The organism is Cohnella rhizosphaerae (genome assembly GCF_029525575.1).
GTDB lineage: Bacteria > Bacillota > Bacilli > Paenibacillales > Paenibacillaceae > Cohnella > Cohnella rhizosphaerae.
This window is the reverse complement of sequence record NZ_JAPDIA010000009.1, coordinates 749730-1211102: the sequence shown is the minus strand read 5'-3', so window position 1 is coordinate 1211102 and position 461373 is coordinate 749730. Positions and strand designations below refer to the sequence as shown.

Below are 461373 nucleotides of genomic sequence, written 5' to 3'. Positions count from 1 at the left end.
CAGCACCGAGCGGATCATCGCGGGGATCTTGTCCTCGAGTTTGTGGCTCTGGTCGATCATGTAAGCGGTTCTCGCAGCCTGCTTCCTCACGCCTGCATCGCTGTCCCGCAGGGCATCGACAATCCGATAGAAAAGGAGAAACGGCTCATAGGATGCGACTTGGATGGTCCATAGATGCCAGGTCTTCGTAACGCTCCGCGCTGGCTCAGGGGCGTCCGTCATCGAGCGCGCGGCTCGTCGCAAGCGAGATACAGCGGAATTCGCCGCCCGCTTCATTTTCCGCCCCGATGACCGCGGCATCTCCAGGTTCCGCTGGACGGCACGCGCAGTAGAAATGATACAGGGTGCCTTCCCAGTAAACGACGGACGACTTGTGCGCGTTGGAAGCGTCGAGTTCGCCCGGACGGCCGACGGGCAGCCATGGCGAGTCCGCAATATCCCATCGTCGAAGGTCGTCGGATACGGCCAGCGCGCCCTGCGCCCGCTTGCCGTCGAAGCCGAAGCCGAAGTTGATCCAGCGGCCCGTTGCTTCGTCGTGCTTCACGCACGGGTCGCTGAAGTACACGCTGTAGAACGAACCGGGCGCCGTCCGCATGAGCGGATTGTCCGAATCTCGCCGCCAAGTCCGGAGGTCCTCGGACACGGCGAGGCCCGTCTGTTCCGTCCAAGGCCAGTCGGTGCTTTCTTTGGCATTGTAGAACATATAGTAGCTGCCGCCCGACGCCACGACGCAGCATTTGTACAAGCCGCCTCGCTCCCACGCTTCGCCGTTCTCGAAGGACATCACCGGCTCCGGCAGGCGATGCCAGTCGAGCAGCGCCTCGTCCTCGCACCACGCGAGCCCCATCTTCGCGCCGCCTGCTTCATAGCCGGCTTCGGGGTACGAATGATACACCATCCAATACCGGCCATCGATCTTTTTTGAGCCGCGGCGTATCGTACAAGCCGTCGGACGCGAGCACGATCCAGGAGCCTGCCGCGCCGACGCTGTCCCATCGGGCACGCTCGGGACTGTCGGCGAGCGACCTGTCCAGCATGATGCCTTTGAAGGTCCAATTCGCCAGATCGTCGCTCTCGGCAAGCGCGGTCCGGTAGCCGATGCCGTCGTAGCCTACGTACATCATGCAAAAGCGGTCTCCATGGCGGAATACGAACGGACAATCCACGGCCAGCGCGTCGAAGCTGCCCGCGACGCCGGAGCCCTGCACGACCGGCCGGCCCAGCTTGAACGGCGTGGCATAACGGCCGATGTCGGCCAACGAATTTCGTTTCATATCGTTTCGCTCCTCTTCGTCATCGCCTTATCCCTTCACGCTGCCGACGACGACGCCCTTGATGAAAAACCGCTGCAAAAACGGGTAAACGCAAATGATCGGCAGCGCGGCCAGGAAAATCTGCGCCCCTTTGAGCGTACGGTCGGATACCTGCGACAGCGTAGCGGCGTCGGCCATCGTGATCAGGCTCAAGTCGCGGTTAATGACAACCGTCTGCAGGTAGCTCTGCAGCGGATACTTTTCCGGCGTATTCATCAGTATCAGGCCGTCGAACCAGGAATTCCAATGGCCGACCACCGTGAACAGAATCAGCGTCGCGAGCGCGGGCATCGACAGCGGGACAAAAAGCTTCCAGAGAATCGTCCAATGACCGGCGCCGTCCACGAAGGCCGCTTCCTCCAACTCTCGGGGCAAGCCGCGGAAAAAATTGAGTAAAAGCACGACATTAAACACGTTGACCGCGCCGGGCAGCACGAGCGCCCAGATACTCCCGAGCAGTCCCGCCGCCTTGATGACGAGGTACCAGGGAATGAGGCCCCCGCCCACCAGCATCGTCAGCACGAAAAACCACACATACGCCGTTCTCCCCTTGAACGCCGCCGGCTCCTTGGAAAGCGGATAGGCCAGCGTGATCGTCAGCAGCATGTTGATCGTCGCGCCGAGCAAGACGCGCTCCAGACTGATCCAGAACGCCCTCGGGAATTCCGGCTTGCCCAGCACGAACTTGTACGATTCGAAAGTGAGGTCGACCGGCCACAGCTTGACCGCCCCGGCACTCGCCGCCGTGCTCGAGCTCAGCGAGACGGCGAGCACCTGGACGAGCGGCAGCAGGCACAGCAGCGCAAGCAGCGCGAGGACGACCGCGTTGAAGCCGTTGAACAGCCGGCCGGACAACGATGTTCGCATCATCAGCTTCGGTCTCCTTTCAGAATATCCTGTAGTTGGCCAGCCGGTAAGCGAGCGCGTACGACGCGGAAATCAGCACGACGGATACCGCCGACTTCAGCAGTCCGACCGCGGTGGCCAAGCTGTACTGCGCCTGCTCGAGACCGAGCCGGTAGACGAGGGTGTCGATGACGTCGCCGCTTTCGTACACTTGCGGGCTGTACAAATTGAAAATCTGGTCGAAGCCGGCGTTCAGCACGTTGCCGAGGCTGAGGGTGGCCAGCAGGACGATGACGGGCAGCATGCCGGGGAGCGTGATATTCAGCGTCTGCTTCCAGCGGCTCGCCCCGTCGATGACCGCCGCCTCGTACAGCGCGGGGTTGATGCCGGTCAGCGCGGCCAGGTAAACGATCGTGCTGAAGCCGAACTCCTTCCAGACGTCGGATACGACCAGCACGGCGGGGAACCAGCGCACGCTGCCGAGGAAAAAGATCGGCTCGATGCCGAACGCGCCGAGCAATTGGTTTACGATGCCCGAAGTCGGAGACAGCACATCGATCAGCACGCCTCCCAGAATGATCCACGACAGAAAGTGCGGGAGGTAAATTAAGGTCTGAATCCAGCGTTTGAAAATACGGTTGCCAAGCTCGTTGAGCAGCAGCGCGACGACGATCGGCACCGCGAGTCCCGCCACAATCTTGAGACACGCGATCAGGAGCGTATTGCGGATCACCTGCCAGATATCGGGAAGCGAAAACATATAGTCGAAGTTATCGAGACCGTTCCACGGCGAGTGGAACATGCCCTTGACGACCGAAAACTTCTGAAAAGCGATGTAAAGCCCCATGATGGGCCCATAGCTGAAAATGAGCACGAGCGCCGCCGAAGGCAGCACCATCAAATGAAGCGGCAGCTGACGTCTCGTTCGCGCAAATCGCATGCGGATCCCTCCGATCCCGTTTGTCTCTGTGTGTCGGCATCCCGCCCGCGGCCGGCTCGCTTCCGTTCAATGGAAGCGGGGCCGGAAAGGGCTTCCGGCCCCGCTGCCGACTGCTGTCCGCGCGATCAGGATTGCGACGCGTACCAGTCGTTGACTTCCTTGGTGATCTGCTCCCCGCCCAGCTTGTTCCAATCGGAAACGAACTTGTCGAACTCGGACAGCGGCGAACCGAGGATGATTTTCGTGAACGTCTCCAGCACCAGCTTGTCGAGGATGGCCTTTTTCTCGGTCATTCCTGGTGTAGGAGGTCCATAGTAAGCGTTTTTCGTCAGCAGGCCGCCGTCAACGTAGTTTTGCCCGATGACCGCCCATGAACCGCCTTCGCCGAACACTTTGTTCGTTCCCCAGTTGGCCCGATCGCCGCCCTGGAATGCCTTGATTTTGTCGAAATAACCTTTCTCCTCAGGCAGCAGGGAGGCGCCGTCGCCTGACTTCAAGGCCGCGACGACGTTTTTGTGCACGCTCAGCAATCCTTGCGGCGTGCCGAAGCCGTTCGCCATGAGCGCATACTTAAACACTTCCATGCCGTCGACCGTATGATAGGTTTGCGGCTCCGCGTTCGGTCCGGCGATTTTCTCGTTGTAAAGGTTGAACAGCTTGACGATCGCCTCGGGATGCGCGGCGCCCTTCTTGACGACCCAGAAGCTGTTAAAATCGGCGTTGGCCTGGGCGCTTGCCGGCGTCCCGTCCGCGGAGGGGATCGGGAAAGCGCCCCATTCCGCGTTTTTGTCGGCGTTGACGTTGTCCTGGAGCGGCCAGAGCGGGTTCCACATCGCGCCGAAGTTCATGCCGATCTTGCCGGCCGTTTGCATCTCCGCGACCTTGCCGCCGTCCTTGACGCCGAATTCCTTGTCGATCGCGCCGGCCTTGTACAGCTCCTGAAGCTTGCCGAGCGCCGTCTTCATCTCCGGCTGGATGCTGCCGTTCACGAGCTGGCCGGAGGCGTCTTTGATCCATACGTTCATGTAGGCATGATAACCGTTCATGAAGCCGGACAAGTCCGGGTAGCCTCCGATGACGTCCTTGGACGCGGCCAGGCCGTACGTATCCTTCTTGCCGTTGCCGTCGGGATCTTGATTGGCGAAGGCGTCGGCAATCTTCAGAAAGTCGTCCATCGTCTTCGGCTCGGGCAGGTTGAGCTTCTGCAGCCAGTCGGTCCGCACCCACAGGAGCGGCGCGCCGCCCAGGTAATCCTCCGCCGGCGGAATGGCCACAAGCTTGCCTTCATAAGTGGCCGCAGCCTTGGCATTGGTCCCCCCTGTTGATCATTTCTTTGGTTAAATCCGTGCCGTAGTCCGCCACGACCTGCGTCAGATCCTCGAGCATGCCGCCCTCGGCAAGCTCGCGAAGCTGCTTGGCGTCTACCATGAACAAATCCGGCAGGTCGCCGGACGTGATCGACAGGTTCATTTTCTGGTTGAACTGGTCGCCGTTGACGATCCATTTGTTTTTAACCTTGATGCCGAGCTCTTCTTCGTACGCTCTCGTCCATGCGTTGTTGTCGAGCGATTCTCCGTCCTTGAACTTGAACGACGAGTCCGTGTACCGGACCGTCGATACTTCGATCGGCGGATCGTACTTGGCGTTCGGGTCCGGCTTGGCAGCCTCGGACTGGGCGGATGCGGACGGGGATGCTGCGGACGGCGAAGCGGCGGAAGCCGGCGCCGAAGCGGAGGGCGAGGCCGCGTTGTTGCCGTTGCCCGCGCAAGCCGATACGAGCGACATGGCCGCGATCAGCGATGCCGCGACAAGCCTTTTTTTTAACGATTGTGTTCATGCAGGATGAACCCCCTGTTTCCCGTGATGGAGGACGTTTGCCTCATGTGCTTTATCTTAAAGGCAAAGCCGGGCGCTGACATCAGCCCGGCTCTACCTTGCGTCTACCGCTTTCTACTTTTTTAACGCGCGCTCACTGGAACACCCGTACGTAATCGACGAACATATCGACCTGGTTGCCGTACCTCGCCAGATCGATCGGCCAGCCGCCGCCAAGCGCGAGGTTGATCATGAAGTACATCGGCGTCTTGGCCTGCTCGAACGTCGAATGGCGCCATACCTCGATGTTGTCGATGTAGTAGATCGTATCGGTCGGGGTGATCTTGGTGCCGTACACATGCCAGGTCGAAGCGTTGTCGCCGAAGGAATAGGCCGTCTCCGAGCAATGCGTCTGATGGATCTCCGGCGTGACGCCCCACCAGTGCTGCGACCTGCAGGAGCCCGCCGCCGACTGTCCGTAAGCCTCTACCGTGTCGAGCTCGGCCGTAGACGGCACGTGCTGGGAAATGCTGTTCTGCGACATGAGCCAGAAAGCGGGCCATGTCCCCTTGCCCGACGGCATCAGAATGCGTGCCTCGAAGTAGCCGTAGGTCGCGGCTACGCCTGTGCCGTCCGTCCGCACGGAAGACAGCATGCCGCCGAAGTACGTGCGATTCCAGCCCATCGGATCCGCGTAGCCCGCCGGCGTCTTGCTGGCGCGAATGCGCAAATATTGGTTGCCGAGCACGGCAAACGGATTGTACGGGCCGTTGTAATCGGCGAAGATCGCGTCGCCGAACTCGGAACCGCCCGGGCTGTCGGGCTTGGACGAGGCGTAGGTGGCGCCGGCGCCTGTCCGGGAGATCGACAGCGGACCGGTGAAGTCGTCCTGGTAGAGCACGCTCATGCCCGATGCCTGCGGCGGCGCGGACGGCACGCCCTGTTTCCAGACGACGCCGCCGTCGTTATAGAGCTGGAGGTAACAATTGTCCGAATGCGCAAAATTCGGGTTGCCTTCGGGCGTATCCCAAGCGCTCAGAATGACGGTAATCGGTCCGTGGGGGGAATTGATTCGCCGGGAATACGACCTCGCCGTAACCGCTGGCGTCCGGCGTTACGCGGGCGAACCAGCTGTCGTAGCCGTTCGCGCCGGGATTGGCCGTGTCGGGCTGGTGCCACGACCGCGCCCAGACGTTCTGCATGCCCGGCGCGTAAAATTTGATCGTCACCGTGTCGTTGACCGTACCGCCGTAGGCAGGCGATATGACGCTGACCTGGTAATTCGGATAGGATCCCGGCGTCGGCGTCGGGGTGGCCGTCGGCGTGGCGGTCGGCGTCGGCGTTGGGGTCGGCGTGGCCGATCCCGAACCCACGTAGGCGATCTCGGTCGCCCCCGATTTCGATCCCGAGGCATGCGTGAACACGATGCGGAACTTGGACGCCGTCACGGCGTTGAAGCTGACCGTGTTCAACTGGTTGCCAGCCGGCGCGGTCGGCGATTTGACCTGGCCTGCCGCGCTCGTCCAAGCCGAGCCTGTCCAATACTGCACGTCGTAAGCCGATGGCGCCTTCACCCCGCCGCCGTCCGAATAGAGGTAGAGCTTGGCCTGGCTCGCGGATACGCCGCCGCCGAAGTCGGTCTGTACCCAGTCCGTCGCGTTCGGCGACTCGTAGGCCGTCCAGCGGTCGTGCGGCGAATCGCCGTAAGAAATGACCCCGTTATTGACCTGGGCGACGCTGTCCATAAAGAACGTGTAGGAAGCGGAGGCCGTGCCGCCGGACAACTGCGACGGCGGCTGCGTCGGCGTGGCGGTCGGCGTCGGCGTCGGGCTCGGCGTTGGCGTCGACGCCGACGCGGTCCCGTAAGCGATCTCCGTCACGCCCGACTTCGCCCCGGATGCATGCGTGAAGACGATGCGGAACTTGGAAGCCGACACGGACGAAAACGTCACGGTGTTCATCTGATTGCCGGTCGGCGCGGCGGGAGATTTGACTTGTCCCGAAGCGCCGATCCATGCCGTTCCGTTCCAGTACTGCACGTCGTATGCGGACGGCGCTTTTACGCCTCCCCCCGTCGCTGTAAAAATAAACGTCGACTTTGCTTTTCGCCGCGGCGGCGCCGAAGTCCGTCTGCACCCAATCCGTCGCGTTCGGCGACTCGTAGGCCGTCCAGCGGTTTTTCGGCGAATCGTTGTACGACACGACGCCGTCGTTGACCGCCGCCGCGCTATCCATGAAAAACGTGTAAGACGCGGTGACCGAAGCCGTCGAATCCGTTGCGGATGCGCCCCATACAGGAAACAAACTCAACAAGAATACGCTTACAATAATACTGTGAAGCCACCTTTTTCCCCGCTTGCCTCTCCGCATTGCTGCCACTTCCCCTTCGTCATGAGATGCGTTGCAAGGCTTATTCTAATCGCTCGCGCCCCTCCTGCGATCTACCGAATTCTACTACATCCTGTTCCCTACTTTACCTTTTCGTCAACCGATATTCATAGAATGCGTTTTCAAGCTATACTGATATCATTCTTTTGCGCGCAAAGGAGCGTTCCGCCTCCGTGAAACTATTCGACCGATTGACGATTTTTCCGAAGCTCGTCCTGACCTTCATGCTCATCCTGATCCCGCTCGTCATCATCAGCCTGCGGATGAACCTGCAGAGCGAACGCCTTGTGCGCAACGAGATCACCGCCTCCATGCAGGCCAAGGCAACCTCCTATATGCAATCGCTCGAATACGACTTCGGACCGCTCGTCACGCTTCAGCAGCAATACACGTTGGACGACGACATCAACAACCTGGCCTATGCCTCCATCATCATGTCCAACGAACAATACACGCAGGCGATCAAGGACGCGCAGCAGAAGCTGCTTATTCTTAAAAATATGAGCGCCTACGTCGCGGACGCGTTCGTCGACTTTCCGGCGCTCGACCGCAAAGTGTCCGCGACGAGCTTCGACTCGATCGACGGCCGACAGGCGGAAGCTTTAAATCAAATCATTAACCCGTTCGAATCGCCGTTCTTGCTGTTCGAGGGCAATCTCTGGCTCAGCACGCCCTATCCGACCTCGAAGCCCGTCGGCAAAGGCTTCACGATTGCGATGCAAATATCCGGCCAGGCCATCCGCCAGTCGCTGTCCGGCTATCAGATCAACGGCAACGGCGGCGCCGTGCTGATGAGCGAACGGCTCGACTGGTACGAGACCGGCGGCAGCGTGCCCGGCGATCTGACTCCCATTCGGGACCGGATCGGACTGCGGCTTGCGGACGGCGATACGAGCGGCTACGAGACGATCGCGGACGGGGCAGGCCGCTATTACGCTTTCTTCGAGAAGTCGCAGAAGCTGGGTCTTACGCTCATCCTTCTGATCGACGAAGATAGCTTTATAGGTCCCATCAAGCAGTACGGCACGTGGGTGTGGTGGATCGCGCTCGCTTCGCTGCTCGTGATTTTGCTTTTCGCCTACCGTTTGTACAGGACGATACACAACCCGCTCAAGCAATTGGTGAGCGCCTTCAAGAGTTTGGAAAAAGGAGATTTATCCTTCAAATTCCGCTACCGGTCCAAGGACGAATTCAATTATCTGTACCTGCAGTTCAACCGGACGGTGTCGCGGCTGGACGAGCTGATCAACGAAGTTTACGTGCAAAAATATCAGGTCAAAGCCGCGGAGCTTAAGCAGCTGCAGTCGCAGATCAACCCGCATTTCCTGTACAACAGCCTGTTCAATTTGTACCGTCTCGCCAAGATGCACGAGATCGACAAGGTCATCCCGTTTACCAAGCATCTGGGCGATTATTTTAAATACGTGACCAAAAACGCGGACAGCGTCCCCCTTGAGCAGGAGGTATTGTTCTGCCAGGCGTACGTCGCGATCCAGACCGTCCGGTTCGAGGATCACATCCGGGTCGAATTCGGCGACGTGCCCGCGCGTCTCGCGGCGATGCCCGTGCCCAAGCTGTTCCTGCAGCCCCTCGTCGAAAATTGCTACCATCACGGGCTGGAGGATCGCCCGGAGCCCGGCCGGATCGCCATCCGCTTCGCGGAGCGCGACGACGGCGCGGAGATCGTCGTCGAGGACGACGGCGACGGGCTGGACGACGAGAGGCTGTCCCGAATCCGGCAGCTGCTCGCCGAACCCGATGCCGTCTCCGACAGCGAGGGACTTCGCAACGTCCAGCGGCGCATCAAGCTTCATTTCGGCGCCGATGCGGGGCTTCGGGCGGATCGGAGTCCGATGGGCGGCCTGCGCATCGCTGTCTATATTCACAATTCATAGGGGGCTGCGGATATGCAACGAATCATGGTCGTAGACAACGAACCGAACATCGTCAGAGGCATCAAGCAAATGCTGGAGGAAGAGGCGCCGTTCGAGCTGGACGTATACGGCGCGTATTCATCGGAGGAAGCGCTGCGGCTGCTTGGCCAGATGAAGATCGATATCGCCCTTCTGGACATCCGGATGCCCGGCATGAACGGTCTCGAGCTCCAGGCCCGCATCGTGGCGCAGTGGCCGCAATGCCGGGTGATCTTCCTCTCGGGCTATGACGACTTTTCCTATATCCAGGCGGCGCTGCGCGGCGGTAGCGTCGACTACGTACTGAAGACCGACGGCGATGAAGCGATTATCCAGGCCATTCAGAAGGCGCTGGACGAACTGAACCGCGAGATCGAGAGCGAACGGCTGATCGAGCGAGCCAGGCAGCAGCTCCAGTTGTCGATCGGCATGCTGCAGAAGGACTACATCTACCGCATCGCCAGCGGACTGAGCGGGATCAGTCAGCAGCGGCTGGACGAGCTGAACATGCCGCTGCAGGCAGACCGCGGCGCGCTGCCGGTCATCGCCCGCGTCGACGGCTGGCCCGCCTCCTACGGCGATAGGGACAAAGCTTTGCTCGACTACGCCATTCAAAATATTGCCGGCGAATACTGGGCGGGCAGCCGTTTCGTGGCCGCGTCTCCCGACACCGGCACGCTCGTGGCATTGCTGCAAGCCGATCAGGACGAGGAAGCGGGCATCTCGGACGGCGATGCCTCCCTGCGGTGGATCCGTTATGTGACGGGCCAACTGGAATCCATTCAAACGGCATGCAAGCGTTACTTGCAGCTGTCCGTATCGTTCGCGGCCGGCAGCAGCCTCACGCCATGGTCCGGCATGCCGGTCAAATTCGCGGAGCTGCGGCAAATTTTGTTCTTCGGATTCGGCACGCGTACCGAGATGCTGCTCACCGACGGCGTCAGCATGAACTTCGAGCCGCACCCCGACGCCAACGCCGTCGCCCTTCAGGCCAGCAGCAAGCTCAGACAGCTCCTCGCCTCCGACCTCGGGAGCGAGAGCAAGATCCGGCGCGAATTCGAGGAGCTCGCCGAGCTGTCCCGCCAGCTGATTCATCGCAAGGCATTCCTGTACGAGATGTACAACGGCATCGCCTACATGCTGCTGTCCGCCGTTAATCAGCATGCCAAGTGGAACGAGCTGGCCACGGACGACAGACTCGGCAAGCTGTATTCGCTGGCCGCGCACGGTTCCTGGGAAGATGCCCTGCAGTATCTTCGCGAAGCGATCGAGCTGCTGCTCGCGGCGAGGGACCGGGAGAGCGAGGCCGGGGCCCATGCGCTCGTCGCCAAACTGAAAGCCTATATGGAGGGGCACCTGGACGAGGAGCTGTCGCTTGTGAAGCTGGCCGAGATCGTCTACCTGAATCCGACGTATCTGTCCAGATTGTTCAAGCAGCAATCCGGACAAGGCGTGTCCCAATACATCACGGAGCTGCGCCTGACCCGGGCCAAAGATTTGCTGCGGGATTCGAAGCTCAAGATCCACGAAATCGCGCTCAAGGTCGGCTTCGACTCCGCCACCTCGTTCGGACGCTTCTTCAAGCGCGAGCTGAACCGTACGCCGCAGGAGTACCGGGACGAAGCGTAGAGCCGAACGAGCGGGACGAAGCCCAGAGCGAACGAGCGAGACGAAGCCTAGCGCCCATATATGAGCCTTTTGATACAACTCTTGGCCCCACCACGCCGCCAACCAGAGCAAAGAGACGCTGTTCAGCGTCTCTTGGGCGGACCTCGCCGCCAACCATGGCAAAGAGACGCTGTTCAGCGTCTCTTCGCTAGTCCCCGGCACCGGCTGAGGCGAGGCCCCCCTTTCGAGACAGCCCCTTCGCGTTATTGCGACTTCAGCGCATTCCAGAGCAAGACCGCCGCCTGCGCGCGCGTAACCCCGCCGGCGGGATCGAAGCGGCCGTTGCCGATCCCCGCGATCCAGCCCGCGCGCTGCAGCGCATCGACCGCCTCTGCGGCGTAGCCGGCTACGGCCGAGCGATCCGCGAAAGGCGCCGCCTCGCCGCCGTTGCCTTCTCGAAGCATGCCCGCCTCCAACCGCGCGGCGCGGTAAAGCATCACCGCCATATCCTGCCGGCTGATCGGCTCGTTCCCGCCGAGCGTCCCGTCTCCGCGGCCCGACACGATCCCGAGGCGATGGGCTTCGTCCATGGTCGCTTCGTACCAAGCGGCCGCCTGCTTATTCGACTCCGCCGGTTCATGCTCCGCGCGAAGGTCCGGCGGCAGCGTCCTGAGGAGCATGGCCGCGAACTCCGCCCTCGTCACCCCGGCTCTCGGCAGAAACCCGCCTCGGCCATCCCCCCTTCGCAATCCCGCGCGCGCCCAGCGCTTCGACGCTCTCAAGCGCCCAGGGGAGATCCTGCGAATCCGTGAAGCCGTCGACCCGGTAGCCGATCGCGAACGTCCCGGTCCGCGTCGAGCCGAATGCGACGCCTCCTGCCTTTGCTTCGAACTTCCCGTTCGCGATCGGTTGAAGCGATCCGTCGTCGCCGACGCGATTCGCGACCGCCCATGCCGATATATCCGAAGCGTCTGCGACAAAGGGCAGCACGATCCGAAGCTTGCCCGCGCCGAGCGACGTGACGTCGGTTCCATCCGCGGTAATGCCGATCGTGTACGCCGCTCCCCCTAACTTCACTCGTCGTCTTCTTTGTATGGGCTAAACCAGGCGCTTTCTTTACCGTTATGACGATTTCATCCGCTGCTTGGCCCCAGGCTTCCGCCGGAATCGAGAGTCTGGTATCGCCGAGGTCGAGCTCGACGACGCGGAGCGAGGCCGCCTCTTGACTCCGCAAAGGTCCGGCCGGCAACCGCAGCATAAATCCTTCCGCCGACCGGGCTTCATGGGTCTGTAAGACGATTTTGCCGTCCTTCGCGCTGCCGATCGCTGCAGTCAGCGCCGGTGCCGGCACCGAAGCCGCGATGATGCCCCCATTTTCCGAACGTGTCTCAAGCTTAATGATGCCATGTCCGGCCTCAGGCGTAGGCACCGGCGTTGTCGTCGGCGCTGACGACGGCGATGCAGTCGGCTCAGGCGACGGCGTTCCGGCATCTCCCTCCGAGGGTTCGAACACCCGTACATAATCCACGTACATGTCGATCTGATCGCCGTACGGACTCAGGTCGATCGGCCATCCTCCGCCAAGCGCGAGGTTCAGCATGAAGTACAGCGGCGTATTCGCCTGGGCGAACGAATCGTGCCGCCACACCTCGACGTCGTCGATGTAGTAAATGACCTCGTCCTCGGTCACCTTCGCGCCGTACGTATGCCAGGTGGACGCATTATCCCCGTAAGCGAAGTTTTCCGAGGAACAGTTCGTCTGATGGGACTCGGGGCTGCCCGACCACCAATGCTTGGCCTGGCAGGCGCCCGCCGGATCGTGACCGTACGCCTCAACGATGTCCAGCTCGGCCGTCGAAGGCAGATGATCCGCACCCGAGCTGTTCTGGGACATAAGCCAGAAGGCAGGCCAAGCGCCCTTGCCTGCGGGCATCTGGATCCGGGCCTCGAAGTAGCCGTTCTTCGCGGAGACGCCGGTGCCGTCGAGCCGGACCGACGAGAGGAGGCCGCCGATGTACTTGCGGTTCCAGCCCTGCGGATCGGCATATCCCTCCGGCGCCCTCGCGACCCGGATCCTCAGATAATCGTCGCCCAGCACCGCGAACGGATTTACCGCGTCTGCGGGGTCCGCGAAGATGGCTTCTCCGAACTCCGAGCCGTTCGGCCAATCCGGCTTCAGCGACGCATACCGCGTCCCCGCGCCCGTCTTGGACACCGACAGGGGGCCGTCGAAGTCGTCCTCGAACTTGACTTTCATGCCGTTCGCCTGCTGCGGCGGCGCGGGAATGCCTTTTTTCCAGATGACGCCTCCTTCGTTGTACAACTGCACGTAGCTCGTCGCCGACTTCGTGAATGCCGGTTCGCCTTCCGGCGCATCCCAGGCATTCAAGACGATCGTCAGCGGACCGTGCGGCAGCAGATCGGCATCGATCTCGACCTCGCCCGCACCGAGCGCATCCGGCGCGGTATTGGCGATCCAAGCGTCGTAGCCGTTCGGATCGGCGTGCGTCTCGTCCGGCTGATGCCAGGCCCTTGCCCATACGTTTTTCATATCCGGCGCGCTGAACCGAATTTTGAATGTACCCGAGACGGACGATCCGAGCGCCGGCGCCGTCACCGCGATGACCGGCTCAGGGATGACGACGGGCGGGGCGACCGGGACCGGCTCCTTGTTCGAGTCGACGTATGCGATTTCCGTGACCCCCGTCCGAGCGTCCGGCGCATGGGTGAAAACCACCCGGAACCGGCTCGCGATTACGGTGTCGAACGAGACCAGGTTCAGCGCCCCGCCGGCAGGCTGTGCCGGCGTCCGGATCTGACCTGGCGCGCTCAGCCATTCGCTTCCGTTCCAGTACTGGACGTCGTAGTCGGCCGGCGCCTTGACGCCGCCCCCGTCGTCGTAAATGAAAATACCGGCCGTATTCTTGGAATAAGCGCGCTCGTATTCCGTCTGCACCCAGTCCGCAGCGGCCGGAGAGCCGTACGAGGTCCAGCGGTTGCGCGGAAAATCGTTGAACGAGACGATGCCGTCATTCACGCTGTCGGCCGAATCCCCGCCGTTCGTGTAGGAGGCGGTAACCGTGCCCAGGGAGGGCGGTGCCGGCAGCGACTGAACGGCAGAATCGACATATACGATTTCCGTCACGCCAGTCTTGGCCGCGCCATGCGTAAAAAGCACGCGGAACTTCTGGGCGACGACAGGTGCGAACGTAACGAGATTGAGCGCATTTCCGGTCGGCTCGTCGGGCGTCTTGACCGGCTCCCGGACGCTCGTCCATACGCCGTCCTCGTTCAAGTATTGGACGTCGTAGGCGTCTGGCGCCTGTATTCCCCTCCGTCGGCAAAAATATAGATGCCGACAGCGTCCTTGCGCACCGGAGAACCGTAATTCGTCTGGACCCAATCCGACGCGTTCGGCGACTCGTACGCCGTCCAACGATTGGACGGAGAATCATTGTAGGACACGATGCCGTCGTTCACGCTGCTAACCTGATCCAGACGGAACGTATACGAAGCGGATACGATTCCGAGCGGCGAAGCCTCCGCCCCCGGCAGCGGTTCGCTATTCGAATCGGCGAACACGATCTCCGTCGCGCCGCTTTTCGATCCCGAATGCGAGAATACGACTCTGAACTTCGAGGCGACGACGGATTCGAAGGTGATCAGATTCAGATCGTTGCCGGCCGGCGCTTCGGGCGTCCGCACTGGATGAGGGACGCCGGACCACGCTGCCCCGTCCCAGTACTGGATATCGATCGCATTCGGCGCCTTCACGCCCCCGCCGTCGTCGAATACGTACACGCCGGCGGCGTTTTTCGATAGCGGCTCACCGTAATCGAACTGCACCCAGTCCGTCGCGTTCGGCGATTCGTAGGACGTCCAGCGGTTTTTAGGCGAATCGTCGTACGATACGATTCCGTCGTTCACGTTCTCCAGGCGGTCGCCATGATACGTATACGACGCGGTTACCGCAACCGGCGAAGCGTCCGGCGTCCCGGCCGAAGCTGCAAGCGGAATACAGCCGGCGGCGAGACAGACGCTAAGGATCAACGATAGCCCCTGAAGCGAAAATAACCTTCTTAATTTCATGCAACGAACGCCTCCGTTCCCATTGTCAATGACCGACGCTCCGACCGGCGGAGACGTCGATAATTCAACGATAAAGGAGGAGCCTCGCGAGTAAAATCGTCCATTATTGATTTCGTATCTACCTATTTCAACGAATTTATTGCATTGCGCGAAAAAGCTCCCCACTAGGCCAGCAGGCTCTTATGATTGCGCCTGTCTGACATATGGGGAGCTCTCGCTTCCGGCCGCAGCCGCCTATTGCGGGAGGCTCAATGCCTTGTTCTTCTGTCTGTACGATTCGTTCAACTGTAAGCTTCGATCAATACGACGTCCTTATGCAGGATCGATTCGTTGGCCTGGCTTGCCGGGAAAACACCCCATCATTGCGATCGATCAACGGCGCCAAAAATAATACGCTCAAAATGTAAGGCCAGCTCCTCGTGGAAAGCCGGGTCCGGATGATTAATGCCATTTGCCAGGCGCGTGTGGATATCGATCCCGTCGTTCTCCATCTTCTCCCAGATTCGATAAGAATCCACACAAGGCAGATCCATTTCCAGCGCAAGTTTTCTTAGCGCATCCATGTACAAGGCGAGATAACCCGCTTCCGCTACCTGGATGAATGCGGGAACGGCAGCCCGATGCGCTTGATGAATGCGTTCATTATCCCGCTTCATCATCATGCCGGGGATGAATAGCAAGAGATCGGCATTCGTCTCCGTTCGCAAGCGCACGACCAGGTCGCGAATCGCGCGTATGAACCGTTCCAAGCCGGCAGGGCCGGCATGCGCGTCATTCAGACCAAAACCGATCGTGACCAGATCGGGTTGATACAGGAACACATCTCTATCCCATCTAAGTCGCGATTCGTCAGCGCTGTCTCCCTCGACCCCCCGAATTGATCGCGTTTACCACCGTGCCCGGAAATCTTCGCTCCATTCTTCTTTTCAGCGCTTGATGGAAGACGGATTCGTATTCGACGACGCCATAGCCCATACACCCTTGGGTGACACTATCGCCCAAGGCAACGAAAGTTACGGCACGTGCCTTAGGATCCTCCGCCTTCTCCTTCAACCGGTTCCGCAAGCGCTCGAATTTGTTATCGTCCATGTCATTTCACCTTGCCTCACTTGATTTTGTTCGCATGTATCCGTTTACTATAATCCTTTTTTACATGTTAAAATGGGCCTGCCAGATCAGCCCATCATCTTGACGTAAGGGAGAGGATCGCTTGCAGATTCGCGCCTTCGGTTACGATAATTCTCTTGACACGTCTCAGCCTGTACATGAGAACCTTTCTCTCTTCCCTATGGAGTCGAGAATCGGCGGTCTTCACCCTCAGCATCATGAATTACTGTATATTATCGAAGGAACCCTGAAAATTACGATTAACAACGTAACCTATCGGATGACGGGTCCCGCCGTCCTGCTTATCCCTTTGAATACCTCCCACCATTTACAATTCCTTTCCCTGAAGTATCGTTATGCCTATTGGGAACTGCAAGACGACGCTTACGAATCCTTTCCTGTCCCTGCCGACTGCGAGGCATGGAACCGCCTTCAGACTGAGCCGGACGGAAGCTTGCCTGCCGTTCGATTGGTCTATGAACGTATTCACGCGCTTCACCAGGTCCTGATCGCAGAATGGATGCGCAAGCAACCTGACCTGGCACGGCAAATCAGTTATTCCGACATCCAAGCCATCCTGGCTATTATCCGATCTGTGGCCAGGCCGGATACGAATCGTTACGGCAAGTCGAGTCAACTGCCGGACAATCGGATTGCTTCAACGTTGGAAACGATCGAGATTCTTGTCCGTTGGATGGAATCCAGCTACTGGGAGAATTTCACCTTGCAGAAGCTGTGCGAATATGCCCATTTGAATCCTTCCTACATGGTCCGCACCTTCAAAGCCTGCAAAGGCGTTTCTCCACTGCAATTTCTCAATAACCTTCGAATGAGCGCTGCCGAGAAGCACTTGCTGGAAAGCATGATGAGCGTTCAGGATATCGCGCACGCCACGGGTTTTCAGTCCATCCATTATTTTAGCCGCCTGTTCAAGCAGAAGTTCGGCAAAAGCCCCGCTCATTGGAGGAGCGAGCATAAGAAGACGACTTCGGTCTCGGACTAACGACTCCCCGATCGGCCGATTTTCAGTCTGGCCACCGGACTTCGCGGAAGGTGCCGGTCTCCGCGGACTCCTTGGCTTTCAGGCACAATAACGTGCTGTTCAAGCCATCCTTCAGCGAAGACACGGACGTTTGCGTCTTCCCCCGCATGAGCGAGATAAAATTGTCGAGCAGCGTAGAATCGCCCCCTGCATGGCCGACCGCCGTGGCTGCGTCATCGATCTCGTACGATTCGACTCGAGGCGTGTGATGCATAAATACTTGAATGCGGTTCGTCGCCCAATCGAATTCGACCGTCCCTTTGTACCCGAGAAACCTTGCGCCTCTTGCTGCCGCTTTTTTTCGGACAAAAAAGTTTTGCGAATAGGATACGTGCATGCCCGATTCATAAGAGACTAATGCACTTCCCGAATCCTCGTTGCCGGTATCCTCCGCGAAGCAGCAATAAGGGCCCAACGGTTCCTCGAATGCAAGTTTCCTAAGATTGTCCGGACTTTCCGGACACGTGCTCGTCTCTTCGCAGTCCTTGCATTGCAACCCTGCCCGCTTGTTCCCCTTGAAGATTTGTTTCGACGTCATCGCGCATACGGTCACGGGCTTCAGCCCCAGAATATGATTAATATAATCGAAATCATGCGTCGCTTTTTTGTACGAACAGGCCTTGTGTCTCCGTCTCGTCGCGGAACCACCCATGATAATATATATTGCCGTAATTCACGTTATTTACGGCCTGTACATGCTCTACTGTTCCGATTTTTCCTGAATCGATAATTTCCTTGACCAGCTGCACATGATGCGTTACCCGCAGCGGGAACGACACGACCGTCTTGCTGCCGTACAAGGCATCCGCATCCCGCAGCTTTACCAGGTCCTCCATCGTTGTCGCAACCGGTTTCTCCAAATAAAGCGGAAGCTGTCTGGGCAACACTTTTAAGGCCATGGGGGTATGAAGGGAGCAGCGCGTTCCGACGAATACGCCGTCCAGCTCCTCGTTGTCCAGCATGTCATCCGCGTTACCGTAAAATGAAATCCCCGAAGGGTCGCCCCCGTCCGCTATCATCCGCTCCCGGATTTCATGATGGCGAACGTCGGCGATCGCTGTAATTCGGCAACTGCGATCCATCTCCTGCATCATGCCCAGCAGTCTTTTCACTTGATGACCGTACCCGATAACCCCTACTTTGATCATGCGTTTCCCTCCCGATGTCTCCATTTAGCCTTTGACTCCACCCATGGTGGCGCCTTCTATGATTCTTCTCTGAAATAACACGTAAACGATAACGGTAGGTATGATCGTGATGACAAGACCTGCCAGCAGCGTCACCCAATCCGCCTTGTATTCCATCATGGCATTGGCATTATACATGTTCACGCTAATCGGGTACTTGGCCGGATCGCTGATCAGAATAAAGGGGCCCAGGAAATCGTTGTACAGGCCCACGAACTTGAAGATGCCGATCGTGACGATGCCTGGCATGGATAGAGGCAGAATGATTTTGCGAAAAACCTGAAACAACGTGGCACCGTCAATAAATGCGCTTTCGTCCAGTTCCTTCGGCAAGGTGCGCATGAAGCTCCCGAGCAAGAGCAGTTCGAAGGCGCCGACCGGCAGACTCGCAAGCAGGACGAGTCCGTTCAGGCTGTCCGTCAGATTCAGTGCGCGCATCAACGTGTACTGGGATACGAGAATGTTGATGCCCGGCAGGAACAAAGAAAGCATGATGACACTCCACAGCAAGGATCGCAGCCTCCACTCAATCCGCGTGAAGGCGTAGGCATTCACCGTGGAAACGAACAAACTGATCAAAAGGCTCAGGCCGACATAGTATAGCGTGTTGACCGCCGAGCGACCGATGCCCAGACTTGTCCAAGCCTTCTCGTAATTGCTCCACTCCAGATGCTCGGGGAAGGCCCATATATCGGCGAAAAACGCTTGATTCGTTTTCAGAGATTGGTAGAATATCCAGAACAGCGGCAGCAGGATGGTAAGCGCCCAGAGGAACAGCACCATGCGCCATAACCATGAAGAAATCCCGGTTCTCATTCTCATGGAACCCCTCCTTTCAGTATTCGATGCTGTCTTTGGCGAAGAATTTGTCCAATATCAGCTTTAAACCGACGAGCAACACAAAGATCATCATACCGATCGTGGATGCATAACCGTAAATATGCTGGCCGAGATTCAGGCTGCCAAAGGCAAAGTTGAACATATACAGGGAGATGACATCCGTCGCGCCGCCTGGACCGCCTTGCGTCATAATAAACATATATTCAAAGCCTTTGATCACGGACAGCATCAGGAAAATGACCCCGACGCGAATGACGCCGGATAACAGAGGAAGTGTAATCTTCGAAAAACGCTGCATATGCGTAATACCGTCCAAAGTGGCGGATTCATACAGAGACTTCGGGATGCCTCGCATGGCGTTCATGAATATGACGACGTAGAAACCTGCATAACACCACACGTATAGCGGAATCATGGAGAGCAGCGCCGTTCCTTTGCTGCCAAGCCAATTATGTTCTCCCCCCAGGCCGAGCGCGCGAAGAATTCCGTTCAGCAAACCGAATGTGCCGTCATAAATAAATGACCAGACGAGCGCAATGACGACCAGGGACAAAACGTTCGGAAAAAAATAGAGTACCTTGTAGAACGAATTTTCCGCAAATGCCCGGTTTATGAGAAGATCGGCCAATACCAACGAGATGATAAGCGTAATTGGAATGACCGTAACGAGCAGAATCAGATTGTGCCCTAAGGCCCGCAAAATGAAAGGATCATGAAACAGCCGGATATAATTGTCCCATCCTACGAATGTTTTGGCGCCTATGCCGTCCCATTCCAGGAAGGAATAGTAGATGGAGAGGGCATTCGGATAGAGCGTGAATAGAACATAGGCCGCAAACGCCGGAGCTACGACAATGAAGAGAAAAATCGATTTTTGAAGCCGTGCGTTTTTTAACATAGGCATAGTGGTTTTCTCCCCCCGAATATCACGATTGAAAGGCAGTCCGGATGACTGCCTCTCGACCGCCAAGTAATCCGCTTACGCTTTGTTCTGGGCCTTTTTGTCTTTGGCAATGGCGTTCTGCAGCAGCTTCTCCGCGTCCTCCAGGATCGGTTCCGGATCTTCCTGTCCCGTCAACACGAGCGCCATATTGTCCACGATGACCTTGAGCGACGCCATATTATCGGGATCCGTGAGTTCGATCTTGCGATTTTTCAGTTCGAGTACGACCGGGTTATCCTTCAGGTACGTGGCGATCGATTTCTGCAGCGGCTTCATCTGATCCGCCCGCGTCTGGTCATCCAGGTAATCCTTGCGGAGCGGAAGCGCGCCGCCCTTCTCGACCAATACCTGCTGGATCTCATTCGACATGAGCGAGAGGAGGAACTGTTTGGCCCATTTCTTGTTCAAGTCAGGCTTGGCCGCCCATATCTCAAAGGAATAGCTCAATCCGTTCGTCACATAGATGGGGCCGTTCGGATTGTTCGTGAAAGGAACCGCCATATAGCCCCATTGGAAGCCGTCGGGAGCGGTTTCCTTCATCTCGTTCTCGATCCAGTCGCCTGAAGGCACCATCGCCGCTTTATGCTGAAGGACGAGCATTTGCGACTGCGTATGATTCATGCCTACGCTTTTCTTGCTGATATACCCCTTCTTCCCCATATCGTGCAGCCGCTTGTACACTTCGATGCTCTCCGGCGACGTATACTGCGGACCGTTATAATACTCGAAATCGTTGCGAAATTGTTTATTGCCTCGCTCGTCGGCAATCTCGAATATCTTCGTATCAAAGGCGAACTGCGCGTAATTGTATAAGCCCGCATATACGATCGGATCGATGCCCTTGCTCTGGATCGCTTCGCAAAGCTGGATAAATTCGTCATAGGTCTTGGGGTTTTTGTTCCAGCCGTTCTCGTCGAACAGCTTCTGATCGAAGAACATGCCTCCTACGTAGTTTGCGATCGGGAACACCCAGGCATTGTCTTTATAATACTTCTCGGGATCGTTGAAGCCCGGGACAATTAAATCGTTCAGCTTCCGGCCCGGCGCGTCGTCCGGCGACATCTCGAAAATATCCGTTACGGGCTCCAGCTTGTTGGCGTTTACATATTCCGTCCAGGTGGCTCCGTAGAACAAATCGAACATATCGTTATCGTTGCCTGCCGAAGCCTTGGTCGAGATGAGGTCGCCGATTTTCGGCGAAGCCGTAATATCGAATTGCACGTTCGGATACTTTTCCGTGAAGCGCTTGACGGCAAGGTCGAACCACTCTCTTCCATAGCCGGATTCGAGCAAGCCGACCTTTAATGTCACTTTTTCGTTTTTTTGGAAGTCCATTCTCATAATTGACCGCTTCCGAGGAAGCCTGCCCGCTCGCTGCCGGGGCCTGCGTGCCAGAAGCGTTACTCGCGTTCTGCGTTTCCTTCGTATTGGCGGTATTGGCGCATCCTGCAGCCATGAGTGCCGTACACAGTAACAACGAAAGACCAGCCGTTCTTTTGTTCATCTTTAGACCCTCCCGCGTATCTGTTGAAATGGTTAATAAGGGGCGGCTGCGAGCGTCCCGCTATTATCTACCGTGACTTTATAGCGCGTGCCGTTTGGCGCCTTCAGAATAAAGCCCTCGCCGGCCACGTCCAGCGACCGATTCAGTTCATTAATGAAAGAGTTGCGATAATTGCTGTCGACCGCCGTGCTGAACGCCATACCGGTTGCGAAAAGGGAGCCGACCTCGGCGGTCAACTTGATTTTGGCGTAAGCGGCATCGCCCGGAATGGCCGCCGTCACCATCAGATCCGTCCAGTTGACGTCGATGTCCACAGTCCCGAATAAATAGGTTTCCGTCGTAGCCGAAGCCGTGCCGTTCGCCTTGAACCAGAGAAGCTTGATCCCGGCATGACCGCCGCCGCCTATCCTTTTGGCCTTCATCCGGAATACGGCCAGCGAATTCGGGGTTACCGCGAAGGGCTGAGAAGTAATAAACGATTCGCCTGTCGCAACGACCTCAATGGCGCTCGCATAGCCGGGCGGAATATTCGAGGTGGTCTTACGGAAATAGACGACCCCCCGCGCCATACACATTCGTCCATGCCCAGCCGGATTTATTCGCCGTGTTGGCGCTTGTCGCCATATTCTCGCCGGTCGTATCGACAGAGGCAATCAAATTGACATAATCCTTCTTGTCGTGGATCGTTTGGCTCTGCATAGAGCCTCCCGCCGTATAGGTGAAGTGGGTATCCTGAACGAATACGCGGCTTCTTTCCTTTGATAAAGCAATGTAGTAAGGCGCCCATTCGCCTAAATCGCAGCGCGCGATGCTGACATGGTAATTCGGAGCGTTCCCCAGTCCGGATATGATGTAATTCGTCAAGTAGTCTCCTACTCCGGCGCTGCGAGACATCCGAACATTCTGAATTCTTAGAGAGCCCGTCGATCCCGGCACAACCTGGAACATGGGCAATCCGGAGTTGCCGCCCATAAATCCGCCGTGAACGACATCAAGCGTCACGTCTCCCTCGGCTTTTACCCATGTGCAGGGCATTTCCATGACGCAGTTCGATACGACGAGGTTGCGGCCCAGAAGCCCGCATCCCTCCAAGTATTCGACCTTTAACAGTTCGCTGTCTTCAACGGAGATCTGGCCGATCTTGCAAGTAATGAGGGTTGAATCCGGAATGCTGAACGGGTTGCCCGCTTGAAATATCCATTCCCTCTGATGACAATCGATCGTGCTTCCGGATATCTTGAGGAATCCGTTCGGCTGATTGCTGATGATGCAGTTCTGCAGGCTCCGGCAGCGAAAGCCGTACAAATAATTCTCGCTCTGCGGCGCATCGTGGGGACTCGGATCATCCAGCCATGCCCCGTACTGAATGCCTACGAGGATATCTCTGATGTACATGCCGTAAATATTAATGTAGCCGGCTTGGGGGAAATTGGGACGCGAATACCAATGGATCGCTGCACGGTAATTGCGGTTGAATTGTCCATTGATTTTAATATCGTACAGCTCCAGGTAGATGCCTGTAATTTTCAGTATCGCATCCTTGTCTGACGCGGAGTCTCCGCTTCCTGAGACTCCGATTAGCCAATACCCGTTAAAGTTAATCGTCTGCGTGTCGCCTTTCATCTCTACCGATTTGACGTAGTAGTTCCGCGTAAAGAGGACTGTATGACCGGAGTCGAATGCGGCTTGAACGGCCAAGGTGTCGTCCGGGTCGGTATCGACCTTGTAGAAATCCGGCGTAACGGCACGGCGGCCGAATTCCTGATCAATGAGGTCGAAGTTCGCGTTGACATCGGTGACGTCCAGCGGGTCTGTCTTCTTGAGCTTCAAGTTCGTCGTAAGCGCTGTAGAGCTAGCGTAAGAAAGCTTGGCGCCTGTCATCAAGGAGAGCCCGGTCAATCCCAGCACCGTCATCATTTTCCTGCGGCTGATGGGCGACATGAGCGCTTTGTCTAATCTGCTAAGCGGCTCCGAAGCGCTATTCAATTCATCAATAGAAGGCCGGTCGTTATTCGACATTTAATCATTCCTCCTTGGATGTATCGATTCAAATTGTCTCATCCATCCTGCTATGCAGCGGTAAACCAGTCCGATTCTCGACTTTCACCTTGTAGCCCGGAGGAGCGTCAATCCGATATTCCACGCGCCCGCTTGCCTTGGTCCACGCTACGCGGATCGCTCCGCCCTCTAACGGCAGCACCCCCTTACAGCATGAAATTTCCAGATCGTTCAATCTTAGCGTAATGCTTCTGGCGATCGGGTCAATTTGATAGACGCCTAGCACATCGCGTATCAGGCTGTGTACGACATGCGAAGCGAATCCGTGATTGCAGCTGGCGTAATCCCCGTCATTCTCCCAGAGCGTCCCGGTTCGTTCCGCCATATACAGCAGGTAATCCGCAGATTCATCCAGCGACTGCTGTACGTATCCGTAGCGGGCCAGCAATTCTAGGCGTAAGTAATTCCCGATAAAAGCATTCGCTTCGTGAACATCCGGATAGGCATTCGTCCGCTTCCTGGATGGCCCAAACCCGGTGAGCAGCGTATGCCACAGCTCGGGATCTCTCTCGGGATCGGCTGTGCCGAAATAGAACGCATAATACTGACAAACCTCGCTCTTATTCGGAGTTTGGACTAACCGGCCATCCTCTCTCACTGCATGGTCAATGAAAAAGCTTCCGTTGAAGGACTGCTCACGAATAGCCTGATTCACCCGCTCGGCCTCTTGCAGGAGATGCGGCAAACGATAGAGTCGTCCAGCGGCGGCAAGCGAAGCGGCATAAAGCATATTGCTAGGATAATTGACGTCCTGTACGAATTCGTTCGCCTTGGACCACTCCAGGAATACCCAGCCTTCAAGACGCTCCAGCAGTCCGTCTTCGTTCTTGAACCGTTCGAAGTAATCGAATAATTCAAGGATTCTCGCCCGCATCGCTTCGATCAACTGCCGGTCTCCGCTCCGTTCCAGATATTCCTCCAGTTGGATCACGAACCATAGCGACCAATTCGGAATAAACACGCCATCGTAATGGTCCGCCGGGTAGCACATCGGGAGCATACCTTCAGGTAAATGCGGAAAGCCATCGGGCAAAAGGTAATTCTCGAAGAAGGCTCGCTCCACCTTCGTCTGACCTGTCAGGCTGAACGCCGCCCGTCCCATGAAGTAGCTGTCGCAGAGCCATCCGGCCCGCTCCCTTGACGGGCAATCCATGAACAGATCGACAACGTTCTGGCGGAAAGTTTCCCTTCCTGCTTCGAATATCACATTGAGCCGTTCGTCGCCGGATTCAAACTGCGCTTTGCCGGCAGCGGCGTTGGCGTACTCCCTCATATAAACCTCGGATACCTCGCACGCCCCTTCGGCTGCGATCCACTTCATATAACGCAGCGTATACGGCTCGAACGATTCCAGCCTGTAGGTTCCCGGCTCAAGCTCATATCGCAGGGCATTCACGCAACCGAACCGCAAAAAATCAACGTCGTCCTCCCGCAGCACCTCGTCGAACGTAATGTACAGCAATGTACGAATGCGGCATCGAACAGTGCTTCCGATGAACCCGGTCCTGTTGATTCCCATATCCATAATCCCGAACTCGTTGGGCTTGAGCTTCAGCGAGCTGCCTTGCGCAAGCGGCTGCCGAATGATACGAAGGCTATGAGCCGGCAGATCGGTCAACTCATCCGACAGAATGAAGGCCAGTTGTTCCATTTCATAACCTCCCAGGAGAGGTCCAATATCCGTGAGAGATCGATCTCGCCAATATACGCCTTGCGATTTGCGGCGGGCAACTTCACCTCTTGCGTATAGCGCAATCGGATGGCGCACGGTGAACGCAGCCAAGGGAACATCTCTTGGAATCATCAGCTTTTCGTTTGTCTCCGCGCAGATGACGGCATCGAATGGTGCGCTCATGTCCGAGCGCCAGCGATCGAAACCCGATTGGAGCGCGTATGCCTCGACAAAAGTTCTCTGAAAGCTGAATCGCTGCACCTTCTGAATGCGTTCCTTTAACAGAGCCGCCTCAAATCCGCGCTCGGCCGTCGTAGCGAGAAGGACCTCCGTGCCGGCCCGAACTTCCGCTTGCACAAAAGAAGGCTGATCGAGTACGTAATAGCTGTTGATATTGTAGCCCGCGACTTCTATAGCAATGATGTTGTCGCCCTCGTTCGCATGTTCGCTCAGGTCCCATACATCGACCCGGTAGTGTCCATGGGGTCCTCGGGCGGGACCGTGCCCAACGAACCGGCCGTTCAAATAGCAGCGATACAGGGTCGATGCGGCGATGTGGAGCGTTAATCTGTCGTCCTTGCGCTTGGCTGCCACGCCCCTGAACCCGGCGGTCAGATTTCTGTCCAGCTCTCGATCCTTCGGCCAAATGGGTCTGGCTGAACGGAAATGCGCATGATTCGCTTTCTTGCTCAACCTATGCTTCCTCCTCGCATCCCGTATGGTTCCAGCCCTTTTCCTGTATGGTTCCAAGCCCTCTTCCTGTATGGTTCCAAGCCCTCTTCCTGTGCGGCGGCATAGTTACGACTTCCAATTCAGCACGACGCCAAGACAGGATTGTCTCGGATCGAGAATAAGCGCCCAGGCTTCTTCGGCACGTTCCACCGGGTACCGGTGCGTAATAAGCGGCTCTGTCGGAAGCCAGCCTTCCGTAATGCCCTGCAGCGTGGCATCCATTCGTTCCCGGTCCCAGCCGGAAGGACTATGCAGCGTAATCTCTTGGGCACGCAGCGATTGGATATCAATCATCCCTTCATTGCCCAGGAAGCCTGCGGATACAAGGTGACTGTTGTGCTTCATCAGCGGTTGAAGCGCCTTAACCGAATCCAGCGAGCCAACCGTATCTACAACGACGGCAATGGCTCCGCTGTCCTCATGAAGCGCATCGGCGGCTCGCGTTATGCGAGTATTGACCTTGGCAACCCGATCCGGCAGCAGGTTTAACCGTTCATCGTGCCTGCCAAGCACCGTCACCCGCGCGCCTCTATGAAGCAGCGTATGGGCTGCCCATTGCCCGACAAGTCCGTCCCCGATCACGACTGCGCAAGCTCCGGCACGAATGTCCGGTCTCGATCCGCAGTTGTATCCGACTTGAGTCAATACCATCCCGGAGTAGGCTTCCGCATTGACGTCTTGGGGAAGCTTCCATACCTGGCTGACGTGGGTAACCGCCGGAGAGACATGGCCGCCGCTCGGAAATGCCATGCCGTTCACGCGGCCCATGGTCGCGAATACCCGATCGCCCGGCTTGAATTCCTGCACCTGAACGCCTGCCGCTACGATGACGCCGACCTTTTGATAGCCGTTAATCTGGGGAAAAGGCTCAGGGTCGCCTTCCCTGTAAGGAGTCTCGCCCGCGATTCGGTCGCACCGGAGAAAGGACGATTCCGTGCCGATACTGATCCAGGAATGCTCGACATCGATAACGACTTCATCGGCTAGCGGTTCGGGAATGTCCACATCCTGATAAGAGACCTTTAATCTGCCGGTAAAGACTACGCCCTTGCCCTTCATGCCGGTTCTTCCTTGGCGGCAAGCCGCGGCGGATTGTCCCGGATGATCGCCAGCCGATAGAAAATCGGTCTGCGGACAGAAGAACACTTTTATCGCTTCCTGCCGGTTCAACAGCTCAACGGCTTGGCCATAATCCGCGAAAGACGCGTGATGGGTTTGGAGGCATTCGGTGTTGAGCCCCTTGTTCACGACAAGATCGATTAGTAGTTGATGATCCCGCGGACCTACGGGCCTGTATTTATACGATTCCAGCTTGGTACCCCGCGCCCACAAGTTTTCAGGATAAGTAATGTCTCCGCGCAGCACCCCGAAGATGACGACATGCTCGTTCACATGAGAGAGTACATTTTGAATCGAAGAGGCCGCGCCCACGCAGTCGTATCCGAGGTCAAAACGCACATCCTGCAATTCGTTCGCATGCATGACCGTACCAATGCCCAGATTCCGAACGTATTGAATCCTGCTTTCGCTTAGATCGATACCGACGACCCGGGAAGCTCCCCACAAGCGAGCCACCTGTACCGCCAGAATGCCGGCAGGTCCGAGACCCGACACCAGCAGCGACTTTCCTCTGAGATCGCCGAGCTGCATTAACCCGATGACCACGCATTTCAACAGCTCGAACGACACCGCCTGCTTAAGCGTTATGCTGTCGGGAAGCTTGATCAGCTCTTCTTCGCGGTAAGCGGCGAACTGTGCATAGGCTCCTTTGGGGACGATATGCTCCAGGGCCGCGACGCGATCTCCAACGGCGAAGCGGTATACGCCTGGCCCCACGGCTTTGACGACGCCCGCCATCTCATGCCCCGGAAAACCGATCGGCAGCGGATATTCCGGAGCTTCGTCATAATTGAACATATCTCGCCCGGCCATCATGTTCATGTCCCAGCGCGGGCAAGTCGACACCATTTGGATTTCTACCAGCACCTGATGATCCTGAATATTGGGCATTTCCGCATCCACGATTCGGAATTGCCCGGCACCGACGATTTGCAACGCTTTCATTGCTGTTCCTCCCTGCTTCCATTTCGATGAATAGCCTTTCGATTAGTCTTATCCTACTGTGAAAACAAGGCAACGTCTTTGCAGAGTTTATTGTTTATGAGGCGTAAGGCAGGGCTTTCTTCGGGCATCCGGACGGCGTTTGCGACACAGCGTTTGCACAAAACTGACTTTGCTCGCCGATGGTTCATTTATCCGGCGATTCACTTTTGCGCTCATTCCGGGTTGATATAAAAAAAAGCCTTGAACTTCAACATGACATTGAAGTTCAAAACCCAGTCGCCAAAAAACGGATTACGCTTCATGCAACGCCTCTCGGCGCTCCAATGTCCGTTGTCTTCTTCCAAAGGCAAGCTTGGACAAGAATACGCTGACTTCATATAGCAGCACGAGCGGTAGTGCGACGAGTAAATCCGATACAACGTCCGGCGGCGTAACCATTACGCCGATCGCGATCAAAATAAGCCAAGCAATTTTCCTTATCCTCACAAGCAGTGCAGGGCTTAGAATACCGATACGGCTCAAGAATAAAATGACGAGCGGAAGTTCGAACAACAGAGAGATCGGCAGCAATAGGTTGATCAAGAACGAAAAATATTGCGACGCCCCGTATGTCTGCTCAAGCCCCAAATTGATCGTAACCTTCTCCGTGAACACGAATGCCATCGGAAAAACGACAAAATAAGAGAAAGCCAAGCCGACGAGAAACATGACAAGCGCCCAAGGAACGAATAAGAGCGTCGCCATCCGCTCTTTTTCCCCTAACGCCGGTTTCGCGAATAACCACAGCTGGAACATGGCGAATGGAATCGCTGCGACGAATGAGATTAAAAAAAGCAAATTTCATATAAAGACCGATGGCATCCCAAGGTGAAAACGCGTGCAGATTCAAGTTCTTCGACGGCGCCGCTTCCACCAAATAATCGAATACAGGCTGAGAACCGAACATGCCCCCCGATAAGGCCGATAACGAATACGATTAAGCAAAAAATAATCCGTTTGCGCAATTCGCCCAGATGATCCGTGAGCGGCATCCATTCGTCACTGCGTTGTGCGCTTTGGTTTTCGGCCATCTATCACTTTTCGCCCCCGCGACAATGAGGCCGCCCCTAAAGCGAAAAGTCGTTTCGCATCGAGAAGCGGCCCCATGAAATTTTGTTCGTTACACAATCGCTTTATTCCGGCAGTCTCCGTTCCGCTTTCGTCAGCTCAGCCTGTTCCGGATAAATGTCGACACTGCTTGCAGGTTTCGTATCGATTAATAAATCGTTAGCGCCCTTCTTGAATTCGCGCAACGTGCGACCGAATGCTTTGCCAAGTTCAGGGAGCTTGTTCGGTCCGAATAACAGCAACGCGATCAACACAAGCAATATGATGCCGGATGTACCGATACCGCCCATCGTATTCCCTCCGTTCTCATTTATATATTATTGCTTTTGCTTAGTTGTATCGTACTGCATGAACGAATGGGCGTCTTTGCAGGTCTTGGACTTTTCCACCGATTTCGAAGGCTTATTTTTTCTTGCCGTGCCGTCGATTCGTCTTCTTCAGTTGCACGATTTTGACAATGTTAAGTAAATGCAGTGTACCGCAAGTGCAATCGGAAAGCTTCGACAAAGTCGCCGTTCAATAATGAGATGACGTAGCGCAAGAAGCAGGCTGTTTCGACAGCCTGCTTTAATATCGTATGGGAGAGTACTGCCCTGTTTTTCCGATCGATCTTGGCTCGCAAGACGGGCGCTCGATTTGGCGAAGCAAGCGAACGGCGCGCTGGGCCATGTCGATTTGCTCGTCAATAACGCGGGCATTTGCGAGTTTGCGGATTTCTTGAATGAACCGATCGACAGGATGGATCGGATGATCGCATCAATTATCGCGCGCCGATCAATTTGATGCGTGAATTTTCCAATCTTATGTTCGATAATGGTATCAAAGGGGCGATGATCAATATCAGTCGGTCCCGCGGGACCCGCGCTTATCCTGGCGATGCCATTACGGCGGAGTGATTCTTCCGGGCATGCCGGAAGACGGAAAGAACAACTGGGGCGCGCATTTCAAGCCTGCGTCGGCGTCTTCGTCGAAGGACAATCAGGAGGGGGAATCTTAAATGAACAAATTGAGCATCACGAACGTAAAGACAATTCTGACTGCGCCTGACAACATCAATCTGGTCGTCGTGAAGATCGAAACGTCCGAGCCGGGCCTGTACGGATTAGGCTGCGCGACTTTTACGCAACGCTATTTAGCCGTGGCCAGCGCGATCGAGGATTACATGAAGCCGTTCCTCATCGGCAAAGATCCGCGCCGAATCGAAGATATTTGGCAAACCGCCATGGTCAGCTCCTATTGGCGCAACGGGCCGGTACTGAATAACGCGGTTTCGGGCGTCGATATGGCGCTTTGGGATATCAAGGGGGAAGCTGGCGAATATGCCGGTGTACGAGCTTCTGGGTGGCAAGGTTCGCGAAGCGGCCGCGGTATACCGTCACGCGGACGGACGCGACTTCAGCGAGCTGGAAGACAACGTCCGCAGATACATGGCGGACGGCATTCGCCACGTTCGTTGCCAGTTCGGCGGCTACGGCGGCCGCCATGACGTAAAGCCGCCGGAAGGCGCGCTGCCTGGCGCGTATTTCGATCCGGACGCCTACGCGCGCAGCGTGCCGAAGATGTTCGAGCACATCCGCGTGAACGTCGGGGAAGAACTCGAATTGATTCACGATATTCATGAACGGCTGTCCATCAGCGAAGCGGTGCGCCTCGCGAAGAACGTCGAGCCCTATCGGCTGTTCTATTTAGAAGATGCGTTAGCGCCGGAGCAATTGGAGGGATTCAAGCGGATCCGCGCGCAATGCGCGACGCCGATCGCGATGGGCGAGCTGTTCGTGCATCCGATGGAATGGGTGCCTCTTATCTCGCAAGGGCTGATCGACTTCATCCGATGCCACGTCAGCGCCATCGGAGGCATCACGCCGGCGCGGAAACTCGCGGCGCTGTCCGAAGCGTTCGGCGTGCGCACCGCTTGGCATGGACCGGGCGACGTATCGCCGATCGGCCACGCCGCGAACCTGCATCTCAACTTGGCGACGCCGAACTTCGGCATCCAGGAATGGAACCAATTTTCCGAGCGCGCGCAAGAAGTGTTCGTCGGTACGCCGCAGCTTCGTCAAGGATATGCCTTCGCGAACGAAAAGCCTGGCCTGGGAATCGAGCTGAACGAAGCGCTTGCGGCGAAGTATCCGTGCCGCAACGACTTGCCGGAATGGACGCTGGCAAGGCTGCCGGACGGTTCTCCGGGACGCCCTTAATCCGATAACGCAACGACCGCTTGCCTGATATTCCACAGGTGAGCGGTCCTTTTTTACTTTTCCAAAGCAATAAGTATGCTTCCAAAAAAGAAGATCCGCAGCCGGGCAAGAAGTACAGCTGGCGATAAGGCTGCTACGTTAAATGGCACGCGTGATCTATAATTATGACGCCACCCAATTGACTCTTTCCAATCAATTGACTCTTCGGTTCGGGAAGTGTATGATGAAATTAAAACCTGGTACTAATACCTGGAGCCAATCCAAGGAGGAATCTGCCATGCCGCTCCAATCCCGTTCCGCCATCACCGCGATCGGCAGCCATGTGCCGCAGCGCATCCTGAACAATGAAGAGCTGTCCGCCATGGTCGATACGAACGACGAGTGGATCGTCCGCCGCACGGGGATCAGCGAGCGCCGTATCGCCGCCGAGGACGAGTTCGCGAGCCATCTCGCCATCGCCGCCGTGCGCGATCTGCTGCGCAGATACCCGACCTCGACCGACGATATCGACGGCGTGCTGGTCGCCACTACGACGCCGGACAATCCGTTTCCGTCGGTCGCCTCGCGCGTGCAGGCGGCGTTCGGCTTCAAGGCCGCGCTGGCGTTCGACCTGAACGCGGCGTGCGCGGGCTTCGTCTCCGCGCTTCAGACGGCGAACGGGTTGATACTGACCGGCATGTACCGCAAGATTCTCGTGATCGGCTGCGAGACGCTTAGCAAGATTACGGATTACGCGGATCGCTCCACCTGCATCTTGTTCGGCGACGGCGCCGGCGCCGTGCTCGTCGAGCGGTCGGACGAGGGCCGGTTTCTGGCGTCGCACGCCGTCACGGACGGCAGCGGCGGCATCCACGTCTACGCCTCGGGCCTGTCGAGCGACTGGAACGGCCAGCCGCTCGAAGGCGGCGGCCGCATCGTGCAGAACGGCCGCGAGGTATACAAGTGGGCGCTCTCCACCGTGCCGGACGGCGTGCGAAGCCTGCTGCGGGACAGCGGGCTCGCCGCAGAGGCGCTCGATTGGATCGTGCCGCACAGCGCGAACCTGCGCATGATCGAGGCGATCTGCGAGCGGCTCGGCATGCCTTACGAGCGTGCGTTGACGAGCGCCGCCGAGTACGGCAATACGTCGGCCGCATCGATCCCGCTGGCGCTCGACCTCGCCGTGAAGGACGGCCGGCTTGCCGCCGGACAGACGGTCGCGCTGTACGGGTTCGGCAGCGGCCTGACGCAGGCGGGCTTGCTGGTGCGCTGGACCCTTTGATCCGGCGCGGGCGGATGTAGCGCGAGCGATGCACATCGTTCTCATTTGCGTCAACCCGCATGCCTTCCCGCCTATCTTCGTCCTGTGCTATCGCGCAAAAGTGCATCATCAAACACGGGTATGGCGTTTTTGGGGATCTATCGCGCAAAAGTGCGCGGTAGATCCCCCTCTTTTTTAGCGAGAAACTCGATGTTTCGGAGAAAAATGCTGCGCTTTTGCGCGATAGACGGAAAGCGACGAACGGATGCGGCCCTCGATCGTGCACTTTTGCGCGATAGCTCTCTGTACGCGAACTCACTTAATCGATTGACGATTTGCAAAGACGCCGCGGCGAAATAAAACGCCGGGCGTCTTTTTTGTTCGACTTCGTTATCTGCCTCTGCCGACCGTCGGCCGCAGCGCGCCGAGCAGCCGGCTCAGGCTGCCCCTGTACTTGGCCGCCGTCGCCATGAATTCCGCCTCCGCTTTACCTTGGTTGAGGATCGTCCCCATCCCGGCATGCTTGCGGTATTCCGTCAACGGTTCGTTCATATAGGTAGGCGGGTAGCCGGCCAGAATCGCGCGAATCCACAGATCGTAGTCATGGGTAAAAACCGCGCTTTCGTCGAAGCCGCCGAGCTGCTCGAACAGCGCCTTGCGCATCATCACCGTACAGCCGTTGATCGCATTCGAGCGCAGCAGCGACCGGTAGAAGTCGTACCGGCTCTCGAAGGCGAGCCGTACCGGCTTCGGACCGGGCACGCCTGCGGCATTGATCGTGCGGAAAGCGGTGTGGCTGATCGCGGACCCCGTCCGCTCCATATGATCAAGCTGGCGCGCGAGCTTGCCCGGCAGCCATCGGTCGTCCGAGCTGAGCCAGGCGACGTATTCGCCGCGCGCCATGCGAAAGCCGTGGTTCAGCGCGCTCGCCGTCCCCCCCGTTCGCCTTGCCGAGTACATGAATGCGGTCCCGGAAGCGCTGGAGCCGCCACGCTTCCCGCGTCGATCCGTCGTCGACGACGATGACCTCCAGCCCCTCGATGCGCTGGGCCAGCACGCTCTCGACCGCTTCTCCGATGTACTTATCGTTATAAAAAGGAATGACGGCGGTCACCTTCGGCCGGGCTGCGCCCGGGCCGTCCTCCAGGCTGCCGGATTTCCCGGCGTGCGGGCTGTTCATGCCGGTTCCACCCTTCCGGTAAATTCAAGATGCTTAAGCCGATTCGTCCGCCCGCTCCCGCTCGGACTGCAGCGTATCGGCGATCGAACGCTCGAACGGGACCGCTGGCTGCCAGCCGAGCTCGCGGATCGCGTCCGCGCGCCGCGCCTGCGGCGACGGACCGCCAGCCGTGCCGATCTCCCAGCGCAGCGGCACGCGGCTCGCCCGGTCGAACGCCGCCTTCACCTCGCCGAGGCTGCGCAGCGTGCCGGACTCCAGCGCGTAGCGGACGCCCGGCTCCCCCCGTCCGCAGCAGCGTCGCGTACGCGGCGGCGGCATCGCGTACGTCGAGAAAATCGCGCCGCTCCTCCAGCGAGGACAGGCGGAACGGCGCCGGCTCCCGCCCCCTCTCCGCGTCCCGTTCGCAGGCCGCGGCCCAGCGCGCGATCTTGCCGCAGATGCCGGCGCTGCCGCCGGGCCCGATCAGATTGCACGGCTCCGCGACGATCACCTGCTGGCCGTACCAGTGCTGCCAGGCCAGCGCAGCCGTCACCTGCAGCGCCTTGCTGAAGCCGTACGGATGCAGCGTGCGCGTCAGATCTTCGTCCGGACGCGGGCTCAGCATCGAACCGATGACCAGCGTCCGGCAATCCGGGAGCGCGCGGGCGGCTTCAAGCACGTAGACGGTCGACAGCAGGTTGGCGGCCAGCGCCAGATCGGGCGCGCGCCACGATTCGTCGACCGCATTGCGGCCGGCGAGATGCAGCACGGCGTCGGGTCGAACCCGATCGAGCAGCGACCGGACGGACGCGCGGTCCGTCAGATCGCAGGCAAGCTCGACTGCGGCGCCCGCAACGGGCCGACGTCCGGCTGCGGGCGCGCGCGGAGAGACGACGGCCGTGATCTCCATGCCCGCCAACGCCAGCCGTTCGCTCGCATGCCGGCCGCTGAAGCCCGCGGCGCCGGTGACGACGACCCGCATCAATCCGCGCCGCCCGCCATCCACTGCCGCAGCTCCGCCAGCATCTGCGCATAGCCCGGCGGCCGGTAGTCGAAGCCGCTCGCCGTCGGCGCCAGCGTGCGGTCGATCGCCGGCTCCGTCGCCGGCACGATACGGACGTCCGTTTTCCAGAATGTATCGGCGAACAGGCCGAGCAGTTCATGCTTGCTCACCGCTTCGGGCGCCGTCAGATGCACCAGACCGCCTACGTTCGGATTGGCGATCCCCCATTCCACCGCTTTAGCCAGCTCCAGCGTCGTCACGCCGTTCCATCTAACGTTGACGTAGCCGGGCACGCTGCCCTTGCTGCCAAGGAACCACTTGAGCAGGCCGACGCCTTGATCGCGCAGCTCCGGCCCGACGATCGAGGTGCGCAGCGTCAGGCAAGCGGGATCCGCGATCTCGCCGAGCGCCTTGCTGCGCGCGTATACCGTCACGCCGTCCGGCTGCTCCGTCTCGGTGTAGCCGCCCCGGTCGCCAAGGAATACGCAGTCCGAGCTGATGTGGATCAGCCTGCCGCCTTCGCGCCTGCACAGATGCCGCAGCCAGTGCGGCAGCAGGCCGTTCACGAGATAGGCGTCCAGCGGATGCTCCTCGGCCTGCCGGTTCAGCACGCCGACCGCGTTGACGATCGCGTCTGGCCGCACCTCGGCGACCGCGTCCGCCACCTGTTCGAATCGGCGAACGTCCAGCAGACGGACGCCAAGCGCCGCCCGCCCGCCTTCGCCGTTTTCGCCGATTCCGCTTTCGCCCCCCCGCCAGGTTCCCAATCCCGCCGCACGCGCTTTGAACGACCGGGATATCCGCTGCCGAACGGACCGTCACCGTCACTTCATAACCGTCTCGCGATTGCAGATAGGCCGCGATCGCATGCCCTGCCATCCCGGTTCCGCCGAGCACCAGCACTCTCATTGGAGGAATCCCCCTCTCACCAGCATGCTCCGGATTTCATCGTAGTTCATGAGCCCCGTTCCCGAGCTGTAGCTGTGCAGCTCCGCCCGCGGATAGGCGTCGTAGTGCGCCTGTAGGCCTTCGAGCTCGAGCGTGGGCAGAATGACCAGATATTCGTCGTCGTATTCGACGGTACTCTGGCTCTCGTATTCGGTGAGCAAAATCTCGTCGAGCTTCTCGCCCGGGCGTACGCCCGTCTCCACGATCTCGGCGGACCTCCCCATGGCGTCCATGAGCACCTCGGCGAGATCGACGATCCGGCAGGTCGGCATTTTCATGACGAAAATCTCTCCGCCCACGCTCACCTCCACCGCCTTGAACAGCAGCTTGATCGCGTCCTGAAGCGTGAGGAAGAAGCGCGTCATGTCCCGGTGGGTCAGATTGACCTGGCCGCGGTTTTTGATATGGTCCATGAACAGGTGAATGACGCTGCCGTTCGTGCCGAGCACATTGCCGCCGCGTACGCAGACGAACTTCGTGTCGGACTTCAGCAGGTTCGCGTACACGATTAGCTTTTCGCCGATCGCCTTGGTCATGCCGTAAAAGTTGGACGGATTCGCCGCCTTGTCGGTCGAGATGTTGATGACGCGTCCCACTTTGTTTTCGATCGCCGCCTCGACGACGTTTTGCGTTCCGAGCACGTTCGTCTTGAGCGCTTCGTACGGCTGGATCTCGCACACGGGCACATGCTTCAGCGCAGCCAGGTGGAACAGAATATCCACGCCCTGGCAAGCCTTGGAGAGCGCCTCGCGGTCCCGCACGTCCCCGATGAAAAAAGTCAGCCGGGGATCCTCGAACTCGCGGCTCATCGCCACCTGGCTGGATTCGCTTCGCGAATAGACGATGATCTCCTTCGGCCCGAGCGTCAATAGCTGACGCACCAGCTCATGCCCCCATGAGCCGGTGCCCCCGGTTACGAGGATGCGTTTCCCCTCATACATCCATCATCCCTCCAAGCACGTATTTGGCCACCTTTGCAGATACTTGACGGTCCCCATAGCCCTCAGGCAGCTGCCAGCCCGCGCCGAGACGAATCATCGCGTCCGCGGACCTGGCGATCGCGCGCGCCTCGACGCCGGACACGATGTTGCTGCCGCAATCGACCGTCTCCGGGCGCTCGGTCGTCCGCCGCACCGTGACCGCGGGCACCTGGAAGATGCAGCATTCCTCCTGAACCGTCCCGCTGTCGGTCAGTACGCAGCGCGCGCTGCGCTCCAACCGCACAAAGTCGAAAAAGCCGAACGGCTCGTGGAACTCGAGCAGCGGGTGGATCAGCTCGGCCATGTCCGTCGTGAGGCGCGAGCGCGTCCGCGGATGCAGGCTGCAGATGAGCCGCATCCCCTGCTGCTCCGCCGTCATGCCGAGGCCGGTCACGATCTCCCGCAGCCGTCCCGGATCGTCGACGTTTTCCGCGCGATGGATCGTGGCGAGCAGATAGCCGCCGGGCTGCAGCTTCAGCCGCTCCAGCACGTCGCTGGCGTCGATTTTCGGCTTGTAGTGCTCGAGCACCTCGAAGATCGGATTGCCCGTCTTGAAAATCCGCGCGACGGGAAAGCCCTCGCGCAGCAGGTTTTGCTTGCTGTTTTCCGTATAAGGGAGATTGGCGGTCGACACCGCGTCGATGATGCGGCGATTTTTCTCCTCCGGCACGGCCAGATCGAAGCAGCGGTTGCCCGCCTCCATATGCACGACCGGAAAGCCGAGCCGCTCCGCAAGCACCGCGCACAGCGCGCTGTTCGTGTCGCCGAGCAGCAGCACGCGGTCCGGCCGCTCGCGCAGCAGCACTTCCTCGACCGCGGCGAACGTGGCGGACAGCTGGGCCCCGACCGTTTCCTTGCGCGCCGCGATTTGAACGTCGGGCTGCCGAAGCGCCATTTCCTCGTAGAAAATGTCATTCAGCCTCGGCGAGAAATTTTGCCCGGTATGCACGATCACGTGACGACTCGAGAGATCGTCCAGAAGGCGCGTGAGCAGGCTGAGCCGGATAACCTCCGGCCGCGTGCCCAGGATCGTGACGACTCGCATGCCATCATCTTCCTTTCCTTTTCCTCGCAGATGTTGACTTTCTTCTCCTGCGTCCGCCGCTTCGCCCGGCGATTCGCCTGCGGCCGCGTCCCCCGCGGCGGACGGCGCCCGAACGCATCCCGCGAATCCGGGAGCGACCGCGCTTCCGCAGGCGCCGGCGTCCCCGCCGCGGCCTGCGGCTCGCCGCTTCGATCAGCGGCTCCCCGTCCGGGATGAAGTCGAGGACAAGCTCCGGAACGTCCCGGATGTCCTCGAAGCGGAAGCCGTGATCCCGCAGCGCCTTCGGCGTGGTGAAGGGACGCTTGCGGCCGTTCTGGATCAGGTACACCGTGCCCTTGCCCGCGCCGCGCAGAAGCCCCTGCTGCGGAATCTCGGGCTGCGGCGCCTCCGGCCGGGCGGACGCCGGCGGCGGCAGACGCCGGAGCCAGGCGCCGAGCGCCTCGCGGAATCGCCCGACGCTAAAGCGCTCCGCCGCGAGTCTGGCGTTGTTCGCGCCGAGCGACTGGCGCAGCGCCGGATCGCTTAGCAGCATGGAAAGCCGTTCCGTCAGCCCCTGCGTATGCCCCGTCGTCACGAGCCACGCGCCGGCCTCCGCCTGCTCGAGAATTTCGCGCAGTCCGCCCGCCGCAAAGGCGACGACCGGCTTGCCGAACATCATCCCCTCGAGCGCGGTCATGCCGAAGCCCTCCGGGACGAGGCTCGGGACGACGACCGCATCCATCGGGGCGTAGATTTCCTCGATCTGCTCGCGGAATTCCATCCAGGCGAAGCGGCTGCTCAGATCCTGGCGCCAGATGAACTCCCGGCACATATGGACATACGCTTCGTCGACCGACTTGCCGACGATCATCGCGCGTACGCCCGGGTGCTGCTTCATGAGCGGGACCATCGCGTGGACGAACTCGAGCAGTCCCTTGTTCGGATAGATCGTGGCGGCCACGAAGCCGGCCACGAAGTTTTCCTCGCCGAAGCCGAGACGGCTGCGCTGGCGCGCGCGGATGTCCGGCCATCGCTCCGGAGCGTGGGCGGACGGCTCGACGTACGGCCGCAGCACGACCGTCTTGCCGCCCGCGCCGGATTCGCGGTAAGGCTCCAGCACGCTGTCCGAGATGCCGACGATCAGCTGGCTGTATAGACTCACGATCGCAGCGGCCTGCGGCCGGTGCGGCGCATTTCGCATCGTCTCCATGACCGACCAGATCGTCGGAATGCCAAGAGAAGTCGCGGCCATCGCGGGCATCGGATGCACGGTCGTGTTGGTCCAGACGTAATCCGGCGACTCGCGGAGCATCAGGAAGACGAGCGGCTCCCACGCCGGATGCGACGGCAGCGCGCCGATCTCGGCGTCCACCTGGGGCAGCGCGCTGAACAGCGCAAGGCTGAGCGGCAGCTCCATTTCAATCGTCCCGATCCCGGCGGCGCGCGCCTGCGCGGCGAGCACGCCCTCCTGCGGCACGACCAGCCTGCAGTCGAAGTGCGCCGCGAGCTCGCGGATGAAGAGGAGGAACAGCTTTTCCGCTCCGGTCATCACGTCGACGCCGCTGAGATGGGAGAATAGAAGCAGCTTCGGCTTTGGGCCCACGGCGCCTCATCTCCTTTAGTAGAAAGTTAGGCCAGCGGCATCGTGGCCAGGTCCAGCAGCTGCGACAGGCGGGACACGTACGTGTGGTCGCGCAGCGTCCGGTGCAGTCCGCGAAGCGCGATCTGCCGCCGCTCTTCTTCGTGCGAGAGGTAGTAATCCATCTTGTCGGCCATGTCCTGCGCCGAATCGTAGGTGACGATCTCGACGCCCGGCGTATAAAATTGCGCCAGGTCCTCCCGGTTATCGCTCATCAGAAGCGTGCCGCAAGCGGCGATCTCGAAGGTGCGCGGATTCGGGGAGACCGCCGGGATGTTGTAGATATTGCGGTTAAACGTACTGTCGTCGTGCGCCCGGTGGACGTTGATGACGATCTTGTGCGCATTGTACTGCTCCGCCGTATCGATCGGTCCCATCCATTTGCCCAGATCGATCCGGTCCTGCCATTTCGCATAATCGGAAAGACGATCCCACCACAGTCCCGACAGCCTGAAGCTGCGCTTCGACATGCGCGGAAGCAGCTCCTCGAACAGCCGGATCCGGTTCCAGTAGGCGCTGCCGATGAAGCAGATGTCTCCCCGCAGCTCGTACCGGGGATTGCGCGGCCGGAAGTCGGCCGTATGCACGCCGAGCGGCAGGTAGTGAACGCGAGCGCAGCCGCGCTGCTCGTAGAACGGCACGCAATTGCGCTCGAGCGTGAACACGAAGTCGTAGTGCGGCGCCAGATTCGCCGTCACCTCGGTGTAGTACGGATCGTCCGTGAACCAGATCGCGGTCCGAATGCCCATGGACCGGAGCGCGTCGATCGTGGATACCGGAAAATCAAGGCCGTCCAGCACGATGGCCAGCGCGGGCATCTCGCGGGTCGCGAAGCCGAGAATATCGTCCTTCGGCGACATGACGGACAGCCTGGCCACGAGCTGCGTCAGCGTTTGGCCGACCGCATTGTCGAGCGGGCTGTACGGGAAGCCTTTGCCCGAAGTAATGAAGAGCACGTGCATATCCCGGATATAGAAAGGCGCGACCGTGCGCTGGACGATCGACTCGCATTGGCCGTACCAATATCCGTGCTGCCAGCCCAAGCCGTAGCCGTCGCCGACGGCCGGGCGGTTTCTCCGTCTTTTTACCGGCATCGCGGCCGCTTTTTTTCTGCGCACTCCGACGATCTTAGCCAATCGTGCTTCCCTCCCCCTGCCGGCGGCTTTTCGGGATCGGCCAGCCCGATCGTATCGAGCAGCCGCGTCACCCTGCCGACGAACGTATGCTCGGCGCGCGTCCGCCGATAGCCGCGGGCCGCCACCTTCAGCCGCTCCTCTTCGTTGCGCAAATAGTAATCGACGATCTCCGTCAGCTCGCGCGGATTCGAGAAGGACGCCATCTCTTCTCCGAGCCGGTAGTATTCCGGAAGCTCGGGTCGCAGGTCCGTCAGTTGCAGCGTGCCGCAGGATGCGATCTCGAACGTGCGGGGATTGACCGAATGTCCCTCCCAGCGGTGCGTGTTTTTGTTGTCGCTGAGCGGCTCCGTCGTCCGATGCATATTGATGACGATCTTGGCGCCGTTGTAATACTTGACGGTCTCCGGCACCTCGATCCAGCCGCTGCGGACGAACTTCGAGAGCCGGTCGTAATGGCGCATCCGATCCCAATGGCTGCCCGCGATGAGCACCTTCTTGTCTTTCAGATAGTCCACGATGCTGTCGAACAGCTCGACGCGGTTCCAGAAAGCGACGCCGATAAAGCAAATATCCGTCCTGTACGCTTCCTCGACGGCCATCGGCCTGAACAGCTCCTGATGGGCGGCGAGCGGCAAGTGATACGCCTTTTCGCATCCGAGCTCCTCGTATTGCGGCACGCAGCTCCGCTCGTGCGTGAACACGTAGTCGTAGCTTGGCGCGATCGCCGCGGAGTCTTCCGATACGTACGGATCGTCCACGAACCAGATCGCCGTCTTGATTCCAAGCCGCCGGATTCCCTCGATCTGCTCTCGCTGATTCGCGGGAAACGTATGGAGGCCGTTCATCACCAGCACCGCATCGGGCCGGTAATTCTCCGCGTACGTCAGCATTTCCGCCTGCGGCGATACGATCAGGTGCGTCGTCTCGCCGAGCGCGGCGACGACGCCTTGGTCGATCGCGTCGAAGCCTTGCGGCACGTACATGACGCGCCAGGGTCTGCGGCGGACGGACGGCGGCGGAGTTGCCTCCGCGATTCGCCGGCATGCGCCCAGCCTCCAGCCCTCCAGCCAGCCTTGCCTGCGTCCGGACGCGAGGTACGGACCGGGCCGCAGGCGTCTCCGAATGCGTCTTCCTCTGTGTCCGCGCTTGTACGGCATGTTCATCACCCGGATACAATATATGCGCCTCTCTCGGACAGGACGTGGACGCATATCCATCCGCAAGCGCCAATTCGGGGCGATCGGCCCCCGGACAAGTCGCACGGTTCCAGGGACGAACGTCCGCATGCATGCAAAAACAGCTCCGGAAGGACGATGTCCTTTTCCGAAGCTGTTTTTCACTGTTTTTATTGAACGCGATGCACGTTCGTAAATCCGTCCACCGTATCGACGACGCGGACGACGGCCGTCGACTTCTTGACGACGCCGTTCGTGTACGTCGCCGTAAACACGAAAGTATAGTCGCCTTCCGGAAGCTCCTTGAGCGGCGCCCCGTATTGCTCGCTGCCGAGCTCGCCCTTCCATGCCGTCGGCCTGTTCGGCTGGACGGCTTGCAGCGCCGCCTTCAGCTTCGGTCCCGCTTCGGCGCTGACGGTCGCGGCCTTCGTATCCGAAGCGCCGGTGTCCGTCGTCGCCGCTTCAAGGACGAACAGCTCGCCCGCCCAGAACCAGTGGGCCGGACGTTCCTTGCCCGGATGAGCCGCATTGAAGCGCAGACGGTTGTCCTCCCACGCCGCCGTGTGCAGCACCCGTCCGGTCACGCCCAGCGGCGCGACGGCGATCGTCTTGACGACGGTGACGGCCGGCGCCTTGCCGTCGCTCACCGTCAGCCGCACGGTCCAGTCGCCCGGCGTACCGGCGACGAACGTCGGACCCGCTCCGCCGTAAGGCGGCGTGCGCTGCTCGTTCACGGTGCGCTTCGCGCCCGTCGGCGACTCGATCTCGTAGACGGCGTTCAGCCTGTCGCCGTCCGGATCCGCCATCGTCGGGAGCAGCTTGACCGTGTCGCCTTCCCAGACGGGCTGAGGCATCCAGGAGAGATCCGCCGTCGGCGGCTTGTTCGTCACGATGCGGAAGCAATGCGGCGCGCTCCAATCCGACCAGTCCGTACCGTCCATGACGCGAACGTAAACATAATAGGTCGTATTGTCCGCGAAGTCCGACGCAGGCGTCCATGCAAGATCCGATCCGCCGATCGCGACCGAATCCCTGTAAAACGTACCGTCGGCCTTGTAGAAATGCAGCTGGTACTGCGTCTGCCGGTCGCCATCCCCGTCGCTGTAGGTCCACTTCATCGTCGGCCGCTGCGTATCGTACATCGTCGGCGCAGCTGCGCTCGCGCTGGCCGGCTCCGTGATGCCCGCGACCGGCTTGCGGTTGACGATCGAGACGTTATGCGAGATTTCCGCATAGAGGCCGTAGCTGTTAATGACCACCTGGCGAACTTGGAATACGCCAAGCGAACTGAAGTCCTTCGTCCAGCTGGTCCGGACGTCGCTCTGCAGCGTTTCCGGTCCGCCGGTCGTCAGATTCTTAATGTAGTAGGCATGCTCGACGTTATCGCGCGCTCCGTCCTGCGGATCGCTGGCCGTCGAATTGATCGTCACATTCGTGAAGCGATACTGCGTCGACGGCGCGATCGTAAAGCCCGGATTCGGCGGCAGCGGCGCGGAGCCGCCGGCGACGATCGTCTGCGTGGCCCATTCCGACCAGGCGTTGTACTCGTCGCGGACGGAGAGCTCGATGATGTACGTGCCGCCGAACAGCTTGGTCGGCTTCAGATCGATGTACCTCGAGCTACCGGCTGCGCGGTACCGGTAGCGGTACTCCAGGACGCCGCGCGTCGCCTGGTAGTTGATGCCGGTGTTCTCCGTCGCGTACGAGCCATTCGCCGGGTTGTAGCGATCCGGATCGTAGGAGGCATCGGCATAGCTGATCGTGCCGTTTGAATTCCAGGTCGCCGTAAAGTCGGCGATCGGCCGGCGATGCACCCGGATCTTGCCCGTTACGATGTTCGACTCCTGGCGATAAGCATTAAAGGCGACATCCGGATAACGATGCGACGGATGCGGATCGTCCTTGGTCTTATACGTGAACGTATAATCTCCGGAGAACGGGAACGCGAGCACTGGCGACGTCAATGTCTGACCGCTGAACGCCGCGGTCCCTTGCGGCTGCAGCAGCGCATTCGGGTTATGCGAATACACCCACGAATCTCCGGCTGTCAGCTTTGGATCGCTTTCCTCATCGCTATAGGACATCGTGTAGTTAACCTGCTGACCGACAAGCGCGATGCCTTCGATCTTGCCGTACCCGGCCGGCGCCGCCTCCGTCGATGCGCCTAGGAACGAAACGTCCTGCTGCGCGCGGTTAATGATCCCGAACTTGCCGTCCGTCCATGTTGATTCGTTGATCGTCGCTTGGTAGAGGCGATTCACATAGACGTCGAAGGAATTGACACCCGGTACGAATTTTACGTCGTACACCTGATTGGCCACCATCGGGTACGACTTGCTCCAGACGACGCTCGCGTTACCGTTCACCGTCTTTTTTGACGCGCAACTCGTTCGCTTCCCACTCGACGCTGTAGTAGTTCCGATCGTCCCGGATCCGGTAGGCGAACCCGGTGCCCTTGCCGTCGGGCGCGCCGGCTTTGAGACTTGCCTTCAGCGTCTGGTTAGCGGCGACGAACGAACCCGTGATCAGGTCCGGCGTCGATTCGCCGGCATCGACAATCTTGGGCCGCGGCGTGGCGCCGTTCGTCTTCAGGATATAAAAGGCGCGCGAATAGTCGCGGAATTCAAGAATAAACGTCTGATCGTCATGCGGATGGATTAAAGTCGGAAACCCGGTTCCCGGATCCGTCCAAGGATAGCTATACATGGCCATGTTCGGCGTATTGCCTTCCACCACGACCGAAAAATCGTTCGGATCGATCACCATGTACTTGATGTACACAGCCCATGGGCCTACTGCCGTATCCATACACATCCCCATGATCGTAACCAGGCCGTCCGCGCCGACGAATCCGTATTGCGCCCTGCAGACGACCCCTTGATTTCCTGGGCGAATCTCGGGCATTCGGAACGGGATCGTCTTTAACAAGTTGGCGCTCTCGTCGTACACTTTGACATCGTGCGCATCGTACGATGCCCCGGAAAACCAAACATGGTCCTTGTAATCCAGCGCCAGGAGCACCGATGTCAAGTCGTCGCCGTCAAAGCGATAATTCGGAAATTGAGAATACGTCAAAGCGCCGTTCGGGGCCAACTTATAGATTCTGGTTTGGGCGCCGTATGGCGGTACATTAAGATGGTCGCCGCTGCCGGCCCCGATAAGATTGCCGCTGCTGTCCGTTCCGATGAAATAAGGCTGCGAATGATCCTGATCGCCATTGGACCAGTTGTTGCCGTAACTGGCCTTCGGCGTCATGTTCGGATTAAACATAACATAGCTGTAACTGCCGTTGCCTGCAGAGTTGCCGTAGAAGTAATTATATTTAAACGATGTGAACGCCCGATCGGCATTTAAGCCGGTGAATGTTATCCCCGTATCGTTGCCATTAAAGTCGTACTTTTTGGTTCCGAGCAAGTAACCGTCCGGCCCGATAAACGTACGTCCATAGGCGCTGATCGGAATCTTAAAGCTTTCCGCACCGGTATCGCGATTATAGCCAATGAAGAATTCTTTCGCCGGATCGTTTTTATCCATGACTGTTACCGTCAGCGTGTTGTCGTGTACCCGCATCACTTGCTCGCTGGTATGATACACTTCGGTAAAATGAATCATGTCGATGGACGATCCGTAAACCCAGCGTTGATTTTCTAAAGGCGTATAGGGAATGGTCTTGCTCCATATCAGGTTGAAGGATTTGTCGTACACATAAATCGTCTGATCATTATAGTAGTATCGATCAGGCTGCGTCATGATGTAGGTGTACTTGTCATCTTCGATCCAACCCATGACGGATCCGGACAAGCCTGGAATAAAGAGCTGGTTCGTTGTCGGGTTGCTTTGCATGCTGTAAAAGGGCGTCGCCACGCGATTTTCGAAGCCGTAGGTCTCGCCGTATTCCGTCAATGTTCCGTTGTCTTTAAAGCCCTGAAAATAAAACGGCACGCCGTTCTGATAATCCGAAGTGAAAGGCTTATGCGCTTGGCCGACGTTGCGCAGAGGCGTCTTGATTTTTGTTTTGAGAACGCCGTTCTCCAGCTTCCAGCTCGATTTATCGCCGACAGTCCCTTTCGCAAGGTTGAAAAATCGTCCGGTGTTGAAAAGATCGGTCATCAGCATCGGCGTAGCGCTCGGCGGATCCGTCACATCCGATTCTGTTTTAACGTCTGCTGTCGGAGCGAGGTTCGTCACGTTCAGCGTACGCTCGGATTCCGGCTGTCCATTCGTGTTGCCGCATTTACCGAAGTCCTCGCAGACGGTCTCCTGAAACAAATACTTGCCGACCCGGCTCGGCGTGAATGTGAAGCTTTCGGCGTCCCCGTTGCCGTTTACGACAATCTGCCAGCTATCGTTGGCAAACCCGTCGTTGGCGGCGTCGTACTTCATTTCGATCTTGTGCGATACGATCTGATCGTAGTCCGGGCTGTAAGCGCCGCTTTGGATGGCGGAAGTCCCCAGGCGCGTACCTTCCGTCGGCACGGCGAGCGTATCGATCGGCGGCAGATCCGGGAGGACTTCGATTGTCTTTTGCGCGATATCGGACCAGCGGCCCTCCTCGTCTTTGACGCGCAGCCTCACGATCTCGTTGCCCGGCGTGTAGTAGCGATCCGCCTTGTTGGTCCAATCGTACTCCGTGATTTGCAGCCCCAACGGACTATAGGATAAGGTACCGTCGATCGGAGACGGCAGCGCCCGGCCCTCCACGACGTTGATCGGCGCTCGGATGACGGCAACGGGCTTCGCGTCGACGACGTTCAGCGTGGCCGAAGTCGTGTACGTCGCTCCCTTCGTGTCCTGAACCGTCATCTTGATCGTATGCGCGCCTAGCTCCGTGGCCATTATGCCGGCAAATCCGTTAATGCCCTCGTAGGGGCCGCCCCCAAAAGCTTCGCCCTTGGATTTGAGCCAATCCGTGCCGCTGTCGAAGTCCCAGTCCTTGACCGTCACCTCGTCGCCGTCCGGATCGCTTTTCTCCATCACCTTCACGTCCACGATGCTGTTCTGCGCCACCGCTGCCACCTGGTTCGTCGTTCCCGACTTCAGCCAGCTAATGCGAGCAACCGGCGGCTTATTGTCCGGCGTCGGCGTTGGAGTCGACGTCGGTCCGGATGTCGGAACCGGCGTAGGCGTGCTGCCACTGCCGGGACTCATTACTTCAAGCGGTTGCGGACCGATCCAATCACTGCCGCAGCTCGTGTTAATTTGCATGTAAACATCGTGCGTCGAACCGGACTGGATGACGTATGGATACTTGGCAGATGTGTAAACGTCATCGGTAGTCTTACTTGTAATGGATGAACCCTCGAAAACAAGCGTCCCCCGCGTGATACGGAATTTCAACGATTGGAACGTACAAATGCCGGTCGTCTCGATGTCGCGCGGATGGAACTTAAAAGTATCCCCGTATGTAATCGTGTTGGCGGGCAGTATGTCGAAGTCTCCGGTGAAGCCGTTTTTGTTGGGGGCAGGCGGCTCGTAGTTGATTGTAATGGTGCCTTGGTAGGCGTAGGTGGTGGCTTTCCAAGAAGTTAATATATTCATGAAGTAATTACGCATGATTTTAAGACCGCTTTTTCCGTTGTTAACGTTCTCGTAATCTGATCCTTCAGCACCGGTACTTATAAGTGCGCGATGGGCTTTCAGCTTTCCTTTTCCGCAATTGCCTGCACCATACTCCATTACAGTGACCCCGCCAAGCGATGGCGTAGCTCCAGTAATCGTGACAGAACAGGATACAATTGAAGTCCAAGGAACCCGTTCTGTCGAATCAAAGCTTCCTTTCACTAAGTACATATTATCAACTGGAGGAACATCCTTCGAATAGCTGTATGCATCTCCGTTACTAAATCTCAAAATATTATTCGGAATCGTTACGGTTGAATTGTTATTTCGTAGATCGGATCCAGATACGGGGATCAGGCCTGGGCAACCGGACACGCTTCCTGTAAAGCATCCAGATCCAGACATCGGCGCATATTTGATTGAGTATATTCGACCAGTATCCGGATCTGTCGCACCAATAGTCCATCCTTTCCCGTCCTGTGTACGTTCTGCCACAAAACCAGGGTTCGAGAATCCTTCGCCAAATATCGTGGTTTCTTTTCCATCTGCCGTAAAGTTAATTTTATTGCCTGACACTGGGCCATTTATCGTCTTACTTACTCCATTAATCGTGTACGTATAGTTCTTAATAGTCCGGCTTGTGGAAATTGGGACAGCAACGTTTAAGCTGGACTTATCAAAATAGTAGCTACCTTTGACTTTTTGAATTGTGGAAGCACCAAAATTCAAGTCTAATGTTTGTGAATTATTTGCAACTGCTTCTGTCCTCGAAGGTGCAGGCAGAAAACCAACTAACAGAGTAAGTAGCAGTGCAAGATTAAACAAGCGCCGGTTTAACATAAAATTTTATGACCTCCTTAACTTTCAGCACTCAGGAGAACATAACCTTGCTTATATCCGTTGAAAATAGGAACTTTTTTTACTATTTTGATGCTGTTCCAGATAACTCTTTGAAATAGCCATGACATACCAACCTTCTTTGCTTTGTTGCTTTGATAGGTCCATAGCAGTGAGGAGATTAAAGAAGTCGCTTGCCACATCGTTTACATCGTTGTAAACCCAATGAAAACCTGTAGACGGGGTATAAGGAGTGATTTTATTTCCATTAAATGACCACATTCCGGACGAGATCTTTGCCGTCTCCAGGTTAAAATGTAATGCCACGACATAAGCGTCCTTTTTGAAATAGCTGGCATCAAATGTACTCACCAGGTTAATCGCCCGTTTCCGCAGCGGCGACTTAGGATCATCCAGGTCAATAACGACCATTTTGTCGAGTGTTACGTCAACCTGCGGACCGAAATCAAGCTTCGCCGGCAGCGCAATCGGCTTTACGCCCCATGCTTCCTCTAGGTTCGTTCCCTTATAGATAATCGCCGCGTTCTGCACCGCATTCTTATCAGCCGTCAACTTGCCCCCCCGCCCGAACCGTCGAGAGCCGCTCAATAACCGCCACGGCCTCGGCCCGCGTCGTCGTGCCTTTTTCGTTCAAAGTACCATCCGCAATCCCGCCGATCAGCCCGACCGAAGCCGATTTGTACAGTGCTTCTCCGTCCGTCAGCTTCTTGCCCCGCACCGAGTCATCCGTGCCGCGAACGAGTAGCTTGGACATTTCCGTGCGATTCATCTGGCCATCCCAGCTCGCGCCCAGGTCGCTGTCCTGCAGCAGCGCAGCAGCCTTCAACGCAGATACATAGGGCATGTACCACTTCGTACCAGCGCTTGCGGAAGTAACAGGCAGATGCAGCGAGTCGGCGACCATCTTCACGAATTCGGCGCGCGAGACTTCTTTGTTCGGCTTAAATGTGCCGTCGGGGTAGCCTTTGACATAACCTTTGGCGACTGCGGTCTCGATCGCCTGCCTCGCCCAGTGACTGCCGATATCGTTCAGCGGATTCGCCCCGTTAGATAGGTTCCCGCCCGACTGCTTACGCTCGGACGAAGCGCCATAAACATCGGCTGTATGCAGCAGCACCGCAGTCAACATAACGGAAATAAACACGAGACGCGAGAGACGCCCCTTCTTCTTCATCCACGCCAATTGCCCGATCATTACAAATCCCCCCGTTTCTAATGGATAATGGCACCTCTGTAATACGATTAGTGGTCAGAAAGCATCTATTTCAGCACGAAGCCTCCTCCACCACGCCAACAGTTGTCAAAAGGCATTTATTTCCCCACTTTCACGCGTCCGACTCCAATTTACGATCATTTAGATGCCTTTTGACAACTATCCGAGCGTTTGAGCGGACGTCGGTTAAATTAGTTGCCTTTTAACACTTATCGCGCCCTCGCCTCGCCCCCACGCCGATACGCACACAAGACGCAAAGTACCGTTAAACGTAAATAGGCATAAAAAAAGGAAGCACGAGAGACGTCTGACTTCGTCTGCGGGTGCTTCCTCGCATTTGATTATCCTATTTTTGGATAGTATATAATCGATCGGCAAATTTCGTCAATAGTTCATTTCGTGGGGCTTCTGCCCTGAAGCGGCTTGCTGCTCGGATCCACTCCTGCGCCTCCGATCAAACCTGCTGATCGTATGCGAGCTGGTGGCCGTCTTCGAAACCTTTGGCAAAGCCTGCATTGTAGCCTTCATTGTAAGCCTGGTTAAAGCCCGCGCTCGGCTTGGCCGCCCTCTGCCTGCGGCTTCTGACGCGGCCGATTCGCCTCTTGCCGCCGGCTGGCGCGCGTTTTTTGAGGCCGGGCTTCCGCCTCGGCGCTGCGACTTTCCTCCGCAGCGTACGCGTTCTCCGCCTCGGCTTCGCCCGTTTCGTTTTGCGCAGCGCATGTACAGCCATGCTCTCCATAGCCGCTTCTCCTCCACTCGACGATTAGCTGCAGCTTGACTGCAGCCGTTAAACCTCAAAGCTCATGCCCGCCCGTACTCCCCCTAGCGCTTGCTGTCCCCGCGTATCCCGCGCATATCAGCCAGCCGTTGCCGGCGATTCGATCCGCCTCGTCGCGCTTCCTTCGGTCCCGCCCCCCCGAGACGATCGTCAGGCGCACGGCCGCCCCCTTTTTCAGCCAAGGACGAACCGGCCTGCCTTGCCTTGGCGGCGTCCAGGACACGCCGGCCACGCTTCTCGCCATCTCGGCTTGCAGCCCCGTCATCACCCGCACGTGCTCGCGCAGCACAGAAGCGGACGGCGAGCTCGCGGCGCCGACGTCTGCCGCGCTCTCCAGCATGCGAGCCATCGCTTCCTGGCTTCGCGCGATCGCCTTCAGCATGGCAAGCTTCGCTTCCCACTCCGCGTTCAACCGGCTCATCCGTCCGAGTCGCCGCCTCCGAAGCCGTCCAGCAGTCCGGACAGACCGCCGCCTTCTTCTTCGTCGCCGCCCGGCGAGAGTATCGTTTTCATGCTGCGGTTCATCCCCTGGCACAGCTTGGTCAGACTCTCAATCAGCTCAACGTTTTGCTCGTGAATTTTCAGGGAGGTAGACAGGTTCGACGCATGGTCGGGGATCGAGTCCGTGGTGACGTGCATGCACAGCCAGTTGCGAACCTTCTCCGCCTCGAAGGCCTTCGCTTCCAGAATCATCGCCATGTTCCACTGCATCTTGGCGATCGCATTTAATGTATTGTAATAGGCTTCCTCTCTCGTCATCGCCGATCTCCTCCCTGCGAGGCCCGCCCGTCATTCTTCGTCGGGAATGTTCGCCGCCTTCACGATCTGCTCGAGGCTGTCGGCCAGCGCGTCTTGCATATCGGCCAGTCCGACCACGTAGGCAATGATGTTCTTGGTGACGTCCGCGGAACCTTCCAGCAGTCCGTCCAGTCCGCTTAAATCGGGATGCATATCCGGTATGGCCGTGACCATCTGCGACATCCGCACCGCGATCTGACGCTTCGCGTCCAATATGCGCGCCATATGCTGGTGGGAGTGGGACAGGTGAACCGCCACTTCAGTCAGCAATTTTTGCAAGGTTCCGCCTCCCCCGCCTCCGCTTGCGGTGCTCGTGTACGTGCCGTTCGGCGCGCTTCATGCCTCCAACATCTTATGCGGCGCTTGCCCGTTTGCCACTCGAAGATCGATCGTCGCCGATCGAATCATTGCCTCCGCAGCGCGGCAAAAAAAGCGTTTCGCCAGCTTCCCGCACACTGCAGAAAGGCGAGCCGGAATCGGCTCGCCTCGTGTTCGAATAGATGCATTACAAAGCCTGCAGCAGCTTCGGGAGCGCGATGATCGGAGCGCCTTGGCGCCATCCCTCAAGCGCTGTTTCCGACACTTCCGCCATCGGCTTGAGATGCAGATTCCAGCTCTTCAGCGCGGCGGAACCGAGCAGGGGCCTTGCGGTATCCCCCTCCAGATGATAAGCCGTTCCGTCCGGCAGCAGCGCGACCGCGCACGCTTTTCCTTCGACAGGCACGACGCCTGCATGCCAGCGCTCCAGCGCTTCCTGCGCTTCGATCGGCTCTCCGATCGGCCATCGGCGAAGATCGACGCGCGAGAGCTTCACGGCCTCGATCGGCAGCACGCCGGCCACGAGCCTTCGCTTGCCGCCTTCCACCCAATAGACGTCGGCATCGCCTACCCGTACCGCTACCCCGCTTGGGAACAGCTCGCTGAGTCCCAACGATCCGTCCCGCCCATCCTTCCCCGAGGAAGACGCGACGATGCCGGACCACCGCTGCCAGCCCCGCCATTTGTCCAGATAGTAACGCTCGTTCGCCGAATGAACGCGCTGGAAGCCGTCGCCGAGCGCCCGGATGCTGACGCTTCCGAAGTGATGGATGAACGTATCGCCCGCGATCACGAGCCGCTGGCCGAGCAGCCGCACACGGATGTCCCAGTCGTCGTCCTCGAAGTTGCCAAGCTCGAAGCCTTCGTCCAGGTAGCCTAGCTTGAGAAAGGTCTCCCGCTGCATCAGCACGCAGAAGCCGACGAGACGATCGGTATTCCGCCAGCGATTCGGGTCATGCCGGTTGAATCTCGAGGCGAACGACTGCATATCGTGAATGTCGGTGTACGGTACCTGGATCTGCTGTTCCCCGCTGATAAAGTTCGTCACCGGTCCCACCATGCCGATGTCCGCATCGCTCTTCAGACAGGCAAGCAGGTTCTCCAGCCAATTCTCGGTGACGAGCGTATCGTTGTTAAGCAGCATCAACGTCCGGCCCTTCGCCATCATGAGACCGATATTGCACGCCCCCGCAAAGCCCAGATTGCGCTCAAGCACCCGATGCCTAACGATCGCCCCGAGTCTCGCCAAATATTCGGCCGTTCCGTCGGTCGAGCCGTTGTCGACGACGATAATCTCGTAGGCTGGTTCCGTATATCTGACGATGCTGTTGATGCACTTGGCGAGCAGCTCTCGCTGGTTGAACGTAGGGATGATGATGCTGGTGCCGTCGAAAATCGTATCGTAGCTCGCAAGCCCCGCCTGTACGCCTTCGCGATATCCGTTCTCGTGGCCGTCCTGGTACCCGGGAGCCTCCCTTGCGATCGTCCTGCGCCGCCGGGAACGCTGCCGAACGACGCGTCTGCCCCCGCGAGACGCTCGATATTTTACCATCCGCGTCTGCCTCCTTTCTATGAGCGTCTTCCGAACGCTACGCGTTCGCCGGCGCCGGCGTCCCGCCCAGCCTGTCTGCCATATGGCCGAAATCGAACGCCACCTTGCCCGTCCGCTCGGCGAGCCAGACGCAGATCGGGACCGCCGCGACGCCCGCGGACACGAGCGCCAGATCGAACGGCACCGCGGCCGCTCGTTCCACGGCGGAAGCATAATCCGCGATGCCGTCTACCGGCGAGACGGTATGAACGACATCGAGGCCGGCCGCCCGCAGCGCGCGGGCCAGCGCTTCCGCGCTGTTGCCCACGATCGCGATCCGTTTGCCGGCGGCCAGCCGCATCAGCTGACCCGACTCGTACAGGGCGTAATTGATCGTCGAGCTCGTGAGACGCAGCGACTCGGGCGATACGCCGTTGCGTCTGAGCGCTTCGAACAGCAGCGGCTGATAATTCGGCCTGCGCGACAGCGGGACGCCCACGACCGTCGCCTTGCGGACGGCGGCCGCGAGCGTATCCCTCGCCTCGCCGTCTGGCGCGTCGACCCCTGCGTACGACAGAAACGGGCTCTCCCGGGCGATCTCGTCGGCCGGCTTCAGCGTATCCTGCGCCAGCGTGAGAAGCTCTCCGTCGCCCAGACGCACGACGCTGCAAGGACTGCCCGCCGCCAGCGCGGACGCCATCTCCGCGCATAGCTCATCCGGTCCCATCAGCCTGAGACTGCGCGTCAGCACGTGCGGTATTCCGGCTGCGATCGCTTCGGCCACCGAGATGTCCGGCACGATCCGGTCGGCGGGCAATGCGGCTTCGAGCAAACGCTCGCCGCCGTCGTACAGACCCTCGCGATAACCTTTCACATAGTCCGGCGCATCCCGCTGCATCGCATGGTTAGCAAGAAGGGCAGCCCGCTTGGGCCTTTTTCGCCGCATTCGATCCTTGCGCCCGGACATGCCGACGCTCCGCCTTCCGCCACGCCTGACGCCGCCGGAACCTGCCTTGTGCCGCTTCGAGGACGCGCCGGCGCGCCGGCGGGCGATCCTTTTCACGGCAAGACGCCCTTCAGCTTCCCGCTCGCTTCCTCGAGCGATTCGAAGGTTCCCGCGTCGTTCCACCAGCCCGACAGCTCGCGGAACGTCAGCTTGCCCGCATGGGCGTATGCGTTGTTCACGTCGGTGATCTCCAGCTCGCCGCGCTGCGAGGGCTTGATCCCGTCGATGATGTCGAACACGTCGGCATGGTACATGTAAAGGCCTGTGACGCAGTAGGAGGAAGCGGGATGCTCCGGTTTTTCTTCGATGTGGAGAATCCTGCCCCCCGCCTGATCCATCTCGGGAACGCCGTACCGGCGCGGATCGTCCACCGGGTAAAGGAGCACCATCGCACCGTCAGGTTGACGCTGAAAGTCCTGGAAGTAAGGCGCGACCGACTCGGAGAACAAATTGTCGCCGAGCAGCACCGCGAACTTCTCGCCGGCATGCAGCATCGGGCGCGCCAGCTCCAGCGCTTGCGCAATGCCGCCCGCTTCCTCCTGGACCCGGTATACGATCGAGACGCCCCAGTCCCGTCCGCTGCCCAGCACCTCGACGAAATCTCCGAGCGAGCCCCGCCCCGTTACGAGCACGATATCCCTGACGCCAGCCTCGCGAAGCCTCGCGATGCCGTAACAGATCATCGGATACCTGCCGACGGGCAGCAAATGCTTGTTCGTCCAGTACGTGAGCGGCTTCAGCCGCGTTCCCGAGCCGCCTGCCAATATTACGGCTTTCAAGGCCACCCCTCCTTTAAAATATGCCGAACGCGTCCAAGCTCCATTTCTCGTCGAAGGCTTGCCGGTCGAACGCCGTCTCGCTGTTGCCGTCGCGCGTGCCGGTAAAAGACGCGGCAGATCGGCATACGAGCCGTCCGCGCACAGGCTTCGGCTCGTATCCGTTCAGTCTCGATCGCAGCGCATAATCCGCGAACGTCCAAACGCCGCTGCGAAAGCGGGGGTCGAGCATCCCGATCCGCTCCGCCGCCCGTCTGCGCATCGCGATGCCCGCTCCGCCCATGTACGCGTTTGGAGCGCTCGTCCCGTTGAAGTCCTCCTCCGGCAAGACCGAGAGAATCGCCACGCCTCCGCGATCGCCCTCTCCCAGCGCCTCCTTCAAGCCGGGCAGCCAGCCGGGAAGGGGCGTCCAGCCTTCATCCAGCAGGACGATCTCATCCGCAGCCGCTAGCCGTATGCCTTTGTTGAAGGCTTCCGCAAGCCCGACCTTGCCCGGCAACGCAATACAGGCGATGCCGCTCCTCCTGCACCAATGCGCCGTCTCGGAAACGCGCTCCGATGGCCCCGATGCGACTACGATGAGTTCCACCGCTTCTTCGGCATGCCGCCGAACCGCTTGAACGCATTCCTCGAGCCATGCCGGACCGTTAAAGCCGGGCAAGACGACCGCCGTCTTCTCCATGGGCCTCTCCTCCGATCGCTTGACGATTGCGCTTGCTGTCCGGAAAGCCGAGTCTCGCGTCCCGCATAGACAGGCAATCCCGCCAAGCCTCGATATGGCCGCTTCCTGCCGATGCCGGTTCCCGCTCGCCCGAGCCTGGAACGGTCCCGCAAACCGATATGCGTAAACCCTGTACGAGCGCTGCCGCCTGCGCCCGCGCGGGGATGCCGAGCGCTTCGGTACCGATGGCGTCGATCGCCCTGCGCGACAAGACGAACGGCACGCCGCCGATCGCGTCCGCGCGCAGATCGGGCCTGCCGAGGGAGACATTGAGAAACTCCCGCAGCCATGATTCGGCTCCTCTGCGATTGAACGCTCCCTCTTGCGTCGTTCTGTCGCTCAGGACGACGTCCGTACCGGCGTCTGCGTGAACGAGCAGCGCGCCGAGCAGCTTGGCGGAGCAAGGCTTGGCGCCGTCCGCGAACAGCACCGCATCCGCTCCGGTCAATCTGGCGCCCGCGGCGCGGGCCGCATGCGGACTCACGTACCCGGCCGGAGAATGAACCGCGACGACGCGCGGGTAAGACAGCAGCGTCTCAAGCGTCCGTTCGGCGCCTGCGCCCAGCACGACGACGATCTCCTGAAGCGGCAGACGCTCGAGTTCGGACAGCACCGACGGAAGCCTTGATTCATTTCCTTCCGCATACAGAACCGCGGATGCCGAACGCCGAAGGGGGAGGAGCTCGCCGTGCAGCTCCAGCCCGCTGCCCCTGCGGATGCCCTCCGCATAAGCCGCTCCGTAGCGGCTGAACCGCAGAAGATTTCCTGGGCCTGCAGCCGAATGCCGGCAAGCTTTTTCAGTCCAGGTACGCTGGGCATAGCTTCTTAGCGCCTCGACCGTACCTGCCGGATGCGCCGAACGCCACGCGGCGCCGTCCATCTCGCCTTCGCGCCGCCATCGCGCGGCGTCCTTGCCTGCCGTCCGAACGGGGACGGCGTTTTTTCTGTCGAACCTGCTATTGACGCGTCCGCGTGCGGCACGACTCCGACGATAAACGCCGTTTCGAACCGATGGGATGCCCTTCCGGGCCGTTCTCCTTTTCATGGGCCGTCACCGCGGCCCGCGACGTTGCCTGGCGGAGATTGCCCCGCGGCTCCGTCGCTTTTCAGCCACCAGCCGATCGCCTCCAGATGGTCGCCGATGATCAACGGCTCCAGCGAGCCGGAGCGTTCCCGCTTCGTCCGCGGCCGATTAAGCGTGCCTACATCGATATGACGCACCCGCCTGACGCTTAATCCTGCATGCAGCGCCTTCGTCATCGCGAGCGGCGGCACCGCGAGCGCCTCCGCGCCGATCGCGGCAAGCGCCTGGCGGCTGATCGCGTGGGGTACCGCGGTCATCGACGCCCCTTCGAGATCCGGCCTGCCCAGCAGCGCATTCAGCGCATGCTTCGCCAGAATGACGTTGTGGACGACCGGCCGCTTGCGCGGACCCGAATAATCGTTCAACGCGATATCCGTGCCCCGCTCGATCGCGCTCGTGAACGTTCGCAGCCGGGCAGCGGGAATGACCATGTCGGCGTCGATGAACAAGAGCGTATCGCCCGACGCCGCCCGTGCGCCGACGGCCCGGCCGACGTCGTGGCCGAGAGGTCGGTCGTATACGAGGACGCGCGCGCCGCTCGCCCTGGCGATCGCCAAAGAGCCGTCGGTAGAACCGTTCAGCACGCAGATGACCTCGGTGTTCGGATGAATGCGATACGCCTCGCGAATGACGCGTCCAAGCGTCCGCTTTTCGTTCATCACCGGGATGATGACCGAGACTGCGGGAGCGCGCCAGGCGTCTTCCCCGTCCGCGCCTGTCCGGCTCGTTGGCGCGCGAACAACCGTCGGAGGACGCCGCATGGCGGGCGCGCCTCTAGTTCCGCCTGGCGCCCCGCCCCGGCGAGCGGATCGGATACGCTTCCGGCGGACGGGCGTCCTGACGCGCTTCAGACGTGCGAATCTGTCGCTGCCGGTCCGGTGCCTCATCGAATCCCCCCCTGTCAGGCAGCAGTGTACAGGACATCATATGTGCAACGTGTCCCAACGCAACGGCATTTGTACGAGAGACAGGAGCCTTTGCGTTTTTATGTAAAAGGGAAAGCGGCGAAAAAGCCCTCGCCGCCGCGAAACGGGGCGAGGGCTTAAGCGTCCTATCGGATCAATTCGATTTGGCGCCGACGGCCATCCATTGAATTCGGCCCTTCGAGACCGGCGACAAACGCGTACGGCAGACGTCGAACGTCGACTTTTCCGCCGACTTTTCCTTGAGCGAACAAATGCAGCCCGGCTGATCTGCCATGGCAAAAACGACATAAGCATCGTCCGCGTAAGGCGCGTCGAACGAAACCGTTACCTCGATCCGGTCTTCGATGCCTGCGAACGAATAATCGACGTGACCGAACGCCAGCGATACGCCGGGAACCGCCGCAGCGACGGCAAGCATGGGCAACGCGGGCTGTTCCGCCTTGATCTCCGGAGGAGAGAACTGAAGCTTCTTCGTCTGAAGCGCGTCGTTCAGATCCGTCAGCAGACCGCCGACCTCGGGCGAAAGTTTATCGAACGTAACGGCGCCCGCCGCCAGGTGAGCGTTATTTACGCTCTCGTTGCGCAATTTGTCCGCGCCGACAGCGGCGTCGGCCAGATGCTCGTAGCCGACCGCGCCCGGCTCCAGCTTGCTGGCGGTCACGCTCCATTCGCCCAGCGCTTCCCGTTCGACGCTTCCTTCCCCAAGGTGGTAGGCCAGAATCGCGCCTTGACGGATATGGCCTGCATCGACGCTGCCTTCGGCCAGTTTTCCGCCGTCTACAGACCGTTCCTCGATATGAATAGACCCGACGCTCGCGGCTGCCAGCTTGTCGAAGGTAACGGCGTTGTTGTCCAACTGGTTCGTACCGACCGCGAAAAACGAGAGCGCAGACGTCTTGACGGCGCCTTCGGCCAGCTTGTCGGCCGTCACGCTGCCGTCCGCCAGCTTCGCCGAATCCACGCTGCCCTCGGCCAAGGCAAATGCATCCAAACATCCCGCGGCGAGTTTGGCAGGCGTGATGCTGCCGTCGGCTAATGCGACTGTGTCCACGCTGCCCTCGGCCAGGATCGTCGAATCGACGCTGCCTTTGGCAAGCTTGCTTGTCGTCACCACGCCATCGGCGAGCTTCGACTCGCTCACACTGCCGTACGCCAGCTTCGACTCGCTCACGCTGCCATCCGCCAGCTTCGACTCGTTCACGCTGCCTTCCGCCAGCTTCGACTCGCTCACGCTGCCGTCCGCCAGCTTCGCCCCGCTCACGCTGCCGTCCGCCAGCTTCGACTCGCTCACGCTGCCATCCGCCAGCTTCGACTCGCTCACGCTACCATCCGCCAGCTTCGACCCGCTCACGCTGCCATCCGCCAGCTTCGCCCCGCTCACGCTGCCGTCCGCCATCTTCGACTCGCTCACGCTGCGGTCTGCCAGCTTCGACTCGCTCACGCTGCCGTCCGCCAGCTTCGCCCCGCTCACGCTGCCATCCGCCAGCTTCGACTCGCTCACGCTGCCATCCGCCAGCTTCGCCCCGCTCACGCTGCCATCCGCCAGCTTCGTCTCGCTTACGCTGCCGTTCGCCAGCTTCGACTCGCTCACGCTGCCGGCAGCCAGCTTCGCCTCGCTCACGCTGCCGTCAGCCAGCTTCGCCTCGCTCACGCTGCCTTCCGCCAGCTTCGTCTCGCTCACGCTGCCGTCAGCCAGCTTCGCCCCGCTCACGCTGCCATCCGCCAGCCTCGACTCGCTCACGCTGCCGTTCGCCAGCTTCGCCCCGCTTACGCTGCCATCCGCCAGCTTCGTCCCGCTCACGCTGCCGTCCGCCAGCTTCGACTCGCTCACGCTGCCGTCCGCCAGCTTCGCCCCGCTCACGCTGCCTTCCGCCAGCTTCGACTCGCTCACGCTGCCATCCGCCAGCTTCGCCCCGCTCACGCTCCCATCCGCCAGCTTCGTCTCGCTCACGCTGCCATCCGCCAGCTTCGTCTCGCCCACGCTGCCATCCGCCAGCTTCGACTCGCTCACGCTGCCGCCAGCCAGCTTCGCCCCGCTCACGCTGCCGTCCGCCAGCTTCGCCTCGCTTACGCTGCCGTCCGCCAGCTTCGACTCGCTCACGCTGCCATCCGCCAGCTTCGACTCGTTCACGCTGCCTTCCGCCAGCTTTGCCTCGTTCACGCTGCCTTCCGCCAGCTTCGCCCCGCTCACGCTGCCGTCCGCCAGCTTCGCCCCGCTCACGCTGCCATCCGCCAGCTTCGACTCGCTCACGCTGCCATCCGCCAGCTTCGCCCCGCTTACGCTGCCGTCCGCCAGCTTCGCCTCGCTCACGCTGCCGTCCGCCAGCTTCGCCTCGCTCACGCTGCCATCCGCCAGCTTCGCCTCGCTTACGCTGCCGTCGACCAGCTTCGCTGCGTTTACGCTGCTTGCTGCCAGTTTGCTGGCGATGACGCTGCCGTCCGCCAACGAAGTGGACTCTACGCTCCAAGCAGCCAACTTCCCCGCGGTAACGCTGCCCGCCGCCAGATTCACGGCGCTCACGCTACCTTCCGCCAGTTTACCAGCAATGACGCTGCCTTCGGCCAGCGCGGAAGCGCCCACGCTGCCGGCAGCCAGCTTGCTTGCAATGATGCTGCCGTCTGCCAGTGCCGCCGACTCCACGCTGTCCGCGGCCAGCTTGCCTAACGTTACGCTCCCCTTGGCGAGCGCAGACGAACCGACGCTCCCCCTTGGCGAGCTTGCCGGACGTCACGCTGTTTTCCGCCAATGCCGCCGATTCGATACTGCCCGCCGCCAGCTTCTCGGCCGTGACGCTGCCCTCGGCCAATGCCGACGTTCCCACGCTGCCCGCAGCCAGCTTGCTCGTTGCAACCGCTCCATCCTGCAATTGCGAAGTCCCTACCGCGTTCGTCTGCAATCGGTCCGCACCGATCGGAGCGCCCGCCTCCGCGATCGCGGCAAGCAAGATCGGATCCAGCTGGCTCGGACCGACGGCGCCGGAAGCCAAGTGGCCGCGGCCGACGGCGCTGTCCGCGATGCTCGACGATGTGATGCTCGCGTCCGCGAGCTTGTCGCTCGTAACCGCGCCGTCCGCCAGTTTATCTTCGTTCACGATGCCGTCGGCGAGTTTTTCCGACGTAACCGAGCCCGCCGCCAGCTTCTCGGCCGTTACGGCATTCGAACGAAGATGGTAAGCCGTAACTGCGGCTTCCTCGATTCTTTCCGCGTCGATCCGGCTCTCCGCAAGCGCGGCGATCTTAAGCATGTCGGACGATAAATGACGGAGAGAGACCGCACCTCGGCCGAGATGAATCCCCCCTTACGGCTTCCGGCTGCAGCTGGGTTTCGCCCACGCTCATCGCGTCCAGCTGCGCCCAGCCTACCGCGCGGTCGGCCAAAGCTTCGCGCGTTACGCTGCCTTCGCTCAGTTTATCGGACGTAATGGCGCCTGAAGCGATCGCGCCTGCGTTCACGCTGCCTGCGGTCAAATGACGGACTTCCACGGCGCCGTTTGCCAGCTTGCCGGCCGTCACGCTCAATTCGGCTAGCTTATCCGTCGTAATCGATCCTGCCGCGATCGCATCCGCGGTTACGCTGTCGGTCGTCAGATGGTGTCCCAACACGGCACCTTCGGCGATCGCGTCACCGGTAACCGCGCCATAGCGCAGCTGTTCGGAACCGACCGCGTCAGGCGCCAGCTTCGAATGTCCGACGGCGCCTTCGGCGAGCTGCTCCGGACCGACGGCGCCGGACTGGATCGCATCCCTGCGTACGCTGTTTGCCGTCATATGCAAGTCTCTAACCGTATTCTCAGCAATCTCGTTTCCGCCGATCGCGCCTTTGGCGACCGCCGGCCGGCCGACGGCGCCAGGCCCGAGCTTCGCCGCCGTTACGCTTCCGTCCGCGAGCTTCGCGCTCGCGACCGATAGGTCCGCCAGCTTTTCTGCCGTGACCGACTCCGGCGCCAGCTTTAATGAAGTCACGACATGATCGTTCAGATGGTGGGCGGATACCGAACGAATCGCGAGCTGCCGACCGCCGACTGCGCCTTCGGCCAGTTGATCTGCCGTCACCGCGTTCGAACGGATCGCCGCCGTATCCACGGCGCCGGACGCCAGTTGTTCGCTCCCGATACTTCCTTTGACGAGGTGGCTGGCTTCGATCGTGCCCTGCGCGATATGCGGACCGCGTACGGCAGCGCCCGCGATCTTCGAAGCCTGAATCGCGCCATCGGCAATGTGCGCGGTGCCTACCGCCCCATCCGCCAGTTGGTCGGCCAATACGGAGCCGGCCGCGAGATGCGCCGGACCGACGGCGCGGGCGGCGAGCTTGGCGCCGTTCACGGCGCCGTCCGCCAATTGATCGGCGCCTACGGAACCGGGTGCCAGACGGTCGCCGCCGATCGCGCCCGCTGCGATATGCTTGCCCTGCAGCGTTCCGTTCGCGACATGGTCGGCCAGGATGAGCCCCGGCGTCAGATGCTCCGGACTGATGGCGCCTGCAGCAATTTTCGCCGGTCCCACCGCTCCGTCGCGAATTTTCGTGCCAGTCACGGCGCCATCGGCCAGCTTGGCGGTATCCACGCTTTCATGCGCCAGATTTTCGGTCGATACGGAGCCGCGTTTGATCTTGTCGGACGTGATCGACTGTTCCTGCAGCAGCTCGGATGTAATGATCGACAGCGACAGATGCTTCGCTTCGATGGAGCGTTCGGCTAGTTTATCGCCGCTGATAATCCGGTCCGCCAGCTTTTCGGATGTGATGCTGCCGTCCTTGAGCTTGTCGCCCGTGACCGACTTGTCGCGCAGCTTTTGACCCGAGACGGCGTTTTTGGCCAAATGCTCGCCCGTGATCGTCTCCTGCGCAATCTTCTGCCCGCTGACCGATCGATCGGCCAGCTTGATCTGGGAAACGGCATAGTCGGCCAGCTGCGCCGTTGTCACAGCCTCGCTGTCGATGTGCGAAGTACGCACCGCGCGAGGCGCGAGCTTGCTCTCCGCGACGGAGGCGTCCGCCAAGTCGTCCGTGTATACGAGCGGCTTCGGCTTCCCCGGCAGCCGCTGTTCCAGCAGCCTGTCGTAGCGGGCCTCCCGGTCGAAGTAAGGAGAAGGCACGTCGTTCGCACGAACGGATTCATTTGGAAAGGGGACGTCTGCGGGCGATGCCGCGACGGTTTCGGCTTTTTCTTTTTTCGTGCCGCCGGTAAGCGCTGGCGTCGCTTCGGAAACCGAAACGAATTCGTCGGCGCGGAAATTCTTGTCGTCGGCATCGCCAGCCTTATCCAGGTCTCCCAGGTCGTCGGACGTCACGAAATCGTTAATGATGCCGGTCGTGAAAAAGTCGGCTTGAACGCCGTCGGCTCTCGGCCGATGTTTAACGTTGCGCCTTGCTTGGCTTTCATCGACGCTTTTCGTCAATGAAGAAGGCAAGGAAGAAGGCGAGGCTTCCTTAGCTATGAAGGGGGCGGCAAGCCGTAATCCCCGGATCCTTGCCAACGGCCGGCTGCACCTCCGCAGCAGCGGGAGCGGCAGGGGCCTGAGGCGCCTCGGCAGCAGCCGCGCTGTGAAGTCCCAACTTGTCTTGTTCCTCCGAGCGCAGCTCCTCGACCCAACTCAACTCCTGTTGATTGGGGTTATCTACAAAGTAAAGCGGTTGTTTGCGTACCGGCCGCTTCTTTTTCCCGGATTTTGATGTCTTCATGTGAGGCTCCTTCCCGAATATGATCTGCCTCATACTATGCAGGCATCCGGGCGGGTGTCACGACAGCTTCAAGCCTCCGTAAAAATGCAGTTTACTTTTTCAGGGTTCGGGCGTATATTAAAACCTATCAGAGGTTTTGCCTCAATGCAACTTTATGTCCTATATGCCAAAATTATTGCCTTATGCAGATTATATTTAATTCAACAAGAGGTGATCCGCCATGAAAGAAGAAGCCGCCCTCAGCACGCCGCCAGCCAGCGGCTGGCGACGCAAGGAAGGCATGCCGTCGCTGCCCGAAGCCCACAGAAGTTTGAAGGTTCCGCACAAAGGCTCGCTGATCCGCAAGTTTCTGGCTTTTGCCGGTCCCGGTTATCTCGTCGCGGTCGGCTACATGGATCCAGGCAATTGGGCGACGGATCTGGCCGGCGGCTCGCAGTTCGGGTACGCGCTGCTCTCGGTCATTTTGCTGTCCAACCTGATGGCGATGGTGCTTCAGGCTTTGTCAGGCAAGCTTGGCATCGTTACCGGCAAAGATCTTGCCCAGGCTTGCCGCGATCACTACAGCAAGCCCGTAGCGGTCGGACTGTGGGCGCTCTGCGAGCTTGCCATTGCCGCCTGCGATCTGGCGGAAGTAATCGGGGCCGCGATCGCGCTCAACCTGCTGTTCGGCATCCCGCTGCTGTACGGCGTTATTTTAACCGCATTCGACGTCCTTATCATTTTGTTCCTTCAGAACAAAGGGTTTCGATACATTGAGGCATTCGTCATCGCGCTGATCGTGCTCATCGGCGTATGCTTCGGCATCGAGCTGTTCTTGTCGCAGCCGTCCATCTCCGGCATCGCCAAAGGCTTCGTGCCGAGCGCGGAGATTATTTCTAACCCGACCATGCTCTATATCGGCATCGGCATTCTCGGCGCGACGGTCATGCCGCACAATCTGTATCTGCACTCGTCGATCGTACAGACGCGCGATTACGACCGCACGACCTCCGGCAAACGCCAAGCGATCAAGTACGCGACCTGGGACTCCTCGATCGCGCTGTTTTTCGCACTGTTCATCAATGCTGCGATTCTGATTATCGCGGCTGCGGCCTTTCACACGAGCGGCCACTCCGAAGTGGCCGACATCGACGAAGCCTACCATTTGCTCGCGCCGCTGCTCGGTACGGCCGCTGCATCCGTCCTGTTCGGCGTCGCGCTGCTCGCTTCGGGTCAAAACTCCACGCTGACCGGCACCCTTGCCGGCCAGATCGTCATGGAGGGCTTCCTGAACATCCGAATGAAGCCTTGGCTCCGACGGCTCATCACGAGGCTTATCGCGATTGTGCCGGCAGTGATCGTGACAGCCCTGTATGGAGAAAAGGGAACGATGGACCTGCTCATCCTAAGTCAGGTCATCCTATCCTTGCAGTTATCCTTCGCCGTCGTTCCGCTCGTCAAGTTCACGTCCGATCGCGTCAAGATGGGGGGAGTTCGTCAACAAAGCCTGGCTGAAGTGGCTGGCCTGGTCCATCGCGGCGGTCATTATGGTCCTCAACGCGTATTTGCTGTTCCGCACGTTTTTCGGTTGATTTCCGTTAAAAAAGAAGCCCGCGCATCCTTGCCGCGCGGGCTTCTTCGTGCGTGCTGTACCCTACCTCTACGGCCTGCCGCTGCCAACGTCCCGCTCGAGCTCCGCAAGCCATCGGTCGGCCGTGTGCCGCCATGTAAACCGCTCCAGGATGCGCTCGCGTCCCATCGCGCCCATCCGCGTGCGGAGCGCTTCATCGTCCAGCAGCTGCGATATCCGATCGGGAAGTTCCGCGGTCAAGCGGCGCGGATCGACCAGAAATCCGGTGACGCCGTCCTCGACGATCTCGGCGATGCCGCCGACGCGGCAGGCCACGACCGGCAAGCCCGATGCCATCGCCTCCACGTTGACGAGTCCGAAAGCCTCGCGCCGCAAAGAAGGAACGACGGCCACGTCAGCCATGCCGAACCAGGCAGGCATTCGATCGTGCGATACGTAAGGTTCGAAATGTACGTACCGACGCCATGGCCTTGCCATGCGCAGCAGCTTGCGCGAATACGCGGAAGTGCGGCTTGAACCGTAAAAGGGAGAACCTACGATGACGAGCAGCATATTCGGATGGCGGCGAACGAGCGCAGGCAGCGCCGCAAGCAAGTGGTGCACGCCTTTCAAGGGAATAAGCCGTCCCGCGAATAACACGATCTGACGGTGCTGCCATCCCTGAGCGATTCGCAAGTGCTCGCGAAGGGCGGGAGCGCCGAACCAAACCGGATCGACGCCCGGATAGACGACTCCGAGCTTGGAAGCCAGGCTGGGCGATCTTCTCTCTACGTCCGCTTTCAAGAAGCGGCTGTTCACGATTATCCGGTCGGCCGCGCCCAGGCAGGCTCGAAGCTCCGCGGGCGAGATCGCTTTCCCCGATATGAACGTATTCGAATGTAAATGAAGCCATACGCGCGCTCCCGGAAATCTCCGCTTCAGCAACGGTACCAGCCGCGGCCGGTTTTCCACCTCGATGAGCTGCGGCCGGTAGGCGCGAAGTCCCGCGAGCACGCCGGACAGGTAAGCGCGTTTCCCCGGCGCGCGTAACCGTTCGCAGCGGGCACCGTGCAGCATTCCCCTTCGGGGCAGCCCTTTTGCGGTTCTCCCGTAAATGCACACCTCCAGGCGATCCGCGAGCAAGGGAACGAAATTTTCCACGACGCGTTCCACGGAGCCCCCGCGCGGCGCGGGGACCGGATATGCGCCCGGCGTGACGAATGCGGCTCTCATGGGATCACACCCCTCGTCCTGTACTTCAGACAGCATACACCCGAAGGCCTTCGCCGGACACGGCAGGTACCCGCAGCTAACCGAATGGCCTGCAAATAGATGATTAAAGCGGCGCATACGTAGGCGCCGGTCACGCAGGTTGAAGTTTGGGCACCGATATGTCACACTTAGGAACGACTGCGCGCGATTCGCGCTCGCGGTCCCGAATCCAATTAATGAGGCAAAGGAGTGGCCGCACGATGAACCGTTGGCTGCTGCGCGCCATGACGGAGCTGTCTTCGCGCAAATTCATATCCCGCTTGACGGGGAGCTTCGCCAAATCGCCGCTTAGCCGGCGCCTGATCCCCAAATTCGCCGCCCTATACCGGATTCCGGTCGGAGAAGCGGAGAAGCCGCTTGCCGAATACGCGACGCTGAACGAATTTTTTACCCGCCGGCTCGCGCCGGGCAGCCGCAATATCGACGCTTCGCCCGACGCGCTAGTGAGTCCGGTGGATGCCCGAATCGCCGCCTTCGGTCCGATCGAAAACGGGCTGCTTCTGCAAGTCAAAGGTCAGGATTATTCGCTGGAAGAGCTGCTGAATCGCTCGCCTCGCAGCGGCCAATACCGCAGCGGCTATTATTGGGTGCTCTACCTGAGCCCGACCGATTATCACCGGATACACGCGCCCTGCGCAGGCGAGATCGTCGAGACCGAGCACATCCCCGGCCGGGTATATCCCGTAAACGAACGAGGTTTGACGCTGATGCGGCGCGTGCTCTCCCGCAACGAACGTCTCATCACTTATTTGCGTCACGGCAGCGGCGAGCTCGCTGTCGTTAAGGTCGGCGCGCTCAACGTCAGCAGCATTAAATACGTAGAAAAGCTTCCTCGGACGCTCGATCGCGGCCAGGAGCTCGCCTACTTCGAATTCGGCTCCACGGTCGTGCTGCTGACGGAAGACGACACCTTTCTGCCGCTGCCGGGATTCCAAGCCGGCGATCAGGTCCGCGTAGGACAACTGCTCGGCACTTTAGCCGCGGATACAGCCATACGCTAACTTCAACGACCTTTGCCGGCTGCGATTAGGCGGTGATTCCCTTTCTCCGTCAGCATGTTCGGCATGGGTCTTGTTTGTTGCTGGTACGCTTCAGTACCAGCCTTCCCTCCGATAGAACCCCTTTTTGACTCATTTACACGATATCCCCTTCGCTCAGGAAGTCGCCCCAAGGAATCATACCGACGGAACTCCAAAAGTAACCTTTAAAAAATTCATATTACGAACAGCATTTAAACAACTATTGACATGCCACCATACGGTCGCCGCATGCTCAAGAAATGCATATCGAACGAGACAGCTTCGCCCGATGCGTTTGACCGGTCCAACGAATCGAACGGACGCCGTACCGCTTGCGTACGAGCTCGGGTTGCGTAATCGTGCGAATACGACCGCAAAGCGATAGCAGCTTAGCGAGCCCGTCCGTTCTTACATTCACGCGGAAGCAGTATTCATCCAGGTAAGCCTGCAAATGCTTGGGTCCGATGCCGCCGAACGTCCGTGCCAGCCAACCGATCGCGCCGCGCCAGACGGCGCCCAACGCCGTCACGCCCTCGCAACCAGACGCCTTGACGACCTCGATGCGCCGATGACCCGCTCTGTCCTCTGCCGCATGCCGCCACAAAAATCCGCCGAACGAATCGGCGGCGAACGCACGGCGACTGAATGCGTCGGCGGACATTCGCTTGATCTTAACCTCCGCCAGCGCTCCGCTCTCCGGGTCGATCGAAGCGCCGGCAACGGCGGGCTCTTCCCGGTATGTCAGCGGATCCGCGGGACGGTTCGTCGCAGGCCGCGCATAGAAGTCCCCCAACAGCTGCAGATCTCCGATCAACGGCCGACCCTCGTCGTGCACCTGGATCGCATAGCGAAGCTTGTGATTGATCAGCCAGGCGGTCTTGTACGTCACCTGGATCAGCTCCGCCAACAGCTTGGCCGATATGCCGGTCTGCATCAGATACAACGCGTGAAACCACTTCACGAGCGGCGTACGGGTGCCTTCAAGAATCGTGCCGGCCGTCAACGAGGTCTGGCGAGCGCACGAGCGGCACTCGAACAGCCGCGGGCCGCGCGAACCGATCCGATAAAAGTCGGGTCCCCCCGCATCGCGGACAACGAAAGCCGTCAGGCCACTTCGCACGAAAAAGGGCGGTCTCGCAATCTTCTTCGCAAAAAGTCGGCGCCTGCTCGCACATCCGGTTCGAATCGCTCATGACGTTTCCTCCAAAATATAAGAACTTATGTTCTTATTTTACCTGTTAATCCCATATCGTGCAAGAGAAAAAAATACGGTCAATAGCGAAAGTTCCCTGTGCGAAGGGGATATCGTTGCAACGCACCGCACAAGCAGCGATCGGGCCGACGTATCGGGAAGTTCCCTGTGCGAAGGGGATATCGTTGCAACGGCGGAAATGGTCCTCACATCGAGCGAATTCCCAGTCTCATCCATATAAAAAAAGGAGCCCTATCGGATCTCCGACGGGCTCTTGCCTGTATACTGTTTGAACTGCCGGCTGAAAAAGAAGATGTCGCGGTACCCGAGCGCGTCGGCGACTTCGGTGACGTTCATGCCCGCATGCAGCAGCAGATGCTGCGCCCGCTCGATCCTGGTGCGTATCATGTACGTTTGAACCGAGGATCCGATCAGTTCCTTGAACTTGACCGAGAAATATCGGGGCGATAAACCCGCTCGCGCAGCCAGATCGTCCACCCGGTGAGACTCCCCGGGATGCTGCCGGATGTAGTTGGCGATCTCGTGGATGCTCTCGGTCAGCTGATTGCTCGCCTTGCGTTCGACGGGTTCCTCCAGGTCGTTTCGCAAGAGATGGATGATGAGCTGCTTGAGCACGAGCCTCGCTTCTTCCTCCGCCGCGAACGTCTTGACGAGGAAGAGCCGAACGTACCGCGCCAGCAGATGCTCGAATTCGAACGTATCCTGCAAAATCCGGTACGGCTTGCGGCACGAGCTTCACCGGCACGTTCACGTCGAAATGAATATAGGTTAATACGAGCGGCTTCTGCGGATTATGCGTCGCGCTCGTATGATCTCCCGGCCTGAAAAGGAAACAGCTTCCTTTTTCTACCGGATAAGCCCGGCCGTTCAGCACGACCTCGCCCTCTCCGCTCCATACGTAAAACAAATCGTAGTTCGCGAGCGGTTGTTCTCGCTTCTGCCACTTCCAGCCGGGCTCGCATACGATCTTGGCCAGGTAAAGCTTGAGCTCGTAGGCATCCGGCGACGCATCAAGCATCTTCCGCTCCTCCATTCCTTGCTGCGTACTTTTGCATTGCCGGCTTGTCTTCCATGCGCTCGTCCAAGAGGCCCTGCCTTACGGCCGTCTCGCGAATCCGGCGCATTCCCGCGGCAATGCCTTCTTCGTCCAGATGAGCAAACCCGAATAAGGCGGTACGCTCAGCCGACCGTTGTTCGGCAGCGTATGCCGAGCCGTCTCCCCAGCTAACCCCAGCTTGTCCGCATGCTGACGCGAACCGTTCGTAACGTTCCGGCGAATCCCTCCAGGTCGCGAACAACAGTAATCCCGCGTCCGCGGGATGTACGTCGAACAGAGGCGCCAGCTTCGACAGCTCCTCCCGGAGCAGCCCCTGCAGCCGATTAAAGACGCGGCGGCTGCGCCGCAAATGGCGGTCGTATTCTCCCTGGTTCATCCAGTCCGCCAATGCGCGCTGTTCGGTCAGGCCCGCCGGATAGGGATCGTAGAGCTGTTTGGCCAGCAAAAACGGTTCGCGAAGCGCGGAGGGCAGCACCGCGTAGCCGATTCGCACTTCCTGCCGCATCGCTCGCGAAAACGAGCCGACGTAGACGACCCGCTCCTGCCGATCGAGCGACTTGAGCGGCGCTAGCGGTCGCCCCGACCAACGGAACTCGCTGTCGTAGTCGTCTTCGACGATCCAGCCCTCCCGTTTGACGGCCCAGTCCAGCAACGCCATCCTGCGTTCGTAAGTGAGCACCGCGCCGGTGGGGAACTGACGGGTGGGCGTGACGAACAGCAGCTGCGCCGGCCAATCGCCCGGTACGATGCCTTGGCGATCGACAGGCGCCGGAATCAGCGCGGCGCCGCTCGCCCGGATCGCCCGTTGAATGCCGCTGTAGCAGGGGTCCTCCGCGACGGCCGATTTGCCCGGCTCAAGCAGCAGCTGCGCCAGCAGCGCGATCGCCTGCATGGAGCCGCCCGTCACGACGATGTCTTCGGCCTCGCACAGGATGCCGCGCTCGCGCCGCAGCCTTCCCGCGATCGCCCGGCGCAGCTCCGCGCTGCCCGCCGCGGACGTGCCGTCGTCTGCAGGGGCGGGCCCCCCGCCGCCGCCACTCCGCCGATACCGCGGCTTTCCACGACATCCAGGGAAACCATCGCTCGCCCATGCCGCGCGGTTTAAAGGAGATCGATTCTTGAATCGGGCAGCCTTTCCGCTTGCGTTTGTTCCGGCGGAGACACGCCCAGCCAAGCCTCCCGCACGAGTCGTATCCCCCCATCGCGACAGTCCGAATGCCGCCGAATCCGCGGGAGCTGCCGCCGGCACTATGTCTGCGCCATGCGCCTCGGCATTCGGGGGCGGCTCCGTCGCGTCGTCGCCGCTCCTCTGGCGCGACTCCGCCGGCCGCGCGTCCGCTCCGGCGACATACGTGCCGCGTCCGACCGATGCGCGCACGTAGCCCTCCGCGGCGAGCATCTCGTACGCGATGCTGACGCTGCCTCGGGACAAGCCGTATGCGTCGGCCAACGTCCGCGTCGAAGGCAGCTTGGCGCCGGGCGGAAGCTGGCCGGCGACGATGCTGTCGCGAATCGCCTGGTACAGGGCGAGATGTTTGACGCCGCAAGCCGACAATCGCACGTCGTAGGGTACTTGAATTTGCATAGCCGCCCCACTTCCTCGTTGCAATGGACCAATGTTTTTAATGTAAATTGGATCTTTTGTCTTGTCAATGTCGGACTTAAAATAAGACTCACAGCAAAAAAGGGAGGCGGCTGCGATGCGCAGAAAAGAGTTTGAAGTGGCAGATGACGAAGTTTGCGAGGCATTCCTGAACGAACGGGACGACGGCGTGCTGACCTTTAGCGGCAGCGACGGCTGGCCGAAGGCGGTGCCGCTGAACTACGCGTACGCCGGTGGGAACGTTTATTTTCACGGAAGCAAAAAGGGAGAAAAAATGAGCGGACTCGCAGAGGACGATCGGGCGGAATTCGTCGTCTACGAAGCGCATGCGTTTATCCCTTCCTATTATAGCGATCCGTTGATGGCCTGTCCGGCGACGCTCTATTTCCGCTCCGTTCGCATCCGCGGCCGGGTGGAGCAGGTCGAAGACGCCGGAGAAAAGGCGATCGCGCTCGCTGCGCTGATGGCCAAGCTGCAACCCGAGGGCGGCCATCTGCCGATCGATGCAGGGCATCCGAAGTATGCCGCACAGCTTAAAGGCGTGGCCGTGCTTCGTCTTGGCATCGAGGAAATGACGGGCAAGTTTAAATTCGGACAGAACCTGTCCGAGAGTAAACGCGGCGAAGTTATCAACGGATTGGAAAACAGGGGCCGGCAAGGCGATCCGCAGACCGTCTCGTTCATGAAGGCATTGGCGCCGAAGCGGGATTAAACCTGCCTTGGCGAAAATCGCTCAAGGATTGTTCACCTTCCGGGCCGACGCGCGGGTGACGCGTATGGAACGATCGTGTATAATAGCAACTGATGCCCTGCCTGAGAAAATTTCTCACAAGGGAACTCGATCATGTGGAAGGATGACGGCAATGAACCCCCTCGCGCAACAGCTCAACGACACCATCGCCAAGGAACAGCCTCGATTCGCGGAGATGCTCTCCGGACTCGGCAAGGCCATTTATTTTCCCAAGATAGGCATCCTGAGCCAATCTGCCGAAGCGAAGCAAAAAGCGAAAACGTATAACGCGACGATCGGTATCGCGACGGAAAACGGGCAGCCGATGCACCTGAAAATGATCCAAGACAAATTGTCCGCTTATCAGCCAAAGGACATTTACGAATATGCGCCGCCGGCCGGCAAACCTGAGCTCCGCACCGCTTGGCGGGAAAAGATGCTGAAGGAGAACCCTTCGCTCGAAGGCAAGACGTTCAGCATGCCCGTCGTCACGAACGCCCTGACGCACGGCCTGAGCATCGTCGCGGATCTGTTCGCCGATGTCGGGGACGCCGTTATTATACCTGACAAGAACTGGGAAAACTATGAACTGACCTTCGGCATTCGCCGCGGCGCGGAGATCGTGGAATACCCGCTGTACGCAGCAGACGGACTGTTCAACGCTCAAGGCCTGCGCGAAGCGCTGCTCTCCCGCAAAGAACAGGGTAAGGCGATCGTGCTGCTTAACTTCCCGAACAATCCGACCGGCTATACGCCGAGCCGCGAAGAAGGCGCCTCGATCGTCGCGGCGATCAAAGACGCCGCCGAAGCCGGCATCAATGTCGTCGCGGTGACCGACGACGCGTACTTCGCGCTTTTCTTCGAAGACTCGATGCACGAATCGCTCTTCGGCGCATTGTGCGGTCTGCACGAGCGCGTACTGCCGATCAAGATCGACGGCGCCACCAAGGAAGAATACGTGTGGGGCTTCCGCGTCGGCTTCATTACGTACGGCGGCACCTCGGAGCCTGCGCTCGCCGCCCTGGAGCAAAAGACGCTCGGCATCATCCGCGCGACGATCTCGAGCGGGCCGCATCCTTCGCAGACTTTTGTGCTGGACGCCCTGAAATCGCCTGAATTCGAAGCTCAAAAAGCGGAGAAGTACGCCATCATGAAAGGCCGCGCAAACAAGGTGAAGCGCCTGCTCGACAGCGGCAAATACGAAGGGGCATGGAGCTATTACCCCTTCAACTCCGGCTACTTCATGTGCCTACGGCTCGACGGCATCAGCGCCGAAGCGGTCCGCCAGCGCCTGCTCGACCGTTACGAAGTCGGCACGATCGCGCTCGGCCAGCACGACCTGCGCGTCGCGTTTTCCTGCATCGAAGAGCCTTTCCTTGAGGATCTGTTCGATCGCATCTACGCCGCCGTGAACGAGGTTAGAGCCGAAGCTGCAGATCAAGCTTAGCTTTCTAGCGCAAAAGGTTGCCGGAAAAATAGGAAAAGGCCTTGCTCGCGTTCATCTTACGATGACGGCGGCAAGGCCTTTGTCGCTGTTTAGGCGCCGGTGCCGGCAAACGCCTGCACATATACGCTGTACCGGTTGCGCCCTTGATCTTTGGACTTGTACATCGCAATGTCCGCTGCATGCAGCAGTGCGGTCGTATCGCTCCCGTGAGCGGGCCAGTGGGCGATGCCGATGCTGACCGTGACCGGAGAATCGGGGGAAATCGCGCCGCGATGCCCCGTCAATGCGGCCAGCAAATTTTCCGCCGTCTCCGCAGCTTCCCAGGTGCCGCCGACATCGGGGAGAACGACCGCGAATTCGTCGCCGCCCAGCCTGAACAGCATCCCGCTGCCGGACGTACATTCCCTTAATTTAGACGCAATCTCGCGCAAGAGCTTGTCCCCCGCTTGATGGCCATGACGGTCGTTTACGGCCTTGAAGCGATCCAGATCAAGCAGCAGCAGCGCGCCTTCCGTACCGTTCTGGAGCAGCGAGGAGAGCGTCTCCTGGAAATAGAGCCGGTTGCCGACGCCTGTTAACGCATCGTGATAGGCCAGATACCAGATCTCCTCTTCCGCTTTTTTTGCGCCCAGTCTCATCTTGAAGCACGACGCAATACATCCGTTCGCCTTCCGCCGTGACCTCGTTCAGATGAACGGTCATCCGCCGTGACTCGCCGGCGATGTCGACCATCCCGACTTCCACCATCGCCGAGCCTGCTTCGCCGAGCGGCAGCCGCTCTCCCTGATCGAGAAACATGGCTATCGGCTTGCCGATCAATTCCGACGGCGGCAGGCCGAGCAGCAGCTTGACGACCGGATTCGCCTCGCGAATCGAGCCGTTTTCGTCGAGCAAAAGGACGCCGAACGGGGACAGCTCGAACAGCACGCGATACTTTTCCATGACCGAGGGCATGAGACCGTAGTGCAATATCGCCCTGCGGATGAAGAAAGCGAAAAGCAGCATGGCATACAAGCCGATCAGATGGGCATATGCCGCCGAAAATCCGCTCCGTCCCGCTACGATCGCAGTCAACGTTACGACGGCGCCGACAAGAATTCCCAAGCCAGCCTGAACATGCTGGGCGCTTAAGGAATCGGAGGCGCTTCGAGCCTTTTTCCGTCCGATCAGCCAAACCGCCGAAGCGTACAGCCAGACCGTCGCCGCCAAAACAATCATGCTTGCCCGCGTGCCTGCCCCCGGGTTGAAAGCCGCGCCGCCCGCATACGCCCCGTAAACGTTCGGCTGGAATACGACCAGCACGATAAGAACGAAGGGGATCGCAAGCGCGATATCCAAAAAATTCATCGGCGACTTTTTCGATTGCGCGCCAAGCTGTCGGATGAAAAACATCATCAGGAATCCAAGCACGCATGTCGGAACGATCAAAAGTCCGTTGGCGAGCTTCGCCGCATCCGCCTCGGGAAAAAACGAGGCCAGAAACGAAGCGCCGAACTGCATCGCCATCAAGGCGAACAGAACCGAGGCCAAGCGATTCAACCGGTGCAGGGGGTTGCGCAGGAAGACTTCGGCGGACAGCCAGCCGAGCATCGCGCCGGGGATGATGTGAAGGGCGAGGTTCGTTAAAAATCCGCCCATGTATCAGTCCTCCTATAGGTTTCCATTCATTTTATATGCGATCGTTAGGAGCAGAATCCGGTTTGTTCGCGCATACATTTATGAGCGGGCTCGACGAGCCCTTTGACGAGATAGAATCCTGAATATTGGTTACAAAGTACTATTCTATAACAGGGTCTGATTTCCTGCTTGTCGTTTGTATGTTGTACGTTAAAGTCGTTTGTATGTTGTACGTTAAAGTTCCTCGTCTTCGTCTCTGGCGGCCAATCGCCTTGGCAGCAGCCAGCCTGTCCAGACAAGCGCGAGCGCGAGGGCGATCAACCACCAGGCAGGAGAAGCGGCGGCATGGGGCGACCAGGCGATCAGCCAGAGCAGCGCGGCGGCGGCAAGTCCGGCCGCTCGGACGACGGCCGACGCAGCCGCGTTTCGACCGTCGGGAGAGAGCGGAACGACGGATGCATGCTCGGCAAAACGGATTCGTCCGAGCTCGGTGAGCTGCAGGCCGCCGACGACCATGCCGACGACGTATACCATCGCGTCGACGGCGGTCGAATGCGCGAACAGCGCGATGACGGCCATCAGCGCGCACCAGCGCCAAAAGGCGCCGAACGCTTCGCCGCGCAAAAACGTCTTCGCATAAAGAAAATGCCAGGCGAACCGCCGGTTACGCGGCATCCGGTCCGCGATCCAGGCGATCCAGGCGCGCGAGGCGGCCGGAGGCGCCTCGGTCGGGATATCCACGAACCAGCCGAGGAAGGAGAGCCAGCGCCGACGCGCGGCGGATTCCTCCGCGATGAGGCGGTCCCACGGCAGCTTGTGGCGAGGCGTGAGCAGCGCAGCCGTCGACACGGCCGCCGCCGCGAGCAGCGCAAAGCCGGCTGCGAGCGGCAGCGGCTTGGTCAACAAAGCGGCCGCGGCCAGCAGAACAGCCGTCCAGCGGGCAATGCGCAGCGTCAGACGGGCGGTTCCCGACACCGCCCGGCGCTCCTGCCAGGCCGCATATGTATTCCAGCCGGCGACCAGCGCGATCGCCGCCGCCAGCGCGCCCCATTCGGCCGGCCTGTTGGGGGCGGCGTCGGCCGTGACCGGCGCTTTGGCGTACAAAGGCGCAAAGATAAAGAAGACGATCAACGCGCGAATCGCTCCGAACAAAGCCGACCTGCGCAGCGTCGGATACAGATTCACGGTCAGCACGCCGGACTCCGCCGGCAGCAGAAACACCGTATCGGCCGGCTGGAGATAGCTCCGAAGCGGCGTATAGACGGATGCGAAAAAGAGCAATGCGACGCCGACGACATCCGCGGGCCATGCGGGCGGCATATCCGACAGGAGGCCGGCATATCCGGCGAGCAGCGTAATGCCGATCGCGGCCAGCAGCATCGCGAATCCGCTTTGCGCTACGTATCGCAGGTAAGGGAACATCTCGCGCCTGAACGCCGACGCCCGTTCGCGACGCCAATCCCCCGAGCCCCCGGGGCTTTTCCTCACGAACCGGATCAGCCACGGCCGGCGCCTCCTTCCGGCGGCGCGGCCTTCTCGTCGGCTGCCAGAATCAATCGCTCGAACGCGTCGTCCAGCGTATAGTCGCGGCCTCCGGCGTTTGCGGCTTGCTTGACCTCTTCCGGCGTTCCGCCGGCCAGAATGCGTCCCTGATGCAGGACGACGACCCGGTCCGCATTGCGCTCGAGCGCAGGTAAAATATGCGAGCTGAGCAGAATCGCCGATCCGGCCGCTCTCGCCTCGTTAAGCGCCTGGACGAGCGCGCGCGTCGCCAGCGGGTCGAGCCCCAGGAAAGGCTCGTCGATAATGAGCAGCGGCGGGGAGACGAGCAGGGCGTTCATCAGCATGACCTTTTGGCGCATGCCTTTGGACAACGTCCCGGGCAAAGCGCCCATCGCATGCTTCATGCGAAACGTCTCGGCGAGCGCTTCCGTCCTTTGGGCAGCCGTCCGGGCGTCCAGCCCGTAAGCCGTCTCCGTCCAGCGCAAATGCTCGGACACGGTCAAGTTCGGAAATAACGACGGCTGCTCGGGGACGTATGCGCACGACGACCTGTAGCGCTCGCGATCGTCCGCTAGCCGCAGGCCGGCGACCCGCACTTCGCCCGATTGCGGCAGCATCAGCCCCAATACATGCTTGATGGCGGTGCTCTTGCCCGCGCCGTTCAGACCGATCAGGCCCATCATCTCTCCGGGCCGTATATCGAAGCTGACCTCGTGAAGGACGGGCTTGCGCGCGCTGTAGCCGCCTGTCAGCTTGTCTAGCGTTAACGCGGTTGCCATCGGTTCGCAACCTCCTCGGATGGACGGATATCTCTTCATTATAGCGAAGCTGCGGTACGCTTGCATCTCTGCGGGAACGCGGGCAACGACCGGATTGGCGCAAAAACGGAAAAAATGGAAACGGGGCGATGCGGCATGGGCATCCGCATCGCCCCGTTCTTACGGAGGCGGTCCTCTATTCGGTTGGCGGAGCGTTGTTCGCCCGCTTTTCCTTCAGCCAGCGGGGCGCCCCTTTATTTTTGCTGTCGCGCTCCCGATCCTGCTTGACCTTGCCCTTGGCGGCCGGACGCGCGGGCGGCGCTGCCTTGCCGCCGCCTTTGCCGGTCTTTTGCGCGCCTGAGGCTGCCACGTCCCGCCTCGCGGTGCCCGCCTCATTCGCGCCGGCAGCTTGCGTGCGCGCCTGCCCACCGCTCTGCGCGCGAGCCGGTTCGCGCGCGGTTCGCGCCTGCGGCCGCTGTTCGCGTCCATCGACGCCGCCGGCCCGCTTCGCTTCGCCGGCGATCGTCCGCTTCGGTCCGCCGCCGCTCCTCGACTCGGCTCCCGGCCGACCGCCTGCCCGATGCTCGGCTCCGGCTTGGTGTCCAGCGCCCGGCTTCTGCGCACCGGCCTCCGTCGCCGGACCGCCCGGGACGCGCTTATGAGCCGCCGTTCCGCTCGCGCCCCCCCATGCCGCGAGCCTGCGCTGCCCCGCCGCTTTTCGCCTGAACGCTTGGAGCGCCTTTAGCCTGGACGCCTGCGCCGCCTTTCGTCCGGGCGCCAGCCGCTCCTTTCGACTGAAAGCCTGCGCCACCGTTCATTTGCGACCGTTCGCCGGCGTCCGGCAGCAACGCCTCTCGCTTCGCATCGCTCTTCACGGCTTCGAGCTTGCCTCGCGCCAGGCGCCGCTCGCGAATCTCGATGCGCAGCTGCTTGCCAAGCTTGTCCATAATGAACTGCTCCTTGGGCGTCACGATCGTAATCGACGTCCCGCTCCTGCCCATCCGGCCGGTGCGGCCCGCGCGGTGCACGTAATGATCCGCGTCGAGCGCCGGCTCGAACTGCAGTACGAGCGCGAGCTCCTGCACGTCCAGACCGCGTGCGGCCACGTCGGACGCGACCAGCAGCTTCGTTTTCCCCTCGCGGAACTTGCGAAGCACCTCTCCCCGCTCCCGTCCCGGCGTATCTCCGTAGAGCGCATCTACCGCGAAGCCTTCGAACCGCAGCTTGGCGAGCAGCTCGCCGATCCGTTCGATGTCGTTCACGAACAGCAGCGTCGAGGCAGGCTTCAGCGTGCGCACGAGCCGACGCACCAGATCGATCTTGTCCCGCGGGTCGCTGACCAGGTACAGATGCTCGATCGTCTGCGGCAGACCCGGCTCCTGCTCCTGGCGGACGGTCGTCTCCCACGGATCGCGCAGCCATTTGGCCTCGGCGGCTCGCATCGTATCCGAGCGCGTCGCCGACACGAACACCGTCTGCCGGTCTCTGGACGCGCCCTTCAGCACGAATTCGACGTCGCTCTTGCCCCCCAAGCGAAAAGACGCGATCGGTCTCGTCGACGACGACATGGCGGACCGCCTGAAGCGGCAGCTTGCGAAGCGAGGCGACCTCGCGGATTCGGCCCGGCGTGCCGACGACGATCGCCGGCTTGGCCTTCATGCGATCGAGCTGCCGCGACAGCGCCGCGCCCCCGATCAAGGCGACCGTCTTGACGCCCAAGGGCTCGCCGTACTTTTCAGATACGCGCACGATCTGCATCGCCAGCTCCTGCGTCGGCGCGATTACGACGGCCTGCGTTTCGCGCTTGGCAGCGTCCACCTGCTGCAGCAGAGGCAGCAGGTACGCCAGCGTCTTGCCCGACCCCGTCGGGGACCGCAGCACGCCGTCTCTCCCGGCCAGCAGCTCGGGAATGACGCCCGCCTGCACCGAAGTCGGCTCCAGGATGCCCGCCTCGGCAAGCGCGCCGGTCAGCTCCGCCCCGAGCCCGAGATCGCTAAACGTGCGCTTTTCCGCGACTTCGGCGTTTGCTTCGGCCTTTGCTTCGGCGCTTGCGTCAACCTTTTCTTTGGTGCCTGCACCGGGATTTGCTTCGGCGCTTGCTCCAGCTTCAACCGCGGCGCGATTTGGGGCCCCTTTATCCTCGGTCCGTTCCTCGGCTACAGCCTCCTCGCGATCTTGCCCGCGTTCGATCTGCTCTTCCGACATCGTTCATTCTCCTTTGCGGCGGCGCCGATCGGCGCCGTCGTCATTTCTTGTTCAGCAAACGCGCGGCGACGCCCGCCGTCAGCACCGGGAACAGCTGGATCAGCTTCGCGCCGGCCGCCGACACCCACGGCAGATCGCGCTCCGCCTTACCTGTTGCCAGCAGCCGCACCAATGCCTTCGCTACCGTATCCGGCTGCATCAGAAACCGCTTGATATTGCGCTTGTACGTACCTCCAGGATCGGCCCGGTCGAAAAACGGCGTATCGATCGGTCCCGGATTGAGCGCGGAGATCCGGATGCCGCTGCCGCGCAGCTCTTGCCGCAGCGAATTGGTAAAGCCCAACACCGCGTGCTTCGAGGCGGCGTAGCCGGTCGCCTTGGCCGTACCGATCTTGCCCGCGATCGAGGCGACGTTAACGATGTGGCCGGCCCCGGCCCGCTTCATGGAAGGGTACACGGCCTTGCAAAATCGCACCGTACCCATATAGTTGACGTCCATCATCGCTTCAAACCGCGCCAGGTCCGTCTCCTCGAAGGGAAGAAAATCCCCCGTATCCCGCATTGTTCACCAAAGCGTCGATGCGACCGTAGCGCTCGAGCGTCCGCGCGACGGTCTCGTCGACGGAAGCCGCGCTCCGCACGTCGCAGCCGAATACCGCGTGCTCGCCCCGAATGCCGGCCGACACGGCGGCCAGCTTGTCCGCCGAACGGGCGGCCAGCACCGGCACCGCGCCTCGCTCCGCAAGCATCCGAGCCGCCAACGCGCCGATCCCGCTCGAAGCGCCGGTCAAGAGCACGATGCGGCCTCGCAGTTCGATGGAAGACATAGCCATTCCCCCTTCTCCGCCGCCCGCAGGTTCGGTCGTCCGACCGCTGCGGGGCAATTTATCGGCGCCTAAATTTCAAGCAGCGCCCTCCATTTGGTTTGAGCGTAAAATGGCCGCCCGAGGGCTCTTGTTATTCACATTGGCGCATAGTAGCGCGCAGTGGACGGACCAAAGAGCCGTTATTTTTGTTCGAATCGCGATTCGCGGCCCGCTTGCGGACACAGGGGCCGCTATTCGAGGCTGCCGGCCTTTTTTAGGCATGATTCAAGTAAATAACGTCCCTCCAGTCCGCAACATCACGATCTGGACGGTTTTTTACGAAATAGCGTCTCCTGTGTCCGATGCCAGGTGGTCGGGTCCGGTGGTCGGGTCCGGTGGTTGGGTCCGGTGGTCGAGTCCGGTGGTCGGGTCCGGTGGTCGGGTCCGGTGGTCGGGTCCGGTGGTCGGGTCCTGCGGCCGGTGTCGGATATCCTGCATCCGACGCCCGGAATCCGGGCTCGGCGTCCGGCGCCCTGTATCCGATGACAGATGGCCGGCTCCGGGTCCTGTGGCCGAGTCCTGTGGCCGAGTCCTGTGCCCCATGCCCTGCTTCCTGGTGCCCATGCCCTATGTCCGATCCCCCCTGCGCTATTTCCTATGCCAACTGCCCTCTGTCTAACTTGCTTTTAACCGCTGGCCCGCAGGTCTCATTTGCTCCAACCCGCTTGCCTTCCCGAATATGTCGCCGTCAGATTAGCATGTCAAGCCCGTGCTTTCCCCGCGATGATATACGTTCTGAAACGTGAACAAAAAAAGCCCCCTGCGGGGCTTCCTTATTGTAGCATATCGTGCGGTATGGCGATATGACGCGCAGACCGGAGAACCGGAACCGTGCGAATCAAGCGATCAATACCTGAATCTCCATCTCGCCGATCCCGTCCATGATGAGCGGCACCGCCAGCGCGCGGCGGGTCTCCCCGTGGCTCTCCAGCATCGAATGAACGACGCGCGGCGGCGTAATATCGACATGAACGCCCTGGTTGAACAAAATGGTCGATGCGTTGCCGCTGATCATGTTCCCCAATTCGGAGATGGCGCTCTTGCCCATCTCGTCGATCTCCGTAATGGCGAATCCGCCCATCATCGCGGATATGATCTTGAGCGCGACCGATTCGCTCAAACCGAATACGATATCGCCGCTCATATGGCCCGTAAGCCCGATCTGAATCCACACGTGATTGTCCACGAACTGGATGTCCTTCACCGCCAACTGGCCGGTGCTGGGCCGAATTTGAACCATTTGCTCGATGACCATACGGGCCGATTCCAGGAATGGGTTGATATATTCAGCCTTCATTCGCGAGCGATGCCTCCTTGCGAGCCGATTCTGTAACGCCGGAACTCGTTGTCTGCGCGTCATTTCGACAAAATACCGCTTCTCTTGCCTCGTTGCCATCATTATACTTAAATAAGTAGGACAAGTATACTTATTTTCGTTAAATCGCGGTACTTTCGAAGGATAATAGTCCAAAAGACCCTGTCGAAAAACGACTAAAAAACGGAAACTTAGTCGCAGTTCCACAGCACCTATGGAGGATCAGCATGCCAAATTTATGGGCTCACATCCAATTCGGCCGAGAGCTCGCAGAAGCGCTTCGGCTTCCTTATATGACCGAGCCCCCGCAGCGAACCGCCTTTCAGCTCGGCTGCCAAGGTCCCGATTTTTTGTTTTATGACCATTTCCTGCCCTGGCAGCGTTCGCGAACGCCCGCCAACCGTTTGGGTACCCTGCTTCACAACGTTTCGTGCGGGCCTTTTCTGATCGACTTGTTCGACGCGGTCCGCAAGCGCGCGGAAGATGCGGAGGCCGAAGCATATGCTGCGGGCTTCTTGCTGCATCACGTGCTGGACCGGCATGTGCATCCCTATGTATTCAGCCTGTCAGGCTTCGGCAAATGGAAGCATCAGCAGTTCGAGACCGCCATGGATTCGGTCGTCATGTGGCGCCGGGCGGGCATCCATACGGGAAAAACGCCCGTATCGAAGGAGATCGACACGGGCGGCAAGCTGCCCGGAGGCACGGCGAATATTTTGATCGCGCTAACCTGCAAATATTACCCCGGGCTCGCCGGCGAGCTGACCGCCGATAGGCTCGATGCGTCCGTGCGGCAGTTTGCCGCCGCGCAGCGCCTTTTCTTCGATCCCCCGCGGCTGGAAAAGCAAGCTGACGCTCGGGATGCTCGCCCCTTTTTCGCCGCCAAGGACAATCCCCCCTTGGGACGTGCTGAACGCGAGGCGCAGCGGGTGGACCGATCCGGTCGACCGGACGCGGATTCGTCAGGAGAGCGTGTACGATCTATGGGACAGCGCCCTCGAAGACGGCAGCCGGACGCTCGCCGCCGGCCTGCGCTGGCTTGGCGCAAGGAACGACGGCGAAGCCCGGTCAGCGAAGGCCGACTTCGAGTCGCGCGTCGGCAACGTCTCCTACGAGACGGGCCTGCCCTGCGGCAGCGCCTGGATCACGTACGCGGACCCGGTCGTCTGACCGCGAATCGCCGGATCGCCGATTCGTGCTTGCCGGTTCTGCCGAATCGCGTAACGCCGGGCCGCCGGAATTCGCATTACTCCACCGCTTCGCGCCAGCCCTTCTCCAGCTTCACCAGGGCGAGCAGCGCGATGCCGGCGAGGAAAAAGAGGGCGATCGCGAGCAGCGCCGCGCGGCTTGAGCCCGTGAGCACGCCGACGATGCCGAAGACGAGCGGGCCGCCGAAGGAGAAAAAGCGGCTCGTGAAGCTCAGAAAGCCGTTGAATTCCGCGGTGCGCCCCGGCGGGATGAGCCGGCTGTAGATCGCCCGCGACGTCGACTGGGCGCCGCCCTGGACGAGCCCGACGAGCAGCGCGAGCGCGAAGAAATGATATTCGTTCGTCATGAGGTAGCCTAGCACCACGATGATTACGTATACCGACAGCGCGCCGTACAGCATCTTTTTTGCCGCCGATCCGATCCGCCAGCCGTCCGAACAGCCAGGTCGCCGGGAATCCGACGAACTGCGTAAGCAGCAGCGCGCCGATCAACGCGTTTTGATCCAGGCCGATGTCGGTGCCGTAGCTGGTCGCCATGACGATGATCGTATTGATGCCGTCGAAGAAAAACCAGTAAGCGACCATAAACTTGAACAGCTCGGGATAGCGCCGGATGCTGCGGAACGTCTGTCCGAGCCTGGATACGCCCTCGCGCACGCTGTCCGCCGCCGACTTGCCCGGCACGCCCTCCGCTTCGCGCACGCGCCTGAAGAGCGGGATGGAAAATAAGGCCCACCAGACGCCGACCATGGCGAAGGAAACCTGCGAAGCGCCGGCTGAATCCTTGAAGCCGAACGCTTTATAACCGATGATGAGCGCGAGATTGATCGCGAGCAGCACGCCGCCGCCCAGATACCCCATCGCGTAGCCCTTCGCGCTGACGCGCTCACGCATCGCGGGCGAAGCCACGTCGTTGAGCAGCGCATCGTAAAAAGTGCCGCCCATTCCGAAGCCGATCATGCCGACGATGACGAGGGCCGAAGCCGCGAGCCAGTCGCCTTCGCCGATAAACGCCATGCCGATGCACGCCGCCGCGCCAAGCAGCGAGAAAAAAACCGAGAAACCGTTTTTTGCCGCCCGAGCGGTCGGCGATCGCCCCCCAGCAGCGGCGAAAGTACGGCGATGACGATCGCCGCTGCCGTCTGCGTAAACCCCCAATACGACGTGGCTCTGCCGTCCTCCAGCCCGCCAGCCGCGACGCCGGCGTAGTAGATCGGCATGACCGCCGCCATGATCGTCGTCGCAAACGCCGAGTTCGCCCAGTCGTACATCATCCAAGCGCGTATCGCTTTCTTATCGTCCAGCACCGCATCGCCCTCTTCTGTCTGAATTATGCCTCCTCTTCAATTCGACGCGGGCAGGGCGCTTCTCCTTCGTGCCGTTAAAATTGCTGAGCCGGTCGCTCCGCGGACGCTTCCGTATCGCCCAGCTCGAATCTGCCGATCGCGGATCGAAGCTCGGCGGCGAGCAGATTGAGGTCATCGACGGACGCCGCCGCCTCTCTCATCACGCGGCTCTGGCTATCGCTCTCGGCGGACATCTGCTGAATGCCCGCGACGCCTTCTGCCGAAAAAGCGCTGAACAGCTTCATGCTGCCCGCCACGTGCAGGGAGGAATCCATCGCCTCGGTTGAAGAATCGGCGACTTCGGCCAGCTTCTGCATGACGCCGCGGATCGCCCGCTCGATCGCGCGAAACGACTCCGCCGCTTGCCCCGTGCGGTCGACGCCCGTTCGGACGCGCTCCGCTTCCTCATCCATCGCAGACGACGCGCGTCCCGTCTCCTGCTGGATGCTCTTGACCATCTCTGCGATTCGACGGGAAGCGCGCGAGGCGTCGTCCGCCAGCTTGCGGATCTCATCGGACACGACCGCGAAGCCCCGCCCCGCTTCTCCCGCCCGGGCGGCCTCGATCGTCGCGTTCAGAGCAAGCAGATTGGTCTGATTCGCCATCTCTTCGATCGTCGTGACGATGAAGCCGATCTCGTCGGACCTTTCGCCGAGCTCGCGGATCGTCGCCTGCGTCTCGGATACGCTCCGCTGGATCTCCTCCATTTGCCGCATAGCCGCATTTACCGCTTCAAGCCCCTTAGCGCCGGCGGTTGCGGCCTCTTCGGACATCGCCCGGACCTGGCAACTGTCCGATTCGACCCCCGTCAGCAGCGAGGCCATCCTGCCCGTCGCTTCGGTGAGGCCCGTTACCGCGTCGTTTTGCGCCTGGAAGCCCGCGCTGAGCTGCCCCGCGGCGATCGCGATCCGCTCGGCGGCGTCCGAAGAGCTCCCGACGTATCCCTGCATGCGTGCCGACGCGCCGCCTAGCGCCCCCGCGCCGTCGCTCGCCTTGGCCGCGAGCTCCCGGATGCCGGCGATCATGTCGTTGAACGAGCGGGTCAGATCGCCGATCTCGTCCGCGGAGCGATAATCCCCCGCTGACGGTCATATCCCCCGCCGCCGCCCGCTTCATCCATTCTCTCAGCGCGCCGAGCGGCTTCGTAATGGCGCGACTCACAAGCCACGACACGACGCTGAGCAGAACCAGCGCCGCAGCGATCATAGCCACGGTTACATAGCCGTTCATCCGAGCATCGTTTTTGCTTTGCGCGTACATATCGTCCGCAGCTTGCTGCGTCTGCTCGGCCAACGCGGCCAATGCTTCCGTCATTTGTTCGCGCAGATCGTCCGTATCGTCTGCATAGATGGCGTATGCGCCCTCTCCGTCGCCTTGCAGCGCTTGCCCGCCGGCCTTCGCCTGAACGTCGCGATAGGAAGTCAGCAGTTGCTTGTATTCAGCCAGCTCCGACAACATCGCGGAATCCTTTACAGCCGAAGCGTATTGATCGATCAGCGCGTCCGTCCCGCTCAGCAGCTGCTGAATTTTCGAAAGCTTGGCCTGGCGCCCGGCCGCATCCGAAATCAGCATCAGCTCCAGCGTGTAAGCGTCGATCGACCTTTCGTTGGTCTGGATCTGTCGCAGCCAGGAGAGCGGCAGCAGGCTCTCCTTATAGCTGTCCTCCACGTTGCCCGCCATCGTTTGGGTCATTTGATTGCCGCCGATCCCGACGACAAGAATAAAGGCGAGCGCGATGACGATAAGGATGCCGAGCTTGGCCCTCACCTTTAAATTCCTCATAAACCGTTAGTCCTCCCTGTGACCGTATGGATGATCGTTCCAATTGATCTTTCCAATTGATCGTTCGAACGTTATGTACAAGGAATACAATAGCGCGGCCGGCTGAGACGCCTATGAACGCAACCTGAATATGCGCTTAAAACGAATCTGTCGCCGCCTTCGGCACCTCGCGCAGCTCCCCCGCACAAGGCGCTTCGCTTCCGCACGAATCCAAAAAAAAGCCTGCCGTCGCGCTTCAAGGCGCAACCGCAGGCTTCTTTTTGACTTATCCATGATCTTCATTCTTGCAACGGCGGATCGGTGCGCCGATCCTTGGGTACCCACTCGCCCGATGGATCGCGCTCCTGTTCGTAAGCGCCGCTTCGGGCTTCGTCGACGATCGTCTCCAGCCACGACCGCTCCGCGCGCGCGAAGGCGAGCATGCCTTCGATCATCCGCAGCGCGCTCGCCGGAATTCCGCTTCCCTTGACCGCCAGCGTCTGCTCGAGCGAAGCGATGCGGTCCTCGCAGGCGGCAAGCTGCCGCCCGGCGATCTCGGCTACGCGCCCCTGGTCGGCATGGCGCAAAAAGGGCATCGCCATCATCATCGGGTGCTGGGGATACGCCGGCTGCTCGAGTTGGGCATACATCAGCTTGTCGAACTCGCGCCGGCCGGCGTCGTTGATGCGGTAGATCGTCTTGTCCGGACGATGCTCGCCCGGCACGGGGACGGTATGGACGGCTTCGATCAATCCGCCGGCGCGCAGTTGGTCCACCGCATAGTACAGTGAGCCGTCGCGCAGCCTAAACGCATAGTTCCAGTTGCGACCTACCATCGTCTGCCGGATCTCGTACGGATGCCGGTCCTTCTCCATCAGGATGCCGAGGATGAGCAGCTTCATGGACATGGCGTCAGCCTCGCTCCGGCGCGCCCTCCGGGTTGCCCGCATTCGAAGCGCCCGGCTTGCCCGCGTTGGAAGGCGCCATGCGGGCCTTGCCCATCAGCAAGGCGAACACGAACGCCAGCACCGGCAGCAGAGCCGCCCATTGGAAGGTCGTGATGATCGAATCGCCAAGCTCGGCCAGCAGCTTCTGCAGCACTTCCTGCGGGATCTTCATGGCAGCCTGAATCTGCGGATCGAGCAGCGCCTGACCGCTCTTGATCTGTGCCGCCAGCTCGGGGCTCGAGCCCGGCATTGCCAGCACGTCGGATTGGAAGGCGTGCTTCTGGATCGCGCCGAACACGGTGATGCCGAGCGCCGAGCCGATCGTCCGGAAAAAGGTGATCAGCGAGGATGCGGAGCCCTTGTACTGCGGCGGAACGGAGCCGAGCGTCGAAATGTTCAGCAAGGAGAACGACACGCCGATGCCGAGACCTACGACGATCATATACAGCGTGATGATGCCGCGGCCCGTCGTCAAGTCCATCGCGAAGCCGAGCAGCGCCGCGCCGATCGTCAGCACGATCGAGGAGACGACCATCGTCGTCCGGAAGCGGAACTTGCCGGCGACCAGGCCCCCCGATCTGGCTGCTGACGACGACTGCGAGCATCATCGGCGTCAGCACGAGGCTCGTCTGCGTGGCGGTCTTGTGGAAGACGCCCTGGATGAACAGCGGGATGTAAGTCGCGCATGCGATCATGACGCCCCCGTAAAGGAAGCTGATCATCATGCTGCTCGTGAACAGCGACTTCTTGAACAGGCCCAGCGCGATGATCGGATCCTTGGCGAAGCGCTCGGCGAGCAGGAACGATGCGAGCAGCGCGCCGGAGGCGACGAACAGGCCGATCGTCTTGAACGAGTCCCAAGCCCAGCCGTCGGAGCCGCCAAGTTCAAGCGCGAACATGAGGGACAGGACGCCGGCGGTCAGCAGGATCGCGCCGAGCCAGTCGATGACCTGCTTGCGCCGCGCCGCGGATTCATGGTACGCGCGGAGAATAAAGTAAAACGACAAAATTCCGATCGGCACGTTGATGTAAAAAAATCCAGCGCCAGCTGATATTGTCGGTGATGACGGCCCCGAGGATCGGCCCGAATACACTCGACATGCCGAACACGGCGCCGAACAGGCCCATCATCTTGCCCCGCTTCTCCGCCGGGAACAAGTCGAATATAATCGTGAACACGATCGGCATGAGCGCGCCGCCGCCGATCCCCTGGATCGCCCGGTAAATAATGAGCTGGTCCATGTTCTGGGCGGTGCCGCACAGGATCGAGCCCAGCAGGAACAGCGTAACGCCTAGCAGGAAAAACCGCTTGCGTCCGAACATGTCGGACAGCTTGCCGAAGATCGGCGTAGCCACGACCATGGCGATCATGTAGGCGGAGTACACCCAGATGAACTTGTCCAGACCGCCCAGACGCTGGATGATCGTCTTCATCGCGGTCGATACGATCGTCTGGTCGAGCGCGGCCATGAACAGACCGAGCAGAAGGCCGGCGATCGCGAGTTTCACATTGCTTTTTTTCGCATCCATGGCAGGATAGCTCCCTCTTTCTTCATTTCGCAAATTGAAGTTCAAAATCGATTATACTCAAATTTGAGTAAGTTGCAAGGCTTATTCTTTGCTTCATTTCCTTTGCTTACCCGCCGGATTCCTTCTATAATAAATGGAGGTTACAAAAACTTCTTATTCGCGCACTCCTGTCGATAAATTATTCAAATAGGATGGGGTGACAGCCTTGAATATCAACCAATTGGAGACGCTTCTGACGATCTCGAAGACGCTCAGCTTCCGCAAGGCCGGCGAAGCGTTGAACCTGACGCAGCCCGCCGTTTCCGCGCAGATCAAGAGTCTTGAGGACGAGTTCAAGACGATTCTGGTGGATCGCAATCATCCCGTGACGCTTACCGACCGCGGCCAAGTATTTTTGGCGCATGCCCAGCGTATCTTATCGATCGTCGAAGAGCTCAAGCAGAAGCTGTCCGATCTGGATCAGAATCCCCAAGGACATATCGTGCTCGGCACGACGACCTCCATCGCGATGCAGATTCTTCCGCGGGTTCTTTCTTATTTTCAGAACCAGTATCCGCTCATTAAGACGACGATCCACACGATGCCTTCCTCCCAGGTGCTGACCAGCGTGGAAAACGGGTTCGTCGACATCGGCATCGGCTACCTGGCGGAGCGTAGCGCGCAAGTGGAAACATCGGTGCTCTACTACGATACCTTCGAGCTCGTCGTTGCCCCGGGCCACCCGCTCGCAGCCCGCAATCGCGTCACCGTGGGCATGCTGAGAGACGTCCCCATGATTCTGCTGTCTCCCGATACGCTCGGCCGCAGGTTCGTCGACCGCATCTTCAGAGAGCATCACATCGAGCCGAATCCCGTCATGGTGCTCAGCAGCAGCGAGGAAGTCAAGCGGATGGTGGAGCTCAATCTCGGCGCTGCGATCGTGTCCAAACTGTCGATCGCAACCGAGCTGAGACGAGGCTCCCTGAAGATGATCGCGGTCGAAGAGCTCGAGGTCAGCCATCCCGTCGGCGTCATCACCAAGTCCGGGCGATATGTCAGTCACGCGATGAAGCAGTTTCTGAACGACCTGAAGGGCATGCCGGAAGACCAATTCACCGGCAGCGAATAAGGATAAATATAAAGGTAGGTCGATCTCGAGGAGGCGGAATCCTATGGAAAAATTCGATTTGCACACGCATCACGAGCGCTGCGGACATGCTTCCGGCGTCATCGAGGACTATATCGAAGCCGCGATCCGGGCGGGCATGACGGCGATCGGAATATCGGATCATTCCCCTTACTTCGCCAGGGAAGAAGACCGTTATCAACCCGGCATCGCGATGGCGAAAAGCGAATTTCCGAACTACGTCGCCGAGGTGCTGCGCCTGAAGGAGAAATACGAGGACCGGATCGAGGTGCTGCTCGGCGTCGAATCCGACTACTTTCCGGAAAGCGTCGAGATCTACAGGGCGGCTTACGCGCCTTATCCGTTCGATTATCTGATCGGCTCGGTCCATCAGACCCGCGGCGTCAGCATCTTTAACCGCAACCGGTGGAAGCAGCTCGACGAATCGGAATACATGGCCGAGAAAAAGCTGTACTACAAGCTCATCGCCGAGTCGGCGAACGCCGGGATGTTTCAGGTGCTCGGCCATATCGACGCGATGAAGGCCTACTACCCCGCATTCTCCGACATACGCGGCGCCGAGGACGATATCGACGAAGCGCTGAGGGCGGTCGCGGCGAACGATATCGCCCTGGAAATCAACACGAGCGGCAGCACCAAGGACGTCGGCGGCTGGTACCCGTCGGACGCCATTCTCGAGCGGGCGCTGCACTTCGGCGCGGACGTGACGTTCGGCTCGGACGCCCATATTCCGGAGCGGGTCGGCGACGATTGGGCGCAAGTGCGCAGCCGGCTGAAGGAGATCGGCTTTAAGCGCTGGGTTTATTTCCGGCAGAAGCAAAAGGTCGTCGTACCGCTGTAATAAGTGCCCGTCCTGTGGCCGCCTTTGCGCGGCAAGGACAAAAAAAAGAGGCCCGCCACCGCTGGCGGGCCTTCAAAGATATGAAAAAGGGGGTCTTGGTCGTTATTGTAACCGACGTCCAAGACATGCCGGTAACAACAATGTTGCAATTGTGTTACAAAGACGAGATCTTTATCGAATCGCGCTAACCGCAGGAGGGATCAGGTCGCTTGCATTGGTTTGCCGTCGCCGTTCTCAGCGCGCTCGCCTTCGGTCTGGCCGGCTTCTTCATGAAGGCGAGCCAGATGCGCGGCGGCGCGCTGTCTTCGCTATTAATCGGTCTGTATGCCTCAGGCACCGCCGGATTCTGGATTCAAGCGCTGCTGACGCGCACCTGGCAGCCGCTCGATTGGCGCGTTTGGTCCGCCGGCGCGGTCATCGGCCTCGGCTCAGCCTGGGGCAACCTGCTGTTCATGCGAGCGATCGCGCGCGGGCCCGCCAGCCTCGTCTCTCCGCTCACGAACGCGAATATCGTGATCGTGATGGCCGCGGGCATTCTCTTGTTCGACGAGACGCCGCACGCGACCGGCCTCCTCGGCGCCCTGTGGCTGCTGACGGGCATCGCGCTATTATCGCTGCGGCGGCCGCGCGGATCTGCAGGCAGCGAGGCCGCTGCCTCTAAACCGATATCAATCGGACGCAGCTGGTACCCGCTCGCGCTGGCCGCGATGGGCCTGTTCGTGCTGCGCAACGGCGGCTTGAAGGTGACGGACCGCATCGGGCTGGATAGCGCCAGCGTGCTCTGGGCCGGCTATTTGCTTTCCTTGGTATGCTTTTTGGCGGTCGCACGGCTCACAGAAGGAAACGAACGCCACGCTCCCGGTTCGCGAACGGGCACCGCCGTTCACGCAAGCTCCCGCGCCGCCGTCACCGGCTTCCGATGGGGGGCTGGCCGCCGGCGCGTTTTCCTACGGCGGACTGCAGCTTTATGCCGTCGCGCTGGCCCGCGGTCCGGCGCACCTCGTCGCGCCCATATTTGCGGCCAACAGCCTCGTGGTCGTGATTCTCTCGCTCGCCGTTTATCGCGAACGGCTGTCTGTCCCTCAGATTGCGGCCTTGATTTGTTTGTTAGGAGGCCTTGTATTGATCCGCATTTAATCGCGGCTGATCGTGTCAAATCCCACAACTAACTTTTATTTAGTAATATACAAATATATTGTTCCTTCTATTCATTTAGAGAACATTATGTTAAAATAAAGGGACGAAAGGGGTGAGCCGCATGGACTACTCCAGAATGTGCCCTAAATACGAGCATGCCGCCGAACTGCTCGGCAAGAAATGGACGGGACTGATCGTTCGCGTGTTGATGGGCGGTCCCAAGCGCTTCAAGGACATGAAGGAGCAAATTCCGGACATGAGCGACAAGATGCTCACGGATCGCATGAAAGAGCTTGAATCGAGCGGACTCGTCAAGCGTACCGTATATCCGGAGATGCCGGTGCGCATCGAATATGAACTGACGGACAAAGGCCGGGATCTGGAGGACGTCATCGAGTCCATCCAGAGCTGGGGAGAAAAGTGGATGTAGGTTCATCGTCGCATCAAAAAAGGAGAGCAGCTCCGAATCCGGCATTCCCGGCGGAGCTGCTCTCCTTTTTTTCTTTTTTTACGCTGCGCGTCAATGGGCCTGCGGCGTCTGGGCATGCCGCGCATCTTCGTCGTACCTGCTGATCGCCGCTTCCGCGCGGGCCAGCCAATCCCCCCGATGCTTCGGCGACGGGCACGGCTGGCGCATGAACCGGCAGGCTCGCGGCCGGGGGCGGCGCAATCTCGGACGGGCCTGCGAAGAAACTGAGCCAAGCGGCGTAGACGCGGCCGCAAGCCCGAAGCAGCGCCGGGACGAACAGCATCAGGACGACGCCGATCCCGGAGACGACGAGCGATCGTTCGAACGGCGACAGCGGCGGAAGCAGCATCCGCATCGTCGCGTCGTCGTACATAACGAAGCCGTACAAGTAGTCGCTCACTTTGTAGGCGGCTGGCGCCAGCATAACCGCGAAGACGGACAAAGGCACCGTCAGCGAGATGACGAATAGCGCGATGCGGAGCGGGAAACCGAGCAGTTGGTGCGCGGCCGCGCGATAACCGAGCGGATTGCCCAGCGACCGGAACCAAATTTTCCAGGAGGAGCGGACCGCGCCCGGCGATTCGCTCTCCGGCACGTGCGCGGCGCCCGAAGGCTCGTCCTGCGTTCGGCCGCCTTCCTGCCACGCCGACCAGCGTCGTTGCTCGCGCTTCATGCGAGCGGCGCTCCAGGCGAGCGTGCCCGCCAGTATCGGGATGCCGACGCCGACGATCGCCAGGCTCAGACCGAGCGCCACGCCGGTCAGCGTCACGACAAAAGCGGTCACGCCGAGCGGCAGCAGACCGAGCTGCAGCTTCCAGGCTGCATAAGCGCTTGCGCGCGGAATGGATTTCATAGGAATACAACCTCGCTTTCCGAACCGTTTGCTTCATTGTAGCAGGCGGTCCGAAGCGGCATCAGCGGCTGCGGAAGGGGATGAGACCCCGACCTTCGGCCAGGCCGTACCCAGCCTCTCCATATAAGGCAGCAGCTCATGGACAAGCTCAAAGCGCCGTCGTTTTCGAATCACGAGGTAAGTGCCCTCCTTCAGCGCCCCCTTACCGAACGGCAACACGTCCATTCCGCTTACCGGTCTGCGCCAAGCCGCGCTTTTCAACGCCGCCAGCCAGGCCGGGCCGGCCAAGACGATATGCCAGCTCCGCGGCGCCTCCCGGACTCGGGCGGCAAACTGCGACTCCTCGCCCCGCTGCGGCTGCACGACGAGCACGGCTTCCGGCTCGAAGCCGGCATCGGCGGCCGCCCGCGCGAATAGCTCGCGCAGCATGCGATGCCGCTTTTTTGCGGACCGGCGGTACGTTAGCCATGTCCCGACGGCAATCAAGCCGGCCAGCGCCGCGATCGCCTTATCCGGGAGCACGTTCATCTCCAGCCCTCCATTCCCCTGTTTCATTTTGAAGCTTGAACGTCTCCAGCAGCCAAACCGTCGACGCGACGACCAGCGCGAACGCCGCCAAGCCCGCCCCTGAAGGAGCGGGCCGCTCCGCGATCCAAGCGGCGGCCGCGACCGCGACGAATAATACGTTGCGCAGCATCGGGCGCCGGCTTAGCGGATGATTCGCGCCGAAGCAACCGCATTCGGCCGCGCCTGCCATTTCGTTTTTTTTATTTGCGGCCAGATGGCGGCGCCGGCTTAATCCTGTCAGCCCCAGCAGTACGATGATTGCCGCCGGCTCTTTGACGCCCTCCAGCGTGCCGCCTTTCGCAAAAGCGGCCGCTAGGACCCACTCCAAAGCCAGCGCCGCCCACGCTGCCGCAGGCACAAGGTTCGCCGGCATCAGCCCGTAGGCTTTGATTTCCATGCGCATATCCGTCATCGTTTGCGCCTTGCCCCACGCCGAAGCGGCAAAAACGACGGCGAGCGCGCAGTCGCACAGCCAAGCGGCCTCGTATTCCCAGTTCATCGCGTTGAATGCTCCTCTCGGCAAAGATGTGCTGGCAAAAGACAAGAAGCCGGGCTGATCGCCCGGCTCCCGTCTGCCGGCGCGCCGTTAAACGCAGCAGCCGCCTTGCTGATCGCAGTTCACGTACGATACATTGTACGGCACGATCGTGTTGGTGCATTGGATCGTCTTGTTGATCCAGTATTCCTTCGGGTACGTCGTTCCGTTCGCGGAGCACGTTTTAGCCACGCAGTACGTGTACTGCGGAATTTCGCCGTCAAGGATGTAGTTCGTCGGGCATGTGCAAGCCATGTTCATCACCTCCTTTCAGCAGCAGACCGTCGGCCAGCCGCCTGATTTCGCCGTCGTCGTGAACGGCGGCGGCGCGAGCCACCTTGCCGTCGCCGATCTCGATGATGGCCAGCGGGTAAGTCCGCACGCCTAACGCACCGTGCATGTCTCCCGCGTTCACGGGGAAAACGGGGAACGTCCATTTAAAGTAGTCCGACATCCCGCGAACGTCGCGCGGGTCTCCCGCAACGAACAGCAGCAAGCGATATTCGGGAAGGGCAGCGTTCGCTTGCGCCAGTTGCGGAAACAGCTCGATGCAGTCTGCGCAGTGAAGCGAGGCGAACAGGAGGAGCCGCGGCTCACCGTTCGGTCCCGGCGCGCCTGCCCTCGCGAGATCCGGAATCGCCGCGCCTTGCCGCGGGACGATCGGCGTTCTCTCGCCGGAATTCAATCTCAAGCTCATCGCGATCCGCTCCTTAAAGTCGTTAGTCGGTCGTGCAGCGCCTCCTGCTCGGACCAAACGCGGGCGTACCGCCCGCCGAGCGCCAGCAGCGCTTCGTGGTTGCCTTCCTCGACGAGTCGTCCCGCGTCCATGACCCAGATCCGGTCCGCCCGTCTGGCCAACGCGACGCGGTGCGTTACGAGCAGCACGGTCTTGTCCGCGAACAGCCGCCAGATCCCGTCCATCGCGGCGGACTCGCTAAGCGGATCCAGCGCCGACGTAGGCTCGTCCAGCACGACCAGATCGGCGTCGGGATGCAGGAACAGCCTCGACAAGGCGAGCTTCTGCCACTGCCCGCCCGACAAATAAATCGCGCTTGCGTCCATCTGGCCGAGCGGCGTATCCGGTCCGCGTCCTTGCGCCAGGTCGCCCAGCCCTGCGGCCGTCAGCGCGCTGCGCAGCCTTGCGTCGTCCTGCAGCGCATCGGCATGCCCGGCGGCCATGTTCTCGCGTACCGTGCCTTGATAGCGGACGAAATCCTGGAAAAGCACCTGAACACGTTCGAACATGCGGTTTCTGTCCATCTCCCCTATGGGCACGCCGTCATAGCGAACCGGATCGCCGTCGGGCACGTACAGGCCGAGCACGATCTTGAGCAAAGTGGACTTGCCCGAGCCGTTGCCGCCCAGAATGGCGATTTTTTCTCCCCTGCGTATTTGTCGCTCCCCCGATCTCCAGCGCCGGCTTGTCCCGGTTCGGATAAAAATATCGGAGCGCCGGGAGCTCGATTGCCTTGGCCAAAGCAAACGGCTTGTCCGAGTCGCTTCCGCTTCGGCTTCCGCTGTCTCTTCGACTTCCGCTGTCTCTTCGACTTCCGCTGTCTCTTCGACTTCCGCTGTCTCTTCGACTTCCGCTGTCTCTTCGACTTCCGCTGTCTCTTCCGCCACCTTGCGGCCCCGCGAAGCGCTTTGCGCCGGCTTCCGGCGCATGACCTCCAACCGCAGTCTTCTTGAAATCCCGCGAGCGCAACGCCGGCGCCCCTGTTCCGGACAGATACGCGTGCGTCTCCGCGACGCCGGCCCAGCTCTGAAGGACCGAAGACAGGTTCGAGGAGATCAGGCTCATCGCCATCGTGACCGCCATGAAGTCGCCAGCTCCCAACCCGCGCTCGCGGACGGTCAACGCTGCGAAGCATGCGGCTGCCGCGTACCCCGCGACGGATATCGTCTCGCCGGCGAAGCCCGCCGACAGCTGCATCCGTTGAATGCGGGATAGAATGCCGTCGGAAATTCGCTTCGCGGACAGCCACCGGTCTTTGAAATAATCGCGCGACCTGTAGACCGTCAACTCCTTCTGCGATGCCGATCCGGTCAACAGACCGTAGAGGTAAGACGGACGAACCGATGCGCGGTGAAGCTCCGCATTCAACATCGCTTTGCGATTGACGAGCATGAGATGAAGTCCGCCCTTCAGACAGCCGGCTACGAATGCCAGCGCGCCGATGGCGGGATGCACGCCCGACAAGTAACGGAATCCGAGCATCGCCGTCGCCAGCTTCGCTAGCAGCTGAGCGACCTGCGAATACAGCTCGAACGGCTTGGTAGCCGCGAATCGCCGCATGGCGAGCCGCTCCTCGTACTGCGGATGCTCCTGCTCCGCAAGCGTGAGCGCTCCGTTTTCTTCGATCAACCGCAATTCGCAGGCGTTAGCGTAGGCCAACTGCATCCGCGACGTTCGGTAAGCGGAGATCGCGTTCAGTCCCGCGCCGGACAATTGAAGGCATGCGAGCGTTGCAAGCGGGAATAGGAATGCCTGGCCGTCGCCACCGACCGCGGTATTGATCAGTTGCGCAGTAAAAGCAAGCGTCCAATAGGACTGCAACGCGCTGCCGGCCAGCACGGCGAAGGAGAGCAGCACGCCCGCTTTGTCAAATCGGTAGATCCGCCATGCGGACGCGAACGCATCCGACGCGATGCGCGCGATTTTGCGCATTAGACCGAGGATCCGGCGGCCCGGCCGTTCGCGCCCAACGAGCGGACGTGGGCGATCGCGTCCAGCGTCGTATTGAACAAGCCCGATCCGACCGCGACGCCTTCGCGATCCAGCACGATCATGAAGGGGATCACCTTGATCGGCGTTCGATCGGCGACGGCGGAGATCTCGCAACGCTCGACGCGGCACGGAAAGGGAGCAAGCTCCTTGACGAGCAATTCATAATCCGCGTCGTCCGCCTCCGCGAGGAGCAAGTAGTCCAGTTCGGGCCGTTCTTCCATGAATCCGACCGCCGCATCCAGGTCGCAAGCCTCGCAGCCCGCGCTCATGACGAACACGACGGCGCCCGAAGCCGTATGCCGAAGCCAGGACAAGTCGGTCTCCTCATTGCCGCTTTTTAACGCGAGACGTTCGGGGAACCTCGTCCCCTTGGGATACTCCGGGGCGCTGCCGCGCATAAATTTGCGAAATTCCATTGTCCGACCTTCTCTCCTCAACTGATTTTTCAGCGGCATAGACGGTTTGTGGCTCGGCACATCTGCCGATCGCCGCTATCTCATCCGCTTTTAGACGGATCAGCTCCAGCAATTCAAGCCTCAGCGCCTGCTTTGCCTCGTCCCGCGGCATGCGCATGAAGCGCGAAAGCGTGTCGATCTCCTCTTCGAAAAAAATCGATAATTCTCAGCTTGGCGACCTGATCTCCGCATCCGGCCGCTTGCACTAATAGGCGGAGCTGCTCATTTGTCGGCGAAGCGCCGCGACCGCTCGTTGTTTGCATTTGTTCACCGCCTGTTGCGTAATGCCCAGTTCGCGCGATATCTCGCGCTCCGTTTTACCGTCCACGATCAACTTCTGCATGACGGTTCTGCTCGGATACGATGGAATCGCCAGCAGCACTTGCTGCACGAAAATCATGGAAATCGCCTGTTCCGCAGGCTCGCTCCTATCGGCGCGATCCGCTGCTGGAATCGCAAGCTCCCGGTTAATTCGGGATCGGTTGCGATATTGCATGCGCCAGGCAGCCCGCGTCAGCCTCTGTCTGAACTCCGCGAACAAGGTTGATTCGTCTTCCATTCCAATCCTCCTTTCATCGCACCGTATTCCTTCTCACCTATGTAGGAGCCTGACATTCCCATTATACAACCAGAACAAGAACGTTTGTTCTCTTTATTTTTATAAAAATGATAGCCTCGAGGTCGAATTTGTTCGTCCATTTGCGGACTTTGTCGAAACAAATCTAGCGCTATGAACGTCTAATCAATAGAATCGGGAGGGATACAGAAATGAAAATAGGAAGATGGTTGATCGCGGGCGCCGTCGTCGCGGTCGTTATATGGAAAGCGGACGATATTATAGGTACGGATAAGCAGCAAAGCGCCGCGCCGCCGACCGTCACGGAGACCGCATCCGCCTCGTCCCCGGCGGGCTCGGGCGATTCGGGCGCGACCGATGCGACGGATAGTCCTTCGCCTTCGGCTGCGGCATCGTCTGAAAATGCTTCCCCATCGCCGTCTGAGGAAGCTGATCCTTCCGAGTCGGCGGCGGCAACGCCCGAAGCGTCCGAGAAGCCTTCGAATGCTGCAGATGAGCCCGAGGATCATGGCGATTCGGACAGCCTGGACGCACTGCTTCGGCTGAATGCGCCGGACAAGACCATCGAAGTCGGCAAAAATGGCGTAGCCACCGTGACGAATCCGGAAAGCATGCTCGTTCTCGTCAATAAGAAGCGGGAGCTCTCCTCCGCATATGCGCCTGACGATCTGGTCAAGCCGGATGTCGAATTTTCGTTTTCCGGCGATTCGCCCAAGCAGAAAATGAGGAAAACCGCCGCGAACGCGCTTGAAAAGCTGTTCGCTGGCGCAAAGAAAGACGGGATTACATTAAAAGCCGTCTCCGGCTACCGCTCCTACGCGACCCAAAAATCGATTTTCACCCGAAACGCGGATTTGAAGGGCGAAGAAGTCGCGAACCGCACGAGCGCCAGACCCGGACAAAGCGAGCACCAAACCGGCCTCGCGATGGACGTCTCCAGCGCAAGCGCCAACTACGAGCTGGAGCAAAAGTTCGGTCAGACGAAAGAAGGCAAATGGCTGGCCGCCCACTGCGCAGAATACGGCTTCATCATCCGATTCCTCAAAAGGGGAAGAAGACGTGACGGGTTACTCGTACGAGCCTTGGCACGTACGCTACGTCGGCAAGGACGCAGCCAAACAGATCATGAAGCAAGGCGTCACGCTCGAAGCCTACCTCGAAGCCGCCGCAAACGGCGCGACCAAAGCTTAACCTAATATGGAAAGAACGTTCGCGATCGCGGGCGTTCTTTTTTTTAATTAGGATAAGTGGTACCACATGACGGCGATTTGACGCATTGTAACGATATCCCCTTCGGTCAGGACAGGCGATTTTAATTCGTTTACACGATATCCCCTTCGGTCAGGGAAAATACAATTTGTCGAATTTAAACAATATCCCCTTCGGTCAGGACAAGACGCAAAACTAACGATGATCTATAACATTCAAACGTTCCGCGGCTTGGATACACTCCTAAAGCGGACGAGCCTGTATCTGAACTTCCCTCTCCCTGTGCGAAAGGGATACCGTTCAAACGGTTGAATTCTCCGTTTCGGGTAACGAGTCACTGCTTGCTTTCCCTGCTCCCTGTGCGAAGGGGATACCGTTCAAACGGTTGAACTCTCCGCTTCGAGAGACGAGTCACATCTCGCGTTCTCTGCTCCCTGTGCGAAGGGGATACCGTTCAAACGGTTGAACTCTCCGCTTCGAGAGACGAGTCACATCTCGCGTTCTCTGCTCCCTGTGCGAAGGGGATACCATTCGAACGGTTGAAACTCCCATCTTTCGAAACCACGAAATGTCCAGCAGAGCGCAACCTTCGTTGAAAAAAACAAAAAGCCCCCGCTTATATAAAGCGGAGCTAAAAGCATCGTATGGATGATCAGCCTTGCAGCAGCAGCGTTTCCGGATCTTCGAGCATTTCCTTTACGGCGACCAGGAAGCGGACGGCTTCGGCGCCGTCGACGATACGGTGGTCGTAGGAAAGCGCGATGTACATCATCGGACGAATCGCGATCTCGGTGTTGTTGTTCACCGCGATCGGACGGTGCTGGATCTTGTGCATGCCCAGGATGCCGACTTGCGGCGCGTTCAAGATCGGCGTGGAGAGCAGCGAGCCGAATACGCCGCCGTTCGTGATCGTGAACGTTCCGCCTTGCAGGTCGGACAGCGCAAGCGAATTGTTGCGCGCTTTGACGGCCAGATCGGCGATGGAGCGCTCGATCTCGGCGAAGCTCAGGCGATCCGCGTCGCGAACGACCGGGACGACAAGGCCTTCCTTCGCGGATACGGCGATGCCGATATCGTAAAATTGCTTGGCAATGATGTCTTCTCCGTCGATCTCGGCGTTCAGCAGCGGATATTGCTTCAGCGCGCCAACGACGGCTTTCGTGAAGAAGGACATGAAGCCGAGGTTGACTTCGTTCTTTTCCTTAAATGCATCCTTGCGGCGCTTGCGGACGTCCAGGATCGCGCTCATATCGACTTCGTTGAAGGTCGTGAGCATCGCGGCCGTATGCTGCGCTTCGACGAGGCGCGTCGCGATCGTCTGGCGGCGGCGGGACATCTTCTTGCGCTCGTAAGGCTTGGCCGATTGGAAAGCCGGTACGGTCGGCGCTTTGGCTGCCGGCGCGGCCGGCGCTGCCGGTGCGGAAGCGGCGGGCTGGGAGCCGGCGGCGCGGACATCCTCGGGATAAATACGGCCGAGCGGATCGCGCGCAGGCGTCTGGCTCAGATCGATGCCTTGCTCGCGAGCGAGCTTGCGGGCTGCAGGAGTCGCCGAAGGCTGGCTTGCTGCGCCAACGGAAGGCGCGGCAGGCGCAGGTGCAGGGGTCGCAGGCGCAGGAGCGGCGGAAGCCGGTGCCGGAGCGGCGATCGGCGCTTCAACCTGCGCAGCCGGAGCGGGAGCGGCAGCGCCGCCCTCGCCTTCCGCAATGCGGCCGATCACTTGGCCGATCTGCACGGTGTCGCCTTCGCCGAACAGAAGCTCGGTGACGACGCCCGCTTGTTCCGCGCTGATCTCCAGGTTAACCTTGTCGGTCTCGAGTTCGAGCAGCAGATCGCCCTGGCTTACTTTGTCGCCTGCTTTGACCGCCCATCGCGAGATGGTGCCTTCCGTAATCGATTCGCCCATTGCCGGTACTAGAATATCTGCCACTGCGGCTTACCTCCCCAGATTGTGAGTCAACGTCGGACTCTGCTTCAAAGATTGCGTCACGATATAATTTTGCTCGTCCGCGTGTACGTCAGCGAATCCGGTAGCTGGACTCGCACGGTCCGGACGGCCGATATACTTGATTTCCGCGCCGGACGGCGCGATCTCGCGGATACGGGATTCCATGAACGTCCAGGCGCCCATATTGCGAGGCTCTTCTTGCGTCCAGACGACTTCCTTTAATTTCGGGAAGCGAGCGAACGCCTTCTTGATCTCCTCGGCCGGGAACGGATACAGCTGCTCCACGCGTATGATATGCAGCCAGTCCTTGTTGTCTTTGTCCTTCGACAACGCATCCTCCAAGTCGATGGCGACCTTGCCCGAGCAAAGAACGATGCGTTCGACGCGGTCCGGCTTGGCGCCGAGTCCCGCTTGCTCGACAATCGTCTTGAAACCGCCATCTGCGAGTTCCACGGCCGGCGAAGCGGCGCGCGGATTGCGAAGCAGGCTCTTCGGCGTCATGATCACGAGCGGCTTGGCTTCGTCCGTGCCGGTGATCGATGCCTGACGGCGCAGCAGATGGAAGTACTGCGCGGCGCTGGACAAGTTCGCGACCGTCCAGTTGTCCTCGGCGGACAGCTGCAGGAAGCGTTCAAGACGGGCGCTGGAGTGCTCGGGGCCCTGTCCTTCGTAGCTGTGCGGCAGCAGCATGACCAGGCTCGAACGTTCGGACCACTTGGCGCGCCCGGACGCGAGGAACTGGTCGATCAACACTTGGGCGACGTTCGCAAAGTCTCCGAATTGCGCTTCCCAGAGCACCATCGTCTCCGGAGAATACACATTGTAGCCATACTCGAAGCCGAGAACCGCCGATTCGGACAGCGGGCTGTTGTGCAGCGCAAAGGAGGCCTTCGCTTGCGGCAGCTCATGCATCGGGCAGAACGTGTCTCCGGTCTCTACATCGTGCAGCACCAGGTTGCGCTGCGCAAACGTCGCGGTCTCGGCATCCTGGCCGGACATCCGGATCGCGCGGCCGTCGGCGAGAATCGATGCGAAAGCCAGCGTCTCCGCATGGCTCCAGTCGATTTTTTCGCCGTCGTTCAAGGCGCCTGAACGACGCTCCAGTATTTTTTGAAGCTTCGGATACAGCTTGAATCCTTCGGGCCACTTGAGCAGCCCGGCGTTCAATTCCCGGAGCTCGGACATCGTCACGCGCTTAGGAGCGACGATCGACGTCGCTTGCTGGTCGACCGCCTGAGACTGAGGACCTTCGTGATGATCCTCCAGCGTCTTCATTTCCTCGTAGGCGTCCTTGAATACTTTAAGAACGGCATTCTTAGCTTCTTCGAACTGCGCGTCGGTCAGCTTGCCTTCCTTGACGAGACGGTTCGCGTATACGCGGCTCACGCCGGGATGCGCCTTGACCTTCTTGTATACGGTCGGCTGCGTCGGCTCGGGATCGAGCGTCTCGTTGTGACCGTGACGGCGGAAGCCGATCAGGTCGATCAGGAAGTCCTTCTTGAAGCGCTGGCGATACTCGACCGCCATGTGCGCTACGGCGATCACGGCTTCGGGATCGTCGGCGTTGACGTGAACGATCGGAATCTCGAAGCCCTTGGCCGGATCGCTGGAATATTGCGTAGAACGAGAATCGACGCTGTCGGTCGTAAACCCGATCTTATTGTTGACGATAATGTGGATCGTGCCGCCGATTCCGTAGGCGCGCAGCGAGCTCAGGTTCATCGTCTCCGTGACGATGCCTTCGCCAGGGAAAGCCGCATCGCCGTGCATGACGATCGAAGCGGCCGCTTCGACGTTCTGCTTCGGATATCCGCGAACCGTACGGTCGTCCTGCGCGGCGCGGGCGAAGCCCTGCACGACCGGATTGACGTACTCGAGGTGGCTCGGGTTGTTCGCAAGAACGATGCGGGTCTCTCCGCCCTTGGGATTCTGCATGACATGGCGCGCACCCAGGTGGTACTTCACGTCGCCGGTGCCGCCCGGTTCGAACGTGAAGGTCCCTTCGGTAGGCATCTTCTTGCCGCTCGCGGCGGAATGCTGGAACTCGGCGAAAATCTTCGTCAAAGGCTTTTGCAAAATATGGGCAAGTACGTTCAGGCGGCCGCGGTGCGCCATGCCGATCGCGATGTCGCTGACGCCTTCGCCGGCGAGATCGTTCACCATGCGATCGACCATGGCGATCAGTGCGTCGTTGCCCTCGACGGAGAAGCGCTTGACGCCGATAAACGTCTTCTGCAGGAAATCTTCGAACAGCTCCGCTTCAAGCAAGCGCTTGAGCAGATCGGCGCGCTCTTCGGGGCTCAGTTGCAGAGACGGCACCCGCTGTTCGGCGTATTCGTTCAACCATCTGCGTTCGTCCTCGTCCGCGACATGACTGAATTCGTAGGCGATCGTCCCGCCGTACACTTCCTTCAGCCTGACGATCGCCTCGGCACCGTTCGAGATGCCCGCCGGCGCGCCTTCCCAGACCAGATCCGCAGGAAGCGTAGCCAGCTCGGCGTAAGTCAGTCCGTAAGTCTCGGGCTCCAATACCTTTGTGGAAACGGACGGACCGATCCCAAGCGGATCGATGTCGGCAGCCAGATGCCCGTACGTTCTGACGTTCCACACCAGCTTGCCGGCTATGACCGCGTTGCGAAGCTGACGCGCGTCCACGCCGACAGCCGCACCCGGCGTCGAAGCGACTGGGCTTCGAACCGAGCGCGGCGGTTCGCCCCACGCTTTGAATTGTTCGCGATATTCCTGCGCGACCGACTCCGGATCGCGAAGATACAGTTCATATTGCTCTTCGATGTAGCCAAGGTTCGGGCCATAATACCTCGCCCATGGGTTCTGATGGTCTTGCTCGCCATTCGCCATTTGTGTGATCCCTCGGTCTTCTATAAAAGTTGATTATCGAACATAGCGGTATTGCTTATCCTCCATGATTATAAAGCATTTGTTTGCGACATTAAAATAAGGATTTCCTATCGTTATGATCTCAAAATGAGAACGTTCGCCAACAAAAGCGCACATGATGATCAGTATGTCGTTCGCACAGGAGAATTATCCCTGTTCCCGCACGATGTCGGGCGATTGACCGTCAAGATGTCCTTACGATTTCTGAATGCTTTTAAAACAGTGGCGTCGCGGGCGTCGCGACAACAAAAAACCCGGACACTTCCGACCTCGGGTCGGCGTATCCGGGCGAACGCGGCCGCGATTAGAAGCTCAGCCAGCGCTTGAACATATGCTTGGTCGTATCGCGGTTGATCGCGGCGATCGACGTCGTGAGCGGGATGCCCTTCGGGCAGGAGCGCACGCAGTTTTGCGAGTTGCCGCAGCCTTCGATGCCGTCCTCGCCTTCCATGAGCGCCTCGAGACGCTCGTGCGCGTTCATCTCGCCCGTCGGGTGAGCGTTGAACAGGCGAACCTGCGAGATCGGCGCCGGGCCGATGAAGCTCGAACGGTCGTTGACGTTCGGGCAAGCCTCGAGGCAAACGCCGCAAGTCATGCACTTGGACAGCTCGTAAGCCCATTGACGCTTGGTCTCGGCCATCCGGGGACCCGGACCGAGATCGTACGTGCCGTCGATCGGAATCCAGGCCTTCACCTTCTTGAGCGCGTTGAACATGCGCTCGCGGTTGATGACCAGGTCGCGCACGACCGGGAACGTGGACATCGGCTCGACGCGGACAGGCTGCTCAAGCTTGTCGATCAGCGCGGAGCAGGCCTGGCGCGGCTTGCCGTTGATGACCATGGAGCAGGCGCCGCACACTTCCTCGAGGCAATTCGACTCCCAGACGACCGGCGTCGTCTTGGCGCCGTCCGCCTTGACGGGATTCCGCTGAATCTCCATCAGCGCGCTGATGACGTTCATGTTCGGACGGTACGGAATCTCGAATTCTTCCGTATAGGGGGCGGCGTCCGGCTTTTCCTGACGCTTGATGATGAACTTGACGGTGCGCTTGGCGGTCGCGGTAGCAGTATCTGCCATCGGTTAGCCCTCCTTCTTCTTGTTCGAGGAGTAATCGCGAACCCGCGGTTTGATCAGGGACGTGTCGACGTCCTCGTAAGAGATCTGCGGGCCCTCGGACGTCCAGGTCGCCTTGGTCGTCTTCAGGAACTCCTCGTCGTTGCGTTCCGGGAACTCGGGCTTGTAGTGCGCGCCGCGGCTCTCGTTGCGCAGCAGGGCGCCTACCGTCATCGCTTCGGCCAGCTCCAGCATGTTCCACAGCTGGCGCGTGAAGGCGACGCCGGCATTGTTCCAGCGGGCCGTATCGTTAATGTTGATTTTCGTGTAACGCTGCTTGAGCTCCTTGATCTTGCCGATCGTCTGCTCCAGGCGGTCATTGAAGCGAACGACGGTCATGTTGTTCGTCATCCATTCGCCCAGTTCCTTATGAATCACATAGGCGTTTTCGCTGCCGTCCATCTTGAGGATGGACTCGTACTTATTCGCCTGCTTCGAACGCTCGCGCTCGAAGACGGATTCGGCGACGTCATCCGCGGACTTTTTGAGGCCCTTGATATACTCGACGGCCTTCGGTCCGGTCACCATGCCGCCGAAGATGGCGGACAGGAGCGAGTTCGCGCCCAGACGGTTCGCGCCGTGGTATTGATAGTCGACTTCGCCGCAGGCGAACAAGCCGGGAATGTTCGTCATCTGGTTGTAGTCGACCCACAGTCCGCCCATCGAGTAGTGAACCGCCGGGAAGATCTTCATCGGGATCTTGCGCGGATCGTCGCCCGTGAACTTCTCGTAAATCTCGATGATGCCGCCGAGCTTGACGTCGAGCTCCTTCGGATCTTTATGCGACAGGTCGAGGAACACCTTGTTCTCGCCGTCGATGCCGAGCTTCTCGTCGACGCACACCGCGAAGATCTCGCGCGTCGCGATGTCCCGGGGAACGAGGTTCCCGTACGCCGGATACTTTTCTTCAAGGAAGTACCACGGTTTGCCGTCCTTGTACGTCCAGATGCGTCCGCCTTCGCCGCGCGCGGATTCGCTCATAAGGCGGTTCTTGTCGTCGCCCGGGATGGCCGTCGGGTGGATCTGGATGAACTCGCCGTTGGCGTAATGAACGCCCTGCTGGTACACCGCGCTCGCAGCCGTGCCGGTGTTGATGACCGAGTTGGTCGTCTTGCCGAAAATGATGCCCGGGCCGCCGGTCGCCAGGATGACCGCGTCGCCGCGGAACGTGACCGTGTCCATGGAGCGCAGGTCCTGCGCGGCGATGCCGCGGCAGACGCCGTCGTCGTCGACGACGACGGACGTGAATTCCCAGTGCTCGAACTTCTGGACGAGCCCCGCCACTTCCCAGCGGCGGACCTGCTCGTCCAGCGCGTACAGCAGCTGCTGGCCGGTCGTCGCGCCCGCGAACGCCGTGCGGTGGTATTGCGTGCCGCCGAAGCGGCGGAAGTCGAGCAGGCCCTCCGGCGTGCGGCTGAACATGACGCCCATCCGGTCCATCAGGTGGATGATGCCCGGCGCCGCTTCGCACATCGCCTTGACCGGCGGCTGATTCGCCAGGAAGTCACCGCCGTATACCGTATCGTCAAAGTGCTCCCAAGGGGAGTCGCCTTCGCCCTTCGTGTTAACCGCTCCGTTGATGCCGCCCTGGGCGCATACGGAGTGGGACCGCTTGACCGGCACCAGCGAGAACAGATCGACCCGCATGCCGGCTTCCGCCGCCTTGACCGTCGCCATAAGACCCGCGAGTCCGCCGCCGACGACAATGATTTTCTGATTAGCCATTGCTGATTCTCCCTCCGATCAACCTAACAAACCGACGACGGCCGTCTGCGCCGCCGCGAACTCGTCGCTGCGGAACGCGAACAGCGACAGCAGGAACAGCACGGATACGATCGCGAAGATGCCCATGCAGATCTTCGACGATACGCGCTGCGCGCGCGGACCGACCGTGATCCCCCCATGCCACGAGAAAAGCCCACAGGCCGTTGGCGAAGTGGAAGACGGCGGCGAGAACCGCGATGAAGTAAATCGTGAAGTAAACCGGCTGGGTCACGATATTGTGCATGTGCTGGCCGATCTCTTCGTTGGTCGTGTTGCCGAGCGCGACCTGAACGCGCGTCTGCCAAATATGCCAGGCGACGAACACGAACGTAATGACGCCGGTAATCCGCTGCAGCGCGAACGCCCAGTTGCGTCCGTAGCTGTACCGGCCCGTGTTGTAATTCGACGTAAAGGCGAGGTACAGGCCGTAGACCCCGTGGAACAGAATCGGCAGCCAGATGACGAACAGCTCGAGGAAAAAAATGAGCGGCAGGTCATGCAAGCCCTTGACGCTGTCGACGAAGCCCTCCTTGCCGTGCTCGAACGCGGAGTAATTCGTCAGGGCGTGTTCAATAATGAACAATCCGAGCGGAATCACACCCAAGAGCGAATGAATCTTGCGCGCGTAAAACGAGTTTCCCTTCATGTCGGTGAGCGTTCTCCTTTCGATCCGTGCGTTGTCACGAATTCTTCACGGTTTCTAGGTTACTCCATTTTCGCTTATAATGGAACTGCTTATTTATTATTAAAACTTATGACGAATCGACATAAGCTCGAAAAAAAACGCGGAGGAGACGCCCACATGCTGGATGATATGAGAGTTTTCGCGACCGTCGTCGAACATAGCAGCCTGAACCGGGCGGCGGAGAGGCTGAACGTCACGCAGCCCGCGCTGTCCCGCAGAATCGCGCGTCTGGAGCGCGAGCTCGGCGTCGACCTGTTCAGGCGCGTCGGCAAGCGTCTCGAGCTCACGCCCGCCGGGCAGTTCACCTACGATTTCGCCCTCGAGCTGCGCAGGTTCCACGGCGACTACCTGCAGCGGCTGAACGCGTTCAAGACGGCGGAGGCGCCCGTCGCGACGATCGGCGCGAGCCTTACCACGCTGCAGACGACGCTTCCCGAGCTGATCACCGCCATGACGGAGAAGCATCCGAACCTCGAGATCAAGGCCGTCACAGGCAAAACGCACGAGATCGCGACGTTCGTCAAAGAACGCAAAGTCGACTTCGGCCTCGTCGCCTCCTCGGTCGAGGACGATCCGTCGATTACGAGCACGCCGCTGTTCGACGATACGGTCGTGCTCGTGCTGCCCCGCTCGCACTTCATCGTGGAGCGTACGCAGTTGTCGATGAGCGACCTGAACGGACTGCCGATGATTCTGTTCGCCCCGGGCACCTGGTACCGCAACCTGACGGACGAGCTGTTCCGGCAATACGGCGTCAAGCCCGACGTCCGCATGGAGATCGACTCGTTCGAAGCGATCGTCCGGCTGCTAGGCGCGAGCCGCGCCGGCACGATGCTGCCCAAGTCGTACCTGCGTCCGCAAATGCTCAGCGACAACGACCTTTACGTCGTCCGCATCCGGGAGCTCGAGGAGTTCAAGCGCACGACCTCCCTCATCTACGGCGATCTCGCCTGGCTCGCGCCTTCGACGCGCTATTTAATCGAGGAGACGATCGCGCTGTTCGGCAGGGGCAACCGTCAGAGCTAGGTTAGCGCTAGCCGTCAGAGCCAGCCGCCTTCGCCGGCGGGACGAACTTTCATTTTTCTCATCGTCGTCCCGTTTTTCCCGCGGGAACGCACTTTTAGGATGAGAACGCCTCTCAGATATCCTCGGTTATCCAGCGGTGGCGTCCTTTACCACTTAACCCGGTTCGAGGGATCGTGCTACGCTAGGCGCATGATTTTCGAACCGGAGGGTGAATACATATGCGTTTTCGTTTAGCCATGCGAGCCGCTTCTCTCGCGCTTGGGGCGGCACTGCTGCTGCCTGCCGCCGCTTCTTATGCGGCTACGACCTATACCGCCACGGACGCGGATACGTTCTGGACGTTGTCCAAAAAAGTTCGACGTTCCCCTGCAAAAGCTGATGAGCTTCAATCCGAACGTCGATCCGAAAAACATATACGCCGGCCTGAAACTGTCGATCCCCGCGCCGGCGAATGCTTCCTTGACGGCCAAGTCCGTGACGGCCAAGACGGTTCAATCTGTCTCGGCTTCGCAGTCGGCCAAGCTCGTCAAGACGACCTCGGGCGAGTCGCTGCCTTACGCGACGGCCATCCAGATGAAGGCGACCGCCTACTCCGCCTCGCTCGAGGAAAACGCCTGGGGACCCATCGACTACTTCGGCAACCCGCTGAAACTGGGCACGATCGCCGTCGATCCGAAGGTCATCCCGCTCGGCACCAAAGTATACATTACGGGCTACGACCACGACGGGCTCCCCGCCGGCGGCATGTTCGCCGTCGCCAGCGATTCGGGCAGCGCCATCAAGGGCAATAGGATCGATATTTTCGTGCCGGGTTCCCGGGATAAAGCGAGCAAGTTCGGCTTCCAATACGTCAACCTGTACGTGCTTAATTAGTCCGGATGCGCGCCAGACCGCAGCTGCCTTCTCGCGAAGGCGGCTGCGGTCTTTTATTTGCGGGCGACGCCCGCTGGCGCTCCCAAAGACGGCTGGTGCCCCCGGCCATGCTCGGCTTCACTCAGTCTGCCCGAGCATGGCCCTGCCTCGTTCTGCTTGCTTCAGCCTGGTTCGCTTGCCTTAGACTGGCTCTCTCTGCCTGGCTCTCTCTCTGCCTGGCCCTCTCTGCCTGGCTCTCTCTCTGCCTGGCCCTCTCTGCCTGGCTCTCTCTCTGCCTGGCTCCGCTCGCCTCAGCATGCCCCTCGAACCGTGCGGCTCAAGCCCGGTTCGGCCTGCGCTCCGGGATGTGCAGCAGCTCCGGCACCGTCACCAGCTCGTACCCTTTGGCGCGAAGCTGATCGATCAGATGCGGCAGGGCGTTGACCGTGCCGAACAGGTTCTGTCCGCTGCCGCCTCCCGCATGCATGAGTACGATCGAGCCGGGACGCAACCCTTTAAGCGCGTTGCGCAGCACGACGCCGGAGGGAATCTGTCGCCAATCCTGGGAATCGACGTCCCAATTGACGACCGTATAGCCGCGCGACCTCGCCCATTCAAGCTGGGCGGGCCGGATGTCGCCATACGGCGGCCGGATCATCGCGGGCTCGAAGCCCGCGGTCTCCCGGATCTCCGCCCCCGTACGCTCGATCTCCCGCTTGACCTGCCCCAGGCTAAGCTTGGGCAGCTCGGGATGCGAGTATGTATGGTTGCCTACCGCATGCCCTTCGTTCACGATTCTCCTCACCAGCCCGGGGTGCTTGGACGCCCGGCTGCCGACGACAAAAAAAGTGGCGCGCACCCGCTTGCGCTTCAACACGTTCAGCACGAGCGGCGTATAACGCGGATCGGGCACGTCGTCGAAGGTCAGCGCGACGCGACGCCCGCCCGAAGCCGAGGCGCGCAGCACAAATACGCCCCTGTACCGGCGCTGCAGGTCCGACCAGCTCACCGGCGCCGATGCGGGCTTTGATGCTTTCGAAGCCGACACGGATACCGCAGGACGCTCGCGCGCCGTTTCCGCTTCTCCCGTCTTCGCCGGCACGAGCGCCGTCCCGGCGAGCATCAGGCCCGCCGCAAGCGCGGCCAGCCATCGCTTCCGTCGTTGCTGCATCATTTTCACACTCACTCCTGTCGCTAAACGGCACTGCCGTTAGCGTGAGCGAATGCGGCCCATCTCATACCTTTCCCGTCATTATTGGCCGATCGCGTCCTGAAACGCCTCGATCTGCTCGTTCGTGCCGATGACGACCATGACATCGCCTTCGGCCAGCGTATCCGTCGCCGTCGGCGCGACGATCATGCCCTTCGGCTTGTTCAAAGCCACGATGCTGCATCCGTACCTGCCGCGCGGATTCGTCTCTTCGATCGACTTGCCGGCCAGGCAAGCCGGTACGCCCAGCTCCGCGATCGTATACTTGTCCGACAGCTCGATATAATCGAGCAGGTTGGGCGACACGAGCTGATGCGCGACCCGGATGCCCATATCCCGCTCCGGATAGATGACGCGGTCCACGTCCATCCGTTCGAGCACGCGCCCGTGCAGCTCGGACACCGCTTTGGCGACGACCTTTTTGACGCCGAGCTCCTTGAGCAGAATCGCCGCCAGGATGCTCGCCTGCACGTCGTCCCCGATCGCGACGACGCCGCAGTCGAAGTTGCGCGCGCCGATCGAGCGCAGCGTGTCCTCGTCCGTCGCGTCCGCGACGACCGTATGAGTCAGGATGCGGCTCATCTCCTGCACCTTCTCCTCGTCGCGGTCGACGCCGAGCACCTCGTAGCCGAGCTCGATCAGCTCCTGGCCGATGCTGGCTCCGAACCGCCCGAGGCCGATGATGACGAACTGATTCATTTTCATGGTAGCAATTCCACTTCGCTTTCGTTATCCGATGATGATCTTGCCTTCCGCTTCCCTGTAGAGCGCCTTGTCCCGCTTCGGCACGAGCGCGTAGCCGAGCGTCAGCGGCCCCAGCCTGCCGGCGAACATCATGAGCATGATGACGATCTTGCCGAACAGGCTCAGGTCCGACGTAAGGCCCAGCGACAAACCGACCGTGCCGAACGCGGACACCACCTCGAACAGGATCATGAGGAAATGATGGTCCTCCGTCGTCGACAGGATCATCGTCGCTCCGAGCACGAGCGCGAGTGCGAGCAACGTCAGCGTCAGCGCCTTGTAGACGCGTTCCTGCGCGAGCCTGAACCTGAACATGACGACATCCTCGCGGCCGCGGATGATCGCCCATACGGCGCCGAGGAGCGCCGCGAACGTCGTCGTCTTGATGCCGCCCCCGGTCGAGCCCGGAGAAGCGCCGATGAACATCAGGATGATGATGAAAAACTGCGTCGCCTGCCGCAAATCCGCCAGATTTAGCGTATTGACGCCGGCTGTGCGGGGACTGACCGACTGCATGAACGCGGTTAATATCTTAGTACCCGGATTGAGCGGTCCCATCGTGCCGGGATTCGCGTATTCGAAGGCGAGCACGACGGCCGCGCCGAACAGAATCAGGGAGCCCGACATCGTCAGCACGACTTTGGAATGCAGGGACAGCCTCCGATCGCTTCGAAAATCCGTCAGGTCCGACAGCACCACGAAGCCGAGACCGCCGACGACGATGAGCGCCATGCTTACTAGATTGACCCAGGGATCGCCTGCATAGCCGGTCAGGCTTCTGAAGCCCCCCATCAGGTCGAAGCCGGCGTTGTTGAAAAAGGATACCGCATGAAAAACGCCGTAGTATATCGCTTGGCCGGGGCTCATATGTGTAAGAAAGCGAAGCGTGAGCAGCAACGCTCCCGCCGCTTCGATCGTCAACGCGTACAGCACGACGCGGCGGACGAGCCGGACGATGCCTTCGATGCTGCTCTGGTTGAGCGCTTCCTGGAGGATCAGCCGTTCCTTGAGCGAGATGCGCCGTTTCAGGAAAATCGCGAACAGCGTCGCCATCGACATGAAGCCGAGACCGCCGATCTGAATCATCGTCAGGATGACGATCTGTCCGAAAAGGGAGTAATGATCGCCTGTATCTACGACGACCAGCCCGGTGACGCAGGTCGCGGAGGTAGCCGTAAAAAAGCGCGTCGATATAACGCGTCTGCTCGCCGCTGCTCGAAGCGACGGGCAGTTGCAGCAGGAAAGAGCCGAGTCCGATGATGAAGGCGAAGCCGATCGCCAGCGTCCGCGGCGGGGAGGCGACCAGCCAGTCGAATATTTTTTTGCCCAATTCGCTCTCCTCCTCCTTCGCCGCCGCTCTATCCGATTATGATGCGTCCCTCGGCGTTCCTGTATAGCGTGCGTCCGGACTTCGAGCCCAGCGCGTACGTCATCGTCAGCGGACCGAGACGACCGATGAACATGAGGACGATGATGATCATCTGGCCGAAGTCAGACAAGTCTCCGGTGATCCCGGCCGACAGGCCCACCGTCGCATAGGCGGACATGACCTCGAAAAGAATAACCAGGAACGCCTGCTCCTCGGTAATCGACAGGATCATGACGGACGTGATGACGATGGCCAGCGACAGCATCGTGACCGTGATCGCGCGGTTCACTTTCGCCCGTTCGATGCGAAGCCCGAGGAGCACGACGTCGGTTCGGCCGCGAAGCATCGCCCAGACGGCGGCCGCGAGCACCGCGAACGCGGTCGTCTTGATGCCGCCGCCGGTGGAGCCCGGCGAGGCGCCGACGAACATGAGCAGCACCATCGCGAACTGCGTCGCGTCCCTGAGGGAACCGATGTCGACGGTGCTGACGCCGGCGGAGCGGGTGGATACGGACTGCAGCGCGGCCGCGAGCAGCTTTTCACCCAACGACAACGGCCCCAGCGTACGTTCGTTCGTGTACTCGAAGATCAGGATCGTGACCGTGCCGAGCACGATGAGGAACGCCGACACCCAGAGCACGACCTTGGAATGGTAAGACAGCTTGCGTCGCGTCCGCAGTTCGACGAGGTCGGACAGCACGACGAAGCCGACGCCGCCAAGCACGATCAGCACGATCGCCAGGATGTTCATATAGGGATCCCCGACATACCCGGCCATACTCCGGAAGTCGCCGAACAGGTCGAAGCCGCCGTTGTTGAAAAAGGATACGCTATGGTATACGCCGTAGTAGAGCGCCTGCCGGAAATGCATCTCGCGCATGAACCGGAAGGTAAAGAGCAGCGCGCCGACCGCTTCGATGCAGAGCGCGTAAATAAGGACGCGCTTCACCAAACGCACGATACCTTCCAGGCTGCCCTGGTTCATCGCCTCCTGCAGCACGAGCCGGTCCTTGAGCGAGAGACGGCGCCCGGCGAAAAACGCGAACAGCGTGCCCATCGTCATGAAGCCGAGCCCGCCGAGCTGCACGAGCGCCAGGATGACCCAGCGGCCGAAAACGGAGAAGTAGCCGACCGTGTCTAGCCTGGAGAGCCCCGTCACGCAAGTCGCGGAGCTGGATACGAACAACGCCTCGAGCCACGGCGTCGGCTGGCCGGACACCGTGGAGATCGGGAGTCTGAGCAGCAGCGCGCCAAGCGCGATGATGACCGCGAACCCGATCGTCAGCACGCGGGGCGGGGGAAGCATAAAGCCAGCCGATCGTTTTTCTAAGCAAAGGACGAATCACCTCGTGTCGGGACGATAGAAAAGCGCGCAAAAAAAGACACTGGAGCTCCAGTGCCTTGGCGCACGGCGGTCCTGTCTGGCAGCCTACGAGGTTAGCTGACGGGTTCGGGCCAGAACAGGCTGCCCTATCCGGCGCTTCGCGCGCGGAATTCACCCCGGAATGCTTAAGTGGTTCCCCCCGTTTTCTTTGCGGAAATTCGGCTGGGTAGTATGATGGAGACATATCTGTCGAGCTTCCATAAAAACATTACACCGCATTATAGTCTGTCCGATAGGTTCGCACAACAGCAGAAATACGAAAAATCGCCTTGTATGAGGATATACGGACGTTATTAGGCCGTGAAACAGCTTTATTACGGGGATTCTAACTCTTTCTCTTGTTTTGGCTCCAATTCCTATCGATAATAAACGAAAGGACCAGCATTCGCGGATAAAATGACGATGTATACGCTTTTTCAGATCATTTCGGAATCGGAGTGGATAATTTGAGATCATCCAAATGGACTGTCGCCGCGGGAATCGGCCTTCTTATCTTCCTGTTCATGCAAGTATTGCCTGCGATCGCGCCGGCTATGAAGGGCGAATCCGGTGCGATCGGCCGGGGAGAGGCGAAGCGGATCGCCTTGTCCTATGCTTCGGCGCACTGGGGAATGGATCTCGGCGAAGGAGCCGATGCAACGATCACGCATGTGGGCGACGACCGGATGGCCGCCTATATGACCAAGCACAAGCTGACCGACGCGTACGACCGCGATTGGGATGGGCGCTACCCGACGGACGTCTACGCCGTGGACCTGCACGGGTCCGGCGGACAGGTCGACCGCGTCTCCGTGCATATGGAGACGGGCGATGTCGTCGGCTGGGCGCGCGTGGGCGGCATGCGGACAGACGAAGACAAGGCAGCCGATCGCGACGTAGCGGCGAAGACCGCCGAGGCGCTCGCCTGGCTCAAGACGCAGCCCGGCTTCGACGCTTCGGCCTGGGAGCCCGTCGGCAGCTTGACCGAGGGGGGGCTCCGTCATCCTGCAGAGCCGCAAGACCGGCCTGTCGGACGCCCATCTGCAGCTGCTCGTGCAGCCCGACAAGGTGCTGACTTACCGGTACGCCCTGCCGGAGTCGTTCGCGGACGAAATCGCGAAGCAGCGCAAGATCGCCGACAAACTGTCGATGACCGGTTTCCTGCTGCCGCAGATCGTCCTGTTCGTGCTCGCCGTCATCTACGCCGCGGCTTGCAGGGGATGGACGTCGTTCAAGCGCGGGCTGTTCCTGTCCGCCGCCTTCTTCGTGATGTACGCCGGATTCATGTTCAACCTGCGTCCGGGATTGCGCGCGTCTTCGGCCGGCATGAACGCGATCGCCGCGGAGAGCGACGTGACGGCGCTGCTGGTGACGAACGTCGTCATTCTTTTCATTCAGGCGCTGCTGACGTACTTTGCCGCCGTCGGCGGCGACGGCCTGTGGCGCTCGATGGGCCGCTCCCTGTGGCCCCGCTGGCAGGATGCCGACTACGGCAGCCGGGTCAAGACGGCCATGAAGCAGGGCTATATGCTCGCCGTGATCCTGCTGGGCGTCCAGAGCGTCGTGCTGACCGGCCTCGGACTGCTGCTCGGCAGTTATTACGGCTCCGATCCCAGCCAGTCTTCCTACAATATGTACTATCCCTGGATGCTGCCTCTACTCGCCTGGTGCGCGGGCATCTCCGAGGAGATCCAGACCCGGTTCTTCGGCATCGGACTCGTGCGCAAGTGGCTCGGCGCGCTCTTCCGCCCCCAACCCGGCGGCGATGCCTCGGACAGCGGCGCGCGTTCAAGCTCCGCCCTGTCCCGCATACTTACGTCGATCGCGGTGCTGCCCGCGACGGCCGTATGGGCGTTCGGCCATGTCGGCTATGCGGTCTATCCGTGGCAGACCCGGTTCATCGAACTGATGATCATCGGCGCTTTGTTCGCCTGGTTTATGCTGCGATTCGGCCTGCTGGCCGTCATCTTCGCGCACGTCGTGCTCGACTCGACGCTCATGGCCGTCCAGATGCTGTCGGACGGACTGTCCGGCGATAATCTGGCGGGCTTCGTCAGCTTCCTGCTGCCGGCGGCCGTCGCGATGCTGATCGCCTGGCTGCACGAACGGCGGCGCGGCGGAACGGGCTCGTCCGCGGCAGTTTCTCGTTAGAACGCAGCTTCGGGAGCCAGGCAGATTGCACAATAAAAGTCCGAGAGCAGCAGCCCTCGGACTTTCCCGGAAATAAAGAGTCTCCGATTAAATGCAACGTCTGCCCCCGCTGCATACCCGATTATCCATTCAAGCTTGAATGCGATAGCGTTAGCGGCGGACTCTTGTTCCAGTTACAATGTTTCACCAATTATTACGAATGTGAATCAGAAGATCTCGTCTTGGCCATACTCGCGACGACGTCCTGATCTTGAACGGTCGCCAGCATTTCTGCGCTTACCGCAGCCATGTCGGCAGCGCCATTCGCCTCGAATTGAAGTTTAACGGCGCGTTGTCTCGCCTCGAATGCTTTGTCGTTAGCCTCATCGGATGCCTTGCGCGCTTTGTTCATTACGGCCATTAACGCATCGAGTTGCTCGTACAGACCCCATCATCCTTCGCTTCGTTTTTTAATCTTTCAACTTGATTTGTTAGCCTGCAGAACCGTTCACGCGCTGCAGCTCGTCCAACAGCATGCTCCTCGTGACCGGATCGTCGAAGTTCCACTGGCTGTCCATCGTATGCACTTGCCCGCTTTTGACGGCAGGCAGCGACTTCCACAGGCTGCCCGTGAACAGCGCCTCCGCTTGCGCCTTGGTCTCGTCTGCTTCGTCCTTCAGAATGTACAGCTCGTCGCCGATGTAGTCCGGCATGACCTCGATCGATATCTCGGCAAAACGCTCGTCGGCGTCGATCAGCGATTGGACTTTGGCCGGCGGCGCGTATCCAAGCGCATCGTACAACGTGACGGACAAGCCCTGGTGGCCCATGACGTACATCGACTTGCCCATCAGGAGCAGCACGGTGGCCGACTTGCCCTGCCTGCCTTTTTGCGCCAGCAGCTCCTTCGTCCGCTTCACTTTCTCGTCGTAAGCCGCTATGTAATCGTCCGCAGCCGTTTCCTTGCCCAACACGGCGGCGATCTCGCGCATACGCTCGAAGCCGCCGTTTTCCGCGATGGCGACGGTCGGCGCGATTTTCTCGAGCGGCGCCAAGCCCTTGTCGTCCCAGTCGTTAAAAAGGATCAGGTCCGGATCTTGGGCCGTCACCTTCTCCAGGTTGGCGGGATAACCGACGTCCGCGATGCCCTGAAGCCGATCGCCGTACGCGACCTGGCTGCCGATGACGCTCAGGCTCGCGCCGATCGGCTTGACGCCCAACGCCAGCAGATCGCCGGGATCGCTGCCGACGTAGACGATTCGCTGCGGATCGGTCGGGATCTCGACCTCGCGGCCTTTGGCGTCGGTGATTTTCTTGGTCGCGCCGGAAGACGAGGGAGCGGCCGCCGGCGAAGCCGATGGCTTGCCGGTGCCTTCCGACGAGGATGCAGAAGCGGATGCGCCAGACAAGGCGTTTTCGTTTTTGCTGCTGTTGCATGCGCTTAGCATAATGAGCAAGAGCAGCAGTCCCACGTACCATAACTTTTTTGTTAGCTTGCAAAATTCTAACCCCCGCATTCAGTCGATAATGATAATCGTTATCAATATAAACCGAAAAGCGGCTGCCGTCAACAGCGATTTGGCCACAATATTCGCGTCCCCAACTGCGCATGCCAAATCATAACGCCGTCGTACCGTCAGCCTGACGAACGTCCGGTTCGCATCTGTCCCAAGCCTTCGAGCGTACCTCGCTAAAAAAAAAGGAAAAAGCAGCGGTTGCGCCTGCTTTTTCCCGTCCGCCGTATCTATATCGTTGGCGCAGAAGATTCTGTCGCGGCGGCCTCGCCGCCTTCCTCTTCGTTCAATGCCGCCAGTATGCGCCCCGCCAGCGCCTCGCCGATGGAGACGGCCTTGAAGTCGGCCGCCGACGCTTCGCGGATCGCCTTGAGCGAGCCGAAGTGCTTGAGCAGCTGCTTGCGGCGCTTCTCGCCGATGCCCGGTATGGCGTCGAGGCGCGAGGCGATCATCGACTTGCCGCGCTTCTCGCGGTGGAAGGTGATCGCGAAGCGGTGCACTTCGTCCTGGATGCGCTGCAGCAGGTAGAATTCCTGGCTGTCGCGCGGAAGCGGGACGATCTCGGCGGGATCGCCGACGAGCAGCTGCGCGGTGCGATGCTTGGCGTCCTTGGCGAGGCCGCACACCGGCACGAACAGGCCCAGCTCGTTGTGCAGCACGTCGATCGCCGCGCCGATCTGGCCCCGGCCGCCGTCGATGACGATCAGGTCCGGCAGCGTCAGCCCTTCCTTCAGCACGCGCTCGTAACGACGGCGCACGACCTCCCGCATCGTCTCGTAATCGTCCGGTCCGGTGACGGTGCGGACGTTGTACTTGCGGTATTCCTTGCGGTCGGGCTTGCCGTCGGTGAAGACGACCATCGCGGAGACAGGCGACGCGCCTTGCATGTTGGAGTTGTCGAACGCCTCGATACGGTGCGCCGACGGGATGCCAAGCCATTCGGCAAGTCCCTCGGACGCCTTGACGCTCCGCTCCTGGTCGCGCTCGATCATGCGGAACTTCTCCTCGAGCGCGACCTTGGCGTTGTCCGCCGCCATCGCGACCAGGTGGCGCTTGGAGCCGCGCCTTGGCACCGACACCTTGATCTTCAGCCAGCCGCGCAGCGATTCGCCGAGCTCGCCGCCCGACTCGTCGTCGGCCGCTTCTCCCGAAGCAGGCTGTTCGCCGGCTTGCGCCGCGCCACCTTCAACAGCCGCGCCGTCCGTAGCCTCCGCCTCCTCCGATTCGTCGGCCGACGCCGCGACGCGCTCGATGAGCGCGTCGTTCAACTTGCCGCCCGCTCCTTCGACAATGGCCGCCGGCGCGCTCTCCGCGTCGGCAGCTTCGCCGGGCGTCACGGGCAGCAGCACCTCGCGCGGCAAAGCCGGATTTTCCGAGTAATATTGGGCAACATAGGTCATGAAATCCTCATAGGCTTCCCCATAATAAGGGAAAACGGATACGTGCCGCTGGATCATCTTGCCCTGGCGCATGTACAGAATCTGTACGCACATCCAGCCTTTGTCCACGGCATAGCCGAAGACGTCGCGGTCCTTGGCGTCGGTCATCGTGATCTTCTGCTTTTCCATGAGCGATTCGATCGCCTGGATCTGGTCGCGGTACTCGCGCGCGCGCTCGAATTCGAGCTCCCCGGCGGCCGCCTCCATTTTGCGCTGAAGCTCCCGCTTGATGTCTCCGTGCCCGCCATTCAAAAATCGCGCCACCTCGGCGACCATCCGCTCGTACTCGGACGGCTCGACCGGGTACTCGCACGGCGCGACGCACTGACCGAGATGATAGTAGAGGCATACTTTGTCAGGCAGCGTATTGCACTTGCGAAGCGGATACAGCCGATCGAGCAGCTTCTTCGTCTCCTGCGCGGCGTAGGCGTTGGGGTACGGACCGAAGTATTTGCCCTTGTCCTTGAGCACCCGGCGGACGACCTCAAGCTTCGGATGCTTCTCGCTCGTGATCTTGATATAAGGAAAGGACTTGTCGTCCTTGAGCAGCACGTTGTACCGGGGCATATGCTCCTTGATGAGGTTGCACTCGAGGATGAGCGCCTCCATATTGCTGCCGGTAACGATGTACTCGAAATCTCGGATCTCGCTCACGAGCCGCTGCGTCTTCCCGTTGTGGCTGCCGATGAAGTACGAGCGCACCCGATTTTTCAGCACTTTGGCCTTGCCGACGTAGATGATGACGCCCTCTGCATTCTTCATGAGATAGCAGCCTGGCGAGTCGGGCAGCAGCGCGAGTTTGTTGCGTATATGTTCGGCCGCCTGCTCGCGGCTCGGCAGCGGCGGATTGGCTTGGACGTCCATGTTGATCGTGCGCCTCCCGGAAATAAATGAGTTCAACGGATGACGATCGCCCGATGCGATCATGTGATCCCGTATTTTCTATTGTACCACAGAAGAAAAGAGTTGCTTTACAAGCGTTTGCGAAGTTGGGTATACTAACGGTAATGACTTGTTTCAGGAGGATTTCCCCATGGACAATTATGTACAAGATCCGCGCCAGCACGTGAACGAAGAGCCCCGCGACGACCTGCAGGATCTCGTATTCGGCTTCGGCGGCATGTTCGGCTTCATGTTCCTCGTGTTCCTGATCGCCGTGATCATCAAGCAAGTGATTTCTTAATCGACGCGACCATGACGAAGCATCCCGCTCCGGGAACCGGAGTACGGGATGCTTTTTGATTGCCGTCCAAGACCGCCTCTATGCCTGAACAAGCCCGAATGGCGCCGATTCTGCCCCCATAATGCCAAAGAGCCCGTCCCTTGTTAAGGAACCGGCTCTCCGGCGCGCAACGGCCGACTTCGCCCGCTTCTCTGCGCCTATGTCTTCCCCTGCTTCGAATTGTCGCCTAATTCGAGGCCACGCCGCTCTGCGGCGCTTCGCGGACGCCCCGGCGCTCCGCCACTTCGTCGAAGCGGCGGCGCTCGGTGCGCTCGATCTGAACGATGCGGCCGTCGTGCACGATAATTTGCACGCTGCCGTATTGCAGCCCTTCTACGGCTTCCGTGATGCGCTGGATCCAGCTATCGTTCAACTCCAACGGCTTTGCCATGTGGACTCCTCCTCGTGTTATCGCCTAGATGATCGTATAATAATCGCTCAATGCGTGCGGCTGTTCGCCATCTTGTGCTCGATGATGCCTTTGACGATCAACGTGACGATCGCGAGCGCCATCAGCATCGAAGCGACCGCGAACGATGCGGTGTACTGATACTCGTTGTACAGGATCTCGATATGCAGCGGCAGCGTGTTCGTCTCGCCCCGGATATGGCCCGAGACGACCGATACCGCGCCGAACTCGCCCATCGCGCGGGCGTTGCAGAGGATGATTCCGTACAACAACCCCCACTTGATGTTGGGCAGCGTCACTTTGAAGAACACCCGCCAGCCTTTGGCGCCCAAGCTGACCGCCGCTTCCTCGTCCTGCACGCCTTGCGTCTCCATAAGCGGGATCAGCTCGCGGGCGACGAACGGGAAGGTGACGAACATCGTCGCCAGAATGATGCCCGGCGTCGCGAACACGATCTTGTAATCGTGGTCCATCAGCCATGGACCGATCAACCCTTGCGCGCCGAACAGCAAAATGTAGACGAGTCCCGAGATGACCGGCGAGACGGCGAACGGCAGATCGATAAGCGTGATCAGCAGGTTTTTGCCGCGAAAATTGAACTTCGTAATCGCCCAGGCCGCCGATGCGCCGAACAGCGTATTGAGCGGAACGGCGACGACTGCGACGGTTAGCGTCAGCCGAAGCGCCGAGATGGCGTCCGGGTCGGAGATCGCTTCCGCATAGGCGTCCCAGCCTTTTTTTGAACGCCTGGAAGATGACCGTGAGCATCGGCAGCACGACGACGAGTCCGACGAAAAGTAGCGCGATCGTGATGAGCGCGATGCGAACGCCGCGCGATTCGTTCAAATGCTTGGGACGGAAGTCCGCATGCGGCGCTTGGGATACGACTGCGGACGGTACGGCTCCTGACATCGCAAGTCCCCCCCTTAACTCGTCCGCAGACGGCGGTTGGTCCACCGTTGCAGCGTATTGATGAGGAGCAGGAGCGCGAACGAGATGAGGAGCAGCACGAGCGCAATTGCCGTCGCTTGACTGTATTCGTATTGCTCCAGCTTCGTAATGATGAGCAGCGGCGTGATCTCGGTCTTCATCGGCATGTTGCCGGAGATGAAGACGACCGAGCCGTACTCCCCGATCCCCCGCGAGAACGCCAGCGCGAAGCCGGTGATCAGCGGCGGGATCAGCTCGGGCAGCAGCACCTTGCGGAAGGTCCGCCAGCGGTGCGCGCCGAGGAGCGCGGCCGCCTCCTCCATGTCGTTTTCCAGCTCGTGGAGTACCGGCTGTACGGTCCGCACGACGAACGGCAGACCGATAAAGACGAGCGCGACCGTTATCCCGAGCGGCGTGTAAGCGACCTTGATGCCGAGCGGGTCCAGCAGCGAGCCGATCCAGCCGTTCGGCGCATAGATCGACGTGAGCGCGATGCCCGCTACCGCGGTCGGCAGCGCGAAGGGCATGTCGATCAGACCGTCGACGATTTTTTTCCCCGGGAAACGGTAGCGTACGAGCACCCAGGCGACAAGAAGGCCGAACACGACGTTGACCAGCGCGGCGAACAAGGAGGTTAGCAAGCTGACCCGGTACGAAGCGAGCACGCGCTCGCTCGTCACGGTGTGCCAGAACTGCGGGAGCGTGAGACCGGCGGTTTTCAAGATCAGCGCCGCCAGCGGGATGAGCACGATAAGGCTCAAGTATAAAATGGAGTAACCCAATGTGATCCGAAAACCGGGCAGTACGCGTTTGGCTTTGACCTGGGAGGCCATGTCGATCGTCCTTCCTCGCTGTCGGGTTAGGATAGATTAACCTTTGGTATAGACTTCGTCGAAGGTGCCGCCGTCGGCGAAGTGCTTTTTCTGCGCCTCGGTCCATCCGCCGAAATCCTTGTCGATCGTGAGCAAATTAAGCGCCGGGAACTGATCCTTATACTTGTCGGCAACCTCCTGAAGGCGAGGACGGTAGAAGTTCTGCGCGGCGATCTCCTGGCCTTCCGGCGTGTACAGGTACTTCAGATACGCTTCGGCGACTTCGCGCGTGCCGCGCTTGTCGGCATTTTTGTCGACGACGGCGACCGGCGGTTCGGCCAGGATGCTGAGCGACGGCGTGACGATCTCGAATTCGTCGCCGTATTCCTTTTTAGCCAGATACGCTTCGTTCTCCCAGGCGAGCAGCACGTCGCCGATCTTGCGCTCGACGAACGTCGTCGTGGAACCGCGGGCGCCGGTATCGAGCACGGGCACGTTGGCGAACAGCTTTTTCAGGAACTCCTTCGTCTTCGCTTCGTCGTTGCCGTCCTGCTGCTGCGCGTAGCCCCATGCTGCGAGGTAGTTCCAGCGCGCGCCGCCGGACGTCTTCGGATTCGGCGTGATGACCTGGATGCCGTCCTTGACGAGGTCGCCCCAATCCTTGATGCCCTTCGGATTGCCTTTTCGGACGAGGAAAACGATCGTCGACGTGTAAGGCGAGCTGTTCGATTCGAACGACTGTTGCCAGTCCTTCTTGATCAAGCCGCTGCCGGTGAGCGAATCGATGTCGTAGGCGAGCGCGAGCGTCACGACGTCCGCTTCGAGACCGTCGAGCACCTTGCGCGCCTGGGCGCCGGAGCCGCCGTGCGACTGGTTGATCTTGACCGTTTGGCCGGTTTCCTTCTTCCAGTAATCGGCGAAGCTCTTGTTGAACGCCTCGTACAGCTCGCGGGTCGGGTCGTAGGATACGTTCAGCAGCTCGATCGATTTGGGCTGTGTCGTCGAAGACGCCGACGGTTCGGTCGAAGCCGAGCCGGAAGCGGAAGCAGAAGCGCTGCCGGAGCTTGCGGCGTTATTGTTGTTGTTTGACCCGCAAGCGGACAGCAAAGCGACGAACAGGGCAACGACGGCGAACGACATGATTCTTTTAGATGATTTCAATTTCATTTTTACATCCCCCTCCGGATATCCGGTAGAAACACGCATAATTCCTACCATTTCAATCGGTTTTGTAAAATCATAGCAGGCGGGTAGGTTTAGTGTCAATAAGCGAAAATTAAATTGCTTATAAGAATTCCTGATAGATGAGCTCGAATCACAAAAATAATCGATCGAAGAATGCCCGTTAAAACGCCAAGTTCTATGATATAGGCGAAGATTGTAAGCCAACGATTCGATACGAAAAATGCCGAAATAGCCCTTTGCAGCCTTTTGTATGCGCATTTGCGCGCAGCGGACGGACTGAGATGCCGTTATTCCAGTACTTGTCGCAGTTTGCGCCTTGCATGCCGCGACACGCATACCAAAAAAAAGCCGCGCAGCTTAGCTGCGGGCTTCGGATGGAGGAAATAAAATGGCGGCAGAACTTGCGAGACTTATCCGCGCTGGTTGCGGCCTCGCACGTGCACGATGTCCACGAACGGACGTATCCGGTCCATGAGACGCTGGCCTTTGTGAAGCTCCTCGCCTTCCTTATGGGTGAAGCTGAAGTGACGTTCGAGCGATTCCAGGTCGTGATTGGAGGTGTAGAAGGTCGGCTTGCGGTTCATTCTGTGGTTCAAAATCGCGCCGATGACGTGATCCCGTACCCACGGACTCAGGTTTTCCGCGCCGATGTCGTCGAAGACGAGCAGATCCGTTTCCTTCATGAGCGTCATCGTTTCTTTGAGCTTCTGCGGCTCCATCATGAGCGCCTTGGCATCCTCGACGAAGTCGGGCATGTAGACGATGACGCCGGTCTTGCCTTCCTTGGCCAGCTTGTGCAGCAGATAGGCGGCCATGTACGTCTTGCCGGTGCCGAAGCTGCCCATCAGATAAAGCCCTTTTTTCTGCAGACCTTCGGTCCGGGTCCGGTTCACGTAGGCGAGCAGTTGCAGCACGGCGTCCTCCCGCTCCCCGTCGAGGTCCAGCATCTGTTCGGCCTCGTAGCTGTCGGCTTCGATATCGACGTTGCTGCTCAGGCTCGTGATTCTGCGGCGTACCTGCTCCTGATGCTCGTTGGCCAGCCATCTCGCGCACGGCGTCTTCCCGTCGAACAGCTGCCACTTGCCGTTCTGCTCCGCGCAGGTGATCGACGTATAGTGGCCCTGCATATCGTTCGGACAGCGTTCGAGCCCCGGACAGCTCCTGCAGCTCCGGTCCTCCTTGGCATACTGGTACAACTTGTTCAGGTTAATGCGGAGGGTCCGTTCTTCCAGGCCGGGATAACGGCGGCGAATCTGCACGACCAGCGGATCATCGAGCACCCTTCGGGCGAGACTGTCCAGATCGCCGACGCCCGGCGCGGCCTTCCAGCTGCGCAGCGCTTCTCCAAGCGACTCCATCGCGATCCCTCCTTTCCATGGCGAGATTGGTCAAGCATATATCGGGTCAATAAGACGATGGCACGGCGTTAAGCAGCAGGTTTGGCGTTCGTTCACGCATATAAGACGATGCCGCGGCGTTATTTGATCAGTCAGGCGTTCGTTCACGCATATAAGACGATGCCGCAGCGTTATTTGATCAGTCAAGCGTTCGTTCACGCATATAAGACGATGGCGCAGCGCTATTTGATCAGTCAGGCGTTCGTTCACGCGTATAAGACGATGACGCAGCGTTATTTGATCAGTCAAACATTCGTTCACGCTTATAAGACGATGCCGCAGCGTTATTTGATCAGTCAGGCGTTCGTTCACGCAAATAAGACGATGGCGCGGCGTTATTCAGTACGGAAGCCAGCCGTTCAGCAATACGGGATCCGTCGCGCGCTCAGCTCTTGTCCAGCTGCCGCGCCAGGTCGCGGAGCCGCTGACGCTCCTCGGCGGACAGCGCCTTCGCCGGGCCCTTGTCCTCGACGACGGGCATGGACGGCTTGCGCGCGCCCGACGCGCCCGCGCGGCTGCGGCTTGACGCCGTCTTGCCTTTGCCGGCCGGAGCGGGTTCGCTCTCGCCTCTGCGTCTGCGCTCGAGCGTCTCGTTCAGCTTCTCTTGCTCGCGCACGTACCGAATGGCTTTGTCATAAGAATCGATGCCCTTGGCAAGCATATTCGCAGCGACCGAATCGATGAAGCTCGCCGTCAGGCGCTGCGCGTGATTCGTGCCGAGTACATAATGAATGAGCACGTTAATGACGGCCTCGGGCAGCTTGTAGTTCAGATCGATGCGCTCGAAGATGCGCGCGAAGACGTCCGGCACGGAGCCCGGGAAGAAGCGCTCCAAAAACCGCGTATGCGGCTCCTGCATCAGCATCCGGCCGTATTCGTCCGGCGCGACCTGCTTGCTGAGCCGCTCCGGCACCTCGAACGGAGGAACGGCGTATAGCGCTTCGTCCAACGCGGCGGCAGCCGCCTCGCCGGAAGCCGCTTCGCCAATGCGCGACAGGTAGCGCTCGCGCTCCTCGCCGCGCTTGCGGCCTTGGCGGTAGATCAGATTCGCCCGGGACTGCAGCTCGTCCCAATGCAGCGTCCCGTCCGGCAGGAAGACGCCGTCCTCGTCCAGCAGACGGCTGACCTCCGGCAGCTCGAGATCGAACTTGTACGCAAGGAAGTTGATCTGGGCCATCGACTCGGGCGCCCGGTTCAGCCGCTCGACGTAAACCCGGTTCGACGACCCTCGCGGGAAGCGAAGCAGCAGCTCGCTATGACGCACGCGCTCCGGCTGGGCAGCGCCGACGGCTTCGCGAGCGGGTGCCGGCTGCGTCGGGGACTGCTCCAGCTCCGGATCGATCTGCGCCGCGTTGATGCGGAACAGCTCGTAGAACGGCACCGTGATCTCCTCGCGGTTCAGAAATCGCGCGAGCCCCGAGGGACTGCGCGGCGCGAGCGATTCGCGAAGCTCCATCAGCGCCGGCTTGCCGATCCGGTCTCTAAGCAGCAAGGTCAAATGCAGATTGGCAAAAAACTCGCCCGGCGCAAGCGGACGCTGCAGCACATACTCGTAGAGCGTCTCGTCCGCAGCCGGATCGTGCTGCCTGAACGTCTGCAGGAGGCCGATCGCCTCCAGCTTCGAGGCGCTCTCGACGAGCGACTGCCGCCCGGCCGCATTCGGCTCCAGGCCCAGTCCCAGGAACAGCCTGCGCTGCGCCTCGGGCTGGACGCAGCCGGTCTCGTCGTCGCCAAGATGGTGATACAGCAACAAATATAAGCCGATAGAGAGCGCGCCCGCCATCGGTTGATAGAGTTCGGCCAGCACGCGTCGCTCCAGTCCGCCGAGCGAGAAATCCCGGCAGGCGGTATAGCGATGATGCTCCGTGAATTCTAGCTTGTTCGACACTCGCATACCGTATTCGACAACCTTTTTTCGTAGAGTGTCTCTCTATTGTAGCATATCCTTCGGTCCCGCTGGGGGTGGAAATGAGCCCTACAAAAATGAAAAGAGGACGAGGCGGAGCGTCGCTCCGTCAGCGTCCCCTTGCGGTCAGGGAATTCGGCGTTACTCTTGGTAAGGCAGCAATTCCTCGTCTACCAGATTGCGATAGGACGGGTCGAAGTAGGCGGTAAAGTTGACGTTAAGCGTCATCGCCTTGCCCATGTCCGCGGGCGACGGCTTGGCGATCGCGAAGTTGTCTACCGAAACGAGACGCGGCAGCTTCTGCAAGGCACCGATCCACTCGAGCAGCCGGTCGTACGTGCCTTCGATGGCGACGGCCGTCTTGAGCTCGCCGACCGAGGCATAAGGCGTTTGCTCGCCGCCCAGCATACTCTGAAGCTGGTTGCCGTCGGACGCGCTGAAGGTTGCGTTCAGCAGCGCTACGCCCGTCGCTTGGCTAACGTTTTTCAGATCGAGCAGCATCTGCTCCGTATTGTCCGAGAGCGGAAGCGCCTGCTGGACGGACGCGTCCGAATATTCGGATGCCTCACCGCGGCCTTCGGCGGCTTTGTTCGCGAGCAGCTCTGTCTGGCTGCGCAGTCGCGCGGTCTCGTCGCTCTGTTCGGACAGCCGCTCATTAAGCGGCATCTGCTTGTACACGACGAACAGCAGCAGGAGCAGAAAAAGCAGGACGACGCCGATGAGGCCCAGCGAACGTTTATTGAGCTGCGTCTGCAGTCCCGTCATCTCCCTCTCCTCCTTCCGGCTTCTTCATGTCGAGCGAATAAATCGCCGTCTTGGAGACGAGCACGGCCGGGCCTTCTCCGGCGGGGCTCTGCGCGACCGACTGCAGCTGCGCCGACGCGGCGAACGACATACGCTTCAGGTCGAACAGATAGCGGGACGCGCTGTCGTAATCCGGCAGTTGGACGGTCAGGCCGATCTGTCCCAGGCTGCTGTAGCTGACGCTTTGCAGTCTGCCGCCGGACGGCAGCTTGCGCTCGAGCTCCGCCAACACCGCGATCGCGTCGCGGCGATGGCCGCGAACGTCCTCAATGACTTTGAGCGGATTCGTTTGCCCGGTTTGCTGGCTGTTTTTCGCCTCCAGACCGCTCTGCAGCAGCGCGACCTGATCGTTCAACTGCGCGATCGTCTTTTCGCCGGCCCGAAGATCGGACTTGCTGTCAAAATAATAATAGGAAACCGTCGCTGCCGCCAGCACCCATACGGCCAAAGATGCCGCAAGGATAAGCGGGTACAACCGTGCATCGCGATCGACGCGCGGCATGAGATTGATTCGATTCTTGTCCTGATGCCACAGCGCGAGGCCGACGGCGACGCGATTGTCGTCTGCGCTGTAGGTATGCTGGGTCGCGTAGGTGTCAAAGGAGAACGCCCGGACGCTCACTTCCGGTTGCGATTGCTGCAATTCCGCATGCAGCTGGTTGCGGCCTTGATTCGAGCCGACGATCAGCGCCTCGGTAATTCTGGCGTTGCCTTCGTGAATGCTGAACTGATAAAAGTTGAGCATCCGCGCGATCTCGGCCGTTACTTCGGACAGCTGGCTCTCGGTAAGAGCGCCGTCCGCATCGCTTTGTCCGTAGAGCGCGATCGTTTTCAGAAAAACCGGATATCCGCCGTGGAACATATAAATCTCGAGCGCGCTCGCGTCGAGGTTGATCAGCATCGTCTCTTCGAACTTCTCGTCCTGCAGCTCCCGGATCGCGCGCGCCAGCGCCGTCGCCGACAGTTCGATGCCGGACACTCTGAGGCCCGCTCCCTCGACCATGTCCGTGTAGGACTGGATGAGCTGCCTGGAGGCGGCGAATATGAGTACGTTCGTGCTCTCCGCTTCCGTGCCGAGCTTGATATAATCGTGCACGGGGTCTTCGAAAGGAAGATGCAGCGTCGTCTCGACTTCGAGCGCCACGAGTCCGGCCAGGTCTCTATCGCTCGTGCTCTGGATGCGCAGGCGGCGGACGATGACATGCGAAGTCGGAAAAGTAAGCGTCACGCTCTGGCCCTGCAGCTTCTCCGCCCTCACCCAATCCGTCAGCAGGCTGCGAGTCTCCGTATAGTCCGCGATCCGGTCCTCTTCGAACAGACCGGGCGGCAAGGGGAGCACGTTGACGCGTTCGATTTCCCAGCTTTTCTTTTTTTTCAGCTTAACGAGTCTTGCCCCGGACGGATCCAGGGTCAGGCCGATGGTCTTGGCGCCTGATCCGAACATTGTGAGTCACGCCCCGTTCAGGTAAATAAAGATAAATAAAAATCGATCGCACCGGCCCCGTATGCGTAAGCGAGACAAGCGCCCAGCGCCAGAAAAGGTCCGAACGGCACCGGCTGCTTGCGCCTGACGACGCCGAGCGCCAGCAGGGCGCCTCCGACGAGCGTGCCGGCCAGACAAGCCGCGACCAGCGCCACGATCGTGTTCGGCAGGCCGACGACGAAGCCGAGCACCGCGAACAGCTTTACGTCTCCGAGCCCCATCCCGCCCTTCGACACGATGACGATGAGCAGCAGGATGCCTCCGCCGGCTGCCGCACCCAGCAGGTGGCTCCACCAAGGGATATCGTTTGGGAGCAGCAGACAGGCCATAGCCAGAATCGGCGCAAAAAACAGCAGCACCTTGTTCGGAATGAGCATCGTCGCGAGATCCGATACGGTCACGATAACGCAAAGGCTGACGAACAGCAGCCCGATGAGGGCGGCTGCGCTCCAGCCGAAGCTGGCATATACCCAGACGAACAGCAGCCCCGTGGCGGCCTCGCCTAGCGGATAAAGCGGGGACACCGGCGCCTTGCAGTGGCGGCAGCGGCCCCGCGACAGCAGCCAGCTCGCGATCGGCACGAGGTCGCGTCCCTTGAGCCGCGTCCCGCATCGCGGGCAGCGCGACGGCGGCGACACGATCGACTCGCCCGCCGGCACGCGCAGCGCCACGACGTTGTAGAACGAGCCGAGCACCGCGCCGAGCGCGAACAAGTATATATATAGAAGAATCGTCATGATGGCGATGGTCGCTTTCGATGTTAGTTAGGTTGGTTAGGAAAAAGGAACCGGTTGGGCCGGTTCCTTTGTTAACAAATTAAGGAGTAGTAGGTTCTTCATCCGTCGGCGTTACATCACTCTTACTCGCAAGTACATCTGTTCCTTTATAATATTTTAAACCAGTTCCGCCTGTTGTGGTCGAGTAAGATACATATAATAAAGCACCCGTTGCATGGTCAAATACAACTTTCCCTCCGGTAATTTTGTTTTTTTGTACTAGGCAAGACTAAGTTGTCATCCAGATAATCTTTTGTTTGCAGCGTAGTTATAGCTACTTCAACATTGGAACTTCCGCTCCCTTTTGTATCTCCACCTAATTCAGAAGTAACATATAATCTTGCAGCATCATAAATTTGACGAGCGGTTGAAATGTCTGAATCCTTTTTCGATTTATTAATTATTCCGCCGATCAAAGGCACCGCAATCGCCGCAATAACCGCCAGAATCACGATTACCGCCAAAAGCTCGATCAGCGTAAAACCCTTTTGATCTTCCTTCGCCTTGCCGAGACGCTTCATTACAGCCGTTCTCATTGCCAATCCCTCCGCTTTTCATCTCAATTTATAAATCTATATGTTCTAGCGCCTGATGACGCATGGACAACCTTTTCTTGTACTTCCTTCTTGCGCTTCCTTTCCCCGATCAACCCATCTGCCCGTACAGCGTGAACATCGGCAGCATGATTGCGGCCACGATGGTGCCGACGAGCGCGGCGAGGAAGACGATCAGCAGCGGCTCGAGCAGCGATTTGAGCCTGTCGACGGTATTCTCGACGTCCATCTCGTAGAAGTCGGCGATCTTCTCCAGCATCTGGTCGAGCGCGCCGGTCTCTTCGCCGATGGAGATCATCTGCGTGACCATCGGGGGGAAATACCCACGATTGCTTCAGCGGCTCGGACAGCGGATTGCCCTGGCGGAGCGAGTCCGCGGACTTGCGAATGTAGCCGCCGATGACGACGTTGTTGACGAGGTCCTCGACGATCTGCAGCGACTGGAGCACCGGCACGGAGCTCGCGTACAGCGAGGATAGCGTGCGCGTCAGCTGAGCGATCGCGCCTTTTTGCGCCAGCTTGCCGAAGATCGGTACCTTCAGCTTGCCGTAGTCGATCCAGTAGCGCCCTTTGTCCGTACGCTTGGCGACTTGATAGGCGACGACAAGCGCGGCCGCGCCGAGCAGCCACAGGTACCACTGATGCTCGATCGACTTGCTGAGCGCGAGCACCATGAGCGTGATCGCCGGCAACTGCGCATTCATCGATTCGAACATGGAGACGAACTGCGGCACGACCGCCTTCAGCAGGTAGACGACGGCGCCGATCGCCAACACGCCGACGACGAGCGGATAAGTCATCGCCGACTTGATCTTTTCCCGGGTGACATGCTGCTTCTCCAGGAACTTGGCGAGCCGCTCCAGCGTACCCTCGATGTCGCCCGTCTCTTCGCCCGCGCGAATCATGCTGAGGAAGATGGCGGGGAAAATCTTCTTGTGCTCGCCGGCCGACTGCGAAAAAGACACGCCGCGCAACAGCCCCGTATGTACGTCCAGCAGCGCTTTTTTGAGCGGCTTGCTTTCCGTCTGCTCGGCCAGAATGGCCGTCGCTTCGACGATGCTGACGCCGGCGCGCATGAGCGTCGCGAACTGGCGGCAGTAAATGATGAAGTGCTCGTGCTTGACCGGGTTGCCGATGTAGATGTCCGCGTTGAGAAAAGTCGTCTTCTGCTCGTTGAGCGACAGCACGACGAGATTGCGCTTGCGAAGCTCGTCCATCGCCGCCGACTTGCTCGACGCCGACAGCTTGCCCTTGATCTGCCGTCCGGTCTGACTGCGAACCTGGTAGAGAAAGTCCGCCATCAGAGGACACCCGACTCAGCCAGGTAGGCCCGCGCGTAGGCCGGCTCGACGGCTCCTGCCTGAAGCAGCTCCTTGATCGCGTTCTCCAGCGTATGCATGCCGAGCTGACGTCCCGTCTGCATGACGCTCTTGATTTGATGAATCTTCTCCGTGCGGATCAGATTCGCCACTGCCGGCGTATTGACCAGAATCTCCGTCGCGCAAGCTCTGCCCCGGTTCTGCGTCCGCGGCAGCAGCCGCTGCGAGATAACGGCGACGAGCACTGCGGCGAGCTGGGCGCGAATCTGCCCTTGCTGGTGACCCGGGAACGCGTCGATGATCCGGTCGATCGTCTGCGGCGCGTCGGTCGTGTGAAGCGTGGCGAACACGAGGTGTCCGGTCTCGGCCGCCGTCACCGCGGCGGAGATCGTCTCCAGGTCGCGCATCTCGCCAACCAGGATGACGTCCGGGTCTTGGCGCAGCGCGGCGCGCAGGCCGTTGGCGAAGCTTTTCGTATCGCTGCCGACTTCGCGCTGGTCGATGATCGACGAGCCGTGACCGTGCAGGTACTCGATCGGATCCTCAAGGGTCACGATATGCTTTTTCTCATGCGTGTTGATGTGCTTGATCATCGCGGCCAGCGTCGAAGACTTGCCGCTGCCGGTCGGCCCCGTCACCAGGATCAGTCCTTGCGGCTTGGCGGCGAGCGTGCTCAGAATCGGAGGCAGCTGCAACTGCTCGAGCGTCGGAATCTGCGTGGGAATCGTCCGCACCGCGATGCTGACCTTGCCCCGCTGCCGGTAGGCGTTGACCCGGAACCGGGACAGCCCCTCCAACTCGTAAGAAAAGTCCAGCTCGCCCGCGCGTTCGAAGCGCTCCGTCTGCTCCGCGTCGATCAGCGCAAGCGCCATATGCGCGGCCTCTTCCGCCGTTACTTTCTCCTCGCCGACGGGTTGAAGCTTGCCGTGCACCCGCAGGATCGGGGGCGAATCGACCGAGATATGCAGATCGGACGCGCCGGCCTCGTGCGCCGCGCGAAGCAGATCCACCATGCGGCTCTTCATTGCTGCTGTCATCGTCTCTTCCCCTCTCCTTAATAGGCGACGGTCTCGCGGATCACTTCCTGAAGCGTCGTGACGCCGCTAAGCACCTTGGCGAGTCCGTCGTCCATCAGGCTGATCATGCCCTGCTCCGCCGCGGCGGCCCGGAGCTCCTCGACGGTCGCATTTTCCGACACCATCCGGCGAAGCGAATCGTTCATGCCCAGCACCTCGTGGATGGCGACGCGCCCGCGATAGCCCGTCTTGTTGCAGTTGCCGCATCCTCTGCCCGCGTACAGCTTGTCCGGCGACAGCCCCCGTCCCCGCAGCAGCATCGTCTCCTGCTCGGTCGGCTCGTGCGCGCTCTTGCACTCCGGACAAATGCGCCGCACGAGCCGCTGGGCGACGACCCCGATGAGCGACGAAGCGACAAGATACGGTTCTACGCCCATGTCGCGCAGCCGGGTCACCGTGCTGATCGCGTCGTTCGTATGGAGCGTGGACAGCACGAGATGGCCCGTCAGCGAAGCCCGGATCGCGATCTCCGCCGTCTCCGTGTCCCGGATCTCTCCCACCATGACGATGTTGGGATCTTGACGAAGGATGGAGCGCAGGCCGGCCGCGAACGTCAGCCCGATCGTCGGATTGACGTGAACCTGATTGATCCCCTCGAGCTGGTACTCGACCGGATCCTCGACCGTGATGATGTTGGCGGCTTCCTGGTTCAAATGATTCAGCGCGGAGTAAAGCGTCGTCGTCTTGCCGCTGCCGGTCGGTCCGGTGATGAGCAGGATGCCGTACGGGCGTTCGATCATTTCCCGGAAAATAGCCTGGTTGCGATGGCCGAAGCCAAGCAGATCGATCGACTTCACCCCGGTGCTCAGATCAAGAAGACGAAGCACGATCTTTTCCCCATGAATCGTCGGCAGCGAGGAAACCCGGATATCGATCGTCCGGTTGTCGAACGACATCTTCATCCGGCCGTCCTGCGGCAGACGCCGTTCGGCGATGTTCAGCTTCGCCATGATCTTAAGGCGCGCGGTGATGAAGCCCTGCATCTGCTTCGGAATCGTCCGCTCCGTCCGCAGCACGCCGTCCAGCCGGTAACGGATCGACACGCTCGCCTCGCCGGGATCGACGTGAATGTCCGACACCCGCAACTGCATCGCTTGTTGGATCATCTGGTTGACGAGCCGGACGACCGGAGAATCCTCGTTGGTGATCTCCGTCTCGCGGATCTCCTCCTGCGTCGTCGGAAGCTCGCCCATGATCTGGCTCATCGAATCCTGAAGGCCGTAGTGGCGGGCGATCGCGCGGTTGAGCTCGTCCCGGCTCGTAATGGCCGGCTCGATCCGGAAGCCCGTGCTCATCCGCATCTCTTCGATCGCGAAGTAATCGAGCGGGTCAGCCATCGCGACGAGCAGCTTGCCGCCTTCCTTTTGAATCGGGATCGCCTGATATCGACGCGCCAGCGCTTCGGGAAGAATCTGCGTAATGGAGGGTTCGATCTGGTATTTGAAGAGGCTGACGTGCGGGATGCCGAGCTGGAATTCGAGCACTTCGATCAATTGCTGCTCGTTGATGTAGCCCTGCGTGATAAGGAGGTCCCCGAGCTTCTGCTTCGTCTTGCGCTGCTCCTGCAGCGCCTCCTGAAGCTGCGCCTCGGAGATGATGCGGCTTTCGACCAGCAAGTCTCCCAATCTCTTCTTTACGATCGCCAATCCGACCACCCCTGACACTAGTTCAATAGTCCTTATGATATCTATGTTAAATGCGTGTAAATTTCCAGTGAAATAAATGATACCGCTCGACTTATTTCCAAGTTTTTTCTCAGAAGGATTATATATCGCCGCGTAATGAAAAGACAAGCAGCTTTTTGTGCCATAAAAACCCATAAATCGACAACAAAATTGTTCAGTTTTTTTTCAGAAGAATATGGTAAAATCGGTTCGGAAGATTCTAGGTCTAGCAACCTACTTAATTCATCAAGCGAGAAACTTACATAGAGAACCATTAGGGGGAGAGAATATGTCGCGAATTCGAAAATGGTTGAGCTTGATGCTGGCGGCTGTTTTAGTCATCGGAGGAATCCCCGTTACGGCATTCGGGCCGGCTCATACGCATGCGGCTACCTACAAAATCGTGACGTTGACCGGCACGGCGTCAAACAACAATGTCCGCAATGTCGTCTTAAGCGGCACACAATTACGCCTAACTACGGATACGGCGACTAAATTTATTATGACCGACTGGGGTGACGGCACCGTATCGCTGCGTTCGCAGGAGAACGGTCTTTTCGTCACGGCCAACGGTACGAATGATTTGACTGCATCCGCAACTGCGGTCAAAATCACGGAAACGTTCAAGAAGGATGCGTCGGGCAGCGCATTTACGTTTATGTCGCTCTCGAACAACAAGTATTTGACGACCGTTTCCAGCAATAACGGTAGCAATAGTACAACTACGATTAAAGCCAACAGCGATACGGCTACGGATGCTAGACAGAAATTCACCATCACCGACGTCACGCCCACTTCATCAAAACAAGAAATCCGCGTGCTCGAAATTACGGACGACGGTACTTCGGAGTTGCTTCCGCTACTCGGCACATACAACGATCCCGTTATAAAAATCGAGTCCATCCGTATGAAGCAGTTCGTCGCCCAGCGAGACGAACTGGATGGTCGCTACGACGCCATATACATCGGCAAAGGCGCCTACAATTCGACAATGGTCTGGACGGAAGCGGATGGCCCAGGCTACTACCAGAACCATAATACGAAAAGCATCATGAACGACATTACCAATCTGAAAATGAAAGAAATCAAGGATTTTTATATCGATCGCGGCCTGCCCGTCATCGTATATAGCCAAAAAACAAGCTCAACGTCGAGCAGCGGCGCACTCTATCAAAATACGGCCGGCATCCTGAAGGCGGGATTATTACCTTACGCAACTTCCCTCACAAGTTCAACAACGCCATTCGTCCCGGTTTCGAACAAAGGCAACGTAATTTTCGTCGGCGATGCGCACTTTGCCAGCGCCACCGCCTTCCTGACGAAGACCGATCTGATCAACCGCGCTGCGGAGCGACCTCGTCTGATCGTAACGGACAAGCCGATCGACTATACCGCCAATCAGAATCAAATTTATGTGGCCGGGGATACGCTTACTTATACGTTCAACGTGGCCAATGTCGGCAACATCGCCCAGCGAAGCATGACCGCCAACCTCTACATCGGCATCGACAGCGTGCTGAAGTTCGATTCCAACAACCTGATCGCATCGCAGCCCGTGACCGCCACGACCGGCAATACGCTCACTTTCCGCCTGCCAAAGGGCTACTCCGGCGTCCACTATTGGAAGCTCGAGCTTGTCGATCAGGGCAGCAAGCTCAAGGATATCCAGAGCGGCGTGCTCCGGTTCCGCGACGAGCTGACCAAAATTAACGTGCTGCAAATCCTGCCCTCCAGCGGCGATACAAGCAGCTTGCTCAAGAGCAACAATATGAACCAGAGCTACCTCAAGACGGACGACTACGACATTACGATCAAAACCATTACCATGAGCACCTTCAACAGTTCCGGCTACAAAACGCTCAACGGCTATTACGACATGCTGATCTTCGGCTTCGCGGATTCCTACAATAGCAGCGCCAGCATCGATAAGACGGCCGCCGACGCGGTCAATGCTTATATCGCGACTGGTCAGAGCGTCATGTTTACACACGATACGGTGTTCCAGGGCAATTCGAACTGGATCAGCTACTTTCAGGAATCGACTGGCCAACTCAGCCCCATGACAAATATGGGTCTCGGTGCCCCGGAAACTTCCACGACAACTAAAAAAAGTCAACGAAGGATTATTAACTCGTTTTCCTTTCAATATTAGTAGTGTCATCACCAAGGTCAATACGACGCACGACCAATACTTCGGCCTGAAGCTGGAAGATCCCAAGCTGATCCCCCTGGTACAACATTACGGGCGGCCCGCGGGACGACGACGACAGCTGGAATCACTATTACACCTATTCGTATGGCAACGTGACCTACTCCGGTACCGGCCATACGAACGCCAACTTTCCGGACTGGGAGCAGCGCCTGTTCGTCAATACGATGTACCGGGCGTTCATCGGATCGAACCATGCGCCGATCGTGAACGTCAGCACGCCGACGAATTATGCGGATACCGGCAAAATTATACCTTCTTATAACAAGATACTGTTGAGCTACACGGCGCAGGACTACGATGTCATCGACCGCACGCTTAGCACGGCCGTCTCCTTCAAATACCGGGCCAGCGCCTCGGACGCCTGGACCGAGAAGCAGGTCAAAGCTTATAGCGACGTCAAAACCGGCGATATCGTCACCGAATCGTACGACAATCCGCTGCCGAACGGCGGCGACTTGGTTATCTACGTCACGGCGAAGGACAAAAGCGGTGCCAGCGCCACCCAGACGATCACGACTAAGGTCGTGAAGGTGACCGCCAACGTCGATTTGAGCCGCACTTTGTCCGCCAACGTCGTCAACAACCAGATCGAAAAGAACGTACCGTTCACGATGACCTATACGATTACGCCGAAGAGCATTCCTTATCAAAACGGCATTAACGCCGAAGACTTGGTCATCAAAAACTTCAAGCTGGATGAAAAGCTGCCCGGCAATCTGGAAGTGCTGGCGGCCGACGCGTCCCCCCCTGCTGCTGAATCCGGCCGTAGCCGGCTCGCTGGCGACAGGCTATCGACTGACCGGTTCGCTGGCCGACATTCAATATCGATTAAGCCAGGACGGCAGATCTTTCGTCGCCGATCCGGTCAGCTTCACGGTGAAGGTCACGCCGAAGCAGAACGGCAGCTATCTGCTCGACAACTCGTACTTGAACTTCACGGACTTCTACGTAAACGGCGCGATCGTCACCAAGGATATCGAGCGCAGCCTGCAATTCCAGCCGTATCAAGTTCAAGCGGTCACCAAAATGGCCAGCTTGAGCCTGTCGGACACGATTATCGCGAAAGGCGACGAGTCGAAGCTGACGCCGGTCATCGGTCCTGACGATACGTCCAACAGGACGCTGACCTGGACCAGCGACCGCCCTGATCTGGTGACCGTCGATGCCGCGGGCATCATTAAAGGCATTGCCGAAGGCACCGCCAAGATTACCGCGACGGCGACGGACGGCAGCGGCTTGACCGCCGTGTCGAACGTGACGGTCGTCGTGCCCGGTATCAATATCGTCGGACCGAGCACGGTCAACGTCGACGACACGATTAATCTCGAAGCCAAGCTCATCCTGGCCAACGAGACGCTGACCGGGCTGACCTGGTCCGTAGGGTCCGGTCAATCCACGATCGGCGAGCTTGGCAACGGCGCCGACGACATGAAGAAGCTACTGACCGGCGTCAACGCCGGCCCGATCGACATCACGGTCGTCGCGACGACCAGCAAGGGCAAAACCTACACCAAGACGTATCGCGTGACCGTCATACAGCCGATCCAGCTCACGCTCCCTGCCGACATTCATATCGGACTCGGCACGGAGTGGAAGCGGGATCTGTGGAATACGGCGCTCGGCGTAACGCCGGAGGCGAGCAAGACCGGCATCCAAAGCTATACGACCTGGACGAGCGGCGACGCCGCCACCGTAGAAGCGGGAGCGGGCAACGGCGTCGTCATCGGCAAGAAGACCGGTTCCGCCACGGTCGGGGCGTCATATCAGAAAAACCCGAAGACGACGCCTGTCGCCGCTTCGACGCGCGTTACCGTCGTCGATCTGAGCGTACCTGAACAAGTCACGTTGGGCAAAGGCAAGACGCTCGACGTCAAAGCGCTGGTTGGCGCCGCGCCGGCCGACGTTAGCTCGGCGGTGCTGAGCCGTCTGACCTGGAGCGACGAGAGCGGCAAAGACTTCGCATCCGTCGGCGCATCGACGGGCATCGTCACCGGCACGAATGCAGGTATCGAAAATGTCACGGTAACGTACCGGCAGACGGACGGCGGACCGATCGTGATGCAGAAGACGGTTCAGGTGAATGTGGTGGATATTGACGGACCGGCTTCCGTTACGATAGGCAAAGGAAAATCGGTGGATCTGAAAAGCGTAATAAACATGCTGCCGTCCAGCTTAAGCGATTCGATGCTTGCCAGCTTGACCTGGCGCGACGAAGCCATCAAAAACTTCGCTGCCGTAAATGCGGAAGGCATCGTCATCGGCAACGAAACCGGAAGCGAAGACATCACGGTCGAGTACCGGGCAGTACCGAACGGACCAGTCATCGCTTCCCGCACGATCCAAGTAAAGGTCGTGGCGCTTTCGGGTCCCGAAGAGATCGAAGTCGGTCTGGGCGGGACGATCGACTTGAAAAAGCTGATCTCCGGCGCGCCGGCCGAGCTGTCCGCCGAATTGCTTGGCAAGCTGTATTGGAACGACGAGAGCGGCAAGACGATCGCATCGGTCACGGCCGCCGGCATCGCGAAGGGGCTTGCGCCCGGCTCTGAAACGATAACGGTCGGCTATAAGGAGACGCCTGACGGCGCTGTAATCACGGAATGGAAAATCAAAGTCAACGTGATCTCGCTGGGCGGACCGGAACAGGTCACTGTAGGCAAGGGGCGGACGCTGACCGTTCAGGACTTGATCGAGGCGCTCCCCAGCAATCTGAGCAGCCAAGTGTTGAGCCATCTGGAATGGAGCGATGAAGCAGGCAAGTCCTACGCCTCCGTCAATGCAGCCGGCGTCGTGACAGGCATCGCCGCAGGCAGCGAGCTGGTGACCGCCGCTTACCGTCCAGCGCCTAACGTGCCTGTCGTTACCTCTTGGACGATTAAGGTCAATGTGGTCGATCTCGGCGGCCCCGCATCCGTCACCGTCGCGGAAGGCAACACGCTATATTTAAAATCGCTGCTGACCGTGCTGCCGGCGACCTACGACGCCGAAGTTAGAGGACATTTGGTGTGGACCGACGAAGCAGGCAAGAATTTCGCCACAATCGCGGCAACAGGCATCGTGACGGGAACCAAAGCCGGTGTCGAGACGGTGACGGCCTCCTATAAAGAAACCGCGAACGGCCTGGTCATCGCTTCGTGGGACATTCAAGTGCAAGTCGTCAAACTTGGCGGTCCGACGCAAGTCATCATCGCCAAGGACGGTACGATTAATTTGAAGGACCAGATTACCGTCCTTCCTGCCGGATTAACGGACGACGTTAAATCTCATCTCACTTGGACGGACGAGCAAGGCAAAGAGATTGCGTCCGTGGATGCCGCTACGGGAATCGTCAAAGGCCTCGCGCCGGGAGCCGAGAAAATAACGGCGACCTATAAGGATGCGGACGGCCGCGTCATCGCCGTCTGGGAGATCGTCGTTAACGTGGTCCTGCTGGAGGGACCTACGGAAGCGGTCGTGATCAAGGGCGGAGAGCCGGCAGATCTGTCCGGCCTGCTCGTCGTAACGCCGGCTTCCCTTAAGAACGAGGTACTGACCCATCTCGTATGGACCGACGAAAACGGCAAAAGCAATGCTGCCGTCGACGCCAACGGCAAGGTCACTGGCTTGGCCGCAGGCGAAGAGACCATCAAGGTCGAGTACAAGCCGGTTGCGGACGGACCTGTCGTCTCTGCCTTGAGCATTCGCGTCCATGTCATCGAGGCGTCCATGACGGGCAGCGTCACGCTGTCGAGTACCGGATCCGCAGCGGTTCAACTGGCGGATACCGATCATCTTAAGGTTAACGAAAACGGCGATCGTCAACGGTTCATTGACGGGTTGAACTGGTCGTTCAAGAACGGTGACAGCTATGCCTACCTCAACGAGCAAGGCCAAGTGACGGCCAAAGCGCCTGGCGTAGCGATCGTACTCGCCGAGTACAAGCTGCCGGGCAGCAATCAAGTCCTTTGGTCGCACCAGGTCAAGGTTAACGTCGTCGAGCTTACCGGCCGCGATGTCTCGGTCACGCTCGGTCTCACGCGCAGTCTGCTGGACGATCTCACGAGAGGTCCTGCCGCGCTGAAGAGCGAGATCGAAAGTCACCTGACCTGGGCGGTCGAGACCGGACAAGACAAGCTTACCGTATCCGCATCCGGCGTCGTGACCGGCGTACGCAGCGGTACCCAAAAGGCGATGGCGATCTATGCGCCTAGCGACGGCAGCCCGCAAATCAAGGCGGAATTCAGCATTCGGATCGTGCCGGTAGAACTCGAGCTGCCGCGCACCTTCACGATGCTGCTGGACACACAATACAATCTGTCCGACAAGCTCGGCATTAAACCGATCGGCGATACGAACGCGATCCTTCCGTTCGTAACTTGGAACGATACGAACGGCAACAAGGTCGTTACCTTGAATCAATCGGGGCTGCTCACGGCGCAAGAGGTGGGTACCGAAACGGTCAAAGCCACATATGCGAATCCTACGTCCAGAGATGAGACCGCCCCCGCGGAGACCGAGATTCGCGTCGTATCCATCGCATTCCCGGACGTCATCGAGATCGGCCAAGGCGCAGATCCGCGCGATCTCAAGGACGATCTGACTATCGCGCCGGATTCGATGAAGGACGAAATTCTAGGTCATCTGACCTGGCAGGACGAAACGGGCAAAAGCATCGTTGACGTGGACGATAACGGCCTGGCGACCGGCGTGCAGCTCGGCGAAGAAAAAATTACGCTGATCTACAAGCCCTCTGACGGCAGTCCGGACATTCCGGTCTACACGACGGTCAAAGTTCTGCCCGTTGTGCTCGGACCTCCCGAGAAGCTGACGATCAAGCGCAACGGCACGACGGATCTTGGCGCTCTTCTTCCGCCCGACCTGGATGCGGAGGTTAAGAATAATCTGTATTGGAGTATTACCGGCAATGACTCCACATTGGCAGCTAACGAATCCGAAAAAGATAAAAAATCTGGCCGCCTGACGGCATCCTCGGCTGGCACGGCGACCGTCAAGGTCACCTACAAGAAGTCGGGCAAGGATATTGTCAGCAAGACCTTCACGATCGACATCGTCGAGCTCAGCCTGCCGCCTCGGATTGAATTGACGCTAAGCAATCCAGTCGTCAATTACAGTCTGCTTAACGGTAGTAAAGGCAATCTGTCGATCTTACCATCGGCACCGCAAAGTTTGAGAGATTCGATCGTGAGCCATCTGAAATGGTTCGATTCGCTGACCAACGACGTCCTTACGGTCAGCAGCGCAGGCATCGTCACGCCGGTGAAAGCCGGCACCGAAGCCGTCAGCGTCACGTACGCGCCTCCGGCCGATAGTCCGTTGATCGGCGAGGCGATCACGGCCTCGACCCTGATCGTGATCCAAAACGCCTCGACGCCGAGCACCGACGGCCGAGAACACGGCGGAGATCGATACTAATTAGATACGTGAATCAACGAGTTTGAGGAGGCGGTTAGCCTCCAACCCTTTCGACTCCCAATAGGCGGTCGGGAGGGTTTATTTTTATTCCGAGACTTGTCTCCTGATTGCAAAAAGCCGAGGCCTCTCAATCAGGCACCCGGCTTCTTGCATGACTGTTCATCGCGCTTACCGACTTACGTTCCCATCCTGCGTCACTGTTCCCGAAACCGTGAGCCCGTTGGCGGCGGCGCTGCCGGTAACGCTTAAGGTACCTCCGGCGTTGTTGACCATTTGCGTCATCGCCGTTGCAAAATAGCTCGTTTGAATAGCCGCGCTGCCGCCCGCGACCTTGATCGCATGAGTCCCGCCGTCGGCAAAATGCCCTTGCTGCAACAGCACGTCGCCGCCTCGGATGTCATAGCCAACGGTCGGATTGGTCCAGTGGTTGGTGTTAAAAAGACGAATCGGAGCGCTGCCGGATACCGTGTTGTCGACCACGACGAAATGGCCGTTGTCGTATTGCACGGTTTCCAGGTTAATGAGGGTTGCGCCCCGCGAGTCGACCGAACTGAATCGGATGCCGTTCCTGGATCCATCGGTGCCGTGGTTCAACACGGTGCCGTGAAAGCTGCCGAGACCCGGCTGCTCGATGAACCGCATACCGTCGTTAGCGCCGAAAACGAATGTTTCGCTGACATGGCCGTCCGCCACGGCGCCGAACACGAAGCTGGTGCCGTTCGCTTTCTGCCACGGCCAAATCTTTGTCAGCGTCTCCGCGCCGGTCGGCGAGTTGAGCAGCTTCTCGTCGCCCGACCAGTACGTCGGATTGAAGTGTACGTTCTCCACCCAACCCTCGGTCGACGTATTGCCGACGAACAGGCCCGTCTTCAAGCCGGCGCCGGACAAGTAGTCAATGACATGGCCGTCATTGTTGTACGTACCGAAGTCCACACCCTGATAGGCGTTCGAAACGTTCGTATAAACGATCCAACAATGGGGGCCCTGGCTTTGGATCGTCCAAGGGTAGGCTGTGACCTGGTCGACATCCTGCTCGGGATACCAGATCAAGATCCCGCGAATGCCGGAACCGCCCAAGACCTGGTCCGCGTTCAGCTTGATAAAGGGCGTCCCGTTCGCGTTTCCGGCGTCGCCATCGACATAAGCGTACAGCACGGTGCCGTGGCTCATCGTATGGAACGGCACATCCTGCGCGCCGCGCAGCTCGACGCCGGCCGGCACCTCCAGATGGCCGTCGACCCGGTATTTGCCGGCCGGCATATACACGGTGCCGCCGCCGTTCGCGCCCGCGTCGTCCAGCGCGTCCTGAATCGCCGAGGTGTCGTCGGTTACGCCGTCTGCCGCCGCGTTGTACGGACTCGCCGACACGTCGAACAAATCGGCCGCTCCGATTTTGGCCGGCTTCGGATGCACGGAGCGGGTATACGGCGAGCCGTCGATCTCCTCGAACGTACGCGGAGATTGGTCGATCACGATCTGGTTGTTGGACGGATTGGCATTCTGAATAACCGCTGAGCCATTGTAATCGTTGCTAAGCAAGCTTGCGGACGATACCCCGCTGCCCAGGCAAATATGCTTGGAGGCTCCGCCTGCAGCAAGCCGCGAATTCGCTTCCTTGCACAAGCAAACTTCCTTCCTGCGCGTCGATCGCGCAGCCCGCCGCGTTCCAGCTGTCAAAGCTGCCGTTCACGAAGCTGAGCAAGCCGTCGCCGAGCTGACGAACCGCGACGCCCGTGCCGCTAAGCGTCGTTTTGTTGAATTGCAGGCTCGCGTTCGCGAATCCGGTCGGCGCCAGCACGGCAACCGGGTCCGGCCCGGCGGTCGCCTCGATCGAGCTGGCCGAGATCAGCCAGCCGTACGGACTGACGGCTTCCGCGTCCACGCCGGTGCGCGCGCCTTTAACCGTCAGGTTGTAGATGCTGCCGTTCGACAAGCCGCTCGTACCGATGAACTTAATTCCGGTTGCATACCTGTCGATCGTGACGCCGTTCAGGACCTCCCAGTCGTTGCGGGCGATCACGATTCCGACGGAACCGTTGTCGCCTTGCGTATAGGCTGCGACGGACGCGGCGTTCGGCGAGCCGGGCAAGCCGGACTCGGCCCAATATTCAGGCGAGAATACCACTTCCTCCATCCGGCCGACGTCATAGACCTGGTCGAGATAGATACCCGTCTGCAGCGGCGTGCCGTACACGTCGCGAATATAGTGCAGGCCGTTTACCCGCTTGGCTGTCGATAGCCCTTGATAGGCGTTGACCAGCGTCACGTTCATTGCCGTTCCGGACGAAGGCGTCGTCAGATCGATCGTGTAGGGGTAAGGCGTAACTTCTCCTATCGTCTGCTCGGGGTAATAGATGGACAAGTTGCGAACGCCGGCGGACGTTCCAAGCGTGATAAACGGCCGCGCCTGCGCATCTCCCCCTCCCCCGGATACGCGAGCAATAGCGTGCCATCTACGGATTTGTCGACGTCGGAAGGCTTCTTCCAATCTCCCCGCAACGTACAGGACGTCGGCACAAAGAGGCTGCCCAGCAGCTTGTATTGCCCGTCCGGTGCGTAGACGACGCCGCCTCCCGCGATCGCGCAGTCGTTCAGCGCGTGCCGGAACGCCGCAGTCGCGTCCAATCCACCGGTGGGGTCGGCGCCATAGCGCGCGTCGGTCACGTCGAACCCTGCGACGACGACGTCCTGCGAGCCGAAAACGGTTGTATGCACCTTGGCGTCCGGCGCATAAACGGTCGGTCCCCCGGTCACGCCGCTGTCGGCGATGCCGCTGCTGTAGGCTACGCCGTACAGACTCTTTTCCTCCGCCGTCGTAAATAGCGATTGCCGCAGGTTGCCCAGTCTGTCGGCGACGACGATGTTTTTATACTGCGCACTGTAGCCGAGCCCGCCTTTGTCGTTCTCGCCGACGAGCAGCAGCTGGTCGATGTGCTTGCGGACCATGGACAGCGGCACCTTCAGCTTCCGATGGTACCACTGGTTGTCGGCATACGCCGACAGATTGGCAGAGCCGCCGTGGCCGCTCAGACCGTTCTGGTCGGTCCAGCCCGTGTCGCGGAAATTGCCGCCCTCCAGCGTCAAAATATCGAGGCCGCCGGCTCCGTTCACGGCGCCGTCCATGCGGACGTCGTATTCGATATAATCGCCCGGTTGAAACCTGTAGTCGGGCATCGCGACTTTGTGGTATACATATTTATTGCCGGAGCCCGCTGCGTTCGTCACGTCCAGCTTCAGGACGTCGGTGCCGGCTCCCGCGTGATTTTGCACAACCAAATCTTGACGCTCGACAAAATAGACCGTATCCAGCTTCGAAACTGTCGAAGACGACTTGTTCACCGCCAGCCGGAAGTAATCGACAGCCGATAGGTTGGGATGACCGACGATATCCGCTTCGCTCAGCCTCAGCGTCATCAAGTTCCAGCCGTTGACCGCCTGGCTCAGCACGTCGGCCATCTCCCACGTATAAGCGTCTGCCGTCAGGCTGCCCGCGCTCGAAAAGCCCACCTTGCCCGTCGCCCCGCTCAGCGCGGAAACATTTCCTATATAATAGTAGAAACTCAACACGCCGGCATCCTCGGCAACGAGCGTATCGAAGGGGGGAGTCAAACGTTTTCTCGAATTCGACCGTCCCGCTTCCGCTCCTGCTCAAACTGCCCCGCCCTTCGGCTTTGTCGTTCGCATCCAGCGTCAGCGTATCATCGGAAATCCAGCCCGCCGCGGAATCCGCACGGTCCAGCACAACGGCACCCGGATTAAACTGCTCGAAAAACACATGATCCAGCTTCACGACGGGAGACTTGGCATTCAAGAAAAAGATCCGAAAAAAAATTCAGCTCCTCGAAGTCCGGATGGCCCAGCACGACGGCCGTTGCGTCCAGCTTCAGCGTCACGAGGTTCCAACCGTTGCTCAACTGCGGCAGCACGCGCGACGCGAAGTCCCAGGAAATCTCGTCGACATCCGGACCGCCGGAGCTTGTCAGCTCAACCTGACCGTATGTCCCGTCCAGCTTCGACACATCGTCCACATAATACCAAAAGTTTAACGTGCCGTACTGCATCGTGAGCCCAGAATCAACCGGCGAAGCAAACGCCTTCTGGAACTGTACCGCCTGGCTGCCCGTCATGGACAAGCTCCCCGTCCCTTCCCGCTTGTTCGCGGTGTCCAGCGTCAGCGGATTGGCCGAGCTCCAGCCGGTCAACGAGTCGGCGGCGTCCAGCGTGACAGCGACCGAAGAAGCCGGACGCTCCTCAAAATAAACTTGGTCCAGCTTGACGACCGGAGACTTCATATTAAAGAAAAAAATGCGAATGAAATTGATCGCCTGCAGATCGGGCGTGCCGATCGTCCCGGTTGCGGCTTCAAGCTTCAGCGTCACGAGGTTCCAGCCATTGCTCAACTGCGGCCGCACGCGCGTCGCAAAATCCCAATTCACTTCGTCGGCGTCGTAGGTGCCGGAGCTCGTGAGCTCGACCTGACCGTACGTCCCGTCCAGCTTCGATACATCGTCCACGTAATACCAGAAGTTCAGCGTTCCGTAACGCGTCGTCAGTCCCGAATCGACCGGCGCGGCGAACGTCTTCTGGAACTGTACCGTCTGGCCGCCCGTCATCGACAGACTGGCCGTGCCTTCCCGCTTGTTCGCGGTGTCCAGCGTCAGCGGATTGTCGGAGCTCCAGCCGGCGAGTGAATCGGCCGCGTCCAGCGTGACGATCGCGGACGCCGGAACTTTCACCGTTTCCTCAAAGTAAACCTGGTCCAGCTTGATGACAGGAGACTTCGAATTAAAGAAATAAATGCGCAAATAGTCGATCGCCGCCAGATCCGGATCGCCCAGCGTTCCGGTGACGTCATCCAGCTCCAACGACACGAGATTCCAGCCATTGCTGAGCTGCGGCAGCACCCGTGAGGTGAATTCCCAGTAAAATTCATTGACGTCGGGACCGCCGGAGCTCGTGAGCTCGACCTGGCCGTACGTGCCGTCCAGCTTCGACATGTCGTCCACATAGTACCAGAATTTCAACGAGCCATGCTGCAGCGTCAGCCCCGTGTCTACCGGCGAAGCGAACGTCTTCTGGAATTGCACGACCTGGCTGCCCGTCATCGACAGGCTGGCCGTTCCCTCCTTCTTATTCACGGTGTCCAGCGTCAGCGGGTTGGAGGAGGTCCAACCGGAGAGCGAATCGGCGCTATCGAGCGTGACGATCGTCGAGGTCGTCGCCGCTTCCGCCTTGCCGGGAGGCGCGATCGCCCCCAAGCCGCCGACGAGGACGGCCGCAGCCGTTGCGAGCGCAAGAACCATTTTTGCCTGAAACCGTTTCATTCCAGCCATCATCAATCCATCCCTTTCTTGCTCGAATTGGAACGGCGCAAAACAAACAGAAAGCGCAGAAAGAGCAGGTCATCCTGGATTCATTACCGACGTGCTTTTCACGGAATGACTTCCAACCTGCTCTTTCCTCGCCGCCTATCCATGCATTGGATTACAGCGTGCCCTTACGGCTATTTAGTTCACGTAGTCCGGTTTGCTCTTGTTCGTCTGCAGCTGGTTGACTTCGTCGATAATTTTCTGTCCGCCGGCGTCGCTCCATTTCTTGAGCGCATCCAGCCATTGCTGCTTATTCGACGATTTGTTGATAATGGCGCTGTCGATGACCGGCTGCAAATAATCGTTCCACAGCCTTGCGCCCAGCTCGGCGTCGGCCGGCGAAGCTACCGTATAATCTCGCCAGTCCGGATAGTCGATCTTTGCGTACTCGGCGAATTTCTCCTTCACGTAAGCGAACTTGTCGCCGATGCCCGCGCCTTCGTAGTCCGATTGCAGGCTGTCCCAATCCAGCTTCTCTTCGATCGGATCGAGGAAATGCAGCGGCTCGATCTGCTCGCCTTTATAATCCGTTTCGCGTTGCTCGTTCGGAATAACCACCTTCTTGCCGTCCACTACGTTGTAGGTTTTACCTTCCACGCCGTAGCGGCGGAAGTCCGAGCCTTCGGTCAACGTCCAGTTCAGGAAGCGGAAAATGCCGTCCGGGTCCTTGGCTTTGGCGGAAATGTAGAAGCCGCGATCTACCGGGAATACCGAGCGCGTTCCGCCCGGCGTGCCGTCGGGACCTGCGAGCGGCGACATGATGCCTACCTTGGCGTTCGGGTCGAGCTTCTGCAGCTTGGTTACCTTTTCGATGTAGCTGACCCATGGCGTAGCGATGACGGCGGCCATCCCCGCATTGAATTTGTTTTCGGCGAAGTTCGGCTCCTTGTTCAGCTTGAATTCCGGGTCGAGCAGTCCTTCCTTGTACAGACCTTGCAGCCAGTAATAGAAATCGATGTTCTTCTCGTTCGCGATGGACGGAATGATCCGGTTCGCGTCATTCGGATCTGGCGTCCAGCCGTTGAACGAAACCTTCCACGCGGTCGCGAGGTCCTTGAACGACCATTCGTAGCCGGCCGTCAGCGGAACGGTGTCGTTCTTGCCGTTGCCGTCCGGATCGCTGTTTTTGATGACCTTCAGCGCCGCCACCAGCTCGTCCACCGTCTTCGGCTCGGCGATGCCCAGCTTCTCGAACCAGTCCTGGCGGTACATGATCGGAGCCGGGGTAATCGGATAAATCAGGTTCGGTATAAAGTAATTATTGCCGTCCTTCGCCTTGAGCTGCTCCCAGATGCCGTCCGGAACCGCTTCCTTGACCGCAGGATATTTGTCGAGATATTCATTGATCGGCAGAAACGCCCCCTGCTCCTGCAAGTTGCGGTCGCGCTCCATGAGCGGTCCATTCGCCCACAGAACGTCCGGCAGATCGCCTCCAGCGAGTATCGTGTTGATCTTGGCGTCAAAGTCGATGACGGGAATGATCTGCACGTCGATCTCCACGTTCGCTTGCTTGAACAGCTCTTTCTCGTAGGCGCCGCCTTTGGCGTATGTCGCCGGTCCCCATGTCGGTCGCAGATAGGAGAATTTCACGACCTCCTGGTTTGCGTTGCCGGCCGTGCTTCCGGCCGGTGCCGATTCGCTTGCGACCGGCGCGCTTCCCGTTGCCGTCGGCGTTCCTTCCTTATTATTGTCCTTGCCGGAGCAGCCCAGCACCGACGATGCCGTCAACAGCAGCGTCAGCGCGCCTGTTGCCGCTTTGCTTTTTTTTCATGGATCGTACACCCCGTCTTAGTTTAGTTTTATGAAAATCCCTTGAGGGAAGTTTCAACGCGTTCAGCCTTTCACCGAACCGAGCATGATGCCTTTGACAAAATATTTTTGAAGGAACGGATAGACGAGCAGAATAGGCACGATGGCGAAAATGATGGTCGCCGCCTTGATATTTTGCTGAGAGACCACGATCCTGGTGACGTCGCCCGATTGCGCCGGGCCGCTGCCCATGTTCATCATGTTCTGATCGATGATGATCGACCGCATGACCACCTGAAGCGGCCACTTCGAATTGTCGCTAATGAAGAACAGTCCCGAGAAGAAATCGTTCCAGTGCCCCACTGCGTAAAATAATCCGACCGTCGCGATCACCGGTTTGGACAGCGGGATAATCAGCTTCCACAGCACCTGCAGTTCGGAAGCGCCGTCGAGTCTTGCCGATTCCTCGAGGCTCTCCGGAATATTCCAGAAGAAGTTGCGCATCAGGATCAGGTTAAACGGCGCCACCAGCCCTGGAATGATCAGCACCCACAGCGTATTCAGCAGATGCAAATTTTTGAGCAGCAGGTAGTAGGGAATCAGCCCCGCGCCGAACAGCATCGGAACGACGATCAGCCACATGAGGAATTTGTAGCCGGGAATGTGCGTTTTCGACAGACCATAGGCGCCAGTAATCGTGAATGCCAAGTTCAGGAATGTACCGAAGACGGTGACGTACACCGTAATGCCGAACGATTTCAACAGCACTTCCGTGCCGAAAATATATTTGTAAGCTTCCACGGTGAAGTCGTGCGGCAGCAGCATCAGCGGATTTTGCGTAATCGCATAACCCTCGCTCAAGGAAACCGCCAGCACGTTGACCATCGGCAGCAAAGTAACCAGGCCGAGCCCGATCAGAATCAAGTAGATGATCGTCTGCGCCCACAGCGGATTGCGGTCCAGATGCCCCGTACCGGCAAGCGTTACCCGGAGATCGTCGTCGATTGGCGCATGGTTGTTGGATGGATCGGTTACCACAACGACTTCTCCCCCATTCTGCGAATGATGGCGTTGGCCGTTACGATTAACGTAAATCCGATGATCCCCTTGAGCAATCCGAAGACGGTCGCCATCTCATATTGCGCTTCCATAAGGCCGAGCCGATAAACGTAGGTGTCGATGATGTCCCCAACGCCCATAACGGCGCCGTTGTACATCATGAACACCTGATCGAAGCCGGCATCCAGAATGCCGCCAAGCGACAGAATGAGCATCAGTACGATCATCGGGCGGATGCCCGGCAGCGTAACGTGCCAGATTTGGCGGAGTTTGCCCGCTCCGTCGATCTTGGCCGCTTCGTACTGCTGAGGGTCGAGCCCCGAGAGCGCGGCCAAGTAAATGATCGCCCCCCAGCCAAACTCCTTAATAATACCGGTCACAACTAGAATCGAGCGAAAATATTCCGGCATCGTCAAAAAGTTGATCGGCTCGAAGCCCAAATTTTTCAGCAGCAGATTAATAATGCCCAGCGGTCCGAGCAGGTTGAAGACGATACCCGAGAAGACGACCCACGACAGGAAGTGGGGGAAATAAGTGACCGTTTGAATCGTTCTTTTGAACCACATCACCCGTACCTCGTTAAGCAGCAACGCGAACAGGATGGGCACCGGGAATCCGAACAGCAAGCGATACAAGCTGATCGTGATCGTATTGATCGTGACCTGCGGCAGCTTCGCCGACTGGAACACGTCCTCGAAGTTTTTCCAGCCGACCCACGGACTTTCCCACATCCCCTTGAAAATCTGAAAGTCCTTGAACGCGATCTGCAACCCTGCAAACGGAAGGTAAGCAAAAATGAAGAAGTACGCGATGGTCGGAACGATCAGCAGGTAGATGAACCGGGCTTCCCACATCCGCGTCGACAGCTTCTTCCTTGAATTCCGAAGCTTCCCTTCCTTCATTTGATGAACCCGTGCGCTCAGATGTATCACCTCCTTCGTTCATGATGGTTATAGCGATTTCAAACAAACTTGAGGCGAATCGCGGCCGACGCATACGCCGCAAGTTCGAATGCGACGATACCCGAAGCCTCGAGCCGAATACCTTCGCCTTCCGGCAGCTTGCGCTCCAGCGTATCCACAAAACAAGCTTCCGTCGCCTGTCCGGCCGTATGGAAACGAACGGTCGTCGGCATCCCCTCGGTTTCGTACACGCGCACGATCCATGCTTTTCCGTCCTGGACCTCCGGCATCTTCACGGCGGACACCGCCGCCGTTCCTTCCGCCAGCCGGAGAAAGCCGGCATCGAGCGCCCGCATGCCCGCATGCGGCGTGCCGGAAATCACGTTCAGCGGATGGTTGAACCGGTAGGCTGCCTCGATCTTATGTCGGTTCGTCGAACGCGCTGGCAGCACGCCGATCGCCATGGAAGAACGGTGATGATTGCCCAGTTCCGGATGGAGATCGGGATCGTAGGAGCTGCGGATCAGCGATACTGCGAGCGAATCGTCCGTTCCGCGAAAACCGTATTTGTTGTTCGTCACGAGCATGACGGACGATTGCGCCGCCTCGTCGGCCGGCACGGCGAGCGCAAAGCTATTGCCCGGCACGTCATGATCCAACGGCGCGCGTTCGATGATCCCGTAAGGCACATCGTACTGGTATGATTTGACGGCATGGGCCAGCGGCCAGTGAAAGTTCAGCTGCGGAACGCTTTGGCCCGGCTGGCCGATTTCGTGCCAGTCGCATTCGAGCTCATATTTAATGAAGGAACTGTTACTGTCGAGCGATACATAGGCACGAAGCAGCGTCTGGTTGAATCTGAATTCCAGATGTATGGTTTGCCGCAGCGGTCCCCATACGCCTTTTTTTGATTTTTACCGCGCCGCCGTGCAGGTTCGTCACTTCCATGTAACGGCCGACTCTCCATGCGGTCATCGCCCGCTCGGGATCTTCTTGGATGAGCCTGAATACGCCTGCCGGCCTCGCCGGATCGACCAGCTGCTCGCCCGTATCCTTACGGATGAGCGATCGGACGGTGCCGTCGCGCGAATCGAACATGGCTTGCAGCAGCTCGTTCTCTGAGCACGAACGTTTCCTCGAGGTCGACCCGCGGCTCGGTCGCCTGCAAAGGACCGACCGTTGCTTCCCCTTCCGAGACGGTATAAGTGGAGTAACCGAACGGCGGTGCCTGGACCAGCGCCATAATCCGGATAAAATCGTGTCCCCAATAGACGTTAAATCCTTGATCGAGCACCTGGTACGGCACGGCATTGCCCTTGCTGTCCTTGACCGAGAGCGCGGCAATCGGGCTTTTCCAATCCCATAGCACGATTTCAACCGTTTCCTCCCGCTCTTGCACGGACGGGTTGAACAAATGTACGATTCGGGTGGTGCCGCGCCCCCCTCTCCACCTGGGTAATCCGGAACGACCGCGCGCCGTAGCCGGCTCCCGCCCCCCTCCGACGTAGTCTGCCCGCTCGAGTCCCCGGCCAGACCGGACGTGTCGATGTCGGCGGCGATCCGCTCCATCGCAAGCTTGCGATGCGTATTGGCGGTCGCCATCGTATTCTGGAACAGGCCGAGCGCATGCTCGCGCGTCTCGATCACACCCGAACCCGGCAATATATCGTGGAACTGGTTAAACAGCACGTTGCGCCAGGCTTCCTCGAACGCTTCGGCCGGATAAGCCTTACCCGTCTCGACGTTCGCCAACGCGCTGATCGCTTCGGCCTCATTCAGCGCCGCCTCGCCCATCCGATTCGCCGTCTTGATCCGCGTCTGCGAAGTATAGCAGCCCGTGAAAATAAAGTTCTGTTCTCCCCGCATGACGGGAAACCGGTCCGCGATCGCGTCCGCCATGGCGAAAAATTCACGGTACGTTCCGAATCTCAGGCGCGGATAAATCGGCCAATCGTTCATATCTTGCAGCCGCTCGAGGTCGCGCCGCGTCGGACCGCCGCCGTGATCCCCCACGCCATAAACTTTTAAGTACGTTTTCAGTCCGGTTTGGCGGCAAATGTCCGGCACGTAGGCGCCGAGCGACGATTGAATGTTATCGTTGTACCAGGTCGGTTCCCGGTAGACCAGCACGCTTTTCCCTGAAGGCGCTTCCCATTTGTAGAAAATCGGCGCATCGTTTCCCCGACAATGGTAGAAGTACTTGACGCCGCCGTTCGCCAGGATCTCGGGAACGTTGAGACTATGGCCGAACGTATCCGGCTCAAAATCAAGATTGAGGCTGTCGATATCAAGCTCGAACAAGTCGGCCAGATAACGTTTCGCATATAGCAAGTGTCGGGACAGGCTTTCGCCGTTCGGCATATTTTTGTCCGCTTCGACCCAGTGGGAGGCCGTTACCTCCCAGCGCCCTTCCTTGACTCTCCGCTTGATCTCCAAAAGCATGTCCGGCGCGTATTGCTCGACGATGCGGTAGATCGACGCTTGCGATTGCGAAAATGTGAAGGCAGGGTATTCTTCCATCAAGTTCAGCATCGTCCGAAACGTATCCAACGTCACGGCGACCGTCTCGTCCCACGACCACATCCAGTTCATGTCGATATGCGCGTGCGCCACCGCCAGAATCTCGTAGCTCTTCGCCTCCGCGGCAAGATTCTGAAGCAGCGCTTCGGCAGCGATTGCGGTTTGTTTGCCGATGACGCCCTCTTCGGCCAGCCCGTTCTCAATGGGGGTAAGCGCTTTCGAAATGACTTGGTCGTACTGCCCGCCGTTTACTTTCGACAACTCATAGGCAAAGAATAGCTGCGCCAGAATTCGTCCACCCCAATAGCCGTACCTTTCCGTAATTTTCTCTTCCCAGTAGCTCTTCGGCTCCGGCCCCAGCAGCCGCCTCAGACGCTGCTCGATGGTGACTGACATTTGATCCACTCCATTCAAATAGATACCTATATACCAATTATTCATATTTAGATACCTTTTTCTCAAGTAAAATATATTACAATTCAAAAGCGATGTAAAGCGAAAAATTCAGACTCATTTGCACAGATAATAAGATTTTGTGCACAAGGTTTCAAAGTGGTATATAGGTATATTTATGTGTAAATTTCGCCCGGCTGTGTTAAAATAAAACATAATGTCGATGAAGCGGAGTTGAACGATCGGATGACGTCAAGCAAGAAACGTACGCCTCTCTATTCCCAGATCCGGGATTACATCCTTGCGAATATACAGCAGCTGCACTGGCAGGCCAACGATCAATTGCCGACTGAACAGGAGCTCGCCGAGAAATTTAACGTCAGCCGGTTCACAGTCAAGAAAGCAATGGCTGAATTAGTTCAGGAAGGACTTATCTACCGCATACAGGGCAAGGGCTCTTTCATCTCGCAGATGGTCGGCGACGAACATCGCCCTGTTGTAGCCCCCGCCGCCGACGCCGGCATATCCACGATGAAACTGATCGTGCTGCTCACCCCCCATATTCAGAGCAGCCTGTCCGCAAGCATTCTGACAGGGGCGGAATCCTATCTGGCCGATCACGGCTACCAGTTGATCGTCCGATCGACGCGCAACGAGCAAGAACTGGAGCGCAGGCTGCTGGTGGACTCCGTCCGGACCGGCGTGCGAGGCGTGCTGATTTTTCCCGTCGACGGGGAGACTTACAACGAAGAGATCCTGCGGTTGACCCTGAACAAGTTTCCGGTGGTCGTGATCGACCGCTACTTGCGCGGCGTGGACACCAATTGCGTTTGCTCGGACAACATCGGCGGCGCCTTCGACGCCACGTCCCATCTCATTGGGCTGGGGCATCACAATATTGCGTTTGTCGTCGTTCACGACCGAACGACAACGAGCCTGGAGGAGCGGATCGCCGGCTATGAGCGGGCGTTGTCCGCCAGCCGCTATCCTTTCGGTCCGCGGCTGGCTTATTTCGAATCGGAGAACGGGGAAGACGCCCCCCCGTCCGGAGAGCCGCAAGCCGATCAACTTGAACGTATGACGGTGCGCATTCAGGCTTTTCTGGAGCAAAATCCTGCGGTCACGGCTGTGTTCGCAGCCACGACCTACAGCGGATTGGCCACGTTGCAGGCCGCGACGAACCTTGGCATCAAGGTGCCCGAGCAGCTCTCGGTCGTCTTCTGCGACGATTTCGAGCATTCCGCGTTGTCCCGAATCCCGCCGACCTGCGTGGTGCAGCAAGAAAGCCAGCTGGGCATCGATGCCGCCAAGCTGCTGCTGTCGATCATCGACAACCCGCTGCAAGAAAGGAAGAAGCTAACGCTGCCGACCCGACTGGTGCTGCGCCAATCCACGGCCCCTCCTTCGAATAGGTAAGATGACCCGTTCGCGGTCGCGATTAATCGGCGGAGCCGTCCAATCGGGAAATGTCCTTTTCCGATCGGACGGCTCCGACTTGTTTTCAGCCACCTTCGTATTCGCCTCGCACACTAACTCCTGCGCCACGCCATCTCTCGTCTATACCGCTCGTAATTCTCGCTTTACAGCAAAAACAACTTCACTTATACTTATTTGTGTTATAGGTATATTGATATTTAGATATTATTTTTATTTTAGGAGGGCTATTTAACGGATGCTCTATAAACCGCGAGAGGATCGTCTGTGGGATTGCTGGATCGTACCGCACAACGACCGCTACCATCTGTTCTATATTCGTATCACGCCGGGTGCCAGCCGTTGGAACGGGATAAGCATGGCCGTTTCCGACGATCTGCTGCACTGGAAGGAATACGGTCCTATTCTTGAAAAGCATCCCGACGCCGAATGGCTCGGCACAGGCATGGTGCAGCGAGTCGGCGATACCTTTATCATGAATTACTCCGAAGAACTCATCCGCGGCCACCAGCAAATCCGATTTGCTCGCAGCAAAGATCTATACCATTGGGAGCGCATCGAGGAGGTTGTGCTGAGACCCGATCCCGCCTATTATCTGGACGATCCCGAGGATTGCTGCGAGGAATTGCCGCGCTGGGATTCGCTAGGAATCGTCAACGCGCTGCAAGACGCCCCTCCCCCCGTATACCGGCTTCCTGACCGCCCATGCCGCCGACCGGAAGCTGAAAGCGAAAGCCGGCGTGCTTGGCGTCATGACCTCCATGGACGGCATCCATTGGGAGGCGTTGCCCCCCAGGCACCCCTGCGGATTTGTTTCCCAATTTCGAGGTTCCCGAACATTTAAGCTTCAATGATCGCCATTACGTGATGTTCTCCACCGTGACGCAGCACGGCTGGAGATATGACGACCGGGCTTTGGCACGCTCTGGCGGGACTTATTACGTCGTATCCGACAAGCTTCAGGGTCCCTACCGGCTGCCCCCGGAGGATCCGATGCTGGTCGGAAGCCGCGATCATGCCAATGTCGTGATGGCATACGTCGGCCGGGTTATCCCCTTTGAGTCCGGCTACCTTTTTTTATCACTTTTGGGGAAACGACCATATTGACGGCAGAGTTGGTTTACCTAAAAGGATCGTCGAGCGAGAGCCTTGGGTGCTGCAGCTGGAATATTGGGAAGGCTGCGAGGCCGTCAAAGGGAAGCTGGCCGGAAGCGGCATATCCTTTTCCGACTACCGCATATTGAGACAACCCGGTCGCCTGCCGACCGTTGTCTGGCATTCCCTGGACGACCAAACGCTGATCTTCGACAACCAAGGGAGCACGGGAGGAATCGAGCGCGCACTTGACCATACGCCGTCCCCGACGGCAGATGTTACGGATTGGAGCGACGGGCGCGTGATCGAATATAAGGTTACGGTTCGGGAAGGCACCGGGATCGGCGTCTTTTTTGGGAGAACGGCGTTTCTGTCTATTTTTAAATTTCAGGCACAACCGCCTGGAGTTGGGCGACGTCAAAAACGGCTGGGCACTGCCCAACGTACTTGAAATCGCAGCTCACAAGCCTTGGACTTTGGCTTATAACGACGTGTATGGTCTTAAAATTTTCGCCCGAAACGAATGCGTCGAGCTATTCATTAATAATGACTACGCGATCTCTTACCGACTGGATGAACCGCTGACGCTCTCAAGCCTCGGATTTTATTCCGAAGATTCAAGCGGAGTCGTTACGGAACTGAATATTTGGGAAATGAAATGATTGTAAAAAAGCAGCGTCGCAATCGCGACGCTGCTTTTTTTGATTCCCTCGTTTAGCTTCAGCTTTCGTTGTCTTCTTCGTTTGCTTTGCTTCCCAGCGGTACGAGCCGTTTTTTGCCGATGTTCACGTTAATTTGCTTGACGCGCGGCAGCCCGACATTTTGATCGTCATAAATTTTTGAATTATATTGGACGATAAATCTCGATCTTAAGCGGTCTGCGTCAGGGTACACGCCGCTATTGATCCGTTCGAATTCCAGCTGCGTTTTGCTGATGTCCGGCTTCGTGTTGCCCAGTACGGCATTGATCAAAAGATCGCCCTTGGCGAAGAAGCCGCCCTTGATCCAGAATGCCGATCCGACGCCGTATAGCTCTGCATCGCTGTCCGTGTACAAGAAAGCTTGCAGCACCTTCGGATTGCCGTCGAGATCCGGCCCATCCGGAATAAATGCCTCGTTCACCGTGTTAAACGAATCGAATCTGTTGACCAGAATTTTCCCCTTAGAAATGAGCAGCAAGCTCTTTGTTGTCCAATCCCGAGATCTCCGCATCCTGAATCGTAGACTCGCCCAAAGCGATGATCGTCGCGTCCATCTTGACCTTGCCTTCGATGAATACATTGCCTGCGACGAGTATGTTCGCTCTAACTTCCAGATCGTTTTCCGGGTCTGGATTATCGATCGTCAAGTTGCCATTGACGATAAGCCAGTTGCTCTTCATGAACTCGGCGCTTGGATCTGCGTTGGGTTCTCTGTAGCGCTTGTCTCCATCATTAAATAAAATATGTTGAAGCTCGGCGCCGTCGATCATCAGATCGCCGTTAAAAATAGCGGTTCCAGCCGGCATCGTGCCGATGAATGCAGCACGATAAGCTTTCATCTTATCGTTATAATCGGCTATCGCTTCATCGTCGGCATCAGGCGCCAAAGCCGGGGGTCTCTGAGGAAGGTTGATATAGGATAACCCGGCGCGAGACAGCAAATTGTTCGCCAGAAAGCTTTTTGCCGCAGCCGTCACATTGTCTTTGGGAAGCGCAGGATACAGCGACGGCAAATTGCGGTTGATCTTCGTATCGCCGACAGCCTCGGCTACTTTATCGAGAAAGGATTCCTCGACGCTTACCGATACGAACTTCTTGCGGTCGCGGTATTGAACATCGTTGATCGTCAATCCGGTCGTCTTCTTCAATTCATCCGCATTGTCCAGCGGTACGACGGTCGGTTCGTTATTCCCAAGTCTGTCGGTCGCTACGAGACTGCTGCCGTCCTGCAAAAAAAGATTGCCTTTGTTGTCGCCTTCGCCGCCGATCGTCGGGAAGGCCGTCCCTGTATGCAAGAAGGTTGTCGTGTCGCCAGCCGACATATTGTACCGATAATCCGCCTCGTTTTTAACATACAACTTCAAGCCCGAGTACAAATTGCCGAACAGATATGGCGCGCCGTTCAAATACACGTTCTGTTCCGAGCCCAGTCCGTACTGGAGAAATTCGGGGTAACTATCCAGGGAGATAACCTGCTCCAGCGTTCGAACGACCCCATTCACCTCGGCTTTGGCCTGTACGGTGATTGAAAATTGCTTGGTTACGTCGCCGCCGACATTGATTCCCTGATTCTCGTCCACCTTGAATTCGATGATATCGCTGGTTCCTCCGACCTGCCCGTCGGTGCTCGTCAGCTTAATCGATTCCAGATCGCTTTTGAGGCTGTCCAGGTTGATATCTTCCTTATCTTTAAAGAGCAAGGCCACGCTGGCTGCGGCTTCATTGAGCGACATTTCGGCCAAATGCAGGCTTTGCACGTCGTTCTCCCGCGTCTCCGCCCGCTTGGCGCCGCCGATCGTCGCGCCCATTAGCGCAAGCCCGAGCATAGTGAACACGACCATGATAAAAATAACGAGCAGCAAGGCCGATCCTTCTTGACTGCGCCATTTAATCGGTAGCATCGGTAACCTCCTAGAAGCCGAACCGGCTCTTAAGCGCCAGATCGTGAACTTGGCCTGCATACGATTGCGAGAGCTTGATGGAAACCTCGATCAGCCCGCTCGCGCATTCGTTGATCCCCGCCTGACAGCTGACATGAAACTCCTCCGTACCGCTCTCAATGGGACCCACAGTCGAATCGGTGTCGATCGGCTGATCGGTGCCGTCTTCGCGCAGAATGTGAAGCTGTCCGTTATCGATCTTAAGCGTCCTTTTCACGGCTCCTCTTGTTAATTCAATGCCGTCCGGCAGTTGCTTGATCGATTCGGGTCCGACCTCGTAGAGCTGGGCAATGACCGTGGACATGATCAAGTCTCCCTCATCCCTGAGCGAATTCTCGATCGTGACCTTGTGGTAGGTGTTGAATCCGAAGTGGATGACGCCGTAAATGGCGATGCTCACCATAGAGAGTACGGTCAGAGAGGCGATCAGTTCGATTAGCGTAAGCCCTGCTTCCGATCGGCGGACTTCTTTAACGAATTTTCTCATCCGTAATATATCCCCCCACCTCTGCCGAACCTCGGCTTCCCGGATTTGCGTTTTTCTCTCGCGTGACGACTTTGATCGGAATTAGATAGTTCTCCAGACCTTCCGCTTTGTCGTTCTCCGCTAGCAATTTATCGTCATATTCGATCGTCAGTTGATAGTCTCTTCCATTGACTGAGGGATTCAACAAAACCCAGAGATTGGGAACGTCATTAAAAAGATCCGCAGTCGCCGATGCATCCTTGCACGAGATCACGATATTGTTCGCCTCGTCATATTCGCAGGAGGACGGGTCGACGATGCTGGAGCCACTTTTTTCAAAATAGTTTTTGAACACGTCAAAGCTCTGCTTCTCCACGAAAAACAGCGCGTTCCGCGCCAGATTCACCGCTACCGTCTTGTTCTGGTTCCCCTTTGCGTAGCTCATCGCCTGTATGAAAAACGCCGTCATCGCCAAAGAGACGATCGACAGGATCGTGATCGCCGCCAACACCTCGATCAAGGAGAAGCCTTCTTCGGCAGACTGACGCTTTCGGAGCCAAGTTCTCAAAATATACTACCTACTTCCTATAAAAATAGCTACTTTCTACCTAATTTATCCTCTTATTTTAACATAGAGTATCCGTTTAATACATGAGAGAAACGATCGAATCGGCGAAGGGATGAAATGATTCGACAGGTCTCGCGCCCGTTCCCCAGCTTGTCTTGGTGTACGTCTCCGCTATCCTTTATAATCGGATCAGAGAGGATGATTCGCAATGACGTTTAACCCGCAAGCCTATGCAGGCACGAGCGCGGAAAACGAAAAGCTGCTGCTCGCGCAGCTGCGGCACCTGATCGAAGACGAACCTTACCGCATCGCCAACCTGGCCAACGCCTCCGCGCTGCTGCGCGGTTACCTGAAAGACATCAATTGGGTCGGCTTCTACCTGCTCGAAGGGGATAACGGCGGACTCGTGCTCGGTCCCTTCCAAGGCTTGCCCGCCTGCGTCCGCATCCCGCTCGGCAAAGGCGTGTGCGGCACGTCGGCCGCCAAGCGCGAGACGCTGCGCGTGCCGGACGTGCACGCGTTTCCCGGGCATATCGCCTGCGACGCGGCGTCGCGCTCGGAGATCGTCGTACCGCTCTACGACGCCGCTGGCGAGCTGATCGGCGTGCTGGATATCGACAGCCCGCTGCCGGATCGCTTTAGCGAAGAGGAACAACTGCTCCTGGAGCGATTCAACGCGCTGCTGGCGCAATATCTATAGAAGCGAGAGGTGAGTCTGATGTTGAAATCGCTGGAGGCCATCGAAGCCTATCGCCGCTCGCCGTACGCCGAGGAGACGCTATCCGCGGCACCGTCCTGGCTGAAACTGCTGGCCGCCGCGGAGGATCCGGTCGTCAATCTGGAACGCGTGGCATCCATGAGCGAACTGACGCAGTCCAATCCGGTGCTCGACTACGTGGAGCGCAGCCTGCGGCTGCTTGACGAGCTGCCGGTCTCCTATTGGATTAGAGAGCTTATCGAAGAGGCGCTCGTCTGGTGCGAGACGGCCAAGGGCGGTTCGCGCAGGGAGCGGCACGCCTGGCAGGCGCAAGGGATCAACTTCCGCGTGCACAACGTCGGTTCGGCCCAGCTATATGCGCGGCAGAAGACGGCCGGCGAGCACGCCCTGCTCGTCCGCGCGCTCATCGAGACGCACGGCCTGGTCGGCCAGGAGCTCCGCGGCGAGGTGCCGCCGCAGGATCACGACCCGTTGGCGCGCGCGCTGGAGCGATCGCTGGCCGCGCCGGAGGAGCGGGAGCGACTGCTGCTCGCGCTTAACTATTGCATTGTCGCCGCGGTATCTCCCGCGCTTTGGGCGGAGGTCGAGTCCGAGGTCGCGGCGGTCGTACGCCGAATCGCCGAAGGCAACGCCGAAGAGACGCCGCTTCGGATCCGCGAACGCTTGCGCCGGCTGCGGACGCAGTCGATCCGCAGGGGCGAAGACTTCGAAGGCGAGCTCGACGCGCTGGACGCGGAGCACGATTTGCTGACTGCCCTCCAGCCGCTCGAATCCAAGACGTTCTGGTACGTCGAGTCGGCGCTGAAGGACTTTTCGCTGGCGCAGTTCCTGAAGGTGTTCGCCATCGTAGCCGGCGAGACTTCGCTGCCCGACGTCAAGCATATCAGCTTCGAGAACGTCATGAACGCGATGTACTACGACTACAAGGGCAGCAAAAAAATCAACGTCTATAAGAAGCGCATCATCGAAAAGTACTTGGGCGAGCTGGACTGGGACCGCATCCGGGCAGGCGATATCCGGCACGACAACCCCCATCTGCGCCACCGCCTCGTCCGCAAGGCAAGCTTGCCGGACACGCTGTTTTTCGATTTCGAATTTTCGCCGGCCGCGGACAAGCTGATCGACTTTTGCGTAGAAGCCGAGAAGTCGTCGCTCTACGAGAAGGCGGTGCTGCTGCTGTTCGACCTGTTCGAGCTGCGCCGCGACGCCTACGACCGTTTCCACAACGAAGAGACTTACCTGGCGGACATGAACAGCACGGCGGATTATAAAAAAGGTCATTCTGGACTTCGTCGTCGGCGAAAAGGTGCTGGACATCGGCCCCGGCGGCGGCGTGCTGCTGGACCTGTTAGAGGAAAAGCTCCCGGACGTCAAGGCCGTCGGCATCGACATCTCGGCGAACGTCATCGAGGCGCTGACCCGCAAAAAGCATGCGGAAGCCCGCGGCTGGGAGGTGCTTCAAGGCGATGCCCTGGCGCTCAAGGACTACGTGGAGGCCGGCAGCGTGGACACCGTTATCTTCTCTTCGATCCTGCACGAACTGTACTCTTACGTTCCTTACAACGGCGCGCGATTCAACCGGGAGACGGTCGCCGCAGCGCTCAGGAGCGCGTTCGACGTGCTCTCGGCAGGCGGACGCATCATCATCCGCGACGGCATCATGACCGAGCCGGACGCCCGCCGCGTCATCCGGTTCCTGCAGAACGACGGACCGGCGTGGCTTGCGCGATACAGCCGCGACTTTGCCGGGCGCAAAATCGTCTACGAGCAGTTGAACGATGCAGAGGTCAGCCTGCCGGTCAACGATGCCATGGAGTTCCTCTATACGTACACCTGGGGCGAGGAAGCCTACGTTCACGAGGTGCAGGAGCAGTTCGGCTACTTCACGCCGAGCGCATACGAGCGCTTCATTCGGGAGACGCTCGGCGAAAAAGCGGAAATCGTCGTCATGCGCCACTACCTGCAGGAAGGGTATACCGAAGCGCTCGCGGACAAGGTCGCCCTGTTCGACGAACAGGGGCGTCCAGTACCGCTGCCGGACAGCACCTGCTTCATCGTCATTGAGCGGCGAGCATGAGAAAAACCATCAGGGATAGACCATCCTGACGTTCATTTAAAGTTGGCGGATATCCGAAACCGGCGTCGCGCGGAACGTCTATCGATGGCTCGTCCGCCAGAGGTCCCAAGGAGCCCCGCGTCGTCGCCAGCATCAAAGCCTGCAAATTTACATGCTTTTATGCCGATGTCGACTCGTTAGAACAAAATAGATGCAAATGCGCAGGTATCTTACGCCATCAGCCGAATTTCCGGATTGCGTTTTACATTTACCTGCACATTTGCAGGTATTTCATCAGGTGGCGCGCGTCGGTAGAGAATACCTGTACAAATGCAGTTATTTGCTTCGTCAAACGTAAGCACGCAGTTGGCCGCGCAAAGAAAAACCGACGCGAACGCACCGTGCGTTCCGTCGGCTATTTCCGATTCGATTAATTCCCGCTTCCCAGCTCCGGCCCCTGCCTGAACACCCACAGCTTGCTCCCGGCGTAATTGACGGCGAGCGAGGCGGCGACGGATACGAGCTTGGCTAAGATCGGCGCCAGATCGAGCCCCTTCTCCGCGGCGAGCAGCACGCCCGTGGCGCACAGGAACGACAGCGCGTTGACGAGGCCAAACTTGACCAGCTCCTTGGCGCTGCCGCGCTCCCGCATGCCGAACGTCCAGCGCCGGTTCCACCAATAGCTGTTGAGGAAGGCAAGGAAGTACGAGACGCACTGGGCCGGCAGCGACGGCCAGCCGAGCGCGTAGACGAGCGCCGCGAATATCGCGATGTCGATGCCCGTATTCAGTACGCCGATTGACGCGAACTTGAGGACGCGCTTGATTTCCCGGCTGTCGATTTTCATGGCTCGCCCCTCGTTTTCCCGAATATCCCCGCTTCGATCAGAACATTCTGTAGCCGCCGCGCCGCAGCGCGCGGATCGCCCAGCCGCTCGTCAGGGCGCCGCCGATGCCGGCGAGGAAGGGCAGCGTGAACACGCCGATGAACGCGAGCACGCTCAGCTCCGGATTCCAGAAGTGCCATACGCCCAGCGGCAGCACGACGATCACATATATCCAAGTCGGCAGCCAGGTCGTCTTGATCAGCATATTAAGGATAAAGCCGATGCCGAAGAACAAGACGAAGAACAGCATGGTGCCGAGAATCTCTTGCAGAATCTCTCTCATCTTAAATGTTAAGCCTCCCGGTCGGATGTGTGCTCTATTAGTTTACAAGATCGGTTCGAGGACAGTCAACGCACGGACGCGCCTGCGTTTGCCCGAGGGAGCGAATATAGGCTAAAATGGGAAAAGCCATGTTGGACAAGGCACGACGAGAAGGAGAGTTGAGCTAAATGAGTGAAGCCGCACAAACGCTGGACGGCTGGTACGCGCTGCACGACTTCCGCACGATCGACTGGACGGCCTGGAAGGCCGCGAGCCCCGAGGAACGCGAGACCGCGCGGCAGGAGCTGCTGGGCCTCATCGCCGACTGGCGGGAGACCGAATCGCGCAAGGAAGGCAGCCTCGCCGTCTACGCGATCGTCGGCCAGAAGGCCGACTTCGTGTTCATGCACCTGCGCGAGACGCTGGAGGAGCTGAACGCGATCGAGAACGCGTTTAACCGCTCGGCGTTCGCCAAGTTCGCGAAGCCCGAATATTCGTACGTCAGCATCGTGGAGCTGAGCAGCTACCTCGCGCCCGCGGGGTCCGATCCGATGCAGATCCCGGAAGTCGCCGCACGCCTCAAGCCGATTCTGCCGCAGTCGAAGCATATTTGCTTCTACCCGATGAACAAGCGCCGCCTGCTCGACGACAACTGGTACATGCTCTCGATGGACGAGCGCAAGGCGTTCATGCGCAGCCACGGCATGATCGGACGCAACTACGCCGGCAAGGTCAAGCAGATCATCACCGGCTCCGTCGGCTTCGACGATTGGGAGTGGGGCGTGACCTTGTTCGCGGACGAGGCGCTTCAGTTCAAGAAGCTCGTATATGAGATGAGATTCGACGAGGCCAGCGCGCGCTTCGGCGAATTCGGACCGTTCTACGTCGGCAACCTGCTCACGGCGGACGGCTTCGCGGATCTGCTGCGTATCTAAGCGAGCGAAGCCTCGAACGGCATTTGAAAAAGCGCAATTCCAGCCGGCCCGGAGGCCGCGCGGGATTGCGCTTTTTTTTATTTGTCGCAGCCCTGCTCCATACCTTTCTCACATCCGCCGCCCCGCCGTGGGCATCCGCTCTATTTTCACATTCTTCGCACCACCGCGGGCATCCACCCGCCTTCCACATCCGCCGCCCAAGATTTAACTGCATTTGAGCATTTATTTCTTCGATGGAGGAGGGACTATTTCTCGATAAGTGTCAAAGAGCAGTTAATTCCCATACTTTTTGCGCAGGAAGCAGATTTGGGTTCAATTAGTTGCCTTTTGACAGCTATTGATCTCAAAACGCCTGATTCGGTCGAAATTAATTGCCTTCTGACAACTATTGCTCACTTTAAACGGACTGGACCGGCCTCACGCAAGCCCTCCTATGTCTTCCGAAACGAAAAACCGGTTATCTCGAACGTCCGTATCCGCGCAAGCGGTCATACGAATCGTCTCCTCGATCGTAATGAATGCGCTGAACGCGCCGAGGCCGCCTCCCTTCACCGCCGCCGCACGAATCTCGTTTTCCGTAAATGATACGTCCGCTGCCCCCTTCGCCTTCAGCACCAGGGCGTCCCGCGTCTCGAACCGGTTGCCTTCGATACGAATGCGGCGATGCACCGGACGCGCCGGGTCCGGCTCGTCGATCGCCGGCGTGACGGCGATGACCGGGGTATCGGCGTCGCCGCACGCCACGAACCGGTTGCCCCGGATCGTCAGATCGTGCACAGGACCCGATTCGAACCAGGACGACGCATCCCCTTCGACCAGGACGGCGCTCATCCGCATCCGCTCGAACGTATTGCCTTCGATCACGGCCCGACGCCGCGTCGTGATCAAGATGCCGCGCGTCGGAATGCGCGCGATGCGATTGCCGGCGATGCGCACCTCCGGCGTCCAGGTCACGTTCTCCACGACATCGCCCGGTTCGATGTCCGCCGCAGCCGGCGCAGGCTCCGCCAAAGTCAGCCGCAGCGTGCGGTCGTCGAGTCGCTCAACCGAGCGGACCCGGCCGGTTCCGAACGCCGTCAGCGAGCGTCGTCTCGCGAACTCGATCTCGTCGCCGGCCCGGAACGCTTCAAAGCCGTAGCTTTGCGGATGCATGAACCGGACTTCCACGACGTCGGGCGCAGGCCGGTCCGCGATTTGCAAATACGTGCCGTGGATGTTGATCGCGTCGTCGTGGGCGCCGGCGAATCGGGAATCCGCGATCTCGATCCGGCCCCGGCAGCCCATCAGGTGGATGCAGTCCGCAAAGGCCGCCGCCGTTCTCCCCGTCTCGGGGCGCGGCGCCAGCTCCATTCTCCCAAACGATAAGTTCTCGCTATATTGCCCCACGATACCGAGCCCGTGCATGAAATGCATGCCGACGTCTTCCATCGCGATGTCGCGGCTGTTCAGCAGGAAGGCGCCTACCTGATCGCGGATGCCGTCGCGGCTCTGCAGGACATAACCCGGTTTGATCTCGCCCAACGCCTTGGCCGCAGCCGCAAACGCCGTACCGCCAAAGCCCAGCCGAACGTTCCGCGGACCGATCGCTTCCGCCGTCGTCGCCGCTTCGATCACATTGTCGATGCGCCAGGTCGTATCGCGCGCAGGATCGTAAGCCTGCATCGGCCCCTCGCGGAACCGCCAGCCTTTTCCGATCCAGTACAGCTTGCCTTCCTCCACGACGCAGCGCGAATCCGGATGTATCTCGAGCTCGAGCCAGTCCCCGCCCACGCCTGTCACCTTCGCCTCAGTCACCGTCGGCTCGGCGTAGTCCATGCGAACGTTGCGGATCGCGATCCGCCGGCAGCCGTCCAGCGCGAGCATCGTCTGCTTGCCATGAAAGACGAACAGCGCCCCTTTTCCGTCCAGCGTCAGATCGCGCACGCCTTTCATATAGATGCCGATCGTCTTCGTCACATCCGGATTTTCCGTCTCGCTGGCTGTGTTCGTGATGAAATAAGGCACGCGGGCGGCTTCATCGTCGTAAAAATCGTAGCGTCCCGGCCCGCAGGTCAGCAGCGCCGCTCCCTCCGAGTTTGCAGCCGCCGCGATCGCCTGTCGCATCGCGACCGCCGTATCTTCGCCGGAATCCGGCTTTGCGCCGAAGTCCTCGAGCCGCCATACCGTTGGTTCCGCGCCCGTCAGCCGATCCGATTCGCGCATCTTTCTTCTCCCCCTGTACTCACGTTCGATCCATGCAAGCTAGAAATGACTGCAAACACGGCCTATTATCGGCCTGCGCATCCCCTTCGTCAAGCCGGCGGCCAATAGCAAAGGCAGGCGGCTCCGATCGATTCGGAACCAGCCTGCCTCTCGCGCTTAGTCTTCTTCGTCGTCGGTCGCCGCGCGCATCTGCGCTTCCCACTCTGCGCGGCGGCGCTCCTCCAAGTATTCCTGCGACATGCGGTCGCGCTCGCGTCCCTTTTCCTTGAGCCGCTCGATGCCCGGCTGGATGAGCAGGTCCACCTCGGCCTGCACGACCGCGGACAGGTCGTACCGCTGCTGCGACTCGAGATAGCCGCCGACTTCCATCAGCGCGTTGTAGCGGTCGAGCTCGTCCCGCGTCAGCAGCCCGCGAACCTGCACGCTGCAGTGCCGCATTAGAGGAACTTGCCCTTGCGGAGCACGAGCGGAATGCCGCCGATGATGAACAGATAGCGAAGGTCGATCGCCTTCTTCAGCCAAGCGGCGACGCGTCCTTTATACTTTTTGCCGAACGCCATGCCGATCGCCTCGCCCTTGCCGAGCGAAGCCACCGTGCCTTTGTTGCTGAACACGAACGGCCGCAGCGACTGATTGCGGATCGAGGCGACGAGATTATGCGCACAGTTGACGCCTTGCTGCATCGCGATCTGCGCCGTCGGCGGGTAAGGACGCCCCTCCGGGTTGAACATGAGCGAATTGTCCCCGAGCACGTAGACGTTCTCGTGGCCCGGCGCGCGCAGATGCTCGTCGACCTTGACGCGTCCGCGCATCGTCTCGAAGCCCGCTTCCTCGATCAGCCGGTTGCCCCGGACGCCGCCGGACCAGATGACCGTCTGCGACTTGATCTCTTCGCCTTCGCCGACGATGACGCCGTCCGCCGTGCATTCCTTGATCGCGGTGCCGATACGGAAGGTGACGCCCTTCTTGCGCAGCACCTCCATCGCGTACTCGACCAGTTCGGGATCGAAGCCGGGGAGCGCGGTCGGCGCCGCCTCGACGTTGATGATCTTGACGAGCGAGCGGTCGACGTCGAACTGCTTGCACAGATCCGGCACGCGGTCGGCCAGCTCGCCGATGAACTCGATCCCGGTGAAGCCCGCGCCGCCGACGACGAACGTCAGGTAGTCCGTACGATGCGGCTCGCGCTTGTAGCGGGCGAATTGGTATTCGATATGCTCGCGGATGAGACGGACCGAGTTGATGCTGCGGATCGTGAACGCATTTTCCGCCATGCCGGGGATGCCGAACGTCTCCGACTCGCCGCCCAGCGCGATAATCAAATAGTCGTAGGAGAGCGTGCCGTCCTCCAGGATGACCTTGCGGTCCTGCGGACGAATCTGCACGACGGTCGATTTCACGAAGTCGATCTTGAACTCGTCGATGAGCTTGGAGATGCTCACGCGCGCATTGTCCGGGTGATCGGTACCCGCCGCAGGCATATGGAGATGCGTCGTAATATAGTGATAATCGTGCTTATTGACGAGTGTCACATCGGCTTCATTATAATTAAGCTCTTTTTTGGAGACGCAGCGACGTCAGAACGCCGCCGTACCCCGCGCCTAGGATGACGATTTTGGGTATACTGCTCATGGGATCCCATCCAATCCAGTTTGGTGTTCAACATGTGAAAAAATCCACAATGAAGATAGGCATATTTGTCTCTTTGCCTCAAAAGAATCATATCGGCTTTACCCTTCTATTTCAAGGTTCATTGTTACAAAATCGTTTGGACTTCTCCACAAATTTACCCTGTTCCGCCTGGGTTTATCCTGCGCGCAACCCGCGCGGGGACGCGGCATCCTCGCGGAGGCGCAGGTCTTGTACTTTGTCGTTAGTCCATGAAGAAACGAAGCGCCTCGTTTGCGCCTCTGTTGCGCCCCGTTTGCGCCCAGGACCCGCCTCGCCGACGGTTGACGCCATCCTCCATGGCGGACCAGCGCCTGCCGCGACCATGAGCGCAATCCGGTGTTCTAAACGCATCGGGTTGCGCATTTATAATAAAAGAAGGCATCCCTGCCTCCGGCCGGGACGGCCGAAAAAGCGAGAATGCCTTCATCCATATGATCGGGACGCGCGCGGCTACTTCGCAAGCCGCTCTTCCTTCATGGGCAGTTGTCTGCGCCGGATCTCGGCGTGCAGCAGATGTACGAATTCCCTTTCCAGCTTCAAGCGGACGGCATGTTGGTAAGCTTCCATTAGCAGCTCATCCGACAACAACGGCAACATGGCCTACACCCTTTCTTAAGCAGGCTATTCTGACGAGGATCCCGCTCGCGGGCTCTTCGTGATCGCATCATAGCATGCGCTTCAACTGACGGACAAGCGCCCCGCTATCCACATCCGCCTGTGTACAAGATGTGATTATTTTGTTGAAAAAACCCGTTTTCCGCGTTCGGCCGTTGCGGATACTGTGGATGGTTTTATCCACAGGAAAAATACTGTTTTTTCCATAAAAATAATTCATCGCGAAATTTGCGCTGATAGCCGCCGATGATAGCAAATGCCATTCCTTCCATTCGCAGAAGTTACTGCGGACGCGTATTCACTTCCAGCATCCAGATCCGGCCGCCGCGATCGATGCCGTAATCGTAGCCAAGCTGTCCGATGCCCGGGAAGCGGCTCTCCAGCAGCGCCGTCGACGTACGCGTCAAATGGCGCATTTGACTCTTCTTGGCGCCGACGAGCCGCCCCGACAGCGATCTGGCGATGCCTTGGCCTGCCGTGATCCGGGTGCCTCCTCTGCACAGGTTGGTGACGAACAGCCCCCCTGCGCGCGACGCGTCCGACCATCGCCCTGATCTGCCAGCCCGCATCCGTCTTCACGTGCTTGACCCGGTAGTCGATCGGCCTTCCCGCGATCGTGGCCAGCCGGATGCCGCGTTGGATCAGGTAGGCGCGCCTTCCCTTGAGCCTGCCGATCTGCCCGCAGAGCCCCGCGAACGTGCCGAAATAACGAACGCTGCTCCTCGAGTGAAGCTGGTAGCCCCTGCCGACCCGCGTAGCCTTGATGACGCCGTTGCCTCCGGCGCCGCGCACGGGCTTCAGAACGACCATGCCGAACCGGTGCAGCATCGTTTTCAAATTTCCAGTGCTGTAAATTCTGGTAGGCGGAATGTGACGCGCCACATAGCCGTTCGTCATAAGCGCAGTCGTCTTGAGCCATTTGCTCGCCAACATGCGTCCGTGCTGCTGATGCATGCGCCAGTCCTCCTTTTATGCGGTATATAACCAGCATACTCGGACATCCGCGCAGCCTCTTGGATGAATGGACATGGCAACCCGCCCTTTTGTCGGCAGGCGGCGGACGGCGCCCAACTTGTCCTTTTACCCACAATCGGCTGTGCACAAAACGCCCATTCCCTGTGGACAAATATAAGAATCCCAGGATTGGCGTTGGGGGCAATCGGGATAACTTTATTCACAGCCTTTAAATGGGGGCTTCGAACCGGTGTCTGGTTGCCCCGTCCGGCCTTCCATCTGGTATCATAGGTAGACACAGATTGGATGGCCTGCCGCAAGGCGGCGAAGAGAAGAGGAGTTCAGCCCGATGAACGTATCCGTCACGCGCCAAACCGTCCGTTCGCTCTGCGGCCGCATCGCCTACGAGAGCGGACTGGCATACGCCCGCGCCGGCAAAGTCACCTTCGACGCCTATGACGACGAAGCCGGCGTCTACGCGGCCGTCGTCCGTGGAAGCGGAGGATCCGTCTACGAGACGAAGCTGCGGATCTCGCTCGCAGGAGACGTCGCCGCTTCCTGCACCTGCCCTTCCCTGGCTTCTTACGATAAATACTGCAACCACATCGCCGCAGCTCTGCTGCGCATCATCGAGCATCGGCTGGCGGGCAGCGTCCCGCACGCCGCGGCAACGGCCGACGCCGGTCTCGCCGACGCGGATCGATCCGGTCCGGACGAAGCACTGGCCGCCAAGATGATCGGCCTGTTCGCGTCCAAGCCCGCCGCGCGCAGCGGCGCCCGCAAACGGTTCGAGACGCGCGAGCAGCTGTCGGTCGCCTTCGTCTGCGTCCCGCTGGACGACGGCCGCGACCTTGCGCTCGGCATCGAAGCTCGCCTCGGCCCAAGTTCGGGCCGGCTGCATTCGATCAAGCAGATCGGCGGCTGGCTCGACAGCGTCGAGCGCGGCGAATCGCATCCGATCGCCAAGGCGTTCGCGTACGATCCGGAGCTGCACTGCTTTTCCGAGACCGACGACGAGATCATCCGGGCGCTCGCTCGCGTCAACCGCGGCGACGTGGCGTTCGTCCGTTCGCCGTCGGGCTTAAGCGGCGGCCCGTCCAGCCAGCGGACGCTGCGGATCCCGCCGGAGGACTGGGAGACGCTGCACGCGCTGCTCGGCCGCGCCTCGGACGTCTCGCTGCAGGCCGGAGCGCGGCTGCTGCCGGGTCTGCCTTGGGCCGAGGGGCCGCTGCCCGTGCGCTACGAGATCGACGACCACCCGGACGCCGCGGACGGCTCCTGCAGGCTGGAGGTGCACGGCTTGACGTCGGTCAAGGTCTTGGAAGCCTACGGGCTCGCGCTCACGGAGGGCGGGCTCGTCAGGCTGCCGCGCGACGCCTGCGCGCAGCTGGCGCAGCTCCAGCGCATGCTGCCGGCCGCGTCTCCGACAGAGCGGGCGACCATGCATGCGACGGGGCGCGAAGCCGCGGCGATCGTAAACGACGCGAGGCTGGTTCGCATTCCCCGCGAGCAGGCTGAAGGCTTCATGGAACGCGTCGTCCCCGGACTCATGCGGCTCGGCAGCGTGCGCATCGCCGAAGCCGTGTCGGACAAGATCGTCCGCGAGCCGCTCAAGGCCAAGCTGTACCTCGATCGCGTGCGCGATCGGCTGCTGGCCGGCCTGGAGTTCCACTACGGCTCCGCCGTGATCAATCCGCTGGAAGCGGCAGGCGCCAAACGTTCGGACGAAGGCCCGATTCTCGTTCGGGACGGCGAGCGCGAACGGCGCATCCTTGCGCTCATGGACGACAGCGCCTTCGTCCGCACCGAAGCCGGCTACGTCATGGCGGGCGACGAGGAAGGCGAATTTGAATTTCTGTACCGCGTGCTCCCGCTGCTCGAGCCGCTGCTCGGCGTCTATGCGACCGCGGGCGTCCGCATTCGCCTGCTCCCCGATCCGGTCGTCGTCAAGGTATCGGCCGACACGGACGAGCGCACCGATTGGCTCGAATTCAAGTTCGACATCTCCGGCATTCCCGAGGCGGAGATCAAATCGCTGCTTCAGGCGCTCGTGGAGAAACGCGCGTATTACCGCATGACCGGCGGCGCGCTCGTGCCGCTGGACGGGCAGGATTTCGCCGAGGTCAACAGGCTGCTCGACGCGACGGGGATGCTGCCTTCGGAGCTCAAGGACGGCAAGCTGCGACTGCCGCTCGTCCGCGGCCTCCATCTGCTCGAACCGGAAGGCAGCCGGGTCGTCAAGCACGGCCGCTCGCTTCGCGGACTGCTCGACGACTTGCGCCATCCGGATCAAGCGGCGTTCGCCTCCGCACCGGCCGCGCTCGCGGGGACGCTGCGGGATTATCAGCTGTACGGCTACCAATGGATGCGGACGCTCGCCCACTATCGATTCGGCGGCATCCTGGCGGACGATATGGGTCTCGGCAAAACGGTGCAGAGCATCGCCTTCCTCGTCTCGATGCTGCCGATCCTGCGCGAGCGCGGCCAGCAGGCGCTTATCGTATGCCCCGCCTCGCTCATGTACAACTGGCAGAGCGAGCTGCGGAAGTTCGCGCCGGACATCCGGTGCGGCATCGCCGACGGCGCGAAGGTCGAGCGAGCGGAGACGCTTGCGAACCCGTCCCGTTTCGACGCGCTTATCGTTTCCTATCCGCTGCTTCGCAAGGACATTCAGCTGTATGCGGGCATGACGTTCCACACGCTTATCCTCGACGAGGCGCAAGCGATCAAGAACGAGACGACCCAGACGGCCCAAGCCGTCAAGCGGATCGTCGCGGAGCAGCGCTTCGCGCTGACGGGCACGCCGATCGAGAACGCGCTGGACGAGCTTCGCTCCATTGCCGGCGCGGTATTTCCGGGCTTGTTCCCGGGCCGGCGCGCATTCGCCGAGCTGTCCCGCGAAGAGGTGTCGGACCGCATACGCCCGTTCGTGCTGCGGCGTCTCAAGGCGGACGTGCTGCGCGAGCTGCCCGACAAGATCGAGTCGGTCATCGCCTCCGAGCTGCTGCCGCCGCAGAAAAAGCTGTACGCGGCCTATCTGGCCAAGTTGCGAACCGAGACGCTGAAGCACCTGGACCAGGATACGCTGGACCGCAACCGGATCCGAATTCTGGCGGGTATCACGCGGCTGCGCCAGCTTTGCTGTCACCCAGGGCTGTTCGTCGAAGACTACGCCGGGGGCTCCGCCAAGCTCGACCAACTGCTCGAGCTGCTCGACGACTGCCGCAGCGCGGGCAGGCGCGCGCTCGTCTTTTCGCAATTCACGTCAATGTTGGCGATGATCCGGCGGGAGCTGGCCGCGCGCGGCATGACCCACTTTTACCTGGACGGCGACACGCCTGCCGCGGAACGGGTGGCGCTTTGCGACAGATTTAACGCGGGGGAGCGCGAGCTGTTCCTCGCTTCGCTGAAGGCGGGCGGCACGGGGCTTAATCTGACCGGCGCCGACACGGTCATCCTGTACGATCTCTGGTGGAATCCGGCGGTGGAGCAGCAAGCGGCGGATCGCGTGCACCGGATCGGCCAGCAGCGCGCCGTCCAGGTCATCCGGCTCGTGGCCAAGGGGACCGTGGAGGACAAGATGGCCGAGCTGCAGCAGCGCAAGCGTCACCTCATCGACGAGGTCATCCGTCCTGGGACCGAGGCGCTGTCCACGCTTAGCGAGCAGGATATCCGCGAGCTGCTGTCGATCGGAACGGACGAATTCGACCAAGGGCCCGTAGCCTGCAAAAAAGTACATCATTGAGGGTCATCCGCAACTGAAGTGGACTCAGAGGACGTTATTTCGTAAAAATCAGCCCGATTGCGGCGGTTGCGGACAGGAGAGACCTTATTTCGGCTCACGAAGGCCCAAACGGCCTTCGATTCAGAAAATAGTTATCATGAACGAAACCGACACCCTGTTTGCTTATCTCGGAGGTTACATTTGGGAAAAATGGCGTTTACAGAAACACCCATTTACCAAATACAGAGCTCAAAGCAAAAGGAGTCGGTTTAGTATGAGTATGGCCATCAAGTACGTAGGTTTAGACGTATCCAAATCCAAAATCGCGGTTGCCTTCGCGGATGAGGGACGAGGAGAAGCACGGTACTTTGGCGTCATCGAGCATAGCAAGGAAGCGGTATTGAAACTCCTGCAAAGGTTGCGTCGTCCGGGTGAGAAAGAGGAGGTGACTTTAAGGGTCTGTTACGAGGCAGGTCCCACCGGCTATGTGCTCTATCGTTGGCTATTGACGGCAGGCATCGCTTGCAGCGTGGTCGCGCCCTCGCTCATTCCCAAGCGTGCCGGCGACCGGGTCAAAACAGACAAACGGGATGCCATTCGACTCGCACAGCTGTATCGCGCAGGAGAACTGACGCCGGTATACGTGCCCACGCCAGCAGACGAAAGCTTGCGGGATCTCGTTCGCGCACGCGAGGATGCGGTCGAGGATTTGAATCGTTTTAAGCAACGACTGGGCAAGTTTCTGCTTCGCCACCAGCTTCAGGACGCCAAAGGCGCCAAACCCGGAACTTTCGCGTACGAGGAATGGCTGGATACGCTGCGTTTTCCCGAGGACAGCTGCAAACAAATGACCTTTCAGGAGTACCGCCAATCGATTTGGGAAACGAAGGAGCGAATCAAACGATACGAAAAGCAAATTGAAGAACAAGCCGCTTTAAGCGAGCAGGCGCCGGTCGTTCAAGCGCTGCAAGCCTTGCGAGGCGTAGCAGCCGTCACAGCCGTTACGCTTTCATCCGAGATGATGAGCAGCGACCGCTTTCACTCCGCCTCTTCGTTTATGAGTTACTGCGGACTGGTCAGCAGCGAATACTCCTCGGGAGGCAGCCGCTGGCAAGGCCGTATTACGAAAGCCGGGAATGCGCATCTGCGTCGGGTACTGGTGGAAGCCGCGAAAAGTTACCGACACGCGCCCGCGATTCGCAGAAGAATGCGCGACCGTATCGAGGGGCTGCCACCGGAGGTTCAGTCGATTGCCTGGAGCGCGCAGCATCGATTACACAAGAAGTATTGGAGTCTGGCGCGAAGAGGAAAGCACAAGGGTTGCATCGCGGTCGCGATTGCCAGAGAACTGGCGGGGTTTGTATGGGCGATTGCTAAGGAGATCGAGAAGCTTCGTTTGCAAGCAGCGGTGTAAACAACGGGTCCGAACAAAGGAGGCGATTGAGGGGGAAGCGATTCTTTTTTTACCTCAGAGGCAAAATCAGGCAAGGTGGAGAGAAAACCGCGTGAGCCGCTTGAGCAAGCGAATGCTTATGCTCGTCAATAGTTAGCGGGTAAGCTCTCTCCAGACGTATGAATAACATGTGTGAATCCACGAATATCAGATTGCCGACCAGCGAATTGCTTTTGCCTCTGAGCTAAAGAAGAATTGCCCCCTTCCGTCCCCTAAAGGGGAAACGCAGGGAGCGACGCCCCCTGCACCCCGTTACTCGCCGTAGGGGCACCTCCGGGCATTTCCATGCCGGAGATCCAGAAAAGTATGGGAAATGATGCGACCGCCTGTAAAGAAAATCGCTTGACAGGCTTCTATTCGCTATTGTCAAAAACACGGGTGCAAACAGAGACGCTTGACAGTTTCGTTCATATCAGCGGCTCTCCAGTCCGTCTGCGACACGAATCGGGCGATCTTAGCGCAAATAGCGGCATCTGGGTCCGATCCAACTTCCATAACGACAAAAAAACCTCCCCGACCAAGCGCAAGATGCGCATGATCCGGGAGGTTTCGTTTAAGCCAACTTGCTCAGCACTCGCCAGCCGCAGCAGGCTTGCCCGCGTCGGTCGCCGTGCGGAAGCTCGAGCCGCAGCCGCACGTCGCGGTCGCGTTCGGGTTGAAGATGGTGAAGCCCCCCGCCGAGCCCCGACTCTTTCCAGTCGATCTCGAGTCCGTTCAGGTACTTCGCGCTATCCTCGTCGACGACGACCTTCAGCTCGCGGATGTCGAGCACCCGATCGCTCTCGTGCTGCTCGTCGTCGAAGCCCATTCCGTATGAAAAGCCCGTGCAGCCGCCCTCCTGAACGCCTACGCGCAGGAACAGCCCTTCATTTTCCTCGGCTGCGAGCATTTCCTGTATTTTCTGACCGGCCGCCTCAGTGATCTGAATCATGTACGGTCCCTCCTGACATATAAAAACGGTAATCGAACTGACTACAGTATACTCCTCTCCGCCGTTTCGCTCAAGGGGATCGGACGCGCTCGGGCGTTCGCCGCCTGTGCTATACTTAGCTGGAATTCCTTAGGAACGGAGCGGATGCGCATGACAGCGTTCACCGAAGACGAGTATTACAACGAGACGTTCAGCGACCTTGAATGGGCAAATGAAGAGCTGTCGTCCGTACGCTTCTACGACTGCACCTTCAGGAACTGCGACTTCAGCGAAGCTGCGTTAAAAGCGTGCAAGTTCTCCGGCTGCGCCTTCGAGAGCTGCAACCTGAACTTCATCAAGGTGACGGACAGCGAGTTCGCCGACGTTTCGTTCGTCAAATGCAAGGTCGTCGGCGTCAACTGGACCGAGGCGGATTGGCCGAGAACGGCCGGGAAGCGCATGCTCCGATTTGACAGCTGCGCGATCAGTCACTCCACCTTCATCGGGCTGAAGCTGCCGGGGTGCGCGATCGTCGACTGCCTGGCCAAGGACGCTGACTTCAGGGAAGCCGAGCTCGACGGGACGAGCTTCGCCGGCACCGATCTGACCGAGAGCTTGTTCGGCGATACGTCCTTGATCGGCGCAGACTTCTCCCGTGCCACGGGCTACGCGATCAACCCGATCCAGAATCATATCCGAAACGCGAAGTTCTCCCTGCCGGAGGCGACGTCGCTGCTGTACAACATGGACATCGAGATCGTCGATGACTGAGCGATAGTATCACGGGTAGATGCACATTTCTTGTGCATGTTGGGCAATTGTGCGAGTGCGGAAAGTACGGAACGGAGTTTCTTCGGGTAGATGCACATTTCTTGTGCATGTTGGGCAATTGTGCGAGTGCGGAGCGGAGTTTCTTCGGGTAGATGCACATTTCTTGTGCATGTTGGCCGCTTATGCGAGTGCATAGCGGAGCTTCTTCGCGTAGATGCACATTTCTTGTGCATGTTGGCCGCTTGTGCGAGTTCGGAACGGCGCTTCTTCGGGTAAATGCACAATTCTTGTGCATGCGGGCCGCTTGTGCGTGTGCGGAACGGCGCTTCTTCGCGTAGATGCACATTTCTTGTGCATGCGGGCCGCTTGTGCGTGTGCGGAGCGGCGCTTCTTCGCGTAGATGCACATTTCTTGTGCATGTTGGGCAGTTGTGCGAGTGCGGAGCGGAGTTTCTTCGGGTAGATGCACATTTCTTGTGCATATGAGCCGTTTGTGCGTGTGCGGAGCGGAGCTTCTTCGCGTAGATGCACATTTCTTGTGCATGTTGGCCATATGTGCGAGTGCGGAGCGGCGCTTCTTAGCGTAGATGCACATTTCTTGTGCATATGAGCCGCTTGTGCGAGTGTGGAACGGCGCTTCTTCGCGTAGATGCACATTTCTTGTGCATGTGGGTCGCTTGTGCGTGTGCGGAGCTGAGTTTCTTCGCGTAGATGCACATTTCTTGTGCATGCGGGCCGCTTGTGCGTGTGCGGAACGGAGTTTCTTCGGGTAGATGCACATTTCTTGTGCATGCGGGCCGCTTGTGCGTGTGCGGAACGGAGTTTCTTCGGGTAGATGCACATTTCTTGTGCATGTTGGCCGCTTGTGCGTGTGCGGAGCAGAGCTTCTTCGCGTAGATGCACATTTCTTGTGCATGTGGGCCAAATGTGCGTGTGCGGAGCGGCGCTTCTTCGCGTAGATGCACATTTCTTGTGCATGTTGGCAATTGTGCGAGTGCGGAGCGGAGTTTCTTCGGGTAGATGCACATTTCTTGTGCATGCGGGCCGCTTGTGCGGGTAGATGCACATTTCTTGTGCATGCGGGCCGCTTGTGCGTGTGTGGGACGGCGCTTCTTCGCGTAGATGCACATTTCTTGTGCATGTTCGGCAATTGTGCGAGTGCGGAGCGGCGCTTCTTCGCGTAGATGCACATTTCTTGTGCATGTTGGCCGCTTGTGCGTGTGCGAAGCGGAGCTTCTTCGCGTAGATGCACATTTCTTGTGCATGTGGGCCATATGTGCGTGTGCGGAGCTGAGCTTCCTTGTGCTTGATGCAGTCTGTGCCTATCTTCGACGCAACGCAAAAACCGGGCGCTCACGCGCCCGGCTCCTCGTCTTTCCACTCCGCCGCGGCGGGCATCTGGATCGCCTTCAATTCGATCCGGCAGCGGAAGCTGCCCGCCTCGTTGGCCAGAAAATCCGCCAGCCTGCGGAACACCATCGCGAGCTCCGGTCCGGACGACTCGGTGTCGATGCCATACCGGAATTGATCCGCCGGCAGTCCTTTGATCCGCCTGTCGTCGCCCGATTGGGCATCGGCGTCCCGCGTCCGCTTCCATTCCTTGGTCGGCTCGAACTTGTCCGTCCGGCGCACGAGCTGCTCGTATATCTGGTGCTTGCGAAGCCACATATAATATTGAATCGGGTTGTTCAAGCCCCAGGCTTGCGTCAAATCTTTGATCGTATAGGTGGCGCGATATTGTTGCAGCGTTGCGATCATGTCGGATTGCTCAAGCTGCTCCAATTCCTGAAGCGGCAGAACATCGGGTTTCGTCATTGCTTTTGGCTCCCTTTTATTCGATTGATCTTCTAATACAGTACCATAATTTGTTTATTATTCAAGGTCATTCCCACTTTTCGGATGAAATATACCTGCCCGATTTGTATTGCCCTGCAAACGGAGGAAGCTTATAATGCTAATAGTGTGTTCATGCAGTATTTTTTTTATTTTTATTATGTACCTTTTTTCACAAACTCAATCGACGAGCCGCTACCGTCACCCCGGCGCTGGCTTATCCCATTTCATCCGGAGGAGGTCATGATGAACATGACACTCGTAACGACGCATCCCGACCGGCGCATGGCGGAGATCGCGGACAAGGTTCGTTCCGGCGCCAGACTGTCCCTCGAGGACGGCGTGCACCTGTACCGGTCCGAAGACCTGCTCACCATCGGCCAGCTGGCCAACGAAGTGAACCTGAAGAAGAACGGCAAAAAAGGTTTATTTTACCGAAACGATGAGCCTCTACTTCACCAACGTATGCGAATCCCACTGCGCCTTTTGCAGCTTCCGCAAGGACCAGGGCGAAGAAGGCGCCTATACGCTGACGCCCGAGGAGATGTTCGCCTACGTCGATCAGCACATTACGCCGACGGCCAGAGAATTCCACATCGTCGGCGGTCATAACCCGCATGTTCCCTTCGAATACTACGTAGAATCGATACGTGCGCTCAAGGAGCGCTACCCGGAGGTGACGATCAAGGCCTATACGGCCGCGGAGATCGATTTTTACGCCCGCATCTCCGGTCTCTCCTACCGCGAAGTGCTGAAGCGTCTCATGGACGTCGGTCTCGAATCGCTCACGGGCGGCGGAGCGGAGATTCTGTCGGATCAGTACCGGGACAAGATGCGCGTCGAAAAAGCGGGCATAACCGAATACCTCGAGGTCCACCGCACGGCGCACCAGCTCGGCATGCGCACCCCGACGACGATGCTGTACGGCCCCGTCGAATCGGTCGAAGAGCGCGTGCAGCACATGCTTCAGTTGCGCGAGCTGCAGGACGAGACGGGCGGATTTCAGGTGTTTATCCCGCTGTCGATGCAGCCGACGAGTCCGAAGGCGGGCATCCGCCGGCGCAATTCCGCATTCGACGATCTGAAGGCGATCGCCATCGGCAGGCTGATGCTGGACAACTTCCAGCACGTGAAGGCTTACTTCATTAATATCGGTACCCAGTTGACGCAGGTCGCGCTCACGATGGGCGCCTCCGACGCCCACGGGACGATCGTAAAAGAACGCATCAGCCATGCCGCCGGCGCGCTCACCCCTGCCGGCATCACGAGGGAAGACCTCGTTTGGCTCATCAAGGGAGCGGGTAGAATCCCCGTAGAACGCGATACGCTATACAACGAAGTGAAGGTTTACGAATAGAAGGCGTATTAAAGGAGTCGTTTAATGTGAGCCATATCGTCATTCTGGGCGGCGGCTACGGCGGCCTGACGCTGGTGAACGAGCTGATCGAGGATAAGCTTCCCTCGGACGTCCGGATCCTGCTTGTCGACCGCATGCCGTTCCAGGGGTTGAAGACCGAATATTACGCGCTCGCCGCAGGGACGTCCTCCGATCTGGATATTCGCGTCGAATATCCGAAGCACCCGCAGCTTGAGGTTATACACGGCGAGGTCACGGACATCTCGCCGGCGGACCGCCGCATCTCTTTTGCCGAGCGCGATCCGCTGGCGTACGACTATCTGGTGCTGGCGCTCGGCTGCACGGACAACTATCACGGCATCGAAGGCGCCGCCGAATTCGCTTGCAGCATCCAGTCGCTGGCGGCCACTCGCAGAACGTACCAGATGCTGAACAACACGGCGCCGTACGGACAAATCTCGATCATCGGCGGCGGCCTGAGCGGCGTCGAGGTGGCCGCCGAGCTGCGCGAGAGCCGTCCGGACCTTAACATTCGCATCGTCGACCGCGGTCCGAGCGTCATGTCCGGCTTCCCGGGCAAGCTCCAGTCGTTCGTCGCCGACTGGTTCCGAGAGCACAACGTCGAGATGCTGTCCCATATTACGACGACGAGCATCGGCGAAGGCGTCATCCATACGGCGACCGGCGACATCGCCTCGGACGTGACCGTATGGACCGCGGGCATCCAGCCCGTCGAGATCATCCAGCGTCTTGCATACGCCAAGGACAAGGCCGGCCGGCTCGTCGTCAACGAATACCACGAGCTGCCGGACGCGCCGGGCGTGTTCGTCATCGGCGACTGCTCGAGCCAGCCCTTCTCGCCGAGCGCGCAGCTCGCGCAGGCGCAGGGCAAGCAGGTCGCGCACGTGCTGTCCGCGCGCGTGCACGGCAAGGGCATCCACTTGCCCAAGATTAGGCTGCGCGGCACGCTCGGCTCGCTCGGCAAAAAATCCGGCTTCGGCATCATGGGCCATACGCCGATCATGGGTCGCGTGCCGCGCATGCTGAAGAGCGGCGTGCTCTGGAAGAGCCGCCGCCACTTCGGTTAATCGGCCGTACGGACGGTTCGGCCGTCAGAGATCGTCCAGCAGCTTGTCGAGCGCCTTGCGGTGCTCGTCCTGGCTGCCCAGCTCCTTCTGGATCGCGTCGTACAGGGCGTCCGCAGTCTCGGCGACGACCGTCTCGCCGTTCACCATCACGTACGGGGACAGGTAGCATTCGCCGCAGTTGCCCAGGCATCCGTATTCGATCGTCTCGAGGTCCGGCAGCTCGTTCAGCCTGTCGATGAGCCGGTCGGTGCCGTGGTGCGCGTTGCTGACGCAAAATTCAACGACATTCATCGCCATTCTCCTTTCTCGGAGACTTCCATTTTAATTGCGCGCAATTTGTATTATAATAAGCTGAAGAAGGGAGTGGATGATTGTGAGTGACAACGTTAAAGAAGCAACGAAGTACGACGAGGTGCTCGAAGTGCTCGACAAGTTGCGCCCGTTCCTGCAGCGCGACGGCGGCGACGTCGAACTGGTCGACGTCGAAGACGGCATCGTCAAGCTTCGCCTGATGGGCGCTTGCGGCAGCTGCCCGAGCTCCACGATCACGCTGAAGGCCGGCATCGAGCGCGCTCTGCTCGAGGAAGTCGAAGGCATCGAGGAAGTCGTACAAGTATTCTAATATTCCCGCTCGGGAACGTTCGAAGCCCTGCCCTCCGGCTAACGCCGGCGGCGCGGGGCTTCTTTGTGTTTCATTCGTCCTTGGCGCGCCGTACGTTGCTCTTGATCGGGTCCAGGCCGCCTGACACGTCGATCGTATTGCCCGTCACGAAGTCCGATTCGGGCAGGCACAGGAAGCCGATGACGCGCGCCACGTCCTCGCCGGTACCGGGCCGGCCGCGCGGGGATTCCTCGTCCAGCACCCCCGCAGCGTCCGCGATGCCCTTCTCCTTGAAGCTGCCGCGAATGTCGCCAGGGCAGATCATGTTCACCGTGATGCCGCTGGCCGCCTCCTCGACGGCAAGCGTCTTCGTGAAGGAGACGAGCCCCACCTTGGCCGCCGCGTAGACGGCCCGGTGCGGCCAGGATCTCGCCTCGGCCGCATGCCCGAAGCCGAAGTGGATGATGCGTCCCCAGCCCCGCTCGCGCATGCCCGGGAGCACCTGAAGGTCCATATGCATCGTCCCGACCAGGTTGCCGTTCATCAGAAAGTCGATCTCCTCGGCCGAATAGTCGGCGAACAGCTTGCGCTTGCGGATAAACGGCCCCGCGCTGTTGACGAGGATATCGACGCCTCCTAGCCGCTCCTCGGCCGTCCGCACGAGCCGTTCAGCGTCCTCCGCCTTGGCGATGTCGGCCTGCACGGCGACGGCGCGCCTGCCGAGCGCCTCGATCTCCGCGACGACGCGCTGCGCCTCTTCGCGGCTGTGCACGTAGTTCACGGCCACGTCGCAGCCGAGACCGGCCAGCTCGAGCGCGGTCCGCCTGCCGAGTCCCTTGGCGCTGCCCGTGACCAGCGCCGTCCTGCCTGCCAGCTTCTCCACTCGCGATCGCTCCTTAGGCGTGATGCGCCTGTTTCTTCGCCTTTTTGCACATATGGTTAAACACGAGCGCGAGCGTCAGATACACGAGCTCCCAGCCCTCGTTCAGGTCGTCCATGTTCTCATCGATATTCTCGAGATGCGGCTGCTCCCGCTTCACGTTCAGCACCTGCAGCAGGTCGTCCTGGAGCTCCGCGTTCATCTGGTGGATCTCCATGTTGCGCCTTCTGCGCAGCCGGCCCATCGTCTCGCGCCGCGGTTCGTAAACGGCCTCCAGCTTCTGGGCCAGATCGGGATGCAGCCCGTTGTGCCGCATGTTGCGAAGCACGGTGAAGAAGGAGAAGTGGTTCTCCATCCGGTTTTCCGTATCGAGCTCCAGGTACTCGTTCATGAGCGTGCCGAGCTTGTCGAGCACCGAGAACAGACGGATAAACGCATTTTTGTCAAAATAAATATGATTGTAATAATTCAGCCGGTCCTCCGGCGTCATCTCTTCAAAGGAGGTCACGTTCAGCAGCTTCGCGAACCGAAGCGCCGCGTAACGGCTCGACTCCAATTCGTCCAGCGAGCGGAGCAGGCCCTCGGTCCAGATCTGGTACTTGCGAATTCGCGCCGCCTCGACCGAATCCCCGTCCCCCCTGCTCCTGCATCAACAGCGCGAAGCGCTCCATCGCGTCGATCGTATTCCGAAGCGGACCTCCCCAATCGTACGGGGGTTCGCCGAACAAAGCTCGCAGCATCATAGGCCTCCAACCGGCGCGGCATGTATCGAATCGTAAAAATGGAATCGCGCCATTCGCCTATTTTTTTATTGTACCGCAAGAGCGATCCTGTGCTCAAGGGAACGGGAACGACGAAAAGGCTATCGCATTCTCAACGAGAATGAACGATAGCCTTAAAAAATGGTGTTATCTGATTTAGATCAAGCCTGACTTTTGCAGCAAGCCGCTGAATCAGGGTCGCTACCTCAGCGCGGGACACATTGTCCTTGGGCATCAGCTTGCCGCCCTGTCCGGTGACTAGACCCGCTTTTACGGTGCTTGCTATACTATCTAGCGCCCATGCTCCAGCTTGTCCGACATCCGCAAACGCGCTGAGCGTACCGGTCGCATCTGCGTCTCCGTTGAGGGTGGTCAGCCCTGTCAACCTCATTGCCTTGGCGATGACCGCCATCGCCTGCTCACGGGTGAGCTTTTCGTCCGGTCTGAACGTACCGTCCGGGTAGCCCGAGACCAGTCCGTACGCAGACGCCGTCCGAACCGCACTTGCGTACCAGGCGTCGGAGGAAACGTCCAGGTACGAAGCCGTTCCTTCGCCTAACCGAAGCCCAAGCCCGCGCACGATGATTGCTGCGAACTCCGCACGAGTCATATCTGCATTCGGGGCAAATATCGTGTCGCTTACGCCATTGATTACAAGGCGTGACCCCAGGTCGTTTATCGCGCCCTTCGCCCAGTGGTTCTCCGCATCTGCGAAGGTCAAGGGATGCCAGACGACCGTGTAGACGCTATTGGTCAGACTGTTAATTTTGGCGACATAGCGGCCATCCTCTACAATTACCTTAGTGGGCACGTGTCGGATCGAGCCGTCTTCCCCAACGACGACACCGGTCGTAATGCGATTCGGATCGATGCCATCGGGCAGGACGATCATGCGTTCCACGTATCCGTTGAAGCGATCGACAACCGTTCCTTGATCCGCCACTGTCGCGGTGATGGTGAATTCGACTGCCGGCGAAATGAACTGCACCTCTCCCACTGAAGTTGCCGGAACGGCTTCCAGCATCTCTATTTTGACTCGGACGACGATATCGCTCAAAGAAGTGCCCGCTGCAAAATGAGACGCAAGCGAACCGACGTCGATTCGGCTTGCGGGCAAACGGTAGCCGATACCTTCAGAACGGATCTCGAGCACGGCTTCTTTGTCCGCCATGTTGCGAATCAGCTGCGCGTTAAGCTCGCCTGTAACGATGCCCGATCCGTTTTGGACGGGAATCGTCAAAACATAACCGTTCGGCTTGGAAGCCAGCAGCGCTTCTGATTTGGCCGGGTCTAGCTGCACAACCGTCGACTTTTTGGAGCCGATCGCCGTTACGTTAGCTTTAGCCAAGCCGTTTTGCGGAGAGCCGTTTATCAATACGGTCGTACCGGGTTCTGTCTGTTGAACTTCAGTCGGAATCGAGGGAACAGACGCCTCACGAACATTCGCTGCAGACACCGTGACATCGGTCCACGCGACGATTTTGCCGCTTGCGTCAACCTCGGCGATGTATAGATGCTGTCCCGCTGAGACCGTGATATCGCCGTTTGCCGACAGCGTGTCCACATAACCTGCAGTTGCAGCGTCCGTGCCTGCGACCGGGTTCGTCTTGTCGCCAGCTGCGCCGACGATGAACTTCAGCGTGTGGCCGTTGCCCACGCTTGGCAGCGTCGTCGCCTGCGTCGTGCCGGTCGTGCTGCCCGGCGCCCACGCGAAGTCGCTTGCGTTTAGCGGCGGTACCGCTCCAGGCGCTTGCTTGATATTTTCCGCAGCTACCGTCACGTCAGTCCATGCCACGATCTTCCCCGTGGCGTCAACCTCGGCGATGTACAGATGCTGGCCTGCCGTCACCTCGATATCGCCGTTTGCCGACAGCGAATCCACGTAGCCTGCAGTTGCAGCGTCCGTGCCTGCGACCGGGTGTGTCTTGTCGCCAGCTGCGCCGACGATGAACTTCAGCGTGTGGCCGTTGCCCACGCTTGGCAGCGTCGTCGTCTGCGTCGTTCCGGTCATGCTGCCCGGCGCCCACGCGAAGCCGCTTGCGTTTAGCGGCGGTACCGCTCCAGGCGCTTGCTTGATATTTTCCGCAGCTACCGTCACGTCTGTCCATGCGACGATCTTCCCCGTGGCGTCAACCTCGGCGATGTACAGATGCTGGCCTGCCGTCACCTCGATGTTGCTGCTTTCCGTCAGCGTGTTCACGTAGCCTGCAGTTGCAGCGTCCGTGCCTGCGACCGGGTGTGTCTTGTCGCCAGCTGCGCCGACGATGAACTTCAGCGTGTGGCCGTTGCCCACGCTTGGCAGATTCGTCGTCTGCGTCGTGCCGGTCGTGCTGCCCGGCGCCCACGCGAAGTCGCTTGCGTTTAGCGGCGGCACCGCTCCAGGCGCTTGCTTGATATTTTCCGCAGCTACCGTCACGTCTGTCCATGCCACGATCTTCCCCGTGGTATCAACCTCGGCGATGTACAGATGCTGGCCTGCCGTCACCTCGATGTCGCTGCTTGCCGACAGCGAATCCACGTAACCTGCAGTTGCAGCGTCCGTGCCTGCGACCGGGTGTGTCTTGTCGCCAGCTGCGCCGACGATGAACTTCAGCGTGTGGCCGTTGCCCACGCTTGGCAGCGTCGTCGTCTGCGTCGTTCCGGTCGTGCTGCCCGGCGCCCACGCGAAGTCGCTTGCGTTTAGCGGCGGTACCGCTCCAGGCGCTTGCTTGATATTTTCCGCAGCTACCGTCACGTCAGTCCATGCCACGATCTTCCCCGTGGCGTCAACCTCGGCGATGTACAGATGCTGGCCTGCCGTCACCTCGATATCGCCGTTTGCCGACAGCGAATCCACGTAGCCTGCAGTTGCAGCGTCCGTGCCTGCGACCGGGTGTGTCTTGTCGCCAGCTGCGCCGACGATGAACTTCAGCGTGTGGCCGTTGCCCACGCTTGGCAGCGTCGTCGTCTGCGTCGTTCCGGTCATGCTGCCCGGCGCCCACGCGAAGCCGCTTGCGTTTAGCGGCGGTACCGCTCCAGGCGCTTGCTTGATATTTTCCGCAGCTACCGTCACGTCAGTCCATGCGACGATCTTCCCCGTGGCGTCAACCTCGGCGATGTACAGATGCTGGCCTGCCGTCACCTCGATGTCGCTACTTGCCGACAGCGAATCCACGTAGCCTGCAGTTGCAGCGTCCGTGCCTGCGACCGGGTGTGTCTTGTCGCCAGCTGCGCCGACGATGAACTTCAGCGTGTGGCCGTTGCCCACGCTTGGCAGCGTCGTCGTCTGCGTCGTGCCGGTCGTGCTGCCCGGCGCCCACGCGAAGTCGCTTGCGTTTAGCGGCGGCACCGCTCCAGGCGCTTGCTTGATATTTTCCGCAGCTATCGTCACGTCTGTCCATGCCACGATCTTCCCCGTGGTATCAACCTCGGCGATGTACAGATGCTGGCCTGCCGTCACCTCGATGTCGCCGTTTGCCGACAGCGTGTCCACATAACCTGCAGCTGCAGCGTCCGTGCCTGCGACCGGGTGTGTCTTGTCGCCAGCTGCGCCGACGATGAACTTCAGCGTGTGGCCGCTGCCCACGCTTGGCAGCGTCGTCGTCTGCGTCGTGCCGGTCGTGCTGCCCGGCAACCATAAGAATGCTTCCGGGTCCAAGAAGGGCACCATCGCAGGCGCTTGCTTGATATTCTCCGCCAATACGGTGACGTCTGCCCAAGCGACGATCAGCCCGCTTCCGTCTACTTCGGCGATGAAAAGATGCTGATCCGCCGCTACCGGAATATCTTCGTTTGCCGTCAACGTGGACACATAGGCTTGCTCTTCAGCGTTCATCCCTTCGACCGGGTGCGTCTCGCCGCCCTCTGCACCCACAATGAACTTCAGGGTGTGACCGCTATCTATGTTTGGCAGTGCGGTCGCCTGCGTCGAGCCGACCGAGTTGCCCGGCGCCCACGCGAAGTCGCTTAATTCGAACATAGGTACGGGCTTGGGCGTTGTATCCTTAATTTTCACGTTTACGACAGGATCGACACCTGCGCTCATATTCAGACTAAGTGAAAATGTTCCTGTCTCCAACGAGCTTAGAAACGTCTTCTTCACCACAATCTGATTGCCGCTGACCGCATAGTCGGTCCCGGCACTAAGCATCGATTGGTCGATAGAGATGCCGTTAAGCGTGTTTCCGTTTGCCGTTAACGTCAGTAACAGATCTTCTTGCGCGGTCGTATTTTTATCGAACTCCGCTTCGGTCGGCGTCACGGTTGCGTTCACAACGGGCCGCGTGATGACGCGGACAATCGAATTCCCCGAATCCGCGACAACCAGATCGCCTGCGTTGGTCATGGCCAAGCCTTGAGGATTAAAGAGGCGGGTATCCCTCGCTGCCAAGCCGTCGCCGTTGAAGCCTTGGTCTCCCGTGCCCGCGAAGGTCGTGATGGTACCCACCGAATCGACCTTCCGAATCACATGATTCTCCCGTTCAGCGATATAAACATTGCCTGACGAATCCACAGCGATACCCTGCGGCGAAATCAGCGTGGCTGCTGTGGCCGGACCGCCGTCCCCGGCGTCTCCTCCGCCTCCTCCAGCAAAGGCATGGAATTTGCCGTCCATGCCGATTTTCCGTACCTTTTCCCATGTGGAAAAATACAAATTACCGGCTTCGTCGACTGCCAGCGAATTAACCGAACCAATCCCGCCCGATTTCGCCTCCGTTTCGTCGGCGCCTTCCTGATACGATCCATTGCCGGCAAACGTTGTGATAACGCCTTCCGTATCGACCTTTCTAATCCGGTTATTGTACGAATCCACAAAGAACACATTCCCGGCGGAATCAATTGCAATCGCACTTGGACTAGCGATTTTGGCCTCGATGCTCGGTCCTCCGTCACCTGAAAATCCGAACTCACCGTTGCCTGAAATCGTGGTAATCAGGCCACCTTGATCCACCTTGCGAATTCGGGCATTGCCGCTGTCAACGATATACAGATTATCATTCAGGTCTACTGCAATCCCATTTGGAGAAGAGAGCTCGGCCTGATCAGCCGGACCGCCGTCGCCGAAAAAACCGCTGATTCCGGTCCCTGCAATTGTTGAAATAAAACCGGTTGTATCCACTTTTCGTATGCGATTATTTTCGCCGTCCGAAATATACAAATTGCCGCGGGAATCGTAAGCGATGTTGCTTGGAGCTTGCAACTGTGCGTTCAGCGCTTCGTTGCCATCTCCCGAATATCGCGAGGTGCCGTTGCCCGCATAAGTACCGAGTTTGCCGTCCGCCTCGATTACCCTGACCAAATAATTGTCCATACCCTCAGTAAAATAAACTTTGTCACCGTCAACCGCAACGCTCCCTGGATTACTGATCAGGGCAGTCTCGGCATCCTCGCCGTCCGCGGTGTATCCCCCAGAGTTGTGCACGCCGGCTACGGTGCTGATAACTTTAGTGCCTCCGTCAACTTTCCGAATGACTTTACTCAGGGTCGTAATGTACAAATTGCCTGAAGCATCAATAGTCAGATTGCTGGGTACCCCCATTTTCGCCAAAGTTGCCTGGCCGCCGTCGCCTGAATGACCGAACGCGCCTGATCCGGCGTAGACATTGATGACGCCCGTTGTGTCGACCTTGCGAACGCTCCAATTATATGTTTCCGAGATATAGAGATTTCCGCTATGGTCTACTGCAACGTCATTCGGCTCAAGCAGTCTCGTCGCTGTGGCTTGTCCGCCGTTTGCTGTTGGACCGGTACTTCCCATTCCCGCCACCGTATGGATCAGACCCTGCGAATTAACCTTGCGAACCCGATAATTGCTGTTTTCTGCTATATAAAGATTGTCTTGTGCGTCAAGCGCGATCCCGGTTGGGGACAGCATGGTGAGAGTAGCTACCTTGCCCTCACCTTCATAGCCATGTTGTCCATTTCCCGCCACGGTTGTAATGATACCGTCAACGCTTAGTTTACGCACGACGCTATTGCCTAAATCCACGATATAGAGATTGCCGGAACTGTCCAACGCAATGTCGGATGGCCTATTTAATTGCGCGGCGTCTCCCGGCCCGCCGTCTCCCGAATAGCCCGGGAAACCGGTGCCCGCTACGACGGTTTGCAGATCGGTAGACTTGTCGATTCTGCGAATCACGTGATTTTCTTGATCGGAGATGAACACATATTGGCTGTTTATGGCAACAGCGCGAGGAACGATAGCTATTTCGGATTTCAAAACGCCGTTTTTGCCAGCGCCTCCTGAACCCGCCACGATCTTAACGACCGAGTCTTGAGCCGCATGTGCCTGCTGGAGACCAACGACCGGCCACAATCCTAACAAAACAGCGGCAGCCGTCAGTAGGGCAACACTTTTCATGATGATTCTGCGTTTCATCCAAATCTCTCCTACCCATGCATTTTGATTTCCAGCTGCATTTGTCAGCCTGTACATTATAGGGGAGAGCACTGAACAGACGCTTAAAAATTTACAGTGAATTGGAAATTCAGGATCGATAAAGGCGGGATCGCCATTCCAACTTTGTCTTCCTTTGCCCACGCTCCGCGACTATAATAGTACTTGGTGCTCAAAAAAAGCGCCCCACAACCAGATACGAAGGGGAATTCCCATGAGCATATTGAACGTGCAAAACTTAAGCCACGGCTTCGGCGACCGCGCCATCTTCAACGACGTATCGTTCCGCCTGCTGAAGGGCGAACACGTCGGTCTCGTCGGCGCCAACGGCGAAGGCAAGTCGACCTTCATGAACATCGTGATGGGCAAGCTCGAGCCCGACGCCGGCAAGGTCGAATGGGCGCGCAAGGTGCGCGTCGGCTACCTCGACCAGCATTCCTTGCTGCAGAAGGGCATGACGATCCGCGACGTCCTGAAGACGGCGTTCCAGTACCTGAACGATCTCGAGGCCGAGATGAACGGCATGTACGAGCGAATGGGCGACGTGGAGCCCGAGGAGCTCGAGCGCTTGCTCGAAGAGGTCGGCGAGATTCAGGACATATTGAACACGAACGACTTCTACCTGATCGACGCCAAGGTGGAGGAGATCGCGCGCGGCCTCGGACTCGCCGACATCGGACTCGAGCGCGACGTCAACGATCTGAGCGGCGGCCAGCGGACGAAGGTGCTGCTCGCCAAGCTGCTGCTGGAGAAGCCCGACATCCTCCTGCTGGACGAGCCCACCAACTATCTGGACGAGCAGCATATCGAGTGGCTCAAGCGTTATTTGCAGGAATACGAGAACGCGTTTATTCTCATTTCGCACGACATTCCGTTCCTGAACAGCGTCATCAACCTCATCTACCATATGGAAAATCAGCAGTTGTCCCGCTACGTGGGCGACTACGACAACTTCCTGACCCTGCACGAGGCGAAAAAGTCGCAGCTCGAGTCGGCGTACAAGCGCCAGCAGCAGGAGATCGCGGACCTCAAGGACTTCGTCGCCCGGAACAAGGCGCGCGTGTCCACGCGGAACATGGCGATGTCCCGCCAGAAGAAGCTGGACGCCATGGACGTCATCGAGCTGGCCAAGGAAAAGCCGAAGCCGGAGTTCAACTTCAAGGAGGCGCGGACGTCCAGCCGCCTGATCTTCGAGGCCAAGGGTCTCGTCATCGGCTACGACGAGCCGCTCAGCCGTCCGGTCGACCTGCTCATGGAGCGGGGCCAGAAGGTCGCGCTCGTCGGCGCCAACGGCATCGGCAAGACGACGCTGCTGCGCAGCCTGCTCGGCGAGATTCCGTCCCTGGCCGGCAGCGTTGAGCGCGGGGACAACCAATTCGTCGGCTACTTCGAGCAAGAGGTCAAGAGCGGCGCGGACGATACCTGCATCGAGTCGGTATGGCGCGAATTTCCGTCGATGACGCAGTTCGAGGTGCGCGCGGCGCTCGCCAAATGCGGTCTGACGACCAAGCATATCGAGAGCCGCATCTCCGTGCTGAGCGGCGGCGAGAAGGCCAAGGTGCGGCTGTGCAAGCTGATCAACCGCGAATCGAACCTGCTCGTGCTCGACGAGCCGACCAACCATCTGGACGTCGACGCCAAGGAAGAGCTGAAGCGCGCGCTCAAGGCGTACAAGGGCAGCATCCTGCTCATCAGCCACGAGCCCGAATTTTACCGCGAGGTCGCGACCGACGTCTGGAACGGCGAAGCTTGGACGACCAAGGTCATCTAAGCGCAGCCTTTCGCTTTCGCGAGCTGTCCAAGCTCATGAAAATGGCCGACGGGCAGAGGCGCTCGCCCAGCCAGACCAAAAAACGGGATGAGGCAGGAACAAGCCTGCTTCATCCCGTTTTCGCGCTGCAGCTACCGCGTTCCCGTCAATTCCTCCGACAGCATCGCCAGCAGCAGCCCCTGACCGTAGCCCTCCTGCCTTCCGCGAGCGATGACCTGGTACTCGCCCGGGTGGCGCTGCACGGCGGTTCCGCTGGAAACGCCCCGCAGCACGCCTTCTTCATCGACATGCCCGCATACTGCGCGGTACGCCCGTTCTCCCATCGGCAGCCAGCGGCGGTCCAGCCGGCCCAGGCGTACCCCCTTCAGCACCGCATACGCGATGCCGGCAGCCGCCGAAGTCTCGACGTAAGTGCCAGGCTCCGTGACGACGGTCGTCCACAGGCCGGAGAGGTCCTGCTTCGCCTGAAGTCCGCGGAGCTGGCGGGTGACGATGTCCTCGATCTGCGCCTTGTCCCGCGCATGCTTTTCCGGCAGCAGTCCGAGCAGCTCGACGCCGACGATCGCCGCCCAAGCGTTGCCGCGCGCCCACCGGCAGCCGATGACGCTCCCTTTCCCTTCGTCCCATCCGTGATAGAACAGGCCGTCGTTCCCCTGCAGCGCCTCGGCATGCAGAAGGAATTGATTGATGCCTTCTTGCACGGCCTCCTCTCTGTCGAGCATCAGTCCGCTCTCCGTAAGGAACAGTCCCGCCATGAACAGCGTATCCACCCACAGCTGGCCGCCGAAGGCGGTCTCCGTCAGCGTATGCTCGAACGCGCCGTTCGCAAGCCGGGCCGCATCCCGCAGCAAAAAGTTCACCCGGCTCTCCACAAGCGCAAGCGCCCGTTCGTCGTCCAGACGATCCGCAATCTTCATCAGCGCAAAGCACGGTGCCGTCGCGTTGACCGTTTCCTGAATCTGCCCTGCGTCCATCCGCTCGACGTACCATTTTCGCAAAAATTCAAAAATCGCCGTCCGTTCTCCTGCCTCTCCGTAGACGTACAAGCCGTATAACGCCACGCCTTCGCTCCAGTTCCATTCCCTGAGCGGCATCCGCATCGATGCCTCCAGGGCTTTGCCGCCAAGCTGATCGATTGTTCTGGACAAGCAAAGTCCGCCTCCATTCGCAGTTCCCGTTAAGGAAGGATGACCGTATCTATGCTTCCGCCGTCAGCAATCTGCTGCGCGACGTTCACGAACTGGTTGCCGCTAAGCACCTGGCCCTTGATGCCGTCGGTCAACAAGATGCCCTTCGTCAGGTTCTCGAGCACATTGTTCTCGATGACCGTATTGCGCAGTACCGGCGGCGTGGCTACGGTTGCCTCCTTGGCCGATACGTAGATGCCCGGCGTATCCGTCAACAGATTCGCTTTGACGTGATTTTCCCGAATCTCGATGCCGAGCGACTGGATGCCGTAGCCCGACTTCGTGCCGTGAACGCCGAGGCCGTTGTAGAGCGAGGTGGTCAAAATATCTTCGATCTCGTTGCGGTCGAAGCGGACGAAGTAGGACATATTAAAGCGATTCTGACCGGGCACGTGAAACGAGGAGGCGAAGGCGCCGCCGCTCGTCGTCAGGTCGTTGTCCGCGACGACGACATCGATGCCGTTGCCGTATACCTGCATGCCGCCGCCGGTCGAATACACCGTATTGCGGTACATCGTTCCGTTGGCGTTCGGCAGAACGAGAGAAAACTTGCTGGTGCGGTCGGGGACGATATCCCAGTCGCCGTCCGTCTCGATCGTGTTGCCGCTCATCGACGTCACCGCGCGGTACTGCCCGACACCTCGGCCGTCCGTGATGACGACCGACAGACGGCCGTATCGGGTCGGCAGATGGTATCCGCTGGTCGCGCCCGTATTCAGCGGCATGTTCGGCGCCACGACGAGCGAATCAGAAGAAGCGCTCAGCACTTCGCCGAAGTTGAAGTACCCGCCCGGCACCTCCGCCATGACGGCTTCGCCGTCGTTGTGCTTGTGGTCGAGCGTTCCGTTGTGCTCGATCACGTTGTCCGCCAAGTAGTAATACGACCGGACGCTGAACCCGTGGTTGTCGGCATCCGCCTCGGGATGGCCGATCAGATGATTGCCCGTGACGATCGAGTAGGCGCCAAGCGAAGCGGTGACGCCGGTCCCGTATTCGAGCGTGTTGCCGCGCATCGACGAATACTCGGTCACATAGTTGCTCGTAAATGTCGCGCCGTTGCCGCTGAATTCATTGTCGTCGAACAGCACCCGCTCCTTGCCGACGATGACGGTGCCCGTTCCTCTGCCCGCAAGCGGCTTCGTCAGCGGCGCGTCGATTCGTACCCCTTTTACGAAAATATTCGAGGCCGTACGGTTATCCTGATCGTAGACGGCGTCTCCCCACACGTGTCCGAGCCATAGATAGACATCCGGACTGATCGTCTCGTCCTGCATCGTCAGCGTCAGATCGGCGACGCCCTGTCGGCCGACCGTCTGGCCGTCTCCCTTCGACTCGATAAAATTGGTCGTACCGTTGCCGCTGTATGCCAGCACCGATCCTGCGGCATCCTCGCCGCGCAGCACGACATCGGCCGGCAGCTTCAGCGTCTTCGTCACGTAGCGGCCTTCAGGTACGAGCACGACGCCCCCGCCCGCGGTCTTCACCGCGTCGATCGCAGCCTGGATCGCCGCCGTGTCTTCGCCCGCATCGTCCGCCACCGCGCCGTAGTCCGCGATCGAATACGTCCGGCTCCAATTGAAGCCGTCGGCCCAGGCGACGCCCATCTCGAGCGGATCGTAGACGGCGCCTTGCACGGACAGCGTCTGCCCGCTCGACAATCTCGCCCAGGCATCGGCGGACGAATGCCGTGCCTCCACCCAGTATTCGCCTGCCGGCGTCAAGTCCGAGTCGAACGTGATCGCATACGGATCGACATCGTGCACGTCCGCCGCATAGGCGGCCGCCGTCGTCGTATCGACCAGCCTCACCTGCGCTCCGCCTCCCGCGCCGCCGAATTCGGACGGATCGAAGTTGCGGCCGACCAGCGTGATCTCAAGACCGGGCGCCGTCTCATACTCCGAGATAAATTGGGGCCTGGCGAGATTGACCCGGATCGGATCGCTCCAGCCCCACTCGTTCCTGATCCAGACGCGCAGCGTGCCGGCATCTGCCGTATCCGGCAGACGAGTCACCGCATAATACCCGTCCTCGTCGGACTGTACGATCGGGAGCGGCAGCGCGCCGGCCGGCGGACCGCCGGTCGGAATGCCGTCGCCTTCCGCGTAGACGGCTTCCTGGTCGTCTTCGTACAAGCCGTAGCCGTCGAGATTGAGCAGCTCTCCCGGCTTGACAGCATCGGACGCCTTCAATACGACCGGCGGCCGCTCCCACGCCTCGACCTCCACCGTCAGCGGCGACTCGTCTTCGGATCCGTCCAGCGTCAGCGTATCGCTGCCCTTATATACGGCATGGACGGCATAGCTGCCGGCATACGGCGGCGCATAAGCGAGCGACGCTACTCCGTAGGCATCCGTGACGGCCGTCCCGATCGTGCCGTCGATCCAGGTCCCGACATACGGGCCGCGCAGCTCGAAGGCGACCGTCTCGCCTGCGATCGGCGTATGGTCGTCGCTCCGCGACAACGCGGCGGAGATCGCGATGCTCGTGCCCGGCAGCACGTCCGTCCAGCCCGTCGTCGTCAGCGACAGCGCCGTCGCATCGTAGACGGGCGTGTTCGCCGTCACGGTCGCCGACGCCTCCGACAGCTTGCCTCCCGCCGCGCTCCTCAGCTTGTACAAATAGGCGCTGCCCGCCGACAGCCCGGTGTCCGTATACGTGTCTGCGCTGCCGCTCAGAACGGCCAACTCGCTGTACTGCGCTTCGGTCGGTCCCTTGCGCCAGACGCTGACTCCGCTCGCCGGCAGACTGTTGTCCCAGGTCAGCTCCACCGTCCGTCCGGAGACGGTCGCCGCGACGTCGGAGACGCCCAGCGCGGGCATCGCGTCGAAAAAGAACCCGCTCAGAACGGCCTGATTGTTCGTGCCGGTCTTCAAGATTCGCACGCGGAAGCTGCCGCTCACTTCGTATAGCGCGTACACGCCGCTCTTGGTGTCGATCAGTCGGCTGTCGAGCAGCTGGCCCGCCGTATCGCGCAGCTCGATCGTCTGCGGCGCGGTATTCGAGTAGCTGGCCGCATAAACGGCGAACAGATGCTTGGCGGTACCTGTCAGCGTGAACGAATACTGGATCGCGGAATAGTCGTAAATCTGGATCGCCTTGCGGACCGTTCCTGCGGCGTTTGTCGGCGCGGTAGGGTCCGTACTCGGATTGGCCGTCACATTATAAGTGCCGCTGTCCATCGTATAAGCGCTTACATAACTCGGCAGACTCGCCAGATCGGCAGGCTTGTAAGCGGGAAAGCCGGGATCGCGTCCCGATGCGGAGGTCGCCGTGAAGAAAGGCAGAATATAGCCTTCCCCGCCGTAATTCCCTACCCAGCTGCCCTTCGCCGTCGTGTTGACGCCGACGAATTCGGCGGTCGTCGCGGGCGGATCGTCCGCATAGGCCGGCGAGCTGCCCGGCAAGGGCAGCGACAGCACCAAGGTCAAGCACAGCAGCAAGCGGATCAAGCCAAATCTTTCGATTCGCATCTTTATTCCTCCGCATCCTAAATTATGGTTTTGGATGTATAAAAGGGCAAAGCCTCTATGTCCAGACCGTCGGCCGATAAAGGCAGGCAGCGCCTCTCCTCGCGGCCGCCGCCGTCACCGGAGATCGCCATTACGCCTTCGCTCGCCGGACTGTACGCGCAGTACAACCGGCAGCCTCCGCATTCGTAACGGACCCGGCGCGTATAGGTGCCGCGATTGTGCGGACTCGTCGTCAAGCGATCCTCGACGACAGCCGAGCCGGCCATGCGGCAAAAGGCTTCAAAGTCTCCGTCCTCCCGCTCGCTGCCGATCGTAGCGACGAATCCGTTGCCGGTCAGCAGCAGTTCTCCGCGCGAAAAGACGCGCGGCGTTCCCTCGTAGTTCAAGAAGGTCACTGCGGTATAGTCCGTCCTTCGCTCCACCCGGACGGCTGCGCGGCGTCCCGCGTTCGTCTGCAGCAGCGGGAGGTAGGCCATATACACCTGGCCATGCCTGATGAAGACGGGGCAAGGCTCCACGCTCTCTCCCTCGCCATCTCCCAAGACTCGATCTCCCAGTCGGATCTCGTCGATCTCGGAGCCGCCTGTCGGGATCAGCAGGGACAGGCCCAGGCTGCCGATGGCGCCCCTCGCCGCAACCCGGGGCTTGTAAAGCATCATCGCCGTCCGGCCGCTCAGCAGTCCCAGCTTGCGGCCGTCGTCCGGCACCAGATATGTCGCGCCGAGCGCATCGGGCAGACCGCCGTCGATCCGGAATCTAGCGAAGACCGCCCCTACCTCCTCCACCGATCGGACCGTCCTTCCCTTCGGGCTGTACAGCACGTGGAAGGAATCGGTCTGATTGCCGCTGTGAAATTCATGCCGGGCAACGCCGATCGCATAATCCTCGGCCATCCAGGTGCTGGACGTTGTCACGACGGCTGGATATTCGGTCGGCGCATGATCGCCGTTCGCCGCCTGCGGCGAGATATCGGTCGGCGCATCCGAAGACGGACCGATCTCCGCCGTTCCGCTCGTCCTGTAAGGGAACGGCTTGTGAAGCGCGTGGCCGATCAGAAGCTTGGGACAATGGTAGTCCGCCGCCAGCAGCCAGGCGGCGCTGACCTGCATAAAGGCCAGATTCTGATGCAGGATCTGATGCGGGCTGAGATCGTCCGCGAACAGCGTATTGCCCGGATGAATCGGCAGCAGGTCGCCCAGTACGGCGTACAGTACAAAATGCGCCTGATGGACATGACCGGCCGAATCTACGGTATAGGCGCGCGAATAAGGCCCGGCGATGTTGGACAAGCGCGGGTGATAGTGGACCATCACGTCGGTCCACAGCCGCTCCTCGCACTGGAGCGCCAGCCGGCGTACGGCTGGGTCCGCCGTCAGCTCGGACAGCTCCGCGAGCGCGCAAAGCTGCACGGGCGTATAGGTTGGACTCGTGAACTCGGAGGCGAAGCCCCGTCGTTCGAGCATTTCCGTCAGCTGCGCCAGGCGCCGCTCGCCGATCCGCCGCAGCCGGTCCATACCGTAGCGCTCGCCTCCGATGACGGCCGTCGTCGTCGCCATGCAGGGAAAGTTGTCGTTGACGCCGACAAAGTCGTGCTCCGGCTCCTCGAAAGCCGGCAGAACGCCGGCCATATAGTCATCCAGCGCGCGGCGCGCCGCTGGCGTCAACTGCGTCTCGTGCCGGGCGAGCAGCTGCAGGACCGACATCGGAGCGAAATGGCACATCCCGTAATCCGCCGACTCCAGAATCCGGTTCGCCCGCGCCGCCTGTGCTTCGCCGCCCTGCCGCAGACAGGCTGCAGCGTACCAGATATGCTCGCGGAGCCCGGGGACTTCGGGCGTGGCCGTCCAATTTCCCGCTTCATCGAAGTAGCTCATCGCATTGCGGGCCGTCGCGCGGTCGATCAGGCTTCGCCTGCCGGCCAGTCCCGGAGGCGGATGTCCCGCTGTCGTCGATTCCATCGTATTGACTCCTTTCGCCCACTCGCGCCTGAATTATTTATTTTGCAGACTGCTGTAAAGCGCGTTCGCTTCCTCTTCCAGCTGACTGCCGCCCTTCGCGTTCCATTCCTTCACGAATGCGTCGAAGTAGGAGAGCGGCTCCTGCCCCATGATGATCTTGACGTATGCCTCTGTCTTGAGCTTGATCAGATCGGGCCAGTACTTGCCGGAAGACGGCAGCAGATCGGCCTTGCCGAACAGGTCGACCATCGGCTTGTTGCCCGTCTTGTAAATGTTCAGCACATCTTTGTTGTAGTACTTTTCGACCAGTTCGAAGTTGCCCTGAGACGCCCAGAAGGTCGCGCCGTTGGTCGGATCCGCGATGCCTGCCTCCTGCAGCTTGGCCATGTCCGTATAGACGCCGATCCGATTGAGTCCCGACGCTGCGCCGACCGCCGGATCGACGTAGTCGTAATGAACGCCCTGCTCTCCCCAAGCCAGCGCCAGCCACGTCTCCTCGTCGTTCTGAATCGTATCCATTATCTGCAGAATGCGCTGCATCTTCTCCGGCTCCTTCTCCAGCTGCTTGCCGAACGCCCAGATATTTCCTGCCGAGCCCCATGCCCAGCCGCCGGATTGACCGTTTGGCCCTGTCGGCAGTTCCGCAAAATCGATCTTGCCCGCCGGATCCACTTGATGAATGGCGTTGATGAGCGAGCTCGGATCGTCCTCGCTCGTGGCGGTAGCCAGCGCATTGTCCAGGTAGGCGAACTTGCCGGAATTGAACTTGGCGCCCAGATCCTTGCCCGTGACGAACTCGGGCTCGATATAGCCGGCCTTATGCCACTCCGCCAGCTGCGCCAGCGCGGCCTTCGCCTCGGGCTGCGTCGCGCCGTTGACGACATGTCCGTCCTTCAGCGACCACTGCGTCGGCATGATCCCGAATGCGCCGAAGATCGTCGGAAATTGATTGTAGTAGGAATTGCCGTTGCTGCTCATGCCGTAGACGCCAATCTTCTTGAGCGCGGCGAACGCCTGCGTCATCTCGTCGATCGTCTTCGGCAGCGCGGCGATGCCCGCCTTCTCGAGCAGATCGGTGCGCCATACTTGCTTGGAGTGGAACTGGCCGTTGAAATACATCGTCGGCAGTCCGTAATTTTTGCCGCCTACGTTCGAGTAATACCACCCTTGCGGCGCATCCTGGTCCAGCTTCTTTTTCGTATTCGGCGCATACTGCTCGATCATCTCGACCGGCACCTCCGCGATCAAGCCTTGCGCGGCATACTTGCTCAGCTCGGCAGGATCCATGACGATCATAACGTCAGGCACGTCGCCCGTAGACACCATGAGCTGCTGCTTCTGCTTAAAATCGTTGCCGGATATCGGATACACTTTCTCCAGCTTGATATTGAACTTGCTCTCCAGCACCTGCTGGCCGTAGGAATGCTCCTGGATCAAGCCGGGCAGATTCATCCAATCCACCTTGAGCAGCGGCTGCTCGGCAGCGGAGCTCTGCGTGCCGGACGCCGCCGGAGCGGAGGACGATGCGCCTTGCGTGCCGGAGCTCTCATCGTTCGAAGCGCAGCCGCCGAGCAGAAGCGCGCCCGCGAGCAGTCCGGCGCCGGTTCCCTTTCGCCAGGCTCGCATATTTTTGCTTTCTCTGTACATCGTTGGACCTCCCTCTAAATTTAGATTGCAAGATTCGTTCGTTATCCTGCTCATGTTTTGTGGCTAACCCTTTACCGAGCCGAGCATGATGCCTTTTACGAAAAAACGCTGGATGAACGGATAGACGAGCAGAATCGGCAGCGAGATGGTCATGATGATCGCAGCCTTCAGATTTTCCGGCACGATAGCCGACATGTCGTCCAGTCTGAACTCAATGGCCAGGTTGGTCGAAGCGTCCACCACATGATGCCGCAGATACAGCTGGAGCACCTGTTTCGAAGCGTCGTTCAAATAGATCATCGCGTCGAACCAGGAATTCCAGTGCATGACCGCCGCCCACAGCGCGACGACAGCAAGTACCGGCGTGGACAAGGGCAGGACGATGCGCGCGAAAATACGAAGCTCGCCGGCCCCGTCCATCTTGGCCGACTCCGCCAGCTCGGGCGGGATCGCCTGAAAAAAATTGCGCAGCACGATAAGGTTGAAGCCGGACACCGCCAGCGGCAGAATCAGCGCCCAATAGCTGTCGATCATCCCCAGGTTCCGAATGAGCAGATACATCGGGATCGTCCCGCCGTTGAACAGCATGCTGAAGACGATCAGCTTGACGAACAGGCCGCGGTGCGGGAAAGACGGCCGCGACAGCGGATAAGCGGTCAGACTGCAGAACAGCAGCACCGTGACGACGCCGCCGGCGGTCCGCAGCAGCGTGTTCCCGTAAGCCCGGTACAGGGCGGGATCGGTCAACACCTTGGCATAGGCCGCGGTCGTCGGATCCGTCGGCAGCAGATGCAGGCCGATGCGGTTAATATCGGCAGGCTCGCTGAGCGAGATGGTAAATACGTACAAAAACGGATACAGCGTCGTTAGTCCGAGCAGCGCCAGCAGCGCGATATTGCCGGCCTCGAACGCCTTCTCCCAGGCCGATCGTTTGTACACGGTCTCCTCTCCTCCTAACGGGCCGTTACCACAGCCCCTGATCTTTGTCGTACAGCTTGACGAGCCGGTTGCTGAGCAAGACCAGCAGCAGCCCGAAAAAGGAGGTGAACAGCCCCGCCGCCGCGCCAAGCTCGAAATCCATCGTCTGCAGCCTGCGAAGTACGTACGTATCCAAAATATCCGCGGCTTCGGTATTCGTCGGCAGCGTCAGATTGTAGATCTGGTCAAAGCCCACCGACAGAAAATGGCCGATGTACAGCAGAAACATCGTCACGATCGTCGGCATGAGCGAGGGAAGCGTAATATGCCAGATTCTGCGGAAGCGTCCCGCTCCGTCGGCCACCGCCGCCTCGTACAACGTCGGATCGATGGACGACAGAGCGGCGAAGTAGACGATGGAGCCCCAGCCGACGCCCTGCCAGACGGCCGATGCCGTGACGATGCCGTAGAAGTAATCCTGACGCATGATCAGGTTGTCGGGCGGCTCCAAACCGAACATCCGAATCAACTGACCGAAGCCCCCGTCTTCGCCGAAGAACGAAAACATGATGCCCGCAAGAACGACCCAGGAGAAAAAGTAAGGGAGATAGGAAACCGTCTGGATGAACCGGCGAAAGAACACTTGCCTGACCTCGTTCAGCAGGATCGCCAGCAAGATCGGAGCCGGGAATGCGACGATCAGTTTCAATACGGCGATGATTGCCGTATTCCGCAGCGCCTTATAAAAGTCGTTCCCCGCGAACAGACGCTCGAAATGAGCGAAGCCTACCCAGTCGCTGGCCCATATGCCGTCGAGCACTCTGTACTGCTTGAATGCGATCAGTATGCCGTACAAGGGCACATAGCTGAACAGAAAGAATAGCGCGAAGCCGGGCAGAAACATCAGCAGCAGCCCCTTGTGCTGCCTGTAGACGCGCAGTTGAGGCATGGTCCGCGCCATGCTCTTGCCGCGACGTTCATGGCGGCTTGCGCCTGCGGATGCGGCCGGCGCTTTTGACATTCGAATATCACCTCCAGGCGCTGTCGCGCTGTGATTAAGCGCTCTCATCGTAGACCGGCGGATCATTCCAATGCGATATTCCATTTATAAGCGGCGAAAAAGCGCTGAAAGCAACGGAAAAACCGCCTAGGATCGGCGGTTCGGTCGGTCGGTTAACGATCGGCTATCGATCCGGAATCGGCGGTAAGCTGTTGTCTGTATTCTCCCGGCGTCATGCCTTCTAGCTTCTTGAACGTGCGGATCAAGCTGCTGCGCATTGTTGTAGCCGGTCTCCAGCGCGATCTGGCCGATGCTGAGCTCTCGAACCGCAAGCAGCGCCTTGACGCGCTCGATCCGGTATCGCGCCACGTAAGCGACAAAATTCTCGCCGTGGCGTTCCTTGAACAGCTGGCTGACATAGGAAGGCGTGACCCGGAAGCGGTCGGCCAGATCGCCGAGCGACAGATCCTCCCGGTAGTGCGCATGGACATAATCCGTCATATGGATAAGAATTTCCTGCGTTCGCCGCGAGCGCAGCGCGCCGATCTGCTTGCCCGCGGGCAGCAGCAGTTCGCCGAGCATCTGCTTGCGCAGCCGCTCGGCGTCCGGCGCGCGGAACAATTCGTCGTACGGATTGCGCTGATTCAGCAGAACGGAAGGATCGATGCGATATTGGAGCAGCAGGTTCGCGAGCGTGACCATCAACTGAAGATACATCGTTTTGATGTAGCTTAAGGGAGACGGCCGGGCGATCAGCCGGCCGTGGAAGCGGCCGAGGGCCGCCTCGATCTCCGCCTCGCTTCCGTTCTTGACCGTCTCGAGCACTTCTTCGGCCTCGGCCGACGGATAGTGGGGGGAAGCCGGTCTCATCGATCCCCATGGAATCATAGGAAACGACGCCTCCTTCGGACCTCAGCCATTCGAATTCGAGCAGATGCAGCGCATCCTGATAGGACTGGCCGACCAACTGAAGGGAGTCGGCGGTTCGTCCGATCCCGATCGTCACCGGCTCCTTCAGCAGCGTCGCGACTGTGCTGCGCAGCGCCTCGGCTTCATGCAGCAGCTCGACGGCCGTCCACGAGGACGGAATGTTCAGGATCGCCGCGATCGTGCGGTTCACAGCTACCGTTTCCACAACGGCGCTGTCCCCCAGCAGCTCCTGCGCGATATTGCCGATCGCGAAGCCAAGCAGGCGCTCGTCCCCCTGGCGGAAGCGGGAATCTTCCTTCGCCGTGCCGATCCGGATCGCGAGCGCGGCGAAGCTAGGATAGCCGAAGAGACCGGCAGCTCCCGCCCGGTTCTGACCGTCGTCCATCGGGGCGAGTCGGCCGAGCACCGCCGACAGCAGGAAGTGCTCACGCAGCAGCGGGAGCCGCTCATGCCACTGAGAGCGAACGTCGTCCATCTCCTTGATCAGTCCGGACACGCCCGCTTCGATCCTTCTGAAAAAATCGGAGTGCTCGTCCGCGGGCGCCTCATCGCCCGTCAGCTCCCGCGGTCTGCGCACCAGCAGAAGAATCCGGCCGATCGGCCCCTGAATGCGAAAGTAGCTGATCAGCGACAGCAACAGCGCAAGCGTCATGAGCGCAGCCGTGCCGATCAGAATGGCGTGCTTGAGCTGAACGACGCTGCGCGTCGGTTTCTCCGCAGGTATCGCCATGACGTACGTCCATCCGTTGCGCGGCGTAACTTCGGCGGTCACGTATACGCTGCCCAGATCGGGGCCGAGCCTGACGGTCCTCGTCCCTTCGCTCGTCCCTGCCGGCAACAGCGAAGACAGCCGTTCGGGCGAAGCATCCTTCAGCATGCCCCCGCCGACGATCGGCACGCCGTCCTCCGTAAAGATCGCGAGGCCGCCGTCCGTGTCGAACGGATAGCGCTCCATGAGCGACTTCAGATGCGCCAGACTGACGTTGACGATGAGCGCCGCTTCCATCCGATCGTAGAACACCGGCAATATTTTAATATAAGTCAGCACGGGCGCCCGATAGCTCGCCGACACCTGCATCAGGCGCGGCGGCAGCCATGCGTCCTGCCGCTTCTCGGAGACGATCTGCGCAAGCCCGTTCAGCCAGTTGACGTCCAGCAGCGCGCCCGGAATGACCGCCCCCTCCTCGGGAATCGAGGAGATGATGCGCGGGCTGACGACGGTCCGCTGCGCCGCATGATAATAGTAGATCGAATCGACCGCATCGTTGCCGTTGGAGAAGTTTTGCAGATGATTGTTCAGGCTGTTGACCGTCAACAGCGTGCCAAGCAGCGGCTGCCGCCCGATCGCGTCCAACGCCGCCACATCCGGCAGCAAAGCCACGATCCCGGCGGACTGCTCGATCTGGAACAAGCGGTCGTCGATCTCGCCCCCGATCTGCTTCAGGGCTACCGAAGAAGAACGGTTCACCTCGCGCTCGATGATCGCAATACCTCGTACGTAGATCAGTGTCCCGAAGCCGCCGACGGGGATGCAGGCGATCAGCAGCATGATGACGATTAACCGCAAATTGATTCTGTTCATGAACGCCTTTGCCTTTGCCTTCGCCAAGCCTTCGACGCCCCCTGTCGTATCCGCAGGGCATGTCCGTCCTACCCGCTTCGCCCTGTATCGCACCTATATTAGCACGGCCAGGCATTCCACTTGAACGTGCTTTTTTTTAAGTATTGTAGAATATCCGATTATTTGTTATGTTCAGCGAGGAGTTTTGTAACTGGGGGTTGCGATCGTGAGCGTTACTTCGATTCTGCTTGGACTTCTGCTGTTGCTCAATATGGTGTTCGCCGTATTCGTCGTCTTCCAGGGCCGAAGGGATATCGGCTCGACTTGGGCATGGCTGCTTGTGCTGTACTTTATTCCGATCCTCGGATTTATTATGTATTTGTTCCTCGCGCAGGACTATCGCAGAGTGAAGCTGTTCAAATGGGGCGACTTGGACAAGATCGGTATCCGCAATCTGTCGCAGGCGCAGCTCGATTCGCTCGGCTCGCCGGATACGACGCGGTCGCTCGGCGAGAGTGCCGCACGGCACGCCGACCTGATCCATCTGCATCTGAAAGGGAGCCGGGCGCTCTGGAGTCGGGACAATGAAGCGGAGCTGCTGACGGACGGACGCGCCAAGTTCGACCGGCTGCTGGCGGATATCGCCGCGGCGAAGGAAAGCGTGCATTTTCAGACGTATATTTTCCGCTGCGACGAGCTTGGCATGTCCGTGCTGAAGGCGCTGACCGCCAAGGCGAAGCAGGGCGTCAAGGTCCGCCTCCTGTATGACGAGCTGGGCTCCAGAAGATTGAGCAAGCGGATGCTCAGGCCGCTGATCGAGGCGGGCGGAGAGGCCGCCGCCTTCTTCCCCTCCCGCTTCCGATTCATCAATCTGCGGATGAACAACCGCAATCACCGCAAGTTGGTCATCGTGGACGGCCGGCTTGGATATATCGGAGGCTTTAACGTAGGCGACGAATATCTGGGCCTCGATCCGAAGTTCGGTTACTGGCGAGACACCCATCTGCGCGTACGGGGCTCTGCCGTGCACAGCATGCAGACGCGCTTCATCCTCGACTGGAATCAGGCCGCGCGCAAGCACGATATCACCTACACGCCGGAGCTGTTCCCCGAGGACTCGCCTGCCGGCGACGTCGGCATGCAGATCGTGGCGAGCGGGCCCAATTCCCGGCTGGAGCATATCAAGCAGGGCTACATCAAGATGATCGCGTCGGCGAAGCATTCGATCTATCTGCAGAGTCCGTACTTCATCCCCGACGCCAGCTTGCTCGACGCGCTGCGGATCGCCGTGCTCTCCGGCGTCCACGTGCACGTCATGATCCCGGACAAGCCCGACCATATGTTCATCTACTGGGCGACGCTCTCCAATATCGGGGAGCTGCTGGAGATCGGCGCCAATGTCTATTTGTACAAAAACGGCTTCATTCACGCCAAGACGCTGGTCGTGGATCAGGAGATCGCCTCCGTCGGCACCGCGAACACCGACGTCCGCAGCTTCAAGCTGAACTTCGAGGTCAACGCGTTCGTTTACGATGCCGACGTCTCCGTTCGCCTCGTCGAGGCGTTCAAGCAGGATATCGCCGTGTCGGAGCTGCTTACGATCGAGAAATACCGCAGCCGGCCGCTGCGGATCAAGTTCAAGGAAGCGATCTCGCGGCTGCTGTCGCCGATCCTGTGAGACGAACGCCAAAAGCGCCAGGGAAGTCTCCCTGGCGCTTTTTCAATATAAAGCCCGCTTAAACTGAAAAGCTGTCGGTCATTTTGCGGAGCTCGTCCGATACGCGCCTCAGCTCTTCGGACGTCAACGCGAACCGTTGCATCGCCGATTCCTGCTCCGTCGCCATGGCCGCCATCTGCTCGACGAACGCCGAATTCTCCTCGGCGACGCGGTTGATCTCCCGGCTGGAGCGAACGACCTGCGCGCTATCCTCCGAGATCCGCTCGACGGACGCTGCCACTTCGCCGATGCGAACGGCCAGCTCGCCCACGCCGCCGATGATGCCCCGGACGCGCGCGCCCGCTTCGCGAACGGAAGCCGCGCCTCCGGACACGGCCCCGCCGCTGTCCTCGATCAATCCCGAGATATGCCGAATGCCTCCGTTCAGCCTGTCCAGCGTGGCATGAATCTGCTTGGCGGACTCGGCCGTCTGCTCGGATAACTTGCGGATCTCCTCCGCGACGACGGCAAAGCCCTTGCCGTGCTGCCCGACTCTCGCCGCTTCGATCGCCGCGTTCAGGGCGAGCAGGTTGGTCTGCGTCTGGACATCCGCGATATAGCCCACGGTCGCCTGAATCCGGTCCGACTCGCCGGCCAACGCCTTTACGCCTTCACGGATTCGGCCGAACGCGCGCTCGATGTCGTCGATCGCCTCCCCCGGATCGACCGACGTGATAGCCGCTGGCGTCAGCCTCTTCCCGCGTGTGCGCGGCCAAATCCGCCACCTCTCGCGCCGTGCCCGAAGCACGTCCGAGCGCCTCGGCCGTCTCCGTCATCACGGCGGTAATCTCCTCCACCTGCGCCACCTGCTGCTCGGTGCCGGACGCTACGCGCTGAACCGCGCTGCCGACCTGCCCGTTGACATCCAACGCGCCATCCGTCCCCTGTTGAATTCGCCCGGCGACCTCCGACAGCTGGACGGCACGGCCCTGAACGGCGCCGATCATCGTCTGGAGCGAGGCAAGCAGCGCATTGGTCTCCGTCCCCAATTCGCGCATCTCGTCCGACGTCCTGACCTCGATGCGCCGGGTAAGATCGCCGCCCGCCCCCCGCGATCTCGGAGACGGCGGACGTTACTTTGCGAATATTTTGCGTCACATGCCGCGAGACGAGCCACGCGAATAGCGCCGCAAAAGCGACAAGACCGCCAAGCATCGCGAATAGCAGCCGTTGGAGCCGATCGTTGCGCTCGGCGAGCGCGCCGATCCGCTCGTCCATCATATACTTCTCGGCCTGGCGCAGCCGCGACAACTGCTCGCGCATGCCGTCCATCTGCTTCTGCGCGGACTCGCCGAAGAGCGCGGCGCGCAGCTCGTCGAGGCTGAGCGCGGGGGAAGGCTGCGCCATCCGCGCTTCCGCGCCGCTCATCCATTGTCCCACCGAACCCGCCACGCTGGACAGCCGGCTAAGCTGCTCCGGCTCCGCCGCAAGCAAGCTTCGCAGCTGCTCCTCGCTCCGCTTCCACGTGCCCGCCGCGCTCTCGTATGCCCGGCCGGCGCCCTCTCCTCCGGTCGACACATGCTCGCGCAGCGCGGCGTCCATGTCGAACACGCTCTTGTCGATCTGATAGGTCAACACCTGAATGTTCAGATCCCGCCCCGTGACCGCGTCGATCTCCTGCTGCAGCCGATCGATCGTCCGGGATACGGTCAACAGCGCTGCGGCCAGAAAAACCAGCATCGCGGCATAGCCGATCACGATCTTGACGGCGATCGTAAAACGAAAGGGCAGCCTGCGTCCAAATCCGGATTCCATCTTCTCTGCCGTCAATCCCTCTCCTGGACATAACGGCTGCTAAGCGTGCCGATGCCCTCGATCGAGACGTCCGTCACGTCGCCGTCCCGCAGCCAGACAGGCGGCGTTCTGCCCATTCCGACGCCCGGCGGCGTGCCAGTGCTGATGATGTCCCCTGGCTCCAGCGTGATCGTGCGCGACAGGAACGAGATCAGATAGGGGATGTCGAAAATCAGCTCTCGCGTATTGGAATGCTGTAAGATCGTCCCGTTCAACGCGAGCGAGATGTCCAGCCTGCCGGGATCCGGGATTTCGTCGGCCGTCACGACGCAAGGTCCCATTGGCGCGAACGTGTCGATCGCCTTGCCGCGCGTCCACTGGCCTTCTTTTAATTGGAGATCCCGTGCGCTCACGTCGTTGACGATCGTGTAGCCGAAAACATGCGCCATCGCGTCTTCCCGCGCAACCTTCTTGGCGCGCCGGCCGATGACGACGGCGAGCTCCGCTTCGTAATCGCATTCCTTCACTTCGGCGGGAATGACGACCGCTTCGCCGGGTCCGACGATCGAATTCGCGAATTTGGGAAACAGCACCGGCACACTTGGAACCGCCATATTCGACTCTGCCGCATGATCTCTGTAATTGAGTCCGATAAAAATCATTTTGTCGGGCTTCAAGATCGGCGCGCGCAGGACGATATCGTCGGCGGCAAAAAGCGGCGCGTACGCCGGCGAGCGCGGAAGCTCCGCTCCGCTTGAGGTTTCCTCGATCAGCGACTTCAGCTCCATGCCTTCCGCGAACAAGCGCACCTGTCCGTCATTCTCCAGCACGCCCAGCGACACGCGCCCGCTCGGATCGTCTTTCTTCGTAAATTGCACCCACTTCAACTCGCAATCCCCCCCTCGTTCATCTATCGCCGCCCGAGTCCCCGACCGGCTACACCAAGTCTATCGGCTGTCCGAGCTTCGCGGAGCGGACGATGGCGTCCGCGACCTCGATGCCGTGAATGGCCTCTTCGAACGACACGATCTCCGGCATGCGTCCGCTCAGCGCGCATTCGGCGATGTAGCCGAGCTGTTCCTTGAGCGCGCCGATGATACGGCTCCCTTGCTTGCGGTGGACCGACAAGTCCGTCGAGGTGCGCCCCCCGAACGCCCAGCAGCTGGACGCCCGCTGCGTCCGTATCGAACTGGACCGTCCCCTCGGTGCCGATGACTTCCGTATAGTCGTTGATGACGACGCCCGCCGCGTCGTGCGTCATCCAATTGCTGTGCAGCACCGCCAGCATCCCGTTCTCGAACCGGAGCTGCGCCCAGAGAATCTCCGGCGTCTCGCTTCCGGACAAGCTGCATGCCTCGGCCGTCACGCGTTTCACGCGGCTGCCCGCGTACCAGATCGCCTGATCGAGATCGTGGATCATCAGCTCGTAGACCGTATGCGTCCTGCGGTACGTGCCGAACAGCGAATGATTGCGCGAACGCTTCATGTAAATGGAGGCCGGCCGCCCGAGCGCGCCGCTCGCGATCAAATCGCGTACCTCGGCGTACTTAGGCTCGAACCGCAGCAGATGACCCGGCGCGACGAACCGCCCGTATCGGCGCGACGCCTCGAGCATCTGCGCGGCTTCCGCCGCGTCGGTCGCGACCGGCTTCTCCACCAGTACGTGCTTGCCGGCCGCGAGCGCGGCCAGCACCGGGCGCAGATGCTCCTTTTCATAGGTAACGACGCTGACAAGCCCGATCCCTTCTTCGCGCAGCAGCTCATCCGCCGTCTCGCACACCCGCTCGATGCCGAGCTCCCGCGCGCGATCCCGTCTGCCGGGCTGCGCATCGCAAACTGCGGCCACCTCGACGAACGGAAGCGCACGGTACGCCTCCAGATGACTTTCGCCCCAACTGCCGAATCCGATAATGCCGACCTTGAGCTTTTCCATGCCTTTACGCTCCCTCCATCCGGAGAAACAACTTGCCTTGCCTGACGCGGCCGCGAACCAGATCTTCGAACGCCCGGCCGCCTTCGGCAACGGACAGTCGATCGGTCCAGCCTTCCTCGGTCACTCGCCCCTCCTCCAGCAGCCTGACGGCGTCGCGGAAATCCTGCGGCGCGTAGCAAAAGGAACCCAGCACCTCGATCTCGCTGCGAATCTGATGATTGATCGCCAGCTGCGTCTCGTCGATGCCGAGGCCGATGTTCATGATCGTGCCGCCTGGATTGACGATCGCCATCGCCTGCGCCCGCGTCGGCTGGAAGCCGGCCGCGTCGATGACGACATCCGCGCCGTCGCCGCCCGTCGCCTCGCTGACGAACCGACGGAGATCGCCGTCGGACGGATGAACCGCGCGGTCCGCCGCGCCCGTATCCAGCGCGATCTTCAGCCGATCGTACTGCGTATCCGCCACGATGACGCGCGATGCGCCGAGCAGCCGCGCGACCTTGGCGCAGAGCAGGCCGATGCCTCCGGCGCCGAAGACGAGCACGTTAGGAGCGAAGTGCCGCACCATGCTCCGCCTCGCGGCGCGCAGCGAGCAGGCGAGCGGCTCGGCCAGCGCCGCCCGGCTCGCGTCCAGCGACTCGGACACCGGCACGACGCAAGATACGGGAACGGCGACCCATTCCGCGAACGCGCCGGGCCGGTGAATGCCGACGATCCGCCGAGAAGCGCACAGCTGATTTTGCCCTTTGCGGCATGCCGCGCAGTCCCCGCAGGAGATCAGCGGATTGACGACGACCTTCGTACCGGCCGCATAACGCCCCGCTCTCGCTCCCCAGGATTCGATCCGGCCGCAAAATTCGTGGCCCATGACAAGCGGCGGCACGCGCAAGCTGTTGTGGCCCAAATATCCTTCGATCTCCGAGCCGCAGATGCCGACCGTCTCGACCTTGATCAGCACCTCGTCCTCGGCCGGCTCCGGCTTCGGCACATCCATGTATTCCATCTTCTCCGGCGCCGTCCATACCAGTGCCTTCATTCGGTCTCCTCCGTTCCTTGTAAAAGATTCCTCATAAACAAGCCGGCAGGCATGCGCGCAGCCGTTCCAGGTCGCTCCGGTCGTTGAACGCGTGCACCGAAAGGCGCACCCGGCCATCGCTTCCCATCGCGAATATCCGGCGGTCGAGGAGCCGCTCCGCGACCTCGCCGGCCGCCTCGTGCAAAAAGCTGATGTTCCCGGCCCTTCTGGCGGGCTCCGCCGGCGTCGTCACCGCCAGTCCGAGCGATTCGAGCAAGGCGATGAGTTCGCCTCCGAGCGCCAGCACGTGCCGCTCGATCTCGTCGATTCCCGCAGCCAGCAGCAGGCGCGTCGAGCGCTCGAGCGCGTAGACGGTCGGATAGCTCGGGTAGCCAAGCTCGAACCGCCGCGCGTCCGCATGGTAGGCGAACGATTCGAACCGTTCGCGGCCGGCGCGCTCCTCCACGCTGCGCCAGCCGACATAGGCAGGCAACAAATCCGCCGTGCGGCCGGGATTGACGGCCAGCACGCCGCCGCCATGGAGCGACAGCAGCCACTTGTACGTGCTGCAAATGACGATGTCCGCCTGCATCATATCGACGGGCACGACGCCGAGCGACTGCGTGGCGTCCAGCACGAGCAGCGTATTCGTCTGCGTCAGCCGTTCGTACAGCTTGCGGTAGTCAAGCCTGGCTCCCGTCAGATAGCTAACATGGCTGGTCAGGACAAGCTTGGTGCGGTCGTCGACCGACGCCAGCAGATCCTCCGCGCCGACCTCCCACTCCTTGTGCGCCACGACGCGAACCTCGACGCCTTTCGCCTTCAGAGCCAGCCAAGGGAGCACGCCGGACGGGAACTCCAATTCGTGGATCACCACATTGTCGCCCGGCGCGAAGTCGATCGACCGGGCCACCATGGAGATCGCTTCGGAGGCGCTCGACACAATGGCGATCTGCTCGGGCTGCCCGTGCAGCAGCATCGCCAGGTTGATCTTGCACAGCCGCTCCGTCTCCGCGTTGCGCTCGCGGCCGCCTGGTCCGAGGCTCCTGGCGGTCAAGTAATCGTTCACGGCGCCCAACACCGCTGTATGCGTCGGGGTCTCGGCGCCGCTAAAAAAACCATGTGCAATCGTCCAATCCGATAAACTCTTTTTTTGCTTAGCAATGCGCCCATCGTCCACCACTCCTTCTCCCGCTTCGATCGTACGGCGGATGCCGCGGCCCCTATAAGTTCGGCGGAAGCTCCAGCCGCTCGAAGCACAGATGCGCCTTCTCGATATGCTGATACGCCCGGGAGAGCAGGAACGGACCGTGACCGGGATACAGCCTGTCGAACCGCATGCGGTTCAGCTTGGCGACCGTAGCCGCGTATTTCTCGATGCTGCAGTCCCACACGTATTGCGCGACGATTTTGCCGCCGGCGAACACCGTATCCCCGGCGAACAGGCAACGCGCGCCTTCTTCCGTCAGCGCCAGCGCGATATGTCCCCGCGAATGACCGGGCGCGTCGATCACCTCCAGAGACAGGTCGCCGACGGCGACCGTATCCCCTTCGCCGACGGCAAGATCGACCGGACACGACGGAAAGGCGAAGTCCGGCGGATAGACGCCTCCGCGCTTGGCATGGTTAAGGCTCGTCTTGTCCATGTCTCCGCGCGCCAGCCAGGGCGCCGCTTCCGCTGCCGCCACGATCCGCATGCCGTACCGGTCTCTCCAATAGCGGGCGCCTGCGGCATGATCGGCGTGCGCATGCGTCAATACGCATGTGCGAACGCGATCCATGCCGATACCGGCGCGTTCGATGCGCGCCGCGATGCGCTCGGGGTCGACCCCGCCGCCCGCATCGATCAGTGCGCATTCGGCGCCGCCGTCCGCGAGGTACACGTTGCAATCGGTCGGATCGCTCAGCTCCATGCCGAACTTGCCGCTGCCTACCAGATGGATCCGTTCGCTTATCCGCATCGGTTCCCGTCTCCTTTCTGCCAGGCGCCTACAACGCCGCGATACACTCGATCTCGACGCGCATGCCGGCCGGGAACTTGCCGATCTCGACCGTGCTCCGCGCGGGGGGAGCGACGGGGAAAAATTTCGCGTATTCGCCGTCGTAAGCGGCGAACTGATCCAGATCGTCGAGATACGCCGTCACCTTCAACACCCGGTCCAGCGACGTGCCGGCCTCTTCAAGGATCGCCGCGATATATTCGAGCACCAGTCTCGTCTGGGCCGCCGTATCGCCGGGATGCAGCACCCGCTTCGAGCCCAGCTCGAACGGGCAGGTGCCGGCCACGTACAGGGTATCGCCGAAGCGAACGGCCTGCGAATAGCTGCCTGCCGGCTGCGGCGCCCTGTCGGTGCTGATGATCTGTCTCGTCATGGTTCCCTCTACCTCCCGAAGTGTCTATATCGTAGACGGGTCTGTTACCCGCGGTATTCTCTCGCCAGTTCCATATAAAAAGCGGCTGCCGCCTCTACCTCGGCCACAGACACCCATTCCTCGCGCGAATGCGCCTGCGCGATCGAGCCCGGCCCGTAGACGATGCTCGGAATGCCGCCGATGCCTTGATATTTGCTCGCATTGCTGCCGTAGGTCTCCCCGCAAACATCCGCGGGCAGCGCCAGCCTGCGCGCCGTATCCGACGCGGCTCGTACGATCGGATCGTCCTGCGGCGTGCCGAGCGCCCAATCCAGCAGCAGCGGCTCCACCTCCAGCTTCACCCCGTGCTCCCCGCCCCAGGCCGCGAGCCGCCGCTCAAGCGCCGCCAATACCTCGCCGGGATTTTCCCCCGATACAATGCGGCGGTCCACCTCGATCGTGCATCGTTCCGGCACGATGTTGATCTGCTTGCCGCCCGCGATGGTCCCGATGGACAGCGTAGCCGGTCCGCACAGCTCGTCGCGCACGGAAGCAAGCTCTGGGGCGATCGTGTCCTCGAGGAAGCCGATGACCTTGGCCATGCGGACGATGGCGTTGACGCCCTCGTGCGGCACCGAGCTGTGCGCCGCCTTGCCGCGAACATGTACGGCGAAGCGGGCGCAGCCCTTGTGGGCAGCGACGATGCGCAGCCCGGTCGGCTCGCCGACGACGGCAGCCGCGACCGGCAAGCCAAGCTCCAGCAGCTTGAGCGGTCCGCGGAAGGCATGCTCTTCGTCGACGGTGGCGCACAGCGCGACGTCGCAGCCGAGCGCCTCCGGTTCGCGCGCGAACGTCTCCATCGCGGCCAGCATCGCGGCCAGCGAGCCCTTGGTGTCGCATGCCCCTCTGCCGTAGAGCCTTCCGTCCCGATAAACCGGGACGAGCGGCGTTTGCATGCTGCCCAGGGAGACGGTGTCCATATGCGCCTCCAGCATGAGCAGCGGACCCGGCCGCGGCGTATTGAGCCGGACGATCACATTGTCGCGGCCCTCGATCACCGGCTGGCGCATCACGGACAGTCCGGCCCGTTCGCACAGCCGCTCGATATAACGCGCGACCTCCGCCTCGCCGGCCGCGCCGTCCCCATAGTGGGGATTGACGCTCTGAATGGCGATCAATTGCTCCAAAATAGCGAGTGCGCGATGCTTCATGCCGGCGCACTGCCTTCCGGCCTTCGAAGCGCTGCGAGCGGCTTGGCCGCCGCGATCTTCGGTCCCCACTCCAGCAGCCACTCCCAAGGGAGACTCTCGCCCCCAACCATATAAGGCACGCTGTCGTCCGGCGCCAACGATTCGTCTCCAAGCGTTTCATAGAAGACCTTCCTGTACTCGTTGATGACCATCGGGACATAATATTCTCCGATCGGCACGCCCGTCCACAGATGCGCCTTCGTATCGAAATAATGCGTCTTGATCAGCCGTTCGTCCTCCTCGGCGTGACGGATCGCCGCATCCGCGAGCTGCCGCAGCGTTGCCGGATCGCCTCCCGCATCCCGCTCCAGCTCGAAGCGGGCGAACGCGATTCCGGCGGCCGAGATTTCAGCCATGCGCCGCGCCATGAGCAGCGTCGCCTCGGCGTTTTCCCGCTGCCACTGCGACAGCATCGGCGTCGACAGGATCGCCTCCAGTTCGCCCGCCGACCACCTCGCATCGACCAGGCATCGCTCCAAATAAGCGATTCCCTCCGGACCCGTATATTTGTCGGGCATGAACGGGAACGACGGCAGCGTCCGGCAGATCTGCGTCTCGTGGATGCAGGGCAGCCTGCGAACGACGGCCTCATAGCGCGGACCGTTCTCTCTGCCGTGCAGGTGAACCGCAGCATGCGCCAGGAACGCTTCGCGGTCCATCCGCCAGCAGTCCCACCCGAACTGGGCGGGCGCCATGAAGTACAGCTCATGTCCGTACCATTCGAAGCCGTAGCCGTTGATCCCGGCGCAGCCCGTGTTCACCGCGCCCTGAAATTGCGCGATATCGTTCCACAGATGCTGGAAAGCGTAGTTGCGCAGCGATTCGGGAAAAACGTCCGGGATCAGGTAAGGAATGCGCCCGAGGCTGGCCGCAAAGCCGCTCCCTTCGCAGTTGCGCGACCATATGCGGTCCCGGCCGAACATATCCGCCCACTTCATAAATTCCCGGTCGTCGTCTTCCAGTCCCGGCGCCCAGAACAGAACGACCCGCTCCGGCAACTTGGCCGCCCACGCCTCGAGATACGCGCGGTCCTTGACGATCGGCGGTTCCCGCAGCCAGCGCACGCCGATCAGCGTCTCCGGCCGGAGCACCTTCATATATTCCTCCAGCAGTTCGATCGTGACGGCATGCTTGGCGTCGTTCGGCGGCAGGTGTCCATACTTGCCGCGGCAGGCTTCGCATTGGCAGAACCACTGGACCTCCTCGCTCTCCTCGAACACGAGGCCGTTGAAGCCGATCTCCTCGATCCGCTTGACGCTCTCGACGAGGTAGCGGCGCACGTCGGGCCGCGAGGCGCACATCGAATCGTAGCTGTTGACGTGCCCCTGCGCCTTCAACGCTTCGGACAACACGCCGCGGCTCTCCGGATGAACGACGGGGTAGCCGCCGCTGTACGAATTCATGCCGACGTACGCGTAGACTTCAATGCCTCGCGCATTGGCGTAGGCGATCGTCTCCGACAGGAACGGCTTCACGAGGTTGGGATGCGTGAACGATACTTGGACCCAGTCTCCGATCTCGGCCGACCAAGTCTCGACAGGCAGTCCGCGCAGCACCGTCTCCGGATACTCCTCGAATTCGAACGGCCAAAATCCGTACATCACGATATTCAGCGCGTTGATCTTGCGTCTGAAGCACCAATCGACGAACGTTCGCCAGCGCTCGCCGTCCCACAGCTGCGTGCCGAAGCCGGCCCTGGCGAAGCCCGCATACCAGGTCAGCGTAGGCGAGATGATCCGCCGCCCGATGTCCGGACCGTCCGTCATCTCGAGCGCCGGCAATCCCTTGCCGTCCCCTAGCTCCGCTAGCTGCGCGAGCGTAGCTATGCCGTGCAGCGCGCCCTTTGTCCCGAGCGCGGCCAGATCGACCCGATCCGCCGACACGCGCAGCACGTAGGACTGCTCGGGATGCGGCTGGTTGAGCAGCGCCTCCTTGTCTGCGAGCGCGATCGTATCCGGTCCGCGCACGGTCAGCGCGCGTCCGGCGGCTGCGCCGACCGCTGCCGCTTCCGCCGCCAGGCGAAGCCCTGGCAATTCGAGAACGACCGTCTCGGCCAGCGCCGCAAAAGAGGAATCAAGTTCAAGCCTCGTCGGCTCGCCGAACGCGTAATAGCCCGCTCCCGGCGCCCATGACTTGGGCGTCGGAAGCAGCGGCGCCGGCAACCGGTCGTCCGCTGCTGTCATCGCCGTCATCCCCTTTATCCGCGAATATCGTTATCCTTTGTAATACTCGTCCACGTTGTCCTGCGTGATCGGCACGTAGTCGACCAGTTCCTTCTTCTCGAACTTCTCGTTATTGATCAGTCCGACCGCGACCTCGACGGCGCGCTTGCCTTCCGTGGTGACATCGTCCAGCACCGTAGCCGTCATCCGGCCCTCTTTGACGCCTTTAAGCGCATCCGCGATGCCGTCGATGCCGACGACGAGAATATCCTTGCGTCCCGCCGCCTCGACGGCTTGCAGCGCGCCCATCGCCATCTCGTCGTTCTGCGCGGCGATCGCGTTCAGGTCCGGGAAGCGCTGCAGCCAGTCTTCGGTGATCCGCATCGCTTCGTCGCGGTTCCAGTTGGCCGTCTGTTCGGTGACCAGCTTCGTGTCCGGGTATTTGTCGAAAAGCGATTTCTGAAGCCCTGCTCCGCGCGTGATCTCCGCGGAATGTCCGATTTGTCCCTGCAGCAGCGCCACCTTGCCTTTGCCGCCAAGCTTGTCCGCCAGAATCTCGCCCATCATGACGCCGGATTGCTCGGGATCGGTGCCGACGAAAACGTCGTAGTTTTCGTTTTTGGTATACGTGATGGCTTCGACGAGAGGAATCTTCGCCTCCTTGATCTTGTCGACCGCGGGACTGGAGCCCACCATGTCGACCGCGTTCAGGATAATGGCGTCCACCTTCTGGGAGATCAGCGTGTCGACCTGATTCAATTGCTCCTCGATCTTGTCCTGGCTGTCCATGACGAGCAGTTCGACGTTCAGCTCTTTCGCTTTCTCCTGCATCGATTCGACGAGGGATTTGATGAATTCGTGCGACAAGCCCTGCGCGGCTACGCCGATCTTGTACGTCTTTCCGGAAGCTTCTCCCGATGCCGCGCCGGGCGAGCCGGACGCCCCGCTCTCGCTCCCCTTGTCGTTGCCGCAGCCCGACAGCACCGCTGTCGTCAGAAGCAAGGCTCCCATCCATTTCCAGCCCTTGAATTTCCCCATTTGTCTAACTCCTCTCCCTTTTTCGACGAAAACTATATTTGAAAGCGGAGCCGCGCCCCTGCAGGACGACGCGTCTTCGTCATTCACGGGATTTGCAGTCAGCGCTTGGCGCGCTGATCGAGTATGACGGCGCCGGCGATAATGACGCCTTTGATGATCTGCTGCCAATAGGAGGAGACGTCCAGCAGGTTCAACCCGTTGTTGATGACGCCGATAATGAGGACGCCTACGATCGTGCCGAGCAGCGAACCTCGTCCGCCGAACAGGCTGGTGCCGCCAATGACGACGGCCGCAATCGCGTCAAGCTCGTAGCCGATGCCGCTGTTGGGCTGGCCGGAGCTGATACGCGAAGCGAGCAAGATGCCTGCCAGCCCCGAGAGAAAGCCGTTGATCGCGTAAACGCCGATCTTGATCCTGTCCACGCGGATGCCCGATACGCGGGAAGCGCTCTCATTGCCGCCTACCGCGAATACGTAGCGGCCGAACTTGGTCCGATAGAGCAGAACGGCCACGATCGCGGCGACGGCGGTGAATATGAGCACGGGTACGGGAATCGGACCGACATAGCCTTGGCCCAGGTATTTAAAGGAGGGGGGAATCGACGATAATCGGGCGTCCGTTCGTGTACAGGAGCGCAATGCCGCGTCCGATCGTCATCATCGCGAGCGTCGCGACGAACGGGGCGACTCTGAGCTTGGCGCTCATCGTGCCGCTGACGCCTCCGAGCGCGCTTGCCGCGAGCATGCCCGCGATTAGCGCGAGGACGGTCGCTCCCGGCGAGTCGGATACGATACTGGCTGCGATAACGGCCGAGACGGCCATCAGGGAACCGATCGAGAGATCGATGCCGCCGGTCAGAATGACAAGGGTCATTCCCACGGCCAGGATACCGTTGATCGAGACCTGCCGAAGCACGTTCATCAGATTCGTAAAAGTGAGAAACGAATCGGATACGATGCTCAGGACGACGACCGCCACGAGCAAAATGAGGATCAGGCCGTATTTTCGCAGCATGTCTTCGGACAGGCCGCCGCCGGGAAGCAGCTTACGTTTGAGGACGGCTTCATTACGCACTGTGCGCACCTCCGATCGCGCAGGCCAGTATTTGTTCCTGTGTGAGATGCGGTCCTTTGAATTCGCCCTGAATGCGGCCCTGGGCCATCACCAGCACGCGGTCGCTCATGCCCAGAATCTCGGGCAGCTCGGATGAGATCATCAAGATCGCCATGCCCTCCTTCGCCAGTTCGGACATCATTTTGTAAATTTCCGCTTTCGCGCCTACGTCGATCCCGCGCGTCGGTTCATCCAGGATCAAGAGCCGGGGATTCGTCAGCAGCCACTTGGCGAGCACGACCTTCTGCTGGTTGCCGCCGCTTAGGCTCTGCACCGGCTGATTCATATCGCGCATCTTGATGCGGATCTGCTCCGTCAAGCGCCGCACGTCTCCCGTCTCCGACTTGCCCGATACGAACGCGCCGCGCCGGTCCAGCGGCAGCTTGGCCAGCGTCATATTCTCCCGGATCGGCCGGCACAGCACAAGCCCGGTCTCTTTGCGATCCTCGGACACGAGCGCGATGCCGTGACGGATGGCGTCGGCGGGATGCTTGACCGAGATCGTCCTGCCGTCGATCCGAATCTCGCCGCCGTCGAGCCGGTCTACGCCGAAGATCGCCTGCGCGACCTCGCTTCTCCCCGCGCCCATGAGCCCCGCTACCCCGACGATCTCCCCCCGGCGGACATGGAACGAGACGTCCCGAAAGGCAGATCCGCGCCGGAGCCCGACCGCCTCGAATACGACATCGCCCGGATCGACACGCTCCTTCGGATAGATCGCCTCGAGCGGCCTGCCGACCATCATTGCGATCAGCGTGCCCTCGTCGAGCGCGGCGATGTCCGCCGTGCCGACGTATTGCCCGTCCCGCAGCACCGTCGCCCGGTCGGTCATGGAGAAAATCTCCTCCATCCGGTGGGAGATGTAGATGATCGGGACGCCTGTGGCTTTGAGCCGAGCGATCGTCTGAAACAGCGTCTTGACCTCGCCGTCCGACAGCGCGGACGTCGGTTCGTCCATGATGATCAGACGAGCCTGCCACGAGACGGCCTTGATGATCTCCAGCATCTGCTTCTGGGCGACGCTGAGCGTGCCGACTCGCGTATCGGGCTCCGCGCGGAAGTCGAACTCGGCCAGCAGCTCCCTCGTCTGCTTGCGCAGTTGCTTGCGATTGACGAATATCCCGCGCGCGGGCTCTCGCCCGAGATATATATTTTCGGCCACCGTCATGTCCGGAATCGGATTAAGCTCCTGGTGAATCATGGCGATGCCCTGTCGCAGCGCATCCTGAGGACTGTCGATCGCCACCTTTTCTCCGAACAGTTCGATGCTGCCGGCATCGGGCTTCACGAGACCGGTCAAGATTTTCATCAGCGTCGATTTACCGGCGCCGTTCTCGCCCATCAGCGCGTGCACTTCTCCCCTTCGCACTTCCAGCGAGACGCTGTCCAGCGCCTTCACGCCGAAAAACGACTTCGTGATGCCGTTCATGGCGAGTACCGTCTCCATCGCGTCGCCTCCTTGATTGTTAATCGAGCGCCTTCGGCAATCAGCATCTTGTCCGCTCTATCGAGCGCTCTGCGTCCCTTGCGCCGCTCAGAACCAGAGCGTCTCCCCGTCCTCCCAGCTCTTGTCCTCGTCCAGCTCGATGAATTCCCGATAGGATCGGTAGATATGCATGCGCATGATCTTCTCCGCTTGCGCGGGATCCCTGCTCTTGAGGGCTTCGATCAATTCGAGATGCTGGTCCACTTCCTTCTGCTTCGTCGACTGCGTGCCCAAGATCCGATTGACGAGCGAGATCTGAAACGAGATCGAGCCGTACATGTTCATCAGGCGCTCGTGCTTCGACAGGTTGATGATCGACTGGTGAATCTGAAACGAGTCCGCGAGCAGCGACTCCACGGCCTCGTCGGCCAATTTGACCTTCATGGCCCCGTAGAATCCCTCCAACTCGTCGATCGCCTCCTGCGGCGCGATCTGACTGGCGATCCGAATCGCCAGTCCTTCGATCGCAGCCCGAAGCGAATAAATCTCGAACACGTCGCTTCGCTGCAATTCCTTGACGACTGGCCCTTTGTTCGGCACGATCACGACGATACCCTCGCCCGACAGTTGATGCATCGCTTCGCGAATCGGCGTCTGGCTAATGCCGAGTTCGCGCGCGAACCGCGTCTCCACGATGCGGTCGCCAGGGTTCAGCTCACCGCTCAGTATCGACTGCTTAATGTACTCAACGACTTCGCGGCTAATATTGTGCTTGTCCATAAATGCCGGTTTAGGCGCGGAATCCTTCATGATGAGCGCTCATCTCCTCGTTAACAGCCTCTTCTTAAAGTTATATATTATGTATTATATATAATATAGAATGTAGGAGGTTGGCAATACTTAATCTTGCAAATCGACATTTTTTCATTTTCATCACAACAAACATAGTGCGGAAGAAGCGAGAATTCGGGGATGAACGACAAGAAAGGTATCGCAATCGGGATTGTACTGTAACCGTAATATGAGGGTAAAACGTAAAAAAAACCGCACAAAAAAGCTGTGCGGTTTGTCTATGTATGGATGAGTATGGATGACTTCGCTCCGGCGCGTTTCTCTGTAGGCGTATCGTCGACGCATGCAGGCTGTGTACGCTCACCCCCGGACTTCGTCCACGGTATATATTCCTCTCCCCGCCCCGAGCTTGCCGCCGGAGGCCAGGTAAGCCTTGGCCCTTCGCTGCAGGCCCGTCCGCGCTTCGTACGCGGCGGGATCGTCGGTCACCGCTCCGATGCCGAAGATACGCTCTTCCGCTTGCCGGGATGTCTCGTCCACTTCGTAGATCTCGAACAGCCGCTGGAACTGCATGATGTTCGAGTCCGATTCCAACACCTGGTCGAGGCCGGGGTACAGCAGCCAGGAATGGCAGACAAATATCGGCGGTACGCCTCGGAAAAAGGCGCGCGCTCGCGCAAAGGATGCTAAAGCCGCCTGCGGATCCAACGGCCCGCCCACGGGGATGTGGACGTTCAGTACGAGCCCTCCTTTCGCAAACTTCCGCTCGCCGAAGATTAGATCGCGATCTAGCGCGATCGGCTGGAACTGCAGCCGGCCGAGACGGAACAAAGCAAGTCGCACATGCCCCTGCAGCCAGCCCGATTCCTCGATGCCATATTCTCCGTATGTCGTTTTGCAAACCTCGCTCCAAATGCGGATATCCGAAAAAGTATCGGTGTGCACCTCGTCCGGAATGTCCCGTAACCTGTATTCGTCATGAACGTCAACGGCCATCCTCACGAAAAAGTACAATAGAAACGGTCTATAATCCGCTCTCTGTTTGACCGAGGCAAGCATAGCTTCTCGATCGCGGAGAAAAGAAGCTTTGTGCGCGGAATAATTGCCGCCTTCAGTTCGATCATACTCCAGTACGAGTGCCGATGCATCCGGATGAAGACCGATCGCCGCGCCAAGACTCGCGATGTCCATCTGTTTATTCCTCCTTGGCTTGTTAAAACGGGACGCAAGCTGCGTCCCGTCGAGTGCTCTTATTATGTTTTGCGAATCCCGTACTCCCGCCATCTGTCGTCCACGAGCTTCACGATGTCTTCCCGCGGGAACAGCTCGTCCGGATAGCCGGGCTTCATGCGGGCGTCGATCACGATCGGGAGCCCGTAGCCGATGTGATGGCGGCTTGCGATCGTCTTCGCGTACATGTCGTGCGCCGGGTTGAACCGCGTGAACACGGTCCAGAGGAACTGCCGCTCGGACGCCGCGATCCCGGCGTCGTCCGCCAGCACGACGAGCGGCCACTGCCAATCGCCGCGCGCGGACAGCGTCTCGGCGAGCCGCTCCGCCAGCTCCGGCTCGCGCTCGAACGTGCCGCCGCGGACGACGAGGCAGCCCGGTACGAAGACGCGGATGTCCGCGACGCCCGGCAGGTCTCCGCCCGCGTATTCGCGGGGCAGCTCGCGGATCGGGTCGCCGACGCCCAGCATGACGGCTTTGGAGCCGTGATTAAGCCTGCGGCCGGTGTAGTCCAGCGTGTCGTGCGACGTATGGTCGAACACGAACAGATCCTTGAGCGGGTCGAACCGCTCGAGCACCGTCGTCAGCAGTTCGGAGAAATGCTCCAGTTCGACCGGACGGTCCGTCAGCATGAGGAACTTGGTCAGCGACAGCTGTCCCTGCCCTAGTATGCTGAAAGCCGTGCCGAGCGCCTCGCGCGCGTAGCTCTCGCGGACGACCGCGGATGCGAGCGCGTGGAAGCCCGTCTCGGCGTAGGTCCACAGGCTGCGGATGCCCGGCATGACCATCGGAAACGCCGGGGACAGCAAACGCTGGAGGAACTCGCCCAGATAGTAGTCCTCCTGGCGCGGCTTGCCGACGATCGTCGCAGGGTAGATCGCGTCCTTGCGGTGCCAGACGTGGTCGACGTTGAACACCGGGAAGTCGTGCGTCAGCGAGTAATAGCCGAAATGATCGCCGAACGGCCCCTCGGGGCGGCGCAGATGCGGCGGCACGCTTCCCTTGATCGCGAACTCGGCCTCCGCCGGGATGCGATGCCCGCCGAGCGGGTCTTCCGCCATCGGCAGCTTGCCGCCCAGGATCAGCGAGGTCAACAGCAGCTCCGGCAGCCCCTCGGGCGCAGGCGCGATCGCCGAAGCGATGAGCGCGGGCGGTCCGCCAAGGAATACGGATACCGGCAGCGCACGGTTCATCTGCTCGGCCTCATGGTAGTGGAAGCCGCCGCCTTTGTGAATCTGCCAGTGCATGCCGGTCGTGGAATCGTCGTACACCTGCATCCGGTACATGCCGAGATTGTGCTTTTTGCCGTGCGCGGGAGATTCGGTGTAGACGAGCGGCAGCGTAATGAACGGACCGCCGTCCTCCTGCCAGCAGGTCAGCGCCGGCAGTCCGGCCAGCGGACGCTCGCGCTTCGATACGCCGAGCACGGGCGCGGCTTCCTGCGATACCTTCTTCATGCCGACCTTCATCAGGTCCAGCAGCATGTCCTTCTCCCGCCAGAGCGCGGGCAGCGTCGGCGGCATGAGCGTATCCATCGCGCCGATCAGCCGGTTCACGAGCTGCTCGGGCCGCGGCCCGAACGCCTGGTCCACGCGGCGGCTCGTCCCGAACAGATTGGTGACGACCGGGAAGGCGGCGCCTTTGACATTCGTGAACAGCAAAGCCGGGCCCTCTGAATCGATGACCCGGCGATGTATCTCGGCGATCTCCAGCACGGGGTCGACCGGCGTCTCGATGACCGCCAGGTCGCCCTCTTTTCTCAGCATTTCCAAAAACGGACGAAGCGAAGAAAAACTCATATGATTCCTCCAAATAACGTCAACGACGGGATAGCTGCCAGGCGCGGATCGCCCACAGACAGAGCGCGCTGAACAAGATGGATATGATGATCGTATGCAATAGGCTTGTAAACACGTAGACGTCGTGGTACTCGAGCGTGGCGGTCAGGAGCCACCCGCTCAGGCTTTGCAGAACGACGAGCGCGAGCGATACGTAGCCGATCTGCGTCAGCTCCTCGTGCCCCCCGGTGCGGCGCCGGACGAGCAGCGCGACCGCGCCGATTAACAGGAACAGCACGATCGCGCCCAGCCTGTGGGCGAACACGATCCCGGTCGCCCCGCTCAGCTCCGGCACGACTTCGCCGTTGCAGAGCGGCCAGCCGATACAACCGCCTGCCGAGTCTGTATGCCGCACATAAGCGCCCAAATAGACGACCGCATAACAATATATAATGACAGCTAGGATCCAGCCGAACAGGCCTGCCGGCACGGAAGCGCCGGCCGCGGGTACGCTGCCCGCTTGGTTTGGACGAAGCTTCGCGGCGGTGCCGCTCTGCCGTCCTCCGTTAAGCGACGCAGGCGCCGGCAACGCGCCCTTCGGTATCGGCCACGCCCCGGCATCGCCGGTCCGCAGCGCGCGGTCCCAGCGTCTGGCCCAAGCGTACAGCAGCCATGTACTCGTGAACGCGACCATCGAGATGCCGAAATGTATGGCGAGCACGGCGTCCGACGTCGGCATGATCACGGCAAGCATGCCGAGCACGGCCTGGAGAATCGTAAAGAGCAGCGCGGCTCCCGCGTACAGACGAGCCTCTCCGCTCACCGGCTTCAGTCGCATCGTGAGGAGGAAGACGCCGAACACCAGAAAGCCTTCGAGTCCGCTTACCGCGCGGTGCGTGTATTCGACGATCGATTCGACCGTGTAGGCGGGAATGAACTTCCCGTTGCAGAGCGGCCAGTCCGTTCCGCAGCCGCGGCCCGATTCGGTATTGGTGACGACGACGCCGGCGATGAGCACGAGCAGCATGCCGAGGCAGCTCCACAAGGCCAGCAGCCTGTAAGCTCTAGCAGTCATATTCCATCCCTAATTTCTATAATGAAGTAGTCGGCTTCAGCCCGTTTTCATTATACCCGAGCGGTTGCGGTCAATGCTATGTTCAAACTGTGAACGGACGCGAACTTTGTGAAGAGTGTCACAAAGGCGTCGAATTTTGAAATAGGCGCACTTAACAAAGAAAGGACGAGGCAGGTAGGCCCTGCGCCGTCCTTCTTTGTTTTGCCCGGCAATGCGCACCGACCGGCGAGCCGCAGGGCCTAGATAGCCGGTTTTTCCGGCTATCTCGCTCGCCCGCGATCGATCAAGCCTTCGGCGCGATCTCGGCGGATACCGCCACCGCGCGGTCCAGGAATTGCTCGATCTCCTCGCGCGACTTGCGAAGCTTGCTGACGAACCGGATCAGCTCGCGTCCCTCGCGGAAAGCGATAAAGCTGGGAATGCCGAGAATGTTCAGTTCGCTGCAAAGGTCGGGCAGATCGTCGCGGTCGACCTCGACGAGCCGGAGCCGATCGGCATAGGCTTCTTCAAGCGCCGGCATGAACGGATCGATAAAGTGGCAGTCCGCGCACCAGGTCGTCTTGAATACCGCCACCGTCAATCCATCCTCGCCTACGCGCGCCCTGAAGTCTGCCTCGTTCGTGATTTTCTCCATGCCGCCTAACCTCCTTGGACGAACGCCGGTACCGGCGTCCGTGTCGTTAACGGTCATTATACGCCCGATTACCTCGCCGTACAACCGTCGTCCCCCAAGGGAAGCACGCATCCAAGAACGCGACTCTATTACAGATCCCGCTTCACTTCCAGAAGCTGTTCGCCGTCATAGCCGTCGGTCACACTGTAGGTTGCGTGCAGCAGGCCGAGCAGGTCGTCCGCGCTCATGTAGGTGACGCCTCCGAGCCTGGCGACCGGCGACTGAAGCTGCACTTTCTCTCCGTTGACAAGCGCCTGATCCGAGCCGAGCGTGAGCACGAACTCCTGAATCGTGGGCTCGTCGTAGAACCGAATCTGCTTGCGCGCCGCGTCGAACGTGATCGGATTGCCCAGTTCGCGCATCGTCTCCTTGACCGGCACATAGACGTTGCCGTCGTCGTCGGTCGCGAACGGCACGCCCCAGTCCGAGCTCAGCGTAAAATACTGGTCGTCGATCTGCATGTCGTTTTTAAGCAGGCCGTACACGGCCGAATCCACGCTCAGCTGGTTAAGCAGTTTGCGCGGTTTCATGGACGCCATCTCCTCGATGTCCATGGCGTTCGCAGGCACCTGCACTTCGCCGAGCCCTTGATCCTCGTTGATGTTCCAAGTCTCCTGAGAGACCCGGACGACCACGCTCTTGAGCGGGATGTCCTCTTCTCCGAACAGGCTAGCGTCGAGCGCGATCTCGATGTCCGACTTGCGGATGTGCAGGGATTTGTCGGCGTAAAAATCGCCTTTGAACGTCAGCGCTTCGTTAAACGCCTGCTGCCAATCCTCCTCCGCGCTCGCCTCTTCGTAATCGTCGCGCAGCTCCTTCACGCCGTCCATCACGCTCTGCGCGGCGTCGGTCAGTTCCTCCGGCGTCCAATCGGTGTCTTCCGGCACGATGCCGAGCGCGTCCTTCAGGTCCTGCGGCAGGTCGGACGCCCACGCGGCGAGCTTTTCGATCAGGCTCTTCACGCCTTGACCGTCGGAAAGCACCGAATCGAGGAACGCCGGGATCAGCTCGCCAAGCTCCTTGCCGTTCATCTCGGCATGTACCTTCATCAAGTCGGTCGGCGTGCCGCCGATCGGCGCTTGAACCGCTTCGGCCTGGATCTTCGGCGGATTCGGCAGATGACCGACCACGAAGGACGCCACCTGCTTCAGCGCGTCCCGAATCGTCTGTTCGGCGATTTGGGACGTCATCTCGCCGATGCCGGGGATCATATCTTCTCCCGGGAACGCGCCGGCTTGAAGTTCTTCCACGTCGAGCACGAGCGGGCGCTTCGCGCCCTCGACCGTCAGCACCGCGGTCGTCGGATCGAGCTGCAACGAGAACGGAATCGAACGATCGTTCAGCGAAAGACTGCCCCTCGCGTCCATATCGCCCTTTTCATCGGACCGTACTTGATCGAGCTGCAGCTTGATGCGGCTGAGCAGCTTGATCATCCGCTGCGTCTCCTCGTCTTCTGCTGCCAGCGCCTCCTCGTCAAAATTCAGCTCAAGCTCGAAGGAACCGCTGCCCGTCGACGAGCGGACGTCCAACTGTTTGGTCAGCATCTCGTTCAAATTCACGCCGCCCACGGCCTGACAGCCGACGAGCGCAACGATTAGGAGGGCGATCAAAGCGATACCCAAACCACGAACTTTCATTTTTACCACGAACCCATCCCCCTCCCGATGATAACCATCCAATGATATCCAATAATTGATACCCGGATATGGTTAGTTCGACGCTACAGTTGGAAATCCTTCCAAATAGGAAGAATCATCGTGAAAGGGGGAGAAGCACATCGAAGACACGACTGGCGCGTACCGGAAAAATAGCGAGCGATCGTCGACCCCGGCTTGGTCCGGCGTGACCGGGGGGCTGGTCAAAGGCGTGGCGATCAAAGGAGCGGCGCTGCTGGAATCCCTCAGGCTCGCGCGTCCGCGCTCATCGCTTCGGCTGCCCAAAGGAATCGCCGGCTGGGCCGAATCCGAGCTGAGCGAAGAGATCAATCGGGGATGGCGCGGCGCCTCGTCCCATCTGGATTCGTCCAACGCCGCGCTCGTCGCCTGTATCCGTGAAGAGACGGAGACGCACAATCGCAACAACGTGACGCGCACGGCAGCCTATATGGAAATGTACAAGGCATTTCCGGAGCTGCATTGGGCGCTGCTGGCTCATCTCGTATCGCGCAACGGAGGATGGAATATGACCGACCTCCAGGGCGCCTGGCTGCCGAAGCTGCTCAAGCACAAAGACAGGGCGACTTTGTTCGGCATGCTCGAATCTTGCAACGCGCTGATTTTTCGCGACGCCTATCCCCAGCTGCGTCTTTATGGGGAAAGTCGCCGGACGGGGCGCAGCCGGTTTGCGCTGCTGCCGGCCTTCGGCGTGTCGGCCTTCATGCGGCCGTTCTGGGAGCGCTTCTGGATCGAGCGGGACCCGACCGCGCTCACGGTCGCGCTTATCGTGAACGAGCAGCACGTGATCGAGCGGCGGGTCGTCCAGGATCCCGCGTACAAAGACACCGTCCTCGCCTCCGCCGCGTTCAAAGGCATGCGTCCCTTGCAGCTGCAGCAGGTGATCGTGCCGCTGGGCGGCGTGCGAATCGCGCGTCTGCCTCCCGGAACGTCGGGGACCGAGCGCGGAGACGGACCGGACGGAGGGGATGAACCCGCCGATACCGCCCTGGCGGGTCGCGTGCTGGAGTCGTTCGCGAACGTCGACGAGCGCATTGCGTTCGGCAAAAGTCTGTACGCGATGCTGTTCGCCTATCCGAAGGTGCTGGGCGGGGCGCTGGCCTTTGCGGAGACGGTCAGTCATACGGGCTCGCGGGCCGACTACTGGCCGGAGCGGTTTACGGCGCTGGAAGGGCATGGCGAGCGTCATGGGGAGGCCCTTGGGTCGCACAGGCCGGCGTGGTACAGCCCCAAGCTCGCAGACGCTTGGCCGGATCGTCCGCTCGGCAGCGTGCGCGAAGGGGATTGGCTGGCCGACCTGAACGTGCTCAAGCACTTCAGGTCGCTGCGGGCGCCGATCGCCTTCGTCATGACGCATGAGCATGCGTTCGGCGAGCGCAAGCTCCAGGCCGCGGCGCTGGCGCTGGAAAGTTTGAAGCGGCGGGCATCGCGGCCATAGCCGTGATCGGAGCGGCAGGCGGGGGAAACGCGGCGGTCAGGCGCTTGGAGCGGGCAATTGGCCGGCGCTGTGCGGGCGTTGGGCCGGCGTAGGGCTGGCGCTGGACGGGCAGTTGGCCGGCGCTGTGCGGGCATTGGGCCGGCGTAGGGCTGGCGCTGGACGGGCAGTTGGCCCGCGTGTTCAGGCGCAGACATGGCCGAAGCGTAATTATGCGGCAGTACCGCACAACTCGAGCCTCAAAAGATCCAAAGCGCTCAGTTGTGCGATCGTACCGCACAACTCGAGCCTCAAAAGATCCAAAGCGCTCAGTTATGCGATCGTACCGCACAACTCGAGCCTCAAAAGATCCAAAGCGCTCAGTTGTGCGATCATACCGCACAACTCGGGCCTCAAAAGATCCAAAGCGCTCAGTTGTGCGATCATACCGCATAACTCGGCCGCGAAAGACTCAAAGTACCCAGTTAAGCGATCGTACCGCCTTAACGGCAATCCGTCGATCATTCCCTGCAGATCATCAGCTTGTTGCCGTCCGGGTCCTTGAACACAAACCAATGACCATCCTCGATATCGGTGACTCTCTCCGCGCCGAGCGCATCGATGAAAGCGAGCGATGCCTCCAGATCCGATGTCGGCAGCATCAGCACCGGCGTGTCGATCGGCGTCGCGCCGTCCGGCTCTCCACCGCCCCACTTCGGCATAGTGTCCAGCACGACGTCGGCGCCTTCCAGCGGCAGTACGCAAATATGGCCGAACAGAATGTCGCGTTCGCTTTCATCGAATCCAAGCAGCCGGCAATACCAAGCCCGCGAACGCTCGATATTTTTGACCGGAATGAATATGCTCGCCACCTTGCGCCGGATCGGGCTTGATGAAGCATTTCCTCCAAGCGCGGCAGATTGGTTCATAGCCGCTCCCCTCCTTTTTCAAATTCGAATTTGATATCCGTTATCGATCCGACTGCGATGAAGCCGACATTGCGATAGGCCCGGTTGGAGATCGGATTCGCGGCATTCGTATACAGCATCGGCATGAGGCCCTCCCGCAGCAGCTTGGCGCTCAATTCGGCGACCAACGCGCCTGCGAACCCGCGATTGCGGCTGTCCGGCGGCGTATAAACCGCATTGATTCGACCGTGTCGAGGGGAGCGGTGAGCGATTTTCGCCATGGATACGACCACTCCTTCCATCTCCCACACGAACAAATTGCCTGATGCGATGGCGCCGGACGCAGCCTGCAATTGGCTATCCGCTTCGACGTATGCCCCCTGCGCTTCCTGCGCAAAGCCAGCGAAATATGCCGCAACCTTGCGAAGATCCCTCTCCTCTGCCGGGCGCGCTCTGCCGCCGCGTACGCGTTGAGAAGGGGTGACCGACGGACAGTGATACGATTCCAGCGCCATATGCAGACGGAATTCCGCGCCTTTGTCGGCCGAATAAGCCTGCGCGAACGCCATTGCCGTCTTTGGCTCCGCCGAGATGCCGGGTAATGGAGGGTGGTCCTCAAGGCGCTCGACTAATGCACAAATGTAATTATCCCGATCCGAAGCGGACATCGCCGGAGAAATCCATAGCCAGCCATTATGACCGGGCGTCTGGACGAACAGCATGCCGTCGTCGGCTGACTTCCAGCTTCGCGCATCGCCCGTATCCAGCACGCGATATACGAGATTATAAGGTACCTCGTCGCATCGGAAAGCCCCCCCGCAAAATGACGTCGTCAGCCGCTAAATGCGTTAGCTGCATACAATCCCCCCCTATTCCTGCAATCCTACATTATCAAATGGAACAGTTGGAAAATCAAGTGTAATTTATCCCCTTAAACAAGGGACTTGGATGGGTTGACGCATGTCTTAGGTAGGACGCATAATCGAAATAGTAGAAGGAAAGGCGGTCGTCGGATGGAGAACAACGAAGTGGCATCTACGCTGATGAGCGTACTGGCAGCTGTAGAAAAGCTGGTTGAAGGCCAACAAATTTTGACTGAAGGTCAGCAACGATTGACTGAAGGTCAGCAACGATTGACTGAAGGTCAGCAACGATTGACTGAAGGTCAGCAACGATTAGCGGAAAGTCAAGCCGCAGGATTCAAAGAAGTAAACGAACGCCTGGATCGCGTGGAGCGCACATTAAACGCAACGTTCGAACAGGTCGGCAAGACTGCGGAAGATGTAACGCTGTTAAAATCGGACGTATCCGGTCTAAAGACGGAACTGAAAACGTTGAGCGAACGTTTGGATGCGCAGCGCAACCTGATCGCCAAGGCCGATGAATCCATCGAGCTGCTGAAAATCAAGGTTCAAAATTAAGGCCCGCTCCCGAGTCGAACTGGAGCAGCCTTTTTTTGTTGCCAAAAGGCCCCGTTCGGATAAACGGAGCCTGCGCGTATTCGTCTACCTTGCGTCGTTCACCCTTCGTCCGCCGCGCGCGAAGCGCAGAAACGGGCGCAGCACGCGCCGGATCCGCGCCGGATACGAATCCAGGTCGTCCGCGCGCAGTACGCCGAGCGCCGTGAGCAGCACCGGGTACACGGCGCAGATGAGCAGGCCGAGCGCGCCGGTGGCGAGCAGGTACGGCCACTTCCAGCCGAGCGGCGCGGCCAGGTGCAGCACGCCGTACACGAGCGCGCCGCCCGCCGCGGAGAGCAGCAATACGGTCGACGCAAAGCCTGTCCAGCGGTCGCCTAGCGCGCGCACGCCCGCGCGCTTGCGGATGGACATCATGTTGGTGGCGGTCGCAAACATGAAGCAGAGCGTCGTGGCGGATATCAGACCGTACACGCCGAAGAGCGGCGTCAAGATCAGCGTCAACACCAGCTTGACGAGGATGCCCACGAGCGTGTGCTTCATCGCCAGACGCTGCTGGCCGAGCCCGAACAGAATCGAGTTCGAAGTCATCATCGTAATCTGGAAGATCGTGCCGCCCGCCAGCATGCCGACGATGACGCTCGCGTCCGGATTAGGGAACAACAAGCCGTTGATCGCGTGCGCGCCGACCGTCATCAACAGCACGATCGGCATGCCGGAGAAGATCCCGATTCGCAGCGCCAGGGTCGCCTGGCCTGTTACGCGCGCTTTGTCGCCGGACGCAAAGGCTGCCGAAAGCACCGGCAAGATCGATTGGCTGAGCGCGATTGCAAGCACCGGCGGGATGCCCGCGATGGCCTGGGCGTTGTTGGTAAGGTCCGCCAGCCAGTTCAGCGTCTTCGCCTCGCCAAAGCGCCATTCGCTAAGCCGCGTGAGCAACGATTGGTCGATGATGTAGATCGCCTGAACGGTCATCGCCGTCACAAGGATAGGAATGGAGATGCGAAAAATCGCGCGATAAATATCCCGGTTCGACCGAAGCACCGGAGGTCCGCCCGACCGGGACCCGGCCGCAAACTTCCGTTCGGTCTGATCCAATTCCCCGGTGCGCTCATCGCTTTTTCTGAGCTTGACGGCATAATAAACCATGATGGCGAACGCGCCGACGCTGCCGACGACGCTTCCCAACGCCCCGCCAGCCGCCATTTTTTCATTGCCGTAGCCCCAGCCGTGCATCGCGAAGACGATCCCGATCGCCGTCACGACGCGAGCGATCTGCTCGACGACCTGCGAAACGCCGCCCGCGACCATCATCTGACGTCCCTGGAAGTAGCCTCTCATCATCGCGATGATGGGAAAAAGCAGCAGCGAAGGCGCAATGGCCCGAATGGCCAGCGTCGCGTGCTCCGTCCCGGCAAGCCAAGTATATACGGGCGCGAGCAGCAGCAGTCCGATCGTGAGGGTGATGCCGGCAATCGCGCCGAATCGGAGTGCCGCCCGGTATATTCGTCTGACTTCGTTTCCCCGTCCGAGTTCGATGCGCTCCGATACCATCTTGCTGACCGCGCTCGGAATACCCGCGGTCGCGAAGACGAGAAGCAGCAGGTACACGTTGTTCGAGATCCCGAAAGCACTTAACCCGACCTCGTCCATGACCTCCGAGAGCGGTACGCGCTGAAAGATTCCGATGACGCGCGCGACCAGCGCCGCAGCCGTGAGAATCAGCGTGCCTTTGATAAGCGAATCCTTTTTTAACCATCTACGGGTATCAGTCCTATCGCTAGATTAGCCAGATGAAGAAGATGACGATCATCGCCACCTGGAAGATAACCTTCGCCACCGTGCTGGTGAACAGCCCGACGAGCGAGCCCCAGCCGACGAGCATCGCCTTTTTCACGTTCGATCCGCTCACGAGCTCGCCGAGGAAGGCGCCCGCGAACGGGCCGATGATCAGGCCGAAGGCGGGGATGACGAACGGCCCGATGAGCACCCCGATCGTGCTGCCCCAGACGCTCGCCTTGGAGCCGCCGAAGCGCTTGACGCCCCAGGCGTTCACGACGTAATCCGCGACGAACAAAATGATGACGATCAGCGTCTGGAAGCTCCAGAACCACCAGCCGAACGGCTCGAACGAGAAAAACCAGCCGTACACGAAAAAGGCGAAATAGATCGCCAGCGCCCCCGGCAGGATCGGATAGACGGCGCCTGCGAGACCGATCGCGAACAATGCGATGACGAGTACCCAGCCCAGTATATCCATTCGGACATCACGCCTTTAAAATATAGTTTTGAATCACTTGCGCCACGCCGTGCTCGTTGTTCGTGCCCGTCACGACGTCCGCCTCCGCCTTGACCGCGTCCTGCGCGTTGCCCATCGCGACGCCAAGGCCCGCAGCGCGTATCGCCGCCAGATCGTTCAGGCTGTCGCCGACCGCTACCGCTTCGGAGATGTCGCAGCCGATCATGCGGCACACCTCTTCGATCGCCGCCGCCTTGCTCACGCCGGCCGGGTTCACTTCGATGTTGAAGGGCGACGAATTGCTCAGCTCGAGGCCCTCCCACGTCAGCAGCTCTTCCCACAGCTTCGCGATGACCGATGCGTCCTCGTCGTAGTAACCGAACTTCAGCCACGTGCGGGAATACGTGTCGTCCACCCATTTTTCTTTGTTGTAAATGCCGTCCGTCGCGTAAGCCCAGAACCAGGCGACCGGGTGCCGCTCGGCCAGCATGTGGAGCTTCATGATCTTGTCCGTGTCCATCGGGATGCGCCGATGAATGCTGTTCGGCTTCGTCCAGATCTCGCCGCCGTTGACGGTGATCATCGGCGTCTGCAGTTCCAACTGCTCGACGATCGGCAGCGCCGTCGGGAAGCCCCGGCCCGTCGATGCGATGACCGTCACGCCGGCCTCGCTCGCTTTTCGAATCCACTTCTTGTTCTCTTCGCTGATCTCCTGCCGGTCGTTCAGCAGCGTCCCGTCCAGATCGAGCGCCAGCAGCTTGTATCTGACCACCTAGCCTACCACTCCTTCTGATGCGGCCGCAGCCTGCTTGCAATCTAAGTCATTCTAACATAATCGAGGGGTAAAAAACGACAAGCCCCCCGCCCGGCCGCAACAACGCGGCGGGACAGAGGCTTGGCAAGGACGGGACGGGAGTGGATCGGACATCAGTCTGGGACGCCGTCCTCTTAAGGCTGCTGCGTCATATCGATCCCCCGCGTTCGATCCGAGCGGCGGCCGCGGACCTGCGTCCGTCAGTCCGACCTCGGCGTCGTACGCGTCGAAAATCTTGCGCGCGATCGGCGCGGCGCCCCAGCCGCCGTAACCGCCGTCCGGCACGATGACCGCAACCGCGAGCTTCGGCTTATCCTGCGGGGCGAAGGAGATGAAGACGGCGTTTTCGACGAACTTGCGCTTGCCGACGCCTTGCTGCTGTGACGTACCGGTTTTCCGATAAAAGTCGTAGCGCACGTTGTCGAAGCCTTCGACCTTGACCTGCGCCATGCCGTTCTCGATCGTTCTCCAGTACGAATCCGGCAGGTCGATCTCGTTCAGAACCTCGGGCTTCATATTCGTCACGACATTGCCTTCCGCATCGGTCGTATGGTCGACGAGCAGCGGCTTCATGCGCTTGCCGTGGCTCGCGAGCGTAGCGGCGTACTGCGCAAGCTGCAGCGCCGTATACTTGCCCTGCTGCCCGAAGGAGGCGTAGATCATCGCGGACTGGTAGCTGTCCCGCGTCGCGCTGTTATAGTAATCCACGATGCCGGGCGATTCTTTCGGAAGCCCGCTGCCGGTCTTGACGCCGAGACCGAATTCCTTCATATGCTGGTCCCAGATGTCGACGCTTTTTTTTCCCTTTTCGCAGATACAGCTCGTTGCCTACCATTTTGGCCATAAAGGCGTTCGAAGACTTGGCGATCGCCTTCGTCGGCGTTAGCACGCCATTGTAAGCGCGGCTGGCGTTCTGTACCTCGGCTTGGCCGTCGCGGCCGAACTGGAAGTAGCCCGGATCGTTCCAAGTAGACGACGGCGTGATTAACTTTTCCATCAGACCCGTCAATATCGTCAGCGGTTTCTGCGTAGACCCAAGCGGTACGAGCGACGTCGGATGCTGCGAGCGCTCCTTCGGGTCCTTGTATGGCGGAAATACTTCTCGAATCGCGCCGTTGCCCATCGCAGGCGTGATCTCGTCGAGCTCCTCCTGGCTGATGCCCCCCCTGCCATACATTCGTATCGTAATCCGGCATGCTCGCCATCGCCACGACCTTGCCCGTCGCCACTTCGATCGCGACCGCATAACCCGTCGTCGGCTGGGCGTCCTTGAGCGTCTTGGCGGTAGAAGCGCGGGTCGTCGCGATCTGGTCGAGGATCGCCTGCTGCGCGGTGAGCTGAACGTTGCGGTTGATCGTCAGATAAAGGTTCTGCCCTTTGACCGGCTTGGTCAGCTTCATATCGCCGACGATCCGGCTCATGCTGTCTATCTGATACGACTTGTATCCATTCAGACCCCGCAACTCCTTCTGGTACATGAGCTCGATGCCGTCGTAGCCGACATCTTCCGTGTCCAGATACTTCAGCGCAGGGTCCGATTGGTCTTCGTTGATTTTTTTTATAAAAATCGAGATTTTCTTTGGCGCCCTTCATCTTGGCCATATAACCGACCAACTGAGCGGCTACCCGATCGGGACTGTACTGGCGGATGCTCTCCTCGACGATCTCCACGTCCGGATATTCGTCGCGGTGTTCGCTGAGATAGGCGATCTCTTCCTTCGTCAACCCCGACTTGATCCGCCGCTGCTGGAACGGCAAATGCGTTCTTCCTTTGATGTCCATGGCGTTCACGACGTCTTCGGCGGTCACCGGCTTGGCCGACTTGTCGCCCTTTTCGTCGAACAGCTTGACGAGCTTCGCGGCCAACGCCTCTGCCGTCTCCTGCTTCATGCCGGTCTTGAGCGTAAAATAAAGAGACTGCGTCGAGATCGAGTAGGCGATCGGCTGCCCCTTGGAATCGTAAATATTGCCGCGGATCGGCGGGATGGACACGCCCTTCGTGATCAGACTCGTCTGTCGCTCCTTAAGGCTCGGACCTTCAACGAACTGGAGATACGCCAACCGCACAATCAGCATGGAAAATAGAAGAAAAGTGAGCATGAAAAAAACGTTCAGCCGGATGCTGAAGTGACGACGGTTGCGAATTTCCTTTTTTTTCTGCTCTTCTGTCTTGACTTCGACGTTCATCTCGAAGCTTCCCTCCCGGCTCGGACTCTCTATCATTCTAGCATAAATGAAGCGCCGGGGCAGGCGACCGGTTCTACTGCATCAAGAGACCTTGCATAAAAAAAGCACCGGCCGCCGCTCAAGGAGAGCAGGGCCGGTGCCTGGCATTAAATTTAGACGATCGTCTCGATAAACCGCTGCAGAATGGCCGCAACTTCCGCTCTCGTCGCCGTCTCCTTCGGCGCGAAGCTGTTGCCGCCCCGACCGGTGAAGATCCCGGCTTGCTGGCCGTACAGAACGGCTTGACGCGCCCAGGCTTCAATGGATGATGCGTCGGAATAATCCGGCATCGCCTCTGGGGCAACGCTCGTATCCGCTTTGATGTATTGCGCGAAGCGATAGAGCATCGCGGCCGTTTCCTGACGCGTCACCTGGCGGTCCGGATCGAACCGGTTGCCGCCCACGCCCTGAATGATCCCGCTGCTTGCCGCCCAATCCAGATACGCGCCGTACCAGCTGTCGTAATCCGCGTCCGTGAAGACATGGGCTCCGCTCGTCGCCAAAGGGCCGTAGCTACTCTCGTACAAGCGTCCGATGACGGTCGCGAGCATGGCGCGGGTCATTCCCGCGTTCGGAGCAAAATGCAGGTCGCTGACGCCGACGAAGAGCTCGCGCTCGGCGACGAAGTCGATATAGGACTTGCCCCAATGGCTCGCGATATCGGCAAACGTCTTGCGGTTGTCCTGGAATTCCACCGTCTTGCCGGCAGGCGCGATATACTTCATCGTGCCCGATGCGTCGGAAGAGAAGCCGATGAATACCTTGATGCCGTCAACAACGTAGAACGGCAGTCCGACGATTTTTTCTTTTGCGAAAAAGGCTTTGATCGTGTGCGTCTCAGTCACGTTGGCGAACGTATAACTCCCAACCTTGCCCACGCTCTTGCCGTCCACCGTCACATCGGAGATCGCATATCCCTTGTCCGGCGTAATCGCAAAGGTCTGGCTGCCGCCGCGGGTCACTGCGACGTTCCCCGCAGGACTGATGCTGCCGCCTGCATCCGCACTCGCGGCGATGACCACGCTGCCGACGGTTGCGGGACCTGGAGGCGAGTCGATCTCGCCATAGGCGATCGCATAGGTCGAGAAGTTCTGCGCCCATACGATAATCTGGTCGCCGGCTGCGTCGAGCATATAGCCTTCCGATGCCGGCGTTGCCGCGGACAGGGCGAGCAGCGTCATTTTTTTGCGCCGCGCCGTCATGATAGCGATAGACCGTAACGTTCGTTTTGTTCGAAAGATCGTATGGAACGATAATTTTCAACAGGCTGCCTACCGTAGACAGCGCGGTGCTGGTCGTCTGGTTGGACGTATCGGTCCGCGTTTTGGTCAGCGTCATGTCCAGATACAGATCGAAGCTTTGTCCGCCTGCCAGATTCCGCAGCTCGGAGGCGCCTGTCGCAGAGGCTTCGTCCTGCTTCTCCACGCCCAGCGTGATCTTGATCGATCCGCCGTCAGCGACAAGCTGCTGATCCTCGGCCGTATAAGCATGTTGCGAATCGGCGAAAAGGTCGTTCAGGCCGTCTACGACAACGCTTGGCGTGTCTCCCTTGATGACGAGCGCGCTGTTCTTGTTGCCCCTCGGCAACACCAGGAATCGCGGACTGAAGTCGTAGTCCTGATCCTTGACGGTCACCGCGACGGTAATGATCTGATCGGCTTTGGTCACGACAAGGTTATAAGTCCCGTTCGGCACGCCCGTAACCTTGAAACGCCCGTTCGTATCGGTCATGGCCGTCGAGCCGATCTGAACGTTCCCCTTCATCACCTTCACGGTCGCGCCGATACTGTAGTTCGCGTCAGGCGCGTCATCCACTACCGTGCCGAGCACGCTATAGGTACCGTTTGCCGTGAAGACGATCGTCTTCTCCTCGCCCGCCGGCGTATCGCCGCTCGCTTTTACGCGTACCTTCACCGTATGGTTGCCGCTCAAGACAGGTGGATGCGCCGGATCGTAAGAGACCCATCCGCCGCCGTCGATCGCGTACTCCATCGTCGCATCCGCACCGATAATCGTATCCGTCGTATCGTTGGCCGAGACATTCGGCGCCGCAGGCGCGTTCAACGTGAAGTTCAACGTCGCCGCCGAACCAGCCAGTGCGGTTGCGGTAGCCGAAGTACGAACTTGGACCGTATGCACGCCGGACAGGTCCGGCGCGTTCGTGCCGTCGTACTTCACAAAGGAGCCGCCGTCGACTGCGTATTCCATGCCGATGGCGAGTCCGGCAACGATATTGGCGGCATCGTCGGCCGTCACGGCCGGCGCGACCGGACGGGACGGGATGCTCAGCGACTGTGCCGCAGAGTCGGTCGTCGTCGATCCGTCGCCGACCTTCACGATCGACAGCGAGGTGCCGATCCAGCCGGCTTCGATCGCGAGCTTGCCGCTGCCGTCGGACGTCTTGCTCACGCCGCCGATCAGATAGTCCGCTCCCGGTGCCAGACCCGTAAGCATCTCGTCGCTGTAGCTAATCGTCGCATTCGGCGTCGTCTCCGGCGTCGCCGTGAACGCACCTACCGTCACCGACGTCGCCTCTGATGCAAACGTTGTTGCCGTTGCGGCCGTACGCACATAGTAGGTGTCCGGTGCCAAACCCGTTACCGTCGTACCGGTAATCGGCGTCCAGGAACCCGCGGCGCCCTTCTTGTACTCCAGCCCGCCGGTGACGCCGGTTATCGTGCCGTCATTCCCGGCCGAAGTCGCGTCCGTCTTGCCGACGCCCGTCGGCGCGGCCGGACGCGATGGCACAACCAGCGTCTGCGGTGCCGAGTTCGTCGTCGATCCGTCGCCGACTTTCACGATGGAGATCGAGGTGCCAATCCAGCCGGCTTCGATCGTAAGCTTGCCGCTGCCGTCGGCCGTCTTGCTCACGCCGCCGATCAGATAGTCCGCTCCCGGTGCCAGACCCGTAAGCATCTCGTCGCTGAAGCTGATCGTCGCATTCGGCGTCGTCTCCGGCGTTGCCGTGAACGCACCTACCGTCACCGACGTCGCCTCTGATGCAAACGTTGTTGCCGTTGCGGTCGTACGCACATAGTAGGTGTCCGGTGCCAAACCCGTTACCGTCGTACCGGTAATCGGCGTCCAGGAACCCGCGGCGCCCTTCTTGTACTCCAGCTCGCCGGTGACGCCGGTTATCGTGCCGTCATTCCCGGCCGAAGTCGCGTCCGTCTTGCCGACGCCGGTCGGCGCGGCCGGACGCGATGGCACAACCAGCGTCTGCGGTGCCGAGTTCGTCGTCGATCCGTCGCCGACCTTCACGATCGACAGCGATGTGCCAAGCCAGTCAGCTTCGATCGCGAGCTTGCCGCTGCCGTCGGCCGTCTTGCTCACGCCGCCGATCAGATAGGTAGCGCCTGGCGTCAGACCCGTCAGCATCTCGTCGCTGTAGCTGATCGCCGCATTCGGCGTCGTCTCCGGCGTCGCCGTGAACGCACCTACCGTCACCGACGTCGCCTCTGATGCAAACGTTGTTGCCGTTGCGGTCGTACGCACATAGCAGGTGTCCGGTGCCAAACCCGTTACCGTCGTACCGGTAATCGGCGTCCAGGAACCCGCGGCGCCCTTCTTGTACTCCAGCTCGCCGGTGACGCCGGTTATCGTGCCGTCATTCCCGGCCGAAGTCGCGTCCGTCTTGCCGACGCCCGTCGGCGCGGTCGGACGCGATGGCACAACCAGCGTCTGCGGTGCCGAGTTCGTCGTCGTCGATCCGTCGCCGACCTTCACGATGGAGATCGAGGTGCCGATCCAGTCAGCTTCGATCGCGAGCTTGCCGCTGCCGTCGGACGTCTTGCTCACGCCGCCGATCAGATAGTCCGCTCCCGGTGCCAGACCCGTAAGCATCTCGTCGCTGTAGCTAATCGTCGCATTCGGCGTCGTCTCCGGCGTCGTGCCCGGCGTATTCGATACGCTCGCCGTCGTCTGGCCGAAGTGTACGACCTTGCCGGCTGCGTCCACTTCCGCGACACCGATCTTGTCGCCGTTTGCGGCGGTCACCAGACCGTCGTTCGGCAGATCCGTGTAGCCGCTCAACGTGTCTCCAACGTTCGGTACGACTACCGTACCCGTGCCTAAGTTCAAGTACACCAGCTTGTGGCCGCTCGGCACCGTCTCGGTCACATCAATCTTCGTCTTCCCGTCATTTTCTGCGCCGGTCGGGTCCGTCGATGTTACCGTCAGACCCGTGGCAGGAACCAGCGTTACATAAGAAATGTAGCCGCCATCCAACTTAAAGTTACCTGGCCCGTATACGCCTGCCAGCTTGATGACGAGCTCCGCCGCATCGTCGTCGCCTTCCGTATCGATATACAACGTCGTCACGCCGCCCGATACGGATACCTCCATCGAGTAGGCCGCCACGTTCGTACCGTCGCCTGCCGTCACGCTTCCGCCCGTGAAGTCGACGACCGGTTGCGCGTCCGAATAACCGTTAATGACCGAAGAGCCGCCTGTCTCGGTGAAATAAACGGCATTTGCCAACGTGCCGATCTCGCCGTTCACCGATCCGTTCATGAAGCCGATGATGTTCAGACGGTCGCCTGAGCCAAAGCCTTCGATCGTATCGATGCCATTGTCCGTGCGGTTGTAAGCAACCGTTTCGGCGCCGGCCCCCAGCTTAATCGTATCGTCTCCCGACAGCGTCCAGATATCCAGTTCATTGTCGCTGAGCGTATTGTCTTCGATCGTTGTGCCTGTCGCGGCTCCTCCCTCAACGATTCCGGCACCGAAGCCCGTGATCGTATTGTTCCGGATCGTCAGGTCCTTGCTGTAGCTGAACCCGATGCCGTCGTTCGAATAGCCGCCGTCATTGGACGTCGCGCTGTTATGCCAAGCCGGAACGGAAGGGCCCGTAATGGTATTGCCTTCGACGACAAAGCCTTCGCCAGCTTCATATAACAGAATTCCCGTCGGTCCGCCCAGCCCGAGATTCAGGTAAGAGCCCGTCTCTCCCGGCTCCGGAATGACCAGACCGATGTCATAAATCTCGTTGTCCTTCACGATCCCGGTCGTGCCTCGGCGGTCGCTTCCGCCGTAATTGCTCCAGTCCGAGGATGAGATTTGGATGCCGTTGCCCGTGCTGTACAGCGTCTTGCCGTGACCCTGTATTTTGTTGTCGTGAATGTCGACCTCGAGCGTCGGTCCCCAGGCAAGAATGCCTGTCTTGTGGAAACGAACGATTTCCGAGTTCTGTACCGTCACCTTGTGCGCGCCTGCGCCGGCCGCGCCCTCCAGCAGGATGCTCTCGTTATGATTTGCGCCTGAAGGTTGATCTTGCGGCATATAATCGACTGGCAGCGGAGCGACCGGGCTTCCGCTGTAATCCGAATAAACGTCCCGCACATCGATGACCTTTACCTGGTCGATCGTCGCCGTAGTATCGCGTACTGCGAGGCCGATGAACGTATAGGCGGCGGCGTCCCCGTTAAGCGCGGCGATATAGCCCTGCTTGCGCCCGTCTATCGTCAGATTCTTAATGACGACATTTCCATTCGTCGACGTCTTGACGCCGATGACAGGATAGAAGGTTTGATTTTTAAGCGTCTTCCAGCTGGCAGCAACCAACGCGTCGGAATCCGGAGATTCAATGATCGTCTGGCCGATGCCCGCGCCTTCAAGCGTGATATTTTTCGTGACCGTCAACTGGCCCCGGTACGTGCCTGCCTCGATCGTGACTGTATCGCCGTCCACTGATGCGTCGATAGCAGCCTGGATGCTTGTATAATCGGTCGTCGTGCTGCCGTGCTTCAAATGAGCGATTGCCGGAAGCGGCGTTAATTCGGCGGATGCCGTATCGTCCGTCGCTACGTTCGGCGTCTTGTCTTGATAACCTGCCGCTCCTACCGTCTGCGTCCCCGAAGGCAGCCACATATAAGCGAGGCCGTCCGCCATCGTAGGCGCCTTATACGTATAATTGCCGGCCAGCGTTCCGCTCACTTGCGAAATTACCGATGTCGCCGCGGCCGGATTCGTCGTGACGGTCACCAGGTAGACGTCGTCGCCGCCGGATTTATTAGTGATCGAGCGCGGATTGCCCGTGCCCTCCATGGCGATTGGCCCGACGTTGCCGGACGCGATCCAAACATCCTTTGCAATGACAGCCGGCCGCGTCACAGTCGCACCTTGACCGCCGCGCACATAGACGTCGCCTGCGTCGCTAGCGATCTCGACCGTGTTGCCGTTGCCGCTGCCAAAGGCACGCAGGCCGGCGCCGCCAACGCCGGTAGTGCCATTACCGCCAATTGCCGTAACGGCCGCGTTGTCGTTAATCGTTATTTGGCCCATATAGGAAAACAGGGCATGAGAGCCATTCGATTGCCCGCTACCGCCAGTCGCATTGATCCGCGACGAGCCGGTGACGACGATACTACCCGATGTGTAAACCGCCGGCCCCCCCCGACGCTCCGGCACCTGACCCGCTGCCGCCGGAAGCGGTCACGTCCGCTCCGCCCTTGATCGTCAGGCTGCCGCTCGGCGAATAGATCCCGAATTCGCTCGCCATGCCTTGGCCGCCTGCAGCCGACACCGTGCTGCCGTCGATGACGATGTCGTTCGTCACGTACAGTCCTGCGCCCGCTTCAATGCCGGGCATGCTCGTGCCGCCATTGCCGCCGTTTGCCGTAACCGACGCAGCAGCGCCCGTAATATCGAGTTTCAGCGTAAAAATGCCGTCGCCGCCCTTTTGCGAAGCGCTGGCCCCGCCGGTGCTCTGCACCGTGCCGCCGCTGACGAATACGCTTTGGTAAGCCCGGATGCCTCTGCCGCCCTCGTAGAAATCGCCCCGAACATTCTCCGCCAGCGCCTCTCCGCCGATAGCTTTCAGCGAGCCGCCTTCGACGGTTAGCTTGCCTGCCTGTCCTTGGGAGCCGAACTCCTCCAGGTAGACGCCTGCCCCTCCCCGGCGAGTGACGCCGGAGCCGGCCGAAAGGTTGGTACGGTCACCATCCGTCTTGCCGCCGTACGCCTCCACGTCGCCGCTCTTAATCAGCAGATTGCCCCAATTTAGCGCAATGCCGCTGCCGCCCGAGACGCCTGCGGAATCGCCGCCGTACGCCTTGACCGTGACGCTGCCGTCCACCGTCAGCGAAGCGACGGGATTGGTATTTCCGCTTGCGGTGTCCGACAGCATGTAGAAGCCGTTGCCGCTATCGGCGGCTAGATCGGCCGCGGTACGTCCCTTCGCAATTAGCGTACCCGTCCCTTTAATCGTAAGCTGATGGTTGGAATCCGAAAAAATGCCGTTGAAGCCCTCGATCGTATTGCTCCCCGCCATTTCAAGCACGATATCGCCGGGACTGTTGTGCTTGACGAAGCCGATACCGTTGTAGGTGTCGCCGGCGGGTGCCGCGATATTGAAGTTTTCAAGCTTCAACGTAATCGGCTCGTCGACCAGCACATACACCTTGTCATAGATTTTGCCGGCCTTGCCCTTCAGCGTGACCGTCGAACCCGCAGGGGCGGTCACGTGAATGCGCATCGCCGAAGCGGGAGAATCGTCCGTCGTGATCTCCAGCACATCGCCGTCCGCCGAGAGCGTAGCATCCTGCCAAGGCTGCGAGGTGCCGTTGATCGTGTAGGCAGGGGCAGCGGACGCGGCTCGGTTAACGGTCACGGCGAAGTATTTTACCGTCGTGCCGTCCTCGGCCGTCACTTTGATATAAGCGATCGCCGGCGTGCCTGCCGTAAGCGGCAGCGTCGAAGACCCTGCGATCGCGCCTGTCGCGAAGTCGCTACCGCTGTAGAGCGCGACTGTCGCATTCGCGTCTGTCGACATAATGTCGGCAAGCCCTAACTCGTCGACAGCATTTCCAACGTTTACCGACCAAGAAATGGGCGCTGCGGCCGTTGCGCCATCTCCGCCCCCCGGAACGGCATCCGATTGGCCAAGTACGCTGGAGAGACCTGCATCGCCGCTCGCGCTGCCGGCCGGCTTGTTTAAGATCAGCACGTCGTCCAGCAGCCCGGAGATTCCTGTCCCGTTCATATCGACGGATTTAGGCCCAAGCTCGAGCGTAACCTCGTCGACATCGTCGAAGTCCGCAGGCAGCAGCATTAAAGTCATCGGACCATACATGCTTACATATACAGTCTTCTGAGCGGTTTGTATGCCGTTTTTAAAGCCCGTGACGACGGTATCGCTGAGCGGAGCCCCCGCGTCGTTTTGGAACTTGAAGCCTTGCATATCGAATTCTTTTCCGTTCTTCGACTTTACGGTCAGCTGTGCCGGCTCGCTGACAAAGTCCGAGTCTATCCTTAGTCCTTGGTATTCATCATCGTAGATGATTCCAAACTCTTGCGTATCGTCCGCAGAAGACACGCCAATCTGAATGCCTTGCAAGCCAGCGTCCGGATATTCGACCAGGTCGGTATGCACCTCATCCGCCTCCGAAGGCGCCGTATCGAATCCGAGCGACACGATCGATCCGCCCGCATAGCCAACCGCGATTTTTGCCGCCGCCGCGGGTGCCGCGGTCCAGGAGGCATGTCCTTCGCTGTCCGTCAGGTCGAACCTTATCTCCCGATCGCCCGGCGCAGACCCTGCCGTATAAAGGACCGACCTGAGCACCGACTCGTAATCGGCAACGTTAGCCGTACCCGAGAGCGACAATATACCGCTGGACGCATCGAAGGTCCCGGTAATGCCGTGCGCCGGCGTGAACGATAGCGCATCGCCTGCCGACCGGCCGCTGCCGATCGTCACCTTGGCGGATGCAAGCGTATCGGAATCGATGTCGGACACGACGGCAGCAGGAGCCGCCGCCACCGTATCGCCCGGCATTACGGCAGTCAAATTCACGATATTCGTGACCATCGGCGCCATCGGGCCGTCAAACAGGACGGCCGTCTCCGAATAGATGGTATTTTCCCACTCGTCTCCCGCCAAATCAGGGAACGCAGCTACCTGTTCTAGACTGTCCGTCACGGGATCGAGACGATAAAGTCCGACCGTCGTTGTCGCATACACATCGCCTGAATAGCTGATGACGTTCGTGAATTCAGCCTGCCCGCCCGTAAAATTCGAAAGCTTGGTTGCATTTCCCGTCGACTCGTAGCGATATAGCTCCTTGAAGCTTTGTCCGTCCCGACTTAGAGAGAAGTATAGCTTGTCGCCAGCGGACCAGAGCCCGTCGACTTTGGCCGTCGTCCCGGACGCATATTCGGTCGTAACGGTATTGCTTGCATGAATCGATCTTAACCATCTGGCATCGTATCCCGCCACGTTGGACGAAGCACCAGGGTCGCCGCCGATATAAAACACTTTTCCGTCAAACGCGGTCGTATGAAAAAATCCGGTGTTCGGAAAGTTGTTGTTGCTCTCGTCCCGGTTCGTCACCTGGGCGACGCTCGTGCCGTCATAGCTGTACATCTCGACATTGTGATTGCCCGCAGCATCCTTGGCCGAAAAATACAGCTTCCCGTTGACGACAGCCATACGATCGTCGGACGAATACTCGTATACCGGCGAGACCTGCTCGACGGCACTTCCGTTCCAGCGGGCAAGCGTATTGTCGCCTGCGGGGAAGAAGTACACGCCGCCGTTATATACGGCAAGCGGCAAACCGTACTGAGGTCCGTGACCGGGAGCCGTGAGCAGCTCTACCGCTCCGCTCGCTTGGTCGAATCGATACAAGCCTCGGTTTTGGCTGTCTTGGTCGACAGTGGCGAAGTAAAGATATCCGCCGGTCTCGACGATCTGTTCGGTCTCCGTCAGTCTCGACGAGCCATAATACGTGATGCTCGTACCGTCGAAGCTGCCGAAATATCCGCCCGGCTTGTTGTCCGGCGTAGCGAAAATGCCGTATATTTTGCCGTCGAACGAATAAATCTGGCGCGCCAGATTGTCAAAACCGAGCGCGTTCGAATCGACCACGGCGACGGCACCCTTGGATTTGCTCGCATTGTAACCGCCCAGCATCCCGGAAGAAAGCGCCCGGCCAGACTGCACGTCGAACAGTAACGACCCGTGGTTGCCTCCAGATGACGGCTCCGTGGCCTTGTACACCGCAACCGTCTTCTGCGAGCCGCCGATCGTATACCCGCTCGGAGAAGCGACCGCTACCGACACGTCTCCTTCGGTCGTCACCGAGCTAAGCGCGATGCTCCAGTTCTTGCCCGAGCCTGTAAGCGCGCCCTTGACTGCGGCGCCCGTGCCGTTCGTAAGCGTGATGTCAGCGTCTGTCAGACCCGCCACATCCGCATCGAACGTCAGGTCGATCTTCGTCGACGTCGTCGTGGCCGCCGCGCCGTCGGCAACGGCCGTTTGCAGGACAACCGACGAATTCACGCCGTAGGCAGCCGTTGTCATCCCTAGGTATGCGCCTATGGCGTAGAATCGGCTCCCGTCGTAATGAACCGATCTTAGAATCGAAGATACATTCGACGTCTCCGCCGTCCATGTCTCGCCGTCCGTCGAAGAATAGATCATTCCGCCCGTACCGACGGCGACATACATGCCGTTTTCATAAGCCAGGCCGTTGATTGTACCGGTTCCCGACTTGCGCTGCGTCCAAATCACACCGTCCGGCGAGGTATAAATGTTAACGCTACCTCCGGCCGCGACAAATTTGTTCCCTGCATAAATTACATCGTTGTATGCGATGGTGCCTGAACTGCCTGCTGTCGTTTTTTCCCACGTCGCTCCATCGGACGAATACCAAAGCGAAGAAGCGTTTCCGCTAATGAGATATTTTCCGTTGCCGTAGGCTACGGAAGTTAAACTGCCGCTCAAGCCCGTCGACCCCGGCGCAGTCCAAGTCGTGCCATCGGTCGAGACCACCAGCGTTCCGTTCGCCCCAACGGCCATAAACTTCCCGTTCACATATCGAATGCCCGCCAAATTTTCAGTTGTATTGGTCGGCGTGACGGATGCCCAACTGATCCCGTCGGCAGACGTATAGATTTTGCCGCCAGTGCCGACCGCAGCATAGCGGTTGTTGCCGTATGCCACACTTGTTAAATTGCCAGCTGTCGTCAACCGGTTTGTCCATGCCATACCGTCAGTCGAACTCAAAATGGTGCCAAAAATAGTGCCTGACGGGGAGTTGTTGCCCACCGCTACATAAAGACCGTTGTTATAAATCGCCCGGTTGACGAACGGATCGACCGTCGTCCAGTTGGCGCCGTCGGTCGAGCGCAGGATATAACCATTATTGCCGACCAATATAAAAGCGCCGTTGCCATAAGTCATACCGTACCACGTCGCCCCGGAGGGCAAGCTCACTTCCGTCCAGTTAGAAGCATCCGTCGACGTAAAGACGCTGCCTCCCGACTGCGAATAGATTACATAGGTGCCGTTGCCGTACGTGGCTCCGAACACCTGCTTGGCCAAAGTGAAGGAACTCCAGTTGGAACCATCAGTTGATTTATAAACTTTACCGTTGGCGTCAATAGCAAACCAGATTCCGTTCAGATTGGCGAGATAATTAATTTGAATCTGAGCCGGAGCCAGGGACGTACCGCTGCCCCAGGAACCTGTTCCGCCGGTCGTGGAAAAATAGACTTTCCCATTCGAATCCCCAACTGCGTATTTGCCGTCCTTATAATCAATATCGATGATCGTATTGGTAGCGGTAACGTCGGGATAGACGCCCACGTTCCAGGTCAGGCCATCCGCCGAAGACATGACCGTCCCGGACACGCCAACAGCCCAGAACTTGTTGTTCAAATATTTGACCATCGTCAAACTGTTTGAAGTGGGAGAGGGAGCGACCTTGCTCCAATTAACGCCGTCAGTAGACCGGCTTATGACGCCGCCATTGCCGACAGCGATATAGACGCCCCCGCCGTATGCGACTGCAACCATTGCTTCGGTCGTGAGGTCGTTAGTCGTATTCGTCCAGCGGACCCCGTCTACGGAAGTGACAATTTGCCGGTTATTGAGCCCCTGACTAACGGCTACGAATCTTCCTCCGCCATATAGGACATCGTTGATCTGCTGACCAGAACCTAACGGAGGATTATTCAACGCCGTCCAGCTTAAGTTGTCCGCGGCTGCCGCCTTATGCGGGTAAAACGTAAATTGACCCAGTACCAGCAACAATGCCAGCAGGGCCGATAACCACTTTGCTGCAAAAGATGGACTGCGAGTGATCAAATGGAATCCGCTCCTTTAGAAATACATGTCAACCTGCAGCGTCGTGCGGGCTTTTCGGAGACGACGATCTCCGATAAAAAAATCCATAATTAGACGTTTTTCGAGCATTCTCGAGCGAATGATATCAAATGGCTCTGAACAAATACTAAAAAATTCGAGACAGGAGACGACGACAAAAAAGATCGTCCCCCTCCAGGCCGTTACGGCCGGGCAGGAACGATCTTGCAAGTGAACGAACGATCAGACAGCCATAAAGTTTGGTTAACCCCCCGACCGCCAAATGCACGACGCTGCTGTTGAACTCGCTGCCGTCCCATACCGAGTAAGCCAGCGCCTTTCCCGAAGGACTCCAGACCGTCTGCGGATTTTCGACATCCAACGCGATGCTGGTCGCCTTGCCGGCGAGCAGGTCGTACACGTAGAGGCCCATCACGTTCGTGCCGGACGCGGCGCTCTTTATGCCGTACGCGATCAGCCGCTGATCCGGCGACCAGGAGACGCCGCTGAGCTCCGTGCCTTCGGCGATGACCTTCGGGTTTTTCCCGTCGGCATCGTACATCGTCAACGTTATTTTGGAATCGTTGTACTGCAGCGCGAGCATCTGCTTGCCGTCCGGAGACGGCACCAGATCGGATACGCGCGCCAGGTTCAGATCGGTCTGCGTACCGGTGGCCGGGTCCGCCATGTGCAGCGATTCGTCCGCATTGGAGGTGTAATAAACTTTGCCGTTCATCTGGCGGACGACGATAAGTCCCTCCGCCGGAAGCCCCTTAACGGCTTCGATCTTGCCGTCCGTGCCGGCCGTATAGGCTCCGCCGCTGTAGGCGGCGCCGATCACCCGGCCGTCGTCCGTCCAATGCGCGCTCATGGCGCCTGCCGTCGGACCGCCAGTAATGGCGAACGAATCCTTGGTCGCAAGATCCAGCACGCGGTAGATCGGATCGCCCAGCGAAAACTCGCTGTAAAGCAGATGCTTTTTATCCGGCGACAGCTCCCCCGTCTCCCAAATTCGCGTCCTTTTGTTCTTTCAGCGGTTCGAACTGCTTCGTACCGAGATTGTAGCGGTAAAGGCTTCTCGGATAGGCATCCGCCAGCTCCGCGAGGCTCATCTTGCCCAGCGACTCGTTGGTTTTGACCGCGATCACGGTCTCTTCGTCGAGCCAATCGGTAATCGCGACATGCGCGTGCGGATCGGACGTTACGACGGATACGTCGGGCACCGACGAAGGCTTGCCGTTATTTTCGATGACCGTTATCGATTTGCCGGGCTCCTTGATCACTTCCCGGTTACCGGCCTTATTGTCGCTGCACGCGGCGAGCGTCAGGAGCAGCGCCGGAACGGCGACTGCGATTTTCAATACGTTTGCTTTCATTGTTATCCCCTCCTTGCCATTCAATTTACCAGCCGAATGTTGACAAAGTACGACCGATTGTTTCGAAAATGTAAACAAACATATCGTAAATGTTTGAGCGTTATGAGGATTCGCCGCCGCCCCAGGCGGGATACGCGACGCTGAACGTCGTCCCCTCCGCATCCGAACGCAGCAGCGCGATGGAGCCGCCTTGCATTTCGGCATATTTTTTCGCCAGCGAGAGACCCAGGCCGGCGCCGCCGTTTTCCCGCGACCGGTTCTTGTCTACCGTATAAAAAGGTTCGAAAATCTTGTGCACGACCGCTTGCGGAATGCCGATGCCCGTATCGGCGATCTCGATGACCACCTGTCCGTCTCGTTCCGCGCAGCTTACCCGAATGCTCCCCTTCGGCTTGTTGTACTTGATCGCGTTATCCAGCAAATTCATCAGCACGATCGTCAAGCTGTCGCCGTCCGCATCCGCGCTCGCCTCAGACAGGTTCGTCTCCAAATGAAGGCCGAACTTGTCCATCTTGCCCTGCAGACTGCCAAGCACCGACGCGATCGTCCGACGCACATCCACCTTTTCCTTTGAAAATTCAAAATCGTATTTCTCCAGCGCGGACAGCCGCAGCACCTTTTCGACCATTTCGTACAAGCGCTGCGTGTCGCTCGCAATGTTCGCTTTGGCCGTCTCCAGCAGCTCCAAGTCGTCCGGATACATGTCCATGAGGTCAAGATAGGCTTTAATCGACGTTAAGGGCGTTTTGAATTCATGCGTGACATTGCCGATAAACTCCTTCTGCTGTTGATCCAGCTTGGACAGCTTGTCGACCGCCAGCTTCAGCTTTTCCCGCTCGTCGTCCTTGTCCCGGATCGTCTGCCTGATACGCTCGCTCATCATGCGAATGCCTTCGCCAAGCTCGCCGATCTCGTCCCTGCGCTTCAAACCGGCCGTCTCGTAGCTGCCTTCCCTGATCCGGTTCACCGCCCGATTCAGCTTGATAATGCTGCCTGAGAGCGCGTTAAAATAAAAATAAGCCAAAATAAAGCTGAGCAAAAACGTACCGGCGCCGATATACACGAAAAGCTGCCTGATCTCGTGGTAAAAAACGTCGTTCGCAGCCAGATCATAATAAAACTGCACGACGCCTACCTGCTCGTTGGCGACGACCAGAGGGGCCAGATAATAAAGCGAATTGCCTTCGACCAGGTAAGCCGTTTTCTGCTTCAAGGCGTAGGCGAGCGTGCGTGCGATGCCCTCTGACACGGTGCCAGTCTTGTTTTTATAAATGGCCTTTCCTTCCTGATCGTATAGCTCGACCGTCTGTCCGCTGATATCCTCCAGTTTCTTGCCGAAATCCGCTCCCTTCGAAGCGAGGTACGTCTCGGGCACCTTGTTCGACTCTGCCGTCAGCGACTGATACAGATACGTATTCGCCGTCGAAGCTTGCTGCGCCAAAAGTTGCTCGACCTGCGTCCGCTGATTGCTCTGAATTCCCCGAAGCACGAGCAAGCTCATGACGACGACCGTCAACAGCAGCAGCGCAGCCAGAAAAACGCTCGTTTTGAGCTTGATGCTAATTCTCAATACGCCCGCCTCCCGCGGCTTTGTAGCCGATCCCGTGCACGGTCTGGATAACGTCGCTGCAGTCCTCGCCCAGTTTTTTTCTAATCCGCTGCACGTGGATATCGACGGTTCGCGTGCCGCCGGCGAAGTCCATGCCCCACACCAGGTCCAGCAGTTGTTCGCGCGTGAAAACCATTCCCGGGCGGGCCGCGAGCTGCGCCAGCAGGTCGAACTCCTTGGGCGTCAGATCGAGCGGTCTTCCGCCCGCCGTCGCCCGCCTTTTTCCGATGTGCAGCGCGACGCCGCCAAGCTCGATCTCGGCGGCATCCTCCGTGTCGCCGGCGGCTTGCATCCTGCGGAGCAGCGACTTCAGCCGCGCCAGCAGCTCCCGCATATCGAACGGCTTGGTCATATAATCGTCCGCGCCAAGCTCCAGCCCGAGCACCTTGTTGACGATGTCTTCCTTGGCCGTCAGCATGATGACGCCGATGCGCGCTTTATTTTGCAGCTTTTTAAGAATATCGTACCCGTCCATGCCCGGCAGCATCACGTCCAGCACGATGGCATCGGGCCGGTAAATGCTAAGCCTGGCCAGCGCCTCGCCGCCGTCGTAAACCGTCTCGACCTCATAGCCCTCCCGCTTTAAGGCATAGGCGATGGCGTCGGCGATTTTTCGCTCGTCCTCGATGACCATTATTTTTTCGTGCATGGGCTTCCTCCGTTTCCGTGATGACCCAACGCGGCCGCTGCCGCGCCGGATTATAGCAATTAATCGTTTTCGCCCATAATGCTATGACACGCAGGGGGCTATGTAAAGGGGAATACCCAGGAGAGGCTGTCTCAAAAAGGTTCATGAACCGACCTTAGAGGTCAGGCGCGACTACGCTGATCTTGACACAGTTGAGCGGGGAGCTGAGGAGCAATAAGTGTTCAAAAGCGCTTCGACACTTTTTTCCCCCAGGACGTCGCATTCAAGAAAAATAATGGCTTTTTAACAGTTATTAGACGCGGCGTAAGCGCAAGGGAGGCTGTCCTGCTTCGAGGGCTTGCCCAAGGTAAGCCTGGAGGTCGGATCGCTTTGTCTTTCCCATAATCTGCTCAAGAAATTAGCCATAGTCCAAAAACGCAAACGGGACAAAGCAGGAAAATACGCTGCTTCGTCCCGTTTGGCTATTCGGCTTCATTTCGGCTTCATTTCAGCATGCGACTTCAACTTTAAAGGGCCTTTGTGACAGTTCCCGGCATTCGTGATTACGAACCGTATCGGTAAAGACGTTCGATCAGCACCGCGATCTCGGCCCGCGTCGCCTGGCCGGTCGGATCGATGCCGCCTGCCTTGCCTTGCACAAGGCCGCTCTTCACCAGGTTCGCCACGCTTTGCTGTGCGTAGCCCGGAATCGCTCCGCCGTCCTTGAACCGATCCAGATCGCTGACGGCCCCATCCGCAAGAGAGCGTCCGCCCGCCTGCATCGCGCGGTCGATCAGGACCATCATCTCTTGCCTGGAGATCGATTGCGAAGGCTTGAATTGGTTGGCGCCGGTTCCCTGCGTAATCCCGAGCGCCTTGGCGACAGCCACAGCCTCGGCATAGTAGGCACCGGCCGCCACGTCGGCGAAGTTGCCCGCCGCTTCTGCCTTCAAGCCGAGCGTGCGTACCAGCAGTACGATAAAGTCAGCCCGCTTGATCGCCGATCCGGGATTGAACGTCTCTGCCGTCGTACCCTGGATGATGCCGCGGGACGCCATCTGCTCGATCGCTTGCTGCGCCCAGACATAGCGCTGTATATCGTCGAAAGTCTTGTGCACGTATTGGACGTCGTAGCTGCCCGTCTGCTCCGCGTCGAAGATCATGCCCTTTCGCTCGGCATCGTACTTGCCGGACGCGATCGCGGTCCTCGCGCCTGCTGCGTCCGTATACCATACGATCATATGCGCCGGATCGTTCAGTTCCGCCGCCGTCGGCGCGTAAGGCATGAATACGTTGAGCGGCGACTTGGCGTCGCGCCATGCCTGCGCCGTACCGTCTGCCTTGAGCGCGATGTCGACGCCCGTTCCCCGATTCGCCTTCGCGATCGACAGGGATACTTCGGCGGCGCCCGTCGCGACGCCAGACAATAGATCGGATGTCGCAGAGATCGTACCCAGCGGGGTGCGGATCTCCAGGGCCCGCTTGCTGCCGCCGCCCGCCAACGCGCTAGACGGAAGGTTGACTTCATAGGCCGCCGCGTTCGGCGCTTCGGCCAGCGTGATCACGACATTCGCGCCGCCGGCGGCCGCTTTTTTTGTAAGCTTCCGCATCGATGCGCGCCTTGGCGACGCCGTCGCTGCCCACTTCGGGCTTGGCGACTGCAATCTCATTCGGAGCGCCCGGATTGCCGGGGTTGCCCGGCGTACCCGGATTACCTGGGTTGCTTCCCGGGTTGCCCGGATTTCCCGGATCGGACTCGCGTTCCGTCGTCGCGGTGACCGAAGGCCCGTTCGCGCTCCACTTGCCGAGCGCATTGCCGGCCTCCACCTTGAACGTGTACGCGCTGCCCGGGGACAAGCCCGTGACGCTAAGCGACGTGACGACCCCTTGAGTCGTGCCTGCCAGCCTGTCACCGAGGTAAACGTTGTAAGCCGTCACCCCGCCCTGATCCTCGGCGGCCGTCCACGTCAGCGTCAACTGCGTCCGTCCGACGTTCGTCGCTTGCAATGCGCTGCCGCTCGGCCAGTTCGGCGGCGCCTGAACTTCCGGCTCCCCAACGATGACCTTCACTTGCGCGGTCAGCCCATTCGGATTGTACAGGCCCGACGGGAGCGTACCGTTAATCGTGTATTCGCCCGGCGTCGTACCGTCGTACGAAGCTCCTGCGATATTCCACGTTACCGCTGTCGCTTCCGTCTTCCCGCTCGTCATCTTCACTTGGACCGCAGCCGGCAACTGCGCGGACAATGCTTCGGCCGTCGTACCGTGCGGAACCCGCACATCCGCCGCGCCGGTCACTTCCGCCGCCGCATCCGGCGCCGCTTCGGCTACGATCGCCTTCACGCGCGCCGACAGCCCATTCGGATTGTACAGCTCCGACGGAAGCGTACCCGCGATCGTATATTCGCCCGGCTTTGTCCCGTCATAGGCGGAACCGCCGACGTTCCACGCGACAGCCGCCGCGTCCGTCCTTCCGTTTTTCAGCTTGACCTCGACCGTTGCCGGCAGCAGCGCCGGCAGCTCTTCTGCGGTCGTACCGTACGGTACGCGCACATCGTCGGCTTCGATTACTTCCGTCACCGTGTCCAGGTCCGTCCCCAGCACCCGCAATTCGGCCACCTGATAGCTCGCTCTTTTGCCGCTTACCTCCTGAATATCGGTCGTCGCGATTCGGATCTGGCTGGCCTTCACGTTCTCCAGCTTGTGGTAGTCCTCCGCCTCGCTTGGCGTGTTTCTGGACGTTTTTTCCGCAAGCTTCGTCCACGATTGGCCATCCAGGCTGCCGTACAGCTCGTAATTATGCCAGTAGCCTTGATTGTTGTTGCCGAAAATAACTTGAATCTCGTGAATGTCGTACACATCGCCAAGATTGACGATCGCCCAGCCCGGCGTAATCTTCGTTTCGTACGGCAGGCCGGTCGCGCTTAATCTTCCCGAATCCCATACGGTATCCTTGCTGTTGTCCACCGCTCTTTGGGAATTGCCCCCTGGATCGTTGTGCGCGGTGATCGGCTTGTTGTAGGCCACGTTTTTCAGGGCATTCAGGTTGAGCTTGATGATCGTCTCGTAAAAATTCCAGTAGACGCTGTTCACTTCGTCCACCGCCGCGTTGTTGGCGATGGCTGTTTCCGCGGTCTGCAAGGCCGCTTTAAAGCCATTGATGGCACCCGGCTCGCTGGCGTCGGTATTGATCGTCTTCGCATAGCCGACCAGGACGCTCAGATCCGCCAGCGTAGGCAGGATTCGTTCGCCGTACGCTCTGACTTCCTTGAGTGCAAGCTCCTGGGCTTGGCCGCTGCCGGCGCCGTTCGAGACCGCTTGAATCTTGATGTATCTTCCTTCAAGATTCGGCAGGGACAACTCGTCGGCCGTGTCCGAGACGCTGCCCGCAGCCACCTCTCCCGCTTTTTGCCATGCGCTCTTGTCGTTGCTGACGTACACCTCGTACTTGTCGAAGGTCAGGCTGTCGACAGCCACCTGAATCTTGGACAGCTGGAAGCGTCCGACCAGATCGATGGTCAGCGAAGGATTCGCGACCCCGCCGCCGGCTTGTACGGCGACCTTCGTATCCAGCTTGCCGTCCGTGGCAGCCTCCAGCTTGCCGACGACGTTTTTGGTGTCGGCGACGGTTGCCCGGCCTAGCGCGACATTGCCGATGTTCGGGTCGAGCGCGCCGGACAGCATCGCGCTCGCGGTCACCAGATCGATGACGTCGCGAAGATCCGTGGCCGAATCTTTGGCGTCCCGGTTGTAATTTTGCTTGCCCAGCACCCAGTCCCAATAAATGTCGAAGTAACCGGACACGGAGACCGTGCTGATCGCGCTGCCCGACTCCAGGTTGGCTTGTACCTTGTTCAGATACGTTTCCCATACGTTTTTGTAGATATCGAGGAACATGCCTTCGTAGTTTCTCCAGCCGTATTCCTTGAGACTTCCGTTCGACTGCCTCGACCCCCATGTGGTGATCAGGGCTTTAGCATTCATCTCGAAGGCGTCCTTCGCGAAGTCGTCGTAAGGCGCCGCCAGGTCGCGCGCCTTGCCGATCCACTCGCCGGCCAGCTGATCCTGCTGCGTCGCCTGAACGGCATTCAGCAAGTCAAACGACTTCAGGAAATCGTCCTTCGCCTTTTTAAACGCCGCAAGGTCTTTGGCATCCTTGGCGGTCAGCACGTCGTTGTAGGCGAGCACGGCGTAATTGCTGACGAGCTGCCGCATGATTTCCGTCATGTCGTACAGATAAGCCTCGCTGTTCTTAAACTTGTCGAACTCCGCCGCGAGCAGGCGGTACGCCGATTCGAGCTTTTCGGCTCCGTACGCGATGCTTTGCTTGCCGTAGCTTTGCGGCGTCGTGTTTTTCATGCCGAAGATCTGCGTCGTGAACCGGACCCCGTAGTTGTAGTTGGCATCCTTCATGATGTTCCACGCCAGCTTCGCGTTCGCGGAGATCCCGCCGTATCTTCGCTCGAGGTACTTGCCGATCCATTGATCCAGATTAAACGCGCTGTCCGCCCAAGCCAGATCGAAGATGAGATCGTACATGATCGGGTTGTCGTATTGCGCTTCGGAGATGATGCCCAGGCCTTTCATATGCGTGCTCGTCTTTTTCGCGTTCTGAATATCGTTGACCATCGCGGCCATCTGGCCGTGCATGGAAGGATTGCCGCCGAAGTTCGCGAGCAGGCCCCATACCCAGTTCGTGCCGTTGAACTCGACCGCGTCGAGTTTCGTGCTGTCGTAGGAGGTTTTATTGTATTTGGTCCAGCTGGCGATCGGATACTTGATCAGGTCGATGATGACGACGTGATCTTCCTTGCGGTCGCCCATTCCGTTCAGCAGCGCATTGGTCGGATTGCTCTGCCAGCCCTGCACCATCCACACGGCTTCCGGATCGTATTCGAGCATCGAATTCAGCACTTCGGCGGCGATCGTGCCGTCGCTCAGGCCGGAAGGTCTTTTGCCGCCTTCATGGAACGGATCCGCCGCATAGTAATGGGACGTCTTGCCGTATACGAAGTCCTGCGCTTCGTAGAACAGCTTGGCATACTGGTCGTACAGCGCCGAATCGGTCGCGATCATGTCCGGTCTGCTGAAGCCGTTCCACGAGCCCTGCTTGATCACCTCGACCGCAGGCTGAAACTCGTTAAAGTTGGTCGGCACCATACCCGCATAGCCCTGAAGAACGGTCTGCATGCCCAGCGCGGTCTTCCAGCGCTGCGTGCTTCGGGCCAGCTCTACGCGATCGTTGATATAGCCGTCCGGGACCGGGCCTCCGAACGCCTCCATATTGGACATGAACTGCCAGGCGTTGTAGGACGGACCCGTCAGCCAGTCCTTCGCGTCGTCGAACGAGTAGCCGAAGTTCATAAGGAACTTAACCCAGGTCGCTTCCTGGCCCGCCAGGTCCAGGACGACGTTGACGCCGTTCAAAGCCAGCCAGTCGTTCTCCCGCTGCCAGTCGTCCACGCCGAAGAAAGCGAACGTGTAGCTCAGCGTACAGTAATTGAAGGCATAGCGAATTTTATACTCGGTTTCCTTGCGAACCGTGCTTCCGATCGGTACGATTTGGGCCGGCATGGCAACCTGCATCGTCTGCTCGGAGATTTGCACGTTCAGATAATTTTTATAGTAATAATTCAAGCCCGTCGTAATCGAGATGCCTTTATTGCCCTTGATATGAACCTTGCCGCCTTGATCGCTCAGTTCAAAGTAATCGCTGCCGTTGGCCGTATTCGGCGCCACTTCGAACGAGAACCAGCTGCGGTATTGCGGGCCTACCGTGCGCTCAACGATGCCGTAAATGTTTTCATAGGTTTCCTCGAGCGTGATCGTCTTGGCATAGTCCGTATCCTTGTACGCCTTGACGCCGAGAATCTCCTCGAGCGATCCCGTGCGCAGAGGCGCGGTATTCGTCTTCGTCTTGGCGCCGTAAGCGCGAACTTCGGCCAAGTACGCCTTGTTGTCCCCCTGCGTGTACTCCATGTAGACGCGGATGATCCGGTAGGAGGCTTTCTGATCGAAGACGATCCGGTCGCCGTCCGCCGTCGCGGCGGTTTTGGTCCGCTTCTGGTAAAGTCTGTCGTACGCCGCGCCGTCGTTGCTGCCGTAGACCGTGTAGGAGGTCACCTTGCCCGCCGGCGCGAACACCTTGAGCTCGCTCAGATCGTATTGATCCATCAGATCGATATCGACGTAGGACGGATAATAGATGCCGCTCCATGACGACGTCAGATCGCCGTCCGTCACCAGGGCCGCCTGATTCTTGGACAGGTTGCTTCTGGCCGGCTTCTGGTAAGCGATGTTGGCGGCGTCGCTTGGATCGACCGGATCGCTCGGATCGGGATCTGGATCGGGATCGGGATCCGGATCCGGGTCGGTGACCGTTACGCTCGTGCCGACCAGTTTAGGCCTTTTCGTCTCGTCCCGCGTCTCTTTGCTGTGGATGAGGATCGAGGTGTCCAGGCTGTTTTTCGCCGTTGCGAACACCGTGATCTCCCCCTACGCCTTCGTTGGCCAATCGGATGATCGTCTCGGAGACGTCGGTCGTTATTTTCTTTTCGGCATCCGATTTGAACTCATATTCGTTGCCCTGGGCGATGTCGAACTGGAACAGGATATTGCTGTCGGTTCTGTCCAGGAAGGACGGCTTGTTGTTCCAGGTTAAGGTTGCTTCGCTCCAGCTCGTGTTCGTCGAATAATGGAATATATAAGATTGATTGCCCGTATTGTAGTTGGCGTTTTTAAAGAGATTAAACACGAATTCGAAGCGGTTCAGCTTTTGTTCTTCGATTTCCGTCTTCGTCGGCAGCTTGATCTTCATCGCCGCGATAATTTCGTCGGTCCCGTAGTATTTCGAATTCAGGACCGTGATGCCTTGGTTCGCGTACTGCGCCCCATGCGCCGACGTGATGCTTTCATAGCTGTAATTGGTCGTGCCTTTGGATTTTCGGACAAAACCGTCTTCGAACACAGGGTAATCTACCGGAGTCCCATAGACGACATTCATGACGGAGAAGCCCCCATCGTTCTGATCGGCATTCTGCACGACGGATAAGTCCGTGCCGTCCGCGGCTTCGGCTCCCGCATAGACGGGCACGCTGGAAAACAGGATCGCAGCGATTAAACCGATGATGAATGTCTTTAACCTTAATCGCATGGACAGAACTCCCTCTCGGAATCGGATTATTTCACGGCACCGGCCGTGACGCCCTCGGCGATATGTCTTTGGAAGACGATATAGACAATGAGTACGGGCAAAATGGAAAGCAGCAGGCCCGCGAACAGCGGCCCCCATTCCGTACGATACTGCATCTCGTTCTGCATGACGGCCAGTCCCACGGGCAGCGTGTACAGGTTCGGCTTGTTCACGAGAACCGATCCCATAATATACTCGTTCCAAATGTTGAGGCCGTTCATAATGCCGACGGAGATCATGCCCGACCGGGCCAGCGGCAGCATGACGGACCAGAAGGTTCGTGCATGGCCGGCGCCGTCGATGTACGCCGCTTCTTCTAGCTCCTTGGGCAGCGACTTGAAGAAGCTGACCATGACGAAGATGCCGAAGGGCAGCGCGCTGGCCGTGTACACCAGGATCAAGCCGGGAATTTTGTTGATGAGCCCCATATCGTTCAGCAAGAAAAACAGCGGAATAAGTCCCAGGATCATCGGGATCATCATGGCGGACAGGTAAAGGTAATACAGCACTTGGCCGCCCTTGATCTTGAATCGGGCCAATACGTATGCCGTCGTCGCCGAGAGAAACAGCGATAGCAGGATACTGCCGGCCGTTACCATGATCGAATTGGCGAAGAAGCTTTGAAATCCGTATTTTTGCCATACATAAGTAAAGTTCTCCCACAGGAGCGGAAATTCGGGCAACGCCCAAGGCTTCTTCAGCATGAACTGCGTATTGTTTTTCAGCGAGCCGAACAGCGTCCATACCAGCGGGTACACGACCGCCGCGGTCCAGAGCAGCAGCAGGATATACGTGAGCAGCCGCGACAGCGGGTTTTGTTTCGTTAACATCATCGTACGGTTTCACTCCTCATGCCATTTCAATCGTGTCCCGCTTCAATACGCGCTGCAAGATGAGGGTGGTCAGCAGGGACAGCACCAGGATGAGCACCCCAATCGTCGCCGCGTAGCCCATGTGATACTGCCTGAAACCCATCTGGTACAGGTACGAGCCCATGACCTGCGTCGAATTGTCCGGCCCGCCCTCCGTCATGATCCATACGAGGATGAAGGAGCCGTTCAGCGTCGTCATCACGATATGCAGGATGCTCACCTTCATCTGCTCCCACATGAGCGGCAGCGTGACGGACAGGAACTGCCGCCATTGGGAGGCGCCGTCCAGGTCGGCCGCTTCGTAGAGATCCGAAGGAATAGAGAGAATCGCCGCGACAAGCAATATCATATAAAAACCGATTCCTGCCCAAATGGACGGCCACAGCAGCGACGGCATCGCCGTATGAGGCTCGCCCAGCCAAGCCGTCTGCACCCGTTCCGCGGTGAACAGCGAGAGGAACGAGTTGAGGAAGCCAAGGTTAGGATTGTACACGTATCTCCACAGCACGCCGATGACGACGACGGAGATGACATTCGGAATGAAAAACAGGACGCGATACAGATTTTTCCCCCGGACGTTCAGCCTGGTGACGGCAACCGCGAATATCGTGGCCAGCAGCATGATGCCGATAACTTTAAAGAGAACCAGAAAATAGTCGTTGGCGACCGCCGTTCCGACGATCGGATCGCGCAGCATTTCCCTGTAATTGTCCAGTCCGATGAAATCCATCTCTTTCGTGCCGCCCGACCAGTCGAAGAAAGACAGCTGCACGCCTCTAAAAATCGGATATAACGTAAAAACGCAGAAAAAGAGAAAAGTCGGAAGCAGAAAAACGGCGTAAAAAATTCTGCGTCTTGCGGATTGCTTCATTGTGCATACCTTCCTTCTTGCATTCGTCGATCGGACCGCCAGTAAAGGAGGACGTTCCGCGCGGAACGTCCTGCCTCGATCGGTGAACCGCGCAAGGCGCGGCCGTCGTTATTTGCGGGCTTTGGCGGCTGCGGCCTCAAGTCGCTCCATCCATTGCGCCGCCGTGATGCGGCCGGTCGCCAGCGCGATCGTCGCATCCTGCTTCGCCTTCTCGACGTCGGCATTGAGGACGGCGACCGGCGCGACCGTCGTCTTGTCCGAATTGAAGAAGCCCATCGCTTCCTTAACCACTTCGCTGGCGGACGTGTCGGTGAGATCCGCCTTGACGTTCATCAGGGCGCCCGTCAGTTCGGCCCAGCGGATGGCGTTCGCTTCCGTGAACGCGTATTGCAGGAACGCTTTGGCCGCTTCCGGATTTTTCGCGCTCTTGGAGATCGCGATCGTGTTGGTATAAGGGATGACGATGCTGTTCTGACCCGCGTCCTGCGCCACGGACGGGATGAAGCCGAATTCGAAGCCCGAAGGAATGTCCTTGCTCATTTCGTTTTCCAGCCACAATCCGCTCGGGATGAACGCGGCTTTATGCTGCAGCCACTGGATCTGCGAGTCGGTATGGTTGAGCGATACCGCGCCCGGATCGATCAGACCCTTTTTCACCAGCTCCTCGACCTGGGACAGCGCCTTCTGCACCGCAGGACCGGAGAAGCTGCCTTCTTCGAGGCTCGCTTGCTTCGTCAGGATCGAGCCGTCGCCGCCGTTGGCGGCGACCATCGCCGAATCGACCAGACCGCCGTTGATGTAGTAAGGATAGACGCCCGTATGAATCAAGGCCGAGATGCCCGAGGCTTTGATCTGCTCGCTCGTCTGCACGAACTCGCTCCAGTTGGTCGGCGCCGTCCAGCCCTTTTCCTTGAACAGCGCTTTATCGTAGAACAGTCCCCATGAGCCGAACACGAGCGGAAGCGTATAATTTTTGTCTCCCGCATACTTCGTCGGCTGAGAGATGAGAATGTCCGTCAGCTTCTTGCCGTCCGCGTTGGTCGTATCCTTCAGGAAATCGGTGATGTCCATCAGTTGTCCGTCGTCGATCATCTGACGCTCGTTCGAGCCCGCGCCGTCGATGTAGACGACGTCCGGCGTGTCGCCCGAGATCCAGCGGGGCCGCATTTGCTCGTTGATGTTAGGTCCCGCGGATTGCGTGATTTTAAGTTCCGGATTCGCTTTTTTGGAAGCCTTCGATGACTTCCTTCCACCAGGCGTCTCCGTAGCCGCCGACGAAGTACTGGATCTCGAAGTCGCCCTTCAGCCCGCTCTGCTCGGCGCCGCCGTCGGTGGCCGATGCAGTCGCCGATGCGGAGGCCGTAGCGGCCGGCGAAGCGGCGACCGAGCTCCCGCTTGCGTTGTTGTTGTTCGCGTTGCCGCATGCTGCCGATGCCAGGAGCATCGAGAGCGCGAATCCGCTAGCTACCGTTCTTTTTTAATCTCATTTTGTTGCACCCCTCACCTTTTAGTGGCCTTCAACGGCGGAAAACGCGGGCAAGCAAAAAAGGGCATGAGTCAGGCAAGCAAAAGATTGCTTGCATAACTCATGCCCTTTCGGTAGCACGTTATGTTTTCTCACGTATTCGGCTAACGGAATCATAACTCCCGATTATAGCGATTGTCAATACCCTAGAATTTTGTTGTCTCCCCCCCCCTCTGAACCGCTTACAATTTTCAAGAGATCGCTTCCACTTTTAACTCGATTTGATTTGACAGATTCACGTCATTTAACTTATCATATTAATAATTTAAACTTGTTGGCGTGCGACTAGTTCATCTAGGCATGAGCCGAGGGTGCTGGCTTCTTTTTTTGGGGAGCAAGCATTTTCGGCTTTCTTTTTTTTCGGCGGCCTGGCCGTGCCGAAGCATGCGCCAACCATGTTTTTAACGACGAGCCGGTCGTCAGGAGGGATAGAGTTGATCGGGAAAGAAAGGCAGCGCATCGATCGTATCGTAGGCAATAACGTTATTCTGACCGTGGATCCCCGCACGACGAACGAGTATGTGCTCTTCGGCAAGGGTCTCGGCTTCGCTTCCAAGGGTCTGGAATGGATCAGCACGACCGATCCGAGAATCGAAAAGCGCTACCGTCTTGACGATCGGCAGCCGATCAAAGAATTTCAGGATTTGATCGAGAACATCGATCCCGAGGTCATCCTGATCTCGGAAAAAATCGTCGAAAACGTTAAAGAGCGCCTGGGTACGCCTGTTCAGCCCAAAGTCTATTTTGCGCTTCCCAATCACATTCAGTTCGCCTTGTACCGGCTTCAAAACGGCATGGATATCAATAATCCCTTTTTGCACGAGACGAAAATCAACTTTCCCCAGGAATATGAGATCGCCGCGCAGGCGGCCGTCATGATCAGCGAAAGCTTCGGCGTCCCCATACCGGAGGACGAGATCGGATTTCTGGCGCTTCACGTCCATTCCTGCGTCGGAACCGCCTCGGTCGGGCAATTGGTCAAGCTCACCGGACTCGTCAACCGCATCGTCGAACACATCGAACACCATAAGGGCTTTCCCCTTCAACGGACAAGCCAGGACTACGCCAGACTCGTCATGCATATGCGGGCCGTCATCGAGCGCTTGATGCTCGGACGCCGGGTCATTAATCCGATCGTGTCCGAGCTCAAAGTCAATTACCCCGAAGCGTTCGCGCTGGCCGCCGATATCGCGGTGCTGATCGAGGAAGAAATGAACTTACATATCTCGCAAGACGAAATCGGCTATATGGCGATTCACCTGCATCGTTTATTCGAGACGAGTTAAAACCGATGAAATTCTTGTCAGACAGGTTAGAGAGAGAGAGGGATCGCCATTGTTCCGCCCTATTCGAACATGGAAGCAGCGGACGGTCTCCATCGAAGCCGCTGCGCCCGTCGCGGGCAGACTGTTCCCGCTTCGCGAAGTAAGCGACGACAATTTTTCCCGCGGCTATCTGGGCGACGGCGTCGCGATCGAACCGACGGGCGACATCGCGATCGCCCCCCTTTGAAGGAATCGTCAGCCACACGGCCGACACCAAACACGCTTTGCTGTTGAAGCATGAATCGGGTATGCAGCTGCTGATCCATATCGGGATCGATACGGTCGATCTGCGCGGAAGAGGCTTCGATATGCTGGTGAGAGCCAACGATCGCGTATCTCCGGGACAGCCCTTGCTCCGGTTCGACCTTCCCCCTGATCCGCCAAGCGGGCTATCCCGCGTGCGCCATCTTTATCGCGATAGGCGGGGAGCGGCTCAGCGCGTCCGTCGATTGCCGTTACCGGGACATACGCATCGGAGAACCGCGCGCGTTCCGAATTCTGCTTCAGCAAGTGACCTGACCGGGGAGGGATCGAAGCATGCTGGCTATCTTGCAAAAAATCGGCAAATCGCTCATGCTGCCCGTCGCGGTGCTGCCGGCGGCGGCGATTTTGCTCCGGTTCGGCAACATCGATTATGCCAAGGACTTCGGCATGGGCGAATGGGGGGACTGGCTGAACCGCTATATCGCTCCCTTTCTGGATGCGGGCGGGTCCGCGATATTCGATCATCTGCCGCTGATCTTCGCGATCAGCATCGGGATCGGCATCGGCGGCGATGCCGTGGCGGCGCTCGCCGCGGTCGTCGGCTACCTGGTGCTGGACAACGTGATGCTCCGAATGCCTGTCGTGTTCGCGGACTGGTCCCATATGGCGAACGATTTGAATATGGGCGTGCTGGGCGGCATACTATCGGGACTCGTCGCCTCTTATTTTTACAAGCGATATTACCAGATTCAACTGCCCGGCTGGCTCGGCTTTTTCTCAGGCAAAAGATTCGTGCCGATCGTCACCTCCTGCGCCATGATCGTCGTCTCGGTGGGGCTGGGTTTCTTCTGGGGGCCCATCCAGCATGCGCTGGACAGCTTCGGAGACTGGGTAATAGACTTGGGCGGCATCGGCGCTTTCGTCTATATTACCGCCAATCGCCTGCTCCTGCCTTTCGGCCTTCACCATGTGTTGAACAACATCGCCTGGTTTCAGGTCGGCAGCTACGTAGACGCATCCGGTCATATCGTCAAAGGGGATTTGAATCGTTTTTTTTGCCGAAGACAAGCAAGCGGGGCTGCTTATGGTCGGTTTTTTTCCCATCATGATGTTCGCGCTCCCCCGCCACGGCGCTCGCGATCGTCCACAGTGCCAGCGCCAAGAAACGCAAAATGATCGCTTCGATTTTTTTAAGCGCCGCGCTTGCGTCCTTTTTTGACCGGCATCACCGAACCGCTGGAATTTGCGTTTATGTTCGTAGCGCCCGTCCTGTACGTGATTCATGCGCTGCTTGCGGGAATCAGCGGATACATTACGGTTGAACTGGGCGTAAGGCACGGCTTCGGCTTTTCTGCCGGGTTTATCGATTATGCCATCAATTTTCCGCTTGCTACCAAGCCATTGCTCATCTTGCCCATCGGCTTCTGCTTCGCGCTCTTCTATTACGCGCTGTTCCGGGTGATCATCGTCAAGTTCAATCTGATGACCCCGGGTCGGGAGCCCGACGACATTCCGGTCATAGCGGGCTTCGAATATGAGTCGGGCGGCAAGAACGGCGGCGGCGAATCGACCTCCCGCGCCGGCGATGACAAGCGCCCGCTCGTTTCCGCAGCCGATTCTGCCGGCAGACGCGAGCTCGCGGCTTCAGTAGCGGCAGCCTTCGGCGGGTCGGCTAATATCAGCAGCATCGACGCCTGCATCACGCGTCTGCGGTTGACGGTAAACGACGAGCGACTTGTCGACGATCTGGAGCTCAAGCGGCTGGGCGCGCTGGGCGTCATCCGATTAGGCAAGGGCTCGGTACAAGCCGTATTCGGGATGGAAGCCGAGAAGCTGAAGGATCAGATTAAAGCCATTTTGTAGGAGTGCAACAAAGATGAAAAAAAAATATACGGTTATGAATCCGTCGGGCATACATGCGCGTCCCGCGCTCAAAATTGTAGAAGCCGCCGTTCGCCACAGCTCCGACAGCTACCTGGTCAAGGACGGAGCCTCGTTTTTCGCGAAAAGCCTCGTTAACATGATCTCCATCGGCGCCAAATTCGGCGACGTGATCGAAGTCGTCGCGGAGGGCGAGGATTCGCAGGCGGCGGTCGAAGCCATCGGGGCCGTGCTGACGGCAGAGCACTAAGCGAGACGGCCGACGACCGTTCAGAATAGGAATTGGGAGGCATGGCTTATGCAGTTGAAAGGAATTCCCGCCTCGGCCGGCTTGTCGTGGGGACGCGCGATGCAAGTACCCGCCTCGGCGCGGCAGCCGGAGGCCGATACGATTGCGTCGCTGCTCGTCCCGGCGGAGCTGGATCGATTCGATGCGGCCGTCAAGCAATCCGGCGATGCGTTGGCGGCGATCCGGACCTCCCTGCTGGCGCATGGCCGCACGGAAGAGGCCGATATTATAGAGGTCCAATTATATTTGCTCGCGGATGGGGAGCTTATCGGAAAAGCGCGGGACAAAATCGAAAAAGCGCACTTTTCATGTCAAGCGGCGCTTCAGGAAGCGATGTCCGAGGCGCTCGGTATGTTGCACAGGCTCGATCCGGTTTCCTTCAAGGAACGGGCGCCGGATATCGAGGACGTCATCCAACGCATCCTTCGCGCGCTGAGGGGGGAGAAGGGCGTGCTCGAAGAGATCGTCGGCACGGAAAGCCTGATTCTTCTGTGCGACAATCTGTCGCCGTCCGAGGCGGTGCTGCTCGATCCACGAACGATAGCCGGCGTAGCGGTCGTACATGGAAGCGCTACCTCGCATTTCGCCATCATCGCGCGGTCGATAGGCATTCCGGCCGTCGTCGGGATCGGAGCGGACCTGCGCAGCATTCGAGACGGGCAGACGGTGCTGATCGACGGCTCGAACGGCACGTTGACCGTCGATCCTCCCGCAAGACAGCTTGCAGAGGACAGGCAAGCCGTATCGGCAGCCGGCGGCTGTAAGCCGCAAGGCGCTCTCCCGCTGCCGCTTCAAACGGCTGGCGACGACAGGCCGCTCCTCATGTCCAATATCAGCTCCGTATCCGAGGCCGTTGCCGCGCAAAATTACGGAGCGGACGGCATCGGCTTGTTCCGTACCGAATTTTTATTTATGGGCAGGGAAAATTTCCCTTCGGAGGACGAGCAGTTCGAAGCTTATCGCGCAGTCGTGTCGGCGTTTCCGGCCCAAACGCCGATCGTGATCCGCACGATGGACGTAGGCGGGGACAAGCCGCTCTCCTTGCTCAAGCTCGAGGAAGAAGACAATCCCTTTCTCGGCAACCGCGGCATGCGTATTTCATTAAAGAGGCAGGATCTGCTGCGCACGCAGTTGCGCGCGCTGCTGCGGGCCAGCGCATACGGCAATGTCAAGCTGCTGTTCCCGATGATCTCCACCGTCGATGAATGGAGACAAGCGACCGCCGTTGTAGAACAGGTCCAATCGGAGCTCGCGCAGTCTTGCATCCCTTTTAACCGCCATATCGAAAGAGGCGTGATGATCGAAGTTCCCTCGGCCGCCATCATGGCCGACAGACTGGCGCGGGAAGCCGACTTCTTCAGCATCGGCACCAATGATTTAATCCAGTACACGATGGCCGCCAACCGGAATTCCCCTTCTATGAAGGAACTGCTCGATCCGCTGCAGCCTGCCTTGCTGCGGCTCATTCATCGAATCATACGCTGCGCGCACGACCTGAACAAAAAAGGTGAGCATATGCGGCGAGATGGCGGGCGAGACCGCCGCCGTGCCGCTTCTGCTCGGCATGGGCCTGGACGTTTTCAGCGTCGGCAACGAGTCGTTATCGTCCATCGGATGGCAGCTCAGCCGGCAATCGGATCGCTGGGACAAGGCCTTCTTGAAGCAGGCGGCCGAGGCCGCAATGGATCTGGACGACGCGCGGTCCGTCCGCCGATACGTCGAAAGTCGTTTTCCGGAGCTTTACCATACAAGCTCTTAGACCGTTTTAGCATCTGCAAATCAGACAGCCCCGCCCGCGGGCCGGCTCTTGTGGGAGCAGGCCCAGCGGGCGGGGCTTCGTAGATTGACGTTAAAACTTATTGGGGAGTCGCTGGTTTCGCCGGCCCCGCATCCGTCAGTCCCACCGCCGCGTCGTACGCGTCGAAAATCTTCCGCGCGATCGGCGCCGCGCCCCAGCCGCCGTAGCCGCCCTCGGGAACGACGACCGCGACCGCGAGCTTCGGATCGTTCGCCGGCGCGTAGGCGATGAACACCGCGTTCTCGACGCGGCCGCCGCCGACGTCCTGCTCGGACGTGCCGGTCTTGCGCCGGAACGAGTACTTGAAGTCCTCGAAGCCCTGCACCTTGACCTGCGACATGCCGCTCTCGATCGTCTGCCAGTAGCTTTTCGGAAACTCGATCTTGTTCAGGATCTCAGCCTCGTAGCCTTGCACGACATTGCCGTCCGTATCCTCGATGCGGTCGACGAACTGCGGCTTCAGGCGCGTACCACGGCTCGCAAGCGTCGTCGCGTATTGCGCAAGCTGCAGCGCCGTGTACCGCCCTTGCTGGCCGAACGACGCATAGACGAGCGCGGACTGCGGACTGCCCCGCTTTGCCTCGATGAAGTAGTTGATCGAGCCCTTGGACTCGCCCGGCAGACCGCTCTCGGTCTTGACGCCGAGCCCGAACTCCTTCATGTATTTGTCCCAGACGTCCAGGCCTTTGGAGCCGTCGCGCAAATAGAGCTTGTTGCCCACCATGCCCGCCATATAGGCGTTCGAGGAATGGGCGATCGCCGACGCCGGCGTCAGCGTGCCGTTGGCCGCGCTGCCCGCGTTGCGAACGCGCGTCTTGTGGCCTTCGCGTCCGAACTCGAAGTAGCCCGGATCGGAAAACGTGGAGCCGGTCGTGATCAAGCCTTCGTTCAGGCCGAGCAAAATGGTGAGCGGCTTCTGCGTGGAGCCGAGGTTGACGAGCGAGGAAGGATGCTTCTTGCGCTCCTTCTCGTCCGCATAGGGCGCCTGGACCTCGCGAATCGCGCCGTTGCTCAAATAAAACTTGAATTGCTCGTAGTTTTTCGAGCTGATGCCGCCCTGCCACACGTTCGCGTCGTAGTCCGGCATGCTCGCCATGGCGACGACTTTGCCCGTCTTGACCTCCATCGCCACCGCGTACCCGGTCTTGGCGTTCGGCGCGCGCTCCTGCTTGTTGTTCGACGTGCGGATCTGCTGCAGGTGTTCGGCGATCGCGTTTTGCGTTGCCAGCTGCACGTCCTTGTTGATCGTCAGGAACAGGTTGTCCCCTTTGACCGGCTTGGTCAGCTCCATCGGACCGATGATCTGGCTCTGATTGTTGACCGGATAGGTTTTCAGCCCGTTGCGGCCGCGCAGCTCGGACTGATACATAAGCTCGAGACCGTCGAAGCCGACGTCCTCCGTATCCAGATACTTGAGCGTCGGGTCTTCCTGGCCTTTGTTGATATCCTTGTAAAAATCAAGGGAGGTCGCCCCCGACAGCTGCTTCATATAGCCGACGAGCTGCGTCGCGACGCGCTCTGTGCTGTACTGGCGGATGCTCTCTTCTACGATGTCCACGCCCTTGAACTCATCGCGGTGCTCGCTGAAGTAGGCGATCTCCTGATCCGTCAGCCCCGACTTGATCCGCCGCTGCTGGAACGGGTAATGCACCTTGCCCTCGAAGTCCATGTCCTCGAAGATCTCGGCCGCCGTGAGCGGCTCTTTCGTTTTATCCCCGTACAATTTGAATGCTTCCTCGATGCGCGCGGACATCGCCTGTCCTTCCGCTTTTTTGGTGCCCGGCTCGAGCGTGAAGTAGAGCGACTGCGTCGAAGTGGAATAAGCGATCGGAAACCCCGTCGAATCGTAAATGTTGCCGCGGATCGGCGGGATCGATACGTCTTTGGTCGCCAGCTGATGCTCCTGATCCTTCAGATTCGGCCCTTCGACGAATTGCAGGTAGGCGAGGCGAATGATCAACACCGAGAATAGTCCGAATACGGTAAAAAAGAAAAAGTTCAGACGGATGCTGAAGTGACGGCGGTTGCGGAGGACTCTCCGCTCCGCCTCTTCCGTCAGCTTGTCGCTCATAGAAAACATCCTCCTGTTGATACTGCGCCCGCATGCGGGCTAACCGCCTAGTCGAGTGACAGGCAAACATCTATGCGCGGCATTCGCGGCAGCGCATGCCGCCAGCGGGCATAGCGTACGCATGACCTGCACCCAATAGCGGAGCTTTTTTCCGCTAGCGACTCGCAGGCACACGCGCCCCGGCGACATAGCGGAACTTTTTTCCGCTAACGGCTCGCACACACTCGCGACCCGGCGACATAGCGGAACTTTTTTCCGCTAACGGCTCGCACACACTCGCGACCCGGCGACATAGCGGAACTTTTTTCCGCTAACGGCTCGCACACACTCGCGACCCGACGCCATAGCGGAACTTTTTTCCGCTAACAGCTCGCAGAGACTCGCGACCCGGCGCCATAGCGGAACCTTCTTCCGCTAGCGGCTCGCATGCACTCGCGACTCGGCGCCACGGCTTCAATTTCCCGCTCCTGCCTACGCCGAGCGAATGTGCGTATCTTCGAAGCGCGGCGGATTAAACCAATCGCCCGTCTTCGCCCATGTCGAATCGAGCGGGATCCACTCGCCGCGGTCGCCGAGCAATACTTCGTTCCAGGCATGCGGGCCGTAGCCGCCCTGCCCGTCGTAGCCCTGGCCGGTCACGACGCGTACGTTCAGGCCGACTGATCGCGCCATGGCCGCGTACAACCTGGCATAGTCGATGCACACGCCTTCGCGGGTACGAAACGTATCCTCCGGCGACTGCTCGCGCCACTCCCCGCGCCGCTCATAGGCTTCGGCCTTCGCGTCGTCGTAGGCGACGCGGGTGCCGACCCAATCGTACAGCGCCCTCGCCTTCGCCTCGTCGCCGTCGGCTTGCGCCGTCACTTCCTTCGCCGCGCTAACGATGTCCGTCGGCAGGTCGGCGTCGATAATGTCGTACCGCTTCTGCCACAGCTTATCCATCTCGCCCTGCATCGAAGCGGCGAGCACCGGCAGCCGCTCGGTCAGCAGATCGCCGGCCGCAGGCCGGATAATCTGCGCGGCCGCCTCCCGATACAGCGCGGACTGCTCGATATACTGCGCGAACACGCTCTGCGGGGACAACGCGCAGTAGGCGAACAGGACGGCGGTCACGAGGATCGCACGTCCTCCGCCCAGCGCCGCGCCGATGAGACCGCCGACGGTCCGGCTGACCGGCCCGCCGCCGGGTACAAGAACAAAAGGCGCGGCGCCCGCGCGAATGAGCAGCGAGGAGACCGTGCCAAGCACATACCGAAGCAGCAAGTAGGCGATCAAAAACAAAACGGCAAAGCGCAGCAGCGGGAGATCCCGCACGCCCGAGTAGGCGGTGTAGCCCAGTTGACGCCAGGTCGAAGCATCGGCCGCGGGCATCTCCCAATCGCGCGCCGCGAGCCAGCGCTGGACGCCAGGCGACGCCGCCGAAGCGCACCAGGCGGCAGCCCCCATCGCCCCAAGCGTCAGGAGCGCGCCCGACAGAAACAGAAACAGTTGCTTGGCGGAGCCCTTGGCGCCCCGCCTCATGCCTTGGAGCAGGGACACCGCTACGAGCGCAAGCAGCGCGATAGTGACGAAGTTCCCGTCCAGCCAGTTCATTTCGATGCTTGAAGCGCCGTCGTCACGAAGTCGCGGACGGGCCCTTCCATTTTCCACGTACCAAGCGATACGCCCCGGAACTTCACGTCCACCTCGCCGGCGTTCGGAGTGCCCTTCAATTCCAGATTCGGAGATTTGACGAGATAGGTGCCGTCCGGGTTCAATGTATAGGTCGCTTTTTTTAGCTTCCTCGGCCATCGCCTTGGATGCCTCGTCCTTCACGGCCGACGTCGCGGTCTCCACGACCTGCCCGCCGATCTCCTTCAGATCGTTCACCGTATAGCCGCCGTAAACGACGACGCCTACGACGATCGCAGCGGCAAGCACCCATTTCAGCACGGTCTTAACCACGTTCAATATGACCAGCAGCGCGACGACCGCGATCAGGATCAATACCCAGTGATCGGTGACGAACTGCTTCCAGGCCTCGGGTTCGAAGCTCATAAGATCTCCTCCATAGCTATAAATCTGTACTCTATTATACTTTACAGATTTGTCCCGCGTAAAACCCCGGACTTAGGACCGGAATTTAAAAGCTTGCTCGCCGCGGCGGCGAAGCCGGTCCTCCGTCGTGTTAAAAACGTATAGATGAACCCACTTGGCGCTCATTCGGATGGACAGCGGCACGACCGCGATGACCAGCGCGGCGCCCGCGGCCAACGCGATCCAGTAGGCGGTGCCGATCTGTCCGCCCAGCAGCGTCTCGGGGACCGCCCAGCGCATCGCCGTGCCCGGCAAAAAATAAGCGGCAAATCCGACGGGGAAGTACAACCATCCGAGAAGAGAGCTTCGCAGCGTACAAGTCTGCAAAAATGCAATCGCGCTGACGAACAGCCCGCACAGAAAATAAGCGGCCAGTACATAAAATATGCTGCCGATCCGGCCGCCATGCGAAAAGTAGTCAAGCCCTGCGCTGCCGCCCAGCGCGAAGCCTGCAGCCAAGATGGCCAGCAAGCCTCCCGATGCGCGCAGCACGAACGCCCACACGGCGAGAAATCTCGCCAGCAGCAGACGATGACGCGGATACGGGAGTCCCAGCCACCATTCCAGCCTGCGTTTGTTCGCGTCGTGGGAAGTCTGGATCGCGATCGCCAGCGACGGCACGATACAAGGGATGACCAGCATCGCCCGCAGCGCGCTCAACGTAACTAGCGGCTCCCGGGCGCCGAGATAGCCGCCGACGCCAGCTAGCAGAAGAAACCCTGCGTAAACGAGTCGCACCGGCTTGAGCGATGACCAGTAGGCGTACCGCGAACGCTCCAATGCATACAGCGCGGCGAATCCCGTTCCGATGCGTCCGCTTTCGAAGGCTGCGGTTTTGCGCGCGCGACGCCCGCTCCCGAAGCCGAAGCTGCCGGGCCGATGCCGGGCGAGATCGGGAATCCCATAACGGACTGCCAGCCAGAGGCAGAAGCGATAGGCCGCCGCGGCAAGCAGGGCGCCTCCGATCGCATATTGAACGATGCGGCCGGCGCCGAGATAAGGCGCCGCGGCTTTCTCGAGACTCGAGAGGAGGCCGAACAAGCCGAAAGGTAAGATCGTTACGACAATCCATGGAACGAGGAGCCATCTCCGCCAGCCGTAATACATGCCCAGCAGGCTGTACCCCGCAAATGTGCCGAGCGGGACGAGCGCGGCATACAGGGGCGCGTGAGCGAGCGCGAGAACCGCAAGTTCGCCGCCGCCGGGCATCTTCCCCGTCCCGTCTTGTACGGCGAGCAGAACGACGCCATGTCCGATACATACGAGCCATATGCCGGCGGCGGCGACGTACTGAATGCCGCAAGCCGCGATCAGTTTGGCCTTGACCAGACTTGACCGCGGGACGGGCAGGCCGAGCCACCATTCCCGGAACCCGTTCTCCCATACGGTCATCGCCATGCCGCCGCCCGTATACATCGCGATCAAGAAGACGAGCAAGGCGCCAAGCGCGAAGATCGATTGTGCGGAAAAGCCGTCTCCGAAACAGATCAACGAGGCGACGAGCAGCGCGACCAGGGCCAGGCCCCAGTAGGCGAACGATGCGGCGTCCCTCGGCAGCATCGTGCGATAAGCCCGCCATTCGAGCATGAGCAGCGCCTTGTCGGCCGGCTCCAGCCGGAGCCGTTCGCGCATCCGGTCGCCCGCGCTCATGCGAACACGTCCCGGTAACACGATTCGACCGACCGTCCGTTTGCCCGAAGCGTTTCTACGTCATGACACCCGAGCATGCGCCCTTCGCCGATGAGCACGATCCGGTCGAACAGGTTTTCCATCTCGCGAATATCGTGCGTGGCGATCAGGAACGTGCGCTCCCCGTCCGCCAACTCGCCGACCACGGCCTGCGCGATCGACTCCCGCGACACCATGTCGACGCCGGCGAACGGCTCGTCGAGAATGATGATCGGCGCCTGCCGGGACAGACAAGTCAGCAATTGAAGCCGCGCTTCCTGGCCCCGCGACATCGATCCGATCCGCTGTCCGCGATCCACGTCCAGCTTGACGATCAGCTCCTCCATCCGCGCCTCGCTCCAGTCGGGATAGAGCCCCGCCGCGAGCCGCAGCCACTCTCCGGCGCCGAGATGCGGCGGCAACTGTCCCCGGTCCGGCAGGAATGACAGCACGCCGAGCCGCTCAGGACCCGCAGGGGCGCAGAACAGCTCCGCGCGTCCGCCATCGGGCGGGAACATGCCCGTCAGAATGCGCATCAGCGACGACTTGCCCGCGCCGTTCGGACCGAGCAGGCCCGCAAGGCTGCCGACCGGTATCTCGAAGGATACGCCGTCGAGCACGATTTTCTTTTTAACGCGCAGCGTCACGTCCACGCAACGAATGGCCGGCGCCTTCGCTGCGGCGACGTTAGGAATATTGAAGTCCGGATTTCGCATATCCGCCATGACGATCACTCCTTTTCGCGGGCTAACGCCAATAATTGGTCGAGCGTCAAGCCGATCGAACGGGCCGTCTCCTCCAGCTTCGCAACCGCTTCTCTAGCCAGCGCTCTGCGCGAGAGCCCGATTACCGCTTCGTCTTCCGTCACGAACGTTCCTTGCCCCCTGTGCGTTACGATTAATCCCGGGCGTTCCAGCTCCTGATACGTCTTCATGATCGTCGTCGGATTGACGCGCAGGCTCGCCGCAGCCTCCCGGACGGAGGGCAGACGCGTCCCCGGCTCGAGCTCGCCTCTGGCGATCATCGCGCGCACCTGCTCTACGAACTGCTCGTAGAGGGGCCGTGACGGATCGAGCCTGAAGTCCTCCGGCTTCCACATGCGGATCGGCGGCATCGCCACACCCCGTTTTCTTTGTGTGAAGTGTATGATTACACACCATACACTATAGGCGTAGTGTACCATACTCCGCCATACACTTTCAATCCCGCTTTTCCGCGAAAGGTCATATCCTCGTCCGACACGGCGTACAAGTAGGAATAACGTTTAAGACGCCCGTCCCGCGTCTTTGCAAATGGAGGCGAACGCAGGTGAGGATGGCCATCTGGCTGTATTTGTTTTTATTCGTCGCGTTCTTCGATCTGCACGCCCAGTATCCGATGCTCACGCCATTTGCCGTGTCGCTCGGGGCTGCGCCGTCGTTCATCGGCCTGGTGATGGGGATGTACTCGCTCACGCATCTGCCCGGCAACCTGCTGGCGGGATACGGAGTCGACCGGTACGGGAGCCGATTTTTTATCTCTGCCAGTCTCGTCGGCGCGGGCGTGCTGCTGCTGCTGCAGTCGAGAGTCACCGATCCCTGGCACCTGCTCTACGTCCGTTCGATAAGCGGATTCGTGCTCGCCTTCCTGTCTCCCGCCTGTCTGTCCCTGCTGGCGAAGCTGACGCGGAATCACATTCAGCGCGGCAAATTGATGGCGGGCAACGGGCTCGTCCACACGGTCGCCTCCGTCGTATCGCCGGCGGCAGGCGCCTATCTTGCAGCCAAGGTCGGCTTCGCGCAGTCTTTCGCGCTTCTCGGCTGGGGGCTGCTCGCCACGGGCCTGCTGTCGCTCTGGTTCGTGCGGGATCCTCGGCGGGACGCCGATGCGGATGTCGCTGCCGACGGGGCCGATGCCGCGAGCGAAGCCGCGCTGGCGGAGCAAGCTTCGGTCGGCGCGCCTGCTCCGGCCTTACAAGCGGAAGAAGATTCGGCCGGGTCCGCGACGCGCAGGTTCCCTTGGGCGGTATTCCTGCTGCCCGTAGCTATGGCGTTCGCGCAGGGCATACTTTCCTTCGAGCTGCCGCTGCGGGCGATCTCGGCCGAAGACGGCGGCGTGCTGACGACCGGCATCTTGTTTTCCGTCGTGAGCCTGGGCGCGCTGGCAACGCTCGGCCTGCTGTTTTTGCAGCGTTACCTGCCCTATTCGCGCTGCATCATCGGCGTGCTGCTGCTCGCGCTCGCTTACTACGGGCTCGCGTCGGACTGGCCGGTACCCATGATGGCGCTGCTGTTCGCGGTCGGCATGGCCAAAGGCGTCGTGTTCCCCGCGATGACGTCGTTTCTGCTGCAGCTCAGCGGTCCGGCGCGATACGGCCGGACATTCTCGCTCATGGCGATCGCCTCGTCCGTCGGCGCCTTCCTCGGTCCGGTGGCGGCAGGCGCTACGCGCGGGCATTTATCGCCGTTTTTCCTGTCCTTCGCCATCCTCATGCTTGCGCTGGTGGCGCTGGCCCCCAAGCCCGCGTACAGGGAAGGCTGGCATCCGCAGCCGGCAGTACCCCACGCTTAGCGCAAAAGTGACTGTACCAGGCAGTTGGAAAGATGCCGGAATCGTTGAACGGGACGAAGCAGAGGCGTATCCTGCTTCGTCCCGTTTGCGCTTTTGGTCTACGGCTACTTTTTTTGAGCAGCTTAGCGGGGGAGACGATGCCGTCCGACCGCGGGCTTATCTTGTCCAAAAGTAGTCTCAGTCGGCACTTCTTCGCACTCCCACCCAACCGGCGCATGGAAATTAGTCTCAGGCGGCACTTCTTCGCACTCCCGACCAACCGGCGCATGGAAATTAGTCTCAGGCAGCACTTCTCCGCACTCCCGCCCAACCGGCGCATGGAAATTAGTCTCAGGCGGCACTTCTTCGCACTCCCGACCAACCGGCGCGTCGAAAGGTGCGAAGGCGCACTTTCACTCCAGTGGCACCATTTCGCCCCCCGACACCCGCGCATCCGACACCTGCGCGCCCGGCACTGGCAGCGCCGGCGGCGCGCCCCCTGCGCTCCGCCTTGGCCTCTCTCTGCCTGCGGCGACGCACGCCTCACCCCGTCTCCCGCTCCTCCCTGCCCTGCGAATGCAGATACAGCTCCTCGTAGTACCCATGCTGCTCGAGCAGCTCGGCATGGCTGCCGGCTTCGACGATGCGCCCGCCGCTCATGACGATGATGCGGTCGGCGCGCATGACGGTCGAGAGGCGATGCGCGATGACGAGCGTCGTCCGCTCCCGCGACACGACCCGCAGCGCGCGCTGGATCAGGTGCTCGGTGTACGAGTCGAGGTTGGCCGTCGCTTCGTCGAGGACGAGGATCTTCGGCTTGAACACGATGATCCGCGCGAACGAGATCATCTGGCGTTCGCCCGCCGACAGCCCGCTCCCGCGCTCCGACAGCATCGTGTCGTAGCCGTCCTTCAGCCGGCCGATCAGATCGTCGGCGCCGACGAACTTGCAGGCGCGAATGACTTCCTCGCGCGCGATCTCTTCGTCGAACATGCGAATGTTGTCGACGATGCTGCCCGAATACAAGTACGGCTCCTGCTGTACGAGCCCGACGAGCCGGTGCAGCGACGACTGCCGAAGCGTCCGGATGTCCGTGCCGTCGATTCGGACATCGCCTTCCCACACATCGTAGAAACGGCACAGCAGGCTGATCAGCGAGCTTTTGCCGGCGCCGGTCGTGCCGACGATGCCGATCATCTCGCCCGGCGCGATATGCAGATCCAGGTCGTGCAGGACGGGCACGCCCTGCTGGTAGCCGAACCGGACATGATTGAAGTCGATCCGCCCGGCGACCTGATCGAGTGGCAGCGCCCGCGTTTCCTTCGCGTCCTCGATCTCCGGCTTGACGGCGAACAGGCTCCAGATGCGCCCGACCGAGACCGTAGTCGATTGCAGCGTGTTCCACTGCGAAGTAATCGTGCTGATCGGCTGGAAAAACTGGCGAATGTACGTGATGAAGGCATAGAGTACGCCGAATTCGATCGCGCTGTTGAACACCGCAACGCCGCCCAGCCAGGTGACGAGCGCGATGGACAGACTGCCCAGAATGTCGAACGAACGGTTGAACAGCACGTTGGTGCGAATTTCGCGCAGATTGGCCCGCAGGTACTTCCGGTTGTTGTCGGTAAACCGGTTTTGCTGCTCCCTTTCCTGATGGAACGCCTGGATCAGGTTCATGCCCGCCAGGTTTTCCGCCGCGAACGCGATCAGGCGCGACAGCGCCGCGCGGGAGATCTGGTACGTTTTTCGCATATACGTCCGGAAGCCGATCGCGATGAGCGCGATGACCGGCAGCAAAATAAGGCAGTAAAGCGTAAGCGTGACATCGAGCTGGAACATGATCGCGATGATAAAAACAAGCGTCAGGCCGTCGCGCACGAGCGAGAGGAGCACCTGCGAGAAAAACTGGTTCAACGTCTCCGTATCGCTCGACACGTTCGTGATCAGGCTGCCCGCCGGCATCCGGTCGAAGAACGACATCGACTGCTTGCCGACATGCGCGAACAGGTCCTTGCGAATGCGGCCGATAATGTTTTGGCCGAGATATTGCAGCAGATTGTTTTGCAAATAAGTGAAAAGAAAGCCGGAAAGCGCCAGCCCCAAATAGATCGCGCAAATAACGAGCAGCGTGCCGTAATCGTCCCGGCCCTTCAGAATGTTGTCGTCGATGGCGACCTTGACGAGGTAAGGCTGCGCCAGATCGGCCGCGATGGCCAGCACCGTGCAGCAGAAGACGAGAAAAAGGAAAGCCTGTGCGGCCGAATGTAGCCAAAAAATGCGCGAAAGGCGGCCTTTTGAGCAACGGACGATCTTGGGTCGGCGGAACTCCGGTCGGCGGAACTCCGGTCGGCGGAACTCCGGTCGGCGGAACTCCGGTCGGCGGCGGAACGTTGATCAACGGGCGGTCGGTTCTGCATCTTCGCGGCCTCCCTCCTGCTGAATGGCGTACAACGTCGCATAAAGGCCTTCTTGCGCGAGCAGCTCGCCGTGCTTGCCCCGCTGTACGATGCGTCCTTCGTCCATGACGACGATCTCGTCCGCATGCTTGAGGGCGCTGATCCGGTGCGCGATGATGATCGTCGTCTTCCCCTTGCGGGCTTTGCGGATGCCGTCGATGATCCGCTTCTCGGTGACCGCGTCGACGGCGCTGACGCTGTCGTCCATGATGAGCACCGGCGCGTCCTTGATGAGGCCCCGGGCGAGCCCCGTCCGCTGGCGCTGTCCGCCGGAGAGCGTGACGCCCCGCTCGCCGAGTCTCGTGTCGAAGCTCTCCGGCAGCTCGGCGATCGAGCCGTAGATTTGCGCCTGCCTCGCAGCCTTCTCTATCGTGGGCAGCTCCGTATCGCGCTTGTAAAAAGCGATGTTGTCGCGAATCGTCGTGCTGAACAGGAAGCCATCCTGGGGCACGTAGGCGATCTGGGCGCGCAAACTCTCGAGCGTAAAGTCCCGGATGTCCGCGCCTGCGATGCGGACCGTGCCGGCCGGCGGATCGTACGCGCGCAGCAGCAGCTTGACGAGCGTCGTCTTGCCGCTGCCCGTCTTGCCCAGGATGCCGAGCGTCCGGCCCGGCGCGATGTCGAGGCTGATATCGCGCAGCGACGGCCGCTCGGCATCGGGGTATGCGAAGCGAAGTCCGCGTATGCTGATCGACGCTTCGTCGAGACTGCGATGCCTCGCTCCCTCCGTTTCCCGAATGTCGGGCTCGACCGCCATCAGATCGCCGATCCGCTCGAGCGATGCGCGCGAGCGCTGCATCGTGTTGATGACGTTGCCGATCGACTGCAGCGGCGCGACCATCATGCGGATGTACAAAGTGAGCTCGACGAAGTTGCCCAGCGTGATCGTATGCCGAATGGTCAGGTACCCGCCATAGGCGATCGTCACGATCATGGAGAGCGCGCCGAGAAACGGGATGATGGCTTGAAAAAGCGAAGAGACGCGCACGAGGCGCAGCTGGTTGTCGCGGATGCGGTCGACCGCCTCTCCGAAGCGCCGGTTCATGGTCTCTTCGGCCGCGAACTTTTTTGGTTACCCGAATACCGCCGAATTGCTCCTCCGCCGACTCCGTCATTTTGCCGAGCGAGTCCTGGACGTTCAGCGAACGCTTGCGGATGACGGGACCGAACCGCGTCACGATCCAGGGGATCAGCAGCAGCGGCAGCACGCAGACGAGGACGAGACGGAGCGGAATGTCGCTGAGCGTCATCATCACCATCGCCGACAGGATGAGAATCGTCGCGTTGGTCGTCTGGTTAATGCCCATGGAGATCGATTCCCGAACGGCGGTTACGTCGTTCATCACGTAGCTGAGCAGCTTGCCGACACCGTTTTTGGAGTAGAAACGCTCGCTCAGCGTGGTGAAGTGGGCAAAAAGTTTTTTGCGCATGTCGAACTCGTACAATCGGCCGAGCCGCATGACGACGTACTGGCCCGCCCCGGCCAGCACGCCGAACGCGACGCCGACCGCCAGCAAGGCCAGACTGTAATCGACGATCGCATCGTGGGACAGCTTGCCCTGCTGAAGGCGGTCCGTGAAGCTGCCGAGCAATCGCGGGTAGTAGGACTGAATCGCATTGCCCGCCGCGATGAGCAGAATCGCAAAACCGTAAACATGCCATTTCGACTTGATGTAATCCCTGAGTATCCGCTTCGGCTTCAACCTGCATCACTTCCCGGTGAGAGATGGTCCTTGCGTATAGGGCCTATTCTAAAACTTTTTGACAGCGGTCTCAAACGCGCCCCCGGCCTCCCTTGCGCTTAGCTTGCCCGTTCCTTGTGGTACAATAGAGAGCAACACCATACGGCGCAAGCCGGCCCGAGCCGGCCTTACGCTTATCGAGGAGGCGCCAGCGCGTTGGACATCGCCATCATCGTCGAAGGAAAAAACGACCGCAGCCGGCTCGCGCGCGTCCTGTCTCCGGAGGTGCCGATCCACTGCACCTTCGGCACGCTCGGATCGAGCCGGATCGAGGCGCTGCGCAAGGCGATCGGCCGGCGGCACGTCTACTTATACATGGACAACGATTCGTCCGGGCGACGCATCCGCGGCATCCTGCGCGACGTCTTTCCGGACGCGGACCATATTTATACAAGGCGCGGCTATGCCGGCGTAGAGGGCACGCCCGAGGAATATCTCATTCAACAGCTGGAAAAGGCCGGGCTCGAAGAATTTATCCTTTATCCGCCTCCGGACGAGGAACGTTTGAGAGATTAGCCGGCATCCCCGGAGGCCCTCCAAGCAGATCTTACCCTAAACGCAAAGCACCCCTCGGCGCCGCTGTTGGCGCGCAAGGGGTGCTTTGTCGATATTACATCAGCTTTTTTGACTTTTTCGTAGACGTCGTCGGCGGTCGCCGTGTTCGGGATACCGGATGACTCCGGCAAGATCTGCTCGCGCATGCGTCCCTTTTTTGTCGACGAGGACGATCAGGTTCATGTGCGAGAAAAATCCTTCCGCGTCCTTGGCCGCGAGCAAGCCGTACCGCGAAGCGAGATCCGCCGTTTCGGCTTCGTCGCCGCGCAGGAACTTCCAGCCCGTATAGTCGGCATGATACTTGTCGCCGAACGCGCGCAGCGCTTCGGGCGTATCGCGGACCGGATCGATCGTCACGGAGACGATATCGACGCTTTTCCCGAACTCGCCCTCTGCCTTAAGCTTGTCCTGCACCTGAGAAAGCATGAACGTCGTCGGCGGGCAAACGTCCGGACAGTTGCTGAAGAAGAAGTACACCAGGCGCACCTTGCCGTCAAGCGAGCTCATGCTGACGTCGTTGCCGTCGATATCCTGGTAAGTAAAATCGGGCGCCGCGCCCAGATCGGGCAGCTTGTCCGCTTGCTGCTGACGGATGAGCAGCCAGGCGATCAGCACCAGCAGCAGCGCGAACAGCGCCAGCGAAAAGCCGTACCGCACGTACCAAGGCTTGGCAGGCTTGGCCTGAACGGTGCCGTTCGCATTGACGCTCATTGGCGCAGGACCCGCGCCGGGCCGATCTTGATTCCCGGATACGCCGGGCCCTTCGAACTCTTGCGACATGTTGCGCTACACTCCGTTCGTATCGAGTATCATGACGAGAAACATAATCATTAAATAGTTGACGGAAAACAGGAAGTCCATTTTCGCCCACTTCTCGGTATCCTTGGCGACAAGCCCCGAGATCGCGTGGATCAGCCATGCCCCGACGATGACGACCGACAGCACGAGGTAATAAATGCCGACGTAATCGTACGTATACATGAGGACCGAGGCGACCAGCAGCAGCAGAATATAAGGAATCATCTGCCACTTGGTCCGCAGAATGCCCTTCACGACCGGAAGGACGGGGAAGCCCGCGGCCCGGTATTCCTCGACGCGGCGAATCGTCAGCGACCAGAAGTGCGGCGGCTGCCAGAGGAACAGCAGCGCGAACAGAATCCAGGCGCCCGCATCCACCTCGCCGGTGACGGCGCAGTAGCCGATCACGGGCGGCATCGCGCCGGAGATCCCGCCGATCGACGTGCTCCAGGTGGACGTCCGCTTCAGCCAGATCGTGTAGACGACGCCATAGACGAACATGCCGAGCAGGCCCAGCCAGCCGCACAGCGGATTGACGAGCACGAACAGCGTGGCGAGCCCGAGGGCGCCCAGCACGATCGAATAGCCCAGGACGAATCCCGGGGACAGCCGCCCCTGCGGAAGCGCGCGATCGCTCGTGCGGGACATCTTCGTATCGAAGTCCCGATCCCAATAATTGTTAAAGACGCAAGCCGCGGCCATCGTCAGCGTCGTGCCGATCAGCATCCAGAGCAGTTCGAGCCAAAAGTCCCAGCTCTGGATTTGCCACCTCGACGCGAGCCAGAACCCGCCAAACGCCGCGATGAGGTTAAGACGGATGATGCGCGGCTTGGTCAGGGCCACAAGATCTTTGAACACGGTGTGCCTCCTTCAAACATAAAAAGCCGCAAGCGGCTGAAACGTTATCTATTTCCTTCTATTAGATGATAACCAAATCTGCACACCTTGACAATGTTCGCGCGGGGCTGTTCATCAAATCGCCACCTGTGCGCCACCCGGCCGACATCCGTTCGCCTCCAAAGCGTCAAAAAAGCGCCGGCCGCTTCTGTCACCTTTCGCCCATGGGCGCAATACACTGTACGGAGACATTCGCCCATTGCGTTTCATGCTTTAGCCGATCGGGCGTTTCCGTATTATCCGCGCATATGAAGCGCCGCCCAATTAAAGGAGGATCTCCCTTGTACAACAAAATGGCTATGCCCCAAGGCAGCATGCCCCAAATGTCGACGAGCGCCATGAACGCGGGTCAGCCGATGCCCGGCATGACGCCCGGTATGATGCCCGGTATGATGCCCGGCATGTCGCCCGGTATGATGCCCGGAACGATGCCTGGCATGACGTCCGCGATGCCTTCCGGCATGCCGGCGGCCGTGCCGAACGGTTCGATGACGATGACCATGCTGCCGCCGGCCGGAACTGCGCTGCCGATCTCCACCTTCCTTCCGGCTACCGGCCGCGAGGAATCGTACGTCGAGAACATCCTGCGCATGAACCTCGGCAAAGTGGCCACACTCTACATGACCTACGAAAACAACAGCGACTGGAACGCTAAAATTTTCAAAGGCGTTCTTGAAGCCGCCGGCCGCGATCACATCATTATCAGCGATCCCGCGACAGGCATGCGATATCTGCTGCTCATGGTGAACCTCGACTACATTACGTTCGACGAGCCGCTTAATTATAATTTGCCCTTCGGTTCGGCGAACAATCCCGTCACTCGCCGTTAACCGGCGCCGTTCCGGCGACGGGCGCGAGGGGCGCGAAGGTCCACACCCGCAGGCCTTCGCGTCCGCCCTTCACCCATGACGTCATCTCCGACCAGGAACGCCCCTCGAGGCGTTCTTTTTTCATGGCCGCCGCTTCGCTATCGTTCGCCGGGCGCCGCAGCTCGACGAATACGCCGGGCTGCTCCCGGTTTTCAGCCAGCTCCGCGCCTTTCCACCTCGACGGCTCCCCGAGCGCCCAAGCCAGGAAGCGTTCGCGGTTCGTTTCCGGAATGCTGTATTCGCAAAACAGGATCAAGGACATTCGTCGTCGCCCCTCATATTTGAATAATGCCGCGCCCATACTATACCGATGCCGCGCCACGCGGCGAAACTGACGGCAAAGGAGATCATGATCATGGATTCCGGGACGCATCTCGTTTTCGGGCTCGGACTCGGCGGACTCGCCTTGATCGATCCCGTCATCGCCTCCGAACCGTACGGCCCCGTCGCCGTTCTGATCGGCACGATCGCGGGCTCCCAGGCCCCCCGATTTCGATACCGTACTGCGATTCAAGAGCAATGCCGATTATATCAAAAACCACAGGGGCATGTCCCACTCTTTTCCGGCCATCGCCGGTTGGACCGTCCTGATCACGCTCGCCGTGTCCCTTGTTTTCAGAAGCGTGTCCTGGTGGCATATCGGCTTGTGGGTGCTGCTCGCCGTGCTCCTTCACGTACTGAGCGATTTATTCAACTCCTACGGAACGCAAGCCTTCCGGCCCGTCACGCGGAGATGGATCGCATGGAATATCATCCATATCTTCGATCCGTTCATTTTCGGCGCGCATCTCGTCGCCATTTTGCTCTGGCTGACCGGCTGGGCGCGCCCCACCGTCGTATTCCCCGTATTGTACGCGATGCTGGCCGTATACTACGCCTGGCGGAGCGTCGTACACCGTCGCCTGTCCGCCCGCATTCCCTCGCATGACCCCGAACGGCGCGAAGGGGACCAGTACACGCTGCTGCCCACGCTGAACCTGCATCGGTGGAATCTGGTCCGTCAATCGACGGACTGCACGTTCGCCATCGGCGAATGGGACAAAGGCGCGGTGCACTGGATCGATCATACGAAGTGCGACGTCCATCCGGCGGTCGAAGCCTCCAAAAAAGAACAAGGACGTGCAGGCGCTGCTGAACGTCACGCCGTTTCCTTGCGCACAGGTCCGGGAGCAGCCTTGGGGCTACGAGGTTCGCTGGATCGATATCCGGTACCGGCACCGCAAGCAGTATCCTTTCGTAGCGACGGTCATGATGGACGCTTCCTACAAAGGATTTCAATCCTACGTCGGCTGGCTCAGCGACGAGCGCCTGGAAAAACGGCTTCGCATGAACGCGTACTGACCGGATCGCCGCGCAACTCGCGCCCGCTCCGCGAAAAAGACGGCCGAAGCCGTCTTTTTCGCGCGCGCGATCCTTTTGACGCGCCATTTTTTTTGCGGCCGGAGGTTGACCTCGGCGCCGCTTAGGCGCACAATAAAAGCCCGAGGGGTTGCCTCGGGCTTTCGGTGAGCTAACGGATGTTAGCGGCTGCCACCGGAAAGTTGTTGCTCGGCCATTTGGACCAGCTTCTTGGTGATGTAGCCGCCAAGGGAGCCTGCGTCGCGGGACGTTACGTTGCCGTAGTAGCCGTCGGCCGGAATTTGCACGCCCAGGGATTGAGCGGCTTCCGTCTTCATGCTTTGCAGCGCAGCCTTTGCTTGAGGGACCAGAACTTGATTACGGGAACCGGAGCTATTGCTTGCCATGATTGATATTTCTCCTTTCGTCCTGCTGAGATTGGTGTTGGTTGCAAGCTTGCGTTGTTATTATGCTATGCTCGAAGAAAACTATACTCGGAGGTGAACACATTTTGAACAAACCTTTGGGACTTTTGTTTGCGGTCGTCTCGATGCTGCTTCTGCTCGGCACGGCGATATCGATCGACTACAACGGATGGCTCGCGTCGGGCCTGGCCGTGCTGGCGTTCGCCTTCATCGGCTGGGGCTTCACGCTCAAGTCGAAGATCGCGAAGCGGCAGGAGATCACGCAGCGTTAATCGCAAAGAAAAGGCCTGCGCGCCTCCTCAGGAGGCAGCTGCAGGCCCTTTCCTTTTTTACGGACTCATTTCAAAGCGGCGGCAGGAAGCCCATCGCTTCCTTCACCTCGGACAGCGTCTTCGCGGCAACCGCGCGCGCACGCTCGGCGCCTTGCCGAAGAATCCGATGAATCTCCCCGGAGGACCGGATCTCGGCGTAGCGGCGCTGCAGCGGCTCGAGCACGCCGACGACCTGTTCCGCCAGATCCTTCTTGAAGTCTCCGTAGCCTCTGTCCGCGTACCGGCTTTGAATGACCTCGATCGTCTCGCCCGAACAGTTCGCGTAGATGCTCAGCAGGTTGCTGATCTCCGGCTTGTTTTGCGGATCGTAGACCACCTCGCGGCCAAGATCGGTTTTCGCGCGGGACAGCTTTTTGCGGATCACTTCAGGCGGGTCGAGCAGCGCGATGTAGCTGCCCGCGTTCGGGTTGCTCTTGCTCATTTTTTTGGAGGCGTCGTCCAGCGACATGATGCGCGCGCCTACCTTGGGGATGAAAGGCTCCGGCACGACCAGCGTCTCGCCGAAGCGATGATTGAAGCGACCCGCAAGATCCCGCGTCAGCTCCAGATGCTGCTTCTGATCGTCGCCGACCGGGACCAGGTCCGCTTTGTAGAGCAGAATATCCGCGCTCATCAGCGGCGGATACACGAACAATCCCGCGCCTACCGCGTCTTTGCCCGCCGACTTGTCCTTGAATTGCGTCATGCGTTCCAGCTCGCCCATGTAGGAGAGCGTCGTCATCATCCAGCCCAGCTCCGCGTGCTCGTGCACATGGGATTGCGCGAAAATGGCCGCCTTGTCCGGATCGATGCCCGCCGCCAGATAGAGCGCCGCCACCGATTCTGTATTCTCGCGCAGCGCCGCCGGCTCCTGCGGCACCGTGATCGCGTGCAAATCCACGATCATAAAGTAGCTGTCGCATTCGTGCTGCAGCGAGACATAATTTTTCATCGCGCCGATGTAATTGCCAAGCGTCAGCTGCCCGCTCGGCTGGATGCCGGAGAGCACGCGTTTTTTTCCGTTCGCTTCGCTCATTGTCAATCGCTCCTTCGATTCGCGGAAATAGGGATTTGCCTTGCCGGACGCGCGTTAAACGCAAAAAAGACCTCTATCGTCAAAGGGACGAAGAGGTCGTGGTGCCACCCTTAATTCGCTCTCGCCGATCGCAAGCCCCCCCTAGGGACGATGCGCCGAACGCGAGCCTTTGGTTCCGGTAACGGGGGAACGGACGGACTGGATGGGAGCCTGGCCCGCCCACGGGCCCGGAGGGCGCGCGACGAGAAGATTCGTTTCCCAGTCGGCTCCGAGATCCATTCGGCCTTGGCGGAACGCCGGCTCGCAGCAGCCGCCGGCTCTCTGAAGTTCCTTGCCACGCTTACTTGTTCTCATCATCGCCTCGTATGTTATCGTTCATTATACGCGAGGCGCGTTAGAAGTCAACCTTCGGCTCCAAGGGCGAGTTTCGGACGGCGTTGTCCTTGCACGCGCCATCGATTGATGGTTCTGGAAGCGGACAAGTCGCGCATATGTGTAATCGTTGGCGCGCGGCACGGTTAGCTTGACTGGCAAGACGAAAGCCCGCGCGCGTCCGATCGGAGAGGAGCGTGCATGGGCATGACGTTGACCGCGCTGCGCGGCGCGACTTGGGCAGCTGCCGCAGGATGCCTGTATTTGGTGTGGAAATTGAATCCGAACGGGCCGTTCGTTTTTTTGCGATCGTTCTTTTCCGTGCTGCTCGACGCGTTTCCCTTTCTCGTGCTCGGCGCCCTCGTCTCCGCGGCGCTCGAGACGTTCGTCAGCGACAGGCTCGTCCGTTCCGCCGTTCCCAAGAGCCGGCTGGGCGGCGTGCTTTTCGGCAGCCTGCTCGGCCTCGCGCTCCCGCTGTGCGAGTGCGGCATGATCCCCGTCGCACGCCGCTTGATCCGCAAAGGGCTGCCCGCGTATATCGGCATCGTGTATATCATCGCCGGCCCCGTCGTCAATCCCATCGTCTTCGCCTCCACGGTCGTCGCCTTCGACGGCGATCCCGCGATGGCCTTCGCGCGTTTGCTGCTTGCCCTGGCCGTAGCGCTGGCGGCAGGCACGGCCCTGCTGCTCTTCCTGCGGCGAAACCCGCTTAAGGAAGGCGCAGGCACTGTCGGATGCGCGCATGGGCATGGGCATGAGCACGGACACGGACACGGGCATGGACATGGACACGGGCATGAGCATAAGCATGGACATGGACACGGGCATGAGCATAAGCATGGACATGGGGCGTTCGCGGCGACTGGGCGCCGCGCGCGCATATCGGGCGCCGTATCGTCCATCGCCTCACATGCCATGATCGATCTTCGCGACATGGGGAAATACTTGTTGATCGGCGCCGCGCTTACCGCGCTCGTACAGACCGTGCTGCGAACGCAGACGTTGGAGGCCGCGGCAGGCCATAACTGGCTTTCGCATCTATTCCTGATGGGCTTCGCATTCCTGCTATCGCTTTGTTCGACCTCCGACGCGTTCGTGGCGGCGCCTCTCGCCGGTTTATTCCATCCGGGCGCGATTCTCGCCTTCCTCGTCTTTGGGCCCATGATCGATCTGAAGGGCCTGACCGTCATGCTCGCCGCGTTCCGAAAAGATTTCGTCATCCGATTCGCGCTGCTCGTCTTTGGCCTCGTGCTGGCCGGCTCGCTCTTGGCCGAGAAACTGCAATGGTTGCATTGAACGCCAATTAAAGAAGAGGCAGGCGCGCTCGGCGCTTGCCTCCATATACAACGAACGGCCGGATTAATGTTCGCCGGAGCGGTCGCGTTTTCCGAATTTCTTGTTATTTACATGAAATAAAACGTTTGCCATATTGTAGTTCGATTCGACGGTTACGCTTAAGTATAATTTGCCGTGCTTGATCCCGAAGTCGTATGTAACCTCGCCATGCGTCCAGCTCGTCTTGCGCTGGATCGCCTCGACCGCCGCCTTGCGCAGCTCGCCGATCAACGCGTCCGTCAGCCCGTCCGGTTTGGCATCCCCTGTCGTCCGGCGTTCAGCCAGATCGACCGGCAAATGGCGTATCCCGAACTTCCCTACGGTATCGTTGCGCACTTGCAGCACGATCGTCCCTGCGGTCATGCCCTTCAACTCGCCTTCCATCTGCCGGAAAGCCATATCCACTTGCCTGGCAAGCGGGACTTCAAACTCATACGCCATAATTCTCCTCCTTCGATTTGGGAAATACTCCTCATTGTCGCCAAGTATTACCTACGACTTATGAATCATTATAGGGTAGGTATATTAAAAATTTCAACAAAAAATTTAGAATATTCGACTAAATGATGCATTTTTTTCTTTTAATGTGAATTTTACACATAATTTTAGTACCACGATAGACGACTATCGCTTAACTTCCGGCATCGTTCCCATGTCATTTTTCCAGTTTCCGCCGATGTCCGGAAAACGCAAAAAAACCGCACACCTCAATCGCGTGTGCGGTTCTTCCGCTCATTTTCCACCTATCGGCTTCACGCCGGCCTCCGACCGATCAACGCGCGCAAAGCGCTTCGAACGCGTCGACATCGGAAATCGCGCGGCGCACGGCGGCCTGCCAGAACGCCGGCTTGTCGAGCTCGACGCCGAGATGGCGCCTGCCGAGCTCCTCGACCATCATCAGCCCGGTATCCCGCAGCAGCCGGTCGTAGCGCTCGTTAAAGCCCGTACCTTCGGCTTCCGCGACGGCCGCGATGCCCGTACTGAACAAGTATCCGAACGTGTACGGAAAATTGTAAAACGGCACTTCCGTCGCATAGAAGTGCAGCTTGGCCGCCCAAAAGTGCGGATGCCAGGAGGCCAGCGCATCGCCGAACGCTTCTTTCTGCGCTGCGACCATCAGCTCGTTCAGCGCCTGCACGTCGAGCATCCCGCGTTTGCGCTCCTCGTAAAATCTCGTCTCGAACAAAAATCTCGCCCGGATGTTGTTGCAAAAGGCCGAGGCCCGCTGCAGCCGCTCGTCGAGCAGCGACAGCCGCTCTGCGTCGCTCCCCCGCCGCCCGCAGCAGCGCGTCGCTCACGAGCCCTTCGGCGAACGTGGACGCCGTCTCGGCGACGTTCATCGCGTAATTCCGCCCGAACTGCGGCAAGCCGTCCACGCAGACGTCGTGATAGGCATGTCCCAGCTCGTGAGCCAGTGTAGAGACGTTGTCCGGCGTGCCGGAATAGGTCATGAAGATGCGCGTCTCGCCGGTCAACGGAAAATCGGTGCAGAAGCCGCCCGGCCGCTTGCCCGCCCGGTCTTCGGCTTCGATCCAGCGCCCGGAGAACGCCCGCTCGGCAAGCTTGGCCTGCGCGGGCGAGAAGCCGCCGAATGCGTCCCGGATCAGCGCGGCGGCTGCGCCGTAGCCGATCGCGCCGCCCTCCGCGCCAACCGGCGCGGATACGTCGTGCCAGTCCAGCCGTTCCTTGCCGAGCAGGCGGGCTTTGGCGGCCATATAGCGCTTAAGCGGCTCCATCCCGCCCGCGACGCCTTCCCACATCGCGTCGAGCGTGTCCCGGCTCATCCGGTTGATGAGCAGCGGCTCCTTGAGCGGATCCTGCCAGCCGCGCGCCTGATACAGCTTCAGACGGAAGCCCGCGAGACGGTTCAGCGAATCCGCGGCCAAATCCGCCTGCCCGGCCCAGGCTTCTTCCCATTTGGCGCCCATCTCGTCGCGCACCCGCTGGTTCGGGTGCGACAGCTTGTTGAACGCCTGTCCCGCCGACAATGTCTTGACCGCGCCGTCTTCCTCCCAAGGAATGGCGATTCGGCTGACGATGGTCTGATAGTTCTCGCCCCAGCCATGGTAGCCGTCGACGGCCAAATCGCCGGCAAGCGCCTCCAGCGCGGGCGGCAGCTTCTCCTTGACGAAGTCCCGGCGCTCCCGGATCACGAATGCGATCTCGGAGACGGGCGCCGAAGCGATCCAGGCCTCAAGCCGATCGTCCGGCACCCGGGCCAGCTCGGCATCGTACAGATCGAGCGACTGGCCGAGCTTGGCCGACAACGTCTGGAGCTTCTCCGTCCAGGCCGTCGCTTTGCGGTCCTCCATATTTTGCGCGGACAAGCAGCCTACGTAGGAGAACGCCTCCCGCAGCCGCGCCGTCAGGTCCTGAAGCCCGGACGTCCAATCGTTCAGCGCTTCGTCGCTTGCGGCTTCGCCGTCCGCTGCGGCCTGGAGCTCCGCGAGCAGCGCGGCGGTTTCCGTTTCGAGCGCCTCGGAGAACGCGGCAAATTCCGGGGATTCGGAACCCCCGGAGAAAATTTTGTCCAGATCCCAGTTCAGGGAATAGCTGTCCGTCATCGATCATCCCGTCCTCTCTCGCGTTGCCGGCGATCGGCTGACCGATCGCCTTCGGCATCCGGACATTGTCAGCCCGTCCCGACTATTGTATCGTTAATGGACACGGTTTTGCCAGAGAGGAGCGGGGAAGATCATGATTCCATTTCGCAACAGCTTGCCTTACGACATCCAGATGAACGAGGTGTACGCCTCCGAATGCCCGTTCTGCCGTCAATCCCACGTTCGCCTGCCGCTGAAGCCCGAGGAGCTCGATCAGTTGCGCGGCGGTCTCATGAAGCGAACGATCGTCATGCCCTGCTGTCGGTCCAGGCTTCAACTCGTCGATGCGGACGGCGATTACTTGCTGGCGAGCAAGCCGCTCCGAGCCTGATTCGCGCTCAGCTCCCGAGCCGCTGCATCTCTTCGGGCAGTTCGGCGCCTTTGCCCGACATCTCGTCGCGGACCGCTTGCCAGCCTTCGCGCGAGGCGCGTATCATCGCGGAATCCATGATGCTCTTGTCGTGAATGACCCGGCTGAACCATCTGACCGCCTCGTGAAAGTGACCGAGCCGCCGGTTCAGCTCCCCGATCAGGTACAGCAGGCGGGCGTTGTTCATCAGTTCGCGCTCCGACTGGTACGTCTTGATATAAGCTTCAAGCGCGTACTGCAGGAATCTACTCTCTTGCTCGGCATTGCCCTCGTAGCGATACAGCCACGCGATATGATGCAGGATGCCCGCGACGACGCGATCCTTTTCCTTGATGATCTGTCCCGTCAGAAGCGCGAGCTTGTAGCACGCCAGCGCGTCCGCCGCGCTGCGCTCCCCGCCGTAGTCGCTCATCTTCCAATGCTTGCCGACGCGTTCGAGATAGGCGTTCCGCTGCCAGTCCACGAGACGCTGATTCGAATTCTCCGTAGAGGCGAATCCGCAGTACGGACATACCCGCACGACATAAAAATCGGGATTGGCCGATTTGAAATAGGAGCAAAAATCAGAATCCGATCGTATCGCGCGCTTCAGGCTCGGTCTTACGCGGGAGGTCACGAACTCGGCTTCGCAGCACACGCATGCAACCTTAGTCTGGTAAAGAGGCTCCATCCCGATCCCTCCATGTCGGACGCGTCCCGGCGAACGCGCGAGACGGCCAATTACTCTTCGGTGTTCACAAAATGATGCGCAGGACCGGACAGCCGTTCCAGCACGAAGGCTTTGAGTTCCCCGGACAGCTCCGTCTCGTCCAGCGAGCGGCGCATGCAATCCAGCCATGCTTCGGCTCTCGCGGGCGTGATCGGGAACGGCAGGTGCCTTCCCCGCATCATCGGATGTCCGTAGGCATCGGAATATAAAGTAGGTCCCCCCGAAAAACTGCGTCAGAAACAGGTACTGCTTGTCCATGACCGGCATGATGTCTTCCGGAAACAACGGCGCCAGCAGCGGGTGCTGCTGCACCTTCGGGTAAAAGCCTTCGACGATCTTCCGGACCGTAGCCGCTCCGCCGATCGCTTCGTACACGCTTCCGTAGTTCATAGGTTGCAATCTCCTCCCGACTCTTCGGTCGATATCGGGACTTACTACCTGAAGTCCCTTTATTATACCACAACGACGTAAGACTTCTATCCTAATTTTTCCGTTTTCGCACAAAAGAAAATCCGCCTGCGGCCTTTGATTGCGCAATGGCGCGCAGCGGACGGACTCAGGAGCCCTTATATTTGTTCCGATCGCGCTTTGCAGCCCGCTCGCGGACCCAGGAGCCCCTATTGCGGGATTAGAGACCTATTTTGGTCTTGATGTGGGTGAATAGTTATCATGAACGAAACCGACACCCTGTTTGCTTATCTCGGAGGTTACATTTGGGAAAAATGGCGTTTACAGAAACAACCCATTTACCAAATACAGAGCTCAAAGCAAAAGGAGTCGGTTTAGTATGAGTATGGCCATCAAGTACGTAGGTTTAGACGTATCCAAATCCAAAATCGCGGTTGCCTTTGCGGATGAGGGACGAGGAGAAGCACGGTACTTTGGCGTCATCGAGCATAGCAAGGAAGCGGTATTGAAACTCCTGCAAAGGCTGCGTCGTCCGGGTGAGAAAGAGGAGGTGACTTTAAGGGTCTGTTACGAGGCAGGTCCCACCGGCTATGTGCTCTATCGTTGGCTATTGACGGCAGGCATCGCTTGCAGCGTGGTCGCGCCCTCGCTCATTCCCAAGCGTGCCGGCGACCGGGTCAAAACAGACAAACGGGATGCCATTCGACTCGCACAGCTGTATCGCGCAGGAGAACTGACGCCGGTATACGTGCCCACGCCAGCAGACGAAAGCTTGCGGGATCTCGTTCGCGCACGCGAGGATGCGGTCGAGGATTTGAATCGTTTTAAGCAACGACTGGGCAAGTTTCTGCTTCGCCACCAGCTTCAGGACGCCAAAGGCGCCAAACCCGGAACTTTCGCGTACGAGGAATGGCTGGATACGCTGCGTATTCCCGAGGACAGCTGCAAACAAATGACCTTTCAGGAGTACCGCCAATCGATTTGGGAAACGAAGGAGCGAATCAAGCGATACGAAAAGCAAATTGAAGAACAAGCCGCTTTAAGCGAGCAGGCGCCGGTCGTTCAAGCGCTGCAAGCCTTGCGAGGCGTAGCAGCCGTCACAGCCGTTACGCTTTCATCCGAGATGATGAGCAGCGACCGCTTTCACTCCGCCTCTTCGTTTATGAGTTACTGCGGACTGGTCAGCAGCGAATACTCCTCGGGAAGCAGCCGCTGGCAAGGCCGTATAACGAAAGCCGGGAATGCGCATCTGCGTCGGGTACTGGTGGAAGCCGCGAAAAGTTACCGACACGCGCCCGCGATTCGCAGAAGAATGCGCGACCGTATCGAGGGGCTGCCACCGGAGGTTCAGTCGATTGCCTGGAGCGCGCAGCATCGATTACACAAGAAGTATTGGAGTCTGGCGCGAAGAGGAAAGCACAAGGGTTGCATCGCGGTCGCGATTGCCAGAGAACTGGCGGGGTTTGTATGGGCGATTGCTAAGGAGATCGAGAAGCTTCGTTTGCAAGCAGCGGTGTAAAACAACGGGTCCGAACAAAGGAGGCGATTGAGGGGAAGCGATTCTTTTTTTACCTCAGAGGCAAAATCAGGCAAGGTGGAGAGAAAACCGCGTGAGCCGCTTGAGCAAGCGAATGCTTATGCTCGTCAATAGTTAGCGGGTAAGCTCTCCAGACGTATGAATAACATGTGTGAATCCACGAATATCAGATTGCCGACCAGCGAATTGCTTTTGCCTCTGAGCTAAAGAAGAATTGCCCCCTTCCGTCCCCTAAAGGGGAAACGCAGGGAGCGACGCCCCCTGCACCCCGTTACTCGCCGTAGGGGCACCTCCGGGCATTTCCATGCCGGAGATCCAGAAAAGTATGGGAAATGATGCGACCGCCTGTAAAGAAAATCGCTTGACAGGCTTCTATTCGCTATTGTCAAAAACACGGGTGCAAACAGAGACGCTTGACAGTTTCGTTCATATCAACGGCTCTGCAGTCCGCAATGATCACAATTGCACCGTTTTTTACGAAATAGCGTCATCTGAGTCCGGTATCTTCGCTCGACTTGCCTTCGGTTACTCCCGCAGTTTTCATTTGCATCTCACGCTAGCAAGTGAAGCCAGCGAGGGCGATTGGACGCCGCCGCTCCTGTTCGCCATATGCATGCGCAAGGAATAACCTATGATGCCTGCAAAGGATGGGCAGGCATTTTCGCCTCGGCTCATCCAATCGGCTGGAAAGCCTGCGTTAACCAGCTTTCCCCTTTCTCCCCTCGCGCGACGATGAGAGAGGGGGCGTAAGGCGCTGTACAGCGTTACCTGCCGATTTTATACTTTCTATATATGATATGAAAACAAAAATCGCCCTTATCGGGCGATCGAATAATGTAGAAAACTGGATGATCGGGGACCTAGATCTCTTCCTCCGGACCGCTGAGCGACTCCCGAATGACATAGACGAAAGCGCACATGAGAAGCCCTGCTACGATTCCTGCCACGTTAATCACTCCTTGAAGCCATATCGTGGTTCTATTGTACCACATGAATGTAACAGCGACATTACTTTTTTGCAATCGCTTTCAAAAAAATATCGACGATATTCCGGCCCGAAGATTTCGCCCGTTTTCCCGACGAAGAAGGGGCTGTCCCAAAAGCCCTCTAAAGTTGAAGTAGAAAGCTGAAATGATGTCAATAATAGCCAAACGGGACGAAGCAGAGGAATTTCCTGCTTGGTCCCGTTTGCGTTTTTGGTCGATGGCTAGCTTCTTGAGCAGATTATGGGCAAGGCAAAGCCATCCGACCTCGAGACTTACCTTGTCCAAGCCTCGAAGCAGAAAGCGCCGGAACCCCCGGTTGTTTTTTACTTGGCCGAATACACTTTCCGGCTCGATCATGCGACGGACGGATAGCTCATATCCTTCTTCGCTTCGCAACCGTTCCCGCATTTCATTCTTTTGCCGCCAGTACGTCAGGCTTACGGATATCTCCCGGTTACCTTTGGCTTTGGTGCATGCGGTTTTAAGCGGACAATCTTCACAGCTTGCGCTCCGGTAATGGCGCGTATGTATCTCGTAGCCACTCTCTGTCGTCGTTTTACTCTCGTAACGGAACGCAAGCTTCTGTCCGGCTGCGCAGGTCCAACTGTCTTCCTCTTCGTTGTAGTGCCAGTTGTCGATCTTGCCGATGTCTTTTTTCCAGGCTCTGCTCTTTTCTTTGTGGTAGGTGCCGTACTTTACGAGGGCATGGACCTGCTCCTTTTCCAGATAGGCATAGTTCTCCTCCCCGCCATAGCCTGCGTCTGCAATGACGGTACCCGGCAGCTTGCCCAGCTTTTCTTTAACGCTCTCCAGATGCGGCTTTAGACATCTCGTGTCTGTCGGCCGCTGATGTACGCTGTAGCCGAGCACGAACTGGTTTTCCGTTCCGATCTGCACATTGTAGCCCGGCTTTAGCTGGCCGTTTCGCATATGATCTTCTTTCATCCGCATGAACGTCGCATCCGGATCGGTCTTGCTGAAGCTGTTCCGATCGCCCAAAAGTGCCTCTTGATGCTCGTATTTTTGAAGGCGTGGCAACAAGTCTTTCCGCAGCAAACGAACCGCTTTTTTTGAGCGGCTTGTCTTTGGGCTTGTCTTTGGGCTTCTCCTGTAGTTGTTCCTCTAGTCGCTGGATGGCCTGCTCCAGCCGGTCTGCCGTGAGCTCCGACGCTTCTCCAAGCTCCAGTAGATCAGCTCCGGCGTGCTCGGCATCCTCTTGCTGCTGCGCCTCTTCGATGGCTCCAAACAGCGTCCGCACCTTCTCTTGCAGCTTCGCGTGCTGCTTGACGACCGCCTTCTTCCAGACGAACGTGTAGCGGCCCGCATTGGCCTCAATCTTTGTCCCGTCGATAAAATAATGCTCGAGCTGTACATATTTTTCTTCCACGAGCAATTCCAGCACAGCCGTAAAAATCTGCTCGAGCACGTCCTTCATCCGTTCCGAGCGAAAACGGTTGATGGTGCGGAAGTCCGGCTGCTGGCGGCCGGCGAGCCACATGAACATGATATTTTCGCGGACGGCTTTGGCAATCTGGCGAGAGGAATAGAGGCGCTGCGTGTAGGCATAGATGATGACTTTGGTGAGCATTTTGGGGTGATAGCTATGCCGTCCGCCGCCGGGATAGGCTGCGTCGAACAAGGCGTCGCTCAGACGGTTCACCGCGCTATTCACGACGCGTACGAGATGATTTTCAGAAATATCCGTTTCCAAATCCATTGGCAGACAAAGTTGATCCATGCTATATTGAATGTACAAAGAAACCGTTCCTTTCGTAAATGGTTGCTCGACACTTCCATTTTACCAAAGAACGGTTTTTTTTTTGTTTTACAAAAACAAAAACAGGGCTGCCCCTCAGGTCATTTTCATGATCCTTTTGGGACAGCCTCATCGCCTCTTTCTATGCGGGGAATTCCTTTAAAGCCTTGAGCACCTGGAGCAGATAATGCCATGTCCGTTCGACGGACGAGACGCGGAACCGCTCCTCCGGCGTATGAATATCGTAAAGGTCCGGCCCGTACGATACGGCGTCCAGCCCTGGCATCTTGTCGGCGAATATTCCGCATTCGATGCCCGCATGCACCGCCTTGACCTCCATCGGCTTTCCGGACTCGCGTCCGTAAACGTCCACGAAAACGTCCCGCAGCCGGGACGACATCCGATACGGCCAGCCTGGATAATGATCGCCCGCTTCGAAGCCGCAGCCAAGGAGACGGGCGAGCGCCTCCATCCTTGTCATGGCCGCGTCAAGCTCGGACCTTAGCGAACTGCGGACCAGGCTTTCGAAGCGCACGCCCTCCGGGGTCATGGCCACGATGCCCACGTTGGTCGACGTACGCGGGAGTCCCGGGATCGCCTTGTCCATCCGAAGGACGCCGTTCGGGACGAGCAGCAGCGAGTCGACAAGCTTGCTCAGGGAAGCATCGGAAAATATTCGCGCCGCCCCGTCAGCCGCAACCGCTCCGGCCTCGCACGCCTCGAGCGAAACGCTCGCCTCCGGGTCGGACGCCGCATACTCCGTTTTAAATACCGATTCCCATTCCCTTATGGCGGCTTGGGCCTGCTCCCAATGCGCCTCCGGCACGAACAAGGTCGCTTCGGCCTCGCGCGGAATCGCGTTGGACGCCAGGCCGCCGCGAACTTCCGCGACGCCGTACGGCAGGCGCTTGCGCAAGCCGTCGAGCGTCCGGCCGAGCAGCTCGCAGGCATTGGCGCGCTCGTGGACGATATCGTCGCCCGAATGGCCGCCGAGAAGGCCGTGTACGCGCAGCCGCCCCGCTCGCCCCGGCCGCGGCTCAGCCGTCCATTCGACGGGCACGGCGTGATACGCGCGCGCTCCGCCGGCGCTGCTGACATAAAGGACGCCCTCCCTGTCGGAATCCAGGTTAATCATCATTCGGCCCTTCAGCAGCGCGGGGTCTAGCTTCCTGGCGCCCTTCATCGACGTCTCTTCCTCCGTCGTCAGCACGATCTCGAGCGCCGGGTGCTCCGCGTTCCGCGCATCCAGCAGCGCCATCGCGAAGGCGACGCCCAGACCGTTGTCCCCGCCCAGCGTGGTGCCTTCGGCCGTCATGAAATCGCCGTCCAGCCGCAGCCGGATCGGGTCGGTCAGGAAGTCGTGCGCGACGCCCGCGTTTTTTTCCCCGACCATGTCCAGATGCCCTTGCACGATAACGGGGGGCACCTGCTCGTAACCTGCGGAAGCCGGCTTGCGGATGATCAGATTCAACGATGCGTCCTGCACGGTATCGAACCCGCGCGATCTGGCGAAAGCGGCCACATAATCGCTCGCCGCTCGCTCGTGTCCCGAGCTTCGCGGGATGGCGGAAAGCGCCTCGAAGTGCGGAATGACGGGACAATCGCCCCGATATAGCCTCGATTCGGCATTTGCGCTGCTCAATGGTCGCGCCTCCTTGCTTCGGTTCGTTATACGAATCGCTTGCCCGCCTGTCCTTTGACAGGCCTATGCTTGCAATATATAGCAGCGGCTCTCGATAAGCAACCGCACGCGGCCCCGCCGCAAATGCGCCGTCCTTGAAATTTTCCCGACGAGCCCCGCATATAATCGGACAAGAGGGAGCTTGGTCCAGGGAAGGAAGTGCGCTCGTGTCCGACTTGATCTTAACGCGAAAAAAGAAACGCCGGCTTCGTCCGAAGAGGGCTGCGGTTGGCGGCGGCGACGGGGGCCGGCGCATGCGTCCTGCTCATCGGCCTGCTCGCGCTGCTGATGCCCGGCATCGCGCTCGAAGCGTCGCTTAAAGGCTTGTCCGTCTGGTGGGAGGTGCTGTTCCCCGCCCTATTTCCCTTTTTTGTCCTGTCCGAAGTGCTGCTCGGCTTCGGCATCGTACACCTGGCCGCCGCGCTGCTCGATCCGCTCATGCGTCCGCTGTTCCGCATTCCGGGGGCAGGCGGCTTCGTGCTGGCGCTGAGCTTCGGAGCCGGCTACCCGATCGGCGCGCGCCTGACCTCCCAGCTCATGGAGCAAAACCTGCTCAGCCGCGGCGAAGGGGAGCGGCTCGTCGCGATGACGACGACCAGCGATCCGATTTTCCTGATCGGCGCGGTCTGCCTCGGCTTTTTCGGAAGGCTCGATATTGTACCCGTGCTGGCTGCGGCTCATTATGGCGGGGCCATGCTGGTCGGCCTGCTGCTGCGTTGGCGCAAGGACGAGCCCGAGCCGGAGTCCGAGGAACGGTCAAGGCCGGCCCAAGAGAAACGGGCTTCGCCGGTTGAGACGCCGATTCGCGACGCGAAGCTCGGCTTGGGCAGATTGAAACGGGCGATTGTCGCGATGCACGAAGCGCGAATGGCGGACGGACGGCCGTTCGGCATCGTGCTGAACCAAGCCGTCAAGTCCTCGCTCGCCCTCATGATCGTCGTCGGCGGTCTTGTGGTATGTTTCTCAGCGACGCTACAGCTCCTCTTGCACGGCGGATTGCTGCTGCCGCTGAAGCACGCGATCGTATTCGCGCTTCAAACCTGCGGCCTCGAGCCCGGACTCGCCAACGCCTTCGTGCAGGGGACGTTCGAGGTGACGCTGGGCAATGCCGCGGCGGCAAGCCGGCGCCGGCCCGGGCGGCATTCCGGCCGCGCTGATCGACCGCGTCGCCGGCGCGGCGTTCGTGCTGGCCTGGGCCGGCCTATCCGTGCATGCCCAGGTCGCCGGGCTCATGGGACGCACCGGCTGGCGGTACGGCCCCTTCGCGCGCGCGCGGCTATTGCACGCGGCGATCAGCGTCGCGCTCGTCTACTTGCTCTGGCCGTGGCTTCACGGGGCATAGACGCCGCGCCGGCATTGTCTTAAGCGCCGATATTGTTTATCATCTATGACAGATATGTCAGACAACGAACGAGCGCTTAAGCTGGGAAGGAGCATTCCATTGAAGTATGCGCTGCTCGACCGGGGCGATTCGCTGTCCCGCGAACTTGCGGAGACGTTCCACAAGCTCGCGCGCGAACGCGGACTGACGTCCAACCCCGGCAGTCCGGATCTGATCGTCTCGATCGGAGGCGACGGTACGCTGCTGCAGGCCTTTCATTCCTTCGCGGACCGCGTCGAGGACGTGGCCTTCGTCGGCGTCCACACGGGCCACCTTGGTTTTTATGCCGATTGGAAAAAAAACGAGCTCGAAGAGCTGGTCTCGCTGATCGCGTCCACCGAGCCGCAGAAGGTCAGCTATCCGCTGCTGCACATTCAGGTCGTCACGGATACGGAGACCAAGTCCTATCTCGCCTTGAACGAATTCACGCTCAAACGGCCGGGCGGCACGCTGGTCGCCCAGCTTAACATTAACGACGAACCCTTCGAGATGTTCCGGGGGGACGGCATCGTCGTCTCTACGCCTTCGGGCAGCACGGGCTACAACAAGAGCGTGCACGGCGCCATACTTCATCCCTCGCTCGAGGCGCTCCAGATTGCGGAGCTGGCGTCCATCAACAACCGGATTTACCGTACGCTCGGCTCGTCCGTCATTCTACCGAAGCATCACCATTGCGACATCGTGACCGATCCGTCCGACGATCTCTCGCTGCTCGTCGACCACCTGACCTTGCGTTTTCAAGGGGTCCGCTCGATTATTTGCACGGTCGCCGAGCAGAAGATCCATTTCGCAAGATACCGCCCGCATCCGTTCTGGAATCGGGTGCGCAACGCGTTCATCGGATCGCCGAAGGAGATCTTAAGCCAGAACTTCCCGCGCAAGACGTTCGTCGACTTGAGCGAAAACGAGGAAAACAAGTAAGGCCGGCGCCTCCGTTGAAGCTGGACGCTGCCTGCTAACCATCGCCCGCTGCCCGGACCTTGCACGAAGTGCACTGTCCAGTCGGCGGGCTTTTTCTGCCCGTCGGGACAAATAAAACCGGCAGGGGCGCGTTCGATCGCTGCCCTGCCGGTCTTATTTGCCGTGATTGCCCGCCCTTGCTCACTCGCCTGCCGGAGCGCCACGTTCGGGCTTGCCCCCCGCCATCGGTCCGCGGGCCGCCCCCGGATCGTGGAGCGCCGCCGTTCGGCCGCGGCCCTTGATCGGAGCGGGCGTGGTCGAAACGGTCGTTCCGTTCGGGCCGCTGGCCGTGATCCTGCCGCTCGCCCCGTTGCCCCTGCTCGGGCCGCTGGCTCCCGTCGTGCCGCGGCCTGCCCGAAGGAGGCCCCTGCTGCTGCCCGCCGCCGGAAGCATACCTTGGCTGCGCATGCCCGCCGCCCGGCATGCCGCCGGAGGGCTGGCCGCCGCCTTGCGGGCCGCGGCGCCGGTTCTTATTGTTCTGCCACTTGCCGGGCGCGCCGCCGCTGCGGTGGCCGCCGCCCGGCGCGCCGCCGGAGGGTTGGCCGCCGCGATAGCCGCCTTCGCCGCCCGACGTCGACGCCCGCTCGGCGCCGTCTCTGGCATGCTGGCGCTGCTCCTGCTTGTTGAAGCCGCCGCCCTGGGTCCTTCGCTCGTAGCCGCCGCCGTTTGCGCCTCCGCGGTATCCGCCGCCTCCCGGCTTGCGGTCCCTGCCGTCCCCGCCGCGCTCCTGGCGGGCGCCGTCGTAGGGACTGCCGCGCCCGTACATCTCGTCGCGCGCGCTCGCGGCCGCGGTCTGCGCCGCGGCCGCGCGACGCTCCGCGCCTTCGGATACCGCGCGGGCGACCGCGGACGGGCTCGTGCCCGGCACCCGGCCTCCCGGCCGTTCCTTCAGCGGCCAGCGCATGAGCATCCCGCCCGTCGGCAGAGAGATCGCGGCCGCGGGCGCTGGCGCAGGCTGCTCGCCTTCTTGCCCGTCGTCTCCGTCGCCGACGGCCTGCATCGCCGCCGGCGCGCCGACCGGAAGCTCTTCAAGTCGAACGCCCGCGCCTTCGGGCACGGCGGCGGGGTCCAGCTTTTCGATGACGAAGTACGCGCAGCCGAAATTGCAATATTCGTGTATATATTCATACAGATGCGAAATGACGGACTCCTTCGGCGCCTTCGGCTGCGGCTCGCGGAAAAAGCCGCGCAACCGGAGCTGACTGTAGCCCCAGTCGCCCACGATAAAATCGTATCGCTCCAGCACCTCGCTGAATCTTTCCCGGAACGCTTCGGGATTCCATCCGTTCTTGTGGTCGTGAACAACGGAATAGGCGTTGTTCCCGGTCAGATAGATCACGCAAGGCTCTCCTTCCGTCTCCCGTGCGCCGGCCGCCAGCGGCCGCGCTCGAATAAGGTATTCATGGCCCGTCGTCGCGCTGGCGCACGACGTCAGACGCCCGTTGCCGCCGTCGCCTGGACGTTCTCCGCCGCCCCTTGAACGGCAGACGCCGACGCCGCGGCGGACTTCACTTGCGAATGCGCGTGATAGGAGCTGCGCACGAGCGGCGCGGACTCGACGTGCGAGAAGCCGCGCGCCAGACCTTCGGCCTTGAGCTGCTTGAATTCGTCCGGATGGACGTAGCGCGCGATCGCCATATGCGCGGGGCTCGGCTGGAGATACTGACCAAGCGTCAGGATGTCCACGTCGTTCGCGCGAAGATCGTCCATCGCGGCCAGCACTTCCTCGTAGGTCTCGCCTACGCCGAGCATGATGCTGGACTTCGTCGGAATCTTCGGCGCCAACTCCTTGGCTCTGCGCAGCAGCTCGAGCGAACGCGGATACTTGGCCTTGGCGCGCACGCGGTTCGACATCCGCGCTACCGTCTCGATGTTGTGGTTCAGAATGTCCGGCTTGGCGTCCATCACGATGCGCAGCGATTCGAGATCTCCCTGGAAATCCGGAATCAGCACCTCGACGCTGCAAAGCGGCAGCTTGCCGCGGATCGCCTTGATCGTGGCCGCGAAGATCGAGGCTCCGCCGTCCTTCAGGTCGTCTCGCGCCACCGAGGTGACGACGCAGTGCTGCAGGTTCATCTGCACTGCGGCTTCGGCGACCCGCTCCGGTTCCTGCAGGTCGAGCTCCGTCGGCAGCCCCGTCTTCACCGCGCAGAAACGGCATGCTCTCGTGCAAATATCGCCAAGTATCATAAAGGTTGCCGTGCGGTTCGCCCAGCATTCGTATATATTGGGACACCTTGCTTCTTCGCAGACCGTATGGAGCGTCTTGGCCCTCATCATCTGCTTGATTTCCTGATAATTGTCGCCGGTCGTCAGCTTGATGCGCAGCCAGTCGGGCTTGGGCGTCTTCTCGCCGTTCTTCATGCCATTCCCCCCGCTTTCTGTCCTTTATTATAGCATGATTCACATAAAAACCAACGTACTGCAAAGGCTACGGATACTCGGGAAAGGGGAGTCGATGCGAGGTGGCATCATGTTAAAACGGCTTATGACGCAGACTAGGCGTCTGCGGCATCCGCTGCGGGTCGCCGCGGCGGCATCCGCCCTCGGCTTTGCGATGGTATCGCACGTTCACGGACAAGCGCCGGGAGACGAAGACAAGGCGCGGCGCGAGCTGTACGACCAGGTCGCGGCGATCACGGGATTGACCTGGCAAAAGGTGGCCGCCGTCGATCAGTACGAACGCTCGATGACGCGGCTTCGGCCCAAGGACCGCCCGCTCGGCGGGCATGCGGTCAGCGGCGCTTATGTCGCGCCGGAGCGGTGGGCCGGTGCGCTCAATCCGGATCCGGAGGACCGCTCGCCGCTCTCGATCGCGCTTTTCGGCGGCATCGGGCGCGACGGGTCGGGCGACGGCAAGGCCGACAGGAACAACGACGTCGACAGGCTCTATTCGGTCGTACGGCTGACGATGATGCAAGGACCAGGCGGAGACCATGTGGCGATCGGGCTATGGGAATACTATCAGAGCTCGAGAGCCGTTCAGAGAGTGCAGCAATTCGACAAGCTCTACTCGTCGTTCGGTACGCTGAATTTGTCCAAGCACGTATTCCCGCTGCCGCTGAACAGCGTTTACTCCTATCGCAGCACCTGGGGCAACAGGCGAGGCTGGGGCGGCGTCAGAATCCACGAAGGGACCGACATTTTCGCCGGCCAAGGGGTGCCCGTGCGCAGTACGTGCTACGGCGTCGTGGAAGTCAAAGGCTGGAACAAATTCGGTGGGTGGCGCATCGGCATCCGAGATATCGACAACCTGTACCATTACTACGCGCACCTGTCCGGATTCGATAAAAGCATCCGAACCGGGGACGTCGTGGAGCCGGGCCGCGTGATCGGGTGGGTGGGCAGCTCGGGCTATGGAAGACCCGGGACGCAGGGCAAATTCCCGCCGCATTTGCACTACGGCGTGTACAGGGACCGCGGGTTGGTGGAATGGGCGTTCGACCCGTATCCGCTGCTCCACAGCTGGGAGCGGTCCGAACGCAAGGCGCTTCATAGCCGCGGCAAGGGCGGCGGGTGAGGTCCTTTCAGCTTAGCCGTATTTACGGCATCGCGGCCAAGTGCGAGATAGCCGATTTTTCCGGCTAACTGTAACCTTGGTGACGGAGTTGATACCGAGTTACATGGATTTTCCGGCTAACTGTAGCCCTGGTGACGGAGCCGATGCGGAGTTACACGGTTTTCCAGGCCAATTTTAGCTTTAAAGACATGGCAAAACGGCGCCCGATGAGCGCCGTTTTGTGCAATTCCGCCATGCCTCGCCCGGTCGCAACCAATGCGCCGCGCGCCTTGGGGTTACGCCCGCTCTTGCAGAAACCGCTCGATCTCCGCCTTTGCAGGGATCGAGCTCTGCGCGCCGTGCCGCGTGACGGAGATCGCCGCCGCGGCTTGCCGCGTAGCGAAGCGCCGGCGCAAGCTCCAGGCCCGCCGCCGTCGCAGCCGCGTAGGCGCCGATGAAGGTGTCGCCTGCGGCGGTCGTGTCCGCCGGCTCGACCTTGAACGCCGGCACGCGCAGCGCGTCGCCGCCGCGGTCGAGCGCAAGCGCGCCTTTGCCGCCCAGCGTCACGATGACTCGCCCGACGCCCTCGGCCTGCAGCGCGCGCGCCGCCCGCTCGGCGTCCTCCAACCCGTTCACCGCCAAACCGCTAACGACTTCCGCTTCGGTCTCGTTCACGACGAGCGTATCGATGAGCGGAAGCGCCTCCGCAGGAAGTTTGGCCGCAGGCGCCGGATTGTAGCAGACCTTGATCCCCAGCTCCGCGCACAGCTTCAGCGCGTGCAGGTTGACCGCCAGCGGAATCTCGTTCTGCAGCAGCGCGATCTCCGTGCCTGCCAGCGCATCGCGCGTGACGTCCGCCTCCGACAATTTGCCGTTGCTGCCCGCGGACAAGACGATCGTATTTTCCCCGCTCTCCGAGACGGTGATGAACGCGAGCCCCGACGAGCCCGCCTTGATCGATACGGTCTTCGTATCCACGCTGCGCGACCGCAACGAGTCGGTCAGCGCGCCGCCGAACGCGTCGTCGCCGACGGCGCCGATCATGATCGCGCCATCCCCCCGCCAACGCCGCCGCGACCGCCTGGTTCGCGCCTTTGCCGCCCGGCTGGTAAGCGGTGCCGCGGCCGTGGATCGTCTCTCCCGGCTGCGGAAACGCTTCGACTTGATTCACGATATCCATATTGATGCTGCCAATGACTGCGATCTTGCTCAAGGTTTCAACCTCCACTAGGGTATACTGCTTGTCATTTTCCCGGACCGCCGGCCGTTTGTCAATTCGGGCGCCGCCGCGGCGGGATCGCCGATCCGAACCACCCGCCGTTCGCAGCAAAAAAAGACCGTTCCGGCGTCGTAAAGCACGACCCGGCAACGGTCCGTTCCGCCTCAAGCGCCGCAGCCGCTCTCCCGCCTTAGCTCACCTTGAAGGCGATGCCGTCTTCGTCGCGGTCGATCGTAAGCGTGCCCTGCTCGATGAACCAGACGTCCTTGCTCTCCATATAAAAATGAAGACCGTCCGCATCCGCTTCCGCGGCGGGATCCACCGGATCGTCCAGCATGATGCCGAAACCGTAGGGCTCGCTGCCTCCGCTGATATAACGGACGTAGATGCGAACCTTGTCTCCCCGGCTGTACGCCCATTCCTCGAGGAAGCAGGCCGCCGCGGCCTCCGATATGCGAAGTTCCATGTCGCCGACCTCCGTTCGCGTTCATTGCTTGCTGCCTGTATTATAGCAGTCCGGCTTCGGAGGGAACAAGCCGGCGTTCACGGCCCCGCGGTCGCGGAAGGCGCGGGCAAGCTCAGCGCAGGCGCTTGCGAAGCGCCGCTGCCGACGGGATTGCCGCCGCCGTCGTAATAATAAAGCGGCGTATCCCCGGCTACCATCACGTAGGAGAGCGGGATGTCCGTCTCGATCCGATTCGGCTCCCGGTCGAACGGAATGACGATCGCGATATTGGTCGCGACATGGATATACACTTCGACGAGGACGTTATTGATGCCCGCGCTCGTCTGGCGGGTCCGCACTTCCGCCTGAACGGTGCTGATGGGATGCAGTCTCACCGCCACGCTCGGACCGAGCGACGACAGGAACGGACTGTCGACGGCGTGCCCGATCGGGATGCGCTCGTGCAGCGCCTCCTGCTCCTTGAGCGCTTCCTCGACGACGGCGATCGTCTGCGCGGTGATCCGCATCTGTTCCTTGTAATCGATCTCGATGCCCGTCGTTTTGCCTGCCGCGTTCGTTTTCCAATGCACCATCTTGCTGCCGTCCGCCCCTGCCGCGATATTTTCCGTGATTGCGGCGTTGATCGCCTGGACGGCCATCTCGGTTATCCGTTCCTTGGCGAGGAACATGAGCGGCTCTCTCAGATAGCGATCCAGGTAAACAAAGGATTGAACGGCGGCGAAAAGCGCGATCGCGAGCAGCGCGAGAAAAAAGTACCTTCGCGGCAGCCGCGGCGTCCGTCTCGCGCGGCTGCCGGACATGCGGGGCCGGCTTGAATACGCCCGGCCAGGCACGGACGGCTTGTTCCTGGCAGGCCGGGAGACGAAGCCCCTGCTTCTGCCGAAGCCGGACGACGTCCTCGGCCTGAAGGCGGCGCTTCTCGCGCTTCTCCAGCCTCTCGAGGCGGACAACCGCAGGCCCCAGCTTCTGCCCGCCGGCGGCCAGCGTCCCCATTTTCTACGCATCCGGGACTTCACATCCCTTCCCTTTAAGCATGCCGAATTCGGGACGAACTCTCTTCATGCTTATGTAGGAAAGGCGCAAAATAGATCGGCGTTCGCCTTATCTGCCGGAGAGCGTCGCGGCTTGCTCGCGGATTCGCAAGAAAACCTGGTAGCTCCGTTCCGCGCACGCGGAAATCGAGATCGGATCGAACCCGGCCAGATCCGCGTAAAACGTATCGTTCAGCGGTTCGATCCACGACGCGGGCAAGGCGGAAGCGCCCAAGCTGGCCCCCAGGATCGAACCGACCGTCGCGCCGTTGCAGTCCGTATCCCAGCCGCCGAGCACCGCGGTCGTGATTCCTTTTTCGAAGTCGCCGCCCGAATGGATCAGCGATGCCGCCACCAGCGCCGCGTTGTTGTTCGTATGGACCGGGTCGTAATGCTTGAACGCCTCCCAGATGCGGCTGACGAGCTCAAGCTGATCGTTCGCGGCCATCGCGATGTCCACCGCCTGAGCGATGTCATGCGCGAGCCGCGAGGTGCGCGGAATCTCCCGCAAGCCCGCTTCGACGATCCGCTCCGGATCGGACTCCGTAAAGGCTGCCGCGATCATGGCGGCCGCGAACATTTCGCCGTAAATGCCGTTCTTCACGTGCGAAAAGGAGGCGTCCCGCCAAGCCAGCTCGGCAGCCAGCCCGGGATTGCCCGCGGCGCCGTACGCGAATCCGTCCGCGCGGATCTGCGCGCCGATCCATTCGCGATACGGATTGAGGTGCGTGCGCACCCACTCCTGCTTGGCCGCCCAATCCGCCGGCTTGTCCCGGTTCATATGGGACGTCACTTGCCCGAAGTTCAAATAGGCCTGCGTCTCCGCCGTGCACACCTGCTGGTAGGTCAAGCGGCCATGCCAGAGCTTGCCGATATCCCAAGCGTCCCAGTCCAGCCCTTTCTCCTCCAGCATGAGCAGGCCCAGCACCGTGTACCGCACGTCGTCGTCGCTCTCCATGAAGCGGATCTGCTCGCGCGTGCTCTTCATGCACCAGTCCGAAATGTGGATATGTTCGGACTCGGCCCGCGACCGCCGCGGCGTATAGCCGCGGATCGGCCAGGCGTCGGCGCCTTCGAACCAGAGCTGCACGTTGCGCCAGCCCGGATTGCCGTTCGAGCCGCCCATCATCGGCCACGACTCCAGCGGCTTGCCAAGCGCGCAGCCGCTCAGCCGGCCCGACCAGGCGCCGAGAAACTTGTCGCGCCAAGCCGCTTCGCCAAGCTCCGGGCCGTCGCCGCCGCGACTCCGGTTCGCGGCAACGGGACGCAGCGCGCGGATGCCCGCCAGATCCGACGGCTCGACGAAAGGAAAGTCAGGACGCGGCTCGAGCGCGCTTAATTCCGCGTACAAAGCCATCAGCTTCTCCTCGTCCTCCCCGCACTGCGCCCGCCGGCGCTCGAACCCGTCTGCTGCGCAGCCTTCCTCTTCTCTTTGAATGATTTCCCTGCGCATGAGCTCGCTCAGCTTTTCCCATCCTGCCATCGTTTATCGCACCCCTTCGGTATCGGTCACTGCTATCCTCACCATAACCCGAACGGGATGCGCTTTCATCTCTTTTTGCCCCGGTTCCATTCTTAAAAACGGCTATCCTCGGCTCATGTATCTCTCCCGGTATTGCTGGGGATTCAAGCCAACGAGCTGCCGAAACGATCGATAAAACGGCGCCGCGCTCTGAAAGCCGCAGGCGAGATACACGTCCGTCACCGACAAGCCGCTCGTCGCAAGCAGTCGCTTCGCCTCCTGCACGCGCACGAACGTCAGGTACTCCTTGAACCGCTTGCCTACGCCTTCGACGAACAAATGACGCGTGCGCGATTCGCTTAGCGCCAGCGCCTCAGCCGCTTCGCGCAGCCCGAACGGCTCCCGGAATCTCGCAGCCACCGCCTCCAGCGCAGGCCGCAACCGCTCAAGCGCATCGCTTCGCTCCCGCCATTCTCTGCGTCCGTAGCGCGCTTCTTGGGCGCGGTACAGCCAAACCGCGAGCGTCAGCATCGCCGAACGCAGGAACGGACCGTACGCGGACGGCTTTGTCTCATACTCGGCGAGCATGGCGGCGAACAGCGTGTCCGGACGCTCTGACGGCGAAGGCCGATGCGAGCGCCATTCGGGCTCGCTCCAGGTCGCCGCGCGCGCGAACGGACGCAGCAGATACCGGTCCTCCGGCAAAAACAAAGACTCGCTGAAATAAGCGAACGCGAACCGGCATCCTTCGTCCTCCGCCATCGCGATATGCGGCTCGTAAGGCGGAAAGAGCATCAGCGTACCCGGTTCGACGGTCACCGTCTCCTCCCCGATGAAAAACGATCCGCGGCCCTCGAGACAGCAGCCGATCTCGTAGAAGGAATGCCAATGCTGCTCGGTGCGCTCCCTTTTTAACCCGTATTCGAACAGATGAAGCGGCACCGCGGCGTCGAAGCTGAACATCTCGAGCATATCGGCTCTCCTCGCGTTCGCGCCGATCGTTCCCGGCGCTTTAGCGCTATTATATAACGGCGGGCCTCGATTTTCGGCAACGAAATCGTAGAGGAAAGAACTGAAATTTAATCGGAGGGCGCAAGCCCTCCTCTTCTTAGCTGGCGAGTTTCAAGTTGTGCCTAGCTTGGGCGCGCGAACCGCAAAAAAACCGACCCCGGGCGGGTCGGTTTTAATGCCGGATCGTTTATGGGACGATGCGAAAATTATCGAATCGCGCGGATGTCTGATCGGCCCTGACGCCGGCCATGCCGGACGTAAACGACGAATCCGTCGTATCGATAACCGGAACCGTCGAGCTGCCGAGATAGACTTTGATGCTGCTGCCGGTTGCCTTGACTTCCAGATGATAATACCCGCTTGCCGGCGCGGTCTGAACCGTCGCAAGCGTCGTCCAGCCGTTAGCGCCCGCCGTCGCCTTGCCAAGAATAACGCCGCCGCCGCTATCCACGCCGGCGAAGTAGCCGTTGAACGCATATCGGCCGACGCCGGGATAGCTTGCCCGGAAAACTACGCCCGCATAGCCGCCGGCCGCCGACTGAATATCCGCCTTGAGCGTGCCGTCCGCAAAGCCCTGTGCGGTTGCAAAAGACTTGTAGCCCGGTCCTCTGTCGACGACATAGTTGGACGCGTTCACGCCCCAGGTTCCGCCGTACGGCGTCCAACCCGCTGCCGCAGCGCTCGGGAAGCTGTCGAAAAAGGGCGCTGTTGCGGCTCCTGTCCCTGCTGGACCGTTGACCGCGACCTCGAACTTGTCTACGTCGATCCCGCCATAATCGGACGCATTGTTTTTGATCATGATCGTATTGCTGCCGGGTTGAAGCGGAATCGTCGTCGTCAGCTTCGCGAATCGGCTCCAGCTGCCCGTCGTCGGCAGCACCAGCTGCTTGACGAGCGCGCCGTTGACATACAGGCTTTTGGTCGGATAAACGATGCTGGTCGCGTACGTGATCGCGAGCGTTCCCTCTCCGCCGATGCCGCCGTCGGCCTGGAAGCTGACGCTCGCGCCGCCGACATGCAAATTGCCGACCTTGTGTCCTCCGGACGCATTCGCGTCGCCGCTGACGGCTGCGCCGCCCGCTACGCTGCCGGACTCCGCTTCATAAACCGATGCGAGCCCCGATGGCGTCCCCGGTCCGACGTCCCATGGCGTACCGCCGAGCTGGACGATGGTGACGCGATCGTCGACGTTCAGGTTCACGTGATCGACGCTTGCCTGCGCGGAATGGGAGAGCGCGCCGCTTTCGTCGAGCTTATAGACGGTTGCCGATTTCGGCTGATTGAATACGACCGTCAGTTGCTGATCCGGTACGTCGATATCCCGGTTGCCGGACGTATCAAAGCTCTTTTTTGTCCGCCCACAGCAGCAAATATTGCGTTCCGTCGGATTTCTGAAGAAGCGTATGGTGCAGATCCTCGGTGTTCCCGTTAATGGCATAGCTTAGCGCCCCCGGCGTGAACGCTGCGCCCGGCTCCTGGAGCAATCCGATCAGGTTTTGCAATGCCCTATATGCCGGCTTCTCCGAGCCGTCGTTGCGAAGCAGGCCGAAGTGCTGCTCCTGATCGGACGCCGGGCTGTCCTTTTTCTCGTCGATCAACTCGTACGCATAAGTACGGGCAATTCCCTGGTTGAAGAAGTCGAGGAACAGACGCGGCATGTAGATCGCCTCCGCGGCTTCCGATACGCCAGGCTGCGAGCATTGCGTCCCGCTACAGCCGTTGAAGGTGTGATACCCGCTCTCGGATGCGATGATCGGCAGTCCCGCGAACGAGGGCTGAATCATATCGACGCTACCCTGCAAGCCGATCGCCGGCACGGCGCCTCCCGGGTACGGGTGAATATTGCCGTAATCGACGTAATCGCTCAAGTCGCCGATCAATTGATAGGCGTTCGGATCGTTGGCTGTCGTGCCGGACCAGATCGGCAAGTCGGCGGTTCGCGAATCACCCTTCAGGGCATCGTGGAGCTGGATCGTGTAGTTTCGGAACGTATTCACCCAGTCGGTATCGCCGCTGTTGTTGTACTCGTTCGGCCCTTCGATCGCCTCGACGGCCGGCTGCGCCCCCGTCACGATGTCGACCGCATCCGCGATCTGCGTGCCCCGGGGATCGAACAACAGACTGGCGTGAATGCCGCTGGCGGCCAGGTCCTTAAGCCGGGTCTGCTGCGTGCCGTTTTTGGAAGCGCCTTCACGAATATGCCGAATGCCCAGCTTGACGAGCGCGGGCTTGATGATCGATTCGTACTTGGCATAGGCGGTATCGAAATAAAACAGATGCGTAGTAACGCCCATGGAATCGACGAACGAATCGGCTCGCTTCGCGTTCTCGGCTGCGATCGGCGCGACGACGAGCGGCTGATCGGTCCGATTGTTCGTCTCTCGCGTCTCCTGCACCGCGTTCTGCGCATCGGCCACCGCGCTCAGCGAATGATTGCCTTCGGAGGCCGTCCATGCGGCGGTCGTTCGATTGCCGTATACGCCGCCCGTTACCGATACCGCCTGGCCCGGCGCGAGCGCACCCGTGTAAGGGCTGCTGGCCGCGACGATCTGATCGTCGACGAGGAAGTGCACGACCGGACCCGCCCCCGCTGCCGTCGCCTGATTTCCCTGATTGACCAGCGTTGCGCTGAACGTAATCGCCTGGCCCGCCGTCAGCTTGTCCGGAACGCGAACAACGTCGCGCACGACAAGGTCGGGACCGCTTAGCGTCGTCACCGCGTAAGGCTCCGGACGCGTATAGGAATTGTTATTTTCCGCGCTCTCGGCAATCCGGTTGACGTCGTCCACGAGGCAGGAGATCGTATGGCTTCCCGCAGTCGCGCTCCAGCCGCCGGCGTTCGAGCCGCCCTGCCGGATCGGAATCTGGATCGAAGCTCCCGGCGCGAGCGAAGTCGAATAACGATCCGAATAGCCGATGAAGTTGCCGTCCACATAGGCCACGACGCCGATGATCGTGCCTTCGGGCGTTGCGGCCGCACCTTGATTTTTGACCGTAGCCGTGACCTGGACCGTGTCGCCCGTATGTCCCTCGGCCGGGGATACTTCGATCCCCGTCACCACGAGATCCGGCAGATCGGCCGCAGCCGCCGTGCCGATATAGCCGAAGCAGGTAAGAAGAAGAAGCATCGCCAAGCTACCTGCCCATTGCCGTCTCCATTGCCGTTGGAATCGCGTCATGATTCAAACCTCCGTCCTTTTTTTGTCGACGTGCCCGTTTGCGGGCGCCGTCCTCGCCATATAGCGCTTACATCGTAAAAATCGATAGCGTCGGCGGCTCGCGACTCCGCCCCTCGTTCGCCTGCGCGCATCCCTCCCTTCCCGGCGTCGAGCCGGGAAGGAGCCGGAGCCGCTCCGCCGAAGCGAAGCGGGCTCTTCCTTCCCTCTCGATTAGATCCTGAAGCCGCTACTGCAGGGATACTTTGGACAGCACATCTTTATCGAATTTGGCGGCAGCCTCGTCCATCAGCTGCTTGACGTCCGCGTTCTTGTCAGAGAGTACCTCCTGCATGACATTGGTCAAGGCCGCATAGTAGTCTTGCGCGTTATAGGGCGCTTCGGGCTTGCCCTTGACCAGTTGGGCCACTTGCGGATCGATTTTGAACACGATATCGGGGAATCGATCGATCACCGCCTGCACTTTTTTTGCCATAATCCGAATCCGGCTTGTAGTAGGTCGCGCCGTCGCCGTATACGTACGTTTGGCCTTTGCTCTTCCGGTCGTTCAGCACCCTCTCCAGATCCGTCAGCCCGTCGTCGCTGAACATGTTGTACGTGATGTAATCGAAGGCCGCCTGCTGCACTTCCGGCGATTCCTCCGGATTGACGACCAGATAGTTGCCGCCCATCACGCCGATATGATCTCCGCCTTTATCCATCGACGGCATCGGCAGCACCATGAGGTCTTCCTTTTTCATGCCGCCGTTGTTGACCGCATCCTCGACCTCGTTGCCAAGCACGATGGCGGCGCGTCCTTGCTTGAACAGGTTGTACGTGTCGTCGTGGTTCAACGCCCAGTTATTCGGAAGCGCACCGCCTTCCCACCTCAGCTTCTTCAGGAAGGCCATCGCCTTCACGCCCGCATCCGAGTTGAAGACCGACGTCACCTTGCCGTCTTCCACCTTCTCGACGTCGCCGCCCGCCTGGTAAAGGAAGTTCGTCCAGTTCCAGCCGCCTTCGTTGCCCTTCGCCATAATCGCGAAGCCCGCGATTCCTTTGGCCGGATCGGCGGTCGCCGAGGCCGCGGCGTAGAAGTCGTCCCAATCCCAATTGGCGTCCGGCAGCGGCACGTTTTTCGCCTCGAAAAGCTTCTTGTTCAGCGTAACGGTAAGCACGTACCCGTTGGCCGGTACCCCGTACAGCTTGCCGTCGATCGTAAAGGGAGGCGTCAACGTCTCGTTAAACTCGTCCGCATGCGGATATTTCGCCATGAACGGCGTCAAGTCGGTCAGCCATCGATGCTCGATCAGCGTTTTCCCCTCGGTCGCATAGGTGTTGAAGAACGAAGGCGCTTGATGGGCCGCCATCTTGATCCCGATCTCGTTCGGCCGGTATTCCCAATCGTTCTTCTTCAGCGTGACGTTCGGATACTGCGCCGTAAAACGCTTGATCTTGTTCTCCTCGTTCGCGATCCCCGTCGGGTTGTCCGATTTCGGATACTGAATCGTCAGCGTGACCGGCTTGGCCGCCTGTCCGGTCTGATTGACCTCGCTTGCCGTCCCCTGGTTTTCCGTACCGGAGGCGCTTCCTCCCGCGTTCTCGTTATTCCCGTTGCCGCCGCACGCGGTCGCGCTCATTGCCAGCGCTGCGCCAAGCACGGCCAGCGCCGCTTTTTTGCTTTTCATGCACCGATCCCTCTTTCGCGATTGTAAGTTGTCTTTCGACATAGCCGATCTTAACGCGTCCGACCGTCCTAAATCGATGACCGATCCTTCGATCCTGGATGACGAATCCTCCCTAACCTTTGACGCCGGCCAAATTGAGCCCGCTCATGATGTGCTTCTGGAAAAAGAGGAAGAACACGAGCGGCGGCAGCATCACGAAAGATAGCACGCTGAACTTCTCGTTCCACGGGATATTGCCGGATTGAATGATGTTGTGATAGACCATCGTAGCGATCGGATACTTATCTTGGGAGGTCAGCACGAGCGAAGGCCAGTACCAATCGTTCCAGGTCGCCGTGAAGGCGAAAATGAGCAGCGTCGTAAATGCGGGGATCGACAGCGGTACCGCAAGACTGAAGAAGCAGCGGAGCTCGGACGCCCCGTCGATGCGCGCCGCTTCGAACAATTCCTTGTGAATGCCGTCGAAAAAGCTTTTGAGCAGCAAAATATGAAAGGCGTTGGCGCAGCTCGGAAGCCAAAGCGCCCAATACGAATCGATCAGGCCGAGGCTTTGCAAATTGAGAAAATTGGGAATCAAATACGTCGCGCTCGGTATCATCAGCGTGCTCATGAAAAACAGGCTGACGCCTTTTCGGAATGGCAGCTTCATCTGGGACATGCTGAACGCAGCAAGCCCGGTGACGAGCAGCGGCAGCGCCGCGCTGCCCGCGTAGACGATCAGCGTGTTCCAGAAGGCCCGGCCGACCGGAAGGTACCGAAATCCTTCCTTGTAGTTCTCCCATGCCAGATGGTGCGGAAAATAAGTGGGAGGAAACGTGTAAATCTCCTGCTTGCTCTTCAGCGACGAGAAAAAGGTCGTTCCGAACGGATACAGCATCGTGATCGCGATCGCGACGAGCACGGCCAGCATAACGGCATATCCGGCTGCTATGGAGCGTTTCCTGAAGTCGAAATTCGACATAATGCTGCGTTCGCGTACGCTGCGGCTCATGACGGCTTGCTCCTCCCCCTGGATCGCATACAGCGCGAGCGATAAGACGACGAGTACGACGAACATCAGCACGCCCATCGCCGACGCTTTGCCGTAATTCAAATTGGTGAACGCTTCGTTAATGATCTGGTACATGTAGGTCAGCGTCGCCCTGTTCGGCCCCCCGCCCGTCAGCGCCATATGCGTCATAAAGCCCTGAGAGGCATGAATAAGCTGGAGCACGAACAGCAGCGCATAAAGGTGGCGGATGCCCGGAATCGTAATATGCCGGATGCGTTGAAGCACGCCGGCCCCGTCGATTTCGGCCGCTTCGTATAAGTCCTTCGGTATGCCGACGATGCCCGCCAAATAAATGAGCGTCGCTCCACCAAAGCCCTGCCAGGTCTCCACGATGACGATCGAGACCATCGCCGCTCCTTTAGCCGTCAGCCACGCCACCGGATCGATGCCGACCCAGGACAGTATTTGGTTCATCGGTCCGAGCGGGTCGTACAGCCACTGCCACATGCCGTACAGCACGACGGCAGGCACGATGTTGGGCAGGTAAACGATCAGTCGCATCGCGGCCTGAAACCAGCGCAGCTCGGATACTGCGATGGAGACGAGGCTCGGCACCCAGAATCCCATGACTAATCCGAGAAACATGTAATACAGCGTGTTTTTGGCGGCGATGACCGTATCGCCGTTCGAGAAAACCTCCCGGTAATTTTTCCATCCGACGAACGTGTCGCCGTTCACGAAGTCTACGTTCATGAAGCTGTATCCGATGCCCTTCGCGATCGGCGTCCAAAGAAACACGCAAAAGACGGCGATCGCCGGCAGCACGAAGGCGACTCCCCAGAAGTATTCCCTGCCCGCCCTGATGAACCGGCCGCTCGCCCCGCGAGCCGCCGCGGCGGGATTATGCGCGCCCATCCTTTCCACTTCCTTCCCGAGTGTCGATTGCTGCCGCTCTTTCTTAAGGTCCCGAGCAAGCACATGCCCCATTGTAATCCAACGGTTATCCCGCGCCTATGACGGGTCCTACCGACTGGATGACGGATTCTCAGGGCATAAAAAAAGCTGCGTCCGAAGTCGGCGTTTATCGACTTCAGGCGCAGCCGGGCCGAATGCGGCGACAGCGATTCGTCATTGGGGCGGGCGATTCGGATTGGGATTCGCGGCATAGCCGAACGAAGGGACCTGCTCCGCCGTTCGAACGGCGGGCAGCCGGATGAGCGCCCTCGTACCGCCCTCCTCGCGCGCAAAGTACGATAGTCCGTACGCGTCGCCGAAGCGGAGCCGAATGCGCTTGTGCACGTTGCGGATGCCAAAGCCTTTGTCCGGATCGGCTTCCTCTCGCAGGATGGCCCCGATCTTGTCCAGGTCGACCGGCCGGAAGCCGTTGTCCTCCACGCTTACGGTCAATTCGCCGTTCGCGATCGCGATTTGGATCGTCAGTTCGCCTTCGCCGTCCATTTTGCCAATGCCGTGCAAAATGCTGTTCTCCGCCAGCGGTTGTATCGTAACCTTCGGCACCAGGCACTCCAGCGCATTCTCATCGGCCTCGATACGGAACGTAAACGAAGAGTCGTAACGTTTTATCTGCAACTGAAGATACGCCTCGACGTGCAGCAGCTCTTCCCGAACCGTGATGAGCTCCTTGCCGCGGCTGAGACCGATCCGCAGCAGCGTCGACAGATCGCGCACCATGTCCGCCACCTCGGGCACGCCGCCCCGAATGCCGTACCAGTAGACCGAGTCGAGCGTGTTATAAAGCAGATGCGGCGTAATTTGGGAATGCATGAGCGTCAACTCGGATTCCTTCTGCTTGATTTCCATGACGTATTTCTCCTGCACCAGTTGGTTAAGCCGCTCTGTCATCGAATAGAACGAACGGTAGAAAAAACCGATCTCATCGTTCCGCCCTTCCTCCGGCAGACGTTCGAGCTTCTTGCCGGGCTCGTACGACCTCGACAAACGGGCAAGCCTGCCCATCGGCCGCAGCACGACTCTCAGCAAGTACACGAGGAAAGCAAGCAGAACGACGAAGTAGCATACGGCCGATATTTGGATAATGGTCTGCACGGCGCGATGAGCGCCGACCAGCTTGCGTAGCGGCACCTCATAAATTAAACGGCTGCCGTATGCCGGGCTGTCATGCGCGATAAACATGGCTTTGGAGGACGTCCATACGCCCGGGAGCAGGCGGCGGGCGACGGCTGGAACGGCGAACGCGGACATCGTCGGCGCGGAGCCGGCGAGCACCGTACCGTCCGTATCGGTCAAGACTTTACGGGACTGCTCCGGCAGCGAGATGGAATCGAGGTCTTCGAGCAGCGCAGGCTCCAGAGCCGCCATGAGGACGACGCGAACGGCGCCGCTGCTGCCGGACAGATCGGCGACCGCGCGAACAAAGGCTGCGGTCTTACGCTTGTCCGGGTTAAAGCCGAATTTTTCCGCCATTTGCACCGAGCCTATCCCGCCGTCCCGAATCGCTTTTTCCAGCCAAGGCAACCCGCTCGCATCCGAAACGAAAAACACGCCCGAATCGGATACGTCCATGCCGGGGGCGAAGCTATAGTCTGCCGGGTCGTCCAGGACGATCAGCGAATATTTGACTCCGGAAGCGTAATCGGCCAGCAGCTTCTCCGTCTTCACATACCGCCCCAGCCGTTGTTGGACCGTTTCGCTGCCGGCGACCGTCCAGCTCTGCACCAGATCGGAGCCCATGAGCGTCACCGTCGCCTGGTCGACGGAGCCGATCACCCTGTCGATCGTCGCGTGGTTTTGCTTGTTCAGCTCGGACAACGCCTGACCGACCTGCGTCTGGATCGACGACGACGCCTGCTCCGACGAGTACCAGAAAATAAGCAGCATCGGAACGAGCATGAAAAGCACGACGAACAAAAGCGCCCGCCGCATTAACGGCTGCAGCTTCGTCCTTTGGTTCAACGGCTTCGCCCCCTATCCGCGGACATGATTGGGACTTTCCCCGTAGTAACGTTTAAAAATGCGGCTGAAATGCTCGGGCGACTCGTATCCGACCTCGTCCGAAATTTCGTAACGCTTTTTTTGCCGTATGCAGCAGCAAGTGGCGTGCCTCTTCCATCCGAAGCCGCGTGACGTATTCCCACACCGTTTCGCCGGCAATCTGCTTGAAGAGATAGCTCAAATAGTTGGGGCTCAGGTGCACATCGTCGGCCACATCCTGAATTTTCAGCCCCTTATTCCGATAATGCCGCCGGATATATTCGATCGCGTCCCGGATGATCGCATGGTCGTAATCCTGCACGGCCGCGTCAATCAGCTCCGCAGCCTCGGTCAGATAGGCGGTGAGCCGTTCCTTGGCCGCATGCGCCGCCAGCGGAAACCGGAAATACACGACCGGATCGAGCGACTGTCCGCCGTTTGCCGTCAGCTTCCGATCGAGAAGAATCGCATATGCGCGGTAGGCGACGCTCAGCGCAATGCCGGTCGCGTCGCCGCTCTCAAGGACGGGAGAGATATCGGCCAAAAAACCGGCTTACGATCGCCCGAGCGTCCTCTCCGCGCTTCCCGCCGGTCATCCATGCCGCGAACTGCTCGGTTTTCTCCTGCCAAGCGACCTTGCCGCCTTCTTCCTTCGGCGAGAAGTCTTCCGCGTAGAAGACGCGGTGATCCGCGTACCAGCCGTGCCATTTGGACGCTTCCCCGGCCTGCCTGTAGCCTCCCGGCATCGAGGCCAGCCCGCGCGCGAGCGGGCTGATGCCGACGACGGCGTCCATATGCTGATAAGCCAAAATATTGCCTGCGATTTTTTTGCCGAGCAGATTAAGAAGGGTTACCGGGTCCGATTGGCGAACGTATTCCGCCTCGGACATTTGCAGCACCACGACGATGCGGTTCCCCTGTCCGTAAAAGGTCACTGCGTTCCAGTCCGACAGCGTCTCTTCGATGATGTTGACCGCCGCGTACTTGAGCAAATTCCGGTCCCGCAACGAACGCACCTCGGCCCCGCTGACTCCCGCGCGTTCCCATTGAAGGTCGACGACAATGACGGCGTAATAGGGACCGTCCAAAGCGACGCCGATCTGCTCGAAAATGAAAGCATAGTCGTCGGCCTCGGCCAGCGCCCCGCTAATCAACTCGTTCAGCATATACGTACGTAGCGACGACATGCCGGTCATCGAGAACTTCAGCTTCAGCGAGTCCTCAAGCACCTGCTTGTATCGCTCATGCCGTTCGGTGAGCGCGCGGCCGACGACTTGAACGAGATTAGCGAGCCGGACAGGCTTGATCAGATAGTCGCGTGCGCCAAGGCGGATGCACTGCTGCGCGTATTCGAACGCATCGTGCGCGGAGATGACGACGACGGGCAGATCGGCCTTCTCCGACTGAATCGACCCCATGAGCTCGATTCCGTTCATCCCGTCCATCTGAATATCGGTCAGAACCAGATCGATCTGCTCCATGCGGATATAATCGAGCGCTTCGTAACCGTTCGAAGCCGTCCAAACCTTGGAGATGTTCAGGCCCGATTCGAACAAATAATCTCTGATTCCCTGACACACGACTGACTCGTCGTCGACAACCAATACCGCGTACATGCCGCTCGCCCTCCCCCTTGCCGTTCGGCTTTAAGTTCGGTCATCTCTTCCGCCATGCAGTATACCATAAATTTCCGGTCGCACTAGACGCCAAACGAAAAAAAGCGGCGGAGCCGAAGCTCCGCCGCTTGCGTTGCGAATTGATGCTTGATTGCCCGATTAAGCCTTGACGGCTTCCAGCTCGAGCGAGATGGCAACGTCGTCGCCCAGCATGACGCCGCCCGTTTCCAGGGCAGCATTGTACGTCAGGCCGTAGTCGCTGCGCTTGATCTTGCCCTTCGCGCTGAAGCCCGCGCGTTGGTTGCCCCACGGATCCTTCGAAGCGCCTTCGTACGTCACTTCGAACGTTTCTTGCTTGGTAACGCCGTGCAGCGTCACGTCGCCGGTAACGTCGTATTCGCCTTCGCCGGTCTTGACGATGTTGGTCGCCTTGAAGATCAGCTTCGGATGATTCTCGACATCGAAGAAATCGGCGTTGCGCAGGTGCGCGTCGCGGTCGGCGTTGCGCGTGTCGATGCTGGACAGGTCGATGGACAGCTCGATGTCGGCCGTCGTCAGGTCGTCCGCGTCCGCGTTAACGTTCGCTTCGAACGTGTGGAACGTGCCTTTTACCTTCGAGATCATCAAGTGGCGGATCGAAAAATCGATCGAGCTGTGCGAAGCGTCAATACCCCATGCGGATTTTGCCATTTTATTTTCCTCCTCATAATTAACTAACATTTTGGAACATGCTTTATTTAGTTAAGTAACATATCCTAAATATAGAGTAACACCGGGCGACTGTCAACTGTGTATTTTGCCCTTACACTGAAGGAAAGGATAGGTAAACGTATACTTTTGGAACGTAAGAAGAACCGTCAGGGAAGGTCGTAGCTCTCCCTGACGGTTCTTGTATAAAGCGCGTGCACGATCGGCGGACAGCCCGCGACCGGCCTGAACGCACAACCGGCCGCGCCAACGCCTCCACCGCCGCCCGCCAGCGAGGTGCGATTGAATGACGCCTGTGCGCGAACATGCGTGAGGGGCCGATATGCCGCTTGATTAAACCTTGAACAACGCACGGACTGCGGGCTTGGCGGGTTTGGCGGGTTTGGCGGGTTTGGCGGGTTTGGCGGGTTTGGCGGGTTTGGCGGGTTTGGCGGGTTTGGCGGGTTTGGCGGGTTTGGCGGGTTTGGCGGGTTTGGCGGGTTTGGCGGGTTTGGCGGGTTTGGCGGGTTTGGCGGGTTTGGCGGGTTTGGCGGGTTTGGCGTCCCCGCGCTCGCGGCCTATAGCCGATAGCTGTTGAAACGCATTTATTTTCTTTGATCACAACGTTATTGGTCCAAATAAGTGTTGAAACGCAATTAATTTCCCACTTTCGCGCGTTTTGACCCGGTCTTGAACCAATTAAATGCGGTTGAACACTTATTTCCTCCCCAGCCCCGATCAGCACGCCGATTAACTGCTTTTCAACACTTATCGCCCCCGGCCCCCGGCATCCGGCTCCCAGCACCCGGGTTATCCGTGTCTAGATCGAGCACCATTGCGCTTGATCCCCTCCTGGGTCTTCCTGTTACAAAAAAACGAGTTTGTTCCTAACCGAGACTTCAACGACCGCGCGATGGCGCAACAGGGCCAGTTTGTTGCTACACAGAACTTCGACGCCCCCCAAGATGGCGCACGATGGCTAGTTTGTTTCTAACCGAGACTTCGGCGGCTGGGCGACAGTGCAAACGTATTCGTTCATTCCTAACCGAGAATCCTTCAATCAAACGCCGCATCAATAGCGAAGCAGCCATCCGATCAGTTCTCGCTTCGATCGGTCGAACACGGCAACCATAGGTCCCAGCATCCCGTCCTGAGTCGTCCTGAACGTGACCGTGATCAGGCTGCCCGGTTCGGCTTCGGCGATCCGGACCAGCTTGCCGTCGCCGTCGACGGCGGACCAGCCCCCTTCGCCGACCTCGCTCGCGGACACGTCCGCTTCGCGCCAGTCGTCTACGACCGACGCTCTGTCGCCTTCAGGCATCGCTTCCCACGCGATCTTGCGCAGCGCATCGGCCTCTTCGTCCGCGCTGGCGCTCACGCCAAAGTAATAAGGAACCGTGCCGCCCGGCCAGGTCGCCGTAATCACGAACAACCGGTCGCCCTCCCCGGCCGGGATCCGTATCGTCGAACCCGCAGCTTCAAGCGCTTCGGCGGGACGATCCTCATCGGGAAAAGATACGGTCACGCGCATTTCATCCGGCGGCGCGCCCGACCACGCCAGCGTCACAATGTCGCCCGCGTTCACGCGCGGCTTGCGCTTCACGTTCGCCATGGTCGGCTCTACGGCAGCATCCGCGCATTGCCCGACGCCTTTTTTCCGATCGGTCCAGCAATAGCTGCCCATCTGCGCAGTTACGGTCTCCGTCCCCGCCGTCACTTCGAGATGCGGGACGACTTCCGGCGTCTTGCCGGAGGCCGGCGAGACGCCGGGAGAGACGCCAGGCAAAGCCGAAGCGACCGATAACGGCGGCGGCGGGCTCGAGGATCGGCGCGGCGACAGCTCGTCCGGGGACGCGTCTCCCCTGCAGCCCTGCAGCGGCAGCAGGACGGCCAACGCGCCAAGCAGCATCAGCTTTTTCACCCGATCGTCGCCCCCTGTCCGACTGTGTTAACGTCCAGACGCCTTCCGGCTGGTAAAGGTTGCACCGCGCCCGCTAAACGCCCAGCATCGCGATCACCGCCGCCACCGTCACCGTGCTGACAGCGGTCGAGGCGAATACGGTCTGCGAGGCGAACTCCGGCTCGTTGTCGAACTCGACGGCGAGCAGCACGCTGCTGAGCGAGGTCGGTACGGCGGAGGACACGATCAAGGCGCTGGCCAGCAGACCGTGCGCGCCGATCGCTTCGCAGGTGCCCCAGGCGAGCAGCGGCCCTGCGGCCAGCCGCAGCGCCAGCGACAAGCCGATGTCCGACAGCAGCTTGCGGCTGATCCGCCAGGCCATGCTGCCGAGCTGGACGCCAAGCGTGATCAACGCCGTGCCGATAAACGCATTGGACAAATAGTCGACGGAAGTCACGACGGAATCCGGCAGCGGCACCGTGAGGTAGCGCATCAGCAGCGCCACGGGAATGACGTAGATGACCGGCATCGACAAAATGACGCGGCGAATCTGGCGCCAATCCGACTTGTGCGCGTTGACGCTATAGACGCCGTATGTATTCGGAATGAGAGACTGCATCATCATGATCAGCACTTGAACGGACAGCGTATACGGATTGTTGTGGAACGCCAGCTGATTAAGCGGAATTCCGTAGTTCGCGCTATTGTAGAAAAGCACGCTGCACTGCATCGCGCTGCGCATCGACGGCTCGTATCCGCGAAGACGGACGACCGCCGAGACGAGCGCGTACTGGAGCAGCATAAACAGGGCGAAAAACGCCATGACCGTGCCGAACAGGGTAAGCGAGATCGCCGTATTGTACAGCAGCTTGAACATGATCGCCGGAGAAAACAAGTAAAAGTTCAATTTCGACAGCGTCCGGATGTCAAGCTTGAAGGATCGTTGCAAAACGATGCCCAGCGCGATCAAGATCGAAATCGGAAGCACGTTGTTCACAAGAATGTGGAGAAAAACCGTCATTTTCCGCCCTCCCCCGGCAAGAATGGGTTCTGGATGGTCCAAGTGCCGCTTGCGGAAGAGCAGGAAGGCCGAGCACAGCAGCATGAGGCCGTTAAGCACGAATACCCAGCGGATCGGAATCCAGCCGGAGAGCAAGCCGCCAAGCACCGGGCCTAGCATCGTGGCCAGCTGCGTGGACGACTGGCTGAGACTGAACGCGCGGCCGCGGAATTCAGGCTCGGTGACGCGCACGATCATCGCATTAAGCGCAGGATACACGCCGGCGAAAAAGAGGCCGTACACGAAGCGCAGCGCGCCGAACTCCGTATAATGCCCGACGAAGTATTGAAGCAGATTGCCGATGCCGCCGCCCGCGAGGCCGATGACGAGCACCTTGATAAAGCCGATCCGCTGGCCGATCTTGCCCCACTGCGGCGCCGCGATAAGCGTCGCGATGCCGACCGCCGAGAAGACGATGCCCGCCTGCAGCGATGCGTCCGACTGTTCCCCGCCGAGCTCCGTCATGTAGATCGTGAGCAGCGGCTCGAGGATCATGACGGAGAAGGTGCTGAGTCCGACGAGCAGGAGCAGCGTGATGAACGTGCGGTTGTGCACCGCCTGCGACAGATCCTCGCGGATGCTCGAACGTTTGCCCGATCGATTGAATTTCTCCTCCTTGACGAAAAAGCTCGCGATGAGCGCCGAGACGAAGACGACAGCCGCCGAAAATAAAAAAAGCCTCCCGGTTGCTCGTCAGATGGCTCACGACGCCCCCGACGAGCGGCCCGATGATGCCGCCGCTTGCGCTGGCCGTCGCCATGACGCCGAGCGCGTATCCCGATTTTTCCTCCGGCGTGTTCGTCGCGACGAGCGCGATCGAAGCCGGCACGTAGCCCGCAAGCAAGCCCTGGCACACACGGACCAACAAAAACACGTACGGATCTTGCACGAAAAAGGTGATCAAGTACAGCACGGCAAGGCTGTAGCCTGAGCGGATCAGCATCGGCCTGCGCCCGTATTTGTCGGCAAGCGACCCCCAATACGGCGCGATCAGCGCGCTTGCGAGAAAGGTAACGCCGAACGCGAATCCCGACCACTGGTTGACATGATGTTCAACGCCCAGGTCGTTTTTCAGGAACAAGGGGATGAACGGGATGGCGGCCGAGTAAGCCATGCTGCAAAAAAAACACGCCGGTCCAGAGTACGTACAAATTCCTCTTCCATGATACGTTCAAAGCCATTCACTTCCTCGGGTGAAATAACAAAAGCAGACCCCCCCCGCGCTGGGGGGAGTCCGTACTTTAATTAGTATAGCACGATATACCGCATTAGTCCCGCATAAAGAACTGCATGGTCTTGTCGCTCGAGCCCGGCAGGCCTTCGTGCCCGAAGTCGGGATAAACGACCAGATCCTTCTTCGCCGTGATCTTGTTGTACGCGGCGAACTGCGTCGAAGGCGGGCAGACGGAATCCATCAGTCCGACGAACATGAGTACTTCGCCTTGAATGCGATCGGCCAGATATTGAAGATCGATATAGCCGAGCCTGGTGAACACCTCTTCCTCTCGTTCGTGCGTCGGGTCGAAGCGGCGGAAGTGGTCGCGCAGCTCCTGATAGGCGTCCTTCGCCAGGTCCATCTCCCATACGCGCTTGTAGTCGCACAGGAAAGGGAAGACCGGCGCGAGCTTGGAAATGCGAGGCTCAAGCGCCGCGCAAGCGATCGTGAGCGCGCCCCCCTGCGAGCCGCCGGCCGCATAGACGCGGGACGGATCGACTTCCGGGAGACCGAGCGCGATGCCGGCGAGCTGCGCCGTGTCGAGGAAAATATGGCGGAACAGCAGGTTGTCCGGATGATCGTCCAGACCGCGGATAATATGCCCGTTCAGCGTATTGCCCTTCACGCCGCCGACATCCTCGGACTTGCCGCCTTGCCCGCGGGCATCCATCGACAGCACGGAATAGCCGAGCGCCGCGAAGGCGAGCTTGTCGCTCCAGTCGCCCGCGCTGCCCGAATAGCCGTGGAACTGTACGACGGCCGGATGCGGCTCCTGCACGTTTTTGGGACGGATATACTTCGCGTGTATGCGCGCGCCTCTGACGCCCGTAAAGTACAGGTCGAAGCAATCCGCCTGCGGAGACTGAAATTCGCTCGGCACGAGCTCGACCTGCGGATCGGTCGCCTTCAGCTCGGCGAGCGCGCGCTCCCAGTATTCGTCGAAGTCGGCCGGGCGCGGATTGCGTCCCCGGTATTCCTTTAACTGATCTAACGGCATATCCAGTGCAGGCACGATAAATCTTCCCCTTTGACGATTGTTGTGTCGGGATGGCGTTCCCGGCTCCGTCCGTATTGAAGCGTATTCATTGTACCATAGACTGGAAAAGCTGTCCCTTTCCTTTTCTTGTTCTTTTTGCGCGCTTTTATGGCATTATTGCCATTCGACGCGCCGAACATGGCGGAGTCCGTGCAACGCCGAAATCACGTTTTCCTTATCGCAGGAAGACGGCAGCTTGATCGACAGGTCGACGGCGAGCCCGCCTTTGTCGTCGCGGTGCGTCTCGATCGCGACCAGCGACACCCGGAGCTCCTTCAGCTTGGCGAGCAGGTCGTCCATCGCGTCCTCGCGGTCCTCCAGCCGAATGCCGACATGCTCGGCCGCCGCTTGGCCTAGACGGCCGATGCTGCGCTGGAGCACCGTCTGCCCAAGCACGATCAGGACGACGGCGCCTCCGCCGACGATGTACAGACCGGCACCGATCGCCATGCCCATCCCCGCGGTCGACCAGACGCCGGCCGCCGTCGTCAGTCCTTTGACCGTCTGCTTCTGCAAAATGATCATGCCCGCTCCGAGAAAGCCGACGCCGCTGACGACCTGCGCCGCGATTCGCGAAGGATCGAGCGACACGTTATCCCAATCGCGCTGATCCATGAAGCCGTATTTGGACAGCACCATCATCAGCGCGGCGCCCATGCCGACGATAAAGTGCGTTTTGATGCCCGCTTCTTTCATTCTGCTCTTGCGTTCGTAGCCGATGATCGCTCCGCACAATCCCGCGGCAGCGATCCGAAGCAAGCCACTCCCATTCCATCCGCACCACGTCCTCTTTCCTTCGGTTTATCGAAAAATCGTGTCCATAACCGTTTTATTACCCTTGCCGATAATATCCCGCAACGCACAAAAAAAGCCGGACTCCGATTGGAGTCCGGCCGATATAGCTTATATTCGCGGGGGCGTGAATTAGAATCCGCCCATGCCGCCCATATCGCCCATGCCGCCAGGCATGCCTGCAGGCGCTTTGTCCTTCTCGGGCTTGTCGGTGATGACCGCTTCGGTCGTCAGGAACAGGCCAGCGACGGATGCCGCGTTTTGCAGCGCGGAGCGGGTTACCTTCACCGGATCGATGATACCGGCTTCGAACATGTTGACCCATTCGCCGGTAGCGGCATTGTAACCGACGCCGACTTCTTCCTTCTTGAGGCGCTCGACGATGACGGAGCCTTCTTGGCCGGCGTTGGCAGCGATCGTCCGGATCGGCTCTTCGAGCGAACGCAGGATGATGTTGACGCCGGTCTTCTCGTCGCCGGAAGCGTCGACAGCCGCTACAGCGTTGTATACGTTAACCAGCGCCGTGCCGCCGCCGGATACGATGCCTTCTTCGACGGCTGCGCGGGTCGCGTTCAGCGCGTCTTCGATGCGGAGCTTGCGCTCTTTCAGTTCGGTCTCGGTAGCCGCGCCGACCTTGATGACGGCTACGCCGCCGGCCAGCTTCGCCAGACGCTCTTGCAGCTTTTCGCGATCGAAGTCGGAGGTCGTCTCTTCGATTTGAGCGCGGATTTGGTTGACGCGCGCCTTGATGTCGCCCGAGTCGCCTGCGCCGTCGACGATGATCGTGTTTTCCTTGTTGACGCGAATTTGGCGGGCGGAGCCCAGTTGGTTCACGTTCGTGGACTTCAACTCAAGACCGAGCTCTTCGGTGATCACTTGACCGCCGGTCAGAGCCGCGATGTCTTGCAGCATCGCCTTGCGGCGGTCGCCGAAGCCAGGCGCTTTGACGGCTACGCAAGTGAACGTGCCGCGCAGACGGTTGACGATCAGCGTCGCTTGCGCTTCGCCTTCGACGTCCTCGGCGATGATCAGCAGCTGCTTGCCGGATTGTACGACCTTCTCCAGGATAGGCAGAATCTCCTGAATGTTGGAGATCTTCTTGTCCGTGATCAGGATGTACGGATTGTCGAGCACGGCTTCCATCTTGTCCGTGTCGGTGATCATGTAAGGGGACACGTAGCCGCGGTCGAACTGCATGCCTTCGACGACGTCCAGTTCGGTCAGGAAGCCCTTCGATTCTTCGACAGTGATGACGCCGTCTTTGCCGACCTTCTCCATCGCTTCGGCGATCAGCTTGCCGACTTCTTCGTCAGCCGCGGAGATCGATGCGACTTGCGCGATGTCGTTGCTGCCTTCGACTTGCTTGGAGATCGCCTTCAGTTGCTCGACAGCCGCGCGTACGGCTTTGTCGATACCCTTGCGAACGCCCATCGGGTTCGCGCCGGCGGTGACGTTCTTCAGGCCTTCGCGGATGATCGCTTGCGCCAGAACCGTAGCGGTCGTCGTGCCGTCGCCGGCGACGTCGTTCGTCTTGGTCGCGACTTCTTTGACGAGCTGAGCACCTGCGTTTTCGAACGCGTCCTCAAGCTCGATCTCCTTGGCGATCGTCACGCCGTCGTTCGTAATCAGCGGGGAGCCGAACTTCTTCTCGAGCACGACGTTGCGGCCTTTCGGTCCGAGCGTTACTTTAACGGCATTGGCCAGAGTGTCGACACCGCGGAGCATTGCGCGGCGCGCGTCTTCGCTAAACTTGATTTCCTTAGCCATTCTTCAATAACCCTCCTCGAAATTGTTTCCTATTCGGATAGGTACTGCATGCGGTTGCTTATGTCAGCGGTTATCCGCCGGCTTAGCCGACGATCGCGTGAATGTCGCTTTCTTTCATAATCAAATACTCTTTGCCTTCGTACTTGATCTCGGTTCCCGCATATTTGGAGAACAGAACGCGATCGCCTACGCTGACTTCCAGCGCGATGCGCGCGCCGTCTTTGCCGACTGCGCCGGCGCCTACCGCGATAATGGTGCCTTCTTGCGGCTTCTCCTTGGCCGTGTCCGGCAGAACGATACCGCTCAGCGTCTTTTCTTCCTTGGCGCTTGCTTCGACAAGCACGCGATCACCCAAAGGTTTGATCATGAAAATAGCCTCCTTTTTTACTCCGTTGCGGAGAATTTTGCGAAGTTTAGCACTCAATCGTGTTAAGTGCTAATAACCAATACCTATAATACTGATTTTGGATAACCATTTCAAGTCCCTTTGCGTTAAAAAAATAAAGACGGATCCGCAGCAAGGGCGGATCCGCGCTTATTCGACATCCTTTTATCTTTTGCTTAAAACGTCCCGGACCTTGTGCCTTGTCCGCGGCGAAGGGCGTCTTCTTACGTTCTGAAGTTGCCGACCAGCGTCTTCAAACGGGCCGCCATCGTGCTGAGCCTGTCCGCCGTGCGGGCCATCTCTTCCGTCGAGGACAGCTGCTGCTGGCTCATCGCGGTGACCTGCTCGGTGAAGGACGCGTTCTCCTCCGTAATGCGCGTGATGTCGGTAATCGACTGCTGCACCGACTGGCTGCCCGCGGACATTTGCTCGACTGCCGCCGCGACGTCCCCGATATTGGCGCTCAGCTTGCCGACCTCGCCCACGATCTCTCTGAACGCGGACTCGGCGTGCTGCATGCCCGATACGGCGCCGAACACCTGCTCAGCGCTTTGCTCGAACATGGCGGCCACCTTCGTGATGTCGCCGGACATCGCTTCAAGCGTCGTCGCGATCTGTACGGCGGATTGTTGGGTCTGGTCGGCCAGCTTGCGGATCTCGCCGGCGACGACGGCGAAGCCGCGGCCGTGCTCTCCCGCGCGCGCGGCTTCGATCGCCGCGTTCAGGGCAAGCAGGTTCGTCTGACTCGAGATTTCCGAGATATAGCCGATGACCTCGATGACCTTCTCGGATTTGTGATTAAGACCGCGAACCGTCTCCTGAAGCGAGCGGAACGCCGACTCCACCTGCACGATATCGCTCGAGGTCGTCTGAAGCAGGGTCGAACCGCCTTCGGCGCGGTCTCTTGTCGACTGGGCGGCGTCGGATACGCCGGTCGTCGTCGAAGCGACTTGCGTCAGACCGCTGATCGTCTCGGTCATGACGGCCGAGATCTGCTGCGATTGCGCCACTTGCGTCTCCGAGCCCGCTGCTACGCGCTCGACGGCTCTCGAAACTTCGCTGCTCACTCTCGCGTTTTCGTCCGCGCCCGTTTTCAGTTGAATGGCGGATGCCGCAAGCTCGGCCGTATTTTCCCTGAGCTCCTTCATCATCTTCTGAAGTCCGTCCAGCATCGCGTTGGCGGCCGTCGCCAGGTCGCCCACCTCGTCCTTCGTATAGACCGGAATGCGCTGGGTCAGGTCGCCGCCCGAGCCCGCAATGTTCTTGAGCGTTCCCGTGACGCCTCCGATCGAATGGAGAAGCTTGCGGGAGAGGTTCAGCAACGCCAAGCCGCCGCCGACCAGAATGAGCGCGTAAATCACGATTACTTCAATTAATAAAGCCGAATGCCCTTTGAACACAGAAGCCGCCGCCAGCATAATAAACGACAGCACCAGCAAAACGACCGTCGCGACATAACCGATCAAAAACTTCGTCTGCAAGCTGAATCCCGAATTGCGCATGCTTTACCCCTCCGAATTAATGTCGCTTGCCCGCTTCTATGTAAGCACTTCCAAAACGAATCACAGTCACATTTTAGCACAAGTTCGTATTGGATAATATCGGATTATGTCGAATACATGAAAGGATTTTAATTTTTTGTCGCCAAACTTGAATCGACCGCCCTAAAAGGACGGTTCTCCCGCCCTAATAGACTGCGTTTATTCCCGTTTGAACGATATCCCCTTCGGTCAGGACACGTGCCGAATCGCCTAGTCGCCGTCCCAGGATGGGCTTAGACGACTTAGAGGCTAGACGGCTTCGACCGATTAGACCTTAGACCACTTAGAGGGCTTGGTGGGCTTGGTGGGCTTGGTGGGCTTGGTGGGCTTGGTGGGCTTGGTGGGCTTGGTGGGCTTGGTGGGCTTGGTGGGCTTGGTGGGCTTGGTGGGCTTGGTGGGCTTGGTGGGCTTGGTGGGCTTGGGCGAAATTGGGTTTAATTAGACGAATATATAAATTCGACGTAAACGTCGATCACCGGAGAGGCGAGTCAATTCGAAACCGATCGGCGGCAAGATATCGCTTGCGTCCCCTTTCCTGTTCAAAGGGGATATCGTTCAAAAGCGTTAATGAGGCCTGTTTGCGTCCTTTACAATCGCAAAAAAAGCCGCCAACCGCGCAGATGGTTGCGGGTTGGCGCGTATCCGATGGACCGATGGACCGATGGACCAGGGAGCCGTTATTTTTGTTCTTTTCGCGTTTCGCGGCCAGCTCGCGGACACAGCGGCCGCTACTGCGGGATGGACGGCCTTTTTTTAGCCTTGATCCGGCTTAATAAGGTCCCTCCAGTCCGAAACGATCGCATTTAGTACCCGTTTTTACGAAATAGTTATCATGAACGAAACCGACATCCTGTTTGCTTATCTCGGAGGTTACATTTGGGAAAAATGGCGTTTACAGAAACACCCATTTACCAAATACAGAGCTCAAAGCAAAAGGAGTCGGTTTAGTATGAGTATGGCCATCAAGTACGTAGGTTTAGACGTATCCAAATCCAAAATCGCGGTTGCCTTCGCGGATGAGGGACGAGGAGAAGCACGGTACTTTGGCGTCATCGAGCATAGCAAGGAAGCGGTATTGAAACTCCTGCAAAGGCTTGCGTCGTCCGGGTGAGAAAGAGGAGGTGACTTTAAGGGTCTGTTACGAGGCAGGTCCCACCGGCTATGTGCTCTATCGTTGGCTATTGACGGCAGGCATCGCTTGCAGCGTGGTCGCGCCCTCGCTCATTCCCAAGCGTGCCGGCGACCGGGTCAAAACAGACAAACGGGATGCCATTCGACTCGCACAGCTGTATCGCGCAGGAGAACTGACGCCGGTATACGTGCCCACGCCAGCAGACGAAAGCTTGCGGGATCTCGTTCGCGCACGCGAGGATGCGGTCGAGGATTTGAATCGTTTTAAGCAACGACTGGGCAAGTTTCTGCTTCGCCACCAGCTTCAGGACGCCAAAGGCGCCAAACCCGGAACTTTCGCGTACGAGGAATGGCTGGATACGCTGCGTTTTCCCGAGGACAGCTGCAAACAAATGACCTTTCAGGAGTACCGCCAATCGATTTGGGAAACGAAGGAGCGAATCAAACGATACGAAAAGCAAATTGAAGAACAAGCCGCTTTAAGCGAGCAGGCGCCGGTCGTTCAAGCGCTGCAAGCCTTGCGAGGCGTAGCAACCGTCACAGCCGTTACGCTTTCATCCGAGATGATGAGCAGCGACCGCTTTCACTCCGCCTCTTCGTTTATGAGTTACTGCGGACTGGTCAGCAGCGAATACTCCTCGGGAGGCAGCCCGCTGGCAAGGCCGTATTACGAAAGCCGGGAATGCGCATCTGCGTCGGGTACTGGTGGAAGCCGCGAAAAGTTACCGACACGCGCCCGCGATTCGCAGAAGAATGCGCGACCGTATCGAGGGGCTGCCACCGGAGGTTCAGTCGATTGCCTGGAGCGCGCAGCATCGATTACACAAGAAGTATTGGAGTCTGGCGCGAAGAGGAAAGCACAAGGGTTGCATCGCGGTCGCGATTGCCAGAGAACTGGCGGGGTTTGTATGGGCGATTGCTAAGGAGATCGAGAAGCTTCGTTTGCAAGCAGCGGTGTAAACAACGGGTCCGAACAAAGGAGGCGATTGAGGGGAAGCGATTCTTTTTTTACCTCAGAGGCAAAATCAGGCAAGGTGGAGAGAAAACCGCGTGAGCCGCTTGAGCAAGCGAATGCTTATGCTCGTCAATAGTTAGCGGGTAAGCTCTCTCCAGACGTATGAATAACATGTGTGAATCCACGAATATCAGATTGCCGACCAGCGAATTGCTTTTGCCTCTGAGCTAAAGAAGAATTGGCCCCTTCCGTCCCCTAAAGGGGAAACGCAGGGAGCGACGCCCCCCTGCACCCCGTTACTCGCCGTAGGGGCACCTCCGGGCATTTCCATGCCGGAGATCCAGAAAAGTATGGGAAATGATGCGACCGCCTGTAAAGAAAATCGCTTGACAGGCTTCTATTCGCTATTGTCAAAAACACGGGTGCAAACAGAGACGCTTGACAGTTTCGTTCATATCAGCGTCTCCCGTGTCCAATTCCCACTATCTGACTTACGTTAAACCGTTAGCCGCCGCAGTTTACCTATTGCGCCAACACGCACGTCAAGCCTGTAATTTCTCCACTTTTCGGACATATAAAAAAACGTTTGCCGCGTAGGCTGAGCCAGCCCATCCGGCAAACGTATCCTTACGCGCTAATCGTCTTCGTCCAATGCGGCTTCCCGTTCGGCGGCACGTCGCATACGCTTGTTGTAGGCGCTCGCCGACAATAGCACGCTGATCTCGTAGAGGAGGATGAGCGGCACCGCCACGAGCAGATCCGAGATGACGTCCGGAGGCGTCACCACGACGCCGACGACGGCCATGACGAACCAGGCCAGCTTCCTCAGCTTGCGCAGCAACGCGGGGCTAAGGATGCCGATCCTTGTAAGAAATAAGATGACGATCGGCAACTCGAACAAGAGCGACATCGGCACCAGGATGTTGAACAAGAAGCTGAAGTATTGGTTGGCCCCGTAAACTTGCTTCAGTCCCAGATTCTCCGTTACTTTCTCCGTGAACGAATACGCCATCGGGAAAATCACGTAGTAAGCAAAGGCCAACCCGGCCAAAAACATGAAGAGCGCACCGGGGATGTACCGCAGCGTCGCGCGCTGTTCCTTTTTTCCAAGCGCGGGCTTCACGAACGCCCACAACTGGAAGAGGGTGAACGGAATCACGACGATAAACGAGATGACAAAAGCGAACTTCATATAAAGGCTGATCGCGTCCCATGGCGAGAAAGCGCTGAGGTCGACCTGTCCCGACGGCGCGGCGTCGATGAGATAATCGAACAGCGGCTCCGCGCCGAACAAGCCCCCCGACCAACGCGAGAACCAGCACGATGATGATATAAATAACCCTTTTGCGCAGTTCTCCGATATGCTCCATGAGCGGCATGCCGCCCATTTCCATCGTATCGGCCCTTGCGTCCAAGCGCTCCGCCATATGCGACCTCCGCCCTATCGTACATAAAAAATCAGGACGGCTCACTAAATCAAGCCGCCCTCTTATTCATGAATGCTCTTTCGTCCGAGCCGATCGCTCGGGAAATCGTCGATAATCTCACGCCAGTCATTCAGGCAGACGGCGTTCCGCCTTAAGCGGCTCCGCTTCCGGAGCGGCTGCGACCTCGCGGCGAGCCGGACGCTCGCTGTCGTCCATCAGATCGTTCGCGCCTTTCTTGAACTCGCGCAGCGTACGGCCGAAAGCCTTGCCGAGCTCCGGCAGTTTGTTCGGTCCGAACAGCAGCAAGGCGATTAGGATCAGCAGAATCAAGCCTGATGCGCCAATACCTCCCATGGTTATCCCTCCCCCCGTCCTGATGTCATGGCCTGCATTCAAAACGAAATGGCACATGCCGCAAATGGCTGCAGCGCGCCCGAAATGACTTCATACTCGCCGTCAACGATGCAATCCACCATACCCCATCGCGGCGATCTCTTGCCGCGTGATGCGCTCTCCGGCCAATACCCGCGGGAGCAGCACGTCGAACGACGTATAGGGATCGTGCATGACGCAGCCCGGCAACCCGAAAATCGGCACGCCCTTCAAGTAACCGAAAAGCAGCATCGAGCCCGGGAGCATCGGCGTTCCGTAGCTGACGATCTCCGCGCCGGCATCGGCGATGGCGCCCGGCGTTCGGTCGTCCGGATCGACGGACATTCCGCCGGATACCAGTATCATATCATAACGCCGTTCCAGGAAGTAGTACAAGTGGTTGACAATTGTTTGTCGGTCGTCCGGCGCGAAGCGCTGCTCGGCCAACTCCGAGCCGAGCGCCTCGAGCTTCGCCCGGACGGCGGGCCCGAACTTGTCGGCGATGCGCCCCGTGAACACCTCGGTTCCCGTGGACAGCAACCCGGCTCGCATCCGGCGCAGCGGCTTGACGCCGACCGGATCCGCCCCGCCGTGAGCCGCTCTGTAGCTCGCGATGAGCGCCTCCGCCGCGGCGATCTTGGTCTCGGGCACGACGAGCGGGATCGCACGCGAAGCGGCAAGCGCCTCTCCCGCGTTTACGAACCGACCGCCGACGATCGTGGCGAGCGCGATCTCGCCCAGGGCGTTGATCCCGTCCACGACCTCGCGCGCTATGACGGCGAGCCCCGGCGCCGCTGCCTTGAGCGTCACCTTTCCCTCATGAGGTTCGCCGTACACGATCCCTTCTCCGCCCAGCGCGGCGGCCATACGAAGCGCGGCGTCGTCCTCGTGCAGATCTCCTTGCGCGAGCTCGATAACGTACAAGTGCTCCTTACCGATGTCTTTCAGCTTGGGTATATCGTCCGCCGTGACGCGATGCCCCTTGCTGAACAGCCTCCCCCTTGAACGTGCCGGGCACAATCTGCGTCAGATCGTGCGCAAGCGTCAGCCCGACCGCATCCTCGACCTTCACCTCGCGGAGCACGGTTCCGCCCGGCTTGGACAGACCGCTCATCAGTAATCTCGATCCTTGCCGATGCCGGATACGAGCAGCAGCGCGTCGGGCAACTGGTCCATAATCGCCATCAGCATGTCGTTGACGCCCTTCGGGTCGCCCGGCAAATTCACGATCAGCGAGCGGCCCCGGATGGCGATGACGCCGCGGTAGAGCATGTAGTGCCTGCTTCGCTGCATGACCGCGGCCCGCATCGCTTCGGTCATCCCCGGCACCGTCCGCTCGGACACCATCATCGTCGCCTCGGGCGTCACGTCGCGCAATCCGAGACTGGTACCGCCCGTCGTCAGCACCAGATCGGCCTGAAAGTAGTCGCACATCTCGATCAGGGCGGCGCGCAGCTCGTCCTGTTCGTCGGGCACGACGCGATAGTCGACGATCTCCCCGCCAAGCTCTTCCTCGACCAGCTCCCGGATGACCTGCGCGCTCGTGTCCTCGCGTTCTCCGCGGGAGCCTTTGTCGCTGGCCGTCAGCAGCGCCACTTTCCAAATCATGCCCATCCCCCCCGATTCGCGTCTCCTCAAAAATTCGCAAGCGGCCCCGGCCCGGTCGGCCTAGCCTTCCGCCCGGTAGTCCCCGCTCTTGCCGCCTGTCTTGCTCCGCAGCGCGGTGGGCCCGATCACCATGTCCTTCTGCAGCGCCTTGCACATATCGTAGATCGTCAGCGCGGCGGCGGACACCGCCGTCAATGCCTCCATCTCGACGCCGGTCTTGCCCGTCGTCTTGACTTCGGCCGCGATCGTCAGCGTGTCGTCGCCGCTCGTGCCAAAGCTCACGTTCACGCCCGTCAAGGGCAGCGGATGGCACATCGGGATCCAATCGGACGTCCGCTTGGCCGCTTGAATCGCCGCGATCTGCGCCACCGCCAGCACGTCGCCCTTCTCCACCGTCCGATCCAAAATCCGGGACAGCGTCGAAGGCGCCATCGTGATCCGGCTCTCGGCCACGGCCGTCCTCGCCGTCGACGCCTTGTCCGATACGTCTACCATGACGGCGCGGCCCTGTTCGTTAAAATGCGTCAATCGTCCTTCGCCGCCTGTCATCATGGACCCTCCTCCGCAAACCAGATCAATCCTTCGTCCGTCGCCACCCCGTGAAGCGCCAGATCGTGCGTCTCCTTCGGCAGCGCTTCGTCGGACAACTGCAGCGCATACGCAAAGCCGATCCAGTAAGGCAATCGCCCCGCACCGATCGCTTCGGCCAAACGGTCGTAATAGCCGCCGCCGTACCCCAGCCTGCCGCCCCGCCGGTCGAAGGCCATGCCCGGCACCAGCACCGCGTCGGGCCGCTCGCCCGCCGCAAGCGGCTCCGTGCGAAGCGGATCCGGACTCGGCACGCCGTAACGCTCCGGTTGCCAGTCCGCCGGCGAAGTGACGATTCGCAAGTCCATCCCGCCGCCTTCCTCGCGAATGCGCGGCGCGACCGCCCGATGGCCGCCGGCGACGCACCATGACAGCACGCCGGCCGGATCGGCCTCCGAGCGGAACGCGCCGTATAAGACCACGGTCAGCGGACGCCCCAGCTTCAGGCATAACGGCTGAAGCGCCTGCGCGACGACCACGTCGCAAAGCCTGCTCGAAAGCGCCTCTCGCTCATACGGCGTCAGAGCGTCGCGCCTTGCCGCCATCGCCTTGCGCAACGCCGGCTTCAATGCGCCTTCCGGCTCCTTCGCGTGCATTCGCCATCCCTCATTAATGCCACTCGAATTCATAGATAGCAATAGTGTAACATTTTTCCGAACGGTACGCCAAAGCGCATTTATACGGAAAACGGCTAGCCCGGTCTTCCATTTGAACGCCATGCGCTTTGGACGTTCAACCCTTTTTGCGATAAACTTGATTCAACTACAAGATTTCGTTCGGAGGGAATCCTCTTGCTTTTACAGGCATCCGGCATCATCAAGCATTACGGCGTCACCCCTATATTAGAAGGCGTCTCGCTGCAAATCGGCGAGCGCGACCGTATCGGCCTCGTCGGCGTCAACGGGGCGGGCAAGTCGACCTTCCTTAAAATTCTGGCGGGCGAACTCGATTCCGACCAAGGTTCCGTGTCAAAGCCGCGCGAGCTGCGGATCGGTTATCTGGCGCAAAACAGCGGGCTCGACCAGCGGTTGACCATCCAGGAAGTGATGAACGCCGCGTTCGGCCCCCCTGCTCGAACAAGAACGCGCTTTGGGGCGGCTAGAAGCGCGCATCGCGGATCCGGCCGAGCAAGCCGACGCGGCCCGCTATGAAGCGCTGCTCGCGCAGTATGCCGACGCGAACGACCGGTTCCGCGAAGCCGGCGGCTTCGAGATGAACAACCGCATCCGGGCCGTGCTCCACGGCATGGGCTTCGGCGACTTTCCGCGCGATACGGTCGTCTCGTCGCTGAGCGGCGGGCAGCGAACCCGCCTCGCGCTCGCCAGGCTGCTCGTCGTGCAGCCAGAGCTGTTGCTGCTCGACGAACCGACGAACCACCTCGACATCGACACGCTGACCTGGCTTGAACAGTATTTGCGCACGTATTCCGGCGCGATGGTCATCGTTTCGCACGACCGTTATTTTTTGGACGCCACCGTCTCTTCTATCGTAGAGATCGAGCGCCAGGCGGCGACGCGCTACACCGGCAACTATACGCGATTCATGGAGCTCAAGGCGGCAGATTTTGCCCAGAAGGTCAAGCTGTACGAGCAGCAGCGCAAGGAAATCCAGCGGATGGAAGAGTTCATCCAGAAAAATATCGTTCGCGCCACCACGACGCGCCGCGCCCAAAGCCGCAGGAACGCGCTCGAACGCATCGAACGGCTGGAGCGTCCGGGAACGCTGAAGCAGGCAAGCTTCTCCTTCACGGCCGAGCGGCGCACGGGCAAGGACGTCCTGCAGGTTTACGACGCGTCGGCGGCGCCGGTAGAAGGCATCAGCCCTCTTTTCCGCCATGTGGGCTTCGAGGCCAAGCGCGGCGAGCGCATCGCGCTGCTCGGTCCCAACGGCGTCGGCAAGACAACGCTGCTGCGCGCGCTGGTCGGCCAACTGCCGCTCACGGCAGGCACGATCCGATGGGGCACGGGCGTGCAGCTCGGCTATTACGACCAGGAGCAGCGCGGACTCAATCCGGCCAACACGGTGCTCGAGGAAGTGTGGAGCAACTATCCGACGCTGCCCGAAGCCGAGATCCGCACCGTGCTGGGCAACTTCCTGTTCAGCGGCGAAGACGTCCGCAAGACCGTCGGCTCGCTCAGCGGCGGCGAAAAGGCGCGTGTCGCCCTGTCCAAGCTCATGCTGATGAAAGCTAACGTGCTCGTGCTCGACGAGCCGACCAACCATCTGGATCTATGGAGCCGCGAAGTACTCGAGGGCGCTTTGGAGGAGTATGACGGCACGCTGCTGTTCGTGTCCCACGACCGTTACTTCCTCAACAGGCTTGCGGATCGTGTCGTAGAGCTCGGGCCGGAGGGGGCCGCGCATTTCCTGGGAAATTATGACGAAATGGTCGCGAAAAAACGCGAATTGGAGGAATGGGCAGCCGCATCGGCCGCCGGCGGGTCTGCTTCCGCAACTGGAGCCGCTTCGGCAGCCCCGTCTCCCGTCGCCGATTACGAGGCGGAAAAGCAGGCCAAACGCGAAGAACGAGCTAAACAACGCAAGCTGGAACAGGCCGAGGCCGACATCTCGAAGCTGGAGGCGGAGATCGCGGCGCTCGAGGAAGAGATGGCGCTGCCGGAAGTTTGCACGGACTTCGTCCGGCTGCGCGAGGTTCAAGCCAAGCTGGAGGAAAAGCAGCGGGCGCTTGAGACGACGTTCGGCGTATGGGAATCGTTGATGTAAAATGCCTGTTCTTAAGCGGCGTTAAACGCGTCTTTGCCTTGCCGAAGCGATATTCAATAGCCGCTCCGCCTCGTCATAAGACGAAGCCTTGGGCGGCTTTTTCATGCCTGGATTTCATTTGCGAGCAGATTTTGTTGATATGGATTAAAAAAAAATGTTACCCCCAACTTTATCAACAGCACACGATCGAATTGGACCTGCCGATCGGATAGCGATGCGCCAAAAAAAAGGCTTTATATCGCATAATTGAAGGCGGGGATAATCGAGCGAAATTGTTGTCCTTTCGATTATCCCCATAATCCACATTTTTTAAGAACACAATTTGAAAATATAATCCACGTTTTCAAGATAACACTCCGTTTACTCTCCCAACACATTTCCGAGTCTTATCCACATTATTCACAGGGGATGTGGACAACTTTGCCCACATCCTCCATATGCAGTTTTGGAAGCCATAACCCTTGATTTTTTATCGAACTTGTATTCCGATCCCGAAGGAGGGCAAAGCACAGAAAAGCACCTGAACGATCGACGGGGTCGGTGTCGAATCGTTCAAGCGCTTTTCAAAAGGGGGTATGCAGCTAATTTAACACGCAAGTTCAATCATGTCAATATATTTAACACAATACGAAACTTTAATTCACATTTTATAATTTATTGGTTCATACCGGCAGCTTGAATATCGGCAAATCCCCAATAAGACTCGGGAACGTCGATCCAGCGCTTATCGGCCTTACCGCCGACGGATCGTCCCGTCAAGCGGTTCAGCAACGCCGCAGCTTCGGCGCGGCTGAGTGCCCGCTCCGGCGCGAAGCTGCCGTCGCCGTAGCCCTTCACCAGACCTGCTTTAGCCGCCGCCGCGATCGATGCCGCAGCCCAGTGCCCGATCGTATCCGGGTAAGCCGCCGACTGCCCGGCGGACGACAGTTCGGCGATTCGAACGGCCAGCGTCGCCGCTTCCGCGCGCGTGACGGCTTGGTCTGCCCTAAACGTGCCATCCTCGTACCCCTGAACCAAGCCCAGCGCAGTCGCTTGACCGATCGATTCGGAGGCCCATCCCGCAAACGCGGCTTGATCCTTGTATGACGCGGCGTACACCGCGCCGTTCACGGAGGCGTCTGCATAAAGTCTGGCCAGCATGGCAGCCAGTTCGCCTCGGGTGACGGCCTGATTCGGACGGAAGGTGCCGTCGCCGTAACCTTGAATGTAAGCCGCCCGGCTTGCGTCTGCCGCGCCATCGACGACCGTGAATGTACTGAACTTGCGAACGGTGAATCGAATCGCCGTACCGCCCGTCGTATCCGTCGCCGCTTCGCCTTTTGCCCATTCCGTGGTGCCGTCGCTGTGCTCGATGTAGACTTTCAAATGAGCAACCCGGTCAGCCGGGTAATTGCCCAGCGGAATCGACAGCAAGACCGGCTGCTGCTGCAGATTCGTCTCGATCGTCATCGGGCGCCCGACGATCGCCAGCTCTCCCGCACGCTCTCCGCCGTTCTCCTTCGCTCTCTGCTCGGCTTGCCGTTGTGCCGCGGCATCCTTGATCGGCACAACTTTGAAATACAAATCGTCTCCGGAAGCCGACAGAGAAGTTGTCGGAATGTCGATCGTCACGCCTCGCATCTCGATGATCAAGCCGATCCCGCCTTCCGTTAACCGCAATACCGCCGAACGGGGAAGCGACAAGTTGATCTCGTTAACCTCGTCCTTCGTGTCCGGAATGACGATGACCGCTTGCTTGGACTTCAGCGCCTTCAATTGCTCGACCGTTTTGGCAGCAAGTTCTTCCGTCAGCTTCACCGCGTCGGTCTTGCCGCCTTTGGCATCGGTCGTCCGCACGATATCCACCTTGGTGACCGGCGCGCCCGTCTTATCGCTTCCCCCGAACATCGGCGGCGATCGTTTCCGTGACAGATCCCGGCGCCGGATTGTACGTGTTCGGCTCATTCGGACCTGTCGGGTCTGTCGGACCTGTCGGACCTGTCGGGTCCGTGGGGTTTGTCGGGTCTGTCGGGTCTGTCGGGTCTGTCGGGTCCGTGGGGTCCGTGGGGTCCGTGGGGTCCGTGGGGTTCGTCGGATCAGTCGGGTTCGTCGGATTTGAAGCGTCCAGGACCACTTGCGTCACCTGTGCGTCCGGATATCCTGCCGCCTGAATCGTCAGCTTCAGCGAGCCTGCCGGCAGCGTGCCCGCGGCAAATGTCAGCGTCCCTTCGGACAGCGTATAGACGCTCGACGGTGCAGAAACGCCGCCATAAACGATATCCGTGATGGAAGTTCGCCAGTTCAAATCGTCGGCGAAGGTGATGACGATATCATGAGCCGTATCATTGTCCGTCGTATCCGCCGTCAAGGCCGGCGCCCCGAGCGTGACTGTCTGCGCGACGACGGTCTTGGCGTAGCCGGTCGCCGTCACCTCGATCGTATAGTCGCCTGCGGGCAGACCGTTCGCAAACGACAGCGCGCCTGCTTCAAGATTGTAAGATGCCGCGACGACCAAAGCCCCGCGTTTGACGACGACACCTGTCACTGCGGCGCGCCATGCCGCATCATCCGCGAATGTCAGCGTCAGTCCGTGTTTGTCGTCGTTGTCGACCGTATCCGCCTGCAGCTGCGGGGCGGCGTTGCCGCTGCGATAATTCGGATTCGTTGTGCGAAGTACTTTTGCGGTCTTGTCCAGCGAATAGTAGTAGCCCCCCCTGATAGGCGATACCCGCTATCGCATCCTCGTAAGTGTCAAGCGTCGCCGCACGCACAACTTCCGTACCGTCAAATTCGTAAAGGTAAGACTCGGGCAGCGGCGCAATGACGGAAAGATTGTGCCATACGTGAATATTCCAATCGCTGTCGGCGTACAAGCCAAGATTCGGCGATGGACCGGCGACGATCTTGGTCCAGCCCGAGCCGTTGTACTTGTACAGAGACGACTCGCCAATAAAAGGTCCGTTTTTCGGATATTGCTTGATCGCGGCGTAAAGAGAACCGTCTTCGGAAGTCGCCAAGCCCGAAATCGAGTAGATCGTCGTATTCGTGTCGGGAATGGAATCGATCTGCGACCACGTCGAGGCCGAGCCGTTCAACTTCCTGACCAACTTGTTGGTGTACAAATAGACGGTGCCGTCTTTGGCCACGGCGGCCGGATAAAGCGCCATACTCGTGTTGTCGGTCGGCGGAGCGGGAAGCGCGTTCCAGCTCTGTCCTTCGTTATCGCTAACGTACACTTGGAGTCCGGCCAGGCCGTAGCTCGTCACGTACCATTTGCCGAACCGAACCTGAAAGCCGATCGGGATCATAAAAGTGGCGGAGGGCAGCAGCACGCTGTTCCAGGACGCATCCTGAAGCCCTCTATAATAGATGCGCTTCTCCATCGAACCGGCAAGCGCGTAAACGGTTTGCTCGTCATCCACATAGATCGACGTGATCGGATACAACGCGCCTTCGGGATCAAGATCGTACCAGACGGACGGTACGAGCGCGATCGTCTGCGAGACGGTCGCCGGGACGTACCCGGTCGCATTGACCGTAAGCTGGTAGTCGCCTGCCTTGCTCAAACCGTTGATTTTCAGCTTGCCGGCCTCGGCGGTATAATCGACGGCTGTCGCGGCTCCGCCGGCGCGGGAGGCCTTGACGCCGGTAATGGCCGCGCGCCAATCCGCGTCGTCCGCGAAGGTCAGCTCTACGGCATGCGCCGTATCGTTGTCCGTCGCATCGGCCGTCAGCGTCGGCGCCGGCTTGCCCGTGCCGAAGGTGGGGTGATCGGTGCGGACGACGGCGCCGTTCGAGTAGTCGGACAGGAAAAAGTAGGTGCCGTCCGACGCCGCCCCATAGCCGAACCAGGAAGCTTCGTCCGCCGTCGCCGTCACCGCGCCTTCCAGCTGGCCCGCGTTCCATTGGAGTCCGTAAATGTTTTTGGACGTCGGAATCGTGAAAAAGTTAAAGGCGGGCGCCGTGAAAATGCGGCCTTCGGGATCGCTGAAGAGAGAGGCGGACACGAACGGAGACTGCCATTTGCTCTCCCAGCCCGGTGTCGCTGCGTTGTAAAGATAAATGTTGCTTTGCGAGGGTGAGGTCACATTAAAGGAGCTGGCCTTCGTGATGCTCGCCAGTAAATTTCCGCTGTTGTCGGCGATCGCATCTTGAATCCGGTAGACGTCGCCGAATTGCTGATCCGCCATTTTATCGATCTGGGACCATACGCCAGCGGGCGTGCGCTTGAAAATGCTGACCGCCGTATAGACGTACAGATTGTCGGAGGCGTCAAAAAAAAATGCCCATCAATTGATACTGCATGTAAGCGTCGCTGAAGCCGCCGTTCGGCGCGGTCAGCGTCGCCCAGCTTTGGCCGCCGTCGGCGCTGTACACGACCTTGCTTGCGATTTTCGGATTCGCGTTGTTGTTGCCGTAATCCACCACATATAGCTTGTCGCCATGAAAAACCATGGCGATCGGATTGGTGACGCCTTCAATCGTCGCATACTTCGTCCAAGCCGCATCCGTCTGACCGCGGACGTTAATCTGCTTGGATGCCGAATCAAGCGTAAAAACGCGATCGCCGAACGTCGCAATATCTCTGACGCTCAGCCAGCTCGCATCGTCCTTCACACTGCGCCAATTCGATGCGCCGGCGGCGGCCTTCTGCGGCGCGACACCTGCGACCGAAGCGATCAGGACGACGATGAGCAGCACGCACAGCGCCCGAACCGTTCCAACCTTGAACCTCATTTACCCAGCCCCTGTCCGAGAAATATGTCGAATATCCACGACAGGTTAAACTATAGCAAATGCCGTTGAACCGATTCTGATCATGCGCTTAACGAACGCTTCGGCGTTTCAGGCGTAGCCGGCAAGCTCGGCATACTTCATTTTGAACGCGTCGGAAGGAGCGGCGCCCAGCTCATTTTCCAGGTGCGTGCAAAACGTCTCATACTTTCGTTTCATCGCAGCCGGTTCTCCCGATTCGCGCAAGCAGGCAAGCTCAGCCAAGGCAAGCTGCTCGGAAAACGGAGACAGCTCGCCCGACCGACGCGCCCGCCTTAATGCCATTCCCGATTTCCCCGCTTTCAGTTCGTGTCGTACAAGACGCACCGTAAGCTCCACATACGCCTGATGCAATCGTTCGGTCCGCGCTCTCGCCCAGCCGTAGCCCTCGCGATCGAGATAGTGTCCGCGATAGAGCGACCAGCATTTAACGGCAGCTTCATAGGCTTCGTCCGTACGCTCTCCCGCGAAAGCCTTGTCCGCTTCCCGCTCGAACAGATCCGCATCCGTGACCAGCCGTTCCCCGGAAAGCCGATAGCTTTCGAGCGAATATTCAAGCGCCGCTCCCGGGTCCAGCGCCTTCAGCGCGCGACGCACCTGATAGACGGCGGTATGGAGATGGACGAGCGCCTTGTCGTTCTCGTAAGACGGCCACAATTCTTCAAGCAGCAGATCGCGCGTCAGCCAGCGTTCGCGATATTGGAGCAGGTAGGCGAAAAGCTCTTTGGATTTGAGGGTGCGCCACTTCGCAGGCTCGCCCGGAGCGGACGACAAAACCGCGAGTTGTCCGAATGTCTGCACGGCGGCGCCGGCATCCCCGCGCTGCAGGCGCGGGACCGCCGCAAACGTCTCGCGAACGCGTGTCATCGCCTTCGCAAATCGGACGGGATCGATCGGCTTAAGCACATAATCGAGCGCGTTAACCTCAAAGGCGCTTAGCGCATAGGACGAATAGGCGGTTACGAAGACAACCTTCGTGCCCTCTCTTCGCTCTTCTATGGCCGCTGCGGCCTCCAAGCCCCCCCATGCCCGGCATTTCCATGTCCAAAAAAGACAAGATCGACCGCCTCGCGGGAAAGATGAGCCAGACCGTCCGCAGCCGTCTGATAGGCGCCGCACACCTCCACATCGGGCTCTTTGTCCAGCAGCCACTGCAGTTGAAGAAGCGCGGGACGTTCGTCGTCAATCAGTATCGCTCTCATCCAAACCGCCTCCCGGTATTCGAAAACCGACGCGCGAGCCCTCCCCCGGCCAGCTCTCGACATGCAAATCGGCGCTGTACAGCAGCTTCAAACGCTGCCCGATATTCGCGAGCCCGACGCCGCCCGTCTCGCGGCGCTCCCCGATCGTGGCGAGCGCGTGGGCGGGGATGCCGACGCCGTCGTCCGCGACCGTCACCTCGCAGCCGTCTCCATCGCGCTTCACCGAGATCCGGACGGTTCCACCCTCCGGCTTTTTCATGACGCCGTGACGAACTGCGTTTTCGACGAGAGGTTGAATCGTCAGCGGCGGTAGCGCGGAAGATAAACCTGCATCGATCTCATATACCACGTGCAGCCGATCTCCGAATCGGGCCTGCTCGATCGCGAGATACGAGCGAACCAGCTCGAGCTCCTTGCCCAGGGACACCTGCTGCTTCAGATTGTCGAAGTCGAAGCTGGCGCGCAAATATCGGCTCAGCTCCAGCAGCAGCGCTTCCGCTTGAGACGGATCCATCCGGCATACGGTCATAATCGTATTTAAAGCGTTAAACAAAAAATGCGGCTTGATCTGCGCCTGCAAAAAGGCCGTCTCCGTCCGCACGAGTCCGCGAACGGATCGCCTCAGCGCGAGCAGCGTGCCTACGCGCGCTTTCAGCTCCTCGGCATCGTACGGCTTTGCCATAATATCGTTCGCTCCCGCGCGAAAGGCCGCAGCCGCATCCTCCGGAAGCCTGCCTTCGGACAAGATAAGAATCGGCAGACGGGATAGCTCATAGCGCGCCCGGATCTTGCGCGCGAGCGCCAAGCCGGATTCGTCGGGCAGCGCAAGATCCGACACGACGAGATCGAAGCTGCGTCCGCCCTCCAGCAGCGCGAGCGCTCCCGCGCCGCTGTTCGCCCTGGCAATAGGGATGCCCGCCGCCTCCAGCAGATGCGAGGCGACGGAAGCGCCCAGCGCATCGCCGCACGCGATCAGAACTGCGCCTTCTTCGCTTGCTGCCGCCCGCTCCGTCGTCGCGGCCGCATAGCGCTCGGCTGAAGACGCTTCCGTATCGCGCCCGGACGGCGGCTTGTCTTGAAGCGCTCGAGCCGGCTGCACGTTCGCCGCAAGCCGCAGGCCACGAGACGATCAGCGCGGATTGCGCGTCCGCCGCGTTTGCCCGGCGCCAGCTTCCTCCGCCCAGCGCGATCAGCCCCTTTGTAACCGACAGACGAAGCGCATCGGCCGTCTCTTCCGTTTCTGCGGCGCCCGCCGGATCGATATCCGTTTCTTCGCGCCATAAGGAGCCGATACCGGCGGCAGCGATCTTCAGATTGATCCGGCCTTCATCCACTCCGACATCCAAGTTTACGCCGTCATGGTACGATCGCCGCAAAGCGAAATCGATCAAATTATAAAAGATTTGAGCGATTCGCCTCGCATCGCCCTCGACGATCGCCGGCCCGCCGGCCGACACCGTCAATCGAACGGCTTGCGATCCGGACGGCAACGTCTCGAGCACCGAACGAAGCACGGATACGAACGATACGCGATCGCGGTTATACGCCGCGGCGCCGCTTTTCAGCAAGCTGTAGTCGATCAGGTCGTCGACGAGATACGAAAGGCGCCGCGACATCAGGGCGATCGACGTCAAACGCACGTCCATGTCCGCCCCTTCCTCGCCCAGGTCTTCGCTTGCTCCTTCCGCAGCGGGCGTGCGGCGCGCATCCGCCATATTGCGAATGGTCTGCAGCGGCTCGCGGATCTGATAGGCGGTGTTCAGCATAAAATCGTCCTTCATCTCGTCCAGCCGAAGGAGGCGTTCGGACATCGACTGCGAATGCCGGAGCAAGTCGGAAAATCGGCCGACCAGCAGATGCGCCTGGGAAGCGACGAAGGCGACGATCTCATAAGGCAGCAGCGTCTGGCTCTCCAGACGACCGAAGCCGTGAAGCAAATAAACGGCGAGCATGAACAGCACGCTCTGCAGGCTGACCGCCAAAGAAAGCGTGTTCGGCCCCCGTGCGCCGATTGCGCGGACTAGCACATACAAGATGTAACCCATCGTGATCAAGGAAAAGCTCAGCAGCAAGGGCTCGCCTTTGGAAAAATAATAGGGACTGACGCAAATGCCGATCGCGGTCAAGGCGACGACGGTCGCCGCCATCGCGCGGTCAAGCAGGCGAACGCCGTACTTCGGGTATAACAGGACGACATATCGGGCCAGAAAATAGTAAATGAAATTCGAGGAGATCAATTGGGCGCGAAGCACGTCGTCGTACGAAATTCGGGGAAGAAGGGCAAGCGCATGCTTCTCGCCGTGCGTCAGCACGTAAACGAGACTGAACAGGCAAAAGGCGCCGATATGCAGCAAAGGCGCTTCGCGGCGACGAAGGCGGAAGAACAGCAGAAAAAACAGCGCGGGCACCAAAAAAACCGCCGGCAGTCAGCCAGTATTCGAACAGTCCGGTCTCCCGATCGGACTGGATCGCCTCCTGCCGCCCGAACCAAATCGGCAATACGATCCCGCCCGACGCGTAGCTGAAGTTAGCGACCTGAACGACGATATCCGCCGCGGATGCCGTCAACGTAAAATAGCCGGCGAACGGAACGTTGCCGGGATGCGTGGCGGACCGCGTCTCTCCCGGGAGACCGCTGACGCCGATCTGCTCGCCGTTGACGAAAATGCGGCTCGCCGTTCGGATGTTCATCATGCGAATGCCGAACGTGCCGCGCGCGTCCGGCGGCAGAAGCAGCCGAAGACGGTAGGTCGCCGCGCCGCGTCCGGATTCCAGACCGGGCGAGCCGTTCCAGACGCCGGGAACCGTCGCCGCAATCGGACGAAGCGAATCGCTTGATGCGGCAAGCTCGGATGCGCCGAGCACCTTGCCGACGTACATATCCCACTGACCGTTCAGCCTGACCGCGCCGTCCGCATCGAATCGCCATTCCCGCAAATCCAATATGCCGCGACTCGCGGCCGGAACGTGGGACGATTCGGTCGCGCGCAGTTCGACCGCCAGCCAATAGACCGGCAGCGCGGTAATAAGCACGAAGCCTGCCAGCAGCTTGATCCAGTAGTTGCCCAACCGATTAAGTCCCTTCCGCCGATGCATGGCTGTATTGCGATACTCGCGGAGTCCGAGTCTTAAACGGACCATTCCTCCAGCGACACCTGCGCGGCAGCGGCCAAATCGAGCGACGAAAATTGTCCCCTACGCCACTTGAGTTCCGCGGCGGCCCCGATCATGGCGGCGTTGTCGCTGCACAGCGACATCGGCGGCACGAGCATCGGCAGCCCGGCCTCTTCGCAGCGGGCGGCCAGGCGCTCGCGGATGCCGCGGTTGGCGGCGACGCCGCCGCACAGCAGCAGCTGGCGCGCGCCGAACTCGGCTGCCGCCTTCATCGCCTTCGTCGTCACGACGTCGACGACCGAGTTCTGGAATCCACGCGCCAGCGCGGCAAAGTCGGGATCGAGTCCTTTCATCTTGGAGCGATTGATCTCCGCGAGCACGGCCGACTTCAGGCCGCTGAAGCTGAAATCGTATGAGCCCTCTTCCAGCCAGGCGCGAGGCAGCACGATCTCCTCCTCGGATTGCTGCGCCAGCTTGTCCACGTGCGGTCCTCCCGGGTAGGGGAACGACAGCGCGCGCGCAACCTTGTCGTAGGCCTCGCCGACCGCGTCGTCCCGCGTGCGGCCTACGATCCGAAAGACGCCCTCCTCCGGCAACAGCACCAGCTCGGTATGTCCGCCCGATACGACGAGCGCCAGCGCGGGGTATACGATGTCCCCGATGAGGCGGTTCGCGTAAATATGCCCGGCGATATGGTGCGTGCCGATCAACGGGACGTCCAGCGCGAGCGCAAGCGACTTGGCCGCCACGACGCCGACCAGCAGCGCGCCGATCAGGCCCGGACCTTGCGTGACGGCGACCGCGTCGATGTCCCGCCGGGATACGCCGGCCTCCGTGAGCGCCTCCTGGACGATCAACGTAATGCTCTCGACATGCTTGCGCGAAGCGATCTCCGGCACGACGCCGCCAAAGCGCCGATGCGTCTCGATCTGGCTCGAGACGATGTTGGAGAGCACCTCGCGCCCGCCGCGAACGACCGCGGCCGACGTCTCGTCGCAGCTCGTCTCGATCGCGAGCAGCAGCCCCCCCGTCTTTCTTTTCCGATAAGCTCGTCGTCATGATGACATCCCCCCGCGCTCCCGGCCAAGCGATGGGTCCAGATCCGCCCACATGATGAGCGCGTCCTCGTTGTTGTCCGAATAGTAGCCCGGCCGAAGTCCCGCGGGACCGAAGCCGAGCTTGCGGTAAAGGCGCTGCGCGCGTTCGTTGGATACCCTCACTTCGAGCGTCATCCGCGCCGCTCCGAGCCAGGCCGCGGTCCGCATCAGCTCCCTCAGCAGTCGCTCGCCGAGCCCTTTGCCGCGATACGCCTCGCGAACCGCGATGTTCGTCACGTGCGCCTCGTCCACGATGAGCCACATGCCGCCGTAGCCTAGCACTTCGTCGCCCTTGGCCATTACCATATATTTAGCGAACAGGTTTTGCGTCAGCTCGTTGTGAAAAGCTTCGGGCGTCCACGGCGCGGTAAAAGCCTCCCGCTCGATCTCCACGATGGCATCGATGTCCGCGAGCGTCATCGACCGGAACTCGATCTTGTCGTTCAAGCTTGTCCCTCCGTTCGGGCGCCGTCGCCGAGCTTCGTCTCGGCCTCGGTCAGCTGCGTGTAGTTGGGCGCGAAGCCATGAACGTCGTCTACGAGCCCTATGGCCAATCTTGCCGCCGCGAGCCTGCCCATCTCGCCCGCGTCGATCGCCAGCGGCAAAGCGACCGCTCCTACGAGCGCCTCAAGGGCTGCCGCATGAGGGCCGATCTCGCCGACAAAAACGAGCAGCGCGCCCGCTTCGCCAGCGCACGCGGCAAGAGACGGCCCCCACTCGCCGATGAGCCTGATGGCATCCTCGTCGAGCCGGTGCCAGACGGATCCGTCCGTCGTCCCGAAGCGGGCACCGTATACTTGTCCACGCCTCGCGTCCATGATCGGGACGACCCAGACCGGCCGCTCTGCATGGCGCGTAGCGAACGCAGCCGTCTCCGTGGCCTGTTTATCGCCTCGCAAATAAGGCCCCGCCGCCATGGCCAGCGTCTCCAGACTCGACAGTCCGACGAGCGGCTTGTCCCAAGCCCAAGCCAGCGTCTTGGCAGCCGACACGCCTATGCGTACGCCCGTATACGAGCCCGGGCCGCGACCTACCGCGATCCCGTCGATCTCCTCGCCGCCCGCTTCCTCCAGCAGCGCCTTCAAATCCGACACGATGCGCACGGCATGGTTGCGTTCGGCGTGCGAGTGACGGCTCGCCAGCACCTCCGCGCCGCGGCACACCGCCGCTGCCAGCACGGCCGTGGACGTGTCAAAGCACAGCATCAGCGGATGGTCGCCTGCCGTGCGCTTATTGCCGTTCGTCATCTCCGCTTCCCTCCTCCTTCGCCGGCCGAAGCCCCAGCTCCGCGCACCACGCCTCGTACCGGGCGCCGATCGGCGCGCATGTCGCCCGCCTGCTCTCCGGACCGGTCAGCTCGAGCCGGATATGCAGGCGTTCGGGGGCAGCAGCGGCTCGACGAGGGAAGCCCACTCGACGAGCGAAACGCCGTCGCCGTCGAAGTACTCGTCCAGCCCCAGCTCGTCGGCCTCCGCGATCGACAGGCGATACACATCCATATGATAGAGCGGCAATCGGCCGCCTTCGTACTCTTTGACGATCGTAAACGTCGGGCTGTTCACCATGCCCGGCACGCCAAGGCCAGCCGCGAATGCCTTCGCGAAGCGGGTCTTGCCCGCGCCGAGATCGCCGTCCAGCGCGATCAGCGCGCCAGGCACGCACAGGTCCGCGAGCCGTTCGGCAAAACGCGCCGTGTCCGCCTCGGACCGCAGCTCCAGCACGAATCGTCCGGCGCCGGCGGCTTCTCCGCCGCCTTTGCTCCAGTCGTGCATGTCGATCGTTCTCCTTCAATGCGGACAGTCCGCAGGTTGTCCTTAATTATATCGGTGCTGGGGCGAACTTGCAAAGCTATAGAGGGGATGGGAAAGGAGAGATAAGCGCGCCGGAGGCGATCGGCGAGCGTCGTCTTGACTTGAAAACGGGTCTGCAGTTAAGGGGTATAAGTTATCGTGGGTAAATTCATCGATCTTTCGTTGTCCTAACGCTTCCAGATCAGCTCGGGTTTGAGCCAGTAATCCGCCTATATAAACGCATTCCATTGATCAAACAGAATGACGTCCCATCTGCGCCCTCCGCGAGTCCGACGCAGTCCCCGCCCGAAGTCGCATTCCATCTTATCCCCAAGGACGTGCCGGACGGCCGGCTCGGCGAGTTATGATAACCATAAATAAGGAAAGCTTCGATAGGAGGAATGAATCGTGTACAGCGCTTTGAACGGCATGGCTGCAGGGTTCACGCTGCTGTTGCTCGCGTTTGCGTGGACGGCCGGCAGCAAGGCCGGCAAGCTGAAATGGTTCGGATCGGCCGAACGGCTCGCCCGCAGGTCGCGCAAGCTGCTCACCTGGACCGCGCTCGCCTCGCTGTCGGCGATCGGCGCGGCCGCGGCCGTCTGGCTGCTGTCGCGATCGTACGACGGCGCCTTGCCGACCGAACGCGCCGCGCTGCAGCTGACGCTGATCGCGCTGCCGATCGCGGCCGTCTGGCTGACGGCGCTGCCCGGCGCCCGGCGCTTGTGGCGGGAAGCCGCGCGCCTGAACGGCGCTCCCGTGCCTGCCCGGCTGGCGACCAAGGCGGCCTCCGTCGCTCTTGTCGCGCCGTATCGGGCCGCCGCGCTCGGAGCCGGCGCCAGCCTCGCGCTCTACGCGCCGGCTGCCTGGGGCACGGCAACTCCCGCGTTGGCATGCGCGGCGACGTTCGCGGCGCTGTGGATGCTCCGTCGGCGCCGAACGAAGCACACGCAAACGGCAGCTCCCGTATCGCGTTAGCAGCGACGGCTGCCGTAGCGGCTGAAGCAGCGGCAGTCGCATCCTGGTCTCCATGCGGAAGCCGCGCACATCGCCGCCCGCCGCTCCTCCCCGCGCCGGGCCCGCCCCTGAGCTGCGCAGCAGCGCCTCTTTCAGCCTTATGACTCCCCCGCTCGATCTGCCCCGCCTCCGGCTTTGCGTAGCATAGCCGCAAACTCGGCTCCTCCGCGCCGAACACCTGCCCGGGCACGTAGGCGACGCCGGCGGACATCGCGCGTTCGAGCACGCGAAGCTGCCGCGGATCCGAATCGCCGAGCCACTTCGCCCACAGGTTCAGCCCCCCCGCCGGGCGGCTCGAACGATACGAGGCCCGGCAGATGATAATCGAGGCTGACGCGAAGCTCGTCCAGCCGGGCCGCCAAGCGGTCGCGCAGCCGGCCGATCTGCCTGTCGAACGCCGCTCCCTCGATGAGCTTGGCGGCCAGCCACTGCGGGATGACGCTCATTCCGAAGTCCATTTGCTGCCGCGCGTCCGCCAGCCGCGAGACGATCTCCTGCGGCCCCGCCAGCCAGCCGACCCGAAGGCCCGAGGCCGCGATCTTGGACAACGAGCCGACGTAGAGGATGCGGCCGCCCGCATCCTCGGCCTTCAGCGGCAGCGGCGGCCGGCCATCGAACGCGGTCAGGCTGAACGGATCGTCCTCGACGATCGGAATGCCCGCCTTTTCCGCGATCCGCAGCAAGGCGGCCCGCCGTTCGGCGGAGAGTACCGTTCCCGTCGGATTCTGGAAGTTGGGATTCATAAAAAGCATCTTGAGCCGGTGCCGGCGATGCAGCCGCTCAACGTCGGCGGGATCGATGCCCTCCGGACCGACCGGCAGCGGATAGACGCGCAGCCCGGCCGATTGTAGCAGCGGCAGCGAAAAGCAGTACGAAGGCGTCTCGACGCCTACGGCATCGCCGTGGTTCAGCAGGCATTGCATGATCAAAAAAAGCGACTGCTGGGAGCCCGACGTGATCAGCAGCGAAGAAGCCGACGTCCGGATTCGCAGATGCCGCGACAAAAAAAGCGGCCAACGCTTCGCGAAAAGGGCCATAGCCCTGCGGGTCGTCGTAGCCGAGCGGACCGTCGTAGGGCCGCTCGGAAAAAATGCCGCGCACCGTCTCCCTCGGAAACAGCTCGTCCGACAATTCGCCGCTCGCGAAATCCACCAGGCCGTTTTCCAAGCGCAGGCCGGATCTGATCCGGCGAATTGCGTCCGAATTCGGCAGCATCGTTCCCACGTCCAGATACTTTCGCCAATCCGCAGGTCTTAACGGAGAAGCGTCTCCGCCTGTCACGACGGTGCCGCTGCCGACTTTGCTCGCTACCCAACCCGAAGCGCGCAGCTCCTCGTAGGCTTGGATGACGGTCGTCCGGTTGACCGCCAACTGCGCAGCCAGCTTGCGTTCGGCGGGCAGCGGACTGCCTGCCGTCAGCTCCCCCCGATTTGATCCTTTGTTCGAAATGGTCGGCGATCTGCCGGTACACCGGCTTATCCAACGTCCGATCGGGCTGCCAACTCATGCGCCGTCCCCTCCAATGCTACCATTATCCCCATAAGTCAGGGACGCGGCAAGACTTGCGAAGACGTCTTTCCTGCAATTGGAGGATAAATTGGATGGGTATAAAAATCGGCGGATTGGAGGATGCCGGCAGACGAAAAGCCTCCTATGCTTGTAGCAACGACAAAGAGGCGAACCAAGACGCCGCGATCCGGCGGACTGGCGCCTCCGACAAAGGGGATGCAGCCGAATGAGCATGGTTTATTTGATCGGCCTGGTATTCATCGTGATGTGCGCCGGGTTTGCGGGCACGCTAAGCGTCGGTTGGTCCAAAGCCAACCGAAGCGAAAACGCTGGCTATGGAAGCGGAACGGGAAAAAAGTGGACGCGCCTTGGCTTGTTGTACGTGCTCGGCGTCGTTATCGTATTGGCCGTCTTTTTCGCACTGTTAAATCGCTGATCGTTCGAGGAGGTGCTTTCACGTATGCTATACATTGTCATCTTGTCCCTATGCATGGTCGTCGGCCTCGTCGTGCTCTTCGCGGCCGGCAAAGAAATCGTCGCCTCCGAGGAGAATTGACGCCAAGACGGCGGCCGGCGCCTGCGCACTTACAGCCAGCGCATGAAGCTCCCCTGCCTGACGGGAACGCCCTGCTTTTCCGCCCAGCGCAGCAGCAGGAGGCCGGCGCTTCTGTCCTTCAGATCGAGGCATAGACGCACGGGCACGATCCGTTTGCCCCGCGGCAGCAGGCCGATCAAGCCCCGGTTGATCCGCAGCTCGCGCAGCGAATCTCCCGTGATCGTCAGGCCGTTCACGGTCAAGCGGCTGCCTGCCAGCGTCAACTCGGCCTTCAGCGCCTTCCGCCGAACGAGCAAATAGACGAGACAACCGCCGCTCAACGTCATAACCCCCGCCTGAGTATACAAGACAAAATGTTCGGCGCCGTGGATCATATTGCCCAGCGAGAGCAGGAAAAGCAGCAGGAATCCCGAGATCTGTTTCGTTCCTAGCGGATATTGCACCTGAATCTTGCGGATCGACGCCTTCTTTTCCATGGTTAACCGCTCCTTCAGACCGACGGCCCGTCCATATCTACTTGAAAGATTGTATGTCCGGCAGCGCCTATGTATTCGCTCGACCTGCTAGATTATAGCAAAAACGCAGCCTTGGGGCTGCGTTTTTTGCGTTCTGCCGGCATGCGTATTCGGCTGAACATTATATTTAGGCGGATAAAGGACGCGTCAGCGATCTGTGCGCGACTTGGTGTTTTCTTTCCATTCGCCGATCTGCTCCTGTACCTTGCCCTTGGCTTTATCCCATTTGCCTCTTGCCTGGAGACCCGGATCGTCGGTGAGGTTGCCCCATTGATCCTTGGCCTCGCCCTTCGCCTGGTTGACGGCACCTTTAATCTTGTCGCTCCAGCCTTCCGTATGCCGATCCATATGAATGCCTCTCCCTTCTTGTGCATGAGTTGGTTATATGGTGACCTTACCCGCGAGACAGCGTTTCCAAACAGGAGAACGCATCCTCATACGTATTCTTCCGTTCGTTCGCTTATGCGTCGGGTGAAGGCATTCGGCAGAAAAAGCAACATTCGTTCGGAGGAGGGAGATGGACTTGCGTGGCGATACCTAGATGTCGATGACGATCTTGCCGTGCACGTGCCGGCCGGCTTGAAGCTCGACCGCCGCGCGGATCTGCGCCATCGGAAAACTTGCTGCGATCGGCACGCGGAGCCGGCCTGCCGCGACCAGGCGAGCGATCTCTTCTATGGCGCCGGGGGCGGCGTCGGCACCGTTTGCCGGCTTGATCCCGTCGACTTGTGCCGCGATGGTCGTGATGCGCTCGTCCGGAACGCCGAGTTCTCGCGCCGCCTGCATCGCGTCTGTCCCGTATAGATCGATCGCCGCAGTGACGCCTTCGGGAGCCATGGCTCGGATCCTGTCCACCATACCGTCGCCGTAGACGACCGGATCCGCCCCGAGGGCGCGCAGGGCATCGCCCGAAGTCGCCGATCCCGTTCCGATCACGCGCGCGCCCTTCAGTAGTGCGAGCTGGACAGCGAACACGCCTACCCCGCCTCCTGCGCCGCCAATGAGCACCGTGTCGCCCGGACCGGGGCTGACCACGGCAAGGGCTGCGGATGCCGTACAGCCCGCTATAGCAAGGGTGGACGCGATGCGGTCGTCGACGCCGTCGGGGGTATGGTGCGCCTCGCCGCCTGAAGCGATGGTTCCTGCCGCGTCTATGATGACGTACTCGGCTACTGTGCGGGAGAGAGCGCCGCCGAACACGCGGTCGCCGACCGCGAACCCGGTCACGCCTTCACCGACCTGGTCGACGATCCCGGCGTAGTCGGTTCCGAAGCCGCAGGGCAGACGTAAGCCGAATCGGGCGGCGGTATTGGCATCGGAGGTGATGAACCAATCCATTGGGTTCAGTCCGGCCGCGGTAACGCGAACGCGAATCTGGCCCGAGCCCGCCTGCGGTACGGGAATTTTACAAACGTTAAGGACCTCGGGACCGCCGAACGATTCGAGCCGGACCGCTTTGCTCACGGGTGCCGACGCGTCGACGCCCGGTTTTTGATTGCGCATCAATAATCCTCTCCTTCAAATCCTGAGATTCATGTTACAAAATTCATAATTCGTAACTAACAAAAACGATATTATCATGCCGGGAAACAAATTACAATATTTATTATTTGTAACTCACCGCAAAAAATTACGCCCGCAACAGCCCATTCCCCTCTCGGAAACAAGACGTTGCGAGCGAACGAAGGCGGATTGCGTGCTTCAGTTCGATTCACAGATCCGGATTTTTAAGTCCTCTTATCAGAAGATGGATAACCGCTTCAATGTTTTGTTTTCGATTCGGATCTTCAAAGGTGTTGGGGTTGATAAAAGCACCGGTTGCAAAATATACGGCTCTCGCCGCTTGATAAGGAGATTCCGTAAAAAAATATACCTTCCGAAATTCCTTGAGCGATGCTCTCTTTGATCCGATCAATGCCTTCTTCTACACTTTTTCGTATGACTTCCACCGAGCTGTGTGCGACTTTGATGTAATTCGCGAACATTTCCGGGTCGTCGATCGCGCTGAGGCGTTTCCCCTCCGCAAAGTCTTCGAGTAAACGAAAAAGTTTAATATCAGCAGGCGTATCTTCTTTTAAAATCGATATTGAAGCGGCACTCATACGGTTAAGCCAGCGTTCCGTAACGGCATCCCAGAGGGCCGTTTTCCCATTATAGTATCGGTAAAGAGCAGCATGGCTCACGTTTAACGATTTTGCTACGTCAGAAATATTCGCTTTTTCGGGCCCAAAACGGCGAATAACTTCTTCTGTCGCATTGAGGATGGTTTCTTTATCTAACGGGATTTTGTTCAAATGAATGACCGCTTCCTGTTTTTTTTCCGATTATATCATGTAAAATTCAAGTTTCAAATTACAACATTCGTAACAAAAAAAGAGCTCGATCCCCCCGAACGTTGACTTCGAAAGGGAACGATCTCTTTTTTCGCGCCGCTGTGCGCTATTCCGATAATCGGTCGACCGATACCGTCTGCACGTCGGTCGGCTTTTGCCCGACTTGAACCGTCGCCATGCCGTTGGCTTCGTCCACTTCCTCGATCCAGACCGGCTGTCCTTCCAGCTTCACGGCGATCGTGTCCTTCGAATCGAAAATTTGCTTGGCCCGCTGCGTGTTCACGATGGATCGTCCCCTTCCTTTTTCGCGCATCGTATCGGTCGTCGTCTCTTCGATAAGACCGTTGTCCAACGTCACCTGGCCGCCGCCAAGCCCTTCGTTGATCATACGGTCGATATCCATGTCGTAGTTGTCGCGGCCTTCATAAATATGGTCCCGGCCGTCCGTCGCTTTCTCTTCGTTCATGAACGCCGCTCCCTTCGCCCATGTTGTTCGTTTCGCTTAGAAAAGATCGTCCTGTACAGGATGCCCAGGCGGTATGAATCCCATGCAACGATGGGAATCCTGAATGGTATACGGAATCATGAGGAGGGCTAACGTCATGCACACGGTATGGAAAGGCGCCATCAGCTTCGGGCTCGTGCACGTGCCGGTGAAAATGTTCACAGCCACGGAGGACAAGGATGTGCATCTGAGGCAAATCCACAAGGTTTGCGGCACGCCGATCTCTTACGCCAAGAACTGCCCGCACTGCGAGAGAGCGGTCGAATGGGAGGAGATCACGAAGGGTTACGAATACGACAAGGGAAGGTTCGTGCTGTTCGACGAGGAGGAGCTGGAAGCGATCAAGCCGGAGAATACGCGGACGATTCAGATCCTCGACTTCGTGGCGCTCGAGGAGATCGATCCGATGTTCTATCAAAAAACGTACTATTTGTCGCCCGACCAGGCCGGCGCCGGCGCCTACGGGCTGCTGCTCGAAGCGATGCGGCAATCCGGACGGATCGGCATCGCCAAGATCGCGATCCGCAGCAAGAGCAGCCTGGCGGCCATTCGCTGCGTCGACAACTGCATCTGCATGGAGACGATGTTTTATCCGGACGAGATCCGCGCCATCTCCGGCGTACCCGGCCTGCCGCAAAACCAGAACGTCAACGACCGCGAGCTCGATATGGCCAAGCTGCTCATCGAACAGCTGTCCGCGCCGTTCGACGCGGCCAAATACACCGACGACTACCGGACGGCGATGCTGGACGCCATCAGCCGCAAGGTCGCGGGACAAGGCGTGGACGTGGTGACCGCGCCTGCGGCGGAACGGACGAACGTCATCGACCTCATGTCCGCGCTGCAGGCCAGCCTCGCAGCCGTCAAGACGGGCGACGCGCCCGCGGCCGGCGCGACGGCCGGCAGAGGCGCCGGCCGCAAATCGGCGATTCGCGGCGATACGGGCGAAGCGGACGCGGCGCCCGCGGCCGACAAGCCGAAGCGCACGCGGGCCAAGCCGCCGGTGCCCGGCGCCGCTGTCGCCGGCGGCGAAGAAGCGGTCGGCGACAGCTCCAAGGCTGCGCCTTCCCGCAGACGCAAGGCGAAGGAGCCGCAAGCCGTGATCGCTAGCGCATGAGCGGCGGATGCGCGAACCGTTCGCGCTGACAAAACCGTGTACAACACCGGTCGCGCGGCGCTGCGCTGGTGCTCCGGTTGCACCATTTTGGTGCTATCGGCCGCTTGGACCGACCACATGGCGCCGCGCAGGCGCTCCACCCTTTTTGGACCGGTCCGCGAGACTGTAGCGTAACTTTTTGCCTTTACAGCACCTTTTGGACTGGTGAGCGAGGCTGTAGCGTAACTTTTTGCCTTTACAGCACCCTTTGGACCGGTCCGCGAGGCTGCAGAGTAACTTTTTGCCCTTACAGCAACTTTTGGACCGGTCCGCGAGGCTGCAGAGTAACTTTTCGCCCTTACGCAACTTTTTGTACCAGTCCGCAAGGCTGTAGAGTAACTTTTTGCCCTTTCAGCACCTTTTGGACCGGTCCGCGAGGCTGTAGCGCGCGCCACGGGGCCGCGCAGCGGCGCACTGGCGCTCCAAACGCACCATTTTGATGCGCATGGGCGCTTTGGGACAGCCACCGAGGCTCTGATGATCTCCCTGTTTGCGCAAAAAAAAACGATGAGAATATTTTAAGAAGCGACGGCCGGACCAACCCAATCCCGCGCGGGACAAGGACCGGCCTTTTTGTTATTTCCCAGCATATGGTCCGTGGTAATATTTATGCCGTGAACCTGCGAGATTCCGCTGATAGAATGTGAGACATCCGAGCCGAAGCCCGACAGGGCGCGGGGGGAACCAAGTATACGGGGTGAAGCCGCAGCCGCGGCAGGGCGTTCTCCGACCTAACCCGTCAGCTAACCTCGCAGGCTTACATTCCAAGGAGGAATTCGCATCTATGAAGAATAATCGTATCGGTCAACTGGCTGTTTCCGGCGCGCTTCTGCTGTCGCTTGCCGTCCCGTTCGGCGCTTCCGCGAATGCCGCGACGACGACCCAGACGACCCGGACTTACACATATAATATTGACGCCTCGCAGCTTCAGCAATATCTCGGCTCGTTCGATTGGCAATCGCTGCTGTCTCAACTGAACGGCGGCACGTTCGGGGGCCTGACGCCTTCGATTCCGACGACCACGGCGCCTTCGACCACGCCGACGACGCCGGCCCAACCAACGACCGCGCCTGTTGTCACGCCGGTCCCGGCCAAGCCGACGACAGCGCCTACGGCCACGCCTAAGCCGACGACGACTCCGACCGCCACGCCGACTCCGACCGCCACGCCGGCGCCGACAACCTCGCCTTCCGTGCCGGCAGGCTCGGGCGCTACCGGTCAGAAGTCCGGTTTCGCCGCGCAAGTCGTCGATCTCGTCAACCAGGAACGCGCCAAAGCCGGCTTGTCCGCGCTCAAGACCGACGCCAAGCTGACGACGGTCGCCGACGCGAAGGCGAAGGACATGTACAACAACAACTACTTCGACCACAACTCGCCGACGTACGGTTCTCCGTTCGACATGATGAAGCAGTTCGGCGTAACGTACAGCTACGCAGGCGAGAACATCGCGATGGGCCAGCAATCGCCAGCGGAAGTCATGACCGCTTGGATGAACAGCGCCGGCCACAAGGCGAACATTTTGAACGCCAACTTCAAATCGATCGGCGTCGCTTACTATAACGGCGAGTGGGTACAAGAGTTCACGGGCTGACCTGTACAAATGAAAAAGATGCCGCCGGAGTCGTTCGATCGACTCCGGCGGCATCTTTTTTGCGTTCGGCGGCGGTTTAGAGCAGCGGCGGCAGTGCCAGCAAAATCAGGCCGGCCAAACTCATCAGGCCGCCCTGCAGGCGTATCCGTCCTTCGGACGCAGGCTCCCGGCTCGGCGAAATCCCGTCGCTCCGGCCGCCGCGGGCGAGAAGTCGCACGGTGCCGGGGTGGAGCAAGGCGAACAGCGAGGACCCCGTCCAAAACACCAAAACGAGCGATAGCAGCGCGCCGGCGTGCTGCAGCAGCGGCATATCCGTATCGATCCCTCCCCATACGCTTTCTTTACTGTTGTATGAGCGCAAGGAGGCAAAAGTGCGAAAATCGACCTTTGGACGTAAGCACGGCTTCGCTGCCGGCTATCGCCCGGCCGAATCGTGACGCGGCTGCGGTTTGACTGGCGCGCAGAGCGGATCCATCTTGGAATGGCGGGCCGGAATACCGGCTACACTAGGAAGATCAACGCCTCGACGCAATGGGGCGGCTTCAGAACGGAGGAACGCCCATGGCGCCGGCGACGATGTCCCCGGTCACGCTTCGGCTCGGCGATCGCGAGCTGCTCGTCTCCCATCCCGATAAGCTGCTGTGGCCCGACATGGGCATCGACAAGCTTCGTTATGTCCGGACGCTGGCAGATTTGGCGCCTTATTTGCTGCCTCACAGCGAAGGCCGTTACTTGACGACGATTCGCTTTCCGGAAGGCTATGCGGGCAAGTCCTTTTATCAGAAAAACGCCCCGACGCCTGTGCCCGAGTTCGTGCGCGTCGAGACTGCGGGCGGCATCCGGTACGTCGTGCTCGACTCCCTGCCGACGCTGCTTTGGATGGGCAGTTTGTACGCGCTTGAGTTTCACGTCTCCTGCGAACGAATCGCCCAGCCGCTGCCCGACCTCTGGATGCTCGATATCGATCCGAGTCTCGAGGTCGAGCCCCGAATCATGGAAGCCGCCGGCAAAGTCGGCGACCTGCTGCATTCGCTCGGCCTCGAAGCCGTCCCCAAAACGTCGGGCGCGACGGGCATTCAAGTCGTCATGCGCATCGAACCCGGCCCGACCTACGACGACCTTCGCCGGTTCGGCAAGTTCGTCTCCGAATATTTGACCGCAAAAAATCCGCGGCTCTTCACCGTCGAACGGCTGAAGAAAAACCGCGGAACGCTCATCTACCTCGACTACCTGCAATTTTACCCCGGCCGCACGCTGGTGTCCGCTTATTCGCCGCGCGCCCGCGCGGGAGCGCCGGTATCGACGCCGCTCGATTGGAGCGAGGTGCGCGCCGACCCGAGCCCGGCCGACTTCAACCTGCTCAATATCGTCGCGCGGCTGCGGGAGCGGGGCGATCTGATCGGCTCGATGAAGCCGCAGCGGATCGGAGACGTGCTGAAGCAGATCAAGTAAACCTGCGAGCCTTCCTGCGCGCGAAGCTAAAGCAGCGGGGACAGCATGCGGCAGAGCGCCTCCGCGGCCTTGCGCCCGCCGGAGCGCTTGCGGAACGACGACAGCTCCAGCTCCCTGCTGTCCTTCAGATCCTGAAGAAAGTCGCGCTCCAGCGCGGCGATCGCGTCGGGATGGAAGAGGTAAGCGTTCGTCTCGAAGTTGCTGAAAAAACTGCGCAAATCCATGTTCGCCGTTCCGACCGAAGCGATCAACTCGTCGACGATGACCACTTTCGCATGAATGAAGCCCCGTTCGTACTGCCAGAAGCGGATGCCGCAGCTCATCATCTCGTCCACATAGGACATCGTGGCCGCATGAACGAGCTTCGTATCGGGAATGAGCGGCACGATCATGCGCACGTCGACGCCGCTCAACGCGGCCGTCTTGAGCGCCATGACGACGCCGGCGCTCGGAATGAAATACGGCGTCGTGATCCAGATCCGCCGCTTCGCCGTCGCCAAAATCGCGAACAGCGTCTCGTGGATCGCGTCGGCCCGCCTGTTCGGTCCGCCCGCGACGATCTGCACGACCTCGCCTCCCGAACAGCCGTGCTCCGGCAAAAATCCCGGATCGCTCGGCCGCTGCTTGGTGGCGAGCTCCCAGTCTTTGAGGAAGACCTCCTGCAGCCCGTAAACCGCGTCTCCCTCCAGCTCCAGATGCGTATCGCGCCAAAAGCCGAGCTTTTTGTGCCTGCCCAAATATTCCTCGCCCACGTTGATCCCGCCGACGAAGCCTTTTGTGCCGTCCACGACGAGGATTTTGCGGTGATTGCGGTAATTCATGCGCTTCTTCATAAAAGCCGGCCGCAGCGGGAAAAAGCAGGCGTATTCGGCGCCGGCCGCCTCGAACGCGGCGAAAAAGGACTTGCTGAGCGAAACGCTGCCGATGCCGTCGTAGATGAGCCGAACCTGGACGCCTTCCTTCGCTTTCTCGATCATCGCATCGCGGAACATGCGGCCGATCTCGTCGTCGCGGTATATGTATGTAGCGAAATGAATGTGATGCTTGGCGCCGCGAATCGCTTCCATCATGGCGTCGTACGTCATTTGCCCGTTCGTCAGCACGCGCGATTTGTTGCAGCCGGTGATCGGGGAAGCTCCCGCCTTGCGCAGCGTACGGAACAACCGCGCCTCGTCGGCGAACCCGCCGCCCGGAATGTCGCCCGGCTCGTTGATCAGATGGCTCTTCGTCAAAATCTCGCCACGCCGCTGCTCGTCCAAGCCGCCCCTGCGTCGAACCCTGCGGCGACGGACGTATTCGCGCGCCAGAAAATAATAAAGGACGAAGCCGACGATCGGAAATAAAAACAGAATGAACAGCCACGCCATGGCGTTGGCCGGTCGGCGATACTCCAGCACGAGGATCGTGCCGGACTGAAATATGAAGATGAATAGCGCCAGCAGCAACCACGTCGTCACCCGCACGAACCTCCCCCCGCATGTTTGTTTATATCTAAACTTTCTTTACCCACTGTTCGTCAGGGCGATCGTCCCGCTTGCAGGAGGCAGCGAATCGTGCCGGCGCCCCGAAAAAGCGGCGCTCGGCCGTCGCTAACCAGTATAACCCGGTAGACAAGGTTTAGGCAGACGGCGGCAAGACGGACGGCGAGCGCGGAAAATAAAGAGCCGCACGCGCGCCGATGATATCGACGCGCGTGCGGCTCCGCGTGGGGAGTTGATCGCGAGCGCATGCTTCAGCCTTCCGGGCGGCGGGCACTCGGAGCCGGCGCCGCTCGCAGGCTCGCAGCCCGGGGCGATGCGCGATTGAACGCTTCGCGAAGCCTGCCCGCCTCTAACGCGGGCGATCCAGTGGTTGGCCGGCGCCGGCGATCAGACCGACAGCTTGACGAAGGCCGCCAGCATCTTCGCCAGCTCCTCGCGCGTAGCCGTGGACTTCGGCGCGAAGGCGAGGCCTGCGCCGCCTGCGGCCGGACGGCCGGAGACGATGCCGGCACGCTGCACGGCTTCTACTGCTTGCGAGGCATAGGCCGGGATCGCGGCGGCGTCCGTGAATGTCGCGGAAGCTTGCGCGGCCGGCAGCGAGATGCCTTGCGCCGCGGCGAACTTCACGAGCATGACCGCAAGGTCCGCCCGGGTCAGCGCGGCGCGCGGGTCGAAGCGGCCTGCGCCCGTGCCGGTCACGATGCCGTTATCCGCCGCCCAAGCGACGGCGCCGGCGAAGTAATCGCCGCTCTTTACATCGCCAAAGCCGGGTGTCATGCCTTGGTAGGCAGCGAGATCCGCGCCCGAGATCCGCGCGAGCATGACCGTCAGGTCGGCGCGCGTCACGCTGCGCTTCGGCGCGAAAACGTTGTTGCCGACGCCGTCCAGTATGCCGCGGGCCGCCAGATAAGCGATGTCGTTGACCGCGAAGCTGCCTGCGGTATCGGCGAACGAACGGCTCTCGTAGCCGACGCCGTACATGGAGAAGTGCGAGACGGCGAAGCGAAGCGTTCCCGATGCGGCATCGTAAAGACCGCCCGGCAGCGTCTGGATGCGGCCGTCGTCCGCGATGTAGCGAACGACGATGCCGGAGACGTCCTCGTCAGCCCGCTTCGCGTAAGGCAGCTCGATCTTGACCTTGCCGTCGCCGAATTCGCGCAGCGACTTGCCGTCCGCCGACAGCTTCAGCTCGATGACGGGACGGTCGCCCACACCGGCTTGCAGGCCGCCGCGCGCGGGCTCGGGCAGCGACGAAGCCGCATCCGTCCCCGTCAGCTTGCGAACGTCCAGCTTCAGCGCGCCTTTGCCCGCCGCCGCGCCGATCGCCGCGATGGCTTCCGCGTCGAACGACAGCGTCGCGGCGCCCGTCTCGACGGTCAGCGTCTTGATCGTGTCGCTCGTCAGCTTGGCGACGGCTTCCGCCGGCAGCTCTACGACCGCTTGCGAGCCATCGCCCGCCAAATCGCCGGACAGCTTGATGACAGCCGCATTGCCGTTCAGGGTAACCGTCACGTCGCCGTACGTCTCGATCTGACCGGACGGCGACGGCGATGGCGTCGGCGTCGCGCTCGGCGCAGGCGTCGGAATGTAAGGGCCGCCGGCCGACGTAACCGTAACGACGGCTTCCGCCTTCGCGTAACCGTCCGCCGCGACCGCCGCGATCACGGCCGTGCCGGCCGAGACCGGCGTCACGCGGCCTTGACTGTCGACCGCGGCGACTTGCGGATCGGAGCTGCTCCATGCGACCGCAGCGGCAGAGCCGTCGGCAGCGGTCGCCGTGGCCGTCAGGCTGCCGACCGCGCCGCCCGCGGTCAGCGACAACGATGTACGGTCGAGCTTGACCTTGGAGACGTTCAGTTGCAGCACCGATACCGTGCCGCCTACTTCGTTGGCGACCAGCAGCAGCGGATAACCGGTCGGGCTGTCCGCTGCCGGGATGAACTCCAGGCCTTCGGGCCCGCTGTCCGTGTTATCGCTCACGCCGGCGGAGAAATTCCGCGTATTCGTGTAATTCAGAAACTGCGGCTTGGACGGATCCGTCACGTCGTACGTCATGACGCCGCCGATGCGCTCAAGGCCTGCGAAGGCGAGCGTCTTCGTACCGACCGTCCCGGTTTTCACGTCCTCCGGCTCCGGTCCCTTTTTGCCGCTGCGCTCGTCGATGCCCGTCTTGCTGCTGCTGTTGCTGGCATTAAAGTTATTCGGATAGCGCTGCGCCGTGATGCGTTCGAAGTCGCTGCCCGTATCGGACACTTGCGTCATCGTAGCGGCATCCCAGATCGAGAACGAACGGCCGCCGTACAAATAAATGCTGTCGTTGCCCATGTCGCTCATGACTTCTACGCCGTCGTACCTCGTCGTTCCCTTCAACAACTTCGCTGCCGCCGAGTCCGGATCGAGACTTCCCTTCATCTTCTTGATCGTGCTCGCCGTAACGCGGTCTTCCCACTCCGTCGCGTCGCCTTCATTGCCGGTCACCAGGTACGTCTTGCCGCCGGCCTGGAAGGAGGCGATGCCATCCGGCATGTAGACGCCGTAGAACGGCACGTTTTCCAGCTGAATGACGCCGTCCTTGACCAGATCGAGCCGGTTGGCAGGGTCGTTCAGATCCTTGAATCCAAGCCCCTTCACCCACAGCACCTTGCCCGCCGCGACGTCGATCGCCGCAACCGCATTGTTTTCCTGCAAAGTCACGTATGCCGTTCCTTCGTCGGCAGAGAGCGCGATGTATTCGGGCTCGAGATCGCGAATCGCGTCCGCCTTCGTGCCGCTGCCGGTAATTTGCTTCGTTATTGGATCCCCCGCGCCGCGGATATGCACATCGTCCGCGATGACGGAAGGGTCGTCGAACTTGACGAGCTTGACGGCGCCCGTCAGCGTGTCCACGATCGTGATGCTCCCTTCGGGATCGTGACCGGCCGTACGCGGCTCGCCTTCGTCCGCGGTCAGGATATACCTGCCGTCCTTCGTCGACTTGATCATGTCCGGCTGAACGCCCGTCTCGTAGGAAGCGAGCAGCTTGCCGTCATAGTCCAGCGTCAAAATCTTGCCGGGCTTCATGCCGTCTTCTTCCTGCACCGCTACCGCGATCCGCTTGGCGGCCGAGTTGATGTCGACGCTGGTCAGATCGCCGTACGCAAAGCCGTTCGTCTCGGCAAGCTCCTTCACTTCGACTTCGCCGGTCAGCTTCGGGTTCGTGCCGTCGCCGAGCTCGACGATCTTCAGCGAAGGCGGATCGCCAGCGCCGTCCACCAGATAAAACTTGCCGTTGTCTTTGTTGTACTTGACGATCTCGGCGACGCCGCCGTCGTCGTTGGGCTTGTCCGCGATAAAGCCGCCCAGCTTCGTCACTTCGATGCCATCTTCAAAAATCTCGCCGGTCGTGGATTCGTCGACCCGCAGCGTCACGCTGGCGGAAACCTCCTGCGACGCCGGATAAACGGCATCCTTCACCGACAGCTTCACCGTCGATTGTCCCGCCTTCAGCGGAATGCCGGTGATCTTGCCCTTGGCCGCATCGAGCTGGAGGCCTTCCGGAAGACCTTCGGCGGCGTACGTATACGGCGCGGTCCCGCCGTAAACGGCGATCGTCGCGGAATAAGGCGATCCGACGTAAGCGGCGGACAGCACGCTCGTACGAAGCTCGAGCGGCTGGACGATCGGCTTCAGGTGCGGTCCGACAGCAGCCAGATCCAGCGCGCTAGAGGAATAGTCGATTTGGACAAAGTCGGATTGGTTATTGTCGGTGTCCGTGCCGCCTACGCGGCGAATCGCTTTTTTCTTGGAAGTGCCCTGGGTATCTCCGCTCGGGTAAGCCGTCTCGTACCCGTCGATGTCGCTGCCGCTGTCGTTGCTGCCGGTGCCGACCATATCGACATAGCCGGCGGACTTGACGTGCATGCCGTCGACGTCGAACGGATTAACGGCCGATAGCAGCGTCCGATTGCTCACGAGCGCGACCTTCAGACCTTTGTTGTTGATGTAGCGGTCCCAGGTCGCATCGGTTCTGCCGGTCAGGTCGACTGCAGGCGTCGCCGCGCCGGTCGCCTTGCCCGCGATCACATAGTAGCCGCCCGCCGGAATCGAACCGGCAAGATCGAGCTTCTCCCAAGCCTGCGTCGGACCGGTCTTGGCGTTGCTGCCTCTGTCCGCGTATTGGAGCGACCAGCCCGTCAGATCGACGACTGACGAAGTCGGATTGTACAATTCAATAAAGCCGTGCGAAGCCCAGGCATCGGAAGCTGCGGCCAAACCCGCGCCATACACCTGATTGATCATGACGTGCGGTACCGCGACATCGTATTGCCCCGCATCGTTGTAAGGCGTGCCCGCCGTCCCCGCCGCGGCCGTCGCCGTCCCTGCGCCTCCCGCCGATCCGATCGTACCTGTGAGGATCGCCGCTGCCGCGACCATCGCCGTACGTTTTCGCCAATACTTCAACATGAAATTAAACCTCCCTACTCTACGTTACACTTCATCGTAGTGAAGAAGTATTAACGCAGACACGCCCGATGCGTTAACGGAAGGTAAAATAGCGCTCGCAAATACAAATAGACGCGACCTCCGCCATAATGGCGGAAGCCGCGCCCGGGAAACCGTTCGGTCGATCAAGCCGATACGTCGCGCTTGGTGAACACCGTCCAGGAGATGATGTTGAAAATAACGAAGTACACCGCCAGCACGCCGAGCGAGAATGCGTAGGTCGTCGGATACTCGGAGAGCGGCACGCCGCCGTTCAAGTAAACGGACAACCCCAGATGAGGGAACAGCACGTATTTGATCCATGCCTGGTCCGTCAGCGAGAGGAGCCCGGTGATCATGCTGCCGGCGAACAGCAGGAACAAGGACAGCCCGATCGCGAGGCCGCTGCTGCGGAACGCCGAGGACAGCATGAAGCCGAAGGTGACGACCACGACCAGCGTGATGAATTCATCCAGATAGTACCGCAGCGCGTACGCCCAGGGCGAGCTGCCCGCAAGCGGCGACTGATCGGAGATCAGGTTGGCCGGATGCGCCGTATAGCCGAAGGCGATGACGTTGGCCAGCCAGGTCACCGCGAAGCTGACCACGGTAAACAGCAGCGCGAACAGAACGATCGAGATGAACTTGGACAGCAGGATCGCCGAGCGGCTCCACGGGCGAATCAGCAGCAGCTTGATCGTGCCTCGGGAAAATTCGCCCGCGACGGACTCCGAAGATTTGACGACCGCGAAAATCGTGATCAGAAGGAATACGATTTGGGACTCCAGCATCATCGCTTCCCAATTGTTCGCATTTTCTTCTTTGGCAAGCAGCGCGAAGGCGACCGTGAACAGCAGCGGAATGACGACCGTGATGCCCAGCATGATCCACGTGCTGATGCGGCGGTATATTTTCATATTCTCGTTCAGAACGAGATTCCAGAAGCTAGCCAATGGTCTCACCCCCCGGTAACCTCGAGGAATTGATCCTCGAGCGACTTGAGCTTGACGCGGATGCCGTAGACCCGGATCCCCGCCGCGACCAGCCGGGCGTTCATGTCGGCGATCGTCTCGCGGTCGGCCGTCACGGCGAAGCCGCCTTCGACGAAACGCGCTGAGCCCCGACCCTCCAATACCGTCACGGCCTCGCTCGCGCGGTCGACCTCGAACAGCACTTCCTCCAGCCCTGCGACGGCGCTCGCGGATTCGGCGCGCAGCGAACGGATATCGATGAGCTCGCCCTTCTGGATGATGGCGACGCGGTCGCACATGAGCTCCATCTCCGAGAGCAGGTGGCTCGATACGAATACGGCCGTGCCTTCCTCTCTGGACAGCTTGCGCAGATAGTCGCGCAGCTCGCGGATGCCCGCCGGGTCGAGACCGTTGGTCGGCTCGTCCAGAATCAGCAGCGCGGGACGGTGCAGGATCGCCTGCGCGACGCCGAGCCGCTGGCGCATGCCGAGCGAATACTTTTTGACTTTGTCGTGAATGCGGTCCTGAAGGCCGACCAGCGAGACGACCTCGTCGATCCGCGCCTTGGTGATGCCGGGGTTCATGCGTCCGAAGTGAATCAGGTTCTGATAGCCCGTCAGGTACTTGTACATCTCCGGGTTCTCGACGATCGCGCCGACGCGGGCGATCGCTTGGGGAAAGGATGTCTTGACGCTATGGCCGGCGATCGAGATATCGCCGCCCGACATCGTGATCAATCCGACCATCATGCGGATGGTCGTCGTCTTGCCTGAACCGTTGGGGCCGAGGAATCCGAATACTTCGCCCGGATTCACGTCGAGCGTGAGACGATCGATGATCGTCCGGCCGCCAATGCGCTTCGATACGTTCTGCAGGCTGACGACGGGCGCTTGGGACATGATTTCTCCTCCGTATGTAGATTTGTAAATCTTCACCATTATAGCAAATGTCGACAGTCGGGGCCAAAAAAAGAAAAAGAATCGCGAACTGCAGGCACTCGGAGGAGCAGAAGGGGACGAAAGGAGGGAAGTAAGGCCTGGAAGCTGTCGTGCGCTCAGGCCGCGGCCGGGCGCGTTCGACGCGCGAGAAACCGCGAACGCCGACGAACGCGAACAGATCCGGTCAATTCGCGCCGTCGGCAGAGGATTCGCCGTAAATAAAACGTTCGATGCTGCTTGCGACGCTGTCGGGAGCCGCTGTCGAATTGTCGACGTACAATACGGCGTTCGACGGCAGCCGCCACGCGACCGTTTTGCGGCCGAGACTCAGGCTGAAGCGCTCCCAATGCGCGAGCTTCCATTCGTCCAGCGCGCCGCCTCTGCCCGCGATCCGCGCTTTGTAACGCGCCTCGTCCGACAGGTAGACCGATACGACCTTGATACGAACGGCTTCGGGATCCAGGCCCGCCCGGTCAAGCTCGGATCGCAGCCAGTCCGGATCGTTCAATTCCCGGGAAAAAGGACCGATCACGATCGCATCCGTCCCGAGCGCCACGTTCTCCAGCGCGGCGTCCATCGTGATCCGGTATCCGAGATCCCGGCACAGCGACTTGTACGCATCCGAATCCCGATCCGCAGGATCGAGTCCCGCCTGGGACATCAACGCTTCGGCCGCAGGCCGAAGCAGCGTGTCCATATCGAACAAAGCCGCATGACGCGCAGCCGCGATCCGCTTCGCCAATGTCGTCTTGCCCGCTCCCGCGCCGCCTACCACGAACACCAAGTTTGCCATCGCCCGATCCCCCCGCATGTCCCGTTTGACAACATTATCGGGCCGCGCTGGCCCAGGGTCAAGCGGTCAACCGCCGCCCGCGCTTGCCGGGCACCGAACTTAAATCGCGATCATGGCCGAGGACCGCGTACGCCAATCGTCGCTTTTCTGCAACCTCAGCAATTCCGCCGAACTTCCGGCTTCGCTCAGACCTTGCTCTGCGCAGCAGCTCCGGCAGCAGCCCAGCGGATAGACGACCGTGTAATAACCCGACTTAAAAAAGCAATCTCGCTTCCTTCAATCCGATCAGCTCCTTGCATGACACGCAGTAGAATTGACCTAGAATCATCGCGAGCCGCCTCCCGTTTCTTGACTCAGGTTCGCCTTTCATTACACGCTCTGTAACATATTGATACATATCGTATCTTATTACTTGATCTTACTTACCCCTTTATGGCTTGTCAAGCACCAATTCATTTATTTCAATTCCCCCCCCCCCACTTTGTTGATAGCGCTTTCCATAACGTTCATTCAAAAAGGACAATGCCACCTCATTTATATTTCAATAGATCAAACATGCTACAATGACGGCGATTCGGGACGGGTTGAGCGCACATGCGGCAGATTTGGCGGTATTTCTTGACAGGTTGGACAGCGATTCGGGACGGGTAAGCGGAATTTCGGAGAGGCGACGCATTTTAGAAATTTAGCGGGTCGAAAAGCCTGCATTTGTACAGGAATGTTCTGTCGACCCGCGACACTGAACGAAAATCCTGCAGATATGCAGGTAAAATCGAATCGCGAGCCGAAAATGGGACCGATGAAGGAAAATAAATGCATATAAAGTCAATTTCAGAATTCATTTGGTGATGGAGCCAAGCATGAGGCCAATGTTGGGGAAGTCCTTTTTTTTTGAGGTTAAGCGGCTGGTTTTGCTTCGCGGATGCGCTTGTTTAATTTATCTATTGCAAGTTTGCATACATTGTATGTGAGACAACTTAAGTCCATATCTACGAATGCACGTCTTTTAAGCTTTCGCGTCGTGCCTAATTCCAGATAAAGTTTTAAATAGGCAAAGACACGCTCAACCGCGGTCCGCTGTTTAAATAATTGATGGAACTTTTCACTGCCTCGCCCAGGTGCAGTATATCTACGAACATCCTCTTTTACTTGTTTTTTTTATCACCTTTTGGCAGCCGTCGGCTTGAAACGGACAGGCTGCGCATTCTTTGGGTGCTACAAATTTAACAGTATCCCGAGTCGCATCATAGCTATCGTAGCGGTACGAATGACCTTGTTTGCACGTTGGGCGCAAGTGCTTATCTACACCATCCGGCAGTTTGGTGCGATGAACAAGCGGAATAAGCGAACATGCACCTACATCTCTAACTTGCTGGTAAACGGGCTCGCTATCGTAACCTTTGTCGCCTAACACGTACTTAGGCTGGAGTGTTGGGAACCGCTCTTTTAATCGTTTAAGCAGCACGATCGCCGGACGTTGGTCGTTTACATGAGCCGAGCAGTTTACGCCAGTCACAATATACTGACTCTGGCAATCCACTAACAAATTGAGCTTGTAGCCGTACCAATATTTTACGCGTCCGCTTCCGCGGGGATCGCCTTTTGCTCCTACACTTGGATAGGTCGGCATGTCCGCGATGAGTTCCTCGTAGCTGCAAGACAACATCCCCGCAACTTCCTTTTCGAAGTGTGTTAACGAAGCTTCATAGGCCTCGACTTGCGCACGCCACGCGGCCTCCTCGGCTTTGGGGACGCGCCCGCGTTTGACACGCTTGGGTTTCTCGGGCTTGGGGGCTGGCTGCGGGACATGGCTGACGGCGTCCAGAAAAGCAGGCTCTTCGCTGTCTTCTACCTCCTTGGGGAGAATGGACGGGGCCGGTTTAGACGCGTCAATTTTGGGGTTTCGGTCAAAGGCTTCCACATGCGAAGAGTCCACCGCCATGCTTTCACCTTTCAGGAAGCCTTCTGTAATCGCTGCATCCACCGTAATATCGATGACCTCATGCAGGATACCGGACTGCTGAAGTTTGGTGAAAAGCCTGGAATAGGCGGCTTGGCTCGGTACCCGATCAGAGCCTGTAAAGTGACAGCGCAATCTGAATTCTGCACTGCTTTTCAGACGGTTGACCAGGTCCTTGATGAAGCGAATATGCTCGATTTTGCAAAGGATAAGCGAAAAGATCATCGCTCTGGTGTTCAAGCTTTCGGGCCGACCACGTCGTTTGAAGCTACTGATGGCGTACAAGATTTTCGCAATAGGAACTTCTTCCAAAATGAGGTCGTCTTTTGACGCCGGGGACATTTTTAGAAGGGTCTCAAAAGGAAAAGAGCTCTTCCTGTCGAATTGGTATCGTAGGAGTACTTCCTTTCTTTCTCGTTTTGGGTGGCTAACCTTAATTTCGAGAATGTGGGGAGGTACTCCTCTTTTGGTGCGCCAAAAAAAGTCAGTCGTAGCAAGGGGTTTGAATTATGAAATTGACTTTATTTGCAGGGAAATCTATTTAAAAGGCCGACTTCGGAGGAAATAGCTGTAGATTTGCAGGCTTTAACGCGAGAGCGTAACGCGATAGAAACTTATCGCGAGTACAGCACGGCGTCAATCATCAATCGATCAAAAGTGCAGAATTTTCACCTCAAACAGGCTCTTCAGTGTCGCGAACCGGTCCAGCAGCAGGTGCTGTAACGGCAAAAAGTTACTCTACAGCTTCTCGAACCGGTCTAAATGGTGCTGTAGCGGCAAAAAAGTTACTCTACAGCGTCGCGGATCGGTCTAAATGGTGCTGTAACGGCAAAAAGTTACTCTACAGCGTCGCAGACCGGTCTAAATGGTGCTGTAACGGCAAAAAAGTTACTCTACAGCGTCGCGGACCGGTCTAAATGGTGCTGTAGCGGCAAAAAGTTACTCTACAGCGTCGCAGACCGGTCTAAATGGTGCTGTAACGGCAAAAAGTTACTCTTCTGCGTCGCTGACCGGTCTAAATGGTGCTGTAACGGCAAAAAGTTACTCTAAAGCTTCTCGAACTGGTCTAAATGGTGCTGTAGCGGCAAAAAGTTACTCTACAGCGTCGCGGACCGGTCTAAATGGTGCTGTAACGGCAAAAAGTTACTCTTCTGCGTCGCTGACCGGTCTAAATGGTGCTGTAACGGCAAAAAGTTACTCTACAGCGTCGCGGACCGGTCTAAATGGTGCTGTAGCGGCAAAAAAGTTACTCTACAGCGTCGCGGACCGGTCTAAATGGTGCTGTAACGGCAAAAAGTTACTCTACAGCGTCGCGGACCGGTGCAAATGGTGCTGTAACGGCTAAAAGTTACGCTACAGCCTCGCGTACCGGCCCAAATGGTGCTTCATACCCAAACTTCTTGTTTAATAGATCGATGATTTAAGTATGCATGTACGAGCATTTTAGGACGATGAGACCGTTATCAGTTGCTCCGAAAAAAAAACTACCGCCGCAACTCATTGTCCAGTTGCGAGCGGTAGAGCCGGTGAATGCGGCTTTGATGCGGACAAGCCTTCAAGATCAGCGCATTGAGCAGCCGGACGAGCAGAATCGTCTCCACCGCGCCGAACGCGAATCGGACGCCGTAGCGGAATCCGTATTCGTCTTCGCTGCGCCAGACGAGCTGGCCCTTGATCTTCATCGCGATGCCTTCCAGCTGCCACTCCATGCGGTAGACCGCGTCGTCGCGCACTGGAAAGCGAAGACCCGTGCGGAAGGAACAACCGCCCGGGCTGAGGTCGACGAGTTCGACCGGGGCCGGAGGCAGCGCGGGACGCACGTCGCCGATCCGGACGATATGAATGCGGGCCAGGACCGGGCCGGCCAATCGCAAGCGAATCTGCCGGCGCTGCTCCCGCCTCGTATCCGACAGCGTCAATACGCGATTCGACGGCTCTGATGGTTCGTATGATTCGAGCTGCATGACACGTCCTCCTTCAACTATCGATTTGCGGCCGCCGCCGCTCGCATCGCCCGCCTGCCGCCCCCCTCGCCTCCGGTCAACGCGGCGATCCGGCGCGACGGCGCGACGAGCGGATCGCGCGGGCGACCGCCAGGACGATCGCCGTCAGCAGCAGTCCGCCGACGACGTCCAGGAGCACGTCGAGCGGTTGGCCGGTCCTGCCGGCGACGCGCGCCTGATTCCATTCGTCCAGGCAAGCGGCCGCGGCGAGCACCGCCGCAAGCCGCGCCCAATCGGAGCAGCGCGCGTGAAGCAAGACGCGGAAGCGACTTCAGCGCGGTATACAAGCTGGCGCACAGCGCGGCGTACCAAAAGACGTGCGCGCTCTTGCGGAATAAAAACTCGATGAACTGGTACGGCGCCTGCTTGGCCGACAGCAGCGAGCGCCCGTAACGGAACGAGACGTCGGGCAGCATGCCGGACAAGCGGAACTCCGAGATGTGACGCCGCAGCAGCGGAACGATCGTCTGCTCGCCGTACGTCTGGGAGGAGAAGAAAAAGATCAGCGCCAGGCAGGCGACGGCCGGCAGCGCCTGCGCCAGCTGCACGGCTTTGGCGCGGCTCATGCTTCCCGTCCTCCCCCGCCGTTGTCGCGGCGAGGGGGGCGACGATCTGCGCCGGGTGCTCATCGGCACGACGGACAGTCCGTTGACGCAATAACTCAGACGATAGAGCATGTCGTGGGCTTTTTTCTTGCCGTAAACCGCGCAGTACGTACCGCCGTTGTAATGCAAGCCCCATTTGACCAATTTGTTCTTGCCAATCGGATATCACTCCCCCTCCGCCGATAGAAGCGCGGTCCTTCCCGTCCCAAGCCGTCTCCCTGACGTCCTCGGCGGACAGATCCGTTCCGATCTGGACCTCGACCAGCGTCAGGTCCGTCAGCGCGAGCATGCCGTGCTTCGCCGCCGCCGGGATGTACGCGACGTCTCCCGCCCGCATTTTGCGCCAGATGCCGTCCAGCAGCAGCTCGCCCTCGCCCGACGCGACCGTCCACGTCTCGCTGCGAAGCCGATGCGCATGGTACGGCAGCTGCTTGCCGGCATGCATCTGGATCAAACCCACCTTCGTGAGCATGTCTTCCCCGTTTACGTTGCAGTCGAGCACCCGGTAGGAGCCCCACAGGCGCTCTTCGAACATCGGCTCGTCGTCCCGGCTCCCGACCATTTCCTTCACCCTCGGACTTTTTTGTTTGTCCGCCACCAATATGCCGTCCGGACTGGCGGAGACGATCACGTTCGGCAGCCCGAGCAGCACGATCGGCAGCCCGAGCTCGTTGACGATATGCGATCCCGTCGACTCCTCGCACTTCGTCCCGTTGCCGATGACGCCCGCCTTGATCTCTTCGGTGAGCGTGTTCCACGTCCCGAGATCCTTCCAGTAGCCGTCGTACTCCGAGACCGCGATCGTCTCGGCCTGCTCGACGACCTCGTAATCGAAGCTGATCTTAGGCATCCTCTCATAGCTTCGGACCAGCTCTTCGTAATTGATCGGCAGCTGCTTCTCGATCAGCAGGTCGATCAGCATGCCGAGGCGGAACGCGAACACGCCGCAATTCCACAGCGCGCCCTCCGCGATCAGCCGCTTCGCCTCTGCCTCGGACGGCTTCTCCGTGAATCGGCCGACGAGCCGCCAAGGGGACGGGTCCAATGTATCGGCGCCCCTGTCCGCTGGCTTCGGTACGATGTAGCCGTACTTCTCGGAAGGATGCAGCGGCTTCACGCCCATCAAAGCGAGCGGCGCCCCGGACGTCCGGAGCACCTGGTCCAGCTCCGCGACGCGGTCGAAAAAACGATCCTCGACGTACGGATCGACCGGCAGCACGGCGACCGTCTCCTGCAGCGAGACGCCTTCGATCGCGTACAGATACACGGCGGCGAGCGCGATCGCCGGGAAGGTATCCCGGCGATGCGGCTCGAGCACCATCGGCACGTCCCCGAGCTGCGAGCGGATCGTCTCCGCCTGATTGCTGCCGGTCGCGATATAGGCGTCGCCCGCGAGCCCCGACGCGCCGAGCTGGCGCCATACGCGCTGAACCATCGATTCCATCGCGCCGTCCGCGCGCTCGAGCACCTTCAAAAACTGCTTGGACCGGGTCTCGTTGGACAGCGGCCACAGCCGCTTGCCCGATCCTCCCGACAGTAATACCAGCTTCATACGACCGCTTCCTTTCTTTGTCCCGCCGGGCTTGCCGCCGGCTGTTCTCTGGCGGACAGCGCCGCGGATACGGCGGCCCGGAGCTCGCGCTCGAACCGCTCCTCGCCGAAGCCCGCCGCATAGGCGCGGATGCGCGCCGAATCCCATGTCCAGGACTGGAATCCGAGCAGCGTCCTCGCGAGCGATTCGCGCGTCTGCTTGTCGAAAAACAGGCCGTTCAGACCCTGCCGGATCGTATCCTGCGCGCCGCCCTCCCGGTATGCGATAACGGGCCGTCCGCAGGCGTTGGCCTCGAGCGGCGTGATGCCGAAGTCCTCGACGCCCGGAAAAAGAAGCGCCCGGCATCCGCGCATCAGACGCTCGACCTCGCCGTCCGGCAGACGTCCGAGGAAGGTAACGTTCGGACCGGCCAGCCGCGCCAGCCGCTCGCGGTCCGGGCCGTCGCCGACGACGACGAGCCGCTCGCCGAGCAAGGAACAGGCTTCGACGGCGAGATCGATCCGCTTGTACGAGACGAGCCGCGATACGACGAGATAATAATCGCCGGCCGCGCGCTCCTTCGCGCCCGCGCGGTCGAACCGCCCGGTATCGACCGGCGGATGAATGATCGTCGCCTGCCTGCCGTAGTGGTCCCGGATCCGCTCCTGCACGATGCTCGAGTTGGCGATCAGTTCGTCCACCCCGGCGGTGTTCGCGGCATCCCACCGGCGGAGCGGCGACACCATGAGGCCCGACAGCTTTTTCGCAAGCGCGGGCACATCCATATCCTTCACGTAATTCTCGTAGTCCCAGGCGAACCGCATCGGCGTATGGCAGTAGCAAATATGCACGGCGCCTTCGGGCACGCGCACCCCTTTGGCGTACGCGCTGCTCGAGCTGATGATCAGATCGAAGCCGCTCAGGTTCATCGACCGCACCGCGAGCGGATACAGCCAGAAAAACAGCTTGAAGCGCTTGTTGATGCCCGGTATGCGCTGCATCCACGTCGTCCGGATATCCGCCGATCGCAAGTCCGCGGGCAGCTTCGACCTGTCCGCGATCGTCGTGAAGATCGGCGCGTCCGGATACATCCGCCGCAGCGAGCAGACGACGCGCTCCGCGCCGCCCATCTGGTTCAGGTAATCGTGCGCGATCGCCACGCGCGGTCCGGCGGTTCGGCCGGGCCGCAGCTCGCGATAAAGCGCCTCGACCTTGGCGACCGTCGAAGCGATGCCGAACTCGCGGCGCGCGCGGTCGTAGGCCGCCCTTCCCATATCCAGCCTGCGCGCGGGCTGCGCGATCAGCTCTCCGATGCGGTCGGCCAGCGCGCGGACGTCGCCGACCTCGTAAAGCAGGCCGCTCGCGCCTTCGGTCACGATCTCGGGAACGCCGCCCGCCCGCGTGCCCACGACCGGAATCCCCTCGCCCATCGCCTCGATCAATACGCGGCCGAACGGCTCGTTGTCCGAACATAAGACAAGGAGATCCGCCGCCCGGCAGATCTCCTTGATATCGCTTCTGAAGCCCGTAAATACGACGCGTCCCGCCAGGTCGGCCGCGGCCGCCATCGTCTTGAGCCGCTCGGCGTAAGCGATGTTTTCCTCGCGGAATTTCGGCTCGCCGACGACCCATAGCTTTGCGTCCAGCCCGCGGGCGACCAGCAGCCGGAGCGCTTCGATCGCGTCCTCCTGCCGCTTCCACGGCGCGATCTGGCCGACGATCGTCATGACGAACGTGTCCGGCGAAGCGCCGAACTCGCGCCGGATTCGGACGCGATCCGCCTCTCGGTCGGCTTCGTCGGCGTGTTCGAGGGCGACGCCGTTGTGGATGACGGTGGCCAGTTCGTCCATTCTGGCCTCCAAACCGTCCAATATGACCGGCGTGAGCTTGTCGCCCAGCTCGGCCGTCCCTTTTTTCACTGCCTCGGAAATACAGATGAGCGAGCTGGCCCTGCGTGCCGCCACCGTCTTGACGAGCCTTCCGATCAGGCCGCCGGGCATGTGATCCCGTATGTGCCAAATGACGGGAATGCCGCGCAGGCGCGCAAACAGGGATACCGTCAGACCGCCGCGAATCGAATTCGCATGCACGATATCGATTCCTTGTTCCCGCACGATCCGGGCGATCTGCCGGCCTTCCGCGGCCATGCCCAGCAAGTGGCGGACCAGTACGAGCGGATTGCGGGTCATGCGCGCGCGGTATCCCGGCACCCCGACATGCTGAAGCCCCGCGGCCCGCGCCCGATCGGCAAGCTCACCGGACGGGCAAAGCAGGAGGGACTCCGCTTCGCGAAGGTGGGTCGCCATCGTTAACAAGCTGATCTCCGCGCCGCTGACGTCCGAGGTATGGTTGTAATAGCCGACCTTCATCGGGCTGACCTCCTCCTGCGCGAATCTATTGACGCTTCAAAAACTTCTGCGACCTGTCTCGCCACTTCGTTCCAGGTATAGCGCTCCAGAACATGCAGCCGGCAAGTCTCGCGGCTCGGCAAGCGAATGTCGCCGGCCAGCCAGCGCTTGATCGTCGTCGCCATCGCCTCCGCAGACGCGTCGTCAAAAAGCAGCGAGGGCTCGAACGGCTCCAGGATCTCCCGCGTGCCGCCGTTGGGCGTTCCCAGCACGGGGGTGCCGCATGCGAGCGACTCAACGGTCACCAGCCCGAAGCCTTCCAGCGTGACGGTCGGCACGACGCTGCAATCCGCGGCCTGGAACCATTCCGTTAACCGCTCGTTGGACAAGCGCCCGGTGAATACGACCTTTCCGGCCAGCCCCAGCCTGGAGGCCAACGCTTCCAGCTCGCCGCGCATCGAACCGTCTCCCGCGATGACGAGGAGCGCTTCGGGATGCGCCGCGGTTACCGTCGCCATCGCTTGAATGAGCCTGTCGATGCCCATTCTTCTGACGAGCCTGCGCACGCAAAAAAAGCACGCGCCGCCCCGCTCCGATTCCGAGCGTCTCGCGAACCTGGCGGACGTTCTCCGCCGGCCTGAAGCGCGACACGTCCACGGCGCCCGGTATTCGCACGATCCGTTCTTCGGGAATACCGTAATCCTTCGTTAATATGCCGGCAAAGTGCCGGCTCAGCACGATAAACCGGTCCGAACGCCGATACGCCAGGCGCTCTACCGATTTTTTCATGCGGTAACGGAGCAATCTCGCCGTCGACGCGCCCTTGTCCTCCACCATCGACTCCTCCGCCCAAGGGCCGTGAAAATGCGTAACGATCGGAATGTCCCGAGGCAGCCTGCCTCTATTCACGAGAGAGGCATACAGCGCGAAATGAGGGTTGTAGATCTCCGGCACCCAAGCCCTCCCGTCTCTGCCGATCGCTCGCCGGAACGCCCGCATGCGATCCCAGGTTCCCGTGCCGTCGCCGCTGCCGGGGACGGCCTCGACGTAGGCCGGCGCCGTTCGCCGTTCGCCGTCCGCGGTGACGAGCGCCCGCAGCTCGTGCCCCGCTGCGGTCATCGCGTTCGCATAATCCGCGAAGTACCGGTTTAACCCGCCTGGCTTGTGATCGATCCAGCCCATGCCCGTCGTTAATATGTTCATACCGCTTCCCCCCTTGTCGGCGGCCTCCGCTTGATCCGGACACCCAGAGACGCCTTCTTCCCCGCGCTTTTCCTCTTCCGCCAACCGGTCCAGGAACGCTTGGGGATCCGCGAACAGATGCCGGATGCGCGCGATCTCATCCGCTTCTTTATCCCACCAACGGCTTTGCAGCAGCCGTTCTCTCTGTTCGGCGTCGAAGCGATGCCGCACGACTCTTGCAGGCACGCCGACGGCGATCGCATACGCCGGTATCCGGCCGGTGACGATGGCGCCCGCTCCGATGACGGCGCCGTCTTCGACGACCGCTCCCCGCAGCACCTGCGCGCCGGCGCCGATCCATACGTCGTTGCCGATCGCGGGCGCGGGCCTCGGCTGCGTCCAGCCCGGTTCGGCCGCGGTCTCGCGAGGCAAGGTCAGGCCGTCCTCGACATACCAAAAAAGGATGCGTGGACACCGCATCCAACGGATGATCGTCGCCGCCGATCAGCACGTTCGGCCCGATCGAGCAAAAAGCGCCGATGCGGCCCGAGTCGATTCAGGGCGCCCCCCGCGAACGTAGCTGTAACGCCCGACGGATACGCCCGGGCTTACCTTCGCAAGCGGCATAATATAAGCCGTCTCATGGATGAGCGGCTGATTTCGAATCGTTTGCGTCGTCCAATGCTGAAGGAACGCATTTAACGATAGCGCGACGCGTTTTTTCAAGCCGTTCAATCGGTTCGAGCCGCCCGGACGATCGTTCATATGGCCCGCTCCTCCGGCTTTTGCGCCCTGTCGTCCGAAGCTTGCCGGCATTGGCGAAGGAGTGCAGCCGGATCGCCGAAGTAAGGGGCCATCGCTCGCAGCCTGTCTTCGTCCCATTCCCACCAGCGCAGTTCGCGAAGCGCCGCGGCCGTCGCCTCGTCGAACAGCGTTCGGATGACCTTGGCCGGCACCCCGCCCACGACGGAATACGCCGGCACGCGGCCGGCAACGAGCGCGCCGGCCGCCACGACCGCGCCGTCCTCGATGACCGCGCCGCGCAATATGGTCGCGCCCGCGCCGATCCACACATCGTTGCCGATGACTGGGGCCGGCTTGGACTGGGACCATCTGCGCTCGGAGGCCCGTAGGCCGTTATGGTCCGGCGCGTACCAGAAAGGATGTCTGGAAACGCCCGTTAGCGGATGTTCGTCCGCTCCGATGGTCACGTGCCAGGAGATCGAGCAGAACGCGCCGATCGAGCCGGAGTCCGCATGAACGTGATGTCCGATATACGTATGGCGTCCGATCTTCACTTCGGGACGGATCCGGCTGCCGCTTTCGATGGTGACGGTAAGGTCCGCGTCGGGTCCTCCCCGCTGTACGGACCAGTATTGAACAAAGCGAAGCAGCCGCTGCATATTGCCGGCGAGCGATATCTTGAACGAGCGTGTCGGCATGCCCCTTACCCCCAAGCTGGACGCAATGTATTCGCGTAGCGCCGGGCCGCGGCGCCCGCGTCGTAATTTCGCGCTTTTCGCGCCGCCGCCTCGCCCATGGCGAGCCGCTTGGCCTCGTCCTTCTTGAGCAGCGCGATCGCCTCGGCCAGACGCCGGGAATCCCTGCTCGGCACGACGAGTCCGTCCAGGCCGTCTTCGATCAGATCCTGCATGCCCGTCTGGTTCGTCACGACGGCCGGCAGACCGGACGACATCGCTTCGAGCGGCGCCAGGCCGAAGCCGTCCTCCACGGAGGCATGTACGTACAGATGCGCTTCCCGAAGCGCCGGCAGCGGATCGCCGCTCGCATGGCGAATCGCGACGCCGAGACTTTTGTAATGGTCGATCGACTCCCTGATCGCACGCCAGCCGATGCCGCCGACCAGCACGACTTCGATCTCCGGATCGTTCAGAAGCCGGACGGCCTCGAGCAGATACATAAATCCCTTCCGCAGCGTGATCTGCCCCACCTGCACGATGCGGAACTTCGAGCCGTCCGTTCTCCGCCGGGCTTCGGGCGAGGGGCCCGCGAATCTGGCGGTGTCGATGCCAAGGGGCGCGTACAGCAGCCTTTCGGCAGGCACGCCGCGGCTGATAAAGCTGTCCCGCTGAAGCGCCGACGCTATCGTTATATAGTCGGCGAGCTCGTATTCCCGCCGAACCCGCCGAAGCCATTGCCGCGAGAACGGCGAGCCGCCCATCCGATATTTTCGGTGCTCGGCTTCGGTCACTTCGTAGACGTGGTCCGCATGCGTCGTCGCGGCCTCCAGGACGGTGACGCCGCCCCAGCGCTTCACCTTTTTGAAGGATTCCTCCGCGAATCCCGGAAAGCAATGATAGACGATCGGCCGTTCCGGAAGACGTTCCGCGGCCCGTACGTCGAATTGACGCCCGATCAGCGCCGACTGGATCGCCGGAGACCAGCGGATCGGCGAATACTTCATCGCCCGCGTCCAGGCCGGCGCAGGAATGGCAAGGCAGCTTTCCGGAGGAAGCTTCGCCGGCTTTTCGCGGCACAGGATTTGAATGGGACGCCCGGCCGCATGGGCCGCTTTTTGAATAAAGCTGAGATGTCCGCCGAGCCCGCCTTCGCCGAAGCCGGACGAGCTTCCGGCATAGATCGGTAATATCATTTTCCGGCCGCCTCCTTTCCGAGCGTAGGGTTTATCGTCAACAGGTCCTCGATCAGATTCGCGCGCTTGACCGCAATCGGCTTGACCTGGCTCGCGGGTTCGCGGGAAAAGTCGCCCTTCGAAGCCGCCAAGATCGTCTCGGCCAAATCCTGAATATCCGCGTGCTTCGCCGTATACACGCCGTCCATGTACGCTTGCCATTCCGACAGCCCGCCCGCGTCGAATACGACGACCGGCTTGCCTCTGCGCCTGGCCTCGGGCACGACAAGTCCCGCCGGTTCCGGCCATACGGACGGCACGACCAGAAGATCCGCCCTGTCGTAATAGGCGTCGATGGCCGAGCCGTTCACGTGCCCCGTGAAAACGACCTCTCTTTGCAAGCCCAGCTCCAGGGCAAGCTCCCGCATCTTCCCCGTAAACCAGCCGTCGCCGACGATCGTCGCCCGAACCCGATGGCCGTCGTCCAACAGCCGCCGTACCGCCCGCAGGAGGTACTGCACGCCTTTGGTATAGTTAATCCTGCCGACGTACAGCAATTCCAGCTCTTCCTCGCCGCGTCGTCTCTGCAGCGGGGGATAAACCGCCATGTCGTTGTCGTCGAAGGAATTGTCGATCACGCACAGCCGCCCGGGATCGATCCCTTCCAGCGCCAGAAAGTCGCTCATCGAACGGCTGACCGCGTAGACGCGCCCGCAGCCGCGCAGCGCACCGATCAGGCCGCCGCTCCGCTTCAAAGCGCGCAGCGCCTCCAGCGGCGATACGTTCGTCCCGCATTTGCGCGCATACCATCTGAACAGGCAGCCCGCGCCGGTGGGATGAACGCAAATCTCGTCGGCGTCGCGAAAGAGCCGCGCACCCGACGGACAAAGCGGGCGGTGAACGGTTGCGGCCACGGGCGCATAAGCCGACAGCAGCTCGGCGATTCCGGCCGTTTCCGGTCCTGCGTGCCATACGATCAGGTCGGGCCGGAAGCGTTCCGCCATGGCCTCCCACGCTTCCTTATCGCGCGGAAGAAGGCTGACATCGATGCGCGTCTCTCCCCAATCGTGCCGTCCGTCCAATTCCATCACCGCGACCTTTGAGAAAATGCCGCGTTCGCCAAGCCGGATCGTGAATTCGTATATGAATCGTTCAAGGCCGCCCGTGGGGCCGAAGTGATCCGCGATCTGCAAAATGTTCATTCCGGCTCACCGATCCCCCGGCCAGCCGATCCGATCCCGGCGCCGCCTGCACCGGACACCCATCGTCTCAACCCCAGCCAATACCCGCGTTGCCCCGGCACGAACGAGGATGCGACGGAGCGCTCTCCGCGAATCCAGGCGATCGCGAGCCGAACGATGCCCGGCGATGTTCTGTCCCCGATCAACGCCGCATAGACGAGACGGGCCGCCGCCCGAAACGAACCGCCCCATCTGAGTATGCCGAGCTGAAGATTGTAAGCGGCATTCGCTGCAGCCTCGGGAACGGCGCTGCCTCGTTGATCTTCGTCGAAGCGCGGGGCGGGATAGTGATCGACGACGGCCGATGCGTCGTAAATCAGCTTGTACCCAAGCCGTCTCGCCCGGAGACACATATGGACCTCGAAATGCGCCTGCGCGCCGGTCCCGCGCAAGTCGTCGGGGAAAACGGCGAGCTCCTTGCGAAAAGACAGGTTCACGCCCTTGAGGACGTCCGCTTCGCGGGCGGGACCGTCTCCGACATGATGGTTGCCGATCAGCTTCCCGTACCACGTGACGATGCCGACGCTGCATCCCGGCTTGGCCGGTATGCCGGGCTGAACGTCTCTGCCCCCCCGCTCCGCCGACGCGCGGGTCCGCGTAGTGCCGGACCAGCTTCTCCAGCCAGTCGGGGCGAGGGACGGCATCGTCGTCCGTATAAGCGACGATGCTGCCGGAGGCCCCCTTCGTCCCTGCCTTCATGGCCGCCAGAACGCCGGTCTGCGAAACCTCCACGACCGATTTTCCGTAGCCGGAAGGGGTCTCGCGCCAACGCAGGGCAAGCGCCTTCGTCTCCTCGTCGCCGTCCCTGACGACGATCGCGACATCATAACTCGTATATAGCTGGCGACCAAGCCCCTCCAGGCATCGGACCAGATCGTCCGGACGCCTGTACGAGGGAACAATGACGGTTACATGCAGCATCCCGCACCCTCCAACCGATTTGTAAGATTCAACCTTCGGACCCGGGATTGACGGCGGGCCTCCGCGCGGCTCTGATCCTTCTCCAGTCGAGCCTGAGCGCGTCCGGCTTAAACAGCGCCGCAATCGAAAATCCGGTCCGGCAAGCGACGACCGCCGCGTAAAGCCATTTGACCGCGGAGGCGGCCAGCATGGCAATGGCTGCCGACATCCCGCCCGAGACGGGCAGCAGCGCCAGCATGATCGCGAATCCCGAGGACAGGCCGACGATCTCCGACAGCGTCACGGCGTGGAACTTGCCTGCGGTGTTCAAGTAGTTGATCAATACCGCGCTGCATATTCTCAGCGGGGATCCCGCAAGCAGCAAAAGCCCCATCCAAACGGCGGGCTCGTACGCGCGTCCGTAGAGCAGCGGCAGCGCAAAGGGAAGAAGCGCGGCGCCGACGGCGGTTACCGCCAAGCTGCCGTAAAACAATAGGGCGTGGATGCTCTCCACCTTGCGCTGACGCTGTTCCTCGTTCAGATCCATCAGTTTCGGCCACAAAAACACGCCCAGCGCGCCGACGACGATCGACGGCAGCAAACCGCCGACGCTCGAAGCCACCGCGTACAGGCCGAGCGAATAGGGAGACAAGGCCAGGGAAAGCACGATCTGATCGAAGTTGCCCCCCGAAGATCGCGACGAGCGAGCCGCCGAAAATCTTGACCCCGTTCGTCGTAAGATCCTTGGCCTGCGTCCGGAAATGCCGCAGCCGGGGGCGAATCGCGCGCACGACCCAGATCATGGTCAACACGAACGTCAGCCCGCCCCACAGCACCGTATTGAACCAGATCAAGCCGCCTACGGTCAGCCCGCCCGACGCCTCCAGCCCTCCGATGACCGCGATTTGTCCGACCGGGCTCAGCACGCGGAGCGTCAGCACTTTTTTAAATTGGTTGCGGCTCTGGAGCGCGCCGATCAATCCGTCGGTCAGAACCGCGAACGGCAAGCACAGCATGGCAATGCGGGCGTATCTCAGCGCTTCGCCCGATTCGCCGCCCAGCAACAGCGGCAGCGCCAGCTCGCCGACGATCAAGCCGCACGCGCCGAATCCGACGCCGAGCACCAGGTAGGCGCCGAGCAGCTCCCGCTGGCGTTCCTGATGCTGCTTGCCCAGGTAGATCATCGCGCCGGGCAAGCCTACCGCGAACAACCCGATGAGCAGCATCGCCCAGCGGGTAGCCGCCGCGAACTCTCCTCTCGCATACGGCCCCAGCCATCTTGCCATCATGATGCCCGTCACGATGTTGAGCGCCATAACCGCGATATTAAGCATAAAACTGGATATGAATAGGCGCTTCATTGCAAAGTTCCCCCTTTCTCCCTGCATTACGAGGACAGCGAGCGCTCCAGAAATTCGCCGAACCGTTCGCTCATCACCTGCGACGCATAGGTTTCTCCGGCGCGTCTCGCCGCCGCCTGGCCGAGCTTCTCGTAAGCGCCGCGGTCGGCGACGATCCGGGCCATCCAGCGGCGCAGGTCTTCCCGCTGCCGTCGTACAGGATGCCGTCTACGCCGTGCCGCACGATCTCGGCCGGTCCCCCGCCGTCGACCGCCAGTACGATCCGGCCGGCGGCCATCGCCTCGACGACGACCATGCCGAAGGGCTCGGCAACGGAGCTGCTGACCACGACGTCGCTCGCCCACAGATAAGGCTCGATGGCGCGCTGATGACCGACAAAGTGAACTTGTTCGGACAAACCGGCGGTGTCGACCATCCTTTTCAGCTCAATCTCATAGTCGGTGTCGACGCCGAACAACGCGCCCCCTACGATCAGCAGCCGCGCATCCTTTCCTTTCAGCGCTTCGCGAAACGATCGAATCACCAGATCGGTCCGCTTCCACCGCTGAAGTCGTCCGATGAACGAAAAAAGCGTGGTACCTTCCGCCAATCCCAATGATTCGCGAACCGCGCGCCTGACCCCGCCGTCCATCTCGTACTTGGCGATCGGAATGCCCGGGGGCTGCACGAACGTTTGTCTGGACGCCCGCACTTTGCGCTGGGCATCCGACACGACCGACGACGGACAGACGACGGCCCGCGCCGGCAGCCAGCTCACCGACTTGTCGAACAGCCCGCCGGAAGGCACTCCGTGCTGCCACCAAACGGCCGGGACGCGTTCGAGCCAGGCGGCCGTCCCGCCGTAAAAATGCGGCTTGGGCGACCAGCTCAGTACCAGTCGCGCCTTCGATCGGCGTATCACCTCGCGGATCGCGCCTACCGTTTTCGCAAATTTGACGGGCTGCCTGATGCGGCCCGACGGAACGACGTGCGCGTTTAAGCCGATTTCGCGGATTTGCCCGGCCATCGGACCTTCCTCCAACAGCACGATCTCCGGCCGGATGCGTTCCCTGTCCACGCGTTCAAGCCAGTTCATCAGCACGCGTTCGGCTCCGCCGAGCGCCGCGACATGGTTGACGACTACGATTGGAATCGCGCTCATACTGTCACCCTTTCCTGCTCAGATGCAATGGCCTCCGCAGGCAACCCGGCGTCTTGATCCTGGCTTCTGCCAAGCGCCAGTCCCGTGAATAACCAGAAGATCACCGCCTGTAAAGTCGCGAGCTCTCCTCCGAAAAAAGAAGCTTGCGAGCAATCCGACGAGGGCGATCAGTCCCAGGTCTCGAAGCGGCCCGTCGCCGCTGCCTCGGATCAGCATGCCTTGAAGGCACATGGCTCTGAACACGAGCGCGCCTCCCAGCAATCCGAACGTCGCGAACACGCCGAGATACCCGTTATCCACGGATGCCAGGCTGGAAAAGTCGGTCGAGCCGCCGTTCAGTAGCGTGCTTCTGCCGATGCCGCCAAGTCCGCTCCCGAACGGATGCGAGATGAGATCGGGAATCGTGTGGAGCACGATGAGCAGACGGGCGTTGGCGGACGTGTCCTCTTTCAAATTGCCCATCGTCGATATGCGATCCGACAAAGCCTCCCCCGCCCGGAAGATGCGGAAACACGAGAAACCCCGCGACGACGAGCACGCCCACGATGCTGATCATCCGAAGCCTGCTGGCGCCGGACGCGAGCAGGATGAAAAAAACGATCTCGATGATCAGAACGATCCAGGACGCTCGGACAAGCGTAATGGAAAGCGCGGAGATCATGAGCAGAATGCCGGCCCAGCCGAACGGGCCGCGCCATTTGCGGTTCATGATCGCGGGCATGATCGCGGACACGAGGAAAATGGAAAAAGCGCCGTTGGCGTTCAGCGTGGAGAACGCTTTGAACTGCATCGGCTCGGCCGGACCCAAAGACACCATCCGGGCGCCTTCGATCCACATTCTGTCCCAAGCCGGCAACGTCAAATATTGAAACCAGGCATAGACGGATAACAGCGAGCCCATCGTGACATAAAACCGGATCCACGCCGCGCGTTCCCCGTCGTCCGACTTGCGCAGCATCATGTAGAAGAGAAGAAACAAAGGCGCGACGTAATTCAGCAATCCGTAAAAGCCCGCGAGCTTGTTCAAAAGCAAGCCGACCGCGCCTGCGTAGGCAAAGGGAAGCATGTAGGCTTTGATCAAACGAAGCTCTTTTCTTGAAGGCTCGCGCTCGCTTCGGAAAAGCGGCAGCGCCAGCAGCGAAGTCGCCAGCACGGGCGACAAGCTCAACAGCGTCAACGTGGAATAGGAGCCAAGGATCGCCCAATCCGTCAATCTGCGTATCTCCGGCCCCACGAGCCAGATCAAGATGACGTACGGTATCAATTTGGAAGCGTTCGTCGCCGCGAGAATAAAGCCGGGGATCAGGATCAGAAACAGAATCGAAGCCTGCAGCAGCCACTCGGGCCGAAAAATGACCGTTTTCCCGATCCACGCGGAGACGCCCAGACCGATCGTTAGCATCGCCGCATTCCGGAGGATCGGCATCCACGCCTTTTTTATGCTTCATTCGCAGGCTTGCTACATCCGTCGCTCTCAACCGTTATCCCTCATTTATCGCGTATTAGCCTCGCTTGGTCCCGCGCCAGCCGCCAGAAATTCGTCTACCAGCACGGACCAGTCGTGATTCCTTGCCCACCTGAGCGCCGGAGCCGTCCAACGAACGTGATCGGCGGGCGTGAGCAGCGATTCGATCAATGCGTCCGCCAGCGCGCCGTCTTCCACGATTCGCCCGTACTGCCCGCCGGCCAGCAGCTCGATCGCGCCCGGATTCGGCGTCGTGACGACCAGCGTGCCGCTGGCCATCGCCTCGAGATAAGGGATGCCGAAGCCCTCGTAGGTCGAAGGCATGCAAAAAACATGCGCCTGCCTGTACAATTCGGCCAGCCGTTCCTGCGAAACCATTCGAAAATAAGTGACGCCCGGCGCTTCCTCGCCAGGCTCGCATACCATCCACAGCTGCGCGGACGGAATCGAAGGCCGGATTCGCGCCTTGAACAGCTCCAGCAGCCATCCGCCCCGCTTGCGGCTGTCGAGTCCTCCGACGAACAGCAGCGTCGGCGCATCGTTTTTAGGACCTGGCGAAAAGCGGCGGGTATCGATGGGAAGATGCACGACCCGATCGGCCGGTCTGTTCGGATACAGCCTGCGGGTGTCGCCCGAATTAAACAGCGTGACGGTCGAACGGGCGGCGGAGACTTGTTCGAGCGCGTATTGGAACAGCAGGTTGGCTTTTCGAATCGCGCGCTTGTTGTGCGTCAACTCCCGCCAGGCGCTGCCGTGCATGATTCTGACCCATGGCGTCCCGGACCTTCGCATAGCCCAATCGTCGCCGCTCGACAGCACGAGATCGTAGTCGTCGAACGACAGTTTTCGTCCCAGCAACGGTGCCGTATAATAGCGGCGCAATCTGCCCCGGGTCGCATTCTCCGCGACCGTGACGATCCGGTAAGCGGCACTCTCCACCTCTTCGGCCGCCCTCACCGTATAGGCGGTGACGCGATGCCCCATTTCGCTTAGCCGGTTGCACAATCGATGGTTAAAATGGCTCACGCCTCCCGTACGCTCCCGGTCGGACGGAAGCTCGTAGGCAATCACCGCGATCGACTTGCTCGTAGCGCCCAAAATTCTCATCCCTTCCATCGGCGTTCTGCTTGCCCGGGGTTCATGTCGAGAGTGCCGCCGACGGCACCGCGCGCATCCCCACCCCGTAATAGTCGAGCCAGCTTCTGTCGGCGGCGGGCAAAGCGTTGCGGCCGTCCACGAATATCGGCCGTTTCATTCGCTCGCGATAGGTACGTCCGCCGTAATTCAGGTAGACCGGCCACTCGGTGACGAGCACCGCCGCATCCGCGTCCTGCAGGGCCTCGTCCAGATTCAGGGTCGTCCCGGCCTCGGCCGGCAGCAAAGCCTTCGCCGCCCGAAGGCCGACCGGATCGTGCGCGATCACGTTCGCCCCTTCGGCCAGCAGCGCCTCGATGATCGACAGGCTGGGCGCCTCGCGCATATCGTCCGTCTCGGGCTTGAAGGTGAGTCCCAGTATCGTCACCCGCCGGCCGGCAAGCGTGCCTAATGCGCTGCGGAGTTTTCCGACGAGCACGTATTTCTGGAACCGGTTCACCTCGATCACGGCGGACAACAGCTTAAAATCGTAGCCGCTCGTGCCCGCAATGTGATGCAGCGCCTTGGTGTCCTTCGGAAAACAGCTTCCGCCGTAGCCGATGCCCGCCTGCAGAAACGCCTTTCCGATGCGGGAGTCCGATCCCAGCATTCCGGCGATCGCAGAGACGTCCGCTCCGACGCGATCGCACAGATTGGCCATCTCGTTAATAAAACTGATCTTCATGGCCAGAAAGGCGTTCGCCGCATACTTGCCAAGCTCGGCGCTTTTCAGATCCACTGCATAAAAGGGAACCGACGCAAGACCGGTCGGCCTGGGCGCAAAAGCGGGAGGAGAGAAGTCTTGCCGGAGGAGCGGACCGTACAGCGCCCTTAACGCGGCTTGCGCCGCGGGCGAGCCGCCGGCGACGATCCGTTCCGGATACAGCGTATCCGGTACCGCGCTGCCTTGTCGCAGAAACTCGGGATTGGAGGCGATCTCCACGCGCTCCGAGATTCCTCTGGACGCCGCCATCGCCGCCAGCTTGTCGCCGGTGCCGACGGGGACCGTGCTTTTATTGACGATGAGCGTCGGCGCAGCCTTTTCGGCGATGCCGTCCAGCACCGTTTCCATGGCCGCGTAAAGATACGCAAGCTCGGGCGCGCCTTCCGCCTTGGCCGGCGTGCCTACGGCCAGGATGACGATATCCGCCGCGCCTGCAGCTTCCCGGCACTCCGCGGTAAATCGAATCCGCTCGCCGCAAGCCGCAAGCATCTCCGGCAAGCCGAACTCATAGATCGGAACATCGCCGTCACGCAGCTGCCGGATCTTGCTCTCGTTCGTATCCGCGCAGATGACTTCATGTCCGATATAGGCCAGGCAAATGCCTGTCGTAAGCCCGACGTAACCCGTTCCAATTACCGTTACCTTCATCGTTAACCTCCGGCGTCGTCATGCTATGCTCAGTACGCATCGCTTTTCAGAATCATGACCTTGAACGTACGGAAGATGAGTCCGATATCCATGCGCAGATTCCGATGGCGAATGTAGTGCAGGTCCAGCGCGACCATCTCCTCGAAGCTCAATCGGCTTCTCCCGCTGACCTGCCACAATCCCGTGCAGCCCGGAATGACATGCAGCCTTTCCCGCTCCGCGATCGTATATTGCGCCACTTCCCTCGGCAGCGAAGGCCTCGGACCGACGAGGCTCATGTTGCCCAGCAGCACGTTCCATAGCTGCGGCAGCTCGTCGAGACTCGTCTTTCGGAGCAATCGGCCGATTCTCGTAATTCTCGGATCGTTTTTCATTTTGAACATTTTGCCCTGGATCTCGTTAAGCTGGAGCAACTGTTCGAGCCGTTGCTCGGCGTCCGACGCCATCGAACGGAACTTGAACATCGTGAACTCCTGTCCCCACCTGCCGACGCGCACCTGCCTGAACAAGACGCCGCCGCGCGGATCGTCGAGTTTGATCAAGATCGCCACGATCGCCATCAGCGGACTCAGCACGGCCAATCCGACGGAGGCCATGAGGATATCGAGCATTCGTTTGGAACGCTCGTAGGACCGATGCGATCTCGGCGCGCTCTTCGCGCGTCCCGCCGCATGATAGGGGACGCCGGCATATGCCATCTCCATGTCCTTCGAAGACTTCGCCATAGATCCCCCTTAACCGATCGCGCCAGCCGTATAAGCGGACTGCATGAGTTGGTCCATGGCCTCCAGCAACGGTTTGCGAAGCTCTTCGTTCTCCAGCGCGAAGTCGATCGTCGTCAAAATGAAGCCGAGCTTTTCGCCGACGTCGTAGCGTCTGCCCGAAAAATGATAGGCGTAGGCTTGCCGGACTTCGTTTAATCTGGAGATCGCGTCGGTCAGTTGAATCTCGCCGCCGACGCCCTGTTCCTGCAGCTCCAGAAATTTGAATATTTCGGGCGTCAGCACGTATCGCCCCATGATCGCAAGATTGGACGGCGCCGTGCCGGGCGCCGGCTTTTCTACGAAGCTGGCCACTTTGTACAGCGGACCGTCCTTGCCTGCGGGATCGATGATGCCGTAACGCTGCGTATCCTGATCCGATACGGGCTGCACGCCGATGATCGGCGCTTCGCTCTGCTCGTACTGATGAATGAGCTGCTTGAGGCAAGGCACCTCGGCGCGGACGATATCGTCGCCCAGCAGGACGGCGAAGGGCTCGTCTCCGATGAACCGGCGCGCGCACCAAACCGCGTGGCCCAGCCCTTTGGGCTCTTTTTGCCGAATGTAGTGAATCTCGACCTTCGAGGACCGTCGGACCTCCTCCAGCAGTTTGAGCTTGCCCTTTTCGGCCAGGTTGTTCTCCAGCTCGAAGGCGTGGTCGAAGTGATCCTCGATCGACCGCTTGCCCTTGCCCGTCACGATGATGATGTCTTCGATGCCCGATTCGACCGCCTCTTCCACGATGTATTGAATCGTAGGCTTGTCGATGATCGGAAGCATTTCCTTCGGCATGGCTTTCGTCGCGGGCAGGAATCGGGTGCCTAGCCCTGCCGCGGGAATAATCGCTTTGCGGACTTTGTTCATAAAGCAGCTTCACCTCCGGTCAATCGTTCGGAAATCAAACCAAACAAGTAAAAACGGGGCATCTAACCCCTCCTCACGCCACACCCTTGACGATGCACGCCTAAGGTGAACATTCACCCACAGCATGGCCGAGTGCCTACGGTGATAAAGGTCCGGTAGACATCACCTTGCGCCCGCGATCCGACGCATCGATTGTTATGAATGGCTTTTATCCGTTGCCTTCCGCCTTGTTCAGCACGATCCCGAGCAACGGGGTTCCGTTCTGGGAGAGCGTCTTCGCGGTCTTCTGCAGCTCTGCCCGCTTCGTACTCGCGTAGGCGACGACGAGCACGACGCCGTCCGTTGAAGCGGCTACGATCTGCGCGTCCGCCGCGGCAGTCAGCGGCGAAGCGTCCACGATGACGCGGTCGTAGCGGCCTTTCAGTTCCTCGAACAGCTCGCCCAGCCTTCCCGAAGACAGCAATTCGGTCGGTCCCGGCAGCTGATCGCCCGCCGTAATGACGTGAAGGTTGGCATAGCCGGACTCCTTGACGATGTCTTGCAGCGTCTGTTGATTGGCCAGGTAGTTGCTGAGCCCGTCTCTGCGAAGCTGCCCCAAGATCGCATGCAGCGTCGGTCTTCTCAAATCCGCGTCTATGAGCAGCACCTTCTTGCCGGATCTCGCGTAGGCGAGCGCCAGATTGACCGCCGTGGTGGTCCGGCCTTCGCCCCACTCGGTCGAAGTGATCGTGATCGCTTCGATCGGGTTTTTGTTGGACAGAAATTCAATGTTGGCTCTTAGGGTGTGGTACGTTTCCGAGACCGGCGAAAAGGGGTTGCTGTCCATAATGGTCGCGGATTTCAATGCGGGGGTGGTCATCAGGCTTTGCCCTCCGTTCTAATCGTAGCGGTCGCATGAACAGGCCGCTCCGGGCTCTCCGCTTTTTTGGGCTTGCGGCGAAAATCCCTTGCCCTCATGCGCGGAACGACCGCAAAGGTTTGAACGCCGAACAACTGCCAGATCTCCTCCTCCGACTTGATCGTCGTATCCAAATAAGCCAGGAGGACGATGACGCCGGTCGCCATCGTGAAGGCGACAAGAAAGGCGATCGTTATATTTTTAGTGAGGTTTTGGCCGGAGGGCGCGGTCGGTTCATTTTCTTTCGCCTTGTTCAGGACCGTCACGTTGTCCACCTTCATAATCTTGGGGATCTCCGCCTTGAAGACGTCCGTGACGGCGTTGACGGCTTCTGCCGCCCTGGCGTAGCTCGTGTCGCGCGCGGCGATGACCATGACCTGCGTTTCGCCGAGCGGCCGGACGGTCACCATGCCCATGAGGCTATTCGAGCTCAACCCGAGATCGGGATACTGCTCGACGACTTTATCCATGATGGCCGGCGATAAAATGATTTGCGCGTAGGTGCCCATGAGCTGCATGCTCACGCCGATCGCGTTCAGGTCCATCTGCTCGCCGCCGAGCACTTGGGAGGTTTTGTTCACGATCAGCTTGGTACTGGCCGAATAATAATCGGACTCCATGCTTCGCGAATAAAAAAAAAGCGGAAGCGCAGGCGACCAACACCGCAAGGACAATGACCCAGAAGCGCTTCTTGATTGCCGTCATGTACTTTTTGAATTCCATATCCATGTTTATCCGCCCCTAAGCATTAATGTGGTGATACAGAAGTTCGATTCGGACGATAGGATTTAAACAAAGGATACACTTCGTATCCTAGGACAGCATTAGTTTATGATACAATTTGTATCCTGTCAATTGAATTTTGGAGATTTGTCGGCTTCGTCCCAACGCGGAAAAGGCAGAAAACCTGCGATGCGCGTGCGATTTTCGATTAAGCGCTTCCATTTTGACGACGCGGCCTGCGCCGCATTTGTCGAAAAGGGTGCGCATATCCGTCTCTATAACGCAAAAAAAACGGAACAAGCGAATCGCGTCGCGTTGTTCCGTTCGTTTGTCTTTAAAAGCATCGTTCTATCGTCGCAAAACTGCGTATCGACGCGGCCTAACCGGAAGCCGCCAACGTCTGGTTCTCTAAAAGACTGCCGAACAATCCCTTTTTTTCTGCGGCCAGCTCGGAAAAGGAGCCGGATTGCACGATAGCGCCCTGATCCAGTACGATCACCTGGTTCGCGCCCCGGATCGTGGACAAGCGATGCGCGATCACGACCAGCGTCATGCGGCCTCTCAGCTTCTCTAGCGCCTCCTGGATTTTCAATTCGTTTTCCGAATCCAGCGCGCTGGTCGCTTCGTCCAGGATCAGAATGGAAGGCTTGCGGAGAATCGCCCTGGCCAGCACGAGCCGCTGCCTCTCGCCGCCGGACAGGCGAACGCCCCGGTCGCCGATGAACGTATCGAGCCCTTGCGGAAGCTTGCGCACGAAATCCGCCGAGGCAGAAAACGCCAGGCACTCCCAAAGTTCATCTTCCGTAGCGTCCTGCTTGACGAGCAGCAGATTATTACGGATCGTATCGTTAAATAAAAACGGGTCCTGCGGAACGTATCCGACCGACTGCCTGAACGCGTGCAGCCGCTCCTGCGTCAACGGGATGCCGTCTATGGCGATGGTTCCCTGCTCGGGCGTCGTCAATCCCATGAGCAGATCGATGAGCGTGCTCTTGCCTGCGCCGGAACGTCCGACGACGGCCGCCATGCCGAGGGCCGGAATGGACAGGTTGATATTGCGCAGGGCGTAGTGCGGCCGCGCGATATCGTAACGATAATAGACGGATCGGCATTCCAGCGCATGACGGATCGCCATGCCTTCCGCCTTGGTCTCGTCGCCGAACGACAGCTCGGCAGCAGCCCTGCAATCGGCTTGAATGCCCAGCACGGAGCGCAAGGATGGCAAATAAGACGCGATCTGCTCGAGATTGGATTGAATGCCCGTAAACCGCGGCCATAAGCGCGAAAAAATGAGGACGATTAAAATCAACTGTTCGAGCCGGGTATGGAGCATATGCACGAAGACGAACAGAAAAAGCGCGATTAAAATGGCGGAGACCGCCTGGTACGCGGATTGCGATTGGCTTCTGAGCTTTAAAAATTCATATTGCTCCTCGTGAATGTCCGCGCTAATCGACTCTAGCCAGGATAGCCGCGATCGCTCAAGCGCATTCGTCTTGATCTCCCGGATCCCGCTGAGCTGATCGGATATGCCTGCCAGGTACTGCCTCGCCAGATCGGACGACCGGTTGCCCAGCTTCTTGGCTTTGCGAAGCGTTCGACGCATAAAAAAAGGCCAAAACGGCTCCGCAAATCAGTACGATCAGCGTAATGACCGGCGACAGCCAAAACGCGAGGCCGACCTGGATCATCGTAAAAATAACGGAAGCGAGCATTTGAAGCGAAAGCGTGATTCCTCCGTTGACGCGGGCCAGCTCTCCGGTCAGGGCGTTAATGAGATCCGATTTGCGCGTACGGACGAAATACTCCCATTTGGCCTGCAAAATGCCGCGATACGTATCGCTGCGCAGCCTAAATTCGAACCTTTGGTTCATCCTGGCATTTTGCAGAGAGACCCGTTGCTTGAGCAGCGCTTGCGTCAGCACGATCAAAACGAACAGTCCGAGCACGACCGGAAGCTGCCATGCGGACGGGAGCGCGCGGATCGGCGCGAGCCAGGCCGCGATCGGCGACGAAGCGGCATCGATGCCGGCGATGCCCCCCCATGCCGAGCATCGGGATGAGCAGGATGAGCCCGATTCCCTCCAGCATGCTGACCGCGATCATGCCCAGCACGTTCCAATATAGCCCTCGTCCGGCGAATGCGCGCAGCTGCGTCAAAAAAAACAGAGCGGATCTCATAGGAGTTTGGATTCACCGCCTTTGACGAGAGACGGCTTGCCCGTCCTGTCCAGCTTTCTCCATGTCCAGAGCAAGGGGCGCAGCGGAAAATACAGAAAATGGAGTATTTTGGGCAGCGGGAGCGTTTGGGCGTCCATCGGATAGGGATAAAGCAGACTGAGCAAATAAAGAAGCTTCTGTCTACGCGGCTTGATGGCGAACAAATAGCGTTCGTAGGCCCGTACCCGGTCCGGCGGCGCGTTCTCCAGCGAATCACGGATGAACAGGAGCACTTGCGATATTCGCGCGCCGGCCCGCTTTAAACGCGTAAACCGCTCCAGTTCGCGGGGGACGGGCGTATGGAGCAAACGGGACGCCAGGATAAGCGCTTGCCCGACCAGATGCTCCATGCCGTACGCGGCGGATCGCTGCGCGCACGAGGACCAGTCCAGCTCGCGGCGGGCCAGAACGTCGATGTCGCACAGCCAGCGCATTCGAAACCAACCGTGACGCGCGCCATGATGCACCAGATATAAAAATTGATCTTCCGGACCGAGATAGGCGACAGGTGCGCTGCCGAACGAGTGCTCGCGCCTGCGCGACCACAATTCGTCGAAATCGGGCTCTCTTCCCGGTCCCGGCGCCAGACGCCAGTGGATCTCGATCTGCAGCGAATGCGAGGGGTGAAGAAAGGAAACGTGATGATGTCTCCATTTCCAGCCGTTCAACACGTTCGGCAGCTGCTCTCTCTCGCATTCGTAGCCCAGCTCCGCCAACAAGGAACGCACTTCGTCGAGCTTTTCTGCCGGAACCAGGACATCGAGATCCTTCGAGGTTCTTCTGGAGAGATCCCCGTACAGATCCTGCGCCAGCAGCGGTCCCTTGAGCACGATCGCGCGGATGCCGCCCGAGGCCAGGCACGCCGAGATTCGGCTCATCTCCGCAGCCAGGGAAAGCATCTTCAATCGGTTGTACCGGCTTTCCGTATCCAGCTCGGCCTTGACTTTTTCGGGAATTTCAGTCGTTTTTTTGCCGAAGTATGCCGACAAGACAGGATACACCCGATGGCTTTTCGCAAGCCGCAAAAAACGGGACCAATCCACCTCGGCGAACGAATCCGCGCGCGTCGGCGCGTCCTCGGCGCTCCGGCGCAGCAGGTCCTGCAATAAAGCCATCTCGCCGCAAAAAAAACGCTGCCTGTTCGTCTCTAACGATTGCTGCCATTGCGATCCCTCATGTTCCGCTGGAATGTATGCCGGGCAAATTTGCCGACGACCGTGAACCCCCGCATCTCTTCGGCTCCGGTCACGTACTGGTTTCCGCACCTAAGCCAGGCATGAGCGATCATGCGCCCGTCCTTGTCCTTTGCCGTACCTAAATACAACGTAGTCTCGACTTCTCTTCGCTGGAGCATTTTCATCGCCGCGATCGCGCGGACCAGGCATCGGGTATCAAGCGGAGTCAGCCGTCCGGCTCTGCGAATGGCGGATGAGACGCGGGACGCGGATTCCCGGCTGCCCGGTTCCGTATCCTGAGCGGTTTCTGTCATCGGTTGCCCCAGAAAGCGCGCGTATTTGTGAAAGGGGAGTAAGAGGAGCAGTCGTGCCCAAGTCAGATAGGCAAGCGCCTCCAAGAACATTCTTCGGTCCAGACTGTCCGTGGAAGCGATGCGCGCGACCCGTCTAAGCGCGTTCATCCGGCCCTCCCGCGGCCGATACCGTAATTAATCGCTGCTCGGAGAGCTGCGCCAGAAAAGATCGGACATGCGCTTCGCAAGTGTCCCGATCGACCGCGTACTCGGCCGTCAATGAATCGACGAGCGTCTCTACCGTCATTGGATGCCCGATCAGCTCCCAGACTCTTCCGCCGATCTCGCCAAGATTAAAATATTTGCCCAGCTGAACGTTCAGCATGACCTTCTCGCCGTCCATATCGCTGACGATATTGCCCGGGACTTGCCGGATCGTCGCCATTTGCGGAATCGTCGTTTGTATCGTCACGGGGACCAGCCTTCTTTCGATAAAATATGAAGCATGCGTTTGACCAGCTCGGGAGCCGTGAAGCCGGACGTTGGACGTTCAAGCCTGTATACGTCGATGCGCGCGGCCATTCCGGCCGTCATTCGGAAATGCCAATCCGTCATCCCCAACCGGTCCAGCCAAAAATTCCGGTACGTATGGCGCCTCAGGAGGGACAACCGGTCCAGCTTGGCTACGGGTACGAGCGAAGGCTCGTTCCTCTCCGTCTTGTCCAGTTCGAACAGGCCTGCGAGCGGAAGCGGCTGCGAATGATAACCCGCTTTAAGCGGTACGGCGAATTTGGTCTCGCGCTTAAAGATCGGCCGGAGCGACTCGTTGGAAATGCCGAATCCGTCCAGGCTTTGCTGCCACAATTTCTGCTGGGGGTACGAGGGGATGACCAGCGGCCGTACGAATTCTTCGGAAAAATCGAGCGCGATGACATCGTCGCTGATGAGGGGAAATCCGGCTTGCAGGAACGCTGCGGCCAATGTCGATTTGCCCGCTCCCGACTCCCCGACGATGCCGTACGCCTGTCCGTCGATCGCGACCGCGCTGCCGTGAAGCGGCAGCAGCCCCCGCTGCATTAATGCCGCGCCCATGCACGAACCGAGAATGAATAAACGTAGCTCGTCCGGGTCGGCATGCGCCTCCGGGCATACCGCGATATGCCGTCCGTCCCTGATATCGTAGATTGCGGTGCCCGGCACTCGGAACATCACCCGGCCCGGCGCTGCGAAGGATCTGCGCCCCGGCTGCGACAGCGCGGACCATGCGTCGTTCAGCTCCGCCAGTTCCACGCGTATGCCTTGCGCGGCGGCACTCTCGTCCGGCTCCACCCACTCTGGCAGCTCGGGAAACGCGATATCGCTCAGCATCATGCATCCGAAAGCTTTATACGCCTGCTTTTTTTAACGTGCTTGTCGCCATCGGCTTCACTCCAGGGGGGATTATTCATTGCAAAGGCCCTCATACGCTTGCGTATAAGGGCCCTTGCCGAGGTTGCATTAGCTGTGGTGCTGCGTCGCTTCGTCCGGATCGAGGGAGTCCGGGATCGTTACGCCGGGGCCGGCGAACGTCAGTTTTACCTCAAGCACTTCCAGCGAAGGCTTCGTCCATTCTTTGTTCATGCAAATCACCTCCTTTCAAGCGGTTGACAAACCTGTACAAGACCAGACTTCGCATGAGCAGCGTCAGATCGGCCTCGTATATCGCGGACGGACCCGGCAGTTCCTTGTACTTGGCCGCCGCCGCGCGAACGACAGGCATGTTGAGCCATTCGGCCATGGCGTCGTCGCGGCACAGCGCCTCGACTTCATTGACGAATCGCGGCCAGGAAGGCGCGAGCCGCGCGATGCCGTCGGCCCCTTGAATGCCCCTTGTCTTGCCGTTTAACCGCACTTCGTCGGGAAGCAAGCCCGCCGTGGCCCTTCGTATCAAAGCTCTGTCCATCCCGTCCCTCACGTATTGATCGAGCGGCACGGACAGACAAAATCGGACGACTCTCAAATCGTTGGTCGGATCCCTGTACCAGACGCCGTGCCGCAGCGACAGCTTCGTGCCGCTGGTGCCGCTGTTCGTCCAATGGTGAACCTGCTCGAATTGATCGCGCCGCGCGGCGATCATGTCGGGCAATCGCTTCCCGGACAGATCGATGCCCGCCTCGGTCAGCTTATCGAAGATACCGGTTCGTACCGCAAGCTCCGGCGCGATCAAGCCGGTCAGGGCGCTTCGCTCTCCTGCCGGAATCTTCGCGGGGAACAACCTGTCCTTCATGAATCCGAGCACCCTTCTGCGGCCGATGCCTTTAAATCTGCTGTACTGATAGATTTCTCTGTAGAGCTTCACGAACCGGAGCCGCTTGAGCAGCAACGCGTAATATTCGAGCGCCGGTCCGAACGACACCGTAAAATTCCCGCGTGCGCCGTTAAGCAGGACGCCGACGCCATCCTTCGCCGCTTGCGCGAAAATATTGCCGAACCAATAGGAGTTTTCGATGAATTTATAAGGCATCTCCATCGTGTCGAGCCATTCGTCCATCTCGGTGAGCGGGCTTCGGTTTTCGAAGCGCAAATAGTTTTCGCGAATATTGCCCACGTGCGATACCGTCGCCGAGATCATCGGACGCTCGTCCGCAACCCGGCTTTTGGACGTCCAGTCCCCTCCGGACTCCAGCGGTATGGCGCTGTAGGTATGCAGCACCTTATTCCTTCGCCGCAATTCTCTTGCCGCCAGACCTGCGACCGTTCCCGAATCGAGTCCCCCCGCTCAAGAAGGACCCCGCTTCCTTGCTGGTCCGCAATCGACTGGCGACCGCCTTTTCGAACACCTCCAAAAAAAGCTTCCTGATACGCTTTGTCGGACGAGAGCTTTAATGTGCTTGCGCGTTCGAAGGTGACGTATCGATTCAGCCTCAGGTTCCCGCCCCTTATCGAAAAACAATGCGACGGAGGAAGCTGCTTGACGCGCCCGAACACGGTCGAGGAGGCGTCGACGGTCTCCAGTCGGCTGGGACTGGCCAGGTACTCCGCGATCCAAGCCTCATTCAGCTTGTCGCCGACGCCGTCCAGCGGCAGCAGCGGAGCGATGGTGGTGCAAAAGGCGAAACGCGCGCCGCTATCGTTATAATAAAGGGTTCGGTTGCCGGTGAAATCCCTCGCGCCAAAGAGCGTCTCCTCGGATTCGTCCCAGATGGCGAAGGCGAAGTCGCCGATCAGATGCCGCGGCATCTCTTCTCCCCATTTGGCATAAGCCAGCAGCAGCAAGCGAGCGTCGGGCAGCTCGGCAAGCTCGGCAAGGGGAACGCCCAATTGATTCGCCAACTCCTCGCGATTGTCGAGAATGACATCGGCCGTGATGGCAAGTCCGCGTTGCCCGTCATACCAGGGAAGAATCTCCCCGATCGATTCCGGCGTCACCCATTGGGCATGACAACCGAGAAACAGCCTTCCGTTGCTCCACATACGAACGTCGTCCGCGGGATAGCGGGAGAGTGAACCCATGAGCGATATCCCTTCGTCGTGAGCGCGCCTCGTATCTGCGCTGCCGTAATTGAATATGCCTGCGATTGCGCTCATGACGCCCCCCCCCGATCCTTTTCGTATCGTTTTGTTCGGTTTTTGATACTATCTGTATCGTTTGTGGTTTTAATTTAACTTACGCGCCATTCTCTGTCAACCACTTTTTTTAAAACGAGAAACCGATCGGAACCTCGATTTTTTCGGCTATATATGATACGTTATGTATCAATAAACCTACAGACCCGTTAGGCAGGTGTTAACCATTGCGCGTGAAATTGTTTAAAAACCGCCGTAAATCGCGTCGAATATGGACAGGGGCGGCTGCACTTGGATTGTTATTGCTGCTCGGCGCGATCGGTTACGAATTATTAGGATTCGCGGAGCCTCGAACCTCCGCGGCGGTCGATCAAGCCATTTCGGATGAAAAAAAGATGACGCGCCCTTATGTCGACTGGAAACAGCAGGAGATTCCCTTCGGCGTTTCCTCCATCGATCGCGCGCCTTGGCGCTCGTACATGGATACCTGGGACGGCAGTCGTTTCCTCGACGCGCTTGGCGTGGTGCTGAACGGCGTGAGCCCGCAAGAAGCGGAGCCTACGGCGCAATTGCTCTCCGAAGCCGGATTCCGTTCCGCCCGAATCGAGATCGGCTGGGGGAACGTCTCGTTCGATAACGAAAACGTGCTGAGCGAGCCGCAAGGAAGCCGATTCATCTCCCTCATCTCAACGCTCAAGAAGTACGGCATCCGTCCGATCATTCTCCTGAACGCCAACTCGGGCAATCCCGTTCCCGGCAAAACGGTAAAGCTTCATTTAAAGAAAAGCGCTTTCAAAGGAGACAAAGCCATCTATGTAGACAACGTTGCAGGCATTGTCCCGCACTATACCGGCTTAAGCGGCCAAGCTTACCAAACGATGTATCCCGTCATTACGGCCGTCGATGCCAGGACAGGCAAATTGACGCTCTCGGCGCCGCTCTCGAAAGATCTAAAAGCAGGCCCGCTCAGCCTCACGCGCCTGAAATACAGACCGCTGTCCGGTACCGCCTACGCCGACGGGAAAGAAAATCCGGCAGCCCGGCAAACGTTAAACGGCTGGAACGTTTATTTGAATACCGTCACGAAGATGCTGATGAACGCGCTGGGCACGCAGAACAATCCGACGGACAAAGGATTCGATCTCGAGGTGTGGAACGAGATGACGTTCGGCAGCCAATTTCTCGATATCGGCAACTACTACGACCCGAAGCTGCAATTTTCCGAATATCCGGTCTATACGCTAGGCAACCGCAAAGCCTCCGGCGGCGAAGTGCTGCTGCCGATGACCATCGCCTTCGCAAAACAGAAAAAGCTGGCCGGCGTGCGCGTCGTCAGCGGCTTCTCGAACCAGCGTCCGTGGGAAAACGGAGCGGAGCTGTTTACCGGCGAGGCCGGCTTCAGCAGACATTATTATACGGGCTATAACGGCGCGCAATCGTTATTCGCGCCCAATGCGCAGACGAACACCAAAAAAGTATCTTTCCGCCACCGGAAAAACCAATCCCGGCAGCAAAGATTATTTGCCCGTTCATACCTTTGCGTTGCCCGAGTATTGGTTCTACGCTTACCATACCGAATATATCGTCAGAGACCTGCAGCCTTTCCCCGGGCCTTTCAGCCTGCATGGACGTTATTCGAATGCGGGAGACGGCCGGCAGGCCGAGGTATGGATGACGGAGACCAACTGGTGGAGAGGCCCCTTTGCCGATAAAATCGCTTCGCAAACGGGCATCGGCAAAAACGATAATCGTCTTCGAACGCTCATGCAGCAAATCGGCGCAAAAGCTACGCTCCGGCTGTTCACCTTTTACAGCCACAAAGGCGTCCAAACCGTCGAGCTTTATTCGGCGAAGGGCGGAGATCTCAATTATGGACTCATTAACGATGCGTTCTTCGAAGAACTGAGCAAAAACGGCTTCAAGCTGACGGATAAAGCGCGGATGCTCGCAGGTCCGCAAATCGACGCGCTCGCCCGGGTAACGAAAATAATGAAGTCGGGACAGCGGATCGAGAATCCGAGACCCGTCGGCGTCTCGGACGTCATCGAAGAAAATCCGCAAATCGCGCTCCCCGGCAACGGCACGGACGAGCACCCGGACACGAACCACATGGACGATCTCGCTATTTTGCCCTATCAGCTTAGCGCCAATCAGTTTGCGATCGGGTACTACGTCGTGACGCGGGATTTGACGAAGGAGTGGCAGAAAGGCAAGTCCGCGCTCGATCCGCTCCGGTACGCCATGCCCGATCAAAAGTTCAAAATCACGCTAAGCAACGTGAACGGTCTGGGTGCGACGGCTTACTCGTACGATCCGATCACCGGCCAACGAATGCCCGTTCCCATCCTGGAGCGTACGTCCCGCGCGTTGACGGTCCAGGTGAATACAACGGACTATCCCCGTTTTCTAATGATCGAAGAAAACCGGGCGGAGCCGGGCCCGCTTATTAGCGATGTGCGCCTTGAGAAGGGGGACCAGGGCGCGGCTTTGAACTTTAACGCCAATCGGTCAGGGACCGCAACAATAAGATGGGGCCCCTACCCGATACGGAGCGGAGGAACGTTCTCCCTCAGCCGTTACGAGAATGTCGCCGCGCAAACGCCCGCTTCAAACGTCCGGGTTCCGATGATAACCAGCGCCAAAGCCAAATTAGGCAAGGGAGTTTGGGTGTTCACAGGTACGATTAAACCCGCATTTACGGAAGAATACACGTTCCTGCTCGATGCGAACCCTTGCAAGTTCTCGCTGATGATCGACAGCAAATACGTCATCAACGGCTGCGGCGCAACCGGCGAAAAGTCCGGTTCGATTCGGCTTGTCGCCGGTCAATCTTACGCGTTGGCGTTCACCCTGGAAAACAACCAAAATCAGCCTTTCGACTATACCCTATACTGGGCAAGCGCCGGCCAGGCGAAAGAACCGGTGAGCGCCGTCGACGGAGACGACAAGGTCGCGGAGATCATCGTGAACGAAGGGGTTCAGGCAAGCGTGTTTCTGCCCGGGTTCCAGGTCGGAGACGGCGTTCGCATTGAATGGCGAGCTGCCGCGGATTCCGTTGAAACGCGTTATCCCGCGTGGAATTACGATGTAAAAGGGGTACTCTGGCCGCAAGCCGGTTAATCATGCGTACAAGCGCCGTTGCCTAAAGGTTCGTCCCGAATAACATAGAGTAGCCGTTTTAATGGCTAATTCAAGTATCGGGAGAGGTGAGAACCGACATGGAAGGCTATCTGAACGTCAAAGACTACGGGGCTGCCGGCAACGGCACGAACGACGACGCGCGCGCGATCGCGAACGCGATCGCGGCAAGCCGTCGCAGCGAATGCGGGCTCCGCGCCGACAACGGCAGGGATCCTGTTCCCTCCCGGCCGCTACCGGCTGGGAACGGGCTTGGAATTCCCCCCACGGCTTATCCGTCTGGCTGACCGATCAGGCGATGCTTGAACCCGATCCGGGCACGACCGTCTCCATGTTCAGCCAAATCTCCGCGGGGCTATATCCGATATTCGGAGGAGAAGGCCAAATCGTCGGACCGATGGACGTCCCGGAGATTTATCCGCAGTGGTTCGGCGCTTCCGGCAGCAGGAACAGCGTCATCGGCGCGATCGGCAAAAACGCCAATCTCCTAAAGCTCCAGAACAAGCTCGATTTTCGCAACGGCGAATACGTATCGATACCGGATACGGCGCCCTGTCGGGCCGCGGCTCCGGCGAAGCTGCAAGCAGCCGTCAAAGGCCCGGCGGGTAAAGCCGTATATAACTATATCGTCGTCGCGTTGGACGACACGGGCGGCATCTCGGCTCCCGCGACGATCGCCGTTAACAATGCCCCCGCCGCCATAACGCCTTCCAACGCCGTCGTATTGACCTGGTCGCCTGCAGCGAACGCGGCGGCGTACGCCGTCTACGGAAGAACCGCCGGCTCCGCCAGGCTGCTCGCGCGCGTTCAGCAGACGACCTGGACAGACCGGGGCGCGGGAGTTCGCAGCGATGCGCCCGCCGTTCCCGCGCAGCTGCCCGCCCCGGGCTCGTTCGTGGCCCGTATCGTCGGCGGCGGCGGCACGACGGAGCTGACGTTGTCCGCTTCCGCCCCGCTTGCGGTCAATAAATTTATCGAGCATGACGATACGTTGCCGATCAAACGCGCCTTGACCGCCGCCGGAACGACGGGCAAGCTCGTATTCGCGCCGGGCAATTACCCGATCTGGGACACGATCGGCGTCCAGACCGCCGCGCTTGCCGGCAACGGCAGCGTCAACCTGTTGTTTAAACCGTACGCGCCTTACGACTTGAAGCCATGCCTGGAAATATTGAACGCCAATACCGTCTTCTCCGGCATCAACGTCGGCAGCGGCCGCGAGACTTATTCTTTGAATGCGCCGACATGGGCGGATCCCGCCTTGTTCGGGGGACAATATTACGATATGTTCGTGACCGGGAGCTGCGGCATTCGGATCGTCGGCTCCGGCAGGCCATCGTTTCACGAAGTCCGCACGAGTTCGCTCAAGGTCGGCGTACTGCTCGATAACGATGTCGGTCACCTCTATTTTTACAATTGTATGCTAAGCGGACTCGTTGGCGTCTACTGCTCGCGCAATACGGGCGACTACTATTTCGAGAGCTGCGACATTACGGGCGTATTCTGCGGATTGATGTTGGGCGTTAAGTCGGTCTCCAATCACAGCGGCGGCTTCGGGGCCCAGTTGCATCGCGTTCACATGGGTTTTTCGCCCTTTTCGATCTATCAGGTCATCGACGATGCCGACTTGTACGCTTCAGTGAACTCGGTTTCGGGCCTGAGCTGTATTTTTAATACGGTGCAGCATGAGCAGATCGGCGAAGCGGCCATCAAGCTGCTGCCCAAGTCCGAATCGAATATGATCGTGACCGGCGGATTCGGTCTCAGCTGGAGCTCTTATCAGTACGCGACGCCAAGGCAGGGATGGCAATTCGCGCTGCCCGACTCCCTCCTCCCCGCCGCGCAGCGCCAGCAATACGCAGTCTGGCTCGGCACGCTCGGCAACAGCGATATCCCCCGCGGCTCCGTAACCGGCAATCTATTCGCATCGGCCGCGCCGGGCGCCCTGGGGGCGGCCAGAATCGAAAAGCTGGCGACGACGTCCGATCTGGAGGGCCTTTCCCTGGACGCTTCTTTGATCGTATCCAAGGAGCCTTTCGCAGAACTGTCGCTTAACCCGGCCACGCTGCTGCGCGATCGGACGCTGCGCGCCTTTAATCCCGTCGTGCGCGGCAACTTGCTGCAAAATCCCGAATCGCCCGCTTCTTACAAACTCGTGGGCGGCACGCTGAACGCTTCCGCAAACGCGCCCGTTCCGGTGCCCGGCGTATTTCGGGAAGAGCTCGGCCCCATGCCCGTTATCCTGCAGTTCACGCCGGCGCCCAACGCGGCGCTGTGTCAGCTTCAAATCAATTTGGCCGTCGCCTCCTACCCTTCGTCTTCTATCCCGCTATCGCTAAGTCTATGGGTATACTCGGCCTCGCAGAGCGGCATCAATGTCCGCTTGAACGCAACAGGCTCAGTCGGCACGGCGGCCGCCGTCGACAAACGCGCCTATTACAGTCAGACTGTCTATCCTCGCGGTTCCTGGTCCAAAATAACGGGCATCGACAATACGCCGACCGATCAATCCGTCGTCTACTCCTTCGTATCGCTCGAGCTTCCGCGCGATCGTCCGACTTACTTCGCGGGCCTGATGCTTTCCGAAGGCCCTTTAGCCGCCTTTTCTCCGCGCTATCATATCGCCGCCGATGACGACGTCGAGCTGGTGCGGCCGGGCGACGGGCTGGTGCTGACATCGCCGGGCGGCAATCGCTTCCGGCTTACGGTAAACGATCAAGGTCAGATAAGCATCTCGCCCGTGAATTAAATGGCCTGCGCTCGAGCCGACCTTTGTCCGCTGTAAAGGGCAAGGGTCGGCTCGAACGCATGTATATCAATTAGATACACAACGTATACTAGAAATAAAAGCGCTTTCCATCGTTAATGTGACGTTTCGTATCAACTAATGCAAATGTATCGCCAAACGTTTATCATTAAGTGACGGGATAAAAGGAGGGAATTCGTATGAATATCGGCAGCCGCATCGCCTATCTTCGTGATCAATCCGGCTGGACACAAGAAGAATTGTCCTCTTCCCTTGGCATTACCAGGGCCGCCCTCTCGCACTACGAAAAAAACAGGCGCGAACCTGATACGGAAATGCTGACCAAGCTGGCCGATCTTTTTCAAGTCTCGATCGACTATCTTGTGGGAAGAACGCACCAGCCCCAGATGACCTTAGATACCGAGGTGCGCCAGTTCACCGATCAGTTGGAGCTCTCCGATGCAGACCAGCTGCTGGAGAGCTTCGCGCTAACGATCGACGGCCGGCGGCTGTCCAAGGAAGAAGCCAAGCGCTTTATCGCTTTTATCAGAGCCGAGAGATCGCTGGGCTAACGCGTCACCTATGCAAGATACCCCGATTCCGCTCGATGCGGCCGGGGTATTTTTCTTTTTACACGGTATTCTGTTGTCTTACACGGTATTCTGTTGTCGCTCTTTCCTCTTTTCTTCCTTTTCAAACGCTTCCCATTTGCTGACGTCGATGCCAAGCTGGGTAAGAATGGTATGAATGCTAATCTCGACGGGGCTATTCCCGGACGATTCTAAGCGTGGATCCCTCTCCCTCTCCATCTCCGCACCAAAATCCCCCTCTCTGGAAAATGAAACCTAATTCAACTAATCCTTATTATAAGGGACAAGGAATGCGGAGGGTGTCGAGTGATGTATGTCGTCGAATTTTTTTTATCGCCATGTCGGGTCGAGGGAGGAATGACCCTGTCTGATCCTACCCGAGACATGCGCCGCATGTTGCGCGGGATCGACATCCGTCGCCAGGGAAGCTTCGCTTGCATCGCAGCATACAAAGTCGGCGAACCCGCGTATCGCGCGGGATTAAGGCCTTAGGCCGACTCTTGAAGCCGATTGCGTCGCAAGCCTTCTTGCGATTGCCATTCTTGCAATTCCGGTATAAAAAAGATACGGAACGAAGCGGGAACACAGGTGCTTCATTCCGTATCTTTATGTCTTAAAAGTCTGTTTTATTCCCGTTCTTCCCGCTTTTTCCGCAGTCGGAGGCTTGTGTCGATTGTCGTCATACCGCGAAAATCGTCAATTGCCGCCGACGCGCGACAAGTCGCGCATATTGGCTTCGAAGGCGGCCAGGAGCGCTTGTTCGCCGCTCAGACCTTGCGCCTTGACCTTTTCGATCTGCTCCATCATCCGCTTGTAGTCCTTCGGAATAACCTTGACGATCTTCGGCAGCACGGCTTCCCAATCGTTCAGGACGCGCTCGCCAAGCTCGCTGTCGGTATAGCGGACGTGGTTCTCGATCAAGCCGCGCACTTCGGCGATCTCGCGTTCTTCCTCGAGCGCCTCCAGGCTGACCATTTCGAAATTGCAGCGTTTGACGAAGTCGCCGTTCCAATCGACGACGTATGCGATGCCTCCGGACATGCCGGCGGCAAAGTTGCGTCCGGTGCGGCCCAGGATGACGACACGTCCGCCGGTCATGTATTCGCACCCGTGGTCGCCCACGCCCTCGACGACGACGTTCGCCCCGCTGTTGCGGACCGCGAACCGCTCGCCGGCGACGCCGCGGATATACGCCTCGCCGCCCGTGGCGCCGTAAAGCGCCGTGTTGCCGGCGATGATGTTGTCCTCGGCCTTGAAGGTCGCGGACTGCGACGGGAATACGGCCAGCTTGCCGCCCGACAGGCCCTTGCCGATGTAGTCGTTCGCGTCGCCTTCGAGCGTCAGCGTCATCCCCTTCGGAATGAACGCGCCGAAGCTCTGTCCGGCCGTGCCCACGAAGTGGAACGCGATCGTGTCTTCGGGCAGGCCGGCTTTGCCGTGGCGGCTCGTCACTTCGTGGCCGACGATCGTGCCCACGACGCGATTCGTGTTCTTGATCGGGAACGTGCCGCGCACGCGCTCGCCGCTCTCGATCGCCGGAAGCGCCGCCTGCAGCAGATGCTGCATGTCGAGCGACTCTTCAAGGCCGTGGTTCTGCGACTTGCGGTTGAAACGGAACGAGCCCTCGGGCAGCTCCGGCATATACAGCAGGTCGGTCAGATCCACGCCGCTGGCCTTGAAGTGCGAGATCGCCTTCTTCGTATCGAGGCGGTCGGTGCGTCCGACCATCTCCTCGATGGTGCGGAAGCCCAGCTCCGCCATGATCTCGCGAAGCTCTTCGGCAAGGAAACGCATGTAGTTGACGACATACTCGGGATCGCCCATGAACTTCTTGCGAAGCTCCGGGTTCTGCGTCGCGACGCCGACCGGACAAGTGTCGAGCTGGCAGACGCGCATCATGATGCAGCCGAGCACGACGAGCGGCGCGGTCGAGAAGCCGTACTCTTCGGCGCCCAGCAGCGCGGCGATCGCGATGTCGCGGCCGGTCATCATCTTGCCGTCCGTCTCCACGACGACGCGGTCGCGCAGGTTGTTCAGGATCAGCGTCTGGTGCGTCTCGGCAAGACCGAGCTCCCAAGGCAGGCCCGCATGCCGGATCGAACCGATCGGCGAAGCGCCCGTTCCGCCGTCATAGCCGCTGACGAGGATGACGTCCGCGCGTCCCTTCGCGACGCCTGCCGCGATCGTGCCGACGCCGACCTCGGAGACGAGCTTGACGTTGATGCGCGCCTTCGGGTTGGCGTTCTTCAGATCGTGGATCAGCTCGGCCAAGTCCTCGATCGAATAAATATCGTGATGCGGCGGCGGCGAGATGAGGCCGACGCCCGGCGTCGTGCCGCGAACTTCGGCGACCCAAGGATATACCTTGCGGCCCATCAGCTGTCCGCCCTCGCCCGGCTTCGCGCCTTGCGCCATCTTGATCTGAATCTCGTCGGCGTTGGACAGGTAATAGCTCGTGACGCCGAAGCGTCCCGAAGCGACCTGCTTGATCGCGCTGCGGCGGGAATCGCCGTTGGCGTCCGGAATGAAGCGCGCCGGATCTTCGCCGCCCTCGCCCGAGTTGGACTTGCCGCCGATGCGGTTCATCGCGATCGCGAGCGATTCGTGCGCTTCCTTCGAGATCGAGCCGAACGACATCGCGCCGGACTTGAACCGCTTGAAGATCGATTCGGCCGGCTCGACCTCTTCGATCGGCACCGGCGGCTGGTCGAACTTGAAGTCGAGCAGCGAACGCAGCGTCCGGATCTCCTCGTACTCGCCCTGAACGAGCGAGGAGAACTTCTTGTACAGCTTGTAGTCGTTGGACCGCGTCGCCATCTGCAGCGTGTGGATCGTCTTCGGATTGAAAAGATGATCCTCGCCGTCCTTGCGCCATTGGTAATCGCCGCCGGAGTCGAGCTCGTGCTCCGCGCCCTCTTGGGTCGCGAACGCGCGGGCATGGGCCTTCAGCGTATCGGCCGCGATCGTCTCGAGCCCGACGCCGCCGATCCGGGACGGCGTCCACGTGAAGTGGCCGTCGATCAGGTCGCCGCGCAGGCCGATCGCTTCGAAGATCTGCGCCCCGCGATAAGACTGGATCGTGGAGATGCCCATCTTGGACAGCACCTTCACGACGCCTTTATTGGCGGCCTTGAGATAGTTCTTGACGGCCTTCTCGTGCGAGATATTGCGCAGCATGCCCTGACGGATCAGGTCGTCGAGCGTCTCGAACGCCAGGTACGGATTCACCGCGCTGACGCCGTAGCCGATCAGCAGCGCGAAGTGATGCACCTCGCGCGGCTCGCCGGATTCGAGCAGGATGCTGACCTTGGTCCGCGTGCCTTGACGGATCAGGTGGTGATGGACCGTCGATACGGCGAGCAGCGAAGGGATGGCCGCATTGTCCGCGTCGATGCCGCGGTCGGACAGAATCAAAATGTTGTGGCCGTGCTTCATGACGCGGTCGACCGCGGCGCACAGGTCGTCAAGCGCCTGCTTCAAGCCCGCTTCGCCCTCGCTTGCCGGGAAGTAGATCGGCAGCGTGATCGACTTGAAGCCCGGACGATGGACATGGCGCAGCTTCGCGAAGTCCTCGTTGGACAGAATCGGCGATACGAGCCTGATATGACGGCAGCTCTCGGGCTCCGGATTGAGCAGATTGCGCTCCGGTCCGACCGTCGTGTACGTGGACGTGACGATCTCTTCGCGGATCGCGTCGATCGGCGGGTTCGTCACCTGCGCGAACAGCTGCTTAAAGTAGTTGAACAAACGCTGCGGACGGTCCGACAGCACCGCGAGCGGCGCGTCGTAGCCCATCGAAGCGAGCGGCTCGACGCCTGCGGTCGCCATCGGCTCGATGATCTTGCGCACGTCCTCGAACGAGTAGCCGAACGCCTGCTGGCGCTGCTGCACCGTCGCATGGTCGAGCTCGGGCAATTCAAGCGCCTCCGGCAGCTCCGCCAGATCGATGAGATGCTCGTTCAGCCATTCGCGGTAAGGATGCTCGGAGACGATCGCCTTCTTCAGTTCTTCGTCGGCGATGATCCGGCCTTCCTTGGTGTCGACCATCAGCATGCGGCCCGGACGCAGACGGTCCTTGAGCACGATCTCCTCCTGCGGGATCTCGATGACGCCCGCTTCGGAAGCCATGATGATGATGTCGTCCTTCGTTACGCAGTAACGCGCAGGGCGCAAGCCGTTGCGGTCGAGCACCGCGCCGATCTGGACGCCGTCGGTGAAGCCCATCGCGGCGGGACCGTCCCACGGCTCCATCAAAGTGCTGTGGTACTCGTAGAAGGCGCGCTTGTCGTCGTCCATCTGCTCGTCGTTCTGCCAAGGCTCCGGCACCATCATCATCGCGCAGTGCGCGAGCGGACGGCCGGCCAGGTACATGAACTCGAACGTGTTATCGAACTTGCCGGTGTCGGAGCCGTCATGATTGATGACCGGCTTGACCTTCTCCAGATCGGCGCCGAACAGCTCGGATTCGAACAGCGTCTGACGGGCGTGCATCCAGTTCTCGTTGCCGCGGAGCGTGTTGATCTCCCCGTTGTGGATCAGATAATGGAACGGATGCGCGCGCTCCCAGCTCGGGAACGTGTTCGTCGAGAAACGGGAGTGAACGAGCGCGATCGCGGACACGAGCGCCGGATCGTGAAGCTCCGTATAGAAATGACCGACCTGCTCCGTCGTGAGCATGCCTTTGTAAATGATCTTCTTGGAGGACAAGCTCGGCACGTAGAAGATCTCGCCGTCCGGAATGCCCGAATAGCGGATCGCCTTCTCGGCGCGCTTGCGAAGCACGTACAGCTTGCGCTCGTAGGCCAGATCGTCGGCCAGCGCAGCAGGGCGGGCGATGAACACTTGGCGCACGCACGGCTTGACGCGCTTCGCCGAGATGCCCAGCGTGCTGTCGTCGGTCGGAACCGTGCGCCATCCGATGACGGACAGGCCCTCTTCCGCCGCGATGCCTTCGAGCCGCGCTTCGTGTTCGGCGCGATGCGAATCGTCCTGCGTCAGGAATACCATGCCGACCGCGTACTGTCCCGGCTCCGGAAGGGAAAATCCTAGCGAGACAGTCTCGCGCGCGAAGAAATCGTGCGGAATCTGCAGCAGAATGCCCGCTCCGTCACCGGAATTCGGCTCGGCGCCTTGGCCGCCGCGGTGCTCCATGTTAATAAGAAGACTTAGCGCTTGCTCGACGATATCATGCGACTTCCGGCCTTTGATATGGGCGACGAATCCCATCCCGCAAGCATCCCGCTCATATTGCGGATCGTACAGCCCCTGCTTCGGGGGCAATCCGTTCACGAATTGTGTCATGATGAAGCGCAACCTTTCTATAGAAAAAATAGGGTGTCGAGAGCCAACGGTTCGACGGCGTCCGGCCGGCCAAATAAATTCGGCGAACGGCAGGCGGGATGCGGCGCGGAATAATATGATCTGCTACAATATTATTGGCAGCGCATGAACGCCCGAATAATCGAAGGAAAACGGCGAGGTAACGGGAAATCGTTCGGGATTTGCTTCGAAAATTCGTGCAAAACTAATAAATATACCTTTTTTATTGTTATGCTATTTTAACATTACAGCGTCAGCAAAGGCAATTTAATATTTTTATGAAGGCGATAATCAATGTTTGGCTGATCCCGCAGCCCGCCTTCGGGAGGAGAACGCAATGATGATTCAAGCCAAGCGCCGCTCCGCGGCGCTGCTCGTCGCCCTGACCTTGGGCGCGGCGCCGGTCTCCGCTTATGCCGCGGGCGAGCAGCCCGCGCCTTCTTCGGCCGCGCACGACGTCTTCAAGATCGTGTCGCTCGGCGACTCCGTGTCGTTGGGCTACGAGCCCGGCGTGACCCGCGCCGCGGACGTTTACGGTTATGCGGACAGGTTATATGTGAACGCGTTGCTGCGCGGACGCGCGGAGCTCGCCAACTACGGTGCGCTCGGCTTGCAGAGCGCCGGTCTGACCCGGCTGCTCGCCGGGGCGGCCGAGGGCCGCAAGCTGACGGCCGACGAGCTGCAGGACTATGCCGCTTACGCCCCCGAGGCCAAAGCACAGGCGGATGCTGTAGCCGCCGCCGCCCCCGCGCTCAAGAGCAGCCTCGCCGATGCGGATCTGGTGACGCTCACGATCGGCGGCAACGACTTTGCCGCGCTCGTCCGCGATCTCGTCGGCAAGACGGACGGCGACGCAGCGGCATCGTTCGAGACGACATTCGACGAGAAACTGAATATTTATGCAGAACAGCTGCAAGCGAACCTCCGTACCCTTCGCAGCCTGGCGCCCGCGGCGCGCATTGAAATCGCCGATCAGTATTCGCCCGTCTCCAAGATCGTCGGCGAATCGCTGTATAGCCAGCTGAACGCATCGATCGTCAAGCTGAGCGCCAAGCTCGACGAGCTCCAGATATCGCTGGCAGCGGAAGGCATCGCGGTCGACGTCGTACATATCGGCGGCGCGTTCCTGGGCAAGGAAGCGTTATACACGCACTTCAGCCCCGTATTCGGCGTGACCGACATCCACCCGACCCAAGCCGGCTACGAGACGATCGCGCGAGCGTTCGCGGCGCCGCTATGGCCGGAGTATACGGAGGTCGCCCCTTCGGACAAGGCTGCCAATCCAGCGCCGGCCGTCTATATCAAAGGCAAGCTGCTCGCGACGCAGAACAAGCCTCAGCTGAAGAGCAACACGACCTTCCTCGCGTTAAGCGACGTCGCGGCGGCCACCGGCGCCGAGCTGCAGTGGGACAACAAGACGAAGACCGCCACCTTCAAGCAAAACGGCCGCATCGTCAAGCTTACGATCGGCGCGAAGACGATCGAGGTCGGCGGCGCGAAGCAAGCGCTGAACGTGCCCGCATATTTGCAGACGGTCGGCAAAGTAAGCAAAACGTACGTCCCGCTCGCCGCGATCACTCAAGGCCTGGATTACCAAGTCGTCTACCAGGCCAAGCTGCATACGGCATTTATTAATTCCTGATAGCGTTCCTTAAACGTCCGCGATTGATTCGCGGGCGTTTTTGATTGTTTTCGAATGCACCGCCCCCCTACCGCACCTCACGCACCGGTTCACGAGCCTGGAGAGTAACTTTTTACCTTTATAGCACCTTTTGGACCGGTGCGCGAGCCTGGAGAGTAACTTTTTGCCTTTACAGCAACTTTTGGACCGGCTCGCGTGCCTGGAGAGTAACTTTTTGCCTTTACAGCACCTTTTGGACCGGTACATGAGCCTGTAGAGTAACTTTTTTCCTTTACAGCACCTTTTGGATCGGTTCGCGTGCCTGTAGAGTAACTTTTTGCCTTTACAGCAACTTTTGGACCGGCTCGCGTGCCTGGAGAGTAACTTTTTGCCTTTACAGCGCCTTTTGGACCGGACCGGTTCGCGAGCTGGAGAGTAACTTTACTAACCTTCCATGCTTTACGAAGTAGCGCCCCCCGCGTTTCTCCGCGAACTAAAACGAAAACGCGCAAGCCGCAGGAAGGCCGCCTTCAGTCCCTTCGGACCGGAAGCGGCCTTCCGCAATGCCTGCGCCGTTACTTCACTTTAACGCGCACGTTGACCGTTTTCCCGCCGTAGGCGGCTTTGACGGTCACGCTGCCTTTGCCGACGGCGGTGACGACGCCGCCGGTCACCTTCGCGACCTTGGTGGACGAAGCGGTCCAAGCGGAGAACGCGGTCACGTCCAGCGTTCTTCCATTCTCGTAGACCGCCGTCACCTTGACCGAGTCCGTCGCGCCTATGGCCAGTTCCAGCGACGTGTCCGATACGGTGAGCTTCGTCAGCTTCGCCTTTACGGTCACCGGAACGCTTAACGACTTGCCCTGGTACTTGGCCGTCAGCTTGGTCGCGCCTTCGGCGAGCGACTTCGCGGAGCTGCCCTTGACCGCGGCGATCGTCTCGTCCTCGGACGTCCAGACCATGCGCGAGCTTAGGTTGATAAGCTTGCCTGACTTCGTCTTGCCGGTCACCTTGACGCTCTGCGACTTGTTCAGCGTGAGCGACAGGGCGGACGGCTCGATCGTGTAGCTCACGTACTCTTCCTCGACGGTAGCCGTTACCTTGATCGTCTTGTTCAAATAAGTGCCGGTCAGCGTCGTCTTGACCGCCACCAAGCCCTTCAGGGACGCATCCTTGACGAGCACGCTCGTGGAGGCAGACTTCCAGACGATGTCCGCGCTGATATCGGATTCGTCGCCGTCTTCATAGACCGCGGTTACCTTCGGCAGCGATACCGTCTGGCCGATGATCAAGCTTACGTTGTCTTGTTCAGGCAGCAGCGTAAGCACTTTTTTGCTGACCGTCACTTCAAGCGTGTCCGTGAAAGAGGAAACCGCACCGTTGGACACCGTCGCGGTCAGCGTCGCCTTGCCCGATTTTAGCGCCGTCCACTTGCCTTCGTCGTCGATGCTGACGACGGTATTGTCCGAGGACGTCCACTTCGCCAGCTTGCTCACGTCCGCCGCGGAATCGTCCAATGCCGTGCCCTTCACCTGCGGCAGATCGCCGGTGTCGTCGACGTATACTTCCAGCTTGTCCTTCGCGAGCTCGATCTTGCTCACCGTCGGGTAAACCGTAACGGAAAGCTCTTTGACCACGCTCTTGTAAGTGAGCTTGATCGTCGCCGTGCCCTTGCCGCGCGGCGTGACCGTAGCCTTGGCGCCGCTGCCGCTGACGGAGATGACGTTCAGGTTGGTGGATTCCCACTGTGCGCCTGCAAGATCCAGATCGACGACCGAGCCGTTGATCGTCTTGGCCGTGATCTCAAGCGGCGCGCCCGACAGCGCCAGATGCTGCGCCGCGCTCGGCGTGAAGAGGATCGCCTCGAACGGCGTGCGCACGGCGATCGTGGCCGTAGCCGATACGCCGAGATAGGTCGCGGTAATCGTCGCGGTGCCCGCCGCTACCGGCGTCACCTTGCCGGTCTCGTCCACGGTCGCGACCGCTTCGTTGCTGCTCTTCCAGGTCGCCTTGCCCGTCACCGTCTCGTCACTGCCTGACGTGTTCTTCGCAGTCGCGGCGAGCGTCTTCGCAGCTTCGCCGACCTGCATCTCGTAAGGACCCTTGACGCCGGCGCCGTCCGCGATGGACATCGACTTGTAAGGCGACGTCGCCGTCAGCTCGATCGTATCCGTACGGCCCTGGTATTTGGCCGTAATCGTCGTCTTGCCGGCCGCGTTGATCGTCAGCTTGCCCTTGTCCACGCTGACGACGGACGCGTCCGAGGAGGTCCAGGTCGCCTTGTCGGTCAGGTCGTCCAAGTCGCTGCCGTTGACGCCTTTGGCTTTGAGCAAGATGTCCTGGCCGAGCTGAACGTCCAGCTTGTCGGCCGCGTCGGTCGAAGCATTCCCGACGCGAAGCTTAAGCTCGGAGTAGTGATACTTCGCGGTGAGCGTCACGCTCGCCGAGTAGCCCTGGTATTTGCCGGTGATGACGACATTGTTCGCTTCGCCCGTCGCGGTCACGACGCCCTTGGAGACGGAGACGGCCGAATTGGACGATACCCATGTCGCATCGTTCGTCACGTTGGTCGTCGAGCTGCCGCCGGACGAGCTGTCCGTCGTCGTGGCCCACAATAGAAGGACAAGGGAGCCGTCGTCGACGTAAATCGTCTTCTCGATGTCGCTCAGCTCGTCCAGCTTGACGGACGTAACCGTGGTCGCGGCCACCGCCGCCCCCATGGAGCTCAGCAGCCCCGTGAACAATAGTACGGCCATAAGCGCCGCCGTCAGCCGTCCCGCTTTCGAGATCCGGCTTCTTGACGGTCTTTGGGTCATCATCATTTTTTTGTTCGTGCCTCCTAATCTGTTTTCCGGTGTTGGCAAAAAAGGACAGTCTTATCTTCAATAACGGCTTGCGCGGCGCGTAAATGAATAAAATCGAGGAAAATAGGGACATAAGTCGCAAAAAACGCATGACAAACGCGTGGCGGTTAAAAAAGGGGAAGGTCGATTACGTACGCGAAAACGATTGCTTGCAGATCAACGTGAAGGCGCAGAAAAAACCGGCGATCGAACGATCGCCGGGAAGGGCTCGTTTACCATATCTCGACCGGACCGCGCCTTCGGCCGACAATGAGGACGCTCAGCCGTGCGCAGCGCCAAGCTGCTGAGGGATCGGCTTCATCTTGCGCGCGCGAAGCGCGAACAATCCGATCGTCAAGGCGACGAATACCGCGGCAAACATCGCCAGATCGAGCAGCTGTTCGCCGATCGCCGCGCCGGAGCGGCCGGCCAGCGCGAGCCGCAGCGCTTCGATCGCGTGCGTCATCGGCACCCAATCGCCGACGGCCTGGAGCCAGTGCGGGAGCAGCTCCTTCGGATACGTGCCTTCGCTCGCTGCCAGCTGGAGCGTCAGAAGCACGATCGCGACGAAGCGGCCGACCGTATCGGCGAGCGACACGAGGAATTGCACGATCGTCATGTACGTGAGCGCGATGACCGCGCTGATGCCGTAAAAAGCGGCCACGTTCGGCACCTTGAGTCCGATGCCGTAGATCAGCACCGTGTCCGCGAGCGCCACCTGCAGCAGTACGACCGGCGCGAACAGCAGCAGCTTGGACAGGTACCAGGCAAAGCCGCTCTTCACTTTGCCGGCCGCGTCGCGCAGTGGCAGGATGACGGTCGACATGAGGACGCCGACGTAGAGCCCCAACGCCAGGAAGTAAGGCGTCATGCCGGTTCCGTAGTTCGGCACGTCCGCCAGCTTGTGCGCCTGGATGCCGATCGGATCGGCGAACATGTCCGCCTGCCCGTCGCCGCTCTTGACGGCGCCCGCTTCCTTGGAAGCGTCCTGCAGCCTGGCGCCCAGCTCGCTCGAGCCGCTCTCCAGCTTATGCAGGCCGTCCTCGAGCGAAGCGGAACCGCTTGCCAGCTGCTTGGCGCCGCTCTGCACCGCGACCGCGCCCGAGCTCGCGCGCTGGATGCCGCTCGCGAGCGTCCCCGCTCCCGACGCCAGCTTGCTCGCGCCGTCGGACAGCTGCGCAGCGCCGCTCTCCGCAGCGCCGAGCTTGGCGCCGAGCTGTCCGAGCCCCCCCGCGCAGCGCGGAAGTGCCGGCATGCAGCTGCTTCGCCCCCGCAGCCAACTGCTGCTGGGCGGCCGACAGCCGCGCCGCGCCGGCCTCGGCCGAGACCGCGCCCTGCTTCGTTTGCGCGGCGCCTTCCGCCACGCGCTGCGAAGCCGCGGCCAACTGCTGCGCGGTCGCGTCGTCCGGATGAGCCGCGGCGTACTGCTTCAGGCGCTCGGCCAGCTGTCCCGCGCCGTCGGCGACCTGCGCCGTGCCGTCCGCCAGCTGCCCGGCGCCCGCCGCCAGCTGTCCGGCGCTATCCGCGAGCTGCCCGGCTCCCGTCTCCAGCTTGCCGGCCCCCGCGTCGGCCTGCACAGCGCCCTCCGACAGCTTGGCTTGGCCGGCCGCAAGCTGCTTCAAGCCGTCGTCCAGCTTCGCGGATCCGCTCGCCAGCGCGCCAGCGCCGCTCTTCAGGCTAGCGGCGCCGCTCGTCAACTGACCGAAGCCCTGCTGGAGCTTGAGCGTGCCGTCCGCCAGCTTCGTCAGATTGTCGTGCAGCGTCTTGGCCCCGCCGGCGGCGGACTTCGCGCCGTCCGTCAGCTTCCCGGCGCCTTCGGCGGCCTCGCCGAAGCCGCTGGCCGCTTCGCCCACCGACTCGAGCGCGGCCTTGGCATACGCCTTCGTGACCTCGCGGCTCACGTCCGCCTTCAGCTTGTCGGCTGCCGACTCGCCGATCCGGCTGGTTAAATAATTCCAGCCGTCGTCGACGTAATACTGGACGTCCGCCTGCTGCGGCGTTTCGTCCTGAAGCGTCGCCGTCTTCGCGGAGAAATCCGCCGGCACGACGAAGGCCAGCGCGTAGCGATGATCGGATAGACCGTCCAACGCGTCCTTTTCATCCGTGAACACCCATTTGAACGCCGCGCTTTTTTTCAGCTCGCCGACCAGATCGTCGCCTACCGCCAGCTTTTGCCCGTTCAGCGCAGCGCCTCGATCCGCATTGACGACCGCGACCGGCATCCGGTCCAGCTTGCCGTAAGGATCCCAGAACGCGCCGATCAGCATGCCGCTGTACAGGAGCGGAATCAGGGCGAGTCCGAATATCGAGATCATCGCCATCTTGCTGCCCTTAAGCCTTTTGAATTCGCCCGCAATGACGCCGCCCGCAGCCTTGAATTTATTCAAAGTTCATCTCTCCCTAAAAAAAAACGATAATCATCATCCCTAATACATAATGACCAAAATTCCCATTTGGTCATTATTAACCAAAAAAAGAAGCGATCACTTGACCGCCAATCCTTCCAGGCAGTAAAAACGGAAATGCGCGAGCACCTGCTCCGCATCCAGCGGCTCGTGCAGATGGCCGCCTTCCGCCGTGAGCGCCAGATACATTTTGAGCATCATATAAGCCGTAAGCGCCGGATCGGACTGCCGCACCTCGCCCTTCGCGATGGCCTCGCCGACATGCCCCGCAATATAGGCGATGATCGAGCGCTCGATCGCCTCAAGTCCGCCGTTCGCCATCGGCGTGCCGAACTCCCTGACCTCCTGCGAGAGCTTCACGACCAAGCCATGCCGGTCCCGGTAAGCGAGCACCTGCTGGAGAATGCGCAGCAGATTGTCGGCAAAAGGAAGCGCCGGATCGAGCGTCCGCTCGGCGACCGCCTTCAGCTCGGCGATCAGCTCCCTTACGATCTGCTCGAACAATTCTTCTTTGTTGGCGAAAAAAGTGTAAATCGTCCCCTTGCCCACGCCCGCGGCCTTGGCAACCTGGTCCATCGTCGTCGCCTTGTAGCCGAACGCGGCAAACGAACGCGCAGCCGTCTCAAGCACCTGCTTGCGCCGGTCCGTCGACTTGCGGTCGGTCGTCAGGTCCACTGCCGGTCCCCTCCCATTATAAAAAATGACCAAAATAACAATCCGGTCATTTCGTTCTATCAGGAACTATATCACATCCGCCCGCCGCAATCAACGTCGTCATGGCAAGGGGACCGTGCGATGCGCCCGACAGATCGGCGGGTGACCCGGTCGAAGCGCTTGCGCGCGCTTTATTTCCTATTCCCGATGGACGTTCCGAGAAGAATGCGCGCCTGCGCTCACCCCGCCGCGTATCATCGGCCGAGACCGTAATCGGTCCCGAGCGTATCCAGACACTGCAGACACTGCTCCGCCCAGCGCCGCATCCGGTCCATTCTGCGAACCTCGGCTTCCCATGCCGCGGCGAGCGATTCCCGGTAAGCGGGCACCTCCCCCGGCATAAGGAACGGCGTCTCTCAGCATCACCCATACCTTCTCCCGTTCCGCCGAAGCTCTCCGCTCGTGGAACAGCGCCGCGTCCGGATCGTAAGCGCTGTGCAGGTCCCCCTGCTGCGGATGCCGGAGCACCGCCATGATCTCGACAAGCGCCCGACGCTCGTCGACGCTTGCAATCTTTCCTATATATTGTCCGGTCTTGTGTTCCGCCTTGACGAATTGTCCTTCTGTCAGCATGGATCCAGCCTCCCGTTATGTGCTTGCCCCCATTGTACACCGAGCCGCGGCCGGAATGCATGGCGAAGCTGGCGATTTTTGTTCGAAGCCAGTAAAAGCTGTAAACGTTCTCTGACGGACTTGTACGGGAGCTTCCATTTCGCGTAATATGGTAGTAGGTAAAGTGGGGGGATCTCTTCCGATGCGCAAAAAACGAATTCTACTGCTCTCCGAAGGCTTCGGCACCGGACATACGCAGGCGGCTTACGCTCTATCCGTAGGGCTTAGACAGTTGTCGCCGCGCGTGCAGACGAGGGTCATCGAGCTGGGGACGTTCCTGAACCCCGTCATCGGACCGCTCATCCTGTCCGCCTACCGCAAGACCGTCAGCAAGCAGCCCAAGCTGGTCGGCAAGCTGTATCGCGGCCACTATCACAAATCGCTGAACAGACTGACCCGCTTCGCGCTGCACCGCCTGTTTTACAATCATGTGTCGGACGTCGTGCGTCAGTTGAAGCCCGATATGATCGTATGCACGCATCCATTTCCAAACGCGGTGGTCAGCCGGCTCAAGCGCCTGGGCCTCGACGTGCCGCTCTATACATTGATTACGGACTACGACGCGCACGCCACCTGGACCAATCCCGAGGTGACCGCCTATCTCGTCAGTTCGCCGACCGTGCGCAGCAGGCTTGTCTCTCAGGGGGTGGCGCCTTCGCAGGTGGTCGTCACCGGCATACCGGTCCATCCGAACTTCTGGCATCCGCACGACCGCGCCGAGATTCTGTCCCAGTTCAAGCTCTCTGACATGCCGACGGTGCTGGTGATGGGCGGGGGCTGGGGGCTGATGGCCGAGGAGCAGATGGTCGAATACATGACCTCGTTCGCCGACAAGGTGCAGCTCATCATCTGCATGGGCAGCAACGACAAAGCCAGGGAAAAGCTGATGGCGGAGCCGCGGTTCCAGCATCCGAACATCAAGGTGCTCGGCTTCACGAAGGAAGTATCCAAGCTGATGGACGTCTCGGACCTGCTCGTCACGAAGCCTGGCGGCATGACCTGCACCGAAGGGATGGCCAAGGGCATCCCGATGCTGTTCTACGAGCCGATCCCGGGCCAGGAGGAAGAAAATCTCGAATACTTCGTCACCCACGGCTTCGGCGAGCCGCTGACGTCGACGGATACGATCGATCGCTGGTTTCGCCTGATCCAGGAGCCTTACGCTTCGGACCAGCACAGGGGCAACCTGCTTGCGCTTCGCAACGCGGAGTACAACCCGGCCAAATGCTCGGAGGCCGTCCTGTCCCTGCTGCTGGAGGATGTCGCGCCGGCGGCGGAATGATCCATCTTCATGAAAACAGCCTGGACGTCCGAGGACGTCAGGCTGTTTTTGCGTTGGCACTATAGCGCGCTGCCGCCGAACAGGAAGCGGTACTCCCAGTGCTTGCCCACGATGCTGTCGACGCGCACGCCGCCCGAGGCAACGGAGTACGTCTGCAGCACCTCGCCGTTTCCGAGATAAATTCCCGTGTGGGTGACGGTCTCGCCGAATGGCTGCTTCCCTTCGTACGCCGAAGGCTTGGAACCTTTGTAGCTCATAAAAAAACATGACATCGCCGCGCTTGAGCCGATGCCAGTCGGTCGTCACGCCGTGCGCTTTGTCCCGTACGTAGGCCGCCTGCTTGCGCGAGTCCGCCGGCAGCACTAGACCGAGCGCGTCCTTGAAAGCTTGCCTGACGAAGTCCGAGCAATCGAACGTATCGGTGTTGCCCCGGTCGGAACCGTACTCGTAGGGCGTGCCGAGGTATTTCATGCCGGCGGCGATCACGGCTTCGACGGCTTTCGAAGCGTTCGATGGTAATGGCGTCGGTGTCGGTGTCGGCGTTGGTGTCGGTGTCGGTGTCGGTGTTGGTGTTGGTGTTGGTGTCGGCGTTTGGGCTGCGGCGTTCAGACGAATGTAAGCGTCCGAGGTGCTTACGTAGCCCGACACGCCTGCGGCATCCTGAACCGCATACCAGTAGCCGTTAGGCTGGCCGGTCACGACGACGGTTTCGCCGGCTTTCAAATAGCGGATTCTGTCCCCCCGAAGTGGAAGGTTGCGTTCGAAAGTTGACGGACGAAACGATCGTTGCCGTCTGCGCCAGCGTTGGCGTCGAGGTTGGGATCGGCGTCGGTGTTGCAGAAGGTGTCGGCGTGGGTATGGATGTCGGCAGTTGGGGAGGCGACTGCGCAGGCACGCCGCCGTTCAAACTTATGTATTCATCGGAGGAGCTCACGTAGCCTTCGACGCCGCCCGCATCCCGAACCGCGAACCAATAAGCGTTCGGCGCTCCGGTGACGACCAAGGCTTCGCCCGGTTTCAGCATGCGGATTTTGTCGCCTGAAGTGGAGGGCTTCGTTCGGAACGTCACGGTTGACTTGACGGTTGCGGTTCGCGACGGCGCGGCGGGCGCGTTCGTTATTTTAATGTACTTTTCGTTCGACGACACGTATCCGGTCTTGCCGGCGGCATCCCGTACCTGCAGCCAATAATCGTTAACCGTCTGCAGCAGCGTCACCGACTCGCCCGCCTTCAGATACCGCAGCAGATCGCCGTTCGTGCTCGGCGCCTCCCGAAGGCTGACCGTCGATACGATCTCCGCGGTGCCCGACTGCACCGAAGCCGCCGAGGCCGGTCCCGGCACGGCCGCCGTCAGCATCGTCGCCAGCGCCAAACTTGCCGCCCACCCTTTTTTTGCTCATGCCAACGCCTCCCATGTTGATTAATGGAGAAAGATGTCGAATCTCCCACCGCCTCATTATAAAAGGGGACTCGATCCGCTCCTATCATGCGGAATGCTCAGGACAGACCGGATAGATAGGAGAACAGTTCCATGGGCGCATAGGAAAAAAGATGCAGGGCCATTGCCGCCCAACATCTTCCGATTTTTGTTTTCATTTATTTACCAGTTTTAAAATTAAAGCAAATGGGTATTATGCGCGTCAGAAAAGCCGTATGGTCATGCCAAAACCGACCGAGGCGCCTTGACGGACTTGACGGGCTTGACGGGCTTGACGGGCTTGACGGGCTTGACGGACTTGACGTCTTCGTGTTCGCGGCCTGTATCCAATAGCTGTTGAAACGCATTTATTTTCTTTAATCACAACGTTATTGGGCCAAATAAGTGTTGAAACGCAATTAATTTCTCACTTTCGAGCGTTTTGACCCGGTCTTGAACCAATTAAATGCGGTTGAACACTTATTTTCTCCCCAGCCCCGATCAGCGCGCCGATTAACTGCTTTTCAACACTTATCGCTCCCGGCTTCCGATTCCCGATTCCGATATCCCGGGTTATCCGTGTCTAGATCGAGCACAATCGCGCTTGGTCTTCTACTGGAACATCCAACTACAAAAAACTAGTTAGTTTCTAACCGAGACTTCATCGTCCGCGCGATGGCGCTGGATAGCTAGTTTGTTCCTAACCGGGACTTCGGCGGCGGGGCGATGGCGCTGGATAGCTGGATTGTTCCTAACCGAGACTTCATCGTCCGCGCGATGGCGCTGGATAGCTAGTTTGTTCCTAACCGAGACTTCATCGTCCGCACGGTGGCGCAGGATAGCTAGTTTGTTCCTAACCGGGACTTCATCGTCCGCGCGATGGCGCTGGATAGCTAGTTTGTTCCTAACCGAGACTTCATCGTCCGTGCGATGGAGCAGGATAGTTAGTTTGTTCCTAACCGAGACTTCATCGTCCGCGCGATGGAGCAGGATAGCTAGTTGGTTTCTAACCGAGACTTCATCGTCCGCGCGATGGCGCAGGATAGCTTGTTTGTATCCTAACCGGGACTTCATCGTCCGCGCGATGGCGCTGGATAGCTAGTTTGTTCCTAACCGAGACTTCATCGTCCGTGCGATGGAGCAGGATAGCTAGTTTGTTCCTAACCGAGACTTCATCGTCCGCGCGATGGAGCAGGATAGCTAGTTGGTTTCTAACCGAGACTTCATCGTCCGCGCGATGGCGCTGGATAGCTTGTTTGTTCCTAACCGGGACTTCATCGTCCGCGCGGTGGCGCAGGATAGCTAGATTGTTCCTAACCGGGACTTCGGCGGCGGGGCGATGGCGCAGAATAGCTAGTTTGTTCCTAACCGAGACTTCATCGTCCGCGCGATGGCGCTGGATAGCTAGTTTGTTCCTAACCGGGACTTCGGCGGCGGGGCGATGGCGCTGGATAGCTAGTTTGTTCCTAACCGGGACTTCGGCGGCGGGGCGGTGGCGCAGGATAGCTAGTTTGTTCCTAACCGAGACTTCGGCGGTGGGGCGGTGGCGCAGGATAGCTAGTTTGTTCCTAACCGAGACTTCATCGTCCGCGCGATGGCGCTGGATAGCTAGTTTGTTCCTAACCGAGACTTCGGCGGCGGGGCGATAGCGCTGGATAGCTAGTTTGTTCCTAATCGGGACTTCGGCGGCGGGGCGGTGGCGCAGGATAGCTAGTTTGTTCCTAATCGGGACTTCGGCGGCGGGGCGATAGAGCAGGATAGCTAGTTTGTTCCTAACCGGGACTTCGGCGGCGGGGCGATGGCGCTGGATAGCTAGTTTGTTCCTAACCGGGACTTCGGCGGCAGGGCGGTGGCGCTGGATAGCTAGTTTGTTCCTAACCGGGACTTCGGCGGCGGGGCGACAAGCGTCTCCGATTGGCTATTCGCCCGATCCGGTCAAAGGCTTGCCCACCGAGATCGCGCCTTCCTTTTCCGCGAGCGCCAGAAACAGGGGCCGCTCCTCCGGCGTCCGGTTCGGCGCGTGGATCGCCAGCGCACGCCGGCCGTCGAACAGGCGGAACACCATGCCGTGTCCGCCGTCGTCGCGGTAGAGCGCGTCCGGCTGATGCGTCCACGGGCCCAGGATGCCGCCGCTTTCCGACCTGGCGACGCCGAGCGCGTACGTATTGTCGATGAAGCTGGCCCAGAGCATATACAAGCTCCCGTCGTCGCCGCGGAACAAGAACGGTCCGTCGGTCACGTAGTTGACCGCATCCGGATAGCGCGGCGATACGAACGGCGTCGTCCACGGCGCCTCCGAAGCGCGGAACAGCGTGACCGGATCGCCTGCTGCTTGCGATAGATCCGCGGCCAGCCGAACCGCGCACACTTCTCCGTCCCCGATCTGCTGCCACTCGTGGCAGAAAACCATCCACGGATCGCCCGCCTCATCCACGAACAGGCTGCCGTCGAGCGAGCTCCACGCTTCCGGCGTGACGGGTCCGGCGCTCAGCGGCGCGAACGGGCCAAGCGGACGCTCCGCGGCGAGCGCGGCCGTGCCGAGCCGGCCGTTGTCGTTGCGGCGGAACGTCGCGAACATATAGTATCGTCCTTCGTACGCGTAAACCTCCGGCGCCCAGAAATTCGCGTCGGCGAAAAAATCCGCCGGCGGCCGGAATACCGGATGCGGCCCTTCCCAATTTTCCAGGTCTTTGCTGACATAAGCGTCGAAGCCCGTTCCCGGTCCCCAGATGTTTTTGTCCGTGCTGCCGAACAGGCAGTACTTGCCCTCTTCCTCCAAAGGCAGCACGAACGGATCGCGAATCTGTATGTCTTTTGTTTTCCAAACGGATTTTGAATCGGATTTCAGCTCGGATTTCAACTCGGACGAGCCTCCTTATTCGTAAGCGGGATAAACGAGCCCGACATCGCGCACGGACTTGAAGCCGCCGTCCTCGTAGGCGAGCAGCTCGTTGCCCTTGACCCTGAAGGGCACGGCTCGCCCTTTCCACGTGAGTTCGCCCTCGACGGCGCGCGCGCTCATGCCGAGCAGCCCGGTCAGCCGGCCCTCGCGGTCCGTGATCGCGCGGACGCCGGAGGGGGAAGGTCATCCACGGACGCTCGTCTCTGAACACGTACGAAGTCTCGCGCGTATTGACCAGCTCGTAGACGGCACCGTCCACCGTACGGCCGTAAGCCGTCTCGCCCGCCGGCGATTCGCCGTGGTCTCTCGCGTCGGGCAGCAGACCCGTGAACCACAGCTCGCCGCCCGGCGACGGCAGGATGCCGCACAGCCGCTCGACGTAGTCGAGCAAACACAGAATCGACGGCGAGTAGGCTTCGGTGAAGCCGGCTTCCCCCCGTCCAGGGACTCACCGTCTGCGCGAAGCGGGGCGCGCCGGCGAAGGCAGCAAGAATCGGCTGCATCGCCCAAGTCAGCTCGACATGGCGGCCGTGATGCTCGAATGCGTGCGGCGCGCGGATCAGGCTCAAGTAATTGGACGATCCGGCCCAGGTGTTGTAGCTGGAGAACGGATCGAACCGCGGGTCGTCCATCGCGATCGAGGTGAACGGATATTTGGCGAAAAACTTTCTCGTATTGAGCAAATAACGCTCCAGCATTTCGTCGAAAAAAGCGCGGTCGCCGACTTCGCACGCCAGGACGCGTAGCAGAACGTCGGACTGCACCCGAACCCAACGCCCGTGGCGGTCGCGGTCGTAGAAAAAATAGTCCGCGCCGTCGAAACACTCCCGGAACAAGCTTTCCAGGCTCGCGCCCGCCTTCTCCCGCCACACGTCGCCCGACTCGCCCAGTTCCTCCGCGATCCGGGCCAGATACAGCCGCTGGCAGTAGACGTTGGCCGTCAGGTCCGGCGCGAGAAAAGGCAGCACCGGCGAATCGGGATCGCACCGGGCGGCATCGCCCAGGTAAGGCGCATCCGGCGCGTGCCAGAAGCGCGGGGACAGGTCGTGCCCCGTATCGAAGGCGCTGAACGCCTCCACGCAGCCGGTGCCGCGCGTGTCGCGGTTCGCCGCGAGCCAGCCGTCGTAACGCGCCATCGCGTCGTACATTTCCCGCAAAAACGCCTTGCCCCCTCCACGGCTTCCGCCATGAAGCGCATAATGGTTCCATACGCTGCGCGCGAGCGGCGTGACGAGCTGGATCTGCCTGAAGGACGGGCCGTTATCCGTCAGCTTGTACGGGAACAAGCCGTCCGGGCGCTGATGCCGCGCGAACGACCGGTAGGTCGCCTCCGACACCTCCGGCAGGAAGCGGGAGAGCAGCTCCGCGTTGATCGTCCCCGTGCTCTCCAGCCAGCAGCCGCAGTAGATGCCGCCCTCCTGCAGGATCGGATCGCCGCCTCTCGTCGGCTTGATGCACGACATCAGCTGGCGCATCGCCTCGTAGTAGACCCCTTCCAGCCGTCCCTCCGACGCCGCGAATGCGACGCCCGATTGCCGCAGCGCTTCGGGAATGAGACCCTTCCCTTCGCCCCCGTCCGCCTGACGCAGCCCTCTCAACTTGTCGAGCAATCGTTCCGCTTGCATGACCATCCTGCTACCGCCCCGCTTTCATCAAATCGGAATCCCCCGCGACCGCGAGCCGGCGATGAGGGCCGACCCGCAATGGCGGGGGGATTATTCGCGAATCTAGGCCCGCGTCCTCGCATCCTGGCCCGCAGCCGCGATCCCGGAACGCATCCGGTCCGTCGGCGCCGCGGCGCAGGACGCTTTTTCGCCGTCAGGAATTGCTGTTGCTGTTAAAGATCTTGACCGTTCCGCTATAGAATTCGGCGACCGCCTTCTCCACGCTTTCCTTGCCGAAGCCGATCTTCTGCACCGTGTTGTCGGACAGCTTGATGAACTCCGCGTTGCCCGGCGGGTTGTAGCTGATCGCGAACGGCTCTTTCTTGTTCGCCTCGGAGACGCGGCTCGTGTAGTCGTATACGATCTTGTCGGCCGCGTCCGCGTCCGCCTTCAGCGCTTCCCGGCTCGCTGCCGTCACCGGCACGCCGCGGTTGTTGCCGAGAATTTTCGCCGCCTCGGGATCGTTGATCCAGAAATTCATGAACTTGGCGACCTCGGCCGGATGCTCCGTCTTGCCGTAGCCCGAGAGGCCCTGGCTCGATTCGAAGACGACGCCCGTCCCCTTCGGACCGCGAGGCACCTGCACCATCGTCAGCTCGTCCTTCGTCGTGCTCTGGAACGAAGCCAGCATGTTGGAAGGGAGCAGCGTCATCGCGACCTTGCCGGTGATGACCAGCGACTTGCTGGCGTCCGTAGGCGGACTGGACACCTGCAGGTCGGGCGTCACGACGCCGCCGGCTTTGGATGCCTTGTCCCAGTATTGGAACCACGGCAGCAGGTCGGCTTCCTCGAAGCCCAGCTTGTTGTTCGCCATGTCGTATAGCTGCTTGCCGTTTTGCTTCAGATAGATGTCCAGGCTGTCGGTCGTGAAGTTATAGGTGCCGTAGTAGCCTTTGCCCAGCTTGTCGGAGATTTCCTTGCTGATGCGGGCGAAGTCGTCCCAGTTCCAGCCGTCCTGCGGCACTTCGACGCCGGCCTTTTCGAACATCGTCTTGTTGATGACGATGCCGCGGGCGTTCGCGCCGGCCGAGATGTGCACCAGCTTGCCGCCGATCGTGCCGTACTCCACCATCGTCGTGTCCATGTCGGACAGGTTCAATTCCTTGTCCTTGTACGGTCCCAGATCGAGCAGCACGCCCTTGTTGGCGTAGTCGACCACGTTGCCGCCCAGGAAGAAAATGTCCGGCGCGGTACCTGAGGCGAGCTGGGTGTTCAGCTTGTCGAAATAGCCGTCCGAAGGCCCGAATTCGCCGGTGATCGTGATGCCCGGATTTTTTTGCTCGAACAGCTCGATCGCCTTGTTCGTCAGGTCGGCGCGCTTCTGGTCGCCCCACCACATCATGCGCAGCTCGACCGGCTTTTGGTCTCCGCCCGCGCCGCCCGCATTGCTCGAGCCTGCCGGCGAGCCGGAGCCTGCCGCGTTATTTCCTGCACCTGCGCCGCCCGAGTTGCCGCAAGCGCTGAGCGCGACCGCCATGGCGGTTATCGCGATCGGTAGCCATCTTTTTTTTCATCGTGAGCTCTCCCCCTAATCGTTTTTGAAATGAGAAGCGGTTACAATGCTCATCCTACTTGGATTCGCCGGCCGCTTGAATGTCATTCCTTCGGCTGTTCGCTATCAATTTTTTCAGGCGGCCCGGATCGCGAGTCGCGTTCACTTCAGGCCCGTCGTCGCGATGCCGTCCAGGAAATAACGCTGGAAGATCAGGAAGATCAGCGTGATCGGCACGAGCGACAGCACGGAGATCGCCATGAGCGCGCCCCAATCCGACGTGCCCGACGGGTCGAACAAAGCCCGGATGCCGAGCTGAACCGTGAACAGCTTGATATCGCTCAAATAGATCATTTGGCTGAAAAAGTCGTCCCACGTCCAGATGAAGGTGAAGATCGCGGTCGTGATGAGCGCGGGCGCCAGCAGCGGCATGATGATGCGAAAGTACAGCTTTTGCTGGCTGCAGCCGTCGATCGTCGCGCTCTCGTCGAGCTCCTTCGGGATGCCGCGGATGAATTGGACCATGAGCAGGATAAAAAACGAATCGTGCGCCAGCCACTTCGGCAGAAACAGCGGCAGGTACGTGTTGATCCAGTGCAGCTCGCTGAAAATGATGTACTGCGGCACGAGCGTGACATGGTACGGCAGCATGATCGTCACGAGCATCATGGCGAACCAGATCTTTTTTGAACCGGAACTCGAGCCGCGCGAACGCATAAGCCGCGAACGAACAGGTAATGATGTTGCCGAGCACGGCCAACACGGAGACCAGCGCCGAGTTGCCGAAGAAGCGGGCGAACGTGATGCCCTGGAAGCCTTCCCACCCGTTGCGGTAATTATCGAGCGTCCACGTGGACGGCCAGAGGCCCGTATTCGTGAAAATATCCTGATTCGGCTTGAACGAGCTCGCGAGCAGCCACAGCACCGGGTACAGCATCGCGAGACCGATCACAACGATGAGCAAGTGCCGCAATCCGCTGCCGGAGTAGCGTCTAAGCGTAAGCATGCCCGATTACCTCCCTTCCTTGCCGTCGCCGTAGAACACCCAGAACCGGGACGTGGCGAAAATGATGCCGGTGAAGACGGCGATGATGACGAGCATGATCCACGCCAGCGCGCTGGCATAGCCCATATCGAAGTAAGAGAAGCCCTTCAGATACAAGTACAGCGTGTAAAACATCGATGCGTCGAGCGGTCCGCCGTGCCCGTCGCCGATGACGTAGGCGGGCGTGAACGCCTGGAACGAATTGATGATGCTCATGATCAGGTTGAAAAAAATGACGGGCGTGAGCATCGGCAGCGAGATCTTGAAGAACTGTCGGACCTTGCCCGCGCCATCCACCTGGGAGGCTTCGTACAGGTCGGCGGGAATCTGCTTGAGACCCGCCAGGAAGATGACCATGGCGGAGCCGAACTGCCAGATCGACAGCGTCACGATCGGGTAGATCAGGTAGTCGGGGTGGGCGATCCAGGCGGGGCCGTCGATCCCGAACCAGCCGAGAAAGCCGTTGATCAGGCCTTCGGTGTCGAAGATCTGCCGCCAGACGATCGAGATGGCGACGCTGCCGCCGAGCAGGGACGGGATGTAGTAGACGGTGCGGTATATGCCGAGCGCCTTGATTCCCTTATTCAGCGCGATCGCCACGAGCAGCGCGAAAATGAGCCGCAGCGGGACCGACAGAACGACGTATTTGAACGTCAGCTTCAGCGATCCCGTGAAGGTCGCGTCGTCGGTAAAAATGGTTTTGAAATTGGCGAAGCCGATCCACTCGGGCGCGCTGAGCAGGTTATACTTCGTCAGCGACAAATACAGCGAGCCGAGCATCGGCCCGAGCGTCAGGCAGAATAGACCGATCAGCCAGGGCAGCAAAAACAAATAGGCCGTACGGTTGTGGGGATAAGCCCGCTGCCGGCGCGCAGTCCGCATAGCGCGACGCCTCCTTTGCGATGATGATATTCTCATCATAAGCATCGGAGGCGGAGGGCTGAATTCTATTTCTTCGGCAATTCGCTATCAATTTTTCCGGTTGCGGACGCCCGCTGCCGATAGTCCGACGGCGTCACGCCGTACGTCCGCTTGAACTTCGAGCTGAAGTAGCTGGCGTTGGAGAAGCCCGTCAGCTCGGCAATATCCCACAGGCTAAGCTGCGTCCCCTCCAGCAGCCGGATCGCGTGCGCCATCCGGGCGTCGGTGACGTATTGGATAAACGTCTTGCCGACCTTGCTCTTGAACATCTCCGAAAAATAAGAGGGGTTGTAGTTGAAGCGCTCGGCAAGGTCGGTCAGATTCAGATCCGTCATATAGTTCTCGTCGATAAAGCGCAGCACGGCGTCGATGAGCGCATGGTCGTTCTCCTCCGCCTCGTGCCGGTGCTGCCGCGCCACCTTCTCGGCGATCCGCGTCAAAAAAGGCGCAGGCCTTGTCCGCGGAATCCAGCGCGAGCGCCATTTCAGGTCGCAGCCACAGCTGCTCGGCGTGGTCCAGGGCAATGCGCGTTTCGTTCGCCTGCGACTCCAGCTGCAGGTACAGCTGGAAGATGACCTTGACGAAGCCGGCTTGCGAAGCGGCGAACGCCTCGTCCAGCGGCTGCCGGATCGCGCGCGCGAACGCTTCGGGCTCCCCCGCGTTCGAGATACCGCTCGAACACCTTAAGCTCCTCGCCGGTGAGGGCGGTCCGGCCGGCGGGCGCCCGGCGGTCCTCCCCGGGGAGTCCGCTCTCGGACAAATGCCAGGCGAGCAGCGACGAGAGATAGCCCTCCTTCCACTGTCCGAAGCCGATCGCGGGTCCGCCGAAGCCGACGGCCAGCTCGAAGCCGAGCAGCGCTGCCGTGGGCTCCGCAAGCTGCTCCGCGAAGTCCCGCAGCCACGCCTCGCTCTCCGCGCTCGCGAAGTGCACGAGACCCGGGTAGCTCGCATCGCGAAACGCCTCGCAAGCCCCGCCGCTCTCCTGCGCCCGCTCTCTGCAGATCAGCTCGAGCGGCAGGCGGAATTGCTCCGGGGAACGGTCGGACACCCGGTCGCCGATCCATTGGCGCTCCCCGTCTTCCGCCGTGTCGCCCGATTGCGGCCGCGCGCCCGAACGAAACGCCGCAGTGTCCGCTTCCGTCCCGGATTGCGCCGGGCGGCTTTTCGCGGCCGTCCGCTCGCGCAGCCCGACGGTCAGGAAGCGGACCTCCGTCCCGGCCCACGCGTCCAGCCCGAACCGGTGCGCCCGCTCGAGCGCCGCGGACGCCCGATCCGCTTCGCCTTTGACCAGGCGGACGATGAAGTGCTCCTTCATCTCCTTGTAGTACTGCGAGAGCTCCCAGCGCGTCCGCTCCTCGCGCGCCGTCTCCCGCCGCTCGCCGTCGAGCTCGGCGGCCACCTTCGCGAGCACGTCGGCCAGCTCGTCCGCGGCGACCGGCTTGAGCAAATAATCGCTCGCCTGGTGCCGCAGCGCGGCTCTCGCGTATTGAAAATCCTCGTAGCCCGTAATGACGACGAGCCGGACGTCGGGATGGCGCTCGCGGCACGCCTCCAGAAACGAGACGCCGTCCATGACCGGCATGTTCATATCCGTAATGACGATGTCGTAGGCTTCCTCCTCCAGACGCTCCAGCGCCTCGACGCCGTTGGAAGCCTCCCCGGCCAGTTCGAGCCCGAGCTTGTCCCCATCGATTTTCAGCCTCAACCCTTGCCGGATCTCCGGCTCGTCATCCACGATCAATACGCGGTACATCGCCTAACGCCTCCTGTACGGGAATGATGAGCTCGATGCGCGTGCCGGCCCCGGCAGCGGTATCGATGCGCACTTCGAATAGCGAGCCGTAATACAGGCGGCAGCGCGCGAGCACGTTGCCCAGCCCGATCTGCCGCTCCCGGCTGCTCAGAATTTCGTCGAGTCTGGACGATCCGGCCCCCTCCAGCAGCTGCAGGCGCAGCTGCTCGGGCATGCCCGGACCGTTGTCGGATACGCGCAGATGCAGACGCCCGTCCGTCCGGAAGATCCGGACTTCCACGATCGCCTCGGGATGCTGCTTAAAGCCGTATTTTACGGCGTTTTCGATGAGAGGCTGCAGGATGAATTTGACGACGGTCAGCGACGCGAGATCGCCTTCTTCCACGACTTGGAGCCGAAGCCTTTCCCCGAAGCGCACCTGCAGAATCGATACGTAATCGCGAACGTACTTCATCTCTTCCTTCAGGCTGACGAGATCGTCGCTCAGGCGAAGCGAGAAGCGCAGCATTTTGCCGAGCGAGACGATGACCTTGACCGTGTCGTCCGTCCGCTTCTGCATGGCGAGGCTGCTGAGCAGCTCCAGTGTGTTGAACAGAAAATGCGGGTTGATCTGCATAAGCAGCGCCTTGTATTCGGCCTGCTGCCGCAGCAGCTTCAGCTCGAATTCGCTCTGGATATGCTGGCGAAGGCGCACGATCATATTGCGGAAGGTCGCGGTCGCGAAGCCGACCTCGCTCCGGACGTGCAGCGACGGCGGCAGCCGGCTCTCGGCGCTGTCGAAGTCGCCCCGCTGCACGTGGCGCATCGCGGACACGAGACGGGAGAGCGGCTTGGTCACGCCATGCGACAGCCAGAAGGCGAGGAACACCGAGACGGCCAGCAGCAGCGCGAAAAGGAATACGATGCTGTCGCGCAGCTTCAGCAGCTGCGCGTACAGATCCCGTTCGGAGACGAAGCCGACCAGCATCCAATCCGTGAGCGCCAGCTTCTTGTACACGAGGATCTGGGACTTTCCCTGCGCGTTTTTGAAGTAGACGACGCCTTGCTTGCGCCAGCCTTCCCGCACGGCCGCCACTTGGCTCTGCGCTTCGTCCTGCGAGCCGTATTCGCTCTGAGAGAGCATGGGATTGCCGCCGCGGTCGAGCAAATAGATCGTGCCGCTCTCCCCCGAGGTGGATGCGGTTCAGCGGCTCGAGGAAATAGTCGGCGCTGACGTTGACCTTCAGCGCGTTGCGCGCCTGGGAAGGCTCGAAGGCGCCGAGCGGCATGAGCATGCTCACGACCGGATTCGAATTGCCCCGAATCTGCAGCTCCACGTCGTCGGTATGCGCCGGCAGCCAGCGTTCGTTCGCGGTCTTGAAGCTGCGGTACCATGCCTGATTCAGAAACCCTTTGTCGCGAACGACCTGATTGCTCATGCTGACCCACAAGCCTTCCTGACGGTAGATGGCGACGGAAGAAACGCTCGAGTAGCTGTTGGTCGTCTGCGACAAATACTTGCTCATCTTCAGATGCGCCAGCATCTTCTCGCCTTCCGGCAGCTTCGGGTCCGATGCGGCCTCGTCCCATTCGTCAGTCAGGTCGCTGTTGAAGACGAGCGAAGCGAGGTCGTAGATTTGCGTCTGCACCATGTCGACGTACGAGCCGTACTCGTCCATTTTCTCCAGCGCGGACGATTCAATGTAGGAGCGGATGATCGCGCGGGACTCGTTGAAGATCAGCACGGAGAGTGCGCCGAACGAGAGAACGAACAGCAGGACGAAAAAAGCGATCAGCCGGTTTCTGAGCGAATAGAACATAGGCGTCCCCTTCATCGCGGTATAAGTTTAAACATCATAACACAAAAAAAGAGAGCCTCCGGCATACGGCCGGAAGGCTCTTAAGAAAAGATATATTGAAAAGGGGGGGTCACTCATACATTGTACAAAACGACCGCCGTTGAAACGGAAACGCACATTACAGTTGTATTACAGAAATGTCGAAGCGATTCAAGCGTTCCAGCCTCGTTCCCGGAAGGCGCTCCGAAGGATGATCAGGCTGGCAGCATGCGCGCGCGCAGCGCCGTGATCTCCGGATTTTCCAGGTACTCGTCGTACGTCGTCATCCGGTCGATCAGCCCGTTCGGCGTAATCTCGATGATGCGGTTCGCGATCGTCTGGATGAACTGATGGTCATGCGACGTGAAGATCATCGTCTCGTCGGTGTCGACGAGCGCGTTGTTCAGCGCCGTGATGGATTCGAGGTCCAAGTGGTTGGTCGGCTCGTCGAGCAGCAGCGTGTTGGCGCTGGTCAGCATCATCTTGGACAGCATGCAGCGGACCTTCTCGCCCCCCGACAGCACGGAAGCCTTCTTCAGCGCTTCGTCGCCGGAGAACAGCATGCGGCCGAGGAAGCCGCGGATGAACGATTCGTCCTGATCCTTGGAATACTGGCGGAGCCAGTCGACGAGCGAATCGTCGTTGCCTTCGAAGTAGGCCGAGTTGTCCTTCGGGAAGTACGCCGGGGTAATCGTGACGCCCCACTGCACCGAACCGGAATCCGGCTCCACCTCGCCCATCAACACCTGGAACAGCGCGGTCTTGGCCTGTCCGTACGGACCGACCAGCGCGATCTTGTCGCCCTTGTTCACGACGAAGGAGACGCCGTCCAGCAGCTTCTCGCCGTCGACCGTCAGGCTGACGTTGTCGATCGTGACGATCTGCTTGCCCGCCTCGCGCTCCGGCTTGAATTGGATGAACGGATATTTGCGGCTCGACGGACGGATATCGTCCAGCGAGATCTTGTCGAGCATTTTGCGGCGGCTGGTCGCTTGCTTGGCCTTCGACTTGTTGGCCGAGAAGCGCTGGATGAACGCCTGCAGCTCCTTGATCTTGTCTTCCTTTTTCTTGTTCTGGTCGCGCATCAGCTGCGTGGCGAGCTGGCTCGACTCGTACCAGAAGTCGTAGTTGCCCACGTACATCTGAATCTTCGAGAAGTCGATGTCCGCGATATGCGTACAAACCTGGTTCAGGAAGTGCCGGTCATGCGATACGACGATGACGGTGCCGGTGTAACGGGCCAGAAACTCTTCGAGCCAGTTGATCGACTCGAGGTCCAAGTGGTTGGTCGGCTCGTCGAGCAGCAGAATGTTCGGTTGGCCGAACAACGCCTGCGCCAGCAGAACGCGGACCTTCTCGTTGCCGCCGAGCTCGGACATCTGCTTGTCGTGCAGGTCGGTCGTGATGCCGAGGCCGTTCAGCATCTCGGCCGCGTCGCTCTCGGCTTCCCAGCCGTTCATTTCCGCGAACTCGGCTTCGAGCTCGCCCGCGCGCATGCCGTCCTCGTCGGTGAAGTCGGCCTTCGCGTAGATGGCGTCCTTCTCCTTCATAACCTGGTACAAGCGCTCGTAACCCATGATGACGGTGTCAAGCACCTTGAATTCGTCGTACTCGAAGTGGTTCTGCTTGAGCACCGCGAGGCGCTCGCCCGGCGTGATATGCACTTCGCCGCTCGAAGGCTCCACTTCGCCCGACAAAATCTTCAGGAACGTCGACTTGCCCGCTCCGTTCGCGCCGATCAAGCCATAGCAGTTGCCCGGCGTGAACTTGATGTTGACATCCTCAAAAAGCGGACGCTTGCCGAATCTGAGGCTGACGTTATTAACTGTGATCAATCCAATCCATCCTTTGCTTCGTTATCGATGACATGGCCTCGCGAGAAGCGCATGGTCTCTCCGTGCTGGAGCAGGAAAATCTTCTCCTGCGGAATGCCGAGGCGCGCGCGCTCGGCCTCGAGCCGCTCCAGCGCCTCCATCGGCGTGTCGTCCGACAGCTTGAAGGCGCCGTAATGCATAGGAACGAAAATGTCGGCCTTCAGATCCTGATAGGCCTTGAGCGCCTCTTCGGGGCTGACGTGCTGCGCGGCCATGAACCATTCGGGATCGTAAGCCCCGATCGGCATGAGCGCCACGTCGATCTTGAAGCGTCGGCCGATCTCCTCGAAGCCCCTGAAGTAGCCGCTGTCGCCCGCGAAGTAGATGGTCGGTCCCTGATGGGACTCCATGACCCATCCGCCCCAGTGCGAATTGTTCATGTCCCAGGGATTGCGGCGCGTCCAGTGCTGCGCGGGCACGAACGTGAACTTCACCCCGTGCACGGTGCAATTCTCCCACCAGTGCATCTCGTGAACCTCGCCGAAACCCCGGATCGCCATCTTGCGCTTCAGGCCGGCCGGTACGTACAACCGCTTGGGCCCCCGCAGGCGGCGCAGCGAACCGAAGTGAAGGTGGTCGTAGTGAGAATGGGAGACGAGCACGAGGTCGACGGACGGCATGTCGGACAGCTCGACGCCGGGCGGCGCCAGCCGCTTCTGCAGCGCCATGCGGCGCGCCCATACCGGGTCGGTGACGATATTGAGTCCGCCCATCTGCAGCAAAAACGTAGAATGCCCGATCCAGGTAACAGACGGCTCTTGACGGTTATGATGAAGGAAAGACAGATCCGGCTTCACGTTCGGGACGCACTCCAGGTATCCCTTTTTCCTCATCTTCTGCAGGCGTTCCTGACGCCATCGCGCGAACTGGTCCCTTCCCGCGGCCCCCGCGCGAATGGCGTCCAGATTGCCGAAGCGGCTCTTAGGCATGGTACCCCTCCGTTGACGTACTAATCTTACTATAGCAGGAATCAGGCCATTGTTCCAAGACCGATATGTCACTTAAATACCCCTCCTTTGGCAATACGGAACGCGGTGCGGTATTGTATAGAGAGAGAATGGCGAGTTCAACATATGCAAAGCGAGGTCATCCGTACATGAAGCTGCTGTCAATTGAGCCGACGCCCAGCCCGAATTCGATGAAGCTGAACGTGGACGAGGCGCTGCCGGCCGGCGAGCGCCACACCTATACGATGGACAAGATCGACCAGTTGCCGCCCTTCGTGGCGAAGCTGCTCGCGATTCCCGGCGTGAAGTCGGCGTTCAGGACGGCCGACTTCTTCGCGCTGGACCGCCGCCCGAGCGCGGATTGGGCCGGCATTCTGGCCGCCGTGCGCGAGCTGTTCGGCGCCGCGGCGGACGGCGGAGGCGCCGGCGCGGGCGATGACGCGCTCGCGTACAGCTTCGGCGAAGCCCGCGTGCTCGTGCAGATGTACCGCGGCATCCCGATGCAGATCCGCGTGCAGAGCGGCGGCCAGGAATCCCGGGCCGCGCTCGGCCAGCGGTTCACGGACGCCGTGAACGAGGCCGCGGCCGGCACGTTCATTCGCGAGCGGCGGCTCGCGGAGTTCGGCGTCCGCTACGGCGAGCCGCAGGAGATTTTGGAGGAGGTCGCGCGCGAGCTGGACGCGGCCTACCCGGACGAGCGGCTGCGCGAGCTGATCGCGGCCGCGCAGGCTGCCGGCGCGGGCGAAGGCGCAGTTGCGCCGGACGCGCCCGAAGGCGGCGCCGCGGCGAGCCGGGCGACGACGCCGGAAGAACTAGAGGCGGCGCTTCGCGCACCGGACTGGCAGACGCGCTACGCGGCGCTGTCGCGGGCGAAGCCCGACGCGGAGCTGCTGCCGCTGCTCGCGCAGGCCGCGCGCGACCCGCAGGTGTCGGTGCGCCGGCTCGCCGTGGTCTACCTCGGCGACCTGCGCATTCCCGAAGCGCTGCCGCCGCTGCTGGCCGCGCTGAAGGATTCGTCGGCGGCCGTGCGCCGGACGGCAGGGGACACGCTCTCGGACATCGGCGATCCCGCCGCAGGTCCGGCCATGGCGGAAGCGCTCGGCGACGCCAACAAGCTTGTGCGCTGGCGCGCCGCGCGCTTCCTCTACGAGGCTGGCGACGCGTCCGCGCTCGAGGCGCTGGAGCGGCTGGCCGCGGCCGAGCCGGAGTTCGAAGTGAAGCTGCAGGCCGAGATCGCGATCGCGCGCATCCGCAGCGGCGAAGAAGCTGCCGGTTCGGTTTGGCAGCAGATGACGCGCATGCGCGAGCAGCGGCAAAGCGAAGGCGAAGCTCGGTAACAAGGCTAAGGGTTCCGCCTTAAGCGGCAATGTTCGCCTCGACGTCTTTGCATCAATCATTGAATACCGTAATTACGCGCAACCCCTTTACCGTAATAAAGGCATGCGCAAGCAGCCTTTTTCGGCTGACTTAATCCGCTCCCCCCCGAGCGTTTGAACAATATCCCCTTGCGTCAGGAAGCGGCGCTTCAAAGGTGCCACAGTTCGACGACATATCATTCCAAGGAAGCGAGTGCAGCCCTGTCTGCATTCGCTTTCCTGTTTGAAGGGCTTTCCTGATCGAAGGGGATACTGTTAAAACGGGAAATTTAAAAGCCCCCTGGCGACAGCCGTTCTAGCCAAAGAAGCGAGTGCAGCTCTCACCTGCATTCGCTTTCCTGATTGAAGGGGATACTGTTAAAACGGAAAAAACAGCGTTCTTTTTCTGAGGCAAATTCCGGTTGACATGAAACCATTCGGTTTCGTATGATGTTTATATGAAACCAAAAGGTTTCCCTTATACTGAGGAGGCGCACGTGATATGAGCAATGCCCGCAAACTTCCCGATATCGTTCGCACGTTGGAGTTGAACGCGCCGATCGAGAAAGTATGGAACCTGGTATCCACGGCCGAAGGTCTCTCCGCCTGGTTCATGCCGCCGAACGATTTCGAGCCGGTCGTCGGCCATGAATTTACGATCAACGCCGGACAGTTCGGCATGTCGCCCTGCAAAGTGACCGCAGTCGATCCGCCCGAACGTTTTTCGATCGACTGGGGCAAGGACTGGACGCTGTCGTTCGAGCTGAAGGCGCTGCCGGACGCGCGCACCGCGTTCACGCTCACCCACGGCGGGTGGGACGAAGACGCCCTGACCGAATTCGGCCAACCGCACGGCGTCATCCGCGAGCATATGGCAGGCGGCTGGGACGGCATCGTCGCCAAGCTGCAGCGGCTGGTCGAGGCCTGATGGGACAAGCGCTGCCGCAGCACGACGTCTACCAGGCGATCGCGGACCCGAGCCGGCGGCGCCTGCTTCGCCTGCTGACGCAGGGCGAGCAGCCGTTGTCGGCGCTCAGCGGACAGTTCGACATGAGCCGGACCGCCGTCTCCAAGCATTTGCGCGTCCTGCGGGAAGCGGGGCTCGTCACCGAGCGGCGGGCCGGACGCGAGACACGTTACGCTTTCCGCCCGGAGCCGCTGGCGGAGCTAAAGGATTGGCTCGCCTACTTCGAGCAGTTCTGGGACAACAAACTGGCAATGCTGAAGCATTTGGCGGAGACGCCGGACGAAGAAGCATAATCCAACGCGTGCGAAAAATCCCCTTGCGCTGTTCTTGAGCGCGAGGGGATTTTTACTGCGCATCGCGTTCGCTTGGCGCGAAGCTGCGCCGTACGTTACGGCCGCTACGACTTCCAATGCTCGAGCAGCACCTTTTGGATCAGCTCGGCCGGCTGCGGGCGATAGAACAGGAAGCCCTGGATATCGTCGCAATCGTGTTCGGCGAGGAATCGGTACTGCGCCTCCGTCTCGACGCCTTCGGCCACGACGGACAGCTTCAGCCGGCGGGCGACGAGCATCATCGCATGGATGATCGCTTCGTCCCGCTCGTCTTTGCCGATGCCGCTGACGAAGGAGCGATCAATCTTGATCCGGCTGATCGGCAGCGACTTCAGATAGCCGAGCGAAGAGTGCTGGGTGCCGAAGTCGTCGATCGACAGCGTGATGCCCATGTCCCGCAGCAGCTCGAGCGTCGGGAGATTTTCGTTTTTCATGGCCATGTTTTCTGTAATCTCAAGCTCCAGGTACTGCGGATCGAGACCGGAAGCTTCCAGAGCGCCGCGAACGGATGCCGCCACGTCGCCCGAAGCGAACTGGCGTGCGGACAGGTTAACCGCGATGCGCAGCTCGGGAAAACCCGCCTCCTGCCACGCTTTGTTCTGCGCGCAGGCGACGCGGAGCACCCACTCCCCCGATCTCGACGATAAGTCCGGTCTCTTCGGCCAGCGGGATGAACCGCTGCGGCGACACCGGGCCCAGCTTCGGGTGATTCCATCGCAGCAGCGCCTCCATGCCGACCAGCCTGGCGCTTCCCGCTTGGATCTGAGGCTGATAGTACAACTCGAGCTCGCCGCGGGAGAGCGCCTTTCGCAGGTAGCTGCGCAGCTCCATCAGTTCGCTTGCTCCCGCCTGATCGTTGTCTTCGTACGATTTGTAACGGTTTTTCCCGGCTTCCTTGGCCGCATACATCGCTTTGTCGGCGTTCTTGACGAGCGCCGGCGCATCGGCGCCGTGATCGGGGAAGATCGCGATGCCGACGCTCGCGGTCAAGTAATATTCGGCCCCCTTGAGATAGAAGGGCTGTCGGAACAGCTCGATCACCTGGGCCGCGAGCCGCTCGCCGGCATCCGGATCCTCGATATGCGGCAAAATGAGCGTGAACTCGTCTCCCCCTATTCTGTAAAAAGCCAATCCGGGATACGGTTCCACTTCGATGCCTTGAAGGCGCAGGGCGGCTTCCTTCAGTAAAATATCGCCGAACGTATGGCCGAGCGTATCGTTGACCAGCTTGAATTGGTCGAGATCCAGATAGAGCAGCGCAAGCTTGCGCCCCATCCGCTCGGCGGCCGCGCGCTGTTCCTCCAGATGCTGGTTGAAGTACGTCCGGTTGTAGGCGCCGGTGACGGCATCGTGATACGCCAAGTAGCGCAGCTCCTGCTCCTTGCTCTCGAGCATCCGGTTCTGTTCGCGAAGCTCCTCCTCGATCGCGATCAACTCCTCGTTCGAGGCTTCGATCGTCTCGTTCGCCCGTTGAAGCTCGTTCGTTCGCTCGCGCACCTTGATGTCGAGCTTGGCTTTGCCGGTCAACTGCACGTACAGCAAATACAGGATGAGCGCCACGCAAAGCATGCTGATCACGCGAATCAGCAGCACTTTGTTCTCGATCTCGCGCAGCTGGCTTTTCTTCAGTTTGCCGGCAAGCGCCCATTCGCCTTCGGGCAGCTTGACCATCTCGCGCAAGCCTGATCCTTCGAACAATTCCTCATCGCCGAGCAGGAGAAGACCGTTGGCCCGCAGCGCGATATCAAGCTCCCCCCGCATCCGCCGACCGGATGCCCTCCCGGATCAGCGCCGGCACGTCCAGCACGATCGAGGCAAACCCCCCAGAAACGGCCGTTTACGAAAATCGACTGCCGCGTCAACAATCCAAGGCCGCCCTGCGCCAGCTCCCGCGGCCCGATGAGGGTGACGCCTTCCATCTTCATCGTGCGGTTCGCGTTGGCGCGAACCTCCGGGTCAGGGTGCTCGAACAGGTTGAGCCCGAACAGCGCTTCGTTCCCCTTTAATGGATACACGTACCGCGCGATGCCGTTCGGATACAAGGACAGGTTGCGAACGTCGGGTATTCTCGGCACGAAATGAGAAGCGAATTCGTTAAACCGCACGACGTCGATATCTTTGCCGTTCATGAGCTCCGTGTCGGCAAACGCCTTGAGACTCTCCGACAGCAGCAGCCTTCGCTCCACGGCGAGCCGCAGCGAATTGGCTTGTGCGGCAAGCTCGGCAGCGGCGTCCTGATCGGCTTTTCGCACGATTCTGTCCTTATAGAGGGACGTGCTCCAGGCAATCGGAACGGAAAGAAGAATAAAAATGACGAGAAGCAGCGCCCAAACGCCGAGCGCTGCTTTTCTGGCGGATGTATGATGGATCGGTTCAACTGAAGGCATGAATGGCTTTCCCCCGCAGACGGACTGTACATAGCTATTTCAACATGAAACGACATAATCCTGCATATCCGCCGCAATGTCGTCGGGTTACGGTTTGAAATAGCTTTGCCCGCGATGGGCCGGCCCGATCAGCCGGTGGATCGGACGAGATGCAGCAAGCTTTCGGCGCGTTCGTAGTCGGCCTCGGAATGGATCTCGAAGGAAAAACAAGGCGCGCCTTGTTCCGCTTCCTGTTCCGCCGGTACGCCAAGCCAGTGTATTCGCCCGAGCAGCCCTTCCATGCTCCCGACGCCGGCAGTCAGCAGCGCGGCGACGATCTCCGCGCAGCGGCTGTCGTACAGCCCGTGCAGCGGGATCGGCCGCTCGCCAACGAGCGGGATGACGGCTTGAACGCCGTCCGCGAAGCCTGTCATCAGACGGCGCGCTTCCTCGGCCGAGATGAACGGCATGTCCGAGCCGACGATCCATACCAGCGGATTGCGCGCGAGACGCAGCGCCGAATGCATGCCGCCGAGGGGGCCCGCGCCCCGGATAAAAATCCGTGATGATGCGGACGGACGAATCCAACACGTCGAAAAACGGTTTGGGCGTATCGGTAACGACGATGATTTCTTTGCACAGCTTGCGCATTTCTCGCACCTGTCTGACGATTGCGGCCTCTTGCCGCAGCGGCAGAAGCGCTTTTAGCGAGCCGCCCAACAGCGACTTGGGGCCGCCTGCGAGAATCGCGCCGGTGAGGGATACGGTGGACATGTCATTTTCTCCTTTCTCGATGGAACGCACGAGGACGCATCTCCCCGATCCTCGCCGGGAAGAAGCGTCCGTCCGCGTTACCTTGCGGCCTTTTCGGTCTTTGCAGACGTTGAAGCTGTCGCAGCTTGCATGCCTTGCTCGATCAGCCGATAGGCTCGCTCCACCTCGCCTTGCGACGGCTCCGGCACGCCGTCCAGCCTGTAGGCTCTGCCCAGCTGCTCCCACTTGTACACGCCCATCCGGTGGTACGGCAGCACCTCGATCTTGTCGACGCCGCGCAGCTCGCCGATAAACTCGCCTAGCGCCAGCAGCTCGGACATCCCGTCGGTCCAGCCCGGCACGAGCACCCGGCGGACCCACATTTTAATGCCGGCGTCCGACAGATGGCGCGCAAAGGCCAGTATGCGATCATTGGGCTGCGAGGTGAGATGCTCGTGGCCGGCGCGGTCGATCATTTTCAGGTCGAGCAGCACGAGATCGGTCGCGTCGAGCAGCCGCTTCGCATGATGCGGATCGCAAAAGCCCGACGAGTCGAGCGCCGTATGCAAGCCCCACCGCTCCTTGCATTTCTCGAACAGCTCGGCGACGAACGGCGCCTGCAGCGTAGGCTCCCCTCCCGTCACGGTGATGCCTCCGCCCGACCGCTTATAGAATGGAACGTACGGTTCGATCTCGGCTAAAATGTCGTCGACCGTCCGCAGCTGTCCGGTCTTGGTGTCCCATGAGTCGGGATTGTGGCAATACGCGCATTGGAGCGCGCAGCCCTGCATGAAAAGCACGAAGCGAATGCCCGGACCGTCGACCGTTCCGAACGTCTCCAGAGAATGAATCCTTCCGGCATGATGCATCGTAGAGTCCCCCTCTGAAGTACCGATTTATCGAATCGCGGTCCGCTCGATCCGGGCACGCCGCCGTCCGGTCAGATCGAGCCGTGGAACGTCCGGTTGATGACGTCGAGCTGCTGCTCCCGGGTCAGCTTGATGAAGTTGACCGCATAGCCCGAGACGCGGATCGTGAGCTGCGGATATTGCTCCGGATGCTCCATCGCGTCAAGCAGCTGCTCCCGGTTGAACACGTTGATGTTCAAGTGATGCCCGCCCTTGTCGGCGTAGCCGTCGAGCAGCGACACCAGATTGCCGACGCGCGCGTCTTCTTCGCGGCCAAGCGCCTTCGGCACGATCGAGAACGTGTTCGAGATGCCGTCGAGGCAGTTGTAATACGGCAGCTTGGCGACCGAGCTGAGCGAGGCGAGCGCGCCCTTGCGATCGCGGCCGTGCATCGGGTTCGCCCCCGGCGCGAACGGTTCGCCGGCCTTGCGGCCGTCCGGCGTGCTGCCGGTCTTCTTGCCGTAGACGACGTTCGACGTGATCGTCAGCACCGACAGCGTCGGCATGGAGCCGCGGTACGTCGCGCGCTTGCGCAGCTTCGACATGAACGCGTCGGTCAGGTCGACCGCGATATCGTCGACGCGCGAATCGTTGTTGCCGAACTGCGGATATTCGCCTTCGATCTCGAAGTCGACCGCGAGCCCCTTTTCGTTGCGGATCGGCTTCACCTTGGCGTACTTGATCGCGGACAGCGAGTCGGCGACGACCGAGAGGCCGGCGATGCCGGTCGCCATCGTGCGCAGGATCTCCGTATCGTGCAAGGCCATCTCGATGCGTTCGTAGCTGTACTTGTCATGCATGTAATGAATGACGTTCAGCGTGTTGATATACAGCTTCGACAGCCATTCGAGCACCTCGTCGTACCGCGCCATCACCTGGTCGTAATCGAGGTACTCGCCCGTCAGCGGCGCGAGCTCGGGACCGACCTGCACGCCCAGCTTTTCGTCCTTGCCGCCGTTGATCGCATACAGCAGCGCCTTGGCGAGATTGGCGCGTGCGCCGAAGAACTGCATCTGCTTGCCGATCCGCATCGCGGAGACGCAACAGGCAATGCCGTAGTCGTCGCCGTAAATCGGGCGCATCAGGTCGTCGTTCTCGTACTGGATCGAGCTCGTGTCGACGGATACTTTGGCGCAGTAGTCCTTGAAGCCTTCGGGCAGCCCGGTCGACCAAAGCACCGTCAGGTTCGGCTCGGGCGCCGGACCGAGATTGTACAGCGTGTGCAGGAAGCGGAAGGAGTTTTTCGTGACGCGCGTCGTTCCGTCCTTGGCCATGCCGCCGATCGACTCGGTCACCCAGGTCGGGTCGCCGCTGAAGAGCTCGTTGTAGTCGGGCGTCCGCAGAAACTTGACCAGCCGAAGCTTCATGACCAGGTGGTCGATGAGCTCCTGGGCTTGCTCCTCGGTCAAGGTGCCTTCCTGAATATCGCGTTCGATATACACGTCGAGAAAGCTGGATACGCGACCGAGGCTCATCGCGGCGCCGTTCTGCTCCTTGATCGCGGCCAGGTAGGCGAAGTACAGCCACTGTACCGCTTCCGTCGCGTTCGTCGCAGGTGCCGAGATGTCGTAGCCGTAAGCGGCCGCCATCGCTTTGAGCTCGCCGAGCGCCCGGATCTGCTCGGACACCTCCTCGCGAAGACGGATGAGGTCTTCGCTCATGACGTCCTTTTCCAGCGCGGTCAAGTCGGCCTGCTTGGCCGCGATCAGCCTGTCGACGCCGTACAGCGCCGCCCTGCGGTAGTCCCCGATGATCCGGCCGCGGCCGTAAGCATCGGGAAGACCGGTGATGATCGCGGCTTTGCGGGCGAGGCGCATCTCGGCGGTGTAAGCGTCGAATACGCCCTGGTTATGCGTCTTGCGAATGTCGGTGAAGGTGCGGACCATCTCGTCCGGCAGCTTGTAGCCGTAAGCTTCGCAAGCGTCCTGCGCCATTCGGATGCCGCCGAACGGCTGGATCGAACGCTTCAGCGGCGCGTCGGTCTGCAAGCCGACGATTTTCTCCAACGCCTTGTCGATATAGCCCGGACGATGCGAGACGATCGTGGACACCGTCTCGGTGTCCACGTCGAGCACGCCGCCGTTTTCCCGCTCCCGCTTCATCAACGCCAGCACGTGCGTCCACAACTGCCGGGTCGCCTCCGTCGGATCGGCCAAAAACGCGGCCGACCCTTCATAAGGCGTCAGGTTGTGCGCCAGGAAATCGTTCACGTCTACGGCCGTTTGCCAAGCGCCCGCTTGGAAGCCTCTCCAGCCGTCCAAGCGGCCGGCGGATTCGCCGATCGTCTTGTTTAGAATGCTCATGCCCGTTGCCCTCCCATGATCGTCGTTTCGCTTAGAACTTGCCGTAAAAAGCGTTCCGGTACACGTCGGCCAGCTCGGTGACGAGCGGCATGCGCGGATTCGCGGTCGTGCATTGATCTTCGAACGCCCGGTCGGCCAGCTGATCGACCCGCGATTCGAAGTCGGCGGCGTCGAAGCCCAGCGCCTGGAACGACTCGGGAATCTGCAGCGACAGGTTGAGCTGGCGTATCGCGTTGATCAGGCTCGTCACGCCTTCTTCCGTCGTACGGGCCTGCAGTCCGAGCAGCCGGGCGATGTCGGCGTAGCGCTTGTCGGCGACGAAGTGGCTGTATTTCGGAAACGAAGCGAACTTCGTCGGCTGCTGCGCGTTGTAGCGAATGACATGCGGCAGCAGGATCGCGTTGGTGCGGCCGTGGGCCGTATGGTACTGCCCGCCCCATTTGTGCGCCAGGCTGTGGTTGATGCCGAGAAACGCGTTGGCGAACGCCATCCCCGCGATGGTCGAGGCATTGTGCATTTTTTCCCGCGCGACCGGGTCCGCCTTGTGATACGAAGCTTCCAGGTTATCGAACACGAGCTGGATCGCCTTCAGCGCAAGGCCGTCGGTAAAATCGTTCGCCATCACCGATACGTAGGCTTCGATGGCATGCGTCAGCACGTCCATCCCGGTATCCGCGACCGCCGTCTTCGGCAGGCTGTATACATAGTCCGGATCGACGATGGCGACGTCCGGCGTCAGCTCGTAATCGGCGAGCGGATACTTCGTGTTGCCCTTGTTTTTGTCCGTGATGACCGCGAACGAAGTCACCTCGGAGCCCGTTCCCGACGTCGTCGGAATCGCCACGAACTTGGCGTTCTTGCCGAGCCGCGGGTACTTGTAGATGCGTTTGCGGATATCCATAAACTTCTGCTTAAGCGAATCGAAGCTCGTGTCCGGATATTCGTAGAACAGCCACATCGCCTTCGCCGCGTCCATCGGCGAGCCGCCGCCGAGCGCGATGATGCAGTCCGGCTTGAACTGGGCCATCATGCGGGTGCCCCGCTCGACCGTGTCGACCGAAGGATCGGGCTCGACGTCGCTGAAGATCTCGACCGATACCGGATCCTTGCGCTTGCGGAGGTAATACGACACCTTCTCCACATAACCGAGCTTCACCATCGCTTCGTCGGTGACGATCATGACGCGGCTGATATCCGGCATTTTTTCAAGATACTGCGTCGCGCCTTTTTCAAAATAAATTTTCGGCGGCACTTTGAACCACTGCATGTTGACCGTACGATAGGCCACCCGCTTGACGTTGATCAGGTTGACGGCGGTCACGTTCGAGGTCGTCGAGTTGTGGCCGTACGAGCCGCAGCCGAGCGTGAGCGAAGGCAGGTTCGTATTGTAAATGTCGCCGATCGCCCCGTGCGTCGAAGGCGCGTTGACGATGATGCGTCCGGTTTGCAGCCGCGCCGAGAAAGCCGCGATGACCGCCTGGTCGTTCGAGTGGATGACCGACGAGTGTCCCATGCCGCCGAACGCGATGACTTGCGCGGCGCGTTCGATGCCCTGCTCCGCCGTCTTCACCTTATAGCAGGCGAGCACGGGGCTGAGCTTTTCGGCGGATAACGGATATTTGTCGCCCACGCCGGCAAGCTCGGCGACCAGCACCTTCGTGGCCGGCGGCACCTGGATGCCTGCCATTTCGGCGATTTTGACGGCCGGCTGTCCGACGATAACGGCGTTGACGGCACATTTTTCCGGATTGATGACCAGCCTGGATACCGCTTCGATTTCTTCTTTATTCAGAAAATAGCATCCTTGGCGCGACATGAGCGCCTTCGCTTGCTCGTAGATCGGATCGTCGAGGATAACCGCCTGCTCGGATGCGCAGATCATGCCGTTGTCGAACGTCTTGGACAGGATCAGGTCGGTAACGGCCTGCTCGAGATCCGCCGTGCGTTCGATGAAGCAAGGAACGTTGCCGGGACCTACGCCCAGCGCCGGCTTGCCGGTGCTGTAGGCGGCCTTCACCATCGCGGAGCCGCCGGTCGCCAGCACAAGCGCGATATCCTTGTGATTGATCAGCAAGCCGGTCGCTTCGACGGAAGGGTGCTCGATCCACTGGATACAGTGCTCCGGCGCGCCGGCGGCGATCGCGGCTTCACGAAGCGTCCTCGCTGCGGCAGCGCTCGATTTTTGCGCCGAAGGGTGGAACGCGAAGACGATCGGATTGCGCGTTTTGGCCGCGATGAGCGATTTGAACATCGTCGTCGAGGTCGGGTTCGTAACCGGCGTGATGCCCGCGATAACGCCGACCGGCTCGGCGACCATGCGGTAGTTCTCGTACACGTTCTCTTCGATCACGCCAACCGTCTTCTCCGCCTTGATGCTGTGATAGATGTATTCCGTCGCAAAAATGTTTTTCGTAATTTTATCCTCGTAGACGCCGCGTCCGGTCTCCTCGACCGCGAGCTTCGCGAGCGGCATGTGCTGGTCGAGCCCCGCAAGCGCCATGGCCTGCACGATCCGGTCGACCTGCTCCTGATTGAGCCGCATGTATGCTTCGAGCGCCTTGTTGGCGCGCTCCGCCAGCAGGTTCACCTCATCCTGCGCGGAGATGAATTCGTTTTGCGCTTTTTCCTTCGTCGCCATCCTCGTGGCCTCCCGTCAAATGTCGTTTTCCTTCGCCCGGTCTCGGCGGCCGGACCATATGGACGGCGGCCGGAGTGCTCCGGCCGCCGTGCCAACCCGTTGGTAAGATCGATCAGTGCGCGACGGGCGTACCGTTCGTTCCGCCGTTATGCTTTTTGTCCGTGATCGCGTGCTTGATCTTGGCGAAGCCCTTGCGGATCAGCGGCAGCAGGTAGTAATCAAGTCCGAAGCGTCCGGCATTGGCGCCCGCCGTGAAGACGATGAAGCCAAGGACGAGCAGCCAAGGGTTGGTGCTTACGGTACCTGCGAAGAGGAACAGCGTGTTCAGCAGCATTCCGAAGAAGGCGGCCGTTACCGTAAGTCCACCGACGATCAGCCCTACGCCGATCAGGAACTCGCCGAGCGGGATCAGCACGTCGATCAGCTTGACGTTCGGCAGCGCGAAGTGCTCGATGAAGTAGGTGTAGTTAGGGAACAGGACTTCGTTCGTCGCATGGTCGGCTACCGGCTTGGCGACCGCCCCTTGCAGGAACCCTTTTGCCGTAAATCCGCCCGTCAGCTTGTGCCAGCCTGCGTCGATCCATTGCCAGCCGACATAGATGCGAAGAAGCGTGACTGCGACTGCCGCCCATGCATTTTCTCTGAACCATTTGGTGACCATAATGGCCATCTCCCTTTCGCCTTCAAGGCGTTTAATAGTGATTGTCGATTGTGTTGCTCTTCCTTACACCTTCATTATGAGGGAAGCGATGGAAGCTGAATGTGATGAAAATCACACTTTCGAGCTTTTTCTTGTGAAAAAATTCACTTTCTCAATCAGCCTTTAGAAGCTGTAAACATTCGAGCGATCCTCCAGCGTGTCGATAATCTCCTGCTCCTCGTTCAGCCGGTTTTTCAAGCAGGCATAGGCTTGCAGCAGCCGGGAAGACAGCACCTTCGCCTCCTCGGGGGAGATCGGCAGGACCGCTTGCTCCAGCGTGTTCAAAAAAAGAACCGATAAACCGCTCCGCAAGTCCGTAATCCAGCTCCATCAAGGCGAACAAATCGGGCTCCGTCTCCAGATACCATGCCGCGTACGGAAAGAGCTCCGTTTTCTCCCACGCGATATGCGCGCTCCACTCCGTCATGAAGTGTTTGACGCGTTCGTTCAAGATCCGGACGTTCGCGTTCAAATGAACGACGTCCTCGTCCTTGCGTACCGTGCACGCCTGCGCGTACAGATCCGCCAGTTCCGCCTCCAGTGCGTCGTGCTCCTGTCTCGCCCTGTTGACCGCTTCGTTAAGATGCGCATAGCGTTCGATGTCGATCTCAACGGGCTGCGGCGGACGATTCGCTTCACGGTTCGTTTTCATCGGGGTGTGCCTCCTCTGTATTGCCTTGGCGTTGCTTGTTTTGATGTCTTTAATATACAGGGCCACGGCATGTTTTAATGTGAAAAAAATCACAAAATGGATTTGGACAAAAGATCGACACATATCGCCTACGAAGCGCTGGATGATGCACCCTTTCGCCGCGTTTTAACAGTATCCCCTTCGGTAAGGAATGCTTACCTACATGGACTTACCGGCATTGACTCCCCGACCTGGAATACGCGTCAATTTTATTTTTATAAAAATCAACATTTTCCATTTCACCCATGTTAAAATAAGAACAAACGTTCGATTCGGAGGTCTTGCGATGCCAAGCCGTTTTTCCATTCGGGACGCCATGCCCGCCTTCAGCACGCCAAATGGCCGGACGGCTTTCGCTGTCCCCGTTGCGGCCACCCGCACTATTACGAGGTGTCGTCGCGTGCGCGCACGCTTTTCGAGTGCCGTTCTTGCACGCATCAGGCTTCCCTGACGGCCGGCACCGTGCTCGAGGGCTCGCGTACGCCGCTGACGAAGTGGTTCCAGGCGATGTTTCTGATGCAGCTTGGCATCAGCGCCCGGCTGCTGTCCGAGCTGATCGAGGTGACGTACAAGACGGCTTGGCTGATCAACCACAAGCTCCGTCATGCCATCGGCGTCCGGGATCGCGAACGGCCGCTCGAAGGCGATCTGCAGCTGCTCGACGAGTATTACGGCTACGAGTATCATCGCTACCTCGGCAGCGTCCTGATGCAGCAAGCGTTGAAGCCGCAACCGGTCGTCGTCGGGGCTGCGCTCGATGCCGCAGGCGATTTTGTTCATCTTAAAATGAAAGCCGTCGACGGGCCGGATGGCGACGATGCGGCAATGCGCGGAGGCGCGGGCGGCGAGGAGGCGGTGGCGCTTTTCGTGGAGAAGCATGTCGCCGGCCAGGCAGCCGGCGATCGCGCAGAAAGGCTGGAGCGCGGACACCGGGGTCGATCCGCGCTGCATATCGCCTGGCGGGAAGCCGTGCGCTGGCTCAATTGGACGTTCGGCGGGATCGGCCCGAAGCATTTGCAGGCGTATCTGAACGAATTTTGCTTCCGCCGCCTTCTCGTCCGCACAGACATGCTGGCCGAGCTCATCGCCTGCTGCGGCGCGACGAAGACGATTACGTACCGAAGGCTGGTTGGCTTAAGTTCCAGGATCCTTCCGATTCCATGGGCATACAGGCGACCCGAGCGCAGCAGCCGATGCGCGGTTTAAGCGAAGATAGGCTATTTGAGGTCCATGAAAAGAAAGGCCATCGTCAGACAGAAGCCGCCCCGCCAAAACTGCCGCTCATGCGCGGCCGCTCTGATTGCAGCAACTCTAACTACTGCAACTCTAATTACAAAAATTCGGATTACGGCAACTCGGATTGCGGCCCTCGGATTGCGGCGCAACTTTTCCTGACGCGACGGGATATTGTTAAAACGCGTGAAAATGGGGATGGCCCCTTAGACCCCAATGTTGTCAGGTTAAGCCGCTTATAGTCCCCGCCGCTTCGTTTTTGTGAATTTGTTGGCCTTGGTCTGCTTGGTTCGTTTCAATGTGCGGTCTTTGACGACGGGGACAATGTTGCGCTGTAACTCTTCCAAAAACCGTTCGTGCAGCACGTCCCTTCGGGCATCGTCTTCCTCCAGTACCATTTCGATGAGCCGATTGCGTAGTTTGCCGACCAGGATGTTTTTGTTAATTCGGTACTCCTCATATTTCAGTTGCTCGGTTCGCTTACTTTCTTTCATCTGCTCCTCGGCTTCTTGTTCCATGACCGAAGCCATATTGCTCAGCAGGACCGTGGCGTAGAAGTCCTGTTCGATGATCTGGGGTTTTTGCCCCGAAAAATTCTCAATCTCGAACTTGTGCTTCAAATCGTCGAATCGCGTTTCGATGCCCCATCTCTTGAAATACAAGGGCTTGCATGCTTCATAACTTAGCTCTTCAGCATTAACGTTGGTCAGCAGGATTTCCGTTTCGCCGGAGGAAAGTTCTACTTTGACGACACGTACATTCAGCACTGTCCCTGGCGCAATGGGGTTCCTTGCTTCTTCAATTCTTTCGCCCGAGCTTTGGAAATTTCAATCGTTACCACTTCATCCGGGAGGCTCGTGTTCACGATTTCTTTGTAGAATGAACCCTGGGCCCGCATCAGATAAGAAATGCCTTTTTCCTGCAAGTACAGGATAAATTCCGCAGACGGATAGCCACGATCAAACAGGATCAGGTTGCGAACCGGTGCTGTCTCCAAGCCGAGCATGTGCTCGATATTCCGTTTGGCCAAGCTTCGTTCGTTATCATCGTAACGGCTCAGGCATGAACTTAGCACCAGCTTGTTCTCCACATCGTACAAATGAGAAGAAAGCGCCCGAGCAATCCGGAACCCGACTTTGTAAGTTGTTGTGTACCCGTACCTCGCTTGAGTTTCCTCGGTGTTAGGCAACTCCATTACGCTTCCGTCCATCGCCAGCAGTCGAAATCCGAGATAGGTTTTGAACTCGCCGTCCTCGTAATACGCCCGGATCAGTTCATCATTCAGCAACGTAAACGCTTCCGGCAGCAGCTTCTGGCGAGCTTCAGAAAAGGATTGCTTTGTGTAGGTCGTCTTTGCCGCTTCCTCTGGCATGAACATCTCCCGGAACTCATCGAGTTCCAGTTGCGTTGATTTTCGAACCATCCGAAGGATGAGCGCCACGAGCGGAAAGAATCCAATCTTGCGATTTCGCCTAAAATCCTTTTCGCTCTTCCTTGTCTTTTCTTTTAGCTCGTCGCTTCTCATTTGGGTGAACACGCGACGCAAGATCGCTTTTCCGTTTTTTTCACACGCTATCGTCCGTCTCTATCGTTTACCTCTACTATACCAATTTCTACTAACCTGACAACATTGCCTTAGACCCTCCCCATTTTCCCTGCTCGCGGCTAAGCGAGCGGTACGTTTAAAGATACGGTCGTGCCGCGGCCGGGCTCGGACTTCAGCTTCAGCTCGCCCGACACCGCGCGGGCGCGTTCTTCCATGCTGAAGAGGCCGACGCCCGCGCCGGCCGATTCGCGGACGAAGCCGACGCCCTCGTCGCGGATGACGGCGCGCACTTGTTCGTCTTCCTCGTGCAAAGATACATACGCCTCGGACACGCCAGCATATTTGCCGACATTCGTCAGCGCCTCCTGAACGACACGGTAGATCGTCGTCTCCGCAAGCAGCGTCGGACGGCGCTTCAGGTCGCATTCGAAGCGCACCTTAATCCCGTAATGGCTCTCGAAATGCTCGATATACGTCCGAAGCGCCGGTACGATGCCAAGGTCATCCAGCACGGACGGTCGCATTTCCCAGGCGAGCCCCCCTGACTTCGGACATGAGCTGGGACACCTGCTTCCCCCAGCATCGCGAGCCCTTCGTCCTCCTGCTCGGCAAGCAGACGGTCGATCGTGATCTTGATGAAGAACAGACTCTGGCCGATGCCGTCGTGCAAATCCCGCGAGAAGCGCCGGCGTTCTTCCTCCTGGATCTGCATCATCTGCGCCAGCATGGACTGAAGCTCGGCCTCCGTCTCCTTGAGCCGGGTCACCTCGTGACGGATCGCCAGATATTGATAAGGACTGCCGTCTCCGTCGGCAAAAGGGACGATCGTCGTATCCACCCAATATTCCCGGCCGTTTTTAGCCCGATTTTTGATTTCTCCGCGCCACACCCTGCCAGACGAAATCGTCGCCCAAAGCTCCTTCATGAAGGCTTTGCCGTGATGTCCTGAATTGACAAGGCGATGATCCTGACCGATCAGTTCTTCCCGGCCGTAACCGGAAATCTCGCAAAACTTGTCGTTGACGTAACGAATTCTGCCCCGGCGGTCCGTGATGGCGACGATCGCGGACTCGTCGAGCGCAAACTTGACGTCCGCGAGCTGCTCGAGCGAGCGGCGCAGCTCTTCACGATAATCGGCGTCCGACACGCCTTCGTCAAGGCCCGCCAGCAGCCCGGATACCTGAGCGGCCAGCATCTCCGCGTGATATTCGGCTCTGCCTTTGTTTTTCGGCTCAGTCAAATGTCAGCAGTCCCTTCTTCATCGCGAATTTAACCAGATCCGGTCGCGTGCGCAGCTCCAGCTTTTCCATGAGATTGCTTTTGTGAGACTCTACGGTTTTGACGCTGATGACGAGCTGCTCCGCGATTTCCTTGTTGGAGTAACCTTGAGCGACTTTGGCCAGAATCTCTTTTTCCCGATCGGAAAGCGATTCGTAGGTCCCCGCATGCTCGCCGTTTTTCATCTTGTCCAGGTAGTCGCTCATCAGCCGCTTCGTCGCAGTTGGATACAAGTAGGCTTGCCCTTCGGCCACGTGACGGATCGCGGCGAGCAGTTCCTCATGCGGCGCGCTCTTCAGGATGTATCCCGAGGCGCCGGATTGGATCGCTCTGAACAGATAGCCTTCGTCATCGTGCATCGTCAGGATCAGCACGGCCGTCTCGGGCAGCGACCGCTTGAGCTCGGCAGCGGCCGTAAGGCCGTCCTTGCCGTGCGGCATGCTGAGGTCCATCAGCACGACGTCCGGGCGAAGCGTCTGCGCTTGCGCGATCGCTTCGTCCCCATCCGCAGCCTCACCCACGACCTCCATGCCTTGTCTGCCGTTCAGCAACATCATGAGTCCCGAACGAACGATAGCGTGATCGTCGACGACCAATATCCGAACCATCTGCGTGACCTCCCAGCCGCAAGGTGTACCCGCTCTTTTTTAGATCATTTTACCACAGGACAGAACGTACAGAGCATTCATGCGCGCGGATTTATAGGGAACTCGCCGACGACAGCTCCGCCAGCAGAACCGTAATTCGGTCTGCGGCCGCGGCGACAAGAAGGCGTTCTTCGGTGCGGTAAATTCGCTTTTTCCGATCGCCCACGAGAAGGACGCCCGAAGGCGCGGCGCCCTCGCCCAGCGGGACGGCATACGCGGCACGAAGATTTTCCGCGAGAAACAGCGGGTACTCCTGCAGTTGGCGCGAGCACACCAGTTCGTTCATGCTGAGCGTCGTCGCCCGGCCTATTTTCAGTACGGACGCGGACAAACCCCGCCCGGGCTTTTCCGCGATGCTCTCGATTCGTTCGTTCGTGTGTCCGGATGCCATTGGCCACCTTAATAGATGCGAGGACGCTTCTTTTAGGCCCACGGCCCCGAAGTCGCACCCGATTGCTGCGCGCAGCATCGCCAGGCTGTCCAGAATCGCCGTCCGTCTGCTTTGTTCGTCCATTCCGCACCCCTCCAAGCCATGCGTATCGCATGCTGCTTTCTCCAGTTTACCGGAGCTGCGCCGGCCCGTAATTCAGGGAACTCCCGGAATTATGCACAGGGAAACTCCTGATTTGAATGGAAGCTGTGACGTTTCTCACAAAAAAGATAAGGGAATTCCCCCCGCCAAAATCAGGAGGTTCCCCGATAAAAGCCGAAGAAGGAATCCGTTAGGATAGAGTTATCAAAAGGATTCGGATGGGGGACGCGGTCATGGGAGAAGCGTTGAGGAACAAGACGGCCAAGGAACGGGAAGAGGATAACGGGCTCGGCATTCATCGCTTCTTTTCGGAGGACCAGTTCGCCCGAATCGATGAGTTGATGTATCCGAAGCGCGCGGAAAAGGGAAGCTATCTGTTCTGGGAAGGCGATCCCGCGGGCAAGCTGTACTATTTGCGCTCGGGCAAGGTGAAGCTTCGGAAGTCGACGGATGAAGGCAAGGACTTTACGCTGTCGATCTTGCAGAGGGGAGACCTGATCTGGGAGCCGGAAAACGGCCTGACGTCCGTCCATTCGTTCAGCGCCGAGGTACTCGAAGACGCGGAGCTTGGCGTCGTGCAGTGGAAGGATCTTGAGATTCTCCTGTACCGCTACGGGGACTTCGCCGTCCGATTCATGAACTGGATGGCGGTCGGACAGCGCGTGAGCGAATCGAAATTCCGCGATCTGCTGCTGTTCGGCAAGCCTGGCGCGCTCGCTTCGACCTTGATTCGGATGGCGAACACTTACGGCGTCGCCGTGCCGGAGGGCATCAAGATTACGCTGAAGCTGACCAATACGGAGATCGCGGACCTCATCGGAACCTCGCGGGAGAGCGTAAACCGAATGCTGAACGATCTAAAGATCGAAGGGATCATCGACATCCGCCAAGGCCGCATCGTGATCGTGCGACTGAACGCGCTGCGGGAAATCTGTCATTGTCCGACGTGCCCGGGCTGCCCCAAGGAAATCTGCCGGATTTGAGCCGGATTTGAATCGGATCTGGGCATGAGCAGAACTGATCGGATTGTAACGCAATCGTAACATAGCTTTCATCTTACCTTCATCTTCGGCGGTTACAATACAGACATGACCCCCCCTTTTCAATAATATATCTTTTGGGCTTGCAGCTTCGGCTGCAGGCCCGCTTTTTTTGTCCGGGGCTCCTCCGCACCTTCTTCTGGGCAGGCGCATATCGTACCTTAGCGACATTCGCCCAGCCGAGGAGGAATACGTGCATGACAAATAAAGGGCATGATCGACGGAAGCCCGCAGCCAAGCAAGCGAATCGGCAGCCGGAAGCGAAGCGCGAAGCGACGCTCCACGCCAAGGCGCCTGCGAAGAAAAAGACGGGTATCGCCGTCAAGCAGAGCCGACAATCGGAGACTGTCGGGCCGGATATCCCTGTCAGGCAAATCCCATGGTGGTTCACGCCGGAGCATCAGCGCGCGCACGGACCGGGCGGCGCCCACATCGGCGGCTTGCTCCCGCCGCGGCCGCCCGGACCTGGACCGCATCCGGGGCCAGGACCGTTCCCGCCGCCCAGACCGCCCGGACCGTTCCCGCCAGGGCCAGGACCGTTCCCACCCGGACCCGGGCCGTTCCCGCCAGGACCCGGACCGTTCCCGCCGCCCAGACCGCCCGGACCGTTTCCTCCAGGGCCAGGACCGTTCCCGCCGCCCAGACCGCCGTTTCCGGTTCCGATTCCGATCCCGGTGCCGATTCCCGTTCCTGGACCCGTACCGGTTCCCGTCCCGCTCCCTGGACCGTCCAGCTTCGTAGCGGTAACGATCGAAGGCGGCATCGGCTTGCCGAACGTATCCGGCACCAGCTACGTGACGTTCTACCCCGGCATGACGCTGCGTCAAGCGCTCTATGCGACCGGAAGGGTCCAGTTCGGCCCGAACGGCTTCATCGTCAGCGTCGCCGGCATCCCGGTCGGCGGAGCGATCGGTCTGACGGTCCGCTACAACGGCCGCGTCATTCCGCAGACGCTGCTCGATCAGCCGATTACTCCGGGCAGCACGATCACGCTCAGTCTCTTCTACCTTTAATCGACAAGCGAGCGCAAAAGGAACCGTCCCATAGCGGGTACGGTTCCTTTTATTGTAATCATAGGCCGCGCCGACCCGCGCTAACCGACCTCGCTTCCCACTCGACGCTTGAGCAGCAGCGGGACGAGCATCGCGACGGCGAACACGGCGACCGCCAGCGCGATCTCCCGCCAGTCGCCCCGCGTCAGGCTGGCGCCGAGAAAACAGAAGGCGAACGTGCCGGGCAGCGTGCCGATGATCGTGGCGGGCACGTAAGCCCGCAGCGGCACGCGCGCGGCCCCGGCCGCATAGCTGACGAGATCGAACGGCACGAACGGCGCGATCCGCAGCATGAGCACCATGGGAAAGCCGCGGCGCTGCATGGCGGCCTCGAGCTTGCGCAGGCGCGGATCGTCGCGTCCCTTAAAGAAGCCGATCCCGACCTGGCGCGCCAGCAGAAACGACAGCACCGCTCCGGGTAGCTCGCCCAAAAACGTATAGAGCATACCGTACCAGGTGCCGAAGGCAAGCCCGCCCGCCAGCGTCAGCACCGAGGCCGGAAACAGCACGAACGGCCTGGCCACGAATAGGCCGATGTAGACGGCCGGCGCGATCCAGCCGAACGACAGCATCCAGTCGCGGAGCGTGTTCGGCGTCATTTTCAAATAATGAAAGTTAACCCACAGCAGCGCGCACGCGACCGCGGCGATGGTTAGCGACAAAAGCACGACTTTGCGGCTCACGCGAACACTCCCGTCTAGCGTTCCATGCAAGCATCATACAGGAAAAGCGGATGTTTTTCCAAATCGCGGAGCCTTTCGCGGAGCCTTTACTGACGAAGCTTGAAATTCACGGTCAGCATGCTGTCCCCGTCTTCCCCGCCCGCGAGCGACTCCATCTTGTAGCTCACCGACGACAGCTCCGGCATCAGCTTCAACAAAGCGTCGAGGTCGGGCTTCGCTTCGGCCGTATAACGCATCTTGGCTGTCGTCCGGCCCGCCGCGGCTGCCGCGCGAAGCTGGGCGGCGATCTCCTTGACCGTGGACACGGACCGGGACGGATCCAGGTAGTCGAGTCCCATATCCTCGCGCAAATCATCATAAAATGCCGTGCGCGTCTTGTCCTTCGCCATCAGCGCGTCGAGCGTGTTCTTGTACGAGGTGACCGCCTGCGGATAGACGGCCTTCCACGTATGGTCCTTCTTCAGGGCGGCGTCCGTCACGAGATAGTAGCCGTAAGTCGTCCTGCCCTTGACGTCCGGCACCGGGTCGTCGAACGTCGTGTCCAGCTGGTACCAGACGCCGTCCAGCTTGACGAGATTCCACGTGTGCGCGCCGGTGCTCACGGTGCCTTCGACGATGCGGGCGGGGATGCCCGCGTCCGTCAGCAGTCTGTATGTGAGCGAGGCGTAGCCCTGACAGACGGTCAGCCCGCTTTTCAGCGCGTCGTATGCCGAGTGCCGGACCAGCGTGCGGTCGTAGGCGACGTTTAGCAGCACCCAGTCGTGGATGGCTTTGACTTTTTTGATGCGCGTTCATGCTCTTGGAGACGATGGAAGCGAGAATCTGCTTCGAGCGCGCGTTCACGTAGGCGGTTTGTTCCGCGTTTTCCCAATACTTCATATTCACGCTCAAGGTGGAAGTGGAGCCGTTAGAGCTGACGGTATAGCGATACGAGCGAATCGCGTACTTCAGATAATCGTCGGCGGCGAAGACGCTGTCGAACGCCTTGGACGCTTCGGCGGTCGTCAGCTTGCCCTTGAGCGACACTATGAAGGATTCGCTGCGGGCGCCGAGCTTCTGCTTCAGGCTGCTCTGGAGTATCGTGGCCTCTTCCGACGTGACGGCGGCGACGGCCGTATCGCGGTACGGCCACACCGAGGAAGCCAGCAGCAGCGCGGACGACAATAAAAATCCGGTAATGGCGCTAAGCTTTCGTTTGGACGCGGTCATCTCTCGCACTCCCTCCGGTCTATACGCATAGGTAATCAATCGCGGCGCTTCGTCGCCTTTTCACCCTTACATGATATAATCTATCATGAATGCGGAGACGGGGGGATGGGCCGTTTGAATCGAATTATGACGTTGAACCTGGGGCCGGACGCTTTTTTTTCCTCTTATCGGCAAACGACGAACGACGAGGACTGGCTCGCTTATCACGCGCACCAAGGCATCGAGCTGCTTTATGTCCACGAGGGAAACGGAGAAGCCATGACCGAGGACGCCCGCTATCCGATCCGTCCGGGCACGCTGCTTCTTTTTTTGCCCTACCAGCTTCACAAGGTCGAAGTCCCGTCCGTGCCCGGCGCGCCCTACGTCCGGTCGCTGGTGAAGTTCGATCCGCGAATCGTCGAACCTTATTTGACGCCTTATCCGGCCCTCGCACGCTGGTTT

General features: G+C 60.0%; 363 protein-coding genes, 49 pseudogenes and 2 riboswitches (2 of these 414 running past the window's edge). Of the genes and pseudogenes, 87 read left to right on the top strand and 325 right to left on the bottom strand.

Going from position 1 to position 461373, the window contains the following annotated elements; translation table 11 throughout:
- The 9 genes and pseudogenes from OMP40_RS39555 to OMP40_RS39515 form a co-directional block, all read right to left on the bottom strand.
- Positions 1-150 (bottom strand): annotated as a pseudogene (locus OMP40_RS39555) (sugar isomerase) (its annotated part extends 228 nt beyond the left edge of the window); the annotation flags it as partial.
- Between the two features lie 55 nt (positions 151-205).
- On the bottom strand, positions 206-898 hold the full coding sequence (locus tag OMP40_RS39550; protein WP_277539685.1) for a glycoside hydrolase family protein: 693 nt from the start codon (positions 896-898) through the stop codon (positions 206-208).
- A complete protein-coding gene (locus OMP40_RS39545; protein ID WP_277539684.1) occupies positions 864-1274 on the bottom strand; it encodes a hypothetical protein in 411 nt (136 codons plus the stop codon). Before OMP40_RS39545 ends, OMP40_RS39550 begins: the two co-directional genes overlap by 35 nt.
- Positions 1275-1301: 27 nt before the next feature.
- Positions 1302-2183, bottom strand: coding sequence for a carbohydrate ABC transporter permease (locus tag OMP40_RS39540; protein ID WP_277539683.1), 882 nt, complete (start codon positions 2181-2183; stop codon positions 1302-1304).
- A gap of 16 nt (positions 2184-2199) precedes the next feature.
- Positions 2200-3099, bottom strand: coding sequence for an ABC transporter permease (locus tag OMP40_RS39535; protein WP_277539682.1), 900 nt, complete (start codon positions 3097-3099; stop codon positions 2200-2202).
- Positions 3100-3224: 125 nt separating this feature from the next.
- Complete coding sequence (locus tag OMP40_RS39530; protein ID WP_277539681.1) at positions 3225-4373, bottom strand: type 2 periplasmic-binding domain-containing protein; 1149 nt, start codon at positions 4371-4373, stop codon at positions 3225-3227.
- 10 nt (positions 4374-4383) lie between these two features.
- Positions 4384-4884, bottom strand: a complete 501-nt coding sequence (locus tag OMP40_RS39525; RefSeq protein ID WP_277539680.1) for an extracellular solute-binding protein — start codon at positions 4882-4884, stop codon at positions 4384-4386.
- A 184-nt stretch (positions 4885-5068) separates the two neighbouring features.
- Positions 5069-5821: a glycoside hydrolase family 16 protein gene (locus OMP40_RS39520; protein WP_277539679.1), complete on the bottom strand. Its 753-nt coding sequence runs from the start codon at positions 5819-5821 to the stop codon at positions 5069-5071.
- A 58-nt stretch (positions 5822-5879) separates the two neighbouring features.
- Positions 5880-6953, bottom strand: coding sequence for a galactose-binding domain-containing protein (locus tag OMP40_RS39515; RefSeq protein WP_277539677.1), 1074 nt, complete (start codon positions 6951-6953; stop codon positions 5880-5882).
- A 522-nt stretch (positions 6954-7475) separates the two neighbouring features.
- On the opposite strand from OMP40_RS39515, the gene OMP40_RS39510 reads away from it, so the two are divergent.
- Both OMP40_RS39510 and OMP40_RS39505 read left to right on the top strand, forming a co-directional pair.
- Positions 7476-9197: a sensor histidine kinase gene (locus tag OMP40_RS39510; protein WP_277539676.1), complete on the top strand. Its 1722-nt coding sequence runs from the start codon at positions 7476-7478 to the stop codon at positions 9195-9197.
- A gap of 12 nt (positions 9198-9209) precedes the next feature.
- Positions 9210-10844 carry a response regulator transcription factor gene (locus OMP40_RS39505; RefSeq protein ID WP_277539675.1) on the top strand — a complete coding sequence of 545 codons (1635 nt, stop codon included), beginning with the start codon at positions 9210-9212 and terminating at the stop codon, positions 10842-10844.
- 242 nt (positions 10845-11086) lie between these two features.
- On the opposite strand, the gene OMP40_RS39500 is transcribed toward OMP40_RS39505, so the two are convergent.
- The 4 genes from OMP40_RS39500 to OMP40_RS39485 all read right to left on the bottom strand — a co-directional run bounded on the left by OMP40_RS39500 (position 11087) and on the right by OMP40_RS39485 (position 15790).
- Positions 11087-11503, bottom strand: coding sequence for an S-layer homology domain-containing protein (locus OMP40_RS39500; protein ID WP_277539673.1), 417 nt, complete (start codon positions 11501-11503; stop codon positions 11087-11089).
- A 98-nt stretch (positions 11504-11601) separates the two neighbouring features.
- On the bottom strand, positions 11602-14118 hold the full coding sequence (locus tag OMP40_RS39495; protein ID WP_277539672.1) for a glycoside hydrolase family 16 protein: 2517 nt from the start codon (positions 14116-14118) through the stop codon (positions 11602-11604).
- On the bottom strand, positions 14115-14912 hold the full coding sequence (locus tag OMP40_RS39490; protein WP_277539671.1) for a hypothetical protein: 798 nt from the start codon (positions 14910-14912) through the stop codon (positions 14115-14117). Before OMP40_RS39490 ends, OMP40_RS39495 begins: the two co-directional genes overlap by 4 nt.
- 359 nt (positions 14913-15271) lie before the next feature.
- The gene (locus OMP40_RS39485) at positions 15272-15790 is read right to left on the bottom strand and encodes a GDSL-type esterase/lipase family protein (RefSeq protein WP_277539771.1); all 519 of its coding nucleotides are present in this window, start codon (positions 15788-15790) and stop codon (positions 15272-15274) included.
- 332 nt (positions 15791-16122) lie between these two features.
- Between OMP40_RS39485 and OMP40_RS39480 the strand changes: the two genes are divergently transcribed.
- Positions 16123-17022: an AraC family transcriptional regulator gene (locus OMP40_RS39480; protein ID WP_277539669.1), complete on the top strand. Its 900-nt coding sequence runs from the start codon at positions 16123-16125 to the stop codon at positions 17020-17022.
- Positions 17023-17044: 22 nt separating this feature from the next.
- On the opposite strand, the gene OMP40_RS39475 is transcribed toward OMP40_RS39480, so the two are convergent.
- From OMP40_RS39475 to tatA (OMP40_RS39425), 11 genes are all read right to left on the bottom strand, one after another.
- Positions 17045-17713 (bottom strand): Gfo/Idh/MocA family oxidoreductase, encoded by a 669-nt coding sequence (locus OMP40_RS39475; protein ID WP_277539668.1) that lies wholly within the window; start codon positions 17711-17713, stop codon positions 17045-17047.
- Positions 17652-18209 (bottom strand): Gfo/Idh/MocA family protein, encoded by a 558-nt coding sequence (locus OMP40_RS39470; RefSeq protein ID WP_277539667.1) that lies wholly within the window; start codon positions 18207-18209, stop codon positions 17652-17654. Before OMP40_RS39470 ends, OMP40_RS39475 begins: the two co-directional genes overlap by 62 nt.
- 24 nt (positions 18210-18233) lie before the next feature.
- Complete coding sequence (locus OMP40_RS39465) at positions 18234-19070, bottom strand: carbohydrate ABC transporter permease (protein WP_277539666.1); 837 nt, start codon at positions 19068-19070, stop codon at positions 18234-18236.
- A 13-nt stretch (positions 19071-19083) separates the two neighbouring features.
- Positions 19084-19992 carry a carbohydrate ABC transporter permease gene (locus OMP40_RS39460; protein ID WP_277539665.1) on the bottom strand — a complete coding sequence of 303 codons (909 nt, stop codon included), beginning with the start codon at positions 19990-19992 and terminating at the stop codon, positions 19084-19086.
- Between the two features lie 75 nt (positions 19993-20067).
- Positions 20068-21372, bottom strand: a complete 1305-nt coding sequence (locus OMP40_RS39455) for an extracellular solute-binding protein (RefSeq protein ID WP_277539664.1) — start codon at positions 21370-21372, stop codon at positions 20068-20070.
- A 195-nt stretch (positions 21373-21567) separates the two neighbouring features.
- A complete protein-coding gene (locus tag OMP40_RS39450; RefSeq protein WP_277539663.1) occupies positions 21568-22104 on the bottom strand; it encodes a hypothetical protein in 537 nt (178 codons plus the stop codon).
- Positions 22076-23554: a hypothetical protein gene (locus tag OMP40_RS39445; protein ID WP_277539662.1), complete on the bottom strand. Its 1479-nt coding sequence runs from the start codon at positions 23552-23554 to the stop codon at positions 22076-22078. Before OMP40_RS39445 ends, OMP40_RS39450 begins: the two co-directional genes overlap by 29 nt.
- 28 nt (positions 23555-23582) lie before the next feature.
- Complete coding sequence (locus tag OMP40_RS39440) at positions 23583-25859, bottom strand: alpha-L-rhamnosidase-related protein (RefSeq protein ID WP_277539661.1); 2277 nt, start codon at positions 25857-25859, stop codon at positions 23583-23585.
- 204 nt (positions 25860-26063) lie between these two features.
- Positions 26064-28061, bottom strand: coding sequence for an alcohol dehydrogenase catalytic domain-containing protein (locus OMP40_RS39435; protein WP_277539660.1), 1998 nt, complete (start codon positions 28059-28061; stop codon positions 26064-26066).
- A 291-nt stretch (positions 28062-28352) separates the two neighbouring features.
- Complete coding sequence (gene tatC / locus OMP40_RS41015; protein ID WP_338131396.1) at positions 28353-28856, bottom strand: twin-arginine translocase subunit TatC; 504 nt, start codon at positions 28854-28856, stop codon at positions 28353-28355.
- Between the two features lie 377 nt (positions 28857-29233).
- Positions 29234-29458 carry a twin-arginine translocase TatA/TatE family subunit gene (gene tatA, locus OMP40_RS39425; protein ID WP_277539659.1) on the bottom strand — a complete coding sequence of 75 codons (225 nt, stop codon included), beginning with the start codon at positions 29456-29458 and terminating at the stop codon, positions 29234-29236.
- 707 nt (positions 29459-30165) lie between these two features.
- Here tatA (OMP40_RS39425) and OMP40_RS39420 point away from each other — a divergent pair.
- The 3 genes and pseudogenes from OMP40_RS39420 to OMP40_RS39410 form a co-directional block, all read left to right on the top strand.
- Positions 30166-30420: pseudogene (locus OMP40_RS39420) on the top strand (starvation-sensing protein RspA); the annotation flags it as partial.
- A gap of 73 nt (positions 30421-30493) precedes the next feature.
- Positions 30494-31366, top strand: a complete 873-nt coding sequence (locus OMP40_RS39415; protein WP_277539658.1) for an enolase C-terminal domain-like protein — start codon at positions 30494-30496, stop codon at positions 31364-31366.
- 277 nt (positions 31367-31643) lie between these two features.
- On the top strand, positions 31644-32627 hold the full coding sequence (locus OMP40_RS39410) for a ketoacyl-ACP synthase III (RefSeq protein WP_277539657.1): 984 nt from the start codon (positions 31644-31646) through the stop codon (positions 32625-32627).
- A 369-nt stretch (positions 32628-32996) separates the two neighbouring features.
- Here OMP40_RS39410 and OMP40_RS39405 read toward each other — a convergent pair whose 3' ends face one another.
- The 26 genes from OMP40_RS39405 to OMP40_RS39280 form a co-directional block, all read right to left on the bottom strand.
- Entirely contained in the window at positions 32997-33566 is a 570-nt protein-coding gene (locus OMP40_RS39405; protein ID WP_277539656.1) for a glycosyltransferase, read from the bottom strand.
- A gap of 128 nt (positions 33567-33694) precedes the next feature.
- Positions 33695-34771 (bottom strand): NAD-dependent epimerase/dehydratase family protein, encoded by a 1077-nt coding sequence (locus tag OMP40_RS39400; RefSeq protein ID WP_277539655.1) that lies wholly within the window; start codon positions 34769-34771, stop codon positions 33695-33697.
- Positions 34747-35433, bottom strand: a complete 687-nt coding sequence (locus OMP40_RS39395; protein ID WP_420872146.1) for a sugar nucleotide-binding protein — start codon at positions 35431-35433, stop codon at positions 34747-34749. The genes OMP40_RS39400 and OMP40_RS39395 overlap by 25 nt, the downstream gene beginning before the upstream one ends.
- A 240-nt stretch (positions 35434-35673) precedes the next feature.
- Positions 35674-36657, bottom strand: coding sequence for an SDR family NAD(P)-dependent oxidoreductase (locus tag OMP40_RS39390; protein WP_277539653.1), 984 nt, complete (start codon positions 36655-36657; stop codon positions 35674-35676).
- Positions 36650-37741, bottom strand: a complete 1092-nt coding sequence (gene wecB, locus OMP40_RS39385; protein WP_277539652.1) for a non-hydrolyzing UDP-N-acetylglucosamine 2-epimerase — start codon at positions 37739-37741, stop codon at positions 36650-36652. The genes OMP40_RS39390 and wecB overlap by 8 nt, the downstream gene beginning before the upstream one ends.
- 4 nt (positions 37742-37745) lie before the next feature.
- A complete protein-coding gene (locus tag OMP40_RS39380) occupies positions 37746-39323 on the bottom strand; it encodes a glycosyltransferase family 4 protein (RefSeq protein ID WP_277539651.1) in 1578 nt (525 codons plus the stop codon).
- A gap of 26 nt (positions 39324-39349) precedes the next feature.
- Entirely contained in the window at positions 39350-40495 is a 1146-nt protein-coding gene (locus OMP40_RS39375; RefSeq protein ID WP_277539650.1) for a CgeB family protein, read from the bottom strand.
- Positions 40444-41652 (bottom strand): CgeB family protein, encoded by a 1209-nt coding sequence (locus OMP40_RS39370; RefSeq protein WP_277539649.1) that lies wholly within the window; start codon positions 41650-41652, stop codon positions 40444-40446. The genes OMP40_RS39375 and OMP40_RS39370 overlap by 52 nt, the downstream gene beginning before the upstream one ends.
- Positions 41653-41840: 188 nt before the next feature.
- Positions 41841-44036, bottom strand: coding sequence for a glycoside hydrolase family 78 protein (locus OMP40_RS39365; protein ID WP_277539648.1), 2196 nt, complete (start codon positions 44034-44036; stop codon positions 41841-41843).
- Positions 44026-48069 carry a hypothetical protein gene (locus OMP40_RS39360; RefSeq protein WP_277539647.1) on the bottom strand — a complete coding sequence of 1348 codons (4044 nt, stop codon included), beginning with the start codon at positions 48067-48069 and terminating at the stop codon, positions 44026-44028. Before OMP40_RS39360 ends, OMP40_RS39365 begins: the two co-directional genes overlap by 11 nt.
- A gap of 51 nt (positions 48070-48120) precedes the next feature.
- Positions 48121-48639, bottom strand: a complete 519-nt coding sequence (locus tag OMP40_RS39355; protein WP_277539646.1) for a hypothetical protein — start codon at positions 48637-48639, stop codon at positions 48121-48123.
- Positions 48629-49282, bottom strand: a complete 654-nt coding sequence (locus OMP40_RS39350; protein WP_277539645.1) for an S-layer homology domain-containing protein — start codon at positions 49280-49282, stop codon at positions 48629-48631. Before OMP40_RS39350 ends, OMP40_RS39355 begins: the two co-directional genes overlap by 11 nt.
- A gap of 472 nt (positions 49283-49754) precedes the next feature.
- Positions 49755-50039, bottom strand: a complete 285-nt coding sequence (locus tag OMP40_RS39345; protein ID WP_277539644.1) for a hypothetical protein — start codon at positions 50037-50039, stop codon at positions 49755-49757.
- 55 nt (positions 50040-50094) lie between these two features.
- Complete coding sequence (locus OMP40_RS39340) at positions 50095-50499, bottom strand: hypothetical protein (protein ID WP_277539643.1); 405 nt, start codon at positions 50497-50499, stop codon at positions 50095-50097.
- Positions 50496-50837, bottom strand: coding sequence for a restriction endonuclease subunit S (locus OMP40_RS39335; RefSeq protein WP_277539642.1), 342 nt, complete (start codon positions 50835-50837; stop codon positions 50496-50498). Before OMP40_RS39335 ends, OMP40_RS39340 begins: the two co-directional genes overlap by 4 nt.
- A 30-nt stretch (positions 50838-50867) precedes the next feature.
- A complete protein-coding gene (locus OMP40_RS39330) occupies positions 50868-51155 on the bottom strand; it encodes a nucleoside-diphosphate sugar epimerase (protein ID WP_277539641.1) in 288 nt (95 codons plus the stop codon).
- A gap of 226 nt (positions 51156-51381) precedes the next feature.
- Positions 51382-52746 (bottom strand): glycosyltransferase family 2 protein, encoded by a 1365-nt coding sequence (locus OMP40_RS39325; RefSeq protein WP_277539640.1) that lies wholly within the window; start codon positions 52744-52746, stop codon positions 51382-51384.
- Between the two features lie 37 nt (positions 52747-52783).
- On the bottom strand, positions 52784-53788 hold the full coding sequence (locus tag OMP40_RS39320) for a GT-D fold domain-containing protein (protein WP_277539639.1): 1005 nt from the start codon (positions 53786-53788) through the stop codon (positions 52784-52786).
- On the bottom strand, positions 53785-54510 hold the full coding sequence (locus tag OMP40_RS39315) for a sugar phosphate nucleotidyltransferase (protein ID WP_277539638.1): 726 nt from the start codon (positions 54508-54510) through the stop codon (positions 53785-53787). Before OMP40_RS39315 ends, OMP40_RS39320 begins: the two co-directional genes overlap by 4 nt.
- 13 nt (positions 54511-54523) lie before the next feature.
- Positions 54524-55189: a glycosyltransferase family 2 protein gene (locus tag OMP40_RS39310; protein WP_277539637.1), complete on the bottom strand. Its 666-nt coding sequence runs from the start codon at positions 55187-55189 to the stop codon at positions 54524-54526.
- Positions 55155-56273, bottom strand: coding sequence for a hypothetical protein (locus OMP40_RS39305; RefSeq protein WP_277539636.1), 1119 nt, complete (start codon positions 56271-56273; stop codon positions 55155-55157). Before OMP40_RS39305 ends, OMP40_RS39310 begins: the two co-directional genes overlap by 35 nt.
- On the bottom strand, positions 56270-57073 hold the full coding sequence (locus OMP40_RS39300; protein WP_277539635.1) for a glycosyltransferase family 2 protein: 804 nt from the start codon (positions 57071-57073) through the stop codon (positions 56270-56272). The genes OMP40_RS39305 and OMP40_RS39300 overlap by 4 nt, the downstream gene beginning before the upstream one ends.
- Positions 57074-57371: 298 nt before the next feature.
- Positions 57372-59879, bottom strand: coding sequence for a WIAG-tail domain (locus tag OMP40_RS39295; RefSeq protein ID WP_277539634.1), 2508 nt, complete (start codon positions 59877-59879; stop codon positions 57372-57374).
- The gene (locus OMP40_RS39290) at positions 59776-60483 is read right to left on the bottom strand and encodes a hypothetical protein (RefSeq protein ID WP_277539633.1); all 708 of its coding nucleotides are present in this window, start codon (positions 60481-60483) and stop codon (positions 59776-59778) included. Before OMP40_RS39290 ends, OMP40_RS39295 begins: the two co-directional genes overlap by 104 nt.
- Positions 60476-62647 carry a hypothetical protein gene (locus tag OMP40_RS39285; RefSeq protein WP_277539632.1) on the bottom strand — a complete coding sequence of 724 codons (2172 nt, stop codon included), beginning with the start codon at positions 62645-62647 and terminating at the stop codon, positions 60476-60478. Before OMP40_RS39285 ends, OMP40_RS39290 begins: the two co-directional genes overlap by 8 nt.
- Positions 62648-62666: 19 nt before the next feature.
- Positions 62667-62918, bottom strand: a complete 252-nt coding sequence (locus OMP40_RS39280; protein ID WP_277539631.1) for a hypothetical protein — start codon at positions 62916-62918, stop codon at positions 62667-62669.
- A 220-nt stretch (positions 62919-63138) separates the two neighbouring features.
- On the opposite strand from OMP40_RS39280, the pseudogene OMP40_RS39275 reads away from it, so the two are divergent.
- Positions 63139-64489 (top strand): annotated as a pseudogene (locus OMP40_RS39275) (Nramp family divalent metal transporter).
- 68 nt (positions 64490-64557) lie between these two features.
- On the opposite strand, the gene OMP40_RS39270 reads toward OMP40_RS39275, so the two are convergent.
- Positions 64558-65700 carry a glycosyltransferase family 4 protein gene (locus tag OMP40_RS39270; RefSeq protein ID WP_277539629.1) on the bottom strand — a complete coding sequence of 381 codons (1143 nt, stop codon included), beginning with the start codon at positions 65698-65700 and terminating at the stop codon, positions 64558-64560.
- A 239-nt stretch (positions 65701-65939) separates the two neighbouring features.
- On the opposite strand from OMP40_RS39270, the gene asd reads away from it, so the two are divergent.
- Positions 65940-66740: an archaetidylserine decarboxylase gene (asd, locus tag OMP40_RS39265; RefSeq protein WP_277539628.1), complete on the top strand. Its 801-nt coding sequence runs from the start codon at positions 65940-65942 to the stop codon at positions 66738-66740.
- A gap of 271 nt (positions 66741-67011) precedes the next feature.
- Here asd and OMP40_RS39260 read toward each other — a convergent pair whose 3' ends face one another.
- The 4 genes and pseudogenes from OMP40_RS39260 to OMP40_RS39250 all read right to left on the bottom strand — a co-directional run bounded on the left by OMP40_RS39260 (position 67012) and on the right by OMP40_RS39250 (position 70613).
- A complete protein-coding gene (locus tag OMP40_RS39260; RefSeq protein WP_420872125.1) occupies positions 67012-67761 on the bottom strand; it encodes a hypothetical protein in 750 nt (249 codons plus the stop codon).
- Positions 67739-67933, bottom strand: a complete 195-nt coding sequence (locus tag OMP40_RS43000; protein ID WP_420872145.1) for a transposase — start codon at positions 67931-67933, stop codon at positions 67739-67741. The genes OMP40_RS39260 and OMP40_RS43000 overlap by 23 nt, the downstream gene beginning before the upstream one ends.
- 269 nt (positions 67934-68202) lie before the next feature.
- Positions 68203-68989, bottom strand: a pseudogene (locus OMP40_RS39255) (helix-turn-helix domain-containing protein).
- Positions 68982-70613 (bottom strand): aminotransferase-like domain-containing protein, encoded by a 1632-nt coding sequence (locus tag OMP40_RS39250; RefSeq protein ID WP_277539626.1) that lies wholly within the window; start codon positions 70611-70613, stop codon positions 68982-68984. The pseudogene OMP40_RS39255 and the gene OMP40_RS39250 overlap by 8 nt, the downstream one beginning before the upstream one ends.
- A 115-nt stretch (positions 70614-70728) precedes the next feature.
- Here OMP40_RS39250 and OMP40_RS39245 point away from each other — a divergent pair, with 115 nt between their 5' ends.
- Both OMP40_RS39245 and OMP40_RS39240 read left to right on the top strand, forming a co-directional pair.
- On the top strand, positions 70729-71343 hold the full coding sequence (locus tag OMP40_RS39245) for a pyridoxamine 5'-phosphate oxidase family protein (RefSeq protein ID WP_277539625.1): 615 nt from the start codon (positions 70729-70731) through the stop codon (positions 71341-71343).
- 151 nt (positions 71344-71494) lie between these two features.
- Positions 71495-72808: an aminotransferase class I/II-fold pyridoxal phosphate-dependent enzyme gene (locus OMP40_RS39240; protein WP_277539624.1), complete on the top strand. Its 1314-nt coding sequence runs from the start codon at positions 71495-71497 to the stop codon at positions 72806-72808.
- An 89-nt stretch (positions 72809-72897) separates the two neighbouring features.
- On the opposite strand, the gene OMP40_RS39235 is transcribed toward OMP40_RS39240, so the two are convergent.
- The 9 genes and pseudogenes from OMP40_RS39235 to OMP40_RS39200 form a co-directional block, all read right to left on the bottom strand.
- Positions 72898-73404 carry a GGDEF domain-containing protein gene (locus tag OMP40_RS39235; RefSeq protein WP_277539770.1) on the bottom strand — a complete coding sequence of 169 codons (507 nt, stop codon included), beginning with the start codon at positions 73402-73404 and terminating at the stop codon, positions 72898-72900.
- Positions 73298-74446 carry a PAS domain-containing protein gene (locus OMP40_RS39230; protein WP_277539623.1) on the bottom strand — a complete coding sequence of 383 codons (1149 nt, stop codon included), beginning with the start codon at positions 74444-74446 and terminating at the stop codon, positions 73298-73300. Before OMP40_RS39230 ends, OMP40_RS39235 begins: the two co-directional genes overlap by 107 nt.
- Positions 74447-74659: 213 nt before the next feature.
- Positions 74660-75913: an ABC transporter permease gene (locus OMP40_RS39225; RefSeq protein WP_277539622.1), complete on the bottom strand. Its 1254-nt coding sequence runs from the start codon at positions 75911-75913 to the stop codon at positions 74660-74662.
- Positions 75914-75921: 8 nt separating this feature from the next.
- Positions 75922-76707, bottom strand: coding sequence for an ABC transporter ATP-binding protein (locus OMP40_RS39220; RefSeq protein ID WP_277539621.1), 786 nt, complete (start codon positions 76705-76707; stop codon positions 75922-75924).
- A gap of 175 nt (positions 76708-76882) precedes the next feature.
- Positions 76883-77056 (bottom strand): hypothetical protein, encoded by a 174-nt coding sequence (locus OMP40_RS39215; RefSeq protein WP_277539620.1) that lies wholly within the window; start codon positions 77054-77056, stop codon positions 76883-76885.
- 286 nt (positions 77057-77342) lie between these two features.
- Positions 77343-78254: a helicase-related protein gene (locus OMP40_RS39210; protein ID WP_277539618.1), complete on the bottom strand. Its 912-nt coding sequence runs from the start codon at positions 78252-78254 to the stop codon at positions 77343-77345.
- A 22-nt stretch (positions 78255-78276) separates the two neighbouring features.
- Positions 78277-78891, bottom strand: a pseudogene (locus tag OMP40_RS42995) (DEAD/DEAH box helicase); the annotation flags it as partial.
- 40 nt (positions 78892-78931) lie between these two features.
- Positions 78932-79709 (bottom strand): annotated as a pseudogene (locus OMP40_RS39205) (SDR family NAD(P)-dependent oxidoreductase).
- A gap of 886 nt (positions 79710-80595) precedes the next feature.
- Positions 80596-81054 carry a chemotaxis protein CheX gene (locus tag OMP40_RS39200; protein WP_277539617.1) on the bottom strand — a complete coding sequence of 153 codons (459 nt, stop codon included), beginning with the start codon at positions 81052-81054 and terminating at the stop codon, positions 80596-80598.
- A gap of 245 nt (positions 81055-81299) precedes the next feature.
- On the opposite strand from OMP40_RS39200, the pseudogene OMP40_RS42990 reads away from it, so the two are divergent.
- A pseudogene (locus tag OMP40_RS42990) lies at positions 81300-81644 on the top strand (zinc dependent phospholipase C family protein); the annotation flags it as partial.
- Positions 81645-81852: 208 nt separating this feature from the next.
- Entirely contained in the window at positions 81853-82242 is a 390-nt protein-coding gene (locus tag OMP40_RS39190) for a hypothetical protein (RefSeq protein ID WP_277539615.1), read from the top strand.
- Between the two features lie 76 nt (positions 82243-82318).
- On the opposite strand, the pseudogene OMP40_RS39185 reads toward OMP40_RS39190, so the two are convergent.
- The 6 genes and pseudogenes from OMP40_RS39185 to OMP40_RS39165 form a co-directional block, all read right to left on the bottom strand.
- Positions 82319-83297, bottom strand: a pseudogene (locus OMP40_RS39185) (MFS transporter).
- Entirely contained in the window at positions 83237-83587 is a 351-nt protein-coding gene (locus tag OMP40_RS41010) for a hypothetical protein (protein ID WP_338131395.1), read from the bottom strand. The pseudogene OMP40_RS39185 and the gene OMP40_RS41010 overlap by 61 nt, the downstream one beginning before the upstream one ends.
- A gap of 74 nt (positions 83588-83661) precedes the next feature.
- A complete protein-coding gene (locus OMP40_RS39180; protein WP_277539614.1) occupies positions 83662-84399 on the bottom strand; it encodes a methyl-accepting chemotaxis protein in 738 nt (245 codons plus the stop codon).
- Positions 84368-85408 carry an MCP four helix bundle domain-containing protein gene (locus OMP40_RS39175; protein ID WP_277539613.1) on the bottom strand — a complete coding sequence of 347 codons (1041 nt, stop codon included), beginning with the start codon at positions 85406-85408 and terminating at the stop codon, positions 84368-84370. The genes OMP40_RS39180 and OMP40_RS39175 overlap by 32 nt, the downstream gene beginning before the upstream one ends.
- Positions 85409-85686: 278 nt before the next feature.
- Complete coding sequence (locus OMP40_RS39170) at positions 85687-86295, bottom strand: PadR family transcriptional regulator (protein ID WP_277539612.1); 609 nt, start codon at positions 86293-86295, stop codon at positions 85687-85689.
- Between the two features lie 4 nt (positions 86296-86299).
- Positions 86300-87864 (bottom strand): annotated as a pseudogene (locus OMP40_RS39165) (MDR family MFS transporter).
- A gap of 205 nt (positions 87865-88069) precedes the next feature.
- Here OMP40_RS39165 and OMP40_RS39160 point away from each other — a divergent pair.
- The 4 genes from OMP40_RS39160 to OMP40_RS39140 all read left to right on the top strand — a co-directional run bounded on the left by OMP40_RS39160 (position 88070) and on the right by OMP40_RS39140 (position 91398).
- Positions 88070-88972: a LysR family transcriptional regulator gene (locus OMP40_RS39160; protein WP_277539611.1), complete on the top strand. Its 903-nt coding sequence runs from the start codon at positions 88070-88072 to the stop codon at positions 88970-88972.
- Between the two features lie 43 nt (positions 88973-89015).
- Positions 89016-89831, top strand: a complete 816-nt coding sequence (locus tag OMP40_RS39155; RefSeq protein WP_277539609.1) for a histidinol-phosphatase — start codon at positions 89016-89018, stop codon at positions 89829-89831.
- A gap of 209 nt (positions 89832-90040) precedes the next feature.
- Positions 90041-91000, top strand: a complete 960-nt coding sequence (locus OMP40_RS43270; protein WP_459076933.1) for an EamA family transporter — start codon at positions 90041-90043, stop codon at positions 90998-91000.
- A gap of 89 nt (positions 91001-91089) precedes the next feature.
- Positions 91090-91398, top strand: coding sequence for a winged helix-turn-helix transcriptional regulator (locus OMP40_RS39140; RefSeq protein WP_277539608.1), 309 nt, complete (start codon positions 91090-91092; stop codon positions 91396-91398).
- Between the two features lie 13 nt (positions 91399-91411).
- On the opposite strand, the gene OMP40_RS39135 is transcribed toward OMP40_RS39140, so the two are convergent.
- The 9 genes and pseudogenes from OMP40_RS39135 to OMP40_RS39095 form a co-directional block, all read right to left on the bottom strand.
- The gene (locus OMP40_RS39135) at positions 91412-92290 is read right to left on the bottom strand and encodes a sensor domain-containing protein (protein ID WP_277539607.1); all 879 of its coding nucleotides are present in this window, start codon (positions 92288-92290) and stop codon (positions 91412-91414) included.
- 33 nt (positions 92291-92323) lie between these two features.
- On the bottom strand, positions 92324-92818 hold the full coding sequence (locus tag OMP40_RS39130) for a hypothetical protein (RefSeq protein ID WP_277539606.1): 495 nt from the start codon (positions 92816-92818) through the stop codon (positions 92324-92326).
- Positions 92799-93356: a MauE/DoxX family redox-associated membrane protein gene (locus OMP40_RS39125; protein WP_277539605.1), complete on the bottom strand. Its 558-nt coding sequence runs from the start codon at positions 93354-93356 to the stop codon at positions 92799-92801. Before OMP40_RS39125 ends, OMP40_RS39130 begins: the two co-directional genes overlap by 20 nt.
- A gap of 87 nt (positions 93357-93443) precedes the next feature.
- Positions 93444-93647 carry a hypothetical protein gene (locus tag OMP40_RS39120; protein WP_277539604.1) on the bottom strand — a complete coding sequence of 68 codons (204 nt, stop codon included), beginning with the start codon at positions 93645-93647 and terminating at the stop codon, positions 93444-93446.
- Positions 93613-94089 (bottom strand): TlpA family protein disulfide reductase, encoded by a 477-nt coding sequence (locus OMP40_RS39115; RefSeq protein WP_277539603.1) that lies wholly within the window; start codon positions 94087-94089, stop codon positions 93613-93615. Before OMP40_RS39115 ends, OMP40_RS39120 begins: the two co-directional genes overlap by 35 nt.
- A pseudogene (locus OMP40_RS39110) lies at positions 94086-94784 on the bottom strand (ATP-binding cassette domain-containing protein); the annotation flags it as partial. The pseudogene OMP40_RS39110 and the gene OMP40_RS39115, both read right to left, overlap by 4 nt.
- Positions 94672-96060 carry a hypothetical protein gene (locus OMP40_RS39105; RefSeq protein ID WP_277539601.1) on the bottom strand — a complete coding sequence of 463 codons (1389 nt, stop codon included), beginning with the start codon at positions 96058-96060 and terminating at the stop codon, positions 94672-94674. The pseudogene OMP40_RS39110 and the gene OMP40_RS39105, both read right to left, overlap by 113 nt.
- Positions 96060-96536, bottom strand: coding sequence for a hypothetical protein (locus tag OMP40_RS39100; protein WP_277539600.1), 477 nt, complete (start codon positions 96534-96536; stop codon positions 96060-96062). Before OMP40_RS39100 ends, OMP40_RS39105 begins: the two co-directional genes overlap by 1 nt.
- Positions 96537-96780: 244 nt before the next feature.
- Positions 96781-97134 carry a TrfB-related DNA-binding protein gene (locus OMP40_RS39095; RefSeq protein WP_277539599.1) on the bottom strand — a complete coding sequence of 118 codons (354 nt, stop codon included), beginning with the start codon at positions 97132-97134 and terminating at the stop codon, positions 96781-96783.
- A 554-nt stretch (positions 97135-97688) separates the two neighbouring features.
- Here OMP40_RS39095 and OMP40_RS41000 point away from each other — a divergent pair.
- Positions 97689-98343, top strand: a pseudogene (locus tag OMP40_RS41000) (M15 family metallopeptidase); the annotation flags it as partial.
- A 670-nt stretch (positions 98344-99013) separates the two neighbouring features.
- Here OMP40_RS41000 and odhB read toward each other — a convergent pair.
- The 5 genes and pseudogenes from odhB to OMP40_RS39065 all read right to left on the bottom strand — a co-directional run bounded on the left by odhB (position 99014) and on the right by OMP40_RS39065 (position 106728).
- On the bottom strand, positions 99014-100288 hold the full coding sequence (gene odhB / locus OMP40_RS39085) for a 2-oxoglutarate dehydrogenase complex dihydrolipoyllysine-residue succinyltransferase (RefSeq protein WP_277539597.1): 1275 nt from the start codon (positions 100286-100288) through the stop codon (positions 99014-99016).
- Positions 100289-100294: 6 nt separating this feature from the next.
- Positions 100295-103165, bottom strand: a complete 2871-nt coding sequence (locus tag OMP40_RS39080) for a 2-oxoglutarate dehydrogenase E1 component (RefSeq protein WP_277539596.1) — start codon at positions 103163-103165, stop codon at positions 100295-100297.
- A 343-nt stretch (positions 103166-103508) separates the two neighbouring features.
- Positions 103509-104282 carry a succinate dehydrogenase iron-sulfur subunit gene (gene sdhB, locus OMP40_RS39075; protein ID WP_277539595.1) on the bottom strand — a complete coding sequence of 258 codons (774 nt, stop codon included), beginning with the start codon at positions 104280-104282 and terminating at the stop codon, positions 103509-103511.
- A 3-nt stretch (positions 104283-104285) separates the two neighbouring features.
- Positions 104286-106043: a succinate dehydrogenase flavoprotein subunit gene (sdhA, locus tag OMP40_RS39070; protein WP_277539594.1), complete on the bottom strand. Its 1758-nt coding sequence runs from the start codon at positions 106041-106043 to the stop codon at positions 104286-104288.
- A gap of 18 nt (positions 106044-106061) precedes the next feature.
- Positions 106062-106728: pseudogene (locus OMP40_RS39065) on the bottom strand (succinate dehydrogenase cytochrome b558 subunit).
- Between the two features lie 156 nt (positions 106729-106884).
- Between OMP40_RS39065 and OMP40_RS39060 the strand changes: the two are divergent.
- Together OMP40_RS39060 and OMP40_RS39055 are read left to right on the top strand one after the other, a co-directional pair.
- Complete coding sequence (locus tag OMP40_RS39060) at positions 106885-107793, top strand: LysR family transcriptional regulator (RefSeq protein ID WP_277539593.1); 909 nt, start codon at positions 106885-106887, stop codon at positions 107791-107793.
- 378 nt (positions 107794-108171) lie between these two features.
- On the top strand, positions 108172-108666 hold the full coding sequence (locus OMP40_RS39055) for a 3D domain-containing protein (protein ID WP_277539592.1): 495 nt from the start codon (positions 108172-108174) through the stop codon (positions 108664-108666).
- A gap of 316 nt (positions 108667-108982) precedes the next feature.
- Here OMP40_RS39055 and OMP40_RS39050 read toward each other — a convergent pair whose 3' ends face one another.
- From OMP40_RS39050 to OMP40_RS39030, 5 genes and pseudogenes are all read right to left on the bottom strand, one after another.
- Positions 108983-109819 (bottom strand): polysaccharide deacetylase family protein, encoded by an 837-nt coding sequence (locus tag OMP40_RS39050; protein ID WP_277539591.1) that lies wholly within the window; start codon positions 109817-109819, stop codon positions 108983-108985.
- 78 nt (positions 109820-109897) lie between these two features.
- Positions 109898-110560 carry a potassium channel family protein gene (locus tag OMP40_RS39045; protein ID WP_277539590.1) on the bottom strand — a complete coding sequence of 221 codons (663 nt, stop codon included), beginning with the start codon at positions 110558-110560 and terminating at the stop codon, positions 109898-109900.
- Positions 110561-110584: 24 nt separating this feature from the next.
- Positions 110585-111929, bottom strand: a pseudogene (locus OMP40_RS39040) (TrkH family potassium uptake protein).
- 28 nt (positions 111930-111957) lie between these two features.
- Complete coding sequence (locus tag OMP40_RS39035; protein WP_277539589.1) at positions 111958-113274, bottom strand: TrkH family potassium uptake protein; 1317 nt, start codon at positions 113272-113274, stop codon at positions 111958-111960.
- A gap of 106 nt (positions 113275-113380) precedes the next feature.
- Positions 113381-113526: riboswitch (cyclic di-AMP (ydaO/yuaA leader) on the bottom strand.
- 278 nt (positions 113527-113804) lie between these two features.
- Positions 113805-114335, bottom strand: a complete 531-nt coding sequence (locus OMP40_RS39030) for a hypothetical protein (RefSeq protein ID WP_277539588.1) — start codon at positions 114333-114335, stop codon at positions 113805-113807.
- Positions 114336-114384: 49 nt separating this feature from the next.
- On the opposite strand from OMP40_RS39030, the gene OMP40_RS39025 reads away from it, so the two are divergent.
- Positions 114385-115482 (top strand): CPBP family glutamic-type intramembrane protease, encoded by a 1098-nt coding sequence (locus OMP40_RS39025; protein ID WP_277539587.1) that lies wholly within the window; start codon positions 114385-114387, stop codon positions 115480-115482.
- Between the two features lie 193 nt (positions 115483-115675).
- On the opposite strand, the gene OMP40_RS39020 is transcribed toward OMP40_RS39025, so the two are convergent.
- The 3 genes from OMP40_RS39020 to uvrC form a co-directional block, all read right to left on the bottom strand.
- Positions 115676-115873, bottom strand: a complete 198-nt coding sequence (locus OMP40_RS39020) for a hypothetical protein (protein ID WP_277539586.1) — start codon at positions 115871-115873, stop codon at positions 115676-115678.
- 79 nt (positions 115874-115952) lie between these two features.
- Complete coding sequence (locus OMP40_RS39015) at positions 115953-116933, bottom strand: ABC transporter substrate-binding protein (RefSeq protein ID WP_277539585.1); 981 nt, start codon at positions 116931-116933, stop codon at positions 115953-115955.
- A 272-nt stretch (positions 116934-117205) separates the two neighbouring features.
- Positions 117206-119278 (bottom strand): excinuclease ABC subunit UvrC, encoded by a 2073-nt coding sequence (gene uvrC, locus OMP40_RS39010; RefSeq protein ID WP_277539584.1) that lies wholly within the window; start codon positions 119276-119278, stop codon positions 117206-117208.
- Positions 119279-119447: 169 nt separating this feature from the next.
- On the opposite strand from uvrC, the gene OMP40_RS39005 reads away from it, so the two are divergent.
- Positions 119448-119597 carry a YqzM family protein gene (locus OMP40_RS39005; RefSeq protein WP_090110524.1) on the top strand — a complete coding sequence of 50 codons (150 nt, stop codon included), beginning with the start codon at positions 119448-119450 and terminating at the stop codon, positions 119595-119597.
- A 226-nt stretch (positions 119598-119823) separates the two neighbouring features.
- Here OMP40_RS39005 and OMP40_RS39000 read toward each other — a convergent pair whose 3' ends face one another.
- From OMP40_RS39000 to OMP40_RS38940, 13 genes and pseudogenes are all read right to left on the bottom strand, one after another.
- Positions 119824-120027 carry a YezD family protein gene (locus OMP40_RS39000; RefSeq protein ID WP_277539583.1) on the bottom strand — a complete coding sequence of 68 codons (204 nt, stop codon included), beginning with the start codon at positions 120025-120027 and terminating at the stop codon, positions 119824-119826.
- 47 nt (positions 120028-120074) lie between these two features.
- Positions 120075-120957: pseudogene (cysW, locus tag OMP40_RS38995) on the bottom strand (sulfate ABC transporter permease subunit CysW).
- Between the two features lie 14 nt (positions 120958-120971).
- Complete coding sequence (gene cysT, locus OMP40_RS38990) at positions 120972-121808, bottom strand: sulfate ABC transporter permease subunit CysT (protein ID WP_277539582.1); 837 nt, start codon at positions 121806-121808, stop codon at positions 120972-120974.
- A gap of 36 nt (positions 121809-121844) precedes the next feature.
- Positions 121845-122954 (bottom strand): sulfate ABC transporter substrate-binding protein, encoded by a 1110-nt coding sequence (locus OMP40_RS38985; protein WP_277539581.1) that lies wholly within the window; start codon positions 122952-122954, stop codon positions 121845-121847.
- 428 nt (positions 122955-123382) lie between these two features.
- On the bottom strand, positions 123383-124330 hold the full coding sequence (locus OMP40_RS38980) for an ATP-binding protein (protein ID WP_277539580.1): 948 nt from the start codon (positions 124328-124330) through the stop codon (positions 123383-123385).
- A 424-nt stretch (positions 124331-124754) separates the two neighbouring features.
- Complete coding sequence (locus OMP40_RS38975; RefSeq protein ID WP_277539579.1) at positions 124755-126263, bottom strand: DnaD domain protein; 1509 nt, start codon at positions 126261-126263, stop codon at positions 124755-124757.
- 153 nt (positions 126264-126416) lie between these two features.
- On the bottom strand, positions 126417-127040 hold the full coding sequence (gene pilO, locus OMP40_RS38970) for a type 4a pilus biogenesis protein PilO (protein ID WP_277539578.1): 624 nt from the start codon (positions 127038-127040) through the stop codon (positions 126417-126419).
- Entirely contained in the window at positions 127012-128523 is a 1512-nt protein-coding gene (pilM, locus tag OMP40_RS38965) for a pilus assembly protein PilM (RefSeq protein ID WP_277539577.1), read from the bottom strand. The genes pilO and pilM overlap by 29 nt, the downstream gene beginning before the upstream one ends.
- A 17-nt stretch (positions 128524-128540) precedes the next feature.
- Positions 128541-129299: a prepilin peptidase gene (locus tag OMP40_RS38960; RefSeq protein WP_277539576.1), complete on the bottom strand. Its 759-nt coding sequence runs from the start codon at positions 129297-129299 to the stop codon at positions 128541-128543.
- A 218-nt stretch (positions 129300-129517) separates the two neighbouring features.
- On the bottom strand, positions 129518-129874 hold the full coding sequence (locus OMP40_RS38955) for a type II secretion system protein (protein WP_277539575.1): 357 nt from the start codon (positions 129872-129874) through the stop codon (positions 129518-129520).
- 109 nt (positions 129875-129983) lie between these two features.
- Positions 129984-131193 (bottom strand): annotated as a pseudogene (locus tag OMP40_RS38950) (type II secretion system F family protein).
- Positions 131193-132236, bottom strand: coding sequence for a type IV pilus twitching motility protein PilT (locus OMP40_RS38945; protein ID WP_277539767.1), 1044 nt, complete (start codon positions 132234-132236; stop codon positions 131193-131195). The pseudogene OMP40_RS38950 and the gene OMP40_RS38945 overlap by 1 nt, the downstream one beginning before the upstream one ends.
- A gap of 29 nt (positions 132237-132265) precedes the next feature.
- On the bottom strand, positions 132266-133933 hold the full coding sequence (locus OMP40_RS38940) for a GspE/PulE family protein (protein ID WP_277539574.1): 1668 nt from the start codon (positions 133931-133933) through the stop codon (positions 132266-132268).
- Positions 133934-134240: 307 nt separating this feature from the next.
- On the opposite strand from OMP40_RS38940, the gene OMP40_RS38935 reads away from it, so the two are divergent.
- From OMP40_RS38935 to OMP40_RS38925, 3 genes are all read left to right on the top strand, one after another.
- Positions 134241-136103 carry a DUF5057 domain-containing protein gene (locus OMP40_RS38935; RefSeq protein WP_277539573.1) on the top strand — a complete coding sequence of 621 codons (1863 nt, stop codon included), beginning with the start codon at positions 134241-134243 and terminating at the stop codon, positions 136101-136103.
- Positions 136104-136255: 152 nt separating this feature from the next.
- Positions 136256-137266: a hypothetical protein gene (locus OMP40_RS38930; protein WP_277539572.1), complete on the top strand. Its 1011-nt coding sequence runs from the start codon at positions 136256-136258 to the stop codon at positions 137264-137266.
- Positions 137190-141572, top strand: a complete 4383-nt coding sequence (locus tag OMP40_RS38925; protein WP_277539766.1) for an Ig-like domain-containing protein — start codon at positions 137190-137192, stop codon at positions 141570-141572. The genes OMP40_RS38930 and OMP40_RS38925 overlap by 77 nt, the downstream gene beginning before the upstream one ends.
- A 168-nt stretch (positions 141573-141740) precedes the next feature.
- On the opposite strand, the gene OMP40_RS38920 is transcribed toward OMP40_RS38925, so the two are convergent.
- The 9 genes from OMP40_RS38920 to OMP40_RS38880 all read right to left on the bottom strand — a co-directional run bounded on the left by OMP40_RS38920 (position 141741) and on the right by OMP40_RS38880 (position 153567).
- Positions 141741-143195 (bottom strand): glycosyl hydrolase family 28-related protein, encoded by a 1455-nt coding sequence (locus OMP40_RS38920; RefSeq protein ID WP_277539571.1) that lies wholly within the window; start codon positions 143193-143195, stop codon positions 141741-141743.
- Entirely contained in the window at positions 143104-143934 is an 831-nt protein-coding gene (locus OMP40_RS38915; protein ID WP_277539570.1) for a hypothetical protein, read from the bottom strand. The genes OMP40_RS38920 and OMP40_RS38915 overlap by 92 nt, the downstream gene beginning before the upstream one ends.
- Positions 143904-145136, bottom strand: coding sequence for a glycosyl hydrolase family 28-related protein (locus OMP40_RS38910; RefSeq protein ID WP_277539569.1), 1233 nt, complete (start codon positions 145134-145136; stop codon positions 143904-143906). The genes OMP40_RS38915 and OMP40_RS38910 overlap by 31 nt, the downstream gene beginning before the upstream one ends.
- Positions 145137-145327: 191 nt before the next feature.
- Positions 145328-146896, bottom strand: a complete 1569-nt coding sequence (locus OMP40_RS38905; RefSeq protein ID WP_277539568.1) for a hypothetical protein — start codon at positions 146894-146896, stop codon at positions 145328-145330.
- Between the two features lie 183 nt (positions 146897-147079).
- Positions 147080-148669, bottom strand: a complete 1590-nt coding sequence (locus tag OMP40_RS38900; protein ID WP_277539567.1) for a type 2 periplasmic-binding domain-containing protein — start codon at positions 148667-148669, stop codon at positions 147080-147082.
- A 105-nt stretch (positions 148670-148774) separates the two neighbouring features.
- Positions 148775-149728 (bottom strand): carbohydrate ABC transporter permease, encoded by a 954-nt coding sequence (locus tag OMP40_RS38895; protein ID WP_277539566.1) that lies wholly within the window; start codon positions 149726-149728, stop codon positions 148775-148777.
- The gene (locus OMP40_RS38890; protein ID WP_277539565.1) at positions 149722-150651 is read right to left on the bottom strand and encodes an ABC transporter permease; all 930 of its coding nucleotides are present in this window, start codon (positions 150649-150651) and stop codon (positions 149722-149724) included. Before OMP40_RS38890 ends, OMP40_RS38895 begins: the two co-directional genes overlap by 7 nt.
- A gap of 59 nt (positions 150652-150710) precedes the next feature.
- Positions 150711-151496 (bottom strand): glycoside hydrolase family 38 C-terminal domain-containing protein, encoded by a 786-nt coding sequence (locus tag OMP40_RS38885; protein ID WP_277539765.1) that lies wholly within the window; start codon positions 151494-151496, stop codon positions 150711-150713.
- Positions 151465-153567 (bottom strand): glycoside hydrolase family 38 N-terminal domain-containing protein, encoded by a 2103-nt coding sequence (locus OMP40_RS38880; RefSeq protein WP_277539564.1) that lies wholly within the window; start codon positions 153565-153567, stop codon positions 151465-151467. Before OMP40_RS38880 ends, OMP40_RS38885 begins: the two co-directional genes overlap by 32 nt.
- 231 nt (positions 153568-153798) lie before the next feature.
- Here OMP40_RS38880 and OMP40_RS38875 point away from each other — a divergent pair, with 231 nt between their 5' ends.
- The 3 genes from OMP40_RS38875 to OMP40_RS38865 all read left to right on the top strand — a co-directional run bounded on the left by OMP40_RS38875 (position 153799) and on the right by OMP40_RS38865 (position 156544).
- Positions 153799-154980, top strand: a complete 1182-nt coding sequence (locus tag OMP40_RS38875; protein WP_277539563.1) for a GntR family transcriptional regulator — start codon at positions 153799-153801, stop codon at positions 154978-154980.
- A 256-nt stretch (positions 154981-155236) separates the two neighbouring features.
- Positions 155237-155842, top strand: a complete 606-nt coding sequence (locus tag OMP40_RS38870; protein ID WP_277539562.1) for a glycoside hydrolase family protein — start codon at positions 155237-155239, stop codon at positions 155840-155842.
- A gap of 309 nt (positions 155843-156151) precedes the next feature.
- Positions 156152-156544: a hypothetical protein gene (locus OMP40_RS38865; RefSeq protein ID WP_277539561.1), complete on the top strand. Its 393-nt coding sequence runs from the start codon at positions 156152-156154 to the stop codon at positions 156542-156544.
- 269 nt (positions 156545-156813) lie between these two features.
- Here the strand turns inward: OMP40_RS38865 and OMP40_RS38860 are convergent, their stop codons facing one another.
- The 4 genes from OMP40_RS38860 to OMP40_RS38845 are packed head-to-tail and all read right to left on the bottom strand — an operon-like array spanning position 156814 to position 159711.
- A complete protein-coding gene (locus OMP40_RS38860; protein WP_277539560.1) occupies positions 156814-157272 on the bottom strand; it encodes a hypothetical protein in 459 nt (152 codons plus the stop codon).
- Complete coding sequence (locus tag OMP40_RS38855) at positions 157256-158695, bottom strand: hypothetical protein (protein ID WP_277539559.1); 1440 nt, start codon at positions 158693-158695, stop codon at positions 157256-157258. Before OMP40_RS38855 ends, OMP40_RS38860 begins: the two co-directional genes overlap by 17 nt.
- Positions 158696-158705: 10 nt before the next feature.
- Entirely contained in the window at positions 158706-159221 is a 516-nt protein-coding gene (locus tag OMP40_RS38850) for a PilW family protein (protein WP_277539558.1), read from the bottom strand.
- Complete coding sequence (locus tag OMP40_RS38845) at positions 159205-159711, bottom strand: prepilin-type cleavage/methylation domain-containing protein (RefSeq protein ID WP_420872144.1); 507 nt, start codon at positions 159709-159711, stop codon at positions 159205-159207. The genes OMP40_RS38850 and OMP40_RS38845 overlap by 17 nt, the downstream gene beginning before the upstream one ends.
- Before the next feature lie 265 nt (positions 159712-159976).
- Between OMP40_RS38845 and OMP40_RS38840 the strand changes: the two genes are divergently transcribed.
- Together OMP40_RS38840 and OMP40_RS38835 are read left to right on the top strand one after the other, a co-directional pair.
- Positions 159977-160468, top strand: coding sequence for a GAF domain-containing protein (locus tag OMP40_RS38840; protein WP_277539555.1), 492 nt, complete (start codon positions 159977-159979; stop codon positions 160466-160468).
- Positions 160469-160486: 18 nt separating this feature from the next.
- Positions 160487-162563: pseudogene (locus OMP40_RS38835) on the top strand (class I SAM-dependent methyltransferase).
- A 409-nt stretch (positions 162564-162972) separates the two neighbouring features.
- Here the strand turns inward: OMP40_RS38835 and OMP40_RS38830 are convergent.
- Positions 162973-163389 (bottom strand): GtrA family protein, encoded by a 417-nt coding sequence (locus tag OMP40_RS38830; protein WP_277539553.1) that lies wholly within the window; start codon positions 163387-163389, stop codon positions 162973-162975.
- Between the two features lie 37 nt (positions 163390-163426).
- Entirely contained in the window at positions 163427-163711 is a 285-nt protein-coding gene (locus OMP40_RS38825; RefSeq protein WP_277539552.1) for a YuiB family protein, read from the bottom strand.
- A 167-nt stretch (positions 163712-163878) separates the two neighbouring features.
- On the opposite strand from OMP40_RS38825, the gene hemQ reads away from it, so the two are divergent.
- Positions 163879-164625 carry a hydrogen peroxide-dependent heme synthase gene (gene hemQ, locus OMP40_RS38820; RefSeq protein ID WP_277539551.1) on the top strand — a complete coding sequence of 249 codons (747 nt, stop codon included), beginning with the start codon at positions 163879-163881 and terminating at the stop codon, positions 164623-164625.
- A gap of 417 nt (positions 164626-165042) precedes the next feature.
- On the opposite strand, the gene OMP40_RS38815 is transcribed toward hemQ, so the two are convergent.
- The 5 genes and pseudogenes from OMP40_RS38815 to OMP40_RS43265 form a co-directional block, all read right to left on the bottom strand.
- Positions 165043-166827 (bottom strand): right-handed parallel beta-helix repeat-containing protein, encoded by a 1785-nt coding sequence (locus OMP40_RS38815; RefSeq protein WP_277539550.1) that lies wholly within the window; start codon positions 166825-166827, stop codon positions 165043-165045.
- Between the two features lie 156 nt (positions 166828-166983).
- Positions 166984-167265 (bottom strand): hypothetical protein, encoded by a 282-nt coding sequence (locus tag OMP40_RS38810; protein ID WP_090110602.1) that lies wholly within the window; start codon positions 167263-167265, stop codon positions 166984-166986.
- Positions 167265-168459 (bottom strand): annotated as a pseudogene (locus OMP40_RS38805) (NAD(P)/FAD-dependent oxidoreductase). The gene OMP40_RS38810 and the pseudogene OMP40_RS38805 overlap by 1 nt, the downstream one beginning before the upstream one ends.
- 489 nt (positions 168460-168948) lie before the next feature.
- A complete protein-coding gene (sda, locus tag OMP40_RS38800) occupies positions 168949-169095 on the bottom strand; it encodes a sporulation histidine kinase inhibitor Sda (protein WP_420872124.1) in 147 nt (48 codons plus the stop codon).
- Positions 169096-169329: 234 nt separating this feature from the next.
- A complete protein-coding gene (locus OMP40_RS43265) occupies positions 169330-170067 on the bottom strand; it encodes a YheC/YheD family protein (RefSeq protein ID WP_459076932.1) in 738 nt (245 codons plus the stop codon).
- Positions 170068-170416: 349 nt separating this feature from the next.
- On the opposite strand from OMP40_RS43265, the gene OMP40_RS38790 reads away from it, so the two are divergent.
- Both OMP40_RS38790 and OMP40_RS38785 read left to right on the top strand, forming a co-directional pair.
- A complete protein-coding gene (locus OMP40_RS38790) occupies positions 170417-173812 on the top strand; it encodes a DEAD/DEAH box helicase (RefSeq protein ID WP_277539549.1) in 3396 nt (1131 codons plus the stop codon).
- Positions 173813-173948: 136 nt separating this feature from the next.
- Entirely contained in the window at positions 173949-175205 is a 1257-nt protein-coding gene (locus OMP40_RS38785) for an IS110 family RNA-guided transposase (protein WP_277539548.1), read from the top strand.
- Between the two features lie 606 nt (positions 175206-175811).
- Here the strand turns inward: OMP40_RS38785 and OMP40_RS38780 are convergent.
- Positions 175812-176175 (bottom strand): annotated as a pseudogene (locus OMP40_RS38780) (HesB/IscA family protein).
- Positions 176176-176325: 150 nt separating this feature from the next.
- Between OMP40_RS38780 and OMP40_RS38775 the strand changes: the two are divergent.
- Complete coding sequence (locus OMP40_RS38775) at positions 176326-176925, top strand: pentapeptide repeat-containing protein (protein ID WP_277539547.1); 600 nt, start codon at positions 176326-176328, stop codon at positions 176923-176925.
- A gap of 1352 nt (positions 176926-178277) precedes the next feature.
- On the opposite strand, the gene OMP40_RS38770 is transcribed toward OMP40_RS38775, so the two are convergent.
- Positions 178278-178739, bottom strand: a complete 462-nt coding sequence (locus tag OMP40_RS38770; RefSeq protein WP_277539545.1) for a hypothetical protein — start codon at positions 178737-178739, stop codon at positions 178278-178280.
- Positions 178740-179009: 270 nt separating this feature from the next.
- Here OMP40_RS38770 and mqnE point away from each other — a divergent pair.
- Positions 179010-180114 (top strand): annotated as a pseudogene (gene mqnE / locus OMP40_RS38765) (aminofutalosine synthase MqnE).
- A 26-nt stretch (positions 180115-180140) separates the two neighbouring features.
- Positions 180141-181202 carry an NAD(P)/FAD-dependent oxidoreductase gene (locus OMP40_RS38760; protein WP_277539544.1) on the top strand — a complete coding sequence of 354 codons (1062 nt, stop codon included), beginning with the start codon at positions 180141-180143 and terminating at the stop codon, positions 181200-181202.
- Positions 181203-181226: 24 nt separating this feature from the next.
- Here OMP40_RS38760 and OMP40_RS38755 read toward each other — a convergent pair whose 3' ends face one another.
- Complete coding sequence (locus OMP40_RS38755; protein WP_277539543.1) at positions 181227-181493, bottom strand: YuzB family protein; 267 nt, start codon at positions 181491-181493, stop codon at positions 181227-181229.
- 82 nt (positions 181494-181575) lie between these two features.
- On the opposite strand from OMP40_RS38755, the gene OMP40_RS38750 reads away from it, so the two are divergent.
- The gene (locus tag OMP40_RS38750) at positions 181576-181824 is read left to right on the top strand and encodes a NifU family protein (RefSeq protein WP_277539542.1); all 249 of its coding nucleotides are present in this window, start codon (positions 181576-181578) and stop codon (positions 181822-181824) included.
- 70 nt (positions 181825-181894) lie between these two features.
- Here OMP40_RS38750 and OMP40_RS38745 read toward each other — a convergent pair whose 3' ends face one another.
- The 3 genes from OMP40_RS38745 to OMP40_RS38735 form a co-directional block, all read right to left on the bottom strand.
- The gene (locus tag OMP40_RS38745; protein WP_277539762.1) at positions 181895-182677 is read right to left on the bottom strand and encodes an SDR family oxidoreductase; all 783 of its coding nucleotides are present in this window, start codon (positions 182675-182677) and stop codon (positions 181895-181897) included.
- Between the two features lie 22 nt (positions 182678-182699).
- Complete coding sequence (locus OMP40_RS38740; protein WP_277539541.1) at positions 182700-183239, bottom strand: Cthe_2314 family HEPN domain-containing protein; 540 nt, start codon at positions 183237-183239, stop codon at positions 182700-182702.
- Positions 183240-183556: 317 nt separating this feature from the next.
- Complete coding sequence (locus tag OMP40_RS38735) at positions 183557-189967, bottom strand: NHL domain-containing protein (protein WP_277539540.1); 6411 nt, start codon at positions 189965-189967, stop codon at positions 183557-183559.
- 70 nt (positions 189968-190037) lie between these two features.
- Here OMP40_RS38735 and OMP40_RS38730 point away from each other — a divergent pair, with 70 nt between their 5' ends.
- On the top strand, positions 190038-191594 hold the full coding sequence (locus tag OMP40_RS38730; RefSeq protein WP_277539539.1) for an ABC-F family ATP-binding cassette domain-containing protein: 1557 nt from the start codon (positions 190038-190040) through the stop codon (positions 191592-191594).
- Positions 191595-191725: 131 nt separating this feature from the next.
- Here OMP40_RS38730 and OMP40_RS38725 read toward each other — a convergent pair whose 3' ends face one another.
- From OMP40_RS38725 to OMP40_RS42980, 8 genes and pseudogenes are all read right to left on the bottom strand, one after another.
- Positions 191726-192742 carry a glycoside hydrolase family 88/105 protein gene (locus OMP40_RS38725; protein WP_277539538.1) on the bottom strand — a complete coding sequence of 339 codons (1017 nt, stop codon included), beginning with the start codon at positions 192740-192742 and terminating at the stop codon, positions 191726-191728.
- A gap of 29 nt (positions 192743-192771) precedes the next feature.
- A complete protein-coding gene (locus tag OMP40_RS38720; RefSeq protein WP_277539537.1) occupies positions 192772-196251 on the bottom strand; it encodes a glycosyl hydrolase family 28-related protein in 3480 nt (1159 codons plus the stop codon).
- Between the two features lie 17 nt (positions 196252-196268).
- Positions 196269-198209: a hypothetical protein gene (locus OMP40_RS38715; RefSeq protein WP_277539536.1), complete on the bottom strand. Its 1941-nt coding sequence runs from the start codon at positions 198207-198209 to the stop codon at positions 196269-196271.
- Positions 198210-198242: 33 nt separating this feature from the next.
- Positions 198243-199856: an extracellular solute-binding protein gene (locus OMP40_RS38710; RefSeq protein WP_277539535.1), complete on the bottom strand. Its 1614-nt coding sequence runs from the start codon at positions 199854-199856 to the stop codon at positions 198243-198245.
- Between the two features lie 63 nt (positions 199857-199919).
- The gene (locus OMP40_RS38705; RefSeq protein ID WP_277539534.1) at positions 199920-200795 is read right to left on the bottom strand and encodes a carbohydrate ABC transporter permease; all 876 of its coding nucleotides are present in this window, start codon (positions 200793-200795) and stop codon (positions 199920-199922) included.
- A 25-nt stretch (positions 200796-200820) separates the two neighbouring features.
- Positions 200821-201795 (bottom strand): ABC transporter permease, encoded by a 975-nt coding sequence (locus OMP40_RS38700; RefSeq protein WP_277539533.1) that lies wholly within the window; start codon positions 201793-201795, stop codon positions 200821-200823.
- A gap of 126 nt (positions 201796-201921) precedes the next feature.
- Positions 201922-202275, bottom strand: coding sequence for a helix-turn-helix domain-containing protein (locus tag OMP40_RS42985; RefSeq protein WP_420872123.1), 354 nt, complete (start codon positions 202273-202275; stop codon positions 201922-201924).
- A 436-nt stretch (positions 202276-202711) separates the two neighbouring features.
- Positions 202712-203089 (bottom strand): annotated as a pseudogene (locus OMP40_RS42980) (hypothetical protein); the annotation flags it as partial.
- 1402 nt (positions 203090-204491) lie between these two features.
- Here OMP40_RS42980 and cls (OMP40_RS38690) point away from each other — a divergent pair.
- The gene (gene cls, locus OMP40_RS38690; protein WP_277539531.1) at positions 204492-205943 is read left to right on the top strand and encodes a cardiolipin synthase; all 1452 of its coding nucleotides are present in this window, start codon (positions 204492-204494) and stop codon (positions 205941-205943) included.
- Positions 205944-206001: 58 nt separating this feature from the next.
- On the opposite strand, the gene OMP40_RS38685 is transcribed toward cls (OMP40_RS38690), so the two are convergent.
- The 19 genes and pseudogenes from OMP40_RS38685 to OMP40_RS38595 all read right to left on the bottom strand — a co-directional run bounded on the left by OMP40_RS38685 (position 206002) and on the right by OMP40_RS38595 (position 227190).
- Positions 206002-206730, bottom strand: a complete 729-nt coding sequence (locus OMP40_RS38685) for a methyl-accepting chemotaxis protein (protein WP_277539530.1) — start codon at positions 206728-206730, stop codon at positions 206002-206004.
- Positions 206670-207737: a CHASE3 domain-containing protein gene (locus tag OMP40_RS38680; protein ID WP_277539529.1), complete on the bottom strand. Its 1068-nt coding sequence runs from the start codon at positions 207735-207737 to the stop codon at positions 206670-206672. The genes OMP40_RS38685 and OMP40_RS38680 overlap by 61 nt, the downstream gene beginning before the upstream one ends.
- Positions 207738-207748: 11 nt before the next feature.
- Positions 207749-208594, bottom strand: a complete 846-nt coding sequence (locus OMP40_RS38675; RefSeq protein ID WP_277539761.1) for a fumarylacetoacetate hydrolase family protein — start codon at positions 208592-208594, stop codon at positions 207749-207751.
- 32 nt (positions 208595-208626) lie between these two features.
- Positions 208627-209649: a Gfo/Idh/MocA family protein gene (locus OMP40_RS38670; protein WP_277539528.1), complete on the bottom strand. Its 1023-nt coding sequence runs from the start codon at positions 209647-209649 to the stop codon at positions 208627-208629.
- A 4-nt stretch (positions 209650-209653) separates the two neighbouring features.
- Positions 209654-210685, bottom strand: a complete 1032-nt coding sequence (locus OMP40_RS38665; protein ID WP_277539527.1) for a zinc-dependent alcohol dehydrogenase — start codon at positions 210683-210685, stop codon at positions 209654-209656.
- Positions 210686-210716: 31 nt separating this feature from the next.
- The gene (locus OMP40_RS38660; RefSeq protein WP_277539526.1) at positions 210717-211844 is read right to left on the bottom strand and encodes an aminotransferase class V-fold PLP-dependent enzyme; all 1128 of its coding nucleotides are present in this window, start codon (positions 211842-211844) and stop codon (positions 210717-210719) included.
- A gap of 43 nt (positions 211845-211887) precedes the next feature.
- Positions 211888-212625: an MBL fold metallo-hydrolase gene (locus tag OMP40_RS38655; protein WP_277539525.1), complete on the bottom strand. Its 738-nt coding sequence runs from the start codon at positions 212623-212625 to the stop codon at positions 211888-211890.
- Positions 212626-212653: 28 nt separating this feature from the next.
- Complete coding sequence (locus OMP40_RS38650) at positions 212654-213037, bottom strand: RidA family protein (protein WP_277539524.1); 384 nt, start codon at positions 213035-213037, stop codon at positions 212654-212656.
- Positions 213038-213081: 44 nt separating this feature from the next.
- On the bottom strand, positions 213082-214227 hold the full coding sequence (locus tag OMP40_RS38645) for a M20 family metallopeptidase (RefSeq protein WP_277539523.1): 1146 nt from the start codon (positions 214225-214227) through the stop codon (positions 213082-213084).
- The gene (locus tag OMP40_RS38640; RefSeq protein ID WP_277539522.1) at positions 214224-216449 is read right to left on the bottom strand and encodes a glycoside hydrolase family 20 zincin-like fold domain-containing protein; all 2226 of its coding nucleotides are present in this window, start codon (positions 216447-216449) and stop codon (positions 214224-214226) included. The genes OMP40_RS38645 and OMP40_RS38640 overlap by 4 nt, the downstream gene beginning before the upstream one ends.
- Before the next feature lie 30 nt (positions 216450-216479).
- Entirely contained in the window at positions 216480-217466 is a 987-nt protein-coding gene (locus OMP40_RS38635) for a substrate-binding domain-containing protein (RefSeq protein ID WP_277539521.1), read from the bottom strand.
- A gap of 98 nt (positions 217467-217564) precedes the next feature.
- Positions 217565-218480, bottom strand: a pseudogene (locus OMP40_RS38630) (ABC transporter permease).
- 52 nt (positions 218481-218532) lie between these two features.
- Positions 218533-220026 carry a sugar ABC transporter ATP-binding protein gene (locus OMP40_RS38625; protein ID WP_277539520.1) on the bottom strand — a complete coding sequence of 498 codons (1494 nt, stop codon included), beginning with the start codon at positions 220024-220026 and terminating at the stop codon, positions 218533-218535.
- Between the two features lie 87 nt (positions 220027-220113).
- Positions 220114-220815: a GntR family transcriptional regulator gene (locus OMP40_RS38620; protein WP_277539519.1), complete on the bottom strand. Its 702-nt coding sequence runs from the start codon at positions 220813-220815 to the stop codon at positions 220114-220116.
- Positions 220816-221157: 342 nt separating this feature from the next.
- Positions 221158-221988, bottom strand: a complete 831-nt coding sequence (locus OMP40_RS38615; protein ID WP_277539518.1) for an acyltransferase domain-containing protein — start codon at positions 221986-221988, stop codon at positions 221158-221160.
- Between the two features lie 62 nt (positions 221989-222050).
- Positions 222051-223826, bottom strand: a complete 1776-nt coding sequence (locus OMP40_RS38610) for a UbiD family decarboxylase (protein WP_277539517.1) — start codon at positions 223824-223826, stop codon at positions 222051-222053.
- A 19-nt stretch (positions 223827-223845) separates the two neighbouring features.
- Entirely contained in the window at positions 223846-224880 is a 1035-nt protein-coding gene (locus OMP40_RS38605; RefSeq protein WP_277539516.1) for a COX15/CtaA family protein, read from the bottom strand.
- 283 nt (positions 224881-225163) lie between these two features.
- The gene (locus OMP40_RS38600) at positions 225164-225514 is read right to left on the bottom strand and encodes a thioredoxin family protein (protein WP_277539760.1); all 351 of its coding nucleotides are present in this window, start codon (positions 225512-225514) and stop codon (positions 225164-225166) included.
- Positions 225515-225642: 128 nt separating this feature from the next.
- Positions 225643-227190: a stalk domain-containing protein gene (locus OMP40_RS38595; RefSeq protein ID WP_277539759.1), complete on the bottom strand. Its 1548-nt coding sequence runs from the start codon at positions 227188-227190 to the stop codon at positions 225643-225645.
- Between the two features lie 229 nt (positions 227191-227419).
- Here OMP40_RS38595 and OMP40_RS38590 point away from each other — a divergent pair, with 229 nt between their 5' ends.
- The gene (locus tag OMP40_RS38590; protein ID WP_277539515.1) at positions 227420-228664 is read left to right on the top strand and encodes a DUF2515 family protein; all 1245 of its coding nucleotides are present in this window, start codon (positions 227420-227422) and stop codon (positions 228662-228664) included.
- Between the two features lie 497 nt (positions 228665-229161).
- Here OMP40_RS38590 and OMP40_RS38585 read toward each other — a convergent pair whose 3' ends face one another.
- Positions 229162-229569, bottom strand: coding sequence for a VOC family protein (locus OMP40_RS38585; protein ID WP_277539514.1), 408 nt, complete (start codon positions 229567-229569; stop codon positions 229162-229164).
- Entirely contained in the window at positions 229566-230117 is a 552-nt protein-coding gene (locus OMP40_RS38580; protein WP_277539513.1) for a GNAT family N-acetyltransferase, read from the bottom strand. The genes OMP40_RS38585 and OMP40_RS38580 overlap by 4 nt, the downstream gene beginning before the upstream one ends.
- Before the next feature lie 444 nt (positions 230118-230561).
- Between OMP40_RS38580 and OMP40_RS38575 the strand changes: the two genes are divergently transcribed.
- Entirely contained in the window at positions 230562-230969 is a 408-nt protein-coding gene (locus tag OMP40_RS38575) for a hypothetical protein (RefSeq protein ID WP_277539512.1), read from the top strand.
- 84 nt (positions 230970-231053) lie between these two features.
- Here OMP40_RS38575 and OMP40_RS38570 read toward each other — a convergent pair whose 3' ends face one another.
- The 21 genes and pseudogenes from OMP40_RS38570 to OMP40_RS38470 form a co-directional block, all read right to left on the bottom strand.
- Positions 231054-232691 (bottom strand): putative polysaccharide biosynthesis protein, encoded by a 1638-nt coding sequence (locus tag OMP40_RS38570; protein ID WP_338131406.1) that lies wholly within the window; start codon positions 232689-232691, stop codon positions 231054-231056.
- Between the two features lie 55 nt (positions 232692-232746).
- Positions 232747-233226 (bottom strand): DUF456 domain-containing protein, encoded by a 480-nt coding sequence (locus OMP40_RS38565; protein WP_090110652.1) that lies wholly within the window; start codon positions 233224-233226, stop codon positions 232747-232749.
- Positions 233227-233233: 7 nt separating this feature from the next.
- Positions 233234-233977 (bottom strand): Cof-type HAD-IIB family hydrolase, encoded by a 744-nt coding sequence (locus OMP40_RS38560; protein WP_277539511.1) that lies wholly within the window; start codon positions 233975-233977, stop codon positions 233234-233236.
- Positions 233978-234031: 54 nt separating this feature from the next.
- The gene (locus OMP40_RS38555) at positions 234032-234790 is read right to left on the bottom strand and encodes a penicillin-binding transpeptidase domain-containing protein (RefSeq protein ID WP_277539510.1); all 759 of its coding nucleotides are present in this window, start codon (positions 234788-234790) and stop codon (positions 234032-234034) included.
- On the bottom strand, positions 234714-235016 hold the full coding sequence (locus OMP40_RS38550; RefSeq protein ID WP_277539509.1) for a hypothetical protein: 303 nt from the start codon (positions 235014-235016) through the stop codon (positions 234714-234716). Before OMP40_RS38550 ends, OMP40_RS38555 begins: the two co-directional genes overlap by 77 nt.
- Positions 235017-235482: 466 nt before the next feature.
- A pseudogene (locus tag OMP40_RS38545) lies at positions 235483-235536 on the bottom strand (hypothetical protein); the annotation flags it as partial.
- 88 nt (positions 235537-235624) lie between these two features.
- Positions 235625-236095 (bottom strand): annotated as a pseudogene (locus OMP40_RS38540) (penicillin-binding protein 2); the annotation flags it as partial.
- A 263-nt stretch (positions 236096-236358) separates the two neighbouring features.
- Positions 236359-236970 carry an S-layer homology domain-containing protein gene (locus OMP40_RS38535; RefSeq protein WP_277539756.1) on the bottom strand — a complete coding sequence of 204 codons (612 nt, stop codon included), beginning with the start codon at positions 236968-236970 and terminating at the stop codon, positions 236359-236361.
- A gap of 112 nt (positions 236971-237082) precedes the next feature.
- Positions 237083-242653: a DUF4073 domain-containing protein gene (locus OMP40_RS38530; RefSeq protein ID WP_277539508.1), complete on the bottom strand. Its 5571-nt coding sequence runs from the start codon at positions 242651-242653 to the stop codon at positions 237083-237085.
- Complete coding sequence (locus OMP40_RS38525) at positions 242610-248282, bottom strand: hypothetical protein (protein ID WP_277539507.1); 5673 nt, start codon at positions 248280-248282, stop codon at positions 242610-242612. Before OMP40_RS38525 ends, OMP40_RS38530 begins: the two co-directional genes overlap by 44 nt.
- A 199-nt stretch (positions 248283-248481) precedes the next feature.
- Positions 248482-249264 carry a hypothetical protein gene (locus tag OMP40_RS38520; RefSeq protein WP_277539506.1) on the bottom strand — a complete coding sequence of 261 codons (783 nt, stop codon included), beginning with the start codon at positions 249262-249264 and terminating at the stop codon, positions 248482-248484.
- 49 nt (positions 249265-249313) lie between these two features.
- Entirely contained in the window at positions 249314-249709 is a 396-nt protein-coding gene (locus OMP40_RS38515) for a hypothetical protein (protein ID WP_277539505.1), read from the bottom strand.
- 100 nt (positions 249710-249809) lie between these two features.
- A complete protein-coding gene (locus OMP40_RS38510; protein WP_277539504.1) occupies positions 249810-251279 on the bottom strand; it encodes a sensor histidine kinase in 1470 nt (489 codons plus the stop codon).
- Complete coding sequence (locus tag OMP40_RS38505) at positions 251269-251967, bottom strand: response regulator transcription factor (protein ID WP_277539503.1); 699 nt, start codon at positions 251965-251967, stop codon at positions 251269-251271. Before OMP40_RS38505 ends, OMP40_RS38510 begins: the two co-directional genes overlap by 11 nt.
- Before the next feature lie 542 nt (positions 251968-252509).
- Positions 252510-253556, bottom strand: a complete 1047-nt coding sequence (locus tag OMP40_RS38500; RefSeq protein ID WP_277539502.1) for an S-layer homology domain-containing protein — start codon at positions 253554-253556, stop codon at positions 252510-252512.
- Complete coding sequence (locus OMP40_RS38495; RefSeq protein ID WP_277539501.1) at positions 253471-258429, bottom strand: alpha-N-acetylglucosaminidase TIM-barrel domain-containing protein; 4959 nt, start codon at positions 258427-258429, stop codon at positions 253471-253473. The genes OMP40_RS38500 and OMP40_RS38495 overlap by 86 nt, the downstream gene beginning before the upstream one ends.
- On the bottom strand, positions 258347-259099 hold the full coding sequence (locus tag OMP40_RS38490) for a hypothetical protein (RefSeq protein WP_277539500.1): 753 nt from the start codon (positions 259097-259099) through the stop codon (positions 258347-258349). Before OMP40_RS38490 ends, OMP40_RS38495 begins: the two co-directional genes overlap by 83 nt.
- Before the next feature lie 26 nt (positions 259100-259125).
- Positions 259126-259971 carry a carbohydrate ABC transporter permease gene (locus OMP40_RS38485; protein WP_277539499.1) on the bottom strand — a complete coding sequence of 282 codons (846 nt, stop codon included), beginning with the start codon at positions 259969-259971 and terminating at the stop codon, positions 259126-259128.
- A 16-nt stretch (positions 259972-259987) separates the two neighbouring features.
- Positions 259988-260881, bottom strand: a complete 894-nt coding sequence (locus tag OMP40_RS38480; protein ID WP_277539498.1) for a carbohydrate ABC transporter permease — start codon at positions 260879-260881, stop codon at positions 259988-259990.
- A 108-nt stretch (positions 260882-260989) separates the two neighbouring features.
- Positions 260990-262048, bottom strand: coding sequence for an extracellular solute-binding protein (locus tag OMP40_RS38475; RefSeq protein WP_277539497.1), 1059 nt, complete (start codon positions 262046-262048; stop codon positions 260990-260992).
- Between the two features lie 37 nt (positions 262049-262085).
- Complete coding sequence (locus tag OMP40_RS38470) at positions 262086-262325, bottom strand: hypothetical protein (RefSeq protein ID WP_277539496.1); 240 nt, start codon at positions 262323-262325, stop codon at positions 262086-262088.
- A 515-nt stretch (positions 262326-262840) separates the two neighbouring features.
- Here OMP40_RS38470 and OMP40_RS38465 point away from each other — a divergent pair.
- The 7 genes and pseudogenes from OMP40_RS38465 (at position 262841) to ptsP (ending at position 267947) form a co-directional block, all read left to right on the top strand.
- On the top strand, positions 262841-263692 hold the full coding sequence (locus OMP40_RS38465) for a PRD domain-containing protein (RefSeq protein WP_277539495.1): 852 nt from the start codon (positions 262841-262843) through the stop codon (positions 263690-263692).
- 49 nt (positions 263693-263741) lie between these two features.
- Positions 263742-263918 carry a PTS glucose transporter subunit IIA gene (locus OMP40_RS38460; RefSeq protein WP_277539494.1) on the top strand — a complete coding sequence of 59 codons (177 nt, stop codon included), beginning with the start codon at positions 263742-263744 and terminating at the stop codon, positions 263916-263918.
- A 37-nt stretch (positions 263919-263955) separates the two neighbouring features.
- Positions 263956-264039, top strand: a pseudogene (locus tag OMP40_RS42975) (PTS glucose transporter subunit IIA); the annotation flags it as partial.
- A 229-nt stretch (positions 264040-264268) separates the two neighbouring features.
- Positions 264269-265222: pseudogene (locus OMP40_RS38455) on the top strand (PTS transporter subunit EIIC); the annotation flags it as partial.
- Positions 265223-265417: 195 nt separating this feature from the next.
- Positions 265418-265798: a glucose PTS transporter subunit EIIB gene (locus tag OMP40_RS38450; RefSeq protein ID WP_277539755.1), complete on the top strand. Its 381-nt coding sequence runs from the start codon at positions 265418-265420 to the stop codon at positions 265796-265798.
- Between the two features lie 13 nt (positions 265799-265811).
- Positions 265812-266066: an HPr family phosphocarrier protein gene (locus OMP40_RS38445; protein WP_277539493.1), complete on the top strand. Its 255-nt coding sequence runs from the start codon at positions 265812-265814 to the stop codon at positions 266064-266066.
- A 48-nt stretch (positions 266067-266114) separates the two neighbouring features.
- Entirely contained in the window at positions 266115-267947 is a 1833-nt protein-coding gene (ptsP, locus tag OMP40_RS38440) for a phosphoenolpyruvate--protein phosphotransferase (RefSeq protein ID WP_277539492.1), read from the top strand.
- Between the two features lie 14 nt (positions 267948-267961).
- Here ptsP and OMP40_RS38435 read toward each other — a convergent pair whose 3' ends face one another.
- From OMP40_RS38435 to OMP40_RS38415, 5 genes are all read right to left on the bottom strand, one after another.
- A complete protein-coding gene (locus OMP40_RS38435; RefSeq protein ID WP_277539491.1) occupies positions 267962-269974 on the bottom strand; it encodes a peptidoglycan D,D-transpeptidase FtsI family protein in 2013 nt (670 codons plus the stop codon).
- Between the two features lie 471 nt (positions 269975-270445).
- Positions 270446-272011, bottom strand: coding sequence for a transglutaminase domain-containing protein (locus OMP40_RS38430; RefSeq protein ID WP_277539490.1), 1566 nt, complete (start codon positions 272009-272011; stop codon positions 270446-270448).
- 72 nt (positions 272012-272083) lie between these two features.
- Positions 272084-273700, bottom strand: coding sequence for a hypothetical protein (locus tag OMP40_RS38425; protein WP_277539489.1), 1617 nt, complete (start codon positions 273698-273700; stop codon positions 272084-272086).
- Positions 273697-274443, bottom strand: a complete 747-nt coding sequence (locus OMP40_RS38420; protein ID WP_277539487.1) for an ABC transporter ATP-binding protein — start codon at positions 274441-274443, stop codon at positions 273697-273699. Before OMP40_RS38420 ends, OMP40_RS38425 begins: the two co-directional genes overlap by 4 nt.
- A 5-nt stretch (positions 274444-274448) precedes the next feature.
- Positions 274449-274832, bottom strand: coding sequence for a GntR family transcriptional regulator (locus tag OMP40_RS38415; protein WP_277539486.1), 384 nt, complete (start codon positions 274830-274832; stop codon positions 274449-274451).
- A 194-nt stretch (positions 274833-275026) separates the two neighbouring features.
- Here OMP40_RS38415 and OMP40_RS38410 point away from each other — a divergent pair, with 194 nt between their 5' ends.
- Positions 275027-276268, top strand: coding sequence for an MFS transporter (locus tag OMP40_RS38410; protein ID WP_277539484.1), 1242 nt, complete (start codon positions 275027-275029; stop codon positions 276266-276268).
- Between the two features lie 522 nt (positions 276269-276790).
- Here the strand turns inward: OMP40_RS38410 and OMP40_RS38405 are convergent.
- Positions 276791-278664, bottom strand: a pseudogene (locus OMP40_RS38405) (ABC transporter ATP-binding protein).
- Positions 278642-280406: pseudogene (locus OMP40_RS38400) on the bottom strand (ABC transporter ATP-binding protein). Before OMP40_RS38400 ends, OMP40_RS38405 begins: the two co-directional pseudogenes overlap by 23 nt.
- A gap of 195 nt (positions 280407-280601) precedes the next feature.
- Between OMP40_RS38400 and OMP40_RS38395 the strand changes: the two are divergent.
- Entirely contained in the window at positions 280602-280961 is a 360-nt protein-coding gene (locus OMP40_RS38395) for a DNA primase (protein ID WP_277539483.1), read from the top strand.
- 99 nt (positions 280962-281060) lie between these two features.
- Here the strand turns inward: OMP40_RS38395 and OMP40_RS38390 are convergent, their stop codons facing one another.
- The 3 genes from OMP40_RS38390 to OMP40_RS38380 all read right to left on the bottom strand — a co-directional run bounded on the left by OMP40_RS38390 (position 281061) and on the right by OMP40_RS38380 (position 283197).
- On the bottom strand, positions 281061-281780 hold the full coding sequence (locus OMP40_RS38390) for an SCO family protein (RefSeq protein ID WP_277539482.1): 720 nt from the start codon (positions 281778-281780) through the stop codon (positions 281061-281063).
- A gap of 6 nt (positions 281781-281786) precedes the next feature.
- Positions 281787-282656 (bottom strand): heme o synthase, encoded by an 870-nt coding sequence (gene cyoE / locus OMP40_RS38385; RefSeq protein ID WP_277539480.1) that lies wholly within the window; start codon positions 282654-282656, stop codon positions 281787-281789.
- A 388-nt stretch (positions 282657-283044) separates the two neighbouring features.
- Positions 283045-283197 (bottom strand): hypothetical protein, encoded by a 153-nt coding sequence (locus OMP40_RS38380; RefSeq protein ID WP_277539778.1) that lies wholly within the window; start codon positions 283195-283197, stop codon positions 283045-283047.
- Here OMP40_RS38380 and gerQ point away from each other — a divergent pair.
- On the top strand, positions 283124-283525 hold the full coding sequence (gerQ, locus tag OMP40_RS38375; protein ID WP_420872142.1) for a spore coat protein GerQ: 402 nt from the start codon (positions 283124-283126) through the stop codon (positions 283523-283525). The genes OMP40_RS38380 and gerQ overlap by 74 nt on opposite strands.
- Here gerQ and OMP40_RS38370 read toward each other — a convergent pair.
- A complete protein-coding gene (locus tag OMP40_RS38370) occupies positions 283512-283826 on the bottom strand; it encodes a hypothetical protein (protein ID WP_277539479.1) in 315 nt (104 codons plus the stop codon). The genes gerQ and OMP40_RS38370 overlap by 14 nt on opposite strands.
- Before the next feature lie 241 nt (positions 283827-284067).
- Here OMP40_RS38370 and OMP40_RS38365 point away from each other — a divergent pair, with 241 nt between their 5' ends.
- Entirely contained in the window at positions 284068-285030 is a 963-nt protein-coding gene (locus OMP40_RS38365; protein WP_338131405.1) for a metal-dependent hydrolase, read from the top strand.
- A gap of 54 nt (positions 285031-285084) precedes the next feature.
- Here OMP40_RS38365 and OMP40_RS38360 read toward each other — a convergent pair whose 3' ends face one another.
- Complete coding sequence (locus OMP40_RS38360; protein ID WP_277539477.1) at positions 285085-285309, bottom strand: alpha/beta-type small acid-soluble spore protein; 225 nt, start codon at positions 285307-285309, stop codon at positions 285085-285087.
- A gap of 104 nt (positions 285310-285413) precedes the next feature.
- On the opposite strand from OMP40_RS38360, the gene OMP40_RS38355 reads away from it, so the two are divergent.
- The gene (locus tag OMP40_RS38355; protein WP_277539476.1) at positions 285414-285599 is read left to right on the top strand and encodes a hypothetical protein; all 186 of its coding nucleotides are present in this window, start codon (positions 285414-285416) and stop codon (positions 285597-285599) included.
- A gap of 70 nt (positions 285600-285669) precedes the next feature.
- On the opposite strand, the gene trpS is transcribed toward OMP40_RS38355, so the two are convergent.
- Complete coding sequence (gene trpS, locus OMP40_RS38350) at positions 285670-286674, bottom strand: tryptophan--tRNA ligase (protein ID WP_277539475.1); 1005 nt, start codon at positions 286672-286674, stop codon at positions 285670-285672.
- Positions 286675-287247: 573 nt separating this feature from the next.
- On the opposite strand from trpS, the gene OMP40_RS38345 reads away from it, so the two are divergent.
- Positions 287248-288342 carry a permease gene (locus OMP40_RS38345; protein ID WP_277539473.1) on the top strand — a complete coding sequence of 365 codons (1095 nt, stop codon included), beginning with the start codon at positions 287248-287250 and terminating at the stop codon, positions 288340-288342.
- 63 nt (positions 288343-288405) lie between these two features.
- Here the strand turns inward: OMP40_RS38345 and OMP40_RS38340 are convergent, their stop codons facing one another.
- The 3 genes from OMP40_RS38340 to OMP40_RS38335 form a co-directional block, all read right to left on the bottom strand.
- Entirely contained in the window at positions 288406-288822 is a 417-nt protein-coding gene (locus tag OMP40_RS38340) for an O-methyltransferase (protein ID WP_277539472.1), read from the bottom strand.
- 331 nt (positions 288823-289153) lie between these two features.
- Positions 289154-289369, bottom strand: coding sequence for a hypothetical protein (locus tag OMP40_RS40985; protein WP_338131394.1), 216 nt, complete (start codon positions 289367-289369; stop codon positions 289154-289156).
- Positions 289317-290945 (bottom strand): M3 family metallopeptidase, encoded by a 1629-nt coding sequence (locus OMP40_RS38335; protein WP_338131393.1) that lies wholly within the window; start codon positions 290943-290945, stop codon positions 289317-289319. The genes OMP40_RS40985 and OMP40_RS38335 overlap by 53 nt, the downstream gene beginning before the upstream one ends.
- 133 nt (positions 290946-291078) lie before the next feature.
- On the opposite strand from OMP40_RS38335, the gene OMP40_RS38330 reads away from it, so the two are divergent.
- Positions 291079-291315 carry a hypothetical protein gene (locus OMP40_RS38330; protein ID WP_277539470.1) on the top strand — a complete coding sequence of 79 codons (237 nt, stop codon included), beginning with the start codon at positions 291079-291081 and terminating at the stop codon, positions 291313-291315.
- Between the two features lie 7 nt (positions 291316-291322).
- Here the strand turns inward: OMP40_RS38330 and OMP40_RS38325 are convergent, their stop codons facing one another.
- Positions 291323-292024, bottom strand: coding sequence for a DUF2225 domain-containing protein (locus tag OMP40_RS38325; RefSeq protein WP_420872122.1), 702 nt, complete (start codon positions 292022-292024; stop codon positions 291323-291325).
- Between the two features lie 50 nt (positions 292025-292074).
- Positions 292075-292453, bottom strand: a pseudogene (locus OMP40_RS38320) (globin domain-containing protein).
- Between the two features lie 397 nt (positions 292454-292850).
- Between OMP40_RS38320 and OMP40_RS38315 the strand changes: the two are divergent.
- Both OMP40_RS38315 and OMP40_RS38310 read left to right on the top strand, forming a co-directional pair.
- Entirely contained in the window at positions 292851-293990 is a 1140-nt protein-coding gene (locus tag OMP40_RS38315) for an IS110 family RNA-guided transposase (protein WP_277539468.1), read from the top strand.
- Positions 293991-294312: 322 nt separating this feature from the next.
- The gene (locus OMP40_RS38310) at positions 294313-294636 is read left to right on the top strand and encodes a hypothetical protein (protein ID WP_277539467.1); all 324 of its coding nucleotides are present in this window, start codon (positions 294313-294315) and stop codon (positions 294634-294636) included.
- A 400-nt stretch (positions 294637-295036) separates the two neighbouring features.
- On the opposite strand, the pseudogene OMP40_RS38305 reads toward OMP40_RS38310, so the two are convergent.
- Together OMP40_RS38305 and OMP40_RS38300 are read right to left on the bottom strand one after the other, a co-directional pair.
- Positions 295037-296750 (bottom strand): annotated as a pseudogene (locus OMP40_RS38305) (IS1182 family transposase).
- A 142-nt stretch (positions 296751-296892) separates the two neighbouring features.
- Positions 296893-298392, bottom strand: coding sequence for an aminoacyl-histidine dipeptidase (locus OMP40_RS38300; RefSeq protein WP_277539465.1), 1500 nt, complete (start codon positions 298390-298392; stop codon positions 296893-296895).
- 267 nt (positions 298393-298659) lie between these two features.
- Between OMP40_RS38300 and OMP40_RS38295 the strand changes: the two genes are divergently transcribed.
- Entirely contained in the window at positions 298660-299796 is a 1137-nt protein-coding gene (locus tag OMP40_RS38295) for a nucleoside recognition domain-containing protein (RefSeq protein WP_277539464.1), read from the top strand.
- A gap of 76 nt (positions 299797-299872) precedes the next feature.
- Positions 299873-300733, top strand: a complete 861-nt coding sequence (locus OMP40_RS38290) for an NAD kinase (RefSeq protein ID WP_277539463.1) — start codon at positions 299873-299875, stop codon at positions 300731-300733.
- 34 nt (positions 300734-300767) lie between these two features.
- Here the strand turns inward: OMP40_RS38290 and OMP40_RS38285 are convergent, their stop codons facing one another.
- Together OMP40_RS38285 and lipA are read right to left on the bottom strand one after the other, a co-directional pair.
- Positions 300768-302111, bottom strand: a complete 1344-nt coding sequence (locus OMP40_RS38285; RefSeq protein ID WP_277539462.1) for a YutD-like domain-containing protein — start codon at positions 302109-302111, stop codon at positions 300768-300770.
- 92 nt (positions 302112-302203) lie between these two features.
- A complete protein-coding gene (gene lipA / locus OMP40_RS38280; protein ID WP_277539461.1) occupies positions 302204-303136 on the bottom strand; it encodes a lipoyl synthase in 933 nt (310 codons plus the stop codon).
- 109 nt (positions 303137-303245) lie between these two features.
- Here lipA and OMP40_RS38275 point away from each other — a divergent pair, with 109 nt between their 5' ends.
- On the top strand, positions 303246-304292 hold the full coding sequence (locus tag OMP40_RS38275; protein ID WP_277539460.1) for a M23 family metallopeptidase: 1047 nt from the start codon (positions 303246-303248) through the stop codon (positions 304290-304292).
- A gap of 180 nt (positions 304293-304472) precedes the next feature.
- On the opposite strand, the gene OMP40_RS38270 is transcribed toward OMP40_RS38275, so the two are convergent.
- The 23 genes and pseudogenes from OMP40_RS38270 to OMP40_RS38165 all read right to left on the bottom strand — a co-directional run bounded on the left by OMP40_RS38270 (position 304473) and on the right by OMP40_RS38165 (position 330207).
- Positions 304473-305315, bottom strand: coding sequence for a PfkB family carbohydrate kinase (locus OMP40_RS38270; RefSeq protein ID WP_338131392.1), 843 nt, complete (start codon positions 305313-305315; stop codon positions 304473-304475).
- A 73-nt stretch (positions 305316-305388) separates the two neighbouring features.
- A pseudogene (locus OMP40_RS40980) lies at positions 305389-305451 on the bottom strand (hypothetical protein); the annotation flags it as partial.
- Positions 305452-305680: 229 nt separating this feature from the next.
- Positions 305681-305956, bottom strand: a complete 276-nt coding sequence (locus OMP40_RS38265; protein ID WP_277539457.1) for an iron-sulfur cluster assembly accessory protein — start codon at positions 305954-305956, stop codon at positions 305681-305683.
- Positions 305957-306033: 77 nt separating this feature from the next.
- On the bottom strand, positions 306034-306960 hold the full coding sequence (gene yunB / locus OMP40_RS38260) for a sporulation protein YunB (RefSeq protein ID WP_277539456.1): 927 nt from the start codon (positions 306958-306960) through the stop codon (positions 306034-306036).
- 97 nt (positions 306961-307057) lie between these two features.
- On the bottom strand, positions 307058-308470 hold the full coding sequence (locus OMP40_RS38255; protein WP_277539455.1) for an ADP-ribosylglycohydrolase family protein: 1413 nt from the start codon (positions 308468-308470) through the stop codon (positions 307058-307060).
- A 102-nt stretch (positions 308471-308572) separates the two neighbouring features.
- Positions 308573-309421 (bottom strand): AraC family transcriptional regulator, encoded by an 849-nt coding sequence (locus OMP40_RS38250; RefSeq protein ID WP_277539454.1) that lies wholly within the window; start codon positions 309419-309421, stop codon positions 308573-308575.
- Between the two features lie 226 nt (positions 309422-309647).
- A complete protein-coding gene (locus OMP40_RS38245) occupies positions 309648-310661 on the bottom strand; it encodes a family 16 glycoside hydrolase (RefSeq protein ID WP_277539453.1) in 1014 nt (337 codons plus the stop codon).
- 136 nt (positions 310662-310797) lie between these two features.
- A complete protein-coding gene (locus OMP40_RS38240; protein ID WP_277539452.1) occupies positions 310798-312639 on the bottom strand; it encodes a CARDB domain-containing protein in 1842 nt (613 codons plus the stop codon).
- A gap of 226 nt (positions 312640-312865) precedes the next feature.
- Positions 312866-313045, bottom strand: coding sequence for a hypothetical protein (locus OMP40_RS38235; protein ID WP_277539450.1), 180 nt, complete (start codon positions 313043-313045; stop codon positions 312866-312868).
- Positions 313005-314303 carry an ABC transporter substrate-binding protein gene (locus OMP40_RS38230; protein WP_277539449.1) on the bottom strand — a complete coding sequence of 433 codons (1299 nt, stop codon included), beginning with the start codon at positions 314301-314303 and terminating at the stop codon, positions 313005-313007. Before OMP40_RS38230 ends, OMP40_RS38235 begins: the two co-directional genes overlap by 41 nt.
- A gap of 112 nt (positions 314304-314415) precedes the next feature.
- Positions 314416-316209, bottom strand: coding sequence for an ABC transporter permease (locus tag OMP40_RS38225; protein WP_277539447.1), 1794 nt, complete (start codon positions 316207-316209; stop codon positions 314416-314418).
- Between the two features lie 213 nt (positions 316210-316422).
- Positions 316423-318228 (bottom strand): cache domain-containing sensor histidine kinase, encoded by a 1806-nt coding sequence (locus OMP40_RS38220; RefSeq protein WP_277539445.1) that lies wholly within the window; start codon positions 318226-318228, stop codon positions 316423-316425.
- A 12-nt stretch (positions 318229-318240) separates the two neighbouring features.
- A complete protein-coding gene (locus tag OMP40_RS42965) occupies positions 318241-318426 on the bottom strand; it encodes a helix-turn-helix domain-containing protein (protein WP_420872121.1) in 186 nt (61 codons plus the stop codon).
- Positions 318407-318469, bottom strand: a pseudogene (locus tag OMP40_RS42960) (hypothetical protein); the annotation flags it as partial. The gene OMP40_RS42965 and the pseudogene OMP40_RS42960, both read right to left, overlap by 20 nt.
- Positions 318470-318764: 295 nt before the next feature.
- Complete coding sequence (locus OMP40_RS38210) at positions 318765-319862, bottom strand: response regulator (RefSeq protein WP_277539443.1); 1098 nt, start codon at positions 319860-319862, stop codon at positions 318765-318767.
- A gap of 159 nt (positions 319863-320021) precedes the next feature.
- Positions 320022-320552, bottom strand: a complete 531-nt coding sequence (locus OMP40_RS38205) for a YceI family protein (RefSeq protein WP_277539441.1) — start codon at positions 320550-320552, stop codon at positions 320022-320024.
- Positions 320553-321621: 1069 nt separating this feature from the next.
- Complete coding sequence (locus OMP40_RS38200) at positions 321622-322470, bottom strand: hypothetical protein (protein WP_277539439.1); 849 nt, start codon at positions 322468-322470, stop codon at positions 321622-321624.
- A gap of 73 nt (positions 322471-322543) precedes the next feature.
- Positions 322544-324684 (bottom strand): annotated as a pseudogene (locus OMP40_RS38195) (MFS transporter).
- 93 nt (positions 324685-324777) lie between these two features.
- Entirely contained in the window at positions 324778-325737 is a 960-nt protein-coding gene (locus OMP40_RS38185) for an alpha/beta fold hydrolase (protein ID WP_277539437.1), read from the bottom strand.
- Positions 325738-325875: 138 nt separating this feature from the next.
- Positions 325876-326520 (bottom strand): MgtC/SapB family protein, encoded by a 645-nt coding sequence (locus OMP40_RS38180; RefSeq protein ID WP_277539436.1) that lies wholly within the window; start codon positions 326518-326520, stop codon positions 325876-325878.
- Positions 326521-326685: 165 nt separating this feature from the next.
- On the bottom strand, positions 326686-328320 hold the full coding sequence (gene groL / locus OMP40_RS38175) for a chaperonin GroEL (RefSeq protein WP_277539434.1): 1635 nt from the start codon (positions 328318-328320) through the stop codon (positions 326686-326688).
- 82 nt (positions 328321-328402) lie between these two features.
- Positions 328403-328687, bottom strand: coding sequence for a co-chaperone GroES (gene groES, locus OMP40_RS38170; RefSeq protein WP_090110743.1), 285 nt, complete (start codon positions 328685-328687; stop codon positions 328403-328405).
- A gap of 242 nt (positions 328688-328929) precedes the next feature.
- Positions 328930-330207, bottom strand: a complete 1278-nt coding sequence (locus OMP40_RS38165) for a methyl-accepting chemotaxis protein (protein WP_277539432.1) — start codon at positions 330205-330207, stop codon at positions 328930-328932.
- 988 nt (positions 330208-331195) lie between these two features.
- Between OMP40_RS38165 and OMP40_RS38160 the strand changes: the two genes are divergently transcribed.
- The 3 genes and pseudogenes from OMP40_RS38160 (at position 331196) to OMP40_RS42950 (ending at position 332337) form a co-directional block, all read left to right on the top strand.
- A complete protein-coding gene (locus tag OMP40_RS38160; protein WP_277529353.1) occupies positions 331196-331357 on the top strand; it encodes a hypothetical protein in 162 nt (53 codons plus the stop codon).
- A gap of 10 nt (positions 331358-331367) precedes the next feature.
- Positions 331368-331967: pseudogene (locus OMP40_RS42955) on the top strand (IS110 family RNA-guided transposase); the annotation flags it as partial.
- Between the two features lie 76 nt (positions 331968-332043).
- Positions 332044-332337 (top strand): hypothetical protein, encoded by a 294-nt coding sequence (locus OMP40_RS42950; RefSeq protein ID WP_420871956.1) that lies wholly within the window; start codon positions 332044-332046, stop codon positions 332335-332337.
- A gap of 629 nt (positions 332338-332966) precedes the next feature.
- On the opposite strand, the gene tatC (OMP40_RS38150) is transcribed toward OMP40_RS42950, so the two are convergent.
- From tatC (OMP40_RS38150) to OMP40_RS38125, 6 genes and pseudogenes are all read right to left on the bottom strand, one after another.
- Positions 332967-333626, bottom strand: a complete 660-nt coding sequence (tatC, locus tag OMP40_RS38150) for a twin-arginine translocase subunit TatC (RefSeq protein WP_338131391.1) — start codon at positions 333624-333626, stop codon at positions 332967-332969.
- A 259-nt stretch (positions 333627-333885) separates the two neighbouring features.
- Positions 333886-334113, bottom strand: coding sequence for a twin-arginine translocase TatA/TatE family subunit (gene tatA, locus OMP40_RS38145; RefSeq protein ID WP_090110747.1), 228 nt, complete (start codon positions 334111-334113; stop codon positions 333886-333888).
- Between the two features lie 102 nt (positions 334114-334215).
- Positions 334216-335245, bottom strand: a pseudogene (locus OMP40_RS38140) (molybdopterin-binding protein).
- Positions 335245-335739 (bottom strand): MogA/MoaB family molybdenum cofactor biosynthesis protein, encoded by a 495-nt coding sequence (locus tag OMP40_RS38135; protein ID WP_277539428.1) that lies wholly within the window; start codon positions 335737-335739, stop codon positions 335245-335247. The pseudogene OMP40_RS38140 and the gene OMP40_RS38135 overlap by 1 nt, the downstream one beginning before the upstream one ends.
- A 60-nt stretch (positions 335740-335799) precedes the next feature.
- Complete coding sequence (moaC, locus tag OMP40_RS38130; protein WP_277539426.1) at positions 335800-336291, bottom strand: cyclic pyranopterin monophosphate synthase MoaC; 492 nt, start codon at positions 336289-336291, stop codon at positions 335800-335802.
- A complete protein-coding gene (locus OMP40_RS38125; RefSeq protein WP_277539424.1) occupies positions 336288-336923 on the bottom strand; it encodes a 5-formyltetrahydrofolate cyclo-ligase in 636 nt (211 codons plus the stop codon). The genes moaC and OMP40_RS38125 overlap by 4 nt, the downstream gene beginning before the upstream one ends.
- A 195-nt stretch (positions 336924-337118) precedes the next feature.
- Between OMP40_RS38125 and OMP40_RS38120 the strand changes: the two are divergent.
- Positions 337119-339051, top strand: a pseudogene (locus OMP40_RS38120) (ABC-F family ATP-binding cassette domain-containing protein).
- A gap of 654 nt (positions 339052-339705) precedes the next feature.
- On the opposite strand, the gene OMP40_RS38115 reads toward OMP40_RS38120, so the two are convergent.
- The 12 genes and pseudogenes from OMP40_RS38115 to tsaE all read right to left on the bottom strand — a co-directional run bounded on the left by OMP40_RS38115 (position 339706) and on the right by tsaE (position 350988).
- The gene (locus OMP40_RS38115) at positions 339706-340938 is read right to left on the bottom strand and encodes an S-layer homology domain-containing protein (RefSeq protein WP_277539421.1); all 1233 of its coding nucleotides are present in this window, start codon (positions 340936-340938) and stop codon (positions 339706-339708) included.
- Complete coding sequence (locus tag OMP40_RS38110; protein WP_420872141.1) at positions 340919-341611, bottom strand: hemoblobin-interacting domain-containing protein; 693 nt, start codon at positions 341609-341611, stop codon at positions 340919-340921. The genes OMP40_RS38115 and OMP40_RS38110 overlap by 20 nt, the downstream gene beginning before the upstream one ends.
- A complete protein-coding gene (locus OMP40_RS38105) occupies positions 341595-343220 on the bottom strand; it encodes a hemoblobin-interacting domain-containing protein (protein WP_277539417.1) in 1626 nt (541 codons plus the stop codon). Before OMP40_RS38105 ends, OMP40_RS38110 begins: the two co-directional genes overlap by 17 nt.
- A gap of 82 nt (positions 343221-343302) precedes the next feature.
- The gene (locus tag OMP40_RS38100; protein ID WP_277539416.1) at positions 343303-343767 is read right to left on the bottom strand and encodes a hypothetical protein; all 465 of its coding nucleotides are present in this window, start codon (positions 343765-343767) and stop codon (positions 343303-343305) included.
- Positions 343768-343875: 108 nt separating this feature from the next.
- The gene (locus tag OMP40_RS38095) at positions 343876-344820 is read right to left on the bottom strand and encodes a BTAD domain-containing putative transcriptional regulator (protein WP_277539414.1); all 945 of its coding nucleotides are present in this window, start codon (positions 344818-344820) and stop codon (positions 343876-343878) included.
- Positions 344799-345005 carry a hypothetical protein gene (locus tag OMP40_RS38090; RefSeq protein WP_277539412.1) on the bottom strand — a complete coding sequence of 69 codons (207 nt, stop codon included), beginning with the start codon at positions 345003-345005 and terminating at the stop codon, positions 344799-344801. Before OMP40_RS38090 ends, OMP40_RS38095 begins: the two co-directional genes overlap by 22 nt.
- Complete coding sequence (locus tag OMP40_RS38085) at positions 344986-346104, bottom strand: histidine kinase (protein WP_277539410.1); 1119 nt, start codon at positions 346102-346104, stop codon at positions 344986-344988. Before OMP40_RS38085 ends, OMP40_RS38090 begins: the two co-directional genes overlap by 20 nt.
- 1055 nt (positions 346105-347159) lie before the next feature.
- Entirely contained in the window at positions 347160-348074 is a 915-nt protein-coding gene (locus tag OMP40_RS38080; RefSeq protein WP_277539409.1) for a hypothetical protein, read from the bottom strand.
- Between the two features lie 59 nt (positions 348075-348133).
- A complete protein-coding gene (gene tsaD, locus OMP40_RS38075; protein WP_277539751.1) occupies positions 348134-349141 on the bottom strand; it encodes a tRNA (adenosine(37)-N6)-threonylcarbamoyltransferase complex transferase subunit TsaD in 1008 nt (335 codons plus the stop codon).
- A 33-nt stretch (positions 349142-349174) separates the two neighbouring features.
- The gene (gene rimI / locus OMP40_RS38070) at positions 349175-349663 is read right to left on the bottom strand and encodes a ribosomal protein S18-alanine N-acetyltransferase (RefSeq protein WP_277539407.1); all 489 of its coding nucleotides are present in this window, start codon (positions 349661-349663) and stop codon (positions 349175-349177) included.
- Positions 349660-350463, bottom strand: coding sequence for a tRNA (adenosine(37)-N6)-threonylcarbamoyltransferase complex dimerization subunit type 1 TsaB (gene tsaB, locus OMP40_RS38065; RefSeq protein WP_277539405.1), 804 nt, complete (start codon positions 350461-350463; stop codon positions 349660-349662). The genes rimI and tsaB overlap by 4 nt, the downstream gene beginning before the upstream one ends.
- A pseudogene (tsaE, locus tag OMP40_RS38060) lies at positions 350447-350988 on the bottom strand (tRNA (adenosine(37)-N6)-threonylcarbamoyltransferase complex ATPase subunit type 1 TsaE). Before tsaE ends, tsaB begins: the two are co-directional and overlap by 17 nt.
- Before the next feature lie 426 nt (positions 350989-351414).
- Here tsaE and OMP40_RS38055 point away from each other — a divergent pair.
- A complete protein-coding gene (locus OMP40_RS38055) occupies positions 351415-351981 on the top strand; it encodes a hypothetical protein (RefSeq protein ID WP_277539777.1) in 567 nt (188 codons plus the stop codon).
- Positions 351982-352118: 137 nt separating this feature from the next.
- On the opposite strand, the gene OMP40_RS38050 is transcribed toward OMP40_RS38055, so the two are convergent.
- Positions 352119-353057: an aminotransferase-like domain-containing protein gene (locus tag OMP40_RS38050; protein ID WP_338131390.1), complete on the bottom strand. Its 939-nt coding sequence runs from the start codon at positions 353055-353057 to the stop codon at positions 352119-352121.
- A 564-nt stretch (positions 353058-353621) separates the two neighbouring features.
- On the opposite strand from OMP40_RS38050, the gene OMP40_RS38045 reads away from it, so the two are divergent.
- Complete coding sequence (locus OMP40_RS38045; protein ID WP_277539403.1) at positions 353622-353759, top strand: hypothetical protein; 138 nt, start codon at positions 353622-353624, stop codon at positions 353757-353759.
- Positions 353756-353965, top strand: a complete 210-nt coding sequence (locus OMP40_RS38040) for a hypothetical protein (RefSeq protein WP_217594928.1) — start codon at positions 353756-353758, stop codon at positions 353963-353965. The genes OMP40_RS38045 and OMP40_RS38040 overlap by 4 nt, the downstream gene beginning before the upstream one ends.
- A gap of 149 nt (positions 353966-354114) precedes the next feature.
- Here OMP40_RS38040 and OMP40_RS38035 read toward each other — a convergent pair whose 3' ends face one another.
- The 5 genes from OMP40_RS38035 to OMP40_RS38015 form a co-directional block, all read right to left on the bottom strand.
- On the bottom strand, positions 354115-354561 hold the full coding sequence (locus OMP40_RS38035) for a hypothetical protein (RefSeq protein WP_277539402.1): 447 nt from the start codon (positions 354559-354561) through the stop codon (positions 354115-354117).
- Between the two features lie 186 nt (positions 354562-354747).
- Complete coding sequence (locus OMP40_RS38030; RefSeq protein ID WP_277539401.1) at positions 354748-354948, bottom strand: CsbD family protein; 201 nt, start codon at positions 354946-354948, stop codon at positions 354748-354750.
- Positions 354949-355137: 189 nt separating this feature from the next.
- Complete coding sequence (locus OMP40_RS38025) at positions 355138-356103, bottom strand: NADP-dependent oxidoreductase (protein ID WP_277539400.1); 966 nt, start codon at positions 356101-356103, stop codon at positions 355138-355140.
- Positions 356104-356387: 284 nt separating this feature from the next.
- Positions 356388-356894: a TetR/AcrR family transcriptional regulator gene (locus OMP40_RS38020; RefSeq protein WP_277539399.1), complete on the bottom strand. Its 507-nt coding sequence runs from the start codon at positions 356892-356894 to the stop codon at positions 356388-356390.
- 145 nt (positions 356895-357039) lie between these two features.
- Complete coding sequence (locus OMP40_RS38015; RefSeq protein WP_277539750.1) at positions 357040-357216, bottom strand: H-type small acid-soluble spore protein; 177 nt, start codon at positions 357214-357216, stop codon at positions 357040-357042.
- A 319-nt stretch (positions 357217-357535) separates the two neighbouring features.
- Here OMP40_RS38015 and ku point away from each other — a divergent pair, with 319 nt between their 5' ends.
- Positions 357536-358555: a non-homologous end joining protein Ku gene (gene ku / locus OMP40_RS38010; RefSeq protein ID WP_277539398.1), complete on the top strand. Its 1020-nt coding sequence runs from the start codon at positions 357536-357538 to the stop codon at positions 358553-358555.
- Positions 358556-359239: 684 nt separating this feature from the next.
- A riboswitch (cyclic di-AMP (ydaO/yuaA leader) is annotated at positions 359240-359368 on the top strand.
- Positions 359369-359378: 10 nt separating this feature from the next.
- Positions 359379-360185 carry a CAP domain-containing protein gene (locus tag OMP40_RS38005; RefSeq protein WP_277539395.1) on the top strand — a complete coding sequence of 269 codons (807 nt, stop codon included), beginning with the start codon at positions 359379-359381 and terminating at the stop codon, positions 360183-360185.
- Between the two features lie 76 nt (positions 360186-360261).
- On the opposite strand, the gene OMP40_RS38000 is transcribed toward OMP40_RS38005, so the two are convergent.
- Positions 360262-360495, bottom strand: a complete 234-nt coding sequence (locus tag OMP40_RS38000; RefSeq protein WP_277539394.1) for a hypothetical protein — start codon at positions 360493-360495, stop codon at positions 360262-360264.
- Positions 360496-360746: 251 nt separating this feature from the next.
- On the opposite strand from OMP40_RS38000, the gene OMP40_RS37995 reads away from it, so the two are divergent.
- Entirely contained in the window at positions 360747-361637 is an 891-nt protein-coding gene (locus tag OMP40_RS37995) for a DNA polymerase domain-containing protein (protein WP_277539391.1), read from the top strand.
- Between the two features lie 26 nt (positions 361638-361663).
- On the opposite strand, the gene cls (OMP40_RS37990) is transcribed toward OMP40_RS37995, so the two are convergent.
- The 37 genes and pseudogenes from cls (OMP40_RS37990) to OMP40_RS37820 all read right to left on the bottom strand — a co-directional run bounded on the left by cls (OMP40_RS37990) (position 361664) and on the right by OMP40_RS37820 (position 401618).
- Positions 361664-363094, bottom strand: coding sequence for a cardiolipin synthase (gene cls, locus OMP40_RS37990; protein ID WP_277539389.1), 1431 nt, complete (start codon positions 363092-363094; stop codon positions 361664-361666).
- Between the two features lie 411 nt (positions 363095-363505).
- Positions 363506-367561, bottom strand: coding sequence for a choice-of-anchor I family protein (locus OMP40_RS37985; protein WP_277539387.1), 4056 nt, complete (start codon positions 367559-367561; stop codon positions 363506-363508).
- Between the two features lie 164 nt (positions 367562-367725).
- Entirely contained in the window at positions 367726-368541 is an 816-nt protein-coding gene (locus OMP40_RS37980; protein ID WP_277539385.1) for an ABC transporter permease, read from the bottom strand.
- Complete coding sequence (locus OMP40_RS37975; RefSeq protein ID WP_277539382.1) at positions 368538-369449, bottom strand: ABC transporter ATP-binding protein; 912 nt, start codon at positions 369447-369449, stop codon at positions 368538-368540. Before OMP40_RS37975 ends, OMP40_RS37980 begins: the two co-directional genes overlap by 4 nt.
- Positions 369450-369672: 223 nt before the next feature.
- Positions 369673-370281: an AAA family ATPase gene (locus tag OMP40_RS37970; RefSeq protein WP_277539380.1), complete on the bottom strand. Its 609-nt coding sequence runs from the start codon at positions 370279-370281 to the stop codon at positions 369673-369675.
- A 1129-nt stretch (positions 370282-371410) separates the two neighbouring features.
- Positions 371411-372553, bottom strand: coding sequence for a transposase (locus tag OMP40_RS37965; RefSeq protein WP_277528203.1), 1143 nt, complete (start codon positions 372551-372553; stop codon positions 371411-371413).
- Between the two features lie 1172 nt (positions 372554-373725).
- A complete protein-coding gene (locus OMP40_RS37960; protein WP_277539378.1) occupies positions 373726-374205 on the bottom strand; it encodes a PilZ domain-containing protein in 480 nt (159 codons plus the stop codon).
- A gap of 76 nt (positions 374206-374281) precedes the next feature.
- Complete coding sequence (locus OMP40_RS42945) at positions 374282-374458, bottom strand: VanZ family protein (protein WP_420872120.1); 177 nt, start codon at positions 374456-374458, stop codon at positions 374282-374284.
- 106 nt (positions 374459-374564) lie between these two features.
- Positions 374565-374810 (bottom strand): annotated as a pseudogene (locus tag OMP40_RS42940) (VanZ family protein); the annotation flags it as partial.
- Positions 374811-375081: 271 nt separating this feature from the next.
- Positions 375082-376401 (bottom strand): annotated as a pseudogene (locus OMP40_RS42935) (sugar phosphate nucleotidyltransferase); the annotation flags it as partial.
- Positions 376398-378749, bottom strand: coding sequence for a glycosyltransferase family 4 protein (locus OMP40_RS37950; protein ID WP_277539376.1), 2352 nt, complete (start codon positions 378747-378749; stop codon positions 376398-376400). The pseudogene OMP40_RS42935 and the gene OMP40_RS37950, both read right to left, overlap by 4 nt.
- Positions 378746-379273, bottom strand: a complete 528-nt coding sequence (locus tag OMP40_RS37945) for a glycosyltransferase (RefSeq protein ID WP_277539374.1) — start codon at positions 379271-379273, stop codon at positions 378746-378748. The genes OMP40_RS37950 and OMP40_RS37945 overlap by 4 nt, the downstream gene beginning before the upstream one ends.
- Positions 379274-379430: 157 nt before the next feature.
- A pseudogene (locus OMP40_RS37940) lies at positions 379431-380390 on the bottom strand (glycosyltransferase); the annotation flags it as partial.
- Between the two features lie 24 nt (positions 380391-380414).
- Positions 380415-380675: a hypothetical protein gene (locus OMP40_RS37935; protein ID WP_277539372.1), complete on the bottom strand. Its 261-nt coding sequence runs from the start codon at positions 380673-380675 to the stop codon at positions 380415-380417.
- Positions 380672-381352, bottom strand: coding sequence for a CatB-related O-acetyltransferase (locus tag OMP40_RS37930; protein WP_277539370.1), 681 nt, complete (start codon positions 381350-381352; stop codon positions 380672-380674). The genes OMP40_RS37935 and OMP40_RS37930 overlap by 4 nt, the downstream gene beginning before the upstream one ends.
- Before the next feature lie 5 nt (positions 381353-381357).
- Complete coding sequence (locus OMP40_RS37925; RefSeq protein ID WP_277539368.1) at positions 381358-382524, bottom strand: glycosyltransferase family 4 protein; 1167 nt, start codon at positions 382522-382524, stop codon at positions 381358-381360.
- Positions 382521-383705 carry a glycosyltransferase family 4 protein gene (locus OMP40_RS37920; RefSeq protein ID WP_277539366.1) on the bottom strand — a complete coding sequence of 395 codons (1185 nt, stop codon included), beginning with the start codon at positions 383703-383705 and terminating at the stop codon, positions 382521-382523. Before OMP40_RS37920 ends, OMP40_RS37925 begins: the two co-directional genes overlap by 4 nt.
- A 6-nt stretch (positions 383706-383711) precedes the next feature.
- Positions 383712-384665, bottom strand: a complete 954-nt coding sequence (locus OMP40_RS37915; protein ID WP_420872119.1) for a glycosyltransferase family 2 protein — start codon at positions 384663-384665, stop codon at positions 383712-383714.
- Between the two features lie 28 nt (positions 384666-384693).
- The gene (locus OMP40_RS37910) at positions 384694-385311 is read right to left on the bottom strand and encodes a polysaccharide biosynthesis protein (protein WP_277539362.1); all 618 of its coding nucleotides are present in this window, start codon (positions 385309-385311) and stop codon (positions 384694-384696) included.
- A 79-nt stretch (positions 385312-385390) separates the two neighbouring features.
- Positions 385391-385933: pseudogene (locus OMP40_RS42930) on the bottom strand (lipopolysaccharide biosynthesis protein); the annotation flags it as partial.
- Between the two features lie 145 nt (positions 385934-386078).
- On the bottom strand, positions 386079-387146 hold the full coding sequence (locus tag OMP40_RS37900) for a glycosyltransferase (protein ID WP_277539357.1): 1068 nt from the start codon (positions 387144-387146) through the stop codon (positions 386079-386081).
- Positions 387147-387164: 18 nt separating this feature from the next.
- Positions 387165-387446 (bottom strand): hypothetical protein, encoded by a 282-nt coding sequence (locus OMP40_RS37895; protein ID WP_277539355.1) that lies wholly within the window; start codon positions 387444-387446, stop codon positions 387165-387167.
- Entirely contained in the window at positions 387439-388572 is a 1134-nt protein-coding gene (locus OMP40_RS37890) for a hypothetical protein (RefSeq protein WP_277539353.1), read from the bottom strand. The genes OMP40_RS37895 and OMP40_RS37890 overlap by 8 nt, the downstream gene beginning before the upstream one ends.
- 66 nt (positions 388573-388638) lie before the next feature.
- Positions 388639-389709, bottom strand: coding sequence for a glycosyltransferase family 4 protein (locus OMP40_RS37885; protein WP_277539351.1), 1071 nt, complete (start codon positions 389707-389709; stop codon positions 388639-388641).
- A gap of 40 nt (positions 389710-389749) precedes the next feature.
- Complete coding sequence (locus tag OMP40_RS37880; protein ID WP_277539349.1) at positions 389750-391117, bottom strand: UDP-glucose dehydrogenase family protein; 1368 nt, start codon at positions 391115-391117, stop codon at positions 389750-389752.
- A 29-nt stretch (positions 391118-391146) separates the two neighbouring features.
- A complete protein-coding gene (locus OMP40_RS37875) occupies positions 391147-391815 on the bottom strand; it encodes a sugar transferase (RefSeq protein WP_420872140.1) in 669 nt (222 codons plus the stop codon).
- A gap of 36 nt (positions 391816-391851) precedes the next feature.
- Entirely contained in the window at positions 391852-392742 is an 891-nt protein-coding gene (galU, locus tag OMP40_RS37870; RefSeq protein WP_277539344.1) for a UTP--glucose-1-phosphate uridylyltransferase GalU, read from the bottom strand.
- A gap of 208 nt (positions 392743-392950) precedes the next feature.
- A complete protein-coding gene (locus OMP40_RS37865; RefSeq protein ID WP_277539342.1) occupies positions 392951-393601 on the bottom strand; it encodes a CpsD/CapB family tyrosine-protein kinase in 651 nt (216 codons plus the stop codon).
- A complete protein-coding gene (locus OMP40_RS37860; RefSeq protein WP_277539340.1) occupies positions 393601-394260 on the bottom strand; it encodes a YveK family protein in 660 nt (219 codons plus the stop codon). Before OMP40_RS37860 ends, OMP40_RS37865 begins: the two co-directional genes overlap by 1 nt.
- A 482-nt stretch (positions 394261-394742) precedes the next feature.
- Positions 394743-396544, bottom strand: a pseudogene (locus OMP40_RS37855) (ABC transporter ATP-binding protein).
- The gene (locus OMP40_RS37850) at positions 396541-397689 is read right to left on the bottom strand and encodes a nucleotidyltransferase domain-containing protein (RefSeq protein ID WP_277539338.1); all 1149 of its coding nucleotides are present in this window, start codon (positions 397687-397689) and stop codon (positions 396541-396543) included. Before OMP40_RS37850 ends, OMP40_RS37855 begins: the two are co-directional and overlap by 4 nt.
- A 41-nt stretch (positions 397690-397730) precedes the next feature.
- Positions 397731-398219 (bottom strand): lasso peptide biosynthesis B2 protein, encoded by a 489-nt coding sequence (locus tag OMP40_RS37845; protein WP_277539336.1) that lies wholly within the window; start codon positions 398217-398219, stop codon positions 397731-397733.
- Positions 398206-398496, bottom strand: a complete 291-nt coding sequence (locus OMP40_RS37840; protein ID WP_277539748.1) for a lasso peptide biosynthesis PqqD family chaperone — start codon at positions 398494-398496, stop codon at positions 398206-398208. Before OMP40_RS37840 ends, OMP40_RS37845 begins: the two co-directional genes overlap by 14 nt.
- 23 nt (positions 398497-398519) lie before the next feature.
- Entirely contained in the window at positions 398520-399422 is a 903-nt protein-coding gene (locus OMP40_RS37835) for a phosphoenolpyruvate carboxykinase (ATP) (RefSeq protein WP_277539335.1), read from the bottom strand.
- A 126-nt stretch (positions 399423-399548) separates the two neighbouring features.
- Positions 399549-399671, bottom strand: a complete 123-nt coding sequence (locus OMP40_RS37830) for a paeninodin family lasso peptide (RefSeq protein ID WP_110468933.1) — start codon at positions 399669-399671, stop codon at positions 399549-399551.
- Positions 399631-400761, bottom strand: a complete 1131-nt coding sequence (locus OMP40_RS37825) for an asparagine synthase-related protein (RefSeq protein WP_277539330.1) — start codon at positions 400759-400761, stop codon at positions 399631-399633. The genes OMP40_RS37830 and OMP40_RS37825 overlap by 41 nt, the downstream gene beginning before the upstream one ends.
- Entirely contained in the window at positions 400659-401618 is a 960-nt protein-coding gene (locus OMP40_RS37820; protein WP_277539328.1) for a hypothetical protein, read from the bottom strand. Before OMP40_RS37820 ends, OMP40_RS37825 begins: the two co-directional genes overlap by 103 nt.
- Before the next feature lie 374 nt (positions 401619-401992).
- On the opposite strand from OMP40_RS37820, the gene OMP40_RS37815 reads away from it, so the two are divergent.
- The 5 genes from OMP40_RS37815 (at position 401993) to OMP40_RS37795 (ending at position 408053) form a co-directional block, all read left to right on the top strand.
- Entirely contained in the window at positions 401993-403309 is a 1317-nt protein-coding gene (locus tag OMP40_RS37815; RefSeq protein ID WP_277539326.1) for a hypothetical protein, read from the top strand.
- A complete protein-coding gene (locus OMP40_RS37810) occupies positions 403269-404717 on the top strand; it encodes a PA14 domain-containing protein (protein WP_277539324.1) in 1449 nt (482 codons plus the stop codon). The genes OMP40_RS37815 and OMP40_RS37810 overlap by 41 nt, the downstream gene beginning before the upstream one ends.
- A gap of 86 nt (positions 404718-404803) precedes the next feature.
- A complete protein-coding gene (locus OMP40_RS37805) occupies positions 404804-405022 on the top strand; it encodes a glycosyl hydrolase family 28-related protein (protein WP_277539322.1) in 219 nt (72 codons plus the stop codon).
- 11 nt (positions 405023-405033) lie between these two features.
- Positions 405034-407484, top strand: coding sequence for a hypothetical protein (locus OMP40_RS37800; RefSeq protein WP_277539320.1), 2451 nt, complete (start codon positions 405034-405036; stop codon positions 407482-407484).
- A gap of 197 nt (positions 407485-407681) precedes the next feature.
- Positions 407682-408053 carry a helix-turn-helix domain-containing protein gene (locus OMP40_RS37795; protein ID WP_277539317.1) on the top strand — a complete coding sequence of 124 codons (372 nt, stop codon included), beginning with the start codon at positions 407682-407684 and terminating at the stop codon, positions 408051-408053.
- 714 nt (positions 408054-408767) lie between these two features.
- Here the strand turns inward: OMP40_RS37795 and gltB are convergent.
- Entirely contained in the window at positions 408768-413372 is a 4605-nt protein-coding gene (gene gltB, locus OMP40_RS37790; RefSeq protein WP_277539315.1) for a glutamate synthase large subunit, read from the bottom strand.
- A gap of 355 nt (positions 413373-413727) precedes the next feature.
- Between gltB and OMP40_RS37785 the strand changes: the two genes are divergently transcribed.
- Positions 413728-415032: a stalk domain-containing protein gene (locus OMP40_RS37785; RefSeq protein WP_277539313.1), complete on the top strand. Its 1305-nt coding sequence runs from the start codon at positions 413728-413730 to the stop codon at positions 415030-415032.
- A 554-nt stretch (positions 415033-415586) separates the two neighbouring features.
- On the opposite strand, the gene OMP40_RS37780 is transcribed toward OMP40_RS37785, so the two are convergent.
- The 6 genes and pseudogenes from OMP40_RS37780 to kapB form a co-directional block, all read right to left on the bottom strand.
- Complete coding sequence (locus tag OMP40_RS37780) at positions 415587-417833, bottom strand: Ig-like domain-containing protein (RefSeq protein ID WP_277539311.1); 2247 nt, start codon at positions 417831-417833, stop codon at positions 415587-415589.
- Positions 417834-418134: 301 nt separating this feature from the next.
- Positions 418135-418944 (bottom strand): YhgE/Pip family protein, encoded by an 810-nt coding sequence (locus OMP40_RS37775; protein ID WP_277539308.1) that lies wholly within the window; start codon positions 418942-418944, stop codon positions 418135-418137.
- 48 nt (positions 418945-418992) lie between these two features.
- Positions 418993-419109 (bottom strand): annotated as a pseudogene (locus OMP40_RS42925) (hypothetical protein); the annotation flags it as partial.
- A gap of 193 nt (positions 419110-419302) precedes the next feature.
- Positions 419303-420241: pseudogene (locus OMP40_RS37770) on the bottom strand (YhgE/Pip domain-containing protein); the annotation flags it as partial.
- Between the two features lie 96 nt (positions 420242-420337).
- Complete coding sequence (locus OMP40_RS37765) at positions 420338-420934, bottom strand: TetR/AcrR family transcriptional regulator (protein WP_338131388.1); 597 nt, start codon at positions 420932-420934, stop codon at positions 420338-420340.
- 177 nt (positions 420935-421111) lie between these two features.
- Entirely contained in the window at positions 421112-421546 is a 435-nt protein-coding gene (gene kapB, locus OMP40_RS40970; protein ID WP_338131387.1) for a sporulation phosphorelay system protein KapB, read from the bottom strand.
- A 181-nt stretch (positions 421547-421727) separates the two neighbouring features.
- On the opposite strand from kapB, the gene OMP40_RS37750 reads away from it, so the two are divergent.
- The gene (locus OMP40_RS37750) at positions 421728-422867 is read left to right on the top strand and encodes an MGDG synthase family glycosyltransferase (protein ID WP_277539304.1); all 1140 of its coding nucleotides are present in this window, start codon (positions 421728-421730) and stop codon (positions 422865-422867) included.
- Between the two features lie 59 nt (positions 422868-422926).
- Here the strand turns inward: OMP40_RS37750 and OMP40_RS37745 are convergent, their stop codons facing one another.
- Together OMP40_RS37745 and OMP40_RS42920 are read right to left on the bottom strand one after the other, a co-directional pair.
- A complete protein-coding gene (locus tag OMP40_RS37745; protein WP_277539302.1) occupies positions 422927-423124 on the bottom strand; it encodes an NlpC/P60 family protein in 198 nt (65 codons plus the stop codon).
- Positions 423125-423179: 55 nt separating this feature from the next.
- A pseudogene (locus tag OMP40_RS42920) lies at positions 423180-423338 on the bottom strand (NlpC/P60 family protein); the annotation flags it as partial.
- Between OMP40_RS42920 and OMP40_RS37740 the strand changes: the two are divergent.
- A complete protein-coding gene (locus tag OMP40_RS37740) occupies positions 423337-423486 on the top strand; it encodes a hypothetical protein (protein ID WP_277539300.1) in 150 nt (49 codons plus the stop codon). The pseudogene OMP40_RS42920 and the gene OMP40_RS37740 sit on opposite strands and share 2 nt — an antisense overlap.
- Positions 423487-423549: 63 nt before the next feature.
- Here OMP40_RS37740 and OMP40_RS37735 read toward each other — a convergent pair whose 3' ends face one another.
- From OMP40_RS37735 to OMP40_RS40965, 9 genes and pseudogenes are all read right to left on the bottom strand, one after another.
- Positions 423550-424239, bottom strand: a complete 690-nt coding sequence (locus tag OMP40_RS37735) for an SH3 domain-containing protein (RefSeq protein WP_277539299.1) — start codon at positions 424237-424239, stop codon at positions 423550-423552.
- A gap of 1963 nt (positions 424240-426202) precedes the next feature.
- A complete protein-coding gene (locus tag OMP40_RS37730) occupies positions 426203-427144 on the bottom strand; it encodes a glycoside hydrolase family 43 protein (RefSeq protein ID WP_277539297.1) in 942 nt (313 codons plus the stop codon).
- 15 nt (positions 427145-427159) lie between these two features.
- A pseudogene (locus OMP40_RS37725) lies at positions 427160-428817 on the bottom strand (MGH1-like glycoside hydrolase domain-containing protein).
- 187 nt (positions 428818-429004) lie between these two features.
- Positions 429005-430327, bottom strand: coding sequence for an ABC transporter substrate-binding protein (locus tag OMP40_RS37720; protein ID WP_277539296.1), 1323 nt, complete (start codon positions 430325-430327; stop codon positions 429005-429007).
- Positions 430328-430504: 177 nt separating this feature from the next.
- A pseudogene (locus OMP40_RS37715) lies at positions 430505-431348 on the bottom strand (carbohydrate ABC transporter permease).
- A 6-nt stretch (positions 431349-431354) separates the two neighbouring features.
- Positions 431355-432269: a carbohydrate ABC transporter permease gene (locus OMP40_RS37710; RefSeq protein WP_277539294.1), complete on the bottom strand. Its 915-nt coding sequence runs from the start codon at positions 432267-432269 to the stop codon at positions 431355-431357.
- Positions 432270-432334: 65 nt separating this feature from the next.
- The gene (locus tag OMP40_RS37705; protein ID WP_277539292.1) at positions 432335-432748 is read right to left on the bottom strand and encodes a helix-turn-helix transcriptional regulator; all 414 of its coding nucleotides are present in this window, start codon (positions 432746-432748) and stop codon (positions 432335-432337) included.
- A 44-nt stretch (positions 432749-432792) separates the two neighbouring features.
- Positions 432793-434061: a response regulator gene (locus OMP40_RS37700; RefSeq protein ID WP_277539289.1), complete on the bottom strand. Its 1269-nt coding sequence runs from the start codon at positions 434059-434061 to the stop codon at positions 432793-432795.
- Positions 434036-435208 (bottom strand): sensor histidine kinase, encoded by a 1173-nt coding sequence (locus OMP40_RS40965; protein ID WP_338131386.1) that lies wholly within the window; start codon positions 435206-435208, stop codon positions 434036-434038. Before OMP40_RS40965 ends, OMP40_RS37700 begins: the two co-directional genes overlap by 26 nt.
- 7 nt (positions 435209-435215) lie before the next feature.
- On the opposite strand from OMP40_RS40965, the gene OMP40_RS40960 reads away from it, so the two are divergent.
- Positions 435216-435944 carry a hypothetical protein gene (locus OMP40_RS40960; protein WP_338131385.1) on the top strand — a complete coding sequence of 243 codons (729 nt, stop codon included), beginning with the start codon at positions 435216-435218 and terminating at the stop codon, positions 435942-435944.
- Positions 435945-436093: 149 nt separating this feature from the next.
- On the opposite strand, the gene OMP40_RS37690 is transcribed toward OMP40_RS40960, so the two are convergent.
- Both OMP40_RS37690 and OMP40_RS37685 read right to left on the bottom strand, forming a co-directional pair.
- The gene (locus tag OMP40_RS37690) at positions 436094-437713 is read right to left on the bottom strand and encodes an ABC-F family ATP-binding cassette domain-containing protein (RefSeq protein ID WP_277539288.1); all 1620 of its coding nucleotides are present in this window, start codon (positions 437711-437713) and stop codon (positions 436094-436096) included.
- Positions 437710-438681, bottom strand: a complete 972-nt coding sequence (locus tag OMP40_RS37685; RefSeq protein WP_277539285.1) for an MBL fold metallo-hydrolase — start codon at positions 438679-438681, stop codon at positions 437710-437712. Before OMP40_RS37685 ends, OMP40_RS37690 begins: the two co-directional genes overlap by 4 nt.
- A 167-nt stretch (positions 438682-438848) precedes the next feature.
- On the opposite strand from OMP40_RS37685, the gene OMP40_RS37680 reads away from it, so the two are divergent.
- The 3 genes from OMP40_RS37680 (at position 438849) to OMP40_RS37670 (ending at position 441314) form a co-directional block, all read left to right on the top strand.
- Complete coding sequence (locus OMP40_RS37680) at positions 438849-440036, top strand: conserved virulence factor C family protein (protein ID WP_277539283.1); 1188 nt, start codon at positions 438849-438851, stop codon at positions 440034-440036.
- 520 nt (positions 440037-440556) lie between these two features.
- Positions 440557-440982 (top strand): SRPBCC family protein, encoded by a 426-nt coding sequence (locus OMP40_RS37675; RefSeq protein WP_277539282.1) that lies wholly within the window; start codon positions 440557-440559, stop codon positions 440980-440982.
- Complete coding sequence (locus OMP40_RS37670) at positions 440982-441314, top strand: ArsR/SmtB family transcription factor (protein WP_277539280.1); 333 nt, start codon at positions 440982-440984, stop codon at positions 441312-441314. Before OMP40_RS37675 ends, OMP40_RS37670 begins: the two co-directional genes overlap by 1 nt.
- Before the next feature lie 104 nt (positions 441315-441418).
- On the opposite strand, the gene OMP40_RS37665 is transcribed toward OMP40_RS37670, so the two are convergent.
- The 10 genes and pseudogenes from OMP40_RS37665 to OMP40_RS37625 form a co-directional block, all read right to left on the bottom strand.
- Positions 441419-441976 carry an EAL domain-containing protein gene (locus OMP40_RS37665; RefSeq protein WP_277539278.1) on the bottom strand — a complete coding sequence of 186 codons (558 nt, stop codon included), beginning with the start codon at positions 441974-441976 and terminating at the stop codon, positions 441419-441421.
- Entirely contained in the window at positions 441903-443051 is a 1149-nt protein-coding gene (locus OMP40_RS37660; protein WP_277539276.1) for a putative bifunctional diguanylate cyclase/phosphodiesterase, read from the bottom strand. The genes OMP40_RS37665 and OMP40_RS37660 overlap by 74 nt, the downstream gene beginning before the upstream one ends.
- Positions 442979-443740, bottom strand: a complete 762-nt coding sequence (locus OMP40_RS37655; RefSeq protein ID WP_277539273.1) for a hypothetical protein — start codon at positions 443738-443740, stop codon at positions 442979-442981. The genes OMP40_RS37660 and OMP40_RS37655 overlap by 73 nt, the downstream gene beginning before the upstream one ends.
- 128 nt (positions 443741-443868) lie before the next feature.
- A complete protein-coding gene (mobA, locus tag OMP40_RS37650; RefSeq protein WP_277539744.1) occupies positions 443869-444273 on the bottom strand; it encodes a molybdenum cofactor guanylyltransferase in 405 nt (134 codons plus the stop codon).
- 7 nt (positions 444274-444280) lie between these two features.
- Positions 444281-444493, bottom strand: a pseudogene (locus OMP40_RS42915) (NTP transferase domain-containing protein); the annotation flags it as partial.
- A gap of 77 nt (positions 444494-444570) precedes the next feature.
- Positions 444571-445341 carry a pyruvate formate-lyase-activating protein gene (gene pflA, locus OMP40_RS37645; protein ID WP_277539271.1) on the bottom strand — a complete coding sequence of 257 codons (771 nt, stop codon included), beginning with the start codon at positions 445339-445341 and terminating at the stop codon, positions 444571-444573.
- Positions 445342-445412: 71 nt separating this feature from the next.
- Positions 445413-447683 (bottom strand): formate C-acetyltransferase, encoded by a 2271-nt coding sequence (pflB, locus tag OMP40_RS37640; protein ID WP_277539269.1) that lies wholly within the window; start codon positions 447681-447683, stop codon positions 445413-445415.
- A 31-nt stretch (positions 447684-447714) separates the two neighbouring features.
- Positions 447715-450321 carry a bifunctional acetaldehyde-CoA/alcohol dehydrogenase gene (gene adhE, locus OMP40_RS37635; RefSeq protein ID WP_277539268.1) on the bottom strand — a complete coding sequence of 869 codons (2607 nt, stop codon included), beginning with the start codon at positions 450319-450321 and terminating at the stop codon, positions 447715-447717.
- 112 nt (positions 450322-450433) lie between these two features.
- Positions 450434-450982 (bottom strand): DoxX family protein, encoded by a 549-nt coding sequence (locus OMP40_RS37630; RefSeq protein ID WP_277539266.1) that lies wholly within the window; start codon positions 450980-450982, stop codon positions 450434-450436.
- 151 nt (positions 450983-451133) lie between these two features.
- A complete protein-coding gene (locus tag OMP40_RS37625) occupies positions 451134-451673 on the bottom strand; it encodes a hypothetical protein (protein ID WP_277539264.1) in 540 nt (179 codons plus the stop codon).
- Between the two features lie 309 nt (positions 451674-451982).
- Between OMP40_RS37625 and OMP40_RS42910 the strand changes: the two are divergent.
- A pseudogene (locus OMP40_RS42910) lies at positions 451983-452141 on the top strand (transposase); the annotation flags it as partial.
- 33 nt (positions 452142-452174) lie between these two features.
- Complete coding sequence (locus OMP40_RS37620) at positions 452175-452918, top strand: hypothetical protein (RefSeq protein WP_277539263.1); 744 nt, start codon at positions 452175-452177, stop codon at positions 452916-452918.
- Between the two features lie 263 nt (positions 452919-453181).
- On the opposite strand, the gene OMP40_RS37615 is transcribed toward OMP40_RS37620, so the two are convergent.
- The 5 genes and pseudogenes from OMP40_RS37615 to OMP40_RS37595 form a co-directional block, all read right to left on the bottom strand.
- On the bottom strand, positions 453182-453712 hold the full coding sequence (locus OMP40_RS37615) for a transposase (protein ID WP_277539261.1): 531 nt from the start codon (positions 453710-453712) through the stop codon (positions 453182-453184).
- Positions 453706-454482 (bottom strand): transposase, encoded by a 777-nt coding sequence (locus tag OMP40_RS37610; protein WP_277539742.1) that lies wholly within the window; start codon positions 454480-454482, stop codon positions 453706-453708. Before OMP40_RS37610 ends, OMP40_RS37615 begins: the two co-directional genes overlap by 7 nt.
- A 128-nt stretch (positions 454483-454610) precedes the next feature.
- Positions 454611-455686 (bottom strand): annotated as a pseudogene (locus tag OMP40_RS37605) (PAS domain-containing sensor histidine kinase).
- 37 nt (positions 455687-455723) lie between these two features.
- On the bottom strand, positions 455724-456377 hold the full coding sequence (locus OMP40_RS37600; RefSeq protein ID WP_277539258.1) for a response regulator transcription factor: 654 nt from the start codon (positions 456375-456377) through the stop codon (positions 455724-455726).
- Between the two features lie 91 nt (positions 456378-456468).
- A complete protein-coding gene (locus OMP40_RS37595) occupies positions 456469-456930 on the bottom strand; it encodes a hypothetical protein (protein WP_277539256.1) in 462 nt (153 codons plus the stop codon).
- A gap of 251 nt (positions 456931-457181) precedes the next feature.
- Between OMP40_RS37595 and OMP40_RS37590 the strand changes: the two genes are divergently transcribed.
- Positions 457182-457931, top strand: coding sequence for a Crp/Fnr family transcriptional regulator (locus tag OMP40_RS37590; RefSeq protein ID WP_277539254.1), 750 nt, complete (start codon positions 457182-457184; stop codon positions 457929-457931).
- Positions 457932-458185: 254 nt separating this feature from the next.
- Positions 458186-459001: a hypothetical protein gene (locus tag OMP40_RS37585; protein ID WP_277539252.1), complete on the top strand. Its 816-nt coding sequence runs from the start codon at positions 458186-458188 to the stop codon at positions 458999-459001.
- An 80-nt stretch (positions 459002-459081) separates the two neighbouring features.
- Here the strand turns inward: OMP40_RS37585 and OMP40_RS37580 are convergent, their stop codons facing one another.
- Together OMP40_RS37580 and OMP40_RS37575 are read right to left on the bottom strand one after the other, a co-directional pair.
- A complete protein-coding gene (locus tag OMP40_RS37580; protein ID WP_277539250.1) occupies positions 459082-459723 on the bottom strand; it encodes a TVP38/TMEM64 family protein in 642 nt (213 codons plus the stop codon).
- Positions 459724-459809: 86 nt separating this feature from the next.
- Entirely contained in the window at positions 459810-460508 is a 699-nt protein-coding gene (locus OMP40_RS37575) for a transglutaminase domain-containing protein (protein WP_277539741.1), read from the bottom strand.
- A gap of 230 nt (positions 460509-460738) precedes the next feature.
- Here OMP40_RS37575 and OMP40_RS37570 point away from each other — a divergent pair, with 230 nt between their 5' ends.
- Together OMP40_RS37570 and OMP40_RS37565 are read left to right on the top strand one after the other, a co-directional pair.
- Positions 460739-460963 (top strand): hypothetical protein, encoded by a 225-nt coding sequence (locus OMP40_RS37570; protein ID WP_277539248.1) that lies wholly within the window; start codon positions 460739-460741, stop codon positions 460961-460963.
- Positions 460964-461046: 83 nt separating this feature from the next.
- A protein-coding gene (locus tag OMP40_RS37565) for a helix-turn-helix transcriptional regulator (protein ID WP_277539247.1) crosses the window boundary here: on the top strand, positions 461047-461373 show its 5' end (the start). It continues 558 nt past the right edge of the window; 327 of the gene's 885 nt are visible here — the first part of the coding sequence; its start codon is at positions 461047-461049; its stop codon lies beyond the right edge, outside the window.

What these genes read in the sequence shown, in the direction of transcription:
- OMP40_RS39465 (WP_277539666.1), bottom strand. Translation starts at nt 19,070, where the DNA reads ATGAGAATGAGAACCGGGATTTCTTCATGGTTATGGCGCATGGTGCTG.
- OMP40_RS38005 (WP_277539395.1), top strand. Translation starts at nt 359,379, where the DNA reads ATGAAGAATAATCGTATCGGTCAACTGGCTGTTTCCGGCGCGCTTCTG.
- OMP40_RS39035 (WP_277539589.1), bottom strand. Translation starts at nt 113,274, where the DNA reads ATGCTTCCCCCGCCCCGCGTGCTGACGATCGGGTTCGCGGTCATCATC.
- OMP40_RS38225 (WP_277539447.1), bottom strand. Translation starts at nt 316,209, where the DNA reads ATGGGCGCGCATAATCCCGCCGCGGCGGCTCGCGGGGCGAGCGGCCGG.
- OMP40_RS39100 (WP_277539600.1), bottom strand. Translation starts at nt 96,536, where the DNA reads ATGGAATTTCGCAAATTTATGCGCGGCAGCGCCCCGGAGTATCCCAAG.
- OMP40_RS39125 (WP_277539605.1), bottom strand. Translation starts at nt 93,356, where the DNA reads ATGAACTGGGAATACGAGGCCGCTTGGCTGTGCGACTGCGCGCTCGCC.
- OMP40_RS37595 (WP_277539256.1), bottom strand. Translation starts at nt 456,930, where the DNA reads ATGGACGAACAAAGCAGACGGACGGCGATTCTGGACAGCCTGGCGATG.
- OMP40_RS39525 (WP_277539680.1), bottom strand. Translation starts at nt 4,884, where the DNA reads ATGTCGCTCGTATCGGCTTGCGCGGGCAACGGCAACAACGCGGCCTCG.
- OMP40_RS38275 (WP_277539460.1), top strand. Translation starts at nt 303,246, where the DNA reads ATGTTAAAACGGCTTATGACGCAGACTAGGCGTCTGCGGCATCCGCTG.
- OMP40_RS37995 (WP_277539391.1), top strand. Translation starts at nt 360,747, where the DNA reads ATGGCGCCGGCGACGATGTCCCCGGTCACGCTTCGGCTCGGCGATCGC.
- OMP40_RS39490 (WP_277539671.1), bottom strand. Translation starts at nt 14,912, where the DNA reads ATGAAATTAAGAAGGTTATTTTCGCTTCAGGGGCTATCGTTGATCCTT.
- OMP40_RS37745 (WP_277539302.1), bottom strand. Translation starts at nt 423,124, where the DNA reads ATGAGCTACAAAGGTTCCAAGCCTTCGGCGTACGAAGGGAAGCAGCCA.
- OMP40_RS38480 (WP_277539498.1), bottom strand. Translation starts at nt 260,881, where the DNA reads ATGAAGCAATCCGCAAGACGCAGAATTTTTTACGCCGTTTTTCTGCTT.
- OMP40_RS39180 (WP_277539614.1), bottom strand. Translation starts at nt 84,399, where the DNA reads ATGTCCGAAGAGGCCGCAACCGCCGGCGCTAAGGGGCTTGAAGCGGTA.
- OMP40_RS39540 (WP_277539683.1), bottom strand. Translation starts at nt 2,183, where the DNA reads ATGATGCGAACATCGTTGTCCGGCCGGCTGTTCAACGGCTTCAACGCG.
- OMP40_RS37740 (WP_277539300.1), top strand. Translation starts at nt 423,337, where the DNA reads ATGCCGGCGGCGATCACGGCTTCGACGGCTTTCGAAGCGTTCGATGGT.
- OMP40_RS38600 (WP_277539760.1), bottom strand. Translation starts at nt 225,514, where the DNA reads ATGGAGAAAATCACGAACGAGGCAGACTTCAGGGCGCGCGTAGGCGAG.
- gerQ (WP_420872142.1), top strand. Translation starts at nt 283,124, where the DNA reads ATGCCTGGCATGACGTCCGCGATGCCTTCCGGCATGCCGGCGGCCGTG.
- OMP40_RS37800 (WP_277539320.1), top strand. Translation starts at nt 405,034, where the DNA reads ATGCTTGAACCCGATCCGGGCACGACCGTCTCCATGTTCAGCCAAATC.
- OMP40_RS39350 (WP_277539645.1), bottom strand. Translation starts at nt 49,282, where the DNA reads ATGATCGGGCAATTGGCGTGGATGAAGAAGAAGGGGCGTCTCTCGCGT.
- OMP40_RS38450 (WP_277539755.1), top strand. Translation starts at nt 265,418, where the DNA reads ATGACCCCGGGTCGGGAGCCCGACGACATTCCGGTCATAGCGGGCTTC.
- OMP40_RS38435 (WP_277539491.1), bottom strand. Translation starts at nt 269,974, where the DNA reads ATGAGCGACAAGCTGACGGAAGAGGCGGAGCGGAGAGTCCTCCGCAAC.
- OMP40_RS38050 (WP_338131390.1), bottom strand. Translation starts at nt 353,057, where the DNA reads ATGGCCCTTTTCGCGAAGCGTTGGCCGCTTTTTTTGTCGCGGCATCTG.
- OMP40_RS37860 (WP_277539340.1), bottom strand. Translation starts at nt 394,260, where the DNA reads ATGGAGTCCGATTATTATTCGGCCAGTACCAAGCTGATCGTGAACAAA.
- OMP40_RS38515 (WP_277539505.1), bottom strand. Translation starts at nt 249,709, where the DNA reads ATGAAAGCAAACGTATTGAAAATCGCAGTCGCCGTTCCGGCGCTGCTC.
- OMP40_RS38485 (WP_277539499.1), bottom strand. Translation starts at nt 259,971, where the DNA reads ATGATGTTAACGAAACAAAACCCGCTGTCGCGGCTGCTCACGTATATC.
- OMP40_RS38785 (WP_277539548.1), top strand. Translation starts at nt 173,949, where the DNA reads ATGAACGAAACCGACACCCTGTTTGCTTATCTCGGAGGTTACATTTGG.
- OMP40_RS37590 (WP_277539254.1), top strand. Translation starts at nt 457,182, where the DNA reads ATGGGAGAAGCGTTGAGGAACAAGACGGCCAAGGAACGGGAAGAGGAT.
- OMP40_RS38420 (WP_277539487.1), bottom strand. Translation starts at nt 274,443, where the DNA reads ATGGCGGATATGCGAAATCCGGACTTCAATATTCCTAACGTCGCCGCA.
- OMP40_RS39020 (WP_277539586.1), bottom strand. Translation starts at nt 115,873, where the DNA reads ATGAACAAAGCGCGCAAGGCATCCGATGAGGCTAACGACAAAGCATTC.
- OMP40_RS38770 (WP_277539545.1), bottom strand. Translation starts at nt 178,739, where the DNA reads ATGACGAAACCCGATGTTCTGCCGCTTCAGGAATTGGAGCAGCTTGAG.
- OMP40_RS39550 (WP_277539685.1), bottom strand. Translation starts at nt 898, where the DNA reads ATGGTGTATCATTCGTACCCCGAAGCCGGCTATGAAGCAGGCGGCGCG.
- OMP40_RS38490 (WP_277539500.1), bottom strand. Translation starts at nt 259,099, where the DNA reads ATGCGATTAAGGTTAAAGACATTCATCATCGGTTTAATCGCTGCGATC.
- pflA (WP_277539271.1), bottom strand. Translation starts at nt 445,341, where the DNA reads ATGCATCATGCCGGAAGGATTCATTCTCTGGAGACGTTCGGAACGGTC.
- OMP40_RS37890 (WP_277539353.1), bottom strand. Translation starts at nt 388,572, where the DNA reads ATGCCGATCCTCCGGAATGCGGCGATGCTAACGATCGGTCTGGGCGTC.
- OMP40_RS38430 (WP_277539490.1), bottom strand. Translation starts at nt 272,011, where the DNA reads ATGAGCTTCGAACCCGAGGCCTGGAAGCAGTTCGTCACCGATCACTGG.
- OMP40_RS37935 (WP_277539372.1), bottom strand. Translation starts at nt 380,675, where the DNA reads ATGAACGATCGTCCGGGCGGCTCGAACCGATTGAACGGCTTGAAAAAA.
- tatC (WP_338131396.1), bottom strand. Translation starts at nt 28,856, where the DNA reads ATGTTCCAGCTGTGGTTATTCGCGAAACCGGCGTTAGGGGAAAAAGAG.
- OMP40_RS38445 (WP_277539493.1), top strand. Translation starts at nt 265,812, where the DNA reads ATGAAAAAAAAATATACGGTTATGAATCCGTCGGGCATACATGCGCGT.
- OMP40_RS38605 (WP_277539516.1), bottom strand. Translation starts at nt 224,880, where the DNA reads ATGACTGCTAGAGCTTACAGGCTGCTGGCCTTGTGGAGCTGCCTCGGC.
- OMP40_RS38230 (WP_277539449.1), bottom strand. Translation starts at nt 314,303, where the DNA reads ATGAAAAGCAAAAAAGCGGCGCTGGCCGTGCTTGGCGCAGCGCTGGCA.
- OMP40_RS38580 (WP_277539513.1), bottom strand. Translation starts at nt 230,117, where the DNA reads ATGGCGTTCGCGCAGGCTTATTCGGCCGACAAAGGCGCGGAATTCCGT.
- OMP40_RS38240 (WP_277539452.1), bottom strand. Translation starts at nt 312,639, where the DNA reads ATGACGCGATTCCAACGGCAATGGAGACGGCAATGGGCAGGTAGCTTG.
- OMP40_RS38620 (WP_277539519.1), bottom strand. Translation starts at nt 220,815, where the DNA reads ATGAAGGATTCCGCGCCTAAACCGGCATTTATGGACAAGCACAATATT.
- OMP40_RS38325 (WP_420872122.1), bottom strand. Translation starts at nt 292,024, where the DNA reads ATGGAGCCTCTTTACCAGACTAAGGTTGCATGCGTGTGCTGCGAAGCC.
- OMP40_RS38565 (WP_090110652.1), bottom strand. Translation starts at nt 233,226, where the DNA reads ATGGATATACTGGGCTGGGTACTCGTCATCGCATTGTTCGCGATCGGT.
- OMP40_RS38270 (WP_338131392.1), bottom strand. Translation starts at nt 305,315, where the DNA reads ATGATCGGCGCCGTCGGCGACGACGCGTTCGGCGGCGCGCTGACCGAC.
- OMP40_RS38555 (WP_277539510.1), bottom strand. Translation starts at nt 234,790, where the DNA reads ATGAAGGAATTCGGTCTCGGCGTCAAGACCGGCAGCGGGCTTCCGAAA.
- OMP40_RS38905 (WP_277539568.1), bottom strand. Translation starts at nt 146,896, where the DNA reads ATGAAACGGTTTCAGGCAAAAATGGTTCTTGCGCTCGCAACGGCTGCG.
- trpS (WP_277539475.1), bottom strand. Translation starts at nt 286,674, where the DNA reads ATGAGCGAAGCGAACGGAAAAAAACGCGTGCTCTCCGGCATCCAGCCG.
- OMP40_RS38135 (WP_277539428.1), bottom strand. Translation starts at nt 335,739, where the DNA reads ATGATTTGGAAAGTGGCGCTGCTGACGGCCAGCGACAAAGGCTCCCGC.
- OMP40_RS38315 (WP_277539468.1), top strand. Translation starts at nt 292,851, where the DNA reads ATGAGTATGGCCATCAAGTACGTAGGTTTAGACGTATCCAAATCCAAA.
- OMP40_RS38680 (WP_277539529.1), bottom strand. Translation starts at nt 207,737, where the DNA reads ATGGAATCCGGATTTGGACGCAGGCTGCCCTTTCGTTTTACGATCGCC.
- OMP40_RS39220 (WP_277539621.1), bottom strand. Translation starts at nt 76,707, where the DNA reads ATGGCAACCGCGTTAACGCTAGACAAGCTGACAGGCGGCTACAGCGCG.
- OMP40_RS39335 (WP_277539642.1), bottom strand. Translation starts at nt 50,837, where the DNA reads ATGACGAGAGAGGAAGCCTATTACAATACATTAAATGCGATCGCCAAG.
- OMP40_RS37700 (WP_277539289.1), bottom strand. Translation starts at nt 434,061, where the DNA reads ATGTACCGCGTATTGATCGTGGATGACGAGCCGGAGATCCGGCAAGGG.
- OMP40_RS38475 (WP_277539497.1), bottom strand. Translation starts at nt 262,048, where the DNA reads ATGCGGCCCCGCTGGATCTCGGGCGACACGCCGGACGTCGTCTACATC.
- OMP40_RS37865 (WP_277539342.1), bottom strand. Translation starts at nt 393,601, where the DNA reads ATGACCACCCCCGCATTGAAATCCGCGACCATTATGGACAGCAACCCC.
- OMP40_RS38890 (WP_277539565.1), bottom strand. Translation starts at nt 150,651, where the DNA reads ATGAAGGAAGGGAAGCTTCGGAATTCAAGGAAGAAGCTGTCGACGCGG.
- OMP40_RS39080 (WP_277539596.1), bottom strand. Translation starts at nt 103,165, where the DNA reads ATGGCGAATGGCGAGCAAGACCATCAGAACCCATGGGCGAGGTATTAT.
- OMP40_RS43265 (WP_459076932.1), bottom strand. Translation starts at nt 170,067, where the DNA reads ATGCATCAGCAGCACGGACGCATGTTGGCGAGCAAATGGCTCAAGACG.
- OMP40_RS38655 (WP_277539525.1), bottom strand. Translation starts at nt 212,625, where the DNA reads ATGCGGATAAGCGAACGGATCCATCTGGTAGGCAGCGGCAAGTTCGGC.
- OMP40_RS38955 (WP_277539575.1), bottom strand. Translation starts at nt 129,874, where the DNA reads ATGAGAACGGCTGTAATGAAGCGTCTCGGCAAGGCGAAGGAAGATCAA.
- hemQ (WP_277539551.1), top strand. Translation starts at nt 163,879, where the DNA reads ATGAGTGAAGCCGCACAAACGCTGGACGGCTGGTACGCGCTGCACGAC.
- OMP40_RS39270 (WP_277539629.1), bottom strand. Translation starts at nt 65,700, where the DNA reads ATGAGAGCCGCATTCGTCACGCCGGGCGCATATCCGGTCCCCGCGCCG.
- OMP40_RS39030 (WP_277539588.1), bottom strand. Translation starts at nt 114,335, where the DNA reads ATGACGGAGCCCCCCCTCGGTCAAGCTGCCGACGGGCTCCCAGGCCGA.
- OMP40_RS38840 (WP_277539555.1), top strand. Translation starts at nt 159,977, where the DNA reads ATGACGTTTAACCCGCAAGCCTATGCAGGCACGAGCGCGGAAAACGAA.
- OMP40_RS38615 (WP_277539518.1), bottom strand. Translation starts at nt 221,988, where the DNA reads ATGGACATCGCGAGTCTTGGCGCGGCGATCGGTCTTCATCCGGATGCA.
- OMP40_RS37950 (WP_277539376.1), bottom strand. Translation starts at nt 378,749, where the DNA reads ATGAAGGTCGGCTATTACAACCATACCTCGGACGTCAGCGGCGCGGAG.
- OMP40_RS37655 (WP_277539273.1), bottom strand. Translation starts at nt 443,740, where the DNA reads ATGCCTTCAGTTGAACCGATCCATCATACATCCGCCAGAAAAGCAGCG.
- OMP40_RS37840 (WP_277539748.1), bottom strand. Translation starts at nt 398,496, where the DNA reads ATGGCGACGATCCGGCAAGTCCCGGGCAATATCGTCAGCGATATGGAC.
- OMP40_RS38665 (WP_277539527.1), bottom strand. Translation starts at nt 210,685, where the DNA reads ATGAAGGCACTGGTATGGACGGCGCCGGAGAAGATGGAATACATGGAT.
- OMP40_RS39045 (WP_277539590.1), bottom strand. Translation starts at nt 110,560, where the DNA reads ATGAAAATGAATCAGTTCGTCATCATCGGCCTCGGGCGGTTCGGAGCC.
- OMP40_RS38105 (WP_277539417.1), bottom strand. Translation starts at nt 343,220, where the DNA reads ATGGCGGATCAGCAATTCGGCGACGTCTACCGGATTCAAGATGCGATC.
- OMP40_RS38505 (WP_277539503.1), bottom strand. Translation starts at nt 251,967, where the DNA reads ATGCACGAAAAAATAATGGTCATCGAGGACGAGCGAAAAATCGCCGAC.
- OMP40_RS37680 (WP_277539283.1), top strand. Translation starts at nt 438,849, where the DNA reads ATGAAGCTGCTGTCAATTGAGCCGACGCCCAGCCCGAATTCGATGAAG.
- OMP40_RS39050 (WP_277539591.1), bottom strand. Translation starts at nt 109,819, where the DNA reads ATGATGCAGCAACGACGGAAGCGATGGCTGGCCGCGCTTGCGGCGGGC.
- OMP40_RS39360 (WP_277539647.1), bottom strand. Translation starts at nt 48,069, where the DNA reads ATGTTAAACCGGCGCTTGTTTAATCTTGCACTGCTACTTACTCTGTTA.
- OMP40_RS39445 (WP_277539662.1), bottom strand. Translation starts at nt 23,554, where the DNA reads ATGTCGAATAACGACCGGCCTTCTATTGATGAATTGAATAGCGCTTCG.
- OMP40_RS39055 (WP_277539592.1), top strand. Translation starts at nt 108,172, where the DNA reads ATGAGCTTCAATCCGAACGTCGATCCGAAAAACATATACGCCGGCCTG.
- OMP40_RS38925 (WP_277539766.1), top strand. Translation starts at nt 137,190, where the DNA reads ATGGCCAGCTTGAGCCTGTCGGACACGATTATCGCGAAAGGCGACGAG.
- OMP40_RS37920 (WP_277539366.1), bottom strand. Translation starts at nt 383,705, where the DNA reads ATGAACATTTTGCAGATCGCGGATCACTTCGGCCCCACGGGCGGCCTT.
- OMP40_RS37630 (WP_277539266.1), bottom strand. Translation starts at nt 450,982, where the DNA reads ATGGTCACCAAATGGTTCAGAGAAAATGCATGGGCGGCAGTCGCAGTC.
- OMP40_RS38880 (WP_277539564.1), bottom strand. Translation starts at nt 153,567, where the DNA reads ATGTCAGTCACCATCGAGCAGCGTCTGAGGCGGCTGCTGGGGCCGGAG.
- OMP40_RS37960 (WP_277539378.1), bottom strand. Translation starts at nt 374,205, where the DNA reads ATGCAGCTCGAATCATACGAACCATCAGAGCCGTCGAATCGCGTATTG.
- OMP40_RS38700 (WP_277539533.1), bottom strand. Translation starts at nt 201,795, where the DNA reads ATGTCAAAAGCGCCGGCCGCATCCGCAGGCGCAAGCCGCCATGAACGT.
- OMP40_RS37675 (WP_277539282.1), top strand. Translation starts at nt 440,557, where the DNA reads ATGAGCAATGCCCGCAAACTTCCCGATATCGTTCGCACGTTGGAGTTG.
- OMP40_RS37780 (WP_277539311.1), bottom strand. Translation starts at nt 417,833, where the DNA reads ATGATGATGACCCAAAGACCGTCAAGAAGCCGGATCTCGAAAGCGGGA.
- OMP40_RS38610 (WP_277539517.1), bottom strand. Translation starts at nt 223,826, where the DNA reads ATGAGTTTTTCTTCGCTTCGTCCGTTTTTGGAAATGCTGAGAAAAGAG.
- OMP40_RS38575 (WP_277539512.1), top strand. Translation starts at nt 230,562, where the DNA reads ATGGAGAACAACGAAGTGGCATCTACGCTGATGAGCGTACTGGCAGCT.
- OMP40_RS38960 (WP_277539576.1), bottom strand. Translation starts at nt 129,299, where the DNA reads ATGACGATTCTTCTATATATATACTTGTTCGCGCTCGGCGCGGTGCTC.
- OMP40_RS39370 (WP_277539649.1), bottom strand. Translation starts at nt 41,652, where the DNA reads ATGCCGTACAAGCGCGGACACAGAGGAAGACGCATTCGGAGACGCCTG.
- pflB (WP_277539269.1), bottom strand. Translation starts at nt 447,683, where the DNA reads ATGAGCATTCTAAACAAGACGATCGGCGAATCCGCCGGCCGCTTGGAC.
- OMP40_RS38335 (WP_338131393.1), bottom strand. Translation starts at nt 290,945, where the DNA reads ATGACGGACAGCTATTCCCTGAACTGGGATCTGGACAAAATTTTCTCC.
- OMP40_RS39000 (WP_277539583.1), bottom strand. Translation starts at nt 120,027, where the DNA reads ATGGCAAAGCCGTTGGAGTTGAACGATAGCTGGATCCAGCGCATCACG.
- OMP40_RS39115 (WP_277539603.1), bottom strand. Translation starts at nt 94,089, where the DNA reads ATGAGCTTGAGATTGAATTCCGGCGAGAGAACGCCGATCGTCCCGCGG.
- OMP40_RS39450 (WP_277539663.1), bottom strand. Translation starts at nt 22,104, where the DNA reads ATGGCGCGGGGGGTCGTCTATTTCCGTAAGACCACCTCGAATATTCCG.
- OMP40_RS38670 (WP_277539528.1), bottom strand. Translation starts at nt 209,649, where the DNA reads ATGGAAAAGCTCAAGGTCGGCATTATCGGATTCGGCAGTTGGGGCGAA.
- sdhA (WP_277539594.1), bottom strand. Translation starts at nt 106,043, where the DNA reads ATGGCTAATCAGAAAATCATTGTCGTCGGCGGCGGACTCGCGGGTCTT.
- OMP40_RS39305 (WP_277539636.1), bottom strand. Translation starts at nt 56,273, where the DNA reads ATGAAAAGGAGAACGGCCCGGAAGGGCATCCCATCGGTTCGAAACGGC.
- OMP40_RS38855 (WP_277539559.1), bottom strand. Translation starts at nt 158,695, where the DNA reads ATGCTACCGATTAAATGGCGCAGTCAAGAAGGATCGGCCTTGCTGCTC.
- OMP40_RS39280 (WP_277539631.1), bottom strand. Translation starts at nt 62,918, where the DNA reads ATGAAGACATCAAAATCCGGGAAAAAGAAGCGGCCGGTACGCAAACAA.
- OMP40_RS38715 (WP_277539536.1), bottom strand. Translation starts at nt 198,209, where the DNA reads ATGGAATCGACGACAGCGGGACATCCGCCTCCGGGACTGGCCGGCAGG.
- OMP40_RS39410 (WP_277539657.1), top strand. Translation starts at nt 31,644, where the DNA reads ATGCCGCTCCAATCCCGTTCCGCCATCACCGCGATCGGCAGCCATGTG.
- OMP40_RS39170 (WP_277539612.1), bottom strand. Translation starts at nt 86,295, where the DNA reads ATGTCCATGAAGCTGCTCATCCTCGGCATCCTGATGGAGAAGGACCGG.
- OMP40_RS38090 (WP_277539412.1), bottom strand. Translation starts at nt 345,005, where the DNA reads ATGAGAGCGATACTGATTGACGACGAACGTCCCGCGCTTCTTCAACTG.
- OMP40_RS37820 (WP_277539328.1), bottom strand. Translation starts at nt 401,618, where the DNA reads ATGAGCGCAATCGCAGGCATATTCAATTACGGCAGCGCAGATACGAGG.
- gltB (WP_277539315.1), bottom strand. Translation starts at nt 413,372, where the DNA reads ATGACACAATTCGTGAACGGATTGCCCCCGAAGCAGGGGCTGTACGAT.
- OMP40_RS37915 (WP_420872119.1), bottom strand. Translation starts at nt 384,665, where the DNA reads ATGCTGCATGTAACCGTCATTGTTCCCTCGTACAGGCGTCCGGACGAT.
- OMP40_RS39130 (WP_277539606.1), bottom strand. Translation starts at nt 92,818, where the DNA reads ATGAACGTGCTCCCGGATAAGGCGATCGCGGCGCTGGCCGGCTTGATT.
- OMP40_RS39435 (WP_277539660.1), bottom strand. Translation starts at nt 28,061, where the DNA reads ATGAAAGCGTTGCAAATCGTCGGTGCCGGGCAATTCCGAATCGTGGAT.
- OMP40_RS38115 (WP_277539421.1), bottom strand. Translation starts at nt 340,938, where the DNA reads ATGTTCGGGGGAAGCGATAAGACGGGCGCGCCGGTCACCAAGGTGGAT.
- uvrC (WP_277539584.1), bottom strand. Translation starts at nt 119,278, where the DNA reads ATGGACGTCCAAGCCAATCCGCCGCTGCCGAGCCGCGAGCAGGCGGCC.
- OMP40_RS39245 (WP_277539625.1), top strand. Translation starts at nt 70,729, where the DNA reads ATGCGCAGAAAAGAGTTTGAAGTGGCAGATGACGAAGTTTGCGAGGCA.
- tatA (WP_277539659.1), bottom strand. Translation starts at nt 29,458, where the DNA reads ATGGGCGGTATCGGTACATCCGGCATCATATTGCTTGTGTTGATCGCG.
- OMP40_RS38985 (WP_277539581.1), bottom strand. Translation starts at nt 122,954, where the DNA reads ATGAAATTGAAATCATCTAAAAGAATCATGTCGTTCGCCGTCGTTGCC.
- OMP40_RS39345 (WP_277539644.1), bottom strand. Translation starts at nt 50,039, where the DNA reads ATGGAGAGCATGGCTGTACATGCGCTGCGCAAAACGAAACGGGCGAAG.
- OMP40_RS38345 (WP_277539473.1), top strand. Translation starts at nt 287,248, where the DNA reads ATGGGCATGACGTTGACCGCGCTGCGCGGCGCGACTTGGGCAGCTGCC.
- tatA (WP_090110747.1), bottom strand. Translation starts at nt 334,113, where the DNA reads ATGGGAGGTATTGGCGCATCAGGCTTGATTCTGCTGATCCTAATCGCC.
- OMP40_RS38635 (WP_277539521.1), bottom strand. Translation starts at nt 217,466, where the DNA reads ATGGGGAAATTCAAGGGCTGGAAATGGATGGGAGCCTTGCTTCTGACG.
- OMP40_RS38730 (WP_277539539.1), top strand. Translation starts at nt 190,038, where the DNA reads ATGAGCATATTGAACGTGCAAAACTTAAGCCACGGCTTCGGCGACCGC.
- OMP40_RS39140 (WP_277539608.1), top strand. Translation starts at nt 91,090, where the DNA reads ATGGACTACTCCAGAATGTGCCCTAAATACGAGCATGCCGCCGAACTG.
- OMP40_RS38125 (WP_277539424.1), bottom strand. Translation starts at nt 336,923, where the DNA reads ATGCACGCGAAGGAGCCGGAAGGCGCATTGAAGCCGGCGTTGCGCAAG.
- OMP40_RS39535 (WP_277539682.1), bottom strand. Translation starts at nt 3,099, where the DNA reads ATGCGATTTGCGCGAACGAGACGTCAGCTGCCGCTTCATTTGATGGTG.
- OMP40_RS43000 (WP_420872145.1), bottom strand. Translation starts at nt 67,933, where the DNA reads ATGTGCGAGCAGGCGCCGACTTTTTGCGAAGAAGATTGCGAGACCGCC.
- OMP40_RS37600 (WP_277539258.1), bottom strand. Translation starts at nt 456,377, where the DNA reads ATGGTTCGGATATTGGTCGTCGACGATCACGCTATCGTTCGTTCGGGA.
- OMP40_RS38945 (WP_277539767.1), bottom strand. Translation starts at nt 132,236, where the DNA reads ATGAAGAGCCGCATGGTGGATCTGCTTCGCGCGGCGCACGAGGCCGGC.
- OMP40_RS37985 (WP_277539387.1), bottom strand. Translation starts at nt 367,561, where the DNA reads ATGTTGAAGTATTGGCGAAAACGTACGGCGATGGTCGCGGCAGCGGCG.
- OMP40_RS38330 (WP_277539470.1), top strand. Translation starts at nt 291,079, where the DNA reads ATGATTCCATTTCGCAACAGCTTGCCTTACGACATCCAGATGAACGAG.
- OMP40_RS37815 (WP_277539326.1), top strand. Translation starts at nt 401,993, where the DNA reads ATGACGCGCCCTTATGTCGACTGGAAACAGCAGGAGATTCCCTTCGGC.
- OMP40_RS37945 (WP_277539374.1), bottom strand. Translation starts at nt 379,273, where the DNA reads ATGGGCATCGACAGGCTCATTCAAGCGATGGCGACGGTAACCGCGGCG.
- groES (WP_090110743.1), bottom strand. Translation starts at nt 328,687, where the DNA reads ATGATCAAACCTTTGGGTGATCGCGTGCTTGTCGAAGCAAGCGCCAAG.
- OMP40_RS38550 (WP_277539509.1), bottom strand. Translation starts at nt 235,016, where the DNA reads ATGGAAAAGTTAATCACGCCGTCGTCTACTTGGAACGATCCGGGCTAC.
- OMP40_RS38830 (WP_277539553.1), bottom strand. Translation starts at nt 163,389, where the DNA reads ATGAAAATCGACAGCCGGGAAATCAAGCGCGTCCTCAAGTTCGCGTCA.
- OMP40_RS39340 (WP_277539643.1), bottom strand. Translation starts at nt 50,499, where the DNA reads ATGAGCCGGTTGAACGCGGAGTGGGAAGCGAAGCTTGCCATGCTGAAG.
- sda (WP_420872124.1), bottom strand. Translation starts at nt 169,095, where the DNA reads ATGTTGCCGTTGTTGTCGGATGAGCTGCTAATGGAAGCTTACCAACAT.
- OMP40_RS37925 (WP_277539368.1), bottom strand. Translation starts at nt 382,524, where the DNA reads ATGATATTACCGATCTATGCCGGAAGCTCGTCCGGCTTCGGCGAAGGC.
- OMP40_RS39390 (WP_277539653.1), bottom strand. Translation starts at nt 36,657, where the DNA reads ATGTATGAGGGGAAACGCATCCTCGTAACCGGGGGCACCGGCTCATGG.
- OMP40_RS39175 (WP_277539613.1), bottom strand. Translation starts at nt 85,408, where the DNA reads ATGAGGAATTTAAAGGTGAGGGCCAAGCTCGGCATCCTTATCGTCATC.
- OMP40_RS38025 (WP_277539400.1), bottom strand. Translation starts at nt 356,103, where the DNA reads ATGCGCAATCAAAAACCGGGCGTCGACGCGTCGGCACCCGTGAGCAAA.
- OMP40_RS38390 (WP_277539482.1), bottom strand. Translation starts at nt 281,780, where the DNA reads ATGTCGCAAGAGTTCGAAGGGCCCGGCGTATCCGGGAATCAAGATCGG.
- OMP40_RS37670 (WP_277539280.1), top strand. Translation starts at nt 440,982, where the DNA reads ATGGGACAAGCGCTGCCGCAGCACGACGTCTACCAGGCGATCGCGGAC.
- OMP40_RS37880 (WP_277539349.1), bottom strand. Translation starts at nt 391,117, where the DNA reads ATGAAGGTAACGGTAATTGGAACGGGTTACGTCGGGCTTACGACAGGC.
- OMP40_RS38825 (WP_277539552.1), bottom strand. Translation starts at nt 163,711, where the DNA reads ATGAGAGAGATTCTGCAAGAGATTCTCGGCACCATGCTGTTCTTCGTC.
- OMP40_RS39230 (WP_277539623.1), bottom strand. Translation starts at nt 74,446, where the DNA reads ATGGGCGGATTTTTAACGAACCTCGCCCTTCACATCATCCCCGGCGCG.
- OMP40_RS38935 (WP_277539573.1), top strand. Translation starts at nt 134,241, where the DNA reads ATGTCGCGAATTCGAAAATGGTTGAGCTTGATGCTGGCGGCTGTTTTA.
- OMP40_RS37875 (WP_420872140.1), bottom strand. Translation starts at nt 391,815, where the DNA reads ATGGCATATGCCGGCGTCCCCTATCATGCGGCGGGACGCGCGAAGAGC.
- OMP40_RS39210 (WP_277539618.1), bottom strand. Translation starts at nt 78,254, where the DNA reads ATGTCGTCGTCGACGAGACCGATCGCGTCTTTTCGCTTGGGGGGCAAG.
- OMP40_RS37830 (WP_110468933.1), bottom strand. Translation starts at nt 399,671, where the DNA reads ATGAACAAAGAATGGACGAAGCCTTCGCTGGAAGTGCTTGAGGTAAAA.
- cysT (WP_277539582.1), bottom strand. Translation starts at nt 121,808, where the DNA reads ATGGCCTCCCAGGTCAAAGCCAAACGCGTACTGCCCGGTTTTCGGATC.
- OMP40_RS38160 (WP_277529353.1), top strand. Translation starts at nt 331,196, where the DNA reads ATGAGTATGGCCATCAAGTACGTAGGTTTAGACGTATCCAAATCCAAA.
- OMP40_RS39500 (WP_277539673.1), bottom strand. Translation starts at nt 11,503, where the DNA reads ATGCTCCTCAGGACGCTGCCGCCGGACCTTCGCGCGGAGCATGAACCG.
- tsaB (WP_277539405.1), bottom strand. Translation starts at nt 350,463, where the DNA reads ATGACGAACGGCAATAAGCGCACGGCAGGCGACCATCCGCTGATGCTG.
- OMP40_RS38255 (WP_277539455.1), bottom strand. Translation starts at nt 308,470, where the DNA reads ATGGCAGGATGGGAAAAGCTGAGCGAGCTCATGCGCAGGGAAATCATT.
- OMP40_RS38710 (WP_277539535.1), bottom strand. Translation starts at nt 199,856, where the DNA reads ATGTACAGAGAAAGCAAAAATATGCGAGCCTGGCGAAAGGGAACCGGC.
- OMP40_RS39290 (WP_277539633.1), bottom strand. Translation starts at nt 60,483, where the DNA reads ATGCTTAAGATCGCCGCGCTTGCGGAGAGCCGGATCGACGCGGAAAGA.
- OMP40_RS38415 (WP_277539486.1), bottom strand. Translation starts at nt 274,832, where the DNA reads ATGCCGCCGATCCGCATGTGGAAGCCGGAGGACTTCAGGCTCGATCCG.
- OMP40_RS38535 (WP_277539756.1), bottom strand. Translation starts at nt 236,970, where the DNA reads ATGAAGTATATCGCGCCTGCCGGCAAGACGGTGGAATTCCAGGACAAC.
- sdhB (WP_277539595.1), bottom strand. Translation starts at nt 104,282, where the DNA reads ATGGCAGATACTGCTACCGCGACCGCCAAGCGCACCGTCAAGTTCATC.
- OMP40_RS38650 (WP_277539524.1), bottom strand. Translation starts at nt 213,037, where the DNA reads ATGACGAGACAGATCATCAGCACCGACAGGGCGCCGCAGCCGGCAGGC.
- OMP40_RS38815 (WP_277539550.1), bottom strand. Translation starts at nt 166,827, where the DNA reads ATGCGCGAATCGGATCGGCTGACGGGCGCGGAACCAACGGTATGGCGG.
- OMP40_RS37710 (WP_277539294.1), bottom strand. Translation starts at nt 432,269, where the DNA reads ATGCGGACTGCGCGCCGGCAGCGGGCTTATCCCCACAACCGTACGGCC.
- OMP40_RS37975 (WP_277539382.1), bottom strand. Translation starts at nt 369,449, where the DNA reads ATGTCCCAAGCGCCCGTCGTCAGCCTGCAGAACGTATCGAAGCGCATT.
- OMP40_RS39405 (WP_277539656.1), bottom strand. Translation starts at nt 33,566, where the DNA reads ATGTACTCGGCAAGGCGAACGGGGGGGACGGCGAGCGCGCTGAACCAC.
- OMP40_RS38755 (WP_277539543.1), bottom strand. Translation starts at nt 181,493, where the DNA reads ATGAATGTCGTTGAATTTTGCGTCAGCAACGCGCACCACGGCACCGAC.
- yunB (WP_277539456.1), bottom strand. Translation starts at nt 306,960, where the DNA reads ATGCGTAGAAAATGGGGACGCTGGCCGCCGGCGGGCAGAAGCTGGGGC.
- OMP40_RS38030 (WP_277539401.1), bottom strand. Translation starts at nt 354,948, where the DNA reads ATGGATCGGCATACGGAAGGCTGGAGCGACAAGATTAAAGGTGCCGTC.
- OMP40_RS42985 (WP_420872123.1), bottom strand. Translation starts at nt 202,275, where the DNA reads ATGACGGATTATGTCCATGCGCACTACCGGGAGGATCTGTCGCTCGGC.
- OMP40_RS38640 (WP_277539522.1), bottom strand. Translation starts at nt 216,449, where the DNA reads ATGACAGCAGCGGACGACCGGTTGCCGGCGCCGCTGCTTCCGACGCCC.
- OMP40_RS37845 (WP_277539336.1), bottom strand. Translation starts at nt 398,219, where the DNA reads ATGAACGCGCTTAGACGGGTCGCGCGCATCGCTTCCACGGACAGTCTG.
- OMP40_RS39105 (WP_277539601.1), bottom strand. Translation starts at nt 96,060, where the DNA reads ATGCGCAAAATCGCGCGCATCGCGTCGGATGCGTTCGCGTCCGCATGG.
- OMP40_RS39475 (WP_277539668.1), bottom strand. Translation starts at nt 17,713, where the DNA reads ATGGGTGGTTCCGCGACGAGACGGAGACACAAGGCCTGTTCGTACAAA.
- OMP40_RS39155 (WP_277539609.1), top strand. Translation starts at nt 89,016, where the DNA reads ATGGAAAAATTCGATTTGCACACGCATCACGAGCGCTGCGGACATGCT.
- adhE (WP_277539268.1), bottom strand. Translation starts at nt 450,321, where the DNA reads ATGGCGACGAAGGAAAAAGCGCAAAACGAATTCATCTCCGCGCAGGAT.
- OMP40_RS38000 (WP_277539394.1), bottom strand. Translation starts at nt 360,495, where the DNA reads ATGCCGCTGCTGCAGCACGCCGGCGCGCTGCTATCGCTCGTTTTGGTG.
- pilM (WP_277539577.1), bottom strand. Translation starts at nt 128,523, where the DNA reads ATGTTCGGATCAGGCGCCAAGACCATCGGCCTGACCCTGGATCCGTCC.
- OMP40_RS39310 (WP_277539637.1), bottom strand. Translation starts at nt 55,189, where the DNA reads ATGGAGAAGACGGCGGTCGTCTTGCCCGGCTTTAACGGTCCGGCATGG.
- ku (WP_277539398.1), top strand. Translation starts at nt 357,536, where the DNA reads ATGCACACGGTATGGAAAGGCGCCATCAGCTTCGGGCTCGTGCACGTG.
- OMP40_RS38810 (WP_090110602.1), bottom strand. Translation starts at nt 167,265, where the DNA reads ATGCGGCACTGCAGCGTGCAGGTTCGCGGGCTGCTGACGCGGGACGAG.
- OMP40_RS38790 (WP_277539549.1), top strand. Translation starts at nt 170,417, where the DNA reads ATGAACGTATCCGTCACGCGCCAAACCGTCCGTTCGCTCTGCGGCCGC.
- OMP40_RS39120 (WP_277539604.1), bottom strand. Translation starts at nt 93,647, where the DNA reads ATGGCTTGCACATGCCCGACGAACTACATCCTTGACGGCGAAATTCCG.
- OMP40_RS38100 (WP_277539416.1), bottom strand. Translation starts at nt 343,767, where the DNA reads ATGAGGTTCAAGGTTGGAACGGTTCGGGCGCTGTGCGTGCTGCTCATC.
- OMP40_RS38975 (WP_277539579.1), bottom strand. Translation starts at nt 126,263, where the DNA reads ATGCGAGTGTCGAACAAGCTAGAATTCACGGAGCATCATCGCTATACC.
- OMP40_RS39505 (WP_277539675.1), top strand. Translation starts at nt 9,210, where the DNA reads ATGCAACGAATCATGGTCGTAGACAACGAACCGAACATCGTCAGAGGC.
- OMP40_RS39300 (WP_277539635.1), bottom strand. Translation starts at nt 57,073, where the DNA reads ATGCGGCGTCCTCCGACGGTTGTTCGCGCGCCAACGAGCCGGACAGGC.
- OMP40_RS39190 (WP_277539615.1), top strand. Translation starts at nt 81,853, where the DNA reads ATGCGTCCGTGCGGCAGTTTGCCGCCGCGCAGCGCCTTTTCTTCGATC.
- kapB (WP_338131387.1), bottom strand. Translation starts at nt 421,546, where the DNA reads ATGCTGACAGAAGGACAATTCGTCAAGGCGGAACACAAGACCGGACAA.
- OMP40_RS38595 (WP_277539759.1), bottom strand. Translation starts at nt 227,190, where the DNA reads ATGAAAGTTCGTGGTTTGGGTATCGCTTTGATCGCCCTCCTAATCGTT.
- OMP40_RS39060 (WP_277539593.1), top strand. Translation starts at nt 106,885, where the DNA reads ATGCTGGATGATATGAGAGTTTTCGCGACCGTCGTCGAACATAGCAGC.
- OMP40_RS39240 (WP_277539624.1), top strand. Translation starts at nt 71,495, where the DNA reads ATGAACCCCCTCGCGCAACAGCTCAACGACACCATCGCCAAGGAACAG.
- OMP40_RS39545 (WP_277539684.1), bottom strand. Translation starts at nt 1,274, where the DNA reads ATGAAACGAAATTCGTTGGCCGACATCGGCCGTTATGCCACGCCGTTC.
- OMP40_RS38265 (WP_277539457.1), bottom strand. Translation starts at nt 305,956, where the DNA reads ATGGAACTTCGCATATCGGAGGCCGCGGCGGCCTGCTTCCTCGAGGAA.
- OMP40_RS37685 (WP_277539285.1), bottom strand. Translation starts at nt 438,681, where the DNA reads ATGCCTAAGAGCCGCTTCGGCAATCTGGACGCCATTCGCGCGGGGGCC.
- OMP40_RS38870 (WP_277539562.1), top strand. Translation starts at nt 155,237, where the DNA reads ATGCTCTATAAACCGCGAGAGGATCGTCTGTGGGATTGCTGGATCGTA.
- ptsP (WP_277539492.1), top strand. Translation starts at nt 266,115, where the DNA reads ATGCAGTTGAAAGGAATTCCCGCCTCGGCCGGCTTGTCGTGGGGACGC.
- OMP40_RS38625 (WP_277539520.1), bottom strand. Translation starts at nt 220,026, where the DNA reads ATGGAGACGGTACTCGCCATGAACGGCATCACGAAGTCGTTTTTCGGC.
- OMP40_RS38250 (WP_277539454.1), bottom strand. Translation starts at nt 309,421, where the DNA reads ATGCTCGAGATGTTCAGCTTCGACGCCGCGGTGCCGCTTCATCTGTTC.
- OMP40_RS39325 (WP_277539640.1), bottom strand. Translation starts at nt 52,746, where the DNA reads ATGGTAAAATATCGAGCGTCTCGCGGGGGCAGACGCGTCGTTCGGCAG.
- OMP40_RS39200 (WP_277539617.1), bottom strand. Translation starts at nt 81,054, where the DNA reads ATGAAGGCTGAATATATCAACCCATTCCTGGAATCGGCCCGTATGGTC.
- OMP40_RS39250 (WP_277539626.1), bottom strand. Translation starts at nt 70,613, where the DNA reads ATGCAAATTCAAGTACCCTACGACGTGCGATTGTCGGCTTGCGGCGTC.
- asd (WP_277539628.1), top strand. Translation starts at nt 65,940, where the DNA reads ATGAACCGTTGGCTGCTGCGCGCCATGACGGAGCTGTCTTCGCGCAAA.
- pilO (WP_277539578.1), bottom strand. Translation starts at nt 127,040, where the DNA reads ATGACGGGACTGCAGACGCAGCTCAATAAACGTTCGCTGGGCCTCATC.
- galU (WP_277539344.1), bottom strand. Translation starts at nt 392,742, where the DNA reads ATGAACAAAGTCCGCAAAGCGATTATTCCCGCGGCAGGGCTAGGCACC.
- OMP40_RS38340 (WP_277539472.1), bottom strand. Translation starts at nt 288,822, where the DNA reads ATGGCGTATGAGTTTGAAGTCCCGCTTGCCAGGCAAGTGGATATGGCT.
- OMP40_RS39460 (WP_277539665.1), bottom strand. Translation starts at nt 19,992, where the DNA reads ATGCCTATGTTAAAAAACGCACGGCTTCAAAAATCGATTTTTCTCTTC.
- OMP40_RS37900 (WP_277539357.1), bottom strand. Translation starts at nt 387,146, where the DNA reads ATGAGCGCGATTCCAATCGTAGTCGTCAACCATGTCGCGGCGCTCGGC.
- OMP40_RS37970 (WP_277539380.1), bottom strand. Translation starts at nt 370,281, where the DNA reads ATGGCAAACTTGGTGTTCGTGGTAGGCGGCGCGGGAGCGGGCAAGACG.
- OMP40_RS37625 (WP_277539264.1), bottom strand. Translation starts at nt 451,673, where the DNA reads ATGAAAACGAACCGTGAAGCGAATCGTCCGCCGCAGCCCGTTGAGATC.
- OMP40_RS39135 (WP_277539607.1), bottom strand. Translation starts at nt 92,290, where the DNA reads ATGAAATCCATTCCGCGCGCAAGCGCTTATGCAGCCTGGAAGCTGCAG.
- OMP40_RS38370 (WP_277539479.1), bottom strand. Translation starts at nt 283,826, where the DNA reads ATGTCCTTGATCCTGTTTTGCGAATACAGCATTCCGGAAACGAACCGC.
- OMP40_RS37835 (WP_277539335.1), bottom strand. Translation starts at nt 399,422, where the DNA reads ATGATGCTGAGCGATATCGCGTTTCCCGAGCTGCCAGAGTGGGTGGAG.
- OMP40_RS39470 (WP_277539667.1), bottom strand. Translation starts at nt 18,209, where the DNA reads ATGATCAAAGTAGGGGTTATCGGGTACGGTCATCAAGTGAAAAGACTG.
- OMP40_RS37810 (WP_277539324.1), top strand. Translation starts at nt 403,269, where the DNA reads ATGACGGAGACCAACTGGTGGAGAGGCCCCTTTGCCGATAAAATCGCT.
- OMP40_RS38470 (WP_277539496.1), bottom strand. Translation starts at nt 262,325, where the DNA reads ATGCTCCTGGCATCGGCAGCATGCGGCAACGCGAACAACAACAACGCA.
- OMP40_RS38585 (WP_277539514.1), bottom strand. Translation starts at nt 229,569, where the DNA reads ATGAACCAATCTGCCGCGCTTGGAGGAAATGCTTCATCAAGCCCGATC.
- OMP40_RS37930 (WP_277539370.1), bottom strand. Translation starts at nt 381,352, where the DNA reads ATGCCGACACGCTCGTTCAAGATATCGCTCGCCGGCAATATGCAGCGG.
- OMP40_RS37785 (WP_277539313.1), top strand. Translation starts at nt 413,728, where the DNA reads ATGATGATTCAAGCCAAGCGCCGCTCCGCGGCGCTGCTCGTCGCCCTG.
- OMP40_RS38500 (WP_277539502.1), bottom strand. Translation starts at nt 253,556, where the DNA reads ATGCGGAAGCTTACAAAAAAAGCGGCCGCCGGCGGCGCGAATGTCGTG.
- OMP40_RS38165 (WP_277539432.1), bottom strand. Translation starts at nt 330,207, where the DNA reads ATGCGCAATTCGGGATTCAGCTTGCAGACGAAGTTTTTGATCGGTTAT.
- lipA (WP_277539461.1), bottom strand. Translation starts at nt 303,136, where the DNA reads ATGAAGAACGGCGAGAAGACGCCCAAGCCCGACTGGCTGCGCATCAAG.
- moaC (WP_277539426.1), bottom strand. Translation starts at nt 336,291, where the DNA reads ATGATGACAGGCGGCGAAGGACGATTGACGCATTTTAACGAACAGGGC.
- wecB (WP_277539652.1), bottom strand. Translation starts at nt 37,741, where the DNA reads ATGCGAGTCGTCACGATCCTGGGCACGCGGCCGGAGGTTATCCGGCTC.
- OMP40_RS39520 (WP_277539679.1), bottom strand. Translation starts at nt 5,821, where the DNA reads ATGAGCGTGCTCTACCAGGACGACTTCACCGGTCCGCTGTCGATCTCC.
- OMP40_RS38040 (WP_217594928.1), top strand. Translation starts at nt 353,756, where the DNA reads ATGAGCATGGTTTATTTGATCGGCCTGGTATTCATCGTGATGTGCGCC.
- OMP40_RS39095 (WP_277539599.1), bottom strand. Translation starts at nt 97,134, where the DNA reads ATGGAAGACGAATCAACCTTGTTCGCGGAGTTCAGACAGAGGCTGACG.
- OMP40_RS39455 (WP_277539664.1), bottom strand. Translation starts at nt 21,372, where the DNA reads ATGAGAATGGACTTCCAAAAAAACGAAAAAGTGACATTAAAGGTCGGC.
- OMP40_RS37585 (WP_277539252.1), top strand. Translation starts at nt 458,186, where the DNA reads ATGACAAATAAAGGGCATGATCGACGGAAGCCCGCAGCCAAGCAAGCG.
- OMP40_RS38035 (WP_277539402.1), bottom strand. Translation starts at nt 354,561, where the DNA reads ATGGAAAAGAAGGCGTCGATCCGCAAGATTCAGGTGCAATATCCGCTA.
- groL (WP_277539434.1), bottom strand. Translation starts at nt 328,320, where the DNA reads ATGGCTAAGGAAATCAAGTTTAGCGAAGACGCGCGCCGCGCAATGCTC.
- OMP40_RS38775 (WP_277539547.1), top strand. Translation starts at nt 176,326, where the DNA reads ATGACAGCGTTCACCGAAGACGAGTATTACAACGAGACGTTCAGCGAC.
- OMP40_RS38310 (WP_277539467.1), top strand. Translation starts at nt 294,313, where the DNA reads ATGCCGGAGATCCAGAAAAGTATGGGAAATGATGCGACCGCCTGTAAA.
- OMP40_RS38045 (WP_277539403.1), top strand. Translation starts at nt 353,622, where the DNA reads ATGGGTATAAAAATCGGCGGATTGGAGGATGCCGGCAGACGAAAAGCC.
- OMP40_RS39005 (WP_090110524.1), top strand. Translation starts at nt 119,448, where the DNA reads ATGGACAATTATGTACAAGATCCGCGCCAGCACGTGAACGAAGAGCCC.
- OMP40_RS38210 (WP_277539443.1), bottom strand. Translation starts at nt 319,862, where the DNA reads ATGTACGCGGTATTGGTTGTCGACGACGAGTCAGTCGTGTGTCAGGGA.
- OMP40_RS38720 (WP_277539537.1), bottom strand. Translation starts at nt 196,251, where the DNA reads ATGCGAATCGAAAGATTTGGCTTGATCCGCTTGCTGCTGTGCTTGACC.
- OMP40_RS38980 (WP_277539580.1), bottom strand. Translation starts at nt 124,330, where the DNA reads ATGGAGTCGCTTGGAGAAGCGCTGCGCAGCTGGAAGGCCGCGCCGGGC.
- OMP40_RS37720 (WP_277539296.1), bottom strand. Translation starts at nt 430,327, where the DNA reads ATGGCGGTCGCGCTCAGCGCTTGCGGCAACTCGGGCGGCGCAGGTGCA.
- OMP40_RS38850 (WP_277539558.1), bottom strand. Translation starts at nt 159,221, where the DNA reads ATGAGAAAATTCGTTAAAGAAGTCCGCCGATCGGAAGCAGGGCTTACG.
- OMP40_RS38425 (WP_277539489.1), bottom strand. Translation starts at nt 273,700, where the DNA reads ATGAGCGCGGGCGACCGGATGCGCGAACGGCTCCGGCTGGAGCCGGCC.
- OMP40_RS38360 (WP_277539477.1), bottom strand. Translation starts at nt 285,309, where the DNA reads ATGGCAAGCAATAGCTCCGGTTCCCGTAATCAAGTTCTGGTCCCTCAA.
- OMP40_RS38380 (WP_277539778.1), bottom strand. Translation starts at nt 283,197, where the DNA reads ATGGTCATCGTCATCGAACCGTTCGGCACGGCCGCCGGCATGCCGGAA.
- OMP40_RS37795 (WP_277539317.1), top strand. Translation starts at nt 407,682, where the DNA reads ATGAATATCGGCAGCCGCATCGCCTATCTTCGTGATCAATCCGGCTGG.
- OMP40_RS38645 (WP_277539523.1), bottom strand. Translation starts at nt 214,227, where the DNA reads ATGAAGCATCGCGCACTCGCTATTTTGGAGCAATTGATCGCCATTCAG.
- OMP40_RS38205 (WP_277539441.1), bottom strand. Translation starts at nt 320,552, where the DNA reads ATGGCAAAATCCGCATGGGGTATTGACGCTTCGCACAGCTCGATCGAT.
- OMP40_RS37750 (WP_277539304.1), top strand. Translation starts at nt 421,728, where the DNA reads ATGCGCAAAAAACGAATTCTACTGCTCTCCGAAGGCTTCGGCACCGGA.